This is a genomic window from Streptomyces sp. 3211.6, from assembly GCF_003634815.1.
Taxonomy (GTDB): domain Bacteria; phylum Actinomycetota; class Actinomycetes; order Streptomycetales; family Streptomycetaceae; genus Streptomyces; species Streptomyces katrae_A.
Window position 1 is genome coordinate 1,911,612 of record NZ_RBXC01000001.1, and the last position, 450,676, is coordinate 2,362,287.

A 450,676-nucleotide genomic window follows, 5' to 3' on the forward strand; every position below is an offset into this window, starting at 1 on the left:
CCGTACCAGCCCTCGGAGACCTGGGGGCCGGAGACGCCGAGGCCCAGACGGAAGCGGCCCTTGGTGAGGGAGTCCAGGGTGGCGGCGGTCATGGCGGTCATCGCGGGCTGGCGGGCCGGGATCTGGAAGATGGCCGAGCCGACGTCGATCCGCTCGGTCTGGGCGGCGACCCAGGCCAGTACGGTCGCCGCGTCGGAGCCGTAGGCCTCGGCCGCCCAGCAGACGTCGTAGCCGAGGCGGTCGGCCTCCTGGGCGACGGCGAGGTTGTCGGCGTCCATGCCCGCACCCCAGTAGCCGAGATTGATGCCGAGCCGCATGTGTCGTCCCCTTACGATGTGCCGGTTTACCGATCAGTAACGTAGGTCTGCGCAGGGACTCTAGCGCGCCCGACGGCCTCGCGGCAGTGCCCCAGTAGTCTCAGCGCTCATGGAGCAGAGGCATCTCGGCCGCACCGGACTGCGCGTCTCCCGGATCGGCCTCGGCACCCTGACCTGGGGCCGCGACACCGGCGAGGAAGCCGCCGCCGAGCAGTTGAAGACGTTCTGGGAGGCGGGCGGCACGCTGGTCGACACGGCCGACGTGTACGCAGGCGGGGAGTCGGAGTACCTTCTGGGGCGGCTGGTGGGCTCCCTCGTACCGCGCCGGGACCTGGTGATCGCGACCAAGGCGGGCAGCGTCCCGGACCCCGACAGGCGTTTCAACGGCTCGCGCGGACACCTGCTGGCTGCCCTGGACGACTCCCTGGACCGGCTGGGCACCGACCACGTGGACCTGTGGCAGGTCCACGCCTTCGACCCGCAGACCCCCCTCGACGAGACCCTTCAGGCGCTGGACCTGGCGGTGGCCAGCGGGCGGGCCCGCTACGCCGGGGTGTCGAACTTCAGCGGCTGGCAGCTGGCGAAGGCGGCGACCTGGCAGCTCGCGGCGCCGGGGGTACGGACCCGGCTGGCCTCGACGCAGATGGAGTACTCCCTCCTCCAGCGGGGCGTCGAACGGGAGGTCCTGCCGGCGGCCCTGGACCTCGGGGTGGGCCTGCTCCCCTCCTCCCCGCTCGGCCGGGGGGTCCTCACCGGCAAGTACCGCGAGGGCACCCCGGCGGACTCCCGGGGCGCGTCGGCCTCGCTCGCGGCGTTCGTGGAGCCGTACCTGGACGAGGCGGCGGGCCGGATCGTGGACGCGGTCGTCACCGCCGCCCAGGGCCTCGCGGTCACCCCGGTCCAGGTGGCCCTGGCCTGGGTCCGCGACCGTCCCGGGGTCGCCGCCCCCATCGTCGGCGCCCGCACGTCGGCGCAGCTCGCGGCGGCGCTGTCGGTGGAGGCCCTTAGTCTTCCGGAGGAGATCCGCCGGGCGCTGGACGACGTATCCGCACCCGTGCACCGCTACCCCGACCAGGACTGGAGCACGCTGTGAGCACGGACCCCGAGACGACGCCCGAGGCCACGACCCCGGGGGCGCAGCCGGAGGCCTCCGGCGCACCCGGGGCCCAGGAGCGGCCCGGCGCGGACCGCGCCGAGGCCGGACCGGACGAGGGGGCGGGAGCGGAGCCCCTGGTTTCGGGAGGGGACGGGGAGGGGGACGACACCACAGGCCCCGGAGCGGAGGCCTCCTCTGCCGAGGGCACCGGCGAGGCGGAGCCCGGGGCGGAGGCCCCCACCGCCGAGCGCCCCTCCGAGGCGGAACCCGAAGCGGAGGCCCCCACCGCCAAGCGCCCCTCCGAGGCGGAGCCCGGAGCGGAGGCCCCCACCGCCGAGGGCACCGGCGAGGCGGCGGCCCCTTCGGACGGGGCCGGGGCCGAGCAGGCGGCGGCGCCGGGGCTGAGCGAGGCTCAGGCCGAGCTGGCCGCGCAGCGGATCGAGCGGGAGCGGATCGCGCGGCGCAAGGCCGAGCGGGACCACCCCGTCGACGCGGGCGGCAAGCTCAGCGGCCGGGCGGCCGACCTGCTGGCCGCCGTGCGGGCCGTGGAGAGCGGAGCCAAGGCGCCCGCCCTCACCTTCGACGAGGCCCCGCCCGCACCCCGCCGCCCCGCCCCCGCTCCCCCGCAGCCGCGCCCGCAGGCCCCGGCCCGGACCGCCGGCGACGCCGGGGCCGTCCGGGCCGTGCTGGCGCGCGGCGGGGCCCCGGAGGCACTGGCCGGGCCGGCCGCCGAGGTCCTCGGGGAGGGCGCGGCCGAGCAGCTGGCCGAGGACCCCTGGCGGCTCCTGGCCGTCCCCGGGGTGCGCCCGGCGCAGGCCGACGGCTTCGCCCAGGCCCTGCTCGGCCCCGCGGCCGGTCCCGCCGACGAGCGGCGCGGCGCCGCCCTGGTGGGCTGGCTGCTGGCGCAGGCCGCCGAGCGCGGGCACACCGCCCTGGAGGCCCCCGTGCTGGAGAAGGCCCTGGCCCAGTACGGGGTGCCGGCCCCCGCCGAGACCCTGGAGGCGGCGATCGGCGACGGCGCGGTGCTGGTGTTCCACGAACCGCTGGGCGAGCCCGTCGCGGAGGACGAGGAGCAGCCCGTACGCGTGCTCGTGGGCCTGGAGGAGCACGCCCTGGCGGAGGAGAGCCTGGCCGACGGCCTGGCCCGGCTGGCGGCCACCTTCACGGCCCCGGCCGACTGGTCCGCGGCGGCGGCCGGCCCGGGCGCCGAGCTGGTCCGTGCCGTGGCCGGAGCGGGCCTGGTCACCCACACGGGCGGCGAGGCGGCCCGCGCCGAACCCCTCGCCCTGGTGGCGGCCGCCCGCGAGCTGGGCCTGCGCACGGTCCTGGCCGCGCACGCCCCGGCGCCCGGGGCCGTCACGGTCGCTGAGCTGCTGGCGGGGGCCCAGGGCCCCGGCCGGGACGCGGACGGCCGCTTCGAGCTGGACCTGCTGGTCGTCCTGGACGCCCCGCAGCTGGACGTGGAGGCGGCCGCCGCCCTGGTGGAGTCGGTGCCGGACGGGGCCCGGCTGGTGCTCTCCGGTGACCCCGGGGTGCTCGGCTCGGCGGGGCCCGGCCGGGTGTTCGCCGATGTGCTGGCGGCCCGTGCCTTCCCCCACGTGGTGTCCCGGACCCCGGACCCGGGCCCGGTCGGCGAGCTGGTCTCGGGGATCGGGATCGGGGAGCTGCACCAGGTCGACGCCCCCGGCAAGGAGGTCGTGATCGTGCCGGTCCGCGACGCCGGCGAGGCCGTGCACCGCACCGTGCAGCTGGTGGCCGACTCGGTGCCGCGCGCCTTCGGCGTCCCGGCGGAGGGCGTGCAGGTCATCACCCCGGGCCACGGCGGCCCGGCGGGGACCCGCGCTCTGAACGCGGCCCTCAAGGAGCGGCTGAACCCGGGCCCGGGCCGGTTCGGCGGCTTCGACCCCGGCGACCGGGTGGTCCACGTGCCCGCGCCCGGGCGGGCGGTGCCGGCCCGGGTGGTGTCGGCCGACGCCGAGGGGCTGCACCTGGACGCGGCCGGCGGGCGGATCGTCGTGCCGAAGGACCGGGTGGAGTCGCGGGTGCGGCACGGCTGGGCGGTGACGGCGCACCAGGCCGTCGGCTCGCGCTGGCCGGCGGTGGTCGTGGTGCTGCCGGGGGACGCGGCGCAGACCCTGACCCGGGACTGGGTCTACACGGCGTTCGGGCGGGCCGTGCGGCACCTGTCGGTGGTGCACGGGGTCGACCAGGCCCTGGCGCACGCGGTGGCCCAGGTCCCGCCCAAGCCGCGCACGACCCGGCTCACGGGCCTGCTGCGGGCGCTGACGGCCGCCCAGCAGGAGCAGGTGTAGGGACGGCACCGCGCCGCCTCCGTCCGGGCGGGACGGAGGCGGCGCGGTGCCTCCCCGGTCGGGCCGGGTTCGGGCCGGGGTCAGGCCGGGGTCAGGCCGGAGGGCGCGGCGGGGCTGTCGTCGGTGTCGTCGTCCTCGAAGTACTCCGCGTCCTCGTCGAAGACGGAACTCACGTCGAACCGGTGCAGGACGTCCTGCGGGTCGGTCTGTCCGAAGGGCGAGCCCAGCCAGTCCCCCGGTTCCGCGACCTCCTCCAACGCGGCGATCCAGAGGGTGGAGTCGCCCTCCTCCAGGCCGAAGTCCTTGGAGCGGGAGGCGATCTCGTCGGGCTCGTACTCCCCGAAGAGCACGCCGAGCGCTCCGCCCGTGCCCCCGTCGTCGATGAGTTCGGCGTCACGGTCGTGCGCGGCGACGCGCTCGGCCTGGGCGATCAGCCGGGCCGGTTCGACGACGGTGTAGTCACGGCGGATGAGCACGCTGAACGCCGCGGGTTCGGCGGGGCCGGTGTAGCGGGCCCCGGTCTCGGGTGTCGGGATCTCGAAGGGGGTGACCTCGTCGTAGCGGTCGTAGAGGAGTTCGTCGTACTCCTCGGCAGCGGCGGCGAGTTCGTTGAACGCGGCGTAGACGGCCGGGTCCTCGTCCCCGATCCTGCTCTCGACCGCGGCGAGGTGACGGTCGAGAGCGGCCTTGACCGCCTCGGCGGCGGCGCGTACCTCGGCAACAGTGGGCAGAGCGGCATCAGACATAGTGCAGACGCTATCCGTAGCGGGCCGGTGCCCGCACAATAGATACGATGCCGGAATACGAATTCGTCGACGTGTACGTGCCCCGCGGGACCCCCCGCAAGGAGGCCACCCGCCTGCTGACCGACCACGCGGAGTACGGGCACTGGGAGCTCGACCGCATGACCCTGTACCGGGACGGCAGCCGTCGCGCGCGGCTGCGCCGCCGGATCATCCGCCAGGTCAGAGCCACCTGGTGACCGTGGGAGCGCCGGACACACGACGACGCGGGCCCCGGTGGTCCGGGGCCCGCGTCGTCCTGGGGGTGCGTCAGGCGGAGTTGCGGGCGCGCCGGTAGAGCACCGTCCCGGCCAGCAGCAGTCCGCCCGCGAGCGGGAGTCCGGCCGTCATGGCGTCACCGGCGCCGGTGGCGGCGAGCCCGCCGCCCGGTGCCGGCGTGGAGTGGCCGACGGGGGTGGTGCCGCCGCCCGTACCGGGGCCGGTGCCGGGCGTGCCCGGGGTGCCGGTGCCCGGGGTGCCCGTGCCGGGGGTGCCCGGCGTCTGGCCGCCCGGGGTGCCGGGGTTGTGCTGCCCGCCGCCCGGGGTTCCCGTGCCGGGGGTGCCGGGCGTCTGGCCGCCCGGGGTGCCGGGGGTGTGTCCCCCCGGGGTGCCGGGGTTGCCGCCGCCCGGCGTGTGACCGCCCGGGGTGCCGGGGTTGCCGCCCGGGGTACCGGGGTTGCCCGGGTTGCCGGGGTGCTCCCCGCCGGGGTGGCCCGGCTGGTCCTCGTCGCAGTCGTCATCGCCGCCGCCCGGGTTCCCGGGGTGCCCCGGGTTGCCCGGGTGTCCGGGGTTGCCCGGGTGCTGCGGCCCGTGCGAGGTGTTGGCGCAGCGGTTCCCGAAGGCCGGGTTCAGCCCCCCCACCACCGTCACGGTGTTGCCGCAGGCGTTCACCGGCACGTCCACCGGCGCCTGCACGTTGTTCCCGGACAGGAGGCCCGGGGAGTTCGCGGCGTGCCCGGAGGCGCCGGAGTCCGCCTGGGCGTAACCGCCGCCGAGCGCGAGGACACCCCCCGCCGCCGCCATCGTGACCAGCGTCTTCCTCGTGACCTGAACCGGTCGTCGCATCTGTACTCGTCCCCTGGTGAGTGCGTTCGCGTGGCGCACAGGCTGTACGGGCTCCCCCGCCTGCCGCGCCGACGTGATCTGGAGCCGGGCCGGAATGCCCGGCGGCCCCGGAGCGCTGGATTGCGCTCCGGGGCCAGAACTTCAGAAGCGTCAGGCGTTGACGCAGGTGTTGCCGAAGGCCGGGTTCAGCAGCGCGATCACGTTCACGGTGTTGCCGCAGACGTTGACCGGCACGTGGACCGGGACCTGGACGACGTTGCCGGACAGGACACCGGGGGAGCCGATGGCCGCGCCCTGGGCGTCCGCGTCGGCGACGGCGAGGCCGGCACCCGCGAGAACCAGACCACCGGTGGCAGCCGCAGCGGCGACAACCTTCTTGAGCATTGTTCCTCCTAGTAGGCAATGCGGTCCCAGCCGCGGACCGCACCACCTGTAACGAGGAGGGATCACCGGGGCTACGAGCGTATGAGCGCATTCACTCTTCTCAGTGGAATACGCACACCTTCCCGAATCCCCGGCGTTAGGCGTTGTCGATGAAGCGGTCGAGGACCCGTACGCCGAACTTCAGGCCCTCGACCGGAACCCGCTCGTCCACGCCGTGGAACATGCCCGCGAAGTCCAGCTCCGGCGGCAGCTGGAGCGGCGCGAAGCCGAAGCAGCGGATGCCGAGGTCGTCGAAGGACTTGGCGTCGGTGCCGCCCGAGAGCATGTAGGGCACGGCGCGCGCGATGGGGTCCTCGGCCCTGAGGGCGCCCTGCATGGCGTCCACGAGCTTTCCGTCGAAGTCCGTCTCCAGGGCCTTGTCGGCGTGCACGTCCTCCCGCTTCACGCGCGGGCCGAGGATCCGGTCGAGGTCCGCGAAGAACTCGTCCTCGTAGCCCGGCAGGAAGCGGCCGTCCACGTGCGCCGTGGCCTGGCCGGGGATGACGTTGACCTTGTAGCCGGCGCCGAGCATGGTCGGGGCGGCCGAGTTGCGCAGCGTCGCGCCGACCATCTTGGCGATCCCGCCGAGCTTGGCGAGGGTGGCGTCCATGTCGTCGGGGTCGAGCGGGGTTCCGAGCGCGTCCGAGAGTTCGTCGAGGAAGTGTCGAACGGTCTTGGTGACGCGGACGGGCCAGGTGTGGCGGCCGAGGCGGCCGACGGCCTCGCACAGCTCCGTAATCGCGTTGTCGGTGTTGGTCATGGAGCCGTGGCCGGCGGTGCCCTCCACCGTCAGCCGCATCCAGTGCATGCCCTTCTGGGCGGTCTCCACCAGGTAGAGGCGGAGGTTCTCGTTCACGGTGAAGGAGAAGCCGCCGACCTCGCCGATCGCCTCGGTGACCCCCTCGAAGAGCCCGGGGTGCTTGTCCACGAGGTGCCGGGCGCCGTACGTGCCGCCCGCCTCCTCGTCCGCGAGGAAGGCCAGCACGATGTCGCGGGGAGGCTTGCGCCCGCTGCGCATGCGGTCGCGCACGACGGCCAGCGTCATCGCGTCCATGTCCTTCATGTCGACCGCCCCGCGGCCCCACACGCAGCCGTCGGCGACCTCGCCGGAGAAGGGGTCGTAGGTCCAGTCGGCGGCGTTGGCCGGGACCACGTCGGTGTGCCCGTGGATCAGCAGCGCGGGCCGCGAGGGGTCCTCGCCCTCGATCCGGGCCACGGTCGAGGCGCGCCCCTTGTGCGATTCGAAGATCTGCGGCTCCAGCCCCACCTCGGCGAGCTTCTCGGCGACCCACTCGGCCGCCTTGCGCTCGCCGGGGCCCGAGTGGTCCCCGTAGTTGCTGGTGTCGATCCGGATGAGGTCCCGGCAGAGGTCTACGACCTCGTCCTGGCCCGAGACGGTCTTGCCCGCGGCCGCTGCGCTCACGCTGTTTCCTCCCATGGGTCACGTACCGGCTGACCCCCCATCCTCCCGCCCGGGGGCGCTCTCCCCAAGGGCGGTCCGCCAGCCGGAAGGGGTGTGATCGAGGACCCCGGACTGTTTGGTAATGTTTTCCACGTCGGAACGGCCGCGAGGCCGGGACGCACACACCCGGTCCGGGTGGCGGAATGGCAGACGCGCTAGCTTGAGGTGCTAGTGCCCTTTATCGGGCGTGGGGGTTCAAGTCCCCCCTCGGACACATCATGAGCAGGACCCCGCTTCGGCGGGGTCCTGCTTCGTTGTGCGGCGGGGGCTTCCTGTGGCCGGAAGCCGCTGGTCGGGGGTGGCGCGGACGCCCCCGGAATGTTTGGTAATGTTTCACCTGTCGCCACGGCCGCCGAGGCCGGAACGACACACACCCCGTCCGGGTGGCGGAATGGCAGACGCGCTAGCTTGAGGTGCTAGTGCCCTTTATCGGGCGTGGGGGTTCAAGTCCCCCCTCGGACACATGAAGAGCAGGACCCCGCTTCGGCGGGGTCCTGTTTCGTTTTCCGCCGGTTCGTCTTCCGCCGGTCCGTTCCCCCCGCTGCGCGGGCCCTGGAACGGCGAAGGGCCCCCGGGCGGGCCCGAAGCCCGTCCCGGGGGCCCCAGGGGCCCGTGGGGGTCGTCAGTCGCGCGAGGCGGCGATCTCGCTCACCCGGCGGCGGACCAGGAACCAGCCGCCGACCAGGGCCGCGGCGATGCCGGGGAGGATCATCACCGTGGTGCGGCCCACGCCTCCGTCGCACCACATCAGCACCAGGACGGTCACCAGGAAGACCAGGGTGACGATCTGCGTGTACGGCGCCCAGGGCAGCTGGTACGAGGGCCGCTCGACCTGCCCGTTCTGCGCCCGGCGCCAGAAGAACAGCGAACAGATCATGACCATGGCCCAGGTGCCGAGGATGCCGATGGAGGCCAGGTTGAGGACGATCTCGAAGGCCTCGCCGGGCATCCAGGCGTTGAGGCCGACGCCCGCGACGCCGAAGGCGGCGGTGAAGAGGACACCGCCGTAGGGGACCTTGCCCTTGTTCATGAGGCCGGTGAACTTCGGGGCGGAGCCGGACATGGCCATCGAGCGCAGGATCCGGCCGGTGGAGTAGAGGCCGGAGTTCAGGCTGGACAGGGCGGCCGTCAGGACGACCAGGTTCATGATGCCGGCGGCGCCGGGCACGCCCAGCTTGTCGAAGACCGTGACGAAGGGGCTCTGGTCGGCCGAGTACTCCGTGTACGGGAGCAGCAGCGCGAGCAGGACCACGGAGCCGACGTAGAACAGGCCCACGCGCCACATGATCGAGTTGATCGCCTTCGGCATGATCTTCTCGGGGTTCTCGGTCTCGCCGGCGGCGACGCCGCAGAGCTCGACGGAGGCGTACGCGAAGACCACGCCCTGGATGACCAGCAGCATCGGGAGCACGCCGGACGGGAAGATGCCGCCGTGGTCGGTGATGTTGGCCAGGCCCGGGGTGCTGCCGCCGATGTCGTGGCTGGTGGCGACCAGGTAGATGCCGACGATCAGGAAGATCGCCAGGGCGGCGACCTTGACCAGGGAGAACCAGAACTCCATCTCGCCGAAGTACTTCACCGAGATCAGGTTCGCGGTGAGGACCACGGCCAGGGCGATGAAGGCGAGCACCCACTGGGGGATGTCGGTGAACATCGACCAGAAGTGCGCGTAGGTCGCGGCGGCCGTGATGTCGGCCACGGTGGTGGTGGACCAGTTGAGGAAGTAGAGCCAGCCGGCCGTGTAGGCGCCCTTCTCCCCCATGAACTCGCGCGCGTACGAGACGAAGGCGCCGGAGGAGGGGCGGTAGAGGACGAGCTCGCCGAGGGCCCGGACCACGAAGAAGGCGAAGACGCCGCACACCGCGTAGGCGATGGCCAGGGAGGGTCCGGCGCCGGCGAGGCGGCCGCCGGCGCCGAGGAACAGGCCGGTGCCTATCGCCCCGCCGATGGCGATCATGTTGATGTGGCGGGACTTGAGGTCCTTGCTGTAGCCCTCGTCACCGGCGTCGACATGGCGGGAGGACGCCTCGGCGGGAGCCTCGGTCAAGGTGCGGTCACTCATATACGACTTCGCCTTCGTGGGTCGGACAGGCAGGCCGGAAGGCGCGTGCGGGAGAGCTGGGTGGTATCCCCCGTGCCGCGTTCCGGTGATTTTGTCGCCCCAGGAGACCATGAGCGTCCGCCCCCCGCCAAAATCGGCCACTGCGGCCGAAGCCCCCGGCGACCATGGAAACGGTCGCCGGGGGCTGGGGAGGCGTACGAATACGAGGGCTGCGGGCCTCAGGCGCCCGGCCCGGCCTCGGCGGCCTGGTCGAGCCGGAAGGCCTCGTTGCCCAGGCCGATCCGGGCGTGCACCTCGGGGCGGCGGGCCCTCAGCACCAGCCCGTGGACCAGTCCGGCCACCGCGGCCACACCGATGATGGCGGGCAGCGCCCAGCTGAGCGCGGAGCCCTTCTCGGCGGCGACCAGGATGGCGAAGTCCTTCACCGTGTAGACGGCGATGCCCACCAGGGCCAGCCCGGCCAGGCCCGCCGCGACGAGCCGCCAGACCTGGGCCCCGGCGGCGCCCCGGCGGACGAAGAAGGCGATGACGGCGAAGGAGGACGCGGCCATCAGGACGGTCACGCCGAGGGCGCCGACGCTGCCCATCCAGGTGAACAGGTGCAGGACGGGCGCGGTGGGGTCGCCGGCCGGGGAGCCGTCGGTGACCGCGAAGGCGAGGACGACGAGGGCGGCGACCACGGTCTGGAGCAGGGAGCCGGTGGCGGGGGCGCCGGTGCCCGGGTTGGTGCGGCCGAAGCGGGCGGGGAGCAGGCCCTCGCGGCCCATGGCGAAGGCGTAGCGGGCGACGACGTTGTGGAAGCTGAGCATGGCCGCGAACATGCCGGTGACGAAGAGCACGTGCAGGACGTCGGTGAAGCCGGCGCCGAGGCGGCTGCTGGTGAGGTCGAAGAGCAGGGCGGGACCGGCTTCGGCGGCCGCCTTGGTGATCTGCGCGGGCCCGGTGGCCACGCTGAGGGCCCAGGCGCTGAGGGCGAAGAAGAGGGCGACGAAGCCGACGGCGAGGAACATCACCCGGGAGACGACGATGTGCGGCTTGCTCGTCTCCTCGGCGTAGACCGGGGACTGCTCGAAGCCGACGAAGGCGGCGATGCAGAAGCACAGGGCGGTGCCGAGGCCGGCGCCGCCGAGGGTGGCGGGGTCGAAGGCGTGCAGGGAGAGGCCCTGGGGGCCGGGCTTGCCGAGGGCGGCGAGGTCGAAGACGACGACGAGGGCGCACTCGACGAGCAGCAGGACGCCGAGCACCTTGGCGTTGAGGTCGATCTTCAGCCAGCCGAGGGCGCCGGTGGCGGCGACCGCGAGCAGGGCGGGGATCCACCAGGCGATCTCGGTGTGCAGGTAGGTGGAGGAGAGGCCGGAGATCTCGAAGCCGAGGATGCCGTAGACGCCGACCTGCATGGCGCTGTACGCGACGAGGGCGACGAGGGAGGCACAGGCTCCGGCGGTGGGGCCGAGGCCGCGGGCTATGTAGGCGTAGAAGGCGCCGGCGTTGTGGACGTGGCGGCTCATCTCGGCGTAGCCGATGCCGAAGAGGGCCAGGACGACGCCGAGGATCACGAAGAGCAGTGGCTGGCCGACGATGCCCATGACCCCGAAGATCGTGGGCATGACACCGGCGACGACCATCAGGGGCGCACTGGCGGCGAGCACGGACAGCAGCAGTCCGGCGGTGCCGAGGCGGCCGGCGCGCAGGGCGCGGTCCTGGCCCTTGTAGGTGCGGATCTCGGCCTCGGTTGCGGCGGCCGTCACGGTGGATCTGCCCGTCGGCATGGCAGGTTCCTTTCGGGGGCGGGGCGTCGGGGGTCGGCTGGGCGGGTCGGGGGTCGGTCGGGGTCGCGGCTGCGGGCCGGGGGGCGGGGGCCTGGGTCAGGCGGTGCCGAGGGCGGCGCTGCGCGCGGCGAGGAAGGCCTTGGTGGGGTCGCGGTCCGGGTAGGACCAGGGGGCGCGGGTGGCGTGGGCCCCGATGCGGTGGAAGAGGGCGGCGGCTTCGGCGGGGCGCCCTTCGCAGAGCTTGGCGTGGGCGAGGAAGTTCAGGTCGACCCGGTTGCGGGGGTGGTCCTCGCGTTCCCACTCCAGCCACCAGTCGAAGGCGGACCGCAGCACCTGGCGGGCGCGGCGGCCGGTCCAGTGCAGGGCGGCGTCCTCGGGGGCGGTGCGCCCCTCCGCGGCGGCGAGGACGCGGTAGCGCTCGGCGTGGGCGATCACGGGGAGCACGGCGAGCGGGGAGTCGGCCGGGGACTCCTCGGCGGCCCAGGCGGCGAAGTCGTAGACCTCGTGGAGCGGGTCGCGGCCGGCGGCCGGGTCGCGTTCGGCGAGCCGGGCGACCATGAGGTGGTGGGCGTGGTGGTGCTCGCGGTGGCGGGCGCGGACCTGGTCGAAGTTGCGGCTGAACTCCTCGTCGGTGCCGAAGGCCCGGGAGAGCATCAGGAGGCCGAGCCAGGGGGTGGGGTCGGCCGGTAGCAGGGCGGCGGCGCGGCGGCAGGCCTCGTCGGCGGCCTGGGGGGTGCCTTTGCCGCGCAGGGCGGCGTGGACGGCGGCGCAGGCGAGGAGGGTGGCGGCGTCGGCGCTGCCGGGTTCGGCGAGGAGCCATTCGCGGGCCCAGGCGGTGGCCGAGGGGGTCTGGGCGAGGACGGTGACGCGGTGGCCCCGGCGGTCCCAGTCGTCGCCGGTGGCCACCAGCAGGCTGCGGGCCCTGGCCCAGCGGCCCTGGGTGAACTGGCCGCGTACGGAGACGAGTTCGGTGTCGCAGAGGGCCGGGTCGAAGAGCTGGGCGTCCCGCTTGCGGGTGCGGCCGAGGGGCGGCGGCGGGGACATCCGCGGGTTCCCTCCAGAGCGCGGGCGCGGGTGGACGACGTACGGGGGTGCGGGTGCGGGGCCGTGCGGGTGCGGTGCGGGTGTGCCATGCGGGTGTGCGGCGCGTGGACGCGGGGCGCCCGGGGCGCGGCTCGACCATGCCGGTGGTCAATCCGGATGATCACTCACAGCAAACCGGTACGCACAGCTCCGCGTCAAGGTCCGGACCGGCGGGTGGCCGGAATCAACTGGTCGACGAAGGGGGCACGTTGGGGCGAATGGGCCGGGTCCTGGGGCGTGGGCCCGGGTGGGGTCAGGAGACGGCGGTGGCGGCCGCGCGGCCCGCCGCGCGGGCCGAGAAGAGGCAGCCGCCCAGGAACGTGCCCTCCAGGGCCCGGTAGCCGTGGACGCCCCCGCCGCCGAAGCCCGCCGCCTCCCCGGCCGCGTACACACCGGACAGCGGCTCGCCCGAGGGGGTCAGGACGCGGGAGGAGAGGTCGGTCTCCAGGCCGCCCAGGGACTTGCGGGTCAGGATCGAGAGGCGGACCGCGATCAGCGGACCGGCCTTGGGGTCCAGGATCCGGTGCGGGGCGGCGGTGCGGATCAGCCGGTCACCGAGGTACCTGCGCGCCCCGTGGATGGCCGTCACCTGGAGGTCCTTGGTGAAGGGGTTGGCGATCTCCCGGTCGCGGGCGGTGATCTCGCGCCGCACCGTTGCCTCGTCGAGCAGGTCCTCGCCGGTGAGCTCGTTCATCCGGCGGACCATCCTCGACAGGTCCCGTTCGACGATGAAGTCCGCGCCGTGGTCCATGAACGCCTTGACCGGTCCGGGTACGGCCTGCCGGGCGCGGTTGACCACCTCACGGACGGAGCGGCCCGTCAGGTCCGGGTTCTGCTCGGAGCCGGAGAGGCCGAACTCCTTGCCGATGATGCGCTGGTTGAGCACGAACCACGTGTGGTCGTGCCCGGTGCGCATGATGTGGTCGAGGGTGCCGAGGGTGTCGAAGCCGGGGAAGAGCGGTACGGGCAGGCGCCGGCCGGTGGCGTCCAGCCAGAGGGAGGACGGGCCGGGCAGGATGCGGATGCCGTGGCGGGCCCAGATCGGGTCCCAGTTGCCGATGCCCTCGGTGTAGTGCCACATCCGGTCCTTGTTGATGTGGCTGGCCCCGGCCTTCTCCGCGATGCCGAGCATCAGGCCGTCCACGTGGGCGGGAACCCCGGAGAGCAGCCGCGCGGGCGGGGTGCCGAGGCGGGCCGGCCACTGGGCGCGGACCAGGTCGTGGTTGCCGCCGATGCCGCCGCTGGTGACGATCACCGCCTGGGCCCGCAGGCTGAACGCGCCGGTGCTCTCGCGCCCGCTGGCGGTGCCCCGTGCGGCCTCCGAGGGGGCCAGGACCTCCCCGGTGACGGTGTCCACGGCTCCGGCGGTGGCGGCGAGCCCGGTGACCCGGTGGCGGAACCGCAGGCTCACCAGGCCCCGGGCCACCCCGGCGCGGACCCGCCGTTCGAAGGGTTCGACCAGGCCGGGGCCGGTGCCCCAGGTGATGTGGAAGCGCGGGACGGAGTTGCCGTGGCCGTTGGCGTCGTAGCCGCCGCGCTCGGCCCAGCCGACGACGGGGAAGAAGCGCACCCCCTGGGCGTGCAGCCAGGGCCTCTTCTCCCCGGCCGCGAAGTCCACGTAGGCCTCGGCCCAGCGGCGCGGCCAGGTGTCCTCCTCACGGTCGAAACCGGCGGTTCCCAGCCAGTCCTGGAGGGCGAGGGCGCGGCTGTCCCTGATCCGCATCCGGCGCTGCTCGGGGGAGTCCACGAAGAACAGCCCGCCGAAGGACCAGTGCGCCTGACCGCCGATCGACTGCTCGGGCTCCTGGTCGAGGAGGATCACCTTGCGGCCCGCGTCGACGAGCTCGGCGGTGGCCACGAGGCCGGCGAGGCCCGCTCCGATCACGATCACGTCAGCGTCGTAGCTCATGCGTCTGCCCGTCCTCCGGTCGGTGGTGGGGCAGATCCTTGGCTACGGAGCGGTAACCCGTCAACAGCGGTGGTTGGATGGACGGGTGAGTGCTGCGGATGAGGTTCTGGACGTGGTGGACCGTGCCGACCGGGTCACCGGGCGGGCCCGGCGGGGCGAGGTGTACGCCCGGGGGCTGCTCCACCGGTGTGTGTTCGTGCAGGTCAGGGATGGGCTGGGGCGGGTCTTCGTGCACCGCCGGACCGCCTCGAAGCTGGTGTTCCCCGCGCACTACGACATGTTCGTGGGCGGGGTGCTGGGCGCCGGCGAGGGCTACCCGGCGGCCGCGCTGCGGGAGGCGGAGGAGGAGCTCGGGGTGAGCGGGCTGGAGCAGCCGGTGCCGCTGTTCAAGTTCCTCTACGAGGGTCCGGGCGGCTCCTGGTGGTCGTACGTGCACGAGGTGCGGTGCGCGCTGCCGGTGTCCCCGCAGGAGTCCGAGGTGGACTGGTACGCCTGGCTGGATCCGGAGGAGCTGGAGCGGCGGGCGGGCGGCGGGGAGTGGCCCTGGGTGCCGGACGGGCTGGAGGCGTACCGGCGGCTGCGGGCCTTCCGGGAGGGCGCGGCCCGGCCGCCCGCGCCCCGCGCCTGAGGGGGACGTAAATTGGACAGGTGATCGACTTCGTCAAGGACGTCCGCCTCTGGTTCGCTCCGCAGCGGCTGCGTGGCGAGGGAGAGACCCCGGACTACCGCTTCTCCCTGGCCAACGAGCGGACCTTCCTGGCCTGGATCCGGACCGCGCTGGCGCTGGTGGGCGGCGGGTTCGCGGTGGACCAGTTCCTGCCGGACCTGCGCTGGGGGGTGCGGGTGGGGATGGCGCTCGCCCTGCTGGCGGTGGGGGCGGCCTGCGCGCTGCGGGCCGTCCACCACTGGGTGCGGTGCGAGCGGGCGATGCGCAGGGGCGAGGACCTGCCGCTGTCGCCGTTCCCGGTGCTGCTGAGCCTGGGGGTCGGGCTGGTCGCGGTGGCGATGGTGGTGGTCGTGCTGATGGGCTGGGCGGGCCGGCCGTGACCCGCCCGGGGACGGCCCTGCGGGACGCCGGGCTCCAGCCCGAGCGGACCCGGCTGGCGTGGCGGCGCACCACCCTGGCGTGCTCGGTCACCGCGGTGCTGGCGCTGCGGCAGGCGCTGCACGGGAACGGGTCGCCGCTGGAGGCCGGCGGGGCTGCGGTGATGGCGCTGGTGTGGGTGGCGTTCCTGTGGGTGGCGCACCGGCGGATCCGGCAGCTCGCGGCCGCCCGGCCGGCGGGGCTGGCGCCGCGGGCGGCGGTGGGGGCGGCGGCGTGCGCGGTGGCGCTGGCGGTGTTCGCGATGACCTTGATCGTCTGACCGTCCCCGTCCCCTTCCCCTCCCCCCGAACCCCGCCCTCCCCCGGTCGCGGTCCGGCTGACAGGATGCTGACCGCCTGTCACAGCGACCCGGGGAGAGCGCCCATGACCGTCGAGAAGCCCTACGTCGTCCAGCCCGCGGCCGGGGTGTACGCCTACGTCCAGCCGGACGGCGGCTGGTGCCTGAACAACGCCGGCTGGGTCGCCGACGGCGGACGGACCCTGCTGGTCGACACCGCCGCCACCGAGCGGCGGGCGCTGGCCCTGCGCGAGGCGGTCCTGGCGGCCGGGTCCGCGCTGCCTCGGACCGTGGTCAACACCCACCACCACGGCGACCACACCTACGGCAACGCCGTCTTCGCGCCGGCCGTGATCGTGGGCCACGACAACGCGCGGACCGAGCAGCTCGCCGCCGGGCACCAGCTGGAGCTGATCTGGCCGGCGACCGACTTCGGCGCGATAGAGATCACCGCGCCCGACCTCACCTACGGCGACCGGCTGACCCTGCACGTGGGGGACACCGAGGTGCGCGTCCTGCACCCGGGCGTGGCGCACACCACCGGCGACTCGGTGGTGTGGCTGCCCGGGCAGCGGGTGGTGTTCACCGGCGACCTGGTCTTCGCCGGGGGCACGCCGTTCCTGGCGATGGGCTCGCTGGCCGGTTCGCTGCGGGCGCTGGAGCTGCTGCGCTCGCTGGACGCGGAGACCCTCGTGCCGGGGCACGGGCCGCTGACCGACCCGTCCGCGTACGAGGCCACCGAGCGCTACCTGCGGTACGTGGCGGAGCTGGCGCGGGAGGGCCGGGACAAGGGGCTGAGCCCGCTGGAGACCGCGCACGGGGCGGATCTCGGGGAGTTCGCGGCCTGGCGGGAGAGCGAGCGGCTGGTGGCGAACCTGCACCGGGCGTACGCGGAGCTGGCCGGGGAGCCGGAGGGGGCTCCGCTGGACATCATGGCCGTGCTGCGGGACATGACGGTGATGAACGGCGGCACTGCGATCCTGTGCCACGCGTGAGGCGCTGAGAGCGCGGCGGGCCGGAGGGGCGGGCCGGAAGGCGACGGGCCGGAAGGCTTCTTTCGGCCCGCCCCCTGGACGGCATACCGACTGGTCGGCATGATGGCTCGGGACACCCGTCGTCGACCCGACTTCCCACGGAGGCGCGCACATGACCCCAGCCGACCCCCGAGGCCTCGACCTGGAGCGGCTGCGCGGCCACCTGGACGCCGCGCTCCCCGGGCTCGTGGCCGGACCGCTGACCGGCCGGCTGATCGAGGGGGGCCGGTCGAACCTCACGTACGCGGTCACCGACGGCCGGGCCCGCTGGGTGGTGCGCCGCCCGCCGCTGGGACACGTCCTGGCCACGGCGCACGACATGCGGCGCGAGCACCGGGTGATCGCCGCCCTGCACGGGACGGCCGTACCGGTGCCGGAGCCGCTGCTGCTGTGCGAGGACGAGGAGGTGCTGGGGGCGCCGTTCTACGTCATGGAGCACGTGGACGGGGTGCCGTACCGGACGGCCGGGCAGCTCGCGGAGATCGGCCCGCAGCGGACCAGGCGGGCGGTACTGGGGCTGGTGGACACGCTCGTGGACCTGCACGCGGTGGACCCGGGAGCGGTGGGCCTGGGCGACTTCGGCCGGCCCGAGGGGTTCCTGGACCGGCAGCTGCGCCGCTGGGGCAAGCAGCTCGCGGCCTCGCGGGGCCGGGATTTGGCCGGGATCGACGAACTGCACGCGGCCCTGGGCCGGGCGCTGCCCGCCTCCCCCGCGCCGGCCGTGGTGCACGGTGACTTCCGGCTGGACAACGTGCTGATCGGCGGACCGGACGACACGATCCGGGCGGTGCTGGACTGGGAGATGTCGACGCTGGGCGATCCGCTGACGGACCTCGGGCTGCTGGTGATGTACAGCTCCGACCTGGGCCTGGAGGACTCCCCCGTCAGCACGACGAGCCGCGCGCCGGGCCATCCGGCGCCCGCCGAGCTGGTCGAGCGCTACGCCGCCCGCTCGGGCCGGGACACCGGGGCGATCGCCTGGTACACCGCCTTCGCCTGGTTCAAGCTCGCGGTGATCCTCGAGGGCATCCACTACCGCTACACGCTCGGGCAGACGGTGGGCGCGGGCTTCGACCGGATCGGCGAGCTGGTCCCGGTCTTCATCGCACACGGTCTGACCACCCTCCAGGAAGGCTGAGGAGCCGCGCAGATGGACTTCGCATTCGACACCCGGACCGAGGAACTCCGCGGGCGGCTGCTCGCGTTCATGGAGGAGCACGTCCACCCGGCGGAAGCCCTCGCCGCCGAGCAGCGCGCGCGGCTGGCCTCGCCCTGGGACACCCCGGCGGTCTTCGGCGAACTGAAGGCCGAGGCGCGCCGCCGGGGGCTGTGGAACCTGTTCTTCGTGGACCCGCACGGCTCTGCGGACGCGGAGTACGGGGCCGGGCTGACCAACCTCCAGTACGCCCCGCTCGCCGAGATCACCGGCCGCAGTCCGCACCTGGCCCCGATGGCCACCAACTGCGCGGCCCCCGACACCGGCAACATGGAGCTGCTCGCCCAGTTCGGCAGCGAGCGGCAGAAGAAGCAGTGGCTGGAGCCCCTGCTCGCCGGGGAGATCCGCTCCGCCTTCGCGATGACCGAGCCCGAGGTGGCCTCCTCGGACGCGACGAACATCGAGACCCGGATCGAGCGGGACGGCGACCAGTACGTGGTCACCGGGCGCAAGTGGTACATCTCCGGGGCGATGAACCCGGACTGCAAGGTGTTCATCGTGATGGGCAAGACCGACCCGGACGGTGCGGATCCGCGCCGCCAGCAGTCGATGGTCCTGGTCCCGCGCGACACCCCCGGGGTGGAGGTGCGCCGGGCGATGACCGTGTACGGGTACGCGGACCACGACCACGGCGGGCACGCCGAGGTGGTCTTCGACGGGGTGCGGGTGCCGGCGGAGAACCTGATCGGCGAGGAGGGTGCCGGCTTCGCCATCGCCCAGGCCCGCCTCGGCCCGGGCCGGATCCACCACTGCATGCGGCTGATCGGCATGGCGGAGCGGGCCGTCGAGCTGATGTGCCGGCGTGCGGTGGGCCGTACGGCCTTCGGGAAGGAGCTGGCCGCGCAGGGCGTCGTGCAGAACTGGATCGCGGACGCCCGGGTCACCATCGAGCAGCTGCGGCTGCTGGTGCTCAAGACGGCCTGGCTGATGGACACGGTCGGCAACCGGGGCGCGCACACCGAGATCCAGGCCATCAAGATCGCCACCCCGCGGGCGGTGGTGGGGATCCTGGACCAGGCGGTGCAGCTGCACGGCGCGGGCGGGGTCAGCCAGGACTTCCCGCTGGCCGAGCTGTGGGCGGCGGCGCGGACGCTGCGGCTGGCGGACGGCCCGGACGAGGTCCACCAGCGCTCCCTGGCCCACCGTGAGCTGAAGCGCTACCGCTAGGAAGCCGGGGCAACCCGGCCGGAGGCCGTCGCGATGACCTCGTCCAGTACCTCGCGGGAGCGGACGAGGTCGCCGATCATCCGGTCGATCCGGTCCCGTTCGGTGACCAGTTCGGCCACCAGGGCGGGGGTGGCCCGGAGCGACGGGCCGCCGTCCTCGTCCCGCATGCAGGGCAGGATCTGCGCGATCTTGGAGCTGTGCAGCCCCGCCGCGTAGAGCTCCTGGATGCGGATCACCCTGTCCACGGCCCGCTCGGGGAACTCGCGGTGGCCGCCGGGCGTGCGGTCGGAGGCCAGGAGGCCCTGCTGCTCGTAGTAGCGCAGCGAGCGCTCGCCCACCCCGGTGCGCGCCGCCAGTTCACCGATCCGCACGGCCACCTCATTCGGTCTTGAACCTGACACTGATGTCAGGTTCTACGGTACCGGCATGACGCAGACACGACAGGCCTTCGCCGCCGGATCCCTCCTCTTCTCCCCCGCCCGCCTGGGCCCCCTGGCCCTCCCCAACCGTCTGGTGATGGCCCCGCTGACCCGCAACCGCGCCGGGGCCGACGGGGTGCCCGGGGAGCTGATGGCCACCCACTACGCACAGCGCGCCTCGGCGGGCCTGATCATCGCCGAGGGCACCACGCCGAACGCCGTCGGCCAGACCTACCCGCACATCCCGGGCATCCACACCCCGGCGCAGACCGCCGGATGGCGGCGGGTCACCGAGGCCGTGCACGCCGCCGGCGGGCGGATGTTCCTCCAGCTCCAGCACGGCGGCCGGATCGGCCACCCCGACACCAGCGGGCACGTCCCGGTCGCCCCCTCCGCCGTGGCCCTCCCGGAGCCGCTGCAGACCGCCACCGGCCTCCGGGCTCCGGTCACCCCCCGCGCGATGACGGAGGAGGACATCCGGACGACCGTCGCCGACTTCGCGGACGCGGCCCGAGACGCGGTGGACGCCGGCTTCGCCGGGGTGGAGGTGCACGCTGCCAACGGCATGCTGCTCCACCAGTTCCTCGCCCGGAACACCAACCTGCGCACCGATGCCTGGGGCGGGCCGGTCGAGGGGCGGATCCGGTTCGCCGTCGAGGTGGTCCGGGCCGTCGCCGAGGCCGTCGGCCCGGAGCGGGTCGGCGTGCGCATCTCCCCCGGAAGGGACATCAACGGCATCGAGGAGGGCGACACCGGGGAGATCTACCCGGCGCTCCTCGCAGCCCTCGAGGACCTGGACCCGGCCTACCTGCACCTGCTGTACGCCGACCCGGACGAGCCCTCCTTCGCGGAGTTCCGCCGGGCCTGGCCGGGCACCCTGATCGCCAACCCGAAGCTCTCCCGCGCGGAGGTCGACGCCGACGCGGGCCTGGCGCGGGGCGAGCGGCTGCTGGCGGCGGGCGCCGACCTCATCGCCCTCGGGCGGGGCTTCATCGCCAACCCCGACCTCGTGGAACGGCTGCGCACGGGCGGCCCGCTCAACGGACTCCGCCCCGAGTTCCTGATGCACGTGCACGGCGCCGAGGGCTACAACGACTACCCGGCGCTCGCCCCCGCCGCCCTTGTCTAGGGGCGCAGGGAGCGGAGCAGCAGGTCGGCGAGGTGGTCGGCCACCTGGTGCGGGGTCAGCGGGCCGTCGGCCCGGTACCAGGTGGAGAGGTGGTGCACCGAGCCGAAGTAGTAGTCCACCACCAGGTCGGCGGGGGTGGCCGTGGCGAACACCCCGCTGGCCATGCCCTCCTCGACCAGGGCGCGGAACCGCTCGTGGTAGCGCCGGCGTTCGGCGCGGACCTGCTTGTACTTCTCCGGGCTGAGCTGGTGCATCGACCGGAAGAAGATCATCGCGTCGTCGAGGTTCTCGATCGTGGTGACGACGACGTCGGCCGCGGCGGCCCGCAGCCGCTCCTCGACGGGGGCATCGGATCCGGCCACCGCGTCGAGCCGCTGCTGCTGGAGGCGCAGCATGCGCGCGTACACCTCGTGCAGCAGGTCGTCCTTGGAGCCGAAGTAGTGGTAGAGCGCTCCCTTGGTCACCCCGGCCGCCTCGACGATCTCCTGGACGGAGGTGCGGTCGTAGCCGCGCTCGGCGAACAGCCTGGTGGCGACGGCCAGCAGCCGCTGCGGCACCGGGGTCTCGCGGTCGCGGTCGCGATCGTGGTCGCGGTCGCCGTCCCCGGGTCCGGCGGTGTTCCTGGCGGCCATGGCGCTCGCCTTCCTCTCCTGATCCTCCGACTGTTTTCAGCCGCGCTCGCGCAGTTCTCGTCGGAGGATCTTGCCACTGGTGGTCTGGGGAAGAACAGGCAGGATCTCGACCCGGCGCGGGTACTTGTAGGCGGCGAGCCGCTCGGCGCAGTACGCGACGAGTTCGGCCGGCTCGGCACGGGCGCCGGGACGCAGGCTCACGTAGGCGATGACGCTCTCCCCGCGGTAGGCGTCGGGAACGCCGACCACGGCCGCCTCCCGGACGGCGGGGTGGGTGTAGAGCACGTCCTCGACCTCGCGCGGCCAGACCTTGAACCCGGAGGCGCTGATCATGTCCTTCTTGCGGTCGACGACGTAGAGCCAGCCGTCGGCGTCCATGAACCCGACGTCCCCGGTGCGCAGTTCACCGTCCGGGAAGGCCGCGGCGGTCTCGTCGGGCAGCCCCCAGTAGCCGGGCACGACCTGGGGCCCGCGGACGGCGATCTCGCCGGTCTGCCCGAGCGGGAGCTCTGCGCCGTGCTCGTCGAGGATCCGTACGAGGGTCTGCGCGCCCGGGACACCGACGGAGAGGGTTCCGCCGGCGGGGTCGACGGGGGCCTCGCGGTGTGCGGGGACGGAGGCGCAGGGGGCGGTGCACTCGGTGAGGCCGTAGCCGTTGCGCAGGTAGAACCCGAAGTCGGCGCGGAGGCGTTCGACGAGGGCGGGCGGGAGCGGGGCACCGCCGGAGGAGATCACCTGGAAGGAGGCGAAGTGCGCGCGGGTGGCGGCGGGGTGCGCGGCCAGGGCGGTGAACGCGGTGGCGGGCCCGATGGTGTAGGCGGGCCGGTGCTCGAGGAAGGCGTCGAGGACGGCTCCGGCGTCGAAGCGGTGGGCGAGGACGAGGGTGCCGGCGTTGACGAGGCAGGCGGTGAGCTCGCAGACCAGCCCGGTGATGTGGAACAGCGGCGCGAGCACGAAGTACCCGGCCCCTTCGGCGATGGGGTGCCCGGAGACCTGGCGGACGGCGTTGTAGGTGATCGCCCCGTGCGGGTTCATGGCGCCCTTGGGAGCGCCGGAGGTGCCGGAGGTGTAGCTGATGAGCGCAATGTCCTCCTCCCGCAGCCCCGGATCCGCCGGCCCGGGGTGCCCCTGCCGGGCCACGAACAGCAGGTCGACGGGGGCGGGCGCGGCGGAGGCGACGTCCGGCGCCGGGGCGGCCTGCTCAGGGGCGGCCCGGTCGGCCGCGGCCGGGGCCGGGGCGGGCGGGGGGCCGCTGGGCTGCGGCGGGAGCGGGAAGGCCGCGGCCGGGGCGGGCGAGGCCGGGGCAGCCGCGACCGGGGCCGACACGGCCGAAGCGTCCGGCGCCGGGGCCGGGGCGGGCGGGGAGGCGCTGGGCTGCGGCGGGGGTGGGAAGACGCGGGGGTCGTCGCGGGTCTGGAAGTCCCGCGCGCGGGCCGTCAGGACGGTCCGGACCCCGGTCTCCCGGACGGCCTCCGCCAGGTACCCCTCCCACGCCGCGCCCTCGCAGACCAGCGCGACCGCCCCGGAGTCGCCCAGCACGTGCCGCGTCTCGGCGGACTTGTACATCGGGTTGACCGGGACGACCACCGCCCCCGCCTTCCACGCCGCCAGCACGGCCAGCACGAAGTGCGGGGTGTTCTGCAGCATGACCGCGACCCGGTCGCCCCGCCTGACCCCCCGCTGCGCGAGGTACCCGGCCAGGGAGTCGGAGAGGGCGTCCGCCTCGGCGTACCCGATCCGTCCGTCGAAGTACGCCAGCGCGGCCCGCTCCGGCGCCCGCGCCACGGCGGCCCGGAAGGCGTCGAGCACACTGGCCGGCGGCGCGACCGGCGCCAGCTGGGCGGCACTGAGCTGCCGCAGCCACGGCCGGGCGGCGTACGGGGAGCCGCCGGCGACGGCGGAGGCATCCGCGGGGGCGGCCGTCATGAGGATTCCCATGTCCGCTGGAGGTGGTTCATCGCGCCCAGCCACCGCTCGGGGTCGCTCGCGCGCCCGGCGTAGTAGTGCGCCACCTCGGGGTGCGGGAGGATCAAGAACCGGCCCTTCTCCATGCCGTCGAACAACGCGTCCGCGACCGCGTCCGGCTCGATCGCGGTCGGCTCCAGGACGAGTTCGCCCGCCGAACCCGCGGCGGTCAGCATGTCGGTGCGCACGCCCTGCGGGCAGATGGCGTGGACCCGCACGCCCCGGTGGCGGTAGGTCAGCGAGAGCCATTCCGCGAAGGCGAGGGCACCGTGCTTGGTGACACTGTACGGGGCGGCCCCGATCATCGTGAGCAGTCCGGCGGCCGAGACGGTGGACACGAACCGCCCTTCGCCCCGCTCCAGCCAGTCGGGCAGCAGGGCACGGGCGGCGCGCACGTGGGCCATGACGTTGGTGTCCCAGGCCGTCTCCCAGACGTCCTCCTCCGCGAAGGCGTCGCCGCCCGCGGCGACTCCGGCGTTGGCGCAGTACACGTCCACCCGCCCGCCCAGGGCCTCGCGCGCCTCCTCCACGACCGCCGAGGCGTCGCCGGGGACCGCGATCGCGCGGGCGCCGATGGCGGCGGCCACGGCCGCGGCCCGGTCGGCGTCGAGGTCGTTGACGACGACGGTGGCCCCCTCGGCGGCGAAGCGGCGGGCGAGGGCCGCGCCGATGCCGCCGCCCGCTCCGGTGACGACGACTCGCTGGTCCTGGTACGCGTTCACGGGGATCACCTTTCGCCGCTGCTGCCCGCGGGGCCCGTCGGGCCACCGGATCCCGGGCAGACTAACCAGTCGGTATGTCGGGGCGGAAGGGGTCCGCGCCCCAGCATGGCGGGATGACACTCTCGCGACGCGGGCTGCTGGGACTGGCGGGGGCCGCAGGGGCCACGGGTGCGGTCGGAGCTGGACGGCCGGCCGGGCCCCCGCCGCACGGCCGGGTGCGCACCGGCTTCGAGCGGCTGGCGGCCGACGGGTACGCCGAGCTCGCCGGGCAGCGGGTCGGGGTGGTCACCAACCCCACCGGGATCACCGCCGACGCCCGCCACCTGGTCGACGTGATGCACGCCGACGCACGGGCCGGCCTGGTCGCGGTGTTCGGGCCGGAGCACGGCTTCCGGGGGACCGCGCAGGCGGGCGGCTCGGAGGGGGCCGGGCGGGATCCGGCGACGGGGCTGCCCGTGTACGACACGTACGGCAGGAGCGGGAAACAGCTCGCGGACCTCTTCACCGCGGCGGGCATCGACACGCTCGTCTTCGACGTCCAGGACGTCGGCGCCCGCTTCTACACCTACATCTGGACCCTCTACGACTGCATGCGCGCGGCCGCGCTGGCCGGCAAGGCGGTCGTGGTCCTGGACCGGCCCAACCCGGTGGGCGGACTCCGGGCCGCCGGGCCCGTGCTGCTGCGGCCGTACGCGAGCTTCGTGGGCCGGGAGCCGATCGCGCTCGCGCACGGGATGACGGTGGCGGAGCTGGCCCTGCTGTTCAACGGCGAGTTCCTGGGGAGCGCCGGGCCGCGGCTGAGGACCGTGCCGATGGAGGGGTGGCGGCGGGGCTCCTTCTTCGGGGAGACGGGGCTGCCGTGGGTGCCGCCGAGCCCCAACGTGCCCACCCCCGACACGGCGCTCGCCTACGCCGGTACCTGCCTGCTGGAGGGCACCACCCTGTCGGAGGGCCGGGGCACGACCACCCCCTTCGAGCTGGCCGGCGCGGAGGGCGTCGACCGGCGGTGGGCGGAGGCGGCGAACGCGCTGGGGCTGGCGGGGGTGTGGTTCCGGGAGGCCTGGTTCACCCCGTCCTTCTCCAAGCACGCCGGAAAGCTGTGCGGTGGGCTCCGGCTGATCGTGCACGACCGGGAGGCGTTCGACCCGGTGCGGGCGGGCATCGGGCTGCTGGTCACGGCACGGCGGGTGTGGGACGGGTTCGGCTGGCGGGCGGACCACTGGATCGACCGGCTGACCGGCTCGGACCGGGTGCGCACGCTGGTGGACGCGGGGGCGGGGGTCGAGGAGGTCGCGGGCGACTGGGCGGCGGGGCTGGCCCGGTTCGCGGCGGTCCGGGAGGAGTACCTGCTGTACCCGTGACCCGCCCGCGAATGCCGCCGTCACGGGTCTGGCCGTCGCGGCCCGGCGGCGGGATGCTGCGACCGACCGGGGCACGGCTCGCGCGGAAGGGGGACGTCATGGCGGACGGCGGAGCGGGGATCGGGGTCGGGCCGTACCAGGAGCTGACCTTCGACGCGCAGGGGGACGTGGACCCGGCGACGCGGGCGGCGGTGGCCCGGATGGAGGCGACGGACCTGCTGGTCTTCGCCCATGGGTGGAACAGCGACCGTTCTACGGCGACGCGGTTGTTCGACCGCTTCTTCGCGCCATTCCCGGCGTTGGTGGGGTCGGGGGTGCGGCTGGGGTACGTGGGGGTGGTGTGGCCGTCGATGCGGTTCTCCGACGAGCCGATCCCGGACTTCGATCCGCACGGCACGCTCGCGGAGGCGGGCGGTGGTACGGGTGCCGGCGGTGGGGCGGGGGCGTTGGGCGACCCCGCTCTGGACGCGGCCACGCGGACGGCGCTGGGCGGGTTCTGGCCCGGCCGGGAGGCGGAGCTGGACCGGGTCGCGGCGCTGCTGGCGGAACGGCCCGAGTCGCAGGCGGCGTTCGCGGAGTTCGGGGCGCTGGTGCGGGAGCTCGTGGGGGCCGGGCCGGCGGGGACGGCCGGGGCGGCGGCGGTCGCGGCTCCGGGGGTGCCCGGGGTGCCGGACGTGTTCGCGCTGGACCCGGTGACGGTGTGCCGGGCCCTGACCGCCGCCCTGGCGGAGGCGGCCGGCGCGGCCGGTCCGGGCGGGGCGCCGGGTACGGCGGGCGTGGCGGGGGCCGCGGCTTCGACGGGGCCGGGCTTCGCGCCGGGCGACGGGCTGCGCGCCCTGTGGGGCGGGGCCAAGGAGCTGCTGCGGCAGGCCACGTACTACGAGATGAAGAAGCGGGCCGGGGTGGTCGGCGAGCACGGGCTCGGGCCCGTGCTGACGGACCTCGCGGGGCGGCGGCCCGCCCTGCGCTTCCACCTCGTCGGCCACAGCTTCGGGGCGCGGGTGGTGTCGTTCTCGCTGCGCGCCGTACCGCAGGGGGCCCGCCACGTGAAGTCGCTGACGCTCCTCCAGGGGGCCTTCTCCCACTACGCGTTCAGCGACCGGCTCCCCCACGACCCGGACCGCGGCGGGGTCCTGCACGGGCTCCAGGTCCGGGTGGACGGACCGGTGGTGGCCTGCCATTCCCCGCACGACTCGGCCCTCGGGGTGTTCTACCCGCTCGCGTCCCGGATGGCGAGGGATTCGGCCGGTCTGCTCGGCTTCGACGAGCGGTGGGGCGCGATCGGGCACGACGGGGTGCAGGCGGTGCCGGGCGCCCTGCGGCTGACCCTGGAAAGGGCTCTGGCCGGGGGGCTTCCGGGGGCCGGGTGCGTCAGTGTGGACGCGGGCTCCGTGGTGCGCCGGGGCGGTCCTCCGTCGGGGGCGCACAGCGACATCTGCCACGAGGAGCTGGCCCGGATCGTGGTCGGCGCGGGGCGCATGGGGCGCTGACTTCCGGCCATGTGCCACCCGCACGCCTCGACCGCCCCCGCATGCGCCCGCGTCCACTCGGGCATGTTGGGCACGTCGGGGCGGGTCGCTTCGTTCTACGCGGTAGTCACGCGGTGGCGCGGGGCGCGACGGGCGGGATACGGGCAGGGGTACGGCGGAGGTGAAGGTACGGTGGCGGGTTTTCGGAGTCTGGCCTACCAGGTGCGCGACGCGCGCAACGACCGGGCCCTGCGGCGCCATTCGCTGCGCCGCTGCCTGGAGCGGTTCGCGCCCTACGGGCACCGGGCGACGTGGTGGCACCTGTGCGACCGGCACGGGATCGCCCCCGAGGACCGGGGCGCGGATCCGCTGCGGCTGGTCGCGGCACTGGAGGAGCTGGAGGACGCGCGGGCGGTCTGGCTGGAGTACGAGCGGCAGTTCGCGGCGCGGCGCAGACGCGAGAAGCACGACGGGGTGCGGCAGCCGGAGTGGGCCTGGGGCGGCAGCGGGGACGCCGTGGTGCGGTGCGCCGATCCGGGCGTACGGCCGGAGGGGACGCTCGGCGAGGTACTGAGACGGCTGGTGCGGGTGCTGGAGTCGGAGCCGGGTACGGCGTGCCCGGTGTGCGGTGAGCGCGAGCTGCGCTGGCCGCCGGCGCTCTCGGGGCCGGCTGCGTGGGGCGGGGCCTGGGCGTGGGACGGGCCGCTGTGCGGGGGCTGCGGGATCGTCGTGCCCCGGCCGGCGCTGGCGGAGACGGCGGTGGTACATCCGGCGGCCGCGGACGCGGCATGAGCGGGCGTGGGGTGAGCGGGGCGGAGTCCAGCGGCCCGGCGTCCGGCAGGGCGGGTGCGGCATGAGCGGGTGCGAGGTGAGCGGGGCGGAATCCCATGGGGAGGAGTCCCGGCCGAGTCGCATGCGGCGGGGGCGGGCGGCGGGTGTACCGGCCCGGGCGGCCCCGGCGGTGGGGCAGGGCAGGGGGCCTGCGCTCCAGGTCGCGCTGAACGGGTCGCGGGGGGCCGGTGACGGGGGCGCGGTGCCGCTGTCCCCGGCGGATCTGGCGGAGTCGGCGCTGGCGGCGGTCGCGGCCGGGGCCGGTGAGGTGCTGGTGCATCCCAGGACCCCCTGCGGGCGGGAGAGCCTCTCGCCCCGGGTGGTCGGGCCGGTGCTGGCGGAGTTGCGCGGCGCGGGGGTCCGCGTACCCCTGGCGGTGCCGGCGGGAGTGGCGGCCGAGCCGGATCCGGCCGGGCGGCTGGAGCGGGTGCGGTCCTGGACGGTGCTGCCCGACCGGGCGGTGGTGCCCTTCGCCGAGGCGGGGGCCGAGCCGTTGGGGCGGGCCCTGCTGGAGCGCGGGGTGGCGGTGGACGCCGTGGTCCCGCTGGGCGGCGGGGCCGGGCCGGAGCCGTTGGCCCGGTTCCTGGCCTGGAGCCCGCCGGGGTTCGGGCGGGTCCGGCTGGTGGTGGAGCTGGCGGAGCCCGACCCGGCGCTGGTGGCCGGGATGCGCTGGCTGCCCCCGGTGCCGGTCGTGCTGTACGGGCGCGAGGGCGCGGCCTGGCCCGTGCTGCGGCTGGCGGCGCGGTGCGGTGCGGGCGCGCGGATCGGCGTCGGGGAGGTGCTGTCGCTGCCCGACGGACGGCCGGCCCGTTCCAACGCCGAACTGGTCGCGGCCGCCCTGCTGTTGTGGGGCGGGGCTACGACGACAGCCGGGAGCCGCTGAGCTCGGCGCCGAAGACGTCGTCGGGGTTGGACAGCGCGCAGTTCTTCAGCGAGAGGCAGCCGCAGCCGATGCAGTCCGACAAGTGGTCGCGCAGCCGGCTGAGCTGACTGATCCGCTGGTCGAGTTCGGCCCGCCAGGCCTCGGACAGCCGCGCCCAGTCCTCCCGGGTGGGGGTGCGTTCCTCGGGCAGCTCCGCCAGCGCTTCGCGGATGTTGGCCAGCGGGATGCCCACGCGCTGGGCGGCGCGCACGAAGGCGACGCGGCGCAGCGTCTCCCGGGTGTAGCGCCGCTGGTTGCCGGAGGTCCGGCGGCTGCTGATCAGGCCCTTGGTCTCGTAGAAGTGCAGGGCGGAGACGGCTGCTCCGCTGCGTGCGGACAGCTGCCCGACGGTGAGTTCGTGGACGTTCTCGTGAATCTGCGGCACAGGTCCGAGGGTAGCCGCAGGTCCGTTGACAGACGTGTCACCCCCCAGCATGCTGAGCAAGCGCTTATTCAGATGCAGGGCCGGATCCCGTGGGAGACAGGGGCAGGGCATGACCGAACCGAGGATCTTCACCTCCGCCGAGGAGTTGCACGCCGCGATCGGCGAGCCGCTCGGCCCGAGCGGCTGGCTGGAGGTGGACCAGAAGCGGATCGACCTCTTCGCGGACGCGACCGGCGACCACCAGTGGATCCACGTGGACCCGGAGCGGGCCGCCGCCGGACCCTTCGGCTCCACCATCGCGCACGGCTACCTGACGCTGTCCCTGCTGCCGAGCCTGGTGCCGCAGGTCATGCGGGTCGAGGGCATGCGGATGGGCATCAACTACGGCCTGGGCAAGGTCCGTTTCCCCGCGACGGTGCCGGTCGGCTCCCGGCTGCGCGCCACGGCCGTGATCACGGAGGTCACGGAGGCGGGCGGCGGCGTGCAGGTCGCGGCGACGGTGACGGTCGAGCGCGAGGGCGGCGAGAAGCCGGTGTGCGTGGCGGAGTCGCTGTCCCGCTATTACTTCTGACCGGCCCCGGCGGCGGGGCGCGCGCCCACCATGCGCAGGACGAGGTCGGAGTAGAGGGCTCCGACCTCGTCGGGCGTGCGCTGCCCGTCCGCGTTGAACCAGCGGGCCACGTCGATGCACAGGGACAGGACGGCGAGGGTGGTTCCGGGCACGTCGGGGACGTCGAACTCCCCCGCCCGCACGCCCTCGGAGAGGATGCGCCGCACGGCGGCGTCGCTGAGCCGGCGCAGGGCGACGATCTCGGAGCGGTGCTCGGGGCCGAGGGCGTCGAGCTCGTACTGGACGACGCGCGCGGTGGTGTGGTGCGCGGCGTGCCAGCGCACGAAGGACCGTACGGCGGCGTCGAGCCGCTCGGCCGCCGCCCCGGGGCCGAAGGCGGCGGTCTCCAGGATCTCCAGGGCCTTGTCGTGGCCGATGCGGCTGATCCGGTGGAGCAGCTCTTCCTTGGTCTTGTAGTGGATGTAGAGGGCGGCGGGGCTCATGCCGGCGCGCCCCGCGATGTCGCGGGTGGTGGTCGCGTGGTAGCCGCGCTCGGCGAAGGCCTCGACGGCCGCCACGAGCAGCCGCCGCGCGGCGTCCGGGGTGACCTCCGACCACGCCTGGTAGCCGTCGGTGGTCTCCGCCGCGCTGTCCATCGCTCACCCTCTCCGCCCTGTAGGAAGGAAACAGCTTACCGGAGGGTGAGCAAGCGCTTAGGAACCGTGCGGCGGGCTCGGGCTCAGAAGGCGGAGACCCCCGTGCGGGCCCGGCCGATCAGCAGCTTCTGGATCTGGCTGGTGCCCTCGTAGAGGGTCATGACGCGGGCGTCGCGCAGCAGCTTCCCGGCCGGGTACTCGTCGATGTAGCCGTAGCCGCCGTGCACCTGGAGGGCGTTGGAGGCGGCGCGCACGGCGGCCTCGGAGGCGAAGAGCTTGGCGGTGGAGGCCTCGGTGGCGAAGGGCCGCCCGCGGTCGACGAGGTCGGCGACCCGCCAGGTGAGCAGCCGGGCGGCGTCCACGTCGACCGAGATGTCGGCGATCAGCTCCTGGACCAGCTGGTGGTGGGCGATCGGCTTGCCGAACTGCTCGCGCTGCGCCGCGTACGACACGGCCGCGTCCAGGGCGGCCTGGGCGATGCCGACGCAGCCGGCGGCCACCGACATCCGGCCCTTGGCCAGGGCGGACATCGCGACGGAGAAGCCCTTGCCCTCGGGGCCGAGCATCGCGGAGGCGGGGACGCGGACACCGTCGAGGGTGAGTTCGGCGGTGGCCTGGCCGCGCAGTCCGAGTTTGCCGTGGACCTCGCGGCGGGTCAGGCCGGGGGTGTCGGCGGGGACGAGGAAGGCGGAGATCCCGCGGTGGCCGGGGTCGGCGGGGTCGGTCCGGGCGAACAGCAGGACCACGTCGGCCCAGGTCCCGTTGGTGATGAACATCTTGCTGCCGGTGATGACGTAGCCGTCCCCCTCGCGCACGGCGCGGGTGGTGAGCGCGGCGGCGTCCGAGCCGGTGCCGGGCTCGGTCAGGCCGAAGCAGCCGAGGGCCTCGCCGGAGCAGAGGCGGGGCAGCCAGGATCGTTTCTGCTCCTCGGTCCCCCAGGCGGCGACGGTCTTGGCGACCAGGCCGAGGGAGACGGAGACGATACCGCGCACGGAGGAGTCCCCGCGGCCGAGCTCCTCGGTGACCAGGGCGTAGGAGAGGTGGTCGCCGCCGGAGCCGCCGTACTCCTCGGGGACGGTGAGGCCGAGGAAGCCGACGTCCCCGAGCTTCTTCACGATCGCCCGGTCCACGCTCTCGGCGCGGTCCCACTCGGCGGCGTACGGGGAGACCTCGCGCTCGGTGAACGCACGGGCGAGCCGGCGCACGGCCTCCTGCTCCTCGCTGAGCTCCAGGTTCACGGGGTCCCTCCGAGGCGTGGGCGGGGTTAACTACCAGCGCTAGTTTATGGCGGGCAGGGCCTACTATGTGGCGCATGGCCAGACCGCGCAAGCCCCTCCTCAGCCGGGACCGCATCATCGAGGCGGCGGGCGAACTGGTGGACGCGGAGGGGCTGGAGGCCGTCTCGACACGGCGGCTGGCGGCCGCGCTCGGGGTGAGCGGGCCATCCCTCTACAACCACTTCCGGACGAAGGACGCGATCCTGGAGGCGGTGGCGGACGCGGTGAGCGCGCGGGTCGACCTGTCGATGTTCGACACAGGCGACGGGCCCCTTGACTGGCGGGCCGCCCTGCACGCCTGGGCCCACTCCTACCGCGCCGCCCTGGCGGACCACCCGAACATCGTGCCGGTACTGGCCCGCGGGCCGGGCCGCCGTCCCGCGGGACTCCGCCTGGCGGACGCGGTGTTCGGCGCCATGACGGCGGCGGGCTGGCCGCCGGCCCACGCGACCCGGATCGGCGCCCTGATGCGGTACTTCATCCTGGGCTCGGCGGTGGCCTCGTTCGCCCGGGGCTTCGTGGACGACGAGACCGCCTACGACCCGGCGGACTACCCCCACCTGGGCCAGGCCCACCTCCTGGCGGAGCGCCGGCACGAGGTGGACGAGGGCGCCTTCGAAACGGGCCTGACGGCCCTCCTGGACGGCCTGACCCTCCAGTACGACTCCCTCCACCACGAACCCCACCGGAGTCCTCCGGGCCCCGCCGGCACCTGAGGCCCGGGGTTTTCAGCCCCGCCGGCGTTCGAGGCGCGGGGTCCGGGGCGGAGCCCCTGGGGGCACCTCTGGGGCCCCCGGACGGAGTCTGGGGGAGGTAGCTGGGGAAGAAGCGGAGAAGGGGCTGGCCGGGGAGACGGCTCCGCGCAGCGGCGCCCCAGCCCACGCGCACCCGCACCCGCACCCGCCCTAGAACACGACCAGCGACCGCCCGCCCTTACCCGCGACCATCGCCTCGAACGCGGCCGGGATCCCGTCCAGCCCGATCCGGTCGGTGACCATCGCCCCCAGATCCAGCCGGCCCGCCCGGACATGCTCGGCGATCACCGGCAGATCCCGCGCCGGATCGCTGTTCCCGTACACGCACCCGCTGAGCGTCCGCGCGAAGTGGAAGATCTCCAGCGCGTGGAAGCTCACCCGCTGCTCCTTCCCCCCGATCCCGACGACCGTCGTCCGCCCGCCCCGCCGCGTCGACTCCCACGCGGCCCGGATGGTCTCCGCGCGCCCCACGCACTCGACGGCGACGTCCGCCCCCTGCCCGCCGGTCAGCGCACGGATGTCCTTCGCCGTGGTCTCCGACGCCAGGACGAACTCGGTCGCCCCGGCGGCCCGCGCCAGCTCCTCCTTGGCCGGGGAGACGTCGACGGCGACGACCGGCCCGGCGCCGGCGATCCGCGCCGCCTGGAGGGCGGCGAGGCCGACCCCGCCGACGCCGAACACCGCCACCGACTCCCCCGCCCGGACCCGGGCGCTGTGCTGCACGGCCCCGTACCCGGTCAGCACCGCGCAGCCCAGCAGCGCGGCCTCCTGGAGCGGGATCCCGGCGGGCGCGGGCAGCACGCAGTTGGCCGCGACGACGGTCTCCTCGGCGAACGCGGCGACGTTCAGCCCGGGGTGCAGTCCCACGCCCTCCGCGTCGTGGGCGTAGACCGCGCCGACCCCGGACAGGGCCTTGGCGCAGAGCCAGACCTCGCCGATCCGGCAGTGGTGGCACTCCCCGCAGGACGGCGCCCAGTTGAGCACCACCCCGTCGCCGGGGGCGACGTGGGTCACGCCCTCCCCGACGGCGAGGACCGTCCCCGCGCCCTCGTGGCCGAGGACGGCGGGGACGGGCACCCGCATGGTGCCGTCGGTGAGGGAGAGGTCGGAGTGGCAGACCCCGGCGGCGGCGAGCCGCACCCGGACCTGCCCGGGGCCGGGATCGGGCAGCACGATCTCCCGTATCTCCAGCGGGGCTCCGACGGCGGGCAGGATGGCGGCGCGGACCATGGTCGTCGTCTCCGTGTCGTGTCTTCGGTGGCTCGGGCGCGTTCGGCGTATCGGACGTACGGGTGGGGCTCAGAACTGCAGGGACTTGGTCTGGAGGTACTCCGCCAGACCGTGCGGGCCGAGCTCGCGGCCCACGCCCGACTGCTTGTAGCCGCCGAAGGGGGCGAGCACGTTGAAGCGGCCGCCGTTGATGTCCACCTGTCCGGTGTCCATGCGGCGCGCGAAGGCCACGGCCGTCTCGGCGTCCGCCGCCCACACCGCGCCGCCCAGCCCGTAGACCGTGCCGTTGGCGATCCGCAGGGCCTCCTCCTCGTCCTCGTAGGAGAGGATCGCCAGTACGGGGCCGAAGATCTCCTCCTGGGCGATGGCCATGTCCGGGGTGACGTCGGCGAAGACGGTCGGGGCGACGAAGTACCCGCTCTCCCGGGGCGCGTCGAGGCCGCCCGCGACCAGGCGCGCGCCTTCCTCCACGCCCTTGGCGATGTATCCGCGGACACGGTCGCGCTGCTTGGCGTTGACGACCGGCCCGAGGCGCGTGCCGGGGTCGCGGGGGTCGCCCGCGGGGTACTTGGCGACGGCGGCGGCCGCGAGGGCGACGGCCTCCTCGTACTGGTCCCGGTGGACGAGCATGCGGGTGAGCGCGTTGCAGCTCTGGCCGGTGTTGTTCATGACGTGTCCGACGCCCGCCGCGACGGCCTTGGCCAGATCGGCCCCGGGCAGGATCACGTTCGCCGACTTGCCGCCGAGTTCGAGGGCGACGCGCTTGACGGCGGCTCCGGCGATGGCGCCGATCTTCTTGCCGACGGCGGTCGAGCCGGTGAAGGAGACGAGGTCCACCCCTTCGTGCTCGGCCAGGGCCTGGCCGGCGACCGGGCCGGTACCGGTCACCAGGTTGAAGACTCCGGCCGGGATGCCCGCCTCGTGCACGGCTTCGGCGAAGAGCTGTGCGGTCAGCGGGGTGTCCTCGGCCGGCTTGAGGACGATGGTGCAGCCGGCGGCGAGAGCGGGTGCCACCTTGGCAACGACCTGGTGCAGCGGATAGTTCCACGGCGTGATCGCCCCGACCACACCGACCGGCTCCATGAACACGGTGGAGTGTCCGAGCCGCTCCTCGAAGGGGTACGAGGCGGCCAGTTCGGCGTACGAGGAGGCCACCGCGATGGGTGCGCCGACGTGCACGGCCTCCGCGAAGCCGAGCGGGGAGCCCAGTTCGGCGGTGACGGTCTCGGCGATCTCCCCCTTGCGGGCGACCAGCACGTCCCTCAGGGCCCCGATCAGCGCGGCGCGCTCGGCCGCGGGGGTGGCCGCCCAGCCGGGGAAGGCCGCGCGGGCGGCGCGTACGGCGGCGTCCACGTCCTCGGCCGTGCCGGCCGGGACACCGGCGATGACCCGCTCGTCGGCCGGGTTGACGACCTCGATCCGGCCGGATCCGGCGGCGGGCCGCCACTCCCCGCCGATGTACATCCCGTCGTGGGCCTTCATCGCATTCCTCCCGAGCACGCACGAGCGCGTAGACGCGCGGACCTGACGTCCGACCACCCTACAAACTAGCGCCGGTAGTTTTCGGACGGCCAGGGGTCGCGGGGGTCAGATGGTGCCGAAAAGCATCCCCGCCCCCAGGACCACGAGGGAGGTGAGGGCCGCCCATTTCACGGTGAAGCGGGTGTGGTCCCCGAACTCGACCCTGGCCATGCCGACGAGCACGTAGACGGCCGGAACCAGCGGGCTGGACATGTGCAGGGCCTGGCCGGCCAGGGAGGCGCGGGCGATCTCGAGCGGGGAGACGCCGTGGGCCGCGCCCGCCTCGGCCAGGACCGGAAGGACGCCGAAGTAGAAGCCGTCGTTCGACATGAAGTAGGTGAGGGGCAGGCTCAGCAGTCCGGTGACCAGGGCCATGTGCGGGCCCATGCCGTCGGGGACGGCGCCGACCAGCCAGCCGGCCATGTGCTTGACCATGCCGGTGCCGGAGAGGACCCCGGTGAAGACGGCCGCCGCGAAGACCATGCCGGCGACGTTGAGGACGTTGTCCGCGTGGGCGGCGATCCGGGCCTTCTGGTCGGGCATGTGCGGGAAGTTCACCGTCAGGGCGAGGGCGGCGCCGAGGAGGAAGAGTACGGGGATGGGCAGCAGCTCCATGATCATCGCGGTGAGCAGGGCGGCGGTGAGGGCCGCGTTGAACCAGTACAGGCGGGGCCGCAGGGTCGGGCGGTGGGGGTCCAGGCCCTGGATGTCCTCGGGGGCCGGCGCGGGCGCCTCGGGTCCGGGCGGCGGCGCGGGGGCCTCGGGACCGGGGGCCGGCGCGGGGCGCTCGGGTCCCGGGGCCGGCGCGGGGCGCTCGGGTCCCGGGGCCGGCGCGGGGCGCTCGGGTCCGGGGGCGGCTGTGGGAACCGCGTCCGGGCCGGCGCCGCTCCCGCCGCCGGTCGCGGTACGCGCGCCCCCGGCGGCCGCCTTCGCGCCGGATCCGGCCGCGACCAGGGATTCCGGCTCCGGCTCGGCCTCCTCGCCGGGCATGACCAGGGAACCGACCCGGCGGCGCTCGCGCACGCCCAGGGCGTAGGCCAGGAGGAACACGAAGACCAGGCCGACGGCCAGGGCCGGGATCATGGGGACGAAGATGTCGGCCGCGTCGAGCTTGAGGGCGGTGGCGGCGCGGGCGGTGGGGCCGCCCCAGGGCAGGGTGTTCATGACCCCGTTGGCGGTCGCGGCGACGCCCGTCATGACCACCAGGCTCAGGCCGAGCCGCTTGTAGAGCGGGTACATGGCCGAGACGGTGATCATGAAGGTGGTGGAGCCGTCCCCGTCGAGGGAGACGATCGCCGCGAGGACGGCCGTGCCGACCACCACCCGCATGGGGTCGGCCTTGCAGAACCGCAGGATGCCCCGGACGACCGGGTCGAAGAGGCCGACGTCGATCATCACGCCGAAGTAGACGATGGCGAACATCAGCATGGCGGCCGTCGGCGCGAGCTTGCCGACGCCGTCGATGACGTAGTCCCCCAGGTGCGCGCCCTTTCCGGCGAAGACGCAGAAGAGCGCGGGGATGAGCACGAGCGCCGCGATGGGCGACATTTTCTTCAGCATGATCAGGACCAGGAAGGTCGCGATCATGGCGAAGCCGAGGAAGGTCAGCATGCAGGGAAGGTAGGTGCCGCCTCCTGGGGCCAACAAGACGTCCGGGCGTGAGCAATACGAGCAAAACCCCAGCTCAGGGCAGGGGTGTGACGGTGACGGGGAAGCCGTTGAGGACGGCGGTGCCCGACAGGGGGTCGAGTCGGCTGCCGTCGAGGAGCTGGTTCACGTTGACCCCCGCGACGGTGGCGGCCACCGTGAGCCGGGTGCCCTCGCGGTCGTGGCCCCAGCCGTGCGGGAGGCTGACCACACCGGTGCGGACGGTGTCGGTGACCTCCACCGGGACGTCCAGGCTGCCGCCGTCGGCGGTGACCCGGGCGCGGCCGCCGTCGGCGAGGCCGAGGCGGTCGGCGTCCCGTGGGTGGACCTGGAGGGTGCAGCGGTTGGAACCTCCGACGAGGGCGGGGACGTTGTGCAGCCAGCTGTTGTTTGACCGCAGGTGGCGGCGGCCCACGAGCACCAGGGCGGCAGGGCGTTCGGCGAGCGCCGTGCGCAGTCGGGGGAGCTCGGCCGCGATCGGGTCCGGCAGCAGCTCGATCCTGCCGCTGCGGGTCTTCAGCAGGCCGGGGAGCCGGGGCCGCAGCGGGCCCAGGTCGATGCCGTGCGGGTGCGCGAGGAGGCGTTCCAGACTGAGCCCCTGCTCCGCGGCCTCCGCCCCGGCGGCGCCGAAGAGGTCTCCGTACGGCCCGAGACGGAGCATCAGGTCGAGCCTGCGCTCGGGGCCGTTCTCACCGGTCAGCATGCCTTCGAGGCGGGCCGGATCGGCTCCGTGCAGGGGTGAGTGCCGGTCGGCGGTCTCCTTGGCGAGGGCGGCCCGGATCGCCGTCTCGTCGACGGCGGACGGCTCGGCGCGGCCGTGCATGCCGGAGACGGCCAGGACGAGGCGGGCGAGGATCTCGCATTCGTCGAGCCGGTCCGCTTCCAGGGGGATCGCGGGGCGGGTGTAGCGGACCTGGTTGCGGATGGCGAAGCCGTTGAAGGAGAAGTCGTGGTGCGCGGTCCGGGAGGGCGGCGGCGGGGGCAGGACGACGTGGGCGTGGCGGGAGGTCTCGTTCAGGTAGGGGTCGACGCTGACCATGAAGTCGAGCCCGGCCAGGGCCGCGTCGAGCCGCCGCCCGTCGGGGGCGGACAGCACGGGGTTGGCGGCGACGGCGATCACCGCGCGGATGCGCCCCTCCCCCGGTGTCTCGATCTCCTCGGCCAGTGCGGCGGTGGGGAGTTCGCTCTTGACCTCGGGGTGGCCGCTGACCCTGCTGTGCCAGCGGCCGAGGGCGAAGCCCCTGCCGGGCCCGGCGGGGCGGGGACGGGGGCCGGTGGCGGGGAGCGGGAAGAGGGCCCCGCCGGGGCGGTCGAGGTTGCCGGTGAGGACGTTCAGGACGTCCACGAGCCAGCTCGCGAGCGTCCCGTACTCCGCGGTGCAGCTGCCGATCCGCCCGTAGACCGCGGCCGTCGGCGAGGCCGCGAGGTCCCGGGCGAGGGTGCGGATCTCCTCGGCCGGCAGGTCGCAGGCGGGGGCGACGGCCTCGGGAGTGAAACTCCCGAGGCCGTCGGCGAGTTCCCCGAGTCCTTCGGTGTGTTGCTCCAGCGCGCCGGGAGCGGTGAGCTTCTCGTCCAGAAGGGTGTGCGCGAGCGCCGCGAGCAGCAGGGCGTCGCTGCCGGGGCGCGGGGCGAGGTGCCGGTCGGCGAGCCGGGCGGTGCGGGTGCGGCGCGGGTCGACGACGACGAGCGTGCCGCCCCTGGCCCGGAGGGCCTTGAGGCGGCCGGGGAAGTCGGGGGCGGTGCACAGGGAGCCGTTGGATTCGACGGGGTTGGCGCCGATCAGCAGGAGGAAGTCGGTGCGGTCCAGGTCGGGCACGGGGATGGCGAAGGGGTCGCCGAACAGGAGCCCGCTGGACACGTGCTTGGGCATCTGGTCGAGGGTGCTGGCCGTGAAGAGGTTGCGGGTGCCCAGGGCGCCGAGCAGGAGCGGCGGGTAGAGGGCTCCGGCCATGGTGTGGGCGTTGGGGTTGCCGAGGACCACGCCCACGGACTGGGCGCCGTGGTCCCGGACGAGCGCGGGGACGGCGGCGGCGATGGTCTCGTACGCCTCCTCCCAGGTGGCCTCCCGGAGTCGTCCGTCGCGGCGGACGAGCGGGGTGCGCAGCCGGTCGGGGTCGGAGTCGAGGGCTCCGAGGGCCGCGCCCTTGGGGCAGAGGAATCCTCGGCTGAAGACGTCGTCGCGGTCGCCTCGGGCACCGGTGACGGTGGTGCCCTCAATGGTGAGGGTGAGGCCGCAGGTGGCTTCGCAGAGGGGGCAGATACGCAGGGCGGTGCGGGGCATGGGCCCTCCCGGGGGCGGCAGGCGGCGCGGGCGCGGTCCGGCGGGACCTCCGCCTCGCGCGGCGCGGGCCCGCGGGCGCCCTGAGCATACCGACCGGTAGGGACGGCGGGGAGGGGGTTGCGGCAGCCCGTTCCGCCGGGCGCGGGCGCCGGGGAGCGGCGGCCGGGTCAGTCGAGGACGCGGGCCAGGTAGGCGTGCATCATCGCCCGGGTCTCGTCGATGATCCCGGGGTCCCCGGCCGGGTCGGCCCGGAAGGCGAGCTGCACGAGCGCGTCCGTCGCCTCCACGGCCACCAGGACCGCCCGCCGCAGGACCGGGTCGGGGGTGAGGCCGAGGTGGGCGCACAGGAGGGCGGTGAGGCGGGCCGCGACCTGGTGGTTGGGGTCGGAGGCGGGGCCCTCCGGGGGCGGGGCGGGCACCCCGAAGTCGACCAGGGCGAACCCGGGGAGGGTCCGCTTCATGGCCAGGTACTCGTCCAGCACCGCGTCCACGACGGGCCGCCAGTGCGTGGCGGGGACCAGGGCGAGCCGTGCCGTGATGCCCTCGGCGTACCGGTCGAGGTTGCGCTGGGCCAGGGCGGCGGCCATGGCCCGCTTGTTGCCGAAGAAGCGGTAGACCGAGCCGATGGGCACGCCGGCGCGCAGGGCGACGGTGCGGGTGCTCAGGTTCTCGTACCCGGTCTCGTCGAGGAGTTCGGCGCAGGCGTCGAGGATCCGGGCGAGGCGGTCGGCGCTGCGCTGCTGGACCGGGGTCCGGCGCAGGGGGTGGGCGGGAGGCACGGGATCCATCATGCCCTTCCTGGCGGCGCTCAGTTCAAGAGGAGGGTGAGCCCGCCGATGGTGTACGTGATCATCAGCGCGAGCAGCGGCAGTTGCCCGGCGACCGCCTTCGCCGGGGGGAAGAGGCGGACGGAGCGGTCGTGGGCGGCGATCACGCCGAGTACGTGACCGGTGACGACGGCGATCACCTGGAGGGCGGCGAGGCCGCCGGGACCCAAGGGGGGACTGCGATCGGGGGCGTTGTCAGTGCCCAGTGCCATGCTTACCGTGCGTGGTCCTTCGGTGACGAGGAGGGAGAAGTAATGGGCGATGAGATAGCCGAGGGCGATCGGTACGAGTGAGTGGGCGAAGGCGGTCAGCGGGCGGGGGTGCGGTCCGCTGACGAGGCGGGTGGCTCCCGCGCACAGGCAGTAGAGGGTGGCGACGAGGGCGATGGAACCGAGCAGTCCGAGCGTGGCCGTGGGGGTGCGGCCGAGGGGGGAGGTCTGAATGGCGTTGATCCAGGAGGGGTTGTCGGAGTAGCCGTCGTAGGCGGTGGAGCCGAGGAGGACGCAGACGGTGGCGACGAGTCCGGGCCGCTCGGGCGTCGCGTCGAGTCCGTGGAAGGGGTTGCGCAGGACGAGGCGGCCGTCGTGGCGGCGGCCCAGGGGGGAGAGCCGGGACAGGAGGTCGGAGTAGGCCTCGAAGGGGTCCGCGCCGGTGAACCAGTCCTCGCCGTGGCGGGCGGCGAGGAGCAGGTGCGGCACGGCGTAGGCGGCGAGGGCGATCAGGAGGGAGGTGGTGGACGCGGGATCGGGAGAGACCAGTTCGAGCCAGGTGAAGGCGAACAGCCCGGCGGCGGCGGGCCATTGGCCGAGTCCTGGCGGCAGGGGGCGGCCGGCTCCCGGCGGGCGGCGGCGGGCCCGGGCGAGGAGGCGGTGCAGGGTGCGGAGCGGGTTGAGCAGGCGCCAGACGGGGCCGAGGAGGAGGGAGGCGGGCACGAGTCCGACCCACAGCAGGACGTAGACGGCGCCCGGAGCGGGGTTGCGGGCGGGGCCGTCGGGACCGAGGAGGAGGTGGAGGAGTACGGCGAGGGCTGTGGCCAGACCCAGTCCGCGCAGGGTGGTGCGGGTGGCCGGCGCGTCGGCCACCCGCTGGATCCCGGCGGGCAGGGCGAGCCCGGAGCGGTCGCCGCGGAAGCGGGAGGCGGACCAGAGGAGGCCGAGTGCGAGGAAGGAGACGAAGAGCGCGGCGAAGGCACCGGCGAAGGCGTAGAAGGGAGAGATCGGCAGGTCGTGCTGGGAGCCGATCCCGTGTGCGAGGAGGGTCGACGGGCCCGCGGGGTGGGGCGTCACCGGACGAGGAGCTGGGTCAGGACGAGTCCGGACTCGTGGGTCTCGACCTCGAAGAGGCCCGTGCGGTCGGCCGTGAGGACCAGGGTGGCCTCCTGGCCCGCGGGGAGGGCGAGTTCCTTGTCGTAGCCGTGGACGTGCAGGGTGTCGGCGCGGTCGCTGGTGACGCGCAGGGCGATCCGCTCGCCGCGCTTGAGCTCGGTGCGGGCGGTGGGCGGGGACACCTTGCCGTCGCGGACGGTGAGGGTGACGGTCCGGTCGGCCTGGGGTGTCTGCGGGGACGCAGGGGCCGGGGTGGCGGTCGGGGCGGGGGCGGGATGGCTGTGGGAGTCCTGGCCCGGGGGGCCCGCGGTCAGCTGCGCCGTTGCCTCGACGGGCCGGCCGGCGACGGCCCAGGCCGTGTGGTCGTCGGCGTAGAGGCGGACGGTCAGGGTGTGCGCGCCCTCGGGGACCTGGGCCGCGGGCAGGTGGAACCAGGGGCCGTACACGCGGGCCAGCTTGTGGCCGTCGAGTTCCAGGTGGGCGTGACCGGCGCCGGGGAGGGCGGCGCCGCCGGTGCTGTCGGGGGTGAAGCGGAAGTTGGTCACGGCCAGCTGGAGGTTCCAGCCGTCCTCGGAGTCGGGGCGGACGGCGAGCCGTACCTCCGGCGCGCCCTGGGCGGGGACCTCGCGCAGGCGGTGGCCGCCGGCGTCCTGGGTGCCGAGCAGGGTGCCGGCGTCGCCGGAGGCCTGCTCGTGGGTGGTGCCGGGTTTGTGGTGGGTGGTGGCGCGGCCGCCGCAGCCGGTGGCGGCGCCGCCCGTGAGCAGGAGGAGGACCGCCACCAGCGCGGCCGTGCGGGCGCGCCGGCGGCGGGGGTGTGCCTGCCGGGTGGCCGCCCGGCAGGCGTCGCACGGGACGCGGGGCTCGGCGGGGTCGGTCACTGCGGGTCTCCGGTCGTCGGGTGGGCCACGGCGGCTTCGTCCGCCGTCCGGCCGGCGGGTACGGGACGGCCCGGCTCCACCGGGCCGGGGCGGGCGCAGGCCACGACCGCCCACAGGACCCACACCACCGCGACCAGGGCGCGGATCCAGGCGGGGCTCAGCGGGATCCAGGGGATCATCAGCACGGCCTTGTCGAAGGCGTCGAGCAGGGTGAGGGCGCCCAGGAGCAGGGTGAGGCGGGCGAGCCAGGGCCGTGCGGGGCGCAGGGCCAGGCCGGTGCCGGTCCACCACAGGCCGAGCAGGAGCAGGGCGAGGGCGGGGACGGGGGTGTGGGTCAGGGACATGGTGGAGCCGGCGACGTCCAGGGCCAGGCCGGCCAGGCCCAGCAGGGCGGCCGCCGTGCCCAGCCGGGAGCGGCGCAGGCGGCGGCCCCACAGGACTGCGCCGACCAGCAGCAGGACCGCCGCCACCGCGAGGGCGATCTGGGTCTCGACCCGCTCCAGCCCCCGGGCCCCGTACCAGTCGCAGCCGGCCGGGAGCTTGCGGGCCTGGACGTCGTAGTCGGCGCAGACCAGCAGCTGGGTCAGCTTGACCGGTTCGCCCACCAGCCGGGCGGAGGCGCCGCTGACCTCGCCGCGCTGCTTGCCGCACTGCGGGAGCGTGCCCGGGGAGGAGCCGTCGGGTCCGCCCTGCCAGCAGTTCCCGCGGCCCTGGCCGTCCCACCACACGTCGCTGCCGTTGGGGCGGGAGGCGCCGGACTTGTCCCGGCCGAGGATGTTGCCCGCGTAGCGGTTGTGGTGGGAGGTGTCGGTCTGCTTGGACCACTTCTCCTCGCCGCGGATGAACGCGGGCACCGCGCTGAGGAAGAAGCCGGCCCGCCGGTGCCCGTAGACCCAGTTGTCCTCGTACACGTTCCAGTTGCCGCCCGCTGTGATGATGCCGGTGCCCGGCGGCATAGAGATCTGCGGGCAGACCACCCCCTGCTCGTAGCCGCGCGCGACGGGCGGCCTGGCGCAGGTTCCGTCGGCGACGTAGTGGTAGTAGTCGGCGTTGTTGTCGTGGATCAGGTTCCGCTCGAAGCGGGCGTGGTTCTGCGGGAGGCCGGGGTGGCCGGGGAAGGCGCTGTCCATCGAGGCGCCGCCCATGTTCTGGTCGAACTCGTTGTCGTGGACCCACACCGAGTCCCCGGCGGTGCCGGAGTAGCCGACCATGTTGTGGTGGCTGCGGCAGCCGGTGATCTCGATGGAGTAGCGGGGCACGTCGTAGCCGCGGCCGTCGTTGATGTTCGATGCGCTGCCGGGGTAGATGCCGGAGTCGCCGTTGCCGTAGGACTCGCAGTTCTTGTAGAGCCCGTGGTCGCTGGCGAAGGTCAGGAAGCCGTACTCGTCGTTCCAGCGGGTCAGTACGTCGTCGATGACGAAGCCGTCGGCCGCGAGGACGTAGAGGGAGTTGAAGGTGGTCCGCTGCGCGGTGAAGTTGCGGAAGTAGATTCCGTCGGACCCGTCGGCGCGGATGGCGTTGAGCTTCTGGTACTTGGCGTCGATGACCACGTCGGTGCGGGCCGCTCCGGTGCCCTCGATCTGCAGGTCCTTCTTGCCGAGGATCGCGACGAGGTTCTGGTTGTGGCGGCACCGCACCTGCTGCTCGTAGGACAGGATCTGGTAGCCGAGCGCCGAGTTGGGGGCCTTGAGGCGGGCGCACTCCCCCTCGGGCCTGGGGAGCGAGGGCTCCTCCTCGTAGAGGCCGGGGAGGATCGCGATGTTCATCCCCGGCCGGTCGACGGCGTCCACGGCCTCCTGGAGGTGGCGGTACCCGCTCTGCGCGCAGCGCTCGTAGAGGGCGAGGTTGCGCTGTCTGAGCGGCTCGGGGAAGCCGGCGGTCCGGCGTTCGAAGTCGGCCCGGTCGGTCTTGCAGACCAGCAGGTCGGGCTCGGCGGCGCGGTACACCGGGACCGACCCGGAGCCGTCGGGGAGGGTGACGGGGCGCTCCTCGTGCGCGCGGGCCTCGGGCGCGGCGGCGAGGAGGGACAGGAGCGCGAGGAGGGCGGCGAGGAGCGCCGCCGGCACGGCAGGGAACCTGCGGGTCCACGACATGCGCGAGAGAGTAGAGCAATGTTCATCTTTTCGGATCCCCCCGTGCGTGAACCCGTGCGTGAACCCGTGCACGAGCCCGTGCGCGAACCCGCCCTCGAACCCGCGAACGCAGCTGCGAGCGCACGGCGAGCGCACCCGGCGGCCCTGGCCGGAAAGACGGCGTTGACGTGCGGGTCGCGGAATCCTACTGTCAGCCATAGGATTCCTTCGACGGAGCGGGAGCAGCCCCATGAGTGAGCAGGCCAGGAAGACGGCGCAGGCGCTGGAGTACCTCACCGGCTTCGGCAACGAGCACAGCTCGGAGGCCGTGCCCGGCGCCCTCCCGCACGGCCGCAACTCCCCCCAACGCGCCCCCCTCGGCCTCTACGCCGAGCAGCTCAGCGGCAGCGCCTTCACCGAGCCCCGCCGCCACAACCGCCGCTCCTGGCTCTACCGGATCCGCCCCTCCGCCGCCCACCCGGCCTTCACCCGCGTCGACAACGGCGCCCTGCGCACCGGCCCCTTCACCGAGACCGTGCCCGATCCCAACCGGCTGCGCTGGAACCCGCTGCCCGACCCGGCCCCCGGCACCGACTTCCTGGCCGGCCTGTGGACCCTCGGCGGCAACGGCGACGCCACCCAGCGCACCGGTATGGCCGTCCACCTCTACTCCGCCAACGCCGACATGACCGACCGGGTGTTCAGCGACTCCGACGGCGAGCTGCTGATCGTCCCCGAGCGCGGCGGCCTGCTGCTGCGCACCGAGCTCGGCCTGCTGTCCGCCGCCCCCGGCGAGGTGGCGCTCATCCCGCGCGGCGTCCGCTTCCGCGTGGAACTCCTGGACGGCGACGCGCGCGGCTACGTCTGCGAGAACTACGGGCAGCCCTTCGAGCTGCCGGACCTCGGCCCGATCGGCGCCAACGGCCTGGCCGCCGCCCGCGACTTCCGGGCGCCGGTCGCCGCGTACGAGGACAGCGAGCGGCCGACCGAGGTGGTCAACAAGTTCTGCGGCAACCTCTGGGCCGCGACCTACGACCACTCCCCGCTCGACGTGGTCGCCTGGCACGGCACCCACGTCCCGTACGTCTACGACCTGCGGAAGTTCAACGTCATCGGGTCCATCAGCCACGACCACCCGGACCCGTCCATCTTCACGGTCCTGACCTCGCCCTCCGACACCCCGGGCCTGGCGGGCGTGGACTTCGTGGTGTTCGCCCCGCGCTGGCTGGTCGGCGAGGACACCTTCCGCCCGCCGTACTTCCACCGCAACGTGATGAGCGAGTACATGGGCCTGATCGAGGGCGCCTACGACGCCAAGGCCGAGGGCTTCGTGCCCGGCGGCGGCTCGCTGCACAACATGATGTCCGCGCACGGGCCGGACCGGGAGACCTTCGACAGGGCCAGCGCCGCCGAGCTCAAGCCGCAGAAGATCGACGACGGCCTGGCCTTCATGTTCGAGACCCGCTGGCCGATCACCGCCACCGCCCAGGCGGCCGGCGCGGACCACCTCCAGCGCGGATACGACGACGTCTGGGAGGGTCTCGAGCGGCACTTCCGCGCCTAGTATTCCCCTGCCCCCGCACCGCTCAGCCTGCCGCCCCGACCGGGACGCCAGCCCCGTACGGAGAACCACCCGTGACCGCCTTCGCCCCCGACTCCCTGGTACTGAACCGGAAGCTGCCCCTCTGGTACCAGGTGTCCCAGTCGCTCCGCGCCTCGATACTCGGCCGCACCCCGGACGCCTCGCTGCGCCTGCCGACCGAGGAACAGCTCGCCGAGCACTACGGGGTGAGCGTGCTGACGATGCGCCAGGCGCTCAAGGAGCTCGAGGGCGAGGGGCTCATCAGCCGGCACCGGCGGCGCGGCACGTTCATCGAGCCGGGCGCCCGCCGCAGCGCCCCGGTGCGGCTGCTCGGCTCGGTCGACGCGATCGTGGCCCAGCAGTCGGGCGAGCGGACGACGGTCCTCGGCCATGAACGGACGCCGGTGTCCGGGGAGCTGCTGGAGCACTTCCCGGACCTCCCGGAGGTGGTCACCTACCGCCGCCTGCGGCGCGACGGGCAGAGCGGGGAGCCCACGAACTGGGCGGAGAACGCGGTGCGCCCGGAGCTCGCCGAGGCGGTGGACCTCGCCGACCTGGAGCGCTGGCCGATGACCAAGGTGCTGCGCGACGTGGTCGGCGTGCGGATCAGCCGGATCACGGACACCGTCGAGGCGCGCCTGGCCGACCCGGAGACGGCCGAACTGCTCCAGGTTCCCCTGCTGAGCCCGATCCTGCACTACACGGGCGTGACGTACGGGGAGGACGGGCGGGTGGTCGACGTGGCCCGGATCCGGTACCGGGGCGACCGGTTCTCCTTCACCGTCACCGTCGACGCGCCCTGAGCGGACGGCGGCGGCCGCCTACTTCTGCTGCTGCTCGTTCTCCTCGGTCGCGCGCTCGCCCTCGGCCTGGGAGGGCGTGGTGCGCACCGTCCGGGCGTGGTGGCTCTGCTGGAACTGCTTCTCGTCCATGTCCTCGTCGAGCCGCTCTCCCTCGGCCTGCGAGGGGGTCGAATACTCGTCGTACTGACTCATGGCCGACTCCTCGGTCGGGACGGATACGTACGTACGTGACGGACGCGTACATAAGGAGCGTAACGCTTCGGCCGGGACACGGCCCGGCCCTGGCCGGCCGTCGCTACCATCTGCCGGGTGAGCGAAGACGTACCCCTGCTGGACGATCTGATGCCCTGGTCCGTGAGCGGCCTGCGCCTGGGCCGCGCCTGGGTCGCGGCCCCCGATCCGGCCACGCTGCGCGCCCGCTGGACGGCCCTGACGGGGGCCGAAGGGCCGGAGCGCGAGAGGCTGTTCCGCCCGAGCCGGACCCGTACGCCGTCCGCCGGCGCGGCCGCCCTGCCGGGGCAGCGCTCGGCCACTTCCCGCTTCGCCGACGACCCCGGCCCCTTCCCGGACCCGGTACGGGTGCTCCGCGCGCCCTTCGACGAGCAGTGGCTGCTGCCCGACCAGCGGCTCATCGACGCCGCCCGCCCCGAGCTGTGGCGGGTCCTGGACGGGCAGCAGCTGTTCCTGCTGGAGAACCCGGGCCTGCTGGTCACCGCCCACCTCCCGGCCGGCCGGCTCGGCCGGATCCGCCCGCTGCACCGGCGCCCGGGCGGCGCCGAGGCGAACCTCGCGCCCGGGCTGGCGGCCCTGCTGGGCGGGCGTTACGGCGGCTGGGTCACCCCGGAGGACGTGCTCTGCTGGATCCTCGCCGCCGGCCGCCCCGGGCCCCGGGGGTACGAGGTCCCGCTCACCGCCGACCCCGAGCGCTGGCGGGCCGGGGTGGAGCTGGGCCACCGGCTGCTCACCGTCCAGCTGCGCGGGGCGCGCGGCGGGGAGCCGCCGCGGCTGCCCGGCGGGCGGCGGCCCTACGTCCGGGCGGCGGTGACGGCCTGGCCGCGGGAGCTCGGGTACGACCCGGAGACCGAGACGCTGACGATCGGGGACGGGGCGGTGTCCCCCGTCCCGGCCGGGGCGTGGGAGTACGAGGCGCAGGGCGTGCGGGTGCTGGAGTCCTGGTTCGCCGCCCGCAGCGCGCACCGGGAGCCGCAGGCGCGGGGCCTGGACGGGTTCGGCCCGGCGGAGTGGCCACCGGCCTGGACCTCGGAGCTGCCGGCCCTGGTGACCACCCTGGCCCTGCTGGCCGGCCTGGCGCCGGAGCGGGCGGCGTTCACTCCCGGGCCGCCGCTCCCGCCGGCCGAGCTGGCGGCCGCCGGGGTGCTGCCCCCGCCCCGCTGGTCGCGCCGCCCGGCGTCGGTCCTGGACCACCAGGAGGAGGGCCCGGGGGGCCAGTTCGCCCTGCTGTGAGCCCGGCCCCCGGGCGGGCTGCGTACCGCCGGCGCCGCGCGGGGGCGGCCGGGCAGGCGGCTACGGGACGGGTGCGAGCGGTACCTGTACGGACACCGGGACGGTCTCCGTGTGGCCATTGGCGTCCAGGGCGTCCGTCAGGAAGGTCCGGGTGGCTGCGGTGAAGCGGCAGCCGACGACGGCGAGGCCGCACACCCGGTAGCGGACGACCACGGGCGCGCTGCCACCCGCCGGGATCGCGCCCACCGTCTGCGGGACCGGTCCGAGCCGGGTGGTCCCGGGGCCCGTGGGGAGGGCGTCGGTCAGTTCGACCCCGAAGGCGTCGCCGGGGCCGGTGTTGCGGATCCGGAACTCCACGCTCAGGGTGCGGGTGACGTAGTTGCCGATCCCGCCCCAGTAAGCGCGCTGGGTGACGGCGACCTGCGGCTGGAGGATGCTGAGGTTCCCGGTCAGGTTCAGGCTCCACAGCCTGCCGGTGCCGGTGGTGGCGTCGGAGGTCACCGTGAAGCTTCCGGTGCCGGAGGCGCCGCGGTAGGCGTTCCCCGGGGTGGAGTTCGGTACGACGCTCCAGGTGCCGCTGCCCGACACGGTGGTGCCGTTGTACGTGAGGCCGGGCGAGGTGCAGGAGCCGGCGGTCAGGGCGAGGGTCAGGGAGCCCCGTGCGTTGCTCAGGACGACCTGGCCGTCGCCGGGGAGCGCGGCCGACGCGGCCCCGACCCGGAAGGGCAGGCTGACGTCCAGCTGGGAGGCGAGCGAGGAGAAGACGCCCGGGTTGAGCGCGGCACCGCCCGTCAGCTGCCGGGTGTCGGTGAGCGGCCCCGAGGGGCACCCCGCCGAGCCGGTCACGACGCCCGTCGAGCCGGAGGCGTTCACGCCCAGCGGGTCCGGGGCCCGGCCCGCCGCCCCCGCCGGGACGGCGGCCGTGGGCACGAGGGCGGCCAGCAGCAACGTCAGGACCACCGCCGTGCGGCGGGGGGCGGAGCGTGGACGCGGTGCGGTCGTGGCTCTCATTGCGGCACCCCTTCTGACGGCTCGGCGCAGGACGCCCACGCACTTTACGCACCGGATCCGGACATTCCCGGGCATGCGGGCTGCGCAGACGGGTGACAGACCCCGCTTCCACCCGGTAGGCAGGGCTCATGGCAGCCACCGAACCCCTCCCCCTGTCCGGTCTCACCGTCGTCGCCGTCGAGCAGGCCGTCTCCGCCCCCTTCGCCACCCGTCAGCTCGCCGACCTCGGAGCGCGGGTGATCAAGGTGGAACGCCCCGACGGCGGCGACTTCGCCCGGGCCTACGACACCGCCGCCCGGGGGCTGGCCTCGCATTTCGTCTGGGCCAACCGGGGCAAGGAGTCCCTCGCGCTGGACCTGAAGGACCCGCGCGGGCTGGAGGTGCTGCACGCGCTGCTCGACGGGGCCGACGTGTTCGTGCAGAACCTCGCGCAGGGCGCCGCCGCCCGGCTCGGGCTCGACGCGGCCGCGCTGTGCGCCCGCTACCCGCGGCTGGTGGCCGTGGACATCTCCGGCTACGGCGCCGGGGGCCCGTACGCCCACAAGCGGGCCTACGACATGCTCGTGCAGTGCGAGGCGGGGCTGGTCTCGGTGACCGGGACTCCGGAGCGGCCCGTGAAGGCGGGGATCCCGGCGGCCGACATCGCGGCCGCCATGTACGCCTTCTCGGGGGTGCTGGCGGCGCTGCTGCGGCGCGGGACGACGGGGCGCGGCGGGCCGGTGGAGATCTCGATGCTGGAGTCGCTCGCCGAGTGGATGGGGCATCCGCTGCACCACACGGTGCACGGCGGGGAGCAGCCCGCGCGGACGGGTCTGGCGCACGCGGTGATCGCCCCGTACGACGCGTACGCGACGGCCGACGGGGACCGGGTGCTGCTGTCGGTGCAGAACGACCGCGAGTGGGGCCGGCTGGCGCGCGAGGTGCTGGAGCGGCCGGAGCTGGCCGGGGATCCGGCGTACGCGACGAACGCGGCCCGTACCCGGGGGCGGGAGGAGACGGACGCGGTGGTGGCCGGGGTGCTCGGCAAGCTCTCGGCCGACGAGGCGGTGGAGCGGCTGGAGGCGGCCGGGATCGCCTGTGCGCGGCTCAACTCGGTGGCGCAGCTGGCCGGACACCCGCAGCTGGCGGCGCGGGACCGCTGGCGGGAGGTGGGGTCACCGGCGGGCCCGCTGCGGGCGCTGCTGCCGCCGATCGGGCTGCCGGGCGGCCCGGAGGCGGTGATGGGAGCGGTGCCCGCGCTCGGCGAGCACACCGACGCCCTGCTGCGCGCCCTGGGGATGACGGACGCGCGCATCGCCGAACTGCGCGGGGACGGTGTGATCGCCTGAGGCCGGGGCGCCGGGGGATCCGGCGCGGCGTACGCCGGAGGACGCCGGGTGAAGGGACGGGACCGGGGTGCAGCCGGACGGGCCGGCTGCGCTACGGGGACGGTCGCCGGGGGCGGTTACCCGCGACGGCTGCCGAAGAGGGTGCGCCGCAGCCTGCGCAGCGGTGCGAACAGCGCGACGCGCGCGCTCCGGCTCCGCTGGACGTGGGTGTGGTCGCGCGAGGTGAGCTCGCGCATCAGCAGGGTCGCCTCGGCCACTTCGTGGCGCGGGGCGGCGGGTCCGCCCAGCACGGCGAGGTGGCGGTCGAGGCGCGAGCTGACCGCGCTGCTCCCGCAGGTGATGGCAGGCACGCGGGGCGGCCTGCTGCGCATTGCTATCTGTTCCATGTCTCTCCCCACCCGTACGAGGGCACCCGGCCCGGGCAGGGTAACCCTATCGCCTGCACAATGTCCTCGGGTATCCCGGTGGTGTGAATTACCCCTGTGAGTACGGGTAGTTGACGATTACTCAGCGGAGTCGGCCGTTACTCTCCGTACGAGAAAGGGCACTTGGGAACACGCTCGGTGAGCGGCTCGCGGAGTGTCCGTCACGACGGGGGCCGCCGGGGCCCCGCTGCGCTAACTTGGAGTGATCACCCGGTGACGCAAGGGGGGATCGCGTGAGTGCGAACGAAGGCGCAGAGTCCGGGCGTGTCATCGCCGGGCGGTACCGGCTGCTCGGTCCGCTGGGCCACGGCGGCATGGGCGTGGTGTGGCGGGCCCGCGACGAGGTGCTGGCCCGGGAGGTCGCCGTCAAGGAGGTGCGCGCCCCCGCCGGGCTGGACGCGGCCGAGGCCGCGCGGCTGTACCGGCGGCTGGAGCGGGAGGCCTGGGCCGCGGCCCGGGTCTCGCACCGCGGGGTGGTCACCGTCTACGACGTGGCCACCGAGGAGGGCCGGCCGTGGATCGTGATGGAGCTGGTGCGCGGGCTCTCGCTGGCGGAGGTGCTGGAGGCCGAGGGGCCGATGACCCCGCAGCGGACCGCGCACCTGGGCGAGCAGGTGCTGGCGGCGCTGCGCTCGGCGCACGAGGCGGGGGTGCTGCACCGGGACGTGAAGCCCGCCAACGTCCTGGTCGCCAATGACGGGCGGGTGGTGCTGAGCGACTTCGGGATCGCGAGCCTGGCGGGAGCCGCGCCGCTCACGATGACCGGCGAGGTGATGGGCTCCCCCGAATTCCTCGCGCCGGAACGGGCGTTGGGGCGCGAGCCCGGCCCGGAGTCGGACCTGTGGTCGCTCGGGGTGATGCTGTACGCGGCCGTGGAGGGGGTCTCGCCCTTCCTGCGGGACAGCCCGGTGGCCACCCTGGAGGCCGTGGTGGACGCGGAGCCGCCCCCGGCGCGCCGGGCCGGGCCGTTGGAGCCCCTGCTGGCGGGGCTGCTGCGCAAGGACCCCGCCGCGCGGCTGCCCGCCGCCGAGGCCGCCCGGATGCTGCGGATCATCGGCGCGGGCGGCGCCGTACGGGACCCGGGCGGGCCGGTGTGGGATCCGGCGGCGCCGACGGTGGCGGCCGGGCCGTACCCCGGGGACCGCGGGACGGGGCCGGTCCCCTCGGCGCCCCTGCCCGCTGAACCGCGGGAGCGGGGCGGGAGCGGGGCGGGTGTGGTGCTGGCCGTCGCCGCCGTGGCGCTGCTGGCGGTGCTGGCCCTGCTGGTGTGGCTGCTGCTGCGCGACACCGGGGGCGGGAGCGGGGCGGGCGGGAGCCCCGTGGTGACGGAGCGGCCCTCGCCGTCCGCGTCCGCGCCGTCCTCGGATCCGGCCTCCCCGTCCGGGTCCGCGACCACCGGGCCCGCGCAGAACGTCACGCTGTACGTGCACACCCTGCGCGCCGCCTACGCCGGGAGCTGCCCGCCGCCGGCGACCGGCACGCCTTCGTTCACCGGCACGATCGAGGTGGCCGTGGTGCCCGCGGTGGTGGAGTACCGCTGGGCCAGGCTCGACGGCTCCACGTCCGCGGAGCCGTGGCAGAGCATCACGTACGAGGAGGGCGGGCCGAGGACCCGTCAGCTGAACCACGACGAGCCCGTGGGGGAGGCGGGCGGGAGCGTACAGGACGCGGTACGGCTGGAGGTGCGCGCACCGCAGCTGAAGACCTCGGCCTGGCTGGAGTTCTCCGTGGCGTGCGCGCAGCAGACCCCGACGGCCGGGGCCTCCTCCCCCGCTCCCGCGAGCCCCTCGGGGACGCCCTCGGGGACGCCGGCGCCGGCACCCGGGGGGCCGACGCCGGCGGGGAGCCCGGTGGCCGGCCCTCAGGCCGCGCCGCTGAACACCGGGAGGTAGCCGCCGGACTGTCCGGCGGCGGTGGGGTGGTACGACTCGCCGATGTTGGTCCAGTTGACGCTGTGCAGCCACGCGTCACCGGAGCAGATCTCGTGGCCGGTGAAGGCGCCGACGACCGAGGCGAAGGCGAACCCGTGGTCGGCGGCGCGTTTGGCGATGGCCGCGTTGAGGTAGTCGGAGGCGCCGTTGATGGCGGAGCGCTCGCCTTCGGTGAGACCGGCGACGCAGCTTCCGTTGAGCTTGTAGAAGCGGGGATAGCCGAGCACGACCACCCGGGCGGAGGGCGCGCGGCCGCGGATGGCGTCGTAGACCTGGTCGAGCTGGCCGGGGAGGGTGGAGTCGACGTACGCCTTGGCCTGGTTGACGCGGTTGACACAGGTGGATTCGGACTGCAGGACGCAGGTCGTCATCACGTCGGAGAAGCCGGCGTCGTTGCCGCCGATGGTGATGCTGACCAGGTCGGTGCCGGAGTTGAGCGGGCCGAGCTGACCGGAGATCACATCACCCGTACGGGCGCCGGAGCAGGCGGTGAAGGAGAAGGTCTGCGGGGAATGGGCGGCGGCCCACAGGGCCGGGTAGGCGCGGGTGGTGCGCTTGCAGTTGCCGCTGGCGGAGTCGTAGTTCCCGGCGCCGACGCCGGAGGAGTACGAGTCGCCGAGGGCGACGTAGCCGAAGTCGGCCTGGGCGGAGGCCTGGCCTGCGCCGAACAGGGCGGCGCCCGCGGCGAGTAACAGGGAGGAGGTGAGGGCGGCGAAGCGCGACAGTCTCATGCTCATGTGTGCGGCTCCTTGTGGGGGTTACTCCTCAGTCGTTGGTACAAGCAGCCGGGGTTGGCCGGAAGTGTTCATGCCAAGAATTTTCGGGGCGGGATTGGCGGCCGGATCTTCACGGCCGATGGGTTTGAAGAGGGAACCTGGGCACCCGATCCGGCGAAACACGGGTGCGGCGGGTCAGTTCGTGCCGGATCATGGGCGCCATGCCAGCAGACCCGCATGACGCACTGCCGATCCGGCTCCACGTGGACGACAGTGACTCCCCGTCGGACGTCGTCGACGCGCTCTTCCTCGGCCGGTTCGCGACCGGCGAGCAGCCGTACGCGCAGAGCGTCACCATCGAGCGGGTGAAGGCGGAGGCCACGCTGCTGCCCCCGCGCGCCACCGTGCTGCGCTCGGCGCGCGACACCGACCGCAGCGCCACGCTCGCCGAGGGCGAGGGCTGGACGGTCCTCGTCTCCCGCTGGAGCCGGGGCGCGGACGTCACGGTCACCGCGGTCAGCGACGAACTCGCGCAGCGGGTGCTCGGCGAGGCCACGGACGGGGCCCAGGACGAGCCCGAACCGCAGCCGGAGAACGTCACGATGGGCTTCTGGTACGTCTCCCCGCGCCGGGGCCCGTACCGCACGACGCGGCAGATCTCGGCCGGCACGTGGGCGGAGGTGCGGCCCAACTACACGGCGCCGGTGGCCGCGGCGATGGACCGGCTGATGAAGATCACCCCGGACGACATCGCGGGGCGGCTCCTGCTGCTGCACGGGCCGCCGGGGACGGGGAAGACCTCCGCGCTGCGGACGCTGGCGCGGTCGTGGCGGGACTGGTGCCAGGTGGACTGCGTCCTGGACCCGGAGCGGCTGTTCAACGACGTGGGCTACCTGATGGACATCGCGATCGGCGAGGACGAGGGCACCGCGAAGGGGCGCTGGCGGCTGCTGCTGCTGGAGGACTGCGACGAGCTGATCCGCGGCGAGGCGCGGCACACGGCGGGGCAGGCGCTGTCGCGGCTGCTGAACCTGACGGACGGGCTGCTGGGGCAGGGCCGCAACGTGCTGGTCGGGGTCACCACCAACGAGGACCTGGAGCGGCTCCACCCGGCGGTGGTCCGGCCGGGCCGGTGCCTGGCCCGCATCGAGGTCGGCCCGCTGACGCGCGGGGAGGCGGTGGAGTGGCTCGGCACCGACGAGGGGGTGCCCCGGGAGGGGGCGACGCTGGCGGAACTCTTCGCCCTGCGCAGGGGCACGGGCCCGGCGGCGGTCGTCCCGGCGCAGTCCCAGTCCGAGGCCGGGCTCTATCTCTGACGCGCCGCTCGCACGGTGGGGCCCCGGCGGGCCTTGCCGGCTTCGCGCCGCCCCGTCGGACCCCGTCCGCCGGACCGCCGGGCGGGACCGCTGCCCCGGCAGGGGTCCGGCCGTCGGCTGCCGACCGTTGCCGCTGCGCGGAGCCGGGGTCCCCTACCCTCCCCCGGACTCCGTCCGGGGGGACCCCCACTTCGCCCGTTCCCCGGGGCAAGCCCCGGACCCCGTAAGGGCGCTGCGCGCCCGTCGCCTCAAACGCCGGCGGGGCTGCATACGCGGGAGGCGGCTCCGGGCCGCGGGAGCGGTGGGCCGGTGGGGCTACTTGGCCGCGTAGCGGGCCCGGAGGGCGGCGGTGGCGGCCGACAGGGCCTCAGCCTCCGTGAGGCCCAGGCGGTGCGCGCGGTCCGCGTACGACTGCGCGGCGAGGGCGGCCTCCCGTGAGGAACCCTCGCCCGCCGCGACGAACGTCCCGTTCCGCCCCCGCGTCTCGATCACCCCGTCCCCCTCCAGCGCCCGGTACGCCTTCGCGACGGTGTTCGCGGCCAGCCCCAGTTCCTCCGCCAGCCCGCGCACCGTCGGCAGTTTGAAGCCCGCCGGGAGCCGGCCCGACCGGGCCTGGTCGGCGATCTGTGCACGCAGCTGTTCGTACGGGGCCGCCGAGCCGGCCGAGCCGTCGATCCTGAGCCTGAGGGGGTTGGTCGAGGTCACGGGGCGATTGTAATTCGCAGGCGCCGGTGGCGGATCCGCCCGTAACGTCGTCCGCATGACCCTCCACGCCGTGCACGTGCGCGACCTGCGCCCCGACGACCCCGCCGACGCCGAGGCCGTCGTACGGGTGCGCCGCGCCGCCCTGCCCTTCATGATCACCACCCCCGACGGCGTGGCCTTCGCGCTCGGCTCCGCGCACCCCGACGCCCGCTTCCGCCTCCTGGTCGCCGAGACCGCGGACGGCCGTGTCGTCGGCACCGCCCAGGTGGGACTTGCCCACGACAGCCCCGAGCCGGGCCAGTCGTACGTCAACGCCTACGTCGACCCCGCCCACCGGTCCCGCGGCGCCGGCACCGCCCTGCTGCGGACGGCGGAGGAACACCTCGCCGCGCAGGGGGCCGTGGACGCGTACGCCTGGGTGCTCGACGAGCCCGCGAACCGGGCGTTCGCCGAGCGGCACGGTTACCGCCCCAGCCGCTCCGCGCACTTCCTGCGCCTGGACCTCGCGGGAGCCGCCCTGCCGCCGCTCCCCCGCGAGCTGCCCGACGGGGTGGAACTGCGCCCGGCGTCCGCCTTCGCCGCCGACCCGCGTCCGCTGTTCGAGGCCGACGCCGAGGCCACGGCCGACGAGCCGGGCGACGTCCCGGCCTCGCTCGACGACTACCAGGGCTGGCTCGACGCCGTCTGGTCCGACCCGACCCTCGACCACGGGCTGACCTCGGTGGTCCTCGTCGACGGGGAGGTGGCCGCCTTCTCGGCCGCCCGGACCGACGGCCGCACCCGCTACGGCTCGGCGATGACCGGTACCCGGCGCGCCTTCCGCGGCCGCGGCCTGGCCAAGCTCGCCAAGACGGACTCGCTCCACCGGGCCCGCGCGGCCGGCTACACAGAGGCCTTCACCGGCAACGACGCCGGGAACGAGCCGATGCTCGCCATCAACGCGCGGTTCGGATACCGGATCTGCGCGACGGAGACCCGTTTCACGAAGAAGCTCGGAGGACCGGCGCTGTGAGCACCACCTGGACCATCACCCTCACCAAGGCCGGCCGGACCAAGATCGCCTATCCGGCGGCGCAGCTGTCCGACGACGGGGACCGGATCTCGGTGCGGGCCCCCTGGGCGGCCGACGGCGTACGCGACTTCGGGTTCGTCCGCTTCGAGCCCGGCGACGTGTTCGTCGAGCACTTCTGGCGGACGCGCTGGTACGCCGTCAAGGAGGTCTGGAGCGGGGAGGGCGCCTTGAAGGGCTGGTACTGCGACGTCACCCGCCCGGCCGTGGTCCGCGACGGCGGGATCCTCGTGGAGGACCTGGACCTGGACCTGTGGGTGTCGGCGGACGGGAAGACCGTCCTGCGGCTGGACGAGGACGAGTTCGCGCAGAGCGGGCTGGCCGCGCGCGACCCCGAGGCGGCGGCCCGGGCCGTACGGGCGCTGGACACGCTGGAGGAGCAGGCCCGGTCCCGGGACGGGCTGACCGCGCTGCTGCGGTAGCCGCGGAGGCCTTCCTGTGGGGGCGCTTAGGGGTTCCTTAACGGGACCCTAAGGATCCTCTCCGGGGGCTCGAAGGCGGCCGCACGGGGTGTCGCGCGGGCTAGCTTGGCCGGGCCAGGGAGGCCGCGGGCGGCGCCGGACCATACGGGGGGCGGCGCCGCGGCGGCCGGTTCCGCTGGTGCACCCCTGCCCCGCGCCCGAAGGAGATCCGCCCATGCGCGCACGCCGCCGCACCGCCGCCCGTATCGCCGCCGCCGGCCTGGCCCCGCTCGCGGTGGCCGCGTACGCGGCCGTTCCGGCGGCCGCCCACGGGTCGATGACGGACCCGGTCAGCCGGGTGGCGGCGTGCTACGCGGAAGGGCCGGAGGCGCCGAAGTCGGCGGCCTGCAGGGCGGCCGTCGCCGCGAGCGGCCCGCAGGCCTTCTACGACTGGAACGCGGTGAACATCGCGAACGCCGCCGGGAAGAGCCGGTCGCTGATCCCCGACGGGCAGCTGTGCTCGGCGGGCAACCCCAAGTACAAGGGGCTGGACCTGGCCCGCACCGACTGGCCGGCCACCCCCATGACGGCCGGGGCGCACACCTTCCGCTACAAGGGGACCGCCCCGCACAGGGGTTCGTTCGAGCTGTACGTGACGAAGGACGGCTACGACCCGTCGAAGCCGCTGAAGTGGTCCGACCTCGAAGCCGCGCCCTTCGCGAAGGCCACCGACCCGGCCATGCAGAACGGCGACTACGTGTTCGGCGGGGTCGTGCCGAAGAAGAGCGGCCGGCACCTGATCTTCAGCGTCTGGCAGCGGTCGGACAGCCCCGAGGCCTTCTACACCTGCTCGGACGTGGTCTTCGGCAAGGACGGCGGGAACGGGGCGGGCAGCGGCAGCGGCACCGGGGCCACGCCGGCCACGGGCGGGGCGGGCGCGTCCGCGCAGCCCTCGCGGCCCGCTCCCGTCGAGCCGCCCAAGGCACCGACGGACCGGCAGATCTCCGACGGCGCCGGCAAGTCCACCGTGGAGCACGGCGGCCACGGCGACGACGACCCGGAGACCAACGGCCGGGCGGCCGCCTCCCCGGCCGCGGCCGCGCCGGTCTCCGCCCCGTCCCCCTCTCCCCTCGGCGGCAAGGAGGGCAAGAACCTCGCGGAGACCGGCGGGAACGGCGCCACCCCGGCGCTCGCCCTCGCGGGTGCCGGGGTGGTGGCCGTGGGTGCGGCCGTGCTGTTCGCCGTGGCCCGCCGCCGGGCTACCGGGGCGCGCCGGAGCGTGCGGTAGGGGTCAGTCGAAGACCGAGGCGCACGTGGTCCGTTCCGCGTGCGCCGGGTCGAGGGCGTTGGCCGCCTCGTGCCAGGCGATCCGGTCGGTCAGGCCGATGGCCACGTGCTCCGAGAGGTCCAGGGCGCACAGGTCCTGCAGGACCACGTTGCGGACGCCCGGCCCGTCGAGGAAGGCGCTCCGGTACGGGGTGACCACCTCGTCGTACTTGGTCGCGATCACCGTGTAGGCCACCCCGGGGACGGTGTCCCCGCCCGCGTTCAGCTTCTGCTGGAAGGCGGACCCGGCGATCTGGTCGGCCAGGCCCGGGGTGGCGGTGCTGATCAGGTCGGCCGCCCCGGGGAAGTACGGGAGCAGCTGGGTGAGTCCGGACAGGGTGGTGCCGTGGTTGTCGGGGGCGAGACCGACGAGGGCGTTGACCTTGGCGGCGCCGCCCAGGAACTTCAGGTAGTAGCGCGGCATCATGCCGCCCTGGGAGTGGCCGACGAGGTCGGCCTTGGCGGCGCCGGTGGAGGCCAGCACCCTGTCGACGAAGGCGTCGAGCTGGCCGGCCGACTTGTCGATGGGGCCGAGCCCGTTGAAGAGGGGCACGCCGGGCAGCTGGCCGTAGTCGAGGGAGTAGACGCAGTAGCCGCGGTGGACCAGGTAGGGGGCGAACCCGAGCCAGTTGTCGACGGAGTTGCCGAAGGTGCCGTGGACGAGGACGACCGGGCGGGGATGTTCGGCCGAGGGCTTGCAGGACCAGTTGTTCCAGCCGCTGCTGGGTGCGGACGCCGCCTGCGCTGCGCCGGTGGGGGCGACGAGCGCGGCGGCGGCCAGGGTGAGGACGGCCAGCGGGCGGAGCAGGCGTCTCCAGGGCAGCATCGTGTGATCTCCTTGCGGGTCAAGGGGAATGGTGTGGGGGTTCCGTCCCGTGATCCGGATCACATGGGGGGAGCTGCTGCCGCTAAATTACGGGCGAGTAGCAAGACTTGGAAGTTACGCGGCGGTAAAAACTCGCGTGTCCAGCGTGCCTCCAGTACCGCGCGGGAAGGATGGACGCCCTGGACCACCCCCACCCCGAGGTGAGCGCCGCCATGCACGAGGCCCCTGGAACCGGTACCGCCCTGGCCACCCCGCCCGCGCTGGCGGCCGACCCGCTGGTCGCCGCCGTCACGGAGGCCGCCGTACGGGTCCTGCGGCCCGGGGCGGAGCGGACGGCGGCCGAGGGGGTGCCGCGCACGCACCTGGACGCGCTCGCCGCGTGCGGGGCGTACGGGCTGATCGGATACGAACCGGAGCCGCTTTCCGGCCTCACGTCCCGTCAGGTGGTCCGGGAGGTCCACGAGGTGCTGGCGGCGGTGGACCCGTCGACCTGGTTCGTGTGGACCCAGCACGTCCCGCTGGCCAGGGCCCTCGTCCAGGCCTCCGGCCCGGCGGGCACCGCCCTGCGCGAGAGCTGGCTGCCGGCCCTCGTGCGGGGGGAGCGGCGCCCGACGGCGGGCTACGCCTTCCTGCGCCGTCCGCGCCCGCCCGTCACGGCGGTGCGGGAGGCGGGCGGGTGGCGGCTGGCCGGGCGGATGCCGTGGGTGACGGGCTGGGGGGTCGCCGACTCCCTGTACGCCGGCGCCGTCACCGGCTCCGACGAGGCGGTCCTCGCCCTGGTCGACTGTGCCCCCGGCACCGGGGTGGAGGGGCTGAGCGCCGTCGAGGAGGCCCCGTTGTGGGCGATGGGCGGGACGCACACGGCCTCCGTCGAGCTGCGCGGGGTCCTCGTCCCCGACTCCCGGGTGCTCGGGGTGGTACCCCGGGCGGAGTGGATCCGGGCCTACGACCTGGAGAACGCCGACGCCCAGCCGGCCGTCTTCGGCCAGCTGCGCGCCACGGCGGACTTCCTGCTCCGCTCGGGCCCGTACGAGGAACTCGGCCTGCGCCTGGCCGAGAAGACCGCCCGGCTGCGCGCCGAGGCCTACGCCCTGCGCGACGAACTCCCGGCCGGCGAGGGGACCGGGGCCCGGCTGTCCCTGCGGGCCGCCGCCCTGGACCTGGCCGTGCGGTCGGCGGCGGCCTGCGTGGCGGTGGCCGGGGGCCGGGCCATCCAGTACGGGCACACCGCGGGCCGGCTCTCCCGCGAGGCCCAGTTCCACCTGATCCAGGCCCAGACCACCCCCCTTCGCACGGGAACGGCCCGGCTGATGCTGGGCGACCTCTGACCTCCGGTCCGGCCCCGGCCCAGGGTCCGGCCCACGGCCCCGCCGGGGCCTGGCCGAAGTCGGCACGGGCGAGTGAGCCGAAGGGGCGCGCCGTGCTCCCAGGCCCGAGCGCGCGGAGGAAACCGTGAGGACGAGCGGTTTTCGAGCACGGTCGGGCCTGGGAGCACGGCTGCAAGTGCCCCGGAGGCGAACCGAGCCCTAGAGAAGGAGCGCAGCCGGACGGACCGTGCCCGGGCCGAAGCGGGCGTTGGCGCGGTCGATGGCGGCTTCCACCGTGAGGCGGGCCTCGCGGACCGGGTCCAGGGAGAGCTGCCGGGTCACGCCCTCCGCCGCCGTGAGGTCCTCGGCGCGCAGCACCATGCCGGTCAGCCGGGCCCGTTGCAGGCCCGCCGCGTCCATCAGGCGGTACGCGAGGGTGCGCAGGTCCTCGTCGTGGGCGGAGGGCTCCGCCAGCCGGCGGGAGCGTTCCCACCGGGTGCCGCCCGCGAACTGCAGGGTCAGGCACAGGGACCGGGCGGCCTGGCGGCGGCCGCGCAGCTGTGCGCCGAGCCGGACCACCAGGCCGAGCAGGGCGGCGCGGGCGTGCGGGCCGTCCAGTTCCTGGCGGGCGAAGCCGGTCCGGACGGCGGCGGAGGAGGGCAGGCCGCGCGGGGTGACCGGGCGCGGGTCGATCCCGCGGGCGCGCTCCGCGACGAGCCGCCCGGCCCGTTTGCCGAGGATCCGTTCCAGGACCCCGGGCGGGACCTGGGTGAGCGCCCCGACGGTGTGCAGCCCGAACCCGCGCAGCGCCTCGGCCTGGCGGGAGCCGAGCCCGTACAGGGACTCCACCGGCAGGGGTGCGAGGAAGCCGGGCACCCGCTCCCCGGGCACGGCGAGGACCCCGCCGGGTCCGTCGATCCGGGCGGAGGCCATGGCCGCCACCGCCCAGGTGTCGGCGACGCCGATCCGTACGTCCGTCCCCAGCCGGGCCACCGCCCGCAGCCGGACCACCTCGGCGATGCGGGCGGCGTCGGCGCCGAAGTACCGCCGGGCGCCGCGCACCTGGACCAGCGCGGCGCGCGGCGGCAGGGCCTGGACCAGCGGGGAGAACTCGCGCAGCAGCTCCAGCACCTCGCGGTAGCCCTCCCCTGCCACGGCGGGGCCACAGCGGACGTGCAGCAGCCCGGGCCCGCCGGGGTCGGGGACGGGAGCGGGGACGGGGGCGGCCGTCGGGACCGGTGCCGTCGTCATCCCGCGCTCCCCGGGCTGGAGTGCCACAGCTTGCGGCCCGTCGCGGCGCGTTCGCCGGGCGGCTGGAGGTCGGCCCACGGGTTCATCTCGTAGCCGGTCGCCAGGTGGATGCGCCGGCCGCTGTCCCCGGGGCCCTCGGGCAGCGGCTGCGCCAGCCGTGCCGTGACCGCTTCCAGGCCCTCGTCCTCGCGCAGCCGGACCAGTTCCGCGAGGTCCCAGGCGGCCGCCCCGACCACGCTCAGACTCTGCGGCCCGCGGCGCTGCACGACGCCCCGCACCAGCAGCAGGAAGGAGTGGAAGACGGTGTGCGCGCAGGCCTCCTGGCTGTCGTCGAAGAAGGCCAGGTCGACCAGGCCGGTGCCGTCGTCCAGGGTGGTGAAGACGACCCGTCTGCCGGAGCGGATCGGCGGGGTCTGGGTGGCCGCCTTGGCGCCCGCGACGAGCACGGTCCGCCCGTGCGCGGTCTCCCGCAGGCGGCGCGCCGGGACCACGCCCAGTTCGGCGAGGAAGGCGTGGTGGCCGTCCATCAGGTGGCGGGAGGCGTCCATGCCGAGGACGCCGAGCTCGGTGCTGAGCCGCTCGGCCTCGGTCAGGTCGGGCAGGCCGACGGGGGCGGTGGACCGGCCGCCGCCCAGGGGCAGTTGTGCCCCGTCCTTCATCCCGGCGGCGCGCTGGGCGCCGTGCAGTTCCGTCAAGTGCAGGAGCAGGTCGCGGCGGTTGGCCCCGAAGGCGTCCAACGCGCCGACCTGCGCGAGCCGTTCGGCCACCGGGCGGCCGGGGTGGGCGCGGTCCCAGAAGTCGCGCAGGGAGGCGTACGGCTGTCCGGTCTCGATGCGCAGGGCCTCGGCCTCGCTGATGCCGTGGACGTCGGACAGGCCGAGCCGCAGCCCCCAGCGCCCGGGCCCCCGACGGCCCGACCCGTCGGACACCAGTTCGATGCGGTGGGTGACCGCCGAGTGGTTCACGTCCAGCGGCAGCACCGGCACGCCCCTGCGCCGGGCGTCCGCCAGCAGCAGCCGCTTGGGGTACATGCCGGGGTCGTGGGTGAGCAGCCCGGCGTAGAAGGCGGCCGGGTGGTGGGCCTTGAGCCAGGCCGACTGGTACGTGGGCACGGCGAAGGCCACCGCGTGCGCCTTGCAGAACCCGTAGCTGCCGAAGGCCTCGACGATCTCCCAGGTCCGGGCGACCGCCTCCGCCGGGTAGCCGCGCCCGGCCGCCGTCGCCGCGAACCAGGCCTTGATCCGGCCCTGGGACTGCGGGTCGGAGAGCCCGCGCCGCACCCGGTCGGCCTCGTCGCGGCCGCAGCCGGTCATGACGTGCACGATCTCGATGATCTGCTCGTGGAAGACCACCACTCCGTAGGTCTCGCGCAGTGCGTCGGCGAGGTCCGGGTGCGGGAAGCGGACGGGGGCGCGTCCGTGCCGTGCCTCGATGAAGGGGCGCACCATGTCGGCGGCGACCGGCCCGGGCCGGAAGAGGGAGATGTCGACGACCAGGTCGTGGAAGACGGCCGGCTGGAGCCGTCCGACCAGGTCGCGCTGGCCGGGGGACTCGATCTGGAAGCAGCCCAGCGTCTCGGCGGAGCGGATCAGCCCGTACGTCGCCGGGTCGTCCGGCGGCACCTGCGCGGGGTCGTCCAGGTCGAGCTCCTCCCCCGTGGCGCGCCGCAGTTCCGCGACGGCGTGGGCCATCGCGGACTGCATCCGCACGCCCAGCACGTCGAGTTTGAGCAGGCCGAGGTCCTCCACGTCCTCCTTGTCGAACTGGGACATGGGGAAGGGGGCACCTCCCTGGCCCGCAGGGCCGAGGGGGACCTCGCCGCTGGTGGGGACCACGGGGGTGCGCGCCAGGAGGGTGGCGTCGGAGAGCAGGACCCCGCAGGGGTGCATGGCGGTGCCGCGCGGCAGGGCGTCCAGGGCTTCGACGAGGTCCCACAGCCGGGCGTGCTCCTCCCCCTGCACGCCCTCGCGCACGCCGCGCAGCTCGGGCAGTTCGGCCAGGGCCGCGCGGGCGTCGCGGGCCCGGATGTGCGGGAAGGCCTTGGCGAGCCGGTCGACGGCGGCCGGGTCCATGGACAGTGCGGCACCGACGTCGCGGATGGCGTGGCGGACCCGGTAGGTCTCGGGCATGGCGACGGCGGCGACGCGTTCGGCGCCGAAGCGGGTGAGGATCCGGCGGTAGACCTCCAGGCGGCGGGCGGATTCCACGTCGATGTCGATGTCGGGCAGGACGCGGCGGCGCCGGGACAGGAAGCGCTCCATGAGCAGGCCGTTGGCGACGGGGTCGGCGTGCGCGATGCCGAGGAGGTGGTTGACGAGGGAGCCGGCGCCGGAGCCGCGGGCGGCCACCCGGATGCCCATCTCCCGTACGTCGTCCACGACCTGGGCGACCGTCAGGAAGTACGAGGCGTAGCCGTGGAAGGCGATGACGTCGAGCTCCTCGTGCATCCGGTCCCAGTAGGCGCGCTCGCCCGCGTAGCCGCGCAGCACCATGCCGGCACAGGCGCGGGAGGTGAGGACCCGCTGGGCGGTGCGGTGGGCGGCGCCGACGAGGCGGGGCTCGGGGAAGTGGACGGAGCCGAGGCCGAGGTCGTCCTCGGGGTCCACGGCGCAGGCCTCGGCGGTCTCACGGGTGCGGGCGAGGAGCCGGCGGGCGTCGGCGGGGCGCAGCCCGGCCGCCTGCGCGATCCGGTCGGCGGCGGCGGCCATGGCGGCGGAGTCCTTCAGCCAGCGCTCGCCGCTGTCGAGGGGGCCTCGGGGGTCGACGGGGACGAGCCGGCGGGCGGCGTCGAGGACGTCGGCGACGGGCCCCTGGCCGGCGTCGGCGTAGCGGACGGCGTTGGTCAGCACGGCCGGGACGCCCTGTTCGGCGGCGAAGCCGACGGTACGGGCGGCCAGGCGGAGCGAGCCGGGGCCGGTGCCGGGGCGGCCGTGGTGGACGGCCTCCAGGCGCAGGGCGTCGCCGTAGCGCTCCCGCCAGGGCGCGAGCAGCCGCGCGGCCCGGTCGGGGCGCCCGGCGGCCAGTGCCCGCCCCACCTCGGACCCCGGCCCGAGCAGCACGAACACCCCGCCGCCGCCCAGCGCCTCCCAGGGCACCCGGGCCTGCCCGGAGCCTCCGGCGGGGTGCCCGGCCCAGCCGGTCCCGTCGACGGCGGCGAGCCCGGCTCCGGCCGGGGCGGGGGCGTGTGCGGTGGTGACCAGGCGGCACAGTTCCGCCCAGCCGGCGGCCCCGTCGCGGGCCAGGAAGAGCGCGCGCGGGGCGGACTCGTCCACGAAGGCGCCGCCCCTGACGGGCACGCGCCGGCGGTACGAGGCCTCGGCCCCGCCCGCCCGGCCGCCCGCACCGGCACCGGCGGGCAGGCCGGACCCGGCGAGCGGCCCCGCAGGGGACACGGCCAGGTCCACCCCGAACAGCGGCCGGATCCCGGCCGTCGCGGCGGCCTTCGCGAAGCGGACCGCGCCCGCGAGGGTGTCGCGGTCGGTCAGGGCGAGGGCGTCCATGCCCCGCTCGGCGGCGCGTTCCGCCAGCCGCTGCGGGTGCGAGGCGCCGTAGCGCACGGAGAACCCCGAAACGGTGTGCAGATGCGTGAACCCGGGCACCCGCGGCCCTCCTGCTTCCCTCGTCCTTCTTGCCTCCCCCTTCTCCCTCCACCATAGAGCAATTCGAATACCCGTGCGAAACACTTGTTCGATCATCCATTCGGCCCGCCCCTGCTGCGCCCGGTCCCCGGCGCGCGGAGCGTGGGGACATGACCCAGCCCACCCCCCGCACCGACACCGACGCGGCCGCCTCCGGCGGGTTCCTCGCCGAGATCAAGGACGCCGTGACCACCCGGGCCGCCGTGCTGGTCCTGGGGGTGCTGGCCCTCCAGCTCGCCTTCATCACCTCGTACATCGGGGCCTTCCACCACCCGCGGCCCCGCGAGATCCCCCTCGCGGTGGCCGCCCCCGCGCAGCCGCTCGCCGCCCGGACCGCGGAGCGGCTCGCCGCCCTGCCCGGCAAGCCGCTCGACCCGCGGGCGGTCGCGGACGAGGCGACGGCACTCGCCCGGATCCGGAACCGGGAGGCGGACGGCGCGCTGATCGTCGACCCGGCCCGCCCGGACGACCGGCTGCTGGTGGCGAGCGGCGCCGGGGCCTCCCTCTCCCAGGCCCTGGAGCAGGTAATCGGCCTGGCCGAGAAGTCCCAGGGCCGCGAGCTGGCCGTCGTGGACGTGGCCCCCGCCGACCAGGGCGACAGCCGCGGCCTGAGCTCCTTCTACCTGGTGGTCGGCTGGTGCGTGGGCGGCTACCTGTGCGCCGCGATCCTCGCCATCAGCGCCGGCGCCCGGCCCGCGAACGTCCACCGCGCCGTCATCCGGCTCGGCGCGCTGCTGCTGTACGCGATCGCCGCCGGGCTGCTCGGCGCGGTCATCGCGGGCCCGGTGCTGGGCGCCCTGCCCGGCCCGGTCCCGGCCCTGTGGGGGCTCGGCACCCTGGTGGTCTTCGCGGTCGGCGCGCTCACCCTGGCCCTCCAGGGGCTGGCGGGGGTGGTCGGCATCGGCCTGGCGATCCTGCTGGTCGTGGTCTTCGGCAACCCCAGCGCGGGCGGCGCCTACCCGTACCCGCTGCTGCCGCCGTTCTGGCGGGCGATCGGCCCGGCCATGCCGCCGGGCGCCGGCACGTACGCGGCGCGTTCCCTCGCCTACTTCCGGGGCAACGGCGCGGCCGGCCCGATGCTGGTCCTGTCCGCCTGGGCGGTGGCCGGGGCCGCCGTCACCCTGGCCTGCGCGGTCGTCCGCCGCGGCCGGCCGGGGGCCGCGGTGGGCAGCGGCCCGTCCTAAGGGCTGTCCGAACCCTCAGGACCGGCCGTCGCGCCCTATCGCTTCGCCCTCCCCGGGAGCACAATCACCCTGACTGCTCGTGCCTGACGTGAGGGAGGGAGCGCGTGCGCGAAGAGGTGCGCACCGCTGACGGACGCGTCCTGACGGCGGAACACTGGGGCGACCCGGACGGCAAACCCGTATTCCTGCTCCACGGCATGCCCGGCAGCCGGCTCGGCCCGGCCCCCCGGGGCATGGTCCTCTACCAGCGGCGGGTGCGGCTCATCGCCTACGACCGGCCCGGCTACGGCGGCTCCGACCGCCATCCGGGGCGCACGGTGGCCGACGTGGCCCAGGACGTGGCCGCCGTCGCCGACGCCCTCGGCGTGGACACCTTCGCCGTGGCCGGCCGCTCGGGCGGCGCCCCCGGAGCCCTGGCCTGCGCCGCGCTGCTGCCGGAGCGGGTGACGCGGACGGCGGCCCTGGTCCCGATCGCGCCCCGGGACGCGGAGGACCTGGACTGGTTCGCCGGGATGGCCGCCTCGAACGTCCGGGAGTACACCACCGCCGCCGCCGACCCCGAGGAGCTCACGGCCCGGCTGATCCCGCGCGCCAGCGGTATCGCGCGGGACCCCGGGCGGCTGCTGGACGAGCTGCGCCGGGAGCTGACCGCCAGCGACCGGATGATCGTCTCGGACGCGGGCCTGCGGTCGATGCTGCTGCGCAACTACCGTGAGGGGGTGCGCACTTCGGCGTACGGGTGGATCGACGACATGCTCGCCGCCAGCAGCCCGTGGGGGTTCGACCCCGCCGACATCCGCTGCCCCGTGCTGATCTGGCACGGGGAGCTCGACGTGTTCTCCCCCGTGGGCCACGCCCGCTGGCTGGGCCGCCGCATCCCCGGCGCCACCACCACCATCGACCCGGACGCCGCGCACTTCGCGGCCCTGCGCGCGCTGCCCCACGTCCTCACCTGGCTGCTGCGCGAACTGCCCGCCCCCTCCGTGGAGGAACAGCAGCCGGCCTGAGGGCCTACGGCGTGTCCCGTGCCGCCCCGGCGAGCAGGCCCAGCACCTCGGCCAGGCGGGCGCGGACGGCGGGGTCGGTGACGGTCCCGTCGGCGCCGACCGTCCCCCGGTCCACCGGGATCCGTACGCAGGCGGCGTCGACGACGGCCGCGCCGGTGTAGCCGAGGACCGTGCGCAGCGTGGCCTCGGCGCCTCCGCCCCGGCCCGGGGCTGCCGCGTTCACCCAGGCCACGGGCTTGCCGGAGATCTCGCTGCCGCCCACCGTCCAGTCGAGGAGGTTCTTGAACGAGCCCGGCAGGGTGCCCGCGTACTCCGGGGCGCAGACCAGCAGCGCCGCCGCCCCGGCGATCGCCCCGCGCAGCGCGGCCACGGGGGCGGGCAGCGGGTCGGTGTCCTCGTCGGGGTTGAAGTGCGGGAGGTCCCCGAGGCCTTCGTAGCGCACGGCGGTCACGGACGCGGGCGCCCCGGCGGCGGACTGCGCGGCCACGGATTCGGCGGTGCGCAGCACGGCTTCGTTGACCGAGCCGGCGCGCAGGCTCCCGGAGAGGAGCAGGATGACGGGAAGTGCGGGTGACGTGGGCATCCGCCCACGCTACCGACCGGATCCGGGCACCCGCCCGGCACCCTCGGAGAACTGGATCTTGCCGTGCGGCGAACGGCCGAATACGGCACCTCGATTATTCCCCCACTCTTTCTATAGAACGCTTGACCAGGCGTCATGTCTCGGTTGCCAATGGGGTGCGGACGAGTAAAGTCCGAGCCAGACGCCGGCGGCGCGCCGGAGTCATTCCCTCCCATTCCCTACGGCCTCCCCGAGGACGGTGCCATGAACACTTCCGCCACCCCGCCGACCGGCGCGGACAAGGACCGCCGGGTCCCGCTCGACAAGATCGACGTCCGCAGTGCGCCCGTCGCCGCGGCCCTCGGCCGGGTACTGCCGTCGGAATCCGGCCGTCACGCGCAGGCACCGATCTTCAACTCTGCGCTCTGACAATGCAGTACGCGCTCTAGACTGGTGGAATGACCGGCCTGATCGCATTTCGCGAGATCGTCCTGAAGGTGCACAGCAGATGCGATCTTGCATGTGATCATTGCTATGTCTACGAACACGCTGATCAGAGCTGGCGAGCCCGGCCGAAAGTGATCTCCCCCGGGGTCATTTCCCGGACCGCGTCGCGGCTCGCCGAACATGCCCGTGACCATGCACTCCCCTCCGTCACGGTGATCTTCCACGGAGGGGAACCCCTGCTGGCGGGCCCGGACCGACTCCGCCTCGCCTGCGAGGAGTTCACCCGCGCGCTCGCCGGGACGGCCGCCCTCGACCTGCGGATCCACACCAACGGGCTTCAGCTGAGCCGCCGTTACCTGGACCTCTTCGCCGAGTACGACGTCCGGGTCGGCATCTCCCTCGACGGGGACCGCGCGGCCAACGACCGCCACCGGCGCTTCGCCGACGGCCGCTCCAGCCACCCGCTGGTCCTGGCGGCGCTCGCCCTGCTGCGCTCGGAGCCCTACCGCCACCTCTACCAGGGCCTGTTGTGCACCGTGGACGTGGCCAACGACCCGGTCGCCGTCCTGGACGCCCTGGTCGCGCTGGAGCCGCCCCGGGTGGACTTCCTGCTCCCCCACGCCACCTGGCAGACCCCGCCGCCCCGGCCCGGCGGTGCGCCGGACGCGTACGCCCGCTGGCTGCTGCGGGCCTTCGACCGCTGGGAGCAGCTGGGACGGCCGGTGCCCGTCCGGCTCTTCGAGTCCCTGCTGTCCACCCTGCGCGGCGGACCGAGCCTGACGGAGTCCCTGGGGCTGGCCCCGACCGACCTGGTCGTCGTCGAGACCGACGGGACGCTGGAGCAGGTCGACTCCCTCAAGAGCGCCTTCGAGGGGGCCGCCGCCACCGGGTTCAACGTCTTCGACCACCCCTTCGACCTGGTGGCGGCCCACCCGGGCGTGCGGGCCCGGCAGCTGGGGCTCGCGGGCGTCAGCGCCACGTGCCGGCGGTGCCCTGTCGTACGTTCGTGCGGCGGCGGGCTCTACACCCACCGCTACCGGGAGGACGGCGCCGGCGGCGCGGGCTTCGACAACCCCTCGGTCTACTGCTCCGACCTGCGGGAACTGGTGGAGGGCGTGGAGGGCCGGACGGCCGCCCGGGCGACCGCGCCGGAACTGGCCGACCCGGCCGAGCTCGCCCGTTCCCAGGAGGAGCTGACCCGCGCGCTGCTGGCCCGGCTGCACGGCGAGCTGGCCGCCGACGCGGACTGGGCGCGGGCCTGGGAGCTGCTGACCGGGGTCGAGGGGGCGGACCCGGACGCGCTGGACGCCGTACTGGGCCACCCGTTCACCCGGACCTGGGTGCTGGAGGCCCTGGACGCCGCCCGCGAGGGCCGTCTGGACGCCCCGGGCGCCGCCCGCAGGCTGGCCGCGCTGGCGGCGGCCGCCGTACTGCGCGGGGGGCTGGAGCCGGCGGCCGAGGTGGCGTACCGGGACGGCGAGGTGTACCTCCCCACGCTGGGCCTGCTGCGGCTCGGGGAGCCCGGTACGCAGGGCCGGGCCGCGCTGCACGCCACCGGCGAGGGTTACGCGGTGGTCCGGGCGGGCCGCACCGAGCACCGCTTCGGCCCGGCGGCGGGCGACGCCCGCTGGCTGCCCGTACGGACCTGGCGGCCGGGGCCGCAGCAGCAGCCGGTGGCACTGGAGGACCTGGACCCGTACCGCAACTGCTTCGCCCGCCCGCCCCGGCTGCGGCTCGGCGCCGGCGAGGCCGACGCGTGGCGGCGCCGGCTCGACGCGGCCTGGGCGTTGCTGCACCGCACCGTCCCCGAGTTCGCCCGGGCGGCCGCCGCCGGACTGAGCACCCTGACCCCCCTCGCCGGCGGCCCCCGGGCGCAGGGCTGGGGCGAGGCCGGGCGGCACGGGCCGGGCGCGCTCGGGGTGCCGTACGCGGCCGGGGTGCGGGAGACCGCGCTGGCCCTGCTGACCGGGCGGCGGCGGGCCCGGCTGCGGGCGCTGACCGAGGTGGCCGACCTGTACGCGCTGGACGGGGCCTGGCAGCACCCGTCCCCCTGGCGGACCCGGCCGGTGCCGGTGTCGCGGCTGCTGGCCGACGTGCACGAGCGGGTGGCGGTGGAGGCGTACCGGCGGGCCACGACCACCCAGGAGCCGGGCGGACTGGACCGGATCCACCGGGCCCTGGACCAGCTGGCGGAGGCGGCCGAGCTGACGGTGACCGGCAAGCGGCTGGTGGAGGAACTGCGCTGGGAACTGAAGGCGGTGGACGCATGACCTCCCCGCCGCGCATGACCTCCCCGCGGCGCGAGAACTCCCCGCCGCGCGGGAACTCCGCGCCCCGGGTGCCGCGTTCCTTATCCGAGCCCGCGCCCCCGGGCGCCCTCGCCCTGGCCGTCCAGCTGCGGCTGCTCGGCGTGCGCCCCGGACGGCGGCTGCTGGTGCACGCGGCGCTCGGCGGCACCGGTCTGCACCCGCAGACGCTGCGCGAGGCCCTGACCGGGGTGCTGGGACCCCAGGGCACCCTGGTGGTCCCGGCCTTCACCGCGGAGAACTCCCTCACCTCCTCCGCCCACCTGGCCCGGATCTCCGGGCTCGACGCGGACGAGGTGGCCGCCTTCCGCGCGCGGATGCCCGCCTTCGACCCGCAGCGCACCCCGAGCCAGGGCATGGGCGCCTTCGCCGAGGCGGTCCGTACCGCGCCGGGCGCCGCCCGCAGCGGCCATCCGCAGACCTCCTTCGCCGCGCTCGGCGCGGACGCGCACCGGATCTGCGCGGAACACCGGCTGGAATGCCATCTGGGCGAGGATTCCCCGCTGGGAAAACTGTGCTGGGAGGGGGGACAGGTTCTCATGATCAATGTGGGATTCGCGTCCTGCACCGCTTTCCACCTCGCGGAGTACCGAATTCCGAAGCCCCCCTTGCGCATGTACGACTGTGTGGTGAAGGTGAACCTTCCGGGCGGACGGCGGGGGAAGGGGCACGAGGGGGAGTGGACCAGGTACGAGGACGTCGCCCTGGACGACAGTGATTTCACGGAGATCGGCCGGGCATTCCCGGATTCGCTCCTGCGCCGGGGAAAGGTGGGCGCGGCGCCCGCCGTCCTCTTCTCGATCACGGACGCGGTCGATCACGCCCAGACCTGGATGACCGAAAACAGACGCTGATTGACTGAACGAGGAGGGGATGTGGCGAGGGAGCTCCGGAATGATGTTCCTTCGCTCGCATCTTCGGGACGGGGGTCGTGTGCCCGCATCAGTGCAGCCGTATTTTTTTCTCAGTTACGCGCATACACCGAGGTTCGGGCCGGGAGGACCCGACCCGGACATGTGGGTGGAGCGGCTCTTCCGTGATCTCTGCAACCACATCATGGCGCTGACCAGCCTGCCCGCCGGCTCCGAGGTCGGCTTCATGGACCGCGAGATACGCAACGGCGAGGGCTGGTCGGAACGGCTCGGGGCGGCGCTCGCCACCTGCCGGGTCTTCGTCCCCCTGTTCTCGCCGCGCTACTTCGCCAGCCAGATGTGCGGGAAGGAGTGGTTCGCCTTCGCCCAGCGGGCCATCCAGGTGGGCGCCGCCAGCGACGAGAAGACCGAGGCCATCGTCCCCGCCCTGTGGGTTCCGGTGCCGCCCTCCCAGCTCCCCCTGCCCGCAGAGCGGTTGCAGTTCAACCACAGCACCTTCGGCGAGCGCTACGTGACCGACGGGCTGTACGGGCTGATCAAACTCCGGGGCTACGCGGAACAGTACGAGCACGCCGTGTACGAACTGGCCCGCCATATCGTCGGCGTGGCCGAGACCGTGCGCCTCAAGCCGGTCCGCCCGCTGGACTACCGGGTGGTGCCCAGCGCCTTCGGCCCGGCCGGAGGCCGCCACGGCAGCCCCTCCGCCCGCACCCTCCACGTGACGGTGGCCGCCGCCTCCCGGCACGACCTGCCGGAGGGCCGCAGCCCCGAGTACTACGGGGAGAACGCCCTGGAGTGGAACCCGTACCACCCCGCCTCCCGGCGGCCGGTCGCGTACGTGGCCGAGGAGCTGGTCAAGAACCTCAACTACCAGACCACACTGGCCTCCTTCGACGACGAGGCCGGCCACTTCGACAGCAAACAGCCGCCCACCCGGCCGGAGATCCTGATCGTCGACCGCTGGGCGGTGGAGGACGAGCACCGCCGCCAGCGCCTGGCCGCCTTCGACCAGGAGCACCGCCCGTGGATCAACGTGGTGGTGCCGTGGAACCGCTACGACCACCAGAGCCGGGCCAAGGAGGAGGAACTGGCCGGCCGGCTGGAGGAGACCCTGCCGGTCAAGATGAGCCAGGGCCGGGCCGCCTGCCGGGCCGCCGCCAACGGCGTGGCCAGCCTGGAGACGCTCGGGCAGATCCTCCCGCAGGTGGTCGAGGCGGCCGCCCAGCAGTTCCTCAGACGCGCCCAGGCGTACCCGCCGGCCGGGCACACCCCCACCGAACGCCGGCGCCTGGTCGGGCCGATGGGGATGAGCGACCCGACGCCGGCCCCCTTCCCGCCCACCGCGCACCCGTACGGGCCCGAGGGGAACGACACAGCCGACGACAGCACCGACACCGACCGGGGGGACGCGGATGACAGCCAGTCGTGACAGCCGAGACGGACGCATCGTCACCTTCTACTCGTACAAGGGCGGGACCGGCCGCACGATGGCGCTGGCCAACACCGCCTGGATCCTCGCCTCCAACGGCAAGCGGGTGCTCGCCGTGGACTGGGACCTGGAGGCCCCCGGCCTGCACCGCTTCTTCCACCCCTTCCTGGACCCCTCCACGCTCGGGGCCACCACCGGGGTCATCGACCTGATCAGCGAGTACGCGTGGGCCGCCACCAGCCCGGTGCAGCGGGCCGCCGACTGGCACAAGGACTACGCCCGGATAGAACCGCACGCCGTCTCGCTCAGCCCGGAGAACCTGGGCTGGGACTTCCCCGACGGCGGCACCCTCGACTTCGTGTCGGCGGGCCGGCAGAACCGCGAGTACTCGGCGACCGTCTCCACCTTCGACTGGGACAACTTCTACGACCGGCTCGGCGGCGGCCTCTTCTTCGACGCCCTGCGGGCCGACATGAAGCGCAACTACGACTACGTCCTGATCGACAGCCGCACCGGCCTGTCCGACATCGCCGACATCTGCACCGTCCACCTCCCCGACGTCCTGGTCGACTGCTTCACCCTCTCCGACCAGTCCATCGACGGCGCCGCCTCCGTCGCCCGGCAGATCGACGAGCGGTTCAACGACCGCGGGATCAGGATCTACCCCGTGCCGATGCGCATCGACGAGGGCGAGAAGGAGAAGGCCGACGCGGGCCGGGCCCTGGCCCGGATCAAGTTCGACCGGTTCCCCGGCGGGCTCGTGGGGGACGAGCTGACCGCCTACTGGGGCGCGGTGGAGATCCCCTACCGCCCGTACTACGCCTACGAGGAGACCCTGGCCACCTTCGGCGACGAGGCGGGGCTCACCAACTCGCTGCTCTCCGCCTTCGAGCGGCTGACGGCGGTGGTGACCGAGGGCGAGGTCACCTCCATGCCGGTGATCGCCGAGGAGGTCCGGCTGCGGATCCGGGACGCCTTCACCCGGCGCCGTCCGGCCCTGCCCGCCGACCTGTTCCTCTCCTACGTCGCCGAGAACCGGATGTGGGCCGACTGGATCGAGTCGGTGCTCACCCGGGCCGGCTTCCGGGTCGTGCCCAAGGACGTCTCCGCCGAGCGCCCGCCGGCCCCCGAGGGGGGCGGCAGCGGCGGCACCCTGGGCGGCGGGACGGGCATCAGCCTCGACACCGCCGGCCGCACGGTGGTGCTGCTCTCCAGCGCCTACCTCAAGTCGGCCCGGGCCGTGGACGTGTGGAACCGGGCCGCCGCCGAGGACCCCACCGGGGGACGGCGCCACCTGGTGCCGCTGCGCGTGGGCGACGTGCGCCTGGCCACGCCCTACATCGACCGCAACCCGGTGGACCTGTTCCGCCTCGACGAGGTGCACGCCACCGCCGCCCTGCTGCGCGCGGTGGAGCGGCCGGCGGCCCTCGCCGACACCGTCGCCGGCGCCTCCCAGCCCGGCCCCCGCTTCCCGGGGACCGTCCCCAAGATCTGGAACGCACCGCCCCGCAACCCCGGGTTCACCGGCCGCAGCATCGTGCTGGAGCGGATGCGCGACCAGCTGGGCGGCGGCATGGCCGTGGTGCTGCCGCAGCCGCAGACCCTGTACGGGCTCGGCGGCGTCGGCAAGACGCAGGTGGCCCTGGAGTACGTGCACCGGTTCATGGCCGACTACGACCTGGTGTGGTGGATCTCCTCGGAGCAGACCGACGACGTGGTCGCGGCCCTCGCCGAACTCGCCGTACGCCTGGGCGCGCAGACCGGCGAGGACATGGCGGCCGCCTCCCAGGAGGCCATCGACCTGCTGCGCCGGGGCGTGCCGACCTCGCGCTGGCTGCTGGTCTTCGACAACGCCGACGACCCCGAGACGCTCAAGCGGTTCTTCCCGCCGGGCGGTCCGGGGCACGTGCTGGTGACCTCCCGCAACCAGTCCTGGTCCCAGTACGGGGACGCGCTGCCGGTGGACGTGTTCCTGCGCGAGGAGTCCGTCGAGCACCTCCAGCGGCGGGCGCCCGGACTCACCAAGGAGGACGCCGAGCAGGTGGCCGACGCGGTGGGCGACCTGCCGCTGGCCGTCGAGCAGGCCGGGGCCTGGATCGCGGAGACGGCCACCCCGGTCTCCGCGTACCTGGAGCAGCTGGCCGAGCAGACCGCACGGGTGCTGGGCCTGAACCAGCCGGCCGGGTACCCGCAGCCGGTGGCCGCGACCTGGAACGTGTCCATAGAGCGGCTCCAGTCCCGCTCCCCCGCCGCCGTGCGCCTGCTCCAGCTGTGCGCCTTCTTCGCGCCCGAGCCGATCTCCGCGAACCTGCTCTACAGCAAGGAGATGATCGACGCGCTCAAGCCGTACGACGCCTCCCTCCAGGAGAAGCTGGTGCTGGGCCGGGTGATCCGGGAGATCGGCCGGTTCGCGATGGCCAAGGTCGACCAGGTCGGCAACAGCATCCAGGTGCACCGGCTGGTCCAGGCCGTGATCCGGGCGCAGCTGTCGGAGGAGGAGCAGCGCGAGGCCCGGCACGCGGTGCACCGGATCCTGGCGGGGGCGCGCCCGGACGACGACGAGCCGATAGACAACCCGGCGACCTGGCCGAAGTTCAACACGATCTGGCCGCACCTGAGCCCGTCGGAGGCGCGGTTCTGCAAGGAGCCGGAGACCCGCCGGCTGCTGATCGACCGGGTCCGCTACCTGTGGAAGCGCGGTGACTTCAAGGCCGCGTACACCCTGGGCGAGGAGCTGCGCGAGGCGTGGCGGGAGATGCTCGGCAGCGACGACCTCCAGTACCTGTACCTGCGCTTCCACCTGTCGAACATCCTGCGCTCGCAGGGCCGGTTCGTGGAGGCCAAGGAGCTGGACGAGGTGACGCTGGAGCGGCAGCGGGCGGCGCTGGGCCCCTCGCACCCGCACACGTACATGACCACCAGCGGTCTGGCGATGGACCTGGGTGCGCTCGGCCGGTACGGCGAGGCGATGGAGCTGGCGACGGCGGCGCACGAGGGCTTCGGGCAGATCTTCCACGAGGCGCACCCGCGCACCCTGGCCGCGGCGAACAACCTGGCGCTGAACCTGCGCATGGTGGGGCAGTACGCCCGGGCCAGGGAGATCGACCAGGAGGTCTTCGACCGGCGCACGGAGGTGCTCGGCCCGGACCACCCGTACACCCTGTCCTCGGCGCAGAACCTGGCCCGGGACCTGCGCGAGGTGGGCCGGTACGAGGATTCGGTGCAGCTGCTGGGGCGGACGTACGACATCTACAAGCGGACGCTGGGCCGGGCCTTCCCGGGCACCCTGTCGGCGGCGAAGAACCTGGCGGTGTCGCTGCGGCGGGCCGGGGAGCTGGAGGACGCGCTGCGGCTGACGACGGCGACCCGCAACCGGTACCGGGCCAAGTACACCTCGGTCAACCCCGACCTGCTGGCCTGCGAACTGAACCTGGCCTCGGACTTGTTCGCGACCGGTGATCCGGGCGCGGCACGGGACCTGGCGCAGGAGGTGGTGGACGAGTACATGAAGGTGCCGGGCGAGAAGCACCCGTACACCCTGGCCGCGCTGAACAACCTGGCGGTCTTCCACTGGGGGGCGGGCGCGGCGGAGACGGCGGAGCCGCTGCTGCGGCAGACGATCCTCAGCATGCGCGAGGTGCTGGGCGACGACCACCCGCACACCATCTTCGCGCACCTGAACCTGGCCAACGCCCGGGCGGACCTCGGTGATCCGGAGGGCGCCCTGGAGCTGGAGCGGGGGGCGGTGGCGCGGCTGCGGGCGGCGCTCGGGGCGCACCACCCGGAGACCCTGGCGCTCTCGTCGAACATGGCGGTGAGCCTGGACATGACGGGCCGCAAGGAGGAGGCGGCACGGGTGCGGGCGGAGGCGGTGTCCGAGCTGGCGCGGCTGCTCGGGGAGGACCACGGTCTGACCCGGTACGCGCGTGACGAGCGGCGGGTCCACCGGGACCTGGAGCCGCTGGCGGTGTGATCCGACGAGGGCGGCGGGGCTTCGCGGTCCCGCCGCCCGGGAACGAGCGCAGGGGGCGCCGTGACCGACAGCATGACCTTCCGGGGCGAGGACCTGCCGGTCCTCTTCCACCACACCGATCAGGCGGCGGTCTCCCGGCAGCGGGAGTCCGTCCAGGCCACGCGGGCGCAGCTGGTGCTGCTGGTCGTGGCCGCGGGGGCGGCGGCCCTTCCGCCGGGGCCCGCGGCGGGCGGGCTGCACCTGTGCGCGGCGCTGAGCGCGCTGGCGTACGCGGGGGTGCTGGCCGTGGGCGTACGGGCGACGCGGCGGCGGGCCCGCCCGCAGTGGCAGCTCAACCGGAGCGCGGCCGAGTTCATCAAGTCGCTGGCGTGGCGGTACGCCGTGCACGGGGCGCCGTTCGGCAGCGAGGTCGCCGGGGTGGAGGGGGTGTACCGGGCGCGGCTGGAGAAGGGGCTGGACGAGCTGCGCAAGATGGGCTGGCGGGATCCGCGGGCGGAGGGTCTGGTGCCGGAGGGAGCGGAGATCACGGGCGCGATGCAGCGGCTGCGGGGGCTGGAGTACCAGGTGCGCCGGGAGACGTACGTCCGGGACCGGCTGATCGAGCAGCGGACCTGGTACCAGCGCAGGGCGGAGGGCTCGCGGCGGGCGACCGCGCTGTGGTCGTGGACGATCGTGCTGCTGACCTGTCTGGGGCTGGTGTTCGCGCTGTCCGGGGCGTTCGGTTCGGGTCCGGGGGCAACGGCTGCGGCGGGGGTGACGAGCGCGGCCGCGGCGGCGGCGATCGCCTGGAACGAGGTGCGCCGCCACCATCCGCTGATCGAGGCGCACACGCTGATCGAGCAGGACCTGTCGGCGATGATGGTCGTGATGCAGACGACGATCACGGAGTCGCAGTGGCCGTCGGCGGTGTACGAGACGGAGCGGTACGTGTCGCCGCAGCACACCGACTGGCTTGCCCGGCACAGCAGTTGAGGGCGGCGGGGGCGCGGTTCAGTCGCGGGCCGCGCCCTCGGGCCAGATGACGGTGACGGGTTTGCCCAGGGCCCGGGCGTAGGCGACGATCTCGCCGGTGCCGCCGTGCCCGCGGGCCGGGAGGCCGTCCCAGACGGCGACGAGCCGGTCGCAGGTCTCGGCGATGTAGGTGCCGGCGGCGTAGTAGGCCTCGTCGGTGGAGCGGGGGAAGGCCATCACGACCTGCTGGGTGGCCCGCTCCTTGAGGCGGCGGTACGCGGCGAGGCCGCGGCTGTCCTCGAAGGTGTCCTCGTAGTCCCCGCTGGGGATGACGACGGTCAGTTCGGCGCCGTATTCGAGGGCGATGGCGGCGAAGAGCTGGTCGGCTCCGTCGGCGAGGCTGGAAAGGGCCTCCAGCGGCCCCGGGAGCCCGCCGAGCACGGCCCTCAGGCCCTCCTCGACCTGGGCGAGGCAGGTGTCGGGGATCGACCGGTGCCCCGTCACGCCGATCCGCTTCATCCGAGATCCTCCCCCCGTGGACGCCCTGGACATCCTCCCAGAAGGCGGGAGGACGTCCAGGGGGCCTGCGGGCCGGGGCGGGGCTACGGCGGCGTCAGTAGACGCTGACGCCGTAGGCGCTCAGGGCCTCGGTGACGGGCTGGAAGAAGGTGGTGCCGCCGGAGCTGCAGTTGCCGCTGCCGCCGGAGGTGAGGCCGACGGCGCGGCTGCCGGAGTACAGGGGGCCGCCGCTGTCGCCGGGTTCGGCGCAGACGTTGGTCTTGATCATGCCGTAGACGATGTCGCCGTTGCCGTAGTTCACGGTGGCGTTGAGGCCGGTGACGGAGCCGCTGTGGATGCCGGTGGTGGAGCCGCGGCGGGTGACGGACATGCCGTTGGTGGCATCGGCGGCGGAGGTGATGTCCTGGCTGCCGACGGTGCCGGGCGGGACCGGGGAGTTGCTGGCGTACTTGATGAGGCCGTAGTCGTTGGTGGGGAAGCTGGAGCCCACGGTGGTGCCGATGGTGGTGGTGTGGGAGGTGCTGGTCCACCAGCTGCCCGCGCCGTCGGTGCAGTGGCCGGCCGTCAGGACGTAGTAGTTGCTGCCGCTGCGGACGTTGAAGCCGAGCGAGCAGCGCCAGCTGGTGGCGTAGATGGCGTCGCCGCCGGAGAGCAGCTTCCTGATCTTGCCGGGGGTGCGTTCGATGCGCAGGGCGGCGGCGTCGGGTCCGGCCTCGCGGCGGATTCTGGCCAGGTCGGCCTGGGTGACGGTGGAGTCGGCGGTGACCACGAGGGTCCCGGTGGCGGGGTCGGTGTGCCAGGCGGTGCCGGCGACGTCGGCGCGCAGCACGGAGGCTCCGGCGGCGGCGAGCCGGGCGGCGCTGAAGCCGGTGTCGGCGGAGTCGGCGCTGGCGGCGGTGGGGGCGGCGATCGCGGCGACGGCGGCGAGACCGGTGGCCACGGCGAGCAGCCGGAGTCGGGCGGTGCTGTTGGTCCTCACTTCACGTCCTCCCGGAGGGGGGTCTGGGGCCCGGCGGTCGTGGGGGTGCCGGAGCCCTTGAGCGGCGGGGGGAGGGCGCGGCGGGCGCGCGGCCGTCGGCCGAACGTTTCGCCGTGCCCCTGACAAGTCCGCCGGATGACGCTGAACGGGAGTGTCCTGGCGTCAGTTACCGGCGGCAAGGGCTCCTTTCAGCCGTCGCTCGCCTGCGGCGACCGCGAAGGGCAGGGTGTTCCCGGGGGGCGGGAACGGGCAGACGAAGTGGTCGGCGAAGGCACAGGGCGGCAGCAGGGCGCGGTTGAGGTCGACGACGACGCCCCCGTCCGGATCCGGGGTGCCGGGCCGCAGGAAGCGGAACCGGTAGCTGGAGTCCCCGCTGGTGGCATCGGCGAAGACGGCCCAGAGACTGCCGTCGTCCCCGTCGACGGCCACCTGGAGGCGGTGCCGGTCGCCCGCGCGCTCGAACAGCAGCTCGCCGCCGAGGCCGAGCCCGCGGGCGCGCCCGTCGGCGTTCTCGACCTGGACGGTCCGCTCCTCGCCGTAGGGGCGGAACCGGCCCGGCAGGGCGAACGCCGGGTCGTAGGGGGTGGCCTCGATGCCCTGGAAGGCGCGCCGGGCGGCGGAGCCGGGGTCGTAGGTGCGCACCGCCCACTCCCCCGCGCGCCGGATCACCACCAGGCGGACGGCGCCCGCGGTCAGGCGGGAGTCCGCCGGCCGCCCCTCGTCGGCGGCCAGCAGTGCCTCCCCGTCGAGGGGTGTGCCGTCGAGCTCCAGGCCGTCCTCGGCGCAGGCGCTCACCACCACGCCGTCGGCGGTGGCGCGCCAGCGCCCCGGAACGGCCGGAATTCGACCTTCCAGGTCCTCCGGCACCGACTCGGAGATCCAGTAGGTGCCGGTCAGCGAAAGGGGTCCGTAGGGGGCGGAGACGGTGGCCACGCGCCGCTCGTGCCACCGCCGCCAGGCCGTGGTCGCTTCGTCGTCGCTCATGCCGCTCAGCCCTTCCCGGCGGACCCGGGCGGGAATCCCCCCGTACGCCGTACGGGCCTGCGGGCAGCGGGAACTGACGCCTGCTCAGCCACCGGAGCCCTCGGGGGCTCAGCCGCAGTCGCAGTCGCAGCCGTTGCAGCAGCAGTCGGCACAGTTGCAGCACTCGCAGCCGTCGCCGTTGCAGCAGTCGCAGTCGCAGTCGTCGCACCAGGCGTCGCGCTTCTTGCGGGACCAGGGGCCCTCGTAGTCGGTGCAGCAGATCTGGCAGGTGCAGAACAGCCCAATGGCCACCGCGCAGCCGTGCAGCAGGCCCCGGCGCGGTTTCTGCGGGGGCAGCCCGCCGCCGCCGTGGCCGCCACCGCCGCCGGGACCGCCCGGGCCCATCGGGGGCGGCATGCCCGGACCGCCGGGGGCGTACTGCGGCGCGCCGCCGCCGTAGGGGTTCTGGCCGTACGGCCCGGCGCCCTGGCCGTAGGGGCCGCCGCCCTGCCCGTACCCGCCCTGGGCGTTCGGGTCGTAGCCCTGCGGCGGGTAGCCCTGCGGGGGCAGGCCGTAGCCCTGCCCGGCCGAGTTCGCGGGCGCGTGGCCGTGCTCGCAGGAGGTGGTGCCGAAGGCCCGGTCCACCGAGATGCGCAGCTCGTGCACCAGCAGCCGGTGCGCGAGCCCCGCGTCGGCGAACTCCGCCTCGCGCAGCGCCAGCTTGATGCCGTGCAGCGCGTCGTCGCACAGCCGGCGGGCCTCGGTGCGGGAGGTCCCGGTCGCGGTGAGCGGGTTCCAGGCGCCCGCGGCGGCGTCGGCGGCCTGGTCCTCGACGGCGTCCAGCAGGTGGGCGAGCCGCCCGAAGTAACGCCCGGCCTCGGCCAGCGGCGCGGCGTTGCCTGGCCGTCCCGCCAGGACCGCGGTATGAGCGAAGGCGGCCGCGGTCGCGGTCTCCGTCGGCTCGGTGACCACCAGCACGGGCGTGCCCGGGCCGGCCAGGCTCTCGATGCCGCCCTGCCGGTCCACGGCGTCGACCAGCACGGCCGTGTCGAAGCCGAGCGAGGCCCCGGTCCGGGCACCGGCCCGGTCCCAGCCCCGGGCCACCCGGCGCGCGGCGGCGGCCATCGGGGCGCGGGCCAACAGGCCGTCCCGGTCGGCCACGTGATCGCGCACCTTCGCGGAGGCGAGCACCAGCGACACGGCGGCCGCGAGCCGGGCGCCCTCGCCGTTGGCGACCGGTGCGGTGCGCATGCCGCGCAGCGGGCAGGGGCCCGCGGTGCGCCGCGCGCCGGGCAGCGGACCCGACTGAGCTTCCGTCAGAACGGAGACCAGCAGCCCGTCGTAGTTCGTGACGATCCGGGCGAACTGGCCGTGGTCACCCCGAAGTGCCAGGCACAGACCGCAGAGATGGGCCATCCACTCCGTCTTGAAGCGGTCGCCGAGCCGGTGCGTACAAGGTCTGACGATGCCGAACAAACCGCTTCCCCCGTGTGTCATCCGCGTGTTTCCGGGGCATCGTATCCAGCCAACTCGTTCACCCGTACGCCCCAGCGCCTCACCCGGTCGGCAGCGGCGGTCGTATTTTCACTCAGTCAGCAGCGGCAGTGGCCGGGAACCTCGCCGGTGCAACGGATGTTCTGCACCAGTCCCGTCACGAAACCACTGCGCGGCGGCTATCCACTTGGCGCGTTGTCAGCATGATGGACGACCATAGGGGCAGCGGAGCAGAAGTCAGACTGGCCACGGTGAAAGGAGGCGTCCATGGGTTCGGTACGCAAGGCGAGCGCCTGGTTGGGTCTCGTGGAGGACAACGACGACGAGCGGTACTACGACGACGACTACGCGGAGGCGGTGGACGGCCGGCAGGGCTCGGTCGCCGGGCCCGGCGACCAGTGGGTCACCGACCCGCGGGTGCGCGTGGCCTCGGAGTCCGCGGTCGAGCGGGGCCGGCGGATCGCGACGGTGACCCCGGACGGGTTCCGCGACGCGCGCGGCATCGGCGAGCTCTTCCGCGAGGGCGTCCCGGTGATCGTGAACCTGTCCTCCATGGACCCGACCGACGCCAAGCGCGTGGTCGACTTCGCGGCGGGCCTGACCTTCGGGCTGCGCGGCTCCATCGAGCGGGTGGCGACCAGGGTCTTCCTCCTGACCCCGGCCGACACCCAGATCGTCAGCGGTGAGGCGGGCGGCCGCTCCCGCGACTTCTTCAACCAGAGCTGAGCAAGGCGGGGGCACCTCTGGAGGTCCCCCCGGACGGGGTCCGGGGGAGGTAGCCGGGGGAGCTCGCGGGCTTACCGGAAGGCGTCGAGCCCGGTGAGCGCCTTGCCCAGCACCAGCTGGTGCATCTCCACGGTGCCCTCGTAGGTGAGCACCGACTCCAGGTTGGTGGCGTGCCGCATGACGGGGTACTCCAGGGAGATCCCGTTGGCCCCGAGCACGGTCCGCGCGGTGCGGCAGATGTCGATGGCCTCGCGGACGTTGTTGAGCTTGCCGAAGCTGATCTGCTCCGGCCGCAGGGTCCCCGCGTCCATGCGCCGGCCCAGGTGGTGGGCGAGCAGGATGCCCTTGTGGAGTTCAAGCGCCATGTCGGCCAGCTTGGCCTGGGTGAGCTGGAAGCCGCCGATCGGCCGGCCGAACTGCTCCCGCGTCCGCGCGTAGTCGAGCGCGGCCTCGAAACTGGCGCGTGCCGCGCCCATGGACCCCCAGACGATCCCGTACCGCGCGTGGCTGAGGCAGCCCAGCGGCCCCTTGAGCCCGGTGACCCCGGGCAGCACCGCGTCCGCGGGCAGCCGTACGTCGTCCATCACCAGCTCGCTCGTCACCGAGGCGCGCAGCGACCACTTGTGCTTGATCTCCGGGGCGGAGAAGCCCGGCGTGTCGGTGGGGACGGCGAAGCCGCGGATCCCCTCGTCCGTCTGCGCCCAGACCACGGCCACGGAGGCCACCGAGCCGTTGGTGATCCACATCTTGCGCCCGTTGAGGATCCAGTCGGAGCCCTCCCGCTTGGCGTGGGTGCGCATCGCGGCGGGGTCGGAGCCGACGTCGGGCTCGGTCAGCCCGAAGCAGCCGATCAGCTCGCCGGCCGCCATGCCCGGCAGCCAGCGCTGCTTCTGCTCCTCGGAGCCGTACTTCCAGATCGCGTACATGGCGAGGGAGCCCTGGACGGAGACCAGGGAGCGGATCCCGGAGTCGGCGGCCTCCAGCTCCAGGCAGGCGAGGCCGTACTGGACGGCGCTCGCGCCCGCGCAGCCGTAGCCGGTCAGGGACATGCCGAGGGCGCCGATGGAGCCGAGTTCGCGGGCCAGTTCGCGGATGCCGGGCAGTTCGCCGGCCTCGTACCACTGGGCGATGTGCGGCAGGACCCGGTCGGCGGCCCAGGTACGGACGGTGTCGCGGACGGCGAGGTCCTCGGGGCTGAGGAGTTCGTCGAGCCCGAGCGGATCGGTGGGGACGAACGGGTTCTTCGGCGCGGACGACGCGGACAAGAGGGGCCTCCCGGCAGGCGCGTGGGGCGAAACCTAGCGGTGCAAGTTTGTCGCCGCTCCCGCCCCGGGTCCACCCCCGGCCCGACCGGGCCGGGCCGGTCAGGCCGGGCGGCCGCCGACCGCCGGGTCCCGCTCGGGCTTGCCCGGGCCGGGGATCCGGGGCGCGGAGGCCGCGGCGGCCTGGGCCTTGGGCTGCGCGGGCAGCCGGACGGAGGCCCGGGCCCCGGCGCCGGACCCGCCGGTGCCCGCCGCGCCGCCGGCAGGGGCGCCGCAGCCGGCCTGGTCGGCGTTCTCCATGGTGCGCGGCAGCTTCAGCGCCATCACCGCGCCCGCCAGCAGCAGGCCCGCGCTGACCACCAGGGTGACGTGTAGCCCGTGCACGAAGGAGTGCCGGGCGGCCTCCGCCAGGGAGCGCCCCGCCGGACCGCCGAGGTGGGCGGCGATCTGGTAGGCCTCGCCGAGGGAGTTCGCGGCCCCCGCCGAGTCCTCGGCCGGCACCCCCGGCACGCCGAGCAGACCGGGCCGGTAGGCGGCGTTCATCACGCTGCCGAGCAGGGCGATGCCCATGCCGGCGCCGAGCTGGTACGAGGTCTCGCCTATGGAGGCGGCGCCTCCGGCGGCCTCCACCGGGGCCTCGCTCAGCATGGACTCGTACGCCGCGAAGAGGGTGGTCTGGAGGCCGAAGCCCAGCAGCACGAACCCGGCGGTCAGCAGCACGGGCCGGTCGTGCTGGCCCATCAGCGTCAGCAGCAGCACCGCGCCGGCGGTCAGCACGAAGCCCAGCGAGACCATCGTGCGCGGTCCGACCCGCTGGAGGGTGTACGAGCCGGTGGCCCCGGCGGCCATGGCGGCGAAGGTCAGCGGCAGCAGCCGCAGGCCGGTCTCCAGCGGGCTCAGGCGCAGCACCAGCTGGAGGTACTGGACGGCGATCAGCTCCAGGCCGACCAGGGCCAGCATGGCGAGCACGATGCAGCCGACGGAGGTGGAGAAGGCCACCCGGGAGAACATCCGCATGTCGATCAGCGGGTGCTCGCGCCGCCTCTGGCGGCGTGCGAAGAGGACCAGCAGCAGCACGCCGAGGGCCAGCGGGACCAGCGCCCGCAGGTCGGTGAGCTGGCGTTCGGCACCGATCCGTTTGACCCCGAGGACCACGCCGAGCACACCGGCCGCGGCCATCAGCGCGCCCAGCACGTCCCAGGGCCCGTCGGCCGCCCCCCGGGACTCGGGCAGCAGCCAGCGGCCCAGCGGCAGGATCAGCGCCATGAGCGGGATGTTGATGAGGAAGACGGAGCCCCACCAGAAGTGCTGGACGAGGAACCCGCCCAGGACCGGCCCGCTCGCGGCGCCGATCGCGGCGACGGCGGTCCAGATGCCGATGGCCAGGGCCCGCTCGCGCCGGTCGGGGAAGACCTGCCGCAGGATCGACAGCGTGGCGGGCATGATCATCGCTCCGCCGACGCCGAGCAGGGCGCGGGCGGCGATCAGCACCTGGGCGTCACCGGCCAGGGCGGCGATGGCGGAGGCCACGCCGAAGAGCGTGTAGCCGAGGAGCAGGATCCGGCGGCGGCCGACCCGGTCGCCCAGGGTGCCGAAGAGGATCAGCAGCGCGGCGCACACCAGCGGGTAGGCGTCGACGATCCACAGCAGTTCCTGGGAGCCGGGGCGCAGGTCTTCGGTGACGGCGGGGACGGCGACGTGCAGGATCGTCGCGTCGAGCGCGACGAGCACCAGGCTGACGCAGAGGACCGCGAGGACGACCCAGCGGTTGGCGCCGCCGGAGGCCTCGGTGATCCGCTGCCGCAGGGAGGGCTTCCTGTCGCCGGCCGTGTTCGTCCCCGACATCCATGTACCTCCCAGGTGATCCCTCGCACTCGGCGGACCAGCGTCGTGTGGCGCCGCGGGGTGGTGCCCAGTGCGGCGTCCTACGGGGTCCGGCATCGACACGCGAGTGAAGGGTCAGCGTACGCGAGTTCGTGTGCCCGGCACGTGGTCAAGCTCTCATCCCGGCGGCGGCCCCGTTGTGGTGTGCACCACTCGCCCCGGCCCTCCTTCCCCCTGCGTACACGCCCGGTCACGGCCCGTGGTTCTGGTTCCGGGGCCGGTGGCCGGGCCGTTGATACTCGTGTCCGTGACAACTGTGCCCGCCTCCGACGCTCCCCCCAAGGGCCCCGGCCCCGGCCCGTGCCGGGCCGCGCCCGCGCTCGCCGCGTTCGCCGCGGTCCGGCTGCTCGGGCTGGCCGTGCTCGCAGTGTGGTCCGCGGCGGCCGGCAGCAGCCCGCACACGCTGCTGTCGGCGCGCTGGGACTCCCTCTGGTACGCCCGGATCGCCGCGCAGGGGTACGGGTACGAGGTGGTCCTGCCGAACGGGGCCGTCCACTCCAACCTGGCGTTCTTCCCGCTGCTGCCGTGGCTGGAGCGGCTGGTGGCGGCGCCCACCGGGCTCTCGTACGGTTCGGCGGGCCTGGTGGTCTCGGCGGTGGCGGGGCTCGCCGCCGCCTGGGGGATCTTCGCCGTCGCCGATCTGCTCCACGGGCGGCGGGCCGGCGTGCTGGCCGTGGCGCTGTGGGCGGCGCTGCCGGTGGGGATCGTCCAGTCCATGGCGTACAGCGAGTCGCTGTTCACCGCCCTGGCCGCCTGGGCCCTGTACGCGGCGCTGCGCGGGCGCTGGCTCGCGGCGGGCCTGCTCGCGGCGGGGGCGGGGCTGACCCGCCCGGTCGGGGCGGCGGTGGTCGCGGCGGTGTGGGTGGCCGCCGTTCTGGCGTGGCGGCGCGGGGAGCGCTCGTGGCGGATGGCGGCGGGGGTGCTGCTGGCCCCGGCGGGGGCGGCGGCGTACGCGCTGTGGGTGGGGGCCCGGACCGGCGGGGGGCTGACGGGCTACCTGGACGTGCAGGCGGGCTGGGGCAACGGCTTCGACGGGGGCTGGGCCTTCGCCCGGTTCATCGGGGCGCGGCTGGCCTCGTCCGCCTTCCTCGCGGGGGTGGGCCTGATCGCGGGGGTGCTGCTGGTGCTGTGGCTGTACGGGCTGTGCGTACGGCGCCGCCTGCCGGCCGTGCTCCTCGTCTACTGCGGGATCGTGGTGGCGCTGGCGCTGTGCGCCTCGGGGTACTTCGGCTCCAAGCCGCGGCTGCTGCTGCCGGCGTTCCCGCTGATGCTGCCGCCGGCGGTGGCGCTGGCCCGCGGGCCGGCCTGGCGGGCGGCGGCGGTCGTCGGGGGTCTCGCCCTGGTCTCGGCGGTCTACGGGGCGTTCTGGCTGAACGGCTCGGGCCCGCCGTGAGCCCGGTCCTCCGCCGCCTCCCAGGATCACGGAATGGATCATTCCAATCCATGATTGCGCAAAGGAATTGAGCTGCGGCGATAAACCCCCCGTAAGCGCGCGGACAATTGGCGGGGCAGCACTCCGGGAGTGGAATCCGGGGAGTTCCAACCGGGGGCGGAATAACGGCAATTAAGTCCCGCGTGAGACGCACTCCACATCACATGGTCATCACAAAGCGTGCGATTCGCACGGGCCGTGCTTCGACGCGCGGTAACGTCGATTGAGTGCGTACCGATCAATTGCTGTCCCGTCTGGAGCCGGTGTTCGCCCGGCTGGACAGGGAACCAGAGCGACCGGCTCATCTGCAGACCCCGCAGATGAGCCGGCACCGCGTCGTGCTGCTCTGCGCGACCCTCGCCTTCTACCTGGCGATCGTCGTGGCCGTGCTGACGACGTCCTGGCTCGTCCGCCTGGACTGGCAGATCATGTTCTTCCGGCCGTACGAGCAGTGGCCGCAGATCCACGCCTTCCTCGACTACCTGGTCGTCCTCGGCCAGCGCGGACCCACTGCGGTGATGGTCGCGGCCTGGCTCGGCTGGCGCTCCTGGCGCCAGCACACCCTGCGCCCGCTGATCGCCCTCGGCGTGGCCCTGCTGCTGCTGAACATCACCGTGGGCTCCGTGAAGCTGGGCCTCGGCCGGCTCGGCCCGCACTACGCCACCCAGATCGGCTCCGCCGAGCTCTTCGCGGGCGGCGATATATTCCCTTCCGGCCACACCGCCAACGCCGTCGTGACCTGGGGGATCCTGGCCTACCTGGCCTCCACCACGGTCACCCGCCGGGTGTTGTCCATCCTCTCCGGGGTGCTGTCGCTCAGCGTCGGCGCCACCACGGTCTACCTCGGCACCCACTGGGTGAGCGACGTCCTGCTCGGCTGGACCGCCGGCCTGCTCATCATGCTGGCGCTGCCCTGGTTCGAGCCGCTCATCGCCCGCTCCGAGGCCTACGTCTTCGAGGTGCGCGAGCAGTGGCGCCGCCGGCTGGAGGAGGGCCGGGTCTCCGAGCCCGTCGCCGCCGCGCTCACCCCGCTGCTCTCGGCGGGCGGCAAGTGGCGGCCCCGGCCGGCCGAGGCGGCGCCCGTCGCCGTCCCGGCGCCCGCCGGGCACTCCCCCGCGCTGCGGCCCGCCGCGCACGCCCACCCGGCGTCCCGGCCGCACCTGATCCGCTCCGAGCGGACCCCGGTCACCCCGGCCGGCAGCCGCCGCCCGGCGCACACCGAGCGGGCGGCCGCCCGCAGCGCGCGTCCCGCCACCGGCGGCTGACGCACCCCCGCGGGGACGGTACGCACGCCCCACCCCGCACCACGACGGCGGGCCGGTTCCACGAACCGGCCCGCCGTTCATATGTCCGGCCCGTCAGCCGCGCGCCCAGAGGTTCCTCCGTACCGGGTCACGCTTGTGTCACGGGTTGTCGACGGCCGCCGCCGCCCGCCCGGCGATTCCGCCGGCGGAATTCAAATCCCCGCGGCCGGAATTCCCGTGCTCTCCGACGCCTTCCAGCGCACGGCCGAGAAGGTCCCGCAGAGCGGCGATCCGGTCGGTCAGCGCGGGGGGCTCCACGACCTCGAACTCGCAGCCGAGCATCATGATGTGAATCACCAGAACGTCGAGGTTCACCGCCCCCGTCCGCAGCAGACAGCTCTCCGCGTCGACCGGCTCCAGCACCCCGTCGGCGGGTCCCACGATCCCCGCCGCCGCCTCGGCCGGCACCCTCAGCCGCACCACCGCCCGGACGGCGTACGCCCGTTGCGAGACCCCCTCGGAGACGTACGCCGCCAGGTCCTCGGCGGGGGCCGGGCGCGGGGTGAACCGCGGGCCGTGCGGGGGGCGGGGCTCGATCCGGTCGGCGCGGAAGGTCCGCCAGTCCGCGCGGTCGAGGTCCCAGGCGACGAGGTACCAGCGCCGCTCGGTGCACACGAGCCGGTGCGGCTCGACGGTCCGGCGGCTCACGGCCCCGGCGTGGTCCCGGTACCCGAAGCGCAGCCGCTCGCCGTCCCGGCACACGGCGGCGAGCTCGGTGAGGACGGCGGGGTCCACGGTGTCGCGGCCGGGCCCGCGGAGCATGGGGACCGTGAACTCGTTGAGCGCGGAGACCCGTCCGCGCAGCCGGCCCGGCAGCACCTGCTCCAGCTTGGCGAGGGCCCGCACCGAGGCCTCCCCGATCCCCTCGACCCCGTTCCCGGCGGCGGTCCGCAGTCCGACGGCGACCGCGACGGCCTCGTCGTCGTCGAGCAGCAGCGGGGGCAGCTGCGCCCCCGCACCGAGCTGGTACCCGCCGCCGGTGCCGGGGGTGGCGTTCACGGGGTACCCGAGCTCCCGCAACCGGTCGACGTCACGGCGCACGGTCCGGGGCGTGACCCCCAGCCGCTCGGCGAGGTCGGGGCCGGTCCACTCGCGGTGGGTCTGGAGGAGGGAGAGCAGCCGGAGCAGCCGCGCGGAGGTCTCTAGCACCGCCCCAGTGTGCCCGGCGCTCCCCACGGTCCCTCACCCGGTCCGGCCGCGCCGCTCATCCCCCTCGCCCCCGGCCGGCCTCCCCGGCGTCGCGCCGCTGCGCTGCCTCCCTCCGTCGTCCCCGGGGCTCCGCCCCAGACCCCGCGCCCCAAACGCCGACGGGGCTATGCGCAGCCCCGCCCGCGTTTGAGGCGCGGGCGCGGAGCACCGTGTAGTGGGCCGCACCCGGACGCGGAGGGGCACCTCCCCCAGCCGCACCGGCGCTTGAGGTGGAACGGAGGAAGGGCGGGTAGGGGACGGCTCCGCGCAGCGGCCACCGACCGCCACCGCGCACAGCTCAGGGCACCCGAACCGGCGCCGGCGCCCCCGGAGACGGAGCCGGCGGGGACGGCGCCGACGGGCCCGCCGGGGCGGGAGACGGCCCGTCCGGGCTCGGGGCCACCGGGGCCGGGGTGACCGGGGACGGGGGTGGGCCCGGGAGGGCGAGGAGGGTGCCGACCTTGAGGGCGGCCGGGTCGGGGCCGATCACCGGGCGGTTCGCCTCGTACAGGGCCCGCCAGCCCCCCGCCACGCCACGCCGCCGCGCGATGCCGTCCAGCGTGTCCCCGCCCCGCACCACATGCATCCGCCCCGCCAGCCCGTACCGCTTCGCACACACAGGCCACGCGTCCCACCCCTGCGCCCCCAGCAGCTCCTCCGCGACCCGGATCTGCTGCTCCCGCGTCGCCAGGTCCGCCCGCGCCGCGTACACCAGCCCCCCGTACTCCACCCACGTCGGCTGCCAGAACTGCAGCCCCCCGTAGAAGCCGTTGCCCGTGTTCACCGCCCACCGCCCGCTGCTCTCGCAGTCCGCGACGCAGTCCCACGGCCACTCCCCGCCCGGCCCGCAGTCCCCCGGCCCGGTCCCGATGACCCCCGGCGAACCGGGATACGCGGCCCCCGCCGGCCCGGGAGCCGGCGGGGGCGGCGCCGCGACCGCCCCGGCACCCCACGGGAGTACGAGCACCAGCGCGGCGCAGACCGCGAACGCGGCCCGCCGGAAGCGGACCCGGAAACAGACGTCGGGCATCGCGCCACGCTACGCAGCCCCCTCCCCCCGCCCGCCCCGCCACGCGGCGCACCCCCGCGCCCCACCCGGACGGCCGACCGCCACCCCGCCCCCAAATGGCCAGCCCCAACCACCAACTGCGCACAAGCAAGCAATAGTTGCCATAAAAACGAAGCCTCCCCCGAGCGCCTCACTCTTTCGGGTGGCCGGTTCGATTCCGTTCCCTCAAACGGCGTGACCCCGGCCGAGCCTCGGCCGTTGTGCCCGGCGAGCCGGGAACCCCCCGGCCTCCGCACGAATGAGGAGCCCACCCGTGCCGCGCATGCTCGACGTCAGTCTTGAGGTACGTGCCGAGATCGGTGACGAAGAAGCCGACAGGCTGCTCACCGGCGACGACGCCCCGGGCAGTTACGACTGCACCTCCTGCCGCACCCCCGGCGACCCCGAGACCGACCCGACGAGCACCGTGCTGTTCGTGGGCGAGGAGACGGCCGTCCTCGCCTTCGCCCACGCCGGCTGCATCCCCTCCCAGGTCGTCACGGTCTCCGAGGCCGAGCTCCAGGGCGCGGTCCGCAGCATCACCGGTGACAGCCCCGCCCCCGAGCAGGCGGCCGCCGGCGAGGCGCCGCAGAGCGTCCCCGGCGGCCAGGCCGTCCTCGGCATCACCAGCGGCCTGATCCTGATCAACGGCGAACTGCACCCCGCGCTCGTCGTCGAGCCGACCGCGCCGATCGCCCGCCCCGGCACCACCGGCCCCGGCGACGACTTCCTGCCGCTCCTCATCGAGCAGGGCTTCATCCCCGTCACCGACACCAACCAGGTGCCCTCCGCCCTCGAGGGCTGGTCGGTCCTGCTGGCCGGCGGCCAGCTGCACGCCGTGCTCCAGCCCGGCGCGGGCGGCGGCCCCCAGGCCTCCTGGTGGCAGGCGCACCAGGCGCTGTCCGTGACCGACGGCTGGCGGGCCGCGGTCAACAAGACCCAGCGGGTCCTGGTGTACGCCGCCCCCGTCGGCTCCATCGGCCAGCAGCCGCGCGAGGACCTGCTGCGCGACGCCCTGGACAAGGCCGCGAGCAACGGCAAGCTCGTCGCGGCCTCCATGCCCCTCGCGGGTGCCGCGGGCGCCTGAACCCCAACCTTTCCCACCCCGCCGGAAACGGCCGCCCGTCCTCCCCACGAAGGAGGCCGGTCGGCATGCGCCGGGGGTGCGCGGTCCGTCCCGCGCACCCCCGGCGATCTGCGTTTTACGCCCCGTCACCCCGCATCCGCAGGGCCCCGGTTTCGTTGGCTGATACGTGCATGCATACGACCCCTCCCGCGCCCCGTCCTATCCGAGCAGCGTCCCCCCGATGCGCCCCGCCCTGGACCGGGACCACGCTCCGGCCGCCTCGCACACCCCGATCTTCGACGCCCTGTACTCCGAGTACCTGCGGGCCTTCCGGGCCCTGCCGGGCGACCGGACCGGCGAGGAGGACCTCGGCTTCACCGCGTTCTCGTACGGCTCCTCTCACGGATCGTCCTACGGCTCCTCGTACGGCGGCTCCTACACCGGGTCCTCCGGAGTCTCCTACGGCAGCGGCTCGTACGCCGCCGGGTGGAACGGTTCCGCATGGCAGCGCTCCGACCCCTGGCAGCCCGCGTACCCGCCCGCGCCGGTCGTCCCGCAGCCCCAGTACGCCCACGCCGGCGCCGCCGTCCCCGTACCGGCGTCCGGGGCCGGACAGGGCTCCGGATACGGCGACGGGCGGCAGCACCAGACCGGGATGCAGCACATCCCGGCGGCCCTGCCGCCCGCTCCGCGCCGGGGCTACTGACCCCGGCCCGCCACCGCGACCGCTACTTCTTCTTCTTGTACTGGGCGCCGCGCTTCTCGCGAACCCGCACCGAGATGTGCAGCGGGGTGCCCTCGAAGCCGAACTCCTCGCGCAGGCGGCGCTCGATGAAGCGCCGGTAACCGTGCTCCAGGAAGCCGGAGGCGAAGAGGACGAACCGCGGCGGCTTGCTGCCCGCCTGGGTACCGAACAGGATGCGGGGCTGCTTGCCGCCGCGGATCGGGTGCGGGTGCGCGGCGACGATCTCGCCGAGGAAGGCGTTCAGCCGGCCGGTGGGGACGCGCGTCTCCCAGCCCGCGAGGGCGGTCTCGATCGCCGGGACCAGCTTCTCCATGTGGCGGCCGGTCTTCGCCGAGACGTTGACCCGGGGCGCCCAGGAGACCTGCTGCATCTCGGTCTCGATCTCGCGCTCGAGGTAGTAGCGGCGCTCCTCGTCCAGCTCGTCCCACTTGTTGTACGCGATCACGATCGCGCGGCCGGCCTCGACGGCCATGGTGATGATGCGCTGGTCCTGGACGCTGATGGACTCGGTGGTGTCGATCAGGATGACCGCCACCTCGGCCTTCTCGACGGCCGCGGCCGTGCGCAGCGAGGCGTAGTAGTCGGCGCCCTGCTGGAGGTGGACCTTCTTGCGGATGCCCGCCGTGTCGACGAACTTCCAGGTGACCCCGCCGAGCTCGATGAGCTCGTCGACCGGGTCGCGGGTGGTGCCGGCCAGCTCGTTGACGACGACGCGGTCCTCGCGCGCGACCTTGTTCAGGAGGGAGGACTTGCCGACGTTGGGGCGGCCGATCAGGGCGATGCGGCGCGGGCCGCCGACCGGGGCCCCGCCGAAGGTCTGCTCGGGGGCCTCGGGCAGGACCTCCAGGACGGCGTCGAGCATGTCGCCCGTGCCGCGGCCGTGCAGCGAGGAGACCGGGAACGGCTGGCCCAGGCCCAGGGACCACAGGTAGGCCGCGTCGGCCTCGCCGCTCTGGCCGTCGACCTTGTTGGCGCACAGGACGACGGGCTTGCCGGACCGGCGCAGCAGCTTGACGACGGCCTCGTCGCTGTCGGTGGCGCCGACCTTGGCGTCCACGACGAAGACGACCGCGTCGGCGGCCTCGATGGCGTACTCGGCCTGGGCGGCGACGGAGGCGTCGATGCCGAGGACGTCCTGCTCCCAGCCGCCGGTGTCGACGACCTTGAAGCGGCGGCCCGCCCACTCGGCCTCGTAGGTCACGCGGTCGCGGGTGACGCCCGGCTTGTCCTCGACGACCGCCTCACGGCGGCCGATGATGCGGTTGACCAGGGTCGACTTGCCCACGTTCGGGCGGCCGACGACGGCGAGTACGGGCAGCGGTCCGTGGCCGGCTTCGCCGATGGCGTCCTCGACGTCCTCGAGGTCGAAGCCTTCCTCCGCGGCGAGCTCCATGAACTCCGCGTACTCGGCGTCGCCAAGTGCTCCGTGGTCGTGCTGGTCGTTCATGAAGTCCGTTCCTCGTCGTTCGTGGTGGTCGGTGGTGTCGTCCGCGCGGCGGGCACCACTACTGGGTTCAAGTCTCGCTCAGCGCCCGGTGAGGCGCTTGGCGTCGGCCAGGTGGGCCGTCAGCCGGTCCTGGATGCGCACGGTGGCCGCGTCCAGCGCGGTCCGCGTACGGCGGCCCGTGCCGTCCCCGGCCTCGAAGGCGGAGCCGAAGACGATGTCGACGCGGCTGCGCAGCGGCGGCAGGCCCTTGACGAGCCGGCCCTTGGCCTCGGTGCTGCCGAGGACGGCGACCGGCACGATGGGCGCGCCGCTGCGGACCGCGAAGTAGGTGAGGCCGGCGCGCAGGGACGCGAAGTCCCCGTCGCCGCGGGTGCCCTCGGGGAATATCCCGAGGGCGCCGCCGTTGCCGAGGACGTCCAGGGCGCGGGTGACTGCGGTCCGGTCGGTGCCGGAGCGGTCCACCTTCACCTGTCCGATCCCCTCCAGGAAGGGACCGAGCGGCCCGACGAACGCCTCCTTCTTGATCAGGAAGTGCAGCGGCCGGGGTGCGGTGCCCATGACCAGGGGTCCGTCGATGTTGTGGGAGTGGTTCACGGCCAGGATCACGGGGCCGGTGGCGGGTACCTTCCAGGCACCCAGCACACGCGGCTTCCAGAGCCCGTACATGAGCCCGATTCCGATGCGTCTGCCGACCGCCGCACCCTTGAGGGAGGGCGTATCGCTCACTTGCTCCGCCGCTCTTCCACCAGGGTCACGACGCACTCGATGACCTGGTCGAGGGTGAGCTCGGTGGTGTCCACCTCGACGGCGTCGGCGGCCTTGGCCAGCGGGGAGGTCTTGCGGCCGGAGTCGGCGGCGTCCCGCTTGATCAGGGCTTCCCTGGTGGCGGCGAGGTCGGCGGCCTCCTTGCCGCGCAGTTCGCCGTTGCGGCGGGCGGCGCGGGCCTCGGCGGAGGCGGTCAGGAAGATCTTGAGGTCGGCGTCGGGCAGGACGGTGGTGCCGATGTCCCGGCCCTCGACGACGATCCCGCCGGCCTGCGCGGCCGCTTCGGCGGCGATGGAGCGCTGGAGCTCGGTGATCAGGGTGCGCACCTCGGGGACGGCGCTGACGGCGCTGACCTTGGAGGTGACCTCCTGGGTGCGGATGGGGCCGGAGGCGTCCTGTCCGTCGACGGTGATGGTGGGCGCGGAGGGGTCCGTGCCGGAGACGATGGCCGGCTTGCCGGCGGCGAGGGCGATGGCCTGCGGGTCGTCGGTGTCGACGCCGTTGGTGATCATCCACCAGGTGATGGCCCGGTACTGGGCACCGGTGTCCAGGTAGCGCAGCCCGAGCTTGGCGGCCACGGCCTTGGAGGTGCTGGACTTGCCCGTGCCGGAGGGACCGTCGATGGCGACGATCACGGCGGACGGAGCTGCGGATTCCACGGTGCGGGCACCTTCCTGGTTGCGCGTACGTGTCCGGGCGCGCCCATAGCGCCCCTCACCAGGTTACCGGGCCCTGGCACCGGCCGGTCCCGGGCGGTCGGCGGGGCCCGCACGGGGCCCCGCCGGGTGCCCGGCTACTGCTGGCGCAGGGCCCAGCCCCGCTCGCTGAGCTCGGCGGTCAGGGGGGCGACGGCCCTGGGCTCGACCATGAGCTGCACCAGGCCCGCCTGCTGGCCGGTGGCGTGCTCGATCCGCACGTCCTCGATGTTGACCCCGGCCCGGCCGGCGTCGGCGAAGATCCGGGCCAGCTCGCCGGGCTTGTCGCTGATGAACACCCCGACCGTCTCGTAGGCCGTGGGGGCCGCGCCGTGCTTGCCGGGGACGCGGACGCGGCCGGCGTTGCCGCGCTTGAGGACGTCCTCGATGCCGGCGGCCCCGCCCCGGCGCTTGGCCTCGTCGGCGGACTGCAGGCCGCGCAGCGCCTCGACGGTCTCCTCCAGGTCGGCGGCGATGCCGGCCAGGACGTCGGCCACGGGCCCGGGGTTGGCGGAGAGGATCTCCACCCACATCCGGGGGTCGGAGGCGGCGATCCGGGTCACGTCGCGGATGCCCTGCCCGCACAGCCGCACCGCCGTCTCGTCCGCCTCCTCCAGGCGGGCGGCGACCATGCTGGAGACCAGCTGCGGGGTGTGGGAGACCAGCGCGACCGCCCGGTCGTGGGCGTCGGCGTCCATCACCACGGGGACGGCCCGGCACAGGGCGACGAGCTCCAGCGCGAGGTTCAGCACCTCGTGGTCGGTGTCCCGGGTCGGGGTCAGCACCCAGGGGCGGCCCTCGAACAGGTCGGCGGTCGCGGCCAGCGGGCCGGAGCGCTCCTTGCCGGCCATGGGATGGGTGCCGATGTAGGCGGAGGTGTCGGCGCCCAGGGCGGCGAGCTCGCGGCGCGGCCCGCCCTTGACGCTGGCCACGTCCACGTAGGCCCGGGCCAGTCCGCGTCCGATGGCGTCGGCCAGGGCCGCGGCCACGTGGGCGGGCGGTACGGCGACGATCGCGAGGTCGACCTGGCCCTCGGGGGCGTCGTCGGTGCCGGCGCCGAGGGCAGCGGCGGTACGGGCCTGCGCGGGGTCGTGGTCGACGAGGTGGACGGAGATCCCGCGGGCGGTCAGGGCGAGCGCCGCGGAGGTGCCGATCAGTCCGGTTCCGATGACGACGGCGGTTCTCACGGGGGCGCTCCAAGGGTGATCACGTAACGACGGGCCGGGCCTGACTCAGGGTAGCCACTCGGTACCGCGAGAGGACCCGGCGGTCCGCCCTGTGGACGGGGCCGGGCCCTCGCGGCCGGTCGTGCCGGAAGTCAGAGGTTCTGCTGCCGGATGATGTCCTCCAGGGATCCGGAGGGCACCTGCCCGTCCGGGGTGAGCTTGTCGACGACCTGGGGAAGGTGCTGGGCGATCTGGTCGGCCGCCTCCTGGGGGCTGACGCCCGCATGCTCGGCCGCCTGCCGCAGGGCGTCGTCCGGGAGGGCCTTGACGACCTGCTCCCCGCTGACGGGCTGGTTGTCGCCGGTGCCGATCCAGGACTGGGCCTGGTCGGCAAGGCCGGACTTGGTCAGCATGTCCAGCAGCTCGCCGAGGGGGTTGTTCGCGCCCGCGCCGCCCGCACCGCCACCGCCCAGGAGGGCCCCCATCAGGGAGCCGAGGATGTTGCCGCCGCCTGCGGCGGCCGGGCCGCCCTGGCCGCCGCCGAGGAGTCCGCCGAGCAGGGAGCCGAGGTCGTTACCCGCCATCGTCGTGTGCCTTTCGGAGGGGGTCGGGCGCGCGTCGGCGGCGGCCCGGCTTCGAGACACCGACAATGTCGCCCAGATCGTCCCGTACCGCCACTTGGTATGCGGGCGTCGGCGCCGGTGCGGTAGAACCACCGGCATGATCTTCCACATCGTCCCGCTCGCGGACTGGAGCGCCGCTCCGGAGCTGCCGTACGCCCCCGCCTCGCTCGCCTCCGAGGGCTTCGTCCACTGTTCGGCGGACCGGCCGACCGTCCTCGCCATCGCGGGGTCCCACTACCGGGAGGTGCCGGGTCCGCTGCTCGCCGTGGAGCTCGACGAGGCGGCCCTGACGGCGGAGGTCCGCCGCACGGGGGGCCCCGGCGACCGGTACCCGCACGTTCATGGCCCGTTGAACCGGGAGGCCGTGGTGCGCGTGTGGGAGGTCGTACGCACGCCCGGCGGCGGTGCGGCGGAGCTGGCCCCCTGGCACCCGGGCGGATGAAACGGAGTGGCGGACTTCAATCGGAGCCCGGCACGCGCCAGGATGCTGCTCGCCAACCCCGCCACCGACCGAACAACGGAGCTCCCATGACCGAGTCACACACCGCCCGGCGCACGGTACTCGCGGCCGGGGCGGCCGCCCTGGCGGGCGGCACGCTCGCCGCCTGCGGCGGCGGGGAGAAGAAGCCCGCCACCGAGCCGTCGGCCCCGTCCGCCCCGTCCGCCCCGTCCGCGGCCGCCTCCGCGCCGGCGGCCTCGTCCCCGGTGGCGTCGGCCCCGCCGCAGGCGGCGAAGCCCCTCGTGGACTCCTCGAAGGTGCCGGTCGGCGGCGGCACGGTCCTCAAGGAGGCGAAGCTGGTGGTGACCCAGCCGACGGCCGGGTCCTTCCGCTGCTTCTCGGCGGTCTGCACCCACGAGGGCTGCCTGGTGAACAAGGTCGCGGACGGCACCATCGACTGCCCCTGCCACGGCAGCAAGTTCCAGGTGGCGGACGGTGCGGTGGCCCACGGCCCGGCGAGGCGGCCGCTGGAGGAGAAGCAGATCACGGTGGCCCCGAACGGGGAAATCTCGCTCGCCTAACCCGCACCCGCCCGCCTACCCTCCCCCGCATGGACGACCTCACCCTGGTCCGGGACCACACGATCTACGCCTGCGTGACGGGCTCCCGCGCCTTCGGGCTGGCCACGGAGACGAGCGACACCGACCGGCGCGGTGTCTTCCTCGCCCCCACGCCGCTCTTCTGGCGGTTCGACAAGCCCCCCACGCACGTGGAGGGGCCGCGGGAGGAGGAGTTCTCCTGGGAACTGGAGCGCTTCTGCGAGCTCGCGCTGCGCGCCAACCCCAACATCCTGGAGTGCCTGCACTCCCCGCTGGTGTACCGGACCACCCCGGTCGGAGAGGAACTCGTCTCCCTCCGCGAGGCCTTCCTCTCCCGCCGGGCCCACACCACCTTCACCCGCTACGCGGCCGGGCAGCACCGCAAACTCGTCGCGGACGTCCGCCTGCACGGCGCCCCCCGCTGGAAGCACGCCATGCACCTGCTGCGCCTGCTCCTGTCCTGCCGCGACCTGCTGCGCACGGGCCGCCTGGACATCGACGCCACCCCCTACCGCGACGGCCTCCTGGCGGTGAAGCGGGGCGAGCTGACCTGGGAGGAGGTCGACACCTGGATGACCCGCCTGACGGAGGAAGCCGAATCCGCCCTCGCCTCCACCCCCCTCCCCACCGACCCCGACCTCCCCCGCGTCGCCGACTTCCTCCACCGCACCCGCCGGGCGTCGGCCGTCTAGGCCGGACCGCTCACGCGTCCCAGAGGGCGCCGAAGGACAGGAGTTCCTCGCGGTATTCGATGCCGCCTTCCCAGTCGCGGGGCCAGACGTCCGCGCCGAGGTGGGCGCCCGCGAAGGCGCCGGCCAGGCAGGCCAGGGAGTCGGAGTCGCCCGACGTGCAGGCCGCGCGGCGCAGGGCCAGGAGGGGTTCGTCCGGGAAGAGCAGGAAGCAGTGCAGGGCCGTGGCCAGGGCCTCCTCGGCGATCCAGCCCTCGCCGGTGGCCAGGCAGGGGTCGGTCTCCGGGGAGGGGGTGCGCAGGGCCGCCGTGAGCCGGTCCAGGGCCGCCAGGCACTCGTCCCAGCCCCGGGCGATGAAGGACTCCGGGGAGGCGTCGCAGGCCGTGCGCATCCAGAGGTCGCCGAGCCAGCGCTCGTGGTAGCGGGTGCGGTTCTCCAGGGCGTACGAGCGCAGCCGCCCGACCAGGCCCGTCACCTCGGTGCCCTGCGCCAGGAGGTGCACGGCGCGTGCGGTCAGGTCGGAGGCGGCGAGGGCGGTGGGGTGGCCGTGGGTGAGGGCCGACTGGAGCTGGGCGGCGCCCGCGCGCTCCTCGTCCGTCCAGCCGGGGACCAGGCCGACCGGCGCCACGCGCATGTTGGCGCCGCAGCCCTTGGAGCCGGTCTGGCAGGCGTCGTGCCAGTCCCGCGCCGGGTCGTCCAGCAGGCGGCAGGCCACCATGCAGGTGCGGCCGGGGGCGCGGTTGTTCTCCGGGGAGTGGTACCAGTCGACGAACTCCTCGCGGACCGGCCGGGTCAGGCGCAGCGGGCCGACGCGGCCGCGCTCGGCGGCGGTCCGCATCCCGCGGGCCAGGGCCAGGGTCATCTGGGTGTCGTCGGTGACGATCGCCGGGCGCGGCAGCCGCATCTGCCGCCACGGGCCGGTCTTGGCCAGGATGGCCGGGACGTCGTTGAACTCGGTCGGGAAGCCGAGGGCGTCGCCCAGGGCCAGGCCGATCAGGGCGCCGGTCGCGGCGCGCTTGGGAGCGGTCACGGGGTCGGTCCTTCCGTGGGTCGCAGCAGGGGCGGGTGGAGCGTGGTCGCCGGTCCGGCCCGGTAGAGGGCGGCCGGTTTGCCGCGGCCTCCGGTGAGCCGGGCGGCGCCGGGCACGGCTTCGACGAAGCCGGGCGTGGCGAGCACCTTGCGGCGGAAGTTGGGCCGGTCGAGGCCGGTGCCCCAGACGGTCTCGTAGACGGCCTGGAGCTCCCCGAGGGTGAACTCGGGCGGGCAGAAGGCGGTGGCGAGGCAGGTGTACTCCAGCTTCGCGCCGACCCGGCGCCGGGCGTCGGCGAGGATCCGCCCGTGGTCGAAGGCGAGCCCCGAGGCCTCCCCGACCGGCACCCAGCGCGCCCGGTCGGCGTCCCCGCCGCCCTCCTCGGCCGGCTCGGGCAGGTCCGGCACGAGGGCGGTGAAGGCGACGGAGACCACCCGCATCCGGGGGTCGCGGTCCGGTTCGCTGTAGGTGCGCAGCTGCTCCAGGTGCAGGGCGCCGACCAGTTCCGGCGGCAGGCCCGTCTCCTCGGCGAGCTCGCGCAGCGCCGCCGTCTCGGCGGACTCCCGGGGCAGCACGAACCCGCCGGGCAGCGCCCAGGCCCCGGCGTAGGGTTCCCGCCCGCGCCGGATCAGGAGGACGTGCAGGGCGCCGCCGCGCACGGTGAGCACCGCCAGGTCGACGGTCACCGCGAACGGCTCGAAGGCGTACGGGTCGTAGGGAGCGGACGCCTGTGGTCCACGCCGGTCGGGCTCGGCCCGCACGGGCTCGGGCCGCACGGGGTCGGGCCGGTCGGGGTCGGGGCCGGGCGGGCGCCGCCGGTCGTCACGGTCCGCCGCCGCCGGGGGGTTCACCGGCGCTCCGGGAGGGGCGCCGTGAAGTGCCAGCCCTCGGCCAGCAGGCCGTCCACCGCCGCCACGGCCTGCTCCAGCCGCGAGCGCCGGTCACCGCTCACCACCAGGAAACGCCTCCCGGTGCGGGCGAGTTCCCGCCGGAAGCGGGCGGTCATCCAGGGCCTGAGCTCCGGGCCGTCGCGCAGCCCGTCGTCCTCGAAGGGGACCCCTTCGTGGTCCGTCAGCAGGTACAGGTCCCGCGGGGTCCGCGCGGCGATCCGCTCGACCTCGCGGCTGCGTCCGCCGACGTAGCGCTCGTGCCAGATGCCCGTCGCGAAGGAGTCGGTGTCGCAGAACAGCACCGGCGAGCCCAGCCGGGCGGCCCGGTCCTCGTTCTCGTCCTGCCGCCGGGCGATCACCGGGAACTCGCGCGAGGCGAAGGCCATGTCCTCCCAGGAGGCCGCCGGGTCCACGGCGCGGGCCGCGGCCAGCTTCTCCTCGCTGTACTGGCGCCCGTACTCGGCCACCCAGCCGGTCTTCGCCCACACCCCGCCGCGCCGCCGGTAGTGCGCGGCCAGCTCCCGCGAGAGGGTCGTCGTCCCCGTGGACTCGGCCCCGAGGACGACGACGCGCCGGGTCAGCGCGGCCCGGACGGCCGGCCCCAGGAACTCCCAGCAGCCGGCCGGGTCCGCCCGTACGGCCGTCCCGGAGACCGGGAACAGGCTGCGCGCCGGGTCCACCAGGACCTCCTCGGCGCCGAAGCGCCGGGCGAGCTCGGCCCCGTACTCCTCCGAGGTGAACACCGCGTCCACCCGCCGGCCCACCGCCGCCCGGAAGACCGCCATGTGCGCCTCCCAGACCTCCGGGTCGTGCAGGTCGACGGGGATGTCGTCGACCGCGCCGACCACGTGCGCCCCGGGATGCTCCTCGCGCATCCAGCGCACCCGGTCGGCGAGCGGCACCGATTCCACCGAGGCGGCGCAGACCAGCACGGTCAGCCGCTCGCACTGGTCCTGGGCGGTGCGCACCAGGTGGTGGTGGCCGGCGTGCGGCGGGTAGAACTTGCCGAGCACCAGCCCGTGCCCGAACCGCTTGCCGCCGCTCATGCGGCCACCCCCTCGGCCGCCGCCGTACGGGCGCCGCGCACCGGGAGCGCGCGCCGCCAGCCGACGTAGCCGGCCACGCACAGGGCCAGGAAGCCCACGTAGAGGACCGAGGTCAGGTACAGCCCCTTGTAGGCGTACAGCGGGACGTAGACGAGGTCGGCGGCGATCCACAGCCACCAGGACTCCAGGAGCTTGCGGCACTGCCCGTAGGTGGCCATGAGCGAGAGGGCGGTGGTGAGCGCGTCCCAGAAGGGGACGGTGGAGTCGCTGACCCGGCCGAGGAGCAGGGTCAGCGCGGCAGTCCCCACCGCCCCCGCCGCGAGCAGCCAGAGCCATTCGGCGCGCGTGGTGCGGCGCACCGGCAGGGCCTCGGCGGTTCCTGGTCCACCCCCGTGGGTCCAGGACCACCAGCCGTACGCGGCGAGGGCGATGAAGACGATCTGCAGCCCGGCGTCGGCGTAGAGGCCGGCCTGGGTGAACAGGACGATGAAGAACACGTTGTTGGCGATGCCGACCGGCCAGTTGGCGACGTGCTGCCGCGCCACCAGCCAGACGCACAGGGCGCCCGTGGCGAAGCCGAGGATCTCGGTCCAGCTCATGTACCAGCCCATGGGGCCACCCGCTCCCTTTAATAGTCAGCCTGACTATAAACAGGGGCGGGAAGCCCCGGCAAGGTGCGCGCGGGACCTGCGTGCGGGGCCTGCGTGCGGGAACGCGGAAGCCCGCGGTGCCGGTGGCACCGCGGGCTTCGCAGGGGTGTCGGGGGCGGCTAGAGGCCGACCTCGCGCATGAGCATGCCGACCTCGGTGTTGGTCAGGCGGCGCAGCCAGCCGGACTTCTGGTCGCCGAGCTCGATGGGGCCGAAGGCGGTCCGGACGAGCTTGTCGACCGGGAAGCCGGCCTCGGCCAGCATCCGGCGGACGATGTGCTTGCGGCCCTCGTGGAGGGTCACCTCGACCAGGTAGTTCTTGCCGACCTGGTCGACGACGCGGAAGTTGTCGGCCCGGGCGTAGCCGTCCTCCAGCTCGATGCCGTCCTTGAGCCGCTTGCCGATGTCGCGCGGCAGGGAGCCGGTGATCGCGGCGACGTAGGTCTTCTGCACGCCGTACTTGGGGTGCGTGAGGCGGTGGGCCAGCTCACCGTGGTTGGTGAGGAGGATGATGCCCTCGGTCTCGGTGTCGAGCCGGCCGACGTGGAAGAGGCGGGTCTCGCGGTTGGTGACGTAGTCGCCCAGGCACTGGCGGCCGTCCGGGTCCTCCATGGTGGAGACGACGCCGGCCGGCTTGTTCAGCGCGAAGAACAGGAACGACTGGGTGGCGACGGTCAGGCCGTCCACCTTGATCTCGTCCTTCGGCTGGACGCGCTTGCCCTGCTCCGTGACGATCTCGCCGTTCACCTCGACGCGGGCCTGCTCGATCAGCTCCTCGCAGGCGCGGCGCGAGCCCATGCCGGCCCGGGCCAGCACCTTCTGCAGCCGCTCGCCCTCCAGCTCGGCGCCGGGGAAGGTCTTCGGGGTCTTGATCACGGGCTTGTCGGCGTACCGGTCGCGCACCCGCTCCTCGATCCGCGCGTCCAGCTCGCGGGGGCGGGACTGGCCGCTGCGGCTGCCCGGACCGCGGCGCGGGCCGCCGGCCCCGCCGATACCGGGGGTCTTGGAGGTCTTGGGGCCGCCCTTGGCCCCGCCGCGCGCGGCCGCGCCGCGGGCACCGCCGCCACCGGCCTTGGGGCCGCTGCGGCTGCGCTCGCCCTCGGGGCCCACGTCGTAGCGGCGCTCCTCGGGACGGGGGTTGCGGGGACGCTGGGGCGCCTGGTCGCGGTCGCGGCCGCGACCGGCGGAGCCTCCGCCCTGGTACCCGCCGGAGGAGCTGCCGCCGCGGGAGCCGCCCCCGCCGGAGGAGCCGCCACCGCGGTAGCCACCGCCGCCGGAGCCGCCGCGGGAGCCACCGCGTCCGCCGCCACCGCCGCCGCTGTTCCTGTTGCCGCCGTTGCCGTTGCCGCTGCTTCGCATCAAAGTTCCGTCGTCTTGTCGTCGTCTACGTCAGTGTCCGGTGCGTCCGGATCGAACGACGGCACACCTTCTTGCGTCTCGGCTTCGATCGCGTCCGCCTCGGGGAGGAAGGGCGCGAGCTCCGGGAGCTCGTCCAGGCCTCGCAGGCCCATCCGCTCCAGAAAGTAGTTCGTCGTCCTGTACAGGATCGCACCTGTTTCGGGTTCCGTGCCCGCCTCGGCCACCAGACCCCTCTGGAGCAGGGTCCGCATGACCCCGTCGCAGTTGACCCCGCGGACCGCCGAGACCCTTGAGCGGCTCACCGGCTGGCGGTACGCGACGACCGCGAGGGTCTCCAGGGCCGCCTGGGTGAGGCGGGCCTGCTGGCCGTCCAGGACGAAGGCCTCGACGGCCTCCGCGTACTCGGGCCGGGTGTAGAACCGCCAGCCCCCGGCGACCAGGCGCAGCTCGAAGCCCCTGCGCTGGACGGTGTACTCGTCGGCGAGGGCGGCGAGGGCGTCGGCGACCTCGCGGGGGGTGCGTCCGAGCACCTTGGCCAGGTGCTCGGCGGTGGCGGGCTCGTCCACCACCATCAGAACGGCCTCCAGGGCCCCCTTCAGCTCCGTCGTCGTCCCGGTCACTCGGACACCTCCACCACTCGGTCGAACTCGTCGGTCACGGTCGGCATGCCGTCGCCGTCCCCGCCGCACCAGCGGACGGTGAGGGTGAGCAGGGCCTCCTCCTGGTCGAGGACCACGGCCTTCTCCCGGTAGAGCTCCAGGAGCGCCAGGAAGCGGGCCACGACGGTGAGGGTGTCCGGGGCGTCCTCGGTCAGCTCCCGGAACGTCGCCTCGCCGCGCGCCTTCAGCAGGCGCACGACGAGACCCGCCTGCTCGCGGACGCTGACCAGCGGGGCGTGGATGTGGTCGACGTAGACCTCGGGCTTGGCCCGGGGCTGCATGGCCTTGACGGCGAGGCGGGCGAGGCCGTCGGCGCCGATGCCGAGGACCACCTCCGGCAGCAGCTCGGCGTGGTGCGGCTCCAGCCCGACGGTCCGGGGGTAGCGGCGGGCCTCGTCGGCGGCGCGGTGCTCGAAGATCTCGGCGATCCGCTTGTACGCGCGGTACTGGAGCAGCCGGGCGAACAGCAGGTCCCGGGCCTCCAGCAGCGCGAGGTCGGCCTCGTCCTCCACCTCGGCGGCGGGCAGCAGCCGGGCGGCCTTGAGGTCGAGGAGGGTGGCGGCGACGACCAGGAACTCGGTGGTCTGGTCGAGGTCCCAGTCGGGGCCCATGGCGCGGATGTGCGCCATGAACTCGTCGGTGACCTTGGAGAGGGCGACCTCGGTGACGTCGAGCTTGTGCCGTGAGATCAGCTGGAGCAGCAGGTCGAAGGGGCCCTCGAAGTTGTCGAGCCGGAGCGTGAACCGGCCGTCGGCGGCGTCGGGGGGCGTGTCGGCGGCGTCGGGGGCATCGACCGCGCCGCCCCGGCCGGACCCGGTGTCGGTGTCGGGGGCCGTCTCCGCGGGGGCCGCCTCCGCCGTGTCGGGGGCCGTCCCGGGCTCCGGGAGCCGTTCCGGCGGCCCTACGGGGGATCCGGCGGCTTCGCGGCCGCGCGGGGTGGCATCGGCGCCCCCCGGGCCCTCGGGCCCCGCAGCGGGCGCCTCAGCGGGTTCCGCCGGGGTGCCGGGGCCGTGCCCCAGGGGGCGGCGGGGGGTGGGGTTCGGGGGCATGCGGGTCCAGGGTGGTGCGGTGTGACTGCCGGGCGGCCCTTGCAGCCTAGGCCCTGGCCGGGCGATTCCCGGCCCACCACCGTGCGCGGGGCAGGGGTGCCGCTGCGCGGGGCAGGCCCCTCCCCGCCCTTCCACCGTTCCCCGGGCGCCGCCCGGACCCTCCGCCGGCTACCGCCGGGAGGTGCCCCCGGGCGAGGCTGGAAGACCCGGGGCTCCGCCCCGGACCCCGGACGTGCGCTCCGCGCACGTGCGCTCAAACGCCGCGCGGGCTGGAATCGCCGTGCCGCCGCAGGATCCTGCCCCAGCCCCAGAACGGGGGCCGCGGCTCCCCGGGGAACGGCGGAAGGCCGGGAACGGCCTCCGCGGGCTCAGCGGCCCCGCAGGCGGCGGACCAGGATGCTGGCGTCGCCCCTCGATTCGAGGTCCGCCAGGACGACCGCGACCGCCTCGCGGACGATCCGGCCCCGGTCGACCGCGAGCCCGTGCTCCCCGCGGAGCACCAGCCGGGCGTGCTCCAGGTCCATCAGCTCCTCCGCGGAGACGTAGACCGTGATCTTCTCGTCGTGCCGCTCGCGCCCGCTCGGCCGGCGGTTCGCACCCCGGCCCTGGCCCTTGCCCTGGCGCGGCCCCGGAGCGCCGACACCGACGCCGCCGCCCGCACCGCCGGCAGAACCTTCCTGCGGCCTGCGCTGCGCGCCCACGCCCGGGCCGTCCCCGGTGGTCCTCGCCGTGCCGTCCGCCGGTGCGGCCGCCGCGTGCTCCGTACCGCCGCCCGCCACCGCCGGCGACGCCTCCTCGGCGCCCCGCCGGGGCGAGGACGACTGGAGGGCCATCCCCCCGGTCGTGCGGAACAGTTCGTCGGCGCCGGGCAGACTCACTCGGCGGGACACCGGGCGAGCACCTCCCTGGCCAGCTGGCGGTAGGCGGCGGCGCCGACGGAGTTGGAGGCGTACGTGGTGATCGGCTCGCCGGCGACCGTGGTCTCCGGGAAGCGCACGGTCCGGCCGATGACCGTGTGGTAGACGTGGTCGTCGAAGGCCTCGACCACGCGCGCCAGCACCTCCCGGCTGTGCACCGTACGGGAGTCGTACATCGTGGCGAGGATGCCGTCGAGCTCCAGCTCCGGGTTGAGCCGTTCCTGGACCTTCTCGATGGTCTCGGTCAGCAGCGCCACACCGCGCAGTGCGAAGAACTCGCATTCCAGCGGGACGATGACCTTGTGAGCCGCCGTCAGGGCGTTCACGGTCAGCAGGCCCAGCGAGGGCTGACAGTCGATCACGATGTAGTCGTAGTCGTTCATCAGCGGCTTGAGCGCCCGCTGGAGCGTCGACTCGCGCGCGACCTCGCTGACCAGCTGCACTTCGGCGGCGGACAGGTCGATGTTGCTCGGCAGCAGGTCCATGTTGGGGACCGCCGTCTTCAGCAGCACCTCGTCGGCCGACATGCCCCGCTCCATGAGCAGGTTGTAGACCGTCAGGTCGAGTTCCATCGGGTTCACGCCGAGGCCCACGGACAGCGCGCCCTGCGGGTCGAAGTCGACGAGCAGCACGCGGCGCCCGTACTCGGCGAGCGCGGCACCCAGGTTGATGGTCGACGTGGTCTTGCCGACGCCGCCCTTCTGGTTGCACATCGCGATGATCTTCGCCGGACCGTGGTCGGTCAGCGGGCCCGGGATCGGGAAGTACGGCAGCGGGCGCCCGGTAGGGCCGATGCGCTCGCGGCGCTGGCGGGCAGCGTCGGGCGCGAGGGTGGCCGCGTACTCGGGGTCGGGCTCGTACTCCGCGTCGGGGTCGTAGAAGTGCCCCTCGGGCACCTGGTCGTAGTCGGCGAAACCAATGGGCGCATCGCCGCTGTGGTCGCCGGCCGTGGAGTTCACGTCTAGGCCGTCCATGCTCTTTTGGGGCGTCGTCATGTGCTGGTGGTTTGCGAAGGTGCGGACCGCGACGGAGCCGACAGCTTCGAGCCCGGCGGAACTCTGGGTCCCCTCGGGCGTCCCTGCTCGACCACCCCCAGGAGCAAATGTCGACTCATTCACAAGTCGTCTTACCTCCTCGGGCGTGACCAGGACACTTATCGATAGGTCAGCGTTGCACCATGCCGACGGTTGGCGACTCTATGGCGTGTCACCGCTCAGCGGCAACACAATCCGCCGGACCCGGCACGATGTGTCGGCAACCGAACACCACTCTGTCAAGGGCGTGCGCGCTGTCGCTGTGAAGTTTCGCGGGTGCGCGAAAGGGTTAAAGGGTTACGTTCGAGGCGAGTTGAACGGCCTGAGCGGCCGGGCCGCAAACGCGTCCGGCCGGACCTTGCGGGCAAGGTCCGGCCGGAGACGTGAGATTGACGTCAGTCGTTGACGGTTCAGCCGAGAAGCGCGCTGAGCTCGACGGACTCGAGGTTGTGGGCCTCGGCGACGGGGCCGTAAACGACCTTGCCGTCATGGGTGTTGAGGCCCAGGGCCAGCGCCGCGTCGCGACGGAGCGCCTCGACCCAGCCGAGGTTCGCGAGCTGCACGATGTAGGGCAGCGTGGCGTTGGTCAGCGCGTAGGTGGAGGTGTTCGGCACCGCGCCCGGCATGTTGGCGACGCAGTAGAAGACCGAGTTGTGGACCTGGAAGGTCGGCTCGGCGTGGGTGGTCGGACGGGAGTCCTCGAAGCAGCCGCCCTGGTCGATGGCAATGTCGACAAGGACACTTCCGGGCTTCATCTTGGCGACGAGCTCGTTGGTGACCAGCTTCGGGGCCTTCGCACCCGGGATCAGTACGGCGCCGATGACGAGGTCGGCCTCGACCACGGCCTTCTCCAGCTCGTAGGCGTTGGAGACGATCGTCTTGATCTTCGTGCCGAAGATCTTGTCGGCCTCGCGGAGCTTGTTGATGTCCTTGTCGAGCAGGGTCACGTGGAAGCCCATGCCGATGGCGATCTGCGCCGCGTTCCAGCCGGAGACGCCGCCGCCGATGACCACGCACTCACCGGCGTGGGTGCCGGGGACACCGCCCGGGAGGACGCCGCGGCCGCCGGCCGAGCGCATCAGGTGGTAGGCGCCGACCTGCGGGGCCAGACGGCCCGCGACCTCGGACATCGGAGCGAGCAGCGGCAGCGCGCGGTTGGCGAGCTCGACCGTCTCGTACGCGATGGCGGTGGTGCCGGACTCCAGCAGGGCGTCCGTGCACTCGCGGGAGGCCGCCAGGTGCAGGTAGGTGAAGAGGGTCTGGTCCTTGCGGAGGCGGTGGTACTCCTCCGCGATCGGCTCCTTGACCTTCAGCAGCAGGTCAGCGGTGGCCCAGACCTCGTCGGCGGTGGCGAGGATCTCGGCACCGGCGGCGACGTACTCGGCGTCCGTGATCGAGGAGCCCACACCGGCGTTCTGCTCGATGAAGACCTGGTGGCCGTTGCGGACGAGCTCATGCACACCGGCGGGCGTGATGGCGACCCGGAACTCGTTGTTCTTGACCTCGCGGGGGATGCCGACCTTCATCGTCGATCACGGTCCTTGACTCAGGGGATGTTACGGGGCACTTCCATACATACCCGCCCACAAGAACGCGCAACGGGATGCACCACTGGATGTCGTGGTGAAGCCAGTCTAATGAAGGATGAGGCGCTGTCTAGCCTTGCAAACCAATAATTTCAGTCGGAGCCACTGCGGATTTCGCAGGCTGCGGGGTCGTCTCCCAGCAATCTGTCGGCCGCCGACCGGTGCAGCCGGGCGGCCGCCGGGTCGCCGAGGCGGTCCAGCGTGTCGGCGAGGCGGACCTGGAGCGCGGCCTGCAGCCGCAGGTCCCCGGCACGGCGCGCGAGCTCGATCGCCTCGCGGCAGGTGTGCAGCGATTCCTCGGGCCGCCCGGCGTACTCCTGGACGCGCGCCATCTCGCTCAACGCCTTTGCCTGCCCCGGGACATCGGCCAGCCGGCGGTAGCCCGCGGCGGCCGCGCGCCAGCTGCGCAGCGCCTCCCCGTAGCGGCCCGCGTAGGTGTGCACGTTGCCGAGCCGCCCGTACAGCCGGGCCTCGTCCGCCCGCTCCCCCCGCGCGAGGGCGTGGGCCAGGGCGCGGCCGAACCAGTCGGAGGCCCTCGGCCAGTCCGCCAGCTCCTGGTAGGCACCGCCTACGGATTCCATCGCGCGGCCGGTCGCGTAAGGGTCCTTCGCGGCCTTTCCGGCGGCCAGCGCGGCCCGGTACCGCTCCAGCGCCTCGTGGGTGCGGCCGGTCGCGGCGTCCAGGTCGGCCAGGTTCAGCAGGGCCGCGGCCTGCTCCCGGTACAGGTGGCGGCGCTCCGCCACGCCGAGCACGAGCCGGTGCAGCCCGTACAGCTCGGGGGCGGCCTCCTCGGTGCCCCGGTGCGCGGCCAGGGCTCTGACCAGTGCGGAGACCAGTCTGCGGGCCAGGGTGTCCAGGCCGCCGTCGGCCACGGCCAGGGTGGCGGAGGCGGTCAGCGCGGGCAGCCGGGTGTCCAGCCAGGTGGCGGCGGCCCGCCGGTCGGGGAAGCGGAGGGCGCGCGGGAGCCCGTCCAGGGCCTCCCGCGCCTCGGCGGCCTCCTCCTCGGGCAGCTCGGCCATGGCCCGGCAGGAGGTCAGCAGGCGCACGGTCCGCTCCAGCATCCTGGCCCGGGCCAGCTGCACCTCGGCGGGCCGCTCCTTGGACTCCAGCAGGGACCGGAGGAAGGGCGCGAGGCAGCCGGGGAGCCGGAAGAGGCCGTCGCGTTCGTGCCGTACGAGGCCCAGCCGGGCGAAGTCCTCCAGGGTGGACTGGGCCGCGGCCACGGAGCAGCCCGCGAGGGCGGAGGTGGTGTGGGAGTCGAGCATCCCGGCGGGGGCGAGCGGCAGCAGGCGGACGGTGCGCTGGGCGGGCTGCGGGAGGGACTCGTAGACGATCCGGAAGGCGCGGCCGAGCGGGCCGGAGGTGCCCGGGGGCATCTCGTGGAGCTGCTTGGCCAGGTCGGCGACGGCGGCCTTGGGGTGCGTGGCGAGCCAGCCGCCCGCCAGGGTGAGCACGGCCGGCAGCCCCCCGCACTCCTCGGCGAGGTCCTCGGCGGCGGTCGGGTCGACGGTGATCCGGGTGTCCCCGATGATCCGGCCGAGCAGGGCGACGGCGGAGGCGGTGTCCAGCCCGCCGAGGGTGCAGGGACGGACGTCGGGGATGCCGGTGAGGGGGCCCTCGGCGGTGACGACGACCAGGCACTCGGGGGTGTCGGGGAGCAGGGCGTCGACCTGGTGGGGGTCGGCGGCGTCGTCGAGCAGCAGGATCGCCCGCCGGTTCCTGAGGGTTTCGCGCAGGGCGGCGCTGAGGTCGTCCTCGCAGGCGCCGGGCGGGGTGCGCTCCCCGAGGCCCTCCAGCAGGGTGCGGACGGCCCGATCGGTCTCCAGGGGTTCGCCGCCGGGGGCGCTGAGCCGGACGCGGACCAGGCCGTCGGGGTATTCGTCGGCGACCTCGCGCACGAAGGCCTCGGCGAGGGCGGTCCGGCCGGAGCCGGGGCGTCCGGCGACGAGCAGCACCCGTGCGCGGGGCGACTTGGCCTTGCGGCCGGAGAGGGTGTCGAGCCCGGTCCGCGCGATGTCCTCGCGCAGCTCCTTCAGCTCACGCCGCCGCCCGACGAAATCCGCCACGGATCCGCTCCTCTCCCTGCCTTCGGGTTGCTGAGCGTAGTTCACGCAGAGCGACGGACCGTGTGGAGCGTGGCCCATAGATCGCCCGATCGGATCAGCGGATGGGCCTACTAATCCCCCGGGGGCCACTTCCCCCGTTCCCGAAGGGCGGGGCGGGGAGAAGCACCGCGCAGCGGCACCCGCACACCGCCCGGCGGGACTACGCCTCGTACGGCCGGGCCGGCCACGGGGCGTCCGCCGGGCGGAGGGCGTCGAGGCCCGCCTCGGAGGCGAGGGCGGCCGTCACGGCCAGGACACCCGTCACCAGCGCCGGGTTCCCGAGCTCGCCGGAGAGGACGCCCCGTACCAGAACCTCCCGCTCCACCCACTCCACCCGCATGTCCGCCTCCTCGGAATCCGTCTCGGCGTAGCGGACCCCGTCCGCCTCCGCCACGTCCCGCGCGAGGAAGATCCGGACCGCCTCGTCGGAGCCGCCCGGGGAGGCGTAGAAGTCGGCGAGCACCCGCCAGTCCCCCGCCTTGACGTGCGCCTCCTCGTACAGCTCCCGCTGGGCCGCGTGCAGCGGGTTCTCGCCGGGTACGTCGAGCAGCCCGGCCGGCAGCTCCCACAGCCGGCGCCGCACCGGGTGCCGGTACTGGTTGATCACCAGCACCCGCCCCGCCCCGTCCAGGGCGAGCACGCACACCGACCCCGGGTGCACCTGGTAGTCGCGCCGGGCCACGGACCCGTCCGGCATCCGCACCTCGTCGGAGTCGACCGCCGTCTTGGCGCCCTGGAACGGCCGCCTGGTCGACAGGGTCTCCCAGGATTCCGCGGTGTCCTTGATTGCGCTGCCGGTGTCGATGTCCATGCCGATGTCCTCCCACGACGTGCGACGGCCGGGATACGGAAGATCCGTACCCCGGCCGTCTACGTTACCGAGCGTCAGCCCTGCTGCTTGCGCTCCACCGCGGCCTTGACCAGGCCCGCGAAGAGCGGGTGCGGCCGGGTCGGGCGGGAGCGGAGTTCCGGGTGGGCCTGGGTGGCCACCAGGTAGGGGTGGACCTCGCGCGGGTACTCGACGTACTCGACGAGCTTGTTGTCCGGGGAGGTGCCGGAGAAGACCAGGCCGGCCTTCTTCTCCAGCTCGCCGCGGTAGGCGTTGTTCACCTCGTAGCGGTGGCGGTGGCGCTCGTCCACGTACGCCTGGTCGCCGTAGACCTCGCGCACGATGGAACCCTCGGCCAGCTTCGCCGGGTACATGCCCAGGCGCATCGTTCCGCCCAGGTCGCCCGCGCCCTCGACGAAGGCCAGCTGCTCCTCCATGGTCGAGATGACCGGGTGCGGGGTCGAGGGCTCGAACTCGGTGGAGTTCGCCTCCTCGATGCCCGCGAGGTTGCGCGCGGCCTCGATGACCACGCACTGCAGGCCCAGGCACAGGCCGAGCAGCGGGATCTTGTTCTCGCGGGCGTAGGTGATCGCGCCGACCTTGCCGTTCACACCGCGGTCGCCGAAGCCGCCGGGGACGCAGATCGCGTCCACGTCGGACAGCTGCGCGGCGGCGCCGGCCGGGGTCTTGCAGTCGTCGGAGGTGACCCACTTGATCTGGACGCGGGCCCGGTTGGCGAAACCGCCGGCGCGCAGCGCCTCGGTCACCGACAGGTAGGCGTCGGGCAGGTCGATGTACTTGCCGACCAGCGCGACCTTGACCTCGTGGTCGGGGTTGTGGACGCGGTCGAGCAGGTCCTCCCACACCGTCCAGTCGACGTCGCGGAAGGGCAGGTCGAGCTTGCGGACGACATAGGCGTCCAGGCCCTCGGTGTGCAGCACCTTGGGGATGTCGTAGATCGACTTGGCGTCGATCGCCGCGACCACGGCCGCCTCGTCCACGTCGCACATCAGCGAGATCTTGCGCTTGATGGAGGTGGGGACGTCGCGGTCGGCGCGCAGCACGATCGCGTCGGGCTGGATGCCGATGTTGCGCAGCGCGGCGACGGAGTGCTGGGTCGGCTTGGTCTTCAGCTCGCCGGAGGGGCCGATGTAGGGGAGCAGCGAGATGTGCACGACGAAGACGTTGTCGCGGCCGACCTCGTGGCGGACCTGGCGGACGGTCTCCAGGAACGGCAGCGACTCGATGTCGCCGACCGTGCCGCCGACCTCCGTGATGACCACGTCGACGTCGTCGGTGGCCATGCGGCGGATGCGGTGCTTGATCTCGTTGGTGATGTGCGGGATGACCTGCACGGTGTCGCCGAGGTACTCGCCGCGCCGCTCCTTGGCGATGACCTGCGAGTAGACCTGGCCGGTGGTGACGTTGGCCGAGCCGTCGAGGTCGACGTCGAGGAAGCGCTCGTAGTGGCCGATGTCCAGGTCGGTCTCGGCGCCGTCGTTGGTGACGAACACCTCGCCGTGCTGGAACGGGTTCATCGTGCCGGGGTCGACGTTCAGGTACGGGTCGAGCTTCTGCATCGTGACCCGCAGGCCGCGCGCCTTGAGCAGCGCACCCAGGCTGGAGGCCGTCAGGCCCTTGCCGAGGGACGAAGCGACACCCCCGGTGACGAAGATGTGCTTGGTCGTCATGGCTGTGCTGTTTCGGAAAGCAGCGGGCGGCATAGCCAAGAGGGGGCTCCCGTGGTCGCGAGGTGAGGTGCGTCCGGCGACTTCTCCCGTTTCCGGGGGTGCCGAAGCTGCGGTTTCGGGGCTCCTGATTCGCACAGGCAGACCACCGGTCCACGGGGTACCAGCCTATCAGCGCCCGGGGCGGTCCGCCTCCGGGCGCGCTGCGCACCGGCCCCGCCCGCGACCCCGCGGCGCCGTCCGGCGGCGGCGTTCCCCCAGGTCACCCGTTCGGCCGAGTGACATTGTCCCAAGACTTAAGGAGATCACTAGGGTGCGCTCATACCTTGCTCGGATACCGCTGCACATCGCCGCCGAGCAGTCCGGCGAACGGCGTAACAACGCCGGTTCCGGCAATGTAGGACTCGACGCGGGGATCCCTGCGCACAGGAGACCGCGCGACAGCGCAATGCAAGCGCCCTACGGGGCGGACGTGGCCGTTCGACTGGAGAGCAACGTGTCCGGGCGCATCGAGGATTACGCACTGATCGGGGACATGCAGACCGCGGCGCTGGTCTGCCGGGACGGGGCGGTGGACTGGCTCTGCCTGCCCCGCTTCGACTCCCATGCCGTCTTCGCGAGCCTTCTGGGCACCGATGAACACGGGTTCTGGCGGATCGGCCCGTCGTTCCCGCCGGGGACGGAGCCGCCGAAGGCGACCCGCCGCCGCTACCGGGGCGACTCGCTGGTGCTGGAGTCGGAGTGGGACACCCCGCGCGGGACCGTCCGCGTCATCGACTTCATGCCGCCCCGCGAGGGGCACGCACCGCAGCTCATCCGCATCGTCGAGGGGGTCAGCGGCCGCGTCCCGATGCGTTCGGCGCTGCGGATGCGCTTCAGCTACGGGCGGGTCGTGCCCTGGGTGCACAAGGTGGAGGGGCGGACGGTGGCCGTCGCGGGCCCCGACTCCGTGTGGCTCGACGCCGACGCGGACACCTACGGCAAGGACCTGACGACCTACTCGGACTTCACCGTCGCCCCGGGCGACCGGGTCGCCTTCGCCATCAGCTGGCAGCCCTCCCACCTGGGGGCCCCGCAGGCCCCGGAGGCCGAGGCGGCCCTGGAGGCCACGTCCGAGTTCTGGCGCGAGTGGGTCGACCTGTGCACGTACCACGGGCCCTACCGGGAGGCGGTGATCCGCTCCCTGATCACCCTCAAGGCCCTGACGTACGCCCCCACGGGCGGGATCGTCGCCGCGCCGACCACCTCCCTGCCGGAGGAGATCGGCGGGGTCCGCAACTGGGACTACCGCTACACCTGGCTGCGCGACGCCGCCATCACCCTCTCCTCGCTCCTGCGCACCGGCTACCGCGGCGAGGCCGCGGCCTGGCGGGACTGGCTGCTGCGCGCGGTCGCCGGCGACCCGGAGAACCTCCAGATCATGTACGGGATCGCCGGCGAGCGGGAGCTGGGCGAGACGGAGCTCGACTGGCTGCCCGGCTACGAGAACTCGGCCCCCGTGCGCGTCGGCAACGGCGCCGCCCACCAGCTCCAGCTCGACGTCTACGGCGAGGTCACCGAGGCCCTGCACCTGGGCCACATGACCGGTCTGGCCCGCAACGACTACGCCTCGGTGCTCCAGCTCAAGCTGATCCGCTACCTGGAGATCCACTGGAACGAGCCGGACGAGGGCATCTGGGAGGTGCGCGGCCCGCGCCGGCACTTCGTGCACTCGAAGGTGATGGCGTGGGTGGCCGTGGACCGCACCATCAAGCTGATCGAGAGCGGGGACGCGGACGGCCCGCTCGAGCGCTGGCGGGCGCTGCGCGACGAGATCCACGCGGACGTGTGCGAGAAGGGCTACGACCCGGAGCGCAACACCTTCACCCAGTCCTACGGCTCCCAGGAGCTGGACGCCTCGCTGCTGCTGATCCCGCAGATGGGCTTCCTGCCCCCCGACGACAAGCGGGTCATCGGCACGATCGAGGCGATCCAGCGCGAACTGTCCACCCCGGACGGCTTCATCCTGCGCTACCCGACGGCGGGCGAGGAGGCCGGCGTGGACGGCCTGGAGGGCGACGAGGGCGCTTTCCTGGCCTGTTCCTTCTGGATGGCCGACGACCTCGCGATGATCGGCCGGGTCGACGAGGCCCGCCGCCTCTTCGAGAAGCTGCTGTCGCTCCGCAACGACCTGGGGCTGCTGGCGGAGGAGTGGGACCCCAAGCTCCAGCGCCAGGTCGGGAACTTCCCCCAGGCCTTCAGCCACGTTCCGCTGATCGACACCGCGCTGCGGCTGACCGCGAGCGGGGCGTACGGGGGCTGAGGGGCGGCCGCGCCACCGTCGCGCGGCCCTCGGGCCGCCCGCCTAACCTGGAAGGGTCCCACGCCCTTCTGGGGAAAGGGGGGGTAGCGATGGCGCCCCTCTCGAAGGCGGCCACGGCGCTTGCCGCGCTCCGCGAGGACCTGGCCGGGGAGGTCTTCGCCCCCGACGACCCCGGGTACGACGAGGCCAGGACGGTCTTCAACGCGATGGTCGACCGCAGGCCCGCGGTGATCGCCCAGTGCGAGAGCACGCCCGACGTGGTCACGGCGGTGCGCTTCGCCCGGGACCTGGACCTGCCGGTGGCGGTGCGCGGCGGCGGGCACAGCGTGGCGGGGATGTCCCTGAACGACGGCGCGGTGGTCGTGGACCTGCGCCGGATGCACGAGGTCACCGTCCATCCGGCGGCGAAGGCCGTGCGGATCGCGGGCGGGGCGACGATGAGCCACCTGGACCGGGCCTGCGAGCCGTACGCGCTGGCGACCACCGGGGGCCGGGCCTCCACCACGGGCGTCGGCGGCTTCGTCCTGGGCGGGGGCACGGGCTGGCTGGACCGGAAGTTCGGGCTGGCCGTGGACAACCTGCTGGGCGTGGAGCTGGTCACGGCGGACGGCGCGCTGCTGGACGTCACGGCCGAGGAACATCCGGAGCTGTTCTGGGGGCTGCACGGCGGCGGCGGGAACTTCGGCATCGCCACCTCGCTGACGCTGCGTCTGCACGAACTGCCCGCCCTGTCCATCGCCATGGTCTTCTACCTGCCGGAGCGCGGGCCCGAGGTGCTCCGCGCGTACCGGGACGTCATCGAGACCGGCCCGGACGCGGCCGGCGGTGGCTTCCTCTACCTGACCGGGCCGCCCGCGCCGTTCGTCCCGCCGCACCTGGTCGGCCTGCTGCTGGCCGGTGCGCTGGTGACCTATGCGGGGCCGGAGGAGGAACTGCGCAGGCTCGCCGGCCCGCTGCTGGCGGTCCCGCACGAGGCGGAGGTCGTCACGGCCATCCCGTACGCGGAGCTGCAGTGCATGCTCGACGATCCGCCGGGGCTGCGGAACTACTGGTCGGCGGAGTACCTGACCGGGGTGCCGGACGCGTTCGTGGACGTGTTCTGCGCCCGGGCCGCCTCGATGCCGGTGCCGACCGGCACCCAGCACGTGGTGTGGCCGCAGGGCGGGGCCATCGCGGCGGCCCGGGGCGACTACCCGGTGCCGTACCGGGACGCGCCGTGGGCGGTGCACCCGTTCGGGATGTGGGAGGACCCCGCCGACGACGAGCGGGTGGTCCGGTGGGTCAGGGACGTCCGCGCCGACGTCCAGCCGTGGTCGACCGGCGCGGTGTACCTGAACTTCACCGGGGACGAGGGCGCGGACCGGGTGGTGGCCGGGCTGGGCGCCGACAACATGCGGCGGCTGGCGCGGCTGAAGCGGGAGTACGACCCGGACAACGTCTTCCGCTTCAACCACAACATCCCGCCCGTGTGAGGGCCGGTCCCGGTCCCGGGTGGGGGCGGAGGCCTACTGGAGGGCGGCGATCACCTCGCGGGCCGCGCGCTCGCCCTCGGTGGCGCCGCCTTCCATGAAGCCCTGGAAGTCGTAGCTGCAGTGCTCGCCGCCGATGTGGACGTTGCCCTGCGCGGTGCCCTCGTACTTGGCGTAGCGGTGCAGGTAGCCGGTGGGCCAGTACGAGTAGGCGCCCAGGGAGTAGGGGTTGCGGTGCCAGGCGGAGAGCTGGGCGCGGCCCGTCCAGACCGCCTTCGTGCCGGGGAAGAAGGAGTCGACGCCGGTCAGGACCCGGCCGGCCAGGTCGCGGACGTAGGGGTCGGACTCGGTGGCGAAGGGGGTGGCGGGGGTGAGCGCCCCGGCGAGGGAGCCGCCGCCGTACTGGAGCAGGATGCCGCCGGTGCCGGGCTGGACCTTGGTGGTGTCCCAGGTCTGCTGGACGGCGGAGTCGGTGAAGCAGTCGCCGGAGGAGACTCCGGGCCAGGGGCCGGTGCCGCGCCAGGGGCGGGCGGTGAACTGCATGTTGAGTTTGGTGCAGTAGCCCATCCGGGCGTCGCGCAGCAGGTTGCGCATGAGGGGGTCGAAGCCCGCCTGCGAGGTGTCCAGGCGCTGGAGGATCGGCAGGGGGACGCACAGGACGGTGTGGTCGGCGGTGGCGGTGCGCACGGCGCCGGAGTCGTCGAAGGTGAGGGTCTGCGTGCCGTCGGCGTTGGCGCGTACGGCGACCAGTTCGCGGCCCATGACCAGCGTGCCGGGGTTCAGTGCGGCGGCGATGGCGTTCGGGAGCCGGTCGTTGCCGCCGATGACGTGGTAGCGCTCGTTGGACAGGCCCCAGACGTTGAAGTTGCCCGGGTTGGGCTGGTAGCCCATCAGCAGGACCAGGGCCAGGGCGGACTGGGCCTGGGTGTCGGCGCCGTACTCGACGTTGTAGGCGACGTCGATGAACCGGCCGAGGAGGGAGCGGTGTCCGCCGGGGACGCGGGTCTCGATCCACTCGTACAGGGTCATGTCGTCGAGGGCCGTGCCGGCGGGGGTCGAGGAGTTCCAGGAGACCTCTCCGGCGTCCTGGAGGTCGCGGTGCAGGGCCTGGTAGACGGCCTTGAAGTCCTCGTCGGCCTGGCTGCGGGGGTAGTAGGAGCCGTTGAACCAGAGGACTTCCTCCGCCCCGTTGGGGCCGCCGCCGAGGAAGTCCTCCAGGGGCAGGCCGAAGCGGCGGCACAGTTCCTGGATCTTCTTGTGGCTGGTGTCGATGAGCTCGCCGCCGATCTCGGAGGTCTGCCCGTACGCCCAGTGGTCGCGCTGGGTCCACATGCGGCCGCCGACGCGGGCCGGGTTGGCCTCGTAGAGGGTGCAGGGGATGCCGGCGTCCTGGAGGGTGAGGGCGGCGGTGAGGCCGGAGATGCCGGCGCCGACGACGGCGACGCGGGCGGGGCCGGAGGGTCTCTTCGCCGGGGCCGGAGCGGGGGTGGCGGCGTGGGCGAGGGTGGCGGGGGCCAGGGCGGCGGTGAGGCCGAGGGCGGCGGCCCGGCCGAGGAGTTCTCGGCGGCTGGAGCCGCGCACCTCGGCGACGGGCAGGCGGAGCCGGCGGGCGGCTGCGTGGTCGGCGGCGATCCGGCGCAGGGCGTGCATGAGCGGTGTGCGGGCCATGGCGGGGCTCCTCAGACGGTCGCGGCGGTCGGGTCGGTGGGGGCGGGCGGCGCGGGGGGTGCGGTCTCGTCGGTGCGCTCGGCGGCGTCCTCCAGGACGATCCGGCCGATGATCTCGTAGCGTTCGGGGGCCTTCCGCTTGAGCCAGAGGCCCAGGCCCAGTCCGCCGAAGAAGACCGCGCCGACGATCCAGGGGATCAGCTTGAAGAAGAGGGAGCCGGCGGCGGCCCCGGCCGCGGTCTGCATGTTGAGGACCAGCAGGACCACGACGGCGGTCATCCCGATCCCGCCGAGCAGCGGGGCGGTGAAGGTGCGGAACCAGTGCCGGTCCTCGGGGTGGTTCCTGCGGAAGTAGCCGATGACGGCGAAGGAGCACAGGGTCTGCACGATGAGGATGGCCATCGTGCCGAGAATCGCGAGCAGGGTGTACAGGTGCAGGTACGGGTCCTGGCCGGTGAGCCAGAACCCGGCGACCAGACCGGTGGCGATGACGGTCTGCACGACGGAGGACAGGTACGGGGACCCGTGCCGGGGGTGGGTGCGGCCGAGGGCGGGGTGGAGGAAGCCCTCGCGGCCGATGGCGTAGAGGTAGCGGGCGGCGCACTGGTGGAAGGCCATCCCGCAGGCGAAGGAGCCGGTGAGGAGCAGCCACTGGAAGGCGTCGACGGCCCAGGCCCCGATGAAGTGCTGGGCGGGGGCGAAGAACAGGTCCAGGGGGCTGGCGGAGGCGGACAGCTCGACGGACTTCGCCAGGCCGTTGCCGGAGATGGTCATCCAGGAGACGTAGATGTAGAAGAGGCCGACGCCGGTGACGGAGACGAGGGTGGCCCTGGGGATGACCCGCTTGGGGTCGCGGGACTCCTCCCCGTACATGGCGGTGGACTCGAAGCCGACCCAGGACCAGAAGGCGAAGAAGAGGCCGAGCCCGGCGGAGGTGCCGGTGAAGGCGTTCTTCGGGTTGACCGGTTCGAGGGGGATCCCGTCGGGGCCGCCGCCCGCGACCAGGACCGCGGTGGCCACCGCGAAGAGGACGGCGATCTCCGCGACCAGCATCACGCCGAGTGCCTTGGCGGTGAGGTTGATGTCGAAGTGGGCGAGGACGGCGGTGACGGCGAGCATCGCGGCCGCGTAGACGATCCAGGGCAGGTCGACGCCGAGCTGGTCGTGGACGGTGGTCTTGGCGAAGTAGGAGAAGACGCCGACGATGGAGGCCTCGAAGACGACGTAGGCGAGGACGGCGAGCATGCCGGAGGCCATGCCGGCGATCCGGCCGAGGCCGTGCGAGATGTAGCCGTAGAAGGCTCCGGCGGCGGTGATCCGCTTGGCCATCGCGACGTAGCCGACCGCGAAGACGGTCAGGACGAGGGTGGCGAAGAGGTAGCCGGCGGGGGCGCCGGTCCCGTTGCCGAAGCCGACGGCGATGGGGAGGTTGCCGGTCATCGCGGTGATCGGCGCGGCGGTGGCGACGGCCATGAAGACCACGCCGACCAGGCCCACGGAGTTGGCCTTGAGGCGCTGGACCGGTGGTGTTCCCGGTGCCCCGGGGGAGGTGGGCGGGGGCGTGGTGCCGGCTCTGCTCATGGGTCGTCCTCGTTCCTGTCGGGAGGGCGTTCGCGAGGCCGCCACTCTCCACCCGGGTGACGTACGCCACAATCGGCACGCGGTCGGATAATCGCCTTGCGGGAACGACGAGTTGTCGGCCCGGCCGGGGGACATGGGGGACATGCCGGGCGCCGTTACCACCCGGTGATGCGCTCGGAACGGGGCGGCCGGTAGCGTCCCGCGATATGGACAACCAGGGCGGGATCACCGTTCAGCGGGCGCTGGAGCTGCCGGGACTGCGCAGCGGGCTGCCGGAGGTGGTGGCCTGCGCCGACCGTCTCGGGCGGACCGTGCGCTGGGTGCACGCGGGCGAGGTGCCGAACATCGCGTCGCTGCTGAAGGGCGGCGAGCTGCTGCTGACCACCGGGCTGGGGCTGGGCACCCGGCCCGCCGAGCAGCGCGCGTTCGTACGGCGTCTCGCGGACCGGGGCATCGCCGCGCTGGTCGTCGAGCTCGGGCCGCGGTTCACCCGGCTGCCGGCGACCCTGGTGGAGACCGCGCGGACGGCCGGGCTGCCGCTGGTCCAGCTGCACCGGGAAGTCCCCTTCGTCGCCGTGACGGAGGAGATCCACACCGAGATCGTCAACCACCACTACGCACTCCTCCAGCGGGCCGAGGAGGTCCACCGGCGTTGCACGGAGGCCCTGTTGGGGGGTGGCGGGATCCCGCAGGTGCTGCGCATCCTGGCCGACTTCACGGCCAACCCGGTCTTCCTGGAGACCCCGGACGGCCAACTGCTGTACGCGGCCGGGCCGGTGGCCGGGGAGGCCGCGGCGGACCCGCTTCAGGTGTGGGAGGGGCTGCGGGGACAGCGCGTGGCCGAGCCGTCGGCGAACGCGGTGGTGGTGGACGTGCCGGGCGGCGGCCACGGCACGGGCTCGGTGCGGGCGCGGGTCGTGCTGGTGGGGGTGGCGGCGCCGCTGCTGCCGGTCCACCGGATGGCGGCCGAGCGGACGGCGGGGGTGCTGGCGGTGGTCCTGATGCAGGCCCGGCAGGAGGAGGAGCTCGCCGCACGCGGCCGGGGCGACTTCCTGACGGACCTGGCGGAGGGGCGGATCTCGGCGGAGGACGCCCCGGCGCAGGCCCGGGTCCTGGGCTTCCGTCCGGGGGCGGGACCGCTGCTGCCGCTGGTGATGCGGCTGTCCTCGGAGCTGGTCCCGTCCGGGAACTGGTCGGTGCTGGCCCGGGCGGTGCAGGAGGAGCTGTCCTCGGTCGGGGTGCCGGTGCTGCTGGGCGTCCGCCCGGTGGAGGGACGGGTACCGCTGCTGGTGTCGCTGCGGGCGGAGTCGGAGCGCACGGCCGTCGCCGACCGGGTCGCCGCCGCGCTGCGGGCCGGGGTGGAACGGGCCGGCCTGGACCGGGCCGGGGCCCCGCCGGTGGTGGTCGCCGGCGTCTCCGGCAGCTGGGCGGCGGCCTCGGCGGGCCTGCGCCACGCCGCGGAGACGGCCACCGCCGCCCACGGCCTGCCGGCCCGGCCCTGGTACGACGCCCGCCGCCTGGACATCGACCTGCTGCTGTGGCGGCTGCGGGAGCACCCCGACCTGGCGGCGTTCGTGGACCGGGCGATCGGGGCCCTGCGCACCCACGACGCCACGTCCCGGCCGCCGCTGCTGCCCACCCTGGAGACGTACCTGGCCCATGCGGGGCGCAAGGCGGAGACGGCACGGGAGCTGCACCTGAACCGGCAGACCCTGTACAACCGGCTGGCCCGCATCTCGGAGCTGCTGGGCACGGACCTCGACGACCCGGAAACGGTCCTGTCCCTGAGCCTGGCGCTGCGCGCCCGCAGGCACACCACACCGTCGTAAGGGGGCGGGGGCGCCGGGTCAGGGACGCCGGCGCTCCATCAGTTCGTCGTAGACCGAGAGGACCTGGGCCACCGTGTCGTCCTCCGACGGCCATGTCGCGGCCTGGGCGCGGCCGGCGACGGCGAGGGCCGCGCGGCGGTCCGGGTCGTCCAGGAGGGCGGTGACCGCGCCCGCGAGGGCGGCCGAGTCCCCGTACGGGACCAGGACCGCCGCGTCGCCGACGAGTTCGGGGACTCCTCCGACCTCCGTCGCCACCAGGGCGACCCCGGCCCGCAGGGCCTCCTGAGCCAGCAGGGAGCGGCCCTCCCAGCGGCTGGGGAGGACGGCCACGTCGGCCGCCGCCAGCAGGCGGTCGGCGTCGCGGCGGCGGCCCAGGAGGCGCACCGGGAGGTTCTCCGACGCGATCCGGCGGGCCAGTTCGGGGCGCAGCGGGCCCTCACCCGCGATCAGCAGCAGCGGTGCCGGCTCCAGGTCCCGCCAGGCCCGCGCCGCATCCAGCAGGAACGAGTAGCCGCGGCGGGCGACCAGGCTGCCGACCGCGATGACCAGGGGGCGCTCCACCACGCCCAGTTCCGCCCGGGTCTTGCCCGCGTCGGGCTGCGCCGGCGCGGCCGGGACGGCGACGGCGGCGAGGCGGGCGTCGCGCGCGCCACGGCGGCGTGCGAGGTCGACCTGGTCGGAGGAGGAGCCCAGGACCACCGCCGCGGCCCGGGCCACGTGACGTTCCAGCAGGCGGCCGAAGCGGCCCAGCGGGCCCGCGTCCGGTGCGCTGCCGTGCCAGGTGACGACGAGCGGGGCGCGGCGGCCGCGGCCCCGCAGGGCGAGGGCGGCCCGCATCCCGGCCCGGACGCCGTGGGCGTGCACCACGTCCGCCCCGGCGCAGGCGGCCCGCAGGGCGCTCGCCGCGTCGGGGGTGAACTCCGCGCCGGCGCCGGTGAAGTCGTACTCCCCCTCGGCCGCGACGGGGGCGCACACGGTGACCCGTACGCCGCGCGCCGCGAGCCCCGTGGTGAGGGAGCGCACGTGCGCGCTGCTGCCCGCGCCCGCCCCGCCGAGGACCTGCACGGTGCGCAGCGGGGGCCGCCCGTACGGCAGGACGGGCGGCGGTGCCGAAGCCGGGGTACTGCTCACGGGCCGGAGCTCCAGGGTGAGAAGTCAGAGACGTCGCCCAGGATGCCAGTCCGTACGCGCGTTCCGGGACCATACGGGTGCGGATCCCGTGCGGGATACCGCAGTGCGCCCCCCATCCTCACCCACACGGGCTAACGCCCCGGTTTCTCAGCCGTCCGCCCGTGCCGCCGCGAGCAGTTCCTCGGCGTGGGCGCGGGCCGTCTGCGAGTCCTCCTGGCCGGCCAGCATCCGGGAGAGTTCGCGGATCCGGTCCTCGCCCTCCAGGACCGTGACCCCGGAGCGGGTCACCGATCCGTCGACGGTCTTCTCGACCAGCAGCTGCCGGTCCGCGAAGGCCGCCACCTGGGGCAGGTGGGTGACGACGACGACCTGGGCCGTCCTGGCGAGCTTGGCCAGCCGCCGGCCGATCTCGACGGCCGCCTTGCCGCCGACGCCCGCGTCGACCTCGTCGAAGAGGTACGTGGGCACGGGGGTGGTGCCGGCGAAGACGACCTCGACGGCCAGCATGACCCGGGAGAGCTCGCCGCCGGAGGCGCCCTTGGCGATCGGCCGGGGCTGGGCGCCGGGGTGCGGGGCGAGCAGCAGCTCGACCTCGTCGGCGCCCGCGGGCCCGTACGCGACCGGCCGGCCGCCGACCTCGACGCCCTCGGGGTCCTCGGTCTGGCGGATGTCGATGGTCACGCGGGCGTGCGGCATGGCCAGGGAGGCCAGTTCGGCGGTGACGGCGGAGGCGAACCGCTCGGCGGCCTCCGCGCGGGCGTCGGTGAGCGCCTGGGCCAGCTGCGACAGTTCGGCGCGCAGCGCGTCCCGTTCGGCGGTCAGCTCCTCGATCCGCTCGTCGTCCCCGTCGAGCTCCAGCAGCCGGGCGGAGCCCTTCTGGGCCCATTCGAGGACGGCGTCGACGGAGTCCCCGTACTTGCGGGTCAGCTGGGTCAGCGCCGCCCGCCGCTCCTCCACGGCGGCCAGCCGCAGGGGGTCGGCGTCCAGGTCGTCGGCGTACCCGGCGAGCTCGCCGGCCACGTCGCCGAGCAGGATGCCCAGCTCCGCGATCCGGTCGGCGAGGGCGCCGAGCACCGGGTCGTGGGAGCGTACGGACTCCAGGGCGCGGTGCGCGCCGGCGACGAGGGTGTTGGCGTCGACGCCCTCGGGGTCCTCGACGTCGCCCGCGAGGGCCGCGTGCGCGGCCTGCGCGGCGGAGGCCAGGGACTCGGCGTGCCCGAGCCGTTCGGCCTCGGCCGCCAGTTCGGCGTCCTCGCCGGGCAGCGGCTCGACGGCGGCGACCTCCTCCAGGCCGAAGCGCAGCAGGTCGGCCTCCTGCGCCCGTTCGCGGGCGCGGGTGGTGATGGTGTCCAGTTCGGCGGAGACGGCGCGCAGCCGCCGGTACGCGCCGGCGTACTTCTCCAGGGGGACGGCCACGGCGTCGCCGGCGTACCGGTCGAGGGCCTGGCGCTGGCGGGCGGGCCGCAGCAGGCCCTGCTGGTCGGTCTGGCCGTGGACGGCGACCAGGTCGTCGGCGAGCTCGGAGAGCAGGCCGACGGGGACGGAGCGGCCGCCGACGTGGGCGCGCGAGCGTCCCTCGGCGGACACGGTCCGGCTGATCAGCAGGGCGCCCTCGTCGAGCTCGGCCCCGGCCTCCTCGGCGCGCACGGCGGCGGCCGCGTCCGGGCGCAGCACGACGCGGCCCTCGACCACCGCGGCCTTGGCCCCGATCCGTACCAGGGCCGGGTCGGCGCGGCCGCCGAGCAGCAGCCCGAGGCTGGTGACGACCATCGTCTTGCCCGCACCGGTCTCGCCGGTCACCGCGGTGAAACCGGGCGACAGCTCGACCACCGCGTCGTCGATGACCCCGAGTGACCGTATCCGCATCTCCTCAAGCACGGGACGACCATACCGAGGTTTCGCGGGTGCCATGTGACCTCACCCGCCCGGAGTTTTCCGAACGGGTGTGCTAATAGCGGGTTCCTCGGAGGGCTTCAGTGCGGTGCGCCGCGCCAACCCGACACCGGCAGCGCGAACTTCGCCACGAGCCGGTCCGTGAACGACGCGTGGTGCAGCCGGGCGAGGCGTACCGGCACCGTCCCGCGCCGGACCTCCACCCTGGCCCCGGCGGGCAGCTCCAGCGTCCGCCGGCCGTCGCACCACAGCACCCCGTGCTGCGTCCCGGTCTGCACCTCCACCGCCAGCACCGAGTCCGGCGAGGTGACCAGCGGCTTCGCGAACAGCGCGTGCGCGCTGATCGGCACCAGCAGCAGCGCCTCCACCTCCGGCCACACCACCGGCCCGCCCGCGGAGAAGGCGTACGCCGTCGAGCCGGTCGGCGTCGCGCAGACGATGCCGTCGCACCCGAAGCCGGTCACCGGACGCCCGTCGATCTCCAGGACCACCTCCAGCATCCGCTCGGCGGACACCTTCTGGACGGCGGCCTCGTTCAGCGCCCAGTCCCGGTGGACCACGTCACCGTTGTTCCGGACGAGGACGTCGAGGGTCATCCGCTCCTCGACCTCGTACGCCTTGCGCACCACCCGGTCCACCACCCGGTCGAGGTCGTCGCGCTCGGCCTCGGCGAGGAAGCCGACGCGGCCCAGGTTGACGCCCAGCATCGGCACCCCCGACCCGCGCGCGAACTCCGCCCCGCGCAGCAGGGTCCCGTCCCCGCCCAGCACGATCAGCAGCTCGCACCCGGCCAGCGCCTGCGGCGTGCACTCCTGGACGAGCTCCACCTCGGACGGCAGCGGCATGTCCCGCGCCTCGTGCGCGAGCACCCGCACGCCGATCCCCGACTTCAGCAGCCCCAGCACCACCAGCTCGGCACTGCGCAGGGCCGCGGCCCGCCCCGTGTGGGCGACCAGGAAGACGGTGCGCGGACCCTCCGGCTCCCCCGCCGGACCCGCCGGACCCGGTGCGTCCGCTGCACCCGGTGCGTCCGGTTCGCCCGCTGACGCTGACGCTGACGACGACGAATCTGTCACTGAGGCCCCTCCGCCACTGCACGGTCGACATCCCCCGGGTCGAGTGCCGGTGCCCCCGCCCGAAGCCACAGAAAGTACTCGACGTTCCCCGAAGGCCCCGGCAGCGGACTGGCGGTGACCCCCAGCACGCCCAGCCCCAGCTTCCACGCCTGGGCGGCCACCTCCCGCACGGCCTCGGCCCGCAGCTCGGGGCTGCGCACCACACCGCCGCTGCCGAGCCGGTCCTTGCCCACCTCGAACTGCGGCTTGACCATCAGCACCAGGTCGGCGTCCGGTGCCGTGCACCGCACGAGGGCGGGCAGCACCAGACCGATCGAGATAAACGACAGGTCGCCGACGACCAGGTCCACCGGAACCCCGTCGATCAGGTCGAGCGTCAGCTCGCGCACGTTCGTCCGGTCCTTGACGGTCACCCGCTCGTCGCTCTGCAGCGACCAGGCCAGCTGCCCGTAGCCGACGTCCACGGCGACGACGTGGGCCACGCCCGCGCGCAGCAGCACGTCGGTGAAGCCCCCGGTCGAGGCTCCCGCGTCCAGTGCCCGGCGGCCCTCGACGCCCAGCCCCAGCGGCCGGAAGGCCGCGAGGGCTCCGGCCAGCTTGTGGCCGCCCCGGGAGACGTAGTCGGGGTCGCTGTCGTCCTTGAGGACGACGAGGGCCGCGCTGGTCTCGACCTGGGTGGCCGGCTTGGTCGCGGTCGTGCCGCCCACGGTCACCCGGCCCGCGGCGATCAGCTGGGCCGCGTGCTCCCGTGAGCGGGCCATGCTGCGGCGTACCAGTTCGGCGTCCAGGCGGCGGCGTGCCACTCCTGCCACGTTCGGTTCAGCTCCTGTTTTCGTACGGTCCGGGGACGGGCTGCGCGTCCAGCGCGGCGAGCGCCTCGCGCAGTCCCCTGTGCACATCCTCGTACACCTCGACGTGCCCGTCCGCCGCCAGGTGGTCCGCGTCCGCGAGCCGCTCCAGGTGCGCGTCGACCCCGGGGTGCCCGGTCGGGGTGCGTACGAGGCCCAGCGGCGCGGGCCCGGCGGGCTCGGCGGCCCCCGCCCCGGGCCCGCTCCCGGACCCGGCCGCGGGCTCCGTCAGGGGCTCCTGGGGGACGTCCGGAAGGCTCCCGGACAGTTCGTCGGTCATGCCCCGACGCTACCCCGAAGCACCCCGGCTGCCACGCACGGCTCTGCGGTACGGTCGGGACACCATGGCTACGATCCAGGAGTGCCGCGCGGCACTCGACCGACTCTCCGACAACCTCGCGGGGGCCGACGGCGACGTGCGCGGCGCGGCCGCCCTCGACCGCTCCCTGAGCTGCCACATCACCGACCTCGACGTGACCTTCGCCGGCCGCCTCGAGGGCGGCCGGATCCGGGTGGACGCCCTGACTCCCGGCCCGCCCCGCGGCAAGGCCGAGATCCGGCTCGCGATGTCGGGGGACGACCTGCTCGCCCTGGTCGACGGACAGCTGAAGTTCGCCAAGGCCTGGGCCTCGGGCCGGGTCCGCCTGGAGGCCGGCTTCCGCGACCTGCTGCGCCTCAAGAGCCTGCTCTAGGCCGCCGTCCTCGCACGGGCCCTGCGGGCCGACGGGACCACCAGCGGCGTGCCGGTCTCCGGGTCGTCGATGACCCGGCAGGGCACCCCGAACACCTCCTCCACCAGGCCGGCCGTGACCACCTCGGCCGGCGGCCCCTCGGCGACGACCACCCCGTCGCGCAGGGCGATCAGGTGGGTGGCGTAGCGAGCCGCCTGGTTGAGGTCGTGCAGCACCGCCACCAGGGTCCGGCCCTGCTCCTCGTGCAGCTGGGCGCACAGGTCGAGGACCTCCAGCTGGTGCTGGATGTCCAGATAGGTCGTCGGCTCGTCCAGGAGCAGCAGGGGCGTCTGCTGGGCCAGCGCCATCGCGATCCACACCCGCTGGCGCTGCCCGCCCGACAGCTCGTCCACGGCCCGGTCGGCGAGTTCGGCGACCCCGGTGGAGGCCATCGACTCCAGGACGATCCGCTCGTCCTGCGCCGACCACTGCCTCAGCAGCCCCTGGTGCGGGTAGCGGCCGCGGGCGACCAGGTCGGCGACGGTGATCCCGTCGGGCGCCACCGAGGACTGCGGGAGCAGCCCCAGGGTCCGGGCCACCTGCTTGGCGGGCGTCGAGGTGATCGCCCGCCCGTCGAGCAGCACCCGTCCGGCGGTGGGCCTGAGCATCCGCGACAGGGCGCGCAGCAGCGTGGACTTGCCGCAGGCGTTGGGGCCGACGATGACCGTGAACGAGTGGTCGGGGATCTCCACCGACAGGTTCTCGGCGATGACCCGCTGGTCGTATCCGAGGGTGACGTTCTCCGCGGTCAGCCTCTGCACCTGCGTACTCCTCGTGTCGGCCGGGCCGTGCCCGTGGGGGTGCGGCGCGTCCACCGCGTGCGTCGTGTGCGTCGTGTGCGTGTGCACGGTGTGCCTGGTCTGCGTCATACCCGTCCCGCCTTGCGCTCCATGACGAGCAGCCAGAGCAGGTAGACACCGCCGACCAGGCCGGTGACGACGCCCACCGGCAGCTGGTCGGCGCCGAAGGCCCGCTGCGAGGCCAGGTCGGAGGCCAGCAGCAGGACGGCGCCCATCAGCGCGCCGGTCAGCAGGTTCGACCCGGGCGAGCGGGTCAGCCGCCGGGCCAGCTGCGGCGCGGCCAGCGCCACGAAGCTGACCGGCCCGGCCGCCGCGGCGGCCGCCGTGGTCAGCACGACCGCCGCCAGCATCAGCAGCATCCGGGTCCGCTCCACCGGCACGCCCAGGGCGTGGGCGGCGTCGTCGCCCATCTCGATCACCCGCAGGGCCCGGCTCTGCCCGAGGACCAGCGGGAACAGCACCGCGCAGGTAGCCAGCAGCGGCCACACCTGCGCCCAGTCCCGGCCGGCCAGCGAGCCGGTCAGCCAGACCATCGCCCGGGTCGCCTCGACCAGCTGTGCCTTGGCGATCAGGTACTGGATGACGGCGACGAGGACGGCCGAGGCACCGATGCCGACCAGCACCAGCCGGTACCCGTGGATCCCCTTCTTGTACGCGAGGAGGTACACCACGGCCCCGGTGAGCACACCGCCGACGACCGCGCCCAGCGCAACCTCGGTGGCCCCGCCCTTGAACACCGTGATGACGACGAGCGCGCCGACCGCCGAGCCGTACCCGAAGCCGAGCAGGTCGGGCGAGCCGAGCGGATTGCGCGAGACGGACTGGAAGACCGCCCCGGACATCCCGAGGGCCGCGCCGACCAGGATCGCGACGAGGACCCTCGGCAGCCGCAGGTCGTTGACGATGAAGTCGTCGGCCGGGGTGCCGTTGCCCAGCAGGGTGGACACGACGTCCCCGGGCGCTATCTCGAAGTCGCCGGTGCCGATCAGGACGACGGCGAGCGCCAGCGCCGCGGCGACCAGCAGCAGCCCGGCGAGCAGGGCGCGCGGCTCGACGCGCAGCGAGGTGGCGGCGGGGCCGCGCAGGGTGCGCGGCCGGGCGGCCCTGCGGATGCGGGTGTCGCTCACAGCTGGGCCATCCTCTTGCGCCGGACCAGGTGGATGAAGACGGGGCCGCCGACCAGCGCGGTGACGATGCCGACCTGGAGCTCGCCCGGCCGGGTGACCACCCGTCCGACGACGTCGGCGCCGAGCAGCAGCACGGGCGACAGGACGGCCGAGTAGGCGAGCACCCAGCGCATGTCGGGACCGGTGATCAGACGTGCGAGGTGCGGGATCATCAGCCCGACGAAGACGATCGGCCCGCAGGCGGCGGTCGCGGCCCCGCACAGCAGGGTGATGGCGGCCATCGCAGCGATCCGGGTCCGCGTCAGGTGCGCGCCCAGCGCCCGGGCGGTGTCGTCACCCATGGCCATCGCGTTGAGCGGCCGGCCCAGCAGCAGCGCGAGCAGGGCGCCGGCCAGCAGGAAGGGGGCCACCTGGCGGACGGTGTCCATGGTGGCCGACGCCAGCGAACCCACCGTCCAGAAGCGGAGCTTGTCCAGGGCCTTGCTGTCCATCAGCTGGACGGCGTTGATGTAGCCGACGAGCGCGGCACTGGCCGCCGTACCGGCGAGCGCGAGGCGCACCGGGGTCGCGCTGCGGCTGCCGCCGAGGACGTAGACGGCGGCGGAGACTGCGGCGGCGCCGAGGAAGGCCCACCAGACGAACTCGGTCAGCGTGCTCGCCCCGAGGAAGCTGATGGCGGAGACCACGGCGGCCGCGGCGCCGGCGTTGACGCCGAGGATGCCGGGTTCGGCCAGCGGGTTGCGGGTCAGGGCCTGCATCACCGCGCCGGAGAGGCCGAGTCCGAGCCCGACCATCACCCCCAGGACGGTGCGCGGGACCCGCAGGTCCCGTACGACCACGTCGTTGGTGGTGCCGCTGTAGTGGAACAGGCCGTGCCAGACGTCGCCGACCGGCATGGCCTTGGCACCGACGGCGATGCTCGCCACCGCGACGAGGGCCAGTACGGCGAGGGCGATCAGCAGACCGGCGGTGCGCCTGCCGTGGCCCGGACGGGCGACCGCAGGCGCGGGCGCGGGTGCGCCGGGCTCGGTTTCGGGGGGACTCTCAGCCAACACGCAAGTTAGGTTAGCCTACCCTCCGCCGCGAATGATCCCCCGTACGGCCGAGCGCCCCCGCTCACAACCCGAGCGCCCCCAGCGCCTTCTCCACGTCGTCGCGGTAGGCCCCGTCCCCGGCCGCCGACCAGGCCGCCGCACACAGCGCCCGCAGCCCGTCGAGCGGATCGGCCTCCCCGCCCCCGGCGCGGGTCAGCTCCAGGTGCGTACCCGCGTGGACCGCGCCCCAGCCGCCGCACCGCCAGGCCCCGTCCCGCTCCGCTACCTCCGGCTGCCCGGTCAGCAGCCCGCGCAGGTCCCGGTCCACGTACGTGGGCCGGTGCCGGGGCTCGGCCCGCAGCAGCTGCTCGGCGTCCGTGACCCCGGTCAGCACCAGCAGGGAGTCCACGTCCCCGTTGAACGCGCCCTCGATATCGGTGTCCAGCCGGTCCCCGACCACCAGGGGCCGCTCCGCGCCCGTCCGCAGCACGGTCTCCCGGTGCATCGGCGGCAGCGGCTTGCCCGCCACCTGCGGCTCCGCGCCCGTGGCGATCCGCACGACCTCCACGGCGGCCCCGTTGCCCGGTGCGATACCGCGCGCCCCCGGGATCGTCAGGTCCGTGTTGGACGCGTACCAGGGCACCCCGCGGTTGACCGCGTACGCGGCCTCCGCGAAGCGCCCCCACTCCAGGCCCGGCCCGCCGTAGCCCTGGACCACCGCCGCGAGCCCCTCCTCGTCGGCGGAGTCCACGGCCACCAGCCCGCGCTCGCGCAGCGCGACCCGCAGCCCCTCCCCACCGATCACCAGCACCTTCGACCCCGGCTCCACCTGCTCCGCGATCAGCCGGGCCACCGCCTGCGCCGAGGTGATCACCTCGCCCGCCTCGGTCGGGATCCCCAGCTCGCACAGGTGCTCCGCGACCGCCTCCGGCGTCCGCAGCGCGTTGTTGGTGACGTACGCCAGGTGCATCCCGCCGGCCCGGGCCGCGGCCAGGGACTCCACCGCGTGCGCGATGGCGTGCCCGCCCGCGTACACCACCCCGTCCAGGTCCAGCAGGGCCGTGTCGTACGCCTGGTGCAGACTCCGCTCACTGCCCGCGGGACTGGTCCTGCTCTGCCGGGTCATCTGGCCGCTCCTCAATAACCGTTCTCAAAACGCTCGGGACACTTGCGGTGCTTCACTGCGCACGATCGATCTTGTCCGAGTTTGCACTACCCCGTCACTCCCCCGGCCATCCCGGATCGCGAGACGGGTCTTACCATGCACCAATGACCACACCTGGCAACGCGGAGCACGGGCTGCGCCTGACCCCCTTCAACGGACTGCGTTACGTCCCGGAGCGCGTCGGCAGCCTCGCGGCGGTCACCTCGCCGCCGTACGACGTGGTCGTACGCCCCGACGGAGTCGACTACCTCGAATCCGCCGACCCGCACAACATCGTCCGGCTCATCCTGCCGCAGGCCGGCACCCCGGCCGCCCGCAACGAGCAGGCCGCCCGCACCCTGAGCGACTGGCTCGCCCTGGGGGTCCTCAGCGCCGACCCGCAGCCCGCGCTCTACGTCTACGAGCAGCGCAGGGCCGGCCTGCTGCAGCGCGGCGTCATCGGCGCCCTCGCCCTGTCCACGGCCGCGGACGGCATCGTCCTGCCACACGAGGACGTGATGCCGGACGTGGTCACCGACCGCGCGGGCCTGATGCGCGCGACTTCGGCCAATCTCGAACCCCTCCTCCTCACCTACCGCGGCGACGGCCCGGGCGCCGGCGCGGACGCCGTCGTCGAGGCCACCGCGGCCCGCGAGCCCCTGCTGTCGACGGTCACCGAGGACGGCTTCCGCCACAGCCTGTGGGCCGTCACCGACCCCGCCGAGCTGGACGTCGTCACCGCCGACCTGGCCCACCGCCAGGCCCTCATCGCCGACGGCCACCACCGCTGGGCGACCTACCTGCGCCTCCAGGAGGAGCACGGCTCACCGACCCCCTGGGACTTCGGCCTCGTGCTCCTGGTGGACACCGCCCGCTATCCGCTCCAGGTCCGCGCCATCCACCGGATGCTGCGCCGCCTGCCCCTCTCCGAGGCCCTGGCCAAGGCCGAGGGCTCCTTCCGGATCCGCCCGGTCGACGGCCCGCTCCCGCTGGCCCTGGAAGCCCTCGCGGACGCCTCGGAGCGCGGCAACGCCTTCCTCCTCACCGGCGACGGCACCTTCCACCTGGTCACCGACCCGGATCCGGCCCTGCTGGAGCGCACCGTCCGCCGCGACCGCCCGGAGGCATGGCGCCGGCTGGACGCCACGGTGCTGCACGCCTCCCTGCTGGACGCCCTGTGGCAGGTGCCGGACGCCCCGGACCACATCGCGTACATCCACGACGCGGCGGCCACGGTCGCGATGGCCGAGCGCCACGGCGGCACGGCCGTGCTGCTGCACCCGGTCCGCGAGGAGGTCGTCCGCGACCTGGCCCGCCAGGGCGTGACGATGCCCCGCAAGTCCACGTCCTTCGGCCCCAAGCCGGCCACCGGCCTGGTCCTGCGCAGGCTGGGCTGACGAGGGCCGCCTCGCCGGACATGCGAAAGGGCGGCACCCCCCGGGGGGGTGCCGCCCTTTGTCGGCATCAGGCCAGGTCAGGCCTTGTCGCGGGCCTCGCGCTGGTCGTCCTCGACGACCACGATCTCGTCGGTGAGGTCCACGTCGGCACCGGCGTCGTCGACGGGCTCGTACTCCTCGTCGTCCTCGTCGTAGTACTCGGTCTGGTCGCCGGCCCGCTCGGCGGCGGCCACCTCGGCCGCGTCCTCGTCCTCGTCGTCCTCGTCACCGAGGTCGTCCAGGTCCGCGTCCGCGTCCTCTTCCTCCTCCAGCGAGGCGGCGTCCACGAACTCCACGCCGTCGATCTCGGCCAGGCGGTCGGAGGCGTCCGTCGCGCCGTCCTTGTCGGCCTCGAGGGTCTTGGCGAACCACTCGCGCGCCTCGTCCTCACGGCCGGCGGCCAGGAGGGCGTCGGCGTAGGCGTACCGCAGGCGCGCGGTCCACGGCTGGACGCTGTTGGAGGCCAGCTCCGGGCTCTGCAGGGTCACGATGGCGGCGTCGAGCTCGCCCATGTCCCGGCGGGCTCCGGCGGCGACGAGACGCATCTCCACCTGGCCGGCCTTGTCCAGCTTCTGCACCTCGGGCTCGCCGGCCATGGCCAGCGCCCGCTCGGGACGGCCGAGGCCGCGCTCGCAGTCGGCCATGACGGGCCACAGCTCGACGGAGCCGGTCATCCGCTTGGCGGCACGGAACTCGGCAAGGGCCTCGCTGTACTTCTGCGTGGCGTACGCGGCGAAGCCGGCGGCCTCGCGCACGGCGGCGACGCGGGAGGCCAGACGCAGGGCGATGCGGGAGTACGCGTACGCCTGCTCGGGGTCGTCGTCGATCAGCCGGGCCACCATGACGAGGTTGCGCGAGACCTCCTCGGCCAGACCCTTGGGCAGGCTCAGGAGCTCCTGGCGCACATCGGCGTCGATCTCGTTGCCGGTGACGTCGTCGTCGATCGGAAGCCGCTTGACCGGGTCCCGGTCGCGGTCGGCACGGAACTCACGGCCGCCCCGCTCCTCGCGACCGCCACGGAAACCACCGCGGTCATCGCGGCCACCACGGTAGCCACCACGCTCGCCGCCCCGGTCGTCACGACGCGGGTAGGACGGACGGTCACCCCGGTCGTCACGGCGGCCGTACGAGGGACGGTCCCCACCACGGTCGTCACGACGCCCGTAGGCCGGACGGTCGCCACCGCGGTCGTCACGGCCGCCACGGAAACCGCCACGCTCGTCATCACGACGCGGGTAGGAAGGACGCCCGCCACGGTCGTCGTCCCGACGCGGCGAGAACGGACGGTCGCCGCCCCGCTCGTCACGGCGGAAGGAGGGACGGTCGCCACCACGGAACCCACCCCGCTCGTCATCACGACGGGGGTACGAGGGACGGTCGCCACCGCGGTCGTCACGACGCGGGTACGACGGACGGTCGCCACCACGGTCGTCACGACCGCCACGGAAACCACCGCGCTCATCGTCACGACGCGGGTAGGAAGGACGGTCCCCACGGTCATCACGACGGAAGGAGGGACGCTCGCCACCCCGGTCGTCACGACGGAAGGAGGGACGGTCGCCACCACGGAAACCACCGCGCTCGTCATCACGACGGGGGTAGGACGGACGGTCCCCACCGCGGTCGTCACGACCGCCACGGAAACCACCACGCTCGTCATCACGACGCGGGTAGGACGGACGGTCGCCACCGCGGTCGTCACGACGCGGGTACGACGGGCGGTCGCCGCCACGGTCGTCACGACCGCCACGGAAACCACCACGCTCGTCATCACGACGCGGGTAAGAGGGACGGTCCCCACGGTCATCACGACGCGGGTACGACGGACGGTCCCCACCACGGTCGTCACGACCGCCACGGAAACCACCACGGTCGTCGTCACGACGCGGCGAGAACGGACGGTCGCCGCCCCGGTCGTCACGACGGAAGGACGGGCGGTCGCCGCCACGGTCGTCACGACCGCCACGGAAACCACCACGCTCGTCATCACGACGCGGGTAAGAGGGACGGTCGCCACCGCGGTCATCACGACGCGGGTACGACGGACGGTCCCCACCACGGTCATCGCGACCGCCACGGAAACCACCACGCTCGTCATCACGGCGGGGGTACGACGGACGGTCGCCGCCGCGGTCGTCACGGCCACGGAAGCCACCGCCGGCCGGACGTCCGCCACGGTCGTCACGGCGGAAGCCGCCACCGGCGGGGCGACCACCGCGGTCGTCGCGGCGGAAGCCACCACGGTCACCGCCTCGGTCGTCACGGCCCCCGCGGTAGCCGCCCCTGTCACCGCCGTCGTTGCGACGAGGCTCGCGCTCCGGACGATCGTCGGGAGAGTTGGACATGGGTGTGACTCCTGTCTTCGGGGTACCGCTGTCATTCTCGCGCAACCAGCCCATGGCCGCGCTTCGGCGTAAAGAGGTGTAAAAACAAAAAGGACCCTTGGTCCTCAGCGTGAACGCTGAGGACCAAGGGTCCTTTGAAAGATTGTTCGGCGGCGTCCTACTCTCCCACAGGGTCCCCCCTGCAGTACCATCGGCGCTGAAAGGCTTAGCTTCCGGGTTCGGAATGTAACCGGGCGTTTCCCTAACGCTATGACCACCGAAACCCTATCGGTTTCGAGCGAACAAGCACACTTTGTAGTTGTGTTCCAGCTCTAGAAACCAGCAACTGTTCGTTACTTCAGAACTAACACAGTGGACGCGAGCAACTGAGGACAAGCCCTCGGCCTATTAGTACCAGTCAGCTCCACCCGTTACCGGGCTTCCACATCTGGCCTATCAACCCAGTCGTCTACTGGGAGCCTTACCCTCTCAAGGAGGTGGGAATACTCATCTTGAAGCAGGCTTCCCGCTTAGATGCTTTCAGCGGTTATCCCTCCCGAACGTAGCCAACCAGCCATGCCCTTGGCAGGACAACTGGCACACCAGAGGTTCGTCCGTCCCGGTCCTCTCGTACTAGGGACAGCCCTTCTCAATATTCCTACGCGCACAGCGGATAGGGACCGAACTGTCTCACGACGTTCTAAACCCAGCTCGCGTACCGCTTTAATGGGCGAACAGCCCAACCCTTGGGACCGACTCCAGCCCCAGGATGCGACGAGCCGACATCGAGGTGCCAAACCATCCCGTCGATATGGACTCTTGGGGAAGATCAGCCTGTTATCCCCGGGGTACCTTTTATCCGTTGAGCGACGGCGCTTCCACAAGCCACCGCCGGATCACTAGTCCCGACTTTCGTCCCTGCTCGACCCGTCGGTCTCACAGTCAAGCTCCCTTGTGCACTTACACTCAACACCTGATTGCCAACCAGGCTGAGGGAACCTTTGGGCGCCTCCGTTACCCTTTGGGAGGCAACCGCCCCAGTTAAACTACCCATCAGACACTGTCCCTGATCCGGATCACGGACCGAGGTTAGACATCCAGCACGACCAGAGTGGTATTTCAACGGCGACTCCACAACCACTGGCGTGGCTGCTTCAAAGTCTCCCACCTATCCTACACAAGCCGAACCGAACACCAATATCAAACTGTAGTAAAGGTCCCGGGGTCTTTCCGTCCTGCTGCGCGAAACGAGCATCTTTACTCGTAGTGCAATTTCACCGGGCCTATGGTTGAGACAGTCGAGAAGTCGTTACGCCATTCGTGCAGGTCGGAACTTACCCGACAAGGAATTTCGCTACCTTAGGATGGTTATAGTTACCACCGCCGTTTACTGGCGCTTAAGTTCTCAGCTTCGCAACCCCGAAAGGTCACTAACCGGTCCCCTTAACGTTCCAGCACCGGGCAGGCGTCAGTCCGTATACATCGCCTTACGGCTTCGCACGGACCTGTGTTTTTAGTAAACAGTCGCTTCTCGCTGGTCTCTGCGGCCACCCCCAGCTCAGAGAGCAAGTCTCATCACCAGGAATGGCCCCCCTTCTCCCGAAGTTACGGGGGCATTTTGCCGAGTTCCTTAACCATAGTTCACCCGAACGCCTCGGTATTCTCTACCTGACCACCTGAGTCGGTTTAGGGTACGGGCCGCCATGAAACTCGCTAGAGGCTTTTCTCGACAGCATAGGATCATCCACTTCACCACAATCGGCTCGGCATCAGGTCTCAGCCTTATATGAGGAACGGATTTGCCTACCCCTCGGCCTACACCCTTACCCCGGGACAACCACCGCCCGGGCTGGACTACCTTCCTGCGTCACCCCATCGCTTACCTACTACCACCTTGGGCCGGCGGCTCCACCACTTTCCTTTCCCCGAAGGGTCCGGAACGGCTTCACGGCCTTAGCATCAGAGGATTCGATATTGGGCGTTTCAAAGCGGGTACCGGAATATCAACCGGTTGTCCATCGACTACGCCTGTCGGCCTCGCCTTAGGTCCCGACTTACCCTGGGCAGATCAGCTTGACCCAGGAACCCTTAGTCAATCGGCGCACACGTTTCTCACGTGTGTATCGCTACTCATGCCTGCATTCTCACTCGTGAACCGTCCACAACTAGCTTCCGCTGCTGCTTCACCCGGCACACGACGCTCCCCTACCCATCACAGCAGGCGTTGGCCCTATTGCTGCAATGACACGACTTCGGCGGTACGCTTGAGCCCCGCTACATTGTCGGCGCGGAATCACTTGACCAGTGAGCTATTACGCACTCTTTCAAGGGTGGCTGCTTCTAAGCCAACCTCCTGGTTGTCTCTGCGACTCCACATCCTTTCCCACTTAGCGTACGCTTAGGGGCCTTAGTCGATGCTCTGGGCTGTTTCCCTCTCGACCATGGAGCTTATCCCCCACAGTCTCACTGCCGTGCTCTCACTTACCGGCATTCGGAGTTTGGCTAAGGTCAGTAACCCGGTAGGGCCCATCGCCTATCCAGTGCTCTACCTCCGGCAAGAAACACACGACGCTGCACCTAAATGCATTTCGGGGAGAACCAGCTATCACGGAGTTTGATTGGCCTTTCACCCCTAACCACAGGTCATCCCCCAGGTTTTCAACCCTGGTGGGTTCGGTCCTCCACGAAGTCTTACCTCCGCTTCAACCTGCCCATGGCTAGATCACTCCGCTTCGGGTCTAGAGCGTGCAACTCAATCGCCCTATTCGGACTCGCTTTCGCTACGGCTTCCCCACACGGGTTAACCTCGCTACACACCGCTAACTCGCAGGCTCATTCTTCAAAAGGCACGCAGTCACGAGGATCCGAAGATCCCGACGCTCCCACGGCTTGTAGGCACACGGTTTCAGGTACTATTTCACTCCGCTCCCGCGGTACTTTTCACCATTCCCTCACGGTACTATCCGCTATCGGTCACCAGGGAATATTTAGGCTTAGCGGGTGGTCCCGCCAGATTCACACGGGATTTCTCGGGCCCCGTGCTACTTGGGAGATGAGCAAGCAAGCCGCTGATGTTTCGTCTACGGGGGTCTTACCCTCTACGCCGGACCTTTCGCATGTCCTTCGACTACATCAACGGTTTCTGACTCGCCCAGCCGCCGGCAGACGACTGAAGCTCATTCCCACAACCCCGCATGCGCAACCCCTGCCGGGTATCACACGCATACGGTTTGGCCTCATCCGGTTTCGCTCGCCACTACTCCCGGAATCACGGTTGTTTTCTCTTCCTGAGGGTACTGAGATGTTTCACTTCCCCTCGTTCCCTCCACATGCCCTATGTGTTCAGGCATGGGTGACAGCCCATGACGACTGCCGGGTTTCCCCATTCGGACACCCCCGGATCAAAGCTCAGTTGGCAGCTCCCCGGGGCCTATCGCGGCCTCTCACGTCCTTCATCGGTTCCTGGTGCCAAGGCATCCACCGTGCGCCCTTAAAAACTTGGCCACAGATGCTCGCGTCCACTGTGTAGTTCTCAAATAACGACCAGCCACCCGTCACACCCTGCCGAAACAGAGCTTTACCGGGGCCGGCACTGAAGACTGACCAGACGGCCGTGCCTTCAGGACCCAACAACGTGCCAAGCACGATCTCTTTCAGTGACTCACTTTCCACGCCGAAGCAGTACTCGTGATCCATCCAGAAGACCGTGCCAACTAATCAACGTTCCACCCATGAGCTGACCGTGCAGAACATTTGCCTGCAATCGGTACTGTGCTCCTTAGAAAGGAGGTGATCCAGCCGCACCTTCCGGTACGGCTACCTTGTTACGACTTCGTCCCAATCGCCAGTCCCACCTTCGACAGCTCCCTCCACAAGGGTTGGGCCACCGGCTTCGGGTGTTACCGACTTTCGTGACGTGACGGGCGGTGTGTACAAGGCCCGGGAACGTATTCACCGCAGCAATGCTGATCTGCGATTACTAGCGACTCCGACTTCATGGGGTCGAGTTGCAGACCCCAATCCGAACTGAGACCGGCTTTTTGAGATTCGCTCCACCTCACGGTATCGCAGCTCATTGTACCGGCCATTGTAGCACGTGTGCAGCCCAAGACATAAGGGGCATGATGACTTGACGTCGTCCCCACCTTCCTCCGAGTTGACCCCGGCGGTCTCCTGTGAGTCCCCATCACCCCGAAGGGCATGCTGGCAACACAGGACAAGGGTTGCGCTCGTTGCGGGACTTAACCCAACATCTCACGACACGAGCTGACGACAGCCATGCACCACCTGTATACCGACCACAAGGGGGGCACTATCTCTAATGCTTTCCGGTATATGTCAAGCCTTGGTAAGGTTCTTCGCGTTGCGTCGAATTAAGCCACATGCTCCGCCGCTTGTGCGGGCCCCCGTCAATTCCTTTGAGTTTTAGCCTTGCGGCCGTACTCCCCAGGCGGGGAACTTAATGCGTTAGCTGCGGCACCGACGACGTGGAATGTCGCCAACACCTAGTTCCCAACGTTTACGGCGTGGACTACCAGGGTATCTAATCCTGTTCGCTCCCCACGCTTTCGCTCCTCAGCGTCAGTAATGGCCCAGAGATCCGCCTTCGCCACCGGTGTTCCTCCTGATATCTGCGCATTTCACCGCTACACCAGGAATTCCGATCTCCCCTACCACACTCTAGCTAGCCCGTATCGAATGCAGACCCGAGGTTAAGCCTCGGGCTTTCACATCCGACGTGACAAGCCGCCTACGAGCTCTTTACGCCCAATAATTCCGGACAACGCTTGCGCCCTACGTATTACCGCGGCTGCTGGCACGTAGTTAGCCGGCGCTTCTTCTGCAGGTACCGTCACTTTCGCTTCTTCCCTGCTGAAAGAGGTTTACAACCCGAAGGCCGTCATCCCTCACGCGGCGTCGCTGCATCAGGCTTTCGCCCATTGTGCAATATTCCCCACTGCTGCCTCCCGTAGGAGTCTGGGCCGTGTCTCAGTCCCAGTGTGGCCGGTCGCCCTCTCAGGCCGGCTACCCGTCGTCGCCTTGGTGGGCCGTTACCCCACCAACAAGCTGATAGGCCGCGGGCTCATCCTTCACCGCCGGAGCTTTCCACCGCAGGAGATGCCTCCCGCAGTCGTATCCGGTATTAGACCCCGTTTCCAGGGCTTGTCCCAGAGTGAAGGGCAGATTGCCCACGTGTTACTCACCCGTTCGCCACTAATCCCCTCCCGAAGGAGGTTCATCGTTCGACTTGCATGTGTTAAGCACGCCGCCAGCGTTCGTCCTGAGCCAGGATCAAACTCTCCATGAATGTTTACCGGTAATCCGGTGCACACGCACGAAAGAGCGGGCCAGTCACGGTCGGAATAAGACCGACTGACCACAACGTCCTCGCTGTGTTTGTCGCCTGCCAGTGCCCGAAGGCCCGACAGGTCTTTTTCAAAGGAACCTCATCCACCGAAGTGGACGGGGTATCAACTTCTGGCGTTGATTTTTGGCACGCTGTTGAGTTCTCAAGGAACGGACGCTTCCTTTGTACTCACCCTCGCGGGCTTTCCTCCGGGCTTTCGTTCTTGCGATTCAGACTCTATCAGAGTCTTTCTCGCTCGCTTTCCAGGTCCTGCGCTTTCGCGCTTGCCCTTTCGGCGTTCCACCACTTTAGCGCTTATTCCCTGCAACTCATAATCGAGCCGTCGGATTCGAATTCGGGCACGCCGAAATCGACCCCTCCAGGGGCACGTCGTAGGTAGTGGGTTGGCCGCTCCCGCGGGGACTGCGATGGCAGTGCCCCGTTCCAGCGGCTCGGGCTACGTTAGGCGTCCACCAAGATCGAGTCAAGTTGCGCGCCGACGCGGCGCGTGGGCCCGGTACGGGCTGACGGTCGGGTCGCCGGCGATCCAGTAGCGGTACGGGTGGGCCGCGCCGGCGCCGCCGACTCCCGTGCGCGGACCGTTGCCCACCTGGTCGGGAGGGGTGGGGATGCCCGTGAGGAGGGAGAGGGGGGAGTCGGGGCCCGCGCAGAGGTCGGCGCCGTCGAGGGAGCGGTCCACGTCCAGGGCCGTGGCGAGGCGGGCCGGGCCCTTGGCCAGTTCTCGCGGGTTTCTGGCCGTAATCCGACGTTTGGCGGCCAGGTCGGCGCCCACGGTCACCTCTCCGGCGCGCACCAGCACTCCGCTGGCGTGACCTGGCGGGCCGCAGACGAGGTTGAGGCTGAACCACATGCCGTAGATGAAGTAGACGTACGCGTGTCCGGGCGGACCGAACATCGAGGCGTTGCGGGCGGTGCGGCCGCGGTAGGCGTGGGAGCCGGGGTCGGCCTCCCCCTCGTACGCCTCCACCTCCGTGATGCGCAGTTCCATCGGGCCCTCCGGGGTGCGGCGGACCAGGATCCGGCCGAGGAGGTCGGGGGCCACGGTGAGGACCGGGCGGTCGAAGAAGGACCGGGGCAGGGGCGTACGGTCGGGGCGCGCGCTCATCCGGCCGAGGGTAGTGGAACACGCGCCCGTGCAACCGGGGCCTAAGGTTCCGCAGTGGTAGGGGGTGGGGTCGGTCGGCCGTGCGGTCCGGTCACCGCCCCCTCGGCTCCGTATCCGTATGCGTATCAGGGGAGACAGACATGGGTTTCAGGAAGCTGCTCGCGAGCCTGGGTGCCGGTGGTGCTTCGGTCGACACGATCATCACCGAGCCGAACGTGGTGCCCGGCGGGATCGTCCAGGGCGAGGTGCGGATCCAGGGCGGGTCCGTTGAGCAGCAGATCGAGGGGCTTTCGGTGGGGCTCCAGGCGCGGGTGGAGGTGGAGGGCGGCGACCACGAGTACAAGCAGGACATCGTCTTCACCAAGCAGCGCCTCGGCGGTGCCTTCAAGGTGCAGCCGAACGCCCTGCACGTGGTGCCGTTCGCACTGGAGATCCCGGCGGAGACGCCGATCACCCACTTCGAGGGCCACGCCCTGCACGGGATGAACATCGGGGTGAGCACGGAGCTGGAGATCGCCCGGGCGGTGGACGCGGGTGACCTGGACCCGATCAACGTGCACCCGGTGCCGGCGCAGCAGGCGATCCTCGACGCGTTCCGGCAGCTGGGCTTCAGCTTCCGCAGCGCGGACATGGAGCGCGGGCACATCCGCGGGACGCGCCAGACGCTGCCCTTCTACCAGGAGATCGAGTTCCTGCCGCCGTCGCAGTACCGGGGTCTGAACCAGGTGGAGCTGACCTTCGTGTCGGACGGGCACGAGATGGACGTCGTGCTGGAGATGGACAAGAAGCCGGGGCTGTTCAGCGAGGGCAGTGACACCTACCGCTGCTTCCAGGTGGGTCTGCACTCGTACGAGGGGACCGACTGGGCCGCATACCTGAACCAGTGGATCGCCTCGGTCGGTTCGCAGCGCAACTGGTTCTAGTCTCGGGGCCGTAGGACTTCTTCGATCAAGGAGTACAGCCATGACCGAGCGGAACAGGGCTCCTCTCCCCCACGCCTTCCACCCCGAGGTGCCGTCCTTCACGGTGACCAGTGCCGATCTCGCGCCGGGTGCCGATCTGGGTGACGGGCAGGTGCTGTCGGGCGGGAACGTCTCCCCGCAGCTGCGCTGGGAGGGGTTCCCGGAGGGGACGAAGAGCTTCGCGGTGACCTGCTTCGACCCGGACGCGCCGACGGGCAGCGGGTTCTGGCACTGGGTGCTCTTCGACATCCCGGCCTCGGTGACCGAGCTGCCGGCGGGTGCGGGCAGCGGGAAGTTCGAGGGGTTGCCGGCCGGTGCGGTGCACGTGCGCAACGACTACGGGACGAAGGACTTCGGCGGTGCCGCCCCGCCGGCCGGGGAGCGGCACCGGTACGTGTTCACGGTGTACGCGGTGGACCGGGAGAAGCTCGGTCCGGACGCGGACGCGTCGTGTGCGGCGGTCGGTTTCCACCTGAGGTTCCACGCGCTCGGCCGTGCGCAGCTGATCGGTGAGTACGAGGCGCCGGCGGCCTGATCGTTCTCCCGGCGTTCGCCCGGTCCTGGTCTAAATGAGGCCGGGGCCGGGCATTTTTATTGCGTTGTCCCGCGTGGCGCGCGCGGCCAGAGTGGTTGCGGGCCTTGCCGCCAGGGTGGTCGCGGGCCTGCACACGGGAGGTGGGCGAGATGCGGGACACGCTGGTGCTGAACGCGAGCTTCGAGCCGCTGTCGACGGTGTCGCTGAACCGGGCCGTCGTTCTGGTGCTCCAGGACAAGGCCGTGGTGGAACAGTCCCATCCCGAACTGCGTGTGCGTGCGGCCGCCCTGGACCTGCCGATGCCCCGGGTGATCCGATTGTGCAGGTACGTACGGGTGCCGTTCCGAAGACATGCTCCCTGGTCGCGGCGGGGGGTACTGGTACGGGACCAGCACCGGTGCGCGTACTGCGGGAAGCGCGCGACGACCGTGGACCATGTGCTGCCGAGGGCTCAGGGGGGCGGGGACACCTGGCTGAACACGGTGGCGTCCTGTGCCGAGGACAACCACCGCAAGGCGGCCCGGACTCCGGAGGAGGCGGGGATGCCGCTGCTGCGGAAGCCGTTCGTGCCGTCTCCGGCGGACGCGATGCTGCTGGCGCTGGGGGTGGGCGGGCAGGAGGGCCTTCCCGACTGGCTGGCCCGCTCGGCCTGATTCCCGCCCGCCCCTCCCGTGTCTTCCGCCCCGTCCGCGCCTGTGTGCCGCGGGCGGGGCGGCGTATTTCTGCTACGTCCCTCAGCGGAGCAGCAGCTGGACTATGGCCAGGACGCCGACGGTGACGATGACCCCGCGCAGGACGGTCGGGGGCAGTCGTCGGCCGAGCTTGGCGCCGAGCTGGCCGCCGATGGTGGAGCCGACGGCGATGAGGAGGACGGCGGTCCAGTCGAACTCGGCGACGAAGAGGAAGAAGACGGCGGCGATGCCGTTGACGAGGGCTGCCACGACGTTCTTGACGGCGTTGATGCGTTGCAGGTCCTCGTGGAGCAGCAGCCCCATCAGGCCGAGGTAGAGGACGCCCTGGGCGGCGCCGAAGTAGCCCCCGTACGCGCTGGAGAGCAGCATGCCGGTGAGCAGGGCGGGGCCGCCGTCGGGGTGTGCGGTGTCGGCTCCGGTGGCTTCCTGGCGGCGGCGCAGGGCGGCGGCGAGCTTCGGCTGGAGGACGACGAGGACGAGGGCCAGGCCGATGAGGACGGGCACGATCGTGTCGAAGGAGTCCGACGGCAGGGTCAGGAGCAGGATCGCGCCCGCGAGCCCGCCGACGAGGGAGACGGCGCCGAGCCGCAGGATGCGGCCGCGCTGTCCCCGGAGCTCCTTGCGGTAGCCGAAGGCTCCGCTGAGGGAGCCGGGGACCAGGCCGAGTGTGTTGGAGACGTTGGCGGTCACCGGGGGCAGGCCGGTGGCGAGGAGCACCGGGAAGGTGATCAGGGTGCCGGATCCGACGATGGTGTTGATGGTGCCGGCGCCGATTCCGGCGGCGAGGACCGCGATGGATTCCCAGATGGACATGGACATGGACGGAGCCATCCCCTTTGCGTGAGTGAGTCGCCTCCCCGCCATGAAGGTCGAGGGGCCTCACTGATCATGCACGAAGGGGAGGGCGGCGTCAGTCGATGGGGGGCTGTTCCCGGCGCTCCGGTGCGCTGCCGGTCCCGGGGGCTCCCTTGCCGGGGTCCTGCGGGTTGAAGCCGCTCGAACCGCCGCCCAGGGGGCCGAAGTTGCCCATGGCGCCCGAGAGGCCCTTGAGCGCGTCCCCGATCTCGCTGGGCACGATCCAGAGCTTGTTGGCGTCGCCTTCGGCGATCTTCGGGAGCATCTGGAGGTACTGGTAGGCGAGGAGCTTCTGGTCGGCGTCGCCGGCGTGGATGGACTCGAAGACCGTGCGGATGGCCTGGGCCTCGCCCTCGGCCTTGAGGGCGGCGGCCTTGGCCTCACCCTCGGCGCGCAGGATGGAGGACTGCTTCTCGCCCTCGGCGCGCAGGATCTCCGACTGCCGGACGCCCTCGGCCTGGAGGATGGCGGCGCGCTTGTCGCGGTCGGCGCGCATCTGCTTCTCCATCGAGTCCTGGATGGAGGTCGGCGGCTCGATGGCCTTGAGCTCGACCCGGTTGACGCGGATGCCCCACTTGCCGGTGGCCTCGTCGAGGACCCCGCGCAGCGCGGCGTTGATCTCCTCGCGGGAGGTGAGGGTGCGTTCCAGGTCCATGCCGCCGATGATGTTGCGCAGCGTGGTGACGGTGAGCTGTTCGATGGCCTGGATGTAGCTGGCCACTTCGTACGTCGCGGCCCGGGCGTCGGTCACCTGGTAGTAGATGACGGTGTCGATGTTGACGACCAGGTTGTCCTGGGTGATGACCGGCTGCGGCGGGAAGGGGACGACCTGTTCGCGCAGGTCGATCCGGTTGCGGATGGAGTCGATGAACGGGACGACGATGTTGAGGCCCGCGTTGAGGGTGCGGGTGTAGCGGCCGAACCGTTCGACGATGGCTGCGCTGGCCTGCGGGATCACCTGGATCGTCTTGACCAGGGCGATGAAGACCAGTACCACCAGGATGATCAGGACGATGATGATCGGTTGCATGCGGTTCCCCGTGCCCTTCCGGCTGTCTGTGCTGCCCCGTTGAACGGAGTCTCGCAGACCCCGGGGCCGCGGGTGGGCTGCTTGCTCACATGACGACCGCGGTCGCTCCGTCGATGTCCACGACGTCGACGGACTGGCCGGGTTCGAAACTGGTGTGCGTGTCCAGGGTGCGGGCGGACCAGATCTCGCCGGCCAGCTTGATGCGGCCGCCGCTGCCGTCGACCCGTTCGAGGACGACGGCGGTTCTGCCCTTCAACGCCTCGATGCCGGTGCGGTGTTGGGGCCGCTGGTCGCGGTGCCGGTTGGCGATCGGCCGGACGACGGCGATCAGTGCGACCGACACGATGACGAAGACCAGGACCTGGCTCACCGCTCCGGCGCCGAGGGCCGCCGTGACGGAGGCGGCGACGGCGCCGACGGCGAACATGCCGAACTCCGGCATCGCGGTCAGGACGAGGGGGATGCCCAGTCCGACCGCGCCGATGAGCCACCACACCCATGCGTCGATGTCCACATGGTCATGGTAGGTCGGGTGGGCGCGGCCGGACAGGGCGCGACGGCGTCCTCCGGGCGCCGGGTGGGCTAACGGAGGGGCAGGCCCTGGGCGGTCCAGCGGTCGTGGTCGTTGCGCTCGACGACGAGCGGGAGCCCGAAGCAGAGGGAGAGGTTGCGGGAGGTCAGCTCCAGCTCGATGGGGCCGGCGGTGACGACCTTGCCCTGCCTGATCATCAGGACGTGCGTGAAGCCGGGGGCGATCTCCTCGACGTGGTGCGTGACCATGACCATGGAGGGGGCCATGGGGTCGCGGGCCAGGCGGCCGAGGCGGCGGACGAGGTCCTCGCGGCCGCCGAGGTCGAGGCCGGCGGCGGGCTCGTCGAGCAGGAGGAGTTCGGGGTCGGTCATCAGGGCGCGGGCGATCAGGGTGCGCTTGCGCTCGCCCTCGGAGAGGGTGCCGAACGTGCGGTCGAGGTAGTCGGACATGCCCAGGCGGTCGAGGAAGGCGCGGGCGCGCTGCTCGTCGATCTCCTCGTACTCCTCCTGCCAGCTCGCGGTCATGCCGTAGGCGGCGGTGAGCACGGTCTGCAGGACGGTCTGCCGCTTGGGGAGCTTGTCGGCGAGCGCGATACCGGCGACGCCGATGCGCGGGCGCAGCTCGAAGACGTCGCTGCCGGGCTTGCCCAGGGTGCTGCCGAGGATGGTGGCGGAGCCCTTGGTGGGGAAGAGGTAGCTGGAGGCGAGGTTCAGCAGCGTGGTCTTGCCGGCGCCGTTGGGGCCGAGGATGACCCAGCGCTCCCCCTCCTTCACCGACCAGGAGACCTGGTCCACCAGAGCCCGGCCCTCGCGGACCACGGATACGTCCACCAGCTCCAGAACATCGCTCATGAGCGTGTTGTCACCCCTTGCAGTCACGGTTCTCTGTGCGCCGGCAGGCGCAGCCCCAGGGGAAAACCCCCGGGGAAAACCTACGCCACTCGGGGAGGGGTCCGGGCGCCAGGCCGGGTCCGGGGCCCGATCCGTAGAGTGGGGGGATGCTTTTCGAACCACGTTCAGGGCGGCTGGCCGCCTGGGGGAACGCGTTGCTGGCCGGTCATGTCTCGCCCGACGAGGCCGCGTCGTCGATCGTGGGCGAGGACGCCTCGCACCGGGTGGCGGGGCTGCCGGGTGAGGCGGGTCCCGTGGGGCTCACGCTGGCGCTGGGGCGGCTGCGGACGCTGGGGATGACGGGGCTGCGGGTGGCGCTGCCGGCGCCGGGGCATCCGCTGGGGCTCAGCGGCCCGCCGGAGTTCAACGCGGCGGCGCTGGAGGCCGAGGAGGCGGTGGTGTGCGTGGGGGCCGGGCTGGGGCTGGTACCGGAGGTCACGGAGGTGGGTCCGGCGGGGGACGCGCACGTGTCGGTGGTGTGGCGGAGCCTGCCGGTGCGGGAGGCCCCGCCGGCGGACGTGCCGTCGCTGGGTGAGGCGGAGCGGGAGCTGGCGGAGGCGCTGCGCGAGGCGACGGTGGTGCTGACGCGGCTGGACGTGGCGGCTTCGGGTCCGGTGGCCGAGGCGGCGCTGTCGGCGTACCGGGCGCGGGCGGAGGCGGGCCGGGAGGTGCTGGCTCCGGGGTATCCGGCGCGGGCGGTGCGGGTGCTGGCGCTGGCGCAGCGGGTGGACCTGCTGGTGTCGCTGGCGTACGAGCGGGGGCACGGGGGCGCGGTGGCGGCCTCGGAGATGGCGGCGCGGGCGGAGGCGCTGCGGCCGGTGGAGCGGGTGGCCCGGCGGGCGCTGGTGGCGGCCTACAACGCTCCGCTGGAGGGTGGGCGGTAGGCCGGTCCGGCGGGCCTGGACGTGCGAAGGCCCCGCTTCCCGGGGAGAGGGGGGAAGTGGGGCCTCGGTTCGTCAGGGGTGACGGGGTCAGTTGTTGACGCCCGTGTTGCCCCAGGCACCGTTGAGCAGGCCGATGACGTTGGCGGTGTTGCCGACCACGTTCACGGGGACGTTCACGGGGACCTGGGCCAGGTTCCCGGAGACCACGCCGGGCGAGTTCAGGGCCTCGCCCTCCGCGGACGCACCGCCGTGCGCCGAGGAGACACCGGCGCCGGCGGCGATGAGGCCGCCCGCGATCATGGTGACGGCTGCGGCCTTCTTGTAGTTCTTCACTTCTCGTCCTCCAGTGCGTTTGCCGCGACCAGCCGCCGCGGCACGCCATGGAGAACGCTCCCCCGCCCGATGGGATACGCCATGTGGGCTACATACACCCGACCGTATGAATCTCAGCTCAGCCCATTACCTGCCTCCGGCGGCGCCCTACCGAGTGATCCCGTGCCGGACGGCCCACAGCGCGGCCTGGGTGCGGTCGGAGAGGTCGAGCTTCATCAGGATGTTCGAGACGTGCGTCTTGACGGTCTTCTCGGACAGGACGAGGGCCCGGGCGATCTCCCGGTTGGAGCGGCCGTCGGCGATCAGGCCCAGGACCTCGCGTTCGCGCTCGGTCAGGGAGCCGGGGCGCCCGGCGGGGGCGCCCTGGTCGTCCTGGGCGGCGAGCAGGGCCTCGGAGACCTCGGGCTGGAGGAGGACGTGCCCGGCGTGGACGGAGCGGATGGCACCGGCCAGGGCGTCGGGGTCGATGTCCTTGTAGAGGTATCCGGCGGCGCCGGCCCGCAGGGCGGGGACCACGGTCCGCTGTTCGGTGAAGCTGGTGACGATCAGGACCCGGGCGGGGTTGCCGAGGTCGCGCAGCCGGCGCAGGGCTTCGATGCCGTCGGTGCCGGGCATGGTGACGTCCATCAGGATGACGTCGGGCCGCAGCTCCTCGGCGCGCTCGGTGCCCTCGGCGCCGTCGGCGGCCTCGCCGACGACCTCGATGTCCTCCTGTACCTCCAGGAAGGTGCGCAGGCCGCGCCGGACCACCTGGTGGTCGTCGACGAGCAGGACACGGATGCGGCCGGGGGTCTCAGCCACCGGGGACCTCCATTTCGATCGTGGTGCCCGCGCCGGGCTCGGAGCGGACCTCCAGCCGGCCGCCGGCTCCGGCGGCGCGGTCGCGCATGGAGACCAGTCCCAGGTGGCGGCCGGCCTTGCGGACGGTGGGAGGGGAGAAGCCCCGGCCCCGGTCGCGTACGCGCAGGACCGCCCCGCCGCCGGGGGTACGGGTGAGGGTGACGTCGACGCGGTCGGCGCCGGAGTGGCGCAGGGCGTTGTGGAGGGCTTCCTGGGCGACGCGCAGCAGTGCCTCCTCCTGGGCCGCGGGCAGGGCCCGTACGCCGTCGCAGGTGAAGGTGACGCGGGCGGTGTGGGCCCGGTCGAGGACGCGGACGTGGTTGCGCAGGGTGGCGACGAGACCGTCCTCGTCGAGCGCGGCGGGGCGCAGCTCGGTCACGGCGGCGCGCAGTTCGTCGGCGGCCTCGGCGGCGAGGGCGGCGACCTGGTGGAGCTCGTCCTTGGCGCGGGCCGGGTCGCGGTCGACGAGGGTGGCGGCGGCCTGGGCGGTCAGGCGCAGGGAGAACAGCTTCTGGCTGACGGCGTCGTGCAGCTCGTGGGCGAGGCGGGAGCGCTCCTCGGCGATGGTCAGCTCGCGGCTGCGTTCGTAGAGGCGGGCGTTGGTGAGGGCGATGGCGGCGTGCTGGGCGAGGAGGGAGAGGAGTTCCTCGTCCTGGTCGGTGAAGCCCTTGGGGCGGCCGGGGGCCGTCCTCTTGTTGGCGAGGAAGAGGGCGCCGAGGGTCTCCTCGCCGTCGCGGACGGGCAGGCCGAGGAAGTCGGACATGTCGGGGTGGGCGGCGGGCCAGCCCTCGAAGCGCGGGTCCTGGCGTACGTCGGCGAGGCGCTGGGGGGCGTCCTGGTGGAGCATCGCGGCGAGGATGCCGTGCTGGCGGGGCAGGGGGCCGATGCGGCGCCACTGGTCCTCGGTGATGCCGTCGACGACGAACTGGGCGAAGCCCCCGTGGTCGTCGGGGACGCCCAGGGCCGCGTACTCGGCGTCGAGGAGTTCGCGGGCCGAGACGACGATGGTGCGCAGGACGTCCTGGACCTCCAGCCGGCGGCTCATGGCGAGCAGGGCGGTGCTGACGGCCGCCAGCCCGGTGCAGGGTCCGTTGTCCATGGGGTCACCGTACCGGCGGCCCTGACCTGCGGGATCGGGCGCTGGTCGTAGGTCTTCGGGCCGGGTGGCGTACGGCTCGGGGAGGGGGCGGGGGTGGTGTGTCTGCCCTGGGGAGAAGGCCGGGGCGGGGCCGGGTCCTCCCTGAGGCGGAGGACGGTCACACAGGGCATTGCTGCTGCAACTCTGAGTGAGACGGGTGGGGGCTCGATGTGAGCCCGGGCATAGGACGCACATCACTTACGAAGCCGCGTAGTGGGCGCGTAAAGGCGTTGTCAGCGCTGCTGCGGCGGGTGTCCGGGACCAAAGTCCCGGACCGCTGCGGGGCCCTGATCCACTAAGCGGGATCGTATGTCACACCTTTGCCACAGGATTTTGCCGCCGCTAAGAATGGCTGCCGTCGCAAGGCGCCGAGGGATCCCGGATCTCCCGGCGCCTGCCTGCGGCCCCCGCTATTCGAAGAGGTTGCCCATGTCTGCTTCCAGCACTCCCGGTCACAGTCGTCTGACGAAGGCGTACAAGCTGTCGATCGCCGGTGTCGCCACCCTCGGTGCCGCCGCGCTCGCCTTCTCCGTCGTCCCGGCCGGTACCGGCGCGCAGGAGGAGGCCGTGGCCGCCGCTCCCGTGGCGTGGACCCAGTCGATCCAGCAGAACCTCGGCGCCCAGCACGCCGTAGCGGACCAGAAGGCCAAGGACGCGGCGAAGGCCCAGGCCGAGGCGCAGGCGAAGAAGGACCGCGAGGCCAAGGAGGCGGCCAGCCGCTCCGCCGCCCGCACCCCGGTGTTCGCGAACAACCTGGACGGCTGGATCAAGGAAGCCCTCTTCATCATGAAGCGCGAGGGCATCCCCGGCACCTACGCCGGCATCCACCGCAACATCATGCGCGAGTCGAGCGGCAACCCCCGCGCGATCAACCTGTGGGACATCAACGCGAAGAACGGCATCCCCTCGAAGGGCCTGCTCCAGGTCATCCAGCCGACCTTCAACACGTACCACGTCAAGGGCACCAAGTTCGACCTCTACGACCCGGTCGCGAACATCGTCGCCGCGTGCAACTACGCCGCCGACCGCTACGGCTCCATGGACAACGTGAACAGCGCCTACTAGGCCGCTGCGCGCCCGCACAGCCCCCCCATGCGCCTCAGGGCGGCCCCCGGAAGACTCCGGGTGCCGCCCTGAGGCGTTTCGCGTGCCTGGCGGCACCGCGCGGTTCCTACTTGCGCATGACCTCGGGCTCGTGGCGGCGCAGCAGGCGCGCCACCGCGAAGCCGCAGATCACGCCCTGCAGCAGCAGGACGATGACGTCCACGAACCACTGGCCGGTGGTGTGGTCCCACAGCGGGTCGGTGTTGGTGGGGTTCTGCGGGTCCCACGGCGCCATGAGCTTGCCCAGGTTCAGGGTGGTTCCGGCGGCGCCGACGGCCCAGCGGGAGGGCATCAGGTAGGCGAACTGCTCCAGGCCGACCTTGTCGTACAGCTGGAACAGGATGCCGGTGAAGACGACCTGGACGATCGCGAACATCACGAGCAGCGGCATGGTCTTCTCGGCGGTCTTCACCAGCGAGGAGATCACCAGGCCGAACATCATCGCGGTGATGCCGAGCGCGGTGACCGAGACGCAGAGCTCGACGGCCGGGTTCATGAACAGGCCCTCGGCCGGCAGCTTGCGCGGGGTGAAGGCGATGGCGCAGATGATCGCGCCCTGGATGACCGTGATCACACTGAGGACGATCACCTTCGACATGAGGTACGCCGACCGGGACAGGCCGGTCGCGCGCTCCCGCTCGTAGATGACGCGTTCCTTGATCAGCTCACGGACCGAGTTGGCCGCGCCCGAGAAGCACATGCCGACCGCGAGGATCAGGGTGATCGTGCCGGCGTCGCCGTTGAAGCGGGACGGCGGGGTCGGCGGGGCCAGGCCGAACTTCGCGGGGATCACCGTGGACACGATGCCCAGGACCGCCGGCAGCAGCACCATCAGGGCGAGGAAGCCCTTGTCGGAGGCGATCACCGAGACGTAGCGGCGGATCAGCGTCCACAGCTGCGAGCCCCAGGCCTGCGGCTTGGGCGGGATCATCTGCTGCGGCGGCATCGCGACCTGCTGCGGGGCGACCGCGTCGAGGTCGGCGGCGTACAGCTGGTAGTGCTGCGAGCCCTTCCAGCGGCCGGCCCAGTCGTAGTCGCGGTAGTTCTCGAAGGCGGAGAACACATCGGCCCAGGTGGTGTAGCCGAAGAAGTTCAGCGCCTCGTCCGGCGGGCCGAAGTAGGCGACGGACCCGCCCGGGGCCATCACCAGCAACTTGTCGCAGAGGGCCAGCTCGGCGACGGAGTGGGTGACGACGAGGACCGTGCGGCCGCCGTCGGCCAGCCTGCGCAGCAGCTGCATGACGTCGCGGTCCATGCCCGGGTCGAGGCCGGAGGTCGGCTCGTCCAGGAAGATCAGCGACGGCTTGGTCAGCAGCTCCAGGGCCACGGACACGCGCTTGCGCTGGCCGCCCGAGAGCGAGGTGATCTTCTTGTCCTTGTGGACGTCGAGCTTGAGCTCGCGCAGCACCTCGTCGATGCGGGCGGCGCGCTCGGCCTCGGCGGTGTCGCCGGGGAAGCGGAGCTTGGCCGCGTACTTCAGCGCGGTGGAGACCTTCAGCTCCTTGTGCAGGATGTCGTCCTGCGGGACCAGGCCGATGCGCTGGCGGAGCTCCGCGAACTGCTTGTACAGGTTGCGGTTGTCGTAGAGGACGTCACCCTGGTCGGCGGGCCGGTAGCCGGTCAGCGCCTTCAGGAGCGTGGACTTGCCGGAGCCGGAGGGGCCGATGACGCCGATGAGCGACTTCTCCGGGACGCCGAAGGTGACGTCCTTGAGGATCTGCTTGCCGCCGTCGACCGTGACCGTCAGGTGGCGGGCCGAGAAGGAGACGTCACCGGTGTCGACGAACTCCTCGAGGCGGTCGCCGACGATCCGGAACGTCGAGTGGCCGACGCCGACGATGTCGGAGGGGCCGAGCAGCGCGGTGCCGGACTTCGGCAGGGGCTGGCCGTTGACGTAGGTGCCGTTGTGGCTGCCGAGGTCGTGGATCTCGAAGCGGCCGTTGGTGGAACGGAACTCCGCGTGGTGGCGCGAGACCTGGAGGTCCGAGACCACGAGCTCGTTCTCCAGGGCACGGCCGATGCGCATGACGCGGCCGACGGCGATCTGGTGGAACGTCGTCGGGCTGCGGTGGTCGCCGGCGTAGCCGGGGGCCGCGGACTGCTGGGGGGCCTGGTGCTGCTGCTGCGGCACGAACGGCTGCTGGTGCTGCTGCTGATGGTGGGCCTGGGGCTGCTGGTCCCAGGCGGGCTGCTGCGGCTGCTGGTGCTGCGGGGCCGGCGGCTGGAACGCCGGGGCCTGACCCTGCGCCACCGGGGCCTGGTAGGCCGGCTGCTGCTGCGGGGCCGCCACGGCGGCGCTCGGATTCAGCCGCGGGCCGTCCGTCGCGTTGCCCAGGTGGACCGGCGTTCCGGGCACGAGTTCCGTCTGCTGGACCCGCGCGCCGTGCACGTAGGTGCCGTTGGTGCTGCCGTGGTCCTCGATGGCCCAAACCCGGCCGTTCCAGCTGATGGTGGCGTGCCGCCAGGACACGCGCGCGTCATCGATCACGACGTCTCCCTGGGGATCGCGCCCCAGCGAGTACGACCTGGACGGATCGAGCGTCCAGGTCCTTCCGTTCAATTCCAGTACGAGTTCCGGCACTCCAGCCCCACTTAAGGTCCCCCGAGAATCCCCCTGCCGTCCAGGGAGAACGACGTCAGGGAGTCTAGGGATGGCGAACATCCGGGGGAACTATTTCAGGCCTGCGGCCACATGTGGAATCGGGGCCTTCCGCAGGCGTCTACGTCTGCCCGTTGACGGGGTCGAAAGTCACCCGGAGAGTGAGATACGGGACTTCTCGCCCCACTCGGCTCGGTTACGGGGGTCGCCGCATGCGCCGCATCCGCTGGGGAGACGTGCTGCTGTCCGGGATCGCCGCCGTGGGGTGGTCGGTCGCCGCCATGGCGGGGGTGGCCGCGCTGGGGCTGCACCTGCTGGGCGCCGATGCCGGGGGCGGCTCGCTGGGGGCGATGACCGCCGCGGCGGTGGCGGCGGCCGTGGGCGGGTCGGTGACCGCGACCGGGGAGGTGTCGGCCCTCGGACTGGCCGCGGACGGCGGGGGCGCCGTGGACCTCCGGCCGTTGGGGGTCGCCCTGGTGGGGGCGCTGGTGCTGGGTTCGGTGTTCCTGCGGGGACTCGGGGGGCCGCGGGGGCGGCCGGGCGGGGTGGAAGTCGCCGTCCGGGCGGCGGTGGTGGGGGCGCTGTTCCTCGTGGTGGCGGTCGGGCTGGCGTGGGCCGGGCACGGGGCGGTGGCCCTGGACGGCGCCTCGCCGAGGGTGGTCCTGCCGGGGATCGGCGACGTCGGGGGGCTGCTGCGGCCCCGGGTGCGGGTGGGCTTCGCGGTGGATGCCGGGCCTTCGGTGCCGGGCGCGGGGGTGTGGGTGGCGGTGGTGCTCGCGGTGGCGCTGCTCGCCTCGCGGCACGGGCCGGCCGCGGCGTGGGCCGCCCGGCTGCGGCCGGCGGTGTCTTCGGTGCTGGCGATGCTGGTGGTGGCGGTGGTGGCCGGCGCGGCCGTGGCGGGGTGGGCGGCCGCGCAGGACGGGCGGCCGGGGCGGGCGGCGGGGGCCGCGCTGCTGGGGGCGCCGAACGGGAGCTGGACGGGGCTGCTGCTGGGGCTTTCCGTACCGGTGCGGGGGCGGGCCGCCGGGGAGCTCGGGCGGCTGCTGCCGCCGCTGTCGCGGGGGGAGCCGGTGACGGTGGCGCGGCTCGCGGAGTACGACGGGCGGGCCTGGCTGCTGGTGGCGGGGGCGGGGGTGCTGCTGCTGTACGCCGGGGTACGGGCGGCCGTACGGAGCCCGGGGCGCGGGGTGGCGGCGTGCGCGGCGCGGCTGGGCGGGGTGACGGGGGTGGCGCTGGCGGGGCTGGTGTGGCTGACGGGGATGTCGGTCGACGTGCCGGGGGTGGCGGCGGTGGAGCTGCGCGGGGATGCGGGGTACGCGTTGCTGGCGGGCGCGGTGTGGGGCGCCCTGGCGGGCGGCACGGGCGCCCTCCTGACGCGGGGCGGGCAGGACCCCGCCGCCCCGGCCCCTGGCCTGCCGCCGCATCCGGACCCGGCCCTGCGGGCGCGGGGCGGCGTGCCGTCGCAGCGCCCCGGAGCGGGGCAGTACCGGCGCGGACAGCACCCCGCCGCGTCGGGCCGCCCCGGGCCGGACCCGGACCCGCCGGAGCGCCCCGGCGCGCGATCAGACCGGCGCGGAGAGCACCCCGCCGCGTCGGGCCGCCCCGGGCCGGGCGGTGACCGGGCGGAGCGGCCGGGGGTGCGGCCGGGCGCGCCGGACCGGCCGTGGTGGCCGGCTCCTGCGGGTGAGGGGGCGCGGGAGCCGGAGGTCTCCGACGGGTCGTGGGACGTCACGGTCACCGGGCGGCCGCCCAAGCCGGCCCGCGCTCCGCGGCCGCCGCAGCGGGAGCCGTTCACGCCGCCTCCACCGCCGGGGGCTCCGCCGCCGCCGAAGCCGCCGCATCCCCCGCGCTGACCGGCCTGGTCAGGCCGATCCCGCTGCGCGGAGCGGTCCCCTACCCGCCCTTCCACCGTTCCCGCCTCAATCGCCGGCGCGGCTGAAAGACCCCTGGGCTCCGCCCCGGACCCCGCACGTGCGCTCCGCGCCCGTCGCCTCAAACGCCGGCGGGGCTCTTTACAGCCCCGCCGGCGTTTGAGGCGCGGGGTCTGGGGCGGAGCCCCTGGGGCCCCGCGCAGCGGCGACGGCCCGCAGCCGACGGCCGGACCCCAGCCGGGGCCGGGGGCCCCGCCCGGCCACCGTCGGACGGAGTCCGGCGCAGCGGCGCGAAGCCCGGGAGGGCCGCCAGGGCCGAGCGGGGCGAGCGGGGCGTGAGGAAGGAGCGGCGTTCAGAACGTGGGACGGGCGGTCCGGCCCCGGGGCCGGGAAGATACGGTGAGGGGACCATGAGCGCTTCGCAGACCTCCGAGGTCCCCACCCTCCTCGTCAAGATCTTCGGCAAGGACCGTCCCGGGATCACCGCCGGGCTAATGGACACCCTCGCCGCCTACTCCGTCGACGTCGTCGACATCGAGCAGGTCGTCACGCGTGGCCGCATCGTCCTGTGCGTCCTCGTCACCAAGCCCACCACCGCCGCCGAGGGCGAGCTGCGGGCCACCGTGCACAGCTGGGCCGAGTCGCTGAAGCTGTCGGCCGAGATCATCTCCGGTACCGGCGACAACCGCCCGCGCGGTGTCGGCCGGTCCCACGTCACCGTGCTCGGGCACCCGCTCACCGCGGAGTCCACGGCCACCATCGCCGCCCGGATCACCGCGACCGGCGGCAACATCGACCGTATCTTCCGGCTCGCCAAGTACCCGGTGACGGCCGTCGAGTTCGCCGTCTCCGGTGCCGAGACGGGGCCGCTGCGCACCGCGCTGGCGACCACCGCCGCCCAGATCGGCGTCGACGTCGCCGTGGTCTCGGCGGGGCTGCACCGCCGGGCGCAGCGGCTGGTGGTCATGGACGTGGACTCGACCCTGATCCAGGACGAGGTCATCGAGCTGTTCGCCGCGCACGCCGGGTGCGAGGCCGAGGTCGCCGAGGTGACCGAGCGGGCCATGCGCGGGGAGCTCGACTTCGAGCAGTCCCTGCACGCCCGGGTGGCGTTGCTGGCGGGGCTGGACGAGTCGGTTGTGGAGAAGGTCCGCTCCGAGGTGCGGCTGACCCCGGGCGCCCGGACCCTGGTGCGGACGCTGAAGACGCTGGGCTACCAGGTGGGCGTGGTCTCGGGCGGGTTCACGCAGGTCACGGACGACCTGCGGGAGCGGCTGGGCCTCGACTTCGCCTCGGCGAACACTCTCGAGATCGTCGACGGCAAGCTGACCGGCCGGGTCACCGGCGAGATCGTGGACCGGGCGGGCAAGGCCCGGCTGCTGCGCCGCTTCGCCGCGGAGGCCGGGGTGCCGCTGGCGCAGACCGTCGCGATCGGTGACGGCGCGAACGACCTCGACATGCTGAACGCGGCCGGCCTCGGCGTGGCCTTCAACGCCAAGCCGGTGGTGCGCGAGGCCGCCCACACGGCTGTGAACGTGCCCTTCCTGGACGCCGTGCTCTACCTGCTCGGCATCACCCGCGAGGAAGTGGAAGCGGCCGACCTGGCCTGAGCAGCCCCCGCCCCCCTCAGCGCCCGGCCGGATCCTTTCGGCCGGGCGTTCGTCGTCCCCGGCCCGGCGGCCGGGCTCCGGCCCGAGGCAGAGTCCAGGGACCTTGGACCCGAACTGGGCCTTCGTGTCGTGTACTTGGACCCGATCATCCGATCGTGTGGCGATATGCGACGGCAGCCGCACGGTCGGCCTTGTGCGTTCAAGGGGACGTGGATGACTCGAAGTGTGCTCATCACCGGAGGCTCGGGCGGAATCGGCCGTGCCTGCGTGGAGAGATTCGCGCGGGAGGAGGACTGGACCGTCTGGTTCACCTACCGCAACGGCCGGGAGCGGGCCGAGGAACTGGTGCGGGAGCTGGCCCTCACCGGCCGCGCCAAGGTGGAGGCCTTCCCCTTCAGCCAGGGCGACTGGGAGGACCACGAGCTGCTGCTCGACCGGCTCCCCGGCCCGGTCGACGTCCTGGTGAACAACGCCGCGGTGGGTTCGAAGACGGTGGAGCACTACACCGAGGGGCCCGGGCACGCGAAGGCGTCGGCCTTCTTCCAGATCAACGCGGTGGGTCCGCTGTGGCTCATCGAGCAGTTGCTGCCCGGGATGCTGGAGCGGGGCTCCGGGAAGATCGTCAACATTTCGAGCGTCGGCGGGGGGATCTTCCAGTTCCCCGGCTTCCACCCGGCCGACGGGATGAGCAAGGCGGCCCTCACCTATCTGACCCGCCATCTGGCCGCCGACCTGGCGCACTCCCCGGTGGACGTGTTCGCGCTCTGCCCGGGCGCCGTCGACACCACGATGTTCCAGGCGAGCACCCTGGACAAGCTCTCCCCCGAGGAGCGGGCCGCCCTGTCCGCGCAGCTGCCCAAGGGCCGCATGATCACCTCCGAGGAGATCGCCGAGCAGGTGCGCTGGCTGGCGGGCGAGCACTCCACGCCGCTGCACGGCGCCGTCATCGACGCCTCGATGGGCCTCGGCGTGCACCCGGGCCTGCTCACCGGTGCCGGCGTCGGCAGCGGGAGGGCCTGATGAGCTCCCACTCCCACTCCCGCCCCCTCTCCCGGCAGGCCGCCCGGCTCCTCGCCGACACCCCGGCCATCGCCGAGGCCCACTTCCGCGCGGAGGCCGAGCCGTACGACGCGCTCACCCGGCCCGACGGCTACCTGAACCTGGGCACCGCCGAGAACCGGCTGCTGTGGGACCTGCTCGAGGGCCGGCTGGCGCAGCTGCCCCCGATGGACGAGGCCACAGCCCGCTACGCCCCGCTGCACGGCACCGACGTGCTGCGCGGACGGGTCGCGGCGCTGCTGTCGGACACCGTCGGGACCCCGCTGGACGCCGAGGACCTGGTGGTGATCAGCGGTGCCACCGGGGCGCTGGACGCGATCGCCTCCGTCCTGTGCGACCCGGGCGAGGCCATCGTGGTGCCCGCCCCCTACTACGGGGCCTTCGACACCGATCTCGGCGGCCGCTCCGGCGCCCGGATCCTGCCCGCGCCCCTGGATCCCGCCGACGGGTTCCGGCTGACGGCCGCGGCGGTGGACGGGGCACTGCGGCGGGCCCGGGCGGAGGGGATCACCGTACGGGCGGTGGCGCTGTCCTCCCCCTCCAACCCGATCGGCGAGGTCCACCCGCCCGAGGTGCTGGCGGAGCTGCTGCGCGTGGTGCGCGAGCACGACGTGGACCTGGTCTCGGACGAGATCTACGCCCACGCGGTGTTCGGCCCGCGGGCCTTCACCAGCGCGGCGGACCCGGCCGTCAACCCGGACTGGGCCGGGCGCACCCATGTGGTCTGGGGCTTCGCGAAGGACTTCGGGCTGCCGGGTCTGAAGACCGGGGTGCTGCACACCCGCGATCCGCGGGTACGGGCGGCCGCGCGGGCGCTGGCGTACTTCGCGCCCGTCTCCACCGCCACCCAGCACACCCTGGCGGAGCTGCTGGCCGACCCGGAGTGGACGGCCTCCTTCCTCGCGGCGGGCCGGCGGCGGCTGGGCTCCTCGTACGGGCACCTGACCCGGCTGCTGGAGGCGTACGGGATCCCGTACGCCCCGGCCGGCGCGGGCTTCTCCGTCTGGCTGGACCTCGGCCGGTGGCTGCCCGGTCCCGGCTTCGGGGGCGAGGAGGTGCTGTGGCGGGAGCTGTTCGAGAAGGCGAAGGTCAGCATCCTGCCCGGCGGGGCCTTCCGCTCGCCCGAGCCGGGCTGGTTCCGGCTGTGCCACACCGTCGACGCCCCGCTGGTCGCGGAGGCGGTCCGGCGGATCGCCGTCCACCTGGGCCTGTCCGCGCAGGCGGGCCCGCACCCCTCCCCCTCCCCCGCTTCACGGAACGGAAGTCACCCATGAGCACGGCACCGGGTCCCCTGGACCGCTGGTACGAGACCGCCGGCGTGCGCGGCGGCGTCCGGCGGATGTTCCACGCCGAGGCGGAGCAGGGCCGGGTGTTCTTCCCCGACGCCCTGGTGCCGCACCTGGCGCACCCGGAGGTGAAGGCGCTGGCCCCGGAGCGGGTGCGGGAGGTCTCCGTCCGGCACCTGTACCAGTTCCTGCACTCGACGACCCATCTGGAGACCCGGGTGGTCAACGGGGCGGCCGAGCCCGTGGCCAACGGGAACTCGGGGCTGCACTTCCCGACCGCGCTGCGCATGGACGCGTTCAAGGTGTACTGCGACGAGGGCTACCACGCCCTGTACAGCCTGGACCTGGCCGACCAGGTGGCCGCCGTCACCGGGATCGCCGTGCCGGACGTGGACTACGGCGGGTTCGTGACGGCCCTGCAGGACACCGGGCGGCGGCTGCTGCCCGAGGACCCGGTGCTGGCCGGGCAGTTGCAGGCGGTGGTGTTCGAGACGCTGATCACGGCCGTGCTCAACGAGGTGCCGCAGGACCCGACCGTGGTGAGCACGGTACGGGAGCTGATGCGCGACCACGCCAAGGACGAGGGCCGCCACCACCGGTTCTTCTCCGCGTTCTTCCTGGAGCTGTGGGCTCGGCTCGACGGCCGGCGCCGGGTGCTGGCGGCCCGGGCCCTGCCGGCGATGATCCGTGCGGCGCTGGACTGGGACCTGGAGCCGGTGCGGGTGTCGCTGCGGCTGGCCGGTCTGGACGAGGAACGGATCGGGGCCGTCCTGGCGGACAGCTACGGCGGGAGCGCGGGCGTGGACCGCATCCAGACCATCTCCCGTTCCACCCTGCGGCTGTGCGCCCAGGTCGGTGCCTTCGACCTGCCCGGCGTCACGGACGCCTTCGCCGCCTACGGACTGCGTGCCCCGGAGGACTCCGATGTCTGAGACCGCGAGCGTCACCTACCCCGAGTACCTGAGGCTGCCGGAGCTGCTGTCGCTCCAGGTGCCGCTGGCCGACGGGGTGGACGACGAGCTGCTGTTCATCACCGTGCACCAGGTGCAGGAGCTGTGGTTCGGGCAGCTGCTGCGGGACCTGGCGGACGCCCGGGACCGGATGCTGGAGGGCGATCCGCGGGCGGCCCGGGCCCGGCTGGTGCGCGCGGTGTCGGTCACGCGGGCGCTGATCGCGGCGATCCATCCGCTGCGGGCGATGCCGCCGCGCGAGTTCCACGCCTTCCGGGGCGTGCTGGGGACCAGCAGCGGCCAGCAGTCGGCGCAGTACGTGGAGATCGCCGCGCTGTGCGGGGCCGACTGGGTGCGCGGGGAGTACGGGAGGCGGGCCGTCGCCGGGCTGGCCGCCGGGGAGCGGGAGCGGCTGGCCGGGCGGATGGCGGAGCCCACCCTGTGGGAGGGGTTCGTGGCGCTGCTGGCGAAGGCCGGGTTCGCGGCCGGTACGCGGGAGGAGCGCTGGGAGGCGTACGCGCGGCTGGCGGCGGGGCCGCTGGACGGTGATCCGGCGGAGTTCGCGGAGCTGGCCGAGCTGGTGGAGGCGCTGGTCGACCACGACGAGGTGTGGACGGAGTGGCGGGCCTGCCACGCGCTGCTGGTGGAGCGGCAGATCGGCGGGCGGCCGGGGACCGGCGGCAGCAGCGGGATGGAGCACCTGCGGGCGTCGGTGTACCGGCGGTTCTACCCGGAGCTGTGGGAGGCCCGGGACGCGGGCTTTCCGCAGCAGCAGACCCCGGGGCCGGCGGGCCGCTGCCCGGTGGGCTGAGGGCGGGCCGGGACGGGGGCCCGGGACGCAGGTGTCCCGGGCCCGGGGGTCGCGCGGTCAGTGGTCCTTCGGGGTCCAGTAGTCCAGCAGGGTGCCCACGCCGGGTTCGACGGACTTCCAGGAGCCGGTGAAGGAGACGACGGCCAGTGCGGCGGTCGGGAAGCCGGTGCGGTTCATCCGGGCCTGGGTGTCGCCCTCGGCGCGCCCGGAGAGGATGTCGGCCAGGGCGTGCATCGCGGGGTTGTGGCCGATGACGAGGAGGTCGTCGACCTCGTCGGGGGTCTCGTTCAGCAGGGCGATGAGCTCGCCCGGCGAGGCGTCGTAGACCCGCTCCTCGTAGCTGGTCCGCGGCCGGTAGGGGAGTTCCTGGACGGCGAGCTTCCAGGTCTCCCGGGTGCGGACGGCGGTGGAGCAGAGGGCCAGGTCGAAGGTGATGCCCGTCTCGGCCAGCTTCCGGCCGGCGGCCGGTGCGTCCCTGCGGCCGCGTTCCGCCAGGGGGCGGTCGTGGTCGGCCACCTGGGGCCAGTCGGCCTTGGCGTGCCGGAGGAGGGCGATCCTGCGGGGTGTGTCGGCGCTCATGGGCCCAGCTTCGCATGAAACGGGCCATGCGGCGCAGGGTGTTGAGGGGGCCGTCCCCCGCTCGTGAGGGCGTGCTGCGGCGTGCGCGGACCGGCTGGGGGCAAGGTGAGTGCTCGGGTGACGCGGCGCCCGTCAGGTGACGGCGTGGAGCAGCTGCTGGGTGACCTGGAGCAGTCCGGAGGGCTGGCCGGTGGCGGCCTGGGCCTGGCCGGAGCCGGCGAGCAGCAGGAGCAGGAGGCCGAAGGCGAGGGCGGGCAGGGCCAGGGTCCACCAGTGCAGCCGGGCGCTGGTGTGGGCGTACGCGCGGGGGCGGCGGGCGGGACGGGTGAGGGGGGACGGGGTGTGCGTGGTGGCCGGCATGGCCGCCTCCGGGTTCTTCGGGTGGGGACTGGCTCGCTGCTTCGAATCTATGGATCCGCGGCGCCGGTTCCCATCCGGGGCACACCCCAGCCGACCCTGATCCTGGCCCCCTAGGGGATGGTGGGGGTAACCCCACCACGGGGGCCGGGCCGGGCCGGCGGGTGGTGGGTCAGGGGGAGGCGAGGGTGGCGATGACGGCCACGATCACGGTCACGAGGAGCATCGCGCCCAGCACGAGGCCGAGCTTGCGGTGGCCGTTCTGGGGGTTCGGTTCGAGTACGGGCGACATGGCGCTCAGTCTCGCATGCCGCATTCGTCCTCGATCGTGCGGTCCCGGCCCGCGAGGACGCCGAGGGCGATCTGCGGGACGAGGAGGCCGGCCATGAGGGCGAGCGGCAGGTCCCAGCCGCCGCTGTGCTGGTAGAGGGTGCCGATGACCAGCGGGCCGGGGATGGAGATCAGGTAGCCGGTGCTCTGGGCGAAGGCGGAGAGCTTGACGACCCCGGCCGGGGACTTGGCGCGCAGTCCGATCATCGTGATGACGAGGGGGAAGGCGCAGTTGGAGACGCCGAGCAGGAGGGCCCAGGCCCAGGCTCCGCCGGCGGGGGCGAGGTAGAGCCCGAGGTAGCCGGCGAGGCCGAAGACGCCGAGGACGGCGGCGATGGGGCCCTGGTGGCGCATCCGTCCGGCGAGGCCGGGGATGACGAAGGCCAGCGGGACGCCCATGACCATGGTGACGGCCAGGAGCACTCCGGCGGTGGAGGCGGAGACCCCGGCGTCGCGGAAGATCTGCGGGAGCCAGCCCATGGTGACGTAGGCGCCGGTGGCCTGGAGGCCGAAGTAGCAGGCGAGGGCCCATGCGGTGCGGCTGCGCACGACGGAGGGGCCGGCGTCCTGCGCGGCGGCGCCGGCGGGGGCGGCGGCCCTCTCGCGGCGGGTCGCGGCGGCGACGGGCAGCCAGGGCAGTACGGCGGCCACGGCGAGGCCGGCCCAGACCAGCAGGCCGGTGCGCCAGTTGCCGCCGAGGGCCGAGGTCAGCGGGACGGTCGCGGCGGCGGCCAGGGAGGTGCCGGCGGCCAGGGCCATGGAGTAGAGGCCGGTCATGGTGCCGACGCGGTCGGGGAACCAGCGCTTGACGATGACCGGGAGGAGCACGTTGGTCAGGGCTATGCCGGCCAGCGACAGGGCGCTGGCGGCGAGGAAGGCGGCGGCGCTGTCGGCGAAGGGGCGGATCAGCAGGCCGGCGGCGACGGCGGCCATGCCGGCGCAGACGACGGCGGCGGGTCCGAAGCGGCGCGAGAGCCGGGGCGCGGTGACGCCGAAGACGGCGAAGCAGAGGGCCGGGACGGAAGTGATCAGTCCGGCGACGGTGCCGCTCATGTGGAGGCCGTCGCGGGCCTCCTCGAAGAGGGCGCCGAGGCTGGTGATGGCCGGCCTCAGGTTGAGGGCGGCCAGCACGATGGCGACCACGAGCACGGGGCCGAGCCATTTCGGGTCGGCGTGGGCGTCGTCCCGGGCGGTGGCGGGGCGTCCGACGGAGGCGCGCGGGGTCGCCGGGCGGCTCAGGGTCTGGAGGTCTTCGTCGTGCATCCCGCCATCATAGAATCATGGGATGATTGGTTGTCCAGTTTGCTTCCTGTCAGAATTGACCCCGCCCCACCGCCCGTCCACCCGCCCCCGAGAGGCCCCGTCCGCATGCCGTTGACCTCACCCCGGCGTTCCGCGCTCGTCGACCAGGTGATCGCCCAGCTCAGGAACCAGATCACCTACGGCGAGTGGCCGGTCGGAAGCCGGATCCCCACCGAGCCCGAGCTGGTGGAGCTGCTGGGCGTGGCCCGCAACACGGTGCGGGAGGCCGTCCGGGCGCTCGCGCACAACGGACTCCTGGACATCCGCCAGGGTTCGGGTACGTACGTGCTCGCCACCAGCGAACTGGCCGGGGTGATGCACCGCCGCTTCGCGGGGGCCGACCCCCGGCACATCGCGGAGCTGCGCTCGACGCTGGAGTCCTCGGCGGCCCGGCTGGCGGCGGAGCGGCGCACCGAGCGGGACCTGGTCCAGCTGGACGCGCTGCTGGCGCGGCGCGAGGAGGCCTGGGCGAGCGGGGACGCGGAGCTGTTCGTGAGCGCGGACGTCGCCCTGCACATGGCGGTGGTCACGGCCTCGCACAACGAGGTGCTGACCGGGCTGTACGCGGACCTGGGCGATCTGGTGGCGCAGTGGCTGCGCGCGGACGTGGGCACGGAGCTGGACCCGGCGGACCACCTGGACCACGCCCGGCTGATCGAGGCGATCCGGCGCGGGGACGGGGACACGGCGGCCTCGGAGGCCGCGGGCTACCCCTTCGTCTGCCTGGGCGAGGGCAGGCGCTGAGACGGCCTAGCGGCCGGAGGAGGCCGGCGGGCGCTGGTGGCTGACCCAGGCCGTGCGGACCTCCTTCCAGCAGCGGCCCGTCAGCCGGGTGCGGCCGGCCGGGTCCAGGGGGACGAGGGCGCTGTCCCCGTCCAGGTCCCACCAGCGCTCGCACTCCACGTGGAGGCGGAGCAGGTCGGTCTCGGGGAAGCCGTTGTGGCAGTACGCGATCACCTGGGAGCCGTCGATCTCGGTGTCGCAGTCGGAGCCGTAGAGCTCGCGGCCGGCGGGCTGCTCGGGCCGTACGGGTGGTTCGGCGGGGATCTCGGCGAAGTCCACGGTCGCCGGGGCGGCCGCCTCGGGTCCGGGCGCGGGGCCCGGCGCTCCGGGTTGCGCGAGGGCTCCCGGGATCAGGAGTCCGGTCAAAGCCACCGAGGTGACCAGCAGCGATACCGCTCGGCTCGGCCTCGCGCGCACGCCCGTACCTCCTCCCCGAACTCGCCGGGAAGGTCCCGGCCAGGTCAGTTTGCAGGCATGTGTCCCGGTTTTCGACTCGGAAAGATCCGGTCGGACGGCGAACGTCTGATCGAGGAAGCCCCGGGATCCTGCCGTGGCGGGGCGCGTACGGCGGTGGCCGCGCCTCCCCGGGGGGAAGCGCGGCCACCGCCGTACGGACGCGGGGTCCGGCCGGGAAGGTCAGGCGCCCATCGCGTGCAGGCCGCCGTCCACGTGGACGATCTCGCCCGTGGTCTTCGGGAACCAGTCGGACAGCAGGGCCACGACGCCCTTGCCCGCCGGCTCCGGGTCGCTCATGTCCCACTCCAGCATGGAGCGGTGGTTCCAGGTGTCCGCCAGCTCGCCGAAGCCCGGGATGGACTTCGCGGCCATCGAGCCGATCGGACCGGCCGAGACCAGGTTGCAGCGGATGTTCTCCTTGCCCAGGTCACGGGCGAGGTAGCGGCTGGTGGCCTCCAGCGCGGCCTTGGCCGGGCCCATCCAGTCGTACTGCGGCCAGGCGAACTGCGCGTCGAAGGTGAGGCCGACGACGGCCGCGCCCTCCGCCGGGAACAGCGGCTTGCAGGCCATGGTCAGCGACTTCAGCGAGAACGCCGAGACGTGCATCGCGGTGGCGACCGACTCGAACGGGGTGTTCAGGAAGTTGCCGCCGAGCGCGTCCTGCGGGGCGAAGCCGATGGAGTGCACGACGCCGTCGAGGCCGCCGAGCTCGTCGCGGACCAGGCCCTCCAGGCGGGCCAGGTGCTCGTCGTTGGTGACGTCGAGCTCGATCACCTTGACCGGCTTCGGGAGCTTCTTGGCGATGCGCTCGGTCAGCGTCGGGCGCGGGAACGCGGTGAGGATGACCTCGGCGCCCTGCTCCTGGGCCAGCTTGGCGGTGTGGAAGGCGATGGAGGACTCCATCAGCACACCGGTGATGAGGATCCGCTTGCCCTCGAGAATTCCGCTCATGGTGATCAGTGACCCATGCCCAATCCGCCGTCAACGGGAATGACGGCTCCGGTGATGTACGCGGCGTCGTCGGACGCCAGGAAGCTCACGGCGGCCGCGATCTCCTCGGGCTGCGCGTAGCGCGCCAGCGGGACCTGCGCCAGGATGCCCGTGCGCTGCTCGTCGCTGAGCGCCTTCGTCATGTCGGTGTCCACGAAACCGGGGGCGACGACGTTGAAGGTGATGTTGCGGGAGCCCAGCTCGCGGGCGAGCGAGCGGGCGAAGCCCACCAGCGCCGCCTTCGAGGCGGCGTAGTTGGCCTGGCCGGCGCCGCCCAGCAGGCCGACGACCGAGGAGATCAGGACCACACGGCCCTTCTTGGCCCGCAGCATGCCACGGTTGGCCCGCTTCACGACACGGAAGGTGCCCGTGAGGTTGGTGTCGACGACGGAGGTGAAGTCCTCCTCGGACATCCGCATCAGCAGCGTGTCCTTGGTGATGCCGGCGTTGGCCACCAGCACCTCGACGTTGCCGTGCTTGGCCTCGATCTCCTTGTAGGCCTGCTCCACCTGCTCGGAGTCGGTGATGTCGCAGCGCACGGCCAGCACACCCAGCTCGGCGAGCTCCTGCGGCGGCTCTCCCGAGCGGTACGTGATCGCGACCTTGTCGCCGGCCTGGGCGAAGGCACGGGCGATGGCGAGGCCGATGCCCCGGTTTCCTCCGGTGACGAGAACCGAGCGGCTCAACGGATCACCCTTTCGCTTAGCTGTCTGAGTAGCAAAAACCTATAGGTCGCGGCCGACATCCGGAGAATCGGGCTCCGACAGGGCCTTGCGACGCGGGCTGTCGAATACCTACAGAAACCTGTGGTCACCTGGGGCCCGATCGCGACATGATCGAGCAGACCGTCCCCGACTCCGGGAGGACCCCCGTGGCCCATTCCATCGACGCGGCCTTCACCGCGCTGCCCTTGCGGGCGCTCGCCGACGCGGCGCTCGCGCGGGCGCGCGCGCTGGGCGCCGACCATGCCGACTTCCGCCTGGAGCGGATCCGCAGCGCCTCGTGGCGGCTTCGGGACGCCAAGCCCTCCGGCGGCTCCGACACCACCGACCTCGGCTACGCGGTCCGCGTGGTGCACGGCGGCAGCTGGGGGTTCGCGTCCGGCGTGGACCTGACCATGGACGGCGCGGCCAAGGTCGCCTCGCAGGCCGTGGCCATGGCGAAGCTGTCGGCGCAGGTCATCAAGGCGGCCGGCTCGGACGAGCGGGTGGAGCTCGCCGACGAGCCGGTGCACGCCGACAAGACCTGGATCTCCGCCTACGACGTGGACCCCTTCGACGTGCCGGACGCCGAGAAGTCGGCCCTGCTGGCCGACTGGAGCGCGCGGCTGCTGGCCGCCGAGGGCGTCGCGCACGTGGACGCCTCGCTGCTCGCCGTCCACGAGAACAAGTTCTACGCCGACACCGCGGGCACCACGACCACCCAGCAGCGGGTGCGCGTCCACCCGCAGCTGACCGCGGTCGCCGTGAACGCCACCACCGGCGAGTTCGACTCCATGCGCACCATCGCCCCGCCCGCCGGGCGCGGCTGGGAGTACCTGACCGGCACCGGCTGGGACTGGAACGCCGAGCTGGAGCAGATCCCGGGCCTGCTGGCCGAGAAGATGCGGGCCCCGAGCGTGCAGGCGGGCCGCTACGACCTCGTGGTGGACCCGTCCAACCTGTGGCTGACCATCCACGAGTCCATCGGCCACGCCACCGAGCTCGACCGGGCGCTGGGCTACGAGGCGGCCTACGCGGGCACCTCGTTCGCCACCTTCGACCAGCTGGGCACGCTCAAGTACGGCTCCTCGATCATGAACGTGACCGGAGACCGCACCGCCGAGCACGGCCTGGCCACCATCGGCTACGACGACGAGGGCGTCGAGGCCCAGAGCTGGGACCTGGTCAAGGACGGCACCCTGACCGGCTACCAGACGGACCGGCGGATCGCGAAGCTGACCGGCCTCGGCCGCTCCAACGGCTGCGCCTACGCCGACTCCCCCGGGCACGTGCCGGTCCAGCGGATGGCGAACGTCTCGCTCCAGCCGGATCCGGGCGGGCTGTCCACGGAGGACCTGATCGGCGGGGTGGAACGCGGGATCTACGTGGTCGGCGACCGCTCCTGGTCGATCGACATGCAGCGCTACAACTTCCAGTTCACCGGGCAGCGCTTCTTCCGGATCGAGAACGGCCGGCTGGCCGGGCAGCTGCGCGACGTCGCCTACCAGGCCACGACCACCGACTTCTGGGGCTCGATGGAGAAGGTCGGCGGCCCGCAGACCTACGTGCTGGGCGGCGCCTTCAACTGCGGCAAGGCCCAGCCGGGCCAGGTCGCGGCGGTCTCCCACGGCTGCCCGTCGGCCCTCTTCCGCGACGTCAACATCCTGAACACCACCCAGGAGGCCGGCCGATGAGCCGTACGAAGCCCCACGAGATCGTCGAGCGGGCCCTGGAGCTGTCCACCGCCGACGGCTGCGTGGTCATCGCCGACGAGGAGTCCAGCGCCAACCTGCGCTGGGCCGGGAACGCCCTGACCACCAACGGCGTCACCCGCGGCCGGACCCTCACGGTGATCGCCACGGTCGACGGCGGCCAGGGGACGGCCTCGGGGGTCGTCTCCCGCACCGCCGTCACCGCCGCCGACCTGGAGCCGCTGGTCCGGGCCGCCGAGGCGGCCGCGCGGGCCGCGGGTCCCGCCGAGGACGCCCAGCCGCTGGTGACCGGGACCCCGGCGTCCCCGGACTTCGCGGACGCCCCCGACGAGACCTCCTCGGCGGTGTTCGCCGACTTCGCCCCGGCCCTCGGCGAGGCCTTCGCCCGGGCCCGGGCGGGCGGCCGCGAGCTCTACGGCTTCGCCCACCACGAGCTGGTCTCCACGTACGTGGGCACCTCGACCGGGCTGCGGCTGCGCCACGACCAGCCCAACGGCACCCTGGAGCTCAATGCCAAGTCGCCGGACCGGCTCCGTTCCGCCTGGGCCGGACGCGCCACCCGCGACTTCAAGGACGTGGACCCGACCGTCCTGGACGCGGAGCTCGCCGTCCGCCTCGGCTGGGCCGAGCGCAAGGTCGAACTGCCCGCCGGCCGGTACGAGACCCTGCTGCCGCCGACGGCCGTGGCGGACCTGCTGATCTACCAGATGTGGTCGGCGGCGGCGCGGGACGCGGCGGAGGGCCGGACGGTCTTCTCCAGGCCCGGCGGCGGCACCCGCGTCGGCGAGCGGCTCTCGCGGCTGCCGCTGACCCTGCGCAGCGACCCGAACGCGCCGGGCCTGGAGTCCGCGCCGTTCGTGATCGCGCACAGCTCGGGCGACGACGCCTCGGTCTTCGACAACGGCCTGCCGGTGCCGGCGACGGAGTGGATCAGCGGGGGCGAGCTGGCCCGGCTGACCACGACCCGGCACAGCGCCGGGCTGACGGGGCTGCCGCTGTCCCCGGCCTTCGGGAACCTGATCCTGGAGGGGGGCGGGGAGAAGTCCCTGGAGGAGATGGTCGCGTCCACCGAGCGGGGTCTGCTGCTGACCTGCCTCTGGTACATCCGCGAGGTCGACCCGGCGACGCTGCTGCTGACGGGCCTGACCCGGGACGGGGTCTACCTGGTGGAGAACGGGCAGGTCACGGGCGAGGTGAACAACTTCCGGTTCAACGAGTCCCCGGTGGACCTGCTCTCGCGGGCCACGGAGGCGGGCCGCACCGAGAAGACCCTGCCGCGCGAGTGGGGCGACTATTTCACGCGGGCCGCGATGCCCTCCGTCCGCATCCCGGACTTCAACATGAGTTCGGTCAGCAAGGGCGTCTGACGCACCTAGACTGAGCACGGCATTCCCACCATTCGCAAGGAGTCGAGAGACCGTGACGGACATCGTCGACGAACTGAAGTGGCGCGGGCTGTTCGCCCAGTCCACCGATGAAGAAGCGCTGCGCAAGGCCTTCGCGGACGGTCCCGTCACGTTCTATTGCGGCTTCGACCCGACGGCCGCCTCGCTGCACGTGGGACACCTCGTGCAGGTGCTGACCGTGCGCCGGCTCCAGCAGGCGGGTCACCGCCCGCTGGCGCTGGTCGGCGGGGCCACCGGGCAGATCGGCGACCCGCGGCCGACGGCCGAGCGGACGCTGAACGACCCGGAGACCGTCGCGAACTGGGTGACGCGCCTGCGCACCCAGATCGAGCCGTTCCTGTCCTTCGAGGGCAAGAACGCGGCGGTCATGGTCAACAACCTGGACTGGACCGCGGGCATGTCCGCGATCGAGTTCCTGCGGGACATCGGCAAGCACTTCCGCGTCAACAAGATGCTGACGAAGGACTCGGTCGCCAAGCGGCTGGAGTCCGACCAGGGCATCAGCTACACGGAGTTCAGCTACCAGCTGCTCCAGGGCATGGACTTCCTGGAGCTGTACCGCCGCTACGGCTGCACCCTCCAGCAGGGCGGCTCGGACCAGTGGGGCAACCTGACGGCCGGCCTGGACCTGATCCACCGCCTGGAGCCGCAGGCCCAGGTGCACGCGCTGGCGACCCCGCTGATGGTCAAGGCGGACGGCACCAAGTTCGGCAAGTCCGAGAGCGGGGCCGTCTGGCTCGACCCGGAGATGACCACCCCGTACGCGTTCTACCAGTTCTGGCTGAACGTGGACGACCGGGACATCTCCACCTACATGCGGATCCTGTCCTTCCGCTCCCGTGAGGAGCTGGAAGAGCTGGAGGCGCAGACCGCCGAGCGCCCCCAGGCGCGGGCCGCCCAGCGGGCGCTCGCGGAGGAGCTGACCACGCTGGTGCACGGTGCGGACCAGTGCGCGGCCGTGATCGCGGCGTCGAAGGCGCTGTTCGGCCAGGGCGAGCTGGCGGACCTGGACGAGGCCACGCTGGCCGCGGCCCTGTCCGAGCTGCCGCACGCGCAGGTGGCGGAGCCGGGCCTGGTGGTGGACCTGTTCGCGGAGACCGGCCTGGTCGCCAGCAAGTCCGCCGCGCGCCGGACCGTGAAGGAGGGCGGTGCCTACGTGAACAATGTGAAGGTCACCGCCGAGGACGCGGTCCCGGCGAAGGAGGACCTGCTGCACGGGCGCTGGCTGGTGCTGCGCCGCGGCAAGAAGAACCTGGCGGCGGTCGAGGTGACCGGCGCCTGACGGGCACTGCGGCGAGGGGCCGGCGCGGACCGCGAGGTCCGTACCGGCCCCTTCGTCGTGCCCGCCTTCGTCCGGCGGGCTGTCGGCGGTCAGGCCGTGCGGCGCCGGTCGCCGCGCACGGCCAGGTAGACCATGTCGCCGAGCCCGACGATCACCACGGCGCCGGCGAGCTGGAGCAGGTGCCGGATCCAGTCGATGCCCCTGGTGTCGTGGACACCGATCCAGGTCGCCACGGCGTTGCCCAGGACGCCGCCGAGGATGCCGAAAATGGTGGTCAGCCAGATCGGCTGGTGCTGCTTGCCCGGCAGGAGGGCCCGGGCTATGAGGCCCAGCACGAAACCGACGATGATCGCCCACAACCAAGACATGTCGAGCCTCCTCGCGGCGCGGTGTGCGCATGTGGGGCCAGTCTCGGTCCGCAGGGCGCACCACGCACGCCGGGCGGCTCCGTTCGGGCGGTACCCCCTTCTCCCCGCCGTCCGGGCGGCGGCGTACCGTGGGGGCATGCAGCGGACGAAGCGGAACGGAGCCGAGGTCTTCCGGATCACCGGGGCCCGCATGGGGCTCGCGGAGGACGTACGGGGGCGCCAGCGCCGGTACGTGATCTCGATGGGCATCAGGACCGTGTCGGTGATCGCCACGGTGATCCTGTGGAACGTGGAGCGCCATGTGGCCGTCGTGACGCTCGCGGCGGGCCTCCTGCTCCCCTACATCGCGGTGGTCATCGCGAACGCCGGGCGCGAATCGACGCCCTCGCTGCCGTCGCACTTCGTGCCCGCCCCGGTGCGTCCCGCGCTGGAGCCGGGGAACCTCAGGAAAACCTCAGATCAATCATGAAGTTCCGGTGCACCCCACCCGGTCCTGCGTGACATACTGCCTACGCGCTCCGCATCCCCCGTCGGAGCGACGGACCGACGCCGGGCAGCTCCCCCCGTGGCTGCCCGGCGTCGCCCTTCCGTTTGTAGGGTTGGGGCCGTGACCTCTTCCGATACCCCCACCTGCTCCGCCAAGGGCTGCCGCGACGCGGCCGTATGGGTCCTGGCGTGGAACAACCCGAAACTGCACGCGCCGGAGCGGCGCAAGACCTGGCTGGCGTGCGAGGAGCACCGCGAGCACCTCTCCCAGTTCCTCGGGGTCCGCGGCTTCCTGAAGGACGTGGTGAAGCTGGAGGAGTGGGTGCAGCCGGAGGGCTCGGAGCGCTGAAACGTGGAAGGGCCCTCCCGCCGGCGGGAGGGCCCTTCCACGTACGCGGCCGGTGCGGCTAGCCGCCGATCGCGGACATCGGGCGGTCGGGCTGGAGGAAGGACGGGTCGTCGAGGCCGGAGCCGGCCTTCTTGCCCCACATCGCCACCTTCCACAGGCGGGCGATCTCCTCGTCCGGGGCGCCCGAGCGCAGCGCGGAGCGCAGGTCGGACTCCTCGGTGGCGAACAGGCAGGTACGGATCTGGCCGTCGGCCGTGAGCCGGGTGCGGTCGCAGGCTCCGCAGAAGGGGCGGGTGACGGAGGCGATGACCCCCACGGTGGCGGGGCCGCCGTCGACCAGCCAGCGCTCGGCGGGGGCGGAGCCGCGCTCCTCGGCGCCCTCCTCGGTGAGGGTGAAGCGGGTGTGCAGGGACTGGAGGATGTCCCCGGCGGTGATCATGCCCTCGCGCTTCCAGCCGTGCTGGGCGTCGAGGGGCATCTGCTCGATGAAGCGGAGCTCGTACTCGTTCTCGACGGCCCAGGCGAGCAGGTCGGGGGCCTCGTCGTCGTTGAGCCCGGGCATCAGGACGGCGTTGACCTTGACGGGGGTCAGGCCGGCCTCGCGGGCGGCGGCCATGCCGTCGATCACGTCGTGGTGGCGGTCGCGGCGGGTGAGGGTCTTGAAGACCTCGGGGCGCAGGGTGTCGAGCGAAACGTTCACCCTGTCCAGGCCGGCGGCCTTGAGCGCCTGTGCGGTGCGCTTGAGGCCGATGCCGTTGGTCGTCAGCGACATCCTGGGGCGGGGTTCCAGGGCGGCGCACCGCTCGACGATCCCGACGATGCCGGGCCGCAGCAGCGGCTCGCCGCCGGTGAAGCGGACCTCGGTGATGCCCAGGTGCGTGACGGCGATACGGATCAGCCGGACGATTTCGTCGTCGCTGAGCAGATCGGACTTCCCCAGCCACTGCAGGCCCTCTTCGGGCATGCAGTAGGTACAGCGCAGGTTGCACCGGTCGGTGAGCGAGACGCGCAGGTCAGTGGCCACGCGGCCGTACGTGTCGAGAAGCACTGTGGGCCCCCCTCCCCTGTCCGGATCTAGAGGTTCTATGGATCGAGCCTACGCGACCCGTGTGTCCCGGAGGGGTGCCCGAATGAACGAGACGTAACGTGGCCGCATCGTACGGAAGTACGACGCGGCCACGCACGGTGTTCGTACGGTCTCGGGGAGCCGCCCCCCTGTCAGTGGGCTCCGGTGCCGGTGAGGGAGCGCACCTCCAGTTCGGCGAACTTCTGGGGGTCGGCCTCTTCCTTGGACAGGAGCGTGCCCAGCCAGCCGAGGAGGAAGCCCAGCGGGATGGAGATGATGCCGGGGTTCTCCAGCGGGAACCAGTAGAAGTCGGCGTCCTTGAACATCGAGGTGGGCTTCCCGGAGACCACCGGCGAGAAGAGGACCAGGCCGACCGCCGAGATCAGGCCTCCGTAGATGGACCACAGCGCGCCCCGGGTGGTGAAGCGCTTCCAGAAGAGGCTGTAGAGGATCGTCGGGAGGTTGGCGGAGGCGGCGACCGCGAAGGCGAGGGCGACGAGGCCGGCCACGTTCATGTCGCGGGCCAGGGCCCCGAGGAAGATCGCGACGGCGCCGATGACCACGGTGGACCAGCGGGCGGCGCGCACCTCCTCCTTCTCGGTGGCGCGTCCCTTGCGGATGACGTTGACGTAGATGTCGTGCGCGAAGGACGAGGAGGAGGCCAGGGTGAGGCCGGCGACCACGGCGAGGATGGTGGCGAAGGCCACCGCGGAGATCACCGCGAGGAGGATCGCGCCGCCGGTGGAGTCGGGGCCGCCGCCGACGGCCTGGGCGAGCAGCGGGGCCGCGGTGTTGCCGGCCTTGTTGGACTTGATGATGGCGTCGCGGTCGAGGAGGGCCGCGGCCCCGAAGCCGAGCGCGATGGTCATCAGGTAGAAGGCGCCGATGATGCCGATGGCCCAGTTCACGGACTTGCGGGCGGCCTTGGCCGTGGGCACCGTGTAGAAGCGGATCAGGATGTGCGGCAGGCCGGCGGTGCCGAGGACCAGGGCGAGGCCTAGGGAGAAGAAGTCCAGCTTGGTCAGCGAGTCCTTGCCGTACTTCAGGCCCGGCTCCAGGAACTTGGCCCCCTTGCCGCTGTGCTCGGCGGCCTGGCCGAGCAGCGCGGAGACGTTGAAGTCGAACTTCAGCAGCACCAGGAAGGTGATCAGGAGGGTGCCGGCGATGAGCAGCACCGCCTTGACCATCTGGACCCAGGTGGTGCCCTTCATCCCTCCGATGGTCACGTAGACGATCATCAGTACGCCGACCAGGGCGACCACGGCGATCTTGCCGCCGTCGGCGGTGATGCCCAGCAGCAGCGAGACGAGCACGCCCGCGCCGGCCATCTGGGCGAGCAGGTAGAAGATCGATACCACGATGGTGGAGGTGCCGGCGGCGGTGCGGACGGGCCGCTGGCGCATCCGGTAGGCGAGCACGTCGCCCATCGTGTAGCGGCCGGAGTTGCGCAGCGGTTCGGCGACCAGCAGCAGGGCCACCAGCCAGGCCACGAGGAAGCCGATGGAGTAGAGGAAGCCGTCGTAGCCGAAGAGGGCGATGGCTCCGGCGATGCCGAGGAAGGACGCGGCGGACATGTAGTCGCCGGAGATGGCGAGGCCGTTCTGGAAGCCGGTGAACTGGCGGCCGCCGGCGTAGAAGTCGGCGGCGTCCTTGGTCTGGCGGCCGGCCCAGACGGTGATGACGAGGGTGGCGACGACGAACAGCCCGAAGAGGGTGATGATCAGCGGGCGGTGTTCGGTGGCGCCGGCGGCGGTCGTCAGGTGCGGGATGGCGCTCACGCTCCGCCCTCCAGCCGGTTCTTGATGGCCCGTGCCCTGGGGTCGAGCTTGGCGGCGGCGTGCCGCGAGTACAGCCAGGCGATCAGGAAGGTCGTCGCGAACTGGGCGAGTCCGAGCACCAGGGCGACGTTGACGTTGCCGAAGAGCTTGGTCCCCATGAAGCCGCCCGCGTAGTTGGACAGCAGGACGTAGAGCAGGTACCAGGCGATGAAGGCCACGGTGAGCGGGAAGGCGAAGGAGCGGTAGGAGCTGCGCAGTTCGGCGAACTCGGGGCTCTGCTGGACGCGCGCGAACTCTTCGGCCGACACCTGGGCCGGGGCCGGTCCCGCGCCGCCCGGCGGCGGCGCTGCTTGCGTGGTCACGGGGGGTTCTCCTTGTGGCGCGGGTGCGGTGGGGACGTGCAAAACAACCTCCGTGTGGGGGGCGGTGGTGCTGAGCCCCCCGGTCAACGGCACGTGCGGCGCGCCGGGACGGTTCAACACCCGTTTTTTCTTCGGCGGTTCTGCGTTTTAAACGGCTGATTCCTCGAACTGATGGCGCAAAGGCGAACGGCGCCGCTAGGTTCGCTTGTCATGAACGCGTCCGACGCGACCGCGTGCGGACTGCTCCTTCACGGATGATGTGGAGAACCCATGGCTCATCTGGGATCCGGCCGTCGGCGGGCCCTCGCCGTTCCGGTCGGCCTGGCGCTCACGGCCTCACTCGCCTTCCTGCCCTCGGTGGCTGCCTCGGCCGCGCCGCTGGGCGACACGGCGGGCTCGGCGACGCCCGCCCGGGCCGCCGCCACCGGCCCCGCGCTCTCGTACGTGGCCAACCTGACCGCGTACGGGACGGCCAGGCAGGCCGAGAAGGCCGTCGAGCAGGCCGGCGGGACGGTGGTGACGTCCTATGAACAGATCGGCGTCGTCGTCGCACATTCCCAGAACCCGGACTTCGCCAAGCGGCTGCGGGCCCAGCGGAACCTGTTCGTGTCCGTGGGAGCCACCCGTACGGCCCCCCTCCAGACGGTGCAGACCACCGAGGAGGGCACCACCCAGCGGCTGAGCGACGCCGACGCCGCGCGCGCCGCCGCGCGGGCCGAGCCGGGCCAGGAACCCCTGGAAGCCAACCAGTGGGACCTGCGGGCGATCAAGGCCGACCAGGCCCAGAAGGTCGACGCGGGCAGCCGGGACGTCACGGTCGGGGTCATCGACACGGGCGTCGACGACACCCACCCCGACCTCGCCCCGAACTTCTCCAAGGGGCAGTCCGCCAACTGCGTCGGCGGGGTCGCGGACACCACCGACGGCGCGTGGCGCCCGTACGCCGACGGCAGCGACCACGGCACGCACGTGGCGGGCACCATCGCCGCCGCGCGCAACGGGATCGGCGTCAGCGGCGTCGCGCCGGGCGTCAAGGTCGCCGCGATCAAGGTGAGCGAGCCCGGGACCAGCCTCTTCTACACCGAGGCGGTCGTCTGCGGCTTCATGTTCGCCGCCGAGAAGGGGATCGAGGTGACCAACAACAGCTACTACGTCGACCCCTGGTACTTCAACTGCAAGACGGACGACGACCAGAAGGCGCTGGTGGAGGCCGTGACCCGGGCGAGCAGGTACGCCGAGCGCAAGGGCGTGCTGAACGTGGCCGCGGCCGGCAACGAGAACTGGGACCTGGCCGCCGACTCGATCACCGACGACACCAGCCCGGACGACGCCACCCCGACGTCGCGCACCATAGACCCGAAGGTCTGCCTGGACCTGCCCGCGCAGCTGCCGGGCGTGGTCACGGTCAGCGCGACCGGCGACAAGGGCTTCCGCTCGTACTACTCCAGCTACGGGCTCGGCGTCGTCGACGTGGCCGCCCCCGGCGGCGACAAGTGGCAGGTCCCGGCCACCCCCGACGCCAACGGCCGGGTGCTGTCCACCCTCCCCGGCGGCGGCTACGGCTACAAGCAGGGCACCTCCATGGCCACCCCGCACGTCGCGGGCGTCGCCGCCCTGCTCAAGAGCGCGCACCCGGGGGCCACGCCCTCCCAGCTCCAGACGATGCTCAAGGCCCAGGCGACGAAGACCGCCTGCCCGGACAAGATCTACGACGGCACCGGCAACCTGGTCGACGCCACCACCTGCCAGGCCAAGTGGGGCCAGACCGGCTTCTACGGCGCGGGCGTGGTCGACGCCCTCAAAGCCGTGAAGCGGTGACGGGGAGGGGCCGGGCGGGGACCACCGCCCGGCCCCTCTGCCGTCAGGGCTTGATCAGGGCTTGATCAGGACCTTGAGGGCGCTGCGGTCGTCCATCGCGCGGTAGCCGTCCGGGACCTCGTCCAGCGACACGGCACGGTCGAAGACGGGCGCCGGGTCGATCGCGCCGCTCAGCACGTCCTCCAGCAGCTCCGGGATGTACGCGCGGACCGGGGCGACACCGCCGCGCAGGCTGATGTTGCGGTCGAACATCACACCGAGGTCGAGCCCGGTGCCGCTGCCGTGCGGCACGCCGACGTAGCCGATGGCGCCGCCGTCGCGGGTGATGCTGACCGCCGTGCGCATGGACTGCTCGGTGCCCACGGCCTCGATGACGGCGTGCGCGCCCTGCCCGCCGGTCAGCTCGCGGACGGCCGCCTCGGCCGCCTCGCCGCGCTCGGCGACCACGTCGGTGGCCCCGAAGAGCTTCGCGATGTCCGTACGGGCGCTGTGGCGGCCCAGGGCGATGATCCGCTCGGCGCCCAGGCGCTTGGCGGCGAGGACCCCGCACAGGCCGACCGCGCCGTCGCCGACGACGGCGACGGTGGAGCCGGCGCGCACGCCCGCGCCCAGGGCGGCGTGGTGGCCGGTGCCCATGACGTCGGAGAGGGCGAGCAGCCCGGTCAGCAGGTGGTCGTCGGAGGCGGCCGCGGCGGGCAGCTTGACCAGGGTGCCGTCGGCGTGCGGGACCCGCACGGCCTCGCCCTGGCCGCCGTCGGACCCGACCGAGCCCCAGAAGCCGCCGTGCACGCAGGAGGTGTACAGGCCTTCGGAGCAGTAGTCGCAGGTGCCGTCGGACCACATGAAGGGGGCCACGACCAGGTCGCCGGCCTTCAGGCCGGAGACCGCGGAGCCGGTCTCCTCGACGACGCCGAGGAACTCGTGGCCGATGCGCTGGCCGGGCTGGCGCTGGGCCTCGCCGCGGTAGGCCCACAGGTCGCTGCCGCAGATGCAGGCACGCAGGACGCGGACGACGGCGTCCTCGGGGCGCTGGATCGCAGCGTCGGGCACCTCCTCCACGCGGATGTCGTGCGGGGCGTGGATGACGGTGGCGCGCATGGTGGTGCAGCCCTCCGGGTAGTTCAGTCTTGTAGGACTTCCCTACCGTACGCCTGCTCCCGGCGAAGCGCTCCCGCGGCCAGCAGGTACTGGGCCGCCAGGTAGGTGGCCATGATCCAGAAGTCGGGGCGCGGCAGCTGCGGCCACTTCGCCACCCCGGTGGCGATGAGGGTGTCGGAGAGCAGGAACAGCGCTCCGCCCACCCCCGCGATCCGGCCCAGAGCGCTGGAGCGGTAGGCCATGGAGGCCAGCAGCAGGCTGTAGCCGGCGACGGGGATCCGCAGTCCGGCCGGCAGGTCCCCCCACAGCAGCGCGACGGTCCCGACGAGCGCCACGGCGTACGCGCCCCCGAGCACGGGACTGGTCCGGCCGCGCCCGAACAGACTGTGTTTGTTGAAAAGCATGAGGTAGCAGACGTGCCCGGCGGCGAAGGAGCCCATGCCGAGGAGGAAGGCGGGCTCGGCGTCGAAGAGCAGGGCCAGGTCCCCGCCCCAGCCGAACAGCAGCGCGGCGACCAGCAGCCGGGGGGCACGCAGGGTGAGCACGTACCCGACGAGCAGCGGCATCAGCAGCGGCTTGGCGATCAGGTGCCCCGGGTGCCAGCCGGCGAGCAGCGAGGCGAGGTCGACGGCGCAGGCCAGGGCGAAGGCACCGAGCAGCAGCCGCCCGGCGGTGCCGGTGCCCTCCGGTACCGCCCGCATACGGGACTGGACGGCACTCACGCGGCGGGCTCCGGCGCCTTCTCGGCCTGCGCGACCGCGGCCGGGGCGGGCTGCCAGCCGGGCCCGCGGAACACCCGCCCGGCGCGCTCGCGCCAGCTGCGGGCGGCGCGCACGTCGCGGGCGATGGCCGCGTACTCGTGGGTGGCGACGCGCAGGGGGTTGAAGGTGCCGATGTTCTTCGTGAGCCCGTAGACGGGCCGCTCGGTCTCCCCCACCCAGGACCCGAACATCCGGTCCCAGACGATCAGGATGCCGCCGAAGTTGCGGTCCAGGTAGCCGCCCTGGGAGGCGTGGTGGACGCGGTGGTGGGAGGGGGTGTTGAAGACGTACTCGTAGGGGCGGGGAAGCTTTCCGATGCGCTCGGTGTGCACCCAGAACTGGTAGAGGAGGTTGATGCCGTAGCAGAACGGGATCGCAGCGGGGTGCACCCCGAGGGCGACCATCGGCAGGTAGAACCACCAGGTGGTCGCGCTGGTCCAGGGCTGGCGCAGGGCGGTGGTGAGGTTGAAGTTCCGGCTGCTGTGGTGGACGACGTGGCAGGCCCACAGGATGCGGATGACGTGGTGGAGCCGGTGCTGCCAGTAGTAGAGGAAGTCCTGCACGAGGAGCATCAGCAGCGCGGTCCACCACAGGAACGGCACCCGCAGCGGGGTCAGTTCGTAGACGGCGGTGAAGACCGCGACGACCGGGATCTTCCAGAGCAGGTCGAAGCCGATGCTGCCGATCCCCATCGTGACGCTGGTGACCGCGTCCTTGGCGTCGTAGCCGGCGGCGTCCTCGTCGGGATGGAGCCGGTAGCTGACCACCTCGATGACGGTGAGAAGCACGAAGGCGGGTATGGACCACAGCACGACATCGGGCAGATTGGGCATGGGCGCACCTTAGGGCGGGTTCCGGGGTGCCGCTAGGGGTTGTTACCGATCAGTATCCGACGGGGTTACCCGGGGTACAAGGGGGAGGGTGCATGGCAGGGGTGGAAACCGCCGTACTCAGGGCGGCGAGCACGGCGGCGGGGTGGCTGTGGCGGTCCCGGCTGGGCCAGGTGCCGGGGGCCCGGCTCGCCGACCGCCCGGTACGGCCGGCCGCGCGCTGGCGCCGGCCGGAGGAGCTGGGTGCGCCGGAGGCGCGGAGGCTGGCCGAGGGGCTGGCCGGCCGTCTGGGCGGGGCCGCGGCCCGGCTGCCGGAACACGAACGGCTGGCGGCGCTCGACGCGGTGGCCGACGCCTTCGCGGGGCTGGGCCGGGTGGACGCCGATGCCGTCTTCGCGGCGGACCTGGACCCGGTCCGGCTGGCGGCCCTGCTGCGGGTACCGCCGGAGTCGGGGCTGAGCCCGGCGGCCGAGGCCCTGGCCCGGGACCTGATCCGGCTCGCCTGCGCGCACGCGGTGGAGTACCTGACGACGCTGCCCTCGTTCGGGGCGCGGGCGGAGGTGGAACTCGTACGCCGCACCGGGGCGTTGCAACGGTCGGTGGACCGGCTGGCGGAGGCCGGGGGCGACGGGGCGGGACACGCCTTCGAGGAGCGGTACGCCCGCTGGGTGGCCGACACCCACGGACGGCTCCAGCTGTTCGGCCTGACGACCGGCCGGGCGCGGGAGGAGTGGCCGCTGGACCTGGCGTACATCGGCCTGGGCGTGAGCGGGGAGCAGCCGCCGGTGCTGCCGGGCGAGCCGGGGATGCACCGGACGACGCTCCGGGCCGACCAGGCGCTCGGCGCGGCGGAACGGGTCCTGCTGCGGGGCCCGGCGGGCTCGGGCAAGAGCACGCTGCTCCAGTGGCTCGCGCTGAACGCGGCCCGGCGGGCGGAGGGGCCGTGGGCCCTGTCCGTACCGTTCGTCCTGCGGCTGCGGTCCTTCACGACGACGGAGGCGCTGCCCCTGCCGGAGGAGTTCCTCAAGGCCGCCGGGGTGCCGTTGTCGGCTCCGCCGGGCTGGGTGGAGGAGCTGATGCTCAGCGGCCGGGCGCTGGTCCTGGTCGACGGGGTGGACGAGGTCCCGCAGCGGCTGCGCGGCCGCACGGAGACCTGGCTGAGGTCCCTGATCTCGGCCTTCCCGAAGGCCCGGTACGTGGTCACCACCCGCCCGTCGGCGGTGCCGGAGGACTGGCTGGCACGGGAGGGCTTCGCAGCACACTCACTGCTGCCGATGGAGCGGGAGGAGGTGGGGGCGTTCATCGGGCACTGGCACCGGGCCGCGCGGGCGGAGTGCCCGGGCGAGGACCTCGACGCGTACGAGTCCTCGCTGCGCGAGGCGGTGACAGCCCGCCGCGACCTGGGCCGCCTGGCCACGAACCCCCTGATGTGCGCCCTGCTCTGCGCCCTGAACCGGGACCGGCGGATGCAGCTGCCCCGGGCGCGGAAGGAGCTGTACGACGCGGCACTGGACATGCTGCTGGTCCGGCGGGACACGGAGCGGGAGATCTCGGGGGTGGAGGGGGTCTACCTCACCCGGGACGAACAGATCCTGCTGCTCCAGCGGTTCGCGTACTGGCTGATCCGCAACGGGCAGGTGGAGGCGGGGCGGGAGGAGGCGGTCGAGCTGGTGGCGGAGTGGCTGCATGTCATGCCGCAGGTCCAGGGTGACCCGGAGCGGGTCTTCACCCACCTCCTCATCCGCAGCGGGCTGCTGCGCGAGCCGGTGGAGGGCTCGGTGGACTTCGTCCACCGCACCTTCCAGGATTACCTGGGCGCGAAGGCCGCTGTGGAGTCCCGGGACTTCGGCGTCCTGGTCAAGAACGCCCAGGACGACACCTGGGACGACGTAGTCCGCATGGCGGTGGGCCACGCGCGGCCGGACGAACGGACCCGCATCCTGCGGGGCCTGCTGAAGCGCGCGGACAAGGTCAAGGGGGCGAAGAACAGGCTCGTCCTCCTGGCCGCCGCCTGCCTGGAACACGCCCCGGAACTGGACCCGTCCCTGCGGAGCGAGATCCAGTCCCGGACCGCGGAACTGCTCCCGCCACGCACGCCGGAACAGGCGGAGGGCCTGGCGAAGGCCGGGGAACTGGTGCTGGAGCTGCTGCCCGGCCCGGCGGGGCTTTCGGAGGATGAGGCGGCTGGTTGCGTGTGGGCGGCGGCTCTGATCGGCGGAGCCCGGGCGATGGACCTCATCGCCCGCTTCCGCCGGGACGGCCGGCCCACCGTCCAACGGTGGATCGCCAGCAGCTGGCAGCAGTTCGACACCGGACCGTACGCCGTGGAGGTACTCGCCGGCGCGGCACTCGGCCGGAACACCATCACGGTCCGCACCCCGGCCCAGCTCGCTGCGCTGGAGACGCTGCCCCGGGTGGAAAGCCTGCACCTCAACGGAACCGACACGGTTCCGGCACGGGTCAACGGCCCGGGCCTGAAGAGCCTCGTACTGTTCGACAGCGGGTTGGACGACCTCGGTTCTCTGATCCCTCACGCAGGCCTCGAGTACCTGGCCCTGCACTACTGCCCGAACCTCTCCGGTCTGGGACCGCTTGCGTCCCTCCCCGGGTTGGAGACCCTGGTGCTGTCGCACCTGCCCGGCGGGCTCGACCTCGCACCGCTCGCCATGCTGGGCGCACTTGATTGGCTGACGTTCAACACGCCGACGTACGTGCAGCGCGTCTCACACATCCCCGCCCCGCGGTCCCTCAAGGGGCTGGTACTGATGAACCAAGGGCTGCGGCTCGACTCCTTGGACCCCTGGCCGGACCTGGAACTGCTCAACGTCACGGGGCCGGAGCTCCTGAACCAAGTGGCCGCACTGCCACAGCTCCCCCGCCTCCGCAGCCTCGGTGTACTCATGCACGAGGACCTGGACCTGGCGGTGCTGCTCGGACAGCCTCAGCTGAACAGGGTGAACCTCTCCGGCTGTCACTGCCCGGACGGTCTGGCGGCACTCGCCGACCTGCCCGAACTCACCCATCTGACCCTGGCAGGCTCCGGAAGCAGCCACGACCTGGCTCCGCTCGCGGCCCTTGACCGGCTGACGATCGCTATCGGCTCGAACGTCCACGTCGAAGGCCTCGACCGGATCCCGCCCGAGCGGATCAAGAGGCTGAGCCCCTGGTGAACCGCCCCGGCGGGAGCCGTACGTCACCAGACCCGGACCGACCCCCCTCGGGCGAAGGCCGGGCTGGTGGCGTCGGGCGGGACGGACGTCAGCGGCTCGGCTATCTCCGAGACCAGCGGGCCATGCTTCGCCGCCACCGCGTCCAGCAGGGCCAGGTCAAAGCCGTACACCCGGGCGGCGTTGCCGCCCACCATGGCCGCGACCTCCTCCCTCGGGAGCCCCGCGTACGCGATGCGCAGGCCCTCGCGGGAGTAGGGGGCGGTGCCCTCGTCGTGGGGGTAGTCGCTGCCCCACATGATCTTGTGGAGGCCGATCCGCTCCCGCAGCGGGACCTCGTGGGGGCGCATGAAGCTCGCTCCCACGAAGCAGTTGTCCCGCCACACCTCGCTCGGGCCCTTGCCCATGGACTCCGCCAGCCCCGCCCCGAACTTGGACTCCGCCGTCGACGAGGCAGCCACCAGGCGGCCGTGGTAGTAGTCCAGCATCTGCAGGACCCCCGGGATCCAGCCCGAGCCCTGTTCCGTCAGGACCAGTTTCAGGCCCGGGTGGCGGCGGAAGGCGCCGCCGAAGATCAGGTGCCACAGGGCCCGGTGCGAGAACCAGGTGGTTTCGACCATGAAGACGGCCCGGGCGGCGGGCTCGTCACCCAGCGGCGGGGACGCCGAGCCGCCGTGGTGGTTGACCGGGACGTCCAGTTCCTCGCAGACCGCCCAGATGGGGTCGTACGCGTCCGAGTACAGCTCGGGGACGGACGAGCCGGGCGGGACGCCGGGCAGCAGGACGCCGCCCGTCAGCCCGGCCTCACGGGCACGGCGGATCTCCTTCACCGCCGCGTCCACGTCGTTGAGGAGGATCTGCGCCACCCCCGCCCGCCGGCCTGGCGCGTCCGCGCAGAAGTCGGCCAGCCAGCGGTTGTGGGCCTGGAGCCCGGCCCAGCGCAGCTCGTACTCGGCGGCCGACGGGGGCTGGGCCATCAGGGAGGCCTTGGGGAAGAACGGCGGGATGGTGTTCGGGAAGACGACCTCCGCGACGATGCCGTCCGCCTCCAGCTCCGCCAGCCGGCGCGCCGAGTTCCAGTTGCGGTCGGCGGTGTCGGCGAGCAGGTCCTCGTACGGGTTGACGTACGTGGCGGCCCAGGCGTCGAACGCGTCGTGGTGGCGCTTGGCCAGGTACGGCTTGTAGTCCAGCAGGTCGGCGCCCGCGTGGCAGTCCGCCGAGATGACCGTGTAGCGGTCCTCCGTCATGCCGAGACCCCCAGGACCGGGAAGTCCTCGCCGGTCAGCCAGTGCCGGCCGGTCTCGCGGGAGCGGGCCCAGGAGGCCTCCACCGCCGCCTGGTCCGGGCTCTGGCCCAGTTCGGCCGGGGTGGGGCCGATCCGGCGGGCGAGCGGGGCGAGCGCGGCCGTGTCGAAGCCGAAGACCTCGGCCGCCGCCAGGCCCAGCATGCGCCGGGTCTCGGCGACCGGGATGTCGTGGAAGGTCCTCGCCAGCCAGTTGCGGGTGTCCGGCCAGGTGCCCTCGGGGTGCGGGAAGTCGGAGCCCCACAGGATGTTGTCCACGCCGATCTCGTAGCGCTGGGCCAGTTCGCGGCGCTTGGTGTTGGTGGCGCAGACGAAGACCTGCCGGTCGAGGTACTCGCTGGGCGGGCGTTTCAGTTCGGCGAAGGGCGAGAGCTTCTTGCCGCCGTGCGCGCCGAGGTAGAGGCGGTCCATGAACCACAGCTGGTTCGGCAGCCACCAGCAGCCCGACTCGGCAACCCCGAACTTCAGGCCCGGGTGGCGTTCGAAGGCCCCGGACCACAGCAGGAACCACAGCGGCCGGGCCGGCCACCAGGTGACCTCGGAGACGTAGATGCCGAGGTGGTCTCCGTACTCGTGGCGCGGGGCCGCGCCCGAGTGGGTGACGACGGGCATCGCGGTCTCGGCGGCGGCCGCCCACACCGGGTCGTAGCGGCGGTCGTGGTAGGGCGCCTTGTCCACCCACATGGAAGGGATCATCAGGGCGCCGAGGCCGGACTCCTTGGCCCGGTGGATCTCGGCGACCACCTTGGCCGGCTCGGCGGTGACGGGCAGCAGGGCGACGCCGCAGTGCCGCTCGGGGTTGCGGGAGACGAACTCGGCGAGCCAGCGGTTGTGCGCCTGGGCGCCCGCCATGCCGAGCTCGGGGTCCTGGTCGCCCGAGAGGCCCAGGCCCACGCCGAAGGGGGCTGCGGTCTGGCTGTCCACGGCGTCGGCGTCGGGGAAGACGACCTCGGCGGCCACCCCGTCGCCGTCGAGCTCCTTCAGCCGCTGGGCCGGGTCCCAGCCGCCCTTCAGGCCCTCCTCGTGGTCGTGGAACCATTTCTCGGCGAAGGCCTCGTTGCGGATGCCGAGGCGGGTGGCTTCCTCGCGGCGGGCGTCGCGCTGGCCCAGGAACTCGTCGAAGGCGCGGTGGAACCGGGAGTCGAGGTAGGGGCGGTACTGCTCGGTGGGCAGCCCGGCGTGACAGTCGGAGGAGATGATCAGGTACGGGTCTTCGTACGCGCTCACGGTGTGTCGCTCCTCAGTCGAGGATGAAGCTTTCCAGGTAGGCGGGGTTGGCGCGGTCGAGCATCGACTGCGAACGGGCGCGGATCTGCCGGTCGCTGTGCTCGCTGGCCGGGAGCATCCAGAACCGGTCGGCGCGGATGCCGTCCACGACGTGTTCGGCGACCTCCTCGACCGGGGTGAACCGCACCTCGTGCCCGGCCGCGCGCATCGCGGACTCGTACTGGTCGAGGGTGCGGTACGGGGACTTGCGCGGCCGCTGCTTCGCGTAGCGCTCGGGGCGGTTGCGGTGCGACTCCCACAGGCCGGTGCGCAGCATGTGCGGTCCGGGGAAGAGGACGGAGGCGCCGACGCAGGCGCCCTCCGCCTTGAGGTGGGCGTAGAGGGACTCGGTCATGGTGACCACCGCCGCCTTGGTGACGGCGTAGACGGAGGCGGTGGGCAGCGGGGCGATGCCGCCGTCGCCGGAGGAGGTGTTGACGACGTGGCCGGGGGCGCCGCCGGCGATCATGCGGGGGACGAAGGCCTGGATGCCGTGGAAGACGCCCCAGACGTTGACGGAGAAGGCCCATTGCCAGTCGTTGGGCTCGTGCTCCCACATGCGGCCCTCGGCGCCCGAGCCGACGCCCGCGTTGTTGCAGAGCACGTGGACCGCGCCGAAGGCCTCGTAGGCGGCGTCGGCGAGGGCGACGACGGAGTCGCGGTCGCTGACGTCCACGGTGCGGGCGAGGACGTCGGCGCCCTCCGCCCCCAGCGCGTCGGCGGCCTTGCGCAGGGCGCCCTCCTCGACGTCGGCGAGGACCACCTTCAGCCCCTCGGCGGCGAAGCGGCGGGCCATGGCCAGGCCGATGCCGCTCGCGGCGCCGGTGACGACGGCCACCTGTCCGGATGCGAGCCGCATGTCACGCACTCCCCTCGGGCGGTCCGTCGAAGGCCTGTTGCGGGTCGTCGTAGCGCTGGTGGAGGTACGGGAGCAGGGCCTGGGCGCTGACCCGTTCGACGACGCGGCCCTGCTGGTCGGTGGTCTTCTCGCCGAGGGTGAGCTCCACGAGGCGGCGGACGGGCAGGTCGGCCACGGGATCGAACATGGACTCGCGCAGGATCACGTCACCGGTGAGGTGTTCCAGTCTGCGGACCTTCTCGTTGCGCGTGCAGTGCACGAGGACGGGATCGCTCTCGAAGCCGGAGCCGTCGACCGCGGGGAGGAACTTGAAGTAGAAGTCGGTCTTCTTCGCCGGTTCGGGCACCGGCAGTTCCCGGTCCACCGCCCCGCGCACCTCCACGAAGGCGATGCCGTGCCGGGCGAGGGCGGCGCGGACGACCAGGCCCTCGCGCTCGACGGTGACCTCGCCCAGTTTCTTGGGCTCTCCGAAGACCTCGCGGCCGCCGGTCAGGGCCCGCTCGTGGGTCATCGGCATGACCAGCGGGTACCAGCCCTCGACCCCGCCGTGCCGGGCGGCGACGGCCACGGAGCCGGCGCCGAGCGGGTAGCCGGGCAGGTCGACCTTGCTGATGTTGGCCCGGACGAGGGGCCGTTCGGCGGGCTTCAGCGGCGGCGGCAGGACGGCCGCCACCACGTCCGGATCGGTCTCCCAGACGGCCACCACTCCGGTGGACCAGATGTCGGGGAGGTTCGAGCTCTTCTCGCGCGACGCGGCGATCTCCGCTTCCGTGCGCGCTCCGTACCGTACGCGTGCCATGTTCCGCACCACCCTTCTGGGGGTCCCCCCGGACGGAGTCTGGGGGAGGGGTCCTGTAACACAGTTACACCGCTGCCGATGAAGGGTAAAGAGGGCCGCACGCAGGAAAACTGACGCGACGTCGGATCGGTCGGCCCCGGGGAGGACGCCGATGGCGAGGAGCCCGCTCACCCGCGAGGAGGTACTGGAGGCCGCCGCCGCACTGGTCAGGCAGCACGGCCCGGGCGCCCTCACCATGCGCAAACTCGCCGCCGAACTCGGCACGGCGGTCACCTCGATCTACTGGCACGTGGGCAACCGCGAACAGCTCCTCGACGCCCTCGTCGAACGGACCGTCCAGGACATGGGCGCCATCCGCCCCTGCGGCCGCACCCCCGCCGAGCGCATCGTCTCCGTCGCCCGCAGCATGCGCCGCGAGCTGCGCGAGCGCCCGCACCTGATCGCGATGGTCCACGAACGCGGCCTGACCGACCGGATGTTCCTGCCCGCCCAGCGGGCCCTGGTCGCCGAGGTGCGGGCGGCGGGGCTGCGCGGCGCCCGCGCGGCCGACGCGGTGCGCGCCGTCCAGTTCCAGGTGGTGGGCTTCGTCCTGGTCGAGCGCAACCGCGAGCGCTCCCCCGTCCAGTCCCCCGGCGAGGGCGAGCTGTGGGAGCCGGCCGCCGCCCCGGACGACCCGGACCTGGCCCGCGCCCTGGGCCGCCCGGCGGACCCGGAACGCCTCTTCGTGCTGTCCGTGCGGGCCCTGACGGAAGCCCTCCTGACGGCGGACGACCCGCCCCCGTAAATCGCTTGGCGGCCCGGGCCGGGTGTGGTCGGATCGGATCCGACGGGGGCGGCTCCCCGGCGTGCATCCTTCTCACCCTTCTACGAAAAGACTCCGCGCGCCCTCTCTCCGCCCCCGTCCCACCGACTTCCGCGCGCCGCCGCGCCCGCGCTCCCGCCGGGCCCCCGCGCGCCGTTCCAGCTCCGTCTCCCGAAGGGGAAACCGCCGTTGCCGGCTGCCGACTCCGTCCTGCTGCGCCGTATCCAGACCGTGTACGTCGACCACGAACCGGAGCCCGGCCGCGCACCGGGACCGTCGCTGCGCAGGCTGGAGGCGGAACTGCTGGGCCGCGGCTACCTCCTCGACCCGGCACTCCACGCCGCCCTGGCGGGGCTGGGCCCCGAGGACCTCGCCGCCGCGCACAGCCGGCTGACGGGCCTGGCGGACGGGCTGCTCGGCTCGGACCGGACCCACCGCCCGCTCCTGCGCCGCTTCCCGCGCGTACTGCCCCGCGACCCCGGGGCGCTGTACGCCGACCGGATCTTCGCGCACCTGCTCCAGCGGCCGTACCAGCCGTGCGTGTTGTGCGGCGAGGCCGGGCGCGTCCGCGCCGTCTCACCGTGCGCGCACCTGGTGTGCCGGGCGTGCTGGGACGAGACCGAGTACGACGGCTGCCCCCTCTGCCACCGCCGCATCGACGCCGCCGAACCGTTCCTGCGGGCGGTCCGGGCCGTCGGCGCGGCCAAGCCCGCCACCCCGGGCCCGCTGCGGCTGCTGCGGCTGGGCGCCGACCGCCGCGCCGACGCGACCGAGCTGGTCGGGCGGCTCCTGGCCCGGCGCACCCCACTGTCCCCCCAGGACCGCGACGACCTGCTGGCGCTGCTGCCGCTCTCCCCCGCCGGGCGGGGGCTGCTGCCCGCCGATATCCCGGTGCGCGAGACCAAGGCCCTGGTGGTCGCCACGCTGCTGGCCGCGGCGCCGGAGGACGCCGGGGAGGCCGTACGGGCACTGCCCGCCGAGCGGCTGACCACGGCCACCGACGTGCTGCGGGTGCTGGCGGTGCTCTCGGGCGGGGAGCCCGGCCTGGATCCGCTGCCCCGGTTCGGCGGGCTGCCCCGGCGGCTGCGGCGGGAACTGCTGGGCGTGCTGGACGGGTTGCCCGCGGCGTTCCTCGTCGAGGACCTGCTGCGGCACCCCACCGCGTGGAAGCGGGCGGCCGAGGTCCTGCACCCCTTCGAGGACCACCGCCGCCACCCGCGGGCCGCGCTGGCCTTCGCCGTGCTGCGCGGAACCCCGGTCCGCGCCGGCACCGCGCTCGGGGCGGCCCTGCTGGAGACGGCGGCCGCCCATCCCGACGCGGTCCGGGCGGACGCCGGGGCCGGCCGGATCCGGCCCGCGACCTGGGCCGGGCGGCTGGAGCGGGCCCTGGCCGCCGGGGACCTCGCCGCCGCGACGGGCATCGCCGCGCAGCGCCCCGGCGAACTGGTGCGCCGGCTCGACCACCTGCTGCGGCTGGCCGCGGAGGGGCGGCCCGGGGAGGCCGCGGGACTCGCACTCCCGTCCGAGCTGGCGGAGGCGCTGCGCCACGGGCTGCCCAAGGCAGGTCCGGGCCCGCTGCTGTCCGCCCTCGGCGCCCTGCGGGTGCGCACCGAGGACCGGACCGGCCGGCGCCGGGTGTTCTTCCCGGGGGGCGAGGTCACCCGTGCCCTGGTGGTGCCGGAGCGGCGGCCGCCGCTGCCCGCCGGGCTCGTGGAGCAGACCGTCACCCTGCTGGAGGCCGAGCTGCTGCGGCGGTTCGCGACCGCGGGCGAACGGCCGGAGCCGGGCTCGGACGCCGGAACGGCGGCGGACGCCGGGCCGGGGGCGGACGCCGGCCCGGGGGCGGACGCCAGCCCGGGAGCGGACGCCAGCCCGGGAGCGGACGCCAGCCCGGGAGCGGACGCCAGCCCGGGGGCGGATGCCCGGGCGGCGGCGGACGCCGGCCCGAAGGCGGATGCCCCGATGGAGGCGGGCGGCGCCCCGGGGGCGTACGACCTCGCCGTGCTGGACTCCGCGCTGGCCGACCTGACCGTCCCCTTCACCGAACGGGCCGCCGCCAAGGCCCTGGTCGCGGTCCCCCGGGGCAGCCGGCAGCCGGTGCCCGCGGGCGAGGTGCTGCGGCTGTTCCTGCACTGGACGGAGCCCGAGGGCGAACGCACCGACCTGGACCTGTCCGTGGCCTTCTACGACGCCGACTGGGCCTACGCCGGCCTCTGCGACTACACCTCCCTGCAGTTCGGCGAGGGCGCGGCGGTCCACTCCGGAGACCTCACCTCCGCCCCGGCCCCCGACGGGGCCACGGAGTACGTGGACCTCGACGTGGAACAGCTGGCCGCGCAGGGGGTCCGCTACGCCGTCCCCCTGGTGTTCAGCTTCAACAACATCCCCTTCGACGAGCTGCCCGACGCCTTCGCCGGCCACATGGGCCTGCCCGCCGGCCGGCCCCGCGACGCCCGCTACGACCCGCGCTCCGTCCGCCAGCGCTTCGACCTGGCGGGCCGGTCCCGGATCTGCCTGCCCATGGTCGTGGACCTGGAGCTGCGGCAGTCGCTGTGGACCGACGTCCACCTGCCCCCGGCCGACGGCTTCCAGAGCATCGCCACGATGGGCCCGCGGCTGGGCGAGGTGGTCCGGGACGTGTACGAGCAGTTCGGCTCGACGGCGCGGGTGACGCTGTGGGACCTGACGGTGTGGCGGGCCGCGGCCCGCACCCGGGAGGTGACGGTGGTGCGCCGGGCTCCCGCACCGGGCCTCCCCGACGAGCTGTGGACGCACCGGCGGCGGGCCGGCGAACCGGTGGCGGCCTTCGCACACCGGATCGCGGAGCTGGCGGACCCGGACGTGCGCGCGCCCGCGCAGGACGCCGACGCCGAGGCGGCCCGACTCGCCTCCGGGCGACGGGTGTTCCTGGCCGCCGTGCACGGCGGCCCGTCCCCCGAGCGGGCCTCGGGCACGGTCTACCGGCTGTTCCCCGGCCGCGACGGCCACGGGCCGGACTTCCGGCAGGTCACCGCCGGGGACCTGGTCGCCGAACTGGGCTGAACGGCGCGTACCGGAGCCCGGATCCGGGGCCGCGGCGGGGCGCGGCGGGAGGGACGGCCGGAACCCGGCTCCCCGCGGAATCGGAACTGTCGGTGAGGGCCCGTATCCTCTATGACCATGCTCGACGACCGTACGACCGCAGACACGACGTGGCCGACCGCGTACCCCCAGGGGTACGCGGTCGTCGACGTGGAGACGACCGGGCTCGCTCGCGACGACCGGATAGTGTCCGCGGCCGTCTACCGGCTCGACGCACGGGGCAACGTCGAGGACCACTGGTACACCCTGGTCAACCCGCGCCGGGACCCGGGCCCCGTCTGGATCCACGGTCTGACGAGCGACATGCTCGCTGACGCGCCCCTCTTCGAGGACATCGCCGGGGAGTTCGCCGAGCGGCTCGCGGACCGGGTCCTCGTCGCGCACAACGCCATCTTCGACTGGCAGATGATCGCCCGGGAGTACGCGCGGGCCTCGTCGGCCGCGCCGGTCCGCCAGCGGCTGTGCACCATCGCCCTGTCCAAGGAGCTGGACCTCCCGCTGCCCAACCACAAGCTGGAGTCCCTCGCCGCGCACTACGGGGTGGTCCAGCAGCGCGCCCACCACGCCCTCGACGACGCCCGCGTCCTGGCGGAGGCCTTCCGTCCGTCGCTGCACGCGGCCGCGCGGGACGGCGTACGCCTGCCCCTGCTGGAGTGCCGCCCGCTGACGGAGTGGTCGGACTCCCCCGCCACGCCGCGGGTCGGCTACCAGGCCTCGTACGGGGGCAGCTGGCGGGCCTCGAGGAAGCTGCCGCCCTCCCCGTACCCGAACCCGGGGCGGTTCGAGGACGGCAAGCCGCTGAAGCAGGGCATGCGGGTCGCCTTCTCCGGTGACACCTCGGTGGACCGGGAGCTGCTGGAGGACCGGGCGGTGGAGGCCGGGCTGCATGTCGCGACGAGCGTGTCGCGGCTCACCAGCCTGCTCGTCACCAACGACCCCGACTCGGCGACCTCCAAGACGGTCAAGGCCAAGTCCTTCGGCACCCCGGTGGTGGACGAGGCGGCCTTCACGCAGCTGCTGCGCGACGTGGCGCCCGCCGAGGAGAAGTAGCGTCGGGATTGCTCCGGGCGGGTGCAGGCGCGGCGACTCACCCCGGCGGATCTTGTTCCGGCCCTCCGGCCCGCGAACCATGCGGCGCATGGCACGTTGTGAGGTCTGCGGAAACGACTACGGGATGTCCTTCGAGGTGCACGCGCAGGGCGCGGTGCACGTCTTCGACTGCTTCTCCTGCGCCATCCACCGCATGGCGCCCATCTGCGAGCACTGCCGAGTCCAGATCATCGGGCAGGGCGTGGAGGTCGAGGGACAGTGGTTCTGCGGCGGGCACTGCGCCCGGGCGGAGGGGAAGGTGGGCATCGTCGACCGCGTCTGACCCGTCCGCTTCCTCCCCCTCTACCCCGGAAGGCCACCCGGCCTCCGGGGTCCTTTCCCTTGCGGGTACCGTCATGGGCGTGTACCGCTTCTTGCTGACCCGGCAGTGGGTGTGCCTCACCCTCATCGCCCTCGTCCTCATCCCCGTGATGATCAAGCTGGGGTTCTGGCAGTTCCACCGCCATGAGCACCGGGTCGCCCAGAACGAGCTGATCGCGAAGAACCTGTCGGCGAAGCCGGTGCCGGTGACCGAGGTCACCTCGCCCGGCCACACCGTCCCGCGCTCCGACTACTGGCGTGCCGTCACGGCCACCGGTACGTACGACTCCGCGCACGAGGTCGTCGTGCGGATGCGCACCTCGAACGACGACAAGGTCGGCTTCCAGGTGGTGACCCCGCTCGTGCTGGGCGACGGGCGGGTGGTGCTGGTGAACCGGGGCTGGGTGCCCGGCGGCGACGACCCGACCGCCTACCCGCCCGTGCCGGCCGCGCCCTCGGGCGAGGTGACGGTCAATGGACGGCTCAAGGCCGACGAGACCAGCGGCGACAGCGGGATCAAGGACCGCAAGGGCCTGCCGGAACGTCAGGTGATGCTGGTCAACAGCGAGCAGCAGGCCGCCTACCTGGGCAAGCCGGTCCTCGGCGGCTACCTGGAACTCACCTCCCCGCTGCCGCGGAGCGGCGGCCCCGAGGCGGTGGCGGAGCCCGACCACGATTCCATCGGCCCGCACATGGCCTATGCCGTGCAGTGGTGGCTGTTCGCGGCGGCCGTGCCGGTGGGGTGGCTGGTCCTGGTACGCCGGGAGCGGCGCGACCGCGAGGCGGCCGGGGCTGCGGAGGCCATGTCGCCGGAGCCCGCTTCGGCGTAGGTTGGGCGGCATGGATCTTGGACTGAAGGACCGTGTCTACATCGTCACCGGCGCCACCCGTGGCCTCGGCTTCGCTTCCGCGCGGGAACTGGCCGCCGACGGCGCGAAGGTACTGCTGACCGGACGGGACGAGAAGCGGGCGGCCGCCGCGGCCGCCGAACTGGGGCCGGACGCGGTGGGCCTGGCTGCCGACAACGCCGACGCGGGGGCCGCGGAGCGGTTGGTGGCGGAGGCCAAGGAGCGTTTCGGGGGGCTCGACGGCATCCTCATCAGCGTCGGCGGACCGGCGCCGGGCGGCGCGCTGGACAACACCGACGAGCAGTGGGCGGCGGCGTTCGAGTCGGTGTTCCTCGGCGCGGTGCGGCTGGCCCGGGCCGCGGCCGCGGAGCTGGGTGAGGGCGGGGTCATCGGCTTCGTCCTGTCGGGCTCGGTGCACGAGCCGATCCCCGGCCTGACCATCTCGAACGGCCTGCGGCCGGGGCTGGCGGGCTTCGCGAAGTCCCTGTCGGTGGAGCTGGGGCCGCGCGGGATCCGCGTGATCGGGCTGCTGCCGGCACGGATCGACACGGACCGGGTGCGGGAGCTGGACGCGCTCTCCGGGGACGCGTCGGCCGCGCGGGCGGGGCACGAGGCCCGGATCCCGCTGCGGCGGTACGGGACGCCGGAGGAGTTCGGGCGGACGGCGGCGTTCTTCCTCTCGCCGGCGGCGTCTTACCTCACGGGTGTGATGCTCCCGGTCGACGGCGGCTCCCGCCACGGCTTCTGACCCCGCCAGGGCTGCGGGTGCCGCTGCGCGGAGCCGTCTCCCCGCCCCACCCTTCCTCCGTTCCCACCTCGGTCGCCGGTGCGGCCACGGACACGGCGCTACCGCCCCCACGCTGGGGGTACCTCCCAGCGGTAGCCGGGGGGAGGAAGGGCGGGTAGGGGACCTCAACCCGCGCAGCGGCAACGGGCCGCGGGCGACGGCCGGGCCCAGCCAGGAGCAGCGGCCGCGCCCGGCGCCCCGACGGACGGAGTCCGGCGCAGCGCCGCGAAGCCGGGGAGGCCGCTCGCGGCCGAGCCGCGCGAGCGGCGCGTCAGGAAGGAAGGCTAGTCGGAGAGGCCCGCGAGGTCGCGCAGGCGGCGCGCCTGGGCGGCGCGTTCGGCGACCCGCTGGTCGTCGTAGGCACGGGACCCGGCCCCCCGCAGCAGCGCCTTCGTCTCGATGACGGCGTCGCGCGGCGGCGCCAGCAGCGCGGTGGTGAGGTCCTGGACGGCCGCGTCCAGTTCGTCGGCCGGGACGACCAGGTTCGCCAGCCCCACCCGCTCGGCCTCCTCCGCATGCACGAAGCGGCCCGTCGCGCAGATCTCGAGCGCGCGGGCGTAGCCGACCAGGGCGGTCAGCGGCTGGGTGCCGGCCAGGTCGGGGACGAGACCCAGGCTGGTCTCGCGCATGGCGAACTGCACGTCGTCCGCGACGACCCGCAGGTCGCACGCGAGTGCGAGCTGGAAGCCGGCGCCGATGGCGTGTCCCTGCACGGCGGCGATGGAGACGATGTCATTGCGCCGCCACCAGGTGAAAGCCTCCTGGTACTCGGCGATCGTGGCGTCGAGCAGTTCGTCGGAACCGCGCGCCAGATCGAGGAAGGACGGCTCGCCCTCGAAGCCCTCGGGGGTGAACGCCTGCCGGTCGAGCCCTGCGGAGAAGGACTTGCCCTCGCCGCGCAGCACGACGACCCGGACCGTGCCGGGCAGCGACCGTCCGGCCTCCGCCAACGCCCGCCAGAGCGCGGGGGACTGAGCGTTTCGCTTGGCCGGGTTGGTCAGCGTCACCGTGGCGACCGTGTCGTCGATGGTGAGCCGTACGCCATCCTTGTCGAGCAGAGCCATCTGGTGCCTCCGGTGTGCAGTCGCGGCCGGACGTCCGACCTAAGTGACTGCACAGTAACCACCCAGCCGACCGCGAGGCCGACCGGGGGTCACCGAAAGAACCATGCGTGGAACGGAAACGGAGCTGTAGGACGGTCGTGGGCACCGGCCCCGGCCAGGAGGCCAGGGTCAGGCCGCGGCCGCCTTCTTGCCACGCGTCGCGCCACCGCGACCACGCAGCGTGACTCCGGACTCGCTGAGCATCCGGTGGACGAATCCGTAGGACCGGCCGGTCTCTTCGGCCAGCGCCCGGATACTCGCACCGGAGTCGTACTTCTTCTTCAGGTCTGCCGCGAGCTTGTCGCGCGCGGCGCCGGTCACCCGGCTGCCCTTCTTCAGAGTCTCGGCCACCCGTGCCTCCTCATGGGAAGTGCGCTCTGTGCTTCTCATGATCACCCCTCCCCGGCTTCCTGGCCACCCATTCAGCAAGGTCGGTCCGGCGGCATTTCCCGGTCCGTGGACACCCGAGCAGAACGGAATCTCCTCTTCCGCTGCATGACCTCGGTCACATTCCTCCGTCACCGAGGGGAATCGCCAGGTCAGGGGCCGGACGCCGAAAACGGCCGGCCCCGGCCGCACATCCGCGAGGATGCGGCCGGGGCCGTTGTACAGAGCGCGAGGGTACGAGACCGTCTCACTCAGATGATGGATCACGTCTGCGCCGAATGATCCATACGGGACTGGATCAACCCGGCGGGAGGGGATCAGGCGAGGGCGACCAGGTCCCGGTAGTCCGGGCCCCACAGGTCCTCGACCCCGTCGGGGAGCAGGATGATCCGCTCCGGCTCCAGGGCCTCCACGGCGCCCTCGTCGTGGGTGACGAGGATGACCGCGCCCTTGTACGTGCGCAGCGCACCGAGGATCTCCTCGCGGCTGGCCGGGTCGAGGTTGTTGGTGGGCTCGTCGAGGAGCAGCACGTTCGCCGAGGAGACGACGAGGGTGGCCAGGGCCAGACGGGTCTTCTCGCCGCCGGAGAGCACGCCCGCGGGCTTGTCCACGTCGTCGCCGGAGAAGAGGAAGGAGCCGAGCGTCTTGCGCACGTCGACCAGGTCGAGGTCGGGGGCGGAGGAGCGCATGTTCTCCAGGACCGTGCGGTCCGGGTCCAGCGTCTCGTGCTCCTGGGCGTAGTAGCCGAGCTTGAGGCCGTGGCCCGGGGTCACCTGGCCGGTGTCGGGCTGCTCGGCGCCCGCGAGCAGGCGCAGCAGGGTGGTCTTGCCGGCGCCGTTGAGGCCGAGGATGACCACGCGGGAGCCCTTGTCGATGGCCAGGTCGACGTCGGTGAAGATCTCCAGGGAGCCGTAGGACTTCGACAGGCCCTCGGCGGTCAGCGGGGTCTTGCCGCAGGGCGCGGGGTCCGGGAAGCGGAGCTTGGCGACCTTGTCGGAGACGCGGACCGCCTCCAGGCCGGAGAGCAGGCGCTCGGCGCGCTTGGCCATGTTCTGGGCGGCGACGGTCTTGGTCGCCTTGGCGCGCATCTTGTCGGCCTGCGAGTTCAGGGCCGCGGCCTTCTTCTCGGCGTTCTGGCGCTCGCGCTTGCGGCGCTTCTCGTCGGCCTCGCGCTGCTGCTGGTAGAGCTTCCAGCCCATGTTGTAGATGTCGATGACCGAGCGGTTGGCGTCGAGGTAGAAGACCTTGTTGACCACGGTCTCGACCAGGTCGACGTCGTGGGAGATCACGACGAAGCCGCCGCGGTAGTTCTTCAGGTAGTCGCGCAGCCAGATGATCGAGTCGGCGTCGAGGTGGTTCGTGGGCTCGTCGAGGAGCAGGGTGTCGGCGTCCGAGAAGAGGATCCGGGCGAGCTCGACGCGGCGGCGCTGACCGCCGGAGAGGGTGTGCAGCGGCTGGCCGAGGACGCGGTCGGGGAGGCTGAGGGCGGCCGAGATGGTCGCGGCCTCGGACTCGGCGGCGTACCCGCCCTTGGTGAGGAACTCGGTCTCCTGGCGCTCGTACTGGCGCAGGGCCTTCTCGCGGGTGGCGCCGGAGCCGGTGGCGATGCGCTCCTCGTTCATCCGCATCTTCTTGATCAGGACGTCGAGGCCGCGGGCGGAAAGGATCCGGTCGCGGGCGAGGACGTCGAGGTCACCGGTGCGGGGGTCCTGCGGGAGGTAGCCGACCTCGCCCGAACGGGTGATGCTGCCGGCGGCGGGCTGGCCCTCGCCGGCGAGGCACTTGGTGAGGGTGGTCTTGCCCGCTCCGTTGCGGCCGACGAGGCCGATGCGGTCGCCCTTGGCGATGCGGAAGGAAGCGGACTCGATGAGGACGCGGGCGCCGGCGCGCAGCTCGATGCCGGTGGCGGTGATCACGGAAATACTCCAGGGCGGTATGGACGGCGGAAGCGGGGGGCGGGACGCGCGTTCTTCGACGCCGCTAATCCGCGAGGAGATTTGCCATGAAGCCATTCTAACGGGGGTGCGCAACCACTTTTCGGGGCCCGGCCCTCACCCGTTCGGCCCAGGGGCCACGCCGGGCGGACGGGGCACGTATCAGGATGAAGGGATTGGCCACGCTTGGAGGGCGGTGCGGCATGCAGTTCGACGACGACGCCGATCTGGACACGTCCGAGGTCAAGGACCTCCGCGGCAGCCGCATCCCGGGCGGGCGGGCCACGATCGGCGGTGGGGTCGTCGGGCTGATCGCGCTGGTCCTGGGCCTGCTCTTCGGGGTGGGGCCGGACCAGCTGGGGCTGTCGGACGGGAGTCCGCAGCCGGTCTCGACGTCCTCCTCGGCCGCGCAGGTGCAGCAGAGCTGCAAGAAGGGCCGGGACGCGAACACCCGCGAGGACTGCCGGCTCGTGGCCGTGGTGAACAGCACACAGGACTTCTGGAGGCAGGAGTTCCAGCGGCGCGGCGGGAAGTACGCCCCGGCCTCGACGGTCTTCTTCACCGGCCAGGTGAACACCGCCTGCGGGGCGGCCAGCAAGGCGGTCGGTCCCTTCTACTGCCCGGCCGACCGGCAGGTCTACCTGGACCTGGGCTTCTTCGAGGACCTGCGGACCAAGTTCGGGGCGACCGGCGGCCCCTTCGCCCAGGCGTACGTGATCGCCCACGAGTACGGGCACCACATCCAGAACCTGACGGGGACGCTGGCGCGGGCCCAGAACGGGCAGACGGGCGCGAACAGCAACGCGGTGAAGGTGGAGCTCCAGGCCGACTGCTACGCCGGGGTGTGGGCGCACAACGCGACGCGGACTCCGGACGAGTCCAACGGGCGGCCGCTGATCAAGAACCTCACGGACGAGGACATCCGGGACGGGCTGAACGCGGCGGCGGCGGTGGGCGACGACCGGATCCAGGAGAAGTTCCAGGGCCGGGTCACGCCGGAGTCCTGGACGCACGGCTCGGCGGAGCAGCGGCAGCAGTGGTTCTACCAGGGCTACCGCACGGGCGACATGGCCCAGTGCAACACCTTCCGCTGAGTGTCAGTGGCGCCTGCCATGCTGTGACGTGGATCACTTGGGTCATCGTCACGAGAGGGAGTGATCGTCATGGCAGGCGTTCCGTCCATCTACCCCGCGCTGCTCTACCGCGACGCGAAGGCAGCGATCCAGCAGCTCACCGATGCCTTCGGGTTCACGCAGGTCGCGGTCTACGAGGGCGACGACGGCTCGGTGATGCACGCGGAACTGGCCTATGGCAACGGTGCGGTGATGCTGGGGAGCAAGGGGCGCGGCGGGGTCTTCGACAAGGTCATGGAGACGGCCGGGCCGTCGGGGGTCTACATCGTCGTCGACGACGTGGACGCCCATCACCGGCGGGCGGCCGAGCACGGCGTGGAGATCCTGATGGAGCCCACCGACCAGGACTACGGCTCGCGGGACTACATGGCCCGCGACGCCGAGGGCAACATCTGGAGCTTCGGCACGTACGCTCCCCAACTCTGACCGCACGGGGAACCGCGCGACCGGCCACCCACCACCCGCACCCACCCGCCGGGGCCGGCCCTCTCAGGGGCGCGGGGAACTGCGCGACCGGCCACGCACGGCCCGCAGGCCACCACCGGCAGATCCACCCACGGCGGGGGGTCCGGTAAAAGCCAGGCCGGGGCCTACGCGCCGCCGGTGTGGACCTGGAAGGCGGCGCGCCGGACCGCCTTGGCCAGGGCCGGGTCGGGATGGGCGGCGGCCAGCGCGACCAGGACCTGCACGGTGCGCGGGTGCCCCACGGCCCGGACCTCGTCGAGCAGCCGCGGCACGGTGGTGCGGACCGCGGAGTCCAGGTGCCGGGCGAGCAGGGCGGCCTCGCCGTGGTCGGCGATGGCGGCCGCCGTGTCCACCCAGAGCCAGGTCGACTCCTCGGGCGTGAGGACGTCCTGGGCTTCGTCCGGGTCCACCCCGTCGTGCTCGGCGAGCCAGAGCAGGGCGTACGGCCGCAGGGCGGGCTCCCGTACCGCCGCGCGCACCTCGGGCTCGGCGGGGGCGCCGACCACGCGCAGGGCCTCGAAGGCCAGGCCCCGCAGCAGGGCGTCCTCGCCCCGGGCGGCGTGCAGCAGCTCGCTGACGGCGTGGCCGACGGGCCGGGCGGCGAGCCAGGCCCGGTACTCGGCGCGGGCGGGACCGGGGGTGAGCCGGGCGCAGCCGTGCAGCATCGCGGCGGCCGACTGCTCGATGTTCCCGGCCGGGCTCTGGGCGGCGACGCAGATCTGCTCCAGCTTGACCCAGACGGCCCAGCTGCCGAGGGGGGTCAGGGTGGCCTGCGCGGGGCCGAGGGTGACGGCGTCCACGGCGGCGAGTCCGCCCAGCGCCCAGCGCAGCAGGCGGGCGATCGGCAGGGGGCGCGGTTCCGCGGCGGAGGCCGGAGCCGGAGCCGCGGCGGAGGCCGGGGCCGGGACGGGGGCGGGTTCCGCGTCGTAGGGGACCTCGCACCGCTCGTCGCGCAGTTCGGTGACGCGCTGTCCGAGGAGGTCCAGCAGGTCCGGGACGGTCACCGGACCGGCGGACAGCTGGAGCAGGGAGAGCAGCTGGGGCATGGCCTCGACCACCTCGGCGACGGCCGAGGGGGTGATGTCGGCGGGCGCCGGGTGGACCAGGGACCAGGCGTCGAAGAGCGCGACCCAGCCGCGCAGCACGGCGGTGTCGTCCCGGTCCCAGGCCCGCAGCCGCCAGCCGGGGCGGGCCTGGCCGCCGTGCACCTCGACGAGGCCGGAGAGGCGGGCGCGGTCCCAGCCGACCCGGATCTGGCCGTGCGTCAGGTTCAGCTCGGCGGCGGCCCGTTCGACGTCGGCGGCGGGCAGGGCCCCCGCGGGGGCGGGGCGGCCGCCGTCGCCGGCGCCCAGGTTCAGTTCGGCCCAGCGCGCCAGCCGTACCGCGTCGGCCAGGGAGGCGCGGGCGCGGTTCGCCAGGTCTGCCGTGGCGGGGGTTCCCGCCGGGGGCCGGGTGGCCGGCCGGGTTCGCCGGTCGGTCACCGCCTTGCGCGCCGTGGCGACGGAGCGCGGGGAGACGAGTCGGAGTCTGGAGTCGCGAGCCAACTGCTCATCAGGCTTTCGGGACGTCACGGAAGCAGTCTCGCCCGTCACTGGCCGAAAGCCCAAACGGAACCGGTCATTTCCACAGGTCATGGGGTGGAGGAACCGGGACAGACCACCCACCCCGTCCCGTCCGCCACACCGCCTTCACTCCAGCGCCACAAGAAACCACCCGGAACTCCTCTTCCATGGAGCCCCATCAACCCCGTGCGCGCTCACATGAGCGGGGTGAGGAAACGGCGCAGCGCCTCCTCGTAGCGGGCCGGGTCGGCGTTCCACATCGCCCCGTGCGCGGCGCCCGGGACGGTGTGCAGGGTGACGAGGTCGGGCCGGGCGGCGGCGAGCCGGCGGGAGGGCTCCCAGGGGGCGAGGGTGTCGTCGGGCCCGTGGAAGATCAGCACGGGCACGCGGACGGCGCCGGGGTCCGCGAACGGCGCCCGGTGTCCGGCCCGCAGCCCGGCGCGGCCCTCGGCGGCCCGGACGGCGAGCGGGAGCAGCGGGGCCGGGGTGTGGCGGGCGGCGGCGAGGCCCCGCAGGGTGGCGTGCCAGTCGAGGACGGGCGAGTCGAGCACCAGCCCGGCGATCCGGCCGGCCAGGGCCGAGTTCTCGGCGGCCCGCACGGCCATGGCGGCCCCGGTGGACCAGCCGTGCAGGACGATGCGCCGGGCCCCGTAGCGCAGGGCGTAGCGGATGGCGGCGTCCAGGTCCCGCCACTCGGACTCGCCGAGGTGGCCGAGGCCGTCCGGGGAGGCGGGGGCGCCGAGGTCGCCCCGGTAGCCGAGGGAGAGCACCGGGAGGCGCAGGCGGTGCAGGAAGGGCATGACCACCATCGGGTGCTCGCGGCCGGCGCCGAGTCCGTGGACGGTGATCACCCAGGTCTGCCGGGCGCCGGGCAGAAACCAGGCGGGGAGCGCGCCGAGTTCCCCGGGGACGTCCACATCGGCGTGTTCCAGGCCCAGGGCGGTGCGCGGGTTGCCCGAGTACACCTGCGGGGTGAGGGTGACGCGGGTGCCGGCTTCGAGGGCGCCGTGGCTGACGCGCAGGAGGCGGCGCACGACGGTGGCCGGATCGTGCGGGATCCCGTCGAGGACCGGGCCGACGGCCGCGTGGATCCCGGGTGCGGCCAGGCCGTGGACGCCGGGGCGCAGGGAGGCCAGCGAGCGGGTGAGGACCACCCGGTCACCGTCGGCGGAGTGGACGCTCAGCCGGGGGCTGCCGGGCAGCGGGCGGCCCGGTTCGGACCTGAGGGCGGCGCCGGCGGCGTACCGGCCGGCCAGGGCCGCGGCCGCTCCGGCGCCGATCAGGGTGGTGGTGACGGCAGCGGCCGTCGCAGTGGCGGTACGCACCGCTCCAGTGTCGAGGCCCGGGGGCACCGCGGCCACCGGAGGGGGACTCCCCCGAGCGGAGTGATCTACCTCTCTTTCATCGCCGCAGAGGGGCACTCGAACGCGCCCCGGAGCCCCGCCGGAAGGTTCCGTTTACCCGTCCCTGACGTGCATGAATGGCGATAACTACGAAAGAATCGGGACGAAGGGCCTGATGGGAGGCCCGGTAGGGACACCACCCCGCCCAAGTCAGTTCATCTTCCGTTCACCCAGGTTGCCTACGGTCGGCGAGCCACTGACGCCAAACAGAAGCCTGGGTAAATGGAGCACATAACGCTTCTCCTCGGGATCGTGATCATCACCGCTCTCGTGTTCGACTTCACGAACGGTTTCCACGACACGGCCAACGCGATGGCCACCACCATCTCGACCGGCGCCCTCAAGCCCAAGACGGCGGTGGCCATGTCCGCCGTGCTCAACCTCGTCGGCGCGTTCATGTCCGTGGAGGTCGCCAAGACGATCTCCAAGGGTCTCGTCAACGAAGAGGGCATCCAGCCCGAAGTGATCTTCGCCGCGCTCGTCGGCGCGATCCTCTGGAACCTGGTCACCTGGCTGGTCGGCCTGCCCTCCAGCTCCTCGCACGCCCTCATGGGCGGCCTGATCGGTGCCGCGGTCGCCTCCGCCGGCCTCGGCGCGGTCAACGGCAGCGTCGTCGTCACCAAGGTGCTCATCCCGGCGGTCGCCGCCCCGATCGTCGCCGGTGTGGCCGCGATGCTCGCGGCGAAGGTCACGTACAAGCTCAACGGCAAGGTCGGCGAGAAGACCTCCGCCAAGGGCTACAAGGCGGGTCAGATCGCCTCCGCCGGTCTCGTCTCCCTCGCGCACGGCACCAACGACGCGCAGAAGACGATGGGCATCATCACCCTGGCCCTGGTCGCCGGCGGCGCCCTCGCCCCCGGCTCGAACCCCCCGGTCTGGGTCATCGTCTCCGCCGGCACGGCGATCGCGATGGGCACCTACCTGGGCGGCTGGCGCATCATCCGCACCATGGGCAGCGGCCTGACCGACCTGCACCCGCAGCAGGGCTTCGCCGCCCAGACCTCGGCCGCGAGCGTCATCCTGGCCTCCTCCAACCTCGGCTTCTCCCTCTCCACCACCCACGCCTGCTCCGGCGCGGTGATGGGCGCGGGCCTGGGCCGCAAGGGCGGTGTGGTCCGCTGGTCCACCGCCACCCGCATGTTCGTCGCGTGGGGCCTGACCCTGCCGGCCGCCGCCCTCGTCTCCGCGGGCGCCGAGCTGGTCATGCGCACGGGTGACATCGGCGTCGCCGCCGTCGCCCTCTTCCTCGTCGCCGCCTGCGTGGCCATCTGGCTGATCTCGCGCCGCCAGGTCGTCGACCACACCAACGTCAACGGCGCCGCCGACGGCGAGGCCGAGCAGCCCGGCGTGGTCACCACCGCCATCGCCGCCGTGGCCGTCCCCCCGGCCGCCGGCACCACCGCCGCGGTGACCGACGAGGACCTCAAGGCCACCATCCCGGCCGCCACGGCGAACCCGGCGACCCCGACGGCCCCGGCCGCCGCGGTCTGACCCCGAGAACGACAGAGGAATCGGCAGTATGAAGATCGACTGGGCAGCACTCGGCTCCGTCTTCGGGGTCAGCCTCTCCGCGACCGTCGCCCTCGTGGCCCTGTTCAGCCTGGGCCTGGTGGGCCTCTCCAAGCACGAGGCCGCCACCGAGCAGGGCGGCACCGCCGCCCTGGCCCGCAGCGGCGCCTACGCCTGCTTCGCGCTCTGCGCGGCGGCCGTGGCCTACGGGATCTACCTGATCGTCAGCTGAGACCCGCCCCGTCCCGGCGGACGGCACCGCGTACGAAGACTCCCCCCGGGAATCCCCGGGGGGAGTTTTCGCGTACCCATGGCCACGGGGGTCCCCGGCCGCCCGCCGGTCGTCCCCCGTCCCACCGCAGGTCAACGGCAAGTTGACGGGCGTTCGCGGACCGTGGTGGACTGCCCGGGCCAATACGGCGGCATGGAGAGGAAGTCCGGTGCGAATCCGGCGCGGTCCCGCCACTGTCACCGGGGAACGCACGCGGCACGTGCGCCCCGGGAGCCAGGAACTCTCGCCACCGGACACGTCGAACCAGGGCGCGGACCCTGAGTGAGGACATACCTGCCACCATGCGTGCCGACCGCGTCTTCGCGTACGGCGTCACGGCGGGCCTGATCGGCGACCGGATCCTCGGGGATCCGCGCCGGGGGCACCCCGTGGCCGCCTTCGGACGAGCCGCCGCCGCCGTGGAGCGCGCCCTGTGGCGCGACGACCGCGCCCGGGGCGTCCTGCACACCCTCGTATGCGTCGGCGCGGCCACCGCCGTCGGAGCGCTGGGCGCGCGCGCCGTGCGCTCCCGGCCCGCGGCCGCCCGGATCGCCCTGACCGCCGCGGCCACCTGGGCCGTCGTCGGGGGCACCACCCTCGGCCGCGAGGCCCACGCCATCGGCGGGGCGCTCGCCGCCGGGGACACCGAGGTGGCCCGCGAACGCCTCCCCCACCTGTGCGGGCGCGACCCGCAGGCCCTGGACGGTCCGCAGATGGCCCGGGCCGTCGTGGAGTCCGTCGCCGAGAACACCTCCGACGCCGTGGTCGGGGCCCTGGTGTGGGGGGCCGTCGCCGGGGTGCCCGGGCTGCTGGCGTTCCGCGCCGTGAACACCCTGGACGCGATGGTGGGGCACAAGTCGCCCCGCTACCTGCGCTACGGCTGGGCCTCCGCCCGGCTGGACGACCTCGCCGGCTGGCCCGGGGCCCGGCTGACGGCCCTCGCCGCCGTGGCCGCCGGCCCCGACCGGCGGGGAGCCGTACGGGCCTGGCGCGCGGACGCCGCAGCCCACCCCAGCCCCAACGCCGGCCCGGTCGAGGCCTCCTTCGCCGGGGCGCTCGGCGTCCGGCTGGGCGGGACCCTCTCCTACGCGGGACGGGTGGAGCACCGGGCCGTGCTCAACGGGGAGCGGGGGCGGCCGGTGGAGGTCGCGGACATCGAGCGGGCGGTACGGCTGTCGCGGCGGGTGACCTGGCTGGCGCTGGGCACCTGCGTGGCGGTCCGCTGCGCCGTGGCCGCCGCGGCGAAGGCCACGACGAAGACCGCGAGGACCACCGCGAGGACCACCGCGATGACGACCGCGAAGACGACAAGGGGACTGGCATGAGCGGCACACGGCGCGGCGGCGGACTGCTGGTCGCGGGGACGACCTCCGACGCGGGCAAGAGCGTCGTCACGGCGGGCATCTGCCGCTGGCTCGCCCGCCAGGGCGTGAAGGTGGCCCCGTTCAAGGCGCAGAACATGTCGCTGAACTCCTTCGTGACCCGCGAGGGCGCCGAGATCGGCCGCGCGCAGGCCATGCAGGCGCAGGCCGCCCGGGTGGAGCCGACCGCCCTGATGAACCCGGTCCTGCTCAAGCCGGGCAGCGACCGCAGCAGCCAGGTGGTGCTGCTGGGCAAGCCGGTGGGCGAGATGAGCGCCCGCGGCTACCACGGCGGGCGGCAGGAACAGCTGCTCGGGATCGTCACGGACTGCCTGGAACAGCTGCGGGGCACGTATGACGCCGTGATCTGCGAAGGGGCGGGCAGTCCGGCCGAGATCAACCTGCGCCGGACGGACATCGTGAACATGGGTATCGCGCGGGCCGCGCGCTTCCCGGTGGTGGTCGTCGGCGACATCGACCGGGGCGGGGTCTTCGCCTCCTTCTTCGGGACGACGGCACTGCTGTCGCCCGAGGACCAGTCGCTGATCGCCGGCTACGTGGTCAACAAGTTCCGCGGTGACGTGTCCCTGCTGGAGCCGGGCATGGAGATGCTGCGGTCCCTCACCGGGCGGGCGACGTACGGCGTGCTGCCCTTCCGGCACGGGCTGGGCATCGACGAGGAGGACGGGCTGCGGGTCTCCCTGCGCGGCGCGGTCCGCGAGTCGGTCGTCGCCCCGCCGATCGGGGAGGACGTGCTGCGGGTCGCGGTGTGCGCGGTGCCGCTGATGTCGAACTTCACCGACGTGGACGCGCTCGCGGCGGAACCGGGCGTGGTCGTGCGGTTCGTGGACCGGGCCGAGGAACTGGCCGACGCGGACCTGGTCGTCGTACCGGGCACGCGCGGCACGGTGAAGGCGCTGGAGTGGCTGCGGGAGCGGGGGCTGGCCGACGCGCTGGCCCGGCGCGCCGCGGAGGGGCGCCCGGTCCTGGGCATCTGCGGCGGGTTCCAGGCGCTCGGCGAGCACATCGAGGACGAGGTCGAGTCGAAGGCCGGCTCGGTGTCCGGGCTGGGGCTGCTGCCGGTGCGCGTGCGCTTCGCCGTCGAGAAGACCCTGGCCCGGCCGGCCGGTACGGCGCTGGGCGAGGAGGTCTCGGGCTACGAGATCCACCACGGCGTGGCCGAGGTCCTGGGCGGCGAGCCGTTCCTGGACGGCTGCCGGGTGGGATCGGTGTGGGGCACGCACTGGCACGGCTCGCTGGAGTCGGACGGCTTCCGCCGGGCGTTCCTGCGGGAGGTGGCGGCGGCTGCCGGGCGCCGCTTCGTGCCGGCGCCGGACACGTCGTTCGCCGCCCTGCGGGAGGAGCAGCTGGACCTCCTCGGCGACCTGATCGAGGAACACGCCGACACCGCTGCGCTGCTGGCGTTGATCGAGTCCGGCGCCCCGTCCGGGCTCCCGTTCCTCCCCCCGGGCGCCCCGTGACGGCGGCCCGGGCCCTGCGGGGCTGCTCCCCTACCCTCCCCCGGACTCCGTCCGGGGGGACCCCCACTTCCCCCGTTCCCAGGGGCTCCGCCCCTGACCCCGTTCCGTGCGCTGCGCGCCCGGTGCGCTCAAGCGCCGCGCGGGCTGGATCCATCCAGCCCCGCCTGGGGGTACCCCCGGACGGAGTCCGGGGGAGTTCGAGGCGCGGGGGTCCGGGGGCGGAGCCCCCGGGAAACGGAGAAAGGGCGGGGCGGGGAGAAGCTCCGCGCAGCGGCACCCCCGCCCCCGGCCACCGCACCACCACCCCCGACAGCCCGCGCAAGCACACCCGCACAGGAGGAGTGAGCACCCCATGAGCACCCCCTACCCGTTCACCGCAGTCGTCGGCCAAGCCGACCTGCGGCTGGCGCTCCTGCTCAACGCCGTGAGCCCGGCGGTCGGCGGTGTGCTCGTGCGTGGTGAGAAGGGCACCGCCAAGTCCACCGCCGTCCGTGCGCTGTCCGCCCTGCTCCCCCACGTGGACGTCGTCCCCGGCTGCCGGTTCTCCTGCGCGCCCGCCGCGCCGGACCCGGCCTGCCCGGACGGCCCGCACGAGAGCGGCCCCGGCGCCGACCGGCCCGCGCGGATGGTCGAACTGCCCGTCGGGGCCTCCGAGGACCGCCTCGTCGGCGCCCTCGACATCGAACGCGCCCTCGCCGAGGGCGTGAAGGCCTTCGAGCCGGGCCTGCTGGCCGACGCGCACCGCGGGATCCTCTACGTGGACGAGGTCAACCTCCTCCACGACCACCTGATCGACCTCCTCCTCGACGCGGCCGCGATGGGCGCCTCGTACGTGGAGCGCGAGGGCGTCTCCGTGCGCCACGCCGCCCGCTTCCTCCTCGTCGGCACCATGAACCCCGAGGAGGGCGAGCTGCGCCCGCAGCTCCTCGACCGGTTCGGGCTGACCGTCGAGGTCGCGGCCTCCCGGGAGCCCGCGCAGCGCGTCGAGGTGGTGCGCCGCCGGCTCGCGTACGAGGACGACCCCGCGGGCTTCGCGGCCCGCTGGGCCGGGGACGAGAGCGAGGTGCGGGCCCGGGTGGTGGCCGCGCGGGCGCTGCTCCCGCAGGTGACCCTCGGGGACACCGCGCTGCTGCAGATCGCCGCCACCTGCGCCGGCTTCGAGGTGGACGGCATGCGCGCCGACATCGTGATGGCCCGTACGGCGACCGCCCTGGCGGCCTGGGCCGGGCGGACCTCCGTCCTGAAGGAGGACGTCCGGCAGGCGGCGCTGCTGGCGCTGCCGCACCGCCGTCGCCGCAACCCGTTCGACGCGCCCGGACTGGACGAGGACAAGCTCGACGAGATCCTGGACGGGTTCCCCGACGAGGAGCCGGAGCCCGACCCCGACCCGGAGCCGGAGGGCCCGGACGACAACGGCGGCGGGGACGGCGGCAATGGCGGAGGGGACGGCGGCGGGGTGCCCCCGCAAGGCGGCGGCCCGGAGACCGGGCACGCTCCCGACACCCCGCAGGAGGCCCCCGAAGCCCAGCCCTCCGCCCCCCAGGGCGGAGCGGGCGGGGCCGAGCAGGCCGCCGTGGCGGCCGCCGAGCCGTTCCGCACCAAGATGCTCAGCGTTCCCGGCCTGGGTGAGGGCGCGGCCGGCCGGCGCTCGCGGGCCCGTACCGCGCACGGCCGCACCACCGGCGCCCAGCGCCCCCGGGGCCAGCTGACGAAGCTGCACCTGGCGGCCACCGTGCACGCCGCCGCCCCGCACCAGAAGGCCCGCGGCCGCTCCGGCCCAGGCCTCGTCGTGCGCAAGGACGACCTGCGGCAGGCGACCCGGGAGGGCCGCGAGGGCAACCTCGTGCTGTTCTGCGTCGACGCCTCCGGCTCGATGGCCGCCCGGCAGCGCATGGGCGCGGTCAAGGGCGCGGTGCTGTCGCTGCTGCTGGACGCCTACCAGCGGCGGGACAAGGTCGGTCTGATCACCTTCCGCGGGGCCGGTGCCGAACTGGCGCTGCCGCCCACCTCCTCGGTGGACGCGGCCGCGGCCCGGCTGGAGAAGCTGCCGACCGGCGGCCGCACCCCGCTCGGCCCAGGCCTGCTCAAGGCCCGCGAGGTGCTGCGCATCGAGCGGCTGCGGGACCCCTCCCGGCGTCCGCTGCTGGTGGTCGTCACCGACGGACGGGCCACCTCGGCCGGGGCCGTCGGCGGCGACCCGCGCGAGCTGTCGGGGCGCAGCGCCCGGCTGCTGGCCGCCGAGGGCGTCACCTCGGTGGTCGTGGACTGCGAGTCCGGGCCGGTCCGGCTGGGGCTCGCGGGGGCGCTGGCCGCCGATCTGGGCGCGCCCGCCGTGACCCTCGACGGGCTGCGGGCGGACTCGCTGACCGGACTCGTCAAGAACGTACGTACCGCAGTGACCCACACTGCGTCACTCAACAGCGTCTCCAGGAGGGCCGCCTAATGCCGCAGGGACAGCCGACCGTCGTTCCCGACGACGGGCTCACGACGCGTCAGCGCCGCAACCGTCCGCTCGTCTTCGTCCACACCGGCCCGGGCAAGGGCAAGTCGACGGCGGCGTTCGGGCTGGCCCTGCGCGCCTGGAACCAGGGCTGGCCGATCGGGGTGTTCCAGTTCGTCAAGTCGGCGAAGTGGAAGGTCGGCGAGGAGAACGCGCTGAAGGTGCTGGGCGCCTCCGGTGAGGGCGGCTCCGTCGTCTGGCACAAGATGGGCGAGGGCTGGTCCTGGGTCCAGCGCGACGCGCAGCTCGACAACGAGCAGGCGGCGAAGGAGGGCTGGGAGCAGGTCAAGCGCGACCTGGCCGCCGAGACGCACAAGCTGTACGTACTGGACGAGTTCGCGTACCCGATGCACTGGGGCTGGATCGACGTGGACGAGGTGATCGAGGTGCTCCGGAACCGGCCCGGCACCCAGCACGTGGTCATCACCGGCCGCAACGCCCCCGAAAAGCTGCTGGAGTTCGCGGACCTGGTCACCGAGATGACCAAGGTCAAGCACCCCATGGACGCCGGCCAGAAGGGCCAGAAGGGCATCGAGTGGTGACCTCGTCCAGCGTGCCGCGGCTGGTCGTCGCCGCGCCGTCCTCCGGCAGCGGCAAGACCACCGTGGCGACGGGCCTGATGGCGGCCTTCGCGGAGCGCGGCCTGGCCGTGTCCCCGCACAAGGCCGGGCCCGACTACATCGACCCCGGCTACCACGCACTGGCCACCGGCCGGCCGGGGCGCAACCTCGACGCGTTCATGTGCGGTCCGGAGCTGGTGGCCCCGTTGTTCGCGCACGGGGCCGCCGGGTGCGACCTCGCGGTGGTCGAAGGCGTGATGGGGCTCTACGACGGGGCCGCGGGGCGGGGCGAGCTGGCGTCGACGGCGCAGGTGGCGAAGCTGCTGCGGGCGCCGGTGGTGCTGGTGGTCGACGCCTCCTCCCAGTCCCGGTCCGTGGCGGCGCTGGTGCACGGCTTCGCCTCGTTCGACCCCCAGGTGCGCCTCGGCGGGGTGATCCTGAACAAGGTGGGCTCGGACCGGCACGAGGCCATGCTCCGGGAGGCCCTGGAGGAGGCCGGGACGCCGGTCCTCGGCGTACTGCGGCGCGCGCCGCAGGTGGCGACCCCGTCCCGGCACCTGGGCCTGGTCCCGGTGGCGGAACGGCGGGCCGACGCGCTGGAGGCGGTGGCCGCGCTGGCGGAGCAGGTCCGCGCGGGCTGCGACCTGGACGCCCTGATGGCGCTGGCGCGCACGGCTCCGCCGCTGGCCTGCGAGGCGTGGTCGCCCGGGGCGGCCGCGGCCGGCGCGGCCGTGTCCGGGGCGGCCGCGTCTGGGGCGGCCGTGTCTGGGGCGGCCGCGGCCGGGGGGAACGGCCGTCCGGTGATCGCCGTCGCGGGTGGCCCCGCGTTCACGTTCTCGTACGCCGAGCACGCCGAGCTGCTGCGCGCCGCCGGTGCGGAGGTGGTCACCTTCGACCCGCTCCGCGACGAGGCGCTTCCCGAGGGCACGAGCGGGCTTGTGATCGGCGGCGGGTTCCCCGAGGTGTACGCCCCGGAGCTGTCGGCGAACGAGCCGCTGCGCGCGGCCGTCGCCGCCTTCGCCGCGGCCGGCGGGCCGGTCGCGGCGGAGTGTGCCGGTCTGCTGTACCTGGCGCGGTCCCTGGACGGGAAGCCCATGTGCGGGGTGCTCGACGCCGACGCCCGGATGTCGGAGCGGCTGACGCTCGGCTACCGGGAGGCGGTGGCGGTGTCGGACAGCCCGCTCGCGGCGGCCGGTACCCGGCTGCGGGGCCACGAGTTCCACCGGACGGTGGTCGAGCCGGGTGCCGGGGCGGCCCCGGCCTGGGGGTTCACGCATCCCGAGCGCCGCGTCGAGGGCTTCGTCCGGGGCGGCGTGCACGCCAGCTACCTGCACACGCACTGGGCGGCGCAGCCGTCCGTGGCGTCCCGGTTCGCGGCGGCCGCGGCGGCGGCCCCGCCGGCCCGTCCGTGATCTGGAACGGGACCGGCCGCTCAGTCCGCGAGGCCGACCACCAGCCAGATCCCGGCCACCCCGCCCACCGTGCACAGCAGCGTGGACAGGGCGGGGTGTTCGTGGTGCGCTTCGGGCAGGATCTCGGCGGCCGCCAGGTACAGCAGGGCTCCGCCGAAGAAACCGAGGTAGGCCCCGAGGGGTTCCTCCGGAAGGGTGAACAGCGCGGTGGACGCGGCGCCCACGACGGGTGCCGCGGCGTCCGCGAAGAGCATCATCAGCGCCTTGCGGCGGGCGTTCCCGTACAGCGTGGTGAGGGTGTACGTGTTGAACCCGTCGGCGAAGTCGTGGGTGATGACGGCCAGCGCGACGGCCACGCCCATGCCGCCGCCCACCTGGAAGGCGACGCCGAGGGCCACCCCGTCGGCGAGGCTGTGGCCGACCATGGCCGCGGCGGCGGTGAGCCCGACCTGCGGGGCGCGGGCCCCGTGGTCGTGCCCGTGACCTGTGCCGTTGCTCCCGCCGTGGGCGGCCTGCCGCACGGCGAGCAGGCGTTCCACCAGATGGGCGACGAGGAACCCCGCGACGAAGAGCAGCAGGGCGAGCGGAACCCCGAAGATCTCCTCGCCGGCGGCGTGCAGGGCCTCCGGGAGCAGGTCCAGGCCCACGACGCCGAGCATCAGCCCGCCGGCCAGGCCGAGGACCAGGTGGCGCCGGTCGGTGACGCGTTGCGCCGTCCAGCCGCCCGCCAGCGTCATCAGGAACGCGCCCAGAGCCACGATCACCGCCATGTGCCCCTGGATACCGACTGGCGGCGCCGCCCGCACTTCCGCCGCGCGGGGGACGGGCGCCACCGTGATGACGACAGACGACAGACGACGGACACCAGTACGGAGGGAGGACCCCGGTGGGCGAGTACGTGACGCGGCTGGTGGTCGGGGTGGGCGGACGCGCGGGGGTTTCCGTCGCGGAGGTCTGCGCGCTGGTCGAGGAGACCCTGCGCGGGGCCGGGCTGTCCGCCGGGGCGGTGACGGCGCTGGCCACGGTGGACTCGAAGACCCTGGAGCCCGGGATCGCGGGTGCGGCGGAACGTTTCGGCGTGCCGTTGGTGGGCTATCCCGCCGAGGAGCTCGCGCGGGTCCGGGTCCCGCACCCTTCGCCGGCCGTGCGCGAGGCGGCCGGGACCGCCTCGGTGGCGGAGGCGGCGGCGCTGGCGGGCGGCGGGGAGCTGCTGGTGCCCAAGCGGCGTTCGGTGGCGGCGACCTGCGCGGTGGCCAGCGCCGAGGAGCACGACCTGCGCCACCACGGGGACGCGGAGGTGGCCGACGCGGGCGGGGCGCTCGTGGACCTCGCGGTGAACGTACGGTCGGACACGCCGCCGGAGTGGCTCAAGCAGCGCATCGCCGCCTCCCTCGGGGACCTCGCGGCCTACCCGGACGGCCGGGCGGCCCGGGCGGCGGTGGCGCGGCGGCACGGGCTGCCGGTCGAGCGGGTCCTGCTGACGGCGGGGGCGGCGGAGGCGTTCGTGCTGATCGCGCGGGCGCTGGACGCCGAGCGGCCGGTGGTGGTGCACCCGCAGTTCACCGAGCCGGAGGCGGCCCTGCGGGACGCCGGGCACCGGGTCGAGCGGGTGCTGCTGCGGCCCGAGGACGGGTTCCGGCTGGACCCGGCGGCGGTGCCGGAGGAGGCGGACCTGGTGGTGGTGGGCAACCCCACCAACCCGACGTCGGTCCTGCACCCGGCGGCGACACTGGCCGCGCTGGCCCGGCCGGGGCGGACCCTGGTGGTGGACGAGGCCTTCATGGACGCCGTCCCGGGCGAACGGGAGGCGCTGGCCGGGCGGACGGACGTGCCGGGCCTGGTGGTGCTGCGGAGCCTGACGAAGACGTGGGGGCTGGCGGGGCTGCGGATCGGCTACGTGCTGGCCGAGCCGGAGGTGATCGCCAAGCTGGCGGCGGCGCAGCCGCTGTGGCCGGTGTCCACGCCGGCGCTGGTGGCGGCAGAGGCCTGTGTGGCGCCGGAGGCGCTGGCGGAGGCGGAGGCTGCGGCCCGGCGGATCGCGGTGGACCGGGCGCACCTGCTGGCGGGGCTGGCGGAGTTCGAGGAGGTCACGGTCTCGGGGGAGGCGGAGGGACCGTTCGTGCTGATCCGCGTCCCCGGCGCGGCGGAGGTCCGCACCCGTCTGCGGGCACTGGGCTTCGCGGTGCGGCGGGGGGACACCTTCCCGGGCCTGGACGCCTCGTGGCTCCGCCTGGCCGTCCGCGACCGAGCGACAACGGGCCGCCTCCTCCAGGCCCTGGACCACGCCCTCGCCCTGACCGCCCCGTGACGTGCCCCCGCGGGGCGGGACCGGACGGTCCCGCTGCGCGGAGCCGTCTCCCCGCCCCGCCCTCCCTCCGTTCCCCGGGGCCGGCCCCGGACCCCGCGCCTCAACCGCCAGGGGCGGGGCGGGATCTTGGCACGGCCCGGCGGCCGCCCGCGGCTGACCGCCCGCAGCTGACCGCCCGCAGCTGACCGCCCGCGGCTGACCGCCCGCGGCTGACCGCCCGCGGCTGACCGCCCGCGGCTGACCGCCCGCGGCTGACCGCCCGCGCGGGCTGGATCTGCCGCGGAGCGGCGTATCCAGCCCGCGCGGCGATTGAGCGCACCGGGCGCGGAGCGCACGGAACGGGGTCAGGGGCGGAGCCCCTGGGAACGGGCGAAGGGCGGGGAGGGGCAGCAGCACCCCGCAGGGGCATCGCAGGGGCACCGCAGGCGGCCGGCCAAGGCCACGCCTAGCATGGCGGCGGCAGCAAACCATCGACGGGGGACGGTACATGAGGGCGGCAACGCGGATAACCACGGCGCTGGTGGCCGTGGGAGTGATCGGCGGCGGGGTGTACGCGGTACCCCGGCTGCTGGACAAGGGGGCCGCCACCACCGAGCAGCGGCTCCAGGCCAAGCCCCCCGGCGGCAAGGCCATCCCCGGTGCCGCCCCGTTCACCCTCGTCGCGACAGGCGACATCATCCCGTACCCGTCGATCATCCAGCGGGCCGCGGACGACGCGGGCGGCACGCCCGGCGACTACGACTTCCGCAAGATACTCGCCGGCGTCAAACCCATCGTCTCCGCCGCCGACCTGGCGATATGCCACCACGAGATACCGTACGGAAAGCCCGGCGGCCCCTACACCGGCTACCCCGCCTTCAAGGCCCCGCACCAACTGGCCGACGCCCTCAAGGACGCCGGGTACGACAGTTGCTCCACCGCCTCCAACCACAGCCTCGACGACGGGTTCGACGGGCTCTCCCGCACCCTCGACCACCTCGACCGGGTCGGCCTCAAGCACGTCGGTTCCGCCCGCCGCGCCGAGGAGGCCACGGCCCCGGCGCTGCTCTCGGCCGGCGGGGCGAAGGTCGCCCAGTTGGACTACACCTACGGCACCAACGGCATACCGCTGCCGGCCGGCAAGCCCTGGGCCGTCAACCTGATCGACCAGGCCCGGATCATCGCCGACGCCCGCGCGGCCCGGGCGGCCGGCGCGCACGTCGTCGTCCTCAGCGTCCACTGGGGCACCGAGTGGCAGGCCGCCCCCGACCAGCAGCAGAAGGACCTGGCGCAGGCGCTGACCGCCTCGCGCGGGGCCGACGGGCTCCCCGACATCGATCTGATCATCGGCACGCACAACCACGTCCCGCAGCCGTACGAGAAGGTCAACGGCACCTGGGTCGTCTACGGCATGGGCGACCAGATCGCCAGCTTCTACGAGGCCGAGAAGGCGCGCGGCAACATGTCGTCCATCCCCCGCTTCACCTTCGCCCCGGCGGCCGCGCACCCGGGCCGCTGGGAGGTGGTGAAGGCCGAATACCTCACGCAGTACTCCGACATGGGGCCGCCGTTCCGCGTCGTCTGCGCCTCCTGCGCGGCAGGGGACGGAGGCGAAGGCGGGGCGTCGGCCGCCAAGCGGGCCGAGTACGCCCGGGTGGACAAGGAGGTCACCGCGGCCGTGACCTCGCGGGGCGCGGCCGGCCAGGGCCTGACGCACGCGACCCGCTGACCGGGCCGCGTCCGGGGTCAGGAGCTGCGGCCGCGCCGGGTCAGCACGAGCGCGCCCGCGCCGACGCCGAGCAGGAGCAGCGCGCCGCCCGCGACCCACGGGGTGACCGAACCGGCCCCGGTCTCGGCGAGGTTGCCGCTCTGCGTGGAGCTCGCCAGGACGGTCTGGGGCTTGGCGTCCGGCTTGGCGTCCGGCTTCGCGTCCGGCTTCGCGGCGGGTGTCGCGGCCGTCTTCGGGGACTCGCAGTGCGCCTCCGCCAGGACCACCTCTCCGTCGACCTGGGCCACGTTGAGGTTCAGCGGGTTCACCGACACCTTGAGGCGGAGCGCGGCCGCCGCGGCGGTGGTGGAGGTGGTCTGCGTGCCGGAGAGCTCCAGGGAGACCGAGCCGACGCCCGGGACCTCGACCTTGGTGGGACCGCCTGCGGTCAGGGTGACCTTCTTGCCGAGGGCGGTGACGGTGCCCAGGACGTCGGAGGTGGCGACCGGCTTCCCGCCCGCCGCGCAGTCGGCCTTGGAGGTGACCTTCTCGACCTCGACGAGGGAGAGCGCGGGCAGGCCCGGGACGTGGACGCGGGCGTGGGCGAGGTTCGCCTCGGCGCGGGAGCCGCTGCGGTCGGCGGTCGCCTTGGCGGTGGCGACGTCCGCCGTGAGCACGTTCACCGGCCGGCCCTGCTCGGCCCCGTCGAGGGTCACGGTGAGGGCCGTCTTCTCGGCCGAGGCCGGGGCGCTGACCTCGTTGAGGGTGGCCTTCAGCGGGACGTCCACGGCCTTGTTGAGGAGGCCCACGTCCAGTCCGGTCCGCAGGACGACGGCACCGGAGGTGCCCTGGCCGCCGCCGCTGCCGCGCGCTGCCGTCCGTGGCGAGGGCGGGCGGTGCGGCGAGCAGGGCCACCGCTCCCGTGGCGAGCAGGACGGCCGCGGGCAGGCGGAAGGTGTTGCTGTTCAAGGTGGTGGAACCCCCGGGGAGATGGGTGCCGTCGCGGGCACCCATGGGGGACATCGCGCGCGCCGACGGCTTCGACGCTCGAAATCTTTACGCACTGTGAGTGAACAGGCGGCCACCTGACGTGAGTTCACTCCAACGGGTGGTTTCCATGCATGTATTCGATTAGTGGCGCCTCATACGGCACACGAGTTCCCTCGCGTCCCGCCCTCGCCGGCGGAACGCTGGTTTTCGGACAGCGATAACGACCGATGGGACCGCCGCGTTACGACGCGTCAACTCCGTGCCGCCGAAGCGCCGTTGCGGATCAGGCGCGGACCCTACCGTTCACGACCACGCGCTCCGGCCGTGCCAGCACCCGTACGTCCTCGCGCGGGTCGGAACCGTAGACCACCAGGTCGGCCGGGGCCCCCTCGGTCAGGCCTGGCCTGCCCAGCCATTCGCGGGCCGCCCAGGCCGTCGCCGAGAGGGCGTCGAGCGGGGGGATGCCCGCCTTCACCAGCTCCTGCACCTCGGCGGCGACCAGGCCGTGCGGCAGGGAGCCGCCCGCGTCCGTGCCGACGTACACCCCGATGCCCGCGTCCCAGGCCGCGCGGACGGTGTCGTAGCGCCGCTCGTGGAGCCTGCGCATGTGCGCCGACCAGCGGGGGAACTTGGCCTCGCCGCCCGCCGCCAGCTTGGGAAAGGTCGCGATGTTGACGAGCGTGGGGACGATGGCGACGCCGCGCTCCGCGAACAGCGGGATGGTGTCCTCGGTCAGCCCGGTGGCGTGCTCGATGCAGTCGATGCCCGCCTCCACGAGGTCGCGCAGCGAGTCCTCCGCGAAGCAGTGCGCGGTGACCCGGGCGCCCAGCCGGTGCGCCTCGGCGATGGCCGCCTCCACCTCGGCGCGCGGCCAGCAGGCCGTCAGGTCCCCCGCCTCGCGGTCGATCCAGTCGCCGACGAGCTTGACCCAGCCGTCGCCGCGCCGGGCTTCGCGGGCGACGTACTCGACCAGTTGCGGCGGCTCGATCTCGTGCGCGTAGTTGCGGATGTAGCGGCGGGTGCGGGCGATGTGCCGGCCCGCCCGGATGACCTTCGGAAGGTCCTCGCGGTCGTCGATCCAGCGGGTGTCGGAGGGTGAGCCCGCGTCGCGGATGAGGAGGGTGCCGGCGTCCCGGTCGGTGAGGGCCTGCGCCTCGGCGGTGGCGGCGTCGACCGGGCCGTGGGCGTCGAGGCCGACGTGGCAGTGGGCGTCGACCAGGCCGGGCAGGACCCAGCCGGTGACGGTGGTGACCTCGCGGGCGGCGGCCGGCCGCTCGTAGGTGACCCGTCCCCCGACGACCCAGAGCTCGTCGTGGACCTCGTGGGGCCCGGCGAGCACGCGTCCCTTCACATGGAGCACACCGCTGTGATCACTCATGTCCGCACTGTACGTGCGCCCTGGGTAGGCTCGGCCGGTGACCCCGGACGAAGAGAGCACCGCCGTGACCCACCCCCTGCTGGACCTTCCGCCGCTGACCGCCGGGCGTTTCGCCGCCATCGAGCGGGGCGTCGCACGGCTGCTGGACACCCGGCAGGACGTGGTGATCACCCAGGGCGAAGCGCTGCTGCCGCTGGAGGGCTGCATCCGCTCGGGGGCGCGGCCGGGTTCGACGGCGCTGAACGTCGTCACCGGCCCGTACGGGACCACGTTCGGCAACTGGCTGCGCGACGCGGGGGCGAAGGTGGTGGACCTGGCGGTGCCCTTCGACACGGCGGTGAGCGGGGAGCAGGTGGCCCGCGCCCTGGAGGAGCACCCGGAGATCGACTTCGTCTCGCTGGTGCACGCCGAGGCGGCCACCGGGAACACCAACCCGGTCGCGGAGATCGGCGAGGCCGTACGGGCGCACGGGGCGCTGTTCATGCTGGACGCGGTGGCCTCGGTGGGCGCCGAGCCGTTGCTGCCGGACGCCTGGGGCGTCGACCTGTGCGTGATCGGCGGGCAGAAGGCGATGGGCGGCCCGGCGGGGGTCTCGGCGGTGTCGGTGAGCGAGCGGGCGTGGGAGCGGTTCGCGGCCAACCCGGCCGCGCCCCGGCGCTCGTACCTCTCCCTGCTGGACTGGAAGGAGCGCTGGATAGACGGGGGCCGCAAGACGCTGCTGCACGCCCCGGCGCAGCTGGAGATGCTGGCGCTGGAGGCGTGCCTGGACCGGATCGAGGAGGAGGGCCTGGCGGGCGTCCTCGGCCGGCACGCGGCGGCGGCCCGGGCCACCCGGGCGGGCGCGGCCGCGCTCGGCCTGGCCCCGTGGGTCGGGGACCCGGCGCAGGCGGCCCCGGTGGCGACGACGCTGCGGGTGCCGGACGCCGCGCGCGTGGTGGCCGGGGCCCTGGCCGCGGACCCGTCGGTTCCGCTGGCGGCGGGGGGCGGGGCGCTGGCGCAGGAGATGGTCCGGGTCAACCACTACGGCCCGGCGGCCTCCCCGGAGGCGGTCGCGGCATCCCTGCGCGCCCTGGCGTCGGCCCTGTCGCTGCCGCCGGAGGCAGCGGTGCAAGCGGCCTCGGCGGCCTGGTAGCGGAGCCTCCGCAGGGCGGACCGCTGGGCGGTCGGGCCGACGTGCCGACCGAGCCGGGCGAACCCGCTCCGGGCGAACCGCGCTGCCAGACCGGGCCGGGCCGAGTGAACCGGGCCGCGCCGGGCGGGCGGCGCCGGGCGGGCGGCGCCGGGCGGGCCGGGCGTCGGGGCTGCCCGGCGGTCGGGCCGTGTGGACCGGGCCGCGCCGGGCGGGCCGCGCCGGGCGGGCCGGGCGTCGGGGCTGCTCGGCGGTCGGGCCGGGCGGCCGCCCGCGGGCCCCGGCGGCAGGCCCTCGGGCCGCCCCCCTCAGCCGGCCAGTACGTCCAGCAGGCGGTCCACGTCCGCCTCGGTGTTGTAGAGGTGGAACGAGGCCCGCAGGGCTCCCTCGCGGGCGGAGGTGTGGATCCCGGCGGCGCCCAGGGCGGGCTGCCGGTGGGCCAGGCCCGGGACGGAGACGATGGCGGCGTCCCCGGGGACGGGCTCGTGCCCGAGGCGGGCGAGCCCGGCCCGGTAGCGGGCGGCCAGGGCGGTGTCGTGCGCGTGGACGGCCTCGACGCCGATCCGCTCCAGCAGGGCCAGGGACGGCTCGGCGGCGTAGTACGGGAGGAAGGCCGCGGACTCGTCGAAACGGCGGGCGTCGCCCGCCAGTTGCCGCATCGGGCCGTAGACCGCGTCCCATTTGGACTCCGCCGCCACCCAGCCCGCGTGCAGCGGCGTCAGCCCGGCCTGGGCCTCCTGCGAGACGGTCAGGTACGAGGCGCCGCGGCCGCCGAGCAGCCACTTGTAGCCGCCGGTGACCGTGTACTCGTACGGCGAGGCGTCGAAGGGCAGCCAGCCGGCGGCCTGGGTGGCGTCCACGAGCATCCGCGCCCCGTGCGCGGAGGCCGCCGCGCGGACGGCGGCGAGGTCCGCCGTCCGGCCGTCGGCGGACTGTACGGCGGACAGCGCGACCAGGGCGGTGTCCGGGCGGACGGCTTCGGCGAGGGTGTCCAGCGGGGCGAAGCGGACCTTGAGGTCGCCGCGCAGCACGAAGGGGTTCATCACGGAGGCGAAGTCCCGCTCGGGCACGAGGACTTCGGCACCGGCGGGCAGGGACGCCGCGATCAGGCCGACGTGGGTGGCGACGGACGATCCGATGGCGACGCGGCGCGGGTCGACGGACACCAGCCGGGCGAAGGAGGCCCGCACCCGCTCGACGAGGTCGAAGTCCCCCGCCCCGGCGGGCAGTCCGGCTCCGGCGGCTTCGGCCAGCTCCCGTACCGCGGCGACGGCGGACCGCGGGAGCACCCCGGCGCCGGCGGTGTTGAGGTAGGTGGTGGAGTGCGCGAACTCGGCGGCGCACGCCAGGGACAGTCCGGACAGCGGAGGAAGATCCATACCGTCCACTGTGCGCGAGGATCACCCCAAAGTCCATTGCCGGGTTTTACTCACCATACCCAAGCAATGCTTATGCTTTCCGCCGCGGGGCGCCCGGCACGTGAGTACGCGGGCGCCCGGCGGGGTCCGGGGTCAGGCCTCGGGTCAGACCTGGGGGACGGCGCAGGAGCCGTCCGGCTCGCAGGCCTCCGCGCCGGGGGCCGATTCGGGGAGCTCTCGGCCGGCCCAGGCCTGCTCCAGGGCCTTGGTGAACACCTCGGCGGGCTGCCCGCCGGAGATGCCGTAGCGGCGGTCGAGGACGAAGAACGGGACGGCGTTGGCGCCCAGTTCGGCCGCCTCGCGCTCGTCCGCGCGGACCTCGGCGGCGTAGGCGGAGTCGTCGGCGAGGACCGCGCGGGCCTCCGCCTCGTCCAGCCCGGCCTCCACCGCGAGGGCGAGCAGCACCTCCGCGTCGAACACCGACCGCTCCTCGGCGAAGTTCGCCCGGAAGGCGAGGTCGAGGAGCTCCACCTGGCGGCCGCGGGCGGCGGCCAGGTGGAGGAGGCGGTGGATGTCGAAGGTGTTGCCGTGGTCACGGCCGTCGGTCCGGTACTCCAGCCCCTCGGCGCGGGCGCTCGCGGCGACGTGCTCCTCCATGCCGCGGGCCTCCTCGAGAGTGCGGCCGTACTTGCGGGCCAGCATCTCCAGGACGGGGGCGGTCACGCCCTTGGCGCTGTGGGGGTCGAGTTCGAAGGAACGGTAGACGACCTCCACCTCGTCACGGTGCGCGAACTCGGCCAGGCCCTTCGTGAAACGGGCCTTGCCGATGTAGCACCAGGGGCAGGCGATGTCGCTCCAGATCTCGACGCGCATGATCCTTCTTCTCTCCGGATTCCGGTGGGGGGTTCGGGCCGGCCCGGGCGGGGTTCCGCCGGACGAAACGGTTTGAGCTTCAACCATTCGCCGTCCCGTCTCATTCCCCGGACCCTTCCCCCACCTCCAGCCACAGGGTGCGGTGGGAGCCGGAGGGGGCGGCCGAGGGGTCGGGGCGCCAGCCGTGGGAGGCGTAGAAGGCCTGGGCGCGGAGGTTGTGTTCGTAGACCTCCAGGCGGACCCGTTCGACGCCGGCCCGGCGCCAGGCGGTGACGCAGGCGGCGTGCAGGGCGGCTCCGGTGCCCCGGCGCCAGTGGACGGGGTCCACGTGCAGCTGGGTGAGGGTGGTCTGGCCGTCGGCGGTGAGGAAGGCGGCGACCCCGGTGATCTGCCCGTCCCGCTCGGCGCAGAACACCCGGCCCTCGGCCTCCGTCCGTCTCACCGCGCGGGACCAGCCCTCGCGGCAGCGGGCCAGCTCGGTCTCGCCCGCGTAGGCCTGCTCGGGTATGCGCCCCCGGTAGTAGGTGGCGCGCGCCCGGGTGTGCAGGGCGGCGATGGCGTCCAGATCTTCGAGGAGTGCGGTCCTGATCATGGGAAAAGGAACGCGCCGGGAACCCCGTCGGTTCCCGGCGCGGACGGCTCCCTCAGGCGGTGGCTACTTCTTCAGCCACGCCGCCATCATCTTCTGCGCGATCGGGGCGGCCAGCTTGCCGCCGCCGATCTCGGAGCGGTCGGTGTCCGAGTTCTCGATCATGACGGCGACGGCGATCTGCTTGCCGCCTGCCTTGCCGTAGGAGGTGAACCAGGCGAGGGGCGGGATGTTGTTGTTCACGCCGCGCTGGGCGGTGCCCGTCTTGCCGCCGACCTCGGCGCCCGCCACCTGCGCGGGCTTGCCGCCGCCCTCGGTGGCGACGGTGCGCATGGCGTCCTGGAGCATCGAGGCGGTCCTGGGGCTCATCACCTGCTGGGTCTTCGGCTCCTTGAAGCTCTCCAGCACGGTGCCGCCGGAGTCCGTCACCTCCGAGACCATGTGCGGAGCGGCGAGCTTGCCGCCGTTCTCGATGGCGGAGGTCACCATGGCCATCTGCAGCGGGGTGGCCTGGACGTCGAACTGGCCGATACCCGTCTGCGCGACCTGGTCGACGGACAGCTTCTTCGTCGGGTACTTGCTCGGCGGGTTGGTGCGGACCGGGGTGTCGATCTGCGTGTTGAAGCCGAGCTTCTCCGCCATGGCCCGCATCTTGTCCTGGCCGAGCTTGGAGGCCAGCTCGGCGAAGACGTTGTTGCAGGACAGCCGGAGGGCGGTGCGGGCGGAGGCGTTGTTGCAGGCCTCGTCGCCCGCCTCGCTGGGCAGCTTCGTCCGGGTGCCGGGGATCGTGTAGTTGCCGGGGACGCCGGTCGGCTGGTCGATGCTGGAGACCACGCCGTTCTCGATCGCCGCGGCCAGGGTCACCAGCTTGAAGGTGGAGCCGGGGGCCTGGGGCTTGCGCAGCGCCACGTTCTCCATGGCCTTGCCCTTGTCGGCGGACAGCTCGTCCCAGGCGGCCTGGTCGCCGGCCCCCGAGATCCGGCCCGGGTCGTAGGAGGGGTTGTTGACCACGGCGAGGATCTCGCCGGTCGACGGGTCCATGGCCACGGCGGCGCCCTGCTTGCCGTCGAGGGCGTCGTAGGCGGCCTTCTGGACGTCCTTGTCGATGGTGGTCAGGACGTTGCCCGGGGCGGCGCGCTTGTTGGTGAGGACGTCCATCACCGTCTTCAGCCGGCTGTCCGAGCCGTTGAGCACGTTCTTGTAGACGCCCTCCAGCATGCTGGTGCCGAAGGCCTGGGAGCTGTAGCCGGTGATCGGGGCGTACAGGGGGCCGTCCGTGTAGGTGCGCTTGTAGCCGAAGTCCTTGCCGCCCGTCTTCTCCGATCCGGTGATCGCCGTTCCGCCCACGATGATGTTGCCCAGCGGGTTCTCGTACTGCCCGATGAGGTTGCGGCGGTTGTTCTTGTTGTCTGCGAGGGCCTGGCCTTGGTACGCCTGCACCCAGGTGACCCGCACCAAAAGGGCCAGCACCAGAAGCAGACAGAAGACCGACGCACGCCTGATCGTCTTGTTCATCCCCCAGAAGGACGTTCCGGCGGGCCCGTGCGTTCCGCTGCGCCCCGATTGTGGCCGGTTTCTCAGGCTCTCTTCATCAGGAAGCCCCCCTCGTAGGCGGCGATGACCGCCTGGGTACGGTCGCGGGAGCCGGTCTTGGCGAGGACGGCGGCCACATGCGTCTTGACCGTCTGCAGGCCCACCCCCAGGTGCCCGCTCATCTCGTGGTTGGACAGTCCGGTGGCCATCAGGCGCAGGACGTCGGCCTCCCGGTCCGTGAGCCGGGCGGCCCAGGCCGGGGGTGCGGGCGGGGCCGCGGAGGTGTGGGCGGCGGCCAGGGTGCGGACGGCCGCCGGGAAGAGCAGGGAGTCCCCGCGGGCGACCAGCCGGACCGCGCCGATGAGCTCTTCGGGATCGGCGCGCTTGAGGAGGAAACCGGACGCGCCCGCGCGCAGCGCGTCGTAGACGTAGGCGTCGTTCTCGAAGGTGGTGACGACCACGATCCTGGGCGGGTCGGCCATGGTGGCGAGGATCTGCTCCGTGGCCCGGATGCCGTCGATCTCGGGCATCCGCACGTCCATCAGGACGACGTCGGGGGCCAGGGAGCGCACCAGGGAGACGGCCTCTGCGCCGGTGGCGGCCTCGCCGACCACCTCCAGCCCGGCTTCGGCGTCGAGGATGACCCGCAGGGCGGTGCGCACCATCCGCTCGTCGTCGGCGATGACCACGCGCAGCGGCGGCCGGCTCATCGGCCTCCTCCCGAGCCCGGGGCGGGGGTGCCGAGCGGCAGGACCGCCCGCAGCCGCCAGTCCTCCCCGAGGGGTCCGGCCTCGACGCGACCGCCGAGCAGGGCGGCCCGTTCGGCGGCGCCGCGCAGCCCGCGGCCTCCCCTGCTGCGCGCTCCTCCGCCGTCGTGGGCGGGCGGGGCCTGGGCGGGCGGGTTGGTCATGGTGATCTCCAGTTCGCGGGAGCCGTCGGACGTGTGGACGCGGATCAGCAGGCTGACGGGGCCCGCGCCGTGGCGCAGGGCGTTGCTCAGGCCTTCCTGGACGATCCGGTACGCCTCGCGGGAGGCGATCGCCGGGAGCTGCGCCCAGTCCCCCGCCGGGCCGGGGTCCTGCTCGACCGTCAGGACCGTGCCGCCGGCCCGGGTGCGGGCGAGCAGCCCGTCGAGGTCGCCGGCCAGGGTCGGGGCGGGCATGGCGTCGGCCCGGGCCGGGTCCCCGTCCCGGAGCAGGCCGAGGACCGCGTCCAGCTCGCCGACGGTGCGCCGGGTGGTCTCCTCGATCGCGGCCAGCGCCTCGCGGACGAACGCCGGGTCGCTGTCGAGCACCCGCCGGGCCGCCCCCGCCTGGAGGGTGACGGCGCTGAGGGCGTGCCCCACGGCGTCGTGCAGTTCGCGGGCCAGCCGGTTGCGCACCGCCAGGTCGGCGGCCCGTTCCTCGGCGGCGGCCAGCCGGTCCTCCGCGGTCGGCCCGAGGAGCACGGGCGCGAGCCGGGCCAGCAGCGCCCCCGCACCGGCGCAGACGGCGGCGAGCGCGGCCAGCAGCACGACCCCGGTGAGCGGGGAGAGGTAGGGCTCCGCCTCCTCGCTGAACCAGGCCGTGCCCGAGGCCGAGGCGCGCAGGGCCCCGGAGAACGGCATGACGATCAGCACCACGCCCATGGGCGGTACCGCCAGGCTCATCCCGCTGACCACCGCCCCGATGCCCAGGTGCAGGGTCCACCAGGCCGAGGCCCGCCGGCGGGCCGCCCAGGAACGGGCCGGGCCGTCCGCCAGCCGGTCCCCCGGCACCGCGGCCATGGTCCGGGCGGCGGTCGCCGACAGCGGCCGGACCAGTCCGAACAGCCCGGTCAGGGCGACCAGCGGCAGGGAGGCCGCGTAGGAGAGCAGGGTCAGCGGGAGGGAGGCCAGCGCGTTGACCCCGCCGGCCGCCGCGCCCACCACCACATCGGTGAGCAGGAAGTAGGGCATGAGCAGGGCCCCGCCGAGTACCAGGTGTACCCACCGCAGCCGGGCCCGCCGTCCCAGCAGCAGCCCGGGCCGGCGCCGTACCGCCGCGGACAACGCCCCGGCCGCCCGGCCCCCGCCGAAGCCGCGCACACCGCCGCTCACGGCCCTCCCCCCTCGTTCCGTTTCCCCGCCGCCGTTTCCCGCCGCCGTTTCACCGCGCCGCCGGCTCGGCGTCCGCCGGCTGTGCCCGCCCCGTCGGGTCAGCCCTCCCCCCGGGCGCGGAGGTGGCGGACGAGCACCACCCCGGCCAGCAGTCCGGTGATCATCTGGTCAGCGTAGGTCAGGAAGAAGCCGGTGGTGGACGGTTCGCCCTCACCGAGGTTGACCCCCAGGACGGCTATCAGGGTCCACGCCCCCCAGCTCAGCGCCGCCGACCCGCCGATCCAGGTCAGGGCCAGCGGCCACCGCGCCGGACGCGCCCCGCCCCGGGCCAGCATCAGCGCCCCGGCCGCGGCGGCGAAGGCGCACAGCGCATGTACCCCGGACACCACGCGCGCGTCCGCCGAGTACGCCGCGGCCCGCTCGGCGGGCAGCCACCCGGTTCCGCCGAAGGCCCAGTACAGCTGCACCGCTCCCGCCACGGCGCCCGCCAGTGCCGCGGCTCCCGCCGCCACCCCCGTGGGCGACGGGAGCCTCCCCCAGCCTCCGGCCGGGGGGACCCCCAGCCCGAGCGCCCCCTGCAGCCTCCGGCCCCAGCGCTCCCGCGCGTAGGGGACGAACAGTCCGGCCAGGGCGATCGCCTGGATGATGAAGCCGCTGTAGACGACGGCGAACACCCAGGCGTCGAGGAAGGGTTCACGGGCCGCCCCGGCCGCCTCGCCGGCGCCCGCGCCCAGAGCCTTGACCAGGAGCTGGGCCGGGTATCCCAGGACGATCGGGGTGAGCAGCCCGGTGGCGGCGAAGACCGGCACGGTCAGCAGCGGGCCGGGCACGCGCAGCCCCCACGGGCGGGTGAGCACCAGCACGAGGAGGATCACGCAGGCGTCCATCGCGACGGTGACCGCGTTGGCCACGGTCAGGGCCGTCCCGCCCTTCAGCAGGATGCTGCCCTCCGGTATCCCCGCCCGGCTCCCGGCCAGCCAGGCGGCCTTGAGGGTCAGGTACGGCAGGGTGGCCGCCAGGGCCGTGGCCCGCAGGATCCGCCGTCCGGTCCCCAGACGGGGTACGGACGGCCGCGTCGTGCTCATCGGATGCGTCACATGGACGGCTCGCGTGCTCATGGGTCAACGGTCCCGTGCGCGCCGCCGCGCCACCTCCCCCACGAAGGTGAACCGCCTCCCCCGCGCGGGGGAGGAACTGCCGCCTCCACCGCCTCACATGCGCCGCGTCACCACCGACAGCCGGTCCCGCGCCTCGAACAGGGCCGCCTTGATCGTCCGCTCGTGGTCCTCCGTCAGCCGGGCCACCGGCACCGAGCAGCTCACCGCGTCCCTGGCCGGCGTCCGGTACGGGACGGCCACCCCGAAGCAGCGCAGCCCGAGCGTGTTCTCCTCCCGGTCCACGGCGTAGCCCTGCTCCCGCACCAGCGCCAGCTCCTCCACCAGCCGTTCCCGGTCGGTGATGGTGTGCTCGGTGACGGCCTCGAGCCGCTTGGGGAGCATCCGGCGCACCTCCTCGTCGGTGTGCGTGGCCAGCAGCGCCTTCCCGAGGGCGGTGGAGTGGACGGGCAGCCGCCGTCCGACCCGGGTGAAGGGGCGCAGGTAGTGCCGCGACGGCCGGGTGGCGAGGTAGACGACGCTGGTCCCGTCGAGGCGGGCCAGGTGGATGGTCTCGGTGGTGTCGTCGGAGAGCCGGTCCAGGCTGGGCCGGGCGGCCGCGACCACCTCGTCCCCGTCGATGTACGAGCTGCCGACGAGCAGGGCCCGGACGCCGATGCCGTAGCGGGTGCCGGTGGCGTCCGTCTCGACCCAGCCCAGGTTCACCAGGGTGCGCAGCAGCATGTAGAGGCTGGACTTGGGCAGGGAGAGGTCGCTCTGGATGTCGGCGAGGCTGTGCAGTCCCGGGTGGGCCGCGAAGTGCTCCAGCAGCAGGACGGTGCGCACCGCGGACTTCACGGGCGGCGCCGCGGCGGGGGGTCCCGCCTCGGCCGTGTCGGCTGTCGTCATGCGCCTGCTTCCCCTCTGGTCGGCCCGATCGCCTCTTGTCACCCGGTGGACGCGGAACCTAGAGTCCGCAGCAGAAGTGATCATTCATTCACCGGAACGGCGTTCAGAATACTGAACGATCCGGGGAGGAGCGGGCCATGACGGCGAATCCAGTCTGGAGTGTGGACCCCCGCACCGGGAAGCAGCGCGGACGGGTTGCGGCGGAGGCCACAGCCACGGACGTGGACCGGGCCGTGCGCGCGGCCCACGCCGCACGCGGCGCCCTGGCGGACGCGGGCACCCGCGCCGCCTTCCTGCGGGCCGCCGCCGACCTGCTCGACGGGGCCGCCGCCCGGGTCGTGGAGGCCGCCGACGCCGAGACGGCGCTGGGCGGCGCCCGCCTCACCGGCGAGCTCGCCCGCACCACCGGCCAGCTGCGTGCCTTCGCCGACGTGGTCGAGGAGGGCGCCTACCTCGACGTCCGGATCGACCGGGCCGATCCCTCCCTCACCCCGCCGCGCCCCGAACTGCGCCGCTACAAGGTGCCGCTGGGGGTGGTCGCCGTCTACGCCGCCTCCAACTTCCCGCTCGCCTTCTCCGTGCCCGGCGGGGACACCGCGAGCGCCCTGGCGGCCGGCTGCCCGGTCGTGGTCAAGGCCCACCCGGACCACCCGGCCACCTCCGAACTGTGCGGGGAGCTGCTGCGCCGGGCGGCCTCGGCGAGCGGGCTGCCGGCGGACGTGGTGACGGTGGTCCACGGGTTCGACGCCGGTCTGGAGCTGATCCGCCACCCGCTGGTCTCCGCCGCCGGGTTCACCGGTTCCATCCGGGGCGGGCGGGCCCTGTTCGACGCGGCCGCCGCCCGTCCGGTGCCCATCCCCTTCCACGGCGAGCTCGGCTCCCTGAACCCGGTCGTGGTCACCCCGGCGGCCGCGGCCGAGCGCGCCGAGGAGATCGGTTCCGGACTCGCCGCCTCCGTGACCCTGGGCGTCGGCCAGTTCTGCGTGAAGCCCGGCCTGGTCCTGGTTCCCGAGGGCGCGGACGGAGACCTGCTCACCGGCGCGCTCGCCAAGCAGCTCGGGCAGACCGGTCCGGGGGTGCTGCTCGACCACCGGATGCGGGACGGCTTCATCGCCGGGGTCCGCGAACGCGGCGCCCTCCCCGGGGTCACCGCCCCCGTCACCCCCGGGTCCGGCGGGGAGCACACCGTCGGCGCGGGGTATCTGGAGGTCGCGGCGGCGCGCCTGCTGGAGGGCGGCCCGTACGACCTGCTCCTGGAGGAGTGCTTCGGCCCGGTGACCGTCGTCGTCCGCTACTCCGGAGCGGACGAGGCCGCCGCCGTGCTGGGCCGGCTCGGCGGCAACCTGAGCGCCACCCTCCAGCTGTCACGGGCCGAGACCGAAGGCGCCCCGGGCCCGGCCGCCGCGCTGATCGCGCAGGCCACGGGGCTGGCGGGGCGGATCGTGGTGAACGGCTGGCCCACCGGCGTCGCGGTGGCCCCGGCCCAGCACCACGGCGGGCCCTACCCGGCGGCCACCTCGCACTCCACCTCCGTCGGCGGCACGGCGATCGAGCGCTGGCTGCGCCCGGTGGCGTACCAGTCGGTGCCGGACCCGCTGCTCCCGCCGGAGCTGCGCGAGGGCAACCCGCTGGGCCTGCCGCGCCGGGTCACCGGCGCCTGAAATCCCGCCGAGGGTAAGGGAACGGCAAAGCGCCGCCGGTCGTTCTCCCGGCATGACCGCTATGACCCCTGGTTCCAACCTGCCGCTCAACACCACCCGCGTGACGGTGGACGTGGCTGCTCCGGTACGGCTCGACGTGTCGGGCCTGCTGCTCGCGGCGGACGGCAAGGTGCGTTCCGACGCCGACTTCATCTTCTACAACCAGCCCACCGGGCCCGGCGTCAGCTACCGGTCCGGCGGCGGCGCGGCGCCGGACTCGATCACCGTGGACACGGGTGCGCTGCCGCCCGGTATCGAGCGGATCGTGGTCACGGCCAGCCCGGACGCCGCGGGGCAGAGCTTCCAGGGCATCGAGCCCACCGCCACCGTGCGGGACGCGGCCGGCGGCGCGGTGATCGCCACCTTCACCCCGCCCCGGCTCGGGGCGGAGACCGCCCTGGTGGTCGTGGAGGTGTACCAGCGCGGCGGAGTGTGGAAGGTGCGCGCGGTCGGCCAGGGGTACGCCAACGGGCTGGCGGGCATCGCCACCGACTTCGGGGTCTCCGTCGACGAGGAGCCGGCCGCCCCCGCAGCGGTCGCGCCGCCGGCTCCGGCCCCCGTCGCCGCCCCGCCCATGCCCTCGGCGCCCCCGCCGGCCCCCTCCGCGCCCCCGGCCCCCGCCCCGGCCTCGGGGAAGATCAACCTGGACAAGGGCCGGGTCAGTCTCCAGAAGAACCAGACCGTCTCCCTCGTCAAGGGCGGCCGCCCGCTGCTCTCGCAGGTCAAGATGGGCCTCGGCTGGGAGCCCGCGTTCGGCGGCCGCGACATCGACCTCGACGCGTCCGTCATCGCCTACGGCCCGCAGCGCAACTTCGTCGACGCCTGCTACTTCGGCAAGCTGTCCATCCTGGGCGGCTCGGTCAAGCACTCGGGCGACAACCTGACGGGTGAGGGCGCCGGGGACGACGAGGTGATCGTCGTGGACCTCGGCCGGCTGCCCGCCGAGATCAGCGGGCTGGTCTTCACGGTCAACTCCTTCTCCGGCCAGAAGTTCACCGAGGTCGCCAAGGCCTACTGCCGGCTCATCGACGCGGCGACCGACGAGGAGCTCGTGCGCTTCGACCTGACCGGCGCCGAACCCCAGACCGGCGTCATGATGGCCAAGCTGATCCGGCAGTTCTCCGGCGAATGGGAGATGACCGCCATGGGCGACTTTGTGAAGTCCCGCACAGTGCGCGGGATGGTCAAGCCGGCCGCCGAGTCACTCTGAGCAGGTGGGCGGGCATATGCAGCCGCCGGTCAGCCGGGCCGTCGCGGCCCGGGTGACCGATGCCACGCGTAATCCGGAGGTGGCTGTCAGTGTCCGCCCGTAGCCTTGGAGGCATGCAGACTTCACTCCAGCCCGCGGGTCCCGCGCGCCCGTCCGCCGCCGAGGCGAACGAGGCGATACGGCACCTCGTCGAGACCTGGGCGGACGGGGAGTGGCCCTCGGAGGCGTACGAGTTCCTCCTGGAGGAGTGGGCCGCGGCCTCCCGCGCGGAGATGGCCACGGCCCAGTAGGGCCAACGGAAAGAACCCCCGGGGAAGAACCCCCGCGGCGGGGGCGCCGGCCCGGTCAGCGCGGGGAGCGCCGCCACGGCCCGGTGATCGCCAGCATGATGCCCGGCTCCTGGATGTTGGCGTACAGGGTGCGCCCGTCCGGGGAGAAGCAGACCCCGGTGAACTCCGAGTACTCGGGCTTCTCGGGCGTGCCGATGTTCAGCTCGTTGCGCGCCAGCGGGTAGACGCGGCCCGACTCGGTGGCCCCGAGCAGGTGCTGCAGCCCGTTGCCGTCCTCGGCGATGACCAGGCCCCCGTACGGGGAGACGGTGATGTTGTCGGGGCCGTCGTAGCCGCCCTCGGCCCCGGGGTCGGCGTTCACCCCGATGAGGACGACGAGGCGGATCGTGCGCCGCTTGGGGTCGTAGAACCACACCTGCCCGTCGTGCGCGGCACCCGGGCTCTCCTCTCGCGCGTAGGAGGAGACGAAGTAGGCGCCGCCGTCGGCCCACCACATGCCCTCCAGCTTGCGCGCCCGCGTGACGGCGCCCGCCGCGAACTGCTTGCGCACCGACAGGCTCCGCGCGTCGCGGTCGGTGACCTCCACCCAGTCGACCCCGTACACGGTCCCGGTCTTGGTGGCGCGCGAGAGGTCGTCCACGAACTGCCCCGCCTTGTCGAAGCACTTGGCGGCCGCCAGCACCCCGGCACCGTCGGCGAGCGTGCGCAGCCGCCCGCGCCCGTGCCGGAAGCCCTGCGGCGGGGTCCAGCGGTAGAGCAGCCCGTTGGGGCCGGAGGCGTCCTCGGTCAGGTAGGCGTGGCCCTGGCGCGGGTCGATGACGACGGCCTCGTGCGCGTACCGCCCGAAGGCCTTGACGGGCCGCGGGTCGCGGTTGGCCCGGCGGTCGTGGGGGTCCACCTCGAAGACGTAGCCGTGGTCCTTGGTCATGCCGTTCTTGCCGGCCAGGTCCTCGGTCTCCTCGCAGGTCAGCCAGGTGCCCCACGGGGTGGCTCCGCCCGCGCAGTTGGTCGAGGTGCCGGCGATGCCCACCCATTCGGCGACCTCGCCGCCGCGGCGGACCTCGACGACCGTGCAGCCGCCGGACGCGGCCGGGTCGTAGACGAGCCCTTCGGTCAGCGGGACGGGGTGGGCCCAGGCCGCCCGCGGCCCCTTCAGCTCGTGGTTGTTGACGAGGAGGGTGACGCCGCGGGCCCCCTCGAAGGCGGCGGTGCCGTCGTGGTTGGAGGGGGTGCTCTCACCCGATTCGAGGGTGGTGACACCGCTGCGGGTGATGACGCGGTAGCCGAACCCGGCGGGCAGCGCGAGCAGTCCGGCCGGGTCCGGCAGGAGCGGGCCGTAGCCGGGGACGCCCGGGCGGCCGTGCCCCTGCGCCGCGTCGGCCGCGCCGGGACCCGGGTCGTCTGCGGCCAGTGCCCCGGGGGCGGTGGCGAGGGCGGCCACCGTTCCGGTGAGGGCGACGCCCGCACCGGCGAGGGCGGTGCGGGCGGTGAAGTCTCTGCGGCTGAGGGGCATCGGGTCTCCTGGGGTGGGGAGGTGGTGCGCCTGACGTACGGTCGTCGGCGCACACGCTCCCGGCCGCACGTGAACGGCGGCTGAACTACCCGCGAACGCGGACCGGCCCCTTGCCGCCGGCCGGAATGGCGAACTCCGGCCAGAGGAAAGGCTTGTTGCGGCCCCCGCCCAGGCCCGCCGCCCGGCGCTCGTCCCTCCTCCGCCCGGCCTCCCCCGGGCCTGCACCCGGCCCGTCCCGGGTCAGGACCGGCGGGACCGGGCCTTGAACGCGGCCTTCCGGGCCTCCTTCGCGGCCTTCTTGTCCGGATGCAGCCGCCCCACGGCCTCCAGCACGTGGGCCGTCGCGGGGTGCTCGACCCGCCACACCTGGTCGAAGAAGCCGGCATGGTGCTCCGTCAGGCTCCGCATCAGCAGGGGCAGCTCCTCGGTCTCCCCGTCGGCGGCGAGCTGCGCCGCGATGGTGTCCACCGTCAGCCAGAACACCATCTCCTGGTCCGGGGCCGGCACGTCCGCCGCCCCGTGCTCCGCCAGCCAGACCCGGGCCAGGCCGCCCAGCTGCGCGTCGTCCAGCACGGCCCGCACCGCCGGTTCGGCCTCCGGCCCGGCGGGGATGAGGGCCTGCTGGCAGCGCAGCCGGCGCAGCGGCGCGGCCTCGTCGTCGCCGCGGGCGGCGGCCAGCAGTTCGGCGGCGGCCTCGGGCAGGTCCCGCCCGGCCAGCCACTGTTCGATCTCGGCCTGCGCGGCGTCCTCGGGGTAGTAGGACACGGCGTCGAGCAGCGCGTCGGCCCCCTTGCCCGCCAGCTCCCCGATGGCGGGAGCCTCGACCCCGGCCTCCAGCATGCGGGCGCGGATCCCGTACAGCCCGAGCGGGGTCAGGCGGACCATCCCGTAGCGGGTGATGTCCTCTTCCTCCTCCGCCCTGCTCGGGCCGCCGGCGTCGGCGAGGTCGTCGGCGAGGTCGTCGGCCTCCGCCATCAGGGCCTCGTCGACGGGCTGGTAGTCGACCAGCCCGATCGGCTCCAGCTGCCGGAACTGGTCGTCCAGACGCATCATCGCGTCCGAGACCTGCTCCAGGACGGCGTCGGACGGCTCCCCCATGTCGTCCGACATGATCATCGAGGCGGCGAGCACGGGCAGCGGCACCCGGCCGTCAGCCGGGGCGCCCTCGGAGACGCTGAGCAGGTAGAGGCTGGCGAGCACCCCGTCGAGGAAGTCCGCCTCGCGCTGCGGGTTCCAGTCGAGCCGGTCGAAGTCGATGTCGCCGCCCGCGTCCATGGCGTCGACCAGGTCGTCCAGGTCGGGCACGGCGGCGTCCGCGAGGACCGTGTCCAGGGCCGCCAGCCACAGGTCGAGCACGTCGGCGGGTGCGCCTGTGGCCAGCAGCGGGAGGTCCTCGCCGGGGGCGGCCGTGCCGTACTCGGGTTCGGCGCCGTCCGCGCCGTCCCCGCCGTCCTCCTCCGGCTCCGTCACGTCGACCAGGCCGGTGTCCACGGCCACCCGCCAGGCCTGGCTCGCGTGGGCCGGGGAGTCCTCGTCGGCGGGATCGAGGCCGAGCACCTCGGCGGCCGCCGGCAGCTGGTCGGCGACGAGTTCGCCGCCCACGTCGACGCGGGTGCCGGGTCCGGCCCAGCGGGCCAGGCGTACGGCTCGGGCGAACAGCGGGGCGACGAGGGCGTCGCGGGCCAGCTCCGCATCGGAGTGCAGCCGTACCGGCGGCAGCGTGGAGTGCGGCTCTGCGGACATGGGGTGGTTCTCCTCGGACGGGCGCGCGCGGGACGGGCGGGGCGAATCAGGACGGAGCGAATTGGACGGAGTGGAACGGAACGGAACGGACGAGCGGAACGGACGAGCGGAACGGAGCGGAACGCAACCGCAGTGGCCGGAGGCGGTCACGGAAGGACCGTCAGACCGGGTGCGGCGACCCAGCGTAGACGCATCCGCAGCTCCCCCGGCGGAGCGGAACCGTCAGTTCATCCCACAGTCAGCTGTCGTATTTCCTGGAGACCTTGACAACTTTGCTGGTCACGCAGGACATTGACGCGCGTAGACGTTAAGGGACCGTCAAATCCCACCCCCCGCTTCTTCCTCCACACACCGGAGTTCCCTCACATGCGCTCATCGCATCCTCGTTCCGCCGCCGTCGCCGCCCTCGTCGCCGCCGCGCTGGCCTCCGGCCTGCTCGCGGGCACGGCCGACGCGGCCGAAGGCGCCGTGTCCGCCGATCCGGTACGCATCCACGACATCCAGGGCACCACCCGGATATCGCCGCTCAACGGCAAGGCCGTCGCCGACGTGCAGGGCATCGTCACGGGAGTGCGCACCTACGGCTCGCGCGGTTTCTGGATCCAGGACCCCGACGCCGACGACAACCCCGCCACCAGCGAGGGCGTCTTCGTCTTCACCGGCTCCGTCCCGACCGTGGCCGTCGGCGACGCCGTCAAGGTCTCGGGCACGGTCGGGGAGTACGTCCCCGGCGGGGCCTCCTCCGGCAACCAGTCGGTCACCCAGATCGCCAAGCCCACCGTGACCGTGCTCTCCTCCGGCAACGCGCTGCCCGAGGCCACCGCCATCGACGAGTACTCCGTCCCGGCGGAGTACGCCCCGGCGGGCGACCCGGCCGCCGCCGGCAGCATCAACGGCCTGGCGCTGGAGCCCTCGCGCTACGCCCTGGACTACTACGAGTCCCTGGAGGGCATGAACGTCCGCATAGGCAACTCGCGCGTGGTCGGCGCCACCGACCCGCACGCGGAGATGTGGGTGACGGTCAAGGGCTGGGAGAACACCCTCAAGCGCGGCGGCACGCTCTACGGCTCGTACGAGTCCCAGAACACCGGCCGCCTCCAGGTCCAGCAGCTCGCGCCGCTCGCGCAGCAGCCGTTCCCGGTGGCCAACGTCGGCGACAGGCTGACCGGCACCACCGAGGGCCCCCTGGACTTCAACCAGTTCGGCGGCTACACCCTGGTGGCCCGCACGCTCGGCACGGTCAAGGCGGGCACCCTCGCCCCCGAGAAGACCAAGGCCCAGCAGCCGGGCGAGCTCGCGGTGGCCACGTACAACGTGGAGAACCTCGACCCGTCCGACCCGCAGGAGAAGTTCGACAACCTGGCCAAGGCGGTCGTCCAGAACCTGGCCTCGCCCGACATCGTGGCCCTGGAGGAGATCCAGGACGACAACGGCGCCAAGAACGACGGGACCGTCTCGGCCGAGGAGACCATCAAGAAGTTCACCGCGGCCATCGTCGCGGCGGGCGGCCCGGCCTACCAGTGGCGGTCCATCAGCCCGGAGAACAACAAGGACGGCGGCGAGCCCGGCGGCAACATCCGCCAGGTGTTCCTCTTCAACCCCGCCCGGGTCTCCTTCACCGACCGCGCGGCGGGCGACGCGCTGACCGCGACCGGCGTGACGAAGGAGAACGGCAAGGCCGCCCTGACCCACTCCCCCGGCCGGATCGACCCGGCGAACCCGGCGTGGGCCGACAGCCGCAAGCCGCTGGCCGGCGAGTTCGTCTTCCGCGGCCGCACGGTCTTCGTGATCGCCAACCACTTCAGCTCCAAGGGCGGCGACGAGGGCCTGACCTCGCAGCACCAGCCTCCGGTGCGCTCGTCCGAGGCCAAGCGGCTGCTCCAGGCGCAGGCGGTGAACACCTTCGTCAAGCAGATCCTCGCGACCGACAAGAACGCGGACGTCCTCGCCCTCGGCGACATCAACGACTTCGAGTTCTCGAACACGGCGAAGGCGCTGGAGGACGGCGGGGCCCTGTTCTCGGCGATCAAGTCGCTGCCGAAGGCGGAACGTTACTCCTACGTCTACCAGGGCAACGCGCAGGTGCTGGACCAGATCCTGGTCAGCCCGGCGGTCAAGAACTACGCGTACGACAGTGTGCACATCAACGCCGAGTTCTCGGCCCAGAACAGCGACCACGACCCGCAGGTGCTGCGCTTCCGCCCGTAACACCCGCGAGGAGGGGCCCGGCCGCCGCCACGGCCGGGCCCCTCTGCCACACTCCGGCCCATGATCTTCCGTACCGCCACCCGCCAGGACCTGCCCGCCGTACTCGCCCTGCTGGCCGACGAGGGGCGGGTCACCGATCCGGCCTCGGTCACGGTCGGCGAGGCGCACGAGCGGGCCTTCGCCGCCATCGAAGCGGACCCGCGCAACGAGGTGCTGGTCCTGACGGACGGGGAGGCGGTCCTCGGCTGCCTCCAGCTGACGTACGTCCCGGGTCTGGGCCAGGGCGGCCGGGAGCGGGCACTGGTGGAGGCCGTACGCATCCGCGCCGACCGGCGCGGCGGGGGCCTGGGCGCGGAGCTGATGCAGCTGGCCGCGGAGCGGGCCCGCGCACGCGGCTGCGCCCTGGTCCAGCTGACCAGCAACAAGAGGCGCGCGGACGCGCACCGCTTCTACGAACGGCTCGGCTACGCCCGCAGCCACGAGGGCTTCAAGCTGCGCCTGGAGCCCTGAGCGGACCCCTGCCCGGGGGGCCCGGGAGGTTGGGGGCTTTCGGCCCTGGCGTGACGCTGGACACACCGCTGCCCATATCGGCCGGTTGTGGTGTTGAGTGTCCCTCACGCCCGATCTTGTCCCTGTTGTACGTTGCACCGCCCGCATCCTGGAGGCCGTGTGTTCCCCTCCATCTCCCCCGCCCAGGAAATCGGCCTCGCCGTCCTGTTCGTGGCCGCCCTCGTCTGGGTGCTCGGCCTGAGCCACATGCTGTGGGACATCCGCTTCCACCACCCGGAGCCGGACGCCTACGAGGGCCTGCCGGTCATCCCGTCCCAGCGCACGGCGGCCACGCACCCGATGGAATCGGTGGAGCTGACGCCGGCGGAGCAGCAGGCGTTCGCCGGGCTGGTGCGTTCCTTCCCGCAGGGCTGAACACCGGGCCGGACCCTCGGTTGCGGCCCCGGTCGGCTACGCCGATAGTGGGAGGGGAGGCCGCACCGTGACGGGCAGCCCGCCGGCGGCCCGCCCCCGCGGCGCCGGAGCGAGCGTGGAGCCGACCGCCGTTCATGCGCCCCCGCCCCCTTTTCCCATCTCCTCCCCCGTGCTGGAGGGAGCATCCCCATGCGCAAGAACACTCGGGCACGCCGTTTCCTGACGTCCTCCGCCGTCTGCGCCGCCGGAGGACTCATGCTGCTGCCCGCTCCCGCGATGGCGCGGCCGGCGGCGGCCGGCACGCCGGCAGGGCCGATACAAGGCATCTTCCAGATCGTCAACCGGCAGACCGACAAGTGCGCCACCGTCGCGGGCGGGACCTCGATCGACAACAACGTGCCGCTCGTGCAGTTCACCTGCGACGCGGACCGCTCGCGCCGCTGGCTCATCACCAACTGGGACGGCGAGTCGTACCAGATCGTCAACCGGAAGACGGCCAAGTGCATGACCGTCGCGGGCGGGACGTCCACCGAGAACAACCTGAAGCTGGTCCAGTTCGACTGCGACTCGGACCCCTCGCGCCGCTGGCGCCTCGCCAACTGGGACGGAGCGTCCTACCAGATCGTCAACCAGCAGACCGACAAGTGCGCCACCGTCGCCGGGGGCACCGCGAGCGACAACAACCGCGAGCTCGTCCAGTTCACCTGCGACAGCCACCCCTCACGCCGCTGGACCCTGCAGCCCTGACGGCGGACGGACGCACGAGTGCCCTCCCGGCGGACCGGGAGGGCACTCGGCGCTGACGGACGGGGCCGCGAGACCCCGGCGGATCAGTTGTGGCTGTGCAGGACCTCGTTGAGGCCGCCCCAGTTCGCCTTGTACGGGCGGGCCTCGACGGCGCCGGTGACCGAGTTGCGGCGGAAGAGGATGTTGTCGGCGCCGGAGAGCTCCAGGGCCTTGACGATCTGGCCGTCCGGGAGGGTCACCCGGGTGCCGGCGGTGACGTAGAGGCCGGCCTCGACCACGCACTCGTTGCCCAGCGCGATGCCGATGCCCGCCTCGGCGCCGATCAGGGTGCGCTCGCCGATCGAGATGATCTGCTTGCCGCCGCCCGAGAGGGTGCCCATGGTGGACGCGCCGCCGCCGATGTCGGAGCCGTCGCCGACGACGACGCCCGCCGAGATGCGGCCCTCGACCATGGAGGTGCCCAGGGTGCCGGCGTTGAAGTTGACGAAGCCCTCGTGCATCACGGTGGTGCCCTCGGCGAGGTGCGCGCCAAGGCGGACGCGGTCGGCGTCGGCGATGCGCACGCCCTTGGGGGCGACGTAGTCGGTCATGCGGGGGAACTTGTCGATCGAGGTGACCTGGAGGTGCAGGCCCTCGGCGCGCGCGTTCAGCCGGACGGTCTCGACCTGGTCGACGGGGACCGGGCCCAGCGAGGTCCAGGCCACGTTGGCCAGGAGGCCGAAGACGCCGTCCAGGTTCTGGCCGTGCGGCTTGACCAGGCGGTGGCTGAGCAGGTGCAGGCGCAGGTACGCGTCGTGCGCGTCGAGCGGCTTGTCCTCGAGGGAGGCGATCACGGTGCGGACGGCTACGACCTCGACCCCGCGGACCGCGTCCGAGCGGACGGCCTTGGCCGCGGCGGCGCCGAGGAGCTCCACGGCCTGCTCGGCGGTGAGGCGCTCGGTGCCGGCCGGGCCGGGCTCGGCGGAGAGCTCGGGGGCGGGGAACCAGGTGTCGAGGACGGTGCCGTCGGCGGCGAGGGTGGCAAGTCCGGCGGCGACGGCGCCGGTGGTACGCGTAGCAGTCATGCCCGAAACCTAACCGGCGACGGGCCGCGGCCGCGAACCGGTCTCATGTGCCGGGCGAGGTTCGTGTCGTGGCCGGCGCTGCGGACACGCCCCGGGGGTCCTCCCCGGCGGCCGCCGGGGAGGACCGTCCCTGGCGCGCCGAGAGCCGGATCAAGGTCACCCCCGCCCCGGCGGCGAGCGCCGCGCACAGCGGCCAGAGCAGCCAGGGGGCCGCCGCGTACAGGGCGCCGCCGGCCGGCGGGGCGAGGACGGTCCCGCTGACCGAGACGCCGGCGTACAGGCTCTGGAACCGCCCGACGGCGTGGGCGGGGGCCTGGTCGGCGACGTAGGCGGTGGCGGTGGTCTTGTAGAGGATCTCGCCGAGGCTGACCAGCACCATCATGGCGGCAGCGGTCACCGCGCCCGCACCGGCCACCAGCGCCGCGTACCCGGCGCCGACCAGGACCAGCCCGGTGCCGGTGACCGCGAGCGGCGGCCGGGCCCGCAGGGCGACGGCGGCGGGCAGTTCCAGCAGCAGGATCACGGCCCCGTTGAGGGCGATGACCAGCCCGAAGGCGCGTACGTCGAGGCCGTGGTCGGCGAGGAAGACCGGGAAGGTGAAGTACTGCTGCCGGTAGACGGTGTCCGTGACGAGGATCGCGCCGAGCAGCACCAGGACGGCGGGCCTCGCCCGCAGTGCGGCCCACACCCCGCCGCGGCCGCGGGCCTCGTCCGGGGCCGCGGCGGGGGTGCGGGAGGCGCCGCGCGCCGGGACGACGCGGGCGGTCCAGAGGGCGAAGAACAGGGTGCCGAGGCCGTCGCCGAGGAAGAGCCAGTCGTACGAGAGCCCGGCCGCGACCAGGGCCCCCAGCGGCGGGCCGAGGGTGAAGCCGCCGTTGGACACGCACCGCACGACGGCGTAGGCCTGCCGGCGGGCCCCCTCGGGGACGGTGACGGCCACCAGCGCGGAGTTGGCCGCCCGCACCACCCCGGAGGCGTATTGGGCCAGCGGCAGGGCGGCGTACAGCAGCGGCGTCGCCAGCAGCGGGAGGGCCATCAGGACGAGCCCGCCGAGGGCGGAGGCGGCGAGCAGCACCCGGCGGTGGCCGAAGCGGTCGCCGTACCAGCCGCCGGTGAAGTTCCCCGCCACCAAGCCGATGCCGCCGATGCCGGTGACCACGCCGGCCTGGGCGGCGCCGAGGCCGCGCGGGCCGGTCAGGTAGAGGAAGACGAAGACGAAGGTGAAGCTGACGACGGCGTTGACGAACACCCCCGCAGCCAGCAGCCACACAACCCTCGGTACGTCCTTGAACCCCTGCAGCACACCCGTGTCCCCCTTGTCGCGACCAGTCAGTTCCTTTTGGGAACGGACTATGTCAGCATGACAGCCTGGGGTCAACGGACAAAGGAGTTCCCATGGCCCAGCGCACGCACCTCGGTGACGCGGACTGCTCCATCGCCCAGGCCCTCGACGTCGTGGGCGACTGGTGGACGCTGCTGATCGTGCGCGACACCGCGCGCGGGCTGTACCGCTTCGAGGAGCTCCAGCGGGAGCTAGGGGTGTCCCGGAAGGTGCTCGCCGAGCGGCTGAAGCTGCTGGTCGAGGCCGGGGTGCTGACGCGCGAGCCGTACCAGGAGCGCCCGGTGCGGCACGAGTACCGGCTGACCCCGCGCGGGCGGGGGCTGCTGCCGGTCCTGGTGGCCCTCCAGGACTGGGGTGACACCTGGGTCCTGGGAGAGGGAGAGATGACCGCCACGACCGACGAGTCCTCGAAGGAGGCGGCACGGGTCCACGCGCTGCGCGGCACCCGGCTGCCGGAGCTGCTGCTGCCGGACCACGGCGGGGAGCTCCGCGACCCGGTGGCGGACACTCCGTTCACCGTCCTGTACTGCTTCCCCGGCGCGTACGCCCGCGCCGAGTCCTACCCGCCCGGCTGGGGCGGGATCCCGGGCGCGCGGGGCTGCACGCTGGAGTCGTGCACCTTCCGCGACCAGCTCGCGGAGTTCACCGCCGCCGGCGCCACCGTGCACGGGGTCTCGACTCAGCGGCCGGACGAGCAGCGGGAGTTCGCGGAGCAGGAGCGGCTGCGGTTCCCGCTGCTGTCGGACGCGGACCTGGGGCTGGTCACGGCCCTGCGGCTGCCGACGTTCCGCGCGGCGGGGGTGAGCCGGATCAAGCGGCTGACGCTGGTGGTGGACCGGGAGCGGATGGTGCGCGAGGTGTTCTATCCGGTCCGGGACATCGAGGCGAGCGTGTCCGCTGCGCTGGCGGCGGTTCGCTCCGCGGGGTAGCGGGGTCGGGGGCCGCCGGCGGGGCTGGATTTACGGGCGGCGGCGCCGCGTTCAGCCGGACAGCACCCGGGCCAGGATCCCGCGGGCGTACGGCTCCTCGTACGCCGCGCCCGTCAGGAGGACCTGGAGGCTGATGCCGTCCATCACCGCCACCAGGGCCCGCGCCGTGACCGGGTCGGTGTGGCCGGCCAGGGCCTCGGCCACCGCCTCGCACCACTCGGCGGCGACCGGCCGCAGTGCGGGCCGGCGCAGGGCCTCCAGGTAGAGCTCGTACTCCAGCTCCGCCCGGCCCCGGTCGGCGCCCAGCAGCTCCCCCAGCAGGCGGGCCAGCGCCCCGGCCAGGTCCTCGCCGGGGCGCAGCACCAGCGCGGGCGCGTACGCCTCGTTGGCCTGCCGCAGGGCCGCCACCAGCAGATCGTCCAGGGTCTTGAAGTGGTACGTGGTCGAGCCCAGCGGTACGTCCGCCTCCGCCGCCACGCTGCGGTGGCTCAGCCCGGCGATCCCCTTGGCCCCGACCACCCGGATCGCGGCGTCGATGATCCGTTGCCTGCGCCCGGGGTCGTACCGGCGCACCGGGGCGGCCATCAGTGGGTCGCCCCGCCCAGGTTGAGCAGGACCACCCCGCCGATGACCAGCGCGATCCCGCCGATCTTCGCGGCGGTGGCGGCCTCGCCCAGGAACACCATGCCGATCGCGGCGATGGCGGCGGTGCCGACCCCGGCCCAGATCGCGTACGCCGTGCCCACCGACATCGACTTGAGGGTCTGGGCGAGCAGGGTGAAGGCGATGGCGTAGCCCAGCAGGGTGCCCAGCGAGGGCCACAGCCTGGTGAAGCCCTCGCTGTACTTCATCGCGGTGGTTCCGGCGACCTCGGAAGCTATGGCCAGGGCAAGCAGTACGTACGGCATGCGTACGACTGTACGCATCGATGCGTACACATGTACACACGCAGCCCCCGGGACACCGGCCCGCATCGGAGCTACGGTGTCCCCACTCAGGGGACAGGGGGCCGCTCATGGCGATGCAGCAGGGGACCCACCGGGGCGGCGGCTGGCTGCCTCCCCACCGCCCGGGGCCGGGGGTCGTGCCCCTGCGCCCGCTGGGGACCTCGGACATCCTCGGCGGCGCCCTCGCCGCCCTGCGCCGCTACGGCGGCACGCTGTGCGGCGCGCTGCTGCTGGGGCAGCTGATGGCCGGGCTGCTGGTCACCGCGGCGGCCGGCGCGGCCACGCTGGCCTCGCTCAGCCCCGAGTCGGGCAGCCGGATCTTCGTGTGGACCCTGTTCCCGGCGGCGGGCCTGTTCCTGCTCTTCACCTGCGCGCTGGCCACCGCCCTGATCGCGGCCCTGCTGCGCCCGGCGGTGCTCGGCCGCCCCGTGACCGCGCCGGGGCTGCTGCGCGCCGCGCTGCCCCGCACCCCGGCGGTGCTCGGCGCCCAGCTGCTGGCCCTGCTGGCCGCGGCGGGACCCCTCGCGGCGCTGCTCGCGCTGGGGGTGCCGCCCCTGGCGGTGCTCCCCCTGCTCCCCGTCGCGCTGTGGCTCGGGGTGCTGGCCGCCCTGGCCCCGACCGCCGCCGGGTACGAGGGGCTCGGGCCGGTGGCGGCGCTGCGGCGCTCGGCGCACCTGGTGCGCGGCGCGTGGTGGCGGACCCTGGCCGTGACGGCCCCGGCGGTGGTGTTCACGGGTGCTGCGGCGTACGGGCTGCTGCTGTGGCTCGGGCTGCCGGGGGCCCTGTCGGCGCTGGTGCTGCTGCCGGCGTTCCCGCAGCTGCCGGCCGGACTGCTCTACGTGGACCGGCGGATCCGCCGCGAGCACCTCGCGGAGGCCCTGGCGACGGATCCGCGGCCGGCCGGGCCGGCCTGAGCGCGGGTCAGTTCAGCGTGAACCAGGCGGCGCGGGACTTCTTCCACTCCGGGTGCGTGAGGTCCTTGGCCTCGATGCCGTCCCCGTAGAGGTCGGCGGAGCCGTTGTCCGTGATCAGCTGGACGCGCGCGCCGGGCACCGACAGGTCCGGGACCTCGACGATGGCCTCCCAGCCGCCCGGGTCGGTGGTCGGCAGGTCGGCCCGCTTGACCGGGGCGTGGCCGGCGATCCCGTCCCACTGGTAGAGGGCGTACGGGTCGGAGTTGTCGTCGGCGGCCCAGGACCCGGCCAGGATCAGGTACTGGTCCTGCGCGTTCTTGCGGATGTCGCGGACGGACAGGCCGCCGAGGTCCAGTTCGACGGCGGAGCCGAGGACGGCCGCGGACCCGTTGGCGAGGACCTTGTCGAAGTTGGTGACGGGGACCAGGAGCGCCTTGCCGCCGGGCACCGCGGGGGCGAGCGGGGCGCGGAAGCCCACGTAGGCGGTGGTGGTCGAGCCGGGGGCGAACTCCAGGCCCTCCACGTTGAACCCGTCGATCTGCTTGGGCGCCTGGCCCGCCGCCGTGCCCGCCGCGAAGCCGTAGTGGTCGCCGTGCGCCTGGTCCCAGGCGACGAGGTCCTCGCGCAGGTGCTTGTACGAGCGCCCGTACGCGAGCTGCGTGGCCGGGCCGGAGCCGCTGACGGTGGTGGTGAACACGGTGTTGCGGGGGGCCTTGTACTCGCCGTCCTTGTTGTTGCCGAGCGATCCGGTCCAGTAGACGGTGTCGCCGATCCGGGTGGCGCCCTCGATGTCCACCTCCTTGGTGACGCCGAGCTGCGAGCTGAAGTCCCAGGTCCGCACGGGGGCGTCGGAGCGGGAACGGTCGTACAGGCGCAGCACGTTGCTCTCGTCGTCGGCGACCACGGTGAAGCCGCCGCCGACGTCCACGGCGGCCGAGGAGTCCGACGCGCCGCTGAAGTAGCGGGCGTCGGCCGGGTTCTGGACGGCGGCGGAGGCGGCGTAGGAGAGGGTCTTGGTGGCGGTCTTGCCGCCGAGCCCGGTGACCTTGACCGTCAGGTTGGTGTAGCCGCGGCCGTGGGCGGTGACGGCCAGCCGGCGCACGGCCCCGGTGCCGGTGACCGTGATGTCGCCGGTGCCGGCGACGGAGGCGTTGGTGGAGGCGGAAGCGCTGACGGTCAGGGCGGAGGCGTCGGCGCCGCTCTGCCCGACGGTGACGTTGACGGTCTGGTCGCCGACCCCGTTGACCGACCCCGACAGGTAGCCGGCGGACAGCGAGATGGTGGGGGTCCCGTAGGTGACCGCGTGCGCGGGCATGACCGTCGCGGCGACGATCAGTGCGGCGATTCCCGCGGTACTCGCGATACCGAGCTGCTTCTTCAAGGTGGCGATCCTCTCCCTCACGGCGGCGTCACACCGTGACGACCGTCGAGAAGATTCGGCCACGCCGGCCAACTTCCGGTGCACACCGTCCGTCCGCCGGAAGAACAGGGAGGGCCCCCGGCACGACCGTGCCGGGGGCCCTCCTGTGACCGCGCGGGTCAGACGTTGAAGCCGAGCGCGCGCAGCTGCTCACGGCCGTCGTCCGTGATCTTGTCCGGGCCCCACGGGGGCATCCAGACCCAGTTGATGCGCAGTTCGTTGACGATGCCCTCCGTCGCCGACTTCGCCTGGTCCTCGATGACGTCCGTCAGCGGGCAGGCCGCCGAGGTCAGGGTCATGTCGAGCGTGGCGATGTTCGCGTCGTCGATGTGGATGCCGTAGATCAGGCCCAGGTTGACGACGTCGATGCCCAGCTCGGGGTCGACCACGTCGTAGAGGGCCTCGCGGACCTCCTCCTCGGTGGCCGGCTTGATCGACGCCTCGGGCGTCGCGTTCTCGGTCATGCCGTCTTCCTCTCCGCGTCGCCCAGTACCTGGGCGGTCGCGTCCTTCCACGCCATCCAGCTCAGCAGAGCACACTTCACGCGCGCCGGATACTTGGAGACGCCGGCGAACGCGACCGCGTCCTCCAGCACCTCCTCCATCTCCTCGTCCGGCTCGATCTTGCCCTTGGACTGCATCAGCTCCAGGAACACGGCCTGGATCTTCTGCGCCTCGGTCAGCTGCTTGCCGACCAGCAGCTCGTTCAGCACGGACGCGCTGGCCTGGCTGATGGAGCAGCCCTGGCCCTCGTAGGAGACGTCGGTGAGCGTCTCCCCGTCGTACTTCACGCGCAGGGTGATCTCGTCGCCGCACGTCGGGTTGACGTGGTGCACCTCGGCGTCACCGTCGCGCAGGCCACGCCCGTGCGGGTGCTTGTAGTGGTCCAGGATCAGTTCCTGGTACATCGAATCCAGCTTCACAGCGTCCTCGTCCTCATCGCCTTCGTCAGCCGAAGAAGTTCCGTACGTGCTCCAGCCCGTCGATCAGCGCGTCGACATCGGCGGGAGAGGAGTACAGGTAGAAAGACGCCCGCGTGGTCGCCGGAATTCCGTAGCGCAGGCAGACCGGGCGCGCGCAGTGGTGTCCCACGCGGACCGCGATGCCCTGCTCGTCGAGGACCTGGCCCACGTCGTGCGGGTGGATGTCGCCGAGTACGAAGGAGATCGCGGCGCCGCGGTCCTCGGCCGTGGTGGGGCCGATGATCCGCAGGTCGGGCACCTCCTGGAGGCGCTTGACGGCGTACTCGGTGATCGCGTGCTCGTGCGCCGCGATCTTGTCCATGCCGATCGCGGTCAGGTAGTCCACGGCCGCGCCGAGGCCGACGGCCTGGGCGATCGGGGGCGTGCCCGCCTCGAACTTGTGGGGAGCCGGGGCGTACGTGGAGGAGTGCATCGAGACGGTCTCGATCATCTCGCCGCCGCCGAGGAACGGGGGCAGGTCCTCCAGGAGCTCCTGGCGGCCCCACAGGACGCCGATGCCGGTCGGGCCGCACATCTTGTGGCCGGTAAAGGCCACGAAGTCGGCACCCAGCGCCTGCACGTCCAGCGGCATGTGGGGAGCGGCCTGCGAGGCGTCGATCAGCACCAGCGCGCCGACCTCCTGCGCCCGCCGGACGATCGCGTCGACCGGGTTGACCGTGCCCAGGATGTTGGAGACCAGCGTGAAGGAGACGATCTTCGTCTTCTCCGTGATGACCTCTTCGATGTTGGACAGGTCGAGGCGGCCGTCGTCGGTGAGGCCGAACCACTTCAGCTTCGCGCCCGTGCGCTGCGCGAGCAGCTGCCACGGCACGATGTTGGAGTGGTGCTCCATCTCCGTGATGGCGATCTCGGTGTCGCGGTCGACCCGGTAGGGCTCGTCGGCCCAGCCGAGCATGTTCGCGACCAGGTTGAGCGACTCCGAGGCGTTCTTGGTGAAGATCACCTCGTCGCGGCTCGGCGCGTTGATGAAGGCGGCGACCTTGTCGCGGGCGCCCTCGTACAGCGCCGTGGCCTCCTCGGCGAGCACGTGCACGCCGCGGTGGACGTTGGCGTTGTGCTGCTCGTAGTACTCGTTCAGCGCGTCGAGCACCTGGCGCGGCTTCTGCGAAGTCGCCGCGTTGTCCAGGTAAACGATCTTCTTCCCGTCGTGGACCACACGATCCAGCAGGGGGAAGTCCTTGCGGATCGCCTCGATGTCGAGGAGGCCAGGCAGCTGTGTCACGCGGTCGCGCCACCCTTCACGTACTTGTCGTAGCCCTCGTTCTCCAGCTGGTCGGCGAGCTCGGCGCCGCCGGACTCGGCGATGCGGCCGTTCGCGAACACGTGCACGAAGTCGGGCTTGATGTAGCGCAGGATGCGCGTGTAGTGGGTGATCAGCAGGGTGCCGACCTCACCGGTCTCGCGGACGCGGTTGACGCCCTCGGAGACGATGCGCAGGGCGTCGACGTCGAGGCCGGAGTCGGTCTCGTCGAGGATCGCGATCTTCGGCTTGAGGAGCTCCAGCTGAAGGATCTCGTGGCGCTTCTTCTCACCGCCGGAGAAGCCCTCGTTGACGTTGCGCTCGGCGAAGGCCGGGTCCATCTGGAGCTGCTCCATGGCGGACTTGACCTCCTTCACCCAGGTGCGCAGCTTGGGGGCCTCGCCGCGGATGGCGGTGGCGGAGGTGCGCAGGAAGTTGGAGACCGAGACGCCGGGGACCTCGACCGGGTACTGCATGGCGAGGAAGACGCCGGCGCGGGCGCGCTCGTCGACGGACATCTCCAGGACGTCCTCGCCGTCGAGGGTCACGGTGCCACCGGTGATGGTGTACTTCGGGTGACCGGCGAGGGAGTACGCCAGAGTGGACTTGCCGGAGCCGTTGGGGCCCATGATGGCGTGCGTCTCACCCTGCTTGACCGTCAGGTCGACGCCCTTGAGGATCTCGCGGGCGCCGTTCTCGGCCTCGACGGTGACGTGCAGGTCGTGGATTTCAAGCGTTGCCATGGGTACCTCAGGACTCCTGGGTGAGGGAGACGAGCACGTCGTCCCCTTCGATCTTGACGGGGTAAACGGGGACGGGGCGCGTCGCGGGCAGACCGGAGGGCTTGCCGGTGCGCAGGTCGAAGGCCGACCCGTGCAGCCAGCACTCGATCATGCAGTCCTCGACCTCACCCTCCGAGAGCGAGACGTTCGCGTGCGAGCAGATGTCGTTGATCGCGAACACCTCCCCCTCGGTGGAGACGATGGACACCGGCGTGCCGTCGAGTTCCACCCGCTTGGGGGTGTTCTCCTCCAGCTCGCTCAGCGCACAGGCCTTGACGTACGTCATCAGACGGCCGCCGCCAGCTCGGCCTCGATCTTCGCGATCAGGCGCTCCTCGATGTCCTCGACACCGATCTGCTGGACGAGCTCGGCGAAGAAGCCGCGCACGACCAGGCGGCGGGCCTCGTCGGCCGGGATGCCGCGGGCCTGGAGGTAGAAGAGCTGTTCGTCGTCGAAGCGGCCGGTCGCCGAGGCGTGGCCGGCGCCGACGATCTCGCCCGTCTCGATCTCGAGGTTCGGCACCGAGTCGACGCGCGCGCCGTCCGTCAGGACGAGGTTGCGGTTCATCTCGTAGGTGTCGGTGCCCTCGGCGGACTTCTCGATGAGGACGTCGCCGATCCAGACCGCGTGGGCGTCCTGGCCCTGGAGCGCGCCCTTGTAGACCACGTTGGACTTGCAGTGCGGGGCGTCGTGGGTGACCAGGAGGCGGTGCTCCTGGTGCTGGCCGGCGTCCGTGAAGTACAGGCCGAGCATCTCGGCCTCGCCGCCGGGGCCCGCGTAGGTGACGCGCGGGTGCAGGCGGACGAGGTCGCCGCCGAAGGTCACGACGACGGACTTGAAGCTCGCGTCGCGGCCGATGAGGGCGTTGTGCTGCGAGGTGTGGACCGCGGTGTCGTCCCAGTCCTGGACGGACACGAAGGTCACCTTGGCGCCGTCGCCGACCAGGACGTCGACGTTGGCGGCGCGCACGCCGTCACCGGTGTGGTCGATCACGATGATCGCCTCGGAGAACGGCTTGATGTCGAAGACGGTGTGCCCGAAGGTCGTGCCGCCCTCACCGTGCAGGGCGACCCGGATGGGCTCGGCGAGCACGGTCTCCTTGGGCACGGTGACGACCGTGGCCTTGGCGAACGAGGAGAAGGCCTGGGCGGCGACGCGGTCGACGGGGGTGCCGGCCTTGCCGATCCGCTCGTCGTCGCGCTCGACGGACTCGACCGTGACGCCCTCGGGGGCGTCGATCTGGGCCTTCATGGTTCCGTTGGCGACCGCGGTGCCGTCGTGCAGGCCCTTGAGGCGGGCGAGCGGGGTGAACCGCCACTCCTCCTCGCGGCCGTGCGGGACCGGGAAGTCGGCCACGTCGAAGGACGGGGGCGCGCTCATCCGGGTGGCGACGGTGGACTCGGCGGCCACCGCGATCGCGCCGGCGGTGGTGGAGCCCGCCGGAATGTTCTGAGCCTCAGCCATGGCTGTCGTTCTGCTCTCTTCCTACGTCAAAGAATGTGCTGCGGGTGGACGGGGCGGCCGGGACTAACCGACCGAGCCCTCCATCTGCAGCTCGATCAGCCGGTTCAGCTCCAGCGCGTACTCCATCGGCAGCTCCTTGGCGATCGGCTCGACGAAGCCGCGCACGATCATCGCCATGGCCTCGAACTCGGTGAGGCCGCGCTGCATGAGGTAGAAGAGCTGGTCGTCGGAGACCTTGGAGACGGTGGCCTCGTGGCCCATCGTCACGTCGTCCTCGCGGACGTCGACGTAGGGGTAGGTGTCCGAGCGGGAGATGGTGTCGACCAGGAGCGCATCGCACAGCACGTTGGACTTGGAGCCGTGGGCGCCCTCGCCGATCTCGACGAGGCCTCGGTACGAGGTACGGCCGCCGCCCCGTGCCACCGACTTCGAGACGATGTTCGAGGAGGTGTTCGGCGCCATGTGGACCATCTTGGAGCCGGCGTCCTGGTGCTGGCCCTCGCCCGCGAAGGCGATGGACAGGGTCTCGCCCTTGGCGTGCTCGCCCATCAGGTAGACGGCCGGGTACTTCATGGTGACCTTGGAACCGATGTTGCCGTCGATCCACTCCATGGTCGCGCCCTCGTACGCCACGGCGCGCTTGGTGACCAGGTTGTAGACGTTGTTGGACCAGTTCTGGATGGTCGTGTAGCGGCAGCGGCCGCCCTTCTTGACGATGATCTCGACCACGGCGCTGTGCAGCGAGTCCGAGGAGTAGATCGGGGCGGTGCAGCCCTCGACGTAGTGGACGTAGGCGTCCTCGTCGACGATGATCAGCGTCCGCTCGAACTGGCCCATGTTCTCCGTGTTGATGCGGAAGTAGGCCTGGAGCGGGATGTCCACGTGGACACCCTTGGGGACGTAGATGAAGGAGCCGCCCGACCACACGGCGGTGTTCAGCGAGGCGAACTTGTTGTCGCCGACCGGGATGACCGTGCCGAAGTACTCCTGGAAGAGCTCCGGGTGCTCCTTGAGCGCGGTGTCGGTGTCGAGGAAGATGACGCCCTGCTGCTCCAGGTCCTCGCGGATCTGGTGGTAGACGACCTCGGACTCGTACTGGGCCGCGACACCGGCGACGAGGCGCTGCTTCTCCGCCTCCGGGATGCCGAGCTTGTCGTACGTGTTCTTGATGTCCTCCGGCAGGTCCTCCCAGGACTCGGCCTGCTTCTCGGTGGAACGCACGAAGTACTTGATGTTGTCGAAGTCGATGCCCGAGAGGTCCGAGCCCCACTTCGGCATGGGCTTCTTGTCGAACAGCTTGAGGCCCTTGAGGCGGAGGTTCAGCATCCACTCCGGCTCGGACTTCTTCGCCGAGATGTCGCGGACGACCTCCTCGGACAGACCCCGCTTGGCAGCGGCGCCGGCCGCGTCGGAGTCGGCCCAGCCGTATTCGTAGGTGCCCAGGCCATCGAGCTCAGGGTGAGCAGTCTCCGTGGTCATGCGGGGTTCCTCCCGGCCGTACTTGCAGATGCTGATGTGTCGGTCTGTGTGGCGCTTCGCGGAATGAACGTGGTGCACACCCCGTCGCCGTGGGCGATCGTGGCGAGGCGCTGCACATGCGTCCCGAGCAGGCGGGAGAAGACCTCGGTCTCCGCCTCGCAGAGCTGCGGGAACTGCTCGGCGACGTGTGCGACCGGGCAGTGGTGCTGACAGAGCTGTTCACCGCTGTGCGGACCGGGAGCGCTCTTCGCCGTAGCAGCGTACCCGTCCGCGGTCAACGCCTTCGCGAGGGCCTCGGTGCGGCCCTCGGGTGGGGCGGCCTCGACGGCTTCCCGGTAGGCCTCCGCCTGTGAGGCCATCCTCGCCCGGGCGAAGGCGGCGACGGCCGCCTCGCCCTTCTCCCCGCCGCCGACGGACTGCGCGATCCAGCGCAGGGCGTCCGCGGCGAGCGTGTCGTAGGACTGGTCGAAGGCGTCGCGCCCGCAGTCGGTGAGGGCGAAGACCTTGGCGGGCCGGCCCCGCGTGCGTGCGCCGTACACGCGCTGCTCACGGGCTGCGACCACGTCGTCGGCGACGAGCGTGTCGAGGTGGCGGCGGACGGCGGCCTGGGTGAGGCCGAGACGCTGCGCGAGGTCGGCGACGGTGGAGGGACCGTGGTCCAGGATGGACCTCGCGACCCGGTTGCGGGTTGACCGCTCTCCGGTCGCGAGCTCCCCCTGGGGGGCCTCGCTCGTCCGTTCGCCGTATTTCACAACGCCATTGTTGCGTAATTACCGGAGCCCCGACAAGCCGTGACGGACGCCACTGCTGGTGTCGTCCATCACTAAGGGTTACCTAATCTCTCCACGGAGAGTGATCGGAAGGGCCCGCCTCCGCCGCCCCTGGCCAGCGGCGATGCACGGGGCGGGGGAACCTTCCCCCGACGCCCGTGGGCGCCCCCGCCGCTCCGTAGACTCACCCGCATGAGCAACGACCCCGCCGTGGAAATCCGCGGACTGGTGAAACGGTACGGATCGAAGACGGCCGTCGACGGCCTGGACCTCACCGTCCCCGGGGGCGCGGTCACCGCCGTCCTCGGCCCCAACGGCGCGGGCAAGACCACCACGATCGAGACCTGCGAGGGCTACCGGCGCCCCGACGCAGGCACCGTCCGCGTCCTGGGCCTCGACCCCGTCGCCCGGGCGGAGGCCCTGCGCCCGCGGATCGGCGTGATGCTCCAGTCCGGCGGCGTCTACTCCGGTGCCCGCGCCGTCGAGATGCTGCGCCACATGGCGAAGCTGTACGCCGACCCGCTGGACGTCGACGCCCTGGTCGAACGCCTCGGCCTCGGCGGCTGCGGCCGCACCCCCTACCGCCGGCTCTCCGGAGGCCAGCAGCAGCGGCTCTCCCTGGCCATGGCCGTCGTCGGCCGCCCCGAGCTGGTCTTCCTGGACGAGCCCACCGCCGGCCTCGACCCGCAGGCCCGGCGCGCCACCTGGGACCTCGTACGGGAGCTGCGCGCCGACGGGGTCGCCGTCGTGCTCACCACCCACCACATGGACGAGGCCGAGCAGCTCGCCGACGAGGTGGCCGTCGTCGACGCCGGCCGGGTCATCGCCCACGGCAGCCCCGAGCAGCTGTGCCGCGGCGGCGCCGAGAACACCCTGCGCTTCTCCGGCCGCCCCTCCCTCGACCTCGCCTCCCTGCTCAAGGCCCTCCCGGACGGCACCCAGGCCGCCGAGCTCACCCCGGGCTCCTACCGGGTGACCGGCGACGTGGACCCGCAGCTGCTGGCCACCGTCACCTCCTGGTGCGCCCAGCACGGGGTGATGCCCAGCAGCCTCACGGTGGAACGGCACACCCTCGAGGACGTCTTCCTCGAACTGACCGGTAAGGAGCTGCGCGCATGAGCGCCGGTACGTTCACCCCCCGGCCGGGGGCCGCGCCGGTCTCCCGCATGATCTGGGCCCAGACCGCGCTGGAGACCCGGATGCTGCTGCGCAACGGGGAGCAGCTGCTGCTCACCGTGATCATCCCGGCGCTGCTGCTGACCCTGTTCTCCGTGGTCGACATCGTGACCGTGCCCGTTGAAGCGGGCGCGGGGCAGAAGTCCGTGGACTTCCTCGCGCCGGGCGTCCTGGCGCTGGCCGCGATGTCCACCGCCTTCACCGGCCAGGCCATCGCCACCGGCTTCGACCGCCGCTACGGCGTCCTCAAGCGGCTCGGGGCCTCCCCGCTGCCCCGCTGGGCGCTGATGGCCGCCAAGACGCTGTCGGTGCTGGTCACCGAGGTGCTCCAGATCGCCCTGCTGACGGTGATCGCCCTCGCGCTGGGCTGGTCCCCGCACGGGAACCCGCTCTCGGTGGCTGCCCTGGTCCTGCTGGGCACCGCCGCCTTCTCCGGGCTGGGCCTGCTGATGGCGGGCACCCTCAAGGCCGAGGTGACGCTGGCCGCCGCCAACCTGGTGTTCCTGCTGCTGCTGGTCGGCGGCGGGGTGATCGTGCCGCTGGAGAAGTTCCCCGGCGCGGTGCGCGACGTCCTCGGGCTGCTGCCCGTCTCGGCGCTGTCCGACGGGCTGCGCGAGGTGCTCCAGCACGGGGCCGCGGTCCCGCTGGGCGACGTGGCGGTCCTGGCCGGCTGGGCGGTCCTGGGGCTGGGCGCGGCCGCGAAGTGGTTCCGCTGGGAGTAGGGGCGCTGCCGGCGCCGGAGTGACGCGGCTCTCCGCCCGGCGATCCGTCCGGCGGGAGTGAATCACCGCCCCCGGTCGTTGGGCATGCGGGAGGCTGACCACCTCCACGGACAGCGGACGGGCGACGCCGGGGGACGACGGGCATGGGGCAGCGGGAGGCCGTACTACGGCTGGACGGGCAGTGGGCGCGGATCCGTTCGGGGGCCGCGCAGGCGGATCCCGGCGAGGCGGACCGGCTGCTCGGCGAGTTGATCGGGGCACTGCGCGAGCCCGCCCGGACCGACCCCGAGTGCGCGGCCCGGCTGGGGCTGCGCCTCGGCGACCTCGCCGGGCGCCGGTTCGCCGCCGGGGACCGGGCGGGGGCGCTGGCCGCCATCGAGGAGGGCCTGCGGCACGCGCAGCAGGCCGCGGGGCACGCGCCCGAGTACGCCCGGTGGTACGCCCGGGGGCTGATCAACCAGGGGGTCTGGCTGGCCTGGCCGCTGAGCGACCCGGCCCGGCTGCCCCGGCATCCGCTCGGCGAGGCCGCGGAGGAGGGCCCGACCGCCATGGAACGGGCGGCCGGCGAGCGCGCCCGTGACCTGACCCGGGCCGCCGTCGAGGTCTGGGCCGGGCTCGACCAGGACGACCCGGTCAACCGGCGCGGGCTCGCGCAGGCCAAGGTGTTCCTCGGGGACCGCCTGGCGGAGCTGGGCTTCGCCGCCGACGCGGTCGCCTGGGCGGTGGACGCCGAGGCCGGGTTCCGCCGGCTGCTGCTCGCCTCCCCCGGGCCCGAGGAGGCCCAGGAGGCGGAGGAGGCCCTGGACCACATCGGCCGCCAGCTGGAGCTGCGGCTGCGCTACCTGTCGTTCGACTCCCTGGCCGGGCTGCGGGCCGGCGGGCTGCTGCCCGAGCGGCTGCTGCCGCAGGCGGTGGTCGGCGCCCGGATCCAGGGCGCGTCCGAGGAGGACGTCGCCGCCCGGCTGGGGCTGGACGCCGAACAGGTCGCCACCATGCTGGAGGTCACCCCCTGGCGCGCGGTGTGGCGGGTCGAGGTACGCGGCGCCGACGGGCTGTGGAGCGTGGCGCCCGCCCCCTGGCGGGGCTCGGCACAGGTGCGGCAGCGCACAGCCGAGGAGGTGGGGACGGAGGTGGTACGGGGTTTCATGGCCTCCCCGCAGTACCCCGGCGACTCGGCCCTGTGGCGGGTGAGGGTGTGGTGGCACGAGGAGGGCGACCCGGCCGGGGCGAGGTTCCGCCTGGTCGTCGGGCCCGACGCACCCGCACCCACCCCCTCGTGAAAGTTTGCACAAGGCGGCGCATACGATAGGCGCCGTGTTGAACCCATTCGCATACCTCGCCGCCCGCTGGACCCCGTCACCCCGGATCGTCCAGCGTGCCGCCGCGATCGCGGTCCTGATGAGCGTGGTCATCGTCATCACCGGCGGTGCGGTGCGGCTGACCGGTTCCGGTCTCGGCTGCGACACCTGGCCCAAGTGCACGGACGACAGCCTGATCGTGACCGAGGCGCAGGGCTTCCACGGTGCCGTCGAGTTCGGCAACCGGATGCTCACGTACGTGCTCTGCGCCGCGGTCGGCGCCGTGATCCTCACGGCCCGCTCCGCCAAGCCCTGGCGGCGCTCGCTGACCAGGCTCGGCTGGACCCAGTTCGCCCTCGTCATGGGCAACGCCGTCCTCGGCGGCATCACCGTGCTGACGGGCCTCAACCCGTACAGCGTGGCCGGGCACTTCCTGCTGGCCACCACCCTGCTCGCGGTCACCACGATCACCTGGCAGCGCACCCGCGAGGGTGACGGCGCCCCCCGCCCGCGCGTGCCGGGCCCGGTGCGCAAGCTGTCGTGGGCGCTGATCGCCACCACCCTGGTGCTGATCGCGGCGGGCACCGTCGTGACCGGCTCCGGGCCGCACGCCGGCGACAAGAGCGAGATCAAGCGGATGCCGTTCGACTGGGCGGCCACCGCCCACGTCCACGCGATCGCCGCCTGGCTGGTGTGCGCGCTGGGCGTCGCGATGTGGCTGGTGCTGCGGGTGGTCGACGCGCCCGCCGACACCCGGGCGCGCGCCCGCGACCTGCTGGTCGTGCTGCTCGCCCAGGGCGCCATCGGCTACGTGCAGTTCTTCACCTCGCTGCCCGAGGCCCTGGTCGCCGCCCACATGCTCGGCTCCTGCCTGGTGTGGATCTCCGTGCTGCGCCTGGCCCTGAGCCTGCGCGAGCGCTCCGCCGGGCCCGCGCAGACCCCGGCCCGCGACGAGGCAGAGCTCTCGGCGGTCTGACCGCGGTCCGCACGGCCGGACCCGGGAGCACGGCTTCAGCACTCCGGGGGCGAAGCCGGCCCTGAAGGACGGTCCAGCCGGTAGACGCGGCGGGCGTTGCCCGCCGCGAGCATCCCCGCGACCCGGTCGGCGTCCCGCCAGGACCAGGCGCCGTCGGTCACCCAGCCGCCCAGCACCCGGCCCAGCGCCTCCCGGAAGACCAGGGCGCCGACCGCGTGCAGCTCGGGCAGGCCGCGGCCGCCGCTGGAGAACAGCAGCTTCCCGAAGGGCGCGAGCTCCAGCAGCTCGGCCAGTACGGCCGCCGCCCGCGCCCCCGTGCGCGCGAGGGCGGGCCCGAGGTCGGCGTGGACGTGCGGGTAGGCCGCCGCGAGCCGGGCCGTGTCCCGGTGGTGCGGATACCCCCCGAGCAGGACGAGCCGCGCCCCCAGGCCCGCCGTGGCCCGGGCGAACCCGGTCAGCGGCTCCGGCCCGGCCCCGCCGGTGTGCAGCTGGAGCGGCAGCCCGGAGGCCACCGCGCTCCACAGCAGGTGCCGCAGCAGCACGGGGTCCCGTACCGGTCCGCCCCTGCCCCGCGCGGCCAGCCACCGCCCGGCCGCCCCGCGCACCTCGCCCGGCCCGGGCGGCTCCGGGGCGGCGGCCAGGGCGGCCGCGTACCCGGCGTGGGGCCCGCAGCCGAAGGCCACGGCCCCGGTGGCGGCCTGGTGGACGGCTCCGGCGAGGTTGGCGAGGAAGGCGGCGACGGTCCCCGAGGTGTCGGCGGCCTGCTCGGCGAGCGGTTCCAGCCGGACCACCTCGAAGGCCTCGGCGTCCCCCGCCAGGGCCAGCTCCTTGGGCCCGGTAAGGTCACCGGGGAGTCCCGTGTCGACCAGGTAGGCGCCCACCCCGGAGCCCCGCAGCAGCCGCCGCGCGCTCTCGGCGCCCCCGAGCTCGCGCCGCCGGGCCAGGTAGCGGGCGGGCGCGCAGTGCGGCTCCAGGCCCAGCAGCGGCGGGCACCAGCGGCGCACGGCGAAGCCGGTCTGGGTGTCGAAGAAGGTGGTGCCGGCCGCGGGCGCGCCGGCCGGGTGGATCAGCTGGGCCTCGAAGGTGGCGAGCCCGAGGTCCGTGAGGAGCACTCCCTGGCAGTGCTGGTCCACCAGGGGCGGCGTTTCGATCATCCGGTCATCCCGTTGCGGACGTGGGGAAGCGGCTTCCACACGTCCTAACGGGTGAGCGGGGTATGAAGTATTGCCCCGGTCGTTGACAGGGTTCAGGCGGCCGGGTTGGCCGGGCCGCCCACCTGGATCCCGGCCATGCGGGTCCACTCGTACGGGCCCGTCTTCACACGCGCGGCGAGGTCCCCGTCGAAGTCCTCGTGGAGGGTCAGACCCGCCTTCTCGGCGGCGAGCTGCGCCACGGCGTACGTGGGGGCCACCAGGTCGCCCCAGCCGCCGTCGGTGCCCACGAGGACGATCCGGCTGCCGGCCTGGCCGATGTGCGCGATCTGGCCCTCGGCGCCGCCGTGCTGCTTGGCGAACGCGCCGATCTGCCGGGCCAGCTTCGCCGCCGTGCGGCTGTGCTTCTTGTCCGCGGCCTCTGCGGTCTGTGCGGTGTCTGCGGTGTCTGCCATGGACGGCATGCTACCGGTGAGTAATCAGCGGAGGAAGGGATCCACGGCCACGGCCACGAAGAGCAGCGACACATAGGTGATCGACCAGTGGAACAGCCGCATCTCCTTGAGCTTCGCCCCCGTGATCCCGGCCTTGGCCCGTGCGCTCAGCGCGTGCGCCTCCCACAGCCACCAGCCGCCCGCCAGCAGCGCGACGGAGGTGTAGAACCAGCCGGTGTACCCCAGCGGGGTGAGCAGCAGCGAGACGGCGACCATCACCCAGCTGTAGAGGACGATCTGGCGCGCCACGGCCTTGTTGCCCGCCACGACCGGCAGCATCGGCACGCCGACCCGCGCGTAGTCCTCCTTGACCTTCATCGACAGCGGCCAGTAGTGCGGCGGCGTCCAGAAGAAGATGACGAGGAAGAGGATCACGGCGGCCCAGGAGACCTCGTTGCGCACGGCGGACCAGCCGATGAGCACCGGCATGCAGCCGGCGATCCCGCCCCAGACGATGTTCTGCGCGGTCCGCCGCTTCAGCAGCATCGTGTAGACGACCACGTAGAAGAGGAGCGCGCCGAGGGCGAGGGCGGCCGACAGCCAGTTGACGAGCAGGCCGAAGAACAGGGTCGAGACGACCCCGAGCGTGATGCCGAAGACCAGGCACTCGCGCGGGCTCACCATGCCGGTCACCAGCGGCCGCTGCGACGTGCGGTCCATCAGGGCGTCGATGTCCCGGTCGATGTACATGTTGAGCGCGTTGGCGCCGCCCGCCGACAGGTAACCGCCGAAGCAGGTGGCGAGCACCAGCCACAGCGACGGCACGCCCTGCTCGGCGAGGAACATCACCGGCACTGTGGTGATCAGCAGAAGTTCGATGATCCGCGGCTTGGTCAAAGCCACGAAAGCCATGACCCGGGCCCCGAACGGCCGGTGACCGGGGCTCGTCCCGAGTACCCCCGCTGGACGGGATTCGACGGCCGTCACGCACACCCCTGAGAGAGAATCCAGCAAGCTTCCGAAGCGATGCCTCCAGTAAATGAAGGCTCGGTAAAGGCTTGCGCGTACCACGCCACTGTAGACGTAGCTCTTGCCCCGCCCTGCGCGGGGGTCGCCTCGTGTTGAGCCGATCGGACCGACGGCAAGATCGTCGACGGCGGATCCCAGGTGAACACCGGGCACCGGGACGACGACGCACTACCGGCACTCGAATAGCCGCACTCGCTGGCGGGGGTAGGCTCGGAATCGCCCCGGTGTCACCGTTCGTCACCGGGAAAACAACATGTGGAGAGGAGCCCTGACCAACGGTGAGCACCAAGCCGACCACCCCAGAGCTCGAGTGGACCGAACTGGACCAGCGGGCCGTCGACACCGCCCGCATCCTGGCCGCCGACGCGGTCCAGAAGGTCGGGAACGGACACCCCGGTACGGCGATGAGCCTGGCCCCCGCCGCGTACACGCTTTTCCAGAAGGTCATGCGCCACGACCCGTCTGACCCCCAGTGGGTCGGCCGTGACCGTTTCGTGCTCTCCGCGGGGCACTCGTCCCTGACCCTCTACACCCAGCTCTACCTCGGCGGGTTCGGCCTGGAGCTGGACGACCTCAAGTCGTTCCGCACCTGGGGCTCCAAGACCCCCGGTCACCCCGAGTACGGCCACACCGCCGGCGTCGAGACCACCACCGGCCCGCTGGGCCAGGGCGTCGCGAACGCGGTGGGCATGGCCATGGCCGCCCGCTACGAGCGCGGCCTGTTCGACCCGGAGGCCGCCACGGGCGCCTCCCCGTTCGACCACATGGTCTACGCGATCGCGGGCGACGGCTGCCTCCAGGAGGGCATCTCCCACGAGGCGTCGGCGCTGGCCGGCCACCAGAAGCTCGGCAACCTGGTGCTGCTGTGGGACGACAACCACATCTCCATCGAGGGTGACACGGAGACGGCCGTCTCCGAGGACACCATGAAGCGCTACGAGGCGTACGGCTGGCACGTCCAGCGCGTCGAGCAGCAGCCCAACGGCGACCTCGACCCGAAGGCCCTGTACGCCGCCCTCCAGGCCGCCAAGGCCGAGACGGAGCGCCCGTCCTTCATCGCGGCGCGCTCGATCATCGCCTGGCCGGCCCCGCACGCCCAGAACACCGAGGCCGCCCACGGCTCGGCCCTCGGCAACGACGAGGTCGCCGCCACCAAGCGCGTGCTCGGCTTCGACCCGGAGCAGACCTTCGAGGTCTCCGACGAGGTCCTCGCCCACACCCGCGGCCTGGTGGACCGCGGCCGCGAGGCCCGCGCCGCCTGGGAGAAGGACTTCTCGGCCTGGCGCACCGCCAACCCGGAGCGGGCCGCCGCCTTCGACCGCATCGAGTCCAACGAGCTGCCCGAGGGCTGGGAGGACGAGCTCCCCGTCTTCGAGCCCGGCAAGGGCGTCGCCACCCGCGCCGCCTCCGGCAAGGTCCTGGAAGCGCTCGGCGCGGTCATCCCGGAGCTGTGGGGCGGCTCGGCCGACCTGGCCGGCTCCAACAACACCACCATCGACAAGAACTCCTCGTTCCTGCCGGTGGGCAACCCGCTGCCGGAGGCCGACCCCTACGGCCGCACCGTCCACTACGGCATCCGCGAGCACGCGATGGCCGCCGTCATGAACGGCATCGCGCTGCACGGCCACACCCGCATCTACGGCGGCACCTTCCTGGTGTTCTCCGACTACATGCGCAACGCCGTCCGCCTGTCCTCCCTGATGCACCTGCCGGTGACCTACGTGTGGACGCACGACTCCATCGGCCTCGGCGAGGACGGCCCGACCCACCAGCCGGTCGAGCACGTCGCCTCGCTGCGCGCCATCCCGGGCCTGAACGTGATCCGCCCGGCCGACGCCAACGAGACCGCCATCGCCTGGCGCGAGATCCTGCGCCGCCACACCAAGGTGTTCGGCAAGGGCGCCCCGCACGGCCTGGCCCTCACCCGCCAGGGCGTGCCGACCTACGAGCGCAACGAGGACGCGGCCAAGGGCGGCTACGTGCTGTTCGAGGCCGAGGGCGGCGAGGCTCAGGTCGTCCTGATCGGCACCGGCTCCGAGGTCCAGCTCGCCGTCGCCGCGCGCGAGGCGCTGCAGGCCGAGGGCGTGCCCGCCCGGGTCGTCTCGATGCCCTCCGTCGAGTGGTTCGAGGAGCAGTCCCAGGAATACAAGGACAGCGTCCTGCCCCCCTCCGTCAAGGCGCGAGTCGCGGTCGAGGCCGGCATCGGTCTGACCTGGCACCGTTACGTCGGGGACGCGGGCCGGATCGTCTCGCTGGAGCACTTCGGTGCCTCGGCGGACGGCGCCGTGCTGTTCCGCGAATTCGGCCTCACCGCCGAAGCCGTGACCGCGGCCGCCAAGGCCAGCATCGACGCAGCACGTCCGGCCGCAGCTGCGCGCTGACCCGGTACAAGAACCAGTAGGAGATGCAATTCCGATGACAGACGCACTCAAGCGCCTTTCCGACGAGGGCGTGGCGATCTGGCTGGACGACCTGTCCCGCAAGCGCATCACGTCCGGCAACCTCGCCGAACTGATCGACCAGCAGCACGTGGTCGGTGTCACCACCAACCCGTCGATCTTCCAGAAGGCGATCAGCGGCGGTGACGGCTACGAGCAGCAGCTGGCCGACCTCGCCGCCCGCAAGGTCACCGTCGACGAGGCCATCCGCATGATCACCACGGCGGACGTCCGCGACGCCGCCGACATCCTGCGCCCCGTCTACGACTCCACCGAGGGCCAGGACGGCCGTGTGTCGATCGAGGTCGACCCGCGCCTGGCGCACAACACCACGGCGACCGTCGCCGAGGCCAAGCAGCTCGCCTGGCTGGTGGACCGCCCGAACACGCTCATCAAGATCCCGGCGACCCGGGCCGGCCTGCCGGCGATCACCGAGGTCATCGGCCGGGGCATCAGCGTCAACGTCACGCTGATCTTCTCGCTGGAGCGCTACCGCGAGGTCATGGACGCCTACCTCGCGGGCCTGGAGAAGGCGAAGGCCGCCGGCCTGGACCTCTCGCTGATCCACTCGGTCGCCTCGTTCTTCGTGTCCCGCGTGGACACCGAGATCGACAAGCGCCTGGACTCCGTCGGCACCGACGAGGCCAAGGCCCTGAAGGGCAAGGCGGCCCTCGCCAACGCCCGTCTGGCCTACGAGGCGTACGAGGAGGTCTTCTCCTCCGACCGCTGGGCGGCCCTGGACCGGGCGCACGCCAACAAGCAGCGCCCCCTGTGGGCCTCCACCGGCGTCAAGGACCCGGCGTACAAGGACACCCTGTACGTGGTGGACCTGGTCGCCCCCGGCACCGTCAACACCATGCCCGAGGCGACCCTGGACGCCACCGCCGACCACGGCGAGGTCACCGGGGACACCATCCGCGGCACGTACGAGCAGTCCCGCGCCGAGCTCGACGCGGTCGCGAAGCTGGGCATCTCGTACGACGATGTGGTGCAGCTGCTTGAGGACGAAGGCGTCGAGAAGTTCGAGGCGTCCTGGAACGACCTGCTGAAGTCGACCGAGGCGGAGCTCAAGCGCCTCGCCCCCGCGGAGGACTGAGTATTTTGTCGGTGAACGGAGCGAACCCGCTTCGTGACGCACAGGACCGGCGGCTCCCGCGCATCGCGGGACCGTCCGGCCTGGTGATTTTCGGCGTTACGGGTGACCTGTCGCGCAAGAAGCTCATGCCCGCCGTCTACGACCTCGCCAACCGCGGCCTGCTGCCCCCGGGCTTCTCGCTGATCGGTTTCGCCCGCCGCGAGTGGCAGGACGAGGACTTCGCCCAGGAGGTGTACGAGGCCGTCAAGCAGCACTCGCGCACCCCCTTCCGTGAGGAGGTCTGGCAGCAGCTCGTACAGGGCTGCCGGTTCGTCCAGGGCGAGTTCGACGACGACGCGGCGTTCGAGACGCTCAAGCAGACGATCGACGAACTCGACAAGGCCCAGGGCACGGGCGGGAACTTCGCCTTCTACCTCTCGGTGCCGCCGAAGTTCTTCCCCAAGGTGGTCCAGCAGCTCAAGAACCACGGGCTGGCCCAGAAGGAGGGCTCCTGGCGGCGCGCCGTCATCGAGAAGCCCTTCGGACACGACCTGAAGAGCGCGGAAGAGCTCAACCAGGTCGTCCACGAGGTCTTCCCCCGGGACGAGGTCTTCCGGATCGACCACTACCTCGGCAAGGAGACCGTCCAGAACATCCTGGCGCTCCGCTTCGCCAACACCATGTTCGAGCCGATCTGGAACCGGTCGTACGTCGACCACGTGCAGATCACCATGGCGGAGGACATCGGCATCGGCGGCCGGGCCGGCTACTACGACGGCATCGGCGCCGCCCGTGACGTCATCCAGAACCACCTGCTCCAGCTGCTGGCGCTCACGGCGATGGAGGAGCCCGGCTCCTTCCACCCCAAGGCCCTGGTGGCGGAGAAGCTGAAGGTGCTCAGCGCCGTCGAGATCCCCGAGGACCTGGGCAAGCACACCGTGCGCGGCCAGTACTCGGCGGCCTGGCAGGGCGGCGAGAAGGTCAAGGGGTACCTGGAGGAGGACGGGATCGACCCGAACTCCAAGACCGACACCTACGCGGCCATCCGCCTGGAGATCAACAACCGCCGCTGGGCGGGCGTCCCGTTCTACCTGCGCACGGGCAAGCGCCTGGGCCGCCGGGTGACCGAGATCGCGGTGGTCTTCAAGCGGGCGCCATACCTGCCGTTCGAATCGGGCGCGACCGAGGAGCTGGGGCAGAACGCCCTGGTCATCCGGGTCCAGCCGGACGAGGGCGTGACGGTCCGCTTCGGCTCCAAGGTGCCGGGCACCTCCATGGAGGTCCGGGACGTCACGATGGACTTCGCCTACGGCGAGTCCTTCACGGAGTCCAGCCCCGAGGCCTACGAGCGGCTCATCCTCGACGTCCTCCTCGGCGACGCGAACCTCTTCCCGCGCCACCAGGAAGTCGAGCTGTCCTGGAACATCCTCGACCCGATCGAGGAGTACTGGGACAAGCACGGCAAGCCCGCGCAGTACCCGGCGGGCACGTGGGGGCCGGTCGAGGCGGACGAGATGCTCGCACGAGACGGACGGAGCTGGCGCCGGCCATGAAGATCGACCTCACGGAGACCACCTCCAGCAAGATCAACGCCGCGTTGGTGCAGGCGCGCCGGGACATCGGCACGCCGGCCATCGGCATGGTCCTCACGCTGGTGATCGTGACCGATGAAGAGAACGCGTACGACGCGCTCAAGTCGGCGAACGACGCGTCCCACGAACACCCTTCGCGGATCGTCGTCGTGGTCAAGCGGGTCAGCCGCTCCCCGCGCAGCCGCCGCGAAGCCCGGCTCGACGCGGAGATCCGTGTCGGGGCGGACTCCGGTACCGGCGAAACCGTCGTACTGCGCCTGCACGGCGAACTGGTCGACCACGCCCAGTCCGTGGTGCTGCCCCTGCTGCTGCCGGACGCCCCCGTGGTGGTCTGGTGGCCGGAGGGGGCTCCGGCGGACCTGGCGGGCGACCCGCTGGGCGCGCTGGGGCAGCGCCGGATCACGGACACGTACTCCTCCGAGCACCCGATCGAGGCGCTCGGCGCCCGGGCGGCGGCGTACGCCCCGGGTGACACGGACCTGTCCTGGACCCGGATCACCCCGTGGCGCTCGATGCTGGCCGCCGCGCTGGACCAGGTGACGCTGTCGCCGGTCGTCTCGGCGACCGTCGAGGGCGAGGACGAGAACCCCAGCTGCGAGCTGCTGGCCATGTGGCTGGCGGACCGCCTGGGCGTTCCGGTCAACCGGACCCTGTCAGGGGGGCCGGGGCTGACCGCCGTCCGCATGGAGACCAAGGACGGCTCGATCGTCCTGGACCGCGCGGACGGCTCGCTGGCCACGCTGTGCATGCCGGGGCAGCCCGACCGTGCGGTGGCGCTGAAGCGGCGCGAGACGGCCGAGCTGCTGGCGGAGGAACTCCGCCGGCTGGACCCGGACAACACGTACGAGGCGTCCCTGAAGTTCGGCGTCTCCCGCCTGTCGGAGACCGCCCCGGCGGCTCCGGCGGCTGAGGCGGCTCCGGCAGCCACGGAGGCTCCGGCCGAGGCCGCCGAGGCCGAGGCTCCGGCGGAGAAGCCGGCCGCCAAGCCGGCGCGCGCGTCGAAGCGGGCGTCGGCGAAGTAGCCGGCCCGCAGGGGGGCGGGGCGGGGGGCATCTCCCCGCCCCGCCCTTCGCCCGTTCCCTGGGGGCTCCGCCCCCAGACCCCGCGCCTCAAACGCCGGCGTGGCTGGAATTGCCCTACGGGCCATCCAGCGCCCGGGTGTTTCAGCCCCGCCGGCGATTGAGGCGGAAACGGAGAAAGGGCGGGGCGGGAAGACCGCTCCGCGCAGCGGGACCCGCACCCGCCCACCACCAGAACTACCAAGAAGGCGGCAGCACATGGGTATGACGACTCCCCAGGTGGTCGTCCACCGGGACAAGGAGCTGATGGCCCAGGCCGCAGCCGCCCGGCTCATCACCAAGATCGTGGACGCGCAGGCCGCCCGCGGCAGCGCCTCCGTCGTCCTGACCGGCGGCCGCAACGGCAACGGCCTCCTCGCGGCCCTCGCCGCGGCCCCCGCCCGGGACGCCATCGACTGGTCGCGCATCGACCTCTGGTGGGGCGACGAACGCTACGTCCCCGCCGACGACCCCGAGCGCAACCACGTACAGGCCCGTGAGGCCCTGCTGGACGCCGTCCCGGTGGACCCCGCGCGCGTGCACGCGATGCCGGCCTCCGACGGCCCGTACGGCGCCGACGTGGACGCCGCAGCGGCGGCGTACGCCACCGAGCTGGCGCGGGCGGCCACGCCCGAGGACCACGGCCCGGTCCCGCAGTTCGACGTGCTGATGCTGGGCGTCGGCCCGGACACCCACGTGGCGTCCCTGTTCCCCGAGCACCCCGCGGCCCGCGAGACCGAGCGGACCGTCGTCGGCGTCCACGGCGCGCCCAAGCCCCCGCCGACCCGCGTCTCGCTCACCCTCCCCGCGATCCGTGCGGCCCGTGAGGTCTGGCTGCTGGCGGCCGGCGAGGACAAGGCCGGCGCCGTCGCCATCGCCCTCGGCGGGGCGGGCGGGGTGCAGGCCCCGGCGGCCGAGGCCTACGGCCGCAGCCGCACGCTCTGGCTGCTGGACCGCGCGGCCGCGGCCAAGCTCCCGTCCGGGCTGTACCCCCCGGCTTCCGCCTGAGCGGGATAAGACGAGCGCCCCGTGCCGGTCACCGACCGGCACGGGGCGCTTCACCGTTCCTACTGCCGGCCGCGCAGCTCCCGGTAGGCGGCCACCAGCGCCCGCGTCGACGGATCCAGGCCCGGCACGTCCGCGCCCTCCGTCAGCGCCGGCTCCACCCGCTTGGCGAGGACCTTGCCGAGCTCGACGCCCCACTGGTCGAAGGAGTCGATGTTCCACACCGCGCCCTGGACGAACACCTTGTGCTCGTAGAGGGCGATGAGCTGGCCCAGCACCGCCGGGGTCAGTTCGGTGGCGAGGATCGTCGTCGTGGGGTGGTTGCCCTGGAAGGTCTTGTGCGGGACGAGCGCTTCGGCGACGCCCTCCGCCCGCACCTCCTCGGCCGTCTTGCCGAAGGCCAGGGCCTGGGTCTGCGCGAAGAAGTTCGCCATCAGCAGGTCGTGCTGGGCCTCCAGGGCGGGCTCCAGCTCCGCGACCGGGCGGGCGAAACCGATGAAGTCCGCCGGGATCACCTTGGTGCCCTGGTGGATCAACTGGTAGTACGCGTGCTGCCCGTTGGTGCCCGGCGTGCCCCAGACCACCGGACCGGTCTGCCAGTCCACCGGGTTGCCGTCGCGGTCCACGGACTTGCCGTTGGACTCCATGTCCAGCTGCTGGAGGTAGGCCGTGAAACGGGAGAGGTAGTGGCTGTACGGGAGCACGGCGTGCGACTGCGCGTCGAAGAAGGCCCCGTACCAGATGCCCAACAGGCCGAGCAGCAGAGGGGCGTTGTCCTCGGGCGCCGCGGTGCGGAAGTGCTCGTCCACGGTGTGGAAGCCGCCCAGCAGCTCCCGGAAGGAGTCCGGGCCGATCGCGATCATCAGCGAGAGCCCGATGGCCGAGTCGAAGGAGTAGCGGCCGCCGACCCAGTCCCAGAACCCGAACATGTTGGCCGGGTCGATGCCGAACTCGGTGACCTTCTCGGCGTTGGTGGACAGCGCCACGAAGTGCCGTGCGACGGCGGCCTGGTCCCCGCCGAGACCGGCGAGCAGCCACTGGCGGGCCGAGGTGGCGTTGGTGATGGTCTCGATGGTGGTGAAGGTCTTGGACGCGATGACGAACAGCGTCTCGGCCGGGTCCAGGTCGCGGACGGCCTCGTGGAGGTCGGCGCCGTCGACGTTGGACACGAACCGCACCGTCAGCGAACGGTCGGTGAAGGCGCGCAGGGCCTCGTACGCCATCGCCGGACCGAGGTCGGAGCCGCCGATGCCGATGTTGACGACGTTCTTGATGCGCTTGCCGGTGAACCCGGTCCACTCCCCCGAACGGACCTGGCCGGAGAAGGCCGCCATCTTGTCGAGGACTTCGTGCACGGCGGGCACGACGTTCTCGCCGTCCACCTCGACGACCGTGTCCGCGGGGGCGCGCAGCGCGGTGTGCAGGACCGCGCGGTCCTCCGTCACGTTGATCTTCTCGCCGCGGAACATGGCGTCCCGCAGTTCCGCCACGCCCGTCGCCGCCGCCAGCTCGCGCAGCAGCGCGAGGGTCTCGTCGGTGACGAGGTGCTTCGAGTAGTCGATGTGCAGGTCGCCGACCCGCAGGGTGTAGCCGGTGCCCCGCTCCGGATCCGTCTCGAACAGCTCCCGCAGATGCGTCTGCCCCAGCTCTTCCCGGTGCTTGCCGAGCGCGTTCCACTCGGGCAGCCGGTTCAGCCTCGTGCGGCTTTCTGCGTTCATCTCGGACATCAACCCACTTCTTCCGTCCTGTTGTGCCCCGCCACCCCCAACCTAAGGGATCCGAAGGGGGACAACACACACAAAGGGGCCCGGCCTGCGGGATTCGTCATCCCACGGGCCGGGCCCCAAGTCACTCTTGAGCGTGGCCCCGGCCTCGGCCGGTCTCAGATCTCGCCGCGGAGCTTGGCCAGGGCCTCGGCGAGGATCGCCTCGCCGTCGGCGTCGGTGCGGCGCTCCCGGACGTACGCGAGGTGCGTCTTGTACGGCTCGGTGCGCGGCGGCGCGGGCGGGTTGTCCCGGTCCTGGCCGGCGGGGAACCCGCAGCGCGGGCAGTCCCAGGTGTCGGGGACCTGCGCGTCGCTGGCGAAGCTGGGCTGCGTCTCGTGCCCGTTCGAGCACCAGAAGGAGATGCGCAGGCGGGGCGCGGATTCACCGCGCTCGGCCTCCCCCATCGGCCCGGCTCCGACCCGACTTCCACGAATCGCGTTGCCACTTGCCACGGTCGTAACTCCCTGCGTGATGGTGCCGCCCAGCGTGAGGGTATACCCGCTGTGGGCGCCTCAGTTTACGTAAAGACCAAGCGGGCCGGGCGAAATGGCCGGAACCGTCAGCTGCCGCTCGACTTCATGAGCAGGCCGAGCGCCACGATGCAGGCGAACCACAGCAGGCCGATGACGACCGTGATGCGGTCCAGGTTGCGCTCCGCCACGGAGGAGCCGCCGACGGAGGACTGCATGCCGCCGCCGAACATGTCGGACAGGCCGCCGCCCTTGCCCTTGTGCATCAGCACGAGCAGCATCAGCAGAGCGCTGAAGACGATCAGGGCGATCGAGAACCCCATAACCACGGCTGATTCCTACTTTCTGGGCTTACGTCTGCTGCTGGGAGGAAGCGGGGGCCGGCGGCTGCACCAGCAGCCCCCGGCCCCCGCAAGGGTACGACGGATCGGCCCTACCGCATACTCACTGGCCGCGGAAGCGGACGATCTTGACGAACTCGTCCACGTCCAGCGCCGCGCCGCCGATCAGGGCGCCGTCGACGTCCGGCTGGGCCATGATCGCGGCGATGTTGCCGGCCTTGACCGAGCCGCCGTACTGGATGCGCACCTTGTCGGCCAGCTCCTGGGAGTACAGCTCGGCGAGGCGGGCGCGGATCGCCCCGCAGACCTCCTGGGCGTCCTCGGGGGTGGCGACCTCGCCGGTGCCGATCGCCCAGACGGGCTCGTAGGCGATCACGATGGACTCGGCCTGGCCGGCCGGGACTCCGTCGAGGCCGCCGTCGACCTGGGCGAGCGTGTGCGCGACCTGGCCGCCGGCCTTGCGGACGTCGAGGCCCTCGCCGACGCAGAGGATCGGGGTGATCCCGTTGCGGTAGGCGGCCTTGACCTTGGCGTTGCAGATCTCGTCGGTCTCGCCGTGGTACTGGCGGCGCTCGCTGTGGCCGACGGCCACGAACGTGCACTTCAGCTTCGAGAGCATCGGGCCGGAGATCTCACCGGTGTAGGCGCCGGAGTCGTGGGCCGAGATGTCCTGGGCGCCGTACTTGATCTTCAGCTTGTCGCCGTCGACCAGGGTCTGCACCGAGCGCAGGTCCGTGAAGGGCGGGAGTACGGCGACGTCGACCGCGTCGTAGTCCTTGTCGGCGAGCGCGAAGGCGAGCTTCTGGACGTGGGCGATGGCCTCGAGGTGGTTGAGGTTCATCTTCCAGTTGCCCGCCATGAGCGGGGTGCGGCCGTTTTCGACAGACGTCATGGTGGTTCAGCCCTCCAGGGCGGCGAGGCCGGGGAGCGTCTTGCCCTCGAGGTATTCGAGGCTGGCGCCACCACCGGTGGAAATGTGACCGAAGGCGTTCTCGTCGAAGCCCAGGATGCGGACGGCCGCGGCGCTGTCGCCGCCGCCGACCACGGTGAAGGCCCCGCTGTCGACGAGGGCCTGCGCGATGGCGCGGGTGCCGTTCGCGTAGTCGGGGTGCTCGAAGACGCCCACGGGGCCGTTCCAGAAGACGGTCTCGGCGTCGGCGATCTTCGAGGCGTACAGCTCGCGGGTCTTGGGGCCGATGTCCAGGCCCTCCTTGTCCGCGGGGATCTTGTCGGCGTCGACGGTCTCGAAGACGGCCGGGGTCCCGCCCTTGATGTCGGGGAAGTCCGCCGAGGCGAGGATGTCGACGGGGAGGACCAGCTCGACGCCGTTCTTCTCGGCGCGCTGCATGTACTCCGTGACGGTCGGGATCTGGTCCTCCTGGAGGAGGGAGATGCCGACCTCGTAGCCCTTGGCCTTGAGGAAGGTGTAGGCCATGCCGCCGCCGATGAGGATGCGGTCGGCCTTGCCGAGCAGCTCGTCGATGACGGCGAGCTTGTCGGAGACCTTGGCGCCGCCGAGGACGACCACGTACGGGCGCTTGACCTCGGCGGTCAGCTTCTTCAGGACGCCGACCTCGGTGGCGATGAGGTAGCCGGCCGCGTGCGGGAGCAGCTTCGGAAGGTCGAAGACCGAGGCGTGCTTGCGGTGGACGGCGCCGAAGCCGTCGCCGACGTAGACGTCGGCCAGCTCGGCGAGCTGCTTGGCGAAGGCCACGCGCCCGGCCTCGTCCTTGGAGGTCTCGCCGGCGTTGAAGCGCAGGTTCTCGATGACGGCGACCTGTCCGTCGGCGAGGGCCGCGACGGTCTCCTTGGCGGAGGAGCCGACGGTGTCGGTGGCGAAGGCGACCTCCGCGCCGAGCAGCTCGCCGAGCCGCTTCGCGGCGGGGGCGAGGGAGAAGTCGGGCTCGGTGCCGGTGCCCTTGGGGCGGCCCAGGTGCGAGGCGACGACCACGCGGGCGCCCGCCTCGGCGAGCTTGGCGATGGTGGGCTGGACGGCGCGGATGCGGCCGTCGTCGGTGATCACGCCTTCCTTGAGCGGCACGTTGAGATCGGCGCGTACGAAGACCCGCTTGCCGGCTACGCCGTCAGCGAGGAGTTCGTCGATCGTCTTCATGTGTTTCTACTCCTTGTCCCCATACAGGGCTGTTACAGGTGCAGGGCGGATGGGACGGGCAAGCGACAGGGCCCGTACGGCGCCTCATCGCGCCGAGCGGACCCTGTGCTCATATGGTGTTGCCTTGCCCTACGTTCTCAGAGCTGACCGCCGACGAAGACGGTGAGGTCGACGAGGCGGTTGGAGTAGCCCCACTCGTTGTCGTACCAGCCGACGACCTTGACCTGCGTACCGTCCTGCACCATGGTCAGCGAGGAGTCGAAGGTGCACGAAGCCGGCCAGTTCACGATGTCGGAGGAGACGATCGCGTCCTCGGTGTAGTCGAGGATGCCCTTGAGCTGGCCCTCGGCGGCCTTCTGGAAGGCGGCGTTGATCTCTTCCTTGGTGGTCTCGCGGGAGAGCTCCAGGACGAGGTCGGTGACCGAGCCGGTGGGGACCGGGACGCGCATGGCGATGCCGTCGAGCTTGCCCTTGAGCTGCGGCAGGACCAGCGCGGTGGCCTTGGCGGCACCGGTGGAGGTCGGGATGATGTTCTCGGCGGCGGCGCGGGCGCGGCGCAGGTCCGAGTGCGGGAAGTCCAGGATGCGCTGGTCGTTCGTGTACGCGTGGACCGTCGTCATCATGCCCTTGACGATGCCGAAGTTCTCGTCGAGGACCTTGGCCATCGGCGCCACGCAGTTGGTGGTGCAGGAGGCGTTGGAGATCACGTGGTGGTGGGCGGCGTCGTACTTGTCCTGGTTGACGCCCATCACGATGGTGATGTCCTCGTCCTTGGCCGGGGCCGAGATGAGGACCTTCTTCGCGCCCGCCGCGATGTGCTTGGCGGCGTCGGCCTTCTTCGTGAAGATGCCGGTCGACTCGATCACGATGTCGGCGCCCAGCTCGCCCCAGGGGAGGTTCGCGGGGTCCCGCTCGGCGAAGGTCTTGAAGGTCATGTCGCCCACGGTGATGGTGTCATCGGTGTGGGAGACGTCCTGCTTCAGACGGCCCAGGATGGTGTCGTACTTGAGCAGGTGCACCAGGGTGCCGTTGTCGGTCAGGTCGTTGACACCGACGACCTCGATGTCCGCCCCCTGCTCGAGAAGCGCCCGGAAGTAGTTGCGGCCAATGCGGCCAAAACCATTGATGCCTACGCGGATCGTCACGAACCGATCTCCTCGTTGGTGCGCCGGCCTGTCCCGCCGGCGAGCTGTATGGGATGTCCCCGACCGCTTACGACCCTACCTCTCCGTGAGCTTCGGAGTGGAATCGGCCGGAGGCTGACACTCCCCCGCTTCGTGGGGGAACGCCCGCCGGGGCCCTGGACCACTGCTGCGGCAAGGGGCCCCGGGGACTTTGGTCCCGGTCACTCTCAGTGAGCGCCGGGAGGGTCGTTGATCAGCCGTTCAGGGCGCGGAGGGCCTTACCGATCAGTAGGGCGCGGTCGGCCGCGGCGGGGAGGTGCTCCAGCCCGAAGCCGAACAGGACCGTGTCACGCGTAGTGACGGCCGCGTAGGACTTGAACAGCTCTCCGGTCCTGGACCAATCCCCCGGCACGTCGGGACTTCCGGCAGGGGCGCCCTGGGCGGTCCAGGCACCGAGAGAGGTCTCGAAGCCCTCCACGGCCTGGTCGGAGCCGCCCACGGAGACCCGGGCGTCGTCCGCGAAGACCCCGCGGCCGCCGGTGCCGGGGTCGGTGATGTAGGACAGGGAGACCTCGACGGTCTTCCCGGCGTAGGCGCTCAGGTCGAAGGAGACCTGCTTCCAGCCGTCGGACGAGCCGGTGAAGCTGTTCCACACCCCGCTGGTGCCGCTCGGTGAGCAACCGCCGCTCCCGACGGTGAGGTAGTGGCGCAGGAACGGGTGGTCGTTGACGAAGAACCCGGCCCCGCACTCCGCCGGGACGGTGGTGGAGCTCGAGCCGCCCGCTTCCGGAAGTGTGGTCCAGTCCTCCCCGCCGGCCGTACGGGCCTCCAGGACGGCGTGGTCGTAGCCCTGCTCGGTGTTCCAGTTGAGGGCCGTCTTCAGCTTCGGCTGCTCGGCGGCCGTGACCTTGGTGAGGTCGATGGTGCGGGTGAGGCGCTTCCAGTCGTCGTCCTCGTGGGTGGCCGACGCCATGCCGGTGCCCGCGTAGGGGGCGTACGGGTTCACGATGCCGGCGTACTGGCCCGCCTGCGCGCTCTTGAACTGCGGGAACTGTGCCGGCGGCAGGGAGTCGGAGGTGAGGCTGAAGGCTCCAGGGGAGTTCAGCGGATTGCCGGCGGCGTCACCGAGGGCGCCGCCCGCCCCGGCGAGGGTGCCGGCCCCGGTGAAGCCGGCGGGGCCCTTGGCCGTGGCCCGGCCGTAGGCGCCGAGGTAGTACTGGCTGAAGTCGTCGGTCAGGGCCCGGCCGACCTGGGCCCGGCCGCCCGCCAGCTCACCGGCCTCGACGAGCTTGCCGCCCTCGTTGAGGAAGTCGCGGACCGCCAGCTGCGTGGGGCCGCCGGGGGTGCCCGCGCCGGTGTAGTGGACGGCCGTGCGGAAGTGGGAGAGTACACCGAGGTGGTGCGGGGCGCCCTGGGTCGCCACGTCCCACACGGCGGCGGACTTCCCGTTGGCCCGCAGCGCGTCCACGTAGCTCTGGGCGTGCTGTGCCTTCGCGCCCTCCTCCGCGATCACCAGGACGTCCGCGCGCGGGCGTTCGGCCACGGTGTACGTGAAGTGCTCGCTGGAGACGAGCCTGCCGCGGTCGCGGCCGGTGAACCAGACCTCGACCTTGTCGCCCGGCTTGGTGCCGTCCACCTTGGCCCGGTACTGGTCGAACCAGTTGTTGTCCTCGCCGCCGTAGACCTCGCCGCCCTTCCAGGCCTTGAGCTCGTCGTCGTGCGTACGGCCGCCGTTGACGCGGAAGTTGAGGAGCTTGTCCTTCAGCGCCTTGCGGGCGGTGACGGAGACCGTCTGGTCCTCGCCGCGGGCGGCGTAGGAGGTGGTGAAGGGGTCGAGGGTGAAGTCGGCGGCGCTCATCCCGACGGAGGAGACGGGCCGGTCCGGGTGGGCGGCGCTCTCCCCGACGGACAGCGCGAAGGGGACGTTCTTGGCGAACTCCTGCTGGATGAGCTTCTCGTCGTCCGGGAAGTTGAAGCCGGAGGCGCAGTCCTCGGGCTTCCAGCGGTCGTCCGGGTCGATCGCGGAGGCCGTCTGGCAGGTGGTCATCTCCGGTGTGAACATCATGACGCCGTTGGCGTTGGCGGCGTGTCCGTCGGCCTCGCCGTTGGTGGTGTACAGCTCGGAGGAGATCTGCGGGTAGTAGCCGGGGACGGCCGAGTGCTCCGGGGTGCCGGCGAGGGCCTTGTAGGCGACGTCGTCCGGGGTCGGGGTGGCGACCTGCCAGCCCACCCCGTACAGCAGGAGCTCGGAGGCCGAGTGGTAGTTGATCGCGTACCGGAAGCCGACGCGCTTCTCGAACGTGTCGAGGGCGACGGTCTCGGGTTCGGACTGGGCCTTGGGGCCCCGGTAGGTCTCGCTGGAGGGGCTCGGCGAGGAACCCTCGTTGTCCCAGCCCCACTTGTAGGCGAAATTGCGGTTGAGGTCGACCCCGTCCACCGCGGTGATCTTTCCGTCTCCGTTGTTGTCGCGGAGGTTCTTGCGCCACAGCCGGGCGCCGTCGGAGGTGAAGGTGTGGTCGTAGCCGTCGGGGTTGGCGGAGAGCAGGAACCACAGCTCGGTGGAGTCCACCAGCTTGGTGATCCGGGCGTCCTTGCCGTAGCTGTCCAGGGTGTGGTGCATCAGCCGCCGGGTCATCTCGGGGGTGATCCACTCACGGGCGTGCTGGTTGGACATGTAGAGCACGGACGGCTTCTCACCGTCCTCGGTCTTCCTGGCGTCCTTGGTGACCTTGAGGGCGAGGATGTCCTTGCCCTGGACGGTCTTGCCGATGGAGACGACCTTGGTCAGGCCGGGGTTCTGCTGCGCGGTGCGCAGGATCTCCTCCTGGAGGCCGCCCTTGCCGCTGTAGGGGCGGAAGACCCCGTCCCCGGCGGCCTTGGTGCGGGCCAGCCCCTGGGCGGAGACCTTGCGCTCGGCGAGCTTGACCCCCTGGGCGGCGAGCGTCTTGGCCTGGTCCCCGGTGAGGAAGAGCTCGACCTTCGCGGTCCCGGTCCCGGGCGCCCGCTCGGCGAGCTCCTGGGCGTCCTGGCCGGCGGCGAGGACGAGCGGGACCTGGTCGCGGGTGATGTCGGCGTCGTAGACGCGCACCTCGTCGGCGCCGGGGGCGGCGCCGGACGCGGGCTGTGCCTGGGCCGCGGCGGGCAGCGCGGCCAGTGTGGTTCCGATGACGAGTGCGCTTGCCGCGAGGATCGTTCTCGCGCGTTGCCTCATGTGCCCCCCTGGGCGTCGTCAGCCACGAAAGCGTTCGGGGGCCAGGCTCACGATCCGGCGATGCCCATGTCAATGGGACAAAAGGGAACCGGGCCCGCACGGATGACCGTGCGGGCCCGTCCGCCCTGCCTGGCGGGGTGAGCGGGGGCGGCCCGGGACCGTCCCCGCTCAGCCGGCCATGTTGTCGGCCAGCTCCTCGCTGAGGTCCAGGTTGGACTCGGTGCCGGGGATGCCGAGGTCCTGCGCCCGCTTGTCGGCCATCGCCAGCAGGCGGCGGATCCGGCCCGCGACGGCGTCCTTGGTCAGCGGCGGGTCGGCGAGCGCGCCCAGCTCCTCCAGGGAGGCCTGCTTGTGCTCCATGCGCAGCCGGCCGGCCGCGGCCAGGTGCTCGGGGACCTCCTCGCCGAGGATCTCCAGGGCCCGCTGGACCCGGGCTCCGGCGGCCACCGCGGCCCGCGCCGAGCGGCGCAGGTTGGCGTCGTCGAAGTTGGCGAGGCGGTTGGCGGTGGCGCGCACCTCGCGCCGCATCCGCCGCTCCTCCCAGGCCAGGACCGACTCGTGCGCGCCGAGGCGGGTCAGCAGGGCGCCGATCGCGTCGCCGTCGCGGACGACGACCCGGTCCACGCCGCGCACCTCGCGCGCCTTCGCGGCGATGGAGAGCCGCCGGGCGGCACCCACCAGGGCCAGGGCCGCCTCGGGGCCGGGGCAGGTGACCTCCAGGGAGGAGGAGCGGCCCGGCTCGGTGAGGGAGCCGTGGGCCAGGAAGGCACCGCGCCAGGCCGCCTCCGCGTCACAGGTCGCCCCGGAGACCACCTGCGGGGGCAGCCCGCGGATGGGACGGCCGCGGCCGTCGACCAGGCCGGTCTGGCGGGCCAGCTGGTCCCCGCCCGCGACCACGCGGACGACGAAGCGGCTGCCGCGGCGCAGCCCGCCCGGGGCCATGACCACCAGGTCGGAGGAGTGGCCGAAGATCTCCAGGATGTCCTTGCGCAGCCGGCGGGCGGCGATCCCGGTGTCCAGCTCCGCCTCGATGACGATCCGGCCGCTCACCAGGTGGAGGCCGCCCGCGAACCGAAGGATCGCCGAGACCTCCGCCTTCCTGCAGCAGGTCCGGGTGACGGGGAGGCGGGAGATCTCATCCTTCACCGCGGGCGTCATCGCCATGGGCCGATCCTTCCATGCATCCGAAAAATACGGTCGTACGCGGCGGCCAGCAGCTCCGGGTCGTGCTTCGGAGAGCCGTCCTGCCGGGCCACCGGAGCCAGCTCGACCGCGGCACCGAACCGCTTCGCGGCATCGGCGAGGGACTCGCGGTCGGGCACGGCGGCCTCGTCGGCCAGCACCACGTCCAGGGCGAGTTTAGGGGCGTGTCGGGCCAAAACCTCCAAATGACGCTGCGGAGAGAAGCCCTCTGTTTCGCCCGGCTGGGGGGCGAGGTTCAGCGAGAGGACCTTGCGGGCCTTCGTCGCCACCAGTGCGTCGAGCAGTTCCGGCACCAGCAGGTGCGGGATGACGGAGGAGAACCAGGATCCCGGCCCGAGCACCACCCAGTCGGCGTCGAGCACGGCGGCGACGGCCTCCGGCACGGCCGGCGGGTCGCCCGGCACGACCTGGACGGAGAGCACCTCGCCCGGGGTCAGGGCCACGGTGGCCTGCCCCCGGACGGTGTCCACCTCGTCCGGGCGCGCCGGGTCGTGCCCCTTGACCAGGGCCTGGAGCTCCAGCGGCACCGCCGACATCGGCAGCACCCGGCCCTGCGCCCCGAGCAGCCTGCCCACCAGGTCGAGGGCCTGCACGGGGTCGCCGAGCTGTTCCCACAGGGCGACGATCAGCAGGTTGCCGACGGCGTGCCCGTGGAGGTCGCCCTGGGACTGGAAGCGGTGCTGGATGACCCGGGCCCAGGTCTGGCCCCAGTCGTCGTCGCCGCACAGCGCGGCCAGCGCCTTGCGCAGGTCGCCGGGCGGCAGCACGCTCAGCTCCTCGCGGAGCCGTCCGCTGGAGCCGCCGTCGTCGGCGACGGTGACCACCGCGGTGAGCTCCCCGGTGATCCGGCGCAGGGCGGCGAGGGAGGCCGACAGGCCCATGCCGCCGCCGAGGGCGACGACCTTGGGCGCGACCACCTTGGCCGCCCCGCGGCGGCCGGCGCGGCCCGCGCCGTCCTCGCCCCGGGCGGGGGTCAGACGGCGCAGGCGGCGCAGCCGCAGGGTCCGTCCGGTCACTCGCGCCCCATGTCCCGGTGGACGACGACGGTCTCGACTCCCTCGGAGGCGAGGCGGGCGGCCAGCTTCTCGGACATGGCGACGCTGCGGTGCTTGCCGCCGGTGCAGCCGACCGCGATGGTCACGTACCGCTTGCCCTCGCGGCGGTAGCCGGCGGCGATCAGCTGGAGGAGTTCGGTGTAGCGGTCGAGGAACTCCTTGGCGCCGGGCTGGCTGAAGACGTAGCCCGACACCTCCTCGTTGAGCCCGGTGAAGGGGCGCAGCTCGGGGACCCAGTGCGGGTTGGGGATGAAGCGGCAGTCCACGACGAGGTCGGCGTCGACGGGCAGGCCGTACTTGAAGCCGAAGGACATCACGGTGGCCCGCAGCTCGGGCTCCTCGTCGCCCGCGAACTGGGCGTCCATCTTCGCGCGCAGCTCGTGCACGTTCAGGCTGGAGGTGTCGATGACCAGGTCGGCGTCTCCGCGCAGCTCGCGCAGCAGGTCGCGCTCGGCGGCGATGCCGTCGACGATGCGGCCGTCGCCCTGGAGGGGGTGCGGGCGGCGGACCGACTCGAAGCGGCGGACCAGCGCGTCGTCGGAGGACTCCAGGAAGACGATGCGCCGGGTGACCCCGCGGTCCTCCAGGTCGGCGAGGGATTCGCGCAGGGCGTCGAAGAACTGGCGGCCGCGGACGTCGACGACGACGGCGATGCGGGCCACGTTGCCCTGGGAGCGGGCGCCGAGCTCCACCATGGTGGGGATCAGCGCCGGCGGCAGGTTGTCGACGACGAACCAGCCGAGGTCCTCCAGGCACTTGGCCGCCGTGCTGCGGCCGGCTCCGGACATGCCGGAGATGATCACCAGCTCGGGAATGGCCGCTTCGGCGTTGTCGCCGGGCTCCACTGTCGTGCCCGTACTCACCTGTGCTCCGTCTCGGTCGTGCTCGGTCTCGTGCTCGGTCATTGCTCGGTCCCCCGATCGGACGGCGTCCCCGCGGGCGCGGGGGCCTCGTCCTCAATGATCTCTCCTGTCGCCGTGTTGACGGCAGGACCGGCGGGGACCGCCCTGGCGAGGGCCGCGGCCACGGTCTCGGCCGTCTTGCGGCCTATGCCCGGGACCTCGCAGATCTGGTCGATTGTCGCCTGTCTCAGCTTCTTCACCGAACCGAAGTGCTTGACGAGGGCGAGCCGACGGCTCTCGCCGAGGCCGGGCACCTCGTCCAGGGGGCCCGCTTTCAGCCGCTTTCCGCGCTTGCTGCGCTGGTACTGGATGGCGAAGCGGTGGGCTTCGTCACGCACCCGCTGGAGCAGGTAGAGGCCCTCGCTGGTGCGGGGCAGGACCACGGGGTCGTCCTCGCCGGGCAGCCAGACCTCCTCCAGCCGCTTGGCGAGGCCGCACACGGCGACGTCGTCGATACCGAGCTCGTCCAGGGCCCGCTTGGCCGCCGCCACCTGGGGCTGCCCGCCGTCGACGACGACGAGCTGGGGCGGGTACGCGAACCGCTTGGGCCGCCCGTCGTCCTCGGGCTCGCCGTCCTCGGGGGCCCACTCCCCCGTCTTGAGCTTCTCCTGGAGGTAGCGCTTGAAGCGCCGGGAGACGACCTCGTGCATGGACCGGACGTCGTCCTGCCCCTCGAAGCCCTTCACCTGGAAGCGCCGGTACTCGCTCTTGCGGGCGAGTCCGTCCTCGAAGACGACCATGGAGGCCACGACGTCTTCCCCCTGGAGGTGGGAGATGTCGAAGCACTCGATGCGCAGGGGCGCCCCGTCGAGCTCCAGGGCCTCGGCGATCTCCTCCAGGGCCCGGGAGCGGGTGGTGAGGTCGGCGGCGCGCTTGGTCTTGTGCAGGGCGAGGGACTGCTGGGCGTTGCGGTGGACGGTCTCCATGAGGGACTTCTTGTCCCCGCGCTGCGGGACGCGCAGGCTGACCTGGGACCCGCGCCGCTGCGCCAGCCACTGCCCCAGCGCGGCCGCGTCGTCCGGCACGACGGGGACGAGCACCTCCTTGGGGACGCTCTCGCCGCTCTCCTCGCCGTAGAGCTGCTGGAGGGCGTGCTCGACGAGGCCGGCGGTGTCGACGGCCTCGACCTTGTCGGTGACCCAGCCGCGCTGGCCGCGCACCCGGCCGCCGCGGACGTGGAAGATCTGCACGGCCGCTTCGAGCTCGTCCTCGGCGACGGCGATCAGGTCGGCGTCGGTGGCGTCCGCGAGGACGACGGCGTTCTTCTCCATGGCCCGGCGCAGGGCCCCTATGTCGTCCCGCAGCCGGGCGGCCTTCTCGTACTCCATCTCCTCGGCCGCCGCGTGCATCTCCTTCTCCAGCCGGGAGAGGTAGGTACCGGTGCGGCCGGCCATGAAGTCGCAGAAGTCCTCGGCGAGTTCCCGGTGGTCCTCGGGGCTGATCCGGCCGACGCAGGGCGCCGAGCACTTGCCGATGTACCCGAGCAGGCAGGGCCGCCCGATCTGGGCGGACCGCTTGAACACCCCGGCGGAGCAGGTGCGCACCGGGAACACCCGGAGCATCAGGTCGACGGTCTCGCGGATCGCCCAGGCGTGCCCGTACGGCCCGAAGTACCGCACGCCCTTCTTCTTGGGCCCGCGCATGACCTGCACGCGCGGGTACTGCTCGCCCATCGTGACGGCGAGCGACGGATAGCTCTTGTCGTCCCGGTACTTCACGTTGAACCGGGGGTCGAACTCCTTGATCCAGGAGTACTCCAGCTGCAGCGCCTCGACCTCGGTGGAGACGACGGTCCACTCGACGGAGGCGGCCGTCGTGACCATCGTGGCGGTCCGGGGGTGCAGACCGGCGAGGTCCTGGAAGTAGCTGGCCAGCCGCTGGCGCAGGCTCTTGGCCTTCCCGACGTAGATCACCCGGCGGTGCGCGTCGCGGAACTTGTAGACCCCAGGGGAGTCGGGAATCTCCCCGGGCTTGGGTCGGTAGCTGGAAGGGTCGGCCATGCCAACCACCCTACTGGCGCGCTACGACAACGAAACGTACCAGCGGGCTGTGGACCGTGGCAGCCTCGCGGGCGGTCGAGGCGCCGGGTCCGGGCGGAGCCCCGGGAAACGGAGCAAGGGCGGGGCAGGGACGAGCCCCGCGGGGCCCGGCACCGACCGCGACGGCCGGACCGGACCCCACGGGGAAGGGGACCCGGGGTCAGCCCCCGGCGGTACGGCGCCGCCGCAGCAGGACGACGGCCCCCGCCGCGCCCAGCGCCAGCGCCCCGGCCCCGCCGGCGAGCACCACCCCCGGCCCGCCGCCGTCAGCGGCACCGTCACCGACGCCGGCCGGCGGGCCCGCCTCGGCGAAGCCCCCCGCCATGCCGCGGGCCGCGTACGCGGACCCCGGCAGCTTGTCCCCGTACGCCTTCACGACCCGCGCCCGGTACGCCCCCAGCGAGACCCCGGCCGGGCCCACGGCCCGCACGGCGTCCTCGTCCAGCGGCAGCACCCGCTCGTCCCCGGCGACGTACCAGGCGTCGGTCTGGGGCTCCCGGAACACGGTCCCGCCGGGCAGTTTCGCGGCGCCGAGGCGGGCGTAGCGGAACTCGTCGTCGCCGGTGGCGATGTTCACGACCTGCCAGCCGGCCCCGGTCTTCGCGGTCCACAGGGCCGCCTTCTGCCCGTCCGAGGACACGGCCTGGGACGCCAGGAACTCCAGCCGGGCCACCGGTGCCCCGGCCTTCCCGGCGACGAACTCCGGCGCCAGGTAGCTGACGGGGATCGCGTCCCCCTCGATCCGGGGCCGGGCCGCGGCCACCGACACCTTCCCCTCCCGGGCGAAGAACCTGGACAGGGTCGCCAGGGTGTCCGGCGCGGTGGCCGCCTCGTGCGCGGCGGCCCGGTTCTCGGCGGTGGCGGTCTGCGGCTGCGGGACGGGCGCGGCGGAGGCCTGCCCGCCCAGGGCGGCGGCCAGGGCGGCGGCCGCGAGGGCCACGGCGGCGGCGCGTGCGGTCTTGGCGGTCACGCGATCACGCCCCGATCCGGTAGAGGGAGTGGGTCCAGGAGAAGGTGTCGTTGTCCACGTACCAGGCGTGCGAGGCCCAGTTGTAGCGGTCGTTCGACGGCCACGGGTCGCCCCAGTAGACCCAGCTGCCGGCGGTGTCGTACCCGTAGACGACGTGCATGTGGCCGCCGCCGCCCGACCACTGGATCCGGGTCTCGACGGGCCGGTCGGCGTTGATCTCGGTCTGGACGGTGGAGTACTGGAGCCAGCCGGTCACGTAGCTGCCGGAGTTGATGCCGGCCCAGCGCAGCGCGGTCTGGACGTTGCCCAGCGTGGCCTGGTTGTTGGGGCACTCGGTGCCCTGCTGGCGGTTGAAGGCGGCGTTGCAGAACTGGTTCTGGCTGTAGGTGCGGCCGAACCAGGTGGCGATCGTGTTGCCGCTGGCGGCCCAGCACCAGTTGTTCTTCTGCTGCGCCTGCATGGTGATGTCGAGCCGCTTGTACGCCAGTGCCGAGGCGGCGGAGCCCGTGTCCGCGGCCGGGGCGGCGGTGGCGGTACCGGCGCCGAGACCGAGGGGCAGCAGTACGAGCAGCAGGGCGGATATCAGGGAGGCGGCCGGCGAAAGCCGCCCTCTTCTGTTGCGCATCGCGTTCCTCCCGAGGTGGGGACTCGAGGTGGTGGGGGTTGGAGGAGCGCGTCCGGACGCTGTGGAGGAGCATCGGGGTGTTGTCGCGATCAGGTCAACACGCTTCAATACGCGGTGACATTGCAGTGTGAACGGTGGGGCTGCGGTGTGAACGGTTGCTCTCGTTCCACCTGGTCTCCCCGACCCACGGCCCGGCCCCCCACCCCGGCGCGTGTGAACGTTCACAGAGGAGAGTCGCCATGCGGCCGACCGGCGACACGCCAGTTCCGGCGGACACCGCCGACGCGGCCGATCTCGGGCGGCTGCTGCGCGGCGGCCCCTTCCACCTCGCCCTGCGCGCCGCCCTCGCCGCGCGCGGACTGCCCCTGCACCGGGTGCAGCACCGGCTCGCCGCGCGCGGCATCAAGCTCGGGGTCACCAGCCTCAGCTACTGGCAGCAGGGCGCCCGGCGCCCGCGCCACCGGGAGTCGCTGCGGGCGGTGTCCGCCCTGGAGGAGATCCTGGAACTCCCCCCGGGCTCCCTGCTGCGCCTGCTGGCCGACCCGGACCCCGGCCCGGGCCGCCCGGCCGCCCGCCCCTACCGTGCGCTGGTGAGCGTCGGCGCGGCCGTGGAAGGGCTGCTGGCGGCGATGGAGCTCCCGGCGGACGGCGGCCTGCACTCGGTCGGCCACCACGAGCGGGTCCGCATCGGCCCGGACGGCGAGCTGTGCACGCGCGAGTCGCAGCAGATCGTGCGGGCCCACCGCGACGGCGTCGACCGCTACCTGGCCGTCCACCACGGCGACCCCGGCTGCGACGCGGCCCGGGTGGAGGTGACGGCGTACGAGAACTGCCGCACGGGCCGGGTCCGCTGCCACCCGGAGGCCGGGGTGGTGGTGGCGGAGCTGCTCTTCGACGCGCGGCTGCGGCGCGGGGACACGTACGTCTTCGGGTACGGCATCGAGGACGGCACGGGGGCGCGCAGCACGGAGTACGTACGCGGCTTCAGCTACGCGGGCGGCCAGTACATGCTCCAGGTCCGCTTCGACGAGGCGGCCCTCCCGGTCCGCTGCCACCGCTTCGCCCGCACCTCCCCGGCGGCCCCCCGCACCTCCCTGACCGACCTCACCCCCAGCGGCCGCCACCGCGCGGTCCACCTGGTGGAACAGGCGGTCCGCCCGGGCATCCTGGGCATCGCCTGGGACTGGGGGTAGCGGCCCACCCGGACCGCCCGGCGGGAATCGTCGGGTCAGCCCGCGATCAGCTTGCCGTTCTCCGCCTTGACCGGGACGGCCGGGAGCGGCTCGGAGGCCGGGCCGCGCAGGACCTTGCCCGTGGTGACGTCGAAACGGCTGCCGTGGCAGGGGCAGTTGCCCTCGCCCTTGTCGATCTTGTCGAGGACGCAGCCGGCGTGCGTGCACTGGGCGCTGAACGCCTTGTACTGGCCCTCCGCCGGGCAGCTGACGACGAGCTTCTGCTCGCGGAACAGCTTCGCGCCGCCGACCGGGACGTCCGCCGCGGCGCCCAGCTCGACCGGCTCCTTCGGCACGGCGGGGCCGCCCGCGCCGCTGCCGCCCCCGGTCGAGCAGGCGGAGAGCGCCGTCCCCGCGCCCACGGCCCCGGCGAGCGCGGCGGCGCCCTTGAGGACAGTACGGCGGGCGGCGGGCTGGGACGCGGACATGCGGTTCTCCTGGCACGAGGTGGCGGGCCCCGGGCGGGGCCCACCCGACCATACCGGCGCCCGGTGCGATAGCTTCCCCCGCGTGATCGTCGTCGGCGGAGAAGCCCTGATCGACCTCGTGCCGCTGGCCCGGCCGCCGGGCGCACTGCTGCCCCGCGCCGGGGGCGGGCCGTACAACACCGCCCTGGCGCTGGGCCGCCTCGGAGCCCCGGTGGCCTTCTGCTCCCGCGTCTCGGCCGACGGCTTCGGCGAGACCCTGCTGGCCGGGCTGCGGGCCGCGGGGGTGGACCTCTCGCTGGTGCAGCGCGGGCCCGAGCCGACCACCTTGGCCGTGCCCTCACTGGACCCGGACGGCTCGGCCGCGTACGAGTTCTACGTGGAGGGCACCGCCGACCGGCTGTTCACCCTGCCGCCCGCGCTGCCCCCGCAGGCGCGGGCCCTGGCGCTCGGGACCTGCTCGCTGGTGCTGGAGCCGGGGGCGAGCGCGTACGAGGCCCTGCTGCGGCGGGAGTCGGGGCGCGGGCTGCTGACCCTGCTGGACCCCAACATCCGCCCCGCGCTGATCGCGGACCCGGCCGGCTACCGGGAGCGGTTCCTGGCCCGGCTGCCGTACGTGTCCGTGCTGAAGCTGTCGGAGGAGGACGCTGACTGGCTGGGCGGCCGGGCCGGGGACTGGCTGGCGGCAGGGCCTTCGGCGGTGGTGCTGACCCGGGGTGCGGCGGGGCTGACGGTGTGGACCGCGGACGGGGCGGAGCACAGTGCGGCGGCCCGTCCGGTGACCGTCGCGGACACCATCGGCGCGGGCGACACCGTCAACGCGGCGCTGCTGCACCGGCTCGCCGGGGTACCGGACCCCCACGTGGTGGACTGGCCCGACGTGCTGGCGTACGCCGCCCACGCGGCCGCGCTGACCTGCACCCGGGCCGGCTGCGAGCCGCCGTACGCGGCCGAGCTCGGCCTCAGCCGATAGCGGCCCACAGGGTACGGGCGAGCGCGGGGGCGAACTCCTCGACGGGCTGGACCGCCTCGGGACCGGAGAAGTGCAGGAAGAAGGCCCGCTGGAAGCAGGCCCCGAGCAGCAGCGCGGCGGCGGCGCGGGGGTCGGCGTCCGCCCGGAGCCGGCCGGCGTCGAGCTCCCGGCGCAGCCGTCCTTCGAGGGCGTCACGCACCACGTGCGGGCCCTGGCCGATCTCCTGGACCCCTTCGCGGTGGCGGGTGAGCAGGGCGGGCTCGGCGAACAGGGAGGCGGCCATCGGCATGGCCTCGGCGTAGAACAGCGAGGCGTGCCGTGCGATGCCGGCAAGGGCCTCCTGGAGGGGTCCTTCGCCGGGGCCGCCGTCGAGGGCGGCCATGAGCGGTCCGGCATTGGGCGTGCGCTCCATGAGCACCCGGACGAACAGCTCTTCCTTGTTGGCGTAGTGCTTGTAGAGCGCGGCCTCCGAGCAGCCGGCCTCCCGGGCGATGGCCTTGGTGGTGGTGTTGGCGAGGCCGATGGTGCGCATGAGGGTTTCGGCGGCGTCCAGCAGCCGCTCGGAGGCGGGCCGGGTTGACTTCGGAGTGGGCATTCACTCACCCTAGTGGAGAAGAGGGTGAGTGAATACTCACCCACCCATCCTCATCCATCGCCTTCGACGGGGGTCCACGATGAAGATCACGGTGTTCGGAGCGACGGGCGGTGTGGGCCGCGAGGTGGTCCGGCAGGCCCTCGCGGCGGGCCACGAGGTGACGGCGGTCGTCCGCGACCCCGCCCGGCTGGACGTGCCGGCCCATGACCGCCTGCGGGTGGCGGTGGTGGCCGACCTGACGGACGACTCGGCGCTGCTGCCGGTCCTGGCGGGGCAGGACGCGGTGGTCTCGGCGCTCGGCGCGGCCAACAACAAGCAGGCCCGGCTGCACCCGGTCACCGGCCCGGCCCTGCGGTCGGTCGTCGCGGCGATGGAACGGGCGGGGGTCGGACGGCTCACGGCCGTCAGCGCGGCGCCGCTGGGGCCGGACGCGGAGGGGGACGGCCTGCTCCTGCGGAAGGTGGGCTATCCCCTCCTCCGGTGGGCGCTGCGCGACCTGTACGCGGACCTGGCGGTCATGGAGTCCGTCATCGCGTCGGCGCAGGGGGTGCGGTGGACGGTGGTCCGGCCGCCGCGCCTCCTGAACCGGCCGGGCACCGGTCGCTACCGCCGCGCCGTGGACGCCAATGTCCCGGGCGGCCGGGTCGTCGCCCGCGCCGACGTGGCGACGGCCCTCCTCGACGTCCTGTCCGACCCGTCGACGACGGGCCACGCGGTGGGCGTCGCCGCGTAGCCCTGGCCGGGCGGGCGCGGGTGCCGGTGCGCGGAGGGGGATCCGCGGCAGCGGCCTCCGCCCCCGCCCCGCCGGGCTACGCCTTGCGGGCCCGGGCCGCCTTCTTCGCCGGAGCGGCGGCCGCCTTCTTGCGCGGGGCCCGAGGCGGCGGGACCGGAGCGGCGTCAGAGATCCGCTCGGCCCCCAGGATGTCCCGCAGGAACTTCCCCGTGTGGCTCGCGCCCACCGACGCGACCTGCTCCGGCGTGCCCTCGGCGACGACGAGCCCGCCCCCGTAGCCACCCTCGGGGCCCATGTCCACGACCCAGTCCGCGGTCTTGATGACGTCCAGGTTGTGCTCGATGACGATCACCGAGTTCCCCTTGTCCACCAGCCCCGACAGCACCTTGATCAGCTTCGAGATGTCCTCGAAGTGCAGACCGGTCGTCGGCTCGTCCAGCACGTACACCGTCCGCCCGGTCGACCGCTTCTGCAGCTCCGACGCCAGCTTCACGCGCTGCGCCTCGCCACCCGACAGGGTCGGCGCCGACTGGCCGAGGCGGACGTACCCCAGCCCCACCTCGTTCAGCGTCTTGAGGTGCCGCGCGATGGTCGGGACCGCCTCGAAGAAGTGCAGCGCCTCCTCGATCGGCATGTTCAGGACTTCCGCGATGGACTTGCCCTTGTAGTGGACCTCCAGCGTCTCCCGGTTGTACCGGTCGCCGTGGCAGACCTCGCACGGGACGTACACGTCCGGCAGGAAGTTCATCTCGATCTTGATCGTGCCGTCACCGGAGCAGTTCTCGCACCGGCCGCCCTTGACGTTGAAGGAGAAGCGCCCCGGCAGGTAGCCGCGGACCTTGGCCTCCATCGTCTCCGCGAACAGCTTGCGCACGTGGTCGAAGACGCCCGTGTACGTCGCCGGGTTGGACCGCGGCGTCCGGCCGATCGGGGACTGGTCGACATGCACGACCTTGTCGACCAGGTCGTCGCCCTCCACCCGCGTGTGCCGGCCCGGCACGGACCGCGCGCCGTTCAGCTCGCGCGCCAGGTGCGTGTAGAGGATGTCGTTGACCAGCGTCGACTTGCCGGAGCCCGACACGCCCGTGACCGCCGTGAGGACGCCCAGCGGGAAGGACACGTCGATGTCCCGCAGGTTGTTCTCCTTGGCGCCGTGGACGGTCAGCTTCCGGTCCCCGTTCACGGGCCGGCGGATGTCCGGCACCGGGATGGACTTCTTGCCGGACAGGTACTGCCCGGTCATCGACTCGCCGTTCTTCAGCAGTTCCTTCAGCGAGCCGCTGTGCACCACCTTGCCGCCGTGCTCGCCGGCGCCCGGGCCGATGTCCACGACCCAGTCGGCCACCTTGATGGTGTCCTCGTCGTGCTCGACGACGATGAGCGTGTTGCCCATGTCCCGCAGCCGCACCAGCGTCTCGATCAGCCGGTGGTTGTCGCGCTGGTGCAGGCCGATGGACGGCTCGTCCAGCACGTACAGCACGCCGACCAGGCCGGAGCCGATCTGCGTCGCCAGGCGGATGCGCTGCGCCTCGCCGCCCGAGAGGGTGCCGGCGGCGCGGTTGAGGGAGAGGTAGTCCAGACCCACGTCGACCAGGAAGCGGAGCCGCTCGTTGACCTCCTTGAGGACGCGCTCGGCGATCTTCTTGTCGCGGGCGTCGAGCTTCATCCGTCCCAGGAAGTCGGCGCATTCGCTGATCGACATCGCGGCGACCTCGGCGATGGAACGCTCCATCACCGTCACCGCGAGCACGATCGGCTTCAGCCGGGTGCCCTCACAGGTCGGGCAGGGCACCTCGCGCATGTAGCCCTCGAAGCGCTCGCGGCTGGCGTCGCTCTCGGACTCGGCGTGCCGCCGCTTGACGAACGGCACGGCGCCCTCGAAGGCCGTGGTGTACGCGCGCTCGCGCCCGTACCGGTTGCGGTAGCGGACCTCGATCTGGGTCTTGTGCCCGTACAGCAGGGCCTTCTTGGCCCGCTGCGGCAGTCCGGCCCACGGGATGTCGGTCCGGAAGCCCAGCTCCCCGGCGAGCGCGCCGACCAGCCGCTGGAAGTAGTCCTTGGTGTGGCCCAGCGACCAGGGCGAGACCGCCCCCTCGTCCAGCGACTTGTCCTCGTCCGGGACGATCAGCTCCGGGTCCACCTCCATGCGCGTACCGATGCCGGTGCACTCGGGGCAGGCGCCGAAGGGGGAGTTGAAGGAGAAGGAACGCGGTTCCAGCTCCTCGAACGACAGGTCGTCGTACGGGCAGTAGAGGTGTTCGGAGTACATCCGCTCACGCTCCGGGTCGTCCTCGGCGAGGTCGACGAAGTCCAGGATGACCATGCCGCCGGAGAGGCCCAGCGCGGTCTCGACGGAGTCCGTGAGGCGGCGCTTGGCGCTGTCCTTGACCGTGAGGCGGTCGATGACCACCTCGATGGTGTGCTTCTCCTGCTTCTTCAGCGTGGGCGGCTCGGAGAGCTGGATCGTCTGGCCGTCCACCCGGGCGCGGCTGTAGCCCTTGGTCTGGAGGTCGGCGAAGAGGTCGACGAACTCGCCCTTGCGCTCGCGGACCAGCGGGGACAGCACCTGGAAGCGGCTGCCCTCGGGGAGCGCGAGGACCTTGTCGACGATGGCCTGCGGCGACTGCCGCGAGATCGGGCGCCGGCACTCGGGGCAGTGCGGCTTGCCGATGCGGGCGAAGAGCAGGCGGAGGTAGTCGTAGACCTCGGTGATGGTGCCGACGGTGGAGCGGGGGTTGCGCGAGGTCGACTTCTGGTCGATCGAGACGGCCGGGGAAAGGCCTTCGATGAAGTCGACGTCGGGCTTGTCCATCTGCCCCAGGAACTGGCGGGCGTACGACGAGAGCGACTCGACGTAGCGGCGCTGGCCCTCGGCGAAGATCGTGTCGAAGGCCAGGGAGGACTTGCCCGAGCCGGAGAGTCCGGTGAAGACGATGAGGGAATCGCGGGGCAGGTCGAGCGAGACGTTCTTCAGGTTGTGCTCGCGAGCGCCACGAACGATGAGACGGTCGGTCACGCCGGTCCGCACCTTTCTTGAGAGAGCGGGGGCACGGGCCCCCGGCTGTCCAGGGTATGGGGGGCGCCTCTGCGATGGATTGTGTCTGGAGTATCGAGCGTATAGCACGCACATTCGATTTACGGCACGCGCAAGAGGGCTTCACCCGATCGTGTGGCGGCGCCCTCCCGGCCACTAGGCTCGGATCCATGACTGATCATGTGCACGACCTGGCCTCTGTACGTGAAGCCACCGAACGGCTGCTGAACGCGGTCGCGAAACTGGACAACGCCTCCCTCTCCCAGGAGTCACACCTCCCGGGCTGGACCCGCGGCCACATCCTGGCCCACCTGGCGCGCAACGCCGACGCCCTCGTCAACGTCCTCGAGGGCCGCCCCATGTACGAGAGCGCCGCCGCCCGCGACGCGGACATCGAGCGCGACTCCGGCCGGCCCCTGGAAGAACACCTGACGGACCTCCGTGATTCCGCGGCCCGCTTCCTCGCCACCACCGAGTCCGACCAGGACTGGCAGCGCACGGTCGAGCTCCGCAACGGCGTCACCGACCTGGCGGCGAACGTGCCCTTCCGCCGCCTCGTCGAGGTGGAGCTCCACCACGTCGACCTGAACATCGGTTACGAGCTCCACGACCTGCCCGACGAGTTCGCCGAGCGGGAGATCGCCTTCCTCGCCGACCGCTGGTCCGGCCGCCCCGACGTCCCGCCGGTCACCCTCCAGTACTCGGACGGCCGGTTCGTCGCGCGCACCGGCGGCACCGAGGGCGCCCCCGTGGTCCTCAGCGGCGCGCAGGACGACCTGCTCGGCTGGCTGGCCGGCCGCGGTCCCAAGGGCGCCCACCTCGCCATCGAGTCCGGCGACGCCGTGCCCGAACTCCCCGCGCTCTAGGATTCGGACATGACGTACAGCGGAGCGGTGAAGGTCGGCGGTCCCGCCGACGTGCACGAACTCGCGGACCTGATGATCTCCAAGGTCGCCGTGGGTTCCATGAACAACAACGCGTACCTGCTGCGCTGCCGGGCCACCGGCGAGCAGCTCCTGATCGACGCGGCGGCCGAGCCGGACACGCTGCTGCACCTGATCGGCGACGACGGCATCGCGTCGGTCGTCACCACGCACCGGCACGGCGACCACTGGGGTGCGCTCCAGGCCGTCGTCGACGCCACCGGGGCGCGGACCTACGCGGGCGCCCTCGACGTGGAGGGCATCCCCGTCCCCACGGACGTCGCGGTCCAGGACGGGGACGTGATCACGGTCGGACGGGTCTCCCTGACCGCCCGCCACCTGGTCGGCCACACCCCCGGTTCCATCGCCCTGGTCTACGACGACCCGCACGGGCACCCGCACGTGTTCACCGGCGACTGCCTCTTCCCCGGCGGCGTCGGCAACACCTCGGGCGACGCGAAGAACTTCGCCAGTCTGATCGACGACGTCGAGACCAAGATCTTCGGGCAGCTGCCCGACGAGACCTGGGTCTACCCGGGCCACGGGAACGACACCATGCTCGGCACCGAGCGCCCCCACCTCGCGGAATGGCGCGAGCGGGGCTGGTGACCCACGGGCGCATGTGCCGCCGTCAACACCGGGCGGCCATGCGCTCCTTCCGGTCGACCTCGACCGAACGCATGTCCCGGGGAGGCGGGGCGGTGTAGTTGCTGCACCATGCGACAGCACCCCTCCCCGCCCCCCGTTCCCTCCTCCGGCACTCCGCCGACCGACCCGGACGGCCCCGCCGCTTCGGACCGCCCCGCCGGCCCCTCCATGCTGCGGCTCGCCCTGGCCTCCCTGGCCGGGACCGCCATCGAGTTCTACGACTTCTTCGCCTACGGCACGGCCGCCGCCCTGGTGCTCGGCCCGCTGTTCTTCCCCTCGTTCTCCCCGCTCGCGGGAACCCTCGCCGCCTTCGGGACGTTCGGCGTCGGCTTCCTCGCCCGTCCGCTGGGCTCCGTGGTCTTCGGGCACATCGGCGACCGCTACGGGCGCCGCCCGGTGCTGCTCGCCTCCCTGCTGCTGACCGGGCTGGCCACGGTGGCCGTCGGATGCGTGCCCTCGTACGCCTCCATCGGGATCGCCGCGCCCCTGCTGCTGCTCCTGCTGCGCTTCCTCCAGGGGCTCGGGCTCGGCGGCGAGTGGGGCGGGGCGGTGCTGCTGACCGCCGAGCACGCCCCCGAGGGGCGGCGCGGACTGTGGTCCAGCTTCCCGCAGATGGGCCCGGCCACCGGGTTCCTGCTGGCCAACGGCCTGATGCTGGCGCTGTCCGGCCTGCTGAGCGACGCGCGGTTCGGGGCCTGGGGCTGGCGGGTGCCCTTCTGGGGCGCCGGGCTGCTGGCGCTGGCCGGGCTGTGGCTGCGCCGCTCGGTGGAGGAGACCCCGCAGTTCCGGGCCCTCACCGAGACCGGCCGGCGGGCGGAGGCCCCGCTCACGGAGGTCCTGCGCGGCCACTGGCGGCTGCTCCTGCTGACCGGCGGGGCGATGTCGGTCGGGTACGCCGTCTTCTACGCGGTCACCACCTGGTCCCTGGCCTACACCACCGGCCCGCTGCACATGGACCGCACCCTGATGCTGGCCGTGGTGATGGCCGCCGTCCTGCTGAAGGGGCTGGTGACGGCCCCGCTGGCGGCCCTGGGCGACCGCTGGGGGCGGCGGCCGTTGTGCCTGGCCGGCAGTGCCGCCTGCGCGCTGTGGATGTTCCCCTTCGTGGCCCTGCTGAGCAGTGGGGATGCCCTGCTGGTGGCGGTGGGCTGCGTCGGCGCGCTGCTGGCGATGGTCCTGATGTACGCGGTGGCCGGCGCGTACCTGCCGGAGCTGTACGCGCCGCGGATCCGCTGCACCGGCGCGGCCGTCGGCTACAACCTGGGCGGCGTCCTGGGCGGGGCGCTGACCCCGGTCGTGGCGACGGCCCTGGCGGCCGGCTCCGGGCCGCCGTGGGGCGTGGCGGTGTACCTGACGGCGGTGGCCCTGGTCAGCCTCGGCTGCTTCGCCCTCCTCCCGGAGACCCGCCCGGCCGCCCTCCCGGTCCGGGACGGTGCGGGCGCGGACACGGGAGCGGGGGCGGCCGAAGCCGCCCCCGCGTAGCCCGGGCGCGCGGCCCGGCCGGGTCAGGCGTCGACGCTCCTGGTCTCCTCGGCGGCGGCTTCGGCCGCCGCCTGCTTCCTGGAGGCGATCAGGCTGGTGATCGTGGTGACCACCAGGACGCCGCAGATGACGCCCAGGGAGACCGGGATGGAGATCTGCGGGACGTGCACCCCGGACTCGTGCAGGGCGTGCAGCACCAGCTTGACGCCGATGAAGCCCAGGATCACGGACAGGCCGTAGCTGAGGTGGACCAGCTTCTTGAGCAGGCCGCCGATGAGGAAGTACAGCTGGCGCAGGCCCATGAGGGCGAAGGCGTTGGCGGTGAAGACGATGTACGGGTCCTGGGTGAGGCCGAAGATCGCGGGGATGGAGTCCAGGGCGAAGAGGACGTCGGTGGTGCCGATGGCGAGCATGACCACCATCAGCGGGGTCAGGACGCGCTTGCCGTTGGTGCGGATGAACAGCTTGGTGCCGTGGTAGCGGTCGGCGACGCCGAACTTCTTCTCGATCGACTTCAGGAGGCGGTTCTCCTCGAACTCCTCTTCCTCCTCGTCCTTGCGGGCTTCCTGGATCAGCTTCCAGGCGGTGTAGATGAGGAAGGCGCCGAAGAGGTAGAAGACCCACGAGAAGCTGGCGATGATCGCGGCTCCGGCGGCGATGAACACCGCGCGCAGGACCAGGGCGATCAGCACCCCGACGAGCAGGACGCGCTGCTGGAGGTGGGAGGGCACCGAGAACTTCGCCATGATCAGGACGAAGACGAAGAGGTTGTCCACGCTCAGGGACTTCTCGGTGACGAAGCCGGCGAAGAACTCCTGGGAGGCCTGGCCGCCGCCGAAGAACAGCAGGCCGAGGCCGAAGAGGACGGCGAGGACGATCCAGACGACCGTCCAGGTGCCCGCTTCCTTGAGGGAAACGTCATGGGGCTTGCGGCCGATGAGGAAATCGGCGCCGATGAGGATGCCCAGACCGGCGATGGTCAGGGCCCACAGGGTCAACGAAACGTCCACGGTATTCACGCCTCCGGCGGATGGCTCAGCACAGGGTCAGCGTCATCGCTGCCGGAGGTCTCTTCCACCCGGGCGGCTCGTGGGCCGCGGGCCGGCGCCCCGGGACCACCGCGTTGACTGAACCGGGTCGTCCGTACTGACGGGCACGCCGCGCAGGAAATAGCAGGAATACTCCCCTCCGCAGGCTTCAGAGTACCTGCGGAGGGACCCAAAGGTAAAGGGATCACCAAAGGCGGGTCACTCGATGGTCATAGGCGGGTCATGGGCCGCCCTGCGCCCGGCTACTGCCGGGCGGCCCGGCGGGCCTGCGCGACGCGCTCCAGCGCCTGGTCGAGGACCCGGCTGCCCTGTGGGGGGAGGTCCGGCTCGAAGGTCCAGGCGTGCTGGACCCACGGGTCGGCGAGGTGGTGGTCGGGTACGGGCGACAGCCTCATCAGCGAGCGCCACAGCGGGTCCAGCAGCGGCCCGTAGGCGGAGGCCTCGTCGCGGTCGGCGACCATCAGCAGGTGCACGCCGACCGACGGGCCCTCGTCGGCCAGGTAGCGCAGCTGGGTGACGGCCCGGTCGTCGAAGCCGTGCGGGAAGTCGTGCACGACGAGCAGCTGCTCGGCCGGGTCCAGGTCCGCGGGCAGGTCCTCGGGCGCGCCGGCGCGCAGGGCCATCTGTACGAGGTCCACCCGGCGGGTCAGCCGTGCGAGGGTCTCCGCGACCCCGGCGGCGCCCGCCGCGGGCGGCCCGGCCAGCACTCCGGCGCGGACCAGCGGGGCCAGCGCGGCGGAGCCCGCCCCGGCCGCGTCGATCACGTGGACGGAGATCCGGCCGGCCGGGTGGACGGCGAGCAGCCGGGCGGCGTGCGCGACGGCCATGTCCATGGCGGCGCGGCGCAGCCGGTCGGTGTCCATGGTCATGGCGGCCTCGGAGCCGGTGCGGCCGTTGTCGATCCACAGTCCGCGCTCCAGCGGGAGCCGCATCAGCATGGGGATCTTCAGCCCGGGGCTCTCGGGCAGGCTGAGGTCGCCCAGGCGCAGGGCGAGGGGGCCCTCCTCGGGGGTGCCCTGGCCGTGCCAGACGGGGTTGTCCCAGCGGGCGTACGCGGCCGGGAGCGCGGGTTCGACCACCTCGGACTCGGCGGTGAGCTGGGCCAGGTCCCGGTCGAGGACGGCGCGGGCCTGGGCGACCAGGTCGTCGCGGCGGGCCCGGGCGGTCTCACGGGCGTCCCCGCCGGCGCCGCCCAGGCGGTGGCGCGGGTCGGACAGGGCCTCGTCCAGCTCGCGGTCCAGCCGGGAGTCGGCGAAGTCGACGGCGCTGCGGTAGGCGGCGACGGTGCGGGCCAGGTCCTCGAACATGCCCCAGACCTGGTTGTAGAGCCGCTCGTCCATGGACCAGCCGGTGGCGTCCCCGGCGACGGGGACGGGGGGTTCGCCGGGGCCGGCGGGTGCGGCCGCGGGGCGGGGGGCCGGCTCGGGTGCCTCGGTGGTGGTGCGGCGGCGGCGCGGGTGGGCGTAGTCGATGGCGGGCCGGCCGTCGGCGGGTGCGGCCGCGGCCGGCGCGGGGCCGGGGGTGCCGGCGTAGGGGACCCCGGAGACGGGGACCGGGTCCGGCGGCTCCGGGGCGGTCGCGGGGGGCTGGGGGGCGGTCGCGGGGGGCTGCGGGGTCGCGGGCGGCGCGGCCTCCTGCGCGAGGGGCGGGAGGGGGGCCGGGGAGCGGTCGCCGTCCCCGGTGCGCGCGGCCGTGCGCAGGGCCTCGGCGGCCAGGGCCGCGGCCTCGGGTGCGGCCAGTCCCCCGTCCCGGAGGAGGGCGGCGAGTCCGTCGGCGTACCCCTGGCCGACGGCCCGGACCTTCCAGGCGCCCTGGCGGCGGTAGAGCTCCAGGGCGATCAGGGCGGTCTCGGCGTCCAGGCCGGTGAGGGCGAAGGCCGCGAACTCGGCGCCGCCCGCCTCGGCGACCGCGACGTGCGGTACGGGGACGGCGCCGAAGCGCAGGGGGCCGCCGGGCGGCAGGACGAGGAGCAGGCCGATCCGGTGGACCTCCGCCGCGACGGCGTCGAGGTCGACGGTCAGGGTGTGCCGGTCGCCGGGGCCTGCGGGCACCCGGACCCCGGGGAGGGCGGGGGCGGCCGGGTGGGCCAGGGCCCCGGGGCCGGTGAGCCGGCCCTGCTCGTCGGCCACCGAGGCCAGCGCGAGCACCGCGGTGCCGGCCGAGACCCTGACCTCCACCCGGCTGTGGGACACGGGGTGGTTCTGCCCCCGGACCAGTTCGGCCGTCATCGTGCAGCCCTCCCCCGTGCCTTCTTCTCTTGTTTCCCGGTGTCCCGGTCTTCCGGTTTCGGTGCGGTGGCGCGATGGCGCCGTGGCGCTTACAGGTGCGGCAGGATCGCCGGCATCAGGTCCTGGAAGGTCCGGCCGTTGGCCGGGTTGCCCAGGGCCGTCATCTGCCAGCCGCCGCCGGCCCGGGACACCTTCGCCATGATCTGCGCGGTGTACTGGCCGCCGCCGTCGAGGGTGTAGCGGGCCAGTTCCTGGCCGTTGGTCTCGTCGACGATGCGGCAGAACGCGTTCTGCACTTCCTGGAAGGTCTGTCCGGTGAAGGAGTTCACCGTGAAGACGATCGTGTCGATGTGCACCGGCACGCGCTGGAGGTCGACGAGGATGGCCTCGTCGTCCCCACCCTGGCCGACGCCGCCGACCAGGTTGTCACCGGTGTGGCGGACCGAGCCGTCGTCGCTCTGCAGGTGCCGGAAGAACACCACGTCCACGGGCTGCTTGTCGGCGAACAGCACCGCCGAGGCGTCGAGGTCGATCTCCCGGGTGCGCGAGCCGAACAGCCCGCGGCGCTTGGCCGCCTGCCAGCCGAGGCCCATCCGGACGGCCGTCAGCGTGCCGCCGCCCTGCTTCTCCAGACTGATGGCCTGACCCTTGGTCATGTTGACCGTCACGCGCGTCCCCTCTCCATAGCCACCCCCAGGCAGCCTGTACCTGCGGCCGTTCCCACACCCTACTGACCGGCCACGGGTCAGGCGAGGCCCGCTTCCCGCATCTGCCGGAGCTCCTTCTTCAGCTCGCCCACCTCGTCGCGGATCCGGGCCGCGACCTCGAACTGGAGCTCGGCGGCAGCCCCCCGCATCCGCTCGGTCATCTGCTCGATGAGGGCGGCCAGTTCTGCGGCGGGACGGTCCGTGAGCACCTCGGCGGCCTTGGCCCCCTTGGCTCCCTTGGCTCCCTTGCCGGCCTTCGCCGGGGAGGCCGCGCCCAGGGCCGGGACGGGGGCCTTCGCGCCCTTGCCGTCCTTGGCCTGCCGGTAGCCGGTGCCGAGCAGCTGCTCGGTGTCGAGCTCCTCGCGGGCGATGGTGGCGACGATGTCGTTGATCTTCTTGCGGAGCGGCTGCGGGTCGATCCCGTTGGCCGTGTTGTACGCGATCTGCTTCTCGCGGCGCCGGTTGGTCTCCTCGATGGCCTTCTCCATCGCCGGGGTCGTCTTGTCCGCGTACATGTGGACCTGGCCGGAGACGTTGCGCGCGGCGCGGCCGATGGTCTGGATGAGGGAGGTCCCGGAGCGCAGGAAGCCCTCCTTGTCGGCGTCGAGGATCGCCACGAGCGAGACCTCGGGCAGGTCGAGGCCCTCGCGCAGCAGGTTGATGCCGACCAGGACGTCGTACTCGCCGGAGCGCAGCTCGCGCAGCAGCTCGATGCGGCGCAGGGTGTCCACGTCGCTGTGCAGGTAGCGGACCTGGATGCCGAGCTCCAGGAAGTAGTCGGTCAGGTCCTCGGCCATCTTCTTGGTGAGGGTGGTGACCAGGACGCGCTCGTCCTTCTCCACCCGGGTGCGGATCTCGTGCACCAGGTCGTCGATCTGGCCTTCGGTGGGCTTGACCACGACCTCGGGGTCGACGAGGCCGGTGGGGCGGATGATCTGCTCCACGAAGCCGTCGGCGCGGGAGAGCTCGTATTTCCCCGGGGTGGCGGACAGGTAGACGGTCTGGCCGATCCGCTCCTGGAACTCCTCCCACTTCAGCGGCCGGTTGTCCAGCGCGGACGGCAGCCGGAAGCCGTGGTCGACCAGGGTCCGCTTGCGCGAGGCGTCGCCCTCGTACATGGCGCCGATCTGCGGCACCGTGACGTGCGACTCGTCGATGACGAGGAGGAAGTCCTCGGGGAAGTAGTCGATGAGGGTGTTGGGGGCCGAGCCGCGCTCGCGGTCGTCCATGTGCAGCGAGTAGTTCTCGATGCCGGAGCAGGACCCGATCTGGCGCATCATCTCCAGGTCGTAGGTGGTGCGCATGCGCAGCCGCTGGGCCTCCAGCATCTTGCCCTGCTTCTCCAGCTCGGCGAGGCGCTCGGCCAGCTCGGCCTCGATGCCGCGGATCGCCTTCTCCATGCGCTCGGGCCCGGCGACGTAGTGGCTGGCGGGGAAGACGTACAGCTCGTGGTCCTCGCTGATGACCTCGCCCGTCAGCGGGTGCAGGGTGGAGAGCGCCTCGATCTCGTCGCCGAACATCTCGATGCGGACGGCCAGTTCCTCGTAGACCGGGAAGATCTCGATGGTGTCCCCGCGCACCCGGAAGGTTCCCCGGGTGAAGGCCACGTCGTTGCGCGTGTACTGGATGTCCACGAAGCGGCGCAGCAGCTGGTCGCGGTCGATCTCCTCGCCCACCTTGAGCGGGACCATCCGGTCCACGTACTCCTGCGGCGTGCCGAGGCCGTAGATGCAGGACACGGAGGCGACGACGATCACGTCACGCCGGGTGAGCAGCGAGTTGGTCGCGGAGTGGCGCAGCCGCTCCACCTCCTCGTTGATCGAGGAGTCCTTCTCGATGTAGGTGTCCGACTGCGGAACGTAGGCCTCGGGCTGGTAGTAGTCGTAGTACGACACGAAGTACTCGACGGCGTTGTTCGGCAGGAGCTCGCGGAACTCGTTCGCCAGCTGGGCGGCGAGGGTCTTGTTCGGCGCCATCACCAGGGTCGGGCGCTGGAGCTTCTCGATCATCCACGCGGTGGTGGCCGACTTGCCGGTGCCGGTGGCACCGAGCAGGACGACGTCCTTCTCACCTGCGCGGATGCGCTTCTCCAGCTCGGCGATGGCCGCCGGCTGGTCGCCGCTGGGCTGGTAGGGGCTGACGACCTCGAAAGGCGCCACCGTGCGTTCGATCTTCGATACGGGCCGCATGACTCCACCGTACGGCCCCCCACTGACACTCGGACGCCCGCAAGCGCCCCGCCCCCCTCGCGCCGGGCACCCGGCGGCCCCCGGAGGGTCCGTCGGACGGAGCGCGCCTCCCCCTTTCTGGTCCGTTTGTCGTAGTTCGGTGGCGTCCGTGTGATCTTCGAGCCCATGATCGCGGTGAACGCTCCGCCGTGAAGTGCACAGCCACAACGACTGCCGCTCCGCACCCGTCTGACGCAGGAACAGGGCTCACGACCCGAGGAGAACGCACATGTACGTCCGAACCGCCGCCGCGGCAGCCGCCGCCTTCCTGGGCCTCACCCTGACCATGCTGGGCGGGTCGGCGTCGCCCGCCGCCACCGGCCCCGGATCCGCACCGGGCTCGACGGGACTCCTGGGCCCCACCGTGTACGCCCACCGGGGGGCCTCCGCGTACGCCCCGGAGAACACCCTGGCGGCGATCGACCTGGCGATGCGGCTGGGCTTCGACTGGGTCGAGAACGACGTCCAGCGGACCAGGGACGGCGAGCTGGTGGTGATCCACGACGACACCCTGGCCCGCACCACCGACGTCGAACAGGTCTTCCCCGACCGCAAGCCCTGGCGGGTCAAGGACTTCACGGCGGCGGAGATCGCCCGGCTGGACGCGGGGAGCTGGTTCTCGCCGCGGTTCGCCGGCGCCCGGGTGCCTACCCTGCGGGAGTACATGGAGCGGGTCCAGGACAACCGCCAGCGGCTGCTGCTGGAGATCAAGAAGCCGGAGCTCTACCCCGGGATCGAGGAGCAGACGCTGAAGGTGTTGGAGGAGACCGGCTGGCTGGACGCCCAGCACGTCGCACGGCGGCTGGTGGTGCAGAGCTTCAGCGCCGACTCCGTGCGCGTCGTGCACCGGCTGCGCCCCGACCTGGTGACGGCCTTCCTGGGCACCCCGACCGTGGCCGGCCTGCCCGAGTACGCCGAGTTCACCGACCGGATCAACCCGTGGCACACGACGATCTCGGCCGACTGGGTGGCGGCCGTGCACCGGCTGCGGGGGGCGCACGGCAAGACGATGGAGGTGGACACCTGGATCGTGGACGACGCCGCGACGGCCCGGAAGGTGCGGGAGATGGGGGTGGACGGAATCATCACCAACGCGCCGGACGTCGTACGGGGGGCCGTGGGCGGCTACTAGCCGCCGGCGGGCGGGGCTGTCGGTGGGGCGCCGTACCGTTGAGGCGTGGACAGCACCGAGCGGCCCCGCGGGCCGCACCTCGAATGGACCGTCCTCCCCAGCGAGATCGGTCCCCTGCTCCTGGCCGCGACCCCCGAGGGGCTGGTCCGGGTGGAATTCCATGCCGGGCCCGAGCGGGTCGGCCGGATGATCGGCGCGCTGGTCTCCCGGCTCGGCGCCGAGGCCTGGCGGCCGGACCCGGGCCGGGAGGTGCTGCTGGCCGAGCCGATACGCCAGCTCAAGGCCTACTTCGCGGGTACGCTGCGCCGCTTCGACCTGCCCCTGGACTGGCGGCTCAGTTCCGGGTTCAACCGGCAGGTGCTGCTGGAGCTCGACCGCTCGGTGCCCTACGGCTCGGTGGTGGGGTACGGGGAGCTGGCGGCCCGGGCCGGGCAGCCCGGGGCGGCCCAGGCCGTGGGCAACGCCATGGGCTCGAACCCGCTGCCGCTGGTGGTGGCCTGCCACCGCGTGGTGGAGAACGACGGGGGATCGGGGGCTTCGGGGGCGGGGTGGAGACCAAGCGGACCCTGCTCGCGCTGGAGGGCGTCCTGCCGCAGCCGCTGTTCTAGGGGGTCTGATGGATCTCCGCGGCCCCGTCTTACCCGGTTCCCCTCGGCGGTAAGGGGTGGGAAACTGCCGCGGTGACTACTGCTGCCGCCTGCCGCCTCACCGCGTACGGTCCTGCCCCGGACGTCCCGCCCGCGCGCCCGCGACGGGGGTGTCCGGCGTGACCGCCTCCCCCACGACCCCGCCCGCGGCCTCCGCCGCCACCCCCACGACCGCGTCGTCGTCCGTCACCGCGGCCGATCTGCCGCGCATCCAGCGCCGGACCTCCGCGGTGCTCATCGCCGGGCAGATGCTGGGCGGCCTGGGCGTGCCCATCAGCATCGCCCTGGCCCCCGTACTGGCCACCGAGATCAGCGGCACCGAGGCCCTGTCCGGGTTCGCCTCCACCGCCGCGGTGATCGGCACCGCCCTGGTCTCCCTGCCGCTCGCCGCGCTGACCACCGCGCGCGGGCGCCGGGCGGGGCTGCTGGCCGGGTACGCGATCGGCACGGTCGGGGCGGCCCTGGTCGTGCTGGCCGCCTCCGTGAAGAGCTTCCCGCTGCTCATGCTCGGCATGGCCGCCTTCGGCGCCGCGTCCTCCGCCAACCTCCAGGCCCGCTTCGCCGCCGCCGACCTCGCCGCCCCGGACCGGAGGGCCCGTGCGATCTCGGTGGTCGTCTGGGCCTCCACCATCGGCGCGGTGCTCGGGCCGAACCTCTCCGCCCCGGCCAGCGACAGCTTCGCCGGCACCTCCATACCCCAGACGGCGGGGCCCTTCGTGTGGGCGGCCGCCGTCTTCGTCCTCACCGGCACCCTGCTCGGCGTACTGCTGCGGCCCGACCCGCTGCTGACCGCGCGGGCCCTGGCCGGGCCCGGCGAGGAATCCCGCCAGGGCCGCTCGCTGCGTGCCGGGTTCGCCGCCGTCAAGGCCTCACCACGGGCCCGGCTCGCGCTGCTGACCGTCGCGGTGTCGCACACCACCATGGTCTCGATCATGGTGATGACCCCGGTCGACCTCGGCCACCACGGCGCGGGCCTGAAGCTGGTCGGGCTGGTGATCAGCGGGCACATCGCGGGCATGTTCGCGTTCTCGCCCGTCATGGGCTGGCTCGCCGACCGGCTGGGCAGGTTCTCCGTGATCGGCCTGGCGGCCGGGCTGCTCTCGGTCGCCGCCCTGCTGGCCGGTACGGCCGCCGGGAACCACGCGCAGAGCGCGGCCGGTCTCTTCCTGCTCGGCCTCGGCTGGTCCGCCGGCATGGTCTCCGGCTCGGCGCTGCTGACCGACTCGGTGCCGCAGCCCGCACGGGCCGCCGTCCAGGGCCTGAGCGACCTGACGATGAACGCGGCGGCCGGTCTGGGCGGCGCGGCCGCCGGCCTGGTGATGTCCCAGGCCGGCTACGGCTGGCTCAACGCCATCGGCGCCTCGCTGCTGCTGCCGATGGCCGCGCTGGCCCTGTTCACCGCCCGGCGGCACCCGGCGGCCGCCGCACCGTAGGGCGACCGCCGTTTCAGAGGTTGATGTGGTAGGCCTTGCGCAGGGTCTCGTGGACCGTCCAGGTGGTCCGGTCGCCCTTGCGCAGCACGCAGGCCGAGCCGGGTCCCAGCTCCAGGGTCGCGCCGCCCTCCACCTCCACGGTGGCGCGGCCGCTGACGACCACGAACAGTTCGTCGGCCTCGGTGTCGGTGACCACCCCGGGGGTGATCTGCCAGATGCCCCGGATCTGGGAGCCGTCCTCGGACTCCCAGAGCACCTTGCCGGTCACCACCGGGGCGCCGGAGACGATCTGGGCGGGGTCGAGGTCCTCGGCCTCCAGCTCGCCGTCGGGGACGTCCGTGACGGATACGGCGAAGGAGGCGGGGGCGGCGCTGTGGTCACTGGTGCTCATGGTGCGCCAGCGTAGGGCGGCCGCGCCGGCCGCGGGGTGATCAGAGCGTCCAGCGCGGGCGCGGCGCGCGCGTCACTCCGTCGAGTGCGCGGGGCGGCTTCGCGCCGGAGTGGGCGGGGGCGCGTTTGCGGGCGCGCGCCCCGTGCCATGGATGGGGACATGCCACAGCACAGAGCAGCCGAGGTCCCCGTCCTGTCGGAAGAGGTGCGCGAGGCGCTCGCCGCGCGCAGGCCCGTCGTCGCCCTGGAGTCGACGATCATCGCGCACGGCCTGCCCCGCCCCCGCAACCTGGCCGTGGGCCTGGAACTGGAGGAGCTGGTACGGGCGGAGGGCGCCGTCCCGGCGACGGTCGCGGTGGTCGACGGGGTGGCGTACGCGGGCCTGGACAAGGCGCGACTGGAGCGGATCGCGGCGGGCGAGGGGGTACGCAAACTCGGCCACCGCGACCTGGCCCCGGCGCTCGCGACGGGCGCCACGGGTGCGACGACGGTCTCGGCGACGGCCTTCCTGGCGGCCCGGGCCGGCCTGCGGGTCTTCGCCACGGGCGGGCTGGGCGGCGTGCACCGCGGGTTCGCGCAGACCCAGGACGAGTCGGCGGACCTGTCCCTGCTGGCCCGTACCCGGATCACGGTGGTGTGCGCGGGCGTGAAGTCCGTCCTGGACGTCCCCGCCACGCTCCAGCGGCTGGAGACGCTCGGCGTGGCGGTCGTCGGCTACCGCACGCGCGCCTTTCCCGGGTTCTACCTGGCGGACTCCGGCGAGCCGGTCGACTGGACGGTGGAGCGGCCGGAGGCGGTGGCGGAGATGATGGCCGCCCAGGACGCCGTGGCGGGCCCGGAGTCGGCCCTGGTGGTGGCCAACCCGGTCCCCCGCTCCGAGCAGCTGGACCCGGCGCTCCACGACCGCGTGCTGGCGCAGGCGCTGGCCGAGTGCGAGGAGCGCGGGATCACGGGGCAGGCGGTGACACCGTTCCTGCTGGGGTTCCTGGTACGGGCGACCGGCGGGGCCTCGCTGGAGGCGAACGTGGCCGCGGTACGGGGGAACGTGCGGCTCGCGGCACAGATCGCCGGGGCGTGGGCGGACCTGGCATGACGGGGGCGGGAGCGGGGGCCGCCCGGACACGGCAGGCGCGGGGGACGGGGGCGGGGACGGCCCGGACACCGCACGCACCGGGGGCGCTGGTGGTCGTCGGGGACGTGGTCACGGACGTGGTGGCGGTGCACCGGGAGCCGCTGGCCCCGGCCACCGACACCGCCGCCCGGATCCGCACCCTGCCCGGCGGGGCGGGGGCCAACGCGGCCTGCTGGGCGGCCCGCACGGGCACCGCCGAGGTACGGCTCCTGGCGCGGGTGGGCTGCGAGTCGGCGCGCTGGCACGAGCGGGCGCTGGTCGACGCGGGGGTGCGGCCCCGGCTGGTGGTGGACCCGGCCGAGCCGACCGGGACGGTGGTGGCGCTGGTCGGCGCCGACGCGGAGCGGACGTTCCTGACCGACAGCGGGGCCTCCCTGCGGCTGTGCCCGGCCGACTGGGCGCCCGCCCTGCTGGACGGGGCGGCCCACCTCCACCTGTCCGGCTACCTGTTCTTCGCCGAGCCCAGCCGGGAGCTGGCCCTGGTCGCCCTGCGGGCCGCACGGACGCGGGGGGTACCGGTCAGCGTGGACCCCGCCTCGGCGGGGTTCCTGGCCGCACTGGGCCCCGAGGCCTTCCTGAGGGCGGTGGCGGGCGTGGGGACCCTCCTGCCGAACGAGGACGAGGCCCGCCTCCTGGCCGGGGTCCCGGACACCGCGCGGGCCGCGCAGGAGCTCAGCCGGCGCGTTCCGCTGGTGGTGGTGACGCGCGGCACCGGCGGTGCACTCGTCGCCGAGGACGGCCGGATCACGGCGGAGGTCGAGGCGGAACCGGCGGACGCGGTGGACACCACCGGCGCGGGCGACGCCTTCACCGGCGGCTTCCTGGCGGCCCGCCTCTCGGGCGCCACCCCACCGACCGCAGCCCGCGCGGGCTGCCACACGGCGGCCCAAGCAATAACCCGCCTGGGCGGCCGGCCCTAGGGCGCTACCGTTCGCGGATCCCGGTCCAGGCCGGGTGGCGGGGGTCGTCGGCGCGGACCAGGGCGTCCGCCGTCGATTGCGGGTCCGACTCGCGGGCGTAGCGGGCGAACGCCGGCAGGGTCCAGTGGTCCGAGGGGTCCGTGCGCCGGGCCAGGGCGCCCGGTGAGAGGCTGATGTGCACGCTCAGGTCGAAGGGGAACCAGTGGCCCAGCAGGAGGGGGCCGTGCAGGATCAGGACGCCGCCCGGCGGGAGTTGCGCGTACGGGCTGCGGGTGGCGCGGTCGGTCACCGGGTCCCACAGGTCCGGCAGGACGCGTCCGGTGCCGCCGGGGTCCGTCGGCGCGAAGACCTCCCGCCACAGCGCTCCCGTGTCGTACCAGCCGCCCAGGTAGGTGTCCACGTCCTGCCGGCCGAACTCGAACCGCAGCGACGCCGGCCGCAGGAACCCGCCGGCCGCCACCACCAGCGCGGAACGCCCGCGCTGTCGCAGGGCGTCGGCCAGTTCGGCCGCGAGGACGCCGGTGCCGGCGGCGGGCGCGCCGTCGATGCCGACGCGCTGCCAGGGGCCGCCCCCTTCGGACGGTGCGTCGAGGTGGCCGGCGAGCCGCTCGGCCATCCGCTGCCAGGTGATCGCTTCCAGCTTCACGAACCCATTGTCAGTGGTCGCCCTTAGCGTTTTTCACGAGGGATCACCGGTGAACAGGAGCCGGCGGCCCGACTCTTGGGGAGGGGTCTGTCATGGCGCGGGAGACGACGTACCTGGAGCTGTCGCAGGAGGACGGCGCGGCGCACAAGTTCTACGAGGTGACCGTCGACGGCGTCCTCGTATCGGTGCGCTACGGCCGCATCGGCGCGGCCGGCCAGCTGCAGAGCTCGTCGTTCCCGACGGCGGAGAAGGCGCGGGCCGCCGCGGCCAAGAAGATCGGCGAGAAGGTCCGCAAGGGGTACGCCCCGGCGGTGCGGGGCGCGCGGGCGGCGCGGCCGGTGACCCGTCGCCAGGTGGCCTCGGCGCCGTCGACGGCCCGGGCGGTGGCGCCGGTGCTGTGGCGCTTCCGCACCGGTTCCGCGGCCTTCGGCATCCATGTGGACGAGGACCGCTGCTGGGTGGGCAACCAGGCGGGCGATGTCTACACGGTGAGCCACGGCGGGGAGGTACTCGCCCGGTACTCGCTGCCGGACGGGGTGAAGTGCCTGGTCGCCGACGAGTTCTGGATCTACGCGGGCTGTGACGACGGCACGGTGTACGACCTGTCGTCCAAGGTGCCGTTCGGGGCGTACGGGATAGCCGCGGACGTGGACATCTACTGGCTCGACATCCACGAGGGCGTGCTCCACGTCTCGGACGCGAACGGCGGCCTGACGGTCATCGACCACGAGGACGAGCACCAGTGGTCCCGCAAGTCCGCGGGCAACGGCGCCTGGATGGTCCGCGCGGACGAGCGGGCGGTGTACCACGGTCACGCCGGCGGCGTGACGGCCTACGCGGCGGACGGCACGGGCCAGTTGTGGCACACGGGGACGCCCGGCGGGGTGCTGTTCGGCTGGCAGGAGCAGGACGCGGTGTACGCGGGGACGGTGCGCAACACCGTGCAGCGGCTGTCGAAGGCGACGGGCGCGGTCGAGGCCTCGTACCGGTGCGACGCGGCGGTGTACTCGTGCGCGACCTCGCCGGACGGACGGCACGTGTTCGCCGGTGACTCCTCGTCCTCGGTGTACTGCTTCGACGCCGACGGGCGGCGGCTGTGGAAGCTGGGCACGGGCAGCGGGTCGGCGCTGTCGATGCAGTACCTGGACGAGCGGCTCTACCTGGTCACGACGGACGGTTCGCTGGTGTGCGTGGACGCGAGCGAGGCGGCGATCGCGGCGGCCCAGCGGGGTTCCGTGCCGACGGCGGTGGACGTGAAGTCGGCCGCGGCGCTGCCGGTGTTCACCCCGGCGGCGTCGGCCGCCGCGGTGGCGACGGTGTCGGTGGCTTCGGTGCCGTCGGGCGGTGTGGTGGTCGAGTGCGTCCAGGTGGGCGGCCGGATGCGGGTGCAGGTGGTGTCGGACGGTTTCGAGCCGGCCTGGAACGTGCAGTTCCCGCGGGGGATACGGGAGGCCGGGGCCCGCTACGTGGTGGACGGTCTGCATGCGGCGGCCGGGGGCTTCTACCGGGTGCGGGGCGAGATACGCCGGCTGGTCTGACCGGGGTGGCCCGGGGCTGCCGGGGCCGGGGGGGCCGCTTGGACCCGTGCGGGTGGTGCCGTGGTGGACGGGGGTCTCCACGGCGCCGCCCGGGCGGCTCAGGGGGTGTGGTCCGGGCAGCCGCAGGGGGTGGCGCCGAGCGGGGCGGGGGCGGGCAGGGCCCAGGGGTCGTCGTCGGCGAGTGCGCAGGTGACGTGGAGGACGACCGGGGCGGGGCCGAGGTTGCGGCCGAGGTGGACGTGGTCGTGGCCTTCGGGTTCGACGAAGGTGGCCCCCGTGGGGTGGACCTCCACGGTGCCGTCGGACAGGATCCGGGTGAGGGTCCCGGAGGTGACGGCCGCCATGAGCGGTACGAGGTGGTAGTGCCAGCCCGTGCAGCCGCCGGGCGGTATGACGACCTCCCGGCCCGAGAGGTCCGCGGGGAGCCGCGTTCTCGTGTGCCTCTCCGTCGTCGCCTGCCGTGCGCCCATGTGCTCTCCTCCACGGGCTCACCGCGTCCCGTACCGGCTCCCGTACGGGGTCACGCTAAGTGGAGGTCATAAGGTCCGGACAGATTTTCCGAATAACCAATAACCCACCTCCGTAAGGTGATATGGGCACCGGTCGGCGGTATCACAACCGCATGAGTCTCGTCGTCTTCGAGTCACTGAGGCCGGTCCACTGCGCCGAGTGCCGGCGGGGTCCGCTGCGGCACCTCGTCCGTGAGTCCGGGGTGCCGCGCTGCCTGGACTGTGCCGACCTGGGGCACCTCGTGTACCTGCCGCGCGGCAACGCGGCGCTCACCCGCCGGGCGCGGGAGGCCAGTTCGCTGTCGGCCGTCGTGGTGCGCCGGCACCGGGGGCGCCGGCGCTACGAGCGTCAGGGGCTGCTCGTCGAGGACGCCGCCCTGGCCCGCGCCGAGCGCGCCTGCCTCGCGGACGCCGACGCCCGGGCCCGGCGCCGGGAGCGGGACCGGCTGCGCCGGGCGGCCGAGGACGTACGGTTCACGGCCGCCTTCGCCGCCGAGATCCTGCGGCTGTTCCCCGGCTGTCCGCCCGAGCGGGCGCAGGCGATCGCCGCCCACGCCTCGGTGCGCGGCAGCGGCCGGGTCGGCCGCACCGCGGCCGGCCGGGCCCTGGACGAGCAGGCGGTGTCGATGGCGGTGCGGGCGGCCGTGCGGCACACCGACACCGAGTACGACGCCCTGCTGATGGCGGGGGTGCACCGGTTCGAGGCCCGCGCCCGGCTCGCGGCCCGCATCGACGCGATCCTCGACGGATGGCGTGCGGGGCCCGTCAGTTGACGCGGAAGCGGCGGTAGAGCATCACCCCGCCGAGGAGCAGTGCGCCGCTGCCGGGCAGCAGGTAGCCGAGCCCGTCGGAGCCGGTGTGGGCGAGGGCCGCGGGGCCGCCGGCCGGCAGGGAGGGCGCCGGGGTCGCGGGCGGGGTGACGGGCCGCTCGGTGACCGGCGGCAGCGGCTGGGGCGGCTTGCCCCCGGTGGGGGTCTCGCCGTTGACGGAGGTGTTCCCGTGGGAGGCGTTGCCGGCGCCGACGACGCTCACCGAGTTCCCGCTCACGTTGAGCGGGAGGTCGACGGGGAGTTGGATGCCGTTGCCGGACAGCACCCCGGGAGAATCCTTTCCGCGCCCTTCGGCAGCGGCCCCGCCCCCTTGCCCGCCCCCGGGTTTCGACGGATGGGAGGGCCTGGGATCGGGATTCCCGCCGTCCGGGCCCGTGTTGGCACAGCGGTTGCCCGCGGCCGGGTTGAGCACGCCGACCACGCTCACGGTGTTCCCGCACACGTTCACCGGCACGTGGACCGGCAGCTGCACCAGGTTCCCCGAGAGCAGCCCCGGCGAGCGCTGGGCGGTCCCGCCCGCGTCGGCGTCGGCGTGGGCGAGGCCGCCCACTCCCGCCACCGCCAGGCCGCCACCCGCGACCATCGCCGCGATCAAGCCGTTCCGACGACTGTGACGCATCAGCATTTCCTGCCTTCCGGAGGGTTTCCAGGGCGTCGCGCCCGTACCGGAGACAACGCGGTGGACCCGTTCGGGTTATAGAGCCGGTAGGCATTTCACTCCATCGTGTACTGGGTAGTGCCTACTTCATGACAGAACGACCGCTGCTCCTGCTGGACGTGGACGGCCCGCTGAACCCCTTCCGGTCCCTCTCGGCGGGACTGCGCGGCTACACCAGCCACCGCATGCGCCCGGACGTCTGGCTCGCCTACCGCGACCCGCAATCCCGCCGCGCCCGTCGCGGGGTGCGGGTGCGCCTGCACCCCTCGCACGGGGCCCGCCTGCTGGCCCTGCCGTTCGAACTCGCCTGGGCCACCGCCTGGACCCATCAGGCCAACACCCTGATCTCCCCGCACATCGGGCTGCCCGCCGACCTCCCCGTGGTCGACTGGCCGGAGCTCTTCGCCCGCGACCCGGACGGCCTCTCCTGGAAGACCCGCCACCTCCTGGACTGGGCGGCCGGGCGCCCCTTCGCCTGGGTCGACGACATGATCACCCCGCAGGACCGGGCCTGGGTCCGCGAGCACCATCCGGCCCCGGCCCTCCTGCTGCGCGTCCTGCCCCGCCACGGCCTGCGCGAGCGGGACTTCGCGGCCCTGTCCTCCTGGGCGGCCGGGCTCAGCCCCGCAGGGCGCTGACCGGGTCCGGAGAGGGCCGGCCCGTGGGCCACCAGTCGTCCGTCCCCGGACGGGATTCGTAGGCGTACCAGAGGCCGTCACGGCCCAGGCGGAGCTGGCGGGTGCGGTCGGTGAGGCGGTTGCGTCCGGGGCGGAAGGAGCCCTGTCCGGCGGCGAGCAGGGCGGGGCGGGCCCGGTCGAAGGGGCCGGCCGGCGGGTCCCACGGCTCGTCGAGGACGGTCAGCGCGGGCAGCCCGCCCTGCCGCCAGGCCGCGGCGGCGCGGGCCAGGTCGGTGGTGGTCCGCCCGGTGGCCCTGGCCAGTTCGCGGTAGAGGGCGCGGGCGGCGCCGGTGAGACCGGCCGTGGGGTGAGCGGAGGCCAGTCGTACGGCGTCCTGCCAGAGGCCGAGTCCGCCGATCGGGTCCTCGCCCGTGGTGAGCAGCGCCAGGGCGCGGGCGGCCGCGTCACCGGCGAGCTGCTCCAGCGCCAGCGGGTCCGGGGCCGCCGGGTCGGACGGGTAGGCGGGCGGCGCTCCCACCGCCGCCGGAGCGGCGAGCGGGGCGGGCAGCGGGGGCAGGACCGTGCGGGCCACCGCGGCGCGGGCCGGAACACCGGGGAAGTCCGGCGCGGCGTCGGGCCGTTCGCGCGCGGCGTGCGCGGCGTTGCGCCGGGCCAGGTCCTCCAGGAGCTCCCGCTCGCCGCGGCCGCGCAGGAGCAGCAGGACGAACGGGTCGGCGTCGAGGAGGCGGGCGGCCCGGTAGCAGAGGGCCGCCGCGTGCTTGCAGGGCGGTCTCGCGGGGTCCGGGCAGGAGCAGCGCGCCCGCAGTTCGCCCGCCCCGGGCAGGACCAGCCCGGCGAGGGACTGCGGGACCTCCCGCTCCAGCAGTGCCGCCAGCGCGGCGGGATCCGCCGCCACCGCCTCCAGCACCTCGGCCCACTCGGCGTCGTCGAAGGCGGCCAGGGCCAGCTCGGTGCGGTAGGGGCGGGCCCGGCTGCCCCGGACGTAGGCCACGATCCGGCCGGGGGTGACCGTCACCGCGTCGACGTGTCCCTCGCCGGCGTACGCACGGCCGCGCGCGAGGCGGCCCGCGTCCGGCGCGGACTCCTCCAGGGCGCGCACCCAGGCCCGGCCCCACCAGGTCACGGCCTCCGGCCCGGCGGGCACGGTCTCGAAGGTGCGGCGGCGGTCGTCCCGCGCGGTGATCATGCGGGCCTCCGCAGGGAGACGAGGTCGGCCAGCTCGCGGTCGGTGAGCTCGGTCAGCGCGGACTCGCCGGAGCCCAGCACGGCGTCGGCGAGGGCGCGTTTGGCCTCCAGGAGTTCGGCGATGCGGTCCTCGACGGTGCCCTCGGCGATGATGCGGTGGACCTGGACGGGCTGGGTCTGGCCGATGCGGTAGGCGCGGTCGGTGGCCTGTTCCTCGACGGCCGGGTTCCACCAGCGGTCGTAGTGGACGACGTGCCCCGCACGGGTGAGGTTGAGGCCGGTGCCGGCGGCCTTGAGGGAGAGCAGGAAGACGGGTACGGCGCCGGACTGGAAGCGGTCGACGAGTTCCTCGCGGCGGGGCACCGGGGTGCCGCCGTGCAGGAGCTGGCTGGGGATGCCGCGGGCGGCGAGGTGGCGTTCGAGGATGCGGGCCATCGTCACGTACTGGGTGAAGACCAGGACCGAGCCGCCCTCGGCCAGGATGGTGTCCAGCAGCTCGTCGAGCAGGGCGAGTTTGCCCGAGCGGTGCGGGATGCGCGGCTCGGCCTCCCTCAGGTACTGCGCCGGGTGGTTGCAGATCTGCTTGAGCGAGGCCAGCAGCTTCATGATCATCCCGCGCCGCTCGATGCCCTCGCTGCCCTCGATCACGGCCATCGCCTCCTCCACCGCCGCCTGGTAGAGCGAGACCTGCTCCCGGGTCAGGGACACCGGATGGTCGGTCTCGGTCTTCGGCGGCAGCTCGGGCGCGATACCCGGGTCGGACTTCTTGCGGCGCAGCAGGAACGGCCGCACCAGCGCGGCCAGCCGGGCGACGGCCGCCTCGTTGCCCCCGTCCTCCTCCTGCTGGTGCTCCACGGGGCGGGCGTGCCGGGCGCGGAAGGCGGTGAGCGGGCCCAGCAGCCCGGGGGTGGTCCAGTCGAGGAGCGCCCACAGCTCGGAGAGGTTGTTCTCCACGGGGGTACCGGTCAGCGCCACCCGCGCCGGGGCCGGGATCGTCCGCAGCGCCTTCGCGGTCGCCGAATGCGGGTTCTTCACGTGCTGTGCCTCGTCGGCGACGACCAGCCCCCAGCGCTGGGCGGCCAGCCGCCCGGCCGAGGCCCGCATCGTCCCGTAGGTGGTGAGGACGAAGCCGCCCCCGAGGGAGTCGAGGGTGCGGTCCCCGCCGTGGAAGCGGCGCACGGGCGTCCCCGGGGCGAACCTCTCGATCTCCCGCTGCCAGTTCCCCAGCAGGGAGGCCGGGCACACCACCAGCGTGGGCTCCGGGCGGGCCCGGTGCAGGTGCAGCGCGATCAGCGTGACCGTCTTGCCCAGCCCCATGTCGTCGGCGAGACAGCCCCCGAGCCCCAGCGAGGTCATCAGGTCCAGCCAGGCCAGCCCCCGCAGCTGGTAGTCCCGCAGGGTGGCCTTCAGCCCCGCCGGAGCGGCCGGCGGGACCAGCTCGCCCGTCAGCCGGTCCCGCAGCGCGGCGAGCGCGCCCGCCGGGACCGCTTCCACCGGCTCTCCGTCGACCTCGGCCGTCCCCGTCAGTACGGTGGCGAGCGCGTCCACCGGGTCCAGCAGGCCCAGCTCCCGCTTGCGCGCCTTGCGCACCAGCTCGGGGTCGACCCGCACCCACTGGTCGCGCAGCCGTACCACCGGCCGGTGGGCCTGCGCGAGGGCGTCCATCTCCGAAGGGGTGAGCCGGTCGCCTCCGAGTGCGAGCTCCCAGGAGAACGCGAACAGCCCGGCGGCGTCGAAGAAGGCCGTGCCGTCGGTGGCGGAGCCCGGCGCGGCCTGCCGGACGACGGCGGTCGCGGTGAGGGTACGGGCGAGCTCGCGCGGCCAGTGCACCGCGACCCCGGCCCGCTCCAGCCGGGTCGCGGCGGCGCCCAGGAGGTCTTCGAGCTCCGGATCGGACAGGGCGAGGGAGTCGGGCACGGGCTGGTCGAGCAGGCGCAGCAGCGGCGGCCAGACCCGGCCGGCCCGGCGCAGCGCGAGCACGGCGTCGATCCGGGCGCGCGGCCCGAAGCCGGCCGCGGCGGCCCCGGCCCACAGCGGCCCGGCGTCGGTCACCAGGGTCGGGTCGGCGAGGCTGTGCACCTGGACCACGGCGGCCCCGGCACGGCGGACGTCCTCCGGCTCGGCCTCGTCGAAGAGGCGGAACGCGGACAGGTCGAGCCGCAGGGAGATCCCCACCCCGGCATCGGCGCCCGCCGCGACCTGCGCGGCCCACTCCCGTATCCCGGGCACCTGCTGCGGCGGGGCCGCGGCGAACGGCGCTCCGGCGGCGAACGGCGCGGCCGGGGTGCGCGGCAGGGTGTCGGCGACGGCGTCGAGGAAGGCCCGGACCAGGGCCTGTGGTTCGGGCAGCGCCAGCGGGCGGCGCCCCGGGAGCGGGGTGGCGTACCCCTCGTACGGGAGGGCGGCGGCGACGGCGCGCAGGTAGCCGACGTCATCGGCGTCGAGCGGACCGGCGCGCCAGGCGTCGGCGCCGCCCGGCGTGAGCCCGGGCAGCAGGCGGCCCCGGGCCGTGAGGGCCAGGGCCTGTACGGCGGCGGTGCCCCAGGCCCGGGTGGCGGGATGGGCGGCGGGGCTGTGGGCGGCCCGGGTCAGCAGGGGCAGGGCCTCGGCCACGGGGAGGGTCAGGGCCGGCACGCTGCGGGTACGGACCCCGGAGCCGTGCGGCCGCACGACCTGGAGCGGATGCGGGGTCCCGGGGCCCTCGGGCAGCGGCTCCCCCTGGGGGCACCAGAAGGCCACCCGCCCCTCACGGGGGACCTCGGCGGGGAGGAACACGGCGGCCCGGCGCAGCAGCGGCGGCAGCGGCGACGGCCGTTGCGGCGCCGGCTGATCTGGCGACGGCCGATGCATCGACTGAGGCATCGACTGAGGCATCGACTGAGGCATCGGGTGATGCGACGGCTGTGGATGCGGCTGCGTGGTCACGAGTCCCCCTCCCTGGTGCTCGGCGCTCCGCCCGGTCGTGGCGGATCCCATGCCGCCGAGTCTAGGCGCGGCCACTGACAACGCCGCTGACCTGGGCATACGCGGGCCCTGCGGAGCGTGCCACCATGGAAGGGAGGTCTCCGTCGGGGCGAAGGGACGACCATGCGAAGCGGAAACGAGCCCCTGACCGCCCGCAGCCCGCTGCGGCTGCGGTTCTGGCTCAGCGTGTGGGGGCTGATCTGGGCGGCCGCCGGAGCGGCGGCGTTCTCGCTGGCCGGACGGCCCGGCTGGGCCGCGGCCTGCGCGGCACTGGCGGTGCTGGCCGCCGTGGACCTGGCCGTGGTGGTCCACCACATCCACCAGGGCCCGCACTACCAGCCGGGGCGCGACATCCCCCCGTACGAACCCCCGCGCAGCCGGTGACGCACGCGCCGGGCCGCGGACCCGGCGCCGTCAGCCCTCGAAGCGGGCCGCCTCCAGGTACTCGGGCTGCGGGTCGAGGGCGGCGGCGAGCCGGAAGTGCCGCCGGGCCCGCTCGGGCCGGCCGGCACGCTGGTGGGTGCGGGCCAGCGCGAAGTGGGCGAAGGCGTTGTCCGGCTCCCGCTCCAGGACCAGCTCGAACTCCAGCTGCGCGGGCCGCAGCTGGGCCGCCGCGAAGAAGGCCCGGGCGCGCAGCAGGCGCGCCGCGGTGTTCTCGGGGTGGGCGGCTATGACGGAGTCGAGCAGCCGGACCGCGCCGCGCGGGTCCCGGGCTTCGAGCAGCTGCTCGGCGGCCCGGTAGTCGATGACGTGGGTCTCGGGACTCGGGGGGCCGGCGGGCTCCCGCGGGGACGGCGGCGTGGGCGTGGTGTCGGGCACAGTAAGTCTCCTTCCCTCTGCGCACGCCCTCAACGCACCTGCGCACCAGGGTTGTTCCCCGGTGACGCGGCGGCCGCGTTCCGCTACTCCGCGCACGCCGCACGCACTGCGGCCCCGACCCGGGCGCGCCGTCCACGGCCCGCGCCCGCCGCCCGTGGGCGGGTGGCCGGGCTGCTCCGCGGAACTGTCGCTTTACGCGTCCCCCGTGCGCGCCGCGGCCCGCTCCCCGAGCTGTTCCCACACCGCGCGGACCTGGGGCTCCAGTGCCTCCAGCGGGCCGTCGTTGTCGATCACCAGCGTGGCCACCGCCAGCCGCTGTTCCCGGGTGGCCTGCGCGGCCATGCGGGCGCGGGCCTCCTCCTCGGTCATCCCGCGCAGCGCGGTGAGCCGGGCCAGCTGCGTCGCCGGTGCGGCGTCCACGACGACCACCAGGTCGTACAGCGGTGCGAGCCCGTTCTCCGTGAGGAGCGGGACGTCGTGCACCACGATCGCGTCGGGCCCGGCGGCCTCCTCCAGCTCGGCGGACCGGGCCCCGACCAGCGGGTGCACGATCGCGTTCAGCGTGCGGAGCTTCTCGGGGTCGGCGAAGACGATCGCCCCGAGCTTCGGCCGGTCCAGCGCCCCGTCATCGGTCAGCACGGACTTCCCGAAGGCCTCCACCACGGCCGCGAGGCCCGGTGTGCCCGGCTCCACGACCTCCCGTGCGATCCGGTCGGCGTCCACGACGACCGCCCCGTACCCCGCCAGCAGCCGCGAGACCTCGCTCTTGCCGGCACCGATTCCGCCTGTCAGGCCCACCTTCAGCATGCCCAGCACCCTAACGCCCCGCTCCCGGACGGCTCCGGCCGCATCCCTGCGCCCCCCACTGCCGTCCGTTACGCGTCGCCCTCGCGCTCCGCGAGGAACCGCTCGAACTCGCGGCCGAGCTCGTCCGCCGTCGGGATCTCGGCCGGCTCGGCGATCATGTTGCCCCGGGTCTCGGCCCCGGCGGCGGCGTCGTACTGGTGCTCCAGACCCTGGACGAGGCTGACGAGCTCCTCGTCGCCCTCGCGGATCTGCCGGTCGATCTCCGTCTGCGTGCGGTGCGCCTCGGTGCGCAGGGCGTGGGCGACGGCCGGCAGGACCAGTCCGGTCGCGGCGGTGATCGCCTCGAGCGCGGTGAGCGCGGCGTCCGGGTACGGGGAGCGGGCGACGTAGTGCGGGACGTGCGCCGCGACGCCGAGCACGTCGTGCCCGGCCTGGGCGAGGCGGAACTCGATCAGCGACTCGGCGCTGCCGGGGACCTGGGCCTCGTCGAAGGGGCTGCGGTGGCCGGGCATCAGGTCGGTGCGGTTGCCGTGCGGGGTGATGCCGACGGGCCGGGTGTGCGGGACGCCCATGGGGATGCCGTGGAAGTTGACCGAGAGCCGGACGCCGAGCCGCTCCACGATCTGGCGGACGGCGACGGCGAAGCGCTCCCACTCCACGTCCGGCTCGGGGCCGGAGAGCAGCAGGAAGGGCGCGCCGGTGGCGTCCTGGACGAGGCGGACCTCCAGGCGGGGTTCCTCGAACTCCGTCCAGTGGTCGCGCTGGAAGGTCAGCAGCGGGCGGCGGGCCCTGTAGTCCACCAGCCGGTCCGCGTCGAAGCGGGCCACCACCTGGTGGGGCAGGGTGTCGAGGAGCCGCTCGACGATCTGCTCGCCGGTCTCTCCGGCGTCGATGTAGCCCTCGAAGTGGTAGAGCATGACCAGTCCGGCCGAGTCCTGGGCCAGCGCCATGTCGGCCACCGCCAGACCCTTGGCGTCCCATTCGTACAGACCCTGTGGATCACGCACCGTCACCACTCCTCCCTCGCACCGTGTTCTCTGCAGGCAACGTCCAAGGACGCCCGGCCATTCCCCAGTTGGCCGCATTCACCGGAACGCAACACAACGGAGGGAAACGCGACGAGGCCCGCCCCCCGAAGGGGACGGGCCTCGCCGTTCAGCTCACCTCACGCCGGAGCGTGGAGCACTCGCTGCGCTGCGATCAGCTCTGGCCGCCGGCCAGCTTCTCGCGGAGCGCGGCCAGGGCCTCGTCGGACGCCAGGGCGCCGGAGGTCTCGTCCGCACCCTCGGAGGAGTAGGAGCCACCGGAGATGCCCGCACCGGCGTTGCCACCGGCGGCCGGGGCGGCCTCGCCCGCGGCGGCAGCGGCCTCGTCGGCCTCGCGGCTCTTGATGACCTGCGCCTGGTGCTGCTCGAAGCGGACCTGCGCCTCGGCGTACTGGCGCTCCCACGTCTCGCGCTGGGTCTCGTAGCCCTCGAGCCAGTCGTTGGTCTCGGGGTCGAAGCCCTCGGGGTAGATGTAGTTGCCCTGGTCGTCGTAGGACGCGGCCATGCCGTACAGGGTCGGGTCGAACTCGACCGACGCCGGGTCGGCACCGAAGGACTCGTTGGCCTGCTTGAGGGACAGCGAGATCCGGCGACGCTCGAGGTCGATGTCGATGACCTTGACGAAGATCTCGTCGTTGACCTGGACGACCTGCTCCGGGATCTCCACGTGGCGCTCGGCCAGCTCGGAGATGTGGACCAGACCCTCGATGCCCTCGTCCACGCGGACGAACGCACCGAACGGAACCAGCTTGGTGACCTTACCCGGGACGACCTGGCCGATCTGGTGGGTCCGGGCGAACTGCTGCCACGGGTCCTCCTGCGTCGCCTTCAGCGACAGGGAGACGCGCTCGCGGTCCATGTCCACGTCGAGGACCTCGACGGTGACTTCCTGACCGACCTCGACGACCTCGGACGGGTGGTCGATGTGCTTCCAGGACAGCTCGGAGACGTGCACGAGGCCGTCGACGCCGCCCAGGTCCACGAACGCACCGAAGTTGACGATCGAGGAGACGACGCCGGAGCGGACCTGACCCTTCTGCAGGGTGGTGAGGAACGTCTGGCGGACCTCGGACTGGGTCTGCTCGAGCCAGGCGCGGCGGGACAGGACCACGTTGTTGCGGTTCTTGTCCAGCTCGATGATCTTCGCCTCGAGCTCCTTGCCCACGTAGGGCTGGAGGTCGCGGACGCGACGCATCTCGACCAGGGAGGCCGGGAGGAAGCCGCGGAGGCCGATGTCGAGGATGAGACCACCCTTGACGACCTCGATGACGGTACCGGTGACGATGCCGTCTTCTTCCTTGATCTTCTCGATCGTGCCCCAGGCACGCTCGTACTGAGCGCGCTTCTTGGACAGGATCAGGCGGCCTTCCTTGTCCTCCTTCTGGAGAACCAGGGCCTCGATCTCGTCACCGACCTTGACGACCTCGTTCGGGTCGACGTCGTGCTTGATCGAGAGCTCGCGGCTCGGGATCACGCCTTCCGTCTTGTAACCGATGTCGAGCAGGACCTCGTCCCGGTCGACCTTCACGATGACGCCGTCGACGATGTCGCCGTCGTTGAAGTACTTGATCGTCTCGTCGATCGCGGCCAGGAAGGCTTCCGCGTTACCGATGTCGTTGACCGCTACCTGCGGAGTGGTGGTGGCGGTGGTCTCGGTGCTGCTCGTCATGTGGGAAAGGGCTCCGGTTACGGACAGAAAGTCGTAGGTACTGCTACGCCGGGAGCCCTTATCGGCATCTGCCGATGAAGCCGGACAGCCAAGGAAGCCCATCCCCCGCAAGGGGTAGGGGCCTCGAAAACCGAGGGGACATTCAACAGATGCAAGCGCAGCCTGCTACGTCTGAGGAGCACAGGCTCGCAGCGCAACTTGTAGCATACGGGGGCAGCCGGACAGGGTCAATGCGCGAAGGCGCACACCGCGGGCGGATCGCCGCATAACCGGCACAATTCGTGGGCGGCAACGCCCTGATGAGCGATCCGCACGGATTTTCAGCCGTCCGGGTGCCATACCAGCCATCCGCAGACTACGACGACGGGCCCCATGAACCAAGAGGACCGCACCCCCGAAGACGCGTACGCGCTCCAGGACGAGGACGCGTACCCCGCGCACGGCGCGCACGAGGGCGACGAGGACGACGCCGAGGCCACCCGCCGCGAGGCCGGGGAGGCGGAGAGCAGCCGCGCCAGCCGCGGCTGGTGGGACCGCAACGCCGACGAGTACCAGAGCGAGCACGGTGCGTTCCTCGGCGACGACCGCTTCGTCTGGGGGCCGGAGGGCCTGGACGAGGAGGAGGCCGCGCTGCTGGGCCCGGCCGCCTCCCTCAAGGGCAAGGACGTCCTGGAGATCGGCGCCGGCGCGGCCCAGTGCTCGCGCTGGCTCGCCGCGCAGGGGGCCCGTCCGGTGGCCCTGGACCTCTCGCACCGCCAGCTCCAGCACGCCCTGCGCATCGGCGGCGACGTGCCCCTGGTCGAGGCCGACGCCGGGCGGCTGCCCTTCCGCGACGCCTCCTTCGACCTGGCCTGCTCCGCTTACGGGGCGGTGCCCTTCGTCGCCGACCCGGTGGGCGTCATGCGCGAGGTCCACCGCGTGCTGCGCCCCGGCGGCCGCTGGGTGTTCTCCGTCACGCACCCCATCCGCTGGGCCTTCCCGGACGAGCCCGGCCCCGAGGGGCTGTCGGTGTCCGCCTCCTACTTCGACCGGACCCCGTACGTGGAGCAGGACGAGCAGGGCCGCGCCGTCTACGTGGAACACCACCGCACCATCGGCGACCGGGTCCGCGACGTGGTCGCGGGCGGCTTCCGGCTGCTGGACCTGGTGGAGCCGGAGTGGCCGGAGTGGAACGGCCAGGAGTGGGGCGGCTGGTCCCCGCTGCGCGGCAGCCTGATCCCGGGCACGGCGGTCTTCGTGTGCGAGAGGGACTGACCCCTTGACCCCCACGCTCCGCCGGTCGGCACTCGACGCCCTCCCCGTGCGGGAGGCCGTTCCCGCGCTCGTGCGCGCCCTGGACGGCCACGGCACGGCCGTGCTGTGCGCCCCGCCCGGCACCGGCAAGACCACGCTGGTCCCGCTGGTGCTGGCCGGGCTGGCCGGCGGAGGGCCGCGGCGCCGGGTGGTCGTCGCCGAGCCCCGGCGGATCGCCGCCCGGGCGGCGGCCCGGCGGATGGCCTGGCTGCTGGGCGAGGCCGTCGGGGAGTCGGTGGGCTTCACCGTGCGGGGGGAGCGGATCGCCGGCCCCTCCACGGTGGTGGAGGTGGTGACCACCGGGGTGCTGCTGCAGCGGCTGCAACGTGACCAGGAGCTGTCCGGGGTGGACGTGGTGGTCCTGGACGAATGCCACGAGCGGCACCTGGACGCCGACACCGTCGCCGCCTTCCTGCTGGACGTGCGCGAGACCCTGCGGCCGGAGCTGCGCCTGGTCGCGGCCTCGGCGACGACGGACGCGGCCGGCTGGGCGCGGCTGCTGGGGGACGCGCCGGTGGTCGAGGCCTCGGGGGTCTCCCACCCGGTGGAGACGGTGTGGGCGCCGCCGGCCCGGCCGGTGCGGCCGCCGCACGGGATGCAGGTGGATCCGGCGCAGCTGGCGCACGTGGCCTCGGTGGTGCGCAGGGCGCTGGAGGAACGTTCCGGCGATGTGCTGTGCTTCCTGCCCGGCGTGGGCGAGATCGCCCGGGTGGCCGGGCAGCTGGGCGGCGTGGACGCGGAGGTGCTCCAGGTCCACGGGCGGGCCCCGGCGGCCGTGCAGGACGCGGCGCTGACCGCGTCGGCGCACCGGCGGGTGATCCTCGCGACGGCGGTCGCGGAGTCGAGCCTGACGGTGCCGGGGGTCCGGGTGGTCGTGGACTCGGGGCTGGCGCGCGAGCCGCGGGTGGACCATGCGCGGGGGCTGGGCGCGCTGGCGACCGTACGGGCCTCCCGTGCGGCGGGCCGCCAGCGGGCGGGACGGGCCGGGCGCGAGGCGCCGGGCGTGGTGTACCGGTGCTGGGCGGAGGCGGAGGACGGACGGCTGCCGGCCTTCCCCTCCCCCGAGATCCGGATCGCGGACCTGGCGCAGTTCGCGCTCCAGGCCGCCTGCTGGGGCGACCCGGACGCGTCGGGGCTCGCGCTGCTGGACGCCCCGCCGGCCGGGGCGATGGCCGCGGCGCGGGAGGTGCTGTCGGCGGTCGGCGCGGTGGACGCGGCCGGGCGGCCGACCGCCCGGGGGCTGCGGATGGCCCGGCTGGGCCTGCACCCCCGGCTGGCCCGGGCGCTGCTGGACGGCGCGGAGGTGCTGGGCGCGGGGCGGGCGGCGGAGGTGGTGGCGCTGCTGAGCGAGGAGGCGCCGCGGGAGTACGGGGACGACCTGGCCGCCGCCTGGCGGCGGGCGCGGCGGGGCAGTGACGCGTACGCCTCCCGCTGGCGGGCGGAGGCCGGCCGCCTGCGGCGGGCGCTGGGCGCCGCCGGGCCTGCGGATGCCGGTGCGCGGGGTGCGGCCGACGAGGTCCCCGGTGCCGAGGCCGCCGCTGCACGGGGCTCTTCCCCCACCCCGCCCCTTCCCGAAGCCGGGGGCCCCGCCCCCGGACCCCGGTCCCGGGGCTCCGCCCCGGACCCCGTTCCGGGCGCTGCGCGCCCGGTGCGCTCAAACGCCGCGCGGGCTGAAATCTCCGACGACCACGCCGCCGGGCTGGTCGCGGCCCTGGCGTTCCCGGAGCGGGTGGCCCGGGCCAAGGGCCGGGGGAGCTATCTCATGGCTTCCGGCACGGGGGCCGAGCTGGGGGAGGGCTCCGCCCTGCGCAACGCGCCCTGGCTGGCCGTCGCCGTCGCCGACCGGGCGCCGCACTCCGCGTCCGCCCGCGTCCGGGTGGCCGCCGTCCTCGACGAGGAGACCGCCCGGGCCGCCGCCGCGCACCTGCTCGCCTCCGGCGAGGAGGTGCGCTGGGAGGACGGGGACGTGGTGGCCCGGGCCGTCGAGCGGCTCGGGGCGGTCGAGCTGGTGGCGCGGCCGCTACGGGACCCCGACCCGGCGCTCGTACGGGCCGCGCTGCTGGAGGGGCTGCGCACCGAGGGCCTCGGCCTGCTGCGCTGGACCCCGGACGCGCTCTCGCTCCGCGCCCGGCTCGGTTTCCTGCACCGTACGCTCGGCGGCGCCTGGCCGGACGTGGCGGACGACGCGGCGCTGGTGGCGCGGGCCGACGACTGGCTGGAGCCCGAGCTGTCGCGGGCCCGCCGCCGGGCCGACCTGGGCCGGATCGACGCCGGTCAGGCCCTGGAGCGGCTGCTGCCCTGGGCCACCGGCGAGGCGGTCCGGCTGGACGAGCTGGCCCCCGAGCGGATCGAGGTGCCCAGCGGTTCGCGGATCCGCGTGGACTACTCCGCCGGGCAGCCGGTGCTCGCGGTGAAGCTCCAGGAGCTGTTCGGGCTGGCGCGGACCCCGACGGTGGCGGGGGTTCCCGTACTGGTGCACCTGCTGTCGCCGGCCGGGCGGCCCGCCGCCGTGACCGCCGATCTCGCCTCCTTCTGGCAGGGCGGCTACCGCGCCGTCCGCGCCGAGCTGCGCGGGCGCTACCCGAAGCACCCGTGGCCGGAGGACCCGGCGACGGCCGAGCCCACCCGCCACACCAACGCCCGGCTCAGGCGTCCGTGACCGGGGCGCCCGGGGCCCGGCGGCCCCGGGCCTCCAGCCAGAGGGCGGCCGTGAGGAGCACGAGGGCGCCGAGGGCGAGGCCGGCCGGGGCGTAGGTGTGCAGCGCGAGGACCTTCGTACGGTTGGCGGCGACGAGGTCGCGTGTGTACTTCGCGTAGTCCTCGCGCATCGTCACGTGCCCGGCGAAGGCGGTGAGCCGGCCGTCGGGGGCGCTCGCCGCGATGCCGCCGCGCATCTCCTGCTGGATGTCCTGTTCGGCGTTGACGGGCGCGCCGGTGACCGGGTCGACCCAGAAGCGGGCCTTGACCGTGTACCAGAGGGTGGTGCCGGTGGTCTGCTCGATGGTCGCCGGGTCGATGCCTTCGATCGGCATCTTCTTCGGCATGGGGACCTTGGTCCAGGGGACGGTCTGCTCGAAGTAGTAGACGTCCATGCCCCGGTAGGTGCGCGGGCCGGCGTAGTGGATCGGGGAGGCGGTGCGGGTCTGGGCGTCGAAGTAGAGGTAGTCGCGCGGCTCGGTGAAGAACGGCCACTTGAACTCGATGCCCTCGCGCTTGACGGGGTCGCCGTCGACCATCTCGCCGGTGGCGTGCACCGGGTCCTGGGTGTGCGCGTCGAAGACGTAGCGCTCGGGGATCCGGGAGACCATCTTGCCGTCCGGGCCCATGATGTAGGTGAGGGTGTCCCAGACGACCACGTCCTTGCCCGCGTCGGCCTCGATCTCCCTGGAGGCCTCGACGTTGCCCTTGAGGGTCTGGACGATGGTGACCTTGTCGACCTTCTTGGGCTGCATCCCGCCCGTGTAGTCGAGGAGGGTGGCGTCCTTGGCCTCCAGCACCATCGCCTGGTACTGGTTCGCCGGGATCTTGGCCAGGCGGGGGTACGCGTACCAGCGCAGCAGTGGTGCGAGCGCTGCGCAGAACACGGCGAAGGCCAGCAGGACCAGGCTCGCTCTGCGTCGCACGGCGGGGCCTCCTTACTCCTGTCCGGGCGCGGGGGGCGCGGTGGTGAGCAGGGGCTTGGGCGAGGTCCTGCCTTCGGGCACCCCGAACGCCGTGACGACGAGGACGAGGGCCAGCGCGGCGGCCAGCCCGATGGCGGCGGCGACGAGTGCGCGCACGGCGGGACCTCCCTGGATCTGATGGGTCGTCAGGGAGGCGTACCGTAGCAACGCGGGGGTCAGATGAGAACCGTTTCGCGGGGCCGCCGAATCCCTCTACCGGGCGAACGCCGAGTACGGCCGCGGACAACCCTGAGCCGTGCGCCCGAGTGCGCTTGCGGAGTTGCTCGCGTAGTAGTGGTGACGTGGCCTCCGCTCTGCCGTCGGCCTGGATCCGGGCGGGCGGGAGAAGCGCGAGGACGAGGAGAGAGCCGTGCCCAACGTGATCAGGGGGGGCCGGGGCGCCTTGGTGCTCGCGGCCGCCGCGCTGTTGACCGGCTGCGTGGTGCACGGCTCCTCGAACCCTTCGGCTGCCGTCCGGGCCGATGAAGCGCGCGCCTCGCGGCCCGAAGGGGGCCCGTCGCACCGGCAGACGGTCTGCAGACGCACTCTCGCAGGCGTGGCGCACCCCGACGACGACCTCTTCTTCATCAACCCGGACATCATGGAAACCATCCGGGCCGGGTGCTTCGTCACCACGGTGTATCTCACCGCCGGGGACGCCGGCGAAGAGGTACCGCAAGAATTGAAAAACTATGTGACGAACAGGGAGAACGGGGTTCGCAAGGCGTATGCGGAAATGGCGGGCGCCGAGAACAAATGGACGCTGGACGAGGTACGTGTAGACGGCCGCAGCATCCGGTCGTTCCGGCTCGCAGGCCGGGGGAACGGTGCCGATGTGCGGCTCACTTTCATGGGACTGCACGACGGCCGTCCTCACGGTCGGGCGCCGGAGAGTCTTCTCCGCCTGTTCAGCGGAGAAAAGAAGGCGATCACTCCGGATCTGGACGGCCAGAGTTACAGTGAGGAGCAACTGCTGTCAGCGCTTTCCTCACTGGCCCGGCTGGGCGGGGCGGAAAGAATCCTCACCATGGACCCCGACAACGCGTCGTTCGGGTTGGGAATGGATGGCCGGGCGGACCACGGCGACCACGGCATCACCGCACGCTACTTCAGACAGGTCGCATACCGTACCGGGCTCCCGCTGACCCCCTACCTGGGTTACATCATGGCGCCCTTGAAGAGGAATCTGGCGCCCGCACAGGAGGCCAGGAAGGAAAACATCATCCGGTGGTACATCGCACAGGCCCGATGCCCGCGTGAAAGCGTGTGCGCCTCCAGGGGACTCCACAAAGGGATCCTGTCGGTCGATTACCGGCGGTGGACGCAAAGGCAGTACACGCGCAGGCACAGAGCCCCGCAGCAGGGCGAGATCATGGGCGATATCGGCCGGACGACGATGTTCGGCAGCAGGCTGCCGGAACAGTGTCTCGATGTGAAAGACGGTTCATGGTCAGCCGGTCTGGTGCAGATCGCCGGCTGTAATGGTTCGGACGCCCAGAAATGGGATGCGGAAAACGACGGGACCATCAGGACCCGCCTGAACAAGAACTACTGCCTCACCGCAGCGGGTCGTGACGTCAAGGTCGAGGCGTGCAAGGGTTCGCGTGCGGAACAGAAATGGCAGCGCGTCCCGTGGAAGAGCACGACGTGGAAGCGGGCCGCCTGGAAGATCGCCGGGGACGGGAACAGATGCCTGTATCAGAACGACCGGTTGTTGCCCCGGTGGAACACCGATGAACGCAAGAGCCCGCGGCTGGCTCTGGCGAGCTGCGGCGGCCCGGTTCAGCCTGAGTTGTACTGGCAGTGGGGCGGCCGCTGACGGCGCCGACGCAGGGAGCCGATGGCCGCCACCCCCAGGAGGACGGCGAGTGCGCAGGCGCTGAGCACGACTCCTGCGTGCAGACCGGGCGTGCGGTACGAACAGGCGACACGGGTATGACCCGTCATCCGTACGGCGATCAGCCCTCCGAGGGTGCTCGGTGGCTGCGGATCCCCGCCGTCGACGGAGCACTGCCACCCCTCCACCGCTGGGGCGGACACGACCGCGGCCCCCGTGCGGGGTCCGTCGAAGACGGCCGTGATCGCGTGTCCCCCGGCGTTCACGCGGGCGGGAGCGTTCGCGCTCATGTCGTTCACCGCCCGCTCCAGCCGCGTGGTGTCCAGACAGCCGAGGGGAGAGCGGGGAACGGGCTGGGCCGCCTCGGGGGTGAGTACCAGCGGAAAGTCGCGCCCGCTCGTGACGTGTCCGAGCGGGACGAGCCCGGCACGGGTCATCGGGGCCCGGGCCCGCACCGTCGTGGTGGTGCCGAGCGCGGTGACGGTGCCGGAGTACCAGGGGGCGTGGAAGTAGGCGACGGTGTCCGCGGGGCACCGGACCATGAGGGTGGTGGGCTCGCCCGCCGGCAGCCGCAGCACTGGGGCGCCTCGGGCCGGCCGCGGCTCGGGGACGGTGTAGACGGGCGCCGAGAGGACCCGGTTTCGCAGGTGGAAGACGGAAGCGTCCCCGCCGCTCTCGGCGTCCAGCCGAGTGCCACGGGCCCGCAGGGTCACCACCGGTGGTGCGGGCCCCGTGCGCTGCGTGAATTCCCGCCGTGTGCCGGAAGCCGGGTCGAGGCGGGCGCCGACCCCCATGAGGGCCTGCCCCACGGGGTCGTCGAAGGAGAGCAGGTGGCGCCCTGCGATGTGCCAGCCGGCGCCGAGGCCGGACAGCGTCTCGGCCGTCCTCGCCGGGACGTAGCTGCTGTAGTAGGAGCCGCCTTCGCCACCGAGGAGCAGCGGGTCGTTGTCGGCGAACTCGTGAGGCCCGGGGTCGCTGCGCGTGGCCGGCCAGGCGTCCTGGGCGCGGACCGCCTCGTACGCGGCCAGCGACTGGGCGTCGAGGGTGCGCTTGGGCTGCCACCAGTCGATGGTGTCGCGGATCACCGTGACGCTCCAGGTGGACCCCGCCGCCCCCAGGAAGACCGTGGCGGTCAGAGCCGCCGCCACTGTCCGGCCGCGTACCCCGGTAGCCCGCGGCAGGAGCCACAGCAGGGCGAGAGTGACCGCTCCCCCCGTCACTGTCATCGCCCACGTGCGGCGCGAGACGTACGGGTCGCCGCCGGCCAGAGCCGGCAGCAGGGCCAGCACCGCCGCTCCCGCCAGGAGCTCGCGGGGCCGCGGCTGGTAGGTCAGGGCGAGCCACGCGATCGCCACCAGGATCGCGGTCAGAGCGATGGACGCCCGGTACGGGCCGCCGTTGGGCATCGCGCCGCCGTGCCACACCAGCATCGTGGGCTTCCACACCAAGGAGAGCGCTACGGCTGCGGCGAGAACGCACCAAACGGCCCGCTCCCGGCGCGGAGCCCGGCCCACGAAGGGGAAGACAAGCACGAGCAGCAGGGCCAGACTGCCGACCGCCACTTGGGGGGCACCCGCGTGGTACCCGCCGGGCAGCAGGTGTGCCAGGTACGCGCGGACCGAGGGCGCACCCGCGTAGGGAACGGCCGGTACGGGCTGGGCGGCACGGCTGGCAGCCAGCGACACCGTGAGCACCGGGGCCGCGATCAGTACGCCGACCGTGGCCATCGACAGGGCGCGCAGCGCCGAGCGGCCACGCTCACGCGTCGGGCGCGGATCGAGGGCCAGCCGCACGGCGAAGACGAGACCCATACCGAGGGTTGCCATCGCCGCCGTATAGAAATTGGCCGTCCAGCAGAGGGCGACCACGAGCACCCCGGCCACCCAGCGCCGCCGCTTCAGGCACCAGTCCCCGGCGATTCCCATCAGAGGGAACGACACCAGACCCCACATCCACATGGGGTCCGCCCAGCCGGATCCGGTGGTCCACGAGCTGACGCCGTACCCCACCGCCAGGAGGGCGGCCAACCACGCGGGACCGGGCCGCAGCCGTACCAGGAAGACCGCCATCAGGGAGGTTCCCAGGCCAATGCTGAGCAGGGTCACCAAAAAGACCGGGAGCTCGACCATGGCGCGCGGAAAGATCCACACCAGCCATGAGAAGGGGTTCATCAGGTAGGCGAAGAGGTCCGCGAGGAAGGGGACACCGTAGCCGCTGTTCCAGTTGAAGACGAGGTCGCCGCTCGTGTTGCCGTGCAGGAGGTCCCACAGGTGCGCGTGGAAGGGCACGAACTGGTTTCCGAGGTCGTTGACGGCACGGGACCGCGAGCCGAAGGGGTACGTCCCGTGCACAGCCATGGCCAGGCAGTACGCGCTCATCGCGACGCCCGCGCCCAGGGCGGCGGCGCGGGGCACGGATCCGGGAAGGGCGGGCTCCAGCGTCGTCACCGGGTCGTCGGGCGACTTCACGATCACGCTCATGCTCACGGAATCCATGACAGGAACAGCGCACCGAGGGGTCCTTCCGGAAACCGGACAGGTCCCCTTGCCGCTGGTGTCACTTGACCGTCACGGTGACGGTCGGGGAGACGGTCTTGGAGATGGTGAGGAGGCCGGCGGACAGGAGACCGCCGGCGAGCGTCCGGGTGAAGCGGCGGCGCAGTGTGGAACGCGTGGAATGCGTGGAATGCACGGCGGGCTCCTGTCTCAGCTGGCTCCCCCTGCCCGCACCTGCCTACGACCCTGGCGGGGCGGACACGACTTCGACGTTAACCGCAGGTACGGAGGTCGGCCACCGGACGGCGCGCGTTGGCTAGGGGGCGGCGGGGGTGACCGTCGGGGAGCCGGACGGGGACGAGGGGGCGGGGGTGGCCGTCGGCTTCGGGGAGCTGGAGGGGCTCGGGGTCACGCTGGGCTTGGGAGTTGGCGTGGGGGTGGGCGACGGCTTCGACGTCGGCGTTGGGGTCGGAGTCGGGGTGGGGGTCGGCGTGGGCTTCGGAGTAGGAGTAGGAGTAGGCGTCGGCGTGGGGGTAGGCGTCGGCGTCGGCGTGGGGGTCGGCTTGGGGGTCGGCTTGGGCGTCGGCTTGGGCGTCGGCTTCGGGGTCGCCGGGGTGCCCGGGAGCGGCAGCGGGGTGCCGCTCCCGTCGGGGATCTCGTGCGCCCCCTGGAGGTAGTACGCGTACCAGGACCGCACCGTCCGCAGGTACTCCGCCGACTGGTTGTACGAGAGCACCGCCCGGTCCAGGCCGGCGCCGGTCCTCAGGTCCCGGTTCCCCGCGCACAGGTAGCGTCCGGCCGCCAGGGCCGCGTCGTAGACGTTGTTGGGGTCGCGCCGGCCGTCGCCGTTGCCGTCCTGGCCCCAGGCCGCCCAGGTGGAGGGGATGAACTGCATCGGGCCGACGGCCCGGTCGTAGCGGGCGTCGCCGTCGTAGGCCCCGCCGTCGGTGTCGGAGATGTCCGCGAAGCCGTTGCCGTTCAGCACGGGACCCAGGATCGGCCGCAGGGTGGTCCCGTTCGCGTCGACGCGGCCGCCGCCGGCCTGCCCGGACTCGACCTTGCCGATCGCCGCGAGCAGTTGCCAGCGCAGTCCGCACCCGGGGTCGTTCTCGCCGACCCGCTGCTCGGCCCGCCGGTAGGCGGCGAGCACGCTCGCCGGTATGCCCTGCGCCCCCTCCCCCGCCGGCTGCGCCGCGGCCGGCGTGGGGTCCGGCCGGGCGGCGGGGGCCGCCGCCTCGCCGTCCGGCAGCAGCGCGGCCGGCGGTGCGGGGCTGTCCAGCGGCGGGAGTTCGGTGAAGTACGACGAGTCCCCGCCCGCGCCCGACGCGGCGGCGGGCGGCGGCGCGGCGCCCTCCCCGGCCGCCGCGATCCGCTCCGGGCCCGCGACGGCCGGGCCCTGGGAGGCCGTCATCGCGGCGGCCACCAGCGCCGATACCAGTGCCGCGGCCGCGCTCCGGCGCAGGCCGCGTCCGAATATTCGTGCCGACATGAGCAGGACCCTCCCCTGGACGTCCGAACGTCCGCGTGACCCTACGTCAACTCGCTGCACAGGGCACGCAATGGGGTCCCGATGTTCACCACATCCCCACGAGCCTGCGCAGTTCACGCATACTGTCCCGACATCGGCTACCCCAGGGAGGCTCCGTGCCGTTCACTCTCAGCCACGCGGCCGCCGTACTTCCGGCCATTCGCCGCACCGGACGGGCGCGGGGCCCGCTGCTCGCCTCGGCGCTGGTGCTGGGGTCGTTCGCGCCGGACGCCCTCTTCTTCGCGGACTCGCTCGTCGGCGGTCTCATGCGCTACGGCGAGTTCACCCACTCGCTCCTCGGCGTGGTCACCGCCGACGCCGCCCTCACCGCCCTCCTCGCCGCGTGCTGGCTGCTGCTGCGCGAACCGCTGCTCGCGCTGCTGCCGCGCTCCTGGCGGGCCCGCGTCCACGCCCTGGTCCGCGGCGAGCGCCTGCGCGGCCGCCCGCCCGCCGCGCTCGCCCTGCGCTTCTACCTGTCGGCGGTCGCCGGCTCCCTCACCCACGTGGTGTGGGACAGCTTCACCCACGGGGGCCGCTGGGGCACGGACGCCCTGCCGTGGCTCACCCGGCCCATCGCCCTCGGCCTGCCCCCGTACACCTTCCTCCAGTACGGCACCTCCGCACTCGCCGCGGGCGCCCTGCTCTGGTTCACGGCGAGCGCCCTGCGCCGGGTGCCGGTGCGGCCCGTGCCGCCGTCGGTGCCGGTCCTCGGCCGGGCGGAGCGCTGGTGGGCGCTGCTCCTGATCGCCGCCTGCACGGCGGCCGGTGCCGCCCTGCGGGTGATGCGCTTCTTCACCTTCTACGACCGGGTCCGCAGCCCCCTCGACATCATCCCGACGCTCTGCTTCGGAGCCGGCGGCGGACTCGTGGCCGGCCTCCTGCTGTACGGGGCCCTGGTGCGGCTGCGCCACCGCCGCGACCGGGACCCCCACCGCCCGGACTGGGAAACGCGGACGCCCGTCCCCGCCGCATAGGCGGGGACGGGCGCGCGGGCATGCCGTCGGGGTCTAGTGTGCGGCGGACTCCCAGTCGCCGCCCACGCCCACGGACACGTCCAGCGGGGCCCGCAGCTCGACGGCCGCGCCCATCTCGCGCCGCACCAGCTCCTCGACCCGCTCCCGCTCGCCGGGGGCGATCTCCAGCACGATTTCGTCATGGACCTGGAGCAGCAGCCGCGAGCCCAGCCCGGCCTCGGCCAGGGCCTTGTCCACCCGCAGCATCGCGACCTTGACGATATCGGCGGCGGTGCCCTGGATCGGGGCGTTCAGCGCCATCCGCTCGGCGGCCTCGCGGCGCTGGCGGTTGTCGCTGTTGAGGTCGGGCAGGTAGCGGCGGCGCCCGAACACGGTGGCCGTGTAGCCGGTGGCCCGGGCCTCGTCGACGACACGGTGCAGGTAGTCGCGTACGCCGCCGAACCGCTCGAAGTACGTCTCCATCAGGCCGCGCGCCTCGGCGGGCTCGATGTTCAGCTGCTGGGCGAGACCGAAGGCGGAGAGCCCGTACGCCAGCCCGTAGGACATGGCCTTGATCTTGCGGCGCATCTCGGCGTCGACCTGCTCGCGCCCGACGTTGAACACCTGCGAGGCGACGGTGGTGTGCAGGTCCTCACCGGAGGCGAACGCCTCGATCAGGCCCTCGTCCTCGGAGAGGTGGGCCATGACCCGCAGCTCGATCTGGCTGTAGTCGGCGGTCATCAGCGACTCGAAGCCCTCGCCGACGACGAAGCCGCGGCGGATGGCCCGGCCCTCGTCGGTGCGCACCGGCACGTTCTGCAGGTTCGGGTCGGTCGAGGACAGGCGTCCGGTCGCGGCCACGGTCTGGCTGAAGCTGGTGTGCACCCGGCCGTCGGCGGCGATGGTCTTCACCAGGCCCTCGACGGTGACGCGCAGCTTGGCCTGCTCCCGGTGCCGGAGCATGATCACCGGGAGTTCGTGGTCGGTCTGCGTGGCCAGCCAGGCCAGCGCGTCCGCGTCCGTGGTGTAGCCGGTCTTGGTCTTCTTCGTCTTCGGCAGGTCCAGCTCGCCGAAGAACACCTCCTGGAGCTGCTTGGGCGAGCCGAGGTTGAACTCGTGGCCGACCGCCGCGTGCGCCTCCTTCACCGCCTGCTGCACGGCACCGGCGAACTGCTGCTCCATGGCCTCCAGGTGGTCGCGGTCGGCGGCGATGCCGGCCCGCTCCATCCGCGCGAGCAGCTCGGAGGTCGGCAGCTCCATGTCGTGGAGCAGCTCGGCGGCGCCCACCTCGGCGAGCTTGCCGGTGAACGCCTCGCCGAGGTCCAGGACCGCGCGGGCCTGCGCCATCAGCGCCTCCGCCTCGGCCGTGTCGTCGGCGCCGAACGCCAGCTGGCCGTCGGCCGCCGCGGGCGCCAGCTCCCGGTGCAGGTACTCGTTGGACAGCACGTCCAGCGCGAAGGACCGGCGGCCCGGCTTGACCAGGTACGCGGCGAGCGCCGTGTCCATCGTGACGCCCGCCAGGCTCCAGCCGTGCTCCGGGAAGACCCGCATCAGGCCCTTGGCGTTGTGCACCACCTTCGGCGCGGACGCGTCGGCCGCCCACGCGGCGAAGGCCCGCTCGTCGGCCTCGTCCAGAGCGGACGGGTCGAACCAGGCGGCCGCGCCGCCCGCCGCCGCCAGCGCCACCTCGGACACGTTGCCCTGGCCCAGCGCCCAGCTGTCCACCGTCGAGATGCCCAGGGGGCCGCCCGCGTGCGCCGCGAGCCACGGCGCGAGCTCGCCCGCGCCCAGCACGCTGGTGTCCAGCTCCACGCCGGCCGCCACAGCCGGCGCCTCCTCCTGGTCCGCGCCCGGGTCCACGGCCAGCAGCCGCTCGCGCAGCGAGGCGTTGCGGATCTCCAGCACGTCCAGCACGCCCGTCACCGCGGAACGGTCGTACGGCGCGCGCGCCAGGTCGGCCGGGGTCCGGGGCAGCTCCACGTCCCTGACCATCTCGGTCAGCACCCGGTTGAGCTTCACGGCCTCCAGGTGGTCGCGGAAGTTCTGCCCGGCCTTCCCCTTGACCTCCTCGGCCCGCTCCACCAGCTCCGCGAACGAACCGAACTGGTTGATCCACTTCGCGGCCGTCTTCTCACCGACGCCCGGGATGCCCGGCAGGTTGTCCGACGGGTCACCGCGCAGCGCCGCGAAGTCCGGGTACTGCTGCGGGGTGAGCCCGTACTTCTCCACGACCTTCTCCGGCGTGAACCGGGTCAGCTCCGAGACGCCCTTCGTCGGGTACAGCACCGTCGTGTGCTCCGAGACCAGCTGGAACGAGTCCCGGTCACCGGTGACGATCAGCACCTCGAACCCGAGGGCCTCGGCCTGCGTCGCCAGCGTCGCGATCACGTCGTCGGCCTCGAAGCCGTCCACCGCGAACCGCGGCACCTTCATCGCGTCCAGGAGCTCGCCGATCAGCTCGACCTGCCCCTTGAACTCGTCCGGGGTCTTCGAGCGGTTCGCCTTGTACTCGGGGAACTCCGTCGAACGCCAGGTCTTGCGGGACACGTCGAACGCCACCGCGAAATGCGTGGGCGCCTCGTCACGCAGGGTGTTCGCCAGCATCGACGCGAAGCCGTAGATGGCATTGGTCGGCTGGCCCGTCGCCGTCGTGAAATTCTCCGCGGGCAGCGCGAAGAACGCCCGGTACGCCAGGGAGTGCCCGTCCATGAGCATCAGGCGGGGGCGGTCCGCTGCGGTCGTCTGCTCGGTCTTCTTCGATGCTGTCTCTGCCACGCCCCCGATCCTAGGCGCCCCCACCGACAAATCCGCCGTCGGCGATGTCGGCGCAGCGTGACAGGATCGGAGTGGAAACGAAAACTGCTCGAAGGGGAGCGACATGGCCACCAAGCCACCCGCAGGTGATCCGGTACAGGACGCGCCGCAGGTCGGACCCCCTCGGCACGCCGCGGCCGGGCTGCCCGCCATCGGCCACACCCTCAAGATCGCGAACGAGCAGATGGGCCTGCTGCGCACCGCGCAGACCCTCCTCAAGGTCAACCAGAAGAACGGCTTCGACTGCCCCGGCTGCGCCTGGCCCGAGGGCGACAAGCGGCACACCGCCGAATTCTGCGAGAACGGCGCCAAGGCCGTCGCCGAAGAAGCCACCCTGCGCCGCGTCACCCCCGCCTTCTTCGCCGAGCACCCCCTCGCCGAACTCGCCGGGCGCTCCGGCTACTGGCTCGGCCAGCAGGGCCGCATCACCCAGCCCATGTACCTGCCCGAGGGCGGCGACCGCTACGAGCCCGTCAGCTGGAAGCGGGCCTTCGAGATCATCGCCGAGGAACTGGGCGCCCTCTCCTCACCCGACGAGGCCGTCTTCTACACCTCCGGCCGCACCAGCAACGAGGCCGCGTTCCTCTTCCAGCTCTTCGCCCGCGAGTTCGGCACCAACAACCTGCCCGACTGCTCCAACATGTGCCACGAGTCCTCCGGCTCCGCACTCGGCGAGACCATCGGCATCGGCAAGGGCAGCGTCTCCCTCGAAGACCTCCACCAGGCCGACCTGATCATCGTCGCCGGACAGAACCCGGGCACCAACCACCCCCGCATGCTCTCCGCCCTGGAGAAGGCCAAGAACGCCGGCGCGAAGATCATCTCGGTGAACCCGCTGCCCGAAGCGGGAATGGAACGGTTCAAGAACCCCCAGACCCCCCTCGGCATGCTCAAGGGCACCCCCCTCAACGACCTCTTCCTCCAGATCCGCATCGGCGGCGACCAGGCCCTCTTCCGCCTCCTCAACAAGCTCGTCATCGAGACCGACGGCGCCCTCGACGAGGCCTTCATCCGCGAGCACACCCACGGCTACGACGACCTCGCCGCCGCCGCCAAGGAAGCCGACTGGGACGAAACCCTCAAGGCCACCGGCCTGACCCGCCCCGAGATCGAACGCGCCCTCGCGATGATCCTCGCCTCCAAGCGCACCATCGTCTGCTGGGCCATGGGCCTCACCCAGCACAAGCACGCCGTCGCCACCATCCGCGAGGTCGTCAACCTCCTGCTGCTCCGCGGCAACATCGGCCGCCCCGGCGCCGGAGTCTGCCCCGTCCGCGGCCACTCCAACGTCCAGGGCGACCGCACCATGGGCATCTTCGAGCGCCCCGCACCCGCCTTCCTCGACGCCCTCGACCGCGAGTTCCACATCACCTCGCCCCGCGCCCACGGCTACGACGTCGTCCGCGCCATCGAAGCCCTGCGCGACGGCAAGGCCAAGGTCTTCTTCGCCATGGGCGGCAACTTCGTCGGCGCCACCCCCGACACCGACGTCACCGAGGCCGCCATGCGGCGCGCCTCCCTCACCGTGCACGTCTCCACCAAGCTCAACCGCTCCCACGCCGTCACCGGCCGGCGCGCCCTGATCCTGCCCACCCTCGGCCGCACCGACAAGGACGTCCAGGCGAGCGGCAGGCAGTTCGTCACCGTCGAGGACTCCATGGGCATGGTCCACGCCTCCCGCGGCAACCTCGCCCCCGCCTCCCCCCACCTGCTCTCCGAGCCCGCCATCGTCGCCCGCATGGCCCGCGCCGTCCTCGGCACCGCCTCGAAGACCCCCTGGGAGGACTTCGAAGCCGACTACGCCACCATCCGCGACCGCATCGCCCGCGTCATCCCCGGCTTCGAGGACTTCAACACCCGCATCGCCCGCCCCGGCGGCTTCCAGCTCCCCCACGCCCCCCGCGACGAGCGCCGCTTCCCCACGAAGACCGGCAAGGCCAACTTCACCGCCGCCCCCGTCGAGTACCCCCGGGTCCCCGCCGGGCGCCTGCTGCTGCAGACCCTGCGCAGCCACGACCAGTACAACACCACCATCTACGGCCTCGACGACCGCTACCGCGGCATCACCGGCGGCCGCCGCGTCGTCATGGTCCACCCCGACGACGCGGCCGAGCTCGGCCTCGCCGACGGCTCCTACACCGACCTGATCAGCGAATGGAAGGACGGCGTCGAGCGCCGCGCGCCCGGCTTCCGCGTCGTCCACTACCCCACCGCCCGCGGCTGCGCCGCCGCCTACTACCCCGAGACCAACGTCCTGGTCCCCCTGGACTCCACCGCCGACACCAGCAACACCCCTGCCAGCAAGTCCGTCGTCGTGCGCTTCGAACCCGCCTGATAGAACCGGCCTGATAGAACCGGTCCAGAAGGTTAACGATCGTTGACGAACGGAGCAGGCCCATGGCCGACGAGCAGCAGCACGCCGTGAAGTTCCCCCAGGAAGTCCTCGACGAGTACGCGGCCCTGGGCATAGACCTGCCCGCCCTGTTCTCCGCGGGCGCCCTCGGCGAGCGCATGGAGATCAGGATCCTGGAGGCCTCCGCCGACCGCGTCGTCGCCACGATGCCCGTCAAGGGCAACACCCAGCCCTACGGCCTGCTGCACGGCGGCGCCTCCGCCGTCCTCGCCGAGACCCTCGGCTCGGTCGGCGCCATGCTGCACGGCGGCAGCAAGAAGATCGCCGTCGGCGTCGACCTCAACTGCACCCACCACCGGGGCGCGCGCGACGGGATCGTCACCGGCACGGCCACCCCCGTCCACCGCGGCCGCTCCACCGCCACGTACGAGATCGTCATCACCGACGACCAGGACCGCCGCGTCTGCACCGCCCGCCTCACCTGCCTCCTGCGCGACACGGAGTCCTGACCCCCGCTTCCACGGACGTCATGCAGCCTTAACAACCGGGTCGAGACGGCCCGTTGTGCAGCCCCCGGCGCCGGTCTAGCGTTCCCGACATGGGAACCGGACCGGCGCCGCGGCGCTTCACGCCCACCCCCGACGGCCCCCGGTGAGCGGCGGGGGCGCCGGCGGGGGCATAGGCCCCCTGGAGCCGGGCGAGGGCACCTGGGACGGCGAGGACTCGCGCACGGAGCCCCGTACGCCCCTGCCACCCGGCTGGACCGGCCGCCCGCGCGCCTTCTACGCCCGCCACCGCCGCGTCGTCCTCACGGTCGCCTCGGCCGCCGTCCTGGCCGCCGCCGCCTTCCGGATCTACACCACCCGCCCCGAGCCGCCGGTGGCGCTGCCGCCGTCCGCGCCCTCCCAGACCCTCTCGCTGGCCTACGGGCAGCCGGTGGAGCCGGCGCCCGACGGGGCCGCCTTCGCGTTCACTGTCCGTGTGCGGACCTCGTCCGGCCCGCCGGTCACCGTCGAGCGGATCGGACAGCCGTCGCCGGCCCTGACCGTGACGATCAAGCCACCCCTCCCCGCCGCCGTCGCCGCCGGGGAAGTCCGCGAGCTCCTCGTTCTGATCTACGCAAAAGACTGCGTGCATGTAGCACGGAATTCCGGACTCCCATTCCTGGAAGTAACCCTCAGTAATGGAATCCAGAAAGAGGATCACAGTTACATCCCCGGTGACCGATATGCCAGGGATCTTTCCGTGGCACTGACCAGGGCATGTCCCGAAGACCGAGACGCGCCCGCTCCGAGCTCGTCATGACCAAAACCCCCTAGAGTCCTGGCGCGTCAGGACCCAAACCGACCCAAGCTCCTGCCGCATCTCAGCATCCGGACAAGACGAACCGGCCTGAATTCCCCCGTTCCACCCGCACACATCCGCTATGTATTACGCCGTGGCATAACAAGAGAGTCACATCATTGGCCTCAGCCCTCCATATCCCCCGATGCGCCGCCTAGAGTCACGGCCAGTTACCGCGACCGCCGGATTTCCTCAGTTCGGTTCCCCGCGTTCGACTCGACGCGTCCCAGGGGGGACGCGGCGCCAGGAAAGGACTGAACGTTGCGTTCTCGTCAGCTCATCGCCGTGACCGCCGCCCTCGCCGCGGGCGCTCTCACTCTCACCGCCTGCGGCTCGCGCAACGACAGCGGCGGCTCCGCCGGTGGCGACGGCGGAACCACCGTCACCATCGCCGTCGACGCCCCGCTGACCGGCGACCTCTCCGCCCTCGGCCTCGGCATCAAGAACTCCGCCGAACTCGCCGTCAAGCAGGCCAACGAGAAGAAGTACGTCAAGGGCGTCACCTTCAAGTTCCAGGCGCTCGACGACCAGGCGCAGGCCACCTCCGGCCAGCAGAACGCCACCAAGCTCGTCGCCGACAAGGACGTCCTCGGCGTCGTCGGCCCGCTGAACTCCTCGGTCTCCGAGTCCATGCAGAAGGTCTTCGACGACGCGAAGCTCACGCAGATCTCGCCGGCCAACACCAGCCCCTCCCTGACCCAGGGCCCCAAGTGGGCCGAGGGCCAGAAGACCCGCACCTACAAGAGCTACTTCCGCACCGCGACCACGGACGCCATCCAGGGCCCGTTCGCCGCGCAGTACCTCTTCAACAAGGCGGGCAAGAAGAAGGTCTTCATCATCGACGACAAGAAGACCTACGGCGCCGGCCTCGCCGGAACCTTCAAGGGCGAGTTCACCAAGCTCGGCGGCCAGATCGCCGGCGAGGGCCACATCGACCCCGACTCCAAGGACTTCTCGGCCGTCGTCACCCAGGTCAAGTCCTCCGGCGCCGACGTCGTCTACTACGGCGGCGAGTACCCCGCGGCCGGCCCGCTCAGCAAGCAGATCAAGGCCGCCGGCGCCAACATCCCCCTCGTCGGCGGTGACGGCATCAAGGACAAGAAGTACGTCGAGCTCGCCGGCCCCGGCGGCCAGGGCGACCTGTGCACCTCCGTCGGTGCCCCCGTCGAGACCCTGCCCTCCGCCAAGGAGTTCGTCGACAACTACAAGAAGGCCGGCTACAAGGACGACTACTCCGCCTACGGCGGCTACTCGTACGACTCCGCCTGGGCCATCATCGAGGGCGTCAAGAAGGTCGTCGACGCCAACAACGGCAAGCTCCCCTCCGACGCCCGCGCCAAGGTCCTCGAAGCCGTCCAGGGCGTCTCCTTCGACGGCGTGACCGGCAAGGTCTCCTTCGACGAGTTCGGCGACGCCACCAACAAGCAGCTGACCGTCTACAAGGTCGACGGCGACGACTTCAAGACCGTCGAGTCCGGCACCCTCGCCGGCTGACCTGCCCCACCTCACCCCTCTCACCTGCCGCGCGGGGCGCCGCACCACAGCGCCCCGCGCGGTGTCACATCCGTCGAAAGACTCGGAGGACCTGCGGTGCACGAACTGCCGCAACAGCTGGTCAACGGCCTGCTACTGGGATCCATGTACGGGCTCGTCGCCATCGGCTACACGATGGTCTATGGCATCGTCCAGCTCATCAACTTCGCCCACGGCGAGATCTTCATGACCGGCGGGTTCGGAGCCCTCACGGTCTGGCTGATGCTCCCCGGCGGCACCACCATGTGGCTCGCGCTGCCGCTGATGCTCATAGGCGCCGTCATCGTCGCCACCCTCATAGCCGTCGGCGCCGAACGCTTCGCCTACCGGCCCCTGCGCAACGCACCCCGCCTCGCGCCGCTCATCACCGCCATCGGCCTCTCCATCGTCCTCCAGCAGGCCGTATGGGCCTGGTACCCCGGCGCGACGTCCTCCGTCAAGTTCCCCGAGATCCCCGGCGGCCCCTTCCACATCGGCAGCATCACCATCCAGACCGGTGACGTCTTCCTCGTGCTCGCCGCCCCCATCTCCATGGCCATCCTCGGCTTCTTCGTCAAGAAGACCCGCACCGGCCGCGGCATGCAGGCCACCGCCCAGGACCCCGACACCGCCAAGCTCATGGGCATCAACACCGACCGCATCATCACGGTCGCCTTCGCCCTCGGCGCCACCTTCGCCGCCGTCGGAGCCGTCGCCTACGGCCTCAAGTACGGCGAAGTCCAGTACCGCATGGGCTTCATCCTCGGCCTCAAGGCCTTCACCGCCGCCGTCCTCGGCGGCATCGGGAACATCTACGGCGCCATGGTCGGCGGCCTGGTCCTCGGCCTCGCCGAGACCCTCACCACCGCCTACATCGCCGACGTACCCGGCATGCACCAGCTCGGCGGACAGTCCTGGGGCAACACCTGGGCGTTCGTCCTCCTCATCCTCGTACTGCTCTTCCGGCCCCAGGGCCTGCTGGGCGAGCGCGTTGCGGACAGGGCGTGAGAACCATGACGACCACCATCACCGAAACCACGCCCCAGGCGCCCACCCGCCGGGGAGGACCCATCCCCGAGCAGATCGCCCGCGCCCTCGCCACCGGCGGCGGTGTCCTCACCGTCATCTCCTGCTTCCTGGCCTGGACCTGGACCTCCGCCTTCCCCGGAGACCTCACCGTCTACGGCTACCCCGGCGGCCTCCAGTGGCTCGTCCTCGTCTGCGGCGCCCTCACCACCCTCTTCGGCCTCTCCTCCTACGGCATCAAGGGCCTCCAGTGGCTCACCCCCGCAGGAGCCGACGCCGCCATCAAGCTCTCCGCCCTCGGCGCCTTCTACACCAGCCTCTACACCACCAAGGCGATCTCCAGCACCCTCGGCGGCCTCGTCAACCTCGAGCCCGGCGGATTCATCGCCCTCATCGCCGCGGCGGCCGCCTACCTCGGCGCCCGCTCCCTCCCCTTCGAGCGCCCCGCACTCGAACCGGCGGACCCCGAAGACAGCTGGTGGGAGCGCTACAAGCACAACCAGCGCAACGCCGCGGCCGTCACCAAAGCCGCATACGCCAGCGGCACCCCCAAGCCGGCCCGCGCCCTCCCGGCCTACGCCGAGATCCTGATCATCGCCGCCGTACTCGCAGTCGCCCTCGGCGTCTTCACCTACGGCATCACCACCCCCTACCAGGAACTCTTCATCGGCTTCCTGATCGCCGCCGGCTTCGGCTTCGGCGCCCTCAACAAGAGCGGCCTCATCGCCCGCTTCACCGCACTCACCGCCAAGCACCGCAACGTCGCCCTCGTCGGCGCCTTCGTCGCGGCCATGGCCTTCCCCCTCACCCAGACCGACGACCAGTACGCGACCCTCGGCGTCAACATCCTCATCTTCGCCACCGTCGCCCTCGGCCTGAACATCGTCGTCGGCCTCACCGGCCTCCTCGACCTCGGCTACGTCGCCTTCCTCGGCGTCGGCGCCTACACCGCAGCTCTCGTATCCGGCGCACCCAACTCCCCCTTCGGCGTCCAGTTCCCCTTCTGGGCCGCCATCCTGGCCGGCGCCGCCGCGTCCATGATCTTCGGCGTCCTCATCGGCGCCCCCACCCTGCGCCTGCGCGGTGACTACCTCGCCATCGTGACGCTCGGCTTCGGTGAGATCTTCCGCATCACCATGACCAACTTCGACGGAGTCTCCGGCCCCAACGTCACCAACGGCTCCAAGGGCATCTCCAACATCCCCAACGTCGACCTCTTCGGCTTCGACTTCGGCGCAGCCCACACCATCGCCGGCTTCACCATCGGCCGCTTCGCCAACTACTTCCTGCTGATGCTCCTGGTCACCCTCATCGTGGTCATGGTCTTCCGCCGCAGCGCCGAATCCCGCATCGGCCGCGCCTGGGTCGCCATCCGCGAAGACGAGACCGCCGCCGAAGCCATGGGCATCAACGGCTTCCGCGTCAAGCTCATCGCCTTCGCCCTCGGCGCCACCCTCGCCGGACTCGCCGGCGCCGTACAGGCCCACGTCCAGTACACGGTCACCCCCGACCAGTACCAGTTCGCCAACTCCGTCCCCCCGAACTCCGCGTTCCTCCTCGCCGCCGTCGTCCTCGGCGGCATGGGAACCATCTCCGGACCCCTCGTCGGCGGATCCCTGCTCTTCCTGATCCCCAACAAGCTCCAGTTCCTGGGCGACTACCAGCTCCTCGTCTTCGGCGTCGCACTCGTCATCCTCATGCGCCTGCGCCCCGAAGGCCTCATCCCCAACCGCCGCAACCAGCTAGAGCTCCACCAGGACCTCGAAGCGCCGACAGTCCTCAGCAAGGCAGGGGCCTGACCCATGACGACGACCACCACCGAAACGGTCACCGAAACGGTCCTCGACGCCCGAGGCGTCACCATGCGCTTCGGCGGCCTCACCGCCGTCAAGAACGTCGACCTCACCGTCAACAGCGGCGAGATCGTCGGCCTCATCGGCCCCAACGGCGCCGGCAAGACCACCTTCTTCAACTGCCTCACCGGCCTCTACATCCCCACCGAGGGCGAAGTCCGGTACAAGGGCACGGTCCTGCCCCCCAAGTCCTTCAAGGTCACCGCGGCCGGCATCGCCCGCACCTTCCAGAACATCCGTCTGTTCAACAACATGACCGTCCTGGAAAACGTCCTCGTCGGACGCCACACCCGCACCAAGCAGGGCCTCTGGTCCGCCCTCCTGCGCCTCCCCAGCTTCGGCCGCGAAGAACAGGCCAGCCGGGACAAGGCCATGGAACTCCTCACCTTCATCGGCCTCGACCACAAGGCCGAACACCTCGCCCGCAACCTCCCCTACGGCGAACAGCGCAAGCTCGAAATCGCCCGCGCCCTCGCCAGCGACCCCGGCCTCATCCTCCTCGACGAGCCCACCGCCGGCATGAACCCCCAGGAGACCCGGGCCGCCGAAGAACTCATCTTCGCCATCCGGGACAAGGGCATCGCCGTCCTCGTCATCGAGCACGACATGCGCTTCATCTTCAACCTCTGCGACCGCGTCGCCTGCCTCGTCCAGGGCGAAAAGCTCATCGAAGGCACCGCCACCGAAGTCCAGAGCGACGAACGCGTCGTCGCCGCCTACCTCGGCGAACCCTTCGAAGGCGCCCCCGGCGCCGACGAGGTCGCCGAAGTCGAGGCCGCCGAAGCCCACGCCGAAGAGGCCCACGCCGAGGAAGCCCCCGAAGCACAGGCAGAGGCCCCCGCCGAGGACAGCACCACCAGCACCACCAGCACGGACGGAGAGGCCAAGTGACCGCACTCCTGGAGGTCGAAGACCTCCGCGTCGCCTACGGCAAGATCGAAGCCGTCAAGGGCATCTCCTTCACCGTCGAAGAAGGCCAGATCGTCACCCTCATCGGGACGAACGGCGCCGGCAAGACGACCACCCTGCGCACCCTCTCCGGACTGATCAAGCCCAAGGGCGGCCAGATCAAGTTCCAGGGCAAGTCCCTCAAGAAGGTCCCCGCACACGACATCGTCTCGCTCGGCCTCGCCCACTCCCCCGAGGGCCGGCACATCTTCCCCCGCATGAGCATCGAGGACAACCTCCTCCTCGGCGCCTTCCTCCGCAGCGACAAGGAAGGCATCCAGAAGGACGTCCAACGCGCCTACGACCTCTTCCCCATCCTGGGCGAACGCCGCAAGCAGGCCGCCGGCACCCTCTCCGGCGGCGAACAGCAGATGCTCGCCATGGGCCGCGCGCTCATGTCCCAGCCCAAGCTGCTCATGCTGGACGAGCCCTCCATGGGCCTCTCCCCGCTGATGATGCAGAAGATCATGGCGACCATCGCCGAGCTCAAGGCGTCGGGCACCACCATCCTGCTCGTCGAGCAGAACGCCCAGGCCGCGCTCTCCCTCGCCGACCAGGGCCACGTCATGGAGATCGGCAAGATCGTCCTGACCGGCCCCGGCCGCGAGCTCCTCGTCAACGAGGACGTCCGCAAGGCCTACCTCGGCGAGGACTGACCCCGCCGGCCCCGAAACCCGTGCGGCCCGCCTCCCCTCGGGGGGAGACGGGCCGCACGCGTGTGCCCGGGCTACTTCCCGGCGGCGTTCTGCTTCTTCTCCTCGGCGTCCTCGATGACCGCCTCGGCGACCTGCTGCATCGACATGCGGCGGTCCATCGACGTCTTCTGGATCCACCGGAACGCGGCCGGCTCGGTGAGCCCGTACTGCGTCTGCAGGATGCTCTTCGCCCGGTCCACCAGCTTCCGGGTCTCCAGGCGCGCGGAAAGGTCCGCGACCTCCTTCTCCAGCGCCTTCAGCTCCGCGAACCGGGACACGGCCATCTCGATGGCCGGCACCACGTCGCTCTTGCTGAACGGCTTCACCAGGTACGCCATGGCCCCGGCGTCCCGCGCCCGCTCGACGAGCTCGCGCTGCGAGAAGGCGGTGAGCATGAGGACCGGGGCGATGGACTCGCCCGCGATCTTCTCGGCGGCGGAGATCCCGTCGAGGACGGGCATCTTCACGTCGAGGATGACGAGGTCGGGGCGGTGCTCACGCGCCAGCTCGATGGCCGTCTGCCCGTCGCCGGCCTCGCCGACCACGGAGTAGCCCTCCTCTTCGAGCATCTCTTTGAGGTCGAGACGGATGAGCGCCTCGTCCTCGGCGATGACGACACGGGTCGTCAGCGGCGGAACGTGCGACTGGTCGGCGTCGGGCGTGGGCGTCGACTCGTGCTCGGCGGTCACGGGGGCTCCCTGTTGCAAGGTGATTCAGCTCCCCTGAGCCTACCTAGCTCCTGTATGTTTGTGACACGGAGGGTCTTCGGTATCCTTCGTTTCGAAGGGGCCCCGGTAGCCCAGCGGTAGAGGCCATGGATTCAAAACCCATTCAGCGTCGGTTCGAATCCGACCCGGGGCACTTCTCCTTCATTTCCAAGGTCGCCAAGCAATTTGGCGATCTTCACTCGTCACGGTGAACGAAACTTCGATTTGCGGCCAACCGGACGAATAAGCGATGAAGCTCCGAGCGTGGAGCACAATTCTTCGATTCGCGAACAAGCAGTCCTACTCCTCCGGCACGGTATGACCAACCGTGATGTGGCCGAGCGCTTCGGGATACCCCGCGGAACCATCGGTTGGTGGCGGCACGAGGACCGGAAACGCCGGGGCGAGTCTTACGTCCAGCCGAGCGATTGCCCGAAGTGCACAGGGCGGCCAGTCGACCAACAGGCATACGCCTACCTCCTCGGCCTCTATCTCGGCGACGGACACATCGTCTCCAAACCCAAGCAGCATCACCTGTCCGTCTTCTGCGACGCCACCCACTCCGGACTGATCGACGCCGCAGAGCAGGCGATGCGTCGCGTCATGCCGATGCCTCACGTCAGCCGTAGGGCCCGGGGAGGCTGCGTGGAGGTCAAGTCGTACACCCAGCACTGGGTGTGCCTGTTCCCGCAACACGGACCTGGGAAGAAACACGAGCGGCAGATCGCCCTGGAGACGTGGCAGCAGGACATCGTGGACGCGCACCCGTGGGAGTTCATCCGGGGGCTCATCCACTCCGACGGGTGCCGGATCACCAACTGGACCGTTCGGAACGGGAAGCGGTACGAGTACCCCCGTTACTTCTTCACCAACAAGTCCGACGACATCCGGAAGCTCTGTACCGACACCCTCGCCAAGGTCGGAGTCCAGTGGACCGTCCTCGCGCGAGGCAGTGACCCCTTCAACGTGTCCGTCGCCCGGAAGGAATCCGTCGCCCTCATGGACGCCCACGTCGGGCCGAAGTACTGACGTCCAGGGCGTACACCGTGCAGGGGCGGTCCAGGACCGTGTCCTCGCGGAGGGGGGTGAAGCCCAGGCGCTCCGCCACGGCGGTCGAGGCCGTGTTGCCGTGGTGGATCATGGCGGTGATCCGGTCGAGGCCGAGGGGGCCGAAGCCCCAGTCCAGGACCGCGCGGGCCGCTTCCGTCGCGTAGCCGTGGCCCCAGTGGGGGCGGGCGAAGGTCCAGCCGATTTCGGTTTCGTCGAACTGTTCCCACCAGTTGAGGCCGCAGCGGCCGATGGCCTCGCCGGTGTCGCGGAGTTCGACGGCGCAGAGGCCGTGGCCGCGTTCGGTCCATTGGCGCTGTATGGCGTGGAGGCGGGTGGCGGCCTGGTCCTGGGTGTAGGTGCCTACGTAGCGGCCGACTTCTTGGTCGGCGTGGAGGTGGACCCACCAGTCGGTGTCGTCGGTGGTGAGGGGGCGCAGGCGGAGGCGGTCGGTAGTGATGATCATCGGGGTTCGGTTTCCTTGCGGCGGTGGATGGTCGTGTGGGCGGCTTCTGCCGTGCCGAGGCTCAGTATGAGGAGGGTCGCGCCGAGGGGGCCGAGCCAGTGGGGGCCGTGCCAGGTGAGGCCGGCTTGGCCTGCGAGGGGTGCGGCGGCGACGCCTGTGTAGACGGCGGCGGAGGCGAGTCCGGTGAGGAGGGGGGCGTCGGTGGGGCGGGTGGTGATGAGGCGGTGGGTTTGGGGGGTGAGGAGTCCCCAGCCGCAGAGGCCCCAGATGAGGAGGGCGGCGAGGGTGGTGGGGAGGTGGGCGCTGGTCCAGGGGAGGAGGGCGAAGTTGATCGCGGCGAGGGTGATGGCGGTGTTGATGACGCGGCGGCTGCCGTAGCGGTCGGTGAGGGGGCCGGAGGTGAGGGTGCCGGCGGTGGCGGCGAGGCCCCAGGCGAAGAGGAGGGCGGCGAGGGTGGTGCCGTTGTCGTGGGTGGCGCGGTCGAGGGCGGGGCCGATGAAGGAGTAGACGGTGTAGAGGCCGGTGTAGGCGAGGAGGGTGGTGAGGAGGGTGAGGCCGGTGCGGTGGTCGGTGAGGGGGGTGAGGCGGGTGCGGAGGGGGATGGCGGGTGGGGTGGGGAGGGTGGGGAGGGAGAGGGCGGTGCCTGCGGCGGCGAGGAGGCCGAGGGTGGTGACGAAGAGGAGGGTGGTGCGCCAGTCGTCGGTGAGGCTGGCGATGGCGGTGCCGAGGGGTGAGCCGAGGGCGGTGGCGGCGCTGAGGCCGGTCATGACGGTGGCGATGGCGCGGCCGCGGCGTTGGGGTGGGGCGAGTGCGGTGGCTGCGGCGACGGCGGCGGGGGTGATCATGGCGCCGCCGAGTCCGGCGAGGGCGCGGGCGGCGAGGGCGATGCCGAAGTGGGGGGTGTAGGCGGTGAGGAGGTTGCCGGTGGTGAAGAGGGTGAAGCCGGTGAGGAAGAGGGTGCGGCGGGGCCAGTGGGTGGTGAGGGTGGCCATGACGGGGCCGAGGAAGGCGTAGGTGAGGGCGTAGGCGGTGAGGAGCCAGCTTGCGGTGGTGAGGGGGACGTGGAGGGTTCGGGCTGCGTCGGGGAGGATGCCGGCGATGACGAAGCTGTCGGTGCCGATGGCGAACATGGCGGTGGCGAGGGTGAGGAGTGGGCGGTGGTGGTGCACGGGTGTGGGGCTCCGGATCGTTGATGTAACTGTTTTGGTTACGATGGTGGGCTGAAGAATGGCCGACCTTGGGCGGTCGGCCGTTGTCAGGAGGGGGTGGCGAGGGTGTCGCGTAGGACGTCGGCGATGGTGACGGTGGCGAGTTCGCGTTTCATCGTTTCCTCGGCGCGGTCGTAGGCGTCCCGGAGGACGGGTGGGATGCCGGCGCCGATGGGGCATTTGCGGTTGGGGGTGGCGGCGTGGAGGGCGAGGAGGGGGTCGGGTTCCACGGCGAGGTAGACGTCCCTGAGGGTGATGTCCTGTGGCGGGCGGGTCAGGAGCCAGCCGGCGCCGACGCCGCGGCGGGATGCGACGAGGCCGGCGTCGCGTAGGTGGCCGAGGGTGCGGCGGATGACGACGGGGTTGGTGTTGACGCTGTCGGCGATCTGGTCGGAGGTGACGATGCCGTCGGGGCGTTGGGGGCAGACGAGGGCCATCCAGGTGAGGGTGTGGGTGGCCACGGTCATGCGGCTGTTCGCGCTCATGGGCCTCTCCTGTCGTGGTGCTCGAAGTCCCCCTGTTGCAACTGATTCTGTTACGACATCGGCCGGAAGTCTAGCCTTGAGTCTCCAGTGGGTGGAGACCTCAGGGTAGGGGCATGGACGGCGCGGCGGAGTGGTTTTCGATCGGGGAGCTGGCCCGGAGGTCGGGGCTGGCGGTGCGGACCATTCGGTTCTATTCCGATGAGGGGATCGTCGTGCCGGCCGGTCGTAGTCGTGCCGGGTACCGGTTGTACGACGTCGGGGCGCTGGTGCGCCTGGAGTTGGTGCGGACGCTGCGGGAGCTGGGGGTGGATCTGCCCAGTGTGCGGCGGGTGCTGGATCGGGAGTTGTCGGTGGCCGAGGTGGCTGCCGTGCATGCCGATGCGGTGGAGGTGCAGCTTCGGGTGTTGCGGTTGCGTCGGGCGGTGTTGCGGCTGGTGGCGGAGCGTGGGTCCAGTCCTGAGGAGGTCCGGTTGATGCACAGGGTGACGCGGTTGTCGGCGCAGGAGCGGCGGCGGTTGGTGGAGGAGTTGGTGGCGGGGGCGGAGGAGTCGGTGGCGGCGATGGTGCGGGTGGCTGCGCCGGATCTGCCGGACGATCCGTCGGCGGAGCAGGTGGCGGCGTGGGTGGAGTTGGTGGAGCTGATGGGTGATGCGGACTTCGGTGAGGTGTTCCGGGCGGGGCCGGGGGTGGAGGGGCCGGTGGATCCGCGGGTGGAGCGGTATTGGCGGTTGGTGTGGGCGGTGAACGGGTGGGAGGTGGTGCCGGGGTGGGTGCCCTAGGTTGGGGTGGTCGTTGCCGGATGAAGGGGTGTTGTGGTGAGCGAGAAGGCTCGGAAGTTGTTCGACGCGTTGGATCTGAACCATGACGGTGAGCTGACGCGGCTGGAGGTGATTTCTGCGTTGCGGTCGAAGGGGCCGACGCTGGCGGCGCGGGGGGATCTGCCGTTCTGGGGTCTGGGGGACGCGGACGCGTCGTCGGCGCTGTTCGATGCGGCGGACAAGAACGGTGACCAGGTGTTGAGCTTCGAGGAGTTCGAGGCGGAGGTGGACCGGCGGTTCGGCTGGTAGGGGGGGTTGCCCCACCTTGGGTCGGGTGGTTGGCGGGATGCCGTCGGGGGCCGGTCTCCGGTGATCGTTGGGTGCAGCACACGTCGTGGTGCTGGTTCGGCGATTTCCGGGGAGGGTCCATGGGTGGGCGGCGGATGGTGGCTGCGGTGGCGGTCGGGGTGCTGGCGCTGGGGGTGGCGGCGCAGCCGGTGGCGTTCGCGGCCGGTCGGCCGGATTCCGTTCAACGGGGTCTGGACGGGCTGGTGCGGGAGGGCGGGGTGCCCGGGGCGCTGGCGACCGTGACGGACGGGGACGGCCGGTCGCGGACGTATACCGCCGGGGTCGGTGACGTGGCCACGGGTGCGGGGGTGCCTCGGGACGGGCAGGTGCGGATCGGGAGCAATACGAAGGTGTTCACGTCCGTGGTGCTGCTGCAGCTGGTGGGCGAGGGGCGGCTCGGGCTGGACGACAAGGTGGAGGAGCACCTGCCGGGGGTGGTGCGCGGGGACGGTTTCGACGGTCGGAAGATCACGGTGCGGCAGCTGCTCCAGCACACGAGTGGGATCCCGGACTACGAGGCGGAGGTCGGGGAGGCGATCGAGCGGGGGCGGTACATGGCGCCGCGGGAGGTTTTGGAGATCGCGTTCCGGCATCCGGCGACGTCGACGGACGGGAAGACGTTCCACTACAGCAACACGAACTACGTGCTGGCCGGTCTGATCGTGGAGAAGGTGGCGAAGCGGCCGCTGGCGGCGGAGATCGACCGTCGGGTGGTGCGGCGGTTGGGGTTGCGGCACACGTATTTCCCGGCGCCGCGTGATCTGACGATCCGGGAGGCGCATCCGCAGGCGTATCACCAGGATGTCGTGGGCGGGCCGTTGCGGAAGGTGACGGAGATCGATCCGTCGGCGGCGTGGGCGGCGGGTCAGATGGTGTCGACGAACTCGGACATGAACCGGTTCTTCTCGGCGTTGCTGGGGGGTCGTCTGTTGCGGGAGGAGCAGTTGCGGGCGATGCGGACGACGGTGCCGGTGGTCGAGGGGGCGGAGGTGGGGTACGGGCTGGGGCTGATCCGGCGGCCGTTGTCGTGCGGTGGGGTGTATTGGGGGCACGGGGGTGACATCACGGGGTTCGAGACCCGGGGTGGGGTGGGGCCGGACGGGCGTGCGGTGAGTGTCGCGGTGACGACGGATCCGGCGGACTACAAGGTCACGGAGCGGCTGGAGGGGCTGGTGGACCAGGCTCTGTGCCGTTGAGGTGAGGCCGGGTACACGGAAGACCGCCTGGGCCCCGCGCGTGGGGGCTCCGGCGGTGTTCTCGTGGGCGGGTCAGTGGACGGGGTCGCCGATGTGGTGGATGCGGACGAGGTTGGTCTTGCCGCTGACGCCGGGGGGTGAGCCGGCGGTGATGACGACGATGTCGCCGGGCTGGCAGCGGCCGATGCGCAGGAGTTCTTCTTCGACTTGGGCGACCATGGCGTCGGTGGAGTCGACGTGGGGGCCGAGGAAGGTTTCGACGCCCCAGGTGAGGTTGAGCTGGGAGCGGGTGGCGGGGTCGGGGGTGAAGGCGAGGAGGGGGATGGGTGAGCGGTAGCGGGAGAGCCGGCGGACGGTGTCTCCGCTCTGGGTGAAGGCGACGAGGTATTTGGCGTCGAGGAAGTCGCCCATTTCGGCGGCGGCGCGGGCGACGGCTCCGCCTTGGGTGCGGGGTTTGTTGCGGTCGGTGAGTGGGGGGAGGCCCTTGGCGAGGATGTCCTCTTCGGCGGCTTCGACGATGCGGGCCATGGTGCGGACGGTTTCGACGGGGTGTTTGCCGACGCTGGTTTCGCCGGAGAGCATGACGGCGTCGGTGCCGTCGATGACGGCGTTGGCGACGTCGGAGGCTTCGGCGCGGGTGGGGCGGGAGTTGTCGATCATCGAGTCGAGCATCTGGGTGGCGACGATGACGGGTTTGGCGTTGCGCTTGGCGAGTTTGATGGCGCGCTTTTGGACGATGGGGACTTGTTCCAGGGGCATTTCGACGCCGAGGTCGCCGCGGGCGACCATGATGCCGTCGAAGGCGGCGACGATGTCGTCGATGTTCTCGACGGCCTGGGGCTTTTCGATCTTCGCGATGACGGGGAGGCGTCGGCCTTCCTCGTCCATGATGCGGTGGACGTCTTCGATGTCGCGGCCGGTGCGGACGAAGGAGAGGGCGATGACGTCGGCGCCGGTGCGCAGGGCCCAGCGGAGGTCTTCGATGTCCTTGTCGGAGAGGGCGGGGACGGAGACGGCGACGCCGGGGAGGTTGAGTCCCTTGTGGTCGGAGACCATGCCGCCTTCGATGACGCGGGTGTGGACGCGGGGGCCTTCGACGGCGGTGACTTCGAGGGTGACGCGGCCGTCGTCGACGAGGATGCGTTCGCCGGTGGTGACGTCGGCGGCGAGGCCCTTGTAGGTGGTGCCGCAGGTGTGGCGGTCGCCTTGGTGGTCTTCGACGGTGATGGTGAACTCGTCTCCGCGTTCAAGGAGTACGGGTCCTTCGTGGAAGCGGCCGAGGCGGATCTTCGGGCCTTGAAGGTCGGCGAGGATGCCGACGCTGCGGCCGGTTTCGTCGGCGGCCTTGCGTACGCGTTGGTAGCGCTCCTCGTGTTCGGCGTAGGTGCCGTGGCTGAGGTTGAGGCGGGCGATGTCCATTCCGGCTTCGACCAGGGCTTTGATCTGGTCGTAGGAGTCGGTGGCGGGGCCCAGGGTACATACGATTTTCGCTCGGCGCATGGGGCGAGGGTATGCCCTACCGAGGGGTAGGAAATGTGGTGGGCGTGTCTGCTCAACAACCTTTGGGCAAAGGCTTGTTGACATTTGTTGAATGTGCGTGGGGATGCTCTGATGAGCACCCCCACGGGGTCACCGCTTCGGCGTTTTGTACGGGTTTCAGAGCTGCGGCGGGGTCATCGTGAAGCGGGCGTTCACCTGGGCGTGGACGGTCTGCCGCTGGGGTTCGAGGTCGAGGGGCGGGGCGGCCTCGTCCTCGGCTCCGGCGAAGGTCATGGAGCGGTAGGCGCCGGCGGGGGCGGCCATGGCGAGGGGGGCGGCGTTCTCGGCGTCGAGGTCGGCGAGCTCGACGAGGGCGGCGAGGTCGGCGCCGAGGGCGCGGGCGTATGCGCGGGCACGCTGGACGGCTTCGAGGACGGCCTGGCGGCGGGCTTCGCCGTGGGCGGGCGAAGTGGGGCGCAGGGCCCACCAGGGGCCGTCGACGCGGGTGAGGTCGAGGTCGGCGAGGCGGGTGGTGAGTTCTCCGAGTGCGGTGAAGTCGTTGAGTTCGGCGGTGATGCGGACGGTTCCGTGGTAGGCGCGGATGCGTTCGCCGCGGCCGTGGCGGGTGAGTTCGGGGGTGATGGAGAAGGCGCCGGTTTCGAGTTTCTCGACGGGTTCGCCGTAGCTCTTGAGGAGGTCGAGGACGGTGTTGTTGCGGCGGGTGAGGTCTTCGAGGGCGGTGCGGCGGTCGGTGCCGCGGGCGGTGACGGTGATGCCGATGCGGGCGATCTCGGGGTCGACTTCGAGGTGGGCTTCGCCGCGGACGGCGACGCGGGGGGCTTCGGGGGTGCCGTAGGGGTGGTGGGCGGCGGGGGTGGGGTGCGTGGCGTCCTGGGTCATGGTTTCACTGTCGCACCGTCGCCCGTTCGGGTCTGGTCATCGGATCGAAACCTGGGTGGGGTGTTGCGGCTTGTTACCCATCGGTCAGAATCTACGCGCGTTGTCCACGCGTTTTGACGCTGTACTGACACACGCCTGACTAGGGGAGATGGCATGGGGTTCGACCGTAGGACGTTCATGGGGGCTTCGGCCGCGACGGGTGCCGCCGTGGCGCTGGCGGGGGCAACGGCTGCTCCGGCCGCTGCCGCGCCGGCCGCCGCCGCGCCGTCGGCGAAGCAGCGGACGTACTCGTTCACCGTGATGGGGACGACCGACCTGCACGGGAACGTCTTCAACTGGGACTACTTCACGGACAAGGAGTTCGACGACAAGGCGCACAACGACATCGGCCTGGCGAAGATCTCGACCCTGGTGAACCAGGTGCGGGAGCAGAAGGGGCGGTGCAACACCCTCCTGATCGACGCCGGTGACACCATCCAGGGCACGCAGCTGGCGTACTACTACGCGAAGGTGGATCCGATCACGGCGCGCCGGGGTCCGGTGCACCCGATGGCGCAGGCGATGAACGCGATCGGCTACGACGCGGCGGCCATCGGCAACCACGAGTTCAACTACGGCATCCCCGTGCTGCGGAAGTTCGAGGAGCAGTGTCGTTTCCCGCTGCTGGGGGCGAACGCGCTGGACGCGAAGACGCTGAAGCCGGCGTTCGCGCCGTACAGCATGCACCGGCTGCGGACCCCGCACGGGCGGGACGTGAAGGTGGCGGTGCTGGGGCTGACGAACCCGGGCATCGCGATCTGGGACAAGGCGAACGTGCAGGGGAAGATGACCTTCCCGGGTCTGGAGGAGCAGGCGGCGAAGTACGTGCCGCGGCTGCGTTCGATGGGCGCGGACGTGGTGATCGTGTCGGCGCACTCGGGGTCGAGCGGTACGTCCTCCTACGGTGACCAGCTGCCGTACATCGAGAACGCGGCCGCTCTGGTGGCCGAGCAGGTGCCGGGGATCGACGCGATCCTGGTGGGGCACGCGCACACCGAGATCCCGGAGTACCGGGTGAAGAACAAGGCGACCGGCAAGGACGTGGTGCTGTCGGAGCCGCTGAAGTGGGGGCAGCGGCTGACGCTGTTCGACTTCGAGCTGGCGTGGGAGCGGGGCCGCTGGTCGGTGTCGAAGGTGTCGGCGAAGGTGCTGAACTCGAACACGGCCGCCGAGGACCCGAAGATCACGAACCTGCTGTCGGACGAGCACCGCAAGGTGGTGGCGTACGTCAACCAGGTGATCGGCACCTCGAAGCTGGCGATGTCCTCGGCGGACGGCCCGGTCAAGGACGTGCCGATCATCGACCTGATCAGCCATGTGCAGGCGGAGACGGTCAAGGGTGCGCTGGCGGGTACGGAGTGGGCGGCGCTGCCGGTGCTGTCGCAGGCCTCGTGCTTCTCGCGGACGGCGTCGATCCCGGCCGGGCAGGTGACGATCAAGGACGCGGCGGGTCTGTACCCGTTCGAGAACACCCTGGAGGCGCGTCTGCTGACGGGTGCGCAGCTGAAGGACTACCTGGAGTACTCGGCGAAGTACTACGTGCGGACGGCGCCGGGTGAGGTGGTGGACCCGGCGAAGATCACGAACGCGGAGTCCACGCCGGACTACAACTACGACGCGGTGTACGGGGTGTCGTACGACGTGGACATCGCCCAGCCGACGGGTTCGCGGATCTCGAACCTGTCGTTCCAGGGCAAGCCGGTGGACCCGGCGGCGCAGTTCGTGCTGGCGGTGAACAACTACCGGGCTTCGGGTGGTGGCAACTTCCCGCACGTGCCGCAGGCGAAGCAGCTGTGGTCGAACTCGGAGGAGATCCGCACCACGATCATCCAGTGGGTGAAGGCGAAGGGGACGATCGATCCGGCGCAGTTCGCTTCGGTGGACTGGAAGCTGACGCGGGCCGGGGTCCCGGTGTTCTAGTTCCGCGCTCGCCCGCCTGGTCCGGGGCCGGGTTCCGCCGTGTGGCGGGGCCCGGCCCCGGGCGCGTTCAGGGGTGGTCGACGAGCGGGAGGAGGTCGACGGCGGCGCGGGGGCGGGTGTGTTCGCGCTGTTCGAGGCCGAAGGTGGTGAAGGCGGTGCGGCCGGGCTGGGGGTAGGGGTCCTTGCCGGTGAGGGTGTTGAGGATGGCGGCGCTGCGCCAGGCGGCGAGGCCGAGGTCGGGGGTGCCGACTCCGTGGGTGTGGCGTTCGCCGTTCTGGACGAAGACGGTTCCGCTGACGGAGGGGTCGAGGACCATGCGGTAGCGGTCGTCGATGCGGGGGCGGCCGGAGGAGTCCCTGCGCATGTAGGGGTCGAGGCCGGCGAAGAGGCTGGTCAGGGGGCGTTCCTTGTAGCCGGTGGCGAGGACGACGGCGTCGGTGGTGAGGCGGGAGCGGGTGCCCTGCTGGGTGTGTTCGAGGTGGAGTTCGACCTTGGTGGTGGCGACGCGGCCGGCGGTGCGGACGGTGACTCCGGGGGTGAGGACGGTGTCGGGCCAGCCGCCGTGGAGGGTGCGGCGGTAGAGCTCTTCGTGGATGGCGGCGATGGTGGCGGCGTCGATGCCCTTGTGGAGCTGCCATTGGGCGGGGACGAGGTGGTCGCGGACGGGTTCGGGCAGGGAGTGGAAGTAGCGGGTGTAGTCGGGGGTGAAGTGTTCGAGCCCGAGCTTGGAGTACTCCATGGGGGCGAAGGAGGGGGTGCGGGCGAGCCAGGTGAGGCGTTCGCGGCCGGCGGGGCGGGCGCGCAGGAGGTCGAGGAAGACCTCGGCTCCGGACTGGCCGGATCCGATGACGGTGACGTGTTCGGCGCCGAGGATGCGGGCGCGGTTGTCGAGGTAGTCGGCGGAGTGGATGACGGGGACGGTGGGGGCTTCGGCGAGGGGGCGCAGGGGTTCGGGGACGTAGGGGGCGGTGCCGATGCCGAGGGCGAGGTTGCGGGTGTAGGTGCGGCCGAGGGCTTCGGCTTCTCCGTCGGGGTCGAGCTGGGTGTAGTCGACTTCGAAGAGGTCGCGTTCGGGGTTCCAGCGGACGGCGTCGACCTGGTGGCCGAAGTGGAGTCCGGGCAGGCGGCCGGCGACCCAGCGGCAGTAGGCGTCGTATTCGGCGCGCTGGATGTGGAACTGCTCGGCGAAGTAGAAGGGGAAGAGGCGTTCCTTGTGCTTGAGGTAGTTGAGGAACGTCCAGGGGCTGGCGGGGTCGGCGAGGGTGACGAGGTCGGCGAGGAAGGGGACTTGGAGGGTGGCGCCGTCGATGAGGAGGCCGGGGTGCCAGCGGAAGTCGCGGCGCTGGTCGTAGAAGGCGGTGGCGAGGCGGTCGGCGCCTTGGGCGGGGAGGCCGTGGCTGAGGGCGGCGAGGGAGAGGTTGAAGGGGCCGATGCCGATTCCGACGAGGTCGTGGGGTGCATCGTGCTGGGCGGTCATCGGTGGGTTCTGCCTTCCAGGTGGGCGATGAGGGTGTCCAGGTCCCCGGTCGTGGTGTGGGGGTTGAGGAGGGTGGCCTTGAGCCAGAGGCGGCCGTCGGCGGTGGCGCGGCCGAGGACGGCGGTGCCGTCGGTCAGGAGGGTGCGGCGCAGGGTGGCGAGCTGGTCGTCGTCCGTGGGGGTGGGCCGGAAGAGGACCGTGGTGATGGTGGGGTGGGCGTGGAGTTCGAAGCCGGGGTGGGCGTCGAGGAGGTCGGCGAGGTGCCGGGCGGTGGCGCAGGTGTGGTCGATGAGGCGGGCGAGGCCGTCGCGGCCGAGTGAGCGGAGGGTGGCGGCGATCTTGACGGCGTCGGGGCGGCGGGTGGTGCGCAGGGAGCGGCCGAGGAGGTCGGGGAGGCCCGCTTCGGTGTCGTCGGTGGCGTTGAGGTAGTCGGCCTGGTGGGCGAGGGGGGCCAGCAGGCTGGTGTCGGGGACGGCGAGGAGGCCTGCGGCGACGGGTTGCCAGCCGAGTTTGTGCAGGTCGAGGGTGAGGGAGCGGGCGCGGTCGAGACCGGTGAGCCGGTGGCGGTGGCGGGGGCTGAAGGTGAGGGTTCCGCCGTAGGCGGCGTCGACGTGGAGTTCGGCGTGGTGGTGGTCGCAGACGTCGGCGATCGCGGGGAGGGGGTCGATGAGTCCGGCGTCGGTGGTGCCGGCGGTGGCGGTGACGAGGACGGGGCCGGGGGTGCGGGTGAGGGCGGCGTCGAGGGTGGCGGGGTCGAGGGTGCCGGTGGGGGTGGGGAGGGTGAGGGTGGGGGGCAGGCCGAGGAGCCAGGCGGCGCGGGGGATCGAGTGGTGGGCGTTGGCTCCGTGGACGACGGTGAGGCGGGGGCCGTGGCGTTCGCGGGCGAGGAGGAGGGCGAGCTGGTTGGCTTCGGTGCCGCCGGTGGTGAGGAGGGCGTCGGGGTGGGGGGTGGGGTAGAGCTCGGCGGCGAGGGCGGCGGTGAGGTGTTCTTCGAGGGCGGAGGCTGCGGGGGCCTGGTCCCAGGAGTCGAGGCTGGGGTTGAGGGCGCTGACGGCGAGGTCGGCGGCGGCGGCGACGGCGAGCGGGGGGCAGTGGAGGTGGGCGGCGCAGAGGGGGTCGGCGGGGTCGGCCGCGCCGGCGGCGAGGGTGTGGACGAGGGTGGCGAGGGCTTCGTGGTCGCCGGTGCCGTGGGCGGGGAGGATGTCGCCGAGGGTGGCGCGGACGCGGGCGGCGGTGGTGTGGGGGCCGCCGGCGGGGAGGGGTCCGCCGCGTTCGGCGGCGCCGGTGCGCAGGGCGGTCAGGACGGTGTCGAGGAGGGGCCGCAGTGCGTCGGAGCCGCCCTGTCCGCCGGCGAGCGGGGGCGTGGGCACGGTCATGGGAGCCTCCGGGGGTGGGCGGGGTGGGGTGCCCGGGCGGCTGTTCGGTGGCCGGGGCCGGGCGGGACACCCGGTCGGTACAACGATCAGACCCGAACGGGGTAACCGTCGGGGGGTGGCGGGGGTGATTTCGGGCGGTGCGGCCGGTATCGGCGGGTGTTCGGCCGCGGTGCGGCGGGGGGCTCGGAGTTGGCCGGATAGGGATGGGGAATTCTTGGGGTGCCGGCCTCTGGGATGCAGGTCGCGGCGGGGCTACAGTGCGGTCGGCACGGGGCGCACGTGCTCTGCGGGAGGGGACCCGATGGCTGGATCCGGTGTGCTGGCGAAGGTGGCGGGGGCGGTCGGCGGGAAGACCGCGGCGGTGGTCGCCGCGGGGGCCGTGGTGGTCGCGGGGGGCGCCGGTGCGGGGGTGTGGTGGACCTCGCAGGGGCCGGAGCCGGTGGTGGTGGTCCAGCGCAGTACGTCGGTTTCGGTGCCGGCGGGCGGGGAGCAGCTGACGGTGGCGGGCTGCCTGCCGCACGAGACGGCGCTGGGCGGCGGGTACGCGATCGCCGGGTCGGGGTTCGCGACGAACAGCCATTTCATCGGGGGTGCGTGGCTGGCGTCGGCGTTCAACCCGGGTGACGCGCCCTCCACGTTGACCTCGTACGCGTTGTGCGTGAACGCGAAGCCGCAGGTGGAGGGCGGCTACGACTTCCAGTGGTCGACGTACGCGTTCCTGGACAGGGCGAGCAAGTTCCCGCCTCCCGGGGGCACTCATGACGTGACGACCGAGGGGCCGTTCAAGGGGGTGACGGTCACGACGACGGCCACCCCGCACTGCGGGGACGGGTTCACGATGGTGGGCTCGGAGTTCAAGGCCGACCGGGTCCTGAAGGGGCGGCCGGTGGCGCCGGTGCCGCTGGATCAGCTGACGCCGCTGGCGGCGGCACCCGGTCCGGACGGTAAGGCGGCCGGCGGGAGCGACTTCATCACGCATCTGAACCCGGGTACGGAGTTGAGTTCCCGTCCGTTCCCGTTGAAGGACTCCTCCGACGTGCTGCGCATGACGCAACTGCAGGCTCCGCAGCCGCCGCAGGCGAACTTCGCGGTGGGGGTGCGGCCGGTCTGCGTGAAGCTGAAGAGCGTGTCGGTGGTGACGGCCCAGGTGGCGGTCGCGGCGGGTGGCAGCGCGCAGGCGACGGTGGCCTGTCCGAAGAACCGGCTGCTGCTGGGGGGCGGGTTCATCTTCCCGGCGGCCAACGAGCACGGTGCGCCGGAGGCCCCGCAGCGGTATTTCGGGGACGGCTGGCTGTTCGCGGGGACGGACGGTCCGGCGGTGGCGGGTACGCCGTCGGGGGGCCGGGTGCGCGAGTGGCATGTGACGGGGGTGAACCAGCAGAAGCCGGACGGGCTGTACCACGATTCGGCGTGGGTGGAGCACAGTGACGCCGAGACCTCGACGGGCAACGTCTACCTGGACGCGCAGGCGCACGGAGGGGACGACCAGATGCTGCGGCCCTCCTCGGTACCGGACGCCCAGCCGATGATCGCGAGTGCGGTGTGCGCGACGATCGACGCGAAGGCGACCTCGCCGTCGAAGTCGAAGGGGCCCGCGCCGACGTCGGTGGGGCGGCCGGACGTCCCTTCGGTGCCGGGGGTGACGGATCCTTCCGTTCCGGCGTCGGGTTCGCCGTCGGGGTCCCCCTCCGCCTCTCCGTCTCCGTCGCCGTCCACGGGGCACAGTGCCCCGCCCTCGTCCGGCTCCCCGAACTCCCCCTCCCCCGGCCGCCCCACGAACGGCGGGAACCCGCAGCCGTCGACGAGCGCCCCGCAGCAGCCGCAGCCCCCGGCGGTGGCGATCCGGCAGCCGGGGAGCGGCGGGCAGCTGCGGCGGGGCTGCGAGGAGAGCTTCTCCGCCTCGGCGCGGACCCGGCCGGGTGACCGGGCCATCACCGATCCGCAGTACACGTCCTGGCAGCTGAAGGGCCCGAACGGGGCGGTGGCGGTGGGGGCGGGTCCGTCGGGCGGCTTCCTGGTGCCGCTGCTGCCGGACGGGACGTATCCGCTGGTGTTCACCGCGACCGACCCGGACAGCGGCCTGACGGCCAGTGCCCAGGTGTCGGTGCGGATCGTCGGCTGTATCCGTTAGGCCGCGGCTCTCAGGACGTGCGCGCCCCGCGGACCCGCAGGGTGCGGGCGAGGTCGTCGAGCTGGTCGACGAGGACGCGGCGCATCATCGGGGTGATCCTGGGGTCTTCCAGGGCGGCGTGGCCGGCCTGGAGGTTGGCCTCGTCGGCGTGGTGGGCGGGGAAGGCCCAGCGGCCGGCGGCTTCGCCGATGGCGGGGCCGCGGCGGGCTCCGACGGCGATGGCCTCGGGGTAGTAGCGGGTGACGTAGTCCTGGAGGAGCGCGGTCTGTTCGGGCTGCCAGAAGCCCTGTGCGGTGGCGGTGAACAGGTAGTTGGACAGGTCGTCGTCGTGGAAGAGGCGCTGCCAGGCGGCGGCCTTGGCCTCGTCGGTGGGCAGGGCGGCGCGGCAGCGGGCGGCGCCCTGGCGGCCGGTGGCGCTGGGGTCGGCGTCGAGGGCGGCGTCGATGGCGTCCTCGTCGATCGCGCCGAGGACGGCGAGGCGGGCGAGGATGCGCCAGCTGAGTTCGGGGTCGAGTTCGGGGCCGCCGGCGACGGTGCCGTCGGCGAGCCAGGCGGCGATGGTGTCGGGCTGGGTGGCGCTGTCGATGAAGGCGCGTACGGCGGCCAGGCGCAGGCCGGGCTCGGTTCCGTCCTCGGTGCGGCGCAGGAGGTCGCGGGCGATGGTGGTGAGGGCGGTGAGGGCGGCGGTGCGTTCGGCGGGGGCGGTGTAGAGGTCGGCGACGTGGTTGCGGGCGAAGCCGAGGACGCCCTGGACGACGGCGAGGTCGCTCTCGTCGGGCAGGTGGGCCTCGGCGGTGGCGAGGTAGGTGGCGGGGTCGAGTTCGCCGTCGCGGACCATGTCGCGCAGGGAGCCCCAGACGACGGCGCGGGTGAGGGGGTCGGGGATGCGGGAGAGGCCGCGCAGGGCGGTTTCGAGTGAGGTTTCGTCGAGGCGGATCTTGGCGTAGCCGAGGTCGCCGTCGTTGAGGACGAGGAGGTCGGGGCGGGGGCCGGTGGCGGAGATGATCTCGTCGGTGGGGACGTCGAGGTCGAGGAGTGCGGTGCGCTCCAGGAGGCCGTCGGTGGCGCGGGTGTAGGTGCCGGCGGTGATGCGGTGGGGGCGGCTGCCCGAGCGGTCGACGGTGAGGGTCCAGCCGCCGGAGCCTTCCTGGATCCTGGGGGTGAGGGTGTCGATGCCGGTGGTGCGCAGCCAGACGCCGGCCCATGCGTGGACGTCGCGGTCGGTGTGGGCGGCGAGGGAGTCCACGAAGTCGGCGAGGGTGGCGTTGGCGAACTTGTGGCGGGCGAAGTGGGTGTTGATGCCGGCGAGGAAGTCCTTCTCGCCGAGCCAGGCGACGAGCTGGCGCAGGGCGGAGGCGCCCTTGGCGTAGGAGATGCCGTCGAAGTTGAGGAGGGCCGAGGCGGTGTCGGGGACGTCGTCGGGGCCGGGGGCGACGGGGTGGGTGGAAGGGCGCTGGTCGGCGGCGTAGCCCCAGGGCTTGCGCTCCATGCCGAACTCGGTCCAGGTGCCGGTGAAGCGGGTGGCTTCGGTGAGGGTCTGGTAGCCCATGTATTCGGCGAAGGACTCGTTGAGCCAGATGTCGTCGAACCAGGCGAGGGTGACGAGGTCGCCGAACCACATGTGGGCCATCTCGTGGGCGATGACCATGGCGCGGCGCTGGCGTTCGGTGTCGGTGACGGCGGAGCGGAAGACGAACTCGTCGCGGAAGGTGACCAGGCCGGGGTTCTCCATGGCGCCGGCGTTGAACTCGGGGACGAAGGCCTGGTCGTAGGAGTCGAAGGGGTACGGCTCGGTGAACTTCTCGTGGTAGCGGTCGTAGCAGGCGGTGGTGACGGAGAGGATCTCGTCGGCGTCGGCGTCGAGGTGGGGGGCGAGGGACTTGCGGCAGTGGATGCCGAAGGGGAGTCCGGCGTGCTCGGTGGTGACGCTGTGCCAGGGGCCCGCGGCGACGGCGGCGAGGTAGGTGGAGATGACGGGGGTGGGGGCGGAGGTCCAGGTGCCGGCGCCGTCGGCCTCGCGGTCGCCGGTGCGGGTGGTGATGCCGTTGGCGAGGACGGTCCAGTGGGCGGGGGCGGTGACGGTGAACTCGAAGACGGCCTTCAGGTCGGGCTGGTCGAAGGCGGTGAAGACCCGCTGGACGTCGTCCATGAACATCTGGGTGTAGACGTACGTCTCCCCGTCGGCGGGGTCGGTGAAGCGGTGCAGGCCCTCGCCGGTGCGCGAGTAGCGCATGCGGGCGTCGACGCGCAGCTCGTGGGGGCCTTCGGTGAGGCCGGTGAGCGGGAGGCGGTTGTCGTCGAGGGCGGCGGTGTCGAGGGGGTGGCCGTCGAGCGTGGCGGAGCGCAGTTCCTCCGGCTTCAGTTCCACGAAGGTGTCCGCGGGGGTGCGGGCGCTGAAGCGGATGACGGTGGTGGAGTCGAAGGTCTCTTCGCCGGTGGTGAGGTCGAGGGTGACGGCGTAGTGGTGGACGTCGAGGAGCTGGGCTCGGAGCTGCGCTTCGTTGCGCGTCAGTGCGGGCATGGGGCCCATGCTGCCGGATGGGGGGCCGGGGTCCTAGGGGGTGTCTGATGGACGGCCGGGGCGGGGGTCGCCCGCCCCGGGGGCCGGTCAGTCCTCGCCGGCGGCGATGGTCTCGTGGTGGCGGATGACCTCGGCGATGATGAAGTTGAGGAGCTTCTCGGCGAAGGCCGGGTCGAGCTTGGCGTTCTCGGCGAGCTGGCGCAGGCGGGCGATCTGGCTGGCCTCGCGGCCGGGGTCGGCGGGGGGCAGGTGGTGGCGGGCCTTGAGGTGGCCGACCTGCTGGGTGCATTTGAAGCGTTCGGCGAGCATGTGGACCACGGCCGCGTCGATGTTGTCGATGCTGTCGCGCAGGCGGGCCAGTTCGGCGGTGACGTTCTCGTCGATCGCGTCGGGGTCGGTGACGCTGTCGCGGTCGGTGGTGTTCATGGTCACCGAGCTTACGTGGCGGGCGGGCGTGTGACCTCTGGCATGTCGCTGGGTGAGACGGGCTGCTCGGCGGGGGTTCACAGGGGCAGCAGGGCGGTGACGAGCCAGCCGCCTTCGGGGGCGGGGCCGGCGGTGAGGCGGCCGCCGAGGGCTTCGGCGCGTTCGGTCATTCCGGCGAGGCCGTAGCCGCCGCCGCGGGCCTTCTCGGAGAGCCGGGCGGGGTGGCCGCCGTCGTCGGCGACGCGTACTTCGAGGCCGGCGGGGACGGTGCGCAGGCCGATGCGGACGGCGGTGGCGCTGGCGGCGTGTTTGGCGATGTTGGTGAGGGCTTCGAGGACGATGCGGTGGGCGGTGGCGGCGACGTCGCCGGGGATGCGGTCCTCCAGGCCCTGTTCGATGTAGAGGACGACGGGCGGCCCGGCGAAGCGGCGGGCGAGGTCGCGGATGTCGGCGAGGCCGGCGACGGGGGCGGTGGCGGGGGCCGTGGGGGTGCCGTCGTCCTCGCGCAGGACGCGGACGAGGCGGCGCATGGAGCCGAGGGCTTCGTCGCCGGCGGCTTCGATGCGGCCGAGGACCTCGGCGGCGCGTTCGGCGGTGACGCGGGTGAAGCGGGCGGCGCGGGCCTCGACGACGATGCCGGTGACGTGGTGAGCGACGAGGTCGTGGAGTTCGCGGGCGAGTTCGAGGCGTTCGGCGGTGCGTACGGCGTGCAGTTCGCGCAGGCGCTGCACGGACTGCAGGCGCAGCAGGAGCGAGTAGGCGGTGACGACGACGGTGAGGACGGAGAAGAGGAGGGTGAAGCGGCCGGGGTTGGTGTCGCGTACGGGTACGGCCATGCAGCCGAGGCCGAGGAGGGGGCCGAGGACGGCGGCGGTGCGGGCGGGGGTGCGCAGCAGGACCTGGGAGAGGAGGACGAGGAGGGCGATGGCCTCGCCCGCGCCCCAGACGATGGTGGGCCGTTCGCCGAGGACGAGCAGGAGGGTGACGGTCCAGGTGGTGGCGGCGGCGAACCAGGCGCGGGCGAGGAGGGGCAGGCCGGGCCAGGGGGCGGCGCTGAGGCAGACGAGGATGCCGGAGACCCAGACGGTGGCGTGCGGGGGGCTGGGCTGGCGGGCCAGGACGATGCCTTCGAAGGTGACGAGGGCCAGGAGGAGTACGCAGAGCAGGAGCCGGATCCGGACGGCGGCGCGGGGGTGGCGGCGGGCCCAGGAGGCGAGGGGGCTCACCGGCTTTCACGCGGTGGTGGCGGCGAGGCCGCTTTCCCAGGCCCAGGCGGCGATCTCGACGCGGTTGCGGGCGGTGAGCTTGGCCTGGACGTTGGCCAGGTGGGTTTTGACGGTGGACAGGGAGACGTAGAGCTCGGCGGCGATCTCGGCGTTGGTGAGTCCGCGGGCGAGGCAGCGCACGACGTCCTGTTCGCGTTCGGTGAGGGGGTCGGAGGGGCGGCGGGCGGCCTGGGGGCCGGCCATGCGGGGGGCCATCTCGCGCAGCAGGCGGACGGTGATGGCGGGTGAGACGAGGGCGTCTCCGGCGGCCGCGGCGCGGACGGCTTCGACGAGCATGGCGGGGCTGGCGTCCTTGAGGAGGAAGCCGGAGGCGCCGCCGTGGAGGGCCGCGTGGACGTATTCGTCGAGGTCGAAGGTGGTGACGATGACGATGCGCGGGGTGTCCTGGCCGGAGAGGCGGCGGGTGACTTCGAGGCCGTCGACGCGGGGCATGCGGATGTCGAGGAGGAGGACGTCGGGGCGGTGGGCGGCGACGGCGTCGAGGGCCTGCTGTCCGTCGGCGGCGTCGGCGACGACCTCGATGTCGGGCCGGCTTTCGAGGATCATCCGGAAGCCGGTCCTGACCATGTCCTGGTCGTCCGCGATGACCACTCTGATCGTCATGCGCTGCCTGCCCCACTGTCGCGCCGTCGCCCGGTCGCCGGTCGCCCGCTGCCGCCGGCGGGCCCGCCCCGGCGGGTACCGGGGTGTCCCCGTCCATGGGACCCGGGGGTGCGGCGGCCCGCAACCGGACGGCCGGGGGGCTCGCCCTTCCGGCCGGTTCGGGTCCGGCCGGAAGGGCGAGGTGCGCGGGCGGGGGTGCGGGGGCCGGCCGGGGGTCCGGGCCGGCGGTGTGGGTGCGGGGTTGTGGGGGGTGCGGGGCCGCGGAGGGGTGGGGGTGGCGGGCCCGCGGAGGGGTGGGGGGTGCGGGCCCGCGGAGGGGTGGGGGGTGGCAGGCCCTAGAGGCCTGCGGCGGCGTTGCGGATGTCGGCGGCGAAGGTGGAGACCTCGGAGTAGACCCCGGGGTATCCGGCCCGGGCGCAGCCCTCGCCCCAGCTGACGATGCCGACCTGGATCCAGGCGTTGTTGTCGTCGCGGCGGAACATGGGGCCGCCGGAGTCGCCCTGGCAGGTGTCGGTGCCGCCCTGGTCGTAGCCGGCGCAGATCTCGTCGGAGGGGACGAGGGAGTCGCCGTAGGCGGCCTGGCAGGCGGCGTCGGAGACGAAGGGGACGGTGGCCTTGAGGAGGTAGCGCTGCTGGGCTCCGCCTTCGCGGGCGGCGCCCCAGCCGGCGACGGTGAAGGTGCCGTTGTCGTAGGCCTTGGTGTCGGCGATCTTCAGGGTGGGGAGGTTGACCGGCTTGGCGAGCTTGATGAGGGCCCAGTCCTTGCCCTGGCCGTTGTAGCCGGGGGCCTGGAGCACCTTGGTGGACTTGACCTTGATGGCGCTGCTGCTCTGGAGGTCGACGACGCCGGCGGTGGCCGTGATGGAGGTGTTGTTGCCGGAGCCGTTCACGCAGTGGGCGGCGGTGAGGACGATCTGCTGGGTGTAGAGGGCGCCGCCGCAGCCCATGGAGAGGCGGACCATGAAGGGGAACTCGCCCTGGGCGGCGCGGGTGCCGCCGACGACGGGGGTCGGGGAGGCGCTGGCGCCGGTGGGCTGGAGGCTGACGGCGGCGAGGGCCACGGCGCCGACGGCGAGGCCGCGCTTGAGGATTGTGGCAAGAGTGGACACGGTCAACACACTGCCTTTCGTGGGGGGTTGGGCTGTGCGCGCCATCCGGCGAATGACGCGTCCATGACACACCCGCCCCCGGGAGGGCAACAAGAACGCGTTTTCGGACAATCCCCGCCACCCGGCGGACGGCGCGACACCGATTCACCCCACGGCCACGAAAAGTTTCCTACCGGCCAGTAGACACGGGTGGGATTCTGGCCAACTCTGGGCACGTACATGCCAATCCCCCGCAGACACCAATCCCCGGTATATGCCGAGCCGTTCCGAGGAGCGCCCCCCATGCGCAGCACCCGCCGTACCCGCACGTCCCGTACCGCCGCCGCGACCGTGGCCGCCGCGGCCGCCGTGATGACCCTGCTGCCGGCCGGCGCCGCCGCCGCGGCCCCGGCCGCCGCGCCCGCCACGGCTCCCGCGCCGGTCACGGCCCCGGCGACGGTCACGGCCTCCGCACCGGGCGGCAACGCGGCGATCCTCGGCATCGACTACGCCACCTGGCAGCGCGACGTGGCCGCCGTCATCGACACCGCCCGCCCGGCCATCGAGCAGCGGATCGCCGCCGCGCCGGCCGGCGAGAAGCCCGCGATCGTCCTGGACATCGACAACTCCTCCCTGGAGACGGACTTCCACTGGTTCTGGACGTTCCCGACCCCGGCGATCGACAAGGTCCGCGCGCTGACGCAGTACGCCAACCAGCGCGGGGTCGCGATCTTCTTCGTCACCGCCCGCCCGGGCATCGTGTACTCCCTGACCGAGCGCAACCTCAAGACCGTCGGCTACCCGGTGACCGGGCTGTACGTGCGCGATCTGCCGGCCCTGTTCGAGCAGGTCAGCGCGTACAAGACGGCCAAGCGCGCCGAGATCGAGGCCCGCGGTTACACGATCATCGCCAACATCGGGAACAACGAGAGCGACCTGGTCGGCGGCCACGCCGAGCGCACCGTCAAGCTCCCGGACTACGGCGGCAAGCTCTCCTGACGCCCCGGCGCGTCCGCGCCCCTGCACGGCCGCCGAATTCGGCGGGCCGCAAGCGGTTCGCGGACCCGGTGGGACGGGTAGTCATAGCCCATCGCACGAGTGCCGGGCCCGGCCCCTCGCCAGGGGGCCGGGCCCGGCGCCCGTTACCGGACCGCTACCCCTTCTTCGGCGCGGGGCACGTCTGCCAGGCGAGGTGGTAGAGCGTGCTCACGCCGGCGTCGGTGGAGTCCATGGCCATGAAGCTGGTGGCCGTCTGCGGGTTCGAGGTGCCGGCGTTCACCCGCAGCTCGGTGTTGATGTTGAAGTTGCGCTTCTCCCCGCACGGGGACCAGACGAGGTCCGCGTACTCCGTCTTGTCGCTGGTCTGCCAGTTGTCGTTCAGCGGGCCGGTGAAGGAGTGCGTGCGCTGGGTGGTCTGCGGCATCCCCTGGAAGTAGTAGTTCGCCCGCTCCTGGCCCGTGGCTCCGGGCTGCAGGAACGCGAAGCCCCGGTAGTCCGCCTGGACGATCGCGTAGGTGAACCCGGAGGGCACGTGGACGCGCAGGTTGAGCTGGCAGTTCTTGCGGAAGGCGGTCGGCGGGGCGCCGGGCCCGACCTGGGCGAGGTAGTCGCTGTAGGTGACGGTGAAGGCCGTGTTGTCGGGGGCCACGGCCACCTGGGCGGTGCCCTCGCGGCAGCCGGAGCCGTTCACGGTGGCGAGCTCGATCACGATCTTGTCGGGCGGGACGGTGATCGGCGGACGGCCGCCGCCGGACCCCGGGGCGGCGGCCCCGGCGGGAGCGGACGTCGCGATGAGCGCGACGGCCGCACCGGCGGTGAGCAGGGTGCGGGACAGGGAATGAGACATCGTTGTCACTCCTGGCTCCTGTTCCTGGTCCTGGGATTTCCTGCGGAAAGGCCCGGCTTCAGGCTGCGGGGCACTCCTTCCACTCGAAGTGGTAGACCGTGCTGACGCTGCCGTCGGTGGAGTCCATGCTCATGAAGCTGAGGTTCTGCGAGCCGGACGTGCCGCCGTAGACCCGCAGTTCGGTGTTGACGTTGAGGTTGCGCTCCTCGCCGCAGGGGGCCCAGACGAGGTCGGCGTAGTCGGTCTGGTCGCTCGCCTGCCAGTTGTCGGTGAAGGGGCCGTTGAACTGGTGGGTGCTGCGGGCGGTCTGGGCGCTGCCCTGGAAGTAGTAGTTCGCGCGTTCCTGGCCGTAGGCGCCGCGCTGGAGGTGGGCGAAGCCGCGGTAGTCGGCGCGGGCGACGGCGTACGTGAACCCCTGGGGGACGTGGATCCGCAGGGCCAGCTGGCAGTTCTTGCGGAAGTCCGTCCCGCCGGAGCCGGCGCCGGTCTGGGCGAGGTAGTTGCTGTAGGTGACGGTGAAGGCGGTGTTGTCGGAGGCGGCGGCGACGTCGGCGGTCCCCTGGGGACAGCCGGAGCCGTTGATCCCGGCGACCTCTACGGTGACGCGGCCGGGCGGGGGGACGGAGGGGGTGGCGGGGCGGGCCTGCGCGGGGGTGGCCAGGGCCGTAAGGGCCGCCAGGGCCGTGACGGCGGCGCCGAGCGGGAGTCTGCGGAGGGGCACGAGGGGTCTCCGTTCGTGCGGAGGGGGCCCGGATTGGGCATGCACATGCCACCACGCTCCTGCTGGGCGGGGGAGGGTTCGATACGGCCATCGGGGGGCCGGGGGTGTCCGGTCCGTACCGGCTGGCCGATTCCGGCGACCTGCCGCCCGCCCCTCCGCCGGTCGGCGGCGTCCGCGTCCGGCGGGGGCCGCCCCCGCCGGACGTCCGGATGTCCGGAACCCGGAGCCGTGGTCCCGCTGCGCGGAGCCGTCTCCCCGCCCCGCCCTTCACCCGTTCTCTGGGGCTCCGCCCCAGACCCCGCGCCTCACACGCCGGCGGGGCTGGATGGGGGCGCGCCTGGTCCGTCGCCCGCGGCTGGATTTCGCGGAGCGGAATTGCAGGCCCGCGCCGGGGGCACCTCCCAGCGGCGCACCGGGCGCGCAGCGCCCGGTCTCGGGGTCAGGGGCGGAACCCCTGGGAACGGCCGAAGGGCGGGTAGGGGACTTCGCCCCGCACGGCGGGACCCCGGCGCCGCCCGGCTACTGGGTGCCGTACACCGGGAGCGGTGGCCGCGCCTGGGTCAGGAGCTTGGCGGCGGCCTCGCCCGCCTCCGACGGGGTCCAGCGGAACCCCCGGTCCACCGTGGCCCCGGGCCGCCAGCCGTCCATCACGGTGATGCGCCCGCCCTCCGCCTCGAAGACCCGGCCCGTGACCCCGGCGGACGCCGCCGAGCCCAGCCACACCACCAGCGGTGACACGTTCTCCGGGGCCATCGCGTCGAAACCGCCCTCCGCCGGGGCGGCCATGGTCTGCGCGAAGGTCTCCTCCGTCATCCGGGTCCGCGCCGCCGGGGCGATGGCGTTGACCTGGATTCCGTACCGGCCCATCTCCGCCGCCGCCACCAGCGTCAGCCCGAGGATCCCCGCCTTGGCCGCGCTGTAGTTGCCCTGGCCCACGGAGCCCAGCAGCCCCGCCCCCGACGAGGTGTTGACGACCCGGGCCGCGACCGGCCGGCCGGCCTTCGCCTCGGCCCGCCACCAGGCGGCCGCCGCCCGCAGCGGCAGGAAGTGGCCCTTGAGGTGGACCCGCATCACCGCGTCCCAGTCGTCCTCCCCGAGGTTGACGAGCATCCGGTCCCGCAGGAACCCGGCGTTGTTGACGAGGGTGTCCAGCCGCCCGAACGCGTCGAGGGCGCAGGTCACCAGCGAGTCCGCGCCCTCGCCCGTCGCGATGTCCCCGCCGTGCGCCACCGCCTCCCCGCCCAGCTCCCGGATCTCCTCCACCACCCGCGCGGCAGGGCTCCCGGGCCCGGGGAGCCCGTCGAGTCCGACCCCGAGGTCGTTGACGACGACCCGCGCCCCTTCCGCCGCGAAGGCCAGCGCGTGGGCCCGGCCCAGCCCCCGGCCGGCGCCCGTCACGATGACCACCCGTCCGTCGGCGATACCCATGTCAGCTCTCCTCCCTCTCGATCCCCATCCCCGGCCGGCCCGACCACCGGACCGCCGGAACTCCCGAACGCCGGGCGGCCCCAGACCCGGGGGCTGTCAGTCCGCCCGTGCCTCAGGCCCCCCGTCCCCCCGGTTCGCCGTGGCCGCCGACAGGAACGCCGGGCGTTCCCCGCCCCCGTGGAGCAGCAGGCTCGCCCCGCTCACGTACGCCGCGCGGTCCGAGGCCAGGAAGACCGCCGCCTCCCCCACGTCCGCCGGTTCCGCCAGACGGCCCAGCGGGACCGTGGCGGCGACCGCCGCGACTCCCGCCGCGTCCCCGTAGTGCAGGTGCGCCAGCTCGGTCCGGACCATGCCGAGGACCAGCGAGTTGACCCGTACCTCGGGGGCCCACTCCACGGCCATCGAGCGGGCCAGGTTCTCCAGCCCCGCCTTCGCCGCCCCGTACGCCGCCGTGCCCGGGGAGGGCCGGGTCCCGCTGACGCTGCCGATCATCACCACCGAGCCCCGGCTCTCCCGCAGCCACGGGTACGCGGCCAGCGAGGCCGTCAGCGGTGCCACCAGGTTGAGGGCGACCACCCGCGCGTGCCGCTGCGCCCCGCCCTCCCCCAGCAGCCGGTACGGGGTCCCGCCGGCGTTGTTGACCAGGCAGTCGAGCCGCCCGTACCGCTCCGCGACCCCGTCGGTGAACTCTCCGACCGCGGCCGGGTCGCGCAGGTCCACGGAGGTGAAGGCGGCCTCCCGGCCGCCCTCCGCCACCGGCCGGTCCGGCGGGCGGCGCGCGCAGACGGCGACCTCCGCGCCCGCCGCGAGGAACGCGCGGGCGATCCCGGCGCCGACGCCCCGGGTTCCGCCGGTGACGACCACGACCCTCCCCTTGAGCTCCATCGGCTGCTACCTTCCTCACCTAACAAATGTTTGGTGGAAAGGTAGCTGATCCGCTCATGGGTGTCTCCACCTCCAGCCCGGACAAGGGCATCGCACTCGTCACAGTGGACTTCCCGCCCGTCAACGCCCTTCCCGTGCACGGCTGGTACGAGCTCGCCGACGCCCTGCGCGCCGCCGGCCGCGACCCCGGGGTCCGCTGCGTGGTCCTGGCTGCCGGGGGCCGGGGCTTCAACGCCGGGGTCGACATCAAGGAGATGCAGCGCGACGCCGGCCACGCCGCCCTCATCGGCGCCAACCGCGGCTGCTACGAGGCCTTCGCCGCCGTGTACGAGTGCGAGGTGCCGGTGGTGGCGGCCGTGCACGGGTTCTGCCTGGGCGGCGGGATCGGCCTCGTCGGCAACGCGGACGCGATCGTGGCCTGCGACGACGCCGTCTTCGGGCTGCCCGAACTGGACCGCGGGGCCCTGGGCGCCGCCACCCACCTGGCCCGGCTCGTCCCGCAGCACCTGATGCGCGCCCTCTACTACACCTCGCGCACCGCCACCGCCGCCGAACTGCACGCGCACGGCTCGGTGTGGAAGGTGGTCCCGCGCGCGGAGCTGTCCGCCGCCGCCCTGGAACTGGCGGCCGAGATCGCGAAGAAGGACGGCACCCTCATCCGGCTGGCCAAGGCCGCCATCAACGGCATCGACCCCGTCGACGTGCGCCGCAGCTACCGCTTCGAGCAGGGGTTCACCTTCGAGGCCAACCTCAGCGGGGTCGCCGACCGGGTCCGCGACACCTTCGGGAAGGCACAGGAGGAGACCGTATGACGGACAAGACCATGACCTCCGACGAGGTCGTCGGACGGCTGCGCAGCGGAATGACCCTCGGGATCGGCGGCTGGGGCTCCCGGCGCAAGCCGATGGCCCTGGTGCGGGCACTGCTCCGATCCGAGATCACCGATCTCACCGTGATCTCGTACGGCGGCCCCGACGTCGGGCTCCTCGCCGCCGCCGGACGCGTCCGCCGCCTGATCGCCCCCTTCGCCACCCTGGACTCCGTCCCGCTGGAGCCGCACTTCCGGGCCGCCCGCGAGAGCGGCTCCCTCGTCCTCACCGAGTACGACGAGGCGATGTTCATGTGGGGCCTGCACGCCGCCGCGAACCGCCTCCCCTTCCTGCCCGTCCGCGCCGGCCTCGGCTCCGACGTCATGCGGGTCAACCCGGAGCTGCGCACCGTGACCTCCCCCTACGCCGACGGCGAGGAGTTCGTCGCCGTCCCCGCCCTGCGCATGGACGCGGCCCTCGTCCACCTCAACCGGGCCGACCGCCTCGGCAACGCCCAGTACCTGGGCCCCGACCCGTACTTCGACGACCTCTTCTGCGAGGCCGCCGACGCCGCGTACGTCTCCTGCGAGCAGCTGGTGGAGAGCGCCGAGCTCGCCAAGTCCGGCCCCCCGCAGTCCCTCCTGGTCAGCCGGCACTCGGTCACCGGGGTCGTGGAGACCCCGAACGGCGCGCACTTCACCTCCTGCGCGCCCGACTACGACCGCGACGAGGCCTTCCAGAAGCTGTACGCGACCACCCCCTGGCCCGAGTTCGCGGCCCGCTTCCTCTCCGGGGCGGGCGAGCACGACTACCAGAGCGCCGTCCGGACCTGGCAGGAGGAACAGCGATGACCACGCGCGCCGAGTACTGCGTGATCGCCTGCGCCGAGGCCTGGCGCGGCGACGGGGAGGTACTGGCCAGCCCGATGGGCCTGATCCCCTCCTTCGGGGCGCGGCTGGCCAAGCGGACCTTCTCCCCCGACCTGCTGCTGACCGACGGCGAGGCGATGCTGGTGGGCCTGGACGGCACGGTGGAGGGCTGGCTCCCGTACCGCCGCCACCTGGCGATGGTCACCGGCGGGCGGCGGCACGTGATGATGGGCGCCAGCCAGATCGACCGGTACGGCAACCAGAACATCTCCTGCATCGGCGACTGGGAGCGGCCCTCCCGCCAGCTGCTGGGCGTGCGCGGCGCCCCCGTCAACACCCTCAACAATCCGGTGAGCTACTGGGTGCCCCGGCACTCCCCGAGGGTGTTCGTCGAGCGCGTCGACATGGTCAGCGGGGTGGGGTACGACCGCGCGGAGGCGGCCGGGCCGTCCGCGTCCCGCTTCCACCGGCTGCCGCGCGTGGTCAGCGACCTCGGGGTGTTCGACTTCGCCGGTCCCGGGCACGCGATGCGGCTGGCCTCCGTGCACCCGGGGGTCACGGTGGAGCAGGTCCGCGCGGCGACCGCCTTCGAGCTCGCGATCGGCGAGGAGGTCCCGTTCACCCGTGAGCCCACGGCCGAGGAGCTACGGCTGATCCGCGAGGTGATCGACCCGAAGGGCCTGCGCGACCGGGAGGTGCGGGGCTGACATGGCGGAACGGGAGTGGCACACGGCGTTCACCAAGCTGGTCGGGGTCCGCTACCCGATCGTGCAGACGGGCATGGGCTGGGTGGCCGGCCCGCGGCTGGTGTCGGCGGCGGCGGAGGCGGGGGCGCTGGGCATCCTGGCCTCGGCGACGATGACGACGGAGCAGCTGCGCGCGGCGGTCCAGGAGGTGCGCTCGCGCACGGACGCCCCGTTCGGGGTGAACCTGCGGGCGGACGCGGGGGACGCGGCCGAGCGGGTCGGGCTGATCATCGACGAGGGCGTGCGGGTGGCGTCGTTCGCGCTGGCCCCGTCCCGGGAGCTGATCGCCCGGCTGAAGGACGCCGGGGTGGTGGTGATCCCCTCGGTGGGGGCGCGCCGGCACGCCGAGAAGGTCGCGGCCTGGGGCGCCGACGCGGTGATCGTGCAGGGCGGGGAGGGCGGCGGGCACACCGGGGACGTGGCCACGACGGTGCTGCTGCCCCAGGTGGTCGACGCCGTGGACATCCCGGTGGTGGCGGCGGGCGGTTTCCGTGACGGGCGGGGGCTGTTGGCGGCGCTGGCGTACGGGGCCGCGGGCATCGCCATGGGCACCCGGTTCCTGCTGACCTCCGATTCGACGGTGCCGGACGCCGTGAAGGCGGAGTACCTGAAGGCGACCGTCAAGGACGTCACCGTCACCACGGCGGTGGACGGGCTGCCGCACCGGATGCTGCGGACCGAGCTGGTGGCCTCCCTGGAGCGTGCCGGCCGTGCGCGGGCGCTGGCCCGGGCGGTGCGGCACGCCGCGGGCTTCCGGAAGCTGTCGGGGCTGTCGTGGTCTCGGATGGTGCGCGACGGCCTGGCGATGAAGCACGGCAAGGACCTGTCCTGGAGCCAGGTCCTGCTCGCCGCGAACACCCCGATGCTCCTGAAGGCGTCCATGGTCGAGGGCCGTACGGACCTCGGTGTCATGGCATCGGGCCAGGTCGCGGGGGTGATCGAGGATCTGCCGTCGTGTGCGGAGCTCGTCGACCGCGTCATGGCCGAAGCGCACACCGTGCTGGACCGGCTGCACGCGTCCGGTCCGCACCCGCTCGGCACCCTGCCACCACCAGGGTGATCCCCTTCTCCGTCACAGGAGTCGCCCGTATGAGACGTGCCCGCATCCGCCTGGCGACCGCGGCGACCGCCGCCGCGCTCGTCCTCGGAACCCTGCCCGCCGCCGCGTACGCGGCGGCGGCTCCGGCAACCGCGGCCCGTGCATGGCACCACCAGCTCCAGTCGCCGTCCCCGGCGATCCGGCAGATCCCGCTCCAGGGAGCCGTCAACCTCCGGGACATCGGCGGTTATTACACGTACGCCGGCGGCCAGGTCCGCCAGGGGCTGGTCTACCGCTCCGACGCACTGAGCAAGCTGACCGCGGCGGACATCACCACCGTCTCCGGTCTCGGCCTCACGAAGGCCGTCGATTTCCGCATCCCGACGGAGCTCCAGTACGACGGCGCCGACCGGCTGCCGCCGGGGCTCTCCCCCACGTCCCGCCCGGTCAGCGACCTGGGCCTGTACTCCACCCTGGTCGGCGCGATATCCAGCGGCGACCCCGTCAAGCAGGAGCAGATGCTGGCGGCGGGCGGGCCGAGGCCTACATGCGGGACGTCTACCGCACGTTCGTGACGAGCCCCGAGAACCGGGCGCAGTTCGCGGCGACGCTGCGGGAGATCGCGGACGGCGCCCAGGGCCCGCTGCTCTACCACTGCACCTCGGGCAAGGACCGGACGGGGTGGATGAGCTATGTCCTGCTGCGCGCGCTGGCCGTGCCGCAGGCGACGGCCGAGAGCGACTACCTGGCCTCGAACACCTTCCGGGCGGCGTACGACGCCCAGGTGCGCGCGGGTCTGAAGCAGTCGGGCCGGATGCAGAACCCGGACCTGCTGATCCCGCTCCAGGAGGTCCGCCAGGACTACCTGGACGCGGCGACCGCCCGGATGGAGGCCGACTACGGCAGCTTCTACGGGTATCTGACGGACGGTCTGGGCCTGGACCTGCGGACGCTGTCGAAGCTCCAGGGCAAGCTGGTCCGGTAACGCGTGAAGGTCCCGGCCGGGACGGGCCGGGAGGGCCGGGAACGGCCGGTACCGGGTCACGGCCGGGACGGGCCGGGAACGCGCGACGGCGCCGGGCGGTGTTCCGCCCGGCGCCGTCGCCGTCGTGTCAGGGGTACGGGCGTCAGACCGCCCGGCGCCGGCCCTGCCCGCCGGTGCCGACGCGGCTGCGCGCCGAGGCCGCGGCCGCGCCGCCGCCACCGGAGGCGGAGCCTGCCGTACCACGCCGGCCCTGGCCGGCGGAGCCGGAGCCCTGGCCGCCGCCCTGGGCGCGGCGGCTCTGGCCCGACCCGGAGCCGGCGGGGGCCTGGCCGGAGCCCGCCGCGCCGGAGGCGGCGCGGCGGCCGCGGCCGCCGGAGGCGGGGGCCGCGGAAGCGCCGGAGCGCTGGCCGCCGCCCGAGCGGCGGCGCGAGGAGCCCGAGCCGGAACCGGAACCGGAGCGCGCCTTGGGCTGCGCGGGCGGCTGGGGGACCTCCAGGACGACGGGGATGCCGGAGGGCTCGCGGGCGCCGGTCAGCTGGACGAGTTCCGCGTCGGAGGACTTGATCTGGGCCGTGCGCGGGGAGATCCCGGCGTCCGACATCAGGCGGGTCATGTCCCGCTTCTGGTCGGGCAGGACCAGGGTGACCACGCTGCCGGACTCGCCGGCGCGGGCGGTGCGGCCGCCGCGGTGCAGGTAGTCCTTGTGGTCGGTGGGCGGGTCGATGTTGACGACCAGGTCGAGGTCGTCGATGTGGATGCCGCGCGCGGCCACGTTGGTGGCGATCAGCGCGGTGACCTCGCCGCTCTTGAACCAGTCCAGGGTGCGGTTGCGCTGCGGCTGGGAGCGGCCGCCGTGCAGGCCGGAGGCGCGCACGCCCTCGGCGAGGAGCTTCTTGACCATGCGGTCGACGCCGCGCTTGGTGTCGACGAACATGATGACCCGGCCGTCACGAGCGGCTATGCGCGTGGCCACGGCCTTCTTGTCGGTCTCGTCCATGACGTACAGGACGTGGTGCTCCATGGTGGTGACCGCGCCGGCCGACGGGTCGACGGAGTGGCCGACCGGGTCGGTCAGGAACATCTTGACGAGTTTGTCGACGTTCTTGTCGAGGGTCGCCGAGAAGAGCATGGTCTGGCCGCCGGGCTCGACCTGCTTGAGCAGGGCGGTGACCTGCGGCATGAAGCCCATGTCGGTCATCTGGTCGGCCTCGTCGAGGACGGTGATCGAGACCTGCGAGAGGTCGGCGTCACCGCGGTCGATGAGGTCCTTGAGGCGGCCGGGGGTGGCGACGAGCACCTCGGCGCCGCGGCGCAGCGCGCCGGCCTGCCGGTTGAGGGACATGCCGCCGACGACGGTCGCGAGGCGCAGGTTGACGGCCGTGGCGTACGGGGTCAGGGCGTCGGTGACCTGCTGGGCGAGCTCGCGGGTCGGGACGAGGACCAGCGCGAGCGGCGCCTTGGGCTGGGCCCGGCGGCCGCTGGTGCGGGCGAGGAGGGCCAGGCCGAAGGCGAGGGTCTTGCCGGAGCCGGTGCGGCCGCGGCCGAGGAGGTCACGGCCGGCGAGGGAGTTCGGCAGCGTGGCGGCCTGGATGGGGAACGGTTCGGTCACGCCCTGGGCCGCGAGGGTCTTCAGCAGCGCCTCGGGCATGTCCATGTCCTCGAACGCGGGCACCGGCGGGAGGGCCGGGGTCTTCGGTTCGGGCATGGTGAATTCCTGGGGCCGGGCGACAGGAGCGGACTTCTGCCGTCCCGCGCCAGCCTTCGGACGCCCCTGGGCCGCACCTCGACCCCGGGTGGGGCGGCGGCTGGGTCGTGCGGAGCTGGAGCTGGTCATGCGAGAAAGCCCTCCTGAAACCGGCAGGTAAAACAAAGGTCGAGACAGCAGACAAGCCGGGGTCCGCACCTCGCGGTGCGGACCCCGGCATGCTGGGAAAATTAGGCGGGGATGATGTTCTCCGCCTGGGGGCCCTTCTGGCCCTGCGTCACGTCGAAGGACACGCGCTGGCCCTCGGTGAGCTCACGGAAGCCAGAGGTGGCGATGTTCGAGTAGTGGGCGAAGACGTCCGGGCCGCCGCCGTCCTGCTCGATGAAGCCGAAGCCCTTTTCCGAGTTGAACCACTTCACGGTGCCAAGTGCCATTTGAATCTCCTGAATAGGCGGCAAGGGCCCCATCCGGGAGATTCCGGCAAAAACAATAAAAGCGCCCGCGGAGCATTCCCGTCAGGCGCACATAAAGTTCATGGGTACCACAACTGCAACGCCACCAAGCTAGCACACCTCGACGGGATACCGCTGCTGTCTTCCGTCCCGGCGGGGTCGCGCGCCTCGGACCCCGCCCGTCCCGCCCCCTTCCCGGCCCTGTCCCGCCCCCGTGTCAGAGGCGTTCGATGATCGTGACGTTGGCCTGGCCGCCGCCCTCGCACATCGTCTGGAGGCCGTAGCGGCCGCCGGTCCGTTCCAGTTCGTGCAGGAGCGTGGTCATCAGCTTCACGCCGGTCGCCCCCAGCGGGTGACCCAGGGCTATGGCGCCGCCGTTGACGTTCACCCGGGCGGGGTCGGCGCCCGTCTCCTTCAGCCAGGCCAGCACGACCGGGGCGAAGGCCTCGTTGATCTCGACCAGGTCGATGGCGTCGAGGGTCAGGCCGGTCTTCTTCAGCGCGTGGGCGGTGGCCGGGATCGGGGCGGACAGCATCCGGATGGGGTCCTCGCCGCGCACCGACAGGTGGTGGATGCGGGCACGGGGGGTGAGGCCGTGTTCCGCAACCGCCCGCTCGGAGGCGATCAGCATCGCCGCCGCGCCGTCGGAGACCTGGGAGGAGACGGCGGCCGTGATGGTGCCGCCCTCGACCACCGGCTTGAGGCCCGCCATCTTCTCCAGGCTGGTGTCGCGGCGCGGCCCCTCGTCCACGGTCACGTCCCCGTACGGGACGGTCTCACGGTCGAAGCGGCCCTCGTCGATGGCCCGGACGGCCCGCCGGTGGGAGGTCAGGGCGAACTCCTCCATGTCCCGCCGGGAGATCCCCCACTTCTCGGCGATGAGCTGCGCGCCGTGGAACTGGTTGACGGGGGCGTCCCCGTACCGGGCGCGCCAGCCCTGCGAGCCGGCGTAGGGGCCCTCGGTGAGGCCCAGGGGTTCGGCCGCCTGGCGGGAGGCGAAGGCGATGGGGATCATCGACATGTTCTGGGTGCCGCCCGCGACGACCAGGTCCTGGGTGCCGGAGAGGACGCCCTGCGCGGCGAAGTGCACGGCCTGCTGTGAGGAGCCGCACTGCCGGTCGACGGTGACCCCGGGGACGTCCTCGGGCAGCCCGGCGGCCAGCCAGGCGGTCCGTGCGATGTCCCCCGCCTGCGGGCCCACCGTGTCCAGGCAGCCGAACACCACGTCCTCGACGGCGGCCGGGTCCACGCCGGACCGTTCGACCAGCGCCTTGAGGACGTGCGCCCCCAGGTCGGCGGGGTGGACCCCGGACAGTCCGCCGCCGCGCCGGCCCACGGGGGTGCGTACGGCGTCGACTATGTAGGCCTCGGGCATCGGGGGCTCCTCTGCTGGCTGCGGGCGTTCTAGGGGCGTACGGCGATCCCGTCGAGCACCATCGAGAGGTACTGGCGGGCGATCTCCTCGGGGCTGTGCTGTCCGCCCGGCCGGTACCAGGACGCCGCGACCCACACCGTGTCGCGCACGAAGCGGTAGGTGAGGCGGATGTCGAGGTCGGCCCGGAAGACACGGGCGGCGACGCCCCGCTCCAGCGTCCCCAGCCACGCCTTCTCGAACTTCACCTGCGAGTCCGAGAGGTAGTGGAAGCGGGGCTGCGCGGAGAGGGTGCGGGCCTCCTTCTGGTAGATCGCGACGGCGGCGCGGTGCCGGTCGATCTCCCGGAAGGACTCGGTGACGAGGGCCTCGATGGTCTCCCGGGGGCCGAGACCGGCGGCGAGGACGGTGTCGTAGCCGTCCCACAGCTCGTTCAGGAAGGCCGAGAGGATCTCGTCGAGCATCGATTCCTTGGAATCGAAGTGGTAGTAGAGGCTGCCGGCGAGCATCCCGGCGGCGTCGGCGATCTTGCGGACGGTGGTGGCGTTGTAGCCCTGGGCGGCGAAGACCTCGGCGGCGGTGGCGAGGAGTTCGCGGCGCCGCTCGGGGGAGGGGGTCACCTGCGGCTTCTTCTTCGCACCGGGCTCGGCGGTCGGCTTGTTCGTTGGCACGGGCCCATTCTGGTCCGGGTCTAGGGGTGCTGGCTGCTGACCGAGACCGTCTCGCCCGTCATGTAGGACGAGTAGCCGCTGGCCAGGAAGACGATGACGTTGGCGACCTCCCACGGCTCGGCGTACCGGCCGAAGGCCTCGCGGGCGGTGAGTTCGGCCAGCAGTTCCCCGCTGGTGACCTTCACCAGGTGCGGGTGCATGGCCAGGCTCGGGGCGACCGCGTTGATCCGTACGCCGAACGCTGCGGCCTCCAGTGCCGCGCAGCGGGTCAGGGCCATCACCCCGGCCTTGGCGGCGGCGTAGTGGGCCTGGCCGGTCTGGGCGCGCCAGCCGATGACGGAGGCGTTGTTGACGATGACGCCGGTGCGTCCGGCGTCCTTCAGGGCGCGCAGGGCGGCGCGGGTGCAGCGGAAGGTGCCGTTCAGGGTGACGTCGAGGACGCGGGTCCACTGCTCGTCGGTCATGTCGACGAGGTCGGCGGTGCCGCCGAGCCCCGCGTTGTTGACCACGACGTCGAGACCGCCGTGGAGCCGCCCGGCGTGCGCGAACAGGGCCCGGACCTGGTCCTCCTCCGTGACGTCACAGGGCAGGGAGGCGATCCGGTCCGCGCCGAACCCGGCGGCGAGGGCGGCCTCGGTCTCCTTGAGGCGACGGGCATGGGCGTCGCTGATCAGGACGCGGGCCCCCTCCTCCAGGAAGCGGCGGGCGGTGGCGCCGCCGATCCCGGCTCCGGCCGCGGCCGTGATGACGGCGGTGCGGCCGCGCAGCAGACCGTGGGCGGGGACGTAGGCGGGCGCCTCGTTGCGGAACTCCTCGACGCTGCTCATGGCCGTACGTTAACCTACCAAACACTTGTTAGGGAAGGTGTGCACGAAGGAGGCGGACGGCTGATGGATCTCGACCACTCCCCCGGGGTGGCGGCCTTCCGGGCCGAGGCCCGGGCCTGGCTGCACGAGCACGTGCCGGACGTCCTCCTGCCCTCACTGGAGACGCAGGAGGGCTTCGCGGCGCACCGGGAGTGGGAGGCGCAGCTGCACGCCGCCCGCTGGTCGGCGGTGTCCTGGCCCGAGGAGTACGGGGGCCGGGGCGCGGACATCGAGCGGTGGCTGGTCTTCGAGGAGGAGTACTGGGCGGCGGGCGCCCCCGGCCGGGTCTCGCAGAACGGCATCAGCCTGCTGGCCCCGACCCTCTTCGACCACGCCACGCCCGGGCAGCGGGCGCGGGTGCTGCCGTCCATGGCGAGCGGCGAGGTGATCTGGGCGCAGGCCTGGTCGGAGCCCGAGTCGGGGTCGGACCTGGCCTCGCTGAGGTCCCGGGCGGAGCGCACCGAGGGCGGCTGGCTGCTGTCGGGGCAGAAGACCTGGTCCTCGCGGGCCGCCTTCGCCGACCGGGCCTTCGGCATCTTCCGCAGCGACCCGGGGGCCGCGAAGCCCCACCAGGGGCTGACCTACTTGATGTTCGACCTGCGCGCCCCGGGCGTGACGGTACGGCCCATCGGCCGCCTCGACGGCAAGCCGGCCTTCGCCGAGCTCTTCCTGGACCGGGTGTTCGTCCCCGACGAGGACGTGATCGGGGAGCCCGGGCAGGGCTGGCGGATCGCGATGTCGGCGACCGGCAACGAGCGCGGGCTGACCCTGCGCTCCCCCGGCCGGTTCCTGGCCGCCGCCGGCCGGCTGGCCGCCCTGTGGCGGGAGCAGGGGGACCCCGCGGACACCGCACTGCGCGACCGGGTCGCGGACGCGGTGGTGGGGGCACGCGCCTACGAGCTGTTCACCTGGGCCGGGGCCACCCGCTTCGCGGCGGGCGGGGAGATCGGCGCCGAGTCCAGCCTGAACAAGGTGTTCTGGTCGCAGTACGACATCGCCCTCCACGAGACCGCCCTGGACCTGCTGGGCCCGGACGCGGAGCTGGCGCAGGGGCCGTGGGCCGAGCCGTGGGTGTTCTCGCTGGCCGGTCCGATCTACGCGGGGACGAACGAGATCCAGCGCGACATCATCGCCGAGCGGCTGCTCGGCCTTCCGAAGGGCCGCCGCTGATGCGCTTCCTGCCGACCGGGGAACAGTCGGAGTTCGCCCGCACCCTGCGCTCCCTGCTGGGCGCGGCGCAGGTCCCGGCGACGGTGCGGGCCTGGGCGGCCGGGGACCACGGGCCCGGGCTGGCCCTGTGGTCCCGGCTCGCCGGTACGGGGCTGTGCGCGCTGGCCGCGCCGGAGGCGTACGAGGGGCTGGGGCCGCTGCCGGTGGAGCTGGCGCTGGGCTTCGTGGAGCTGGGGCGGGCGGGGGTGGCGGGGCCGGCGGTGGAGACGGCCGCGGCGGTGGTGCTGCTGGGGGAGCTGGCCGGGCACGGGGAGGAGGCTCCGGCGAAACGCTTCCTCCCGGGCCTCCTCACGGGCGACACCCTGGCCACCCTGACCCTGCCGGGCGGCTCCCCGTACGCCCTGGACGCGGACGCGGCGGGGTATTGCTTCAGGGTGACGGGGGCGGCTCCGGCGTCGGCGTCGGAGTCGGCGGAGCTGTGGCTGGCCCCGGGGTGGGAGGAGCGACTGGGCTCCCTGGATCCCGCGCGCGGGCTCGGGGTTCCGGCGGCGGGCGGGGAGCTGCTGGCGGCCGGTCCGGCGGTGTCGGCCGCCGCCGACACGGCCGCACGGTGGGCGCGGCTGCTGACGGCGGCCCAGTGCCTGGGCCTCGGCGAGGCACTGCTGGCTCGCACGGTGGAGTACGTGAAGCAGCGCACCCAGTTCGGGGCGCCGATCGGCAGCTTCCAGGCCGTCAAGCACCGGCTGGCGGACACCCTGCTGGACCTGGAGTTCGCCCGGCCGCTGCTGTGGGCGGCCGCACTGTCCCTGTCGGACGGGGACGTCGCGGCGGCGAAGCTGACCGCCGGCGAGGCGGCGTACGCGGCCGCCCGCACGGCCCTCCAGCTGCACGGCGCCGTCGGCTACACCGAGGAGCTGGACCTGTCCCTGTGGCTGCGCAAGGCCCGGCCGCTGCGCGACGCCTGGGGCGGGCCCTCGCAGTGCCGGGCGGACGTGATCCGCAGCCTGCCTCAGACGACGGCCACGCGCAGGGTGACCACGTAGGACTCCTCGACCGTCCCGTCGGGGAAGAGCTCCAGCAGCCGCTCCCGCTCGGCCCCGGTGAACTCCCGGGTGCCGGGCTCCCCGAGGAGGAGGAAGGCCGAGTGGCTGGAGAGGTTGGCGAGGTGCGCGTCGAGCGGGATCCGGCGCGACCAGCGGACCTCACGGGTGGTGAGGCCCAGCTCCTCCGGGTCCTCCCGCGGCTGGAGGCCGGCGGGGGCGCCGAAGAGCTTGGCGATCCGCTCGTCCTGCTCGGCGATCCAGGGGACGGACAGGTCCAGGTCGTTCCACCAGAGCGCGAGGGCCCCGCCCGGGCGCAGCACGCGGCGCGCCTCGGGGACGGAACGGGCCGGGTCGGTCCAGTGCCAGGCCTGGGCGTAGGTCAGGAAGTCGAGGGAGCCGGAGGCCAGGGGGAGGCGGTCGCCGTCACCGCGCACGATCGGGATCCCGGGGTGCGCACGGCGGAACTCGGCGGCCATGCCGTCACCGGGCTCCACCGCGAGCACGCGCGCCCCGCGCGCGTGCAGCAGGGCACTGGCGATCCCGGTCCCGGCGCCCACGTCGGCCACCCGGGCCCCGCGCAGGCCGGCCCCGGCGAGCTCTTCGACGGCGTCGAACAGCGCGTCGGGGTACCCGGGGCGGGAGGCGTGGTAGAGGGCGGCGGCGGTATCGAAGGACCTGGCACGAGTCGTCATCCCGTCATTCTTTCCGCCGACCGCGGCTGCTGACGATCGGATATCCGGCGCCGTGGGCCCGGACCCGGCCGCCGGCCTCGCAGCCGCGACGCCGCCGCACGCGGCGGCGCTCGCGGCATGCCCCCTCAGCGGAACTCCCGCACCACCTCGATCCGGCCCACGATGTGCGCGTTGAACTCCTCCAGCTCCCCGGCCGGCACCCACAGCTCCAGGATCGTCTCGCCGCCCGCCCGCTGGACCGGGTACCGCTCCAGGAACGCCGAGTCCACCTCGAAGCGCGTCACGAAGCCCGCGCCATCGTGCTTGACGTTCCAGTCGCGGGCGATCCGGACCGCGTAGTCCTCGTTCAGCACCGGATAGAAGATCGGCTGCTCCGGCAGCCGGGGCGGCCAGGCACGCCAGTCGAGGGCGCGGACCAGGTCGAGTTCGACGGGGCCGGTGGGGCGCCAGAGGGTGGTGGTGGGCTGTGCGGTGCTGGACATGCGGGCGACCCTAGGGGGCGTGGGACCGCCCGGCCACCGGATTCAGCGGCGGCCGCGCCGGCGCGCCGGGCGGCGTCGGCTCCGCAGCGAGAGCCGTAGCAGCGCTGCCGTCTGGACCAGCAACAGCAGCCCGAGCCCGATCGAAACCACGACGCCGTGCCCCTCCCAGGCCGTGGCCCCGGCCCGGGCCACCCCCACCGCGGTGAGCGCGACGAGGAACCGCGCCCCGAACTCCGCCTCGGTGCCGTGCGGCACGGCCGAGCCGGCCACGAACACCGCCAGCAGCACGGGTATCCACGGTGTCCCGGGATCGCGCAGCAGCGCGGCGGCCCCGAACTCCACGGCGAGGAGCAGGAAGTTGCGCAGGAGGAATCCAGGCATGGACACATCATGCCGCGAATAACCCGGTGCGGAGTCGCCCCCGGACCGATTAAGATCGAACACAAGGGCGGGGTCGTAGCACAGAGGCAGTGCGCCTACACAGCATGGAGGAGGACGCCGGTTCGAATCCGGCCGCCCCGCCCCCCTGACTCTCCCGCCGGGAGCCGCAGGCCGCGAGCCCTGGCCGCGGGCTGCGGGCCGCGATCAGCCGACCGCCCGCTTCACCAGCTCGGCTATCCGCTCCTCCACCTCGGCCGTCACCTCGGTCAGTGCGAAGCCGGCCGCCCACATCGGGCCTTCGTCCAGCCGCGCCGCGTCGCTGAAGCCGAGGGTCGCGTACCGCGCCTTGAACTTCTCCGCGCTCTGGAAGAAGCAGAGGACCTTCCCGTCCAGCGCGTACGCGGGCATCCCGTACCAGAGCTTGGGCGCGAGGGCCGGGGCGCTCGCCGTGACGACCGCGTGGACCCGCTCGGCGATGATCCGGTCCGCGTCCTGCATCTCGGCGATCTTCGCCAGGACGTCCCTGACCGCCGCCGCCTCCTTGTCCGCGCGCGAGCCGCGGCGCGCGGCCGTCTTCAGTTCCTGCGCGTGGTCCTTCATCGCGGCCCGTTCCTCGGCCGAGAACCCCTCGTGCGTGCTGCTCATGACAGATCTCCCCCGTAGACGATCTGGATGTGCCGACCTGAGAACGACCATAGCCCCGCCCACTGACAACGGCCCGGCGCCTAGGATGACCGGCAAGGACGGGGCCGTAGCACAGAGGTCGTTGCGCTTCCTTGCTCAGGAGGAGGACGCCGGTTCGAATCCGGCCGCCCCGTCCCCCGAGCCCCGCCTCTCCGTCGCCGCCACCCACGCCGCCGCCCCCGCCCGGGCCGCAGCCGCGGCTGGCAGCGGCAGGCCGAGGAAGCCGTGGAAGACCCCCGGGTGGAGCCGGACCTCGCAGTCCACCCCTGCCTCCCCCAGCCGGCGCGCGTAGGCGAGCCCCTCGTCCCGCAGCAGGTCGCAGTCGGCGAGGACGATCAGCGTGCGCGGCAGCACGGACAGGTCCGGCGCCCGCAGCGGCGAGACGTGCGGGTGGGCGGGGTCGCCGCCGTACTGGTCCCAGTACCAGGCCATGTGCGCGGCGGTGTGGAAGTACCCGCGCCCGTACACCGACACCGACTCGGAGCCCATCGAGGCGTCCAGCGGCGGGTACACCAGCAGCTGCCCCGCGACCAGCTCCGGCGCCCGCAGCGCGGTGACGGCCGCCAGGTTGCCCCCGCTGGAGTCCCCGGCCACCACCACCCGCCCCGGGTCACAGCCCAGCCGGTCCGCCCCGGCCCGCGCCCACAGCAGCACCGCCAGCGCGTCGTCGGCCGCCGCCGGCCAGGGGTGCTCCGGGGCCAGCCGGTAGCCGGCCGAGACCACCACCGCCCCCGAGGCCGCGGCCAGCTCACGGCACAGGGCGTCGTGCGTGTCGATCCCGCACATCACCCAGCCGCCGCCGTGCAGGTACACCACGAGCACCCGCCCGCGCTCCCCCGGCGCCGGGTCGTACACCCGCACCGGCACCCCGCAGGCCTCGGTGTCCCGCACGGAGGCCACCTCCGGCCCCCGCGCACCCGGCCGCTCCGTCCCGGCCGCCACCGCCGCCCGCAGGGCCGCCACGTCCCCGGGCCCCGGGAAGGCCGCCGCCATGGCCCCGCACAGCCGCCGCGCGTCCGGCGCCAGCGGGTCCCCCTTCACCCGGCCCCCGCTCATCGCGCCGTCATCCCCCCGTCGACCACGAACTCCGCGCCCGTGACGTACGAGGAGGCCTCCGAGCACAGGAACAGCACCAGCTCCCCCACCTCCCCCGCGCGCCCCATCCGCCCCAGCGGCACGTGCGACCAGTCCCGCCCCTCGACCGCTCCGGCCACCATGGGCGTGTCGATGGCGCCCGGGTGCACCGAGTTGACCCGGATCCCGTCACCGGCCAGGTCCAGCGCCGCCGAGCGGGTCAGCCCGCGCAGGCCGAACTTCGTGGACCCGTACGCCGCGTGGCCCGGGATGCCGACCAGTCCGGCGGTGGAGGAGACGTTCACGATCGAGCCGCCGCCGCCCGCCCGCAGCACCGGCGCCACCGCCTGGATCCCGAGGAACGGCCCCAGCAGGTTGACCCGCAGCAACTCCTCGAAGCCCTCCGCGCTCTGCTCCTCGACGTGCGCGGTGCGCCACAGCGCGGCGTTGTTGACCAGCGCCGACACCGTCCCGAAGGCGGCCACCGCCTCCCGGACCACCCCCGCCCAGCTGCCGGCGTCGGCCACGTCGTGGCGTACGAACAGCCCCCGCTCGCCCAGTTCCGCCGCGACCGCCCGGCCCTCCTCCTCCCGCACGTCCGTCACGACGACCCGCGCCCCGGCCCGTGCGCACAGCCTGGCCTCTTCGGCGCCCTGACCGCGCCCGGCACCGGTGACGACGACGACCTTCCCGTCCAGCGAGATCACGTTTCCTCCTTACGAACAGCAGGAGTTGACATCGACACGGGCAACGGCGCACTCCGACGCGCCCCACCACCCCCGCCCACCCATATACCTAATAGAAATACTTCTAGCAGTCACACCCATCGGAGGGAAGGCCGTCACAGAATCCGGTCGTAGACTGCGCTGCGTGGCAGACGAGACGGCAGTGGAGACTCCCGGCGGGGCGGCCCGGCGCACGCTCCCCGCGACCAGCTGGGCAGTGCTCGGACTGCTCTCCTTCGGCGAGGAACTCTCCGGTTACGACCTGAAGAAATGGTCGGACTGGTCGCTGCGCTTCTTCTACTGGAGCCCTTCCTTCAGTCAGATCTACAGCGAGCTCAAGCGCCTGGAGAAGGCCGGTTACGCCTCCTCCCGGATGGTCGCCCAGGACACCGGCACCCGCGACAAGCGGGTGTACCGGATCACCGACGCCGGGATGGACGCCGTACGGCGGTGGGCGCGCGAGACGCCCGTCGACCCGCCGGTGCTCAAGCACGGCCCGATGCTGCGGCTGTGGCTGGGCCACCTGCTGGAGCCGCAGCAGATGCGCGAACTCCTCCTCCAGCAGCAGGAGTTCGCCGAGGGGATGCGGCGCGGCGCGGAGGCCGACGTGGCGGCGGCCCAGGAGGAGGAGGCCTGGGCCTACCCCACCCTCACCCTCAGGTGGGCCGAGCGGTACTACGCCTCCGAGCGCGACCTCGCGGCGGCCATGCTGGAGGACATCGAGGCCCTGAACGCGCGCCCGCGCCCGCGCCCGGACAGCGCTCCGTGACGGGCGGCGGCGGCAGCGGCAGCGCCATCAGCCTGCGCAAGGTGGAGGAGGCCGCCCCGGCCCTGGCGGGCGCGTACAAGAGCGCCGGGGTCTCGCTGCGCAAGCACGGCCTGGAGGGCGGCCGGGCCGCCGTCTACCTGGTCCTGGACTACTCCGGCTCCATGCGCCCGTACTACGCCGACGGCACGGTGCAGGCCTTCGCGGACCGCGTCCTGGGCCTCTCCGCACACCTCGACTCCGACGGCCGCGTACCGGTCGTCTTCTTCTCCACCGACGTCGACGCGGTCGAGGAGGTCCCCCTCGCCGGCCACGGGGGCCGGGTCACGGAGATCGCCGCCGGCCTCGGCCACATGGGCAAGACCGCGTACCACCTGGCGATGGACGCGGTGATCGACCACTACCTGGACTCGGGCTCCACCGACCCCGCCCTGGTCGTCTTCCAGACCGACGGCGGCCCGGTCAACAAGCTCGCGGCGGAGAAGTACCTCTGCAAGGCGGCCCGGCTCCCCCTCTTCTGGCAGTTCGTCGGCTTCGGCAACACGCGCAGCAGCCAGTTCGACTTCCTGCGCCGCCTGGACGAACTCCCGGTGCCGCAGAAGCGGGTGGTCGACAACGCGGGCTACTTCCACGCGGGGTCCGACCCACGTGCCGTACCGGACGCCGAACTGTACGACCGGCTCGTGGCCGAGTTCCCGGCCTGGCTGGCGGCGGCACGCCGGGCGGGCATCGTGCGCGCCTGACCGGCCGCCGGCGGCGGGGCGCGCTTTGATGGACATATGACGACGAACAACTGGGCAGCGTTCGAGAAGGCGGAACCGGAGTTCGCGGAGGCGGTACGGGCCCGCTTCGCACAGTTCCCGCACCACGTCCTGGCCACCCTGCGCAAGGACGGCTCCCCCCGCCTGACCGGGCTCACCGTGGAGTTCCGCGGGGGCGAGCTGTGGCTGGGCATGATGGCGGGCTCGATGAAGGCCCGCGACCTCCAGCACGACCCCCGCTTCGCCCTGCACACCAACCCGGGCCCGGACGACACGATGCCCGACGGTGACGTACGGATCTCGGGCCGGGCGGTGGAGATCGTGGACCCGCCCGAACTCCACCGCTACGCGGAGGAGAAGGACACCCCGCACCCCTTCCACCTCTTCCACGCCGACCTGACGGAGGTGGTCCACACGACGGTGGACGGCGAGGAACTACAGGTCCGCACCTGGACCCCGACCCAAGGCCTCCGCACCCTCCGCCGAGGCAACGACGACGAACCACCCCACGAGATCCCGCCGGGCTGACCTCAGGCACAGCGCGCGAACGGGAAGTACAACGTCCTCGCCGCCTCGCCCTTCGCGCACCTATACGCGGCACAAAAGTATGCTCAGCACAACATTGGCCAGACCAAACGACCCCGACCTCAAGCCGCCGTTCATCGCGTACACGTCGACGCCTGACAAGGTGGACAAATGACGGAACCCCTGACCTCGGCGGCCTGGACGGAGGCGCTCAAGCTGTACCAGTGGGTCTGCACGTTCGTCAGCGTCGGCCCCCGCGGGCATGAGGAATGGTGGCTCGACGTGGCCGCGATCATGCGCTTCGAGGCCCAGGACCCGCGGGGCTGGGAATCCATCGACCCCTACGAGGGCGAGGACGAACGCCGGGAAGACCCGCTGTTCCCATGGCTGGAGACACCCCGCACGTCTACGGACGTCGAGCGATACCGGGCGCAGGTGAAGAAACTACCCCGGTCATCAGTAAAGTCGCTGCTCATCCTGCTCGGAGCCTCGCCCCACGCAAATCTCTACCTGTCACCTGACTGGAAGGACCGCCTGCCTGAGATGGAGCGCAGGGCCGGTGTGCTCATGTCACGCTTCCCGGTGGGCACCCACTTCTACACCAACCTCGGCTGGCGGGGCGACGCTCCCGATTTCAACAGGCAGACCTCCCGACTACAGAACCCCTTCAGCCGCTACGACTGGGACGCTGGGCTCATCGCCGTGAACGACGACGAAGTCGCCGTGTTCTGGAACTTCCAGTCCCTCTGAACCGGAGCGAACGACCGATGCCCGACCTCACCGCGGAAACCTGGTCCGACGGGCTCACGCTATACCAGTGGGTCTGCACGTTCGTCAGCGTCGCTCCCCGCAGGCATGAGGAATGGTGGCTCGACGTGGGCGCGATCATGCGCCTCCAAGCCCGGGACCCTCGGGGCTGGCAATCCATCGACCCCTACGAGGGCGAGGACGAGCGCCTGAAGGACCCGCTGTTCCCGTGGCTGGCGACACCCGTCACCTCCGCGGACACGGAGCGCTTCCACCCGAGGGTGAGAGAGCTTCCCCGGACCTCGGCAAGATCTCTGATCGTCCTGCTCGGGGTACTCGGTCTCGACGTCACCAAGTCTTCACGCTGGGAGGAACGCAGACCCGGGATGGAACGCCGAGCCGACATGATCCTGTCCCGCTTCCCTGCCGGTTCCTTCTTCTACTCCAACATCGGCTGGGAAGGCGACCGTCCGGACTTCTACGAACAGGGTGTCTGGGGCGGTCTCGATCCCTTTAGCCACTACGGGTGGGATGCCGGGCTGATCGTCGTGAACGACGACGAAGTCGCCGTGTTCTGGAACTTCCAGAACACCTGATCCATCACATCCGAACCGGAAAGTCGCATGCAGCCCCGGCTGTCCCCACCACCCTTACCGCACTGGCCGCTTGACCGACCCGTTGTCAGTGCCACCCCCTAGCGTGGAGGAAACCGAACGCACCATCAGGGGGACCCATGAACCACACGTTCCAGGGACGACGACGCACCGCGCTCACGCTCGCGGCCACAACGGCGTTCCTCACCCTGGCCGCCGGCGCCGCCCAGGCGGCGGAGCCGGGCGAGTTGCTTCCCTACCCGGGGCCCGACGGCGTGATCTGGGTTCCCGAACAGACCGGCTCCAGCGGGTTCGTCTCTGGCGGGCTGTCCCCGTACCTGGATACCTACACCACCTTCGCCTGCGAGGGCGGCGGCAGCATGGTGGTGTCCTTCACCCTCGACGAACACCCCGACCGCAACCCGGCCCCCTTCACCCTGGACTGCCCGGCGGACACCCCGGCCCACGTCACCATCCCCCTGGGTACCGGCCTGCACGGCGGCTTCGGAGCCGTGGTCACCACCTCGGCCCCCACTCTCCGCTGGGCCGCGGTGGTCGTCCAGCCGGAATGACCGACCCGTGGACGCCACGTGGGCCCGGAAGGGCGTGGCGGGGGGGGACCAGCGCATCGTCCAGCCGATCCGGGGGGCGTGAGGTCACGGCCGCCAGTTGGCAGGAGCTGTGGTAAGAGATCAGGCTCGGTTCTTCACAGCCTGGATGAAGGGGGACCAGGCTGCAGCCGGGAACGCGAGTACGGGGCCCGCGCCCTCCCGCTTGCTGTCCCGGACAGGGACGACACCGGGGAGGTCGTCGGACACCTCGACGCACTCGCCGCCAGTCCCGTTACTGTACGAGGACTTCCGCCAGGAAAGGCCGTTCACGTCTGCGCGCATTTCGCGTGCTCCTCCGCCACCGACTCGATCAAGGCCAGGGATGCCTCCGGCGACAATGCGGCAGCCCTGGCAAGATCGTAAGACCTCCAGTGACAGCCAACCAGGGCCGGGTAGTCGAGCAACTGCCCTGCGTGGGGGCCCTCGGTGTAGGCCACATCGGGAGCGTCGGCGAACTGCATGATGCGCACATGCGCTCCCAGGGCCCCATGGGCACCCGCCGAGAACGGCACCACCTGGACGGTGATCCGATGCGCACGGACAAACGAGGCGATGCGCCGCAGCTGAGCGGCCATCACAGCATGCCCCCGACCGCCGTCCGCAGCACCGCCTCGTGCAGAACGACCCACAATTCAGGAGTAGCCGGGTCATCGAGGAGTTGCGCCCGCTCTATGCGGGCTGCAACCAGGGCGTCGACGCGCTCCGCCAGGGCTGTGGGGCCGGCGGCCCGAATGACGGCGCGGGCATAGTCCGCTGTCTGGAGCAGCCCGGGGACCAGGGTGGGGGCATAGTCGTAGATGACCGTCGCCAGACGTTCCAGTTCAGCCGCCTCCGCGAAGTACTCGGCGTGCTTGGACTTGAACGCCCTGGCCAAGCGGGTGAAATAGTCCCCCGTGCCGAGCTCCCTGTCGATCACCTCGGCCAATTCGGGCCGCAGCCGCCGCGTGCCGCACTCCATCTGCCCGACGTACGACCCGCTCGTGAAGATCCGCTCACCCAGCCCCTCCTGGGTCAGCCCGGCCGCCTCGCGGTGCCGCCGCAACTCCTCGCGGGCGAACTCCCCCGGCGTCTCAGCGGCACCCTCGTCCTTCGGTTTGGCCATGAGCCAACTCCCCGCTTCCGCAGTCCCCTTGCTGCACGAAAAGAGTAGTCCCCGCCGGACCGGCACTTCAACGGAACGCATTCACGCGACTACGGAAGGCGACGCAAACGCCACCGCGCCCGCCATCCCTGGTCGGGGACATGGCGGGCGCGGTGTCGGAGTGCCGTACTTCGTTGTACGGACCGTATGAGGGGCCCGCCCCGCGAGGGGGCGGGGGTGCTGGCGGGTCGGGTCAGACCATCAGCGAGCGGTCCGTCGGCTTGACGGGGTACGGGAGGGCGCTCGTGCCCGTCAGGTAGCGGTCCACGCCGCGGGCGGCCGAGCGGCCCTCCGCGATGGCCCACACGATCAGGGACTGGCCGCGGCCCGCGTCGCCGGCGACGAAGACGCCGTCGGCGTCGGTGGCGTACGAGGCGTCGCGGGCGATGTTGCCCCGCTCGTCCAGGCTGACGCCGAACTGCTCGACCAGGCCGTTGGACTGGTCGGTGCCCGTGAAGCCCATCGCCAGGGTGACCAGCTGCGCGGGGAGGACGCGCTCGGTGCCGGGCTTCTGGACGAGCTTGCCGTCCTCGAAGGCGACCTCGACCAGGTGCAGGGCCTGGACGTTGCCGTCCTCGTCGCCCTCGAAGTGGGTGGTGGAGACGGAGTAGATCCGCTCGCCGCCCTCCTCGTGGGCCGAGGTGACCTTGTACAGCATCGGGAAGGTCGGCCACGGCATGGCCGCCGGGCGGTCCTCCGACGGGCGGGGCATGATCTCCAGCTGGGTGACCGACAGGGCGCCCTGGCGGTGGGCGGTGCCGACGCAGTCCGCGCCGGTGTCGCCGCCGCCGATGACGACCACGTGCTTGCCCTCGGCCGTGATGGGGGGCGCCACGAAGTCGCCCTCCTGGACCTTGTTCGCGAGCGGCAGGTACTCCATCGCGAAGTGGATGCCCTTGAGCTCGCGGCCCGGGACCGGGAGGTCGCGGGAGACCGTGGCGCCGGCGGCCACGACCACCGCGTCGAAGCGCTTGCGCAGGTCGGTCGCGGTGATGTCGCGGCCGACCTCGATGCCGGTGCGGAACTTGGTGCCCTCCGCGCGCATCTGCTCGATGCGGCGGTTGATGTGCACCTTCTCCATCTTGAACTCGGGGATGCCGTAGCGCAGCAGGCCGCCGATGCGGTCGGCGCGCTCGTACACGACCACGGTGTGGCCGGCCCGGGTCAGCTGCTGGGCGGCGGCCAGGCCGGCCGGGCCGGAGCCGATGACGGCCACGGTCTTGCCGGAGAGGCGCTCGGGGGCCTGCGGGGTGACGTCGCCGTTGTCCCAGGCCTGGTCGATGATCGAGACTTCGACGTTCTTGATCGTGACGGCCGGCTGGTTGATGCCGAGCACGCACGCCGACTCGCAGGGAGCCGGGCACAGGCGGCCGGTGAACTCCGGGAAGTTGTTCGTGGCGTGCAGGCGCTCGGCGGCGGCGGACCAGTCCTCGCGGTAGGCGTAGTCGTTCCACTCGGGGATCAGGTTCCCGAGCGGGCAGCCGTTGTGGCAGAACGGGATGCCGCAGTCCATGCAGCGGCCGGCCTGCTTGCTGATGATCGGGAGCAGCGAGCCCGGGACGTAGACCTCGTTCCAGTCCTTGACGCGCTCGGCGACGGGACGGGTGCAGGCGGTCTCGCGGGGGGTGGTGAGGAAGCCCTTCGGGTCAGCCATGGGTCGCCGCCTCCATCATCTTCTCGGTGGTCTCGGACTCGGAGAGTCCGGCCAGCTCGGCGGCGTCCTTGGCGGCGAGCACTGCCTTGTACGTGGTCGGGATGATCTTGCTGAAGCGGGCCGCGGCGGCGTCCCAGTCAGCCAGGAGCTTCGCGGCCACGGTCGAGCCGGTCTCCTCCTCGTGGCGGCGCACCACATCGTGCAGCCACTGCTTGTCGGCGTCCGAGGGGACCTCGACGGCCTCCGCGTTGCCGGAGTTGACCTGGCGGGGGTCGAGGTCGATGACGTACGCGACGCCGCCGGACATGCCCGCCGCGAAGTTGCGGCCGGTCTCGCCGAGGACGACGGCCGTGCCGCCGGTCATGTACTCGCAGCCGTGGTCGCCCACGCCCTCCGAGACGACCAGGGCGCCGGAGTTGCGGACGCAGAAGCGCTCGCCGGTGCGGCCGCGCAGGAACATCTCGCCGCCGGTGGCCCCGTAGCCGATGGTGTTGCCGGCGATGGTGGAGTACTCGGCGAGGTGGTCGGCGCCGCGGTCCGGGCGGACCACGATCCGGCCGCCGGAGAGGCCCTTGCCGACGTAGTCGTTGGCGTCGCCCTCCAGGCGCAGGGTGACGCCCTTGGGGAGGAAGGCGCCGAACGACTGGCCGGCCGAACCGGTGAAGGTCAGGTCGATGGTGTTGTCGGGCAGGCCCGCACCGCCGAACTTCTTGGTGACGTGGTGGCCGAGCATGGTGCCGACGGTCCGGTTGATGTTGCGGATCGCGACCTGGGCGCGGACCGGCTGGGCCGCCTCGGCGGTCTCGGCGTTCAGCGCGTCGGCGGCGAGCTCGATCAGCTCGTTGTCGAGGGCCTTCTCCAGACCGTGGTCCTGCTCGATCAGGGCGTGGCGGACGGCGCCCTCGGGCAGGGCCGGCACGTGGAAGAGGGGCTCGAGGTCGAGGCCCTGCGCCTTCCAGTGGCTGACGGCCTTGCTGGTGTCGAGGAGTTCGGCGTGGCCGACGGCCTCCTCTATGGTGCGGAAGCCCAGCTCGGCCAGGATCTCGCGGACCTCCTCGGCGATGAACTCGAAGAAGTTCACGACGAACTCGGGCTTGCCGGAGAAGCGGTCGCGCAGGACCGGGTTCTGGGTGGCGATGCCGACCGGGCAGGTGTCCAGGTGGCAGACGCGCATCATGACGCAGCCGGAGACGACGAGCGGCGCGGTCGCGAAACCGAACTCCTCGGCACCGAGCAGCGCGGCGATGACCACGTCGCGGCCGGTCTTGAGCTGGCCGTCGGTCTGGACGACGATGCGGTCGCGCAGGCCGTTGAGCAGCAGGGTCTGCTGGGTCTCGGCGAGGCCGAGTTCCCAGGGGCCGCCCGCGTGCTTGAGCGAGGTGAGCGGGGAGGCGCCGGTTCCGCCGTCGTGGCCGGAGATGAGGACGACGTCCGCGTGGGCCTTGGAGACGCCGGCCGCGACCGTTCCGACGCCGACCTCGGACACGAGCTTCACGTGGATGCGCGCGGCCGGGTTGGCGTTCTTGAGGTCGTGGATCAGCTGGGCCAGGTCCTCGATGGAGTAGATGTCGTGGTGCGGCGGCGGGGAGATCAGGCCGACGCCGGGGGTCGAGTGACGCGTCTTGGCGACCCACGGGTAGACCTTGTGGCCGGGCAGCTGGCCGCCCTCGCCGGGCTTGGCGCCCTGGGCCATCTTGATCTGGATGTCGTCCGCGTTGACCAGGTACTCGCTGGTGACGCCGAAGCGGCCCGAGGCGACCTGCTTGATCGCCGAGCGGCGCTCCGGGTCGTAGAGGCGGTCGGGGTCCTCGCCGCCCTCGCCGGTGTTGGACTTGGCGCCCAGCTGGTTCATGGCGATGGCGAGGGTTTCGTGCGCCTCCTTGGAGATGGAGCCGTACGACATGGCGCCGGTGGAGAAGCGCTTGACGATCTCGGAGACCGGCTCGACCTCGTCGATGGAGATCGACGGGCGGTCGGAATTGAAGCCGAAGAGGCCGCGGAGCGTCATCAGGCGCTCGGACTGCTCGTTCACCCGGTCCGTGTACTTGCGGAAGATGTCGTACCGGCGGTTGCGGGTGGCGTGCTGGAGGCGGAAGACCGTCTCCGGGTCGAACAGGTGCGGCTCGCCCTCGCGGCGCCACTGGTACTCGCCGCCGATCTCCAGGGCGCGGTGCGTGGCCGCGATGCCGGAGACGGGGTAGGCCTTGGCGTGGCGGGCGGCGACCTCCTTGGCGATGACGTCCAGGCCGGCGCCGCCGATCTTGGTGGCGGTGCCGCTGAAGTAGGTGCCGACGAACTCCTCGTCGAGGCCGATGGCCTCGAAGACCTGGGCGCCGCGGTAGGAGGCGACGGTGGAGATGCCCATCTTGGACATGACCTTCAGGACGCCCTTGCCGAGGGCGTAGATCAGGTTCTTGATGGCCTTCTCGGGCTCGATGCCCTCGATGAAGGTGCCGGCGCGCAGCAGGTCCTCGACGGACTCCATGGCCAGGTACGGGTTGACGGCCGCGGCGCCGTAGCCGATGAGCAGGGCGACGTGGTGGACCTCGCGGACGTCGCCGGCCTCGACCAGCAGGCCCACCTGGGTGCGCTGCTTGGTGGCGATGAGGTGGTGGTGCACGGCGGAGGTGAGCAGCAGCGACGGGATCGGCGCGTGCTCGGCGTCGGAGTGGCGGTCCGACAGGACGATCAGGCGGGCGCCGGCCGCGATGGCGGCGTCGGCCTCGGCGCGGATCTCCTCGATGCGGGCGGCGAGGGCTTCGCCGCCGCCGGAGACCCGGTAGAGGCCGGAGAGCGTGGCGGCCTTCATGCCGGGCATGTCGCCGTCGGCGTTGATGTGGATGAGCTTGGCCAGCTCGTCGTTGTCGATCACCGGGAAGGGCAGGGTGACGCTGCGGCAGGACGCGGCGGTCGGCTCCAGCAGGTTGGACTGCGGGCCGATCGAGGAGAGCAGCGAGGTGACGAGCTCCTCGCGGATGGCGTCCAGCGGCGGGTTGGTGACCTGCGCGAAGAGCTGGGTGAAGTAGTCGAAGAGCAGGCGCGGGCGCTCGGAGAGGGCCGCGATCGGGGAGTCGGTGCCCATGGAGCCGAGCGGCTCGCCGCCGGTGCGGGCCATGGGGGCGAGGATGACGCGCAGCTCTTCCTCGGTGTAGCCGAAGGTCTGCTGGCGGCGGGTGACCGAGGCGTGGGTGTGGACGATGTGCTCGCGCTCGGGCAGGTCGGTCAGCTCGATCTCGCCGGTCTCCAGCCAGTCCGCGTACGGGGCGGCGGAGGCGAGCTCGTCCTTGATCTCGTCGTCCTCGATGATCCGCTTCTGGGCGGTGTCGACGAGGAACATCTTGCCGGGCTGGAGGCGGCCCTTGCGGACGACCTTGGCCGGGTCGATGTCGAGGACGCCGACCTCGGAGCCGAGGACGACGAGGCCGTCGTCGGTGACCCAGTAGCGGCCGGGGCGCAGACCGTTGCGGTCGAGGACCGCGCCGACCTGGGTGCCGTCGGTGAAGGTGACGCAGGCGGGGCCGTCCCAGGGCTCCATCATCGTGGAGTGGTACTGGTAGAACGCGCGGCGGGCCGGGTCCATGGAGGTGTGGTTCTCCCACGCCTCCGGGATCATCATCAGCACGCTGTGCGGCAGCGAGCGGCCGCCGAGGTGGAGCAGCTCCAGGACCTCGTCGAAGGAGGCGGAGTCGGAGGCGTCCGGGGTGCAGATCGGGAAGATGCGGTCCAGGGCGGCCTCGCCGAAGGCGGAGGTGGCCAGCTGGGACTCGCGGGCCTTCATCCAGTTCCGGTTGCCCTTGACCGTGTTGATCTCGCCGTTGTGGGCGACGAAGCGGTACGGGTGGGCGAGCGGCCAGGACGGGAAGGTGTTCGTCGAGAACCGGGAGTGGACCAGGGCGAGCGCCGAGGCGAAGCGGCGGTCGGAGAGGTCCGGGAAGAAGGGCTCCAGCTGGCCGGTGGTCAGCATGCCCTTGTAGACGATGGTGCGGGCGGAGAGCGAGGGGAAGTAGACCCCGGCCTCGCGCTCGGCGCGCTTGCGCAGGACGAACGCCTTGCGGTCCAGCTCGATGCCGCTCGTGCCGTTGCTGAGAAACAGCTGGGAGAAGGCGGGCATCGTGGTGCGGGCGCCGTTGCCGAGCAGGTCGGGGGTGACCGGCACCTCGCGCCAGCCGAGGACCGTCAGGTCCTCCTCGGCGGCGATGGCCTCGATGCGCTCCACGGCGACGGCCTGTGCGGTGCCGTCGGCGGGGAGGAAGGCGATGCCGACGGCGTACGCGCCGGCCTCGGGGAGCTCGAATCCCGCGACCTCGCGCAGGAAGGCGTCCGGGACCTGGGACAGGATGCCCGCGCCGTCGCCGGAGTCCGGCTCGGAGCCGGTGGCGCCGCGGTGCTCGAGGTTCCGCAGGACGGTCAGGGCCTGCTCGACGAGTGTGTGGGTGGCCTCGCCGGTGAGGTTCGCCACGAATCCGACGCCACAGGCGTCCTTCTCGTTGCGCGGGTCGTACATGCCCTGCTGGGCGGGGCGACCGTCCATGGGCGACCAGGCGGTGGTGCTGGGGCCGGTCGCGGAGTGCGTGGATGCGGAACGCATCGGCTCTCCCGTCGTCGTCGTGGCAAATGTGCTGGCCGAGGGACGACGTTGGCCCTCTGCGAAAGTTCGTGCAGGCTACATGATGGCCTTGATCCCGAGAAGCGGATATCACATTCCAGCATGCGGACACTGCACGAGGCAGAAAGAAGGGACCTTCGGTGGGCTGCGGAGGGTGGAACGAGCTGGGGAGCTTTCCGCGTATACGGCTCGGGATGAAGGCCCCGGCGCGAAACGGGCATCTTTGCCCGACGCCCTGGTCTGATGCCCGGCGGCAACGGAAGTGAAACCACCGGATCGGAGACTACTTATGTTGCGTCCTGCATAGTGTCTCACTCCCGGGGCGTTCAGCCTATGGCGCCGCCGATCCAGGTTCCCAGGACGTACGTCACACCGGCCGCTGCACCACCCAGGACAAGCTGGCGCATACCGCTGTACCACCAGGACCGGGCCGTGACCCGCGCCACCACCGCGCCGCAGGCGAAGAGCCCGGCGAGCGCCAGCAGCACGGCCGGCCACAGGGCGGTCGCCCCGAGCAGGTAGGGCAGCACGGGCAGCAGCGCGCCCAGCGCGAAGGAGCCGAAGGACGATACGGCCGCCACCAGCGGCGAGGGCAGGTCGTCGGGGTCGATGCCGAGCTCCTCGCGGGCGTGGATCTCCAGCGCCTGCTCCGGATCGCGGGACAGCTGCATGGCGACCTCGCGGGCGAGGGCGGGCTCGACCCCGCGCGAGACGTAGAGCTCGGCGAGCTCCTCCATCTCGTCGACCGGGTGCTTGCGCAGCTGCTGGCGCTCCACGTCGAGCTCGGCGAGGACCAGCTCGCGCTGCGAGGCGACGGAGGTGTACTCGCCGGCCGCCATCGAGAAGGCGCCGGCGGCGAGACCGGCGAGGCCGGTGATGACGATGGTCGCCGGGGCCACCGCGCCGCCCGCCACGCCGGTCATCAGCGCGAGGTTGGAGACGAGCCCGTCCATGGCGCCGAAGACGGCCGGGCGCAGCCAACCGCCGTTGACGTCGCGGTGGGTGTGGTTGTCGCGGTGGGCGGTGTGCAGCGGCGCTTCGGTGTCGATGATGGACATGCGGCGTATCTCCCCTTTTCACATGACTTGGGTACGCGCAAGCGACGCGCAGCCGTGCCCTCCCCGGGCACTCCCCTGAACACCTCGAAACTACGCACGATTTGCGGCCGCCGCCAGCAAGGAAGGCCGTACTTACCTGGGCTTTCGCGGGTCGGCGACCGGGTGACGGGGGTGTTCGGGGGGCGTTTCGCGGCGAGCGACAAACCACATGGCGTGGCACAAATCCCCCAGGGGCTCATGATGGGTCCCCATCACGTGGGAGAGGCGCGCCATGGAGCTGGTCGCATGCAATCCGCAGGTCCTCCTCGAACGGGCCCGGGGCGCGCTGCTGGGCCTCGCGGTGGGTGACGCGCTGGGCGCCCCCGCGGAGAACATGAAGCCGTCGCAGATCCGCGCGCGGTGGGGCCGTATCGAGGGGTTCGTGTCGGAGGACCCGGCGGGCACGGACGACACCGAGTACGCCATCTTCTCCGGCCTGCTGCTGGCGCGCCACGGTTCGGCGCTGACCGTCGCGCACGTGGAACGGGCCTGGCACCACTGGATCGCCGACCTGGACGAGGGTCCGTTCCGCGGGGCCGGCTTCTCGGAGCGGGGCACGCTGGAGAACCTGCGCCGGGGCCTGGCCGCGCCCATCTCGGCGCAGCACCGGCACGCGTGGTCGGACGGGCTGGCGATGCGGGCGGCCCCGTTCGGGGTGTTCGCGGCGGGGCGCCCGGCGGAGGCGGCCCGCCTGGTCGCGATCGACGGCTCGGTCAGCCACGACGGGGAGGGCATCTACGGCGGCCAGGCCGTCGCCGCCGGAGTCGCGGCGGCGATGGCCGGGGGCTCCCCCGCGTCGGTCGTCTCGGCGGCCCTGTCGGTCATCCCGCCGGATTCCTGGACGGCCCGCTCCCTGCGGCGCGCGGTCACCGCCGCTCCGGGCGGGGAGCGGGCGGTGCGTTCGGCGGTGGTCATCGGCGGGTATCCGTGGACGGACCTGGCCCCGGAGGCGGTGGGCCTGGCCTTCGGGGCGTTCGCCGCCTGTGCGGGGGACTTCCCGTCCTCGGTCCTCACCGCGGTGAACATGGGCCGCGACGCCGACACCACGGCGGCGGTGGCGGGGGCCCTCTCGGGCGCCCTGTCGGGCGCCACGGCCATCCCCGCCGCCTGGTCCTCGGCGATCGGCCCGGTCCGCGGCAGCTGCCTGCCGTCGATGCGCGGCTACCACGTCCTGGACATCGCGGACCTCCTCACCCCGGAGCCCACACGATGACCCCACCGGCCGACCCCACCCCGCCGGCCCCCACCCCGGGCCCCGGCAGCACACCCCCGCGCCTGCGCCCCGCGCCCCTCACCACCACCGCGGCGGGGGTGGGCGGAGGGGCGGGCGTCGGAGGGGGCAGCCGGCCGGGGGCTGTCCTGGCGCCGGGACACGAGGCCACAGCCGCGGCCGCCGGGCCCGTGGCTCCGTCCCCCGGCGGGGGCGCCGCGGCGGGGGCCGCCCGGCGTGTCCTGGCACCGGGACACCGGGCCGGGGAGCCGGGCCCCGCCCCGCGCGGCGCCGGGGCCGGGGACGCGCCCGCGGCTGCCGTGGACACCCCGGCCGGTGACCGGGCGGGCAGCGGCGGAGTGGGAGAAGGTTTCGCCGCCCCGGCCGGAGTGGCCGACGGGGCACTGCCCGGCCCCGCAGCGGTGCCGGGACCGGCCCGCACGAACGGGACCCAGGCCGGATCCCGAGAGCTTGCCCGCACGGACCACACGCAGGCCGCGCCGCCGGAGGGGGCCCACGCGGCCCTCACCCCCGCCGCGCCGCCGGAGACGGCCCACGCGACCCTCGCCCCGGCCGCGCCGCCGGGGGCGGCCCACGCGGCCCTTGCCCCCGCCGGGCCACCCAGGCCCGAGTGCGGCCGCCGTGGGCCGGTCCCGTTGCCGGAGGCGGGGGGCGGCGGCCGGGGTGGGCTGCGCCGGATCGAGGGGCTGCTGCTCGGGCTCGCCGCCGGGGACGCGGCCGGGTGGCCCGCCGCGCGGCACCGGGCCAGCCGGATGCCCGAGTGGACCCGCCGGCTCACCCGCGAGCTCGACACCTTCGCCGAGCAGAACGCCACCACCACCCTCCCCGTCCCCATCGCCCTCAACCAGCCCCCCGAACCCCTGCGCCTGGGCCCCTCCGACGACGCCGAGTGGGCCGCCTTCGCCGCCGAGTCCGTGCTCACCGCCGCCGGCGCGCTGCTCAGCGACCTCTCCCGGTCCCGCCGTATGCGCGCCGCCCTCGACCTGGCCTGGAACGCCCTGGCCAGCGAGGTGGCCGCGGCGGCGGAACGGGCCCCCGAGGTCGAGTCCGCGGTGCTGCCGATGCGCGCACGGATCTCCGTACGGGCCGGCCTCGGCAACCTCGCCGCCGGGCTGCGCCCGCCCGCCACCGGCCACGACAACCCGCACTACTTCGACGACGCCGCCTGCGTCCGCGCCTGCGTGCTCGCCGTCGTCCACCCCGGCGACCCCCACGCCGCCGCCGAACTCGCCGAGTTCGACGCCCGCTACACCCAGGACGGGGACGGCGTCCACGGCGCCCGCGCCATGGCCGCCGCCGTCGCCGTCGCCCTCGCCGGGGCGGACACCCGCGCCGCCGTCGACGCCGCCCTGGAACAGCTGCCCGCCGCCACCGAGATCGGCCGCAACGCCCGGCACGCCGTCAAGCTCGCCCGTACCGACGGCGAGGGCGCCTTCGCCCTCGTCCCGCTCCTGGAACACCAGATCGTGGACCACGTCTACAGCTACGGCATCGCCGCCGCCGAGACCGTCCCCGTCGCCCTGGCCCTGGCCACCGCGGCCCGCGGCCGGGTCGCCGAAGCCGTACCGGCCGCCGCCTGCCTCTCCCGGGTCGCCGACTCCGCCCCCGCCCTCGCCGGCGCCCTCACCGGCGCCCTCGGCGGCGGCGACTGCCTGCCCGCCGCCTGGCGCGAGGCCTGCCGCGTCCTGTCCGGCTGCGCGCTGCCCCGCCTGGCCGGGACCGACCTGGTCGAGCTCGCCGCGCTCCTCGCCCGTACGGAACTCACCGCACCGACACACAAGGGATGATTCGAACATGACGTTCACGCTGGAGGACCGGATCACCGGCTCCCTCGTCGGCGCCGCCGTCGGCGACGCCCTCGGCGGCCCGGTGGAGGGCTGGTCCCCCGAGCAGATCGCCGAACGGCACGGCGGCCGCGTGCACGGCGTCGTGGGCCCCTGGTACGAGGACTGGCGCACCGCCCGCCCCATCGCGCCGTACCACAAGGGCGACGGGCACGTCACCGACGACACCCTCATGACGCACGCGCTGGTACGGGTCTACGCGACCGTACGGGACCACCTGGACGCGTACGCGATCGCCGAGCACCTCGTCCCCGACCTGATGTCCGTACCGCGCTGGATCCCCGAGCTGGAGGCCGAAGCCCTGCCGTTGCAGCGGGTGTTCCTCGCGGAGAAGTGGATCGTGACGCGGCTGCACTACGCGCACGCCGACCCCCGCGAGGCCGGCACCGGCAACATCGTCAACTGCGGTGCGGCGATGTACATGGCGCCGGTCGGACTGGTCAACGCGGGCAACCCGCAGGGCGCTTACGCCGAGGCGCTGGACATCGCGGGCGCCCACCAGTCCTCGTACGGACGGGAGGCGGCCGGGGTCTTCGCGGCGGCCGTGGCGGCGGCGTGCCTGCCGGGGGCGACGGCCGCGTCGGTGGTGGAGACCGCACTGGACCTGGCCAAGGACGGCACCCGGGCCGCCATCGCGGCGGTACGGGAAGCGGCCCTGCGCCACCGGGACTTCGAGTCCGCGCTCGGGCCGCTGCGGGAGGCAGTGGCCCCGTACGACTCGGTCGGCCCGGACTACCGCGCGCCGTCGCTCGGCGCCCGGCGGCCGTCGCGGCTGCACTCCGTCGAGGAGCTGCCGATCGCCCTCGGCATGCTGCTGGTCGCGGACGGCGGGTACGAGACGGCGGTGCTCGGGGCCGTCAACTACGGGCGGGACTGCGACTCCACGGCCGGCATGGCGGGGGCGATCGCGGGGGCGCTGGGCGGGGCGGGGGCGGTCCCGGAAGGCTGGGCCAAGCGGGTCGCCGAGGCCAGCCGCCTGGACCTGCACGCCCCCGCGACGGCCCTGGCCGCCGTGGCCCGCGAGGTCTTCACCCGCGACCGCGACCGCCGCCGCGCCCACGAGACGGCGTTCACGGCCCTGGCGTCCCCCCGATGACCGGGCGCCCCGCCAGACGTCCGGCCCCGCCGGCCGGTGCCACCCGCGCGCAGCCGGACGCCCCCCGGTGGGCCGCGGCCCGGCGCACCCCGGCGGGGACCGGCGTGCGCACCGAAGGCCCCGCGGCGGCACCCGGGGCGGAACTCGTACGGCTGACCTGGGCGCAGCCCGAGGACCTGGTCGGGCACGAGCTGCGGCAGGCCGCCGAGGACGGCCGGGACGCCGGGCCGCTCCTGCGGGCCTGGCTGGCGGCGGGCGGCCACCCGGTCCCCGCCCGGGCCGGGGCCTCCCCCACCCCGGCCGGGCCGCAACTGCGCGCCCTCGCCACCCGCCTCCTGGACGAACTCGCGGCCCTCCCGGTCCCGTCGGCCGCCGACGAGCCCACGTCCTGGCCCGCCATCCGCGCAACCTGGCCCCCCGCCACGGGCGACCGAAACGCGTCCGCACCCGCCGCCGCGCCCCACCGCCCGGCAGGCACAGAATCCCGACACCCCACCGCAGGCACGCACCCTCAACCGGCCGCCGCAGCCATGCCAGGACCCGCCCCGGCCCCCGGCCCGCACACCCGGCCCCAACCCGCACCGACCGGCCAGACCGCCGCACCGGCGGAGCCGACCCCGCCGACCAGCACGGCCGACACCACGGGGCCCGGGCGACCCGCCCGGCCAGAGGCCGTGCCGGCCGGGGCGGAGACCCCCGCAGGGCCGGGGCGCGGCCACGCCCCGGACCGGGGCCCCGGCCCGCACACCCGGCCCCAACCCGCACCGACCGGCCAGACCGCCGCACCGGCGGAGCCGACCCCGCCGACCAGCACGGCCGACACCACGGGGCCCGGGCGACCCGCCCGGCCAGAGGCCGTGCCGACCGGGGCGGAGACCCCCGCAGGGCCGGGGCGCGGCCACGCCCCGGACCGGGGTCCCGGTCCGTGCGCCCGGACCGGCGCCGGGCCGGGCGGCCAGGCCGCGGCGACCGCCTGTTTTCGTACCCGGCCGCGGGGCGCGGCCGCGGCGGAGCCCGGCGAGGGGGCCGGGGCCGTCGATCCGCTCCTGTGTGCCCGGCTGGAGGCCGCCTGGCTGGGGCGGGCCGTCGGGTGCGTCCTGGGGAAGCCCGTCGAGAAGCTGCCGCTCGACGGGATCCGGGCCCTGGCCCGGGCCGCCGGGAACTGGCCGCTCGACGACTGGTTCACCGCCCGCGGCGTCCCCGCGGAGCTCCTGGCCGCCTACCCGTGGAACCGCCGCTCCGCCGCCACCTCCCTCGCCGAGAACATCGACGGCACGCCCGAGGACGACGACCTGAACCACCCCCTCCTCGGCCTGCTCCTCCTCCAGCGGCACGGCAGGCGCTTCACCACCGCCGACCTCGGCCGCCTCTGGCTCGACGAGCTCCCCGCCGGCCGGGCCTTCACCGCCGAACGGATCGCGTACCGCAACCTGCTCCTCGGCCTGGAGCCCCCGCTCACCGCGACCCACCACAACCCCTTCCGCGAGTGGATCGGCGCCCTGATCCGCGCCGACGTCCACGGCTGGACCAACCCCGGCGACCCGGCCGCCGCCGCCGAGCAGGCCTGGCGGGACGCCGTCCTCAGCCACACCTCCACCGGCGTCCACGCCGCCCTCTTCGCCGCCGCCACCCTCGCGGAGGCGGCCTCCGGCCGGGCCGACGTGCACGGCGCCCTGCGGGCCGGGCTGGCCGTCGTACCGCCCCGCTCCCGCCTCGCGGAAGCCGTCCGCTTCGGGATCCGCACCGCCCGCGCGGAGGCCGGCTTCGAGCGGGTCGTGGACCTGCTGCACGCCCGTTACGGCGGCTACCACTGGGTGCACGCCCTGCCCAACACCGCCCTGATCGCCGCTGCCCTCACCCACGCCGACGGGGACTTCACCCGTTCCGTGTGCGGCGCGGTGTCCGGCGGCTGGGACACCGACTCCAACGGGGCCACCGCCGGCTCCGTCGCCGGGCTGCTGGCCGGCTCCGCCGACCGGATCCCCGAGCGGTGGACCGCGCCGCTGGGGAACCGCCTCTCCACCACCGTCGCCGGTTTCGACGGCGTCGGCTTCGACACCCTCGCCCGTCTCACCGCCCAGGAGGCAGCCCGACCATGACGGCCATCGCCGTGCTCGGCAGTACCAACATGGACCTCGTCGCCTACGTCCCCAAGGCCCCGCACCCCGGGGAGACCGTCACCGGACGGGAGTTCCGCACCGTTCCCGGCGGCAAGGGGGCCAACCAGGCGGTGGCCGCCGCCCGCCTCGGCGGGCAGGTGGTGATGATCGGCGCCGTCGGCGCGGACGAGTTCGGCGTCCGGCTGCGGGCGGCCCTCGCCGGGGCGGGGGTGGAGACCGCCGCCCTGCGCACCGTCGAGGGGGCCAGCGGCACCGCCCACATCACCGTGGACGACGAGGGGGCGAACAGCATCATCGTGATCCCCGGCGCCAACGGCCGCGTCACCGGCCTGGAGCCGGGCGACGACTCGCGCATCGGCGCCGCCGACTGCCTGCTGCTCCAGCTCGAACTCCCCCTGGAGGCCGTCCTCGCCGGCGCCCGCGCCGCCCGCGCCCACGGGGTGCGCACGGTCCTCACCCCGGCCCCGGTGCGGCCCCTGCCGCCCGAACTCCTCGCCGCCACCGACCTGCTGGTCCCCAACGAGCACGAGGCCGCCGCCCTGACCGGGCTGACCGACCCGCACCGGGCCGCGGAGGTGCTGCTGCGGGAGGTACCGGAGGTGGTGATCACCCTGGGGGCGGCGGGCTGCCTCCACGCGGCCCGGGGGCGTGAGCCGCTGACCGTGCCGGCGCCCCGGGTGCGGGCCGTGGACACCACCGCCGCCGGTGACACCTTCGTGGGGGCGCTCGCGGTGGCCCTCGGGGAGGGCCGGCCGGTGCCGGAGGCGCTGCGCTGGGCCTCGGTGGCGGCGTCCCTCTCGGTGCAGCGGCCGGGGGCGCAGTCCTCGATGCCGACGCGCACGGAGACGGATGCCGCCGCCGCCCTGGCCGGGCCCCCGGGGGCGGAGCCCGGCCTCCCCCCGGGGGACCCCTCATGACCCCGGCCGGCCCGGACCCGGACCCGGATCCCGGCCCGGCCCCCGCCCCCGGACCGGCCCCCGCCCCCGGCCCGGGTTCCGGACCCCTCGCCGGGCTGCGGGTGCTGGACCTGGCCACCCTGTTCGCCGGGCCCCTCGCCGCCACCCTGCTCGGGGACTTCGGGGCCGAGGTGGTGAAGGTCGAGCACCCCGGGCGGCCCGACCCCTCGCGCGGGCACGGCCCCGCCAAGGACGGGATCGGGCTGTGGTGGAAGCTGCTCGGGCGGAACAAGCGGACGATCACCCTCGACCTGTCCACCCCCGGCGGCCGGGACACCCTGCTGCGGCTGGCCGCCACCGCCGACGTCGTGGTCGAGAACTTCCGCCCGGGCACCCTGGAGAGGTGGGGCCTGGGCTGGCCCGAGCTGTCGGCCGCCAACCCCCGCCTCGTCCTGGCCCGGGTCACGGCCTTCGGCCAGCAGGGCCCGTACGCCCGCCGGCCCGGCTTCGGCACCCTCGCGGAGGCCATGAGCGGCTTCGCCGCGATCACCGGCGAGCCGGACGGCCCGCCGACCCTGCCACCGTTCGGCCTCGCCGACTCCATCGCCGCCCTGACCTGCGCGTACGCCGTGATGACCGCGCTCGCCGGCCGGGGGCTGACCGGACACGGCCAGGTGGTGGACCTGGCGATCATCGAGCCGATCCTGACCGTGCTGGGCCCGCATCCGCTCTGGTACGACCAGCTCGGCTACGTCCAGCCCCGCACCGGCAACCGTTCCGCGAACAACGCCCCTCGCAACACCTACCGCAGTGCGGACGGCCGCTGGCTGGCGGTGTCCGCGTCGGCGCAGTCCGTCGCCGGGCGGGTGGTCCGCCTGGTCGGGCGGCCCGAGCTGGCCGACGAGCCCTGGTTCGCCACCGGCGCCGGCCGGGCCGCGCACACGCACGTCCTCGACGAGGCGGTCGGCGGCTGGATCGGCCGCCACAAGGCGGAGGAGGTGGTCACGGCCTTCGAGGAGGCAGAGGCGGCCGTCGCCCTGGTCTACGACGTACGGGACGTGCTCGCCGACCCGCAGTTCGCGGCCCTCGGCACGGTCACCGAGGTCGAGGACCCCGAACTCGGCCTGCTGCGGATGCAGAACGTCCTCTTCCGGTTGTCGGAGACCCCCGGCGGGATCCGCTGGGCGGGCCGCCCGCACGGCGCGGACACCGAAGCCGTCCTGACCGAACTCGGCCTGACCCGGGCCGAGATCACCGCTCTGCGCACGGAGGGTGCGTTGTGATCCTGACCTGGCTTTACGCACCCGGGGACCGCCCTGCGGTGGTGGAGAAGGCCCTGCGCTGCGGGGCGGACGCCGTGATCGTGGACCTGGAGGACTCGGTGTCGGCCTCCCGCAAGGAGTACGCCCGCGCCGCCACCGCCGAGCTCCTCGCCGAACGCCCGCCGGTGCCGGTACACGTCCGGGTGAACGCCCTGGGTTCCCCCTGGGCCGGGGCCGATCTCACGGCACTGGCCCGCCTGCGCGGGCTGGCGGGGCTGCGGCTGCCGAAGGTCGACGCCCCGGAGCAGATCGTCCGCGTCGCGGACCGGACGGGCGGGGTGCCGCTGTACGCGCTGCTGGAGTCCGCGCTGGGGGTGGAGCGGGCGTACGACATCGCCCGCGCGCACCCTTCCCTGCAGGGGCTGACCCTGGGTGAGGCGGACCTCTGCGCGGACCTCGGGGTGTGTGCGGAGGGCGGGCTCGACTGGCCGCGCTCCAGGGTGGTCGTGGCCGCCCGGGCCGCCGGGCTGGTGCCGCCGGCGCAGTCGGTGTTCCCGGACATCCGGGACCTGGAGGCACTGGCCGCGTCCTGCGCGCGGGGGCGTTCGCTGGGGTTCCTGGGGCGGGCGGCGATCCACCCCCGGCAGCTGCCGGTGATCGAGCGGGCGTTCCTTCCGCGGCCGGAGGAGGTCACCGCGGCGCAGGAGGTCGTCACGGCGGCCCGGGCCGCGCCCGGTGCCCTGGCCCTCCCGGACGGCCGCTTCATCGACCCCGCGGTCGTGGCGGCCGCCCACCGCACCCTCTCCCTGTCCCAGCGCCCCCGCTGACCCCCCACCCGGCCCGGCCTGGCCCCCTTGCCCGGCACCGCCCGCCCCACATGTCCCGGGCCCGACCTGGCACGCCTCCTGCCCGGCCCGGGCGGCCCCGGGGCCCTCGCGCTCCCCGACGGCCGCTTCATCGACCCCGCGGTCGTGGCGGCCGCCCACCGCACCCTCTCCCTGTCCCAGCGCCCCCGCTGACCCCCCACCCGGCCCGGCCTGGCCCCCTTGCCCGGCACGGCCCGCCCCCGCAGGGCCCCGATCGGCGCGGGCCGACCGCGGCCCTGCGGGGCTGGTCCCCTACCCGCCCTTCCACCGTTCCCAGGAGCGCCGCCCCTGACCTCCAGCTACCGCTGGGAGGCGCCGGCGGGGCTGGAGCGTTCCGGGGCTCCCGCCCCGGACCCCGTGCCAGGCGCTGCACGCCCAGGGCGCTCAAGCGCCGCGCGGGCTGGAATTTCGCTGCGCGAAATCCGGCCGCGGTAACGCCGCAGCCGACGGACCGGCCGCGCCGAATCCAGCCCCGCCGGCGTTTGAGGCGCTGGGGGAGGGTCTGGGGGCGGAGCCCCCCCCGGACGGAGCCTGGGGGAGGGTAGGGGACCTCCGCCCCGCGCAGCGGCACCCCGCACCCCGCAACTGCCACCCGGCACGCCGAAGGGGGCGCCGCACCTGGTGCGGCGCCCCCTTCGGGCGGGTCGTCAGCTCTTGTCGGGCTCCGGGCCCGCGTCCGCGCCGGCCTTGGTCAGCCCGACCGGCTTCACGTCGGCCTTGTCGTCTCCCGGTCCCGCAGCGGCACCGGCGGCGCCCTCCGGCGTCGCCGCCTCAGCCCCGGCGGCGGCGTCGGACTTCGCAACCTCAGCCCCCGCGAGGGCAACCGGCTTCGCAGCCCCAGCCCCGGCGGCGGCCTCCGGCTTCGCGTCCCCGGCTCCGGCCTCCGCGCCCGCAGCCCCGGCGGCGGCCTCCGGCTTCGCGTCTTCCGCCCCGGCAGCGTCCGGCTTCGCCTCGGCGGCCCCGGCCTGCGCAGCAGCCGGGGTCTCGTCCCCAGAACCCCCGGCGCCCCCGGCAGGTTCCGGCTCCACGACCGTCTCCCGCCCCGGCCGCAGCTTCGCGGAGAGGACGAAGTAGACGACCGCGAGGACGAAGACCACGATGGCCGTCCACACGTTCAGACGGAGGCCCAGGATGTGGTGCGCCTCGTCGACCCGCATGTACTCGATCCAGACCCGCCCCGAGCAGTACGCCGCCACGTACAGGGCGAAGGCCCGCCCGTGCCCGAGCTTGAAACGGCGGTCGGCCCAGATGACCAGGGCGGCGACGCCCAGGCACCACAGGGACTCGTACAGGAAGGTCGGGTGGTAGAGGCCGGCGACCCGGTTCGGGCCCTCGCTGATCTTCAGCGCCCACGGCAGATCGGTAGGGCGCCCGTACAGCTCCTGGTTGAACCAGTTGCCCCAGCGGCCGAAGGCCTGGGCGACGGCGATGCCGGGGGCCAGGGCGTCGGCCCAGGCGGGCAGCGGGATGCCGCGCAGCCGGCAGCCGATCCAGGCTCCCACCGCGCCGAGCGCGATCGCGCCCCAGATACCGAGGCCGCCCTCCCAGATCTTGAAGGCGTCGACCCAGTCCCGGCCTTCGCCGAAGTAGAGCTGGTAGTCGGTGATCACGTGGTAGAGGCGACCGCCGACCAGGCCGAACGGCACCGCCCACACGGCGATGTCCGCGACCGTGCCCGGCTTTCCGCCGCGCGCGATCCACCGCTTGTTGCCGAGCCAGACGGCGACGAAGACGCCGATGATGATGCAGAACGCGTAGCCGCGGAGCGGGATCGGTCCGAGATGGATCACGCCGGTCGACGGACTGGGGATGTAAGCAAGGGTCATGGCAAGGCTGACGCTACCCTGCCGGGCGGTGGCCACCGCAACCCGCCCGGCAAGCTGAAACCAAAACCACACACGGCCTTCGCCGCGCCTCAGTCCTCCGTAGTCTCCTTGGACACCGTCTTCGAGCCGGGCGAAGAGACCGAAGCACCCGAAGAGCCCGAAGAGCCCGATGTACCCGAAGAGCCCGACGAGCGCGTGGTGCCCGACTTCGCCGTCGAGCCGGACTTCCCGGAGGAGGAGGCCGAAGGGGACGCCGACGCCGAGGCGGAAGCCGACGGCTTCGGGGTCACGCCGGCGTTGGCCTCGACCTTTTCCTTCAGCTTCTGCGGGGTCAGCGGGTTGGCCTGGTCTCCGAAGATGTCCTTGCCGTCGAGCAGGACGGTCGGCGTCCCCTTGAACTTTCCGGCGCGGAAGGCCTCGTGCGACTTGGCGACCCAGCTGTTGTGGGTGCCGTTCTCCACGCAGGAGCGGAAGGCGGGGGTGTCGAGTCCACCGACTTTCCCGGACAGTTCCAGAAGCTTGGCGTTCTTGCTGTAGGCGTCGTCCGTCTCCTGCGGCTGGTTCACGAAGAGCACGTCGTGGTACGCGCCGAACTTGCCGGCGTCCTGCGCGCAGGCCGCCGCATTCGCCGCGTTCAGCGAGCCGGTGCCGCGCATGTTGCCGTCGATGAGGGTCACCAGGTGGTACTCGATCTTGAGCAGCCCCCTGTTCTCCAGGTCGTGGAGGGTGTCCCGGTAGTTGTCCTCGAAGGCCTTGCAGGCGGGGCAGCGGAAGTCCTCCCAGACCGTGAGGGTGGACTTGGCGCCGTCCTTGCCGGTCTGGATGGCGAGCGCGTCCTTGCCGGTGGCGCCCGAGGGCGCCGCGACGGGTCCCTTGGCGGTCTTGTCGCCCTTGCCGGTGTTGGCCGCGATCACGCCGACGACGGCGGCCAGGCCGAGGACGCCGACCACCGCCCCGCCGACCACGAGGGCGCGCCTGCGCTTGTCCTTCTTCTTCTGCTGCTCGCGCTCCGCCTGGAGTCGCTCCCGGGCCGATCGTTTCGTCACATCGCGGTTCGCACCGTCGTTCTTCTCGCTCACGTTCCGCCAAACGAAGCAGGGAGGCACTCGCGTGCCTCCCTGCTCCCGATTCCACCCGATCGGGCTACAGAACCCCGGTAAGGGCCCGCCCGGCGTCAGGACCTGCGTACGCCTTCCGCCAGGTCGCCCGCCAGCGCCCGCACGGCCTCCAGGCCCGCGGGCAGGTCCGGGGCGTCCAGCAGCAGCTTGACGAAGGCCGAGCCGACGATCACACCGTCGGCGAAGCCCGCGACCTGCTTGGCCTGCGCGGCGTTGGAGACGCCCAGGCCGACGCAGACCGGCAGCTCGGTCGTGGCGCGGGTGCGGCGGACCAGTTCCTGGGCCTCCTGGCCGACCGACTCGCGGGTGCCGGTGACCCCCATGAGGGAGGCGGCGTAGACGAAGCCGGAGCCGGCCGCGGTGATGGTGGCCAGGCGCTCGTCCTTGCTGCTGGGGGCCACGACGAAGACGGTCGCCAGACCGTGCTTGGCCGCGTTCTCGCGCCACAGGGCGGACTCCTGGACCGGCAGGTCGGGCAGGATGCAGCCCGCGCCGCCCGCCGCGGCCAGCTCGGCGGTGAACCGCTCGACGCCGTAGCGGTCGATGGGGTTCCAGTACGTCATGACCAGGATCGGGACCCCGGTGGCCTCGTAGGCCTCGCGCACGGTGCGCATCACGTCGGCGATCTTGACGCCGCCGCGCAGGGCGATGTCGTCGGCGGTCTGGATGACGGCGCCGTCCAGGACCGGGTCGCTGTGCGGCAGGCCGATCTCGACCACGTCGGCTCCGCCGGCGATGACGGCCTTGACGGCCTCGATGCCGCCGTCCACGGTCGGGAACCCGGCCGGGAGGTACGCGACGAGGGCGGCGCGGTCCTCGGACTTGGCCTTGGCGAGGGTCGAGGCCAGCAGTTCCAGGTTTCCGGTGCTCACTTGTTCTCCCCCTCGGGCTCCGTGCCGTCGTACAGCCCGAAGTAGCGGGCCGCCGTGTCCATGTCCTTGTCGCCGCGGCCGGACAGGTTGACCACGATCAGGCCGTCGGGGCCCAGTTCCTTGCCCAGGTCGAGGGCGCCCGCGAGGGCGTGGGCCGACTCGATCGCCGGGATGATGCCCTCGGTGCGCGACAGCAGGCGCAGGGCCTGCATGGCCGCGTCGTCGGTGACGGCGCGGTACTCGCCGCGGCCGCTGTCCTTGAGGTAGGAGTGCTCGGGGCCGATGCCGGGGTAGTCCAGGCCGGCGGAGATGGAGTAGGGCTCGGTGATCTGGCCCTCCTCGTCCTGGAGGACGTAGGAGCGGGAGCCGTGCAGGATGCCGGGCTCGCCCGCGGTCAGGGTGGCCGCGTGCTCGCCGGTCTCGACGCCGTGCCCGGCGGGCTCGAAGCCGACGAGGCGGACATCGGCGTCGGGGATGAAGGCGTGGAAGAGCCCGATGGCGTTGGAGCCGCCGCCGACGCAGGCGGCGACGGCGTCGGGGAGGCGCCCGGCGCGCTCCAGGATCTGGCGGCGGGCCTCGACGCCGATGACCCGGTGGAAGTCGCGGACCATGGCCGGGAAGGGGTGCGGGCCGGCGACGGTGCCGAAGAGGTAGTGGGTGCGGTCCACATTGGCGACCCAGTCGCGGAAGGCCTCGTTGATGGCGTCCTTGAGGGTCCGGGAGCCGGACTTCACGGCGATGACCTCGGCGCCGAGCATGCGCATGCGGGCGACGTTCAGCGCCTGGCGCTGGGTGTCGATCTCACCCATGTAGATGGTGCACTCGAGGCCGAAGAGGGCGCAGGCGGTGGCGGTGGCGACGCCGTGCTGGCCGGCGCCGGTCTCGGCGATGACGCGGGTCTTGCCCATGCGCTTGGTGAGCAGCGCCTGGCCCAGCACGTTGTTGATCTTGTGCGAGCCGGTGTGGTTGAGGTCCTCGCGCTTGAGGAAGATCCGGGCGCCGCCGGCGTGCTCGGCGAAGCGGGGGACCTCGGTCAGGGCGCTGGGACGGCCCGTGTAGTTGACCATGAGGTCGTTGAGCTCGGCGGCGAAGGCGGGGTCGCCCTTGGCCTTCTCGTACTCGACGGCGACCTCGTCCACGGCGGCGACGAGGGCCTCCGGGATGAACTTGCCGCCGAAGTCGCCGAAGTAGCCCTCGGCGTTGGGGACGGAGCCTTCCGGGTCCGGGATGAAGAACGAGCTGGTGGACATGCCACTACTCCTACGTGGTGCGGTATGCGGTGCCGACGGGTGGCTGGGATGCACCGTATTGCGCCGTCGGTCCGTCGCCCGCGCACCCCGCTGGAGGGGGTGGGGGTACGGACGGAGCGGTCCTCGCCGGGAGCCGTCGGGCGGCTCGGGCGCGGGACCGTACGCGGCCTGCCGCGCCCGGTGCCTGGGGCTACCGGGCGGGCGGGACCGTCGTCACGACGCGGCTCCGCCGCGCCATCGCATGCCGTTGACCTGACCGGGCTCGGAGCCGATCACGTAGCGCACCCGCCGCCCGTGGACGCGCCGGGCCGGGGCGCGGCAGCCGCGGGGGCGGCAGCCGCGCGCCAGGGGCGCGTGCGCCGTCGGCACGCCGGCCGGGCCGTGGCCCGGGCGGGTGCGGACGGAGGGGCGGGAGGGGGCCATGGGAGGGGTCAGCTCCGCCCGTGGCGCAGGGCGGGGTGGGCGCCGGCGGCGACGAGGTCGGCCACGGCCGCCTTCGGGTCGCGTCCGGTGACCAGGGACTCGCCGACGAGGACGGCGTCGGCGCCCTCGTTGGCGTAGGCGATCAGGTCGTGGGGTCCGCGGACCCCGGATTCGGCGACCTTCACGATGTGGGGCGGGATCTCTCCGACGACGCGCTCGAAGGTGGAGCGGTCGACCTTGAGGTCCTTGAGGTTGCGTGCGTTGACGCCGATGATCTTGGCACCGGCGGCGACGGCCCGCTCGATCTCCTCCTCGTCGTGGACCTCCACGAGCGGGGTGAGGCCGATGGACTCGGCCCGCTCGATGAGGGAGACGAGGGCTTCCTGGTCCAGCGCCGCCACGATCAGCAGCACGAGGTCGGCGCCGTAGGCGCGGGCCTCCCACAGCTGGTACGCCGTGACGATGAAGTCCTTGCGCAGGATCGGGACGTCGACGCGGGCGCGGACGGCCTCCAGGTCGGCCAGCGAGCCGCCGAAACGGCGCTGCTCGGTGAGGACGGAGATGACCGCCGCACCGCCCGCCTCGTAGTCGGCGGCGAGCCCGGCCGGGTCTGCGATCGCGGCCAGCGCGCCCTTGGAGGGGCTGGAGCGCTTGACCTCGCAGATCACCTTGACGCCGTCGCCGCGCAGGGCTGCGACGCCGTCCTTGGCCTGGGGCGCCTTGGCGGCACGCTCCTTGAGCTCGTCGAGGCTCACGCGGGCCTGCCGTTCGGCAAGGTCTTCGCGGACCCCTTCGATGATCTCGTCGAGCACACTCACGCGAGCGGCCCCCTTCCGGGTCGATGACGTTCGGCCGCCTTGCGGACACGTACCACTGCAAGGTCAGCAATCAAATGGTATCCGCAGGTCGCCACGGCCTCCGCACGGAGTTCGCGGCGTCCCAGGGTCTGGACACTCGGAATATGGGGTTCCTCCAGCCCCTCCCCCGGCCCCGCAAGGGCTCAGGGGGCCAAAGCGGAACCGATCGGTAGGTTCCGGACGATCGTGAAAGCCAGCGCCAGCGTCCCCACCACCCACCACCAGGCGGGCCCCAGGACGATCCGGGGCACGGGACCGCCGCGGAAGGCCCGTACCAGCCACAGCGCCGTGAACCCCGCGAAGACGAGGTAGCCGGCGACGGCCAGGGCGTTGTCCCCGAGGGCCGTGACCAGGTCCCCCCGGGCGAAGGCGTGCGCGCTGCGCAGCCCGCCGCAGCCGGGGCACAGGACGCCGGTCAGCCGGAACAGCGGGCAGACCGGGTAGTGGCCGGGCTGGTTGGGGTCCACGGCGCCCACGTACGCGAAGGCGGCCACGGCCCCGGCCAGGGTGAGCACCGGAGCGGCCGACCGCCGCGCCCGGGACGCCCCCGCGGGGGCCGGAACCGGCTGCGGGCCCTGCCGGGCCGGGCCGGGGGGAGTGCAGGAGGCGTCCACCCGCTGATTCTCTCCGCTCATGACGGAAGGCGCAGCCCGGCCGGGCCACGCCTTCCGTACGCCAGGGACTCGGCTCAGGCCTTCGCGGCGAGCTGCTTGGCGGCGATGACCTCGGCGAGGTCCTCGTGAGCCGGCTTCGGCATGCCCATGCCCGCGGCCTTCATCGCGAGGCCGACGACACCGCCGAGGGCGACGACGCCGATGCCCGCCCAGAACCCGACCGGGTTCGCGATCACCATGAAGGCGCCGGCGACGCAGAAACCGATGAAGGAAATGACGACACCGGTCCAGGCGGCCGGGGTGTGTCCGTGGCTCGTGCCCGCCATGAGTTGCTCCTCGTTGATCTGTCGGGCGTGACGTCTCGCACGCTCGATGTCATTGTCCCGCACGTGGCGTGCGGATTCCCCAGCGGGTGGCCCGTTCCAGGGGGTGCCGTGCGCGCCCGGCGCGGCCGGGCCTCAGCCGGTGGGGTCCTCGCCCCGGTCCAGAGCCTTCCACAGGTCCTCCGGCCGGTCCGGGTCCACCGCCGCGGGCGTACGCCGCCGGGGGCTGCCGTCGCGCTCGTAGCGGCCTCCCATCGCGGGCCAGTTGCGGCCGAAGCGCAGCGCCAGCAGCCCGGCGAGCAGGATCAGGGCCGCGCCCGCGGCCGTGATGTAGGGCCAGGCCGTATGGCTGAGCTCCACCACCCGTGCGGCGGTGTCGGCGGTCGCGACGGCGGCCCGCTCGTCCAGCGCCCTGCGGTCGTCGGCGGCGGCCACGGCCGACAGCGCGGCGCCCAGGCCGCTCAGCGCGAGCAGCGCCGAGACCAGCAGCCGCCCCCGGCCCCGTACGGCGAACACCGCGACCAGGGCCGCGAGGCCGACGATGGCCAGGGCCGCCGGGAGGCCGGTGACGGCCCGCCCGTCGGCGGTCAGCGGGAGCGAACCGCCCCCGACGGCGGCGCTGCCCCGGGCCCAGACGCGGCCGGAGGCGAGCAGGACGACGGTGGCGCCGAGCGCGCCGAGCAGCAGGGCGACGGCCACCGTGCGGCGGCCCGATCCGCTCTCGGGGGCGTCGGCGTTCGGGGACAGGGGTACGGCACTCACGTACCCCACTATCCCCTACGCCCTCAGCCGCGGTGGAGGCGGTTCGCCGCTCCGACGGCGCGGAGCACCGCGGCGGCCTTGTTGCGGCACTCCCGGTCCTCCAGCTCGGGCACCGAGTCGGCGACCACACCGGCTCCGGCCTGGACGTACGCCGTCCCGTCGCGCAGCAGCGCCGTACGGATGGCGATGGCCGTGTCGGAGTCCCCGGCGAAGTCGAGGTAGCCGACGCAGCCGCCGTACAGGCCGCGGCGGGTGGGCTCCAGCTCCTCGATGATCTGCATGGCGCGCGGCTTGGGCGCGCCGGAGAGGGTGCCGGCGGGGAAGCAGGCGGTGAGCACGTCGAAGGCGGTCTTCCCCTCGGCGACCCGCCCGGTGACGGTGGAGACGATGTGCATGACGTGCGAGTACCGCTCGATCGACATGAAGTCGACGACCTCCACCGAGCCGGGCTCGCAGACCCGGCCGAGGTCGTTGCGGCCGAGGTCGACGAGCATCAGGTGCTCGGCGCGCTCCTTGGGGTCGGCCAGCAGCTCCTCGGCGAGGTCGTTGTCCTCCTGCGGGGTGGCGCCGCGGTGCCGGGTGCCGGCGATGGGGTGGACCATGGCCCGCCCGTCCTCGACCTTCACCAGGGCCTCGGGGCTGGAGCCGACGACGTCGAAGCCGTTCTCGAAGCGGAAGAGGTACATGTACGGGGACGGGTTGGTGGCCCGCAGGACCCGGTAGACGTCCAGCGCGGAGGCCCGGCAGGGGGTCTCGAACCGCTGCGAGGGCACCACCTGGAAGGCCTCGCCGGCCCGGATGCGCTCCTTCACGTCCTCGACGGCGGCCTGGTAGTCCTCGCCGCCCCACAGGGCCTCGAAGGGCGGCAGCTCGGACTCGGGCAGCGCGGTGGGCGCGTAGGGGGCGGGACGGGCGAGGTCGGCCTCCATGGCGTCGAGCCGGGCCACGGCGTCCGCGTAGGCCTCGTCCACGCCGGTGTCGAGGTCGTTGTGGTTGATGGCGTTGGCGATGAGCTGGACCGTGCCGTCCCAGTGGTCGAGGACCGCCAGGTCGGAGGTGAGCAGCATGGTGAGCTCGGGGAGCCCCAGGTCGTCCTCGGTGTGGTCGCCGATGCGCTCCAGGCGGCGGACGATGTCGTAGCCCAGGTAGCCGACCATGCCGCCGGTGAACGGGGGCATGCCGCCCGCCAGGTCACGCGGAGTGTGGAGGACCTGGACGGTGGCGCGCAGGGCCTCCAGGGGGTCGCCGCCCGTGGGGACGCCGACGGGCGGGGTGCCGATCCAGTGGGCGTGCCCGTCCTTGACGGTGAGGGTGGAGTCGCTGCGCACGCCGACGAAGGAGTAGCGGGACCAGGAGCGGCCGTTCTCGGCGGACTCCAGCAGGAAGGTGCCGGGGCGTTCGGCGGCCAGCTTGCGGTAGAGCCCGACCGGGGTGTCCCCGTCGGCGAGCAGCCGGCGGCTGACGGGGATGACACGGCGGTCGGCCGCGAGCTTGCGGAAGGTCTCGAGATCCATGGGGTGGGACCCTAACTGGCTAGTCGGCGTCGCTGAGCAGGACATCGGCGTCGAAACAGGTGCGCGCGCCGGTGTGGCAGGCGGCCCCGACCTGGTCGACCTTGACGAGCACGGTGTCGGCGTCGCAGTCGAGGGCGACGGACTTCACGTGCTGGTAGTGGCCGGAGGTGTCGCCCTTGACCCAGTACTCCTGGCGGCTGCGGGACCAGTAGGTGCAGCGGCCGGTGGTGAGGGTGCGGTGCAGGGCCTCGTCGTCCATCCAGCCGAGCATGAGCACCTCTCCGGTGTCGTACTGCTGGGCGATGGCCGGGACCAGGCCGTCGGCGGAGCGCTTGAGGCGGGCTGCGACGGCGGGGTCGAGGGGGGACGTACTCATGGGGCCCATTGTGCCGCGCCGCGGTGACCGTCATTGATCTCCGTCCGCCTGATGGGCAGCCGCGGAGCGGCTGCGGCCGTAGGCTGGCCGGTATGTCTACCCATGCGAAGCGCGAACGCCTGCTGCTGGCCGACCTGTTGGAGGCCGCCGGGCCGCAGGCCCCGACCCTGTGCGAAGGCTGGACCTGCCGGGACCTGGCCGCGCACGTGGTGGTCCGCGAGCGGCGTCCGGACGCGGCGGGCGGCCTGCTGCTGAAGGTCCTCAAGGAGCGGCTCGACCGGGCGATGGCCGAGTACGCGGCGAAGCCGTACGAGGAGCTGATCCAGCTGATCCGCACCGGGCCGCCGAAGCTGTCGGTGTACGCGCTGAAGCAGGTGGACGAGGCGGCGAACGCGGTGGAGTTCTTCGTGCACGCGGAGGACGTGCGACGGGCGCAGCCGGACTGGTCGCCGCGGGCGCTGGACCCGGTGTTCTCGGACGCGCTGTGGTCCCGGCTGGAGAAGCTGGCCCGGCTGACGGGCCGCCGCTCGCCGGTGGGCCTGGTGCTGCGGCGCCCGGACGGGCGTACGGCGGTGGCGCACAAGGGGGTGCCGGTGGTGACGGTGACGGGCGAGCCGGGTGAGCTCACGCTGTTCTGCTTCGGCCGCCAGGCCGCAGCCGCGGTGGATCTGGAGGGCGAGAAGGAGGCCGTCTCCCGCCTGACGGTGGCCCAGCTGGGCATCTGACCACGGCCCCGGGGGCGTCCGGCGGCGGCCCCTGGGGCGTCCGGTCGCGGCCCCGGGGGCAGCCGGCCCCGGCCCCGGGGCAACCGGCCCGGCCCCGCCGCCGCGCGGGGCGCGGCGGCGGGGTACCGCCGGGCCGGTGAAATCGGGCATGGCGGCGCCGGGCGAAAGGTTTCCGCACCCCTCCCCGTCCCTACGCTCCGTCACGGATGCCGACCGGTTCGGTGTCGTCACCGTGGAAGGAATGGAACCCCCCATGCGTCTTCGCACCACCGCCGCCGCCCTCGCCGGAGCCCTCGCGCTGGTCCTCCCCGCCGGAGCCCAGGCGTTCGCCGACGACGGCAAGGCCCTCAACTACGTGTACGTCGACCAGAGCCACACCGAGCAGAACGGCCAGGTCAAGGACATGGGCTCGGACAAATGCCATGCCCTGCCCTCCGCCGCGTCGGCAGTCGTCGAAGCGGTGAACGAAAGCGACTCGGTGGCCCTGGTCTTCGAGGAGCCGGACTGCGGCGGCGCGCCGGTCGCCACCCTCCAGCCGGGTGAGAAGGCCGGCGATTTCCACGCCGCCTCGGTCGTCTTCCAGCAGGCCCCCAAGCAGGACCAGCAGCAGGCCGGCCAGCAGCAGAAGCCGGAGCAGCAGGACGACTACGACTCGGTCGACGACTTCCGCTAGACAGCCCGACGGGGGCACCCGGGCCCTGCCCGGGTGCCCCCGTCCGCGCGTGCGTGCCCGCGGTCAGCGGACGGGGTGGCCCGCCTCGCGCAGGGTGGCCTTGACCTCGGAGATCCGCAGGTCGCCGAAGTGGAACACCGACGCCGCGAGCACCGCGTCGGCGCCCGCCGCGATGGCGGGCGGGAAGTGCTCCAGCTTCCCGGCGCCGCCGGAGGCGATCACCGGGACGGTGACGTGCTCGCGGACCGCGGCGATCATCTCGGTGTCGTAGCCGTCCTTGGTGCCGTCGGCGTCCATCGAGTTCAGCAGGATCTCCCCCGCACCCAGCTCGGCCGCGCGGTGCGCCCACTCGACGGCGTCGATGCCGGTGCCACGGCGGCCGCCGTGGGTGGTGACCTCGAAGGAGCCGGACGCGGTGCGGCGGGCGTCGACCGACAGCACCAGCACCTGGCGGCCGAAGCGTTCGGCGATCTCCTGGATCAGCTCGGGCCGGGCGATGGCGGCCGTGTTCACGCCCACCTTGTCCGCGCCGGCCCGCAGCAGCTTGTCCACGTCGTCGGCGGTGCGCACGCCGCCGCCTACCGTGAGCGGGATGAAGACCTGCTCCGCGGTGCGCCGCACCACGTCGTAGGTGGTCTCGCGGTTGCCGGAGGAGGCGGTGATGTCGAGGAAGGTCAGCTCGTCGGCGCCCTCGGCGTCGTAGAGCTTGGCCATCTCCACCGGGTCTCCGGCATCACGCAGGTTCTGGAAGTTGACGCCCTTGACGACGCGGCCGTTGTCCACGTCCAGGCAGGGGATCACGCGTACGGCGAGGCTCATCCCTCGACCTCCTTGAAGGCCTCGACCTCCACCTCGACGACCATGCCCGGGTCGACGAAGCCATTGACGATGATCATGGAGGAGGCGGGGCGGACGGCGTCGAAGAGGGTCTTGTGGGCGCGGCCCACCTCGTCGACGTCACGGGCGTGGGTGAGGTACATCCGGGTGCGGACCACGTGCTCGGGGCCCATCCCGGCCTCGGCGAGCGCCTTGAAGGCGGCCTCGAAGGCCTTGACCGTCTGGTCGTACGGGCCGCCCGCGTCGGCGGCCGTGCAGCCGGAGACCAGGACCAGGCCGTTGGGGAGGGCCACGGCACGGGAGTAGCCGATCACGTCCTCGTAGGGGTCGCCGGAGGAGATCCGGCGCACGCCGGAGTCGGAGGAGCTCATGCGCGGACCGCCTCCAGGGCCTCTTCCAGGGTGAAGGCCTTGGCGTACAGGGCCTTGCCGACGATGGCGCCCTCGACGCCCAGCGGGACGAGCCCGGACAGGGCCCGCAGGTCCTCCAGGGAGGAGACGCCGCCGGAGGCGACGACGGGCCGGTCGGTGGCCGCGCAGACGTTCCTCAGCAGCTCCAGGTTGGGGCCGCTGAGGGTGCCGTCCTTGCCGATGTCGGTGACGACGTAGCGGGCGCAGCCCTCGGAGTCCAGGCGGGCGAGGGTCTCGTAGAGGTCGCCGCCCTCACTGGTCCAGCCGCGGCCCTTGAGGGTGGTGCCGCGCACGTCCAGGCCGATGGCGATCCGGTCGCCGTGCTCGGCGATGGCCTTGGCGGCCCACTCGGGGGTCTCCAGGGCGGCGGTGCCGAGGTTGACGCGGGTGCAGCCGGTGGCGAGGGCCGCGGCGAGCGTGGCGTCGTCGCGGATGCCGCCGGACAGCTCGACCTTGATGTCCATGGCACGGGTGATCTCGGCGACCAGGGCGCGGTTGTCACCGGTGCCGAAGGCGGCGTCGAGGTCGACCAGGTGCAGCCATTCGGCGCCGGAGGCCTGCCAGGCGAGGGCCGCCTCCAGCGGGGAGCCGTAGGAGGTCTCGCTGCCGGAGACGCCGTGCACGAGGCGTACGGCCTGGCCGTTGCGGACGTCGACCGCGGGGAGGAGTTCGAGCGTGGGTGCGGTCATCACAGGGTCTCGATCCAGTTGGTGAGGAGCTGGGCGCCGGCGTCGCCGGACTTCTCGGGGTGGAACTGGGTGGCCCACAGGGCCCCGTTCTCCACCGCCGCGACGAAGCGCTCGCCGTGCGTGGCCCAGGTGACCTTGGGGCCCTTGATCCTGGGGTTGGTGACCTCCAGGGACCAGTCGTGGGCCGCGTAGGAGTGCACGAAATAGAAGCGGGCGCCGGCGTCCAGGCCGGCGAAGGCCTGGCTGTCGGCGGGTGCCTCGACGGTGTTCCAGCCCATGTGGGGGACGACGGGGGCCTTCAGCGGGCCGACCGTGCCGGGCCACTCGTCCAGGCCCTCGGTCTCGACCCCGTGCTCGATGCCGCGCTCGAAGAGGATCTGCATGCCGACGCAGATGCCCATGACGGGGCGGCCGCCCGAGAGCCGGCGGCCGATGATCCAGTCGCCGCGGGCGTCCTTGAGGCCCTGCATGCAGGCGGAGAAGGCGCCCACGCCTGGCACGAGGAGGCCGTCGGCGTCCATGGCCTTGTCGTAGTCGCGGGTGATCTCGACGTCCGCGCCGACGCGCGCGAGGGCGCGCTCGGCGGAGCGGACGTTGCCGAAGCCGTAGTCGAAGACCACGACGTTCTTCTTGGCGCTCATTACCAGATTCCTTGAATTCGCAGGATCCCGGCGGCCAGGCACATGGCGGAGCCGAGGGCGAGCAGAACGATCACCGACTTGGGCATCTTCTGCTTCTGGAAGGAGTAGACGCCCCCGGCCAGGAACAGGCCGAGGACGATCAGGACGGTGTTGAGGCCGTTCACTTCTAGAGGGCGCCCTTCGTGGAGGGCAGGATGCCGGCCGCGCGCGGGTCGAACTCGGACGCGTAGCGCAGGGCGCGGGCCAGCGCCTTGAACTGGCACTCCACGATGTGGTGGGCGTTGCGGCCGTACGGGACGTGGACGTGCAGGGCGATCTGGGCCTGCGCGACGAAGGACTCCAGGATGTGCCGGGTCATCGTCGTGTCGTACTCGCCGATCATCGGCGCCATGTTCTCGGGCTCGGTGTGCACGAGGTACGGGCGGCCGGAGAGGTCCACGGTGACCTGGGCGAGGGACTCGTCCAGCGGCACGGTGCAGTTGCCGAAGCGGTAGATGCCGACCTTGTCGCCGAGGGCCTGCTTGAAGGCGGCGCCCAGCGCGAGGGCGGTGTCCTCGATGGTGTGGTGGCTGTCGATGTGCAGGTCGCCGTCCGTCTTGACCGTGAGGTCGAAGAGGCCGTGGCGGCCGAGCTGGTCGAGCATGTGGTCGTAGAAGCCCACGCCCGTCGAGACGTCGACCCGGCCGGTGCCGTCGAGGTTTATCTCGACCAGGACCGAGGTCTCCTTCGTGGTGCGCTCGACCCGTCCGATGCGGCTCATGCCTGCTGCTCCTTCTTCAGTGCGCGAACCGCTTCCAGGAACGCGTCGTTCTCGGCCGGGGTGCCCGCGGTGACCCGCAGCCGGCCCGGTACGCCGTTGTCCCGGACCAGGACGCCCTGGTCGAGGATCTTCTGCCAGGCGGTGTGGGAGTCCTCGAACTTCCCGAACTGGATGAAGTTCGCGTCGGACTCGGTGACCTCGAAGCCGAGCGCCCGCAGCTCGGTGACGAGGCGGTCCCGCTCGGCCTTGAGCTGCTCGACGTAGCCGAGCAGGGTGTCGGTGTGCTCCAGGGCGGCCAGCGCGGTCGCCTGGGTGACGGCCGACAGGTGGTACGGCAGGCGTACGAGCTGCACGGCGTCGACCACGGCGGGGTGCGCGGCGAGGTAGCCCAGGCGCAGGCCGGCCGCGCCGAAGGCCTTGGACATGGTCCGGGAGACCACCAGGTTCGGGCGGCCCTCGATCAGCGGGAGGAGGGAGTCGCGGTGGCTGAACTCCACGTACGCCTCGTCCACGACCACCAGGGACGGCTTGGCCGCCTGGGCCGCCTCGTAGAGGGCCAGGACGGTCTCCGCCTCGACCGCGGTACCCGTGGGGTTGTTGGGCGAGGTGATGAAGACGACGTCGGGGGCGTGCTCCGCGAGGGCCCGCTCGGCGGCCTCCACGTCGATGGTGAAGTCCTCCCGGCGGGGGCCGGAGATCCAGCCGGTGCCGGTGCCGCGCGCGATCAGGGCGTGCATCGAGTACGAGGGCTCGAAGCCGATCGCCGTGCGCCCCGGGCCGCCGAAGGTCTGGAGCAGCTGCTGGAGGACCTCGTTGGAGCCGTTGGCGGCCCAGACGTTCTCCAGGGAGACCGGGTGCTTGCCGGTGCGGGTGAGGTACTTCGCGAGCTCCGTGCGCAGCTCCACCGCGTCCCGGTCGGGGTAGCGGTTGAGGGTGCGGGCGGCCTCGGCGACGCGCTCGGCGATGCGGCGGACCAGGGGCTCGGGGAGCTCGTACGGGTTCTCGTTGGTGTTCAGCTGGACGGGCACGTCCAGCTGGGGGGCGCCGTAGGGGGTCTTGCCGCGCAGCTCGTCGCGGATGGGGAGGTCGTCGATGCCGATGGTGCTGCTCACTGGTTCGGCACCTTCCATGCGAAGCGGGCCTTCAGGGCCGCGCCGTGCGCCGGCAGGTCCTCGGCCTCGGCGAGGGTGACCACGTGGTGGGTGACCTCGGCGAGGGCGTCGCGGGTGTAGTCGACGATGTGGATGCCGCGCAGGAAGGACTGCACGGACAGGCCCGAGGAGTGGCAGGCGCAGCCGCCGGTGGGCAGGACGTGGTTGGACCCGGCGCAGTAGTCGCCGAGGGAGACCGGCGCCCAGGGGCCGACGAAGATCGCGCCGGCGTTGCGGACGCGGGCGGCCCAGGCGGCGGCGTCGGCGGTCTGGATCTCCAGGTGCTCGGCGCCGTACGCGTCGACCACCTTCAGGCCCGCCTCCAGGTCGTCGACCAGGACGATCGCGGACTGCTTGCCGGCCAGGGCGGGCTTGATCCGGTCCTCGACGTGCTTGGTCGCGGCGACCTGCGGCTCCAGCTCCTTCTCGACGGCGTCCGCGAGCTCCGGGGAGTCCGTGACGAGGACGGCGGCGGCCATCGGGTCGTGCTCGGCCTGGCTGATCAGGTCGGCGGCGACGTGCACCGGGTCGGCCGTGGAGTCGGCGAGGACGGCGATCTCGGTCGGGCCGGCCTCGGTGTCGATGCCGATCTTCCCGGTGAAGTAGCGCTTGGCGGCGGCGACCCAGATGTTGCCGGGGCCGGTGACCATGTTCGCGGGGGCGCACTCGTCCGTGCCGTACGCGAACATCGCGACGGCCTGGGCGCCGCCGGCCGCGTACACCTCGTCCACACCGAGCAGCGCGCAGGCGGCCAGGATGGTCGGGTGCGGCAGCCCGCCGGCAGGATCTCCTTCAAAAGCGGGCTTCTGCGGCGGGGAGGCGAGCGCGATGGACTCGACGCCGGCCTCCTGGGCGGGGACCACGTTCATGACGACGGACGACGGGTACACGGAGCGGCCGCCGGGCGCGTACAGGCCGACGCGCTCGACCGGAACCCACTTCTCGGTCACGGTGCCGCCGGGGACCACCTGGGTGGTGTGCTCGGCGCGGCGCTGGTTGCGGTGCACGATCCGGGCGCGCCGGATGGACTCCTCCAGGGCGGCGCGGACGGCCGGGTCCAGCTGCTCCAGGGCGGCCGTGAGGGCCTGCGCGGGGACCCGGACCTGCGTGAGCTCGACCCCGTCGAACTTCCGCGCGTACTCGATCAGCGCCGCCGTGCCACGATGATGGACGTCCTCGCAGATGGGCCGCACCTTCTCCAGGGCGGCTTCCACGTCGAACTCGGCACGGGGCAGCAGATCGCGCAGGGCGCCACCCTCGGGGAGGGCGTCACCGCGCAGGTCGATACGAGAGATCACGTCCCAATTCTCTCAGACCGTCTCCCACCACCGTCCGCCCGTATCACTGGCTGATACACGCCCCGGATGTCACAGGCTGCGATTAGCTTTCACGTACACGGGGATGACGGCGGGGGGCTGCCATGGCGGAAGCGCACGGGGACGCGTACGGGGACGGGCGTCCGGACGACCTCACGGATCCCGAGCGGCTCATGTGGGAGACCTTCCGGGCGGGCACCGTCTGCGATCTGAGCACGCACTCGGCCGAACGGGACGATCCGCACGGAGACCGGCCCTGGGGGCCCGAGCGGCGGGTCCGGGCGGAGGTGGTGGCGCACCTGCTGCTCGCCGGTCCCGCACCGGTGCCCGGCCGGGTCGGCTGCCTGAAGCTGCGCGGCGCCCGGATCACCGGCCGGCTGGACCTGTCCGGCGGCACGGTAGCCCCGTACGTGGAGATCCGCTCGTGCCGCTTCGACGGCGAGATCCAGCTCTCCGAGACCCGCTTCGGCACCCTGCGGCTCGACAACTGCGCGATCCCCCGGCTGGACGGGGCCCGGCTGCACACCGAGGGCGACCTGCACCTGTCGCGCTGCCGGGTGGCGCGCGGGATCCGGCTGACCGACGCGCAGATCGGCACCGACCTGCTGATCGGCAGCACCGTGGTGCAGCGGGACGGGCGGGGGCGGGCGATCGCCGCCGACGGGCTGGTGGTCGCCCAGGACTTCCAGGCCGAGCTGCTGGAGACGAACGGCGAGGTCAGCCTGCGCGGGGCCCGGGTCGGAGCCTCGATGAGCCTGCGCGGGGCCCGGCTGCGCAACCCCTACGGCCGCCGCGCCCTGAACGCGCCCACCCTCACGGTCGAGCGCACCCTCTACCTGACCTCCGCCGCCCTCGGGCCGGCCGGGGACCCGACGCGCCCGTACGACTGGAGCCGGACCCCGACCCGGGGCGTCCCGACGCGGCCGTTCGAGTGCCGGGGCGGGCTGCGGCTGGACGACGGCCGCTTCGGGGATTCCGTCGACTTCTACGCGGCCCGCTTCGAGCTCCAGCCCGACCAGGAGGTCTCGCTGCGCCGGATCCAGACTCCCGAGCTGCGCTTCGTCGGGGACGCGCCGGAGCAGGGGCGGGTGGTGCTGTCCGGGGCGAAGGTGGTGCGGCTGGTGGACCGCTCCACGAGCTGGCCCGGCCCGGGCCGGCTGTTCATGGAGGGTTTCTCCTACGAGACCCTGGCGCCCCGGGGGCACTTCCCTCTGGAGCGGCGCCTGGAGTGGGTGGGGGCGGCCAGCCCCGACTACTCGCCGGAGCCGTACGAGCGGCTCGCGGCCGTGCTGCGGGCCCGCGGGGAGGACTCCGACGCCCGCGAGGTGCTGCTGGCCAAGGAGCGGCGCCGGCGGACCACGCTCTCGCCGGCCGGGCGGGCCTGGGGGTACCTCCAGGACTGGACGGTGCTCTACGGGTACCGGCCGGGGCGGGCCGCGCTGTGGATGGCGGTCCTGTGGGCGGCGGGCACCCTGCTGTTCCTGCGGCACCGCCCCGAACCCCTCAAGGCCGACGAGCACCCCGTCTGGAACGCCGCCCTCTACGCCCTCGACCTCCTCCTGCCGGTGATCGACCTCGGCCAGGAGGGCCAGTGGAAGACGCAAGGAGTCTGGCAGTGGGCTTCGGCGGCGCTGGTCCTGCTGGGATGGATCCTGGCCACGACGGTGGCCGCGGGCGCGTCCCGGCTGCTGCGGCGGGGGTGACGGCCCGGCCGCCGCGGCCACTACCCTGTGGGTCGTGACCACCGTTCGCCTGCCCCTCTTCCCACTGAACTCGGTGCTGTTCCCGGGCCTCGTGCTGCCGCTGAACGTCTTCGAGGAGCGGTATCGCGCCATGATGCGCGAGCTGCTGAAGATCGGTGAGGACGAGCCGCGCCGGTTCGCCGTCGTCGCGATCCGCGACGGCCGGGAGGTCGCGCCGACCGCGCCCGGGCTGCCCGACCCGACGTCCCTGCCCGAGAAGGGCCCGGCGGCGGGCTTCGGCGCGGACCCGATCCAGGCGTTCCACCGGGTGGGCTGCATCGCGGACGCGGCGACGATCCGGGAGCGGGAGGACGGCAGCTTCGAGGTCCTCGCCACCGGCACGACACGGGTGCGGCTGCTGTCGGTGGACTCCTCGGGCCCCTTCCTCGTCGCCGAGCTGGAGGAGCTCGCGGAGGACGCCGGGGACGGGGCGGGCGCCCTGTCCGAGGGGGTCCTGCGGGCCTTCCGCGCCTACCAGAAGCGGCTGGCGGGGGCCCGGGAGCGGTCCCTCACGTCGGCGCCGGACCTGCCGGACGAGCCGTCGGTGGTGTCGTACCTGGTGGCGGCGGCGGCCGTGCTGGACATCCCGTCGAAGCAGCGCCTGCTCCAGGCCCCGGACACCGCGACGCGGCTGGCGGAGGAGCTGAAGCTGCTCCGCACCGAGACCGCGGTGATCCGCCACCTCCCGTCCCTGCCGGCGGTGGACCTGACCCGCGCCCCGACGAGCCCGAACTGAGGCCATGGCCAAGAAGAAGCAGCAGACGGCGGGCACTCCCGCGATCACGTCCCTGACCGCGTCGGGCGTCGAGTTCACCACCCGTTCCTACGAGCACGACCCGGCGCACCCCTCGTACGGCGAGGAGGCGGCCGAGGCGCTGGGGGTGTCGCCGGAGCAGGTGTTCAAGACCCTGGTCGCGGAGGTGGACGGGAACCTCACCGTGGCGGTGGTCCCGGTCTCGGGCTCGCTGGACCTGAAGGCACTGGCGGCGGCGGTGGGCGGCAAGCGGGCCGCGATGGCCGATCCGGCGCTGGCGGAGCGCACCACCGGCTACGTCCGGGGCGGGATCTCGCCGCTGGGCCAGCGGAAGCGGCTGCCGACGGTCCTGGACGCCTCTGCCTCCGGGCACGCCACGATCTGCGTCTCGGCGGGCCGCCGCGGCCTGGAGGTCGAACTCGCCCCGTCCTCCCTGGCCACCCTCACCGGCGCGGTCCTCGCCCCGATCGCCCGCGCGTAGCGGTCCGCCCAGAGCCTCCCCCAGTGCCTCGAACGCCGGCGGGGCTATACATAGCCCCGCCGGCGTTTAAGGCGGAAACGGTGAGAGGGCGGGGCGGGGAGAAAACAGCCCTCAGCCCTGGGGCGGCTTCGCGTCCGCGTGGACGTGGGGCGGGGGGTACGAACCCGTCCAGGGGGTCGGCTCGGGGTCCCGGGGGCCGAAGGCGGCCGTCAGCGCCAGGTGGGTCACGGCGGCGGCGATCGGCCACCCCAGCAGCACCCCGTACGCCAGCAACTGCAGCGGAGCGTCGAACGGCACGTCCGGCCCCGCCTTGGCCGCCGCGGCGGCGACATCGGTGCCGGGCCCCAGCCACAGCCCCGTCCGCCACCCCAGCAGCGCGGCGAAGCACGCCCCGACCGTGAGCCCGGCCACCAGCGCGACACCGCCGCGCCGCCGCCACAGGAAGACGGCGAGGCCGCTCAGCACGCCCAGCCCCAGCGACAGCAGGAAGAACGTGCCGTCGGCGCCGATCCGCGCCTCGCCCTCGGTGTTCTTCAGGAAGACGGCCTGGCCGTGGGCCACGTACTGGACGCGCGGCGCGAGCCAGGCCCACAGCAGCCCGAGGAGCGCCCCGCAGACGCCCACCACGAGGGCCACGGTGGCCCCGTCGCGGATGTCCGCCGGGCTGACGGCGGGCTCATGGTCCGGGAGGGGGGCGGGTGGCGGCGGGGTCACGGCTTCGGTCACCCCCACATCGTGCCAGGTGGCCCCGGCGGCCGCGTCAGCGGACCGCCGCCCGCCGGTAGGCCCAGGTCGCGACGGCCAGGGAGAGGACCCCGACCGCCGCGCACACGCCGAGGTCGGCGGCGACCGCCGCCCAGTCCGGGTGCGGGGCGAAGGTCCGCGCGAAGGCCTCCACCCCGTAGGTGGAGGGCAGCAGGTCCCGGGCCCAGACGATGGCCTCCGGCATCCGCTCCGCCGGCAGCACCCCCAGCAGCAGGGCCGCCGACATGCCCAGCTGCCCGGCCAGCGTGGCCAGCTCCTGCCGGGGCGCCAGCAGGCCCAGCGCCGCGCCGAGCCCGGCCAGCGCGGCCCCGGCCAGCGGCACCACGGCGGCCAGAATCCACAGCCCGCCCATCGGCAGCCCGAACAGCACGCACCCGAAGACGGCCGTCACCAGCGTCCCCGGCAGGGTGAAGGAGGCGTACGCGGCGGCCGCGCCCAGCACCACGGAGGCGGGCGGCACCGGCAGGGTGGCGTAGTGGTCGAGCCCCCCGCCCGCCCGCAGCTGGCCGAAGTACTGGGCCAGGAGGTTCAGCGCGACGAAGGCGACGACCAGCACCGACGAGCCGGCGACGACCGCCCGCGCCTCGGAGCCGCCGTCCACCACGCCCCGCATCAGGATCATGATCCCGACGGACTGGAAGGTGGCGACGAAGAGGAGGGGTATGCGCGCCACCCGGGCCCGGGACAGCTGGGCCCGGTAGACGGCCGCGAGGGCGGGGAGGAGCCGTGCCCGGGGCGCCAGGACGGCGGCCGGAACGGCGGGAGCGGCAGCGGTGGTCACGACTTGACCAGACCCTTCATCCGGCCGCCCAGCGCGAGGTAGACGTCCTCCAGGCTCGGCGTGGCCAACGTGAAATCGTCGAGGGCGGCGAAGGCCGGGCCGCCGGTCACTGCGGCGACGGCGGCGCGGGCCTCGTCCTGGCCCAGGCGCAGCACCCAGCGGCGCCCGGACTCGGCGGCCCGCGGGGCCAGCGCGGCGACCTCGGGGACCTCCAGCGGCGCGGCGGTGCGCCACACCAGTTCCAGGCGGACCTCGTCGGAGACCCTGGCCTTGAGGCCGGCCGGGGTGTCGCAGGCGATGACCTTGCCGTGGTCGATGACGGCGACCCGGTCGAGGACGGTCTCCGCCTCGATGACGTTGTGGGTGACCAGCAGCACCGTGGCGCCGTGCCGGGCGCGGCGCCGGTCCACGGCCGACCAGACGGCGCGCCGGGCGACGGGGTCCATGCCGGTGGTGGGTTCGTCGAGGACGAGCACCGGCCGCTCCCCCACCAGTGCGGCGGCGAAGCAGGCGAGCCGCCGCTGTCCGCCGGAGAGCTTCTTCAGCGGGCGCCCGGCGATCGGGGTCAGCCCGAGCTCCTCCAGGACCTCGTCACGGGCCGCCCGGGCCGCGCGGGCGTCGAGTCCGCGCAGCCGGCCGGTGGTCTCGGCGGCGAGGGCGACGGTGAGCTCGTCGAGGGCGGTGGACTCCTGTCCCAGGTAGGCCAGCAGGCGGGAGGCCCGCTCGGGGTGGCGTACGAGGTCGTGGCCGAGGAGGGTGACGGAGCCCGAGTCGGGGCGCAGCAGCCCGGTGAGCTGGCGGACCAGGGTGGACTTGCCGGCGCCGTTGGGGCCGAGCAGTCCGAAGATCTCGCCGCGCCGGACCTCCAGGGAGATCGCGTCGGTGGCACGGGTCTCGGGGAGGGCGGGCGCGCCGCGCCGGCCGCGCACCGCGGGGTAGGTCTTGACCAGGTCCCGCACCGCGCAGACCACCCCGGAAGCCGCCCCTGCGGCCTCTGCCGTGGTGTGCCCTGCCTGCGCTGTGCCCGTACTCACGAGGGAGCAGCCTACGCGGGTTCCGCTCTCACTCGGCCGCCGGGGTCATCGGCGCCGCGGATGCGGAGGCAGCTGCTCCGCCCATGTGCTCGGCCGCGGCGCGCACGTCGATCTCCCTCCAGAACCCGGCGCGGATGGCGTAGCGGTCGTGCTCGTCGATCTGGTCGTCCTTGTGGGCGAGGAGCCCGAAGCGGGCGGCGTAGCGCAGCAGCTCCCCGTCGATGCGGTGCGGGACGCGCGGGTACATGGTGGCGAGCTTCTGGAGGTGGCCGGTCTCGGGGAGGCGTTCCATCCAGCGGCGGGCGAAGACCTGGCCGACCTCGAAGGGATCGCCGCCGACGGTGGTGATGTCCTCCTCGCGGTCGGCCCAGCGCTGTTCGGCGCTGGTGAGCTGGGCGAGGGTGGGGAGGGAGGCGGTCTCGGCGGGTTCGCCGAGCGGGCCGGGGCGGTCGATCCAGCCCTTGTCGGAGGACCAGCGCAGGGCGCTGCCGGCCGGGCTGGGGGCGGGGTGCGCTTGCGCGGCGCCGGGGCCCTGGACGGGGGCGCGCAGGGCGGCGAGGTCCTTGGGGGTGGGGACGGAGGGCTTGGCCCCCTCGGTGGCGGGGGCCGGTACGGCGGCACCGTTGGAGGGCGGTTCGGGGGCGGCCGGGGTGCCGTTGCGGGCGGCTTCGGCGAGCGCGGCCTCGGGCAGCGGCGCGGAGAGGATGGCGGCGATCTCGGGGCGGGGGGCGGGCGGCGGGGGGCACAGTCCGGCGAGGTCGCGGGCCCGGACGGCGCGGGTGATCCAGGCGCGGTCGAGGACGCGGCGTTCGTCGGCCTCGGCGACGAGGTCCTCCGACTGGTTGTAGTCCCCGTCGGCGGCCTGGACGGCCCAGAGGTGGACGGCGACCCCGTGTTCCTTGGCGGACATCAGTCCGGGCAGCAGGTCTCCGTCGCCGGTGACGAGGACCACGTCGGAGCAGGCCCGGTTGCGGGCGAGCTCGGTGAGTTCGGCGTGCATGGCGGCGTCGACGCCCTTCTGGGCCCAGCGGCCGTCGCTGCGGGTCAGGGCGCCCAGCCGGACGGTGACCCGGGGCATGACGCGCAGCCGGCGGTGTTCGGGCTGGGGCACCCGGTCGGGGGCGCCGTCGAACCAGTAGATCCGCAGGAGGGGCTGCTGGGTGTCGGCCTCGGCGCGCTCGCGCAGGCCCTGGATGAGGGCGGAGTGGTCGACGGTGATGCGCGAGCGCGAGGGTTCTCCCGCGAGGAGGCTCGCGGCCGCGCCCAGCAGGTATCCGGCATCCACCAGGACGACGCAGCGGTCCACGCGTTCCACCCTCTTCCGTGGGGGTCCTCGACAGGTTTTCCCCGAGTCTGCCCGACTGCAAGGGCGTTGACGGCCGGAACTGGATCACCGGCGTGGCGTATCTCGCGGCAGGCCCGGCGGTGGGCCCCGCTACGCACGGCAATGATCCAAAATGCGCGCTTTGTTGTGGTGTGTGAGGGTGAAGGCGGCCCTGGCCCCTACACCCCCCACGGAGGCATTCCATGGCCAAGAACAAGAACCAGAAGCAGCCGGCCAAGCAGCAGACGCGACCGGGCGGGCAGGACATGCCCAAGGGCTCGACGGAGACCTCCGACGACCGCCCCTCGCAGTCGCCCAGTCCGCTGGACATGGCCCACAAGAGCAAGTCGAAGCGCTTCGGCCACAACTGAGCGCCTCCGCGCGAGCGGTGAGAGCGGAAGGGGGCCCGCCCCGGCAGTGCCGGGGCGGGCCCCCTTCCCGTGCGTGCGGCGGCTGCTTCGCCCGGCCGGGCTAGCCGGCCAGGCAGGACGGGCCTAGCAGGACCTTGAGGTCGCCGAAGAGCGCCGGGTCGGGCTGGACCCGGTGCCGGTCGAGGCGCAGCACGGTGGTGGTGCGCGGGCCCTGGAGTTTGATCCGCACCTCGGTGTTGCCCTTGTGGTGGCGCAGGATCTCGCCCAGTCGGGTGACCATCGGCGGAGTGACCTTGACGGTGGGGATGGTCAGGACGACGGGGGCGTTGGTGCCGGCGGAGGAGAGGTCGGGGACCATCATCTCCATCGCGACGAGGCGGGGGACGTCCTCGCGCTTGTCGAGGCGGCCCTTGACGAAGACGACGGTGTCCTCGACCAGCTGGGTGGAGACGAGCTGGTAGGTGGCGGGGAAGAACATGCACTCGATGGAGCCGGCGAGGTCCTCGACGGTGGCGATGGCCCAGGCGTTGCCCTGCTTGGTCATCTTGCGCTGGAGGCCGGAGATGATGCCGCCGATGGTGACCACGGCACCGTCGGCGTGCTCGCCGCCGGTGAGCTGGGAGATGCCGGCGTCCGTCTTGTCGGAGAGGACGTGCTCCAGGCCGAAGAGCGGGTGGTCGGAGACGTAGAGGCCGAGCATCTCGCGCTCCTGGGCGAGCAGGTAGGACTTCTCCCACTCGACGTCGGAGAACTCCACGTCGAGGCCGAAGCCGGGCTCGTCGCTCTCCTCGTCACCCATTCCGCCGAAGAGGTCGAACTGGCCCTCGGCCTCCTTGCGCTTGACCGCGACCACGTTGTCGATCATCGATTCGTGGTGGGCGACCAGGCCCTTGCGGGTGTGGCCCATCTCGTCGTAGGCGCCGGCCTTGATCAGCGACTCGATGGTGCGCTTGTTGCAGACGACGGCCTCGACCTTGTCGAGGAAGTCGGGGAAGGAGGAGTACTTCCCCTTGGACTTCCTGGTCTTGATGATCGAGTCGACGACGTTCTGGCCGACGTTGCGGACGGCGGTGAGGCCGAAGAGGATCACGTCGTCGCCCTGGGCGGCGAAGTTGGACTCGGACTCGTTGACGTTGGGCGGGAGCACCTTGATGCCCATGCGCCGGCACTCGTTCAGGTAGATCGCGGACTTGTCCTTGTCGTCCTTGACCGAGGTGAGCAGGCCCGCCATGTACTCGGCGGGGTAGTTCGCCTTGAGGTAGGCGGTCCAGTAGGAGACCAGGCCGTACGCGGCGGAGTGGGCCTTGTTGAAGGCGTAGCCGGCGAAGGGGACCAGGACGTCCCAGAGGGCCTGGATGGCCTGGTCGGAGTAGCCGTTCTTCCGGGCGCCGGCCTGGAAGATCGTGAAGTTCTTGGCCAGTTCCTCGGGCTTCTTCTTGCCCATCACGCGGCGCAGGATGTCGGCCTCGCCGAGCGAGTAGCCGGCGATGATCTGGGCGGCCTTCTGCACCTGCTCCTGGTAGACGATCAGGCCGTAGGTGACCGCGAGCACCTCTTCGAGCGGCTTCTCCAGCTCGGGGTGGATCGGGGTGATCTCCTGCTGCTTGTTCTTGCGCAGGGCGTAGTTCGTGTGCGAGTTCATGCCCATCGGGCCCGGGCGGTAGAGCGCGGACACGGCGGAGATGTCTTCGAAGTTGTCGGGCTTCATCAGGCGCAGCAGGGAGCGCATGGGGCCGCCGTCGAACTGGAAGACGCCGAGGGTGTCGCCGCGCTGGAGCAGCTCGAAGGTCTTGGGGTCGTCGAGCGGGAGGGCCAGGAGGTCGATGTCGATCCCCTTGTTGGCCTTCACCATCTTGACGGCGTCGTCCATGATCGTGAGGTTGCGCAGGCCGAGGAAGTCCATCTTCAGCAGGCCGAGCGACTCGCAGCTCGGGTAGTCCCACTGGGTGATGGTGACGCCGTCGGTGTGCCGGACCCAGACGGGCACGTGGTCGGTGATCTTCTCGCTGGACATGATCACGCCGGCGGCGTGCACGCCCATCTGGCGCACCAGGCCCTCGACGCCGCGGGCGGTGTCGATGACCTTCTTCACGTCGGGCTCGTTCTCGTACATCCCGCGGATCTCGCCGGCCTCGCTGTAGCGGGGGTGCGAGGGGTCGAGGATGCCGGAGAGCGGGATGCCCTTGCCGAGGACGTCGGCGGGCATGGCCTTGGTGAGGCGGTCGCCCATGGCGTACGGGTAGCCGAGGACGCGCGCGGAGTCCTTGATCGCGTTCTTGGCCTTGATGGTGCCGTAGGTGCCGATCATGGCGACCTTGTCCTGGCCGTACTTCTCGGTGACGTACCTGATCACCTCGACGCGCCTGCGCTCGTCGAAGTCGATGTCGACGTCGGGCATGGAGACGCGCTCGGGGTTGAGGAAGCGCTCGAAGATCAGGCCGTGCGGGATGGGGTCGAGGTCGGTGATGCCGAGGGCGTAGGCGACGATCGAACCGGCCGCGGAGCCTCGGCCGGGGCCGACCGCGATGCCCTGGTTCTTGGCCCACATGATGAAGTCGGCGACCACGAGGAAGTAGCCGGGGAAGCCCATCGAGATGATGGTGTCCATCTCGTACTCGACCTGCTTCATGCGGTCCTCGGGGATCCCGCCGGGGAAGCGGCGGTGCATGCCCCGCATGGTCTCCTCGCGGAACCAGGTGACCTCGGTGTAGCCCTCCGGGATGTCGAACTTCGGCATGAGGTTGCGGAACTTGAACATGCCCTCGGTGTCGACCTGCTCCGCCACCTTCCAGGTGTTGGCGCAGCCCTCCTGCCAGGCGTCCGAGGAGTCGATGGCGTACATCTCGTCCGTGGACTTCAGGTAGTAGCCGGTGCCGTCGAACTTGAAGCGGTCCGGGTCGGAGAGGTTCTTGCCGGTCTGGATGCAGAGCAGGGCGTCGTGGGCGCCGGCCTCGTGGGCGTAGGTGTAGTGGGAGTCGTTCGTGACCAGTGGCGGGATGCCGAGCTTCTTGCCGATCTCCAGCAGGCCGTCGCGGACCCGGCGCTCGATCTCGATGCCGTGGTCCATCAGCTCCAGGAAGTAGCGGCCCTCGCCGAAGATGTCCTTGTAGTCCGAGGCCGCCTTGATCGCCTCGTCGAACTGGCCGAGGCGCAGTCGCGTCTGCACCTCGCCGGAGGGGCAGCCGGTGGAGGCGATCAGGCCCTCCGACCACTGGGCGATGGTCTCCTTGTCCATGCGGGGCCACTTGGTCAGCCAGCCCTCGGCGTAGGCGTCGGAGGACAGCCGGAAGAGGTTGTGCAGGCCGGTGCTGTTCGCCGCCCAGATCGTCTTGTGCGTGTAACCGCCGGAGCCGGAGACGTCGTCCCGCTTCTGGTGCGGCTGGCCCCACTGGATGCGCCGCTTGTTGCGCCGGGACTCGGGGGCGACGTACGCCTCGATTCCGATGATCGGGGTGATCCCGGCCTTCTGGGCGGAGTGGAAGAAATCGTACGCACCGTGGAGGTTGCCGTGGTCGGACATGGCGATGTGCGTCATGCCCATTTCATTGCAGGCGGCGAACATGTCCTTCAGCCGAGCGGCACCGTCCAGCAGCGAGTACTGGGTGTGGACGTGCAGGTGCGTGAACGGCGTCTTGGACACGGTGTGGGCCTCCGGAGGAGAGAGGGGCGGCAGCTATGAATCCTACGTCCCACGGGTGACAGATCCGGGGCACGGAGAGATACGGTCGGGCGTTGCAGAACCAGGAACACGTGTCCGACGTCCAGTCGGTCAGAACCCGTACCACCCCGTGCACCAGGAGGCATCCGCCATGGCGGTTCCCGAGACGACCGACGAGCAGCGCGCCGAGCAGATACTCGATGTGTTCGACACCGCTTTCGGGGAGCTGCTGGCCGCCGACCCCGCCGCCTTCCAGGTCAAGTTCCGGAAGATGGCCGCCTCGGCCTTCGCCTTCTACCGGGGCACGGCCTGCCTCTTCTACGCCGACCTGGAGCGCGACCGGCACGGCGGCCCCTTCCTCGACGAGCGCACCGGCCGGGTCTGGATCCACGGCGATCTCCACGCGGAGAACTTCGGCACGTACATGGACTCCAACGGCCGGCTCGTCTTCAACGTCAACGACTTCGACGAGGCCTACGTCGGCCCCTTCACCTGGGACCTCAAGCGCTTCGCCGCCTCCGTCGCCCTGATCGGCTACACCAAGGCGCTCAGCGACGAGCAGATCAGCGCCCTCGTGAGGACCTACGCGGAGGCCTACCGCGAGCGCATCCACCAGCTGGCCACGGGCGCCAAGAACGAGGAGGTCGCCTCCTTCACCCTGGACACCGCCGAGGGCCCCCTCCTCGGGGCCCTGCGCGACGCCCGCTCGCGCACCCGGTTCTCCCTGCTGGACTCGATGACCGAGATCCGCGACCACGAGCGGCGCTTCTCCGAGGGCGGCGGGGCCATCGAGCTGGACGCGGCCACCCGCTACAAGGTGCTGGCCGCCTTCGACGGCTACCTGGAGACCCTTCCGGAGGAGTCCCTGGTCCGCCCGGACTCCTACCGGGTCAAGGACGTGGTGGGCCGCCGGGGCGTGGGCATCGGCTCGGCCGGGCTGCCCTCGTACAACATCCTGCTGGAGGGGCACAGCGACGCCCTGGAGAACGACGTCGTGATCTACCTCAAGCAGGCGCAGACCCCGGCCGTCTCCCGGCACATCACGGACCGGGCGGTCCGCGAGTACTTCCAGCACGAGGGCCACCGCACGGTGATCTCCCAGCGCGCCCTCCAGGCGCACGCCGACCCGTGGCTGGGCTGGACCGAGCTGGACGGCGCCGGGCAGCTGGTCGCGGAGGTCTCCCCGTACGCGGTGGACCTGGACTGGTCGGACCTGGACGACCCGCAGGAGATCGCGGCGGTGGTCGCGGACCTCGGCCGGGCCACGGCCACCATGCACGCCTCGGCCGACGAGGCGGAGAGCGGCCAGTCCCTGGTCCCCTTCTCCACCGAGCGGGCCATCGACGCGGCGATCGCCGCCGACGAGGAGGGCTTCCCGAAGCTCCTGGTCGACTTCGCCCACGCCTACGGGGCCCGGGCCCGCGCCGACCACCAGATCTTCGTGGACCTCTTCAGGAACGGCCGGATCATGCCGTAGGTCCCGCGGGACCGCCGGCCGACGGGGCCCCCGTGATCCCCTCCTCACAGGAAGCCATGGCAGACTCGCGGCGATGGACATATCAGGGGTGAGGATCCGGGGGCTGCGGGCCGCGCTGTTCAGCGCGCTCGTCGTGCTGCTCTCGGCGGGCTCCCACGTGCTCCTGTCCCGGGTGCCGCTGCCGCCCACCCTGCTCGGCGGTGCCTTCGCCACGGTGTTCGCCCTCGCCTACGCCCTGGCCGGCCGCGAGCGGGGCTTCGGGCCGATCGCCGGCCTGCTGGTCCCGCTGGAGCTGGCGGCCGACACGGTCTTCACCGCCGGGCAGCGCGTCTGCTACGGCCCCGCCGGCGGACCGGTCTCCGGGCCGCTGCACGCGCTGGGCCTGGACGGGCTGTGCGGCGGGACCCCGGTGGGCGGCCCGCTGACCGGGGTGGCCGGGCCCGCCGGCGATCCGGCCGTGCTGCCGGCCGCCCCCGGGCCGTGGACGCCGTGGCTGCTGCTCGGCGCGCACGTCGGCGTCGGGCTGCTCGCCGCCGCCTGGCTGCGCCACGGCGAGCGGGCCCTGGTGCGGCTGCTGCGGGCGGTCGCCGCCTTCGCCTTCCGGCCGCTGCGGCTGGCGGCGGCCTCGGTGGCGCCGCTCCCCGGCGGGACCGGGCGGGCGCTGCGCCCGGCGCGGCCCGGCGCGGTGGCCCGGACCCGTTTCCCGGCGCATTCCGTGGGCCGGCGGGGACCTCCCGTACGGACGGCGACGCTCGCGAGCGTCTGACGCGTACGTACGGACAGTCCCCCTCATTTCCCACGGAGATCACCATGAGTTCCCGCAACAGCCAGCAGAACAAGGCCGCCGCCCGCGAGAAGCTGCGCGTCGAGCGCGAGAAGCAGGCGAAGAAGGACAAGGCCCGCCGCCAGGTGTTCGTGGCCGCCGGCGTCGTCGCCGCCCTCGCGCTGGCCGGCGGCATCGGCTACGCGGTCGTGCAGTCCAGCCAGCCCGGCTACTGGGAGAAGGCCGCCGAGGCCCCGCTGGTCAAGCCGAAGAACACCGAGGGCGCGGACGGCCTGACCGTGGTCGTCGGCAAGCCCGAGGCGAAGAAGACCCTGGAGCTCTACGAGGACTCGCGCTGCCCCGCGTGCGCCGCCTTCGAGCAGACGGTCGGCGAGCAGGTCCGCAAGGACGTGGACGCGGGCAAGTTCAAGCTCCGGTACATCGGCGCCACCTTCATCGACAACGGGGCCAAGGGCGAGGGTTCGAAGAACGCGCTGAGCGCGCTGGGCGCGGCGCTGAACGTCAGCCCCGAGGCCTTCCTCGACTACAAGGCGGCCCTCTACTCCAAGGCGCTGCACCCCGACGAGCGCGTCGACAGCTTCGCCAAGGACGACTACCTGCTGAAGGTCGCGGACACCGTCCCGGCCCTCAAGGGCAACGCCGAGTTCAAGAAGGCCGTCGAGGACGGCACCTACGACCGGTGGGCGATGGACATGTCGAAGTCCTTCGACAAGTCCGGTGTCACGGGCACCCCGACGCTGAAGATGGACGGCAAGAAGATCGACACCCCGGCCACCCCGGAGGCGTTCACCGCGGCCATCGACAAGGCGATCGCGGGCTGACGGGCCGCCAGGTCGCCTCTTCTTCCGCATTTCCGCCATAACGGGCGGGCGAACTCTCAAAGTTCGCCCGCCCGTTGTCGTTCGGTGACTGTTCCAGGACACATACCGATCAGTAATATGAGCGCCCGTGACCAGTCATCTCACCCCCCTCTCCCCTGCCCCGGACTCCGCCGCGACCGCGGCGAATCCGCGCCGCCGCACGGTCGTTCTGGCCGCGGCCGCCACGGCGGCCCTCGCGCCGATCGCCCTGGGCGCGTCCACCGCCCGGGCGGCCGAATCCGCCCCCGCCTTCCTGCACGGCGTCGCCTCCGGCGACCCGCTGCCCGACGGCGTCCTGCTGTGGACCCGCGTCACCCCCACCCCCGAGGCCGTCCCCGGCTCCGGACTGGGGCCGGACACCGCGGTGGGCTGGGAGGTTGCCGAGGACAAGGCCTTCTCCAGCATCGTCGCGCGGGGCTCCGTCACCGCGAGCGCCGCCTCCGACCACACGGTCAAGGTGGACGTGCGCGGCCTGCGCCCGCACACCCCGTACTGGTACCGCTTCACCGCCGGCGCCACCGTCTCCCCGGCCGCCCGCACCCTGACCGCCCCGGCGGCCGACGCGGCCACCCCGGGCGTGCGCTTCGGCGTGGTCTCCTGCTCCAACTGGGAGTCCGGCTACTTCTCGGCGTACCGCCACCTGGCCGCCCGCACCGACCTGGACGCGGTCCTGCACCTGGGCGACTACATCTACGAGTACAAGACCGGGGAGTACCCGGCGGCCAAGTACGTCGTGCGCGGGCACGAGCCCAAGAACGAGATCATCACGCTGGCCGACTACCGGATCCGGCACGGCCAGTACAAGACGGACCGCGACGCCCAGGCGATGCACGCGGCCCACCCGATCGTGGCCATCTGGGACGACCACGAGTTCGCCGACAACGCCTGGTCCGGGGGCGCCAACAACCACACCCCGGCGACCGAGGGCGACTGGGCGGCCCGCGCCGCCGCGGCCAAGCAGGCGTACTTCGAGTGGATGCCCGTGCGCACCTCCATCGCGGGTACCGTGTACCGTCGCCTGCGCTTCGGCAGCCTGGCAGACCTGCACCTGCTGGACCTGCGCTCCTTCCGCTCGGAGCAGGCCAAGACCGGCAGCGGCGCGGTGGACGACCCGGAGCGCACCATCACCGGGCGGGCGCAGCTGGACTGGCTCAAGGCCGGGCTGGCGGGCTCGACCGCGACCTGGAAGCTGGTCGGCACCTCGGTGATGATCTCGCCGGTGGCCTTCGGCTCGCTGCCCGCGCAGGTGCTCCAGCCGCTCACGCACCTGCTGGGGCTGCCCGAGGGCGGCCTCGCGGTCAACGTGGACCAGTGGGACGGCTACACGGACGATCGCAAGGAGCTCCTGGGCCACTTGAAGGACCGGAACATCAAGAACACGGTGTTCCTGACCGGTGACATCCACATGGCCTGGGCGAACGACGTCCCGGTGAACATGGCCACCTACCCGGGATCAGGCACGGTGGGAACCGAGTTCGTGGTCACGTCGGTGACGTCCGACAACATCGACGACACACTGCACGTACTTCCGCACACCGTGTCGGTGGTGGCGGAATCGGCCATCAAGGCCGCGAACTGGCACGTGAAGTGGCTGGACATGGACTCGCACGGCTACGGCGTGCTGGACGTGACGGCCGAGCGCTCGCAGATGGACTATTACGTGGTTTCGGACAAGCGGCGCCAGGACGCGACCTCGTCCTGGGCCCGCTCGTACCGGACCCTGAACGGCACGCAGAAGGTGGAGCGGGTCGACCGGCCGGTTCTCTAAATCCCCTGATACACCGTCAAATCTGCTGTTCAACGGGGCTCCTGGTGCAGACCAGGAGCCCCGGGTGTACCGCAGGCAACAAATCTTTAACTTCCGGGTACTTGCGGAATGAATGACATGGACACATAAACTTCCGGCCAGCGTGAGGAAATCCCTCACCCCCCACCACGCTTGCCGAGGAGTCACCGTGCGCGCTGTTGCCCGCATATCCCCCCTTCTCCGCCGCCGCCTCATGGGCACGGCCGTTCTGGCCTCCACCCTGGCCTTCGCCCCGCTGACGGCCCCCACCACCGTCGCCACCGCCGCTCCCAAGACCGGCGCCCAGGCCTGTGCCGAGGAGGGCTCCGCCCCGGCCAACGCCCGTGTCGCGAAGCCCAAGGACAAGCACGCCGCCGAGCCCAACGAGCTCTCCGAGGCCCAGACCAAGGCCATGGACGCGGACCTCAACAAGAAGCTCAGCCAGATGCAGCTGTCGCCGCAGCAGCTCTTCGGCGCCCGCGAAGCCGCTCCCTCGCTGGCCACCGCCGTGACCACCATCCCGGTGTACGTCCACGTGATCACGAACGGCACGCAGGGCCAGCTGACCGCGACGGACATCAACAACCAGATCAACGTCCTCAACGCGGCCTACGCCGGCCAGGGCACCGGCAACGTCAACTCCGGCTTCCAGTTCTCCCTGGCCGGCACGGACTACACCGACAACGCCACCTGGTACACCGTCTCCGACGGCACCCAGGCCGAGAAGGACATGAAGACCGCCCTGCGCAAGGGCGGCAAGAACGCGCTCAACCTCTACACCGCCAACCTCGGCGGCGGCCTCCTCGGCTGGGCGACCTTCCCGAGCTCCTACGCCTCCGCCCCCAGCATGGACGGCGTGGTCATCCTCAACTCCTCGCTGCCCGGCGGCTCCGCCACCAACTACAACGAGGGCGACACCGCCACCCACGAGGTCGGCCACTGGATGGGCCTGTACCACACCTTCCAGGGCGGCTGCTCGGGCAGCGGCGACTCCGTCTCCGACACCCCGGCCGAGAAGAGCGCGGCCTTCGAGTGCCCGACCGGCCGTGACTCCTGCACCACCAAGGCGGGCGTCGACCCGATCCACAACTTCATGGACTACACGTACGACTCCTGCATGTACCAGTTCACCGCGGGCCAGGTCTCGCGCATGCAGAGCATGTGGACCGCCTACCGCGCCTGATCGCGCTCACCGCTCCACACACGGCAGGGCCCGGCGCACCGAGCGCCGGGCCCTGCCCGTTCCGGCCGCCCCCTACAGGCTGTCGAGGAACGCCAGCGCGATGCGCCAGACCTCCCCGGCGGCGTCCGCATCGTAGTCGTCCAGGTCCGGGTCCGTGAACAGGTGCCCCGCACCCGGGTAGCTGTGGATCTCCACGTCGGCCCCGGCCCGCCGCATCCTCAGGTACCAGGCCGTCAGCCAGTCGTGCGTCTCGAAGGGGTCCGGGTCCGCCATGTGCAGCTGTACCGGCAGTTCGTCGGCCGAGGTGTCGTCCTCCAGGTCCGCCGTACCGTGCAGGAGCAGCAGCCCGCGCGCCTTGTCGTCGGCCAGCGCCAGGTGCTGGGCGACCGAGCCGCCGAAGTCGAAACCGGCGTAGACCAGGCCCTGGTCGGAGAAGGGCGCCGCGGCCAGCACCGCCCGCTTGAGCAGCTCGTCGCGGCCCACCTCCTCCAGGTGGGCCACGCCCTCCTCGAACGTCTCGAACGTACGGCCCTCGAAGAGGTCGGGCACCTGTACCCGGTGTCCGGCGGCCCGCAGCCGGTCGGCCGCCGCGTGCACCGCGGGCCGCAGCCCGTACGTCGAGTGGAAGAGCATGATGTTCATGCCTCCCATCGTGCCATTGCCCGCAATGGCAGGAGTCCGGCGGCGCCCCGTGGATAGGTTCTCCTGCATGGAGATGGAGAACGCCCTGCGTCCCGCCACCGTCGTCTGCGCCGTACTGGTCCTCACCCTGCTCGCCGGCTGGCTGCTCGACCTGCTGCTGCGCCAGGCCGACGCCCGGCACACCGAGACCCCGCTGTGGGGGCTGCTGCGCCGCTGCGTCCTGCCGTTCCGGCTCGTACTGGCCACCGCCGCCCTCCAGGCCGCCTACCGGCCGGCGCACATCCTGCCCGGTCACGCGGGCGCCGTGGGCCACGTCCTGACCCTGGTCCAGATCGCCTCGACGGCCTGGCTGCTCGTCGGCATCGCCACCGCGGTCGTCGACTCCGCGTACGCCCGCTACGCCGCCTCCGCGCCGGACGACGCCCGGGTGCGGCGCGTGCGCACCCAGGTCACCCTGATCCAGCGGGCCGTCACCGCCGTGGCCGTCGTGGTCGCCTCGGCCGCGATGCTGCTGACCTTCCCCGCGATGCGCACCGTCGGCGCCTCGGTGCTGGCCTCGGCCGGAGTCCTCGGCATCGTGGCGGGCATCGCCGCACAGGCCTCCCTCGGCAACGTCTTCGCCGGGCTCCAGATCGCCTTCGGCGACACCGTGCGCATCGGGGACACGGTGGTCGTGGACAAGGAGTGGGGCAAGGTCGAGGAGATCACCCTGACCTTCCTGGTGGTCCGCACCTGGGACGAGCGCCGCATCACGATGCCGGTCTCGTACTTCACGAGCAAGCCGTACGAGAACTGGTCGCGCGGCGGCGCCCAGATGACCGGCACGGTCTTCTGGCACCTGGACCACTCGGCCCCGGTCGCCCGGATGCGGGACAAGCTCGCCGAACTCCTCAAGGACCTCCCCGAATGGGACGGCCGCACGGGCAGCCTGGCCGTCACGGACACCACCCCGAACACCATCGTGGTCCGCGCGGTGGTCACCGCGAAGGACGCCGACGACCTGTGGACCCTGCGCTGCGCGGTCCGCGAGCAACTGATCACCTGGCTGGCGGCGGAGCACCCGTACGCCCTCCCCCGCATCACCACGGCGGAGGCACCCCCGCGCGACTGAGTCCGCTACGTACTGCGCAGACTGCGGACGTCGAGGTGCCGCAGCACCCGGTCGACGATCTCCGGGTCCGCCCCCGGTTCGCTGCGGGCCGACAGGACCTCGTGGCGGGCGGCGGACATCATCTCCCGCTGGATCCGCTGGACCTGCCGGATCCGCTCCACCCGCTTGGCGTAGGCCTCGCGGCGTTCCTCGTCGACCAGGTCCGGGCTGATCCTCGCCCCCACGTCGTACGCGCGCCGGTACAGGACCTCGACCAGGTCCTCCGGAAGGTCCTCGACCTCCTCGATCTCCCTCAGCCGCCGCTTCGCCGCCTTCGCCGCGCGCAGCGCGAGCGCCCGCTCGCCCTCCCGTTCGGCGTCCGTGTCCGCCTCCACGCCCAGCCGCCGCACCAGCCAGGGCAGGGTCAGCCCCTGGAACACCAGCGTGGCCATGATCACGGCGAAGGCGATGAAGACGATCTCGTCCCGGTCCGGGAAGGGTTCCCCGGCGTCCGTCCGGAGCGGGATGGCCAGGGCCAGCGCGACGGACGCCACCCCGCGCATCCCCGCCCACCACATGACCACGCTCTCCCGCCAGCTCAGCGGGATCTCCTCCTCGTAGTCGCGCCGCCCGTGCAGCCTCTTCGCCAGCCAGCCCGCCGGCAGCAGCCACGCCAGCCGTACGGCGACCACCACCGCGATCACGGCCGCCGCCCAGCCGGCCATCTCCCACTCGCGGCCCTTCGCGACGCCGAAGACGTTGTGCAGCTCCAGCCCGATCAGCCCGAAGGCCACGCCGGTCACCAGGACGTCGATGACCTCCCAGAAGGTGTGCCCGGCGAGGCGGCCCAGCACGTCGTCGGCATCGGTCGCGTACTCGGCGAGGAACAGGGCGGTGGTCAGCACGGCCAGCACGCCCGAGCCCCGCAGCTCCTCGGCCACCACGTACGAGACGAACGGCACCAGGACGGTCAGCCCGATCTGGAGGGTGGCGTCCCCGAGCCGGTCCATCAGCCGGTTGGTGACCCAGCCCAGCGCGAACCCGATGGCCACGGCCACCACGGCGGACAGGACGAACTCCCCGAGCGCGGCGGGCCAGGAGAAGCTTCCGCTCACCGCGGCCGCGACGGCCACGTGGTACAGGACGATCGCGGTGACGTCGTTGAAGAGCCCTTCGCCCTCCAGGATCGACACCATGCGCCGCGGCAGCCCGAGCGAGCCGGCCACGGCGGTGGCCGCGACCGGGTCGGGCGGGGCGACGAGCGCGCCGAGCGCGACGGCCGCCGCGACGGGCAGCCCGGGGACGACGGCGCCCGCGACGGCGGCCACGGCGGCGGTGGTCACGAAGACCAGGGCCACCGCCAGCAGCAGGATCGGCCGGACGTTGGCCGCGAACTGCCGCCAGGAGGTGCGCTGCGCGGAGGCGTACAGCAGGGGCGGCAGCAGCAGGGGCAGGATGTACTCGGGCGGGATGTCGACATTGGGCACGACCGGCACCAGCGCCAGCGCGACCCCGCCGAGGGTCATCAGCACGGGCGCGGGCAGGCCCAGCCGGTCCCCGAGCGGAACGGTGACGACGGCGCCGAGCAACAGCACGAAGAGCAGAGCGAGCTGATCCACTCGTCCACCCTGCCAGGGGGCTGCGCCGCATCCGGGGATTGAGCCCCCTGACCCGTTCCGGGCGCTGCCCCGCCCGCCGGGGCCCCTACTGGCTTTCGGCCCGGATGACGTCCAGGGCGTGCTGGAGGTCGGCGGGGTAGGTGCTCTCGAACTCCACCCACTGCCCGTCGGCGGGGTGCTCGAAGCCCAGCCGCACGGCGTGCAGCCACTGCCGCGTGAGCCCCAGCCGCTTCGCGACCGTCGGGTCGGCCCCGTAGGTCAGGTCGCCGACGCACGGGTGCCGGTGCGCCGACATGTGCACGCGGATCTGGTGCGTACGCCCCGTCTCCAGCTTGATGTCCAGCAGCGACGCCGCCCGGAACGCCTCGATCAGGTCGTAGTGCGTGACCGACGGCTTGCCGTCCTGCGTCACCGCCCACTTGTAGTCCGCGCTCGGGTGCCGCCCGATCGGCGCGTCGATGGTGCCGCTCATCGGGTCCGGGTGCCCCTGCACCAGCGCGTGGTACCGCTTGTCCACGACCCGCTCGCGGAACTGGTTCTTCAGCGAGGTGTACGCGCGCTCCGACTTGGCCACGGCCATCAGGCCGGAGGTGCCGACGTCGAGGCGGTGCACGATGCCCTGCCGCTCGGACGCGCCCGAGGTGGAGATCCGGTAGCCGGCCGCGGCCAGGCCTCCGATGACGGTGGTGCCGGTCCAGCCGGGGCTGGGATGGGCGGCGACGCCGACCGGCTTCATGATGACCACGACGTCGTCGTCGTCGTGGATGATCTCCATGCCTGGCACCGGCTCGGCCACCAGCTCGACCGGCCTCGGCGGAGCGGGCATCTCGACCTCCAGCCAGGCCCCGCCGTGCACGCGCTCGGACTTGCCGACGACACTGCCGTCGACCGAGACCTTCCCCTCCGCCGCCAGTTCGGCCGCCTTCGTCCGGGAAAAACCGAACATACGGGCGATCGCGGCGTCGACGCGCTCGCCTTCCAGGCCATCGGGAACGGGCAGGGTGCGGATCTCGGGAATCGTACTCACCCGTCGAGTATGCCGGACTCGGCGCAGGTCCCGTCCCGCGCGCGGCCCCGCCGTCAGTCCTTGTGGACGGTGCCGTCCGGGTCCAGGCCCTTGAACGACAGCAGGACGATCAGGATCCCGCCGCACACGATCGCCGAGTCGGCGAGGTTGAACACGGCGAAATGGGCCGGCGCGATGAAGTCGACGACGGCCCCCCGGAACACGCCCGGCGAGCGGAAGATCCGGTCGGTCAGGTTGCCCAGCGCGCCGCCCAGCAGCAGGCCCAGGGCGATCGCCCACGGCAGGCTGTACAGCTTGCGGGCCAGCCGCACGATCACCACGATCACGGTCGCCGCGATCAGGGTGAAGATGATCGTGAAGGCCCCGCCGAAGCCGAAGGCCGCGCCGGGGTTGCGGATCGCGTCGAGCTTCAGCAGGTTGCCGACGATCTCGATCGGCGGCCGGTGCTCCAGCCGGGACACGACCAGCATCTTGCTGCCGAGGTCGAGCAGGTACGCCAGCACCGCCACGACCAGCAGCGCCGCGATCCGCCGCCGCCCCCGGGGCACGGCGGGCTCCGACTGCGGCTCGGCGTCGTCCCCGACCTCCGGCGTACCGATGATGCGCTCCGCCTCTGCCACGTGAGTCCCTCGAAACTAGCTCGATCCCGACGAGACACGAGAGTACGTCAGTGTGCGTACCCCCTGGCTAGTGCCTTCGTTCCTGCTTCTGCTTGCAGTCCACGCACAGCGTGGCGCGCGGGAAGGCCTGCATGCGGGCCTTGCCGATGGGCTTGCCGCAGTTCTCGCAGAGCCCGTACGTGCCCGCCTCCAGGCGTTCCAGCGCCCGCTCGGTCTGCTCCAGCATCGAGGTGGCGTTCGCCGCGAGGGCCAGCTCGGACTCCCGGGTGATGTTCTTGGTGCCGGTGTCGGCCTGGTCGTCGCCCGCGCCGTCGCCCGAGTCCCGCATCAGGCCCGAGATGGCCATCTCGGAGGCCTCCAGCTCCACGCGCAGCCGCATCACCTCCGAGAGCAGCTCCGTACGGGCCTCCGCGACCTCCTCGGCGGTCCAGGGCTCCTCCCCGGGGCGTACGGCTAGCTCGCCCGGGGTTGCGGCCGCGAGGCCGCCGGCGGTGTCGTCGGCCGTCTTGCGGGCCGTGCCCGCGGTCTTCTTGGCAACCACTTTCCGAGCTCCCGTCTTCCGCGCGGCCGGGGCCGCCCCCTCGGCCACGGCCGCCCCGGCCGCGCCCTTTCCCGCCCCCCGCCCGGCCACACCGGCCGCCTTCCCAGCAGGAGCCTTCCCGACCCCAGCCGCCTGGGCCGGGACCTCCCTCACCACCGCCTGCCCGGCCGGCGCCTCTGTGTCCGGGGCCTGCCCGGCCGACGCCGTCTCGGCCGCCGGCTTGTCGGCCACCGGCTTGTCGGCTGTCGCCTTGCCGGCCGCGGTGTTCTTCCCCGCAGCCTTCCCGGCCACCGCCTCCCTGGCCGCAGCCTTCCCGGCCGCGGCCTTCTTGGCCACCGGCTTCTCGGCCGTCGTCTTCCCGGCGGCTGTCTTCTTCGCCGCCGCCTCCTCGGCCACCGCCTCCTTGGTCACCGTCTTCTTCGCCGCAGCCTTCCCGGCCACCGCCTCCTTGGCCGCGGCCTTCTTGGCCACCGGCTTCTCGGCAGCCGCCTTCCCAGCCGCTGTCTTCTTCGCCGCCGCCTTCTCGGCCACCTTCCCGGCCGTCGGCTCCTTGGCCGCCGCCTTCTCGGCCGGGACCTTCTTGGCGACCGCCTTCCCGGCCGTGGTCTTCTTCGCCGCGGCCTTCTTGGCCACCGGGTTCTCGGCCGTCGCGCCCTCGGCCGCGGTCCTCTTCGCCGTTGCCTTCCCCGCCGCCGCCTTCCCCGCCGCCGCCTTCTCGGTGGCCGCCTTCTTCGCGGGGGCCTTCTTGGCCGCGGTCTTCTTGGCGGCCGCCTGCTCCGCCGGAGCCCCGGCAGACAGGGACGCGGTCTTCTTCGCCATCGCCTTGCCGACCGGGACCCCGTCGGGCGCCGCCTTCTTCGCCGGCGCGGCCCGTTCGGCGGCAGCCGTGGAGCCTGGCACAGCAGCCACCTCCCGTGTCGCCGTCTTCTTCGCCACCATGGCCGCGGCCCCTTTTCACCGGATGTGGCCTTTTTAGCCAAATCGTGCCGGAACGATAAATCGGCTCCGACCCCACGGCAACGGGGCACGCGTCCATCGAGGTCAACCTGCATCCGTTGTGCCCAGCGGGAGCCCCCGTAATCCGTCCCGCCGACCCCGCGGATCCCCGGCCGCCGCGTCCCGCCGTCCGGGTCACGCCCCGCCCCCTCCCTCGACCCGTCGCGCCGCGCCCCGCCGAAAACCGGTCTGCCGACCCGCGCCCCGGCCCGTACACTGGGCGCAGCGAAAGGCATGGATGGGGACGAGTAGCGTCGGACGCAGCCAGGAGCGACCCGGGGACGGTGAGAGCCCGGGGGCGAGCGCGACGTGAAGGATCACCCCGGAGCCGCCGGAAGAAAGCCCGCACGGGATCCCCGTAGGGCCGGTAGAACCGGCTTCGCACCCCAATGAGGGGGCCGCCGGACCCGTCCGGAGGCCAAGGAGGGTGGTACCGCGGGAGCAGCACGCGCTCTCGTCCCTCCGGACGGAAGTGACACACCCGCCGGAGGAAGAGTTCAGCCTCATGACCACACCGCCGCAGTACCGCCCGGTACCCGCCCAGGTCGACCTGCCCGCCCTCGAGCACGCCGTCCTCGACTTCTGGCGCGAGAGCAAGACCTTCGCCAAGACGCTGGAGCAGTCCGAGGGACGCCCCGAGTGGGTCTTCTACGAGGGCCCGCCCACCGCGAACGGCATGCCCGGCGCGCACCACATCGAGGCCCGCGTCTTCAAGGACGTCTTCCCCCGCTTCCGCACCATGCGCGGCTACCACGTGGCCCGCAAGGCCGGCTGGGACTGCCACGGCCTGCCGGTCGAGCTCGCCGTCGAGAAGGAGCTCGGCTTCAACGGCAAGCAGGACATCGAGGCGTACGGCATCGCCGAGTTCAACGCCAAGTGCCGTGAGTCCGTGACCCGCCACACCGACGCGTTCACCGAGCTCACGACCCGTATGGGCTACTGGGTCGACCTGGACGACGCCTACCGGACCATGGACCCCGAGTACGTGGAATCCGTGTGGTGGTCGCTGAAGGAGATCTTCAACAAGGGCCTGCTGGTCCAGGACCACCGCGTCGCCCCCTGGTGCCCGCGCTGCGGCACCGGCCTCTCGGACCACGAGCTGGCGCAGGGCTACGAGACGGTCGTCGACCCCTCCGTCTACGTCCGCTTCCCGCTGACCTCCGGCCCGCTCGCCGGCGAGGCCGCGCTCCTGGTCTGGACGACCACCCCCTGGACCCTGGTGTCCAACACGGCGGTCGCCGCCCACCCCGACGTCACGTACGTCGTCGCCACGAACGGCGAAGAGAAGCTGGTGGTCGCCGAGCCGCTGCTGGAGAAGGCCCTCGGCGAGGGCTGGGAGGCCACCGGTCAGACCTTCACCGGCAAGGAGATGGAGCGCTGGACCTACCAGCGCCCCTTCGACCTCGTCGAGTTCCCGGCCGAGGCCCACTACGTCGTGAACGCCGAGTACGTCACGACCGAGGACGGCACCGGTCTGGTCCACCAGTCCCCCGCCTTCGGCGCCGACGACCTCGCGGTCTGCCGCGCGTACGGCCTGCCGGTCGTGAACCCGGTCCGCCCCGACGGCACCTTCGAGGAGGAGGTCCCGCTCGTCGGCGGCGTCTTCTTCAAGAAGGCCGACGAGAAGCTGACCGCCGACCTCGACGCGCGCGGCCTGCTCTTCAAGCACATCGCCTACGAGCACAGCTACCCGCACTGCTGGCGCTGCCACACGGCCCTGCTCTACTACGCGCAGCCGTCCTGGTACGTCCGCACCACCGCCGTCAAGGACGCGATGCTGCGGGAGAACGAGAAGACGAACTGGTTCCCCGAGTCGGTCAAGCAGGGCCGCTTCGGCGACTGGCTGAACAACAACATCGACTGGGCGCTCTCCCGCAACCGCTACTGGGGCACCCCGCTGCCGATCTGGCGCTGCGAGGAGAACCACCTCACCTGCGTCGGCTCGCGCGCGGAGCTGAGCGAGCTGTCCGGGCAGGACCACTCCGCCCTGGACCCGCACCGCCCGTACATCGACGACGTGACCTTCACGTGCACCGCCGAGGGCTGCTCCCTGACCGCCGTCCGCGTGCCGGAGGTCATCGACGCCTGGTACGACTCGGGCTCGATGCCGTTCGCGCAGTGGGGCTACCCGTACAAGAACAAGGAGATCTTCGAGAAGCGCTACCCGGCGCAGTTCATCTCGGAGGCGATCGACCAGACCCGCGGGTGGTTCTACACCCTGATGGCGGTCGGCACGCTGGTCTTCGACAAGTCCGCGTACGAGAACGTGGTCTGCCTGGGCCACATCCTCGCCGAGGACGGCCGCAAGATGTCCAAGCACCTGGGCAACATCCTCCAGCCGATCCCGCTCATGGACCAGCACGGCGCGGACGCGGTGCGCTGGTTCATGGCGGCCGGCGGCTCCCCGTGGGCGGCGCGCCGCGTGGGCCACGGCACCATCCAGGAGGTCGTCCGCAAGACGCTCCTCACGTACTGGAACACCGTCGCCTTCCAGGCCCTGTACGCCCGCACGTCCGAGTGGGCCCCCTCGGCGGCCGACCCGGCGCCGGCGGACCGCACGGTGCTGGACCGCTGGCTGCTGTCCGAGCTCAACTCGCTCGTCGCCGAGGTCACCGAGGCGATGGAGGCGTACGACACCCAGCGCGCCGGCAAGCTGCTGTCCGCGTTCGTGGACGACCTGTCCAACTGGTACGTGCGCCGCTCGCGCCGCCGGTTCTGGCAGGGCGACAAGGCGGCCCTGCGCACGCTGCACGAGGTCGTCGAGACGGTCACCCGCCTGATGGCCCCGCTGACCCCCTTCATCACGGAGCGGGTCTGGCAGGACATGGTCGTCCCCGTCTCGCCGGACGCTCCGGAGTCGGTGCACCTGTCCACCTGGCCGACGGCGGACACGGCGGCGATCGACCCGGCGCTGTCGCAGCAGATGCTGCTGGTCCGCCGCCTGGTGGAGCTGGGCCGTGCGACGCGCGCCGAGTCGGGTGTCAAGACCCGCCAGCCGCTGTCGCGCGCGCTGGTCGGCGCGGCCGGCTTCGACGCGCTGTCGCCGGAGCTCCAGGCACAGATCACGGAGGAGCTGAACGTCTCCTCCCTGGCCTCCCTCTCCGAGGTGGGCGGCTCGCTGGTGGACACGACGGCGAAGGCGAACTTCCGGGCGCTGGGCAAGCGGTTCGGCAAGGGCGTGCAGGACGTGGCGAAGGCGGTGGCCGCGGCCGACGCCGCCGCCCTGTCCCTCTCCCTGCGCTCCGGCTCGGCGGTCGTGACGGTGAACGGTGAGGAGGTGACCCTCACCCCGGAGGAGGTCATCATCACCGAAACCCCGCGCGAGGGCTGGTCGGTGGCCTCGGACTCCGGTGCGACGGTCGCGCTCGACCTGGAGATCACCCCGGAGCTGCGGCTGGCGGGCCTGGCCCGTGACGCGATCCGCCTGATCCAGGAGGCCCGCAAGAACTCCGGCCTGGACGTCGCGGACCGCATCGCCCTGCGCTGGTCGTCCACGTCGCCGGAGGTCGTCACGGCCCTCACGGACCACGCGGCCCTGATCGCGGACGAGGTCCTGGCGACGGACTTCGCCTCCGGCGAGGCCGACGCGTCGTACGGCTCCGCCTTCGAGGACGAGTCCCTCGCCCTGACGTTCCGGCTCCGCAAGGCGTAGCCCTCGGCCCACCGAAGCGGCGCCCTCCCCGTGCGGGGGGGGCGCCGCTTTCGTGCTTTCTCCCCGCCCCGCCCTTCCTCCGTTCCCGCCTCAATCGCCGGTGCGGCTGGAAAGAACCCGGGGCGCCGCCCCGGGCCCTGTACGTGCGCTCAAACGCCGCGCGGGCTGGATTGCCCGCAGGGCAAATCCAGCCCCGCCGGCGTTTGAGGCGCGGGGTCTGGGGCGGAGCCCCAGGGAACGGGCGAAGGGCGGGTGGGGGACCTCGCCCCGCGCAGCGGACCTCCGGCCCCGGGGACGGGAAACGGGCCGGGCCCGGGTCCCCCTCAGGGGAACCGGGCCCGGCCCGTAGAGACTGCCGACGGCTACGTCAGTTGTCGTCCTCGTCGATCAGGAAGCCCCGCATCGGCGACGGCGCCTGCTGCATCGGCTGCGGAGCGGCCGGCCGCACCGGAGCCATCGGCTGCGTCATCGCCGGGGACATCTGCTGCTGCCCGCCGTAGGACGGAGCACCGCTCATCGGGGAGGGGCCGCCCATCGGCGAGGGGCCGCCCATCGGGGACGGTCCGCCCATGCCCATCGCGCCGGCCGGAGCCATCGACGGGGACGGCGACGGCGGCAGGGCCGGGCCGGCCGGGGTGCGCGGCGGGGCCAGGGAGTCGTCGGCCTGGGTCTCCAGCTGGCGCAGCTGCGACTCCAGGTAGGACTTCAGACGCGTACGGTACTCGCGCTCGAAGCCCCGCAGGTCCTCGACCTTGCGCTCGAGCGTGGCGCGGGCAGACTCCAGGGAGCCCATCGCGACGCGGTGCTTCTCCTGCGCGTCCCGCTCCAGCG

General features: G+C 73.0%; 400 protein-coding genes, 5 tRNA genes, 3 rRNA genes, 3 pseudogenes and 1 riboswitch (2 of these 412 only partly in view). Of the genes and pseudogenes, 176 read left to right on the plus strand and 235 right to left on the minus strand.

Annotated elements, in window-relative coordinates:
- Positions 1-317, minus strand: the 5' end (the start) of a protein-coding gene (locus tag BX286_RS08945) for an LLM class F420-dependent oxidoreductase (protein WP_100865043.1). Its footprint begins 733 nt before the window's first position; 317 of the gene's 1,050 nt are visible here — the first part of the coding sequence; it begins with the start codon at positions 315-317; its stop codon lies off the left edge, out of view.
- 109 nt (positions 318-426) lie between these two features.
- Between BX286_RS08945 and BX286_RS08950 the strand changes: the two genes are divergently transcribed.
- Positions 427-1,410, plus strand: a complete 984-nt coding sequence (locus BX286_RS08950) for an aldo/keto reductase (protein WP_079425324.1) — start codon at positions 427-429, stop codon at positions 1,408-1,410.
- Positions 1,407-3,725, plus strand: a complete 2,319-nt coding sequence (locus tag BX286_RS08955) for an ATP-dependent RecD-like DNA helicase (RefSeq protein ID WP_187344110.1) — start codon at positions 1,407-1,409, stop codon at positions 3,723-3,725. Before BX286_RS08950 ends, BX286_RS08955 begins: the two co-directional genes overlap by 4 nt.
- An 80-nt stretch (positions 3,726-3,805) precedes the next feature.
- Here the strand turns inward: BX286_RS08955 and BX286_RS08960 are convergent, their stop codons facing one another.
- Positions 3,806-4,471, minus strand: a complete 666-nt coding sequence (locus BX286_RS08960) for a hypothetical protein (RefSeq protein ID WP_079425329.1) — start codon at positions 4,469-4,471, stop codon at positions 3,806-3,808.
- 47 nt (positions 4,472-4,518) lie between these two features.
- On the opposite strand from BX286_RS08960, the gene BX286_RS08965 reads away from it, so the two are divergent.
- Complete coding sequence (locus BX286_RS08965) at positions 4,519-4,707, plus strand: DUF5703 family protein (RefSeq protein ID WP_079425334.1); 189 nt, start codon at positions 4,519-4,521, stop codon at positions 4,705-4,707.
- 70 nt (positions 4,708-4,777) lie between these two features.
- Here BX286_RS08965 and BX286_RS37845 read toward each other — a convergent pair whose 3' ends face one another.
- The 3 genes from BX286_RS37845 to BX286_RS08980 form a co-directional block, all read right to left on the minus strand.
- Positions 4,778-5,572, minus strand: coding sequence for a chaplin (locus BX286_RS37845; RefSeq protein WP_100865041.1), 795 nt, complete (start codon positions 5,570-5,572; stop codon positions 4,778-4,780).
- 150 nt (positions 5,573-5,722) lie between these two features.
- Positions 5,723-5,956 (minus strand): chaplin ChpH, encoded by a 234-nt coding sequence (gene chpH / locus BX286_RS08975; protein ID WP_079425338.1) that lies wholly within the window; start codon positions 5,954-5,956, stop codon positions 5,723-5,725.
- Positions 5,957-6,092: 136 nt separating this feature from the next.
- On the minus strand, positions 6,093-7,433 hold the full coding sequence (locus BX286_RS08980) for a M20/M25/M40 family metallo-hydrolase (protein ID WP_079425341.1): 1,341 nt from the start codon (positions 7,431-7,433) through the stop codon (positions 6,093-6,095).
- Between the two features lie 153 nt (positions 7,434-7,586).
- On the opposite strand from BX286_RS08980, the gene BX286_RS08985 reads away from it, so the two are divergent.
- Together BX286_RS08985 and BX286_RS08990 are read left to right on the plus strand one after the other, a co-directional pair.
- Positions 7,587-7,671: transfer RNA gene (locus tag BX286_RS08985), tRNA-Leu, on the plus strand.
- A 163-nt stretch (positions 7,672-7,834) separates the two neighbouring features.
- Positions 7,835-7,919: transfer RNA gene (locus BX286_RS08990), tRNA-Leu, on the plus strand.
- 160 nt (positions 7,920-8,079) lie between these two features.
- Here the strand turns inward: BX286_RS08990 and BX286_RS08995 are convergent.
- From BX286_RS08995 to BX286_RS09010, 4 genes are all read right to left on the minus strand, one after another.
- On the minus strand, positions 8,080-9,519 hold the full coding sequence (locus BX286_RS08995) for an amino acid permease (protein WP_100865039.1): 1,440 nt from the start codon (positions 9,517-9,519) through the stop codon (positions 8,080-8,082).
- Positions 9,520-9,737: 218 nt separating this feature from the next.
- Positions 9,738-11,288: an APC family permease gene (locus BX286_RS09000; RefSeq protein ID WP_079425346.1), complete on the minus strand. Its 1,551-nt coding sequence runs from the start codon at positions 11,286-11,288 to the stop codon at positions 9,738-9,740.
- A 96-nt stretch (positions 11,289-11,384) separates the two neighbouring features.
- Positions 11,385-12,332, minus strand: coding sequence for a hypothetical protein (locus tag BX286_RS09005; protein ID WP_079425348.1), 948 nt, complete (start codon positions 12,330-12,332; stop codon positions 11,385-11,387).
- Positions 12,333-12,624: 292 nt separating this feature from the next.
- Complete coding sequence (locus BX286_RS09010) at positions 12,625-14,280, minus strand: FAD-binding dehydrogenase (RefSeq protein WP_079425350.1); 1,656 nt, start codon at positions 14,278-14,280, stop codon at positions 12,625-12,627.
- A gap of 85 nt (positions 14,281-14,365) precedes the next feature.
- On the opposite strand from BX286_RS09010, the gene BX286_RS09015 reads away from it, so the two are divergent.
- The 6 genes from BX286_RS09015 to BX286_RS09040 all read left to right on the plus strand — a co-directional run bounded on the left by BX286_RS09015 (position 14,366) and on the right by BX286_RS09040 (position 19,079).
- The gene (locus BX286_RS09015; protein ID WP_237292712.1) at positions 14,366-14,908 is read left to right on the plus strand and encodes an NUDIX domain-containing protein; all 543 of its coding nucleotides are present in this window, start codon (positions 14,366-14,368) and stop codon (positions 14,906-14,908) included.
- A gap of 20 nt (positions 14,909-14,928) precedes the next feature.
- The gene (locus tag BX286_RS09020; RefSeq protein ID WP_079425353.1) at positions 14,929-15,327 is read left to right on the plus strand and encodes a YidH family protein; all 399 of its coding nucleotides are present in this window, start codon (positions 14,929-14,931) and stop codon (positions 15,325-15,327) included.
- Positions 15,324-15,644: a DUF202 domain-containing protein gene (locus tag BX286_RS09025; RefSeq protein ID WP_079425355.1), complete on the plus strand. Its 321-nt coding sequence runs from the start codon at positions 15,324-15,326 to the stop codon at positions 15,642-15,644. The genes BX286_RS09020 and BX286_RS09025 overlap by 4 nt, the downstream gene beginning before the upstream one ends.
- Before the next feature lie 104 nt (positions 15,645-15,748).
- The gene (locus tag BX286_RS09030) at positions 15,749-16,657 is read left to right on the plus strand and encodes an MBL fold metallo-hydrolase (RefSeq protein ID WP_079425357.1); all 909 of its coding nucleotides are present in this window, start codon (positions 15,749-15,751) and stop codon (positions 16,655-16,657) included.
- Between the two features lie 151 nt (positions 16,658-16,808).
- A complete protein-coding gene (locus tag BX286_RS09035; protein WP_079425359.1) occupies positions 16,809-17,834 on the plus strand; it encodes a phosphotransferase family protein in 1,026 nt (341 codons plus the stop codon).
- Between the two features lie 12 nt (positions 17,835-17,846).
- A complete protein-coding gene (locus BX286_RS09040; RefSeq protein WP_079425361.1) occupies positions 17,847-19,079 on the plus strand; it encodes an acyl-CoA dehydrogenase family protein in 1,233 nt (410 codons plus the stop codon).
- Here BX286_RS09040 and BX286_RS09045 read toward each other — a convergent pair.
- The gene (locus tag BX286_RS09045) at positions 19,076-19,450 is read right to left on the minus strand and encodes a MerR family transcriptional regulator (protein ID WP_079425363.1); all 375 of its coding nucleotides are present in this window, start codon (positions 19,448-19,450) and stop codon (positions 19,076-19,078) included. The two genes, BX286_RS09040 and BX286_RS09045, sit on opposite strands and share 4 nt — an antisense overlap.
- A 55-nt stretch (positions 19,451-19,505) precedes the next feature.
- Between BX286_RS09045 and BX286_RS09050 the strand changes: the two genes are divergently transcribed.
- The gene (locus BX286_RS09050) at positions 19,506-20,627 is read left to right on the plus strand and encodes an alkene reductase (RefSeq protein ID WP_079425365.1); all 1,122 of its coding nucleotides are present in this window, start codon (positions 19,506-19,508) and stop codon (positions 20,625-20,627) included.
- Here BX286_RS09050 and BX286_RS09055 read toward each other — a convergent pair.
- The 3 genes from BX286_RS09055 to BX286_RS09065 are packed head-to-tail and all read right to left on the minus strand — an operon-like array spanning position 20,624 to position 23,955.
- Positions 20,624-21,259, minus strand: a complete 636-nt coding sequence (locus BX286_RS09055) for a TetR/AcrR family transcriptional regulator (protein ID WP_261993385.1) — start codon at positions 21,257-21,259, stop codon at positions 20,624-20,626. The genes BX286_RS09050 and BX286_RS09055 overlap by 4 nt on opposite strands.
- Positions 21,260-21,295: 36 nt before the next feature.
- Positions 21,296-23,185 carry an AMP-binding protein gene (locus tag BX286_RS09060; RefSeq protein ID WP_079425367.1) on the minus strand — a complete coding sequence of 630 codons (1,890 nt, stop codon included), beginning with the start codon at positions 23,183-23,185 and terminating at the stop codon, positions 21,296-21,298.
- A complete protein-coding gene (locus BX286_RS09065) occupies positions 23,182-23,955 on the minus strand; it encodes an SDR family oxidoreductase (RefSeq protein WP_185117256.1) in 774 nt (257 codons plus the stop codon). The genes BX286_RS09060 and BX286_RS09065 overlap by 4 nt, the downstream gene beginning before the upstream one ends.
- Positions 23,956-24,059: 104 nt before the next feature.
- Here BX286_RS09065 and BX286_RS09070 point away from each other — a divergent pair, with 104 nt between their 5' ends.
- The 4 genes from BX286_RS09070 to BX286_RS09085 all read left to right on the plus strand — a co-directional run bounded on the left by BX286_RS09070 (position 24,060) and on the right by BX286_RS09085 (position 28,490).
- Complete coding sequence (locus BX286_RS09070) at positions 24,060-25,307, plus strand: exo-beta-N-acetylmuramidase NamZ domain-containing protein (RefSeq protein ID WP_079425371.1); 1,248 nt, start codon at positions 24,060-24,062, stop codon at positions 25,305-25,307.
- 98 nt (positions 25,308-25,405) lie between these two features.
- Positions 25,406-26,797, plus strand: coding sequence for a serine-threonine protein kinase (locus tag BX286_RS09075; protein WP_079425373.1), 1,392 nt, complete (start codon positions 25,406-25,408; stop codon positions 26,795-26,797).
- A 171-nt stretch (positions 26,798-26,968) separates the two neighbouring features.
- A complete protein-coding gene (locus BX286_RS09080; RefSeq protein WP_079425375.1) occupies positions 26,969-27,568 on the plus strand; it encodes a hypothetical protein in 600 nt (199 codons plus the stop codon).
- 121 nt (positions 27,569-27,689) lie between these two features.
- Entirely contained in the window at positions 27,690-28,490 is an 801-nt protein-coding gene (locus tag BX286_RS09085) for a 3-keto-5-aminohexanoate cleavage protein (RefSeq protein WP_121014813.1), read from the plus strand.
- Here the strand turns inward: BX286_RS09085 and soxR are convergent.
- Positions 28,465-28,914 carry a redox-sensitive transcriptional activator SoxR gene (gene soxR, locus BX286_RS09090; protein ID WP_079425379.1) on the minus strand — a complete coding sequence of 150 codons (450 nt, stop codon included), beginning with the start codon at positions 28,912-28,914 and terminating at the stop codon, positions 28,465-28,467. The genes BX286_RS09085 and soxR overlap by 26 nt on opposite strands.
- A 109-nt stretch (positions 28,915-29,023) precedes the next feature.
- Between soxR and BX286_RS09095 the strand changes: the two genes are divergently transcribed.
- The gene (locus BX286_RS09095; protein ID WP_079425380.1) at positions 29,024-29,485 is read left to right on the plus strand and encodes a MaoC family dehydratase; all 462 of its coding nucleotides are present in this window, start codon (positions 29,024-29,026) and stop codon (positions 29,483-29,485) included.
- Here BX286_RS09095 and BX286_RS09100 read toward each other — a convergent pair.
- Positions 29,476-30,120, minus strand: a complete 645-nt coding sequence (locus BX286_RS09100) for a TetR/AcrR family transcriptional regulator (RefSeq protein ID WP_121014814.1) — start codon at positions 30,118-30,120, stop codon at positions 29,476-29,478. The two genes, BX286_RS09095 and BX286_RS09100, sit on opposite strands and share 10 nt — an antisense overlap.
- 83 nt (positions 30,121-30,203) lie before the next feature.
- Entirely contained in the window at positions 30,204-31,358 is a 1,155-nt protein-coding gene (locus tag BX286_RS09105) for an acyl-CoA dehydrogenase family protein (RefSeq protein WP_079425384.1), read from the minus strand.
- 74 nt (positions 31,359-31,432) lie between these two features.
- Here BX286_RS09105 and BX286_RS09110 point away from each other — a divergent pair, with 74 nt between their 5' ends.
- On the plus strand, positions 31,433-32,113 hold the full coding sequence (locus BX286_RS09110; RefSeq protein ID WP_100864309.1) for a TetR/AcrR family transcriptional regulator: 681 nt from the start codon (positions 31,433-31,435) through the stop codon (positions 32,111-32,113).
- Between the two features lie 189 nt (positions 32,114-32,302).
- Here BX286_RS09110 and BX286_RS09115 read toward each other — a convergent pair whose 3' ends face one another.
- The 8 genes from BX286_RS09115 to BX286_RS09150 all read right to left on the minus strand — a co-directional run bounded on the left by BX286_RS09115 (position 32,303) and on the right by BX286_RS09150 (position 43,954).
- Positions 32,303-33,382, minus strand: a complete 1,080-nt coding sequence (locus tag BX286_RS09115) for a zinc-binding dehydrogenase (RefSeq protein ID WP_121014815.1) — start codon at positions 33,380-33,382, stop codon at positions 32,303-32,305.
- Positions 33,383-33,451: 69 nt separating this feature from the next.
- On the minus strand, positions 33,452-34,864 hold the full coding sequence (locus BX286_RS09120) for an aldehyde dehydrogenase family protein (RefSeq protein WP_079425389.1): 1,413 nt from the start codon (positions 34,862-34,864) through the stop codon (positions 33,452-33,454).
- 105 nt (positions 34,865-34,969) lie between these two features.
- The gene (locus tag BX286_RS09125; RefSeq protein WP_121014816.1) at positions 34,970-36,514 is read right to left on the minus strand and encodes a citrate:proton symporter; all 1,545 of its coding nucleotides are present in this window, start codon (positions 36,512-36,514) and stop codon (positions 34,970-34,972) included.
- A gap of 73 nt (positions 36,515-36,587) precedes the next feature.
- Positions 36,588-38,831: a molybdopterin oxidoreductase family protein gene (locus tag BX286_RS09130; protein WP_121014817.1), complete on the minus strand. Its 2,244-nt coding sequence runs from the start codon at positions 38,829-38,831 to the stop codon at positions 36,588-36,590.
- Positions 38,832-38,998: 167 nt separating this feature from the next.
- Positions 38,999-39,619: a TetR/AcrR family transcriptional regulator gene (locus tag BX286_RS09135; protein WP_121014818.1), complete on the minus strand. Its 621-nt coding sequence runs from the start codon at positions 39,617-39,619 to the stop codon at positions 38,999-39,001.
- A 20-nt stretch (positions 39,620-39,639) separates the two neighbouring features.
- Entirely contained in the window at positions 39,640-40,944 is a 1,305-nt protein-coding gene (locus BX286_RS09140; protein WP_121014819.1) for a hypothetical protein, read from the minus strand.
- Positions 40,941-41,765, minus strand: a complete 825-nt coding sequence (locus BX286_RS09145; RefSeq protein WP_079431619.1) for a hypothetical protein — start codon at positions 41,763-41,765, stop codon at positions 40,941-40,943. Before BX286_RS09145 ends, BX286_RS09140 begins: the two co-directional genes overlap by 4 nt.
- Before the next feature lie 92 nt (positions 41,766-41,857).
- Positions 41,858-43,954, minus strand: a complete 2,097-nt coding sequence (locus BX286_RS09150; RefSeq protein ID WP_121014820.1) for a right-handed parallel beta-helix repeat-containing protein — start codon at positions 43,952-43,954, stop codon at positions 41,858-41,860.
- 229 nt (positions 43,955-44,183) lie between these two features.
- On the opposite strand from BX286_RS09150, the gene hmgA reads away from it, so the two are divergent.
- Positions 44,184-45,497: a homogentisate 1,2-dioxygenase gene (gene hmgA, locus BX286_RS09155; protein WP_079425400.1), complete on the plus strand. Its 1,314-nt coding sequence runs from the start codon at positions 44,184-44,186 to the stop codon at positions 45,495-45,497.
- Positions 45,498-45,568: 71 nt separating this feature from the next.
- Positions 45,569-46,318 carry a GntR family transcriptional regulator gene (locus tag BX286_RS09160; protein WP_079425401.1) on the plus strand — a complete coding sequence of 250 codons (750 nt, stop codon included), beginning with the start codon at positions 45,569-45,571 and terminating at the stop codon, positions 46,316-46,318.
- An 18-nt stretch (positions 46,319-46,336) separates the two neighbouring features.
- Here the strand turns inward: BX286_RS09160 and BX286_RS36480 are convergent, their stop codons facing one another.
- Complete coding sequence (locus BX286_RS36480) at positions 46,337-46,510, minus strand: hypothetical protein (RefSeq protein ID WP_167747572.1); 174 nt, start codon at positions 46,508-46,510, stop codon at positions 46,337-46,339.
- A 150-nt stretch (positions 46,511-46,660) separates the two neighbouring features.
- On the opposite strand from BX286_RS36480, the gene BX286_RS09165 reads away from it, so the two are divergent.
- Positions 46,661-47,782: a type ISP restriction/modification enzyme gene (locus tag BX286_RS09165; RefSeq protein ID WP_159036808.1), complete on the plus strand. Its 1,122-nt coding sequence runs from the start codon at positions 46,661-46,663 to the stop codon at positions 47,780-47,782.
- A gap of 60 nt (positions 47,783-47,842) precedes the next feature.
- Here the strand turns inward: BX286_RS09165 and BX286_RS09170 are convergent, their stop codons facing one another.
- Positions 47,843-48,793: a hypothetical protein gene (locus tag BX286_RS09170; RefSeq protein WP_148710260.1), complete on the minus strand. Its 951-nt coding sequence runs from the start codon at positions 48,791-48,793 to the stop codon at positions 47,843-47,845.
- A gap of 128 nt (positions 48,794-48,921) precedes the next feature.
- Here BX286_RS09170 and BX286_RS09175 point away from each other — a divergent pair, with 128 nt between their 5' ends.
- Entirely contained in the window at positions 48,922-50,121 is a 1,200-nt protein-coding gene (locus BX286_RS09175) for a CaiB/BaiF CoA-transferase family protein (protein WP_100863918.1), read from the plus strand.
- 116 nt (positions 50,122-50,237) lie between these two features.
- On the opposite strand, the gene BX286_RS09180 is transcribed toward BX286_RS09175, so the two are convergent.
- Positions 50,238-50,507 carry a hypothetical protein gene (locus BX286_RS09180; protein WP_079425408.1) on the minus strand — a complete coding sequence of 90 codons (270 nt, stop codon included), beginning with the start codon at positions 50,505-50,507 and terminating at the stop codon, positions 50,238-50,240.
- Between the two features lie 353 nt (positions 50,508-50,860).
- On the opposite strand from BX286_RS09180, the gene BX286_RS09185 reads away from it, so the two are divergent.
- On the plus strand, positions 50,861-52,438 hold the full coding sequence (locus BX286_RS09185) for a serine/threonine-protein kinase (RefSeq protein ID WP_398898877.1): 1,578 nt from the start codon (positions 50,861-50,863) through the stop codon (positions 52,436-52,438).
- On the opposite strand, the gene BX286_RS09190 is transcribed toward BX286_RS09185, so the two are convergent.
- Positions 52,408-53,208 carry an SGNH/GDSL hydrolase family protein gene (locus tag BX286_RS09190; protein ID WP_079431620.1) on the minus strand — a complete coding sequence of 267 codons (801 nt, stop codon included), beginning with the start codon at positions 53,206-53,208 and terminating at the stop codon, positions 52,408-52,410. The genes BX286_RS09185 and BX286_RS09190 overlap by 31 nt on opposite strands.
- 206 nt (positions 53,209-53,414) lie before the next feature.
- Between BX286_RS09190 and BX286_RS09195 the strand changes: the two genes are divergently transcribed.
- Positions 53,415-54,509, plus strand: a complete 1,095-nt coding sequence (locus tag BX286_RS09195) for a DUF5925 domain-containing protein (RefSeq protein WP_398898322.1) — start codon at positions 53,415-53,417, stop codon at positions 54,507-54,509.
- Positions 54,510-54,824: 315 nt separating this feature from the next.
- Here the strand turns inward: BX286_RS09195 and BX286_RS09200 are convergent, their stop codons facing one another.
- The gene (locus BX286_RS09200) at positions 54,825-55,214 is read right to left on the minus strand and encodes a GntR family transcriptional regulator (RefSeq protein ID WP_261993387.1); all 390 of its coding nucleotides are present in this window, start codon (positions 55,212-55,214) and stop codon (positions 54,825-54,827) included.
- A gap of 55 nt (positions 55,215-55,269) precedes the next feature.
- On the opposite strand from BX286_RS09200, the gene BX286_RS09205 reads away from it, so the two are divergent.
- From BX286_RS09205 to BX286_RS09215, 3 genes are all read left to right on the plus strand, one after another.
- Complete coding sequence (locus BX286_RS09205) at positions 55,270-56,226, plus strand: GNAT family N-acetyltransferase (protein WP_100863916.1); 957 nt, start codon at positions 55,270-55,272, stop codon at positions 56,224-56,226.
- Positions 56,223-56,705, plus strand: coding sequence for a DUF402 domain-containing protein (locus tag BX286_RS09210; RefSeq protein ID WP_079425417.1), 483 nt, complete (start codon positions 56,223-56,225; stop codon positions 56,703-56,705). Before BX286_RS09205 ends, BX286_RS09210 begins: the two co-directional genes overlap by 4 nt.
- A 214-nt stretch (positions 56,706-56,919) precedes the next feature.
- Positions 56,920-57,972, plus strand: a complete 1,053-nt coding sequence (locus BX286_RS09215; protein ID WP_079425418.1) for a lytic polysaccharide monooxygenase — start codon at positions 56,920-56,922, stop codon at positions 57,970-57,972.
- Positions 57,973-57,975: 3 nt separating this feature from the next.
- Here the strand turns inward: BX286_RS09215 and BX286_RS09220 are convergent, their stop codons facing one another.
- On the minus strand, positions 57,976-58,836 hold the full coding sequence (locus tag BX286_RS09220; protein WP_079425420.1) for a triacylglycerol lipase: 861 nt from the start codon (positions 58,834-58,836) through the stop codon (positions 57,976-57,978).
- A 170-nt stretch (positions 58,837-59,006) separates the two neighbouring features.
- Here BX286_RS09220 and BX286_RS09225 point away from each other — a divergent pair, with 170 nt between their 5' ends.
- Complete coding sequence (locus tag BX286_RS09225) at positions 59,007-60,164, plus strand: acyl-CoA dehydrogenase family protein (protein WP_121014824.1); 1,158 nt, start codon at positions 59,007-59,009, stop codon at positions 60,162-60,164.
- 198 nt (positions 60,165-60,362) lie between these two features.
- Here the strand turns inward: BX286_RS09225 and BX286_RS09230 are convergent, their stop codons facing one another.
- Together BX286_RS09230 and BX286_RS09235 are read right to left on the minus strand one after the other, a co-directional pair.
- Positions 60,363-61,394 (minus strand): hypothetical protein, encoded by a 1,032-nt coding sequence (locus BX286_RS09230; RefSeq protein WP_107438238.1) that lies wholly within the window; start codon positions 61,392-61,394, stop codon positions 60,363-60,365.
- Positions 61,391-64,993: a DNA polymerase III subunit alpha gene (locus tag BX286_RS09235; RefSeq protein ID WP_121014825.1), complete on the minus strand. Its 3,603-nt coding sequence runs from the start codon at positions 64,991-64,993 to the stop codon at positions 61,391-61,393. The genes BX286_RS09230 and BX286_RS09235 overlap by 4 nt, the downstream gene beginning before the upstream one ends.
- Before the next feature lie 149 nt (positions 64,994-65,142).
- Between BX286_RS09235 and BX286_RS09240 the strand changes: the two genes are divergently transcribed.
- Positions 65,143-66,216 (plus strand): DUF3533 domain-containing protein, encoded by a 1,074-nt coding sequence (locus BX286_RS09240; RefSeq protein ID WP_121014826.1) that lies wholly within the window; start codon positions 65,143-65,145, stop codon positions 66,214-66,216.
- Positions 66,217-66,320: 104 nt separating this feature from the next.
- The gene (locus BX286_RS09245; RefSeq protein WP_079425435.1) at positions 66,321-67,223 is read left to right on the plus strand and encodes an alpha/beta fold hydrolase; all 903 of its coding nucleotides are present in this window, start codon (positions 66,321-66,323) and stop codon (positions 67,221-67,223) included.
- Positions 67,224-67,227: 4 nt separating this feature from the next.
- On the opposite strand, the gene BX286_RS09250 is transcribed toward BX286_RS09245, so the two are convergent.
- Complete coding sequence (locus BX286_RS09250) at positions 67,228-67,806, minus strand: NADPH-dependent FMN reductase (protein ID WP_121014827.1); 579 nt, start codon at positions 67,804-67,806, stop codon at positions 67,228-67,230.
- 243 nt (positions 67,807-68,049) lie between these two features.
- Here BX286_RS09250 and BX286_RS09255 point away from each other — a divergent pair, with 243 nt between their 5' ends.
- The 6 genes from BX286_RS09255 (at position 68,050) to BX286_RS09280 (ending at position 77,784) form a co-directional block, all read left to right on the plus strand.
- Entirely contained in the window at positions 68,050-68,214 is a 165-nt protein-coding gene (locus BX286_RS09255; RefSeq protein ID WP_100863911.1) for an FXSXX-COOH protein, read from the plus strand.
- Positions 68,215-68,243: 29 nt separating this feature from the next.
- Positions 68,244-70,502: a radical SAM/SPASM protein FxsBH, inactivated beta-hydroxylase extension form gene (gene fxsBH / locus BX286_RS09260; RefSeq protein ID WP_185117258.1), complete on the plus strand. Its 2,259-nt coding sequence runs from the start codon at positions 68,244-68,246 to the stop codon at positions 70,500-70,502.
- Positions 70,499-71,392, plus strand: coding sequence for an aminoglycoside N(3)-acetyltransferase (locus BX286_RS09265; protein WP_261993388.1), 894 nt, complete (start codon positions 70,499-70,501; stop codon positions 71,390-71,392). Before fxsBH ends, BX286_RS09265 begins: the two co-directional genes overlap by 4 nt.
- Before the next feature lie 43 nt (positions 71,393-71,435).
- Positions 71,436-72,839, plus strand: coding sequence for a TIR-like protein FxsC (locus tag BX286_RS09270; RefSeq protein WP_187344276.1), 1,404 nt, complete (start codon positions 71,436-71,438; stop codon positions 72,837-72,839).
- A complete protein-coding gene (gene fxsT, locus BX286_RS09275) occupies positions 72,823-76,812 on the plus strand; it encodes an FxSxx-COOH system tetratricopeptide repeat protein (RefSeq protein WP_121014829.1) in 3,990 nt (1,329 codons plus the stop codon). The genes BX286_RS09270 and fxsT overlap by 17 nt, the downstream gene beginning before the upstream one ends.
- Before the next feature lie 72 nt (positions 76,813-76,884).
- Positions 76,885-77,784 (plus strand): DUF4231 domain-containing protein, encoded by a 900-nt coding sequence (locus tag BX286_RS09280; RefSeq protein WP_079431625.1) that lies wholly within the window; start codon positions 76,885-76,887, stop codon positions 77,782-77,784.
- 18 nt (positions 77,785-77,802) lie between these two features.
- On the opposite strand, the gene BX286_RS09285 is transcribed toward BX286_RS09280, so the two are convergent.
- From BX286_RS09285 to BX286_RS09300, 4 genes are all read right to left on the minus strand, one after another.
- Positions 77,803-78,282, minus strand: a complete 480-nt coding sequence (locus BX286_RS09285; protein WP_079425443.1) for a hypothetical protein — start codon at positions 78,280-78,282, stop codon at positions 77,803-77,805.
- Positions 78,283-78,376: 94 nt separating this feature from the next.
- Positions 78,377-79,261: a S1 family peptidase gene (locus tag BX286_RS09290; protein ID WP_121014830.1), complete on the minus strand. Its 885-nt coding sequence runs from the start codon at positions 79,259-79,261 to the stop codon at positions 78,377-78,379.
- A gap of 162 nt (positions 79,262-79,423) precedes the next feature.
- On the minus strand, positions 79,424-80,245 hold the full coding sequence (locus BX286_RS09295) for a DUF1684 domain-containing protein (protein ID WP_121014831.1): 822 nt from the start codon (positions 80,243-80,245) through the stop codon (positions 79,424-79,426).
- Between the two features lie 108 nt (positions 80,246-80,353).
- Positions 80,354-81,700 carry a DUF5685 family protein gene (locus BX286_RS09300; protein WP_121014832.1) on the minus strand — a complete coding sequence of 449 codons (1,347 nt, stop codon included), beginning with the start codon at positions 81,698-81,700 and terminating at the stop codon, positions 80,354-80,356.
- Between the two features lie 285 nt (positions 81,701-81,985).
- On the opposite strand from BX286_RS09300, the gene BX286_RS09305 reads away from it, so the two are divergent.
- Positions 81,986-82,444 (plus strand): cell division protein SepF, encoded by a 459-nt coding sequence (locus BX286_RS09305; protein ID WP_079425450.1) that lies wholly within the window; start codon positions 81,986-81,988, stop codon positions 82,442-82,444.
- Positions 82,445-82,515: 71 nt separating this feature from the next.
- Here the strand turns inward: BX286_RS09305 and BX286_RS09310 are convergent, their stop codons facing one another.
- The gene (locus tag BX286_RS09310; RefSeq protein ID WP_079425452.1) at positions 82,516-83,709 is read right to left on the minus strand and encodes an acyl-CoA dehydrogenase family protein; all 1,194 of its coding nucleotides are present in this window, start codon (positions 83,707-83,709) and stop codon (positions 82,516-82,518) included.
- A gap of 99 nt (positions 83,710-83,808) precedes the next feature.
- Entirely contained in the window at positions 83,809-85,551 is a 1,743-nt protein-coding gene (locus BX286_RS09315; RefSeq protein ID WP_121014833.1) for an MFS transporter, read from the minus strand.
- Between the two features lie 295 nt (positions 85,552-85,846).
- Between BX286_RS09315 and BX286_RS09320 the strand changes: the two genes are divergently transcribed.
- Both BX286_RS09320 and BX286_RS09325 read left to right on the plus strand, forming a co-directional pair.
- Positions 85,847-86,983 carry a glycosyltransferase family 39 protein gene (locus BX286_RS09320; RefSeq protein ID WP_121014834.1) on the plus strand — a complete coding sequence of 379 codons (1,137 nt, stop codon included), beginning with the start codon at positions 85,847-85,849 and terminating at the stop codon, positions 86,981-86,983.
- 266 nt (positions 86,984-87,249) lie between these two features.
- On the plus strand, positions 87,250-88,287 hold the full coding sequence (locus BX286_RS09325) for a phosphatase PAP2 family protein (protein WP_079425459.1): 1,038 nt from the start codon (positions 87,250-87,252) through the stop codon (positions 88,285-88,287).
- A 138-nt stretch (positions 88,288-88,425) separates the two neighbouring features.
- Here BX286_RS09325 and BX286_RS09330 read toward each other — a convergent pair whose 3' ends face one another.
- Both BX286_RS09330 and BX286_RS09335 read right to left on the minus strand, forming a co-directional pair.
- On the minus strand, positions 88,426-89,475 hold the full coding sequence (locus BX286_RS09330; protein ID WP_167747573.1) for a YafY family protein: 1,050 nt from the start codon (positions 89,473-89,475) through the stop codon (positions 88,426-88,428).
- 337 nt (positions 89,476-89,812) lie between these two features.
- On the minus strand, positions 89,813-90,544 hold the full coding sequence (locus BX286_RS09335; protein WP_121014835.1) for a transglycosylase family protein: 732 nt from the start codon (positions 90,542-90,544) through the stop codon (positions 89,813-89,815).
- Positions 90,545-90,836: 292 nt separating this feature from the next.
- Here BX286_RS09335 and BX286_RS09340 point away from each other — a divergent pair, with 292 nt between their 5' ends.
- Positions 90,837-91,649 (plus strand): hypothetical protein, encoded by an 813-nt coding sequence (locus BX286_RS09340; RefSeq protein WP_100863910.1) that lies wholly within the window; start codon positions 90,837-90,839, stop codon positions 91,647-91,649.
- A gap of 220 nt (positions 91,650-91,869) precedes the next feature.
- Complete coding sequence (locus BX286_RS09345) at positions 91,870-92,334, plus strand: hypothetical protein (RefSeq protein ID WP_261993389.1); 465 nt, start codon at positions 91,870-91,872, stop codon at positions 92,332-92,334.
- Positions 92,335-92,356: 22 nt separating this feature from the next.
- Here BX286_RS09345 and der read toward each other — a convergent pair whose 3' ends face one another.
- The 5 genes from der to BX286_RS09370 all read right to left on the minus strand — a co-directional run bounded on the left by der (position 92,357) and on the right by BX286_RS09370 (position 97,180).
- Positions 92,357-93,820: a ribosome biogenesis GTPase Der gene (der, locus tag BX286_RS09350; protein WP_079425465.1), complete on the minus strand. Its 1,464-nt coding sequence runs from the start codon at positions 93,818-93,820 to the stop codon at positions 92,357-92,359.
- Between the two features lie 78 nt (positions 93,821-93,898).
- A complete protein-coding gene (locus BX286_RS09355) occupies positions 93,899-94,582 on the minus strand; it encodes a lysophospholipid acyltransferase family protein (RefSeq protein WP_121014837.1) in 684 nt (227 codons plus the stop codon).
- The gene (gene cmk, locus BX286_RS09360) at positions 94,543-95,244 is read right to left on the minus strand and encodes a (d)CMP kinase (RefSeq protein WP_079425468.1); all 702 of its coding nucleotides are present in this window, start codon (positions 95,242-95,244) and stop codon (positions 94,543-94,545) included. Before cmk ends, BX286_RS09355 begins: the two co-directional genes overlap by 40 nt.
- A 134-nt stretch (positions 95,245-95,378) precedes the next feature.
- The gene (locus tag BX286_RS09365; RefSeq protein ID WP_079425470.1) at positions 95,379-96,467 is read right to left on the minus strand and encodes a prephenate dehydrogenase; all 1,089 of its coding nucleotides are present in this window, start codon (positions 96,465-96,467) and stop codon (positions 95,379-95,381) included.
- Between the two features lie 131 nt (positions 96,468-96,598).
- The gene (locus BX286_RS09370) at positions 96,599-97,180 is read right to left on the minus strand and encodes a YidB family protein (RefSeq protein WP_398898329.1); all 582 of its coding nucleotides are present in this window, start codon (positions 97,178-97,180) and stop codon (positions 96,599-96,601) included.
- On the opposite strand from BX286_RS09370, the gene BX286_RS09375 reads away from it, so the two are divergent.
- The 3 genes from BX286_RS09375 to BX286_RS09385 all read left to right on the plus strand — a co-directional run bounded on the left by BX286_RS09375 (position 97,167) and on the right by BX286_RS09385 (position 98,799).
- The gene (locus tag BX286_RS09375; RefSeq protein WP_121014839.1) at positions 97,167-97,511 is read left to right on the plus strand and encodes a DUF952 domain-containing protein; all 345 of its coding nucleotides are present in this window, start codon (positions 97,167-97,169) and stop codon (positions 97,509-97,511) included. The genes BX286_RS09370 and BX286_RS09375 overlap by 14 nt on opposite strands.
- Positions 97,512-97,597: 86 nt before the next feature.
- Positions 97,598-98,089 carry a Rieske (2Fe-2S) protein gene (locus BX286_RS09380; RefSeq protein ID WP_121014840.1) on the plus strand — a complete coding sequence of 164 codons (492 nt, stop codon included), beginning with the start codon at positions 97,598-97,600 and terminating at the stop codon, positions 98,087-98,089.
- Positions 98,090-98,118: 29 nt separating this feature from the next.
- Positions 98,119-98,799 carry a DNA polymerase beta superfamily protein gene (locus BX286_RS09385; RefSeq protein WP_121014841.1) on the plus strand — a complete coding sequence of 227 codons (681 nt, stop codon included), beginning with the start codon at positions 98,119-98,121 and terminating at the stop codon, positions 98,797-98,799.
- Between the two features lie 10 nt (positions 98,800-98,809).
- Here the strand turns inward: BX286_RS09385 and BX286_RS09390 are convergent, their stop codons facing one another.
- The 13 genes from BX286_RS09390 to BX286_RS09450 form a co-directional block, all read right to left on the minus strand.
- Entirely contained in the window at positions 98,810-99,826 is a 1,017-nt protein-coding gene (locus BX286_RS09390; RefSeq protein ID WP_121014842.1) for an ADP-ribosylglycohydrolase family protein, read from the minus strand.
- A complete protein-coding gene (locus tag BX286_RS09395) occupies positions 99,823-100,587 on the minus strand; it encodes an NUDIX domain-containing protein (protein WP_121017602.1) in 765 nt (254 codons plus the stop codon). The genes BX286_RS09390 and BX286_RS09395 overlap by 4 nt, the downstream gene beginning before the upstream one ends.
- 86 nt (positions 100,588-100,673) lie before the next feature.
- Positions 100,674-101,762 (minus strand): AAA family ATPase, encoded by a 1,089-nt coding sequence (locus tag BX286_RS09400; protein ID WP_121014843.1) that lies wholly within the window; start codon positions 101,760-101,762, stop codon positions 100,674-100,676.
- Positions 101,759-102,373, minus strand: coding sequence for a nicotinamide riboside transporter PnuC (pnuC, locus tag BX286_RS09405; protein WP_079425485.1), 615 nt, complete (start codon positions 102,371-102,373; stop codon positions 101,759-101,761). The genes BX286_RS09400 and pnuC overlap by 4 nt, the downstream gene beginning before the upstream one ends.
- A 158-nt stretch (positions 102,374-102,531) precedes the next feature.
- Positions 102,532-103,770: a pseudouridine synthase gene (locus BX286_RS09410; protein WP_079425487.1), complete on the minus strand. Its 1,239-nt coding sequence runs from the start codon at positions 103,768-103,770 to the stop codon at positions 102,532-102,534.
- Positions 103,770-104,390 carry an SMC-Scp complex subunit ScpB gene (scpB, locus tag BX286_RS09415; protein ID WP_079425489.1) on the minus strand — a complete coding sequence of 207 codons (621 nt, stop codon included), beginning with the start codon at positions 104,388-104,390 and terminating at the stop codon, positions 103,770-103,772. Before scpB ends, BX286_RS09410 begins: the two co-directional genes overlap by 1 nt.
- Positions 104,387-105,478: a ScpA family protein gene (locus tag BX286_RS09420; protein ID WP_121014844.1), complete on the minus strand. Its 1,092-nt coding sequence runs from the start codon at positions 105,476-105,478 to the stop codon at positions 104,387-104,389. The genes scpB and BX286_RS09420 overlap by 4 nt, the downstream gene beginning before the upstream one ends.
- Before the next feature lie 368 nt (positions 105,479-105,846).
- Complete coding sequence (locus BX286_RS09425) at positions 105,847-106,368, minus strand: hypothetical protein (RefSeq protein WP_121014845.1); 522 nt, start codon at positions 106,366-106,368, stop codon at positions 105,847-105,849.
- The gene (locus BX286_RS09430; RefSeq protein ID WP_237292736.1) at positions 106,353-107,390 is read right to left on the minus strand and encodes a ParA family protein; all 1,038 of its coding nucleotides are present in this window, start codon (positions 107,388-107,390) and stop codon (positions 106,353-106,355) included. Before BX286_RS09430 ends, BX286_RS09425 begins: the two co-directional genes overlap by 16 nt.
- A gap of 449 nt (positions 107,391-107,839) precedes the next feature.
- Positions 107,840-108,955 carry an alanine dehydrogenase gene (gene ald, locus BX286_RS09435; protein ID WP_121014846.1) on the minus strand — a complete coding sequence of 372 codons (1,116 nt, stop codon included), beginning with the start codon at positions 108,953-108,955 and terminating at the stop codon, positions 107,840-107,842.
- A gap of 152 nt (positions 108,956-109,107) precedes the next feature.
- Positions 109,108-111,159, minus strand: coding sequence for a tetratricopeptide repeat protein (locus BX286_RS09440; RefSeq protein ID WP_261993390.1), 2,052 nt, complete (start codon positions 111,157-111,159; stop codon positions 109,108-109,110).
- Positions 111,160-111,280: 121 nt separating this feature from the next.
- Positions 111,281-111,931, minus strand: a complete 651-nt coding sequence (locus tag BX286_RS09445; RefSeq protein WP_121014847.1) for an NUDIX domain-containing protein — start codon at positions 111,929-111,931, stop codon at positions 111,281-111,283.
- Positions 111,932-112,005: 74 nt separating this feature from the next.
- Positions 112,006-113,640: a CTP synthase gene (locus tag BX286_RS09450; RefSeq protein ID WP_237292739.1), complete on the minus strand. Its 1,635-nt coding sequence runs from the start codon at positions 113,638-113,640 to the stop codon at positions 112,006-112,008.
- Positions 113,641-114,085: 445 nt separating this feature from the next.
- Here BX286_RS09450 and BX286_RS09455 point away from each other — a divergent pair, with 445 nt between their 5' ends.
- Entirely contained in the window at positions 114,086-115,939 is a 1,854-nt protein-coding gene (locus BX286_RS09455) for a glycoside hydrolase family 15 protein (protein ID WP_079425505.1), read from the plus strand.
- Positions 115,940-116,028: 89 nt separating this feature from the next.
- Complete coding sequence (locus BX286_RS09460; RefSeq protein ID WP_121014848.1) at positions 116,029-117,411, plus strand: FAD-binding oxidoreductase; 1,383 nt, start codon at positions 116,029-116,031, stop codon at positions 117,409-117,411.
- A 33-nt stretch (positions 117,412-117,444) separates the two neighbouring features.
- Here BX286_RS09460 and BX286_RS09465 read toward each other — a convergent pair whose 3' ends face one another.
- Together BX286_RS09465 and BX286_RS09470 are read right to left on the minus strand one after the other, a co-directional pair.
- Positions 117,445-119,076, minus strand: coding sequence for an NAD(P)/FAD-dependent oxidoreductase (locus tag BX286_RS09465; protein ID WP_187344111.1), 1,632 nt, complete (start codon positions 119,074-119,076; stop codon positions 117,445-117,447).
- An 11-nt stretch (positions 119,077-119,087) separates the two neighbouring features.
- Positions 119,088-120,656, minus strand: a complete 1,569-nt coding sequence (locus BX286_RS09470; RefSeq protein ID WP_187344112.1) for an APC family permease — start codon at positions 120,654-120,656, stop codon at positions 119,088-119,090.
- 206 nt (positions 120,657-120,862) lie between these two features.
- Here BX286_RS09470 and BX286_RS09475 point away from each other — a divergent pair, with 206 nt between their 5' ends.
- Positions 120,863-122,485 (plus strand): PucR family transcriptional regulator, encoded by a 1,623-nt coding sequence (locus BX286_RS09475; protein WP_079425511.1) that lies wholly within the window; start codon positions 120,863-120,865, stop codon positions 122,483-122,485.
- Positions 122,486-122,503: 18 nt separating this feature from the next.
- Here BX286_RS09475 and BX286_RS09480 read toward each other — a convergent pair whose 3' ends face one another.
- The 5 genes from BX286_RS09480 to BX286_RS09500 all read right to left on the minus strand — a co-directional run bounded on the left by BX286_RS09480 (position 122,504) and on the right by BX286_RS09500 (position 127,713).
- Positions 122,504-123,616, minus strand: coding sequence for a glycosyltransferase family 4 protein (locus tag BX286_RS09480; protein ID WP_261993391.1), 1,113 nt, complete (start codon positions 123,614-123,616; stop codon positions 122,504-122,506).
- Positions 123,617-123,763: 147 nt separating this feature from the next.
- The gene (gene recN, locus BX286_RS09485; RefSeq protein ID WP_079425515.1) at positions 123,764-125,482 is read right to left on the minus strand and encodes a DNA repair protein RecN; all 1,719 of its coding nucleotides are present in this window, start codon (positions 125,480-125,482) and stop codon (positions 123,764-123,766) included.
- Between the two features lie 107 nt (positions 125,483-125,589).
- Positions 125,590-126,585 (minus strand): NAD kinase, encoded by a 996-nt coding sequence (locus BX286_RS09490; protein ID WP_261340942.1) that lies wholly within the window; start codon positions 126,583-126,585, stop codon positions 125,590-125,592.
- Positions 126,582-127,397, minus strand: coding sequence for a TlyA family RNA methyltransferase (locus tag BX286_RS09495; RefSeq protein ID WP_100863905.1), 816 nt, complete (start codon positions 127,395-127,397; stop codon positions 126,582-126,584). Before BX286_RS09495 ends, BX286_RS09490 begins: the two co-directional genes overlap by 4 nt.
- Positions 127,398-127,404: 7 nt before the next feature.
- The gene (locus tag BX286_RS09500) at positions 127,405-127,713 is read right to left on the minus strand and encodes a hypothetical protein (RefSeq protein ID WP_079425519.1); all 309 of its coding nucleotides are present in this window, start codon (positions 127,711-127,713) and stop codon (positions 127,405-127,407) included.
- Positions 127,714-127,777: 64 nt separating this feature from the next.
- Between BX286_RS09500 and BX286_RS09505 the strand changes: the two genes are divergently transcribed.
- Positions 127,778-128,125, plus strand: a complete 348-nt coding sequence (locus tag BX286_RS09505) for an SCP2 sterol-binding domain-containing protein (protein WP_079425521.1) — start codon at positions 127,778-127,780, stop codon at positions 128,123-128,125.
- Here BX286_RS09505 and BX286_RS09510 read toward each other — a convergent pair.
- The 4 genes from BX286_RS09510 to BX286_RS09525 all read right to left on the minus strand — a co-directional run bounded on the left by BX286_RS09510 (position 128,122) and on the right by BX286_RS09525 (position 132,251).
- Entirely contained in the window at positions 128,122-129,033 is a 912-nt protein-coding gene (locus tag BX286_RS09510) for an ABC transporter ATP-binding protein (RefSeq protein ID WP_398898338.1), read from the minus strand. The genes BX286_RS09505 and BX286_RS09510 overlap by 4 nt on opposite strands.
- Positions 129,030-130,076: an iron chelate uptake ABC transporter family permease subunit gene (locus BX286_RS09515; RefSeq protein WP_100864303.1), complete on the minus strand. Its 1,047-nt coding sequence runs from the start codon at positions 130,074-130,076 to the stop codon at positions 129,030-129,032. Before BX286_RS09515 ends, BX286_RS09510 begins: the two co-directional genes overlap by 4 nt.
- 11 nt (positions 130,077-130,087) lie before the next feature.
- Complete coding sequence (locus tag BX286_RS09520) at positions 130,088-131,047, minus strand: iron chelate uptake ABC transporter family permease subunit (RefSeq protein ID WP_121017605.1); 960 nt, start codon at positions 131,045-131,047, stop codon at positions 130,088-130,090.
- A 160-nt stretch (positions 131,048-131,207) separates the two neighbouring features.
- Entirely contained in the window at positions 131,208-132,251 is a 1,044-nt protein-coding gene (locus BX286_RS09525; protein WP_121014849.1) for an HAD-IIA family hydrolase, read from the minus strand.
- A 143-nt stretch (positions 132,252-132,394) separates the two neighbouring features.
- On the opposite strand from BX286_RS09525, the gene BX286_RS09530 reads away from it, so the two are divergent.
- Entirely contained in the window at positions 132,395-133,666 is a 1,272-nt protein-coding gene (locus tag BX286_RS09530) for a DUF1015 family protein (RefSeq protein WP_121014850.1), read from the plus strand.
- A gap of 77 nt (positions 133,667-133,743) precedes the next feature.
- Here the strand turns inward: BX286_RS09530 and BX286_RS09535 are convergent, their stop codons facing one another.
- The 6 genes from BX286_RS09535 to BX286_RS09565 all read right to left on the minus strand — a co-directional run bounded on the left by BX286_RS09535 (position 133,744) and on the right by BX286_RS09565 (position 142,502).
- Complete coding sequence (locus tag BX286_RS09535; RefSeq protein ID WP_199848335.1) at positions 133,744-134,610, minus strand: tetratricopeptide repeat protein; 867 nt, start codon at positions 134,608-134,610, stop codon at positions 133,744-133,746.
- Positions 134,592-135,968, minus strand: a complete 1,377-nt coding sequence (locus BX286_RS36485; RefSeq protein WP_187344113.1) for a hypothetical protein — start codon at positions 135,966-135,968, stop codon at positions 134,592-134,594. The genes BX286_RS09535 and BX286_RS36485 overlap by 19 nt, the downstream gene beginning before the upstream one ends.
- Before the next feature lie 226 nt (positions 135,969-136,194).
- Positions 136,195-136,311 (minus strand): 5S ribosomal RNA (gene rrf, locus BX286_RS09545).
- Positions 136,312-136,417: 106 nt separating this feature from the next.
- Positions 136,418-139,533, minus strand: a 23S ribosomal RNA gene (locus tag BX286_RS09550).
- A 278-nt stretch (positions 139,534-139,811) separates the two neighbouring features.
- Positions 139,812-141,337: ribosomal RNA gene (locus BX286_RS09555) — 16S ribosomal RNA — on the minus strand.
- The 16S, 23S and 5S rRNA genes sit together here, the layout of an rRNA operon.
- Positions 141,338-141,860: 523 nt before the next feature.
- Complete coding sequence (locus BX286_RS09565; protein WP_121014852.1) at positions 141,861-142,502, minus strand: DNA-3-methyladenine glycosylase; 642 nt, start codon at positions 142,500-142,502, stop codon at positions 141,861-141,863.
- Positions 142,503-142,642: 140 nt separating this feature from the next.
- Here BX286_RS09565 and BX286_RS09570 point away from each other — a divergent pair, with 140 nt between their 5' ends.
- The 3 genes from BX286_RS09570 (at position 142,643) to BX286_RS09580 (ending at position 144,652) form a co-directional block, all read left to right on the plus strand.
- Entirely contained in the window at positions 142,643-143,425 is a 783-nt protein-coding gene (locus BX286_RS09570) for a sporulation protein (protein ID WP_079425531.1), read from the plus strand.
- A gap of 40 nt (positions 143,426-143,465) precedes the next feature.
- The gene (locus tag BX286_RS09575) at positions 143,466-143,999 is read left to right on the plus strand and encodes a YbhB/YbcL family Raf kinase inhibitor-like protein (protein WP_079425533.1); all 534 of its coding nucleotides are present in this window, start codon (positions 143,466-143,468) and stop codon (positions 143,997-143,999) included.
- Positions 144,000-144,148: 149 nt separating this feature from the next.
- On the plus strand, positions 144,149-144,652 hold the full coding sequence (locus BX286_RS09580; protein WP_079425535.1) for an HNH endonuclease: 504 nt from the start codon (positions 144,149-144,151) through the stop codon (positions 144,650-144,652).
- An 81-nt stretch (positions 144,653-144,733) separates the two neighbouring features.
- Here the strand turns inward: BX286_RS09580 and BX286_RS09585 are convergent, their stop codons facing one another.
- From BX286_RS09585 to BX286_RS09600, 4 genes are all read right to left on the minus strand, one after another.
- The gene (locus BX286_RS09585) at positions 144,734-145,504 is read right to left on the minus strand and encodes a sulfite exporter TauE/SafE family protein (protein ID WP_121017606.1); all 771 of its coding nucleotides are present in this window, start codon (positions 145,502-145,504) and stop codon (positions 144,734-144,736) included.
- Between the two features lie 97 nt (positions 145,505-145,601).
- Positions 145,602-146,576: an SPFH domain-containing protein gene (locus tag BX286_RS09590; protein ID WP_079425536.1), complete on the minus strand. Its 975-nt coding sequence runs from the start codon at positions 146,574-146,576 to the stop codon at positions 145,602-145,604.
- Positions 146,577-146,661: 85 nt separating this feature from the next.
- Positions 146,662-147,090: an NfeD family protein gene (locus BX286_RS09595; protein WP_079425538.1), complete on the minus strand. Its 429-nt coding sequence runs from the start codon at positions 147,088-147,090 to the stop codon at positions 146,662-146,664.
- A 68-nt stretch (positions 147,091-147,158) separates the two neighbouring features.
- Positions 147,159-147,959 carry an ABC transporter ATP-binding protein gene (locus tag BX286_RS09600; protein ID WP_121014853.1) on the minus strand — a complete coding sequence of 267 codons (801 nt, stop codon included), beginning with the start codon at positions 147,957-147,959 and terminating at the stop codon, positions 147,159-147,161.
- Between the two features lie 146 nt (positions 147,960-148,105).
- Here BX286_RS09600 and BX286_RS09605 point away from each other — a divergent pair, with 146 nt between their 5' ends.
- Positions 148,106-148,882: a hypothetical protein gene (locus BX286_RS09605; RefSeq protein ID WP_079425542.1), complete on the plus strand. Its 777-nt coding sequence runs from the start codon at positions 148,106-148,108 to the stop codon at positions 148,880-148,882.
- Positions 148,883-148,969: 87 nt separating this feature from the next.
- On the opposite strand, the gene BX286_RS09610 is transcribed toward BX286_RS09605, so the two are convergent.
- From BX286_RS09610 to BX286_RS09620, 3 genes are all read right to left on the minus strand, one after another.
- Positions 148,970-149,215, minus strand: a complete 246-nt coding sequence (locus tag BX286_RS09610) for a chaplin (RefSeq protein ID WP_079425544.1) — start codon at positions 149,213-149,215, stop codon at positions 148,970-148,972.
- Positions 149,216-149,362: 147 nt separating this feature from the next.
- Complete coding sequence (locus BX286_RS09615; RefSeq protein WP_121014854.1) at positions 149,363-150,016, minus strand: response regulator transcription factor; 654 nt, start codon at positions 150,014-150,016, stop codon at positions 149,363-149,365.
- Positions 150,009-151,154 (minus strand): GAF domain-containing sensor histidine kinase, encoded by a 1,146-nt coding sequence (locus BX286_RS09620; protein ID WP_079425547.1) that lies wholly within the window; start codon positions 151,152-151,154, stop codon positions 150,009-150,011. The genes BX286_RS09615 and BX286_RS09620 overlap by 8 nt, the downstream gene beginning before the upstream one ends.
- A 468-nt stretch (positions 151,155-151,622) precedes the next feature.
- On the opposite strand from BX286_RS09620, the gene BX286_RS09625 reads away from it, so the two are divergent.
- The gene (locus tag BX286_RS09625; RefSeq protein WP_079425549.1) at positions 151,623-152,258 is read left to right on the plus strand and encodes a transglycosylase SLT domain-containing protein; all 636 of its coding nucleotides are present in this window, start codon (positions 151,623-151,625) and stop codon (positions 152,256-152,258) included.
- Positions 152,259-152,364: 106 nt separating this feature from the next.
- Here the strand turns inward: BX286_RS09625 and BX286_RS09630 are convergent, their stop codons facing one another.
- Positions 152,365-154,959: an FHA domain-containing protein gene (locus BX286_RS09630; protein ID WP_398898344.1), complete on the minus strand. Its 2,595-nt coding sequence runs from the start codon at positions 154,957-154,959 to the stop codon at positions 152,365-152,367.
- 149 nt (positions 154,960-155,108) lie between these two features.
- Here BX286_RS09630 and BX286_RS09635 point away from each other — a divergent pair, with 149 nt between their 5' ends.
- The 6 genes from BX286_RS09635 to BX286_RS09660 all read left to right on the plus strand — a co-directional run bounded on the left by BX286_RS09635 (position 155,109) and on the right by BX286_RS09660 (position 162,483).
- Positions 155,109-156,749: a streptophobe family protein gene (locus BX286_RS09635; RefSeq protein WP_121014856.1), complete on the plus strand. Its 1,641-nt coding sequence runs from the start codon at positions 155,109-155,111 to the stop codon at positions 156,747-156,749.
- A gap of 428 nt (positions 156,750-157,177) precedes the next feature.
- Positions 157,178-158,377, plus strand: coding sequence for a phosphoserine phosphatase SerB (gene serB / locus BX286_RS09640; RefSeq protein WP_079425554.1), 1,200 nt, complete (start codon positions 157,178-157,180; stop codon positions 158,375-158,377).
- Positions 158,378-158,590: 213 nt separating this feature from the next.
- On the plus strand, positions 158,591-159,397 hold the full coding sequence (locus BX286_RS09645; protein WP_079425556.1) for an SDR family NAD(P)-dependent oxidoreductase: 807 nt from the start codon (positions 158,591-158,593) through the stop codon (positions 159,395-159,397).
- A complete protein-coding gene (locus BX286_RS09650; protein ID WP_121014857.1) occupies positions 159,397-160,710 on the plus strand; it encodes an aminotransferase class I/II-fold pyridoxal phosphate-dependent enzyme in 1,314 nt (437 codons plus the stop codon). Before BX286_RS09645 ends, BX286_RS09650 begins: the two co-directional genes overlap by 1 nt.
- The gene (locus BX286_RS09655) at positions 160,707-161,654 is read left to right on the plus strand and encodes a diiron oxygenase (protein ID WP_100863899.1); all 948 of its coding nucleotides are present in this window, start codon (positions 160,707-160,709) and stop codon (positions 161,652-161,654) included. Before BX286_RS09650 ends, BX286_RS09655 begins: the two co-directional genes overlap by 4 nt.
- Positions 161,647-162,483 (plus strand): tryptophan 2,3-dioxygenase family protein, encoded by an 837-nt coding sequence (locus BX286_RS09660; protein WP_121014858.1) that lies wholly within the window; start codon positions 161,647-161,649, stop codon positions 162,481-162,483. Before BX286_RS09655 ends, BX286_RS09660 begins: the two co-directional genes overlap by 8 nt.
- A 57-nt stretch (positions 162,484-162,540) precedes the next feature.
- On the opposite strand, the gene BX286_RS09665 is transcribed toward BX286_RS09660, so the two are convergent.
- The 4 genes from BX286_RS09665 to BX286_RS09675 form a co-directional block, all read right to left on the minus strand.
- Positions 162,541-163,062 (minus strand): histidine phosphatase family protein, encoded by a 522-nt coding sequence (locus BX286_RS09665; RefSeq protein ID WP_079425563.1) that lies wholly within the window; start codon positions 163,060-163,062, stop codon positions 162,541-162,543.
- 132 nt (positions 163,063-163,194) lie between these two features.
- On the minus strand, positions 163,195-163,422 hold the full coding sequence (locus BX286_RS09670) for a hypothetical protein (RefSeq protein WP_079425565.1): 228 nt from the start codon (positions 163,420-163,422) through the stop codon (positions 163,195-163,197).
- A 169-nt stretch (positions 163,423-163,591) separates the two neighbouring features.
- Positions 163,592-163,711 carry an SGM_5486 family transporter-associated protein gene (locus BX286_RS37400; protein WP_252120213.1) on the minus strand — a complete coding sequence of 40 codons (120 nt, stop codon included), beginning with the start codon at positions 163,709-163,711 and terminating at the stop codon, positions 163,592-163,594.
- A gap of 5 nt (positions 163,712-163,716) precedes the next feature.
- On the minus strand, positions 163,717-165,012 hold the full coding sequence (locus BX286_RS09675) for an MFS transporter (RefSeq protein ID WP_079425567.1): 1,296 nt from the start codon (positions 165,010-165,012) through the stop codon (positions 163,717-163,719).
- A gap of 105 nt (positions 165,013-165,117) precedes the next feature.
- Here BX286_RS09675 and BX286_RS09680 point away from each other — a divergent pair, with 105 nt between their 5' ends.
- On the plus strand, positions 165,118-165,795 hold the full coding sequence (locus BX286_RS09680) for a FadR/GntR family transcriptional regulator (protein ID WP_121014859.1): 678 nt from the start codon (positions 165,118-165,120) through the stop codon (positions 165,793-165,795).
- Positions 165,796-165,801: 6 nt separating this feature from the next.
- On the opposite strand, the gene BX286_RS09685 is transcribed toward BX286_RS09680, so the two are convergent.
- The 3 genes from BX286_RS09685 to fabG form a co-directional block, all read right to left on the minus strand.
- Complete coding sequence (locus BX286_RS09685) at positions 165,802-166,251, minus strand: hypothetical protein (RefSeq protein ID WP_079425571.1); 450 nt, start codon at positions 166,249-166,251, stop codon at positions 165,802-165,804.
- Positions 166,252-166,470: 219 nt separating this feature from the next.
- Entirely contained in the window at positions 166,471-167,241 is a 771-nt protein-coding gene (fabI, locus tag BX286_RS09690; RefSeq protein WP_045946360.1) for an enoyl-ACP reductase FabI, read from the minus strand.
- A 5-nt stretch (positions 167,242-167,246) separates the two neighbouring features.
- On the minus strand, positions 167,247-167,966 hold the full coding sequence (gene fabG, locus BX286_RS09695; RefSeq protein WP_121014860.1) for a 3-oxoacyl-[acyl-carrier-protein] reductase: 720 nt from the start codon (positions 167,964-167,966) through the stop codon (positions 167,247-167,249).
- A gap of 146 nt (positions 167,967-168,112) precedes the next feature.
- On the opposite strand from fabG, the gene BX286_RS09700 reads away from it, so the two are divergent.
- The 3 genes from BX286_RS09700 to tyrS are packed head-to-tail and all read left to right on the plus strand — an operon-like array spanning position 168,113 to position 172,381.
- Complete coding sequence (locus BX286_RS09700) at positions 168,113-169,675, plus strand: TldD/PmbA family protein (protein ID WP_398898347.1); 1,563 nt, start codon at positions 168,113-168,115, stop codon at positions 169,673-169,675.
- Entirely contained in the window at positions 169,672-171,060 is a 1,389-nt protein-coding gene (locus tag BX286_RS09705; protein WP_121014861.1) for a metallopeptidase TldD-related protein, read from the plus strand. The genes BX286_RS09700 and BX286_RS09705 overlap by 4 nt, the downstream gene beginning before the upstream one ends.
- A 52-nt stretch (positions 171,061-171,112) precedes the next feature.
- Positions 171,113-172,381, plus strand: a complete 1,269-nt coding sequence (tyrS, locus tag BX286_RS09710; protein WP_121014862.1) for a tyrosine--tRNA ligase — start codon at positions 171,113-171,115, stop codon at positions 172,379-172,381.
- Positions 172,382-172,470: 89 nt separating this feature from the next.
- Here the strand turns inward: tyrS and BX286_RS09715 are convergent, their stop codons facing one another.
- Positions 172,471-172,749, minus strand: a complete 279-nt coding sequence (locus BX286_RS09715) for a GlsB/YeaQ/YmgE family stress response membrane protein (protein WP_079425577.1) — start codon at positions 172,747-172,749, stop codon at positions 172,471-172,473.
- Positions 172,750-172,885: 136 nt separating this feature from the next.
- Here BX286_RS09715 and BX286_RS09720 point away from each other — a divergent pair, with 136 nt between their 5' ends.
- Both BX286_RS09720 and BX286_RS09725 read left to right on the plus strand, forming a co-directional pair.
- Positions 172,886-173,218, plus strand: a complete 333-nt coding sequence (locus BX286_RS09720; RefSeq protein ID WP_079431635.1) for a DUF3099 domain-containing protein — start codon at positions 172,886-172,888, stop codon at positions 173,216-173,218.
- Between the two features lie 138 nt (positions 173,219-173,356).
- Positions 173,357-173,584: a hypothetical protein gene (locus BX286_RS09725; RefSeq protein ID WP_107438241.1), complete on the plus strand. Its 228-nt coding sequence runs from the start codon at positions 173,357-173,359 to the stop codon at positions 173,582-173,584.
- Positions 173,585-173,642: 58 nt separating this feature from the next.
- Here the strand turns inward: BX286_RS09725 and moaA are convergent, their stop codons facing one another.
- From moaA to BX286_RS09740, 3 genes are all read right to left on the minus strand, one after another.
- Positions 173,643-174,632 (minus strand): GTP 3',8-cyclase MoaA, encoded by a 990-nt coding sequence (gene moaA, locus BX286_RS09730; RefSeq protein ID WP_079425580.1) that lies wholly within the window; start codon positions 174,630-174,632, stop codon positions 173,643-173,645.
- Positions 174,633-174,802: 170 nt separating this feature from the next.
- A complete protein-coding gene (locus BX286_RS09735; protein WP_237292744.1) occupies positions 174,803-176,428 on the minus strand; it encodes a cation acetate symporter in 1,626 nt (541 codons plus the stop codon).
- Entirely contained in the window at positions 176,425-176,790 is a 366-nt protein-coding gene (locus tag BX286_RS09740) for a DUF485 domain-containing protein (RefSeq protein ID WP_079425582.1), read from the minus strand. The genes BX286_RS09735 and BX286_RS09740 overlap by 4 nt, the downstream gene beginning before the upstream one ends.
- 270 nt (positions 176,791-177,060) lie before the next feature.
- On the opposite strand from BX286_RS09740, the gene BX286_RS09745 reads away from it, so the two are divergent.
- Positions 177,061-178,608 carry a S8 family serine peptidase gene (locus tag BX286_RS09745; RefSeq protein WP_079425584.1) on the plus strand — a complete coding sequence of 516 codons (1,548 nt, stop codon included), beginning with the start codon at positions 177,061-177,063 and terminating at the stop codon, positions 178,606-178,608.
- Positions 178,609-178,662: 54 nt separating this feature from the next.
- On the opposite strand, the gene BX286_RS09750 is transcribed toward BX286_RS09745, so the two are convergent.
- The 3 genes from BX286_RS09750 to BX286_RS09760 are packed head-to-tail and all read right to left on the minus strand — an operon-like array spanning position 178,663 to position 181,300.
- Entirely contained in the window at positions 178,663-179,706 is a 1,044-nt protein-coding gene (locus BX286_RS09750) for a zinc-dependent alcohol dehydrogenase family protein (protein WP_079425585.1), read from the minus strand.
- 23 nt (positions 179,707-179,729) lie between these two features.
- Positions 179,730-180,407: a lysoplasmalogenase gene (locus tag BX286_RS09755; RefSeq protein WP_079425587.1), complete on the minus strand. Its 678-nt coding sequence runs from the start codon at positions 180,405-180,407 to the stop codon at positions 179,730-179,732.
- A 17-nt stretch (positions 180,408-180,424) separates the two neighbouring features.
- A complete protein-coding gene (locus BX286_RS09760; RefSeq protein WP_100863892.1) occupies positions 180,425-181,300 on the minus strand; it encodes a sterol desaturase family protein in 876 nt (291 codons plus the stop codon).
- Positions 181,301-181,392: 92 nt separating this feature from the next.
- Here BX286_RS09760 and BX286_RS09765 point away from each other — a divergent pair, with 92 nt between their 5' ends.
- Positions 181,393-184,467 carry an NACHT domain-containing NTPase gene (locus BX286_RS09765; RefSeq protein ID WP_121014863.1) on the plus strand — a complete coding sequence of 1,025 codons (3,075 nt, stop codon included), beginning with the start codon at positions 181,393-181,395 and terminating at the stop codon, positions 184,465-184,467.
- A 23-nt stretch (positions 184,468-184,490) separates the two neighbouring features.
- On the opposite strand, the gene BX286_RS09770 is transcribed toward BX286_RS09765, so the two are convergent.
- From BX286_RS09770 to BX286_RS09785, 4 genes are read right to left on the minus strand one after another with little or no spacing between them, the layout of a single operon-like run.
- Positions 184,491-185,711, minus strand: a complete 1,221-nt coding sequence (locus BX286_RS09770; RefSeq protein ID WP_121014864.1) for an amidohydrolase family protein — start codon at positions 185,709-185,711, stop codon at positions 184,491-184,493.
- Complete coding sequence (locus BX286_RS09775; protein ID WP_100863890.1) at positions 185,708-186,994, minus strand: amidohydrolase family protein; 1,287 nt, start codon at positions 186,992-186,994, stop codon at positions 185,708-185,710. The genes BX286_RS09770 and BX286_RS09775 overlap by 4 nt, the downstream gene beginning before the upstream one ends.
- A 13-nt stretch (positions 186,995-187,007) precedes the next feature.
- Entirely contained in the window at positions 187,008-187,892 is an 885-nt protein-coding gene (locus BX286_RS09780) for an SDR family NAD(P)-dependent oxidoreductase (RefSeq protein ID WP_079425597.1), read from the minus strand.
- 1 nt (position 187,893) lies between these two features.
- On the minus strand, positions 187,894-188,691 hold the full coding sequence (locus BX286_RS09785; RefSeq protein ID WP_100864300.1) for an acetoacetate decarboxylase family protein: 798 nt from the start codon (positions 188,689-188,691) through the stop codon (positions 187,894-187,896).
- A 151-nt stretch (positions 188,692-188,842) separates the two neighbouring features.
- On the opposite strand from BX286_RS09785, the gene BX286_RS09790 reads away from it, so the two are divergent.
- The 6 genes from BX286_RS09790 to BX286_RS09820 all read left to right on the plus strand — a co-directional run bounded on the left by BX286_RS09790 (position 188,843) and on the right by BX286_RS09820 (position 195,580).
- Positions 188,843-189,475, plus strand: a complete 633-nt coding sequence (locus tag BX286_RS09790; protein WP_121014865.1) for a TetR/AcrR family transcriptional regulator — start codon at positions 188,843-188,845, stop codon at positions 189,473-189,475.
- Positions 189,476-189,682: 207 nt separating this feature from the next.
- On the plus strand, positions 189,683-192,535 hold the full coding sequence (locus tag BX286_RS37405) for an RING finger family 4 domain-containing protein (RefSeq protein WP_261993392.1): 2,853 nt from the start codon (positions 189,683-189,685) through the stop codon (positions 192,533-192,535).
- A 111-nt stretch (positions 192,536-192,646) separates the two neighbouring features.
- On the plus strand, positions 192,647-193,624 hold the full coding sequence (locus tag BX286_RS09805) for a DEDDh family exonuclease (protein WP_100863888.1): 978 nt from the start codon (positions 192,647-192,649) through the stop codon (positions 193,622-193,624).
- 88 nt (positions 193,625-193,712) lie between these two features.
- Positions 193,713-193,946 carry a hypothetical protein gene (locus BX286_RS09810; protein ID WP_079431638.1) on the plus strand — a complete coding sequence of 78 codons (234 nt, stop codon included), beginning with the start codon at positions 193,713-193,715 and terminating at the stop codon, positions 193,944-193,946.
- Between the two features lie 79 nt (positions 193,947-194,025).
- A complete protein-coding gene (locus BX286_RS09815; protein WP_079431639.1) occupies positions 194,026-194,814 on the plus strand; it encodes an SURF1 family protein in 789 nt (262 codons plus the stop codon).
- Positions 194,815-194,824: 10 nt separating this feature from the next.
- Positions 194,825-195,580 carry an SDR family oxidoreductase gene (locus tag BX286_RS09820; RefSeq protein WP_121017607.1) on the plus strand — a complete coding sequence of 252 codons (756 nt, stop codon included), beginning with the start codon at positions 194,825-194,827 and terminating at the stop codon, positions 195,578-195,580.
- Between the two features lie 323 nt (positions 195,581-195,903).
- Here the strand turns inward: BX286_RS09820 and BX286_RS09825 are convergent, their stop codons facing one another.
- The 3 genes from BX286_RS09825 to BX286_RS09835 all read right to left on the minus strand — a co-directional run bounded on the left by BX286_RS09825 (position 195,904) and on the right by BX286_RS09835 (position 199,025).
- The gene (locus BX286_RS09825; RefSeq protein ID WP_079425603.1) at positions 195,904-196,683 is read right to left on the minus strand and encodes an enoyl-CoA hydratase/isomerase family protein; all 780 of its coding nucleotides are present in this window, start codon (positions 196,681-196,683) and stop codon (positions 195,904-195,906) included.
- Positions 196,684-196,851: 168 nt separating this feature from the next.
- Entirely contained in the window at positions 196,852-197,073 is a 222-nt protein-coding gene (locus tag BX286_RS09830) for a helix-turn-helix domain-containing protein (protein ID WP_007263382.1), read from the minus strand.
- Positions 197,074-197,426: 353 nt separating this feature from the next.
- Complete coding sequence (locus tag BX286_RS09835; protein ID WP_045951569.1) at positions 197,427-199,025, minus strand: ABC-F family ATP-binding cassette domain-containing protein; 1,599 nt, start codon at positions 199,023-199,025, stop codon at positions 197,427-197,429.
- Between the two features lie 221 nt (positions 199,026-199,246).
- Between BX286_RS09835 and BX286_RS09840 the strand changes: the two genes are divergently transcribed.
- Together BX286_RS09840 and BX286_RS09845 are read left to right on the plus strand one after the other, a co-directional pair.
- Complete coding sequence (locus tag BX286_RS09840; RefSeq protein WP_079425605.1) at positions 199,247-200,137, plus strand: neutral zinc metallopeptidase; 891 nt, start codon at positions 199,247-199,249, stop codon at positions 200,135-200,137.
- 69 nt (positions 200,138-200,206) lie between these two features.
- Positions 200,207-200,602 carry a VOC family protein gene (locus BX286_RS09845; RefSeq protein ID WP_079425607.1) on the plus strand — a complete coding sequence of 132 codons (396 nt, stop codon included), beginning with the start codon at positions 200,207-200,209 and terminating at the stop codon, positions 200,600-200,602.
- Between the two features lie 164 nt (positions 200,603-200,766).
- Here the strand turns inward: BX286_RS09845 and BX286_RS09850 are convergent, their stop codons facing one another.
- Both BX286_RS09850 and BX286_RS09855 read right to left on the minus strand, forming a co-directional pair.
- The gene (locus BX286_RS09850; protein ID WP_398898352.1) at positions 200,767-202,212 is read right to left on the minus strand and encodes a hypothetical protein; all 1,446 of its coding nucleotides are present in this window, start codon (positions 202,210-202,212) and stop codon (positions 200,767-200,769) included.
- Between the two features lie 185 nt (positions 202,213-202,397).
- Positions 202,398-203,528 (minus strand): alpha/beta hydrolase, encoded by a 1,131-nt coding sequence (locus BX286_RS09855; RefSeq protein WP_079431643.1) that lies wholly within the window; start codon positions 203,526-203,528, stop codon positions 202,398-202,400.
- A gap of 300 nt (positions 203,529-203,828) precedes the next feature.
- Here BX286_RS09855 and BX286_RS09860 point away from each other — a divergent pair, with 300 nt between their 5' ends.
- The 7 genes from BX286_RS09860 to BX286_RS09890 all read left to right on the plus strand — a co-directional run bounded on the left by BX286_RS09860 (position 203,829) and on the right by BX286_RS09890 (position 212,700).
- Entirely contained in the window at positions 203,829-205,097 is a 1,269-nt protein-coding gene (locus BX286_RS09860) for an inorganic phosphate transporter (RefSeq protein ID WP_079425609.1), read from the plus strand.
- A gap of 28 nt (positions 205,098-205,125) precedes the next feature.
- A complete protein-coding gene (locus BX286_RS09865; RefSeq protein WP_079425611.1) occupies positions 205,126-205,347 on the plus strand; it encodes a hypothetical protein in 222 nt (73 codons plus the stop codon).
- A gap of 196 nt (positions 205,348-205,543) precedes the next feature.
- Positions 205,544-205,630, plus strand: a riboswitch (cobalamin riboswitch).
- Positions 205,631-205,688: 58 nt separating this feature from the next.
- A complete protein-coding gene (locus BX286_RS09870) occupies positions 205,689-206,711 on the plus strand; it encodes a cobalamin biosynthesis protein (RefSeq protein ID WP_261993393.1) in 1,023 nt (340 codons plus the stop codon).
- Positions 206,708-208,228, plus strand: a complete 1,521-nt coding sequence (locus tag BX286_RS09875) for a cobyric acid synthase (RefSeq protein ID WP_121014866.1) — start codon at positions 206,708-206,710, stop codon at positions 208,226-208,228. Before BX286_RS09870 ends, BX286_RS09875 begins: the two co-directional genes overlap by 4 nt.
- A 352-nt stretch (positions 208,229-208,580) precedes the next feature.
- Entirely contained in the window at positions 208,581-210,671 is a 2,091-nt protein-coding gene (locus BX286_RS09880; RefSeq protein ID WP_100863887.1) for a putative cobaltochelatase, read from the plus strand.
- Complete coding sequence (gene cobO / locus BX286_RS09885; RefSeq protein ID WP_079425618.1) at positions 210,671-211,270, plus strand: cob(I)yrinic acid a,c-diamide adenosyltransferase; 600 nt, start codon at positions 210,671-210,673, stop codon at positions 211,268-211,270. Before BX286_RS09880 ends, cobO begins: the two co-directional genes overlap by 1 nt.
- The gene (locus tag BX286_RS09890) at positions 211,264-212,700 is read left to right on the plus strand and encodes a cobyrinate a,c-diamide synthase (protein WP_100863886.1); all 1,437 of its coding nucleotides are present in this window, start codon (positions 211,264-211,266) and stop codon (positions 212,698-212,700) included. The genes cobO and BX286_RS09890 overlap by 7 nt, the downstream gene beginning before the upstream one ends.
- 20 nt (positions 212,701-212,720) lie before the next feature.
- Here the strand turns inward: BX286_RS09890 and BX286_RS09895 are convergent, their stop codons facing one another.
- The gene (locus tag BX286_RS09895; RefSeq protein ID WP_121014867.1) at positions 212,721-213,470 is read right to left on the minus strand and encodes a ZIP family metal transporter; all 750 of its coding nucleotides are present in this window, start codon (positions 213,468-213,470) and stop codon (positions 212,721-212,723) included.
- A gap of 128 nt (positions 213,471-213,598) precedes the next feature.
- On the opposite strand from BX286_RS09895, the gene cobC reads away from it, so the two are divergent.
- Positions 213,599-215,008 (plus strand): Rv2231c family pyridoxal phosphate-dependent protein CobC, encoded by a 1,410-nt coding sequence (gene cobC, locus BX286_RS09900; RefSeq protein ID WP_121017608.1) that lies wholly within the window; start codon positions 213,599-213,601, stop codon positions 215,006-215,008.
- Positions 215,009-215,495: 487 nt separating this feature from the next.
- On the plus strand, positions 215,496-216,716 hold the full coding sequence (locus BX286_RS09905) for a CapA family protein (RefSeq protein ID WP_121014868.1): 1,221 nt from the start codon (positions 215,496-215,498) through the stop codon (positions 216,714-216,716).
- Between the two features lie 17 nt (positions 216,717-216,733).
- On the opposite strand, the gene BX286_RS09910 is transcribed toward BX286_RS09905, so the two are convergent.
- Together BX286_RS09910 and BX286_RS09915 are read right to left on the minus strand one after the other, a co-directional pair.
- Positions 216,734-217,522 (minus strand): SCO1860 family LAETG-anchored protein, encoded by a 789-nt coding sequence (locus BX286_RS09910; RefSeq protein WP_315974782.1) that lies wholly within the window; start codon positions 217,520-217,522, stop codon positions 216,734-216,736.
- A gap of 446 nt (positions 217,523-217,968) precedes the next feature.
- Positions 217,969-219,063 carry an amidohydrolase family protein gene (locus BX286_RS09915; protein WP_100863883.1) on the minus strand — a complete coding sequence of 365 codons (1,095 nt, stop codon included), beginning with the start codon at positions 219,061-219,063 and terminating at the stop codon, positions 217,969-217,971.
- A gap of 64 nt (positions 219,064-219,127) precedes the next feature.
- Here BX286_RS09915 and BX286_RS09920 point away from each other — a divergent pair, with 64 nt between their 5' ends.
- Positions 219,128-220,195 carry an alanine--glyoxylate aminotransferase family protein gene (locus BX286_RS09920; protein WP_079431645.1) on the plus strand — a complete coding sequence of 356 codons (1,068 nt, stop codon included), beginning with the start codon at positions 219,128-219,130 and terminating at the stop codon, positions 220,193-220,195.
- 305 nt (positions 220,196-220,500) lie between these two features.
- Here the strand turns inward: BX286_RS09920 and BX286_RS09925 are convergent, their stop codons facing one another.
- The 8 genes from BX286_RS09925 to BX286_RS09965 form a co-directional block, all read right to left on the minus strand.
- Positions 220,501-221,571: an aminotransferase class V-fold PLP-dependent enzyme gene (locus BX286_RS09925; protein ID WP_079425630.1), complete on the minus strand. Its 1,071-nt coding sequence runs from the start codon at positions 221,569-221,571 to the stop codon at positions 220,501-220,503.
- Positions 221,572-221,715: 144 nt separating this feature from the next.
- Positions 221,716-222,423 (minus strand): DsbA family oxidoreductase, encoded by a 708-nt coding sequence (locus tag BX286_RS09930; protein ID WP_079425632.1) that lies wholly within the window; start codon positions 222,421-222,423, stop codon positions 221,716-221,718.
- A 100-nt stretch (positions 222,424-222,523) separates the two neighbouring features.
- Entirely contained in the window at positions 222,524-223,015 is a 492-nt protein-coding gene (locus BX286_RS09935) for a GNAT family N-acetyltransferase (protein ID WP_079425634.1), read from the minus strand.
- Between the two features lie 63 nt (positions 223,016-223,078).
- A complete protein-coding gene (locus tag BX286_RS09940) occupies positions 223,079-224,527 on the minus strand; it encodes a penicillin-binding protein 2 (RefSeq protein WP_079425637.1) in 1,449 nt (482 codons plus the stop codon).
- 62 nt (positions 224,528-224,589) lie between these two features.
- On the minus strand, positions 224,590-225,255 hold the full coding sequence (locus BX286_RS09945; protein ID WP_100863882.1) for a response regulator transcription factor: 666 nt from the start codon (positions 225,253-225,255) through the stop codon (positions 224,590-224,592).
- Positions 225,252-226,574 (minus strand): sensor histidine kinase, encoded by a 1,323-nt coding sequence (locus BX286_RS09950; RefSeq protein ID WP_237293297.1) that lies wholly within the window; start codon positions 226,572-226,574, stop codon positions 225,252-225,254. Before BX286_RS09950 ends, BX286_RS09945 begins: the two co-directional genes overlap by 4 nt.
- A gap of 146 nt (positions 226,575-226,720) precedes the next feature.
- Entirely contained in the window at positions 226,721-227,740 is a 1,020-nt protein-coding gene (locus BX286_RS09960; protein ID WP_148710261.1) for a hypothetical protein, read from the minus strand.
- Between the two features lie 93 nt (positions 227,741-227,833).
- Positions 227,834-228,625 carry an IclR family transcriptional regulator gene (locus BX286_RS09965; RefSeq protein WP_079425644.1) on the minus strand — a complete coding sequence of 264 codons (792 nt, stop codon included), beginning with the start codon at positions 228,623-228,625 and terminating at the stop codon, positions 227,834-227,836.
- Positions 228,626-228,762: 137 nt separating this feature from the next.
- Between BX286_RS09965 and BX286_RS09970 the strand changes: the two genes are divergently transcribed.
- The 3 genes from BX286_RS09970 to BX286_RS36490 all read left to right on the plus strand — a co-directional run bounded on the left by BX286_RS09970 (position 228,763) and on the right by BX286_RS36490 (position 231,825).
- Entirely contained in the window at positions 228,763-230,286 is a 1,524-nt protein-coding gene (locus BX286_RS09970) for an aldehyde dehydrogenase (NADP(+)) (RefSeq protein ID WP_079425645.1), read from the plus strand.
- Between the two features lie 61 nt (positions 230,287-230,347).
- The gene (locus BX286_RS09975) at positions 230,348-231,535 is read left to right on the plus strand and encodes a TerD family protein (RefSeq protein ID WP_079425647.1); all 1,188 of its coding nucleotides are present in this window, start codon (positions 230,348-230,350) and stop codon (positions 231,533-231,535) included.
- A 113-nt stretch (positions 231,536-231,648) separates the two neighbouring features.
- Positions 231,649-231,825 carry a hypothetical protein gene (locus BX286_RS36490; RefSeq protein ID WP_167747575.1) on the plus strand — a complete coding sequence of 59 codons (177 nt, stop codon included), beginning with the start codon at positions 231,649-231,651 and terminating at the stop codon, positions 231,823-231,825.
- Between the two features lie 55 nt (positions 231,826-231,880).
- Here the strand turns inward: BX286_RS36490 and BX286_RS09980 are convergent, their stop codons facing one another.
- A complete protein-coding gene (locus BX286_RS09980) occupies positions 231,881-233,338 on the minus strand; it encodes an alkaline phosphatase PhoX (protein ID WP_121014871.1) in 1,458 nt (485 codons plus the stop codon).
- 240 nt (positions 233,339-233,578) lie between these two features.
- Positions 233,579-235,081, minus strand: a complete 1,503-nt coding sequence (locus BX286_RS09985) for a hypothetical protein (RefSeq protein ID WP_100863879.1) — start codon at positions 235,079-235,081, stop codon at positions 233,579-233,581.
- 366 nt (positions 235,082-235,447) lie between these two features.
- Here BX286_RS09985 and BX286_RS09990 point away from each other — a divergent pair, with 366 nt between their 5' ends.
- The 4 genes from BX286_RS09990 to BX286_RS10005 all read left to right on the plus strand — a co-directional run bounded on the left by BX286_RS09990 (position 235,448) and on the right by BX286_RS10005 (position 238,960).
- Positions 235,448-237,289, plus strand: a complete 1,842-nt coding sequence (locus BX286_RS09990; protein ID WP_079425654.1) for an endonuclease/exonuclease/phosphatase family protein — start codon at positions 235,448-235,450, stop codon at positions 237,287-237,289.
- Between the two features lie 60 nt (positions 237,290-237,349).
- Positions 237,350-237,799, plus strand: coding sequence for a GNAT family N-acetyltransferase (locus tag BX286_RS09995; protein ID WP_100863878.1), 450 nt, complete (start codon positions 237,350-237,352; stop codon positions 237,797-237,799).
- A 159-nt stretch (positions 237,800-237,958) separates the two neighbouring features.
- Positions 237,959-238,213 (plus strand): hypothetical protein, encoded by a 255-nt coding sequence (locus BX286_RS10000; RefSeq protein WP_079425657.1) that lies wholly within the window; start codon positions 237,959-237,961, stop codon positions 238,211-238,213.
- Between the two features lie 189 nt (positions 238,214-238,402).
- The gene (locus tag BX286_RS10005; protein WP_079425659.1) at positions 238,403-238,960 is read left to right on the plus strand and encodes an RICIN domain-containing protein; all 558 of its coding nucleotides are present in this window, start codon (positions 238,403-238,405) and stop codon (positions 238,958-238,960) included.
- An 83-nt stretch (positions 238,961-239,043) separates the two neighbouring features.
- On the opposite strand, the gene dapD is transcribed toward BX286_RS10005, so the two are convergent.
- Together dapD and BX286_RS10015 are read right to left on the minus strand one after the other, a co-directional pair.
- Entirely contained in the window at positions 239,044-240,024 is a 981-nt protein-coding gene (dapD, locus tag BX286_RS10010) for a 2,3,4,5-tetrahydropyridine-2,6-dicarboxylate N-succinyltransferase (protein ID WP_079425661.1), read from the minus strand.
- Positions 240,025-240,067: 43 nt separating this feature from the next.
- Positions 240,068-241,324 (minus strand): MFS transporter, encoded by a 1,257-nt coding sequence (locus BX286_RS10015; RefSeq protein WP_398898878.1) that lies wholly within the window; start codon positions 241,322-241,324, stop codon positions 240,068-240,070.
- A 95-nt stretch (positions 241,325-241,419) separates the two neighbouring features.
- Between BX286_RS10015 and BX286_RS10020 the strand changes: the two genes are divergently transcribed.
- A complete protein-coding gene (locus BX286_RS10020; protein ID WP_079425665.1) occupies positions 241,420-242,295 on the plus strand; it encodes a winged helix-turn-helix transcriptional regulator in 876 nt (291 codons plus the stop codon).
- A gap of 51 nt (positions 242,296-242,346) precedes the next feature.
- Here BX286_RS10020 and BX286_RS10025 read toward each other — a convergent pair whose 3' ends face one another.
- Entirely contained in the window at positions 242,347-242,880 is a 534-nt protein-coding gene (locus BX286_RS10025; protein ID WP_079425667.1) for a TetR/AcrR family transcriptional regulator, read from the minus strand.
- Complete coding sequence (locus tag BX286_RS10030; protein WP_079425669.1) at positions 242,880-243,203, minus strand: multidrug efflux SMR transporter; 324 nt, start codon at positions 243,201-243,203, stop codon at positions 242,880-242,882. Before BX286_RS10030 ends, BX286_RS10025 begins: the two co-directional genes overlap by 1 nt.
- 107 nt (positions 243,204-243,310) lie before the next feature.
- On the opposite strand from BX286_RS10030, the gene BX286_RS10035 reads away from it, so the two are divergent.
- Positions 243,311-244,156 carry a hypothetical protein gene (locus BX286_RS10035; RefSeq protein ID WP_079425670.1) on the plus strand — a complete coding sequence of 282 codons (846 nt, stop codon included), beginning with the start codon at positions 243,311-243,313 and terminating at the stop codon, positions 244,154-244,156.
- Positions 244,157-244,163: 7 nt separating this feature from the next.
- Here the strand turns inward: BX286_RS10035 and BX286_RS10040 are convergent, their stop codons facing one another.
- The 9 genes from BX286_RS10040 to BX286_RS10080 form a co-directional block, all read right to left on the minus strand.
- Positions 244,164-245,471 (minus strand): DUF3616 domain-containing protein, encoded by a 1,308-nt coding sequence (locus BX286_RS10040; RefSeq protein WP_107502388.1) that lies wholly within the window; start codon positions 245,469-245,471, stop codon positions 244,164-244,166.
- A 224-nt stretch (positions 245,472-245,695) separates the two neighbouring features.
- Positions 245,696-246,040 carry a metal-sulfur cluster assembly factor gene (locus BX286_RS10045; protein WP_007263433.1) on the minus strand — a complete coding sequence of 115 codons (345 nt, stop codon included), beginning with the start codon at positions 246,038-246,040 and terminating at the stop codon, positions 245,696-245,698.
- Positions 246,037-246,498, minus strand: a complete 462-nt coding sequence (gene sufU, locus BX286_RS10050; protein WP_100863872.1) for a Fe-S cluster assembly sulfur transfer protein SufU — start codon at positions 246,496-246,498, stop codon at positions 246,037-246,039. The genes BX286_RS10045 and sufU overlap by 4 nt, the downstream gene beginning before the upstream one ends.
- A 25-nt stretch (positions 246,499-246,523) precedes the next feature.
- Positions 246,524-247,780 carry a cysteine desulfurase gene (locus BX286_RS10055; protein ID WP_079425674.1) on the minus strand — a complete coding sequence of 419 codons (1,257 nt, stop codon included), beginning with the start codon at positions 247,778-247,780 and terminating at the stop codon, positions 246,524-246,526.
- Entirely contained in the window at positions 247,777-248,541 is a 765-nt protein-coding gene (sufC, locus tag BX286_RS10060) for a Fe-S cluster assembly ATPase SufC (protein ID WP_079425676.1), read from the minus strand. The genes BX286_RS10055 and sufC overlap by 4 nt, the downstream gene beginning before the upstream one ends.
- A 7-nt stretch (positions 248,542-248,548) precedes the next feature.
- Complete coding sequence (locus BX286_RS10065; protein ID WP_042820167.1) at positions 248,549-248,866, minus strand: bifunctional 3-phenylpropionate/cinnamic acid dioxygenase ferredoxin subunit; 318 nt, start codon at positions 248,864-248,866, stop codon at positions 248,549-248,551.
- Positions 248,866-250,044 carry a Fe-S cluster assembly protein SufD gene (gene sufD / locus BX286_RS10070; protein WP_079425678.1) on the minus strand — a complete coding sequence of 393 codons (1,179 nt, stop codon included), beginning with the start codon at positions 250,042-250,044 and terminating at the stop codon, positions 248,866-248,868. Before sufD ends, BX286_RS10065 begins: the two co-directional genes overlap by 1 nt.
- A gap of 63 nt (positions 250,045-250,107) precedes the next feature.
- Positions 250,108-251,523, minus strand: a complete 1,416-nt coding sequence (gene sufB / locus BX286_RS10075) for a Fe-S cluster assembly protein SufB (RefSeq protein ID WP_079425679.1) — start codon at positions 251,521-251,523, stop codon at positions 250,108-250,110.
- Complete coding sequence (locus tag BX286_RS10080) at positions 251,520-252,275, minus strand: metalloregulator ArsR/SmtB family transcription factor (RefSeq protein ID WP_079425681.1); 756 nt, start codon at positions 252,273-252,275, stop codon at positions 251,520-251,522. The genes sufB and BX286_RS10080 overlap by 4 nt, the downstream gene beginning before the upstream one ends.
- 210 nt (positions 252,276-252,485) lie before the next feature.
- Here BX286_RS10080 and BX286_RS10085 point away from each other — a divergent pair, with 210 nt between their 5' ends.
- From BX286_RS10085 to BX286_RS10100, 4 genes are all read left to right on the plus strand, one after another.
- Positions 252,486-253,412, plus strand: a complete 927-nt coding sequence (locus BX286_RS10085; RefSeq protein WP_079425683.1) for an ABC transporter ATP-binding protein — start codon at positions 252,486-252,488, stop codon at positions 253,410-253,412.
- A complete protein-coding gene (locus tag BX286_RS10090) occupies positions 253,409-254,191 on the plus strand; it encodes an ABC transporter permease (RefSeq protein WP_121014873.1) in 783 nt (260 codons plus the stop codon). The genes BX286_RS10085 and BX286_RS10090 overlap by 4 nt, the downstream gene beginning before the upstream one ends.
- 143 nt (positions 254,192-254,334) lie before the next feature.
- Positions 254,335-255,471 (plus strand): hypothetical protein, encoded by a 1,137-nt coding sequence (locus tag BX286_RS10095; RefSeq protein ID WP_079425687.1) that lies wholly within the window; start codon positions 254,335-254,337, stop codon positions 255,469-255,471.
- Positions 255,472-255,475: 4 nt separating this feature from the next.
- Complete coding sequence (locus tag BX286_RS10100; RefSeq protein WP_185117259.1) at positions 255,476-256,465, plus strand: heme A synthase; 990 nt, start codon at positions 255,476-255,478, stop codon at positions 256,463-256,465.
- Between the two features lie 35 nt (positions 256,466-256,500).
- On the opposite strand, the gene BX286_RS10105 is transcribed toward BX286_RS10100, so the two are convergent.
- The 3 genes from BX286_RS10105 to BX286_RS10115 all read right to left on the minus strand — a co-directional run bounded on the left by BX286_RS10105 (position 256,501) and on the right by BX286_RS10115 (position 259,043).
- The gene (locus BX286_RS10105) at positions 256,501-257,619 is read right to left on the minus strand and encodes an amidohydrolase (RefSeq protein WP_121014874.1); all 1,119 of its coding nucleotides are present in this window, start codon (positions 257,617-257,619) and stop codon (positions 256,501-256,503) included.
- Between the two features lie 92 nt (positions 257,620-257,711).
- Entirely contained in the window at positions 257,712-258,080 is a 369-nt protein-coding gene (locus BX286_RS10110; protein ID WP_079425692.1) for a hypothetical protein, read from the minus strand.
- A gap of 15 nt (positions 258,081-258,095) precedes the next feature.
- Positions 258,096-259,043: a heme o synthase gene (locus BX286_RS10115; protein WP_079425694.1), complete on the minus strand. Its 948-nt coding sequence runs from the start codon at positions 259,041-259,043 to the stop codon at positions 258,096-258,098.
- 314 nt (positions 259,044-259,357) lie between these two features.
- On the opposite strand from BX286_RS10115, the gene tkt reads away from it, so the two are divergent.
- The 5 genes from tkt to pgl all read left to right on the plus strand — a co-directional run bounded on the left by tkt (position 259,358) and on the right by pgl (position 266,250).
- Positions 259,358-261,460 (plus strand): transketolase, encoded by a 2,103-nt coding sequence (gene tkt / locus BX286_RS10120; protein ID WP_079425696.1) that lies wholly within the window; start codon positions 259,358-259,360, stop codon positions 261,458-261,460.
- 34 nt (positions 261,461-261,494) lie between these two features.
- Complete coding sequence (tal, locus tag BX286_RS10125; RefSeq protein ID WP_079425699.1) at positions 261,495-262,613, plus strand: transaldolase; 1,119 nt, start codon at positions 261,495-261,497, stop codon at positions 262,611-262,613.
- 2 nt (positions 262,614-262,615) lie between these two features.
- On the plus strand, positions 262,616-264,145 hold the full coding sequence (gene zwf / locus BX286_RS10130; RefSeq protein WP_079425701.1) for a glucose-6-phosphate dehydrogenase: 1,530 nt from the start codon (positions 262,616-262,618) through the stop codon (positions 264,143-264,145).
- Positions 264,142-265,206, plus strand: a complete 1,065-nt coding sequence (gene opcA, locus BX286_RS10135) for a glucose-6-phosphate dehydrogenase assembly protein OpcA (protein ID WP_079425703.1) — start codon at positions 264,142-264,144, stop codon at positions 265,204-265,206. The genes zwf and opcA overlap by 4 nt, the downstream gene beginning before the upstream one ends.
- Positions 265,207-265,467: 261 nt before the next feature.
- Complete coding sequence (pgl, locus tag BX286_RS10140) at positions 265,468-266,250, plus strand: 6-phosphogluconolactonase (protein WP_121014875.1); 783 nt, start codon at positions 265,468-265,470, stop codon at positions 266,248-266,250.
- Positions 266,251-266,309: 59 nt separating this feature from the next.
- On the opposite strand, the gene pgi is transcribed toward pgl, so the two are convergent.
- The 13 genes from pgi to BX286_RS10205 form a co-directional block, all read right to left on the minus strand.
- Complete coding sequence (gene pgi, locus BX286_RS10145) at positions 266,310-267,965, minus strand: glucose-6-phosphate isomerase (protein ID WP_079431649.1); 1,656 nt, start codon at positions 267,963-267,965, stop codon at positions 266,310-266,312.
- Between the two features lie 164 nt (positions 267,966-268,129).
- Complete coding sequence (locus BX286_RS10150; RefSeq protein WP_007263454.1) at positions 268,130-268,465, minus strand: RNA polymerase-binding protein RbpA; 336 nt, start codon at positions 268,463-268,465, stop codon at positions 268,130-268,132.
- Between the two features lie 107 nt (positions 268,466-268,572).
- Positions 268,573-268,806: a preprotein translocase subunit SecG gene (gene secG / locus BX286_RS10155; protein ID WP_079425708.1), complete on the minus strand. Its 234-nt coding sequence runs from the start codon at positions 268,804-268,806 to the stop codon at positions 268,573-268,575.
- Between the two features lie 121 nt (positions 268,807-268,927).
- Entirely contained in the window at positions 268,928-269,716 is a 789-nt protein-coding gene (gene tpiA, locus BX286_RS10160) for a triose-phosphate isomerase (RefSeq protein WP_121014876.1), read from the minus strand.
- Positions 269,717-269,722: 6 nt separating this feature from the next.
- A complete protein-coding gene (locus tag BX286_RS10165; RefSeq protein WP_079425713.1) occupies positions 269,723-270,937 on the minus strand; it encodes a phosphoglycerate kinase in 1,215 nt (404 codons plus the stop codon).
- Between the two features lie 137 nt (positions 270,938-271,074).
- The gene (gene gap, locus BX286_RS10170) at positions 271,075-272,082 is read right to left on the minus strand and encodes a type I glyceraldehyde-3-phosphate dehydrogenase (protein ID WP_079425716.1); all 1,008 of its coding nucleotides are present in this window, start codon (positions 272,080-272,082) and stop codon (positions 271,075-271,077) included.
- Between the two features lie 232 nt (positions 272,083-272,314).
- Positions 272,315-275,272 (minus strand): M14 family metallopeptidase, encoded by a 2,958-nt coding sequence (locus BX286_RS10175; RefSeq protein WP_100863867.1) that lies wholly within the window; start codon positions 275,270-275,272, stop codon positions 272,315-272,317.
- 168 nt (positions 275,273-275,440) lie between these two features.
- Positions 275,441-276,436 carry a DNA-binding protein WhiA gene (gene whiA, locus BX286_RS10180; RefSeq protein WP_030237199.1) on the minus strand — a complete coding sequence of 332 codons (996 nt, stop codon included), beginning with the start codon at positions 276,434-276,436 and terminating at the stop codon, positions 275,441-275,443.
- Positions 276,427-277,491, minus strand: coding sequence for a uridine diphosphate-N-acetylglucosamine-binding protein YvcK (gene yvcK / locus BX286_RS10185; RefSeq protein ID WP_079425721.1), 1,065 nt, complete (start codon positions 277,489-277,491; stop codon positions 276,427-276,429). Before yvcK ends, whiA begins: the two co-directional genes overlap by 10 nt.
- Positions 277,488-278,435: an RNase adapter RapZ gene (gene rapZ, locus BX286_RS10190; RefSeq protein WP_079425723.1), complete on the minus strand. Its 948-nt coding sequence runs from the start codon at positions 278,433-278,435 to the stop codon at positions 277,488-277,490. The genes yvcK and rapZ overlap by 4 nt, the downstream gene beginning before the upstream one ends.
- On the minus strand, positions 278,432-280,432 hold the full coding sequence (gene uvrC, locus BX286_RS10195) for an excinuclease ABC subunit UvrC (protein ID WP_079425729.1): 2,001 nt from the start codon (positions 280,430-280,432) through the stop codon (positions 278,432-278,434). Before uvrC ends, rapZ begins: the two co-directional genes overlap by 4 nt.
- A gap of 199 nt (positions 280,433-280,631) precedes the next feature.
- On the minus strand, positions 280,632-281,441 hold the full coding sequence (locus BX286_RS10200; RefSeq protein ID WP_079425731.1) for a hypothetical protein: 810 nt from the start codon (positions 281,439-281,441) through the stop codon (positions 280,632-280,634).
- A 4-nt stretch (positions 281,442-281,445) separates the two neighbouring features.
- Complete coding sequence (locus BX286_RS10205) at positions 281,446-282,066, minus strand: papain-like cysteine protease family protein (RefSeq protein ID WP_079425734.1); 621 nt, start codon at positions 282,064-282,066, stop codon at positions 281,446-281,448.
- 239 nt (positions 282,067-282,305) lie between these two features.
- Here BX286_RS10205 and BX286_RS10210 point away from each other — a divergent pair, with 239 nt between their 5' ends.
- On the plus strand, positions 282,306-283,259 hold the full coding sequence (locus BX286_RS10210; protein WP_100863865.1) for a hypothetical protein: 954 nt from the start codon (positions 282,306-282,308) through the stop codon (positions 283,257-283,259).
- Between the two features lie 35 nt (positions 283,260-283,294).
- On the opposite strand, the gene BX286_RS10215 is transcribed toward BX286_RS10210, so the two are convergent.
- Positions 283,295-283,726: a Rieske (2Fe-2S) protein gene (locus BX286_RS10215; protein ID WP_079425737.1), complete on the minus strand. Its 432-nt coding sequence runs from the start codon at positions 283,724-283,726 to the stop codon at positions 283,295-283,297.
- Between the two features lie 82 nt (positions 283,727-283,808).
- Here BX286_RS10215 and BX286_RS10220 point away from each other — a divergent pair, with 82 nt between their 5' ends.
- A complete protein-coding gene (locus BX286_RS10220; protein ID WP_079425739.1) occupies positions 283,809-284,696 on the plus strand; it encodes a carbohydrate kinase in 888 nt (295 codons plus the stop codon).
- Here the strand turns inward: BX286_RS10220 and BX286_RS10225 are convergent.
- A complete protein-coding gene (locus BX286_RS10225) occupies positions 284,686-285,291 on the minus strand; it encodes a TetR/AcrR family transcriptional regulator (protein WP_121014877.1) in 606 nt (201 codons plus the stop codon). The two genes, BX286_RS10220 and BX286_RS10225, sit on opposite strands and share 11 nt — an antisense overlap.
- Before the next feature lie 79 nt (positions 285,292-285,370).
- On the opposite strand from BX286_RS10225, the gene BX286_RS10230 reads away from it, so the two are divergent.
- Positions 285,371-286,024: an NAD(P)-dependent oxidoreductase gene (locus BX286_RS10230; protein WP_121014878.1), complete on the plus strand. Its 654-nt coding sequence runs from the start codon at positions 285,371-285,373 to the stop codon at positions 286,022-286,024.
- A gap of 76 nt (positions 286,025-286,100) precedes the next feature.
- Here the strand turns inward: BX286_RS10230 and uvrA are convergent, their stop codons facing one another.
- Entirely contained in the window at positions 286,101-289,040 is a 2,940-nt protein-coding gene (gene uvrA, locus BX286_RS10235) for an excinuclease ABC subunit UvrA (protein WP_079425746.1), read from the minus strand.
- 188 nt (positions 289,041-289,228) lie between these two features.
- On the opposite strand from uvrA, the gene BX286_RS10240 reads away from it, so the two are divergent.
- The 3 genes from BX286_RS10240 (at position 289,229) to BX286_RS10250 (ending at position 292,111) form a co-directional block, all read left to right on the plus strand.
- The gene (locus BX286_RS10240; RefSeq protein WP_079425748.1) at positions 289,229-289,924 is read left to right on the plus strand and encodes a maleylpyruvate isomerase family mycothiol-dependent enzyme; all 696 of its coding nucleotides are present in this window, start codon (positions 289,229-289,231) and stop codon (positions 289,922-289,924) included.
- 9 nt (positions 289,925-289,933) lie between these two features.
- Complete coding sequence (locus BX286_RS10245) at positions 289,934-290,590, plus strand: MBL fold metallo-hydrolase (protein ID WP_079425751.1); 657 nt, start codon at positions 289,934-289,936, stop codon at positions 290,588-290,590.
- 207 nt (positions 290,591-290,797) lie between these two features.
- Positions 290,798-292,111, plus strand: coding sequence for an MFS transporter (locus BX286_RS10250; protein ID WP_079431650.1), 1,314 nt, complete (start codon positions 290,798-290,800; stop codon positions 292,109-292,111).
- A gap of 23 nt (positions 292,112-292,134) precedes the next feature.
- Here BX286_RS10250 and BX286_RS10255 read toward each other — a convergent pair whose 3' ends face one another.
- The 4 genes from BX286_RS10255 to uvrB all read right to left on the minus strand — a co-directional run bounded on the left by BX286_RS10255 (position 292,135) and on the right by uvrB (position 298,284).
- Positions 292,135-293,121, minus strand: a complete 987-nt coding sequence (locus tag BX286_RS10255) for a TerC/Alx family metal homeostasis membrane protein (RefSeq protein WP_121014879.1) — start codon at positions 293,119-293,121, stop codon at positions 292,135-292,137.
- Positions 293,122-293,402: 281 nt separating this feature from the next.
- Entirely contained in the window at positions 293,403-295,388 is a 1,986-nt protein-coding gene (locus tag BX286_RS10260; RefSeq protein ID WP_121014880.1) for a TerD family protein, read from the minus strand.
- 89 nt (positions 295,389-295,477) lie between these two features.
- Positions 295,478-296,056: a TerD family protein gene (locus BX286_RS10265; protein ID WP_079425755.1), complete on the minus strand. Its 579-nt coding sequence runs from the start codon at positions 296,054-296,056 to the stop codon at positions 295,478-295,480.
- A gap of 77 nt (positions 296,057-296,133) precedes the next feature.
- Positions 296,134-298,284, minus strand: coding sequence for an excinuclease ABC subunit UvrB (gene uvrB / locus BX286_RS10270; RefSeq protein ID WP_121014881.1), 2,151 nt, complete (start codon positions 298,282-298,284; stop codon positions 296,134-296,136).
- A gap of 268 nt (positions 298,285-298,552) precedes the next feature.
- Between uvrB and BX286_RS10275 the strand changes: the two genes are divergently transcribed.
- From BX286_RS10275 to BX286_RS10285, 3 genes and pseudogenes are all read left to right on the plus strand, one after another.
- A complete protein-coding gene (locus BX286_RS10275) occupies positions 298,553-299,455 on the plus strand; it encodes a glycerophosphodiester phosphodiesterase family protein (RefSeq protein WP_121014882.1) in 903 nt (300 codons plus the stop codon).
- A gap of 45 nt (positions 299,456-299,500) precedes the next feature.
- Positions 299,501-300,063: pseudogene (locus tag BX286_RS10280) on the plus strand (methylated-DNA--[protein]-cysteine S-methyltransferase).
- 158 nt (positions 300,064-300,221) lie between these two features.
- The gene (locus BX286_RS10285; RefSeq protein ID WP_398898361.1) at positions 300,222-301,535 is read left to right on the plus strand and encodes an MFS transporter; all 1,314 of its coding nucleotides are present in this window, start codon (positions 300,222-300,224) and stop codon (positions 301,533-301,535) included.
- A 13-nt stretch (positions 301,536-301,548) separates the two neighbouring features.
- On the opposite strand, the gene BX286_RS10290 is transcribed toward BX286_RS10285, so the two are convergent.
- On the minus strand, positions 301,549-301,926 hold the full coding sequence (locus BX286_RS10290; RefSeq protein ID WP_079425763.1) for a cupin domain-containing protein: 378 nt from the start codon (positions 301,924-301,926) through the stop codon (positions 301,549-301,551).
- Between the two features lie 159 nt (positions 301,927-302,085).
- Here BX286_RS10290 and BX286_RS10295 point away from each other — a divergent pair, with 159 nt between their 5' ends.
- A complete protein-coding gene (locus BX286_RS10295; protein WP_100863858.1) occupies positions 302,086-303,018 on the plus strand; it encodes a pseudouridine-5'-phosphate glycosidase in 933 nt (310 codons plus the stop codon).
- Entirely contained in the window at positions 303,015-303,977 is a 963-nt protein-coding gene (locus BX286_RS10300; protein WP_100863857.1) for a carbohydrate kinase family protein, read from the plus strand. Before BX286_RS10295 ends, BX286_RS10300 begins: the two co-directional genes overlap by 4 nt.
- Before the next feature lie 4 nt (positions 303,978-303,981).
- On the opposite strand, the gene BX286_RS10305 is transcribed toward BX286_RS10300, so the two are convergent.
- Complete coding sequence (locus BX286_RS10305) at positions 303,982-304,623, minus strand: uridine kinase (RefSeq protein ID WP_100863856.1); 642 nt, start codon at positions 304,621-304,623, stop codon at positions 303,982-303,984.
- A 92-nt stretch (positions 304,624-304,715) separates the two neighbouring features.
- Here BX286_RS10305 and BX286_RS10310 point away from each other — a divergent pair, with 92 nt between their 5' ends.
- Entirely contained in the window at positions 304,716-306,161 is a 1,446-nt protein-coding gene (locus BX286_RS10310; protein ID WP_079425773.1) for a WGR domain-containing protein, read from the plus strand.
- Between the two features lie 98 nt (positions 306,162-306,259).
- On the opposite strand, the gene BX286_RS10315 is transcribed toward BX286_RS10310, so the two are convergent.
- Positions 306,260-306,631: a hypothetical protein gene (locus BX286_RS10315; RefSeq protein WP_079425774.1), complete on the minus strand. Its 372-nt coding sequence runs from the start codon at positions 306,629-306,631 to the stop codon at positions 306,260-306,262.
- Positions 306,632-306,783: 152 nt separating this feature from the next.
- On the opposite strand from BX286_RS10315, the gene BX286_RS10320 reads away from it, so the two are divergent.
- Positions 306,784-307,443: a DUF2293 domain-containing protein gene (locus BX286_RS10320; RefSeq protein ID WP_079425776.1), complete on the plus strand. Its 660-nt coding sequence runs from the start codon at positions 306,784-306,786 to the stop codon at positions 307,441-307,443.
- Here BX286_RS10320 and BX286_RS37850 read toward each other — a convergent pair.
- Positions 307,436-308,119: a chaplin gene (locus BX286_RS37850; RefSeq protein ID WP_079431652.1), complete on the minus strand. Its 684-nt coding sequence runs from the start codon at positions 308,117-308,119 to the stop codon at positions 307,436-307,438. The genes BX286_RS10320 and BX286_RS37850 overlap by 8 nt on opposite strands.
- Positions 308,120-308,247: 128 nt before the next feature.
- Between BX286_RS37850 and BX286_RS10330 the strand changes: the two genes are divergently transcribed.
- Positions 308,248-308,796, plus strand: coding sequence for a hypothetical protein (locus tag BX286_RS10330; RefSeq protein ID WP_079425778.1), 549 nt, complete (start codon positions 308,248-308,250; stop codon positions 308,794-308,796).
- On the opposite strand, the gene BX286_RS10335 is transcribed toward BX286_RS10330, so the two are convergent.
- Together BX286_RS10335 and BX286_RS10340 are read right to left on the minus strand one after the other, a co-directional pair.
- Positions 308,777-309,982 (minus strand): SWIM zinc finger family protein, encoded by a 1,206-nt coding sequence (locus BX286_RS10335; protein WP_121014883.1) that lies wholly within the window; start codon positions 309,980-309,982, stop codon positions 308,777-308,779. The genes BX286_RS10330 and BX286_RS10335 overlap by 20 nt on opposite strands.
- Entirely contained in the window at positions 309,979-312,831 is a 2,853-nt protein-coding gene (locus BX286_RS10340) for a DEAD/DEAH box helicase (RefSeq protein ID WP_079425783.1), read from the minus strand. The genes BX286_RS10335 and BX286_RS10340 overlap by 4 nt, the downstream gene beginning before the upstream one ends.
- A gap of 237 nt (positions 312,832-313,068) precedes the next feature.
- On the opposite strand from BX286_RS10340, the gene BX286_RS10345 reads away from it, so the two are divergent.
- Positions 313,069-313,329 carry a DUF6343 family protein gene (locus BX286_RS10345; protein WP_079425785.1) on the plus strand — a complete coding sequence of 87 codons (261 nt, stop codon included), beginning with the start codon at positions 313,069-313,071 and terminating at the stop codon, positions 313,327-313,329.
- Between the two features lie 30 nt (positions 313,330-313,359).
- Here BX286_RS10345 and BX286_RS10350 read toward each other — a convergent pair whose 3' ends face one another.
- From BX286_RS10350 to rpsA, 4 genes are all read right to left on the minus strand, one after another.
- The gene (locus BX286_RS10350) at positions 313,360-313,764 is read right to left on the minus strand and encodes a tetratricopeptide repeat protein (RefSeq protein ID WP_079425787.1); all 405 of its coding nucleotides are present in this window, start codon (positions 313,762-313,764) and stop codon (positions 313,360-313,362) included.
- Positions 313,765-313,956: 192 nt separating this feature from the next.
- Positions 313,957-314,571: a dephospho-CoA kinase gene (coaE, locus tag BX286_RS10355; protein ID WP_079431653.1), complete on the minus strand. Its 615-nt coding sequence runs from the start codon at positions 314,569-314,571 to the stop codon at positions 313,957-313,959.
- 68 nt (positions 314,572-314,639) lie between these two features.
- On the minus strand, positions 314,640-315,578 hold the full coding sequence (locus tag BX286_RS10360) for a PAC2 family protein (protein ID WP_079431654.1): 939 nt from the start codon (positions 315,576-315,578) through the stop codon (positions 314,640-314,642).
- Between the two features lie 193 nt (positions 315,579-315,771).
- On the minus strand, positions 315,772-317,286 hold the full coding sequence (gene rpsA / locus BX286_RS10365) for a 30S ribosomal protein S1 (protein WP_079425789.1): 1,515 nt from the start codon (positions 317,284-317,286) through the stop codon (positions 315,772-315,774).
- Positions 317,287-317,658: 372 nt separating this feature from the next.
- Here rpsA and BX286_RS10370 point away from each other — a divergent pair, with 372 nt between their 5' ends.
- Both BX286_RS10370 and BX286_RS10375 read left to right on the plus strand, forming a co-directional pair.
- On the plus strand, positions 317,659-318,540 hold the full coding sequence (locus BX286_RS10370) for a class I SAM-dependent methyltransferase (RefSeq protein WP_237292751.1): 882 nt from the start codon (positions 317,659-317,661) through the stop codon (positions 318,538-318,540).
- Between the two features lie 4 nt (positions 318,541-318,544).
- Positions 318,545-321,238 carry an ATP-dependent RNA helicase gene (locus tag BX286_RS10375; protein ID WP_121014884.1) on the plus strand — a complete coding sequence of 898 codons (2,694 nt, stop codon included), beginning with the start codon at positions 318,545-318,547 and terminating at the stop codon, positions 321,236-321,238.
- On the opposite strand, the gene BX286_RS10380 is transcribed toward BX286_RS10375, so the two are convergent.
- The gene (locus BX286_RS10380) at positions 321,225-322,202 is read right to left on the minus strand and encodes a DUF3068 domain-containing protein (RefSeq protein WP_100863850.1); all 978 of its coding nucleotides are present in this window, start codon (positions 322,200-322,202) and stop codon (positions 321,225-321,227) included. The two genes, BX286_RS10375 and BX286_RS10380, sit on opposite strands and share 14 nt — an antisense overlap.
- Positions 322,203-322,214: 12 nt before the next feature.
- Entirely contained in the window at positions 322,215-322,358 is a 144-nt protein-coding gene (locus BX286_RS10385; RefSeq protein WP_107502383.1) for an SPW_0924 family protein, read from the minus strand.
- Between the two features lie 253 nt (positions 322,359-322,611).
- Here BX286_RS10385 and BX286_RS10390 point away from each other — a divergent pair, with 253 nt between their 5' ends.
- Positions 322,612-324,060 (plus strand): ricin-type beta-trefoil lectin domain protein, encoded by a 1,449-nt coding sequence (locus BX286_RS10390; protein ID WP_121014885.1) that lies wholly within the window; start codon positions 322,612-322,614, stop codon positions 324,058-324,060.
- Here BX286_RS10390 and BX286_RS10395 read toward each other — a convergent pair.
- From BX286_RS10395 to BX286_RS10400, 3 genes are all read right to left on the minus strand, one after another.
- Entirely contained in the window at positions 324,024-326,558 is a 2,535-nt protein-coding gene (locus tag BX286_RS10395; protein WP_187344115.1) for a YfhO family protein, read from the minus strand. The two genes, BX286_RS10390 and BX286_RS10395, sit on opposite strands and share 37 nt — an antisense overlap.
- A 76-nt stretch (positions 326,559-326,634) precedes the next feature.
- The gene (locus BX286_RS37420) at positions 326,635-326,769 is read right to left on the minus strand and encodes a hypothetical protein (protein ID WP_261993394.1); all 135 of its coding nucleotides are present in this window, start codon (positions 326,767-326,769) and stop codon (positions 326,635-326,637) included.
- 120 nt (positions 326,770-326,889) lie between these two features.
- Entirely contained in the window at positions 326,890-328,062 is a 1,173-nt protein-coding gene (locus BX286_RS10400; RefSeq protein ID WP_121014887.1) for a lytic transglycosylase domain-containing protein, read from the minus strand.
- A gap of 155 nt (positions 328,063-328,217) precedes the next feature.
- Between BX286_RS10400 and BX286_RS10405 the strand changes: the two genes are divergently transcribed.
- On the plus strand, positions 328,218-329,075 hold the full coding sequence (locus BX286_RS10405; protein ID WP_100863847.1) for a DUF4184 family protein: 858 nt from the start codon (positions 328,218-328,220) through the stop codon (positions 329,073-329,075).
- A 33-nt stretch (positions 329,076-329,108) separates the two neighbouring features.
- On the opposite strand, the gene polA is transcribed toward BX286_RS10405, so the two are convergent.
- On the minus strand, positions 329,109-331,829 hold the full coding sequence (gene polA / locus BX286_RS10410; protein WP_100863846.1) for a DNA polymerase I: 2,721 nt from the start codon (positions 331,827-331,829) through the stop codon (positions 329,109-329,111).
- A gap of 103 nt (positions 331,830-331,932) precedes the next feature.
- On the opposite strand from polA, the gene BX286_RS10415 reads away from it, so the two are divergent.
- The 8 genes from BX286_RS10415 (at position 331,933) to BX286_RS10450 (ending at position 341,560) form a co-directional block, all read left to right on the plus strand.
- Positions 331,933-334,203, plus strand: coding sequence for an FdhF/YdeP family oxidoreductase (locus tag BX286_RS10415; RefSeq protein ID WP_100863845.1), 2,271 nt, complete (start codon positions 331,933-331,935; stop codon positions 334,201-334,203).
- 62 nt (positions 334,204-334,265) lie between these two features.
- The gene (locus tag BX286_RS10420) at positions 334,266-334,730 is read left to right on the plus strand and encodes a PaaI family thioesterase (protein ID WP_079425812.1); all 465 of its coding nucleotides are present in this window, start codon (positions 334,266-334,268) and stop codon (positions 334,728-334,730) included.
- Positions 334,731-334,872: 142 nt separating this feature from the next.
- Complete coding sequence (locus BX286_RS10425) at positions 334,873-335,526, plus strand: hypothetical protein (RefSeq protein WP_079425814.1); 654 nt, start codon at positions 334,873-334,875, stop codon at positions 335,524-335,526.
- A 300-nt stretch (positions 335,527-335,826) separates the two neighbouring features.
- Entirely contained in the window at positions 335,827-337,059 is a 1,233-nt protein-coding gene (locus tag BX286_RS10430; protein ID WP_079425816.1) for a branched-chain amino acid ABC transporter substrate-binding protein, read from the plus strand.
- Between the two features lie 96 nt (positions 337,060-337,155).
- Complete coding sequence (locus tag BX286_RS10435; protein ID WP_079425818.1) at positions 337,156-338,085, plus strand: branched-chain amino acid ABC transporter permease; 930 nt, start codon at positions 337,156-337,158, stop codon at positions 338,083-338,085.
- Positions 338,086-338,090: 5 nt separating this feature from the next.
- Positions 338,091-339,902, plus strand: coding sequence for a branched-chain amino acid ABC transporter permease (locus BX286_RS10440; RefSeq protein WP_079425820.1), 1,812 nt, complete (start codon positions 338,091-338,093; stop codon positions 339,900-339,902).
- Positions 339,903-339,905: 3 nt separating this feature from the next.
- Positions 339,906-340,847, plus strand: coding sequence for an ABC transporter ATP-binding protein (locus tag BX286_RS10445; protein ID WP_079425823.1), 942 nt, complete (start codon positions 339,906-339,908; stop codon positions 340,845-340,847).
- The gene (locus BX286_RS10450) at positions 340,844-341,560 is read left to right on the plus strand and encodes an ABC transporter ATP-binding protein (RefSeq protein WP_079425826.1); all 717 of its coding nucleotides are present in this window, start codon (positions 340,844-340,846) and stop codon (positions 341,558-341,560) included. The genes BX286_RS10445 and BX286_RS10450 overlap by 4 nt, the downstream gene beginning before the upstream one ends.
- Positions 341,561-341,631: 71 nt before the next feature.
- On the opposite strand, the gene BX286_RS10455 is transcribed toward BX286_RS10450, so the two are convergent.
- The gene (locus BX286_RS10455) at positions 341,632-342,288 is read right to left on the minus strand and encodes an ANTAR domain-containing response regulator (RefSeq protein ID WP_079425828.1); all 657 of its coding nucleotides are present in this window, start codon (positions 342,286-342,288) and stop codon (positions 341,632-341,634) included.
- 99 nt (positions 342,289-342,387) lie between these two features.
- Between BX286_RS10455 and BX286_RS10460 the strand changes: the two genes are divergently transcribed.
- Together BX286_RS10460 and BX286_RS10465 are read left to right on the plus strand one after the other, a co-directional pair.
- Positions 342,388-342,460: transfer RNA gene (locus tag BX286_RS10460), tRNA-Leu, on the plus strand.
- Between the two features lie 164 nt (positions 342,461-342,624).
- Complete coding sequence (locus BX286_RS10465; protein WP_121014888.1) at positions 342,625-343,335, plus strand: helix-turn-helix domain-containing protein; 711 nt, start codon at positions 342,625-342,627, stop codon at positions 343,333-343,335.
- On the opposite strand, the gene BX286_RS10470 is transcribed toward BX286_RS10465, so the two are convergent.
- The 3 genes from BX286_RS10470 to BX286_RS10480 all read right to left on the minus strand — a co-directional run bounded on the left by BX286_RS10470 (position 343,304) and on the right by BX286_RS10480 (position 345,512).
- Positions 343,304-343,819: a GNAT family N-acetyltransferase gene (locus tag BX286_RS10470; RefSeq protein WP_121014889.1), complete on the minus strand. Its 516-nt coding sequence runs from the start codon at positions 343,817-343,819 to the stop codon at positions 343,304-343,306. The genes BX286_RS10465 and BX286_RS10470 overlap by 32 nt on opposite strands.
- A complete protein-coding gene (locus BX286_RS10475) occupies positions 343,816-344,988 on the minus strand; it encodes an MFS transporter (RefSeq protein WP_079425834.1) in 1,173 nt (390 codons plus the stop codon). The genes BX286_RS10470 and BX286_RS10475 overlap by 4 nt, the downstream gene beginning before the upstream one ends.
- Positions 344,989-345,074: 86 nt before the next feature.
- The gene (locus BX286_RS10480) at positions 345,075-345,512 is read right to left on the minus strand and encodes an Rrf2 family transcriptional regulator (protein WP_079425836.1); all 438 of its coding nucleotides are present in this window, start codon (positions 345,510-345,512) and stop codon (positions 345,075-345,077) included.
- 113 nt (positions 345,513-345,625) lie between these two features.
- Here BX286_RS10480 and BX286_RS10485 point away from each other — a divergent pair, with 113 nt between their 5' ends.
- The 3 genes from BX286_RS10485 to BX286_RS10495 all read left to right on the plus strand — a co-directional run bounded on the left by BX286_RS10485 (position 345,626) and on the right by BX286_RS10495 (position 347,814).
- On the plus strand, positions 345,626-346,291 hold the full coding sequence (locus BX286_RS10485) for a MerR family transcriptional regulator (RefSeq protein ID WP_079425838.1): 666 nt from the start codon (positions 345,626-345,628) through the stop codon (positions 346,289-346,291).
- 36 nt (positions 346,292-346,327) lie between these two features.
- Positions 346,328-346,579 (plus strand): EF-hand domain-containing protein, encoded by a 252-nt coding sequence (locus BX286_RS10490; protein WP_079431655.1) that lies wholly within the window; start codon positions 346,328-346,330, stop codon positions 346,577-346,579.
- 134 nt (positions 346,580-346,713) lie between these two features.
- Positions 346,714-347,814 (plus strand): serine hydrolase, encoded by a 1,101-nt coding sequence (locus BX286_RS10495; RefSeq protein ID WP_121014890.1) that lies wholly within the window; start codon positions 346,714-346,716, stop codon positions 347,812-347,814.
- Positions 347,815-347,886: 72 nt separating this feature from the next.
- Here BX286_RS10495 and pyk read toward each other — a convergent pair whose 3' ends face one another.
- Positions 347,887-349,314 carry a pyruvate kinase gene (gene pyk, locus BX286_RS10500; RefSeq protein ID WP_121014891.1) on the minus strand — a complete coding sequence of 476 codons (1,428 nt, stop codon included), beginning with the start codon at positions 349,312-349,314 and terminating at the stop codon, positions 347,887-347,889.
- A 156-nt stretch (positions 349,315-349,470) separates the two neighbouring features.
- Positions 349,471-350,193, minus strand: a complete 723-nt coding sequence (locus tag BX286_RS10505; protein WP_100863842.1) for an SIMPL domain-containing protein — start codon at positions 350,191-350,193, stop codon at positions 349,471-349,473.
- A 153-nt stretch (positions 350,194-350,346) separates the two neighbouring features.
- On the opposite strand from BX286_RS10505, the gene BX286_RS10510 reads away from it, so the two are divergent.
- Positions 350,347-352,152, plus strand: a complete 1,806-nt coding sequence (locus tag BX286_RS10510; RefSeq protein WP_079425847.1) for a bifunctional UDP-sugar hydrolase/5'-nucleotidase — start codon at positions 350,347-350,349, stop codon at positions 352,150-352,152.
- A gap of 67 nt (positions 352,153-352,219) precedes the next feature.
- On the opposite strand, the gene BX286_RS10515 is transcribed toward BX286_RS10510, so the two are convergent.
- On the minus strand, positions 352,220-353,629 hold the full coding sequence (locus BX286_RS10515; protein ID WP_121014892.1) for a lysine N(6)-hydroxylase/L-ornithine N(5)-oxygenase family protein: 1,410 nt from the start codon (positions 353,627-353,629) through the stop codon (positions 352,220-352,222).
- Positions 353,626-354,999, minus strand: coding sequence for an aminotransferase class V-fold PLP-dependent enzyme (locus BX286_RS10520; RefSeq protein WP_079431656.1), 1,374 nt, complete (start codon positions 354,997-354,999; stop codon positions 353,626-353,628). Before BX286_RS10520 ends, BX286_RS10515 begins: the two co-directional genes overlap by 4 nt.
- Positions 355,000-355,306: 307 nt before the next feature.
- Here BX286_RS10520 and BX286_RS10525 point away from each other — a divergent pair, with 307 nt between their 5' ends.
- Entirely contained in the window at positions 355,307-357,136 is a 1,830-nt protein-coding gene (locus tag BX286_RS10525) for a hypothetical protein (RefSeq protein ID WP_148710262.1), read from the plus strand.
- A gap of 10 nt (positions 357,137-357,146) precedes the next feature.
- Here BX286_RS10525 and pepN read toward each other — a convergent pair whose 3' ends face one another.
- The 5 genes from pepN to BX286_RS10550 form a co-directional block, all read right to left on the minus strand.
- On the minus strand, positions 357,147-359,657 hold the full coding sequence (pepN, locus tag BX286_RS10530) for an aminopeptidase N (protein ID WP_121017609.1): 2,511 nt from the start codon (positions 359,655-359,657) through the stop codon (positions 357,147-357,149).
- Between the two features lie 87 nt (positions 359,658-359,744).
- The gene (locus BX286_RS10535) at positions 359,745-360,083 is read right to left on the minus strand and encodes a chorismate mutase (RefSeq protein ID WP_079425853.1); all 339 of its coding nucleotides are present in this window, start codon (positions 360,081-360,083) and stop codon (positions 359,745-359,747) included.
- A 77-nt stretch (positions 360,084-360,160) separates the two neighbouring features.
- On the minus strand, positions 360,161-361,309 hold the full coding sequence (locus tag BX286_RS10540; protein ID WP_100863840.1) for a sensor histidine kinase: 1,149 nt from the start codon (positions 361,307-361,309) through the stop codon (positions 360,161-360,163).
- Positions 361,310-361,315: 6 nt separating this feature from the next.
- Positions 361,316-361,972: a response regulator transcription factor gene (locus BX286_RS10545; protein WP_079425857.1), complete on the minus strand. Its 657-nt coding sequence runs from the start codon at positions 361,970-361,972 to the stop codon at positions 361,316-361,318.
- 335 nt (positions 361,973-362,307) lie between these two features.
- Positions 362,308-363,126 (minus strand): serine protease, encoded by an 819-nt coding sequence (locus BX286_RS10550; RefSeq protein WP_079425859.1) that lies wholly within the window; start codon positions 363,124-363,126, stop codon positions 362,308-362,310.
- 237 nt (positions 363,127-363,363) lie between these two features.
- Between BX286_RS10550 and BX286_RS10555 the strand changes: the two genes are divergently transcribed.
- Positions 363,364-364,059 carry an HAD family acid phosphatase gene (locus BX286_RS10555; RefSeq protein WP_079425861.1) on the plus strand — a complete coding sequence of 232 codons (696 nt, stop codon included), beginning with the start codon at positions 363,364-363,366 and terminating at the stop codon, positions 364,057-364,059.
- A 154-nt stretch (positions 364,060-364,213) separates the two neighbouring features.
- Here BX286_RS10555 and BX286_RS10560 read toward each other — a convergent pair whose 3' ends face one another.
- The 4 genes from BX286_RS10560 to BX286_RS10575 form a co-directional block, all read right to left on the minus strand.
- Positions 364,214-364,906, minus strand: a complete 693-nt coding sequence (locus BX286_RS10560) for a DUF4360 domain-containing protein (RefSeq protein WP_398898374.1) — start codon at positions 364,904-364,906, stop codon at positions 364,214-364,216.
- Between the two features lie 58 nt (positions 364,907-364,964).
- Positions 364,965-365,627 (minus strand): DUF4360 domain-containing protein, encoded by a 663-nt coding sequence (locus tag BX286_RS10565; protein WP_100863839.1) that lies wholly within the window; start codon positions 365,625-365,627, stop codon positions 364,965-364,967.
- A 519-nt stretch (positions 365,628-366,146) separates the two neighbouring features.
- Entirely contained in the window at positions 366,147-367,055 is a 909-nt protein-coding gene (locus BX286_RS10570; protein ID WP_079425863.1) for an SDR family oxidoreductase, read from the minus strand.
- Between the two features lie 96 nt (positions 367,056-367,151).
- The gene (locus tag BX286_RS10575) at positions 367,152-367,940 is read right to left on the minus strand and encodes an SDR family oxidoreductase (RefSeq protein ID WP_100863838.1); all 789 of its coding nucleotides are present in this window, start codon (positions 367,938-367,940) and stop codon (positions 367,152-367,154) included.
- A gap of 56 nt (positions 367,941-367,996) precedes the next feature.
- Here BX286_RS10575 and BX286_RS10580 point away from each other — a divergent pair, with 56 nt between their 5' ends.
- The 6 genes from BX286_RS10580 to BX286_RS37430 are packed head-to-tail and all read left to right on the plus strand — an operon-like array spanning position 367,997 to position 372,388.
- Complete coding sequence (locus tag BX286_RS10580) at positions 367,997-368,752, plus strand: enoyl-CoA hydratase family protein (RefSeq protein ID WP_079425867.1); 756 nt, start codon at positions 367,997-367,999, stop codon at positions 368,750-368,752.
- Complete coding sequence (locus BX286_RS10585; protein WP_121014894.1) at positions 368,749-369,600, plus strand: CoA transferase subunit A; 852 nt, start codon at positions 368,749-368,751, stop codon at positions 369,598-369,600. The genes BX286_RS10580 and BX286_RS10585 overlap by 4 nt, the downstream gene beginning before the upstream one ends.
- Positions 369,597-370,325, plus strand: coding sequence for a CoA-transferase subunit beta (locus BX286_RS10590; RefSeq protein WP_079425871.1), 729 nt, complete (start codon positions 369,597-369,599; stop codon positions 370,323-370,325). The genes BX286_RS10585 and BX286_RS10590 overlap by 4 nt, the downstream gene beginning before the upstream one ends.
- 1 nt (position 370,326) lies before the next feature.
- Positions 370,327-371,424, plus strand: coding sequence for a nitronate monooxygenase family protein (locus BX286_RS10595; protein ID WP_121014895.1), 1,098 nt, complete (start codon positions 370,327-370,329; stop codon positions 371,422-371,424).
- 29 nt (positions 371,425-371,453) lie between these two features.
- A complete protein-coding gene (locus BX286_RS37425) occupies positions 371,454-371,978 on the plus strand; it encodes a tyrosine-protein phosphatase (protein ID WP_261993395.1) in 525 nt (174 codons plus the stop codon).
- Positions 371,951-372,388, plus strand: a complete 438-nt coding sequence (locus BX286_RS37430; protein WP_261993396.1) for a tyrosine-protein phosphatase — start codon at positions 371,951-371,953, stop codon at positions 372,386-372,388. The genes BX286_RS37425 and BX286_RS37430 overlap by 28 nt, the downstream gene beginning before the upstream one ends.
- Positions 372,389-372,530: 142 nt before the next feature.
- Here BX286_RS37430 and BX286_RS10605 read toward each other — a convergent pair whose 3' ends face one another.
- The 5 genes from BX286_RS10605 to BX286_RS10625 all read right to left on the minus strand — a co-directional run bounded on the left by BX286_RS10605 (position 372,531) and on the right by BX286_RS10625 (position 377,415).
- The gene (locus BX286_RS10605) at positions 372,531-374,222 is read right to left on the minus strand and encodes a DEAD/DEAH box helicase (RefSeq protein WP_079425876.1); all 1,692 of its coding nucleotides are present in this window, start codon (positions 374,220-374,222) and stop codon (positions 372,531-372,533) included.
- Positions 374,223-374,323: 101 nt separating this feature from the next.
- Positions 374,324-374,527 (minus strand): cold-shock protein, encoded by a 204-nt coding sequence (locus tag BX286_RS10610; protein WP_079425878.1) that lies wholly within the window; start codon positions 374,525-374,527, stop codon positions 374,324-374,326.
- 235 nt (positions 374,528-374,762) lie between these two features.
- Positions 374,763-375,920 carry an acetyl-CoA C-acetyltransferase gene (locus tag BX286_RS10615; RefSeq protein WP_121014896.1) on the minus strand — a complete coding sequence of 386 codons (1,158 nt, stop codon included), beginning with the start codon at positions 375,918-375,920 and terminating at the stop codon, positions 374,763-374,765.
- Between the two features lie 29 nt (positions 375,921-375,949).
- Complete coding sequence (locus BX286_RS10620) at positions 375,950-376,588, minus strand: TetR/AcrR family transcriptional regulator (protein ID WP_079425882.1); 639 nt, start codon at positions 376,586-376,588, stop codon at positions 375,950-375,952.
- Between the two features lie 20 nt (positions 376,589-376,608).
- A complete protein-coding gene (locus tag BX286_RS10625; RefSeq protein WP_121014897.1) occupies positions 376,609-377,415 on the minus strand; it encodes an SDR family oxidoreductase in 807 nt (268 codons plus the stop codon).
- 63 nt (positions 377,416-377,478) lie between these two features.
- On the opposite strand from BX286_RS10625, the gene BX286_RS10630 reads away from it, so the two are divergent.
- Both BX286_RS10630 and BX286_RS10635 read left to right on the plus strand, forming a co-directional pair.
- The gene (locus tag BX286_RS10630) at positions 377,479-378,624 is read left to right on the plus strand and encodes an acyl-CoA dehydrogenase family protein (RefSeq protein WP_121014898.1); all 1,146 of its coding nucleotides are present in this window, start codon (positions 377,479-377,481) and stop codon (positions 378,622-378,624) included.
- Positions 378,624-379,667, plus strand: a complete 1,044-nt coding sequence (locus tag BX286_RS10635) for an acyl-CoA dehydrogenase family protein (RefSeq protein WP_121014899.1) — start codon at positions 378,624-378,626, stop codon at positions 379,665-379,667. The genes BX286_RS10630 and BX286_RS10635 overlap by 1 nt, the downstream gene beginning before the upstream one ends.
- Here the strand turns inward: BX286_RS10635 and BX286_RS10640 are convergent.
- From BX286_RS10640 to BX286_RS10650, 3 genes are all read right to left on the minus strand, one after another.
- Positions 379,634-380,359 (minus strand): class I SAM-dependent methyltransferase, encoded by a 726-nt coding sequence (locus BX286_RS10640; RefSeq protein ID WP_121014900.1) that lies wholly within the window; start codon positions 380,357-380,359, stop codon positions 379,634-379,636. The two genes, BX286_RS10635 and BX286_RS10640, sit on opposite strands and share 34 nt — an antisense overlap.
- Positions 380,360-380,484: 125 nt before the next feature.
- On the minus strand, positions 380,485-380,841 hold the full coding sequence (locus tag BX286_RS10645) for a hypothetical protein (RefSeq protein WP_079425893.1): 357 nt from the start codon (positions 380,839-380,841) through the stop codon (positions 380,485-380,487).
- Between the two features lie 42 nt (positions 380,842-380,883).
- Positions 380,884-381,222: a hypothetical protein gene (locus tag BX286_RS10650; protein WP_079425895.1), complete on the minus strand. Its 339-nt coding sequence runs from the start codon at positions 381,220-381,222 to the stop codon at positions 380,884-380,886.
- Between the two features lie 67 nt (positions 381,223-381,289).
- Here BX286_RS10650 and BX286_RS10655 point away from each other — a divergent pair.
- Positions 381,290-381,364, plus strand: a tRNA-Ala gene (locus BX286_RS10655).
- Between the two features lie 62 nt (positions 381,365-381,426).
- Here the strand turns inward: BX286_RS10655 and BX286_RS10660 are convergent.
- The gene (locus BX286_RS10660) at positions 381,427-381,867 is read right to left on the minus strand and encodes an iron chaperone (protein ID WP_121014901.1); all 441 of its coding nucleotides are present in this window, start codon (positions 381,865-381,867) and stop codon (positions 381,427-381,429) included.
- Positions 381,868-381,966: 99 nt separating this feature from the next.
- Here BX286_RS10660 and BX286_RS10665 point away from each other — a divergent pair.
- Positions 381,967-382,040 (plus strand) — tRNA-Ser (locus BX286_RS10665).
- Here the strand turns inward: BX286_RS10665 and BX286_RS10670 are convergent.
- Positions 382,003-382,962: an alpha/beta hydrolase gene (locus tag BX286_RS10670; protein ID WP_121017611.1), complete on the minus strand. Its 960-nt coding sequence runs from the start codon at positions 382,960-382,962 to the stop codon at positions 382,003-382,005. The genes BX286_RS10665 and BX286_RS10670 overlap by 38 nt on opposite strands.
- Positions 382,959-383,687, minus strand: a complete 729-nt coding sequence (locus BX286_RS10675; RefSeq protein ID WP_079425901.1) for an SDR family NAD(P)-dependent oxidoreductase — start codon at positions 383,685-383,687, stop codon at positions 382,959-382,961. Before BX286_RS10675 ends, BX286_RS10670 begins: the two co-directional genes overlap by 4 nt.
- Before the next feature lie 154 nt (positions 383,688-383,841).
- Here BX286_RS10675 and BX286_RS10680 point away from each other — a divergent pair, with 154 nt between their 5' ends.
- The 6 genes from BX286_RS10680 (at position 383,842) to BX286_RS10705 (ending at position 387,669) form a co-directional block, all read left to right on the plus strand.
- A complete protein-coding gene (locus tag BX286_RS10680; protein ID WP_079425903.1) occupies positions 383,842-384,474 on the plus strand; it encodes a PadR family transcriptional regulator in 633 nt (210 codons plus the stop codon).
- Positions 384,471-385,214, plus strand: coding sequence for a VWA domain-containing protein (locus BX286_RS10685; RefSeq protein ID WP_079425906.1), 744 nt, complete (start codon positions 384,471-384,473; stop codon positions 385,212-385,214). Before BX286_RS10680 ends, BX286_RS10685 begins: the two co-directional genes overlap by 4 nt.
- 36 nt (positions 385,215-385,250) lie before the next feature.
- On the plus strand, positions 385,251-385,760 hold the full coding sequence (locus tag BX286_RS10690; RefSeq protein ID WP_121014902.1) for a pyridoxamine 5'-phosphate oxidase family protein: 510 nt from the start codon (positions 385,251-385,253) through the stop codon (positions 385,758-385,760).
- A 168-nt stretch (positions 385,761-385,928) separates the two neighbouring features.
- On the plus strand, positions 385,929-386,507 hold the full coding sequence (locus BX286_RS10695) for a hypothetical protein (RefSeq protein WP_121014903.1): 579 nt from the start codon (positions 385,929-385,931) through the stop codon (positions 386,505-386,507).
- 17 nt (positions 386,508-386,524) lie between these two features.
- Positions 386,525-387,100, plus strand: a complete 576-nt coding sequence (locus BX286_RS10700) for a hypothetical protein (protein ID WP_121014904.1) — start codon at positions 386,525-386,527, stop codon at positions 387,098-387,100.
- A 137-nt stretch (positions 387,101-387,237) separates the two neighbouring features.
- A complete protein-coding gene (locus BX286_RS10705) occupies positions 387,238-387,669 on the plus strand; it encodes a hypothetical protein (RefSeq protein ID WP_121014905.1) in 432 nt (143 codons plus the stop codon).
- A 120-nt stretch (positions 387,670-387,789) separates the two neighbouring features.
- Here the strand turns inward: BX286_RS10705 and BX286_RS10710 are convergent, their stop codons facing one another.
- From BX286_RS10710 to BX286_RS10730, 5 genes and pseudogenes are all read right to left on the minus strand, one after another.
- Positions 387,790-387,990 carry a DUF397 domain-containing protein gene (locus BX286_RS10710; RefSeq protein ID WP_121014906.1) on the minus strand — a complete coding sequence of 67 codons (201 nt, stop codon included), beginning with the start codon at positions 387,988-387,990 and terminating at the stop codon, positions 387,790-387,792.
- Positions 387,975-388,891, minus strand: a pseudogene (locus BX286_RS38020) (Scr1 family TA system antitoxin-like transcriptional regulator). Before BX286_RS38020 ends, BX286_RS10710 begins: the two are co-directional and overlap by 16 nt.
- Before the next feature lie 151 nt (positions 388,892-389,042).
- Positions 389,043-390,503, minus strand: coding sequence for a glutamate synthase subunit beta (locus BX286_RS10720; RefSeq protein ID WP_100863825.1), 1,461 nt, complete (start codon positions 390,501-390,503; stop codon positions 389,043-389,045).
- Positions 390,496-395,034 carry a glutamate synthase large subunit gene (gltB, locus tag BX286_RS10725; protein ID WP_185117313.1) on the minus strand — a complete coding sequence of 1,513 codons (4,539 nt, stop codon included), beginning with the start codon at positions 395,032-395,034 and terminating at the stop codon, positions 390,496-390,498. The genes BX286_RS10720 and gltB overlap by 8 nt, the downstream gene beginning before the upstream one ends.
- A gap of 401 nt (positions 395,035-395,435) precedes the next feature.
- Complete coding sequence (locus BX286_RS10730; RefSeq protein WP_079425951.1) at positions 395,436-396,167, minus strand: VIT1/CCC1 transporter family protein; 732 nt, start codon at positions 396,165-396,167, stop codon at positions 395,436-395,438.
- A 271-nt stretch (positions 396,168-396,438) separates the two neighbouring features.
- Between BX286_RS10730 and BX286_RS10735 the strand changes: the two genes are divergently transcribed.
- The 8 genes from BX286_RS10735 to BX286_RS36495 all read left to right on the plus strand — a co-directional run bounded on the left by BX286_RS10735 (position 396,439) and on the right by BX286_RS36495 (position 405,674).
- The gene (locus BX286_RS10735; protein ID WP_121014907.1) at positions 396,439-397,419 is read left to right on the plus strand and encodes an ADP-ribosylglycohydrolase family protein; all 981 of its coding nucleotides are present in this window, start codon (positions 396,439-396,441) and stop codon (positions 397,417-397,419) included.
- A gap of 386 nt (positions 397,420-397,805) precedes the next feature.
- The gene (locus tag BX286_RS10740; protein WP_398898882.1) at positions 397,806-399,224 is read left to right on the plus strand and encodes an ADP-ribosylglycohydrolase family protein; all 1,419 of its coding nucleotides are present in this window, start codon (positions 397,806-397,808) and stop codon (positions 399,222-399,224) included.
- Positions 399,225-399,231: 7 nt separating this feature from the next.
- Entirely contained in the window at positions 399,232-400,377 is a 1,146-nt protein-coding gene (locus tag BX286_RS10745) for an ADP-ribosylglycohydrolase family protein (RefSeq protein ID WP_121014908.1), read from the plus strand.
- A gap of 530 nt (positions 400,378-400,907) precedes the next feature.
- A complete protein-coding gene (locus BX286_RS10750) occupies positions 400,908-402,476 on the plus strand; it encodes an ADP-ribosylglycohydrolase family protein (protein ID WP_398898883.1) in 1,569 nt (522 codons plus the stop codon).
- Entirely contained in the window at positions 402,473-403,414 is a 942-nt protein-coding gene (rbsK, locus tag BX286_RS10755) for a ribokinase (RefSeq protein WP_121014909.1), read from the plus strand. The genes BX286_RS10750 and rbsK overlap by 4 nt, the downstream gene beginning before the upstream one ends.
- The gene (locus BX286_RS10760) at positions 403,411-404,676 is read left to right on the plus strand and encodes a CaiB/BaiF CoA-transferase family protein (protein ID WP_121014910.1); all 1,266 of its coding nucleotides are present in this window, start codon (positions 403,411-403,413) and stop codon (positions 404,674-404,676) included. The genes rbsK and BX286_RS10760 overlap by 4 nt, the downstream gene beginning before the upstream one ends.
- Positions 404,673-405,482 carry a CoA ester lyase gene (locus BX286_RS10765; protein ID WP_121014911.1) on the plus strand — a complete coding sequence of 270 codons (810 nt, stop codon included), beginning with the start codon at positions 404,673-404,675 and terminating at the stop codon, positions 405,480-405,482. Before BX286_RS10760 ends, BX286_RS10765 begins: the two co-directional genes overlap by 4 nt.
- Positions 405,483-405,509: 27 nt before the next feature.
- A complete protein-coding gene (locus BX286_RS36495) occupies positions 405,510-405,674 on the plus strand; it encodes a hypothetical protein (RefSeq protein WP_187344116.1) in 165 nt (54 codons plus the stop codon).
- A 494-nt stretch (positions 405,675-406,168) separates the two neighbouring features.
- Here BX286_RS36495 and lgt read toward each other — a convergent pair whose 3' ends face one another.
- The 11 genes and pseudogenes from lgt to hisI form a co-directional block, all read right to left on the minus strand.
- Positions 406,169-407,347 (minus strand): prolipoprotein diacylglyceryl transferase, encoded by a 1,179-nt coding sequence (gene lgt, locus BX286_RS10770; protein ID WP_261993398.1) that lies wholly within the window; start codon positions 407,345-407,347, stop codon positions 406,169-406,171.
- Between the two features lie 290 nt (positions 407,348-407,637).
- A pseudogene (locus BX286_RS10775) lies at positions 407,638-408,426 on the minus strand (thioredoxin domain-containing protein); the annotation flags it as partial.
- 95 nt (positions 408,427-408,521) lie between these two features.
- On the minus strand, positions 408,522-409,337 hold the full coding sequence (gene trpA, locus BX286_RS10780; protein ID WP_100863821.1) for a tryptophan synthase subunit alpha: 816 nt from the start codon (positions 409,335-409,337) through the stop codon (positions 408,522-408,524).
- Positions 409,334-410,587, minus strand: coding sequence for a tryptophan synthase subunit beta (trpB, locus tag BX286_RS10785; protein ID WP_079425978.1), 1,254 nt, complete (start codon positions 410,585-410,587; stop codon positions 409,334-409,336). The genes trpA and trpB overlap by 4 nt, the downstream gene beginning before the upstream one ends.
- Positions 410,588-410,800: 213 nt before the next feature.
- The gene (gene trpM, locus BX286_RS10790; RefSeq protein WP_045950210.1) at positions 410,801-411,010 is read right to left on the minus strand and encodes a tryptophan biosynthesis modulator TrpM; all 210 of its coding nucleotides are present in this window, start codon (positions 411,008-411,010) and stop codon (positions 410,801-410,803) included.
- 8 nt (positions 411,011-411,018) lie between these two features.
- Complete coding sequence (gene trpC, locus BX286_RS10795) at positions 411,019-411,828, minus strand: indole-3-glycerol phosphate synthase TrpC (RefSeq protein ID WP_079425980.1); 810 nt, start codon at positions 411,826-411,828, stop codon at positions 411,019-411,021.
- A gap of 182 nt (positions 411,829-412,010) precedes the next feature.
- The gene (locus tag BX286_RS10800) at positions 412,011-412,502 is read right to left on the minus strand and encodes a DUF2752 domain-containing protein (RefSeq protein WP_100863820.1); all 492 of its coding nucleotides are present in this window, start codon (positions 412,500-412,502) and stop codon (positions 412,011-412,013) included.
- Between the two features lie 53 nt (positions 412,503-412,555).
- Positions 412,556-412,807 (minus strand): HGxxPAAW family protein, encoded by a 252-nt coding sequence (locus tag BX286_RS10805; protein WP_079425988.1) that lies wholly within the window; start codon positions 412,805-412,807, stop codon positions 412,556-412,558.
- Between the two features lie 132 nt (positions 412,808-412,939).
- On the minus strand, positions 412,940-413,575 hold the full coding sequence (locus BX286_RS10810; RefSeq protein WP_079425991.1) for a TIGR02234 family membrane protein: 636 nt from the start codon (positions 413,573-413,575) through the stop codon (positions 412,940-412,942).
- A 14-nt stretch (positions 413,576-413,589) separates the two neighbouring features.
- Positions 413,590-415,080: an anthranilate synthase component I gene (locus BX286_RS10815; protein WP_079425994.1), complete on the minus strand. Its 1,491-nt coding sequence runs from the start codon at positions 415,078-415,080 to the stop codon at positions 413,590-413,592.
- Between the two features lie 19 nt (positions 415,081-415,099).
- Complete coding sequence (hisI, locus tag BX286_RS10820) at positions 415,100-415,465, minus strand: phosphoribosyl-AMP cyclohydrolase (RefSeq protein WP_079425998.1); 366 nt, start codon at positions 415,463-415,465, stop codon at positions 415,100-415,102.
- Between the two features lie 83 nt (positions 415,466-415,548).
- Here hisI and BX286_RS10825 point away from each other — a divergent pair, with 83 nt between their 5' ends.
- Complete coding sequence (locus BX286_RS10825) at positions 415,549-416,181, plus strand: TIGR03085 family metal-binding protein (protein ID WP_079426001.1); 633 nt, start codon at positions 415,549-415,551, stop codon at positions 416,179-416,181.
- A gap of 253 nt (positions 416,182-416,434) precedes the next feature.
- Positions 416,435-416,854 carry a hypothetical protein gene (locus BX286_RS10830; protein WP_121014912.1) on the plus strand — a complete coding sequence of 140 codons (420 nt, stop codon included), beginning with the start codon at positions 416,435-416,437 and terminating at the stop codon, positions 416,852-416,854.
- A 63-nt stretch (positions 416,855-416,917) separates the two neighbouring features.
- Here BX286_RS10830 and hisF read toward each other — a convergent pair whose 3' ends face one another.
- The 8 genes from hisF to hisD are packed head-to-tail and all read right to left on the minus strand — an operon-like array spanning position 416,918 to position 422,640.
- Positions 416,918-417,673 (minus strand): imidazole glycerol phosphate synthase subunit HisF, encoded by a 756-nt coding sequence (gene hisF, locus BX286_RS10835; protein ID WP_079426007.1) that lies wholly within the window; start codon positions 417,671-417,673, stop codon positions 416,918-416,920.
- A complete protein-coding gene (locus BX286_RS10840) occupies positions 417,670-418,062 on the minus strand; it encodes a RidA family protein (RefSeq protein ID WP_121014913.1) in 393 nt (130 codons plus the stop codon). The genes hisF and BX286_RS10840 overlap by 4 nt, the downstream gene beginning before the upstream one ends.
- Positions 418,059-418,790: a bifunctional 1-(5-phosphoribosyl)-5-((5-phosphoribosylamino)methylideneamino)imidazole-4-carboxamide isomerase/phosphoribosylanthranilate isomerase PriA gene (gene priA / locus BX286_RS10845; protein ID WP_121014914.1), complete on the minus strand. Its 732-nt coding sequence runs from the start codon at positions 418,788-418,790 to the stop codon at positions 418,059-418,061. Before priA ends, BX286_RS10840 begins: the two co-directional genes overlap by 4 nt.
- Entirely contained in the window at positions 418,790-419,431 is a 642-nt protein-coding gene (gene hisH / locus BX286_RS10850) for an imidazole glycerol phosphate synthase subunit HisH (protein ID WP_079426018.1), read from the minus strand. The genes priA and hisH overlap by 1 nt, the downstream gene beginning before the upstream one ends.
- Complete coding sequence (locus tag BX286_RS36500; protein ID WP_187344117.1) at positions 419,431-419,595, minus strand: hypothetical protein; 165 nt, start codon at positions 419,593-419,595, stop codon at positions 419,431-419,433. The genes hisH and BX286_RS36500 overlap by 1 nt, the downstream gene beginning before the upstream one ends.
- Positions 419,596-419,597: 2 nt before the next feature.
- Positions 419,598-420,191, minus strand: coding sequence for an imidazoleglycerol-phosphate dehydratase HisB (gene hisB / locus BX286_RS10855; RefSeq protein ID WP_079426023.1), 594 nt, complete (start codon positions 420,189-420,191; stop codon positions 419,598-419,600).
- Positions 420,188-421,303 carry a histidinol-phosphate transaminase gene (locus tag BX286_RS10860; RefSeq protein WP_237292762.1) on the minus strand — a complete coding sequence of 372 codons (1,116 nt, stop codon included), beginning with the start codon at positions 421,301-421,303 and terminating at the stop codon, positions 420,188-420,190. Before BX286_RS10860 ends, hisB begins: the two co-directional genes overlap by 4 nt.
- Complete coding sequence (gene hisD, locus BX286_RS10865; RefSeq protein ID WP_079426029.1) at positions 421,300-422,640, minus strand: histidinol dehydrogenase; 1,341 nt, start codon at positions 422,638-422,640, stop codon at positions 421,300-421,302. The genes BX286_RS10860 and hisD overlap by 4 nt, the downstream gene beginning before the upstream one ends.
- A gap of 122 nt (positions 422,641-422,762) precedes the next feature.
- Between hisD and BX286_RS10870 the strand changes: the two genes are divergently transcribed.
- From BX286_RS10870 to ybaK, 3 genes are read left to right on the plus strand one after another with little or no spacing between them, the layout of a single operon-like run.
- The gene (locus BX286_RS10870) at positions 422,763-424,361 is read left to right on the plus strand and encodes an oxidoreductase (protein ID WP_079426032.1); all 1,599 of its coding nucleotides are present in this window, start codon (positions 422,763-422,765) and stop codon (positions 424,359-424,361) included.
- A 34-nt stretch (positions 424,362-424,395) separates the two neighbouring features.
- Positions 424,396-425,136, plus strand: a complete 741-nt coding sequence (locus BX286_RS10875) for an LON peptidase substrate-binding domain-containing protein (protein WP_079426035.1) — start codon at positions 424,396-424,398, stop codon at positions 425,134-425,136.
- A 4-nt stretch (positions 425,137-425,140) separates the two neighbouring features.
- Positions 425,141-425,635, plus strand: coding sequence for a Cys-tRNA(Pro) deacylase (ybaK, locus tag BX286_RS10880; protein WP_121014915.1), 495 nt, complete (start codon positions 425,141-425,143; stop codon positions 425,633-425,635).
- 111 nt (positions 425,636-425,746) lie between these two features.
- Here ybaK and BX286_RS10885 read toward each other — a convergent pair whose 3' ends face one another.
- The 4 genes from BX286_RS10885 to BX286_RS10900 are packed head-to-tail and all read right to left on the minus strand — an operon-like array spanning position 425,747 to position 429,530.
- Positions 425,747-426,361: a hypothetical protein gene (locus BX286_RS10885; protein ID WP_261993399.1), complete on the minus strand. Its 615-nt coding sequence runs from the start codon at positions 426,359-426,361 to the stop codon at positions 425,747-425,749.
- 34 nt (positions 426,362-426,395) lie between these two features.
- Positions 426,396-427,181: an ABC transporter permease gene (locus tag BX286_RS10890; RefSeq protein ID WP_079426044.1), complete on the minus strand. Its 786-nt coding sequence runs from the start codon at positions 427,179-427,181 to the stop codon at positions 426,396-426,398.
- Positions 427,178-428,215, minus strand: a complete 1,038-nt coding sequence (locus BX286_RS10895; RefSeq protein WP_398898379.1) for an ABC transporter ATP-binding protein — start codon at positions 428,213-428,215, stop codon at positions 427,178-427,180. The genes BX286_RS10890 and BX286_RS10895 overlap by 4 nt, the downstream gene beginning before the upstream one ends.
- Before the next feature lie 28 nt (positions 428,216-428,243).
- Positions 428,244-429,530 carry an NYN domain-containing protein gene (locus BX286_RS10900; protein WP_100863812.1) on the minus strand — a complete coding sequence of 429 codons (1,287 nt, stop codon included), beginning with the start codon at positions 429,528-429,530 and terminating at the stop codon, positions 428,244-428,246.
- Between the two features lie 212 nt (positions 429,531-429,742).
- On the opposite strand from BX286_RS10900, the gene BX286_RS36505 reads away from it, so the two are divergent.
- Positions 429,743-429,910, plus strand: coding sequence for a hypothetical protein (locus BX286_RS36505; RefSeq protein WP_167747578.1), 168 nt, complete (start codon positions 429,743-429,745; stop codon positions 429,908-429,910).
- 100 nt (positions 429,911-430,010) lie between these two features.
- Here BX286_RS36505 and dnaE read toward each other — a convergent pair whose 3' ends face one another.
- Complete coding sequence (gene dnaE / locus BX286_RS10905; protein WP_079426055.1) at positions 430,011-433,550, minus strand: DNA polymerase III subunit alpha; 3,540 nt, start codon at positions 433,548-433,550, stop codon at positions 430,011-430,013.
- A gap of 169 nt (positions 433,551-433,719) precedes the next feature.
- On the opposite strand from dnaE, the gene BX286_RS10910 reads away from it, so the two are divergent.
- From BX286_RS10910 to BX286_RS10930, 5 genes are all read left to right on the plus strand, one after another.
- The gene (locus tag BX286_RS10910) at positions 433,720-435,045 is read left to right on the plus strand and encodes a DUF2252 domain-containing protein (RefSeq protein ID WP_079426058.1); all 1,326 of its coding nucleotides are present in this window, start codon (positions 433,720-433,722) and stop codon (positions 435,043-435,045) included.
- A gap of 73 nt (positions 435,046-435,118) precedes the next feature.
- On the plus strand, positions 435,119-435,811 hold the full coding sequence (locus BX286_RS10915) for a hypothetical protein (RefSeq protein ID WP_121014916.1): 693 nt from the start codon (positions 435,119-435,121) through the stop codon (positions 435,809-435,811).
- A gap of 44 nt (positions 435,812-435,855) precedes the next feature.
- The gene (locus BX286_RS10920) at positions 435,856-436,650 is read left to right on the plus strand and encodes a DsbA family protein (protein WP_079426063.1); all 795 of its coding nucleotides are present in this window, start codon (positions 435,856-435,858) and stop codon (positions 436,648-436,650) included.
- Positions 436,651-436,777: 127 nt separating this feature from the next.
- Positions 436,778-438,457 carry an alkaline phosphatase gene (locus BX286_RS10925; RefSeq protein ID WP_079426066.1) on the plus strand — a complete coding sequence of 560 codons (1,680 nt, stop codon included), beginning with the start codon at positions 436,778-436,780 and terminating at the stop codon, positions 438,455-438,457.
- 232 nt (positions 438,458-438,689) lie between these two features.
- On the plus strand, positions 438,690-439,658 hold the full coding sequence (locus tag BX286_RS10930) for a zinc metalloprotease (RefSeq protein WP_079426069.1): 969 nt from the start codon (positions 438,690-438,692) through the stop codon (positions 439,656-439,658).
- Positions 439,659-439,730: 72 nt separating this feature from the next.
- Here the strand turns inward: BX286_RS10930 and BX286_RS10935 are convergent, their stop codons facing one another.
- Positions 439,731-440,309, minus strand: a complete 579-nt coding sequence (locus BX286_RS10935) for a dienelactone hydrolase family protein (protein ID WP_079426072.1) — start codon at positions 440,307-440,309, stop codon at positions 439,731-439,733.
- 64 nt (positions 440,310-440,373) lie between these two features.
- Here BX286_RS10935 and BX286_RS10940 point away from each other — a divergent pair, with 64 nt between their 5' ends.
- The gene (locus BX286_RS10940; protein ID WP_100864282.1) at positions 440,374-441,411 is read left to right on the plus strand and encodes a mechanosensitive ion channel family protein; all 1,038 of its coding nucleotides are present in this window, start codon (positions 440,374-440,376) and stop codon (positions 441,409-441,411) included.
- A gap of 5 nt (positions 441,412-441,416) precedes the next feature.
- Here the strand turns inward: BX286_RS10940 and BX286_RS10945 are convergent, their stop codons facing one another.
- From BX286_RS10945 to BX286_RS10960, 4 genes are all read right to left on the minus strand, one after another.
- The gene (locus BX286_RS10945) at positions 441,417-443,009 is read right to left on the minus strand and encodes a Na+/H+ antiporter (RefSeq protein WP_100863810.1); all 1,593 of its coding nucleotides are present in this window, start codon (positions 443,007-443,009) and stop codon (positions 441,417-441,419) included.
- Between the two features lie 85 nt (positions 443,010-443,094).
- Positions 443,095-444,036: an RluA family pseudouridine synthase gene (locus BX286_RS10950; protein WP_079426078.1), complete on the minus strand. Its 942-nt coding sequence runs from the start codon at positions 444,034-444,036 to the stop codon at positions 443,095-443,097.
- Positions 444,037-444,089: 53 nt separating this feature from the next.
- A complete protein-coding gene (gene lspA, locus BX286_RS10955) occupies positions 444,090-444,656 on the minus strand; it encodes a signal peptidase II (RefSeq protein WP_100863809.1) in 567 nt (188 codons plus the stop codon).
- A gap of 67 nt (positions 444,657-444,723) precedes the next feature.
- Complete coding sequence (locus BX286_RS10960) at positions 444,724-446,097, minus strand: histone H1-like repetitive region-containing protein (RefSeq protein ID WP_261993400.1); 1,374 nt, start codon at positions 446,095-446,097, stop codon at positions 444,724-444,726.
- A gap of 601 nt (positions 446,098-446,698) precedes the next feature.
- Here BX286_RS10960 and ileS point away from each other — a divergent pair.
- Positions 446,699-449,845: an isoleucine--tRNA ligase gene (gene ileS, locus BX286_RS10965; RefSeq protein WP_121017614.1), complete on the plus strand. Its 3,147-nt coding sequence runs from the start codon at positions 446,699-446,701 to the stop codon at positions 449,843-449,845.
- Positions 449,846-450,212: 367 nt separating this feature from the next.
- Here the strand turns inward: ileS and BX286_RS10970 are convergent, their stop codons facing one another.
- On the minus strand, positions 450,213-450,676 hold the final stretch of the coding sequence (locus BX286_RS10970; RefSeq protein WP_079426087.1) for a DivIVA domain-containing protein. 754 nt of this gene lie beyond the right edge of the window; only the last 464 of its 1,218 coding nucleotides appear in the window; the start codon falls outside the window, past its right edge; its stop codon occupies positions 450,213-450,215.

What these genes read in the sequence shown, in the direction of transcription:
- BX286_RS09825 (WP_079425603.1), bottom strand. Translation starts at nt 196,683, where the DNA reads ATGGCTCTGCTCGACAAGGATGGCGTACGGCTCACCATCGACGACACG.
- BX286_RS09630 (WP_398898344.1), bottom strand. Translation starts at nt 154,959, where the DNA reads ATGTTCGCCATCCCTAGACTCCCTGACGTCGTTCTCCCTGGACGGCAG.
- BX286_RS09840 (WP_079425605.1), top strand. Translation starts at nt 199,247, where the DNA reads ATGCAGTTCGACGACGACGCCGATCTGGACACGTCCGAGGTCAAGGAC.
- BX286_RS09280 (WP_079431625.1), top strand. Translation starts at nt 76,885, where the DNA reads ATGACCTTCCGGGGCGAGGACCTGCCGGTCCTCTTCCACCACACCGAT.
- BX286_RS10705 (WP_121014905.1), top strand. Translation starts at nt 387,238, where the DNA reads ATGAACCACACGTTCCAGGGACGACGACGCACCGCGCTCACGCTCGCG.
- BX286_RS09450 (WP_237292739.1), bottom strand. Translation starts at nt 113,640, where the DNA reads ATGACGACCAAGCACATCTTCGTCACCGGGGGTGTCGCTTCGTCCCTC.
- hisF (WP_079426007.1), bottom strand. Translation starts at nt 417,673, where the DNA reads ATGAGCCTCGCCGTACGCGTGATCCCCTGCCTGGACGTGGACAACGGC.
- BX286_RS09765 (WP_121014863.1), top strand. Translation starts at nt 181,393, where the DNA reads ATGGCAGGGGTGGAAACCGCCGTACTCAGGGCGGCGAGCACGGCGGCG.
- BX286_RS36480 (WP_167747572.1), bottom strand. Translation starts at nt 46,510, where the DNA reads ATGAGTCAGTACGACGAGTATTCGACCCCCTCGCAGGCCGAGGGAGAG.
- BX286_RS10225 (WP_121014877.1), bottom strand. Translation starts at nt 285,291, where the DNA reads ATGCCCACTCCGAAGTCAACCCGGCCCGCCTCCGAGCGGCTGCTGGAC.
- BX286_RS10805 (WP_079425988.1), bottom strand. Translation starts at nt 412,807, where the DNA reads ATGGCGGGCACGAGCCACGGACACACCCCGGCCGCCTGGACCGGTGTC.
- BX286_RS10035 (WP_079425670.1), top strand. Translation starts at nt 243,311, where the DNA reads ATGGCGATGCAGCAGGGGACCCACCGGGGCGGCGGCTGGCTGCCTCCC.
- BX286_RS10735 (WP_121014907.1), top strand. Translation starts at nt 396,439, where the DNA reads ATGGAGCTGGTCGCATGCAATCCGCAGGTCCTCCTCGAACGGGCCCGG.
- BX286_RS10915 (WP_121014916.1), top strand. Translation starts at nt 435,119, where the DNA reads ATGGACATATCAGGGGTGAGGATCCGGGGGCTGCGGGCCGCGCTGTTC.
- trpB (WP_079425978.1), bottom strand. Translation starts at nt 410,587, where the DNA reads ATGTCCACCAGCTCGTTCTTCATCCCGGACCCGGAAGGCTCCGTCCCC.
- BX286_RS10595 (WP_121014895.1), top strand. Translation starts at nt 370,327, where the DNA reads ATGGCGGAACGGGAGTGGCACACGGCGTTCACCAAGCTGGTCGGGGTC.
- BX286_RS10745 (WP_121014908.1), top strand. Translation starts at nt 399,232, where the DNA reads ATGACGTTCACGCTGGAGGACCGGATCACCGGCTCCCTCGTCGGCGCC.
- BX286_RS09510 (WP_398898338.1), bottom strand. Translation starts at nt 129,033, where the DNA reads ATGACGCAGACCAGGCACACCGTGCACACGCACACGACGCACACGACG.
- BX286_RS09930 (WP_079425632.1), bottom strand. Translation starts at nt 222,423, where the DNA reads ATGCGCGTCGAGATCTGGAGCGACATCGCCTGCCCCTGGTGCTACATC.
- fxsT (WP_121014829.1), top strand. Translation starts at nt 72,823, where the DNA reads ATGACAGCCAGTCGTGACAGCCGAGACGGACGCATCGTCACCTTCTAC.
- BX286_RS09865 (WP_079425611.1), top strand. Translation starts at nt 205,126, where the DNA reads ATGAAGATCGACTGGGCAGCACTCGGCTCCGTCTTCGGGGTCAGCCTC.
- BX286_RS09370 (WP_398898329.1), bottom strand. Translation starts at nt 97,180, where the DNA reads ATGTGGAAGATCATGCCGGTGGTTCTACCGCACCGGCGCCGACGCCCG.
- BX286_RS09960 (WP_148710261.1), bottom strand. Translation starts at nt 227,740, where the DNA reads ATGAGCACGCGAGCCGTCCATGTGACGCATCCGATGAGCACGACGCGG.
- BX286_RS09985 (WP_100863879.1), bottom strand. Translation starts at nt 235,081, where the DNA reads ATGTCCGCAGAGCCGCACTCCACGCTGCCGCCGGTACGGCTGCACTCC.
- BX286_RS10710 (WP_121014906.1), bottom strand. Translation starts at nt 387,990, where the DNA reads ATGCGCGCAGACGTGAACGGCCTTTCCTGGCGGAAGTCCTCGTACAGT.
- uvrC (WP_079425729.1), bottom strand. Translation starts at nt 280,432, where the DNA reads ATGGCCGACCCTTCCAGCTACCGACCCAAGCCCGGGGAGATTCCCGAC.
- hmgA (WP_079425400.1), top strand. Translation starts at nt 44,184, where the DNA reads ATGAGTGAGCAGGCCAGGAAGACGGCGCAGGCGCTGGAGTACCTCACC.
- chpH (WP_079425338.1), bottom strand. Translation starts at nt 5,956, where the DNA reads ATGCTCAAGAAGGTTGTCGCCGCTGCGGCTGCCACCGGTGGTCTGGTT.
- BX286_RS10550 (WP_079425859.1), bottom strand. Translation starts at nt 363,126, where the DNA reads ATGGCGCGCACAGCCCAACCCCCCACGAAAGGCAGTGTGTTGACCGTG.
- BX286_RS09575 (WP_079425533.1), top strand. Translation starts at nt 143,466, where the DNA reads ATGACCGAGCGGAACAGGGCTCCTCTCCCCCACGCCTTCCACCCCGAG.
- BX286_RS09635 (WP_121014856.1), top strand. Translation starts at nt 155,109, where the DNA reads ATGCGCCGCATCCGCTGGGGAGACGTGCTGCTGTCCGGGATCGCCGCC.
- BX286_RS10465 (WP_121014888.1), top strand. Translation starts at nt 342,625, where the DNA reads ATGACCAACCGTGATGTGGCCGAGCGCTTCGGGATACCCCGCGGAACC.
- BX286_RS08950 (WP_079425324.1), top strand. Translation starts at nt 427, where the DNA reads ATGGAGCAGAGGCATCTCGGCCGCACCGGACTGCGCGTCTCCCGGATC.
- BX286_RS10870 (WP_079426032.1), top strand. Translation starts at nt 422,763, where the DNA reads ATGGCGGAAGCGCACGGGGACGCGTACGGGGACGGGCGTCCGGACGAC.
- BX286_RS10030 (WP_079425669.1), bottom strand. Translation starts at nt 243,203, where the DNA reads ATGCCGTACGTACTGCTTGCCCTGGCCATAGCTTCCGAGGTCGCCGGA.
- BX286_RS09175 (WP_100863918.1), top strand. Translation starts at nt 48,922, where the DNA reads ATGGCAGCCACCGAACCCCTCCCCCTGTCCGGTCTCACCGTCGTCGCC.
- BX286_RS09440 (WP_261993390.1), bottom strand. Translation starts at nt 111,159, where the DNA reads ATGGGCCACGCTCCACACGGTCCGTCGCTCTGCGTGAACTACGCTCAG.
- BX286_RS10025 (WP_079425667.1), bottom strand. Translation starts at nt 242,880, where the DNA reads ATGGCCGCCCCGGTGCGCCGGTACGACCCCGGGCGCAGGCAACGGATC.
- cobO (WP_079425618.1), top strand. Translation starts at nt 210,671, where the DNA reads ATGCCGCAGGGACAGCCGACCGTCGTTCCCGACGACGGGCTCACGACG.
- BX286_RS10420 (WP_079425812.1), top strand. Translation starts at nt 334,266, where the DNA reads ATGGCCGACGAGCAGCAGCACGCCGTGAAGTTCCCCCAGGAAGTCCTC.
- BX286_RS10570 (WP_079425863.1), bottom strand. Translation starts at nt 367,055, where the DNA reads ATGGGTATCGCCGACGGACGGGTGGTCATCGTGACGGGCGCCGGCCGG.
- pyk (WP_121014891.1), bottom strand. Translation starts at nt 349,314, where the DNA reads ATGCGCCGAGCGAAAATCGTATGTACCCTGGGCCCCGCCACCGACTCC.
- BX286_RS10040 (WP_107502388.1), bottom strand. Translation starts at nt 245,471, where the DNA reads ATGCCCGCGCACGCGGTCACCTACGGGACCCCCACCATCTCGCTGTCC.
- BX286_RS10175 (WP_100863867.1), bottom strand. Translation starts at nt 275,272, where the DNA reads ATGAGGCAACGCGCGAGAACGATCCTCGCGGCAAGCGCACTCGTCATC.
- BX286_RS10505 (WP_100863842.1), bottom strand. Translation starts at nt 350,193, where the DNA reads ATGACCCAGGACGCCACGCACCCCACCCCCGCCGCCCACCACCCCTAC.
- BX286_RS09270 (WP_187344276.1), top strand. Translation starts at nt 71,436, where the DNA reads ATGTTCCTTCGCTCGCATCTTCGGGACGGGGGTCGTGTGCCCGCATCA.
- serB (WP_079425554.1), top strand. Translation starts at nt 157,178, where the DNA reads ATGAGCGCTTCGCAGACCTCCGAGGTCCCCACCCTCCTCGTCAAGATC.
- BX286_RS10295 (WP_100863858.1), top strand. Translation starts at nt 302,086, where the DNA reads ATGCCACAGCACAGAGCAGCCGAGGTCCCCGTCCTGTCGGAAGAGGTG.
- BX286_RS37400 (WP_252120213.1), bottom strand. Translation starts at nt 163,711, where the DNA reads ATGTCGCCCGTACTCGAACCGAACCCCCAGAACGGCCACCGCAAGCTC.
- fxsBH (WP_185117258.1), top strand. Translation starts at nt 68,244, where the DNA reads ATGACCGGCCTGATCGCATTTCGCGAGATCGTCCTGAAGGTGCACAGC.
- BX286_RS10650 (WP_079425895.1), bottom strand. Translation starts at nt 381,222, where the DNA reads ATGCCTGGATTCCTCCTGCGCAACTTCCTGCTCCTCGCCGTGGAGTTC.
- BX286_RS09400 (WP_121014843.1), bottom strand. Translation starts at nt 101,762, where the DNA reads ATGAGCGGCGGCAAGCGGTTCGGGCACGGGCTGGTGCTCGGCAAGTTC.
- BX286_RS09470 (WP_187344112.1), bottom strand. Translation starts at nt 120,656, where the DNA reads ATGAGCAGAGCCGGCACCACGCCCCCGCCCACCTCCCCCGGGGCACCG.
- BX286_RS09125 (WP_121014816.1), bottom strand. Translation starts at nt 36,514, where the DNA reads ATGCTGACCTTCCTCGGCTTCGCCATGATCGCGACCTTCCTGGTCCTG.
- BX286_RS10510 (WP_079425847.1), top strand. Translation starts at nt 350,347, where the DNA reads ATGGGGTTCGACCGTAGGACGTTCATGGGGGCTTCGGCCGCGACGGGT.
- BX286_RS09705 (WP_121014861.1), top strand. Translation starts at nt 169,672, where the DNA reads ATGAGCCGTACGAAGCCCCACGAGATCGTCGAGCGGGCCCTGGAGCTG.
- BX286_RS10440 (WP_079425820.1), top strand. Translation starts at nt 338,091, where the DNA reads ATGACGACCACCATCACCGAAACCACGCCCCAGGCGCCCACCCGCCGG.
- BX286_RS09590 (WP_079425536.1), bottom strand. Translation starts at nt 146,576, where the DNA reads ATGCAACCGATCATCATCGTCCTGATCATCCTGGTGGTACTGGTCTTC.
- BX286_RS37430 (WP_261993396.1), top strand. Translation starts at nt 371,951, where the DNA reads ATGCGGGACGTCTACCGCACGTTCGTGACGAGCCCCGAGAACCGGGCG.
- BX286_RS09995 (WP_100863878.1), top strand. Translation starts at nt 237,350, where the DNA reads ATGATCTTCCGTACCGCCACCCGCCAGGACCTGCCCGCCGTACTCGCC.
- BX286_RS10095 (WP_079425687.1), top strand. Translation starts at nt 254,335, where the DNA reads ATGGGGCAGCGGGAGGCCGTACTACGGCTGGACGGGCAGTGGGCGCGG.
- BX286_RS09345 (WP_261993389.1), top strand. Translation starts at nt 91,870, where the DNA reads ATGCGCCCCGCCCTGGACCGGGACCACGCTCCGGCCGCCTCGCACACC.
- tpiA (WP_121014876.1), bottom strand. Translation starts at nt 269,716, where the DNA reads ATGACGTCTGTCGAAAACGGCCGCACCCCGCTCATGGCGGGCAACTGG.
- BX286_RS10250 (WP_079431650.1), top strand. Translation starts at nt 290,798, where the DNA reads ATGCTGCGGCTCGCCCTGGCCTCCCTGGCCGGGACCGCCATCGAGTTC.
- BX286_RS10020 (WP_079425665.1), top strand. Translation starts at nt 241,420, where the DNA reads ATGGCCCAGCGCACGCACCTCGGTGACGCGGACTGCTCCATCGCCCAG.
- BX286_RS10045 (WP_007263433.1), bottom strand. Translation starts at nt 246,040, where the DNA reads ATGACCGAGAACGCGACGCCCGAGGCGTCGATCAAGCCGGCCACCGAG.
- BX286_RS10400 (WP_121014887.1), bottom strand. Translation starts at nt 328,062, where the DNA reads ATGTCGGCACGAATATTCGGACGCGGCCTGCGCCGGAGCGCGGCCGCG.
- BX286_RS10340 (WP_079425783.1), bottom strand. Translation starts at nt 312,831, where the DNA reads ATGCATCGGCCGTCGCCAGATCAGCCGGCGCCGCAACGGCCGTCGCCG.
- BX286_RS09660 (WP_121014858.1), top strand. Translation starts at nt 161,647, where the DNA reads ATGTCTGAGACCGCGAGCGTCACCTACCCCGAGTACCTGAGGCTGCCG.
- BX286_RS10205 (WP_079425734.1), bottom strand. Translation starts at nt 282,066, where the DNA reads ATGCGCAACAGAAGAGGGCGGCTTTCGCCGGCCGCCTCCCTGATATCC.
- BX286_RS10210 (WP_100863865.1), top strand. Translation starts at nt 282,306, where the DNA reads ATGCGGCCGACCGGCGACACGCCAGTTCCGGCGGACACCGCCGACGCG.
- hisB (WP_079426023.1), bottom strand. Translation starts at nt 420,191, where the DNA reads ATGAGCCGCATCGGACGGGTCGAGCGCACCACGAAGGAGACCTCGGTC.
- BX286_RS09220 (WP_079425420.1), bottom strand. Translation starts at nt 58,836, where the DNA reads ATGCTGCCCTGGAGACGCCTGCTCCGCCCGCTGGCCGTCCTCACCCTG.
- BX286_RS09120 (WP_079425389.1), bottom strand. Translation starts at nt 34,864, where the DNA reads ATGAAGGCCCACGACGGGATGTACATCGGCGGGGAGTGGCGGCCCGCC.
- BX286_RS09970 (WP_079425645.1), top strand. Translation starts at nt 228,763, where the DNA reads ATGACGGCGAATCCAGTCTGGAGTGTGGACCCCCGCACCGGGAAGCAG.
- BX286_RS10625 (WP_121014897.1), bottom strand. Translation starts at nt 377,415, where the DNA reads ATGAGCAGCGTCGAGGAGTTCCGCAACGAGGCGCCCGCCTACGTCCCC.
- BX286_RS10940 (WP_100864282.1), top strand. Translation starts at nt 440,374, where the DNA reads ATGGAGAACGCCCTGCGTCCCGCCACCGTCGTCTGCGCCGTACTGGTC.
- ybaK (WP_121014915.1), top strand. Translation starts at nt 425,141, where the DNA reads ATGGCCAAGAAGAAGCAGCAGACGGCGGGCACTCCCGCGATCACGTCC.
- lgt (WP_261993398.1), bottom strand. Translation starts at nt 407,347, where the DNA reads ATGACCCTTGCTTACATCCCCAGTCCGTCGACCGGCGTGATCCATCTC.
- BX286_RS09170 (WP_148710260.1), bottom strand. Translation starts at nt 48,793, where the DNA reads ATGAGAGCCACGACCGCACCGCGTCCACGCTCCGCCCCCCGCCGCACG.
- BX286_RS09285 (WP_079425443.1), bottom strand. Translation starts at nt 78,282, where the DNA reads ATGAAGCGGATCGGCGTGACGGGGCACCGGTCGATCCCCGACACCTGC.
- tal (WP_079425699.1), top strand. Translation starts at nt 261,495, where the DNA reads ATGACAGACGCACTCAAGCGCCTTTCCGACGAGGGCGTGGCGATCTGG.
- BX286_RS10535 (WP_079425853.1), bottom strand. Translation starts at nt 360,083, where the DNA reads ATGAACACCACCGACCGCGACAGCGTCACCGACCCCGACGCGATCGAC.
- BX286_RS09650 (WP_121014857.1), top strand. Translation starts at nt 159,397, where the DNA reads ATGAGCTCCCACTCCCACTCCCGCCCCCTCTCCCGGCAGGCCGCCCGG.
- BX286_RS10580 (WP_079425867.1), top strand. Translation starts at nt 367,997, where the DNA reads ATGGGTGTCTCCACCTCCAGCCCGGACAAGGGCATCGCACTCGTCACA.
- BX286_RS10495 (WP_121014890.1), top strand. Translation starts at nt 346,714, where the DNA reads ATGGTGGCTGCGGTGGCGGTCGGGGTGCTGGCGCTGGGGGTGGCGGCG.
- BX286_RS09600 (WP_121014853.1), bottom strand. Translation starts at nt 147,959, where the DNA reads ATGAGCGATGTTCTGGAGCTGGTGGACGTATCCGTGGTCCGCGAGGGC.
- BX286_RS09030 (WP_079425357.1), top strand. Translation starts at nt 15,749, where the DNA reads ATGACCGTCGAGAAGCCCTACGTCGTCCAGCCCGCGGCCGGGGTGTAC.
- BX286_RS09385 (WP_121014841.1), top strand. Translation starts at nt 98,119, where the DNA reads ATGGACGACCTCACCCTGGTCCGGGACCACACGATCTACGCCTGCGTG.
- BX286_RS09915 (WP_100863883.1), bottom strand. Translation starts at nt 219,063, where the DNA reads ATGAGTGATCACAGCGGTGTGCTCCATGTGAAGGGACGCGTGCTCGCC.
- BX286_RS10230 (WP_121014878.1), top strand. Translation starts at nt 285,371, where the DNA reads ATGAAGATCACGGTGTTCGGAGCGACGGGCGGTGTGGGCCGCGAGGTG.
- BX286_RS10300 (WP_100863857.1), top strand. Translation starts at nt 303,015, where the DNA reads ATGACGGGGGCGGGAGCGGGGGCCGCCCGGACACGGCAGGCGCGGGGG.
- BX286_RS10910 (WP_079426058.1), top strand. Translation starts at nt 433,720, where the DNA reads ATGGCGGTTCCCGAGACGACCGACGAGCAGCGCGCCGAGCAGATACTC.
- BX286_RS09655 (WP_100863899.1), top strand. Translation starts at nt 160,707, where the DNA reads ATGAGCACGGCACCGGGTCCCCTGGACCGCTGGTACGAGACCGCCGGC.
- pgl (WP_121014875.1), top strand. Translation starts at nt 265,468, where the DNA reads ATGACGACTCCCCAGGTGGTCGTCCACCGGGACAAGGAGCTGATGGCC.
- BX286_RS09620 (WP_079425547.1), bottom strand. Translation starts at nt 151,154, where the DNA reads ATGGACAACGGACCCTGCACCGGGCTGGCGGCCGTCAGCACCGCCCTG.
- BX286_RS09530 (WP_121014850.1), top strand. Translation starts at nt 132,395, where the DNA reads ATGACCACACCTGGCAACGCGGAGCACGGGCTGCGCCTGACCCCCTTC.
- BX286_RS10480 (WP_079425836.1), bottom strand. Translation starts at nt 345,512, where the DNA reads ATGAGCGCGAACAGCCGCATGACCGTGGCCACCCACACCCTCACCTGG.
- BX286_RS10245 (WP_079425751.1), top strand. Translation starts at nt 289,934, where the DNA reads ATGACGTACAGCGGAGCGGTGAAGGTCGGCGGTCCCGCCGACGTGCAC.
- BX286_RS10345 (WP_079425785.1), top strand. Translation starts at nt 313,069, where the DNA reads ATGCGAAGCGGAAACGAGCCCCTGACCGCCCGCAGCCCGCTGCGGCTG.
- BX286_RS09250 (WP_121014827.1), bottom strand. Translation starts at nt 67,806, where the DNA reads ATGCCCACGTCACCCGCACTTCCCGTCATCCTGCTCCTCTCCGGGAGC.
- BX286_RS09875 (WP_121014866.1), top strand. Translation starts at nt 206,708, where the DNA reads ATGAGCGGCACACGGCGCGGCGGCGGACTGCTGGTCGCGGGGACGACC.
- BX286_RS10545 (WP_079425857.1), bottom strand. Translation starts at nt 361,972, where the DNA reads ATGACGATCAGAGTGGTCATCGCGGACGACCAGGACATGGTCAGGACC.
- BX286_RS10695 (WP_121014903.1), top strand. Translation starts at nt 385,929, where the DNA reads ATGACGGAACCCCTGACCTCGGCGGCCTGGACGGAGGCGCTCAAGCTG.
- BX286_RS09265 (WP_261993388.1), top strand. Translation starts at nt 70,499, where the DNA reads ATGACCTCCCCGCCGCGCATGACCTCCCCGCGGCGCGAGAACTCCCCG.
- BX286_RS09130 (WP_121014817.1), bottom strand. Translation starts at nt 38,831, where the DNA reads ATGCCCCGCACCGCCCTGCGTATCTGCCCCCTCTGCGAAGCCACCTGC.
- BX286_RS09605 (WP_079425542.1), top strand. Translation starts at nt 148,106, where the DNA reads ATGCTTTTCGAACCACGTTCAGGGCGGCTGGCCGCCTGGGGGAACGCG.
- BX286_RS10730 (WP_079425951.1), bottom strand. Translation starts at nt 396,167, where the DNA reads ATGTCCATCATCGACACCGAAGCGCCGCTGCACACCGCCCACCGCGAC.
- BX286_RS10640 (WP_121014900.1), bottom strand. Translation starts at nt 380,359, where the DNA reads ATGACGACTCGTGCCAGGTCCTTCGATACCGCCGCCGCCCTCTACCAC.
- BX286_RS10330 (WP_079425778.1), top strand. Translation starts at nt 308,248, where the DNA reads ATGACAGAACGACCGCTGCTCCTGCTGGACGTGGACGGCCCGCTGAAC.
- BX286_RS10105 (WP_121014874.1), bottom strand. Translation starts at nt 257,619, where the DNA reads ATGATCGAAACGCCGCCCCTGGTGGACCAGCACTGCCAGGGAGTGCTC.
- BX286_RS09190 (WP_079431620.1), bottom strand. Translation starts at nt 53,208, where the DNA reads ATGAGACTGTCGCGCTTCGCCGCCCTCACCTCCTCCCTGTTACTCGCC.
- BX286_RS10470 (WP_121014889.1), bottom strand. Translation starts at nt 343,819, where the DNA reads ATGATCATCACTACCGACCGCCTCCGCCTGCGCCCCCTCACCACCGAC.
- BX286_RS10005 (WP_079425659.1), top strand. Translation starts at nt 238,403, where the DNA reads ATGCGCAAGAACACTCGGGCACGCCGTTTCCTGACGTCCTCCGCCGTC.
- BX286_RS10935 (WP_079426072.1), bottom strand. Translation starts at nt 440,309, where the DNA reads ATGGGAGGCATGAACATCATGCTCTTCCACTCGACGTACGGGCTGCGG.
- BX286_RS09820 (WP_121017607.1), top strand. Translation starts at nt 194,825, where the DNA reads ATGGATCTTGGACTGAAGGACCGTGTCTACATCGTCACCGGCGCCACC.
- BX286_RS09965 (WP_079425644.1), bottom strand. Translation starts at nt 228,625, where the DNA reads ATGACGACAGCCGACACGGCCGAGGCGGGACCCCCCGCCGCGGCGCCG.
- BX286_RS10670 (WP_121017611.1), bottom strand. Translation starts at nt 382,962, where the DNA reads ATGAGCGGGGGCCGGGTGAAGGGGGACCCGCTGGCGCCGGACGCGCGG.
- BX286_RS09935 (WP_079425634.1), bottom strand. Translation starts at nt 223,015, where the DNA reads ATGATCAGGACCGCACTCCTCGAAGATCTGGACGCCATCGCCGCCCTG.
- BX286_RS10310 (WP_079425773.1), top strand. Translation starts at nt 304,716, where the DNA reads ATGGCGCGGGAGACGACGTACCTGGAGCTGTCGCAGGAGGACGGCGCG.
- ileS (WP_121017614.1), top strand. Translation starts at nt 446,699, where the DNA reads ATGACCACACCGCCGCAGTACCGCCCGGTACCCGCCCAGGTCGACCTG.
- BX286_RS09585 (WP_121017606.1), bottom strand. Translation starts at nt 145,504, where the DNA reads ATGTCCATCTGGGAATCCATCGCGGTCCTCGCCGCCGGAATCGGCGCC.
- BX286_RS09165 (WP_159036808.1), top strand. Translation starts at nt 46,661, where the DNA reads ATGCCCTGGTCCGTGAGCGGCCTGCGCCTGGGCCGCGCCTGGGTCGCG.
- BX286_RS09720 (WP_079431635.1), top strand. Translation starts at nt 172,886, where the DNA reads ATGCAGCGGACGAAGCGGAACGGAGCCGAGGTCTTCCGGATCACCGGG.
- BX286_RS09455 (WP_079425505.1), top strand. Translation starts at nt 114,086, where the DNA reads ATGCAAGCGCCCTACGGGGCGGACGTGGCCGTTCGACTGGAGAGCAAC.
- BX286_RS09580 (WP_079425535.1), top strand. Translation starts at nt 144,149, where the DNA reads ATGCGGGACACGCTGGTGCTGAACGCGAGCTTCGAGCCGCTGTCGACG.
- BX286_RS09050 (WP_079425365.1), top strand. Translation starts at nt 19,506, where the DNA reads ATGACGCAGACACGACAGGCCTTCGCCGCCGGATCCCTCCTCTTCTCC.
- priA (WP_121014914.1), bottom strand. Translation starts at nt 418,790, where the DNA reads ATGACCGCACCCACGCTCGAACTCCTCCCCGCGGTCGACGTCCGCAAC.
- BX286_RS10645 (WP_079425893.1), bottom strand. Translation starts at nt 380,841, where the DNA reads ATGTCCAGCACCGCACAGCCCACCACCACCCTCTGGCGCCCCACCGGC.
- BX286_RS37425 (WP_261993395.1), top strand. Translation starts at nt 371,454, where the DNA reads ATGAGACGTGCCCGCATCCGCCTGGCGACCGCGGCGACCGCCGCCGCG.
- BX286_RS09665 (WP_079425563.1), bottom strand. Translation starts at nt 163,062, where the DNA reads ATGAGCGCCGACACACCCCGCAGGATCGCCCTCCTCCGGCACGCCAAG.
- BX286_RS09305 (WP_079425450.1), top strand. Translation starts at nt 81,986, where the DNA reads ATGGGTTCGGTACGCAAGGCGAGCGCCTGGTTGGGTCTCGTGGAGGAC.
- pepN (WP_121017609.1), bottom strand. Translation starts at nt 359,657, where the DNA reads ATGCCCGCACTGACGCGCAACGAAGCGCAGCTCCGAGCCCAGCTCCTC.
- BX286_RS09225 (WP_121014824.1), top strand. Translation starts at nt 59,007, where the DNA reads ATGGACGCCCTGGACCACCCCCACCCCGAGGTGAGCGCCGCCATGCAC.
- BX286_RS10605 (WP_079425876.1), bottom strand. Translation starts at nt 374,222, where the DNA reads ATGACCAGCTCCAGCTCCGCACGACCCAGCCGCCGCCCCACCCGGGGT.
- BX286_RS09040 (WP_079425361.1), top strand. Translation starts at nt 17,847, where the DNA reads ATGGACTTCGCATTCGACACCCGGACCGAGGAACTCCGCGGGCGGCTG.
- BX286_RS10065 (WP_042820167.1), bottom strand. Translation starts at nt 248,866, where the DNA reads ATGACGTACGTCAAGGCCTGTGCGCTGAGCGAGCTGGAGGAGAACACC.
- opcA (WP_079425703.1), top strand. Translation starts at nt 264,142, where the DNA reads ATGAAGATCGACCTCACGGAGACCACCTCCAGCAAGATCAACGCCGCG.
- BX286_RS10575 (WP_100863838.1), bottom strand. Translation starts at nt 367,940, where the DNA reads ATGGAGCTCAAGGGGAGGGTCGTGGTCGTCACCGGCGGAACCCGGGGC.
- BX286_RS10290 (WP_079425763.1), bottom strand. Translation starts at nt 301,926, where the DNA reads ATGAGCACCAGTGACCACAGCGCCGCCCCCGCCTCCTTCGCCGTATCC.
- BX286_RS09940 (WP_079425637.1), bottom strand. Translation starts at nt 224,527, where the DNA reads ATGAACAAGACGATCAGGCGTGCGTCGGTCTTCTGTCTGCTTCTGGTG.
- BX286_RS09700 (WP_398898347.1), top strand. Translation starts at nt 168,113, where the DNA reads ATGATCGAGCAGACCGTCCCCGACTCCGGGAGGACCCCCGTGGCCCAT.
- BX286_RS10560 (WP_398898374.1), bottom strand. Translation starts at nt 364,906, where the DNA reads ATGTCTCATTCCCTGTCCCGCACCCTGCTCACCGCCGGTGCGGCCGTC.
- BX286_RS09055 (WP_261993385.1), bottom strand. Translation starts at nt 21,259, where the DNA reads ATGGCCGCCAGGAACACCGCCGGACCCGGGGACGGCGACCGCGACCAC.
- BX286_RS09645 (WP_079425556.1), top strand. Translation starts at nt 158,591, where the DNA reads ATGACTCGAAGTGTGCTCATCACCGGAGGCTCGGGCGGAATCGGCCGT.
- BX286_RS09420 (WP_121014844.1), bottom strand. Translation starts at nt 105,478, where the DNA reads ATGCCCCCGAACCCCACCCCCCGCCGCCCCCTGGGGCACGGCCCCGGC.
- uvrB (WP_121014881.1), bottom strand. Translation starts at nt 298,284, where the DNA reads ATGCGGCCCGTATCGAAGATCGAACGCACGGTGGCGCCTTTCGAGGTC.
- BX286_RS09410 (WP_079425487.1), bottom strand. Translation starts at nt 103,770, where the DNA reads ATGCGAAGCAGCGGCAACGGCAACGGCGGCAACAGGAACAGCGGCGGC.
- BX286_RS09980 (WP_121014871.1), bottom strand. Translation starts at nt 233,338, where the DNA reads ATGCCCCTCAGCCGCAGAGACTTCACCGCCCGCACCGCCCTCGCCGGT.
- BX286_RS10260 (WP_121014880.1), bottom strand. Translation starts at nt 295,388, where the DNA reads ATGACGGCCGAACTGGTCCGGGGGCAGAACCACCCCGTGTCCCACAGC.
- BX286_RS10630 (WP_121014898.1), top strand. Translation starts at nt 377,479, where the DNA reads ATGGATCTCGACCACTCCCCCGGGGTGGCGGCCTTCCGGGCCGAGGCC.
- BX286_RS09810 (WP_079431638.1), top strand. Translation starts at nt 193,713, where the DNA reads ATGGCACGTTGTGAGGTCTGCGGAAACGACTACGGGATGTCCTTCGAG.
- rbsK (WP_121014909.1), top strand. Translation starts at nt 402,473, where the DNA reads ATGACGGCCATCGCCGTGCTCGGCAGTACCAACATGGACCTCGTCGCC.
- hisH (WP_079426018.1), bottom strand. Translation starts at nt 419,431, where the DNA reads ATGAGCGCCAAGAAGAACGTCGTGGTCTTCGACTACGGCTTCGGCAAC.
- BX286_RS09975 (WP_079425647.1), top strand. Translation starts at nt 230,348, where the DNA reads ATGACCCCTGGTTCCAACCTGCCGCTCAACACCACCCGCGTGACGGTG.
- BX286_RS37850 (WP_079431652.1), bottom strand. Translation starts at nt 308,119, where the DNA reads ATGCGTCACAGTCGTCGGAACGGCTTGATCGCGGCGATGGTCGCGGGT.
- BX286_RS36490 (WP_167747575.1), top strand. Translation starts at nt 231,649, where the DNA reads ATGCAGACTTCACTCCAGCCCGCGGGTCCCGCGCGCCCGTCCGCCGCC.
- rpsA (WP_079425789.1), bottom strand. Translation starts at nt 317,286, where the DNA reads ATGACGAGCAGCACCGAGACCACCGCCACCACCACTCCGCAGGTAGCG.
- BX286_RS10110 (WP_079425692.1), bottom strand. Translation starts at nt 258,080, where the DNA reads ATGCCGTCCATGGCAGACACCGCAGACACCGCACAGACCGCAGAGGCC.
- BX286_RS10610 (WP_079425878.1), bottom strand. Translation starts at nt 374,527, where the DNA reads ATGGCACTTGGCACCGTGAAGTGGTTCAACTCGGAAAAGGGCTTCGGC.
- BX286_RS09750 (WP_079425585.1), bottom strand. Translation starts at nt 179,706, where the DNA reads ATGCGCGCCACCGTCATCCACGCCCCGCACGACATCCGCGTGGAGGAG.
- BX286_RS09805 (WP_100863888.1), top strand. Translation starts at nt 192,647, where the DNA reads ATGACCATGCTCGACGACCGTACGACCGCAGACACGACGTGGCCGACC.
- BX286_RS10830 (WP_121014912.1), top strand. Translation starts at nt 416,435, where the DNA reads ATGCGTCTTCGCACCACCGCCGCCGCCCTCGCCGGAGCCCTCGCGCTG.
- BX286_RS09870 (WP_261993393.1), top strand. Translation starts at nt 205,689, where the DNA reads ATGCGTGCCGACCGCGTCTTCGCGTACGGCGTCACGGCGGGCCTGATC.
- BX286_RS09675 (WP_079425567.1), bottom strand. Translation starts at nt 165,012, where the DNA reads ATGCACGACGAAGACCTCCAGACCCTGAGCCGCCCGGCGACCCCGCGC.
- BX286_RS10760 (WP_121014910.1), top strand. Translation starts at nt 403,411, where the DNA reads ATGACCCCGGCCGGCCCGGACCCGGACCCGGATCCCGGCCCGGCCCCC.
- BX286_RS09925 (WP_079425630.1), bottom strand. Translation starts at nt 221,571, where the DNA reads ATGGATCTTCCTCCGCTGTCCGGACTGTCCCTGGCGTGCGCCGCCGAG.
- BX286_RS08980 (WP_079425341.1), bottom strand. Translation starts at nt 7,433, where the DNA reads ATGGGAGGAAACAGCGTGAGCGCAGCGGCCGCGGGCAAGACCGTCTCG.
- rapZ (WP_079425723.1), bottom strand. Translation starts at nt 278,435, where the DNA reads ATGACCGAGCACGAGACCGAGCACGACCGAGACGGAGCACAGGTGAGT.
- BX286_RS10320 (WP_079425776.1), top strand. Translation starts at nt 306,784, where the DNA reads ATGAGTCTCGTCGTCTTCGAGTCACTGAGGCCGGTCCACTGCGCCGAG.
- BX286_RS10750 (WP_398898883.1), top strand. Translation starts at nt 400,908, where the DNA reads ATGCCAGGACCCGCCCCGGCCCCCGGCCCGCACACCCGGCCCCAACCC.
- BX286_RS10720 (WP_100863825.1), bottom strand. Translation starts at nt 390,503, where the DNA reads ATGGCTGACCCGAAGGGCTTCCTCACCACCCCCCGCGAGACCGCCTGC.
- BX286_RS10090 (WP_121014873.1), top strand. Translation starts at nt 253,409, where the DNA reads ATGAGCGCCGGTACGTTCACCCCCCGGCCGGGGGCCGCGCCGGTCTCC.
- BX286_RS09505 (WP_079425521.1), top strand. Translation starts at nt 127,778, where the DNA reads ATGGCTACGATCCAGGAGTGCCGCGCGGCACTCGACCGACTCTCCGAC.
- BX286_RS10930 (WP_079426069.1), top strand. Translation starts at nt 438,690, where the DNA reads ATGGGCACGGCCGTTCTGGCCTCCACCCTGGCCTTCGCCCCGCTGACG.
- BX286_RS10445 (WP_079425823.1), top strand. Translation starts at nt 339,906, where the DNA reads ATGACGACGACCACCACCGAAACGGTCACCGAAACGGTCCTCGACGCC.
- pgi (WP_079431649.1), bottom strand. Translation starts at nt 267,965, where the DNA reads ATGAACGCAGAAAGCCGCACGAGGCTGAACCGGCTGCCCGAGTGGAAC.
- BX286_RS09625 (WP_079425549.1), top strand. Translation starts at nt 151,623, where the DNA reads ATGTCTGCTTCCAGCACTCCCGGTCACAGTCGTCTGACGAAGGCGTAC.
- ald (WP_121014846.1), bottom strand. Translation starts at nt 108,955, where the DNA reads ATGAAGGTCGGCATCCCCCGCGAGGTCAAGAACAACGAGTTCCGGGTC.
- BX286_RS09570 (WP_079425531.1), top strand. Translation starts at nt 142,643, where the DNA reads ATGGGTTTCAGGAAGCTGCTCGCGAGCCTGGGTGCCGGTGGTGCTTCG.
- BX286_RS09215 (WP_079425418.1), top strand. Translation starts at nt 56,920, where the DNA reads ATGCGCGCACGCCGCCGCACCGCCGCCCGTATCGCCGCCGCCGGCCTG.
- der (WP_079425465.1), bottom strand. Translation starts at nt 93,820, where the DNA reads ATGAACGACCAGCACGACCACGGAGCACTTGGCGACGCCGAGTACGCG.
- BX286_RS09430 (WP_237292736.1), bottom strand. Translation starts at nt 107,390, where the DNA reads ATGACGACGCCCCAAAAGAGCATGGACGGCCTAGACGTGAACTCCACG.
- BX286_RS10840 (WP_121014913.1), bottom strand. Translation starts at nt 418,062, where the DNA reads ATGAGCTCCTCCGACTCCGGCGTGCGCCGGATCTCCTCCGGCGACCCC.
- BX286_RS09895 (WP_121014867.1), bottom strand. Translation starts at nt 213,470, where the DNA reads ATGGCGGTGATCGTGGCTCTGGGCGCGTTCCTGATGACGCTGGCGGGC.
- BX286_RS10555 (WP_079425861.1), top strand. Translation starts at nt 363,364, where the DNA reads ATGCGCAGCACCCGCCGTACCCGCACGTCCCGTACCGCCGCCGCGACC.
- BX286_RS09135 (WP_121014818.1), bottom strand. Translation starts at nt 39,619, where the DNA reads ATGGATCCCGTGCCTCCCGCCCACCCCCTGCGCCGGACCCCGGTCCAG.
- BX286_RS08965 (WP_079425334.1), top strand. Translation starts at nt 4,519, where the DNA reads ATGCCGGAATACGAATTCGTCGACGTGTACGTGCCCCGCGGGACCCCC.
- BX286_RS36505 (WP_167747578.1), top strand. Translation starts at nt 429,743, where the DNA reads ATGGCCAAGAACAAGAACCAGAAGCAGCCGGCCAAGCAGCAGACGCGA.
- BX286_RS09880 (WP_100863887.1), top strand. Translation starts at nt 208,581, where the DNA reads ATGAGCACCCCCTACCCGTTCACCGCAGTCGTCGGCCAAGCCGACCTG.
- BX286_RS10275 (WP_121014882.1), top strand. Translation starts at nt 298,553, where the DNA reads ATGTACGTCCGAACCGCCGCCGCGGCAGCCGCCGCCTTCCTGGGCCTC.
- BX286_RS09745 (WP_079425584.1), top strand. Translation starts at nt 177,061, where the DNA reads ATGGCTCATCTGGGATCCGGCCGTCGGCGGGCCCTCGCCGTTCCGGTC.
- BX286_RS10660 (WP_121014901.1), bottom strand. Translation starts at nt 381,867, where the DNA reads ATGAGCAGCACGCACGAGGGGTTCTCGGCCGAGGAACGGGCCGCGATG.
- BX286_RS09680 (WP_121014859.1), top strand. Translation starts at nt 165,118, where the DNA reads ATGCCGTTGACCTCACCCCGGCGTTCCGCGCTCGTCGACCAGGTGATC.
- BX286_RS10590 (WP_079425871.1), top strand. Translation starts at nt 369,597, where the DNA reads ATGACCACGCGCGCCGAGTACTGCGTGATCGCCTGCGCCGAGGCCTGG.
- BX286_RS10585 (WP_121014894.1), top strand. Translation starts at nt 368,749, where the DNA reads ATGACGGACAAGACCATGACCTCCGACGAGGTCGTCGGACGGCTGCGC.
- BX286_RS09005 (WP_079425348.1), bottom strand. Translation starts at nt 12,332, where the DNA reads ATGTCCCCGCCGCCGCCCCTCGGCCGCACCCGCAAGCGGGACGCCCAG.
- fabI (WP_045946360.1), bottom strand. Translation starts at nt 167,241, where the DNA reads ATGAGCGGAATTCTCGAGGGCAAGCGGATCCTCATCACCGGTGTGCTG.
- BX286_RS10525 (WP_148710262.1), top strand. Translation starts at nt 355,307, where the DNA reads ATGGCTGGATCCGGTGTGCTGGCGAAGGTGGCGGGGGCGGTCGGCGGG.
- BX286_RS09085 (WP_121014813.1), top strand. Translation starts at nt 27,690, where the DNA reads ATGCGGCGGGGGCGGGCGGCGGGTGTACCGGCCCGGGCGGCCCCGGCG.
- pnuC (WP_079425485.1), bottom strand. Translation starts at nt 102,373, where the DNA reads ATGGGCTGGTACATGAGCTGGACCGAGATCCTCGGCTTCGCCACGGGC.
- BX286_RS09845 (WP_079425607.1), top strand. Translation starts at nt 200,207, where the DNA reads ATGGCAGGCGTTCCGTCCATCTACCCCGCGCTGCTCTACCGCGACGCG.
- BX286_RS09945 (WP_100863882.1), bottom strand. Translation starts at nt 225,255, where the DNA reads ATGAGCCGGCCGCCGCTGCGCGTGGTCATCGCCGACGACGAGCGGATG.
- BX286_RS09255 (WP_100863911.1), top strand. Translation starts at nt 68,050, where the DNA reads ATGAACACTTCCGCCACCCCGCCGACCGGCGCGGACAAGGACCGCCGG.
- BX286_RS09500 (WP_079425519.1), bottom strand. Translation starts at nt 127,713, where the DNA reads ATGACCGACGAACTGTCCGGGAGCCTTCCGGACGTCCCCCAGGAGCCC.
- BX286_RS09770 (WP_121014864.1), bottom strand. Translation starts at nt 185,711, where the DNA reads ATGACGGAGGACCGCTACACGGTCATCTCGGCGGACTGCCACGCGGGC.
- BX286_RS10395 (WP_187344115.1), bottom strand. Translation starts at nt 326,558, where the DNA reads ATGAGCGTGATCGTGAAGTCGCCCGACGACCCGGTGACGACGCTGGAG.
- sufC (WP_079425676.1), bottom strand. Translation starts at nt 248,541, where the DNA reads ATGGCAACGCTTGAAATCCACGACCTGCACGTCACCGTCGAGGCCGAG.
- BX286_RS09205 (WP_100863916.1), top strand. Translation starts at nt 55,270, where the DNA reads ATGACCCTCCACGCCGTGCACGTGCGCGACCTGCGCCCCGACGACCCC.
- BX286_RS10920 (WP_079426063.1), top strand. Translation starts at nt 435,856, where the DNA reads ATGAGTTCCCGCAACAGCCAGCAGAACAAGGCCGCCGCCCGCGAGAAG.
- BX286_RS10415 (WP_100863845.1), top strand. Translation starts at nt 331,933, where the DNA reads ATGGCCACCAAGCCACCCGCAGGTGATCCGGTACAGGACGCGCCGCAG.
- BX286_RS09465 (WP_187344111.1), bottom strand. Translation starts at nt 119,076, where the DNA reads ATGGCCCGCACACCGCTCATGCACGCCCTGCGCCGGATCGCCGCCGAC.
- BX286_RS09375 (WP_121014839.1), top strand. Translation starts at nt 97,167, where the DNA reads ATGATCTTCCACATCGTCCCGCTCGCGGACTGGAGCGCCGCTCCGGAG.
- hisI (WP_079425998.1), bottom strand. Translation starts at nt 415,465, where the DNA reads ATGGGCCCCATGAGTACGTCCCCCCTCGACCCCGCCGTCGCAGCCCGC.
- BX286_RS09000 (WP_079425346.1), bottom strand. Translation starts at nt 11,288, where the DNA reads ATGCCGACGGGCAGATCCACCGTGACGGCCGCCGCAACCGAGGCCGAG.
- BX286_RS09075 (WP_079425373.1), top strand. Translation starts at nt 25,406, where the DNA reads ATGGCGGACGGCGGAGCGGGGATCGGGGTCGGGCCGTACCAGGAGCTG.
- BX286_RS10215 (WP_079425737.1), bottom strand. Translation starts at nt 283,726, where the DNA reads ATGTCCGCGTCCCAGCCCGCCGCCCGCCGTACTGTCCTCAAGGGCGCC.
- BX286_RS09990 (WP_079425654.1), top strand. Translation starts at nt 235,448, where the DNA reads ATGCGCTCATCGCATCCTCGTTCCGCCGCCGTCGCCGCCCTCGTCGCC.
- BX286_RS09240 (WP_121014826.1), top strand. Translation starts at nt 65,143, where the DNA reads ATGACCCAGCCCACCCCCCGCACCGACACCGACGCGGCCGCCTCCGGC.
- BX286_RS09715 (WP_079425577.1), bottom strand. Translation starts at nt 172,749, where the DNA reads ATGTCTTGGTTGTGGGCGATCATCGTCGGTTTCGTGCTGGGCCTCATA.
- sufD (WP_079425678.1), bottom strand. Translation starts at nt 250,044, where the DNA reads ATGGCTGAGGCTCAGAACATTCCGGCGGGCTCCACCACCGCCGGCGCG.
- BX286_RS10690 (WP_121014902.1), top strand. Translation starts at nt 385,251, where the DNA reads ATGACGACGAACAACTGGGCAGCGTTCGAGAAGGCGGAACCGGAGTTC.
- BX286_RS09115 (WP_121014815.1), bottom strand. Translation starts at nt 33,382, where the DNA reads ATGGTCCGCGCCGCCATCCTGCCCGCCGTCGGAGCCCCGCTGGAGATA.
- BX286_RS10700 (WP_121014904.1), top strand. Translation starts at nt 386,525, where the DNA reads ATGCCCGACCTCACCGCGGAAACCTGGTCCGACGGGCTCACGCTATAC.
- trpM (WP_045950210.1), bottom strand. Translation starts at nt 411,010, where the DNA reads ATGGCCCCCTCCCGCCCCTCCGTCCGCACCCGCCCGGGCCACGGCCCG.
- BX286_RS10240 (WP_079425748.1), top strand. Translation starts at nt 289,229, where the DNA reads ATGACTGATCATGTGCACGACCTGGCCTCTGTACGTGAAGCCACCGAA.
- BX286_RS09295 (WP_121014831.1), bottom strand. Translation starts at nt 80,245, where the DNA reads ATGAGCGACGACGAAGCGACCACGGCCTGGCGGCGGTGGCACGAGCGG.
- BX286_RS09110 (WP_100864309.1), top strand. Translation starts at nt 31,433, where the DNA reads ATGGCCAGACCGCGCAAGCCCCTCCTCAGCCGGGACCGCATCATCGAG.
- BX286_RS09230 (WP_107438238.1), bottom strand. Translation starts at nt 61,394, where the DNA reads ATGACGACGGCACCGGTCCCGACGGCCGCCCCCGTCCCCGCTCCCGTC.
- BX286_RS09180 (WP_079425408.1), bottom strand. Translation starts at nt 50,507, where the DNA reads ATGGAACAGATAGCAATGCGCAGCAGGCCGCCCCGCGTGCCTGCCATC.
- BX286_RS09315 (WP_121014833.1), bottom strand. Translation starts at nt 85,551, where the DNA reads ATGTCGGGGACGAACACGGCCGGCGACAGGAAGCCCTCCCTGCGGCAG.
- BX286_RS09035 (WP_079425359.1), top strand. Translation starts at nt 16,809, where the DNA reads ATGACCCCAGCCGACCCCCGAGGCCTCGACCTGGAGCGGCTGCGCGGC.
- BX286_RS10085 (WP_079425683.1), top strand. Translation starts at nt 252,486, where the DNA reads ATGAGCAACGACCCCGCCGTGGAAATCCGCGGACTGGTGAAACGGTAC.
- BX286_RS09150 (WP_121014820.1), bottom strand. Translation starts at nt 43,954, where the DNA reads ATGTCGTGGACCCGCAGGTTCCCTGCCGTGCCGGCGGCGCTCCTCGCC.
- BX286_RS10165 (WP_079425713.1), bottom strand. Translation starts at nt 270,937, where the DNA reads ATGAAGACGATCGACGAACTCCTCGCTGACGGCGTAGCCGGCAAGCGG.
- BX286_RS09010 (WP_079425350.1), bottom strand. Translation starts at nt 14,280, where the DNA reads ATGAGCTACGACGCTGACGTGATCGTGATCGGAGCGGGCCTCGCCGGC.
- BX286_RS09565 (WP_121014852.1), bottom strand. Translation starts at nt 142,502, where the DNA reads ATGAGCGCGCGCCCCGACCGTACGCCCCTGCCCCGGTCCTTCTTCGAC.
- BX286_RS37845 (WP_100865041.1), bottom strand. Translation starts at nt 5,572, where the DNA reads ATGCGACGACCGGTTCAGGTCACGAGGAAGACGCTGGTCACGATGGCG.
- BX286_RS10370 (WP_237292751.1), top strand. Translation starts at nt 317,659, where the DNA reads ATGAACCAAGAGGACCGCACCCCCGAAGACGCGTACGCGCTCCAGGAC.
- BX286_RS09670 (WP_079425565.1), bottom strand. Translation starts at nt 163,422, where the DNA reads ATGCCGGCCACCACGCACACCCCGTCCCCCCTCACCCGTCCCGCCCGC.
- dapD (WP_079425661.1), bottom strand. Translation starts at nt 240,024, where the DNA reads ATGACTGCTACGCGTACCACCGGCGCCGTCGCCGCCGGACTTGCCACC.
- BX286_RS09475 (WP_079425511.1), top strand. Translation starts at nt 120,863, where the DNA reads ATGGACAACCAGGGCGGGATCACCGTTCAGCGGGCGCTGGAGCTGCCG.
- BX286_RS08960 (WP_079425329.1), bottom strand. Translation starts at nt 4,471, where the DNA reads ATGTCTGATGCCGCTCTGCCCACTGTTGCCGAGGTACGCGCCGCCGCC.
- BX286_RS09785 (WP_100864300.1), bottom strand. Translation starts at nt 188,691, where the DNA reads ATGGCACGCGTACGGTACGGAGCGCGCACGGAAGCGGAGATCGCCGCG.
- BX286_RS10315 (WP_079425774.1), bottom strand. Translation starts at nt 306,631, where the DNA reads ATGGGCGCACGGCAGGCGACGACGGAGAGGCACACGAGAACGCGGCTC.
- BX286_RS10825 (WP_079426001.1), top strand. Translation starts at nt 415,549, where the DNA reads ATGTCTACCCATGCGAAGCGCGAACGCCTGCTGCTGGCCGACCTGTTG.
- BX286_RS09060 (WP_079425367.1), bottom strand. Translation starts at nt 23,185, where the DNA reads ATGACGGCCGCCCCCGCGGATGCCTCCGCCGTCGCCGGCGGCTCCCCG.
- BX286_RS09095 (WP_079425380.1), top strand. Translation starts at nt 29,024, where the DNA reads ATGACCGAACCGAGGATCTTCACCTCCGCCGAGGAGTTGCACGCCGCG.
- BX286_RS10485 (WP_079425838.1), top strand. Translation starts at nt 345,626, where the DNA reads ATGGACGGCGCGGCGGAGTGGTTTTCGATCGGGGAGCTGGCCCGGAGG.
- BX286_RS10800 (WP_100863820.1), bottom strand. Translation starts at nt 412,502, where the DNA reads ATGAGCGGAGAGAATCAGCGGGTGGACGCCTCCTGCACTCCCCCCGGC.
- coaE (WP_079431653.1), bottom strand. Translation starts at nt 314,571, where the DNA reads ATGCTGAAGGTGGGCCTGACAGGCGGAATCGGTGCCGGCAAGAGCGAG.
- BX286_RS09755 (WP_079425587.1), bottom strand. Translation starts at nt 180,407, where the DNA reads ATGCGGGCGGTACCGGAGGGCACCGGCACCGCCGGGCGGCTGCTGCTC.
- BX286_RS09335 (WP_121014835.1), bottom strand. Translation starts at nt 90,544, where the DNA reads ATGCCCGACGTCTGTTTCCGGGTCCGCTTCCGGCGGGCCGCGTTCGCG.
- sufB (WP_079425679.1), bottom strand. Translation starts at nt 251,523, where the DNA reads ATGACCACGGAGACTGCTCACCCTGAGCTCGATGGCCTGGGCACCTAC.
- secG (WP_079425708.1), bottom strand. Translation starts at nt 268,806, where the DNA reads ATGGGGTTCTCGATCGCCCTGATCGTCTTCAGCGCTCTGCTGATGCTG.
- BX286_RS10615 (WP_121014896.1), bottom strand. Translation starts at nt 375,920, where the DNA reads ATGCCCGAGGCCTACATAGTCGACGCCGTACGCACCCCCGTGGGCCGG.
- whiA (WP_030237199.1), bottom strand. Translation starts at nt 276,436, where the DNA reads ATGGCGATGACGCCCGCGGTGAAGGATGAGATCTCCCGCCTCCCCGTC.
- BX286_RS09185 (WP_398898877.1), top strand. Translation starts at nt 50,861, where the DNA reads ATGGGCGTGGTGTGGCGGGCCCGCGACGAGGTGCTGGCCCGGGAGGTC.
- BX286_RS09760 (WP_100863892.1), bottom strand. Translation starts at nt 181,300, where the DNA reads ATGCCCAATCTGCCCGATGTCGTGCTGTGGTCCATACCCGCCTTCGTG.
- BX286_RS10815 (WP_079425994.1), bottom strand. Translation starts at nt 415,080, where the DNA reads ATGGATCTCGAGACCTTCCGCAAGCTCGCGGCCGACCGCCGTGTCATC.
- gltB (WP_185117313.1), bottom strand. Translation starts at nt 395,034, where the DNA reads ATGGACGGTCGCCCCGCCCAGCAGGGCATGTACGACCCGCGCAACGAG.
- BX286_RS09525 (WP_121014849.1), bottom strand. Translation starts at nt 132,251, where the DNA reads ATGACCCGGCAGAGCAGGACCAGTCCCGCGGGCAGTGAGCGGAGTCTG.
- BX286_RS09380 (WP_121014840.1), top strand. Translation starts at nt 97,598, where the DNA reads ATGACCGAGTCACACACCGCCCGGCGCACGGTACTCGCGGCCGGGGCG.
- BX286_RS09460 (WP_121014848.1), top strand. Translation starts at nt 116,029, where the DNA reads ATGGCGCCCCTCTCGAAGGCGGCCACGGCGCTTGCCGCGCTCCGCGAG.
- BX286_RS09195 (WP_398898322.1), top strand. Translation starts at nt 53,415, where the DNA reads ATGCCAGCAGACCCGCATGACGCACTGCCGATCCGGCTCCACGTGGAC.
- BX286_RS08995 (WP_100865039.1), bottom strand. Translation starts at nt 9,519, where the DNA reads ATGAGTGACCGCACCTTGACCGAGGCTCCCGCCGAGGCGTCCTCCCGC.
- recN (WP_079425515.1), bottom strand. Translation starts at nt 125,482, where the DNA reads ATGCGGATACGGTCACTCGGGGTCATCGACGACGCGGTGGTCGAGCTG.
- BX286_RS09100 (WP_121014814.1), bottom strand. Translation starts at nt 30,120, where the DNA reads ATGGACAGCGCGGCGGAGACCACCGACGGCTACCAGGCGTGGTCGGAG.
- BX286_RS09860 (WP_079425609.1), top strand. Translation starts at nt 203,829, where the DNA reads ATGGAGCACATAACGCTTCTCCTCGGGATCGTGATCATCACCGCTCTC.
- BX286_RS10515 (WP_121014892.1), bottom strand. Translation starts at nt 353,629, where the DNA reads ATGACCGCCCAGCACGATGCACCCCACGACCTCGTCGGAATCGGCATC.
- BX286_RS09445 (WP_121014847.1), bottom strand. Translation starts at nt 111,931, where the DNA reads ATGGACATCGACACCGGCAGCGCAATCAAGGACACCGCGGAATCCTGG.
- BX286_RS10335 (WP_121014883.1), bottom strand. Translation starts at nt 309,982, where the DNA reads ATGATCACCGCGCGGGACGACCGCCGCCGCACCTTCGAGACCGTGCCC.
- BX286_RS09790 (WP_121014865.1), top strand. Translation starts at nt 188,843, where the DNA reads ATGGCGAGGAGCCCGCTCACCCGCGAGGAGGTACTGGAGGCCGCCGCC.
- BX286_RS10635 (WP_121014899.1), top strand. Translation starts at nt 378,624, where the DNA reads ATGCGCTTCCTGCCGACCGGGGAACAGTCGGAGTTCGCCCGCACCCTG.
- BX286_RS09780 (WP_079425597.1), bottom strand. Translation starts at nt 187,892, where the DNA reads ATGCGGCTCGCATCCGGACAGGTGGCCGTCGTCACCGGCGCCGCGAGC.
- BX286_RS09905 (WP_121014868.1), top strand. Translation starts at nt 215,496, where the DNA reads ATGAGGGCGGCAACGCGGATAACCACGGCGCTGGTGGCCGTGGGAGTG.
- BX286_RS09070 (WP_079425371.1), top strand. Translation starts at nt 24,060, where the DNA reads ATGACACTCTCGCGACGCGGGCTGCTGGGACTGGCGGGGGCCGCAGGG.